372 protein-coding genes, 3 tRNA genes, 1 other RNA gene, 54 pseudogenes and 2 other annotated features (2 of these 432 only partly in view) are annotated in these 461373 nt (G+C 43.4%); of the genes and pseudogenes, 194 read left to right on the plus strand and 236 right to left on the minus strand.

All coding sequences use genetic code 11. The features are described from left to right. The 24 genes from ACOBWA_RS06855 to ACOBWA_RS06970 all read left to right on the plus strand — a co-directional run. On the plus strand, positions 1-455 hold the 3' portion of the coding sequence (locus ACOBWA_RS06855; protein ID WP_420230608.1) for a hypothetical protein. 100 nt of this gene lie to the left of the window's left edge; the window shows 455 of its 555 coding nt (coding positions 101-555); its start codon lies off the left edge, out of view; the stop codon is at positions 453-455. Positions 456-529: 74 nt separating this feature from the next. Beyond that, positions 530-1276, plus strand: a complete 747-nt coding sequence (locus ACOBWA_RS06860; RefSeq protein ID WP_420230609.1) for a glutathione S-transferase family protein — start codon at positions 530-532, stop codon at positions 1274-1276. Between the two features lie 540 nt (positions 1277-1816). Then, on the plus strand, positions 1817-2269 hold the full coding sequence (locus ACOBWA_RS06865) for a hypothetical protein (protein WP_420230610.1): 453 nt from the start codon (positions 1817-1819) through the stop codon (positions 2267-2269). Beyond that, positions 2242-2790: an OmpA family protein gene (locus ACOBWA_RS06870; protein WP_420230611.1), complete on the plus strand. Its 549-nt coding sequence runs from the start codon at positions 2242-2244 to the stop codon at positions 2788-2790. Before ACOBWA_RS06865 ends, ACOBWA_RS06870 begins: the two co-directional genes overlap by 28 nt. 128 nt (positions 2791-2918) lie before the next feature. Continuing rightward, a complete protein-coding gene (locus ACOBWA_RS06875) occupies positions 2919-5498 on the plus strand; it encodes a tandem-95 repeat protein (RefSeq protein ID WP_420230612.1) in 2580 nt (859 codons plus the stop codon). Beyond that, entirely contained in the window at positions 5441-5626 is a 186-nt protein-coding gene (locus tag ACOBWA_RS06880) for a hypothetical protein (RefSeq protein WP_420230613.1), read from the plus strand. The genes ACOBWA_RS06875 and ACOBWA_RS06880 overlap by 58 nt, the downstream gene beginning before the upstream one ends. Positions 5627-5742: 116 nt before the next feature. Beyond that, a complete protein-coding gene (locus ACOBWA_RS06885) occupies positions 5743-5943 on the plus strand; it encodes an Ig-like domain-containing protein (RefSeq protein WP_420230614.1) in 201 nt (66 codons plus the stop codon). Beyond that, a complete protein-coding gene (locus ACOBWA_RS06890; protein WP_420230615.1) occupies positions 5936-6346 on the plus strand; it encodes an Ig-like domain-containing protein in 411 nt (136 codons plus the stop codon). The genes ACOBWA_RS06885 and ACOBWA_RS06890 overlap by 8 nt, the downstream gene beginning before the upstream one ends. Continuing rightward, positions 6306-7721 carry a tandem-95 repeat protein gene (locus ACOBWA_RS06895; RefSeq protein WP_420230616.1) on the plus strand — a complete coding sequence of 472 codons (1416 nt, stop codon included), beginning with the start codon at positions 6306-6308 and terminating at the stop codon, positions 7719-7721. Before ACOBWA_RS06890 ends, ACOBWA_RS06895 begins: the two co-directional genes overlap by 41 nt. 133 nt (positions 7722-7854) lie before the next feature. Then, positions 7855-8208 carry a hypothetical protein gene (locus tag ACOBWA_RS06900; protein ID WP_420230617.1) on the plus strand — a complete coding sequence of 118 codons (354 nt, stop codon included), beginning with the start codon at positions 7855-7857 and terminating at the stop codon, positions 8206-8208. Next, positions 8151-9056, plus strand: a complete 906-nt coding sequence (locus tag ACOBWA_RS06905) for a tandem-95 repeat protein (protein ID WP_420230618.1) — start codon at positions 8151-8153, stop codon at positions 9054-9056. The genes ACOBWA_RS06900 and ACOBWA_RS06905 overlap by 58 nt, the downstream gene beginning before the upstream one ends. Next, the gene (locus ACOBWA_RS06910; RefSeq protein ID WP_420230619.1) at positions 9016-9495 is read left to right on the plus strand and encodes an Ig-like domain-containing protein; all 480 of its coding nucleotides are present in this window, start codon (positions 9016-9018) and stop codon (positions 9493-9495) included. Before ACOBWA_RS06905 ends, ACOBWA_RS06910 begins: the two co-directional genes overlap by 41 nt. Next, a complete protein-coding gene (locus ACOBWA_RS06915) occupies positions 9492-9866 on the plus strand; it encodes an Ig-like domain-containing protein (RefSeq protein ID WP_420230620.1) in 375 nt (124 codons plus the stop codon). Before ACOBWA_RS06910 ends, ACOBWA_RS06915 begins: the two co-directional genes overlap by 4 nt. A gap of 20 nt (positions 9867-9886) precedes the next feature. Continuing rightward, complete coding sequence (locus ACOBWA_RS06920) at positions 9887-11206, plus strand: tandem-95 repeat protein (protein ID WP_420230621.1); 1320 nt, start codon at positions 9887-9889, stop codon at positions 11204-11206. A gap of 34 nt (positions 11207-11240) precedes the next feature. Further along, positions 11241-14069, plus strand: a complete 2829-nt coding sequence (locus ACOBWA_RS06925) for a tandem-95 repeat protein (RefSeq protein ID WP_420230622.1) — start codon at positions 11241-11243, stop codon at positions 14067-14069. After that, positions 13993-16989 carry a tandem-95 repeat protein gene (locus ACOBWA_RS06930; protein ID WP_420230623.1) on the plus strand — a complete coding sequence of 999 codons (2997 nt, stop codon included), beginning with the start codon at positions 13993-13995 and terminating at the stop codon, positions 16987-16989. The genes ACOBWA_RS06925 and ACOBWA_RS06930 overlap by 77 nt, the downstream gene beginning before the upstream one ends. A 31-nt stretch (positions 16990-17020) precedes the next feature. Beyond that, positions 17021-17290, plus strand: a complete 270-nt coding sequence (locus ACOBWA_RS06935) for a VCBS domain-containing protein (protein ID WP_420230738.1) — start codon at positions 17021-17023, stop codon at positions 17288-17290. 8 nt (positions 17291-17298) lie between these two features. Beyond that, positions 17299-18804 carry an Ig-like domain-containing protein gene (locus ACOBWA_RS06940; protein WP_420230624.1) on the plus strand — a complete coding sequence of 502 codons (1506 nt, stop codon included), beginning with the start codon at positions 17299-17301 and terminating at the stop codon, positions 18802-18804. A gap of 55 nt (positions 18805-18859) precedes the next feature. After that, positions 18860-19195, plus strand: coding sequence for a hypothetical protein (locus ACOBWA_RS06945; protein ID WP_420230625.1), 336 nt, complete (start codon positions 18860-18862; stop codon positions 19193-19195). A 20-nt stretch (positions 19196-19215) separates the two neighbouring features. Beyond that, positions 19216-19791, plus strand: a complete 576-nt coding sequence (locus ACOBWA_RS06950; RefSeq protein ID WP_420230626.1) for a hypothetical protein — start codon at positions 19216-19218, stop codon at positions 19789-19791. Positions 19792-20403: 612 nt separating this feature from the next. Continuing rightward, on the plus strand, positions 20404-20790 hold the full coding sequence (locus tag ACOBWA_RS06955) for a hypothetical protein (protein ID WP_420230627.1): 387 nt from the start codon (positions 20404-20406) through the stop codon (positions 20788-20790). Then, positions 20738-23671 carry a hypothetical protein gene (locus ACOBWA_RS06960; RefSeq protein WP_420230628.1) on the plus strand — a complete coding sequence of 978 codons (2934 nt, stop codon included), beginning with the start codon at positions 20738-20740 and terminating at the stop codon, positions 23669-23671. The genes ACOBWA_RS06955 and ACOBWA_RS06960 overlap by 53 nt, the downstream gene beginning before the upstream one ends. Next, the gene (locus ACOBWA_RS06965) at positions 23643-26237 is read left to right on the plus strand and encodes a calcium-binding protein (protein ID WP_420230629.1); all 2595 of its coding nucleotides are present in this window, start codon (positions 23643-23645) and stop codon (positions 26235-26237) included. The genes ACOBWA_RS06960 and ACOBWA_RS06965 overlap by 29 nt, the downstream gene beginning before the upstream one ends. 369 nt (positions 26238-26606) lie before the next feature. Further along, on the plus strand, positions 26607-26864 hold the full coding sequence (locus ACOBWA_RS06970; RefSeq protein WP_420230630.1) for a hypothetical protein: 258 nt from the start codon (positions 26607-26609) through the stop codon (positions 26862-26864). Between the two features lie 242 nt (positions 26865-27106). Here ACOBWA_RS06970 and ACOBWA_RS06975 read toward each other — a convergent pair whose 3' ends face one another. After that, positions 27107-28012, minus strand: coding sequence for a LysR family transcriptional regulator (locus ACOBWA_RS06975; protein ID WP_420230631.1), 906 nt, complete (start codon positions 28010-28012; stop codon positions 27107-27109). A gap of 358 nt (positions 28013-28370) precedes the next feature. On the opposite strand from ACOBWA_RS06975, the gene ACOBWA_RS06980 reads away from it, so the two are divergent. From ACOBWA_RS06980 to ACOBWA_RS07000, 5 genes and pseudogenes are all read left to right on the plus strand, one after another. Next, positions 28371-29033 (plus strand): L-lactate permease, encoded by a 663-nt coding sequence (locus ACOBWA_RS06980; protein WP_420230632.1) that lies wholly within the window; start codon positions 28371-28373, stop codon positions 29031-29033. Continuing rightward, on the plus strand, positions 28981-29982 hold the full coding sequence (locus ACOBWA_RS06985) for an L-lactate permease (RefSeq protein ID WP_420230633.1): 1002 nt from the start codon (positions 28981-28983) through the stop codon (positions 29980-29982). Before ACOBWA_RS06980 ends, ACOBWA_RS06985 begins: the two co-directional genes overlap by 53 nt. After that, a complete protein-coding gene (locus tag ACOBWA_RS06990) occupies positions 29979-30245 on the plus strand; it encodes a hypothetical protein (protein ID WP_420230634.1) in 267 nt (88 codons plus the stop codon). Before ACOBWA_RS06985 ends, ACOBWA_RS06990 begins: the two co-directional genes overlap by 4 nt. After that, a pseudogene (gene dld / locus ACOBWA_RS06995) lies at positions 30167-31779 on the plus strand (D-lactate dehydrogenase). Before ACOBWA_RS06990 ends, dld (ACOBWA_RS06995) begins: the two are co-directional and overlap by 79 nt. A 297-nt stretch (positions 31780-32076) precedes the next feature. Next, positions 32077-33759, plus strand: a complete 1683-nt coding sequence (locus ACOBWA_RS07000; protein ID WP_160022925.1) for an NAD-dependent malic enzyme — start codon at positions 32077-32079, stop codon at positions 33757-33759. A gap of 304 nt (positions 33760-34063) precedes the next feature. On the opposite strand, the gene ACOBWA_RS07005 is transcribed toward ACOBWA_RS07000, so the two are convergent. From ACOBWA_RS07005 to ACOBWA_RS07015, 3 genes are all read right to left on the minus strand, one after another. Then, positions 34064-34139, minus strand: a tRNA-Arg gene (locus tag ACOBWA_RS07005). Positions 34140-34532: 393 nt separating this feature from the next. Then, a complete protein-coding gene (locus tag ACOBWA_RS07010; protein WP_420230635.1) occupies positions 34533-34901 on the minus strand; it encodes a hypothetical protein in 369 nt (122 codons plus the stop codon). A gap of 182 nt (positions 34902-35083) precedes the next feature. Continuing rightward, positions 35084-35611: a hypothetical protein gene (locus tag ACOBWA_RS07015; protein ID WP_420230636.1), complete on the minus strand. Its 528-nt coding sequence runs from the start codon at positions 35609-35611 to the stop codon at positions 35084-35086. 493 nt (positions 35612-36104) lie between these two features. Between ACOBWA_RS07015 and ACOBWA_RS07020 the strand changes: the two are divergent. From ACOBWA_RS07020 to recD, 3 genes and pseudogenes are all read left to right on the plus strand, one after another. After that, a pseudogene (locus ACOBWA_RS07020) lies at positions 36105-40587 on the plus strand (exodeoxyribonuclease V subunit gamma). Positions 40588-40663: 76 nt separating this feature from the next. After that, positions 40664-45200: pseudogene (locus tag ACOBWA_RS07025) on the plus strand (UvrD-helicase domain-containing protein). Positions 45201-45273: 73 nt separating this feature from the next. Next, entirely contained in the window at positions 45274-47484 is a 2211-nt protein-coding gene (gene recD, locus ACOBWA_RS07030) for an exodeoxyribonuclease V subunit alpha (protein ID WP_420230637.1), read from the plus strand. Between the two features lie 118 nt (positions 47485-47602). Here recD and ACOBWA_RS07035 read toward each other — a convergent pair whose 3' ends face one another. Both ACOBWA_RS07035 and ACOBWA_RS07040 read right to left on the minus strand, forming a co-directional pair. Continuing rightward, positions 47603-48166: a hypoxanthine-guanine phosphoribosyltransferase gene (locus ACOBWA_RS07035; RefSeq protein WP_057760160.1), complete on the minus strand. Its 564-nt coding sequence runs from the start codon at positions 48164-48166 to the stop codon at positions 47603-47605. Between the two features lie 102 nt (positions 48167-48268). After that, the gene (locus ACOBWA_RS07040; protein ID WP_420230638.1) at positions 48269-48937 is read right to left on the minus strand and encodes a hypothetical protein; all 669 of its coding nucleotides are present in this window, start codon (positions 48935-48937) and stop codon (positions 48269-48271) included. Positions 48938-49239: 302 nt separating this feature from the next. Between ACOBWA_RS07040 and ACOBWA_RS07045 the strand changes: the two genes are divergently transcribed. The 3 genes and pseudogenes from ACOBWA_RS07045 (at position 49240) to ACOBWA_RS07055 (ending at position 52435) form a co-directional block, all read left to right on the plus strand. Then, positions 49240-50922 carry a carbon starvation protein A gene (locus ACOBWA_RS07045; protein WP_420230639.1) on the plus strand — a complete coding sequence of 561 codons (1683 nt, stop codon included), beginning with the start codon at positions 49240-49242 and terminating at the stop codon, positions 50920-50922. A gap of 114 nt (positions 50923-51036) precedes the next feature. Then, positions 51037-51347, plus strand: a pseudogene (locus ACOBWA_RS07050) (cory-CC-star protein). Between the two features lie 72 nt (positions 51348-51419). Beyond that, positions 51420-52435, plus strand: a pseudogene (locus ACOBWA_RS07055) (ArsA family ATPase). Between the two features lie 25 nt (positions 52436-52460). On the opposite strand, the gene ACOBWA_RS07060 reads toward ACOBWA_RS07055, so the two are convergent. The 3 genes and pseudogenes from ACOBWA_RS07060 to ACOBWA_RS07070 all read right to left on the minus strand — a co-directional run bounded on the left by ACOBWA_RS07060 (position 52461) and on the right by ACOBWA_RS07070 (position 56938). Further along, the gene (locus ACOBWA_RS07060) at positions 52461-54122 is read right to left on the minus strand and encodes a DUF3482 domain-containing protein (RefSeq protein ID WP_420230640.1); all 1662 of its coding nucleotides are present in this window, start codon (positions 54120-54122) and stop codon (positions 52461-52463) included. Positions 54123-54373: 251 nt separating this feature from the next. Beyond that, positions 54374-55324, minus strand: a complete 951-nt coding sequence (locus ACOBWA_RS07065; protein ID WP_420230641.1) for a sterol desaturase family protein — start codon at positions 55322-55324, stop codon at positions 54374-54376. A 214-nt stretch (positions 55325-55538) separates the two neighbouring features. Then, positions 55539-56938, minus strand: a pseudogene (locus tag ACOBWA_RS07070) (DUF2868 domain-containing protein). A gap of 218 nt (positions 56939-57156) precedes the next feature. On the opposite strand from ACOBWA_RS07070, the gene ACOBWA_RS07075 reads away from it, so the two are divergent. Both ACOBWA_RS07075 and ACOBWA_RS07080 read left to right on the plus strand, forming a co-directional pair. Next, on the plus strand, positions 57157-57543 hold the full coding sequence (locus ACOBWA_RS07075) for an SDR family NAD(P)-dependent oxidoreductase (protein WP_420230642.1): 387 nt from the start codon (positions 57157-57159) through the stop codon (positions 57541-57543). Next, the gene (locus ACOBWA_RS07080; RefSeq protein WP_420230643.1) at positions 57516-57947 is read left to right on the plus strand and encodes a hypothetical protein; all 432 of its coding nucleotides are present in this window, start codon (positions 57516-57518) and stop codon (positions 57945-57947) included. The genes ACOBWA_RS07075 and ACOBWA_RS07080 overlap by 28 nt, the downstream gene beginning before the upstream one ends. Before the next feature lie 38 nt (positions 57948-57985). Here ACOBWA_RS07080 and ACOBWA_RS07085 read toward each other — a convergent pair whose 3' ends face one another. The 13 genes and pseudogenes from ACOBWA_RS07085 to ACOBWA_RS07145 form a co-directional block, all read right to left on the minus strand. Then, positions 57986-59050, minus strand: a complete 1065-nt coding sequence (locus tag ACOBWA_RS07085) for a bifunctional 2-methylcitrate dehydratase/aconitate hydratase (protein WP_420230644.1) — start codon at positions 59048-59050, stop codon at positions 57986-57988. A 2-nt stretch (positions 59051-59052) separates the two neighbouring features. Next, the gene (locus tag ACOBWA_RS07090) at positions 59053-59538 is read right to left on the minus strand and encodes an MmgE/PrpD family protein (RefSeq protein WP_420230645.1); all 486 of its coding nucleotides are present in this window, start codon (positions 59536-59538) and stop codon (positions 59053-59055) included. A gap of 143 nt (positions 59539-59681) precedes the next feature. Beyond that, positions 59682-60308 (minus strand): GNAT family N-acetyltransferase, encoded by a 627-nt coding sequence (locus ACOBWA_RS07095; RefSeq protein ID WP_420230646.1) that lies wholly within the window; start codon positions 60306-60308, stop codon positions 59682-59684. A 71-nt stretch (positions 60309-60379) separates the two neighbouring features. Next, positions 60380-62230, minus strand: a pseudogene (locus ACOBWA_RS07100) (ABC transporter ATP-binding protein). A 38-nt stretch (positions 62231-62268) separates the two neighbouring features. Next, positions 62269-63454: pseudogene (gene prpF / locus ACOBWA_RS07105) on the minus strand (2-methylaconitate cis-trans isomerase PrpF). A 146-nt stretch (positions 63455-63600) separates the two neighbouring features. Further along, positions 63601-63861, minus strand: coding sequence for a Txe/YoeB family addiction module toxin (locus tag ACOBWA_RS07110; RefSeq protein ID WP_037025847.1), 261 nt, complete (start codon positions 63859-63861; stop codon positions 63601-63603). 119 nt (positions 63862-63980) lie between these two features. Beyond that, positions 63981-64229 (minus strand): annotated as a pseudogene (locus tag ACOBWA_RS07115) (type II toxin-antitoxin system Phd/YefM family antitoxin); the annotation flags it as partial. A gap of 255 nt (positions 64230-64484) precedes the next feature. Beyond that, positions 64485-67118, minus strand: a complete 2634-nt coding sequence (acnD, locus tag ACOBWA_RS07120; protein ID WP_420230739.1) for a Fe/S-dependent 2-methylisocitrate dehydratase AcnD — start codon at positions 67116-67118, stop codon at positions 64485-64487. Positions 67119-67425: 307 nt separating this feature from the next. Then, complete coding sequence (prpC, locus tag ACOBWA_RS07125) at positions 67426-68553, minus strand: bifunctional 2-methylcitrate synthase/citrate synthase (protein WP_420230647.1); 1128 nt, start codon at positions 68551-68553, stop codon at positions 67426-67428. A 96-nt stretch (positions 68554-68649) separates the two neighbouring features. Next, positions 68650-69306, minus strand: a complete 657-nt coding sequence (locus ACOBWA_RS07130; protein ID WP_420230648.1) for a DUF2059 domain-containing protein — start codon at positions 69304-69306, stop codon at positions 68650-68652. Between the two features lie 93 nt (positions 69307-69399). Then, entirely contained in the window at positions 69400-70293 is an 894-nt protein-coding gene (prpB, locus tag ACOBWA_RS07135) for a methylisocitrate lyase (protein WP_114700000.1), read from the minus strand. A gap of 371 nt (positions 70294-70664) precedes the next feature. After that, entirely contained in the window at positions 70665-71951 is a 1287-nt protein-coding gene (locus ACOBWA_RS07140; RefSeq protein WP_420230649.1) for an NRAMP family divalent metal transporter, read from the minus strand. Positions 71952-72235: 284 nt separating this feature from the next. After that, positions 72236-73260: pseudogene (locus ACOBWA_RS07145) on the minus strand (LysR family transcriptional regulator). A gap of 220 nt (positions 73261-73480) precedes the next feature. Between ACOBWA_RS07145 and ACOBWA_RS07150 the strand changes: the two are divergent. Both ACOBWA_RS07150 and ACOBWA_RS07155 read left to right on the plus strand, forming a co-directional pair. Further along, positions 73481-74512: a hypothetical protein gene (locus ACOBWA_RS07150; RefSeq protein WP_420230650.1), complete on the plus strand. Its 1032-nt coding sequence runs from the start codon at positions 73481-73483 to the stop codon at positions 74510-74512. 162 nt (positions 74513-74674) lie between these two features. Next, positions 74675-75127, plus strand: a complete 453-nt coding sequence (locus tag ACOBWA_RS07155; RefSeq protein ID WP_201607114.1) for a hypothetical protein — start codon at positions 74675-74677, stop codon at positions 75125-75127. 153 nt (positions 75128-75280) lie between these two features. Here ACOBWA_RS07155 and ACOBWA_RS07160 read toward each other — a convergent pair whose 3' ends face one another. From ACOBWA_RS07160 to ACOBWA_RS07200, 9 genes and pseudogenes are all read right to left on the minus strand, one after another. After that, positions 75281-76447 carry a TauD/TfdA family dioxygenase gene (locus ACOBWA_RS07160; RefSeq protein ID WP_420230651.1) on the minus strand — a complete coding sequence of 389 codons (1167 nt, stop codon included), beginning with the start codon at positions 76445-76447 and terminating at the stop codon, positions 75281-75283. A gap of 255 nt (positions 76448-76702) precedes the next feature. After that, positions 76703-79482: pseudogene (gene ppc, locus ACOBWA_RS07165) on the minus strand (phosphoenolpyruvate carboxylase). Positions 79483-79642: 160 nt separating this feature from the next. Then, a pseudogene (locus ACOBWA_RS07170) lies at positions 79643-81099 on the minus strand (alanine/glycine:cation symporter family protein). 67 nt (positions 81100-81166) lie between these two features. After that, a pseudogene (locus ACOBWA_RS07175) lies at positions 81167-82251 on the minus strand (aldehyde dehydrogenase family protein). Next, positions 82212-82463 carry an aldehyde dehydrogenase family protein gene (locus ACOBWA_RS07180; RefSeq protein WP_420230652.1) on the minus strand — a complete coding sequence of 84 codons (252 nt, stop codon included), beginning with the start codon at positions 82461-82463 and terminating at the stop codon, positions 82212-82214. Before ACOBWA_RS07180 ends, ACOBWA_RS07175 begins: the two are co-directional and overlap by 40 nt. Before the next feature lie 216 nt (positions 82464-82679). Next, a complete protein-coding gene (locus tag ACOBWA_RS07185; protein WP_420230740.1) occupies positions 82680-83285 on the minus strand; it encodes a dihydrodipicolinate synthase family protein in 606 nt (201 codons plus the stop codon). Next, positions 83255-83377: a hypothetical protein gene (locus ACOBWA_RS07190; protein ID WP_420230653.1), complete on the minus strand. Its 123-nt coding sequence runs from the start codon at positions 83375-83377 to the stop codon at positions 83255-83257. The genes ACOBWA_RS07185 and ACOBWA_RS07190 overlap by 31 nt, the downstream gene beginning before the upstream one ends. A 100-nt stretch (positions 83378-83477) precedes the next feature. Then, entirely contained in the window at positions 83478-84740 is a 1263-nt protein-coding gene (locus ACOBWA_RS07195) for an NAD(P)/FAD-dependent oxidoreductase (protein WP_420230654.1), read from the minus strand. A gap of 69 nt (positions 84741-84809) precedes the next feature. After that, positions 84810-85799, minus strand: coding sequence for a proline racemase family protein (locus ACOBWA_RS07200; protein WP_420230655.1), 990 nt, complete (start codon positions 85797-85799; stop codon positions 84810-84812). A gap of 213 nt (positions 85800-86012) precedes the next feature. Here ACOBWA_RS07200 and ACOBWA_RS07205 point away from each other — a divergent pair, with 213 nt between their 5' ends. Together ACOBWA_RS07205 and ACOBWA_RS07210 are read left to right on the plus strand one after the other, a co-directional pair. Next, positions 86013-86432 carry a PAS domain-containing protein gene (locus ACOBWA_RS07205; RefSeq protein ID WP_420230656.1) on the plus strand — a complete coding sequence of 140 codons (420 nt, stop codon included), beginning with the start codon at positions 86013-86015 and terminating at the stop codon, positions 86430-86432. Continuing rightward, a complete protein-coding gene (locus tag ACOBWA_RS07210; protein WP_420230657.1) occupies positions 86396-86830 on the plus strand; it encodes a helix-turn-helix domain-containing protein in 435 nt (144 codons plus the stop codon). The genes ACOBWA_RS07205 and ACOBWA_RS07210 overlap by 37 nt, the downstream gene beginning before the upstream one ends. Positions 86831-86871: 41 nt before the next feature. Here the strand turns inward: ACOBWA_RS07210 and ACOBWA_RS07215 are convergent, their stop codons facing one another. After that, positions 86872-88137 carry a tyrosine-type recombinase/integrase gene (locus ACOBWA_RS07215; RefSeq protein WP_420230658.1) on the minus strand — a complete coding sequence of 422 codons (1266 nt, stop codon included), beginning with the start codon at positions 88135-88137 and terminating at the stop codon, positions 86872-86874. 1243 nt (positions 88138-89380) lie between these two features. Next, positions 89381-89872, minus strand: coding sequence for a hypothetical protein (locus ACOBWA_RS07220; protein ID WP_057760219.1), 492 nt, complete (start codon positions 89870-89872; stop codon positions 89381-89383). 201 nt (positions 89873-90073) lie between these two features. Between ACOBWA_RS07220 and ACOBWA_RS07225 the strand changes: the two genes are divergently transcribed. Then, positions 90074-90742, plus strand: coding sequence for a hypothetical protein (locus ACOBWA_RS07225; RefSeq protein WP_201547056.1), 669 nt, complete (start codon positions 90074-90076; stop codon positions 90740-90742). Positions 90743-90802: 60 nt separating this feature from the next. Here the strand turns inward: ACOBWA_RS07225 and ACOBWA_RS07230 are convergent, their stop codons facing one another. From ACOBWA_RS07230 to ACOBWA_RS07255, 6 genes and pseudogenes are all read right to left on the minus strand, one after another. Then, on the minus strand, positions 90803-91048 hold the full coding sequence (locus tag ACOBWA_RS07230) for a hypothetical protein (RefSeq protein WP_420230659.1): 246 nt from the start codon (positions 91046-91048) through the stop codon (positions 90803-90805). Between the two features lie 30 nt (positions 91049-91078). Continuing rightward, complete coding sequence (locus ACOBWA_RS07235) at positions 91079-91354, minus strand: hypothetical protein (RefSeq protein ID WP_420230660.1); 276 nt, start codon at positions 91352-91354, stop codon at positions 91079-91081. A 182-nt stretch (positions 91355-91536) separates the two neighbouring features. Then, a pseudogene (locus ACOBWA_RS07240) lies at positions 91537-91949 on the minus strand (zinc-dependent peptidase). Then, positions 91840-92280: a zinc-dependent peptidase gene (locus ACOBWA_RS07245; RefSeq protein WP_420230661.1), complete on the minus strand. Its 441-nt coding sequence runs from the start codon at positions 92278-92280 to the stop codon at positions 91840-91842. The pseudogene ACOBWA_RS07240 and the gene ACOBWA_RS07245 overlap by 110 nt, the downstream one beginning before the upstream one ends. A 174-nt stretch (positions 92281-92454) precedes the next feature. Next, positions 92455-94509 (minus strand): autotransporter domain-containing protein, encoded by a 2055-nt coding sequence (locus ACOBWA_RS07250; protein WP_420230662.1) that lies wholly within the window; start codon positions 94507-94509, stop codon positions 92455-92457. 221 nt (positions 94510-94730) lie between these two features. Next, entirely contained in the window at positions 94731-95321 is a 591-nt protein-coding gene (locus ACOBWA_RS07255) for a TetR/AcrR family transcriptional regulator (RefSeq protein WP_420230663.1), read from the minus strand. 118 nt (positions 95322-95439) lie between these two features. Here ACOBWA_RS07255 and ACOBWA_RS07260 point away from each other — a divergent pair, with 118 nt between their 5' ends. Together ACOBWA_RS07260 and ACOBWA_RS07265 are read left to right on the plus strand one after the other, a co-directional pair. Beyond that, on the plus strand, positions 95440-96906 hold the full coding sequence (locus ACOBWA_RS07260) for an NAD(P)-binding protein (protein ID WP_420230664.1): 1467 nt from the start codon (positions 95440-95442) through the stop codon (positions 96904-96906). Between the two features lie 56 nt (positions 96907-96962). Beyond that, complete coding sequence (locus ACOBWA_RS07265; protein ID WP_420230665.1) at positions 96963-98051, plus strand: DUF2855 family protein; 1089 nt, start codon at positions 96963-96965, stop codon at positions 98049-98051. Positions 98052-98210: 159 nt separating this feature from the next. Here ACOBWA_RS07265 and ACOBWA_RS07270 read toward each other — a convergent pair whose 3' ends face one another. Further along, complete coding sequence (locus ACOBWA_RS07270) at positions 98211-98849, minus strand: GDSL-type esterase/lipase family protein (protein WP_420230666.1); 639 nt, start codon at positions 98847-98849, stop codon at positions 98211-98213. 221 nt (positions 98850-99070) lie between these two features. Between ACOBWA_RS07270 and ACOBWA_RS07275 the strand changes: the two are divergent. From ACOBWA_RS07275 to ACOBWA_RS07340, 14 genes and pseudogenes are all read left to right on the plus strand, one after another. After that, positions 99071-100561 (plus strand): annotated as a pseudogene (locus ACOBWA_RS07275) (circularly permuted type 2 ATP-grasp protein); the annotation flags it as partial. An 866-nt stretch (positions 100562-101427) separates the two neighbouring features. Continuing rightward, positions 101428-102213, plus strand: coding sequence for a transglutaminase family protein (locus tag ACOBWA_RS07280; protein WP_420230667.1), 786 nt, complete (start codon positions 101428-101430; stop codon positions 102211-102213). Between the two features lie 40 nt (positions 102214-102253). After that, the gene (locus ACOBWA_RS07285; RefSeq protein ID WP_420230668.1) at positions 102254-102994 is read left to right on the plus strand and encodes a peptidase; all 741 of its coding nucleotides are present in this window, start codon (positions 102254-102256) and stop codon (positions 102992-102994) included. A 608-nt stretch (positions 102995-103602) separates the two neighbouring features. Continuing rightward, complete coding sequence (locus tag ACOBWA_RS07290; protein WP_420230669.1) at positions 103603-106995, plus strand: BRCT domain-containing protein; 3393 nt, start codon at positions 103603-103605, stop codon at positions 106993-106995. A 101-nt stretch (positions 106996-107096) separates the two neighbouring features. Then, positions 107097-108377 carry a WD40 repeat domain-containing protein gene (locus ACOBWA_RS07295; protein ID WP_420230670.1) on the plus strand — a complete coding sequence of 427 codons (1281 nt, stop codon included), beginning with the start codon at positions 107097-107099 and terminating at the stop codon, positions 108375-108377. Then, positions 108310-110100, plus strand: coding sequence for a HEAT repeat domain-containing protein (locus ACOBWA_RS07300; protein WP_420230671.1), 1791 nt, complete (start codon positions 108310-108312; stop codon positions 110098-110100). The genes ACOBWA_RS07295 and ACOBWA_RS07300 overlap by 68 nt, the downstream gene beginning before the upstream one ends. Then, positions 110084-112624 (plus strand): hypothetical protein, encoded by a 2541-nt coding sequence (locus ACOBWA_RS07305; RefSeq protein WP_420230672.1) that lies wholly within the window; start codon positions 110084-110086, stop codon positions 112622-112624. The genes ACOBWA_RS07300 and ACOBWA_RS07305 overlap by 17 nt, the downstream gene beginning before the upstream one ends. Positions 112625-112746: 122 nt before the next feature. Further along, entirely contained in the window at positions 112747-114849 is a 2103-nt protein-coding gene (locus ACOBWA_RS07310; RefSeq protein ID WP_420230673.1) for a HEAT repeat domain-containing protein, read from the plus strand. Further along, positions 114846-115586 (plus strand): hypothetical protein, encoded by a 741-nt coding sequence (locus ACOBWA_RS07315; RefSeq protein ID WP_420230674.1) that lies wholly within the window; start codon positions 114846-114848, stop codon positions 115584-115586. The genes ACOBWA_RS07310 and ACOBWA_RS07315 overlap by 4 nt, the downstream gene beginning before the upstream one ends. 65 nt (positions 115587-115651) lie before the next feature. Then, positions 115652-116437 carry a hypothetical protein gene (locus ACOBWA_RS07320; protein ID WP_420230675.1) on the plus strand — a complete coding sequence of 262 codons (786 nt, stop codon included), beginning with the start codon at positions 115652-115654 and terminating at the stop codon, positions 116435-116437. Further along, positions 116434-117096: a hypothetical protein gene (locus tag ACOBWA_RS07325; RefSeq protein ID WP_420230676.1), complete on the plus strand. Its 663-nt coding sequence runs from the start codon at positions 116434-116436 to the stop codon at positions 117094-117096. The genes ACOBWA_RS07320 and ACOBWA_RS07325 overlap by 4 nt, the downstream gene beginning before the upstream one ends. 3 nt (positions 117097-117099) lie before the next feature. Next, positions 117100-117447 carry a hypothetical protein gene (locus ACOBWA_RS07330; RefSeq protein ID WP_420230677.1) on the plus strand — a complete coding sequence of 116 codons (348 nt, stop codon included), beginning with the start codon at positions 117100-117102 and terminating at the stop codon, positions 117445-117447. Next, a complete protein-coding gene (locus ACOBWA_RS07335; RefSeq protein WP_420230678.1) occupies positions 117384-118373 on the plus strand; it encodes a reverse transcriptase family protein in 990 nt (329 codons plus the stop codon). The genes ACOBWA_RS07330 and ACOBWA_RS07335 overlap by 64 nt, the downstream gene beginning before the upstream one ends. 14 nt (positions 118374-118387) lie before the next feature. Beyond that, positions 118388-118519, plus strand: coding sequence for a hypothetical protein (locus ACOBWA_RS07340; RefSeq protein WP_420230679.1), 132 nt, complete (start codon positions 118388-118390; stop codon positions 118517-118519). Between the two features lie 108 nt (positions 118520-118627). On the opposite strand, the gene uvrA is transcribed toward ACOBWA_RS07340, so the two are convergent. From uvrA to yghU (ACOBWA_RS07370), 6 genes and pseudogenes are all read right to left on the minus strand, one after another. Further along, positions 118628-121195 (minus strand): excinuclease ABC subunit UvrA, encoded by a 2568-nt coding sequence (gene uvrA, locus ACOBWA_RS07345; protein ID WP_420230680.1) that lies wholly within the window; start codon positions 121193-121195, stop codon positions 118628-118630. Between the two features lie 237 nt (positions 121196-121432). Then, positions 121433-122613, minus strand: a pseudogene (locus ACOBWA_RS07350) (DUF819 domain-containing protein). A 340-nt stretch (positions 122614-122953) separates the two neighbouring features. Beyond that, positions 122954-124621, minus strand: coding sequence for a DEAD/DEAH box helicase (locus ACOBWA_RS07355; RefSeq protein WP_101205896.1), 1668 nt, complete (start codon positions 124619-124621; stop codon positions 122954-122956). Between the two features lie 603 nt (positions 124622-125224). Then, positions 125225-126307: a DUF1176 domain-containing protein gene (locus ACOBWA_RS07360; RefSeq protein WP_420230681.1), complete on the minus strand. Its 1083-nt coding sequence runs from the start codon at positions 126305-126307 to the stop codon at positions 125225-125227. Between the two features lie 17 nt (positions 126308-126324). Beyond that, positions 126325-126516, minus strand: coding sequence for a hypothetical protein (locus tag ACOBWA_RS07365; RefSeq protein ID WP_420230682.1), 192 nt, complete (start codon positions 126514-126516; stop codon positions 126325-126327). A gap of 264 nt (positions 126517-126780) precedes the next feature. Further along, on the minus strand, positions 126781-127602 hold the full coding sequence (yghU, locus tag ACOBWA_RS07370) for a glutathione-dependent disulfide-bond oxidoreductase (protein ID WP_101205897.1): 822 nt from the start codon (positions 127600-127602) through the stop codon (positions 126781-126783). A 342-nt stretch (positions 127603-127944) separates the two neighbouring features. Here yghU (ACOBWA_RS07370) and ACOBWA_RS07375 point away from each other — a divergent pair, with 342 nt between their 5' ends. Beyond that, a complete protein-coding gene (locus ACOBWA_RS07375) occupies positions 127945-129321 on the plus strand; it encodes a DHA2 family efflux MFS transporter permease subunit (RefSeq protein ID WP_420230683.1) in 1377 nt (458 codons plus the stop codon). A gap of 181 nt (positions 129322-129502) precedes the next feature. Here ACOBWA_RS07375 and bfr (ACOBWA_RS07380) read toward each other — a convergent pair whose 3' ends face one another. The 3 genes from bfr (ACOBWA_RS07380) to ACOBWA_RS07390 form a co-directional block, all read right to left on the minus strand. Beyond that, positions 129503-129982 carry a bacterioferritin gene (bfr, locus tag ACOBWA_RS07380; protein WP_179799167.1) on the minus strand — a complete coding sequence of 160 codons (480 nt, stop codon included), beginning with the start codon at positions 129980-129982 and terminating at the stop codon, positions 129503-129505. A gap of 68 nt (positions 129983-130050) precedes the next feature. After that, positions 130051-130539 carry a bacterioferritin gene (bfr, locus tag ACOBWA_RS07385; protein WP_057760257.1) on the minus strand — a complete coding sequence of 163 codons (489 nt, stop codon included), beginning with the start codon at positions 130537-130539 and terminating at the stop codon, positions 130051-130053. Positions 130540-130898: 359 nt separating this feature from the next. Further along, complete coding sequence (locus ACOBWA_RS07390) at positions 130899-131090, minus strand: (2Fe-2S)-binding protein (RefSeq protein WP_101205900.1); 192 nt, start codon at positions 131088-131090, stop codon at positions 130899-130901. A gap of 388 nt (positions 131091-131478) precedes the next feature. On the opposite strand from ACOBWA_RS07390, the gene ACOBWA_RS07395 reads away from it, so the two are divergent. Further along, a complete protein-coding gene (locus tag ACOBWA_RS07395) occupies positions 131479-131808 on the plus strand; it encodes an ArsR/SmtB family transcription factor (RefSeq protein WP_057760261.1) in 330 nt (109 codons plus the stop codon). 174 nt (positions 131809-131982) lie between these two features. Here ACOBWA_RS07395 and ACOBWA_RS07400 read toward each other — a convergent pair whose 3' ends face one another. The 5 genes and pseudogenes from ACOBWA_RS07400 to ACOBWA_RS07420 form a co-directional block, all read right to left on the minus strand. After that, the gene (locus ACOBWA_RS07400; protein ID WP_082624600.1) at positions 131983-132705 is read right to left on the minus strand and encodes a sulfate/molybdate ABC transporter ATP-binding protein; all 723 of its coding nucleotides are present in this window, start codon (positions 132703-132705) and stop codon (positions 131983-131985) included. Positions 132706-132801: 96 nt separating this feature from the next. Continuing rightward, entirely contained in the window at positions 132802-133752 is a 951-nt protein-coding gene (gene cysW / locus ACOBWA_RS07405) for a sulfate ABC transporter permease subunit CysW (protein ID WP_165598066.1), read from the minus strand. Between the two features lies 1 nt (position 133753). Then, positions 133754-134539, minus strand: a complete 786-nt coding sequence (gene cysT, locus ACOBWA_RS07410; RefSeq protein ID WP_370587799.1) for a sulfate ABC transporter permease subunit CysT — start codon at positions 134537-134539, stop codon at positions 133754-133756. 321 nt (positions 134540-134860) lie between these two features. Continuing rightward, complete coding sequence (locus ACOBWA_RS07415; RefSeq protein ID WP_397477486.1) at positions 134861-135952, minus strand: sulfate ABC transporter substrate-binding protein; 1092 nt, start codon at positions 135950-135952, stop codon at positions 134861-134863. 268 nt (positions 135953-136220) lie between these two features. Beyond that, a pseudogene (locus ACOBWA_RS07420) lies at positions 136221-137257 on the minus strand (sulfate ABC transporter substrate-binding protein). 449 nt (positions 137258-137706) lie between these two features. Between ACOBWA_RS07420 and ACOBWA_RS07425 the strand changes: the two are divergent. Further along, positions 137707-138222: a hypothetical protein gene (locus ACOBWA_RS07425; RefSeq protein ID WP_420230684.1), complete on the plus strand. Its 516-nt coding sequence runs from the start codon at positions 137707-137709 to the stop codon at positions 138220-138222. A 207-nt stretch (positions 138223-138429) separates the two neighbouring features. Here the strand turns inward: ACOBWA_RS07425 and sat are convergent, their stop codons facing one another. Further along, positions 138430-139698, minus strand: coding sequence for a sulfate adenylyltransferase (gene sat, locus ACOBWA_RS07430; protein ID WP_420230685.1), 1269 nt, complete (start codon positions 139696-139698; stop codon positions 138430-138432). A 343-nt stretch (positions 139699-140041) separates the two neighbouring features. On the opposite strand from sat, the gene ACOBWA_RS07435 reads away from it, so the two are divergent. The 6 genes and pseudogenes from ACOBWA_RS07435 (at position 140042) to ACOBWA_RS07460 (ending at position 150804) form a co-directional block, all read left to right on the plus strand. Beyond that, the gene (locus tag ACOBWA_RS07435; RefSeq protein WP_404693552.1) at positions 140042-141733 is read left to right on the plus strand and encodes a nitrite/sulfite reductase; all 1692 of its coding nucleotides are present in this window, start codon (positions 140042-140044) and stop codon (positions 141731-141733) included. Beyond that, a complete protein-coding gene (locus ACOBWA_RS07440; protein ID WP_420230686.1) occupies positions 141726-142346 on the plus strand; it encodes a DUF934 domain-containing protein in 621 nt (206 codons plus the stop codon). The genes ACOBWA_RS07435 and ACOBWA_RS07440 overlap by 8 nt, the downstream gene beginning before the upstream one ends. Before the next feature lie 84 nt (positions 142347-142430). After that, positions 142431-143068 (plus strand): annotated as a pseudogene (locus ACOBWA_RS07445) (phosphoadenosine phosphosulfate reductase family protein). Between the two features lie 387 nt (positions 143069-143455). After that, entirely contained in the window at positions 143456-145084 is a 1629-nt protein-coding gene (cysG, locus tag ACOBWA_RS07450) for a siroheme synthase CysG (RefSeq protein WP_420230687.1), read from the plus strand. Positions 145085-145281: 197 nt separating this feature from the next. Beyond that, a pseudogene (locus tag ACOBWA_RS07455) lies at positions 145282-146858 on the plus strand (exonuclease SbcCD subunit D C-terminal domain-containing protein). 74 nt (positions 146859-146932) lie between these two features. Then, positions 146933-150804 (plus strand): annotated as a pseudogene (locus tag ACOBWA_RS07460) (SbcC/MukB-like Walker B domain-containing protein). Between the two features lie 117 nt (positions 150805-150921). On the opposite strand, the gene ACOBWA_RS07465 reads toward ACOBWA_RS07460, so the two are convergent. Next, positions 150922-155769 (minus strand): NAD-glutamate dehydrogenase, encoded by a 4848-nt coding sequence (locus ACOBWA_RS07465; RefSeq protein WP_420228927.1) that lies wholly within the window; start codon positions 155767-155769, stop codon positions 150922-150924. A gap of 458 nt (positions 155770-156227) precedes the next feature. Between ACOBWA_RS07465 and purD the strand changes: the two are divergent. Together purD and ACOBWA_RS07475 are read left to right on the plus strand one after the other, a co-directional pair. Beyond that, positions 156228-157543, plus strand: a pseudogene (gene purD, locus ACOBWA_RS07470) (phosphoribosylamine--glycine ligase). Positions 157544-157993: 450 nt separating this feature from the next. Further along, a pseudogene (locus tag ACOBWA_RS07475) lies at positions 157994-159387 on the plus strand (ABC1 kinase family protein). Between the two features lie 136 nt (positions 159388-159523). Here ACOBWA_RS07475 and ACOBWA_RS07480 read toward each other — a convergent pair. Next, positions 159524-160197, minus strand: a pseudogene (locus tag ACOBWA_RS07480) (SAM-dependent methyltransferase). 189 nt (positions 160198-160386) lie between these two features. On the opposite strand from ACOBWA_RS07480, the gene ACOBWA_RS07485 reads away from it, so the two are divergent. Beyond that, positions 160387-160578 carry a DNA gyrase inhibitor YacG gene (locus ACOBWA_RS07485; RefSeq protein WP_057760289.1) on the plus strand — a complete coding sequence of 64 codons (192 nt, stop codon included), beginning with the start codon at positions 160387-160389 and terminating at the stop codon, positions 160576-160578. Positions 160579-160609: 31 nt separating this feature from the next. Further along, a pseudogene (locus ACOBWA_RS07490) lies at positions 160610-161799 on the plus strand (aspartate aminotransferase family protein). A gap of 106 nt (positions 161800-161905) precedes the next feature. Here the strand turns inward: ACOBWA_RS07490 and ACOBWA_RS07495 are convergent. The 7 genes and pseudogenes from ACOBWA_RS07495 to ACOBWA_RS07525 form a co-directional block, all read right to left on the minus strand. Further along, positions 161906-162804, minus strand: a pseudogene (locus tag ACOBWA_RS07495) (LysR family transcriptional regulator). A gap of 233 nt (positions 162805-163037) precedes the next feature. Then, on the minus strand, positions 163038-165053 hold the full coding sequence (gene dnaX / locus ACOBWA_RS07500) for a DNA polymerase III subunit gamma/tau (protein WP_420228928.1): 2016 nt from the start codon (positions 165051-165053) through the stop codon (positions 163038-163040). A 69-nt stretch (positions 165054-165122) separates the two neighbouring features. Beyond that, positions 165123-165608 (minus strand): hypothetical protein, encoded by a 486-nt coding sequence (locus ACOBWA_RS07505; RefSeq protein WP_420228929.1) that lies wholly within the window; start codon positions 165606-165608, stop codon positions 165123-165125. A 229-nt stretch (positions 165609-165837) separates the two neighbouring features. Further along, positions 165838-166383 (minus strand): hypothetical protein, encoded by a 546-nt coding sequence (locus tag ACOBWA_RS07510; RefSeq protein ID WP_420228930.1) that lies wholly within the window; start codon positions 166381-166383, stop codon positions 165838-165840. Between the two features lie 115 nt (positions 166384-166498). Beyond that, entirely contained in the window at positions 166499-168037 is a 1539-nt protein-coding gene (gene lysS / locus ACOBWA_RS07515) for a lysine--tRNA ligase (protein ID WP_201548258.1), read from the minus strand. A 129-nt stretch (positions 168038-168166) separates the two neighbouring features. Then, positions 168167-169258: a peptide chain release factor 1 gene (gene prfA / locus ACOBWA_RS07520; protein WP_057760300.1), complete on the minus strand. Its 1092-nt coding sequence runs from the start codon at positions 169256-169258 to the stop codon at positions 168167-168169. Between the two features lie 234 nt (positions 169259-169492). Then, positions 169493-170638: a beta-ketoacyl-ACP synthase III gene (locus tag ACOBWA_RS07525; protein ID WP_057760302.1), complete on the minus strand. Its 1146-nt coding sequence runs from the start codon at positions 170636-170638 to the stop codon at positions 169493-169495. A 296-nt stretch (positions 170639-170934) separates the two neighbouring features. Between ACOBWA_RS07525 and pnuC the strand changes: the two genes are divergently transcribed. The 4 genes and pseudogenes from pnuC to creD all read left to right on the plus strand — a co-directional run bounded on the left by pnuC (position 170935) and on the right by creD (position 174630). Next, positions 170935-171645 carry a nicotinamide riboside transporter PnuC gene (pnuC, locus tag ACOBWA_RS07530; RefSeq protein ID WP_420228931.1) on the plus strand — a complete coding sequence of 237 codons (711 nt, stop codon included), beginning with the start codon at positions 170935-170937 and terminating at the stop codon, positions 171643-171645. Continuing rightward, positions 171596-172204, plus strand: a complete 609-nt coding sequence (locus tag ACOBWA_RS07535) for an AAA family ATPase (protein WP_420228932.1) — start codon at positions 171596-171598, stop codon at positions 172202-172204. The genes pnuC and ACOBWA_RS07535 overlap by 50 nt, the downstream gene beginning before the upstream one ends. 95 nt (positions 172205-172299) lie before the next feature. After that, positions 172300-172824, plus strand: coding sequence for a TIGR00645 family protein (locus ACOBWA_RS07540; protein ID WP_102093027.1), 525 nt, complete (start codon positions 172300-172302; stop codon positions 172822-172824). Positions 172825-173065: 241 nt separating this feature from the next. Next, a pseudogene (gene creD / locus ACOBWA_RS07545) lies at positions 173066-174630 on the plus strand (cell envelope integrity protein CreD). Positions 174631-174786: 156 nt separating this feature from the next. Here creD and ACOBWA_RS07550 read toward each other — a convergent pair. Beyond that, positions 174787-175467: pseudogene (locus ACOBWA_RS07550) on the minus strand (DUF421 domain-containing protein). A 323-nt stretch (positions 175468-175790) separates the two neighbouring features. Between ACOBWA_RS07550 and ACOBWA_RS07555 the strand changes: the two are divergent. Together ACOBWA_RS07555 and ACOBWA_RS07560 are read left to right on the plus strand one after the other, a co-directional pair. Next, positions 175791-176174 (plus strand): hypothetical protein, encoded by a 384-nt coding sequence (locus ACOBWA_RS07555; RefSeq protein ID WP_420228933.1) that lies wholly within the window; start codon positions 175791-175793, stop codon positions 176172-176174. 14 nt (positions 176175-176188) lie between these two features. Further along, complete coding sequence (locus ACOBWA_RS07560; protein ID WP_420228934.1) at positions 176189-176707, plus strand: EamA family transporter; 519 nt, start codon at positions 176189-176191, stop codon at positions 176705-176707. Positions 176708-176878: 171 nt separating this feature from the next. On the opposite strand, the gene ACOBWA_RS07565 is transcribed toward ACOBWA_RS07560, so the two are convergent. Beyond that, on the minus strand, positions 176879-177292 hold the full coding sequence (locus tag ACOBWA_RS07565; RefSeq protein WP_160021698.1) for an organic hydroperoxide resistance protein: 414 nt from the start codon (positions 177290-177292) through the stop codon (positions 176879-176881). 166 nt (positions 177293-177458) lie between these two features. Between ACOBWA_RS07565 and ACOBWA_RS07570 the strand changes: the two genes are divergently transcribed. Continuing rightward, positions 177459-178310 carry an AraC family transcriptional regulator N-terminal domain-containing protein gene (locus ACOBWA_RS07570; protein ID WP_420228935.1) on the plus strand — a complete coding sequence of 284 codons (852 nt, stop codon included), beginning with the start codon at positions 177459-177461 and terminating at the stop codon, positions 178308-178310. A gap of 264 nt (positions 178311-178574) precedes the next feature. Next, entirely contained in the window at positions 178575-178904 is a 330-nt protein-coding gene (locus ACOBWA_RS07575; RefSeq protein WP_102091713.1) for a hypothetical protein, read from the plus strand. Positions 178905-179054: 150 nt separating this feature from the next. Here the strand turns inward: ACOBWA_RS07575 and ACOBWA_RS07580 are convergent, their stop codons facing one another. The 6 genes from ACOBWA_RS07580 to ACOBWA_RS07605 all read right to left on the minus strand — a co-directional run bounded on the left by ACOBWA_RS07580 (position 179055) and on the right by ACOBWA_RS07605 (position 188273). Continuing rightward, a complete protein-coding gene (locus tag ACOBWA_RS07580; protein ID WP_102093022.1) occupies positions 179055-179660 on the minus strand; it encodes a class I SAM-dependent methyltransferase in 606 nt (201 codons plus the stop codon). Positions 179661-179764: 104 nt separating this feature from the next. Next, on the minus strand, positions 179765-180436 hold the full coding sequence (locus ACOBWA_RS07585) for a hypothetical protein (RefSeq protein WP_420228936.1): 672 nt from the start codon (positions 180434-180436) through the stop codon (positions 179765-179767). A 160-nt stretch (positions 180437-180596) separates the two neighbouring features. Beyond that, on the minus strand, positions 180597-184829 hold the full coding sequence (gene hrpA / locus ACOBWA_RS07590; protein ID WP_420228937.1) for an ATP-dependent RNA helicase HrpA: 4233 nt from the start codon (positions 184827-184829) through the stop codon (positions 180597-180599). A 358-nt stretch (positions 184830-185187) separates the two neighbouring features. Beyond that, on the minus strand, positions 185188-185625 hold the full coding sequence (locus ACOBWA_RS07595; RefSeq protein ID WP_420228938.1) for a DUF1543 domain-containing protein: 438 nt from the start codon (positions 185623-185625) through the stop codon (positions 185188-185190). A gap of 69 nt (positions 185626-185694) precedes the next feature. Continuing rightward, positions 185695-186693, minus strand: coding sequence for an alpha/beta fold hydrolase (locus ACOBWA_RS07600; RefSeq protein ID WP_420228939.1), 999 nt, complete (start codon positions 186691-186693; stop codon positions 185695-185697). A gap of 155 nt (positions 186694-186848) precedes the next feature. Beyond that, positions 186849-188273 carry an SLC13 family permease gene (locus tag ACOBWA_RS07605; protein WP_420230741.1) on the minus strand — a complete coding sequence of 475 codons (1425 nt, stop codon included), beginning with the start codon at positions 188271-188273 and terminating at the stop codon, positions 186849-186851. 372 nt (positions 188274-188645) lie between these two features. Between ACOBWA_RS07605 and ACOBWA_RS07610 the strand changes: the two genes are divergently transcribed. Continuing rightward, entirely contained in the window at positions 188646-188807 is a 162-nt protein-coding gene (locus ACOBWA_RS07610) for a hypothetical protein (RefSeq protein ID WP_290176270.1), read from the plus strand. Between the two features lie 95 nt (positions 188808-188902). On the opposite strand, the gene ACOBWA_RS07615 is transcribed toward ACOBWA_RS07610, so the two are convergent. Both ACOBWA_RS07615 and ACOBWA_RS07620 read right to left on the minus strand, forming a co-directional pair. Then, positions 188903-189583 carry a YoaK family protein gene (locus tag ACOBWA_RS07615; protein WP_420228940.1) on the minus strand — a complete coding sequence of 227 codons (681 nt, stop codon included), beginning with the start codon at positions 189581-189583 and terminating at the stop codon, positions 188903-188905. Between the two features lie 134 nt (positions 189584-189717). Then, positions 189718-190527 (minus strand): enoyl-ACP reductase FabI, encoded by an 810-nt coding sequence (locus ACOBWA_RS07620; protein ID WP_420228941.1) that lies wholly within the window; start codon positions 190525-190527, stop codon positions 189718-189720. A 555-nt stretch (positions 190528-191082) separates the two neighbouring features. Between ACOBWA_RS07620 and folE the strand changes: the two genes are divergently transcribed. Further along, a complete protein-coding gene (gene folE / locus ACOBWA_RS07625; protein ID WP_420230742.1) occupies positions 191083-191664 on the plus strand; it encodes a GTP cyclohydrolase I FolE in 582 nt (193 codons plus the stop codon). Positions 191665-191761: 97 nt separating this feature from the next. Here the strand turns inward: folE and msrB are convergent, their stop codons facing one another. The 8 genes from msrB to ACOBWA_RS07665 form a co-directional block, all read right to left on the minus strand. Next, positions 191762-192976 carry a peptide-methionine (R)-S-oxide reductase MsrB gene (gene msrB / locus ACOBWA_RS07630; protein WP_420228942.1) on the minus strand — a complete coding sequence of 405 codons (1215 nt, stop codon included), beginning with the start codon at positions 192974-192976 and terminating at the stop codon, positions 191762-191764. Between the two features lie 282 nt (positions 192977-193258). Beyond that, positions 193259-193537, minus strand: a complete 279-nt coding sequence (locus ACOBWA_RS07635; protein ID WP_420228943.1) for a hypothetical protein — start codon at positions 193535-193537, stop codon at positions 193259-193261. After that, a complete protein-coding gene (locus tag ACOBWA_RS07640) occupies positions 193495-194562 on the minus strand; it encodes an iron-containing alcohol dehydrogenase (protein ID WP_420228944.1) in 1068 nt (355 codons plus the stop codon). The genes ACOBWA_RS07635 and ACOBWA_RS07640 overlap by 43 nt, the downstream gene beginning before the upstream one ends. 272 nt (positions 194563-194834) lie before the next feature. Beyond that, positions 194835-196514: an ABC transporter ATP-binding protein gene (locus ACOBWA_RS07645; RefSeq protein ID WP_420228945.1), complete on the minus strand. Its 1680-nt coding sequence runs from the start codon at positions 196512-196514 to the stop codon at positions 194835-194837. Between the two features lies 1 nt (position 196515). Further along, positions 196516-197565, minus strand: a complete 1050-nt coding sequence (locus ACOBWA_RS07650; RefSeq protein ID WP_379544982.1) for an ABC transporter permease — start codon at positions 197563-197565, stop codon at positions 196516-196518. Positions 197566-197627: 62 nt separating this feature from the next. Continuing rightward, positions 197628-198698: a microcin C ABC transporter permease YejB gene (gene yejB / locus ACOBWA_RS07655; RefSeq protein ID WP_420228946.1), complete on the minus strand. Its 1071-nt coding sequence runs from the start codon at positions 198696-198698 to the stop codon at positions 197628-197630. A gap of 103 nt (positions 198699-198801) precedes the next feature. Beyond that, positions 198802-199581, minus strand: coding sequence for a hydroxyacylglutathione hydrolase (gene gloB, locus ACOBWA_RS07660; RefSeq protein WP_057760343.1), 780 nt, complete (start codon positions 199579-199581; stop codon positions 198802-198804). A 324-nt stretch (positions 199582-199905) separates the two neighbouring features. After that, entirely contained in the window at positions 199906-201738 is a 1833-nt protein-coding gene (locus tag ACOBWA_RS07665; RefSeq protein ID WP_420230743.1) for an extracellular solute-binding protein, read from the minus strand. A 233-nt stretch (positions 201739-201971) separates the two neighbouring features. On the opposite strand from ACOBWA_RS07665, the gene tnpB reads away from it, so the two are divergent. After that, positions 201972-203126 carry an IS200/IS605 family element RNA-guided endonuclease TnpB gene (gene tnpB, locus ACOBWA_RS07670; protein ID WP_420228947.1) on the plus strand — a complete coding sequence of 385 codons (1155 nt, stop codon included), beginning with the start codon at positions 201972-201974 and terminating at the stop codon, positions 203124-203126. A gap of 252 nt (positions 203127-203378) precedes the next feature. Here tnpB and serC read toward each other — a convergent pair whose 3' ends face one another. From serC to ffs, 6 genes are all read right to left on the minus strand, one after another. Beyond that, positions 203379-204512, minus strand: a complete 1134-nt coding sequence (gene serC, locus ACOBWA_RS07675) for a 3-phosphoserine/phosphohydroxythreonine transaminase (RefSeq protein WP_420228948.1) — start codon at positions 204510-204512, stop codon at positions 203379-203381. A gap of 91 nt (positions 204513-204603) precedes the next feature. Beyond that, a complete protein-coding gene (locus ACOBWA_RS07680; protein WP_420228949.1) occupies positions 204604-205527 on the minus strand; it encodes a DNA polymerase III subunit psi in 924 nt (307 codons plus the stop codon). Positions 205528-205641: 114 nt separating this feature from the next. Then, positions 205642-207204, minus strand: a complete 1563-nt coding sequence (locus tag ACOBWA_RS07685; protein WP_420228950.1) for a hypothetical protein — start codon at positions 207202-207204, stop codon at positions 205642-205644. Positions 207205-207212: 8 nt separating this feature from the next. Continuing rightward, positions 207213-208595 carry a M48 family metalloprotease gene (locus ACOBWA_RS07690; protein ID WP_420228951.1) on the minus strand — a complete coding sequence of 461 codons (1383 nt, stop codon included), beginning with the start codon at positions 208593-208595 and terminating at the stop codon, positions 207213-207215. A gap of 13 nt (positions 208596-208608) precedes the next feature. After that, positions 208609-209205, minus strand: a complete 597-nt coding sequence (locus tag ACOBWA_RS07695; protein WP_371547158.1) for a LemA family protein — start codon at positions 209203-209205, stop codon at positions 208609-208611. A 267-nt stretch (positions 209206-209472) separates the two neighbouring features. Beyond that, positions 209473-209569, minus strand: an RNA gene (ffs, locus tag ACOBWA_RS07700) — signal recognition particle sRNA small type. Positions 209570-209877: 308 nt separating this feature from the next. On the opposite strand from ffs, the gene ACOBWA_RS07705 reads away from it, so the two are divergent. Continuing rightward, entirely contained in the window at positions 209878-210594 is a 717-nt protein-coding gene (locus ACOBWA_RS07705; RefSeq protein ID WP_102091728.1) for an SIMPL domain-containing protein, read from the plus strand. Between the two features lie 123 nt (positions 210595-210717). On the opposite strand, the gene ACOBWA_RS07710 is transcribed toward ACOBWA_RS07705, so the two are convergent. The 5 genes and pseudogenes from ACOBWA_RS07710 to ACOBWA_RS07730 all read right to left on the minus strand — a co-directional run bounded on the left by ACOBWA_RS07710 (position 210718) and on the right by ACOBWA_RS07730 (position 215653). Continuing rightward, entirely contained in the window at positions 210718-211461 is a 744-nt protein-coding gene (locus ACOBWA_RS07710; RefSeq protein ID WP_102093007.1) for a DUF4124 domain-containing protein, read from the minus strand. 201 nt (positions 211462-211662) lie between these two features. Continuing rightward, a complete protein-coding gene (gene glnA / locus ACOBWA_RS07715) occupies positions 211663-213072 on the minus strand; it encodes a type I glutamate--ammonia ligase (protein WP_057760355.1) in 1410 nt (469 codons plus the stop codon). 828 nt (positions 213073-213900) lie between these two features. Then, on the minus strand, positions 213901-214620 hold the full coding sequence (locus tag ACOBWA_RS07720; RefSeq protein ID WP_420228952.1) for an RNA-guided endonuclease TnpB family protein: 720 nt from the start codon (positions 214618-214620) through the stop codon (positions 213901-213903). Next, positions 214602-215054: a helix-turn-helix domain-containing protein gene (locus ACOBWA_RS07725; RefSeq protein WP_420228953.1), complete on the minus strand. Its 453-nt coding sequence runs from the start codon at positions 215052-215054 to the stop codon at positions 214602-214604. Before ACOBWA_RS07725 ends, ACOBWA_RS07720 begins: the two co-directional genes overlap by 19 nt. Beyond that, positions 215051-215653, minus strand: a pseudogene (locus ACOBWA_RS07730) (IS607 family transposase). Before ACOBWA_RS07730 ends, ACOBWA_RS07725 begins: the two are co-directional and overlap by 4 nt. A 255-nt stretch (positions 215654-215908) precedes the next feature. Between ACOBWA_RS07730 and ACOBWA_RS07735 the strand changes: the two are divergent. From ACOBWA_RS07735 to ACOBWA_RS07760, 6 genes are all read left to right on the plus strand, one after another. Beyond that, a complete protein-coding gene (locus tag ACOBWA_RS07735; protein ID WP_420228954.1) occupies positions 215909-216532 on the plus strand; it encodes an anthranilate synthase component II in 624 nt (207 codons plus the stop codon). 97 nt (positions 216533-216629) lie between these two features. Next, positions 216630-217751, plus strand: coding sequence for an anthranilate phosphoribosyltransferase (trpD, locus tag ACOBWA_RS07740; RefSeq protein ID WP_420228955.1), 1122 nt, complete (start codon positions 216630-216632; stop codon positions 217749-217751). Between the two features lie 169 nt (positions 217752-217920). Next, a complete protein-coding gene (gene trpC / locus ACOBWA_RS07745) occupies positions 217921-218796 on the plus strand; it encodes an indole-3-glycerol phosphate synthase TrpC (protein ID WP_420228956.1) in 876 nt (291 codons plus the stop codon). A gap of 107 nt (positions 218797-218903) precedes the next feature. Beyond that, complete coding sequence (locus ACOBWA_RS07750) at positions 218904-219635, plus strand: Smr/MutS family protein (protein ID WP_179798976.1); 732 nt, start codon at positions 218904-218906, stop codon at positions 219633-219635. 205 nt (positions 219636-219840) lie between these two features. Beyond that, a complete protein-coding gene (locus tag ACOBWA_RS07755; protein WP_420228957.1) occupies positions 219841-220152 on the plus strand; it encodes a hypothetical protein in 312 nt (103 codons plus the stop codon). Next, a complete protein-coding gene (locus ACOBWA_RS07760) occupies positions 220140-220472 on the plus strand; it encodes a DNA-3-methyladenine glycosylase family protein (protein WP_420228958.1) in 333 nt (110 codons plus the stop codon). The genes ACOBWA_RS07755 and ACOBWA_RS07760 overlap by 13 nt, the downstream gene beginning before the upstream one ends. Before the next feature lie 61 nt (positions 220473-220533). Here ACOBWA_RS07760 and ACOBWA_RS07765 read toward each other — a convergent pair whose 3' ends face one another. After that, entirely contained in the window at positions 220534-222441 is a 1908-nt protein-coding gene (locus tag ACOBWA_RS07765) for a mechanosensitive ion channel family protein (protein WP_420230744.1), read from the minus strand. A gap of 515 nt (positions 222442-222956) precedes the next feature. Between ACOBWA_RS07765 and ACOBWA_RS07770 the strand changes: the two genes are divergently transcribed. The 9 genes and pseudogenes from ACOBWA_RS07770 to ACOBWA_RS07810 all read left to right on the plus strand — a co-directional run bounded on the left by ACOBWA_RS07770 (position 222957) and on the right by ACOBWA_RS07810 (position 238434). After that, positions 222957-224876, plus strand: coding sequence for a TonB-dependent receptor plug domain-containing protein (locus ACOBWA_RS07770; protein ID WP_420228959.1), 1920 nt, complete (start codon positions 222957-222959; stop codon positions 224874-224876). A gap of 348 nt (positions 224877-225224) precedes the next feature. Beyond that, on the plus strand, positions 225225-226649 hold the full coding sequence (gene ahcY, locus ACOBWA_RS07775; RefSeq protein ID WP_101204984.1) for an adenosylhomocysteinase: 1425 nt from the start codon (positions 225225-225227) through the stop codon (positions 226647-226649). Between the two features lie 13 nt (positions 226650-226662). Then, complete coding sequence (gene metF, locus ACOBWA_RS07780) at positions 226663-227511, plus strand: methylenetetrahydrofolate reductase [NAD(P)H] (protein ID WP_420228960.1); 849 nt, start codon at positions 226663-226665, stop codon at positions 227509-227511. 359 nt (positions 227512-227870) lie between these two features. Next, positions 227871-228706 (plus strand): annotated as a pseudogene (locus ACOBWA_RS07785) (16S rRNA (uracil(1498)-N(3))-methyltransferase). Positions 228707-228924: 218 nt separating this feature from the next. Beyond that, a pseudogene (locus ACOBWA_RS07790) lies at positions 228925-230591 on the plus strand (putative bifunctional diguanylate cyclase/phosphodiesterase). Positions 230592-231273: 682 nt separating this feature from the next. Beyond that, a complete protein-coding gene (locus tag ACOBWA_RS07795; protein ID WP_420228961.1) occupies positions 231274-233067 on the plus strand; it encodes an acyl-CoA dehydrogenase C-terminal domain-containing protein in 1794 nt (597 codons plus the stop codon). A gap of 348 nt (positions 233068-233415) precedes the next feature. Further along, positions 233416-235201, plus strand: a pseudogene (locus ACOBWA_RS07800) (acyl-CoA dehydrogenase C-terminal domain-containing protein). A gap of 236 nt (positions 235202-235437) precedes the next feature. After that, a pseudogene (locus ACOBWA_RS07805) lies at positions 235438-237881 on the plus strand (site-specific recombinase). A gap of 193 nt (positions 237882-238074) precedes the next feature. Then, a complete protein-coding gene (locus tag ACOBWA_RS07810; RefSeq protein WP_102092992.1) occupies positions 238075-238434 on the plus strand; it encodes a hypothetical protein in 360 nt (119 codons plus the stop codon). A 622-nt stretch (positions 238435-239056) separates the two neighbouring features. On the opposite strand, the gene ACOBWA_RS07815 is transcribed toward ACOBWA_RS07810, so the two are convergent. The 3 genes and pseudogenes from ACOBWA_RS07815 to rsmA all read right to left on the minus strand — a co-directional run bounded on the left by ACOBWA_RS07815 (position 239057) and on the right by rsmA (position 241596). Further along, a complete protein-coding gene (locus ACOBWA_RS07815; RefSeq protein WP_420228962.1) occupies positions 239057-239584 on the minus strand; it encodes a hypothetical protein in 528 nt (175 codons plus the stop codon). A gap of 171 nt (positions 239585-239755) precedes the next feature. After that, positions 239756-240591, minus strand: a pseudogene (locus tag ACOBWA_RS07820) (symmetrical bis(5'-nucleosyl)-tetraphosphatase). A 141-nt stretch (positions 240592-240732) separates the two neighbouring features. Beyond that, the gene (rsmA, locus tag ACOBWA_RS07825) at positions 240733-241596 is read right to left on the minus strand and encodes a 16S rRNA (adenine(1518)-N(6)/adenine(1519)-N(6))-dimethyltransferase RsmA (RefSeq protein ID WP_420228963.1); all 864 of its coding nucleotides are present in this window, start codon (positions 241594-241596) and stop codon (positions 240733-240735) included. Positions 241597-242116: 520 nt separating this feature from the next. Between rsmA and ACOBWA_RS07830 the strand changes: the two genes are divergently transcribed. Further along, entirely contained in the window at positions 242117-242896 is a 780-nt protein-coding gene (locus tag ACOBWA_RS07830) for a transglutaminase-like domain-containing protein (protein ID WP_420228964.1), read from the plus strand. Between the two features lie 161 nt (positions 242897-243057). On the opposite strand, the pseudogene pdxA reads toward ACOBWA_RS07830, so the two are convergent. Further along, positions 243058-244100 (minus strand): annotated as a pseudogene (gene pdxA / locus ACOBWA_RS07835) (4-hydroxythreonine-4-phosphate dehydrogenase PdxA). Between the two features lie 352 nt (positions 244101-244452). Between pdxA and dnaB the strand changes: the two are divergent. The 3 genes from dnaB to argF all read left to right on the plus strand — a co-directional run bounded on the left by dnaB (position 244453) and on the right by argF (position 248281). Continuing rightward, complete coding sequence (dnaB, locus tag ACOBWA_RS07840; RefSeq protein ID WP_057760393.1) at positions 244453-245856, plus strand: replicative DNA helicase; 1404 nt, start codon at positions 244453-244455, stop codon at positions 245854-245856. A 178-nt stretch (positions 245857-246034) separates the two neighbouring features. Next, positions 246035-247141, plus strand: coding sequence for an alanine racemase (alr, locus tag ACOBWA_RS07845; RefSeq protein ID WP_420228965.1), 1107 nt, complete (start codon positions 246035-246037; stop codon positions 247139-247141). Positions 247142-247357: 216 nt separating this feature from the next. Then, positions 247358-248281, plus strand: a complete 924-nt coding sequence (gene argF, locus ACOBWA_RS07850; RefSeq protein WP_057760398.1) for an ornithine carbamoyltransferase — start codon at positions 247358-247360, stop codon at positions 248279-248281. Positions 248282-248418: 137 nt separating this feature from the next. On the opposite strand, the gene rpiA is transcribed toward argF, so the two are convergent. Further along, on the minus strand, positions 248419-249078 hold the full coding sequence (gene rpiA / locus ACOBWA_RS07855) for a ribose-5-phosphate isomerase RpiA (RefSeq protein ID WP_057760400.1): 660 nt from the start codon (positions 249076-249078) through the stop codon (positions 248419-248421). A gap of 305 nt (positions 249079-249383) precedes the next feature. Between rpiA and ilvA the strand changes: the two are divergent. The 9 genes and pseudogenes from ilvA (at position 249384) to ACOBWA_RS07900 (ending at position 256936) form a co-directional block, all read left to right on the plus strand. After that, a pseudogene (ilvA, locus tag ACOBWA_RS07860) lies at positions 249384-250936 on the plus strand (threonine ammonia-lyase, biosynthetic). A 102-nt stretch (positions 250937-251038) separates the two neighbouring features. Beyond that, entirely contained in the window at positions 251039-251428 is a 390-nt protein-coding gene (locus ACOBWA_RS07865) for an excalibur calcium-binding domain-containing protein (RefSeq protein ID WP_420228966.1), read from the plus strand. A 98-nt stretch (positions 251429-251526) separates the two neighbouring features. Then, complete coding sequence (locus tag ACOBWA_RS07870) at positions 251527-251946, plus strand: RNA-binding S4 domain-containing protein (protein WP_420228967.1); 420 nt, start codon at positions 251527-251529, stop codon at positions 251944-251946. A 73-nt stretch (positions 251947-252019) separates the two neighbouring features. Beyond that, a protein-coding gene (locus tag ACOBWA_RS07875; protein ID WP_420228968.1) for an IS1 family transposase occupies positions 252020-252720 on the plus strand; the annotation gives its coding sequence in 2 pieces (ribosomal slippage) (positions 252020-252083 and positions 252083-252720; 702 coding nt in all). A 242-nt stretch (positions 252721-252962) separates the two neighbouring features. Further along, positions 252963-253463, plus strand: coding sequence for a low molecular weight protein-tyrosine-phosphatase (locus ACOBWA_RS07880; RefSeq protein ID WP_102091789.1), 501 nt, complete (start codon positions 252963-252965; stop codon positions 253461-253463). Between the two features lie 315 nt (positions 253464-253778). Next, positions 253779-254818: pseudogene (gene murB / locus ACOBWA_RS07885) on the plus strand (UDP-N-acetylmuramate dehydrogenase). Positions 254819-254867: 49 nt separating this feature from the next. Further along, positions 254868-255596, plus strand: coding sequence for a YdcF family protein (locus ACOBWA_RS07890; protein ID WP_420228969.1), 729 nt, complete (start codon positions 254868-254870; stop codon positions 255594-255596). Between the two features lie 115 nt (positions 255597-255711). Further along, positions 255712-255972, plus strand: coding sequence for a cbb3-type cytochrome oxidase assembly protein CcoS (ccoS, locus tag ACOBWA_RS07895; protein ID WP_102091786.1), 261 nt, complete (start codon positions 255712-255714; stop codon positions 255970-255972). Between the two features lie 97 nt (positions 255973-256069). Beyond that, entirely contained in the window at positions 256070-256936 is an 867-nt protein-coding gene (locus ACOBWA_RS07900; protein WP_420228970.1) for a sulfite exporter TauE/SafE family protein, read from the plus strand. 106 nt (positions 256937-257042) lie between these two features. On the opposite strand, the gene ACOBWA_RS07905 is transcribed toward ACOBWA_RS07900, so the two are convergent. Both ACOBWA_RS07905 and ACOBWA_RS07910 read right to left on the minus strand, forming a co-directional pair. Further along, positions 257043-258197 carry a DEAD/DEAH box helicase gene (locus ACOBWA_RS07905; RefSeq protein ID WP_201567883.1) on the minus strand — a complete coding sequence of 385 codons (1155 nt, stop codon included), beginning with the start codon at positions 258195-258197 and terminating at the stop codon, positions 257043-257045. A gap of 289 nt (positions 258198-258486) precedes the next feature. Further along, on the minus strand, positions 258487-258702 hold the full coding sequence (locus ACOBWA_RS07910) for a cold-shock protein (RefSeq protein ID WP_057760416.1): 216 nt from the start codon (positions 258700-258702) through the stop codon (positions 258487-258489). A 445-nt stretch (positions 258703-259147) separates the two neighbouring features. On the opposite strand from ACOBWA_RS07910, the gene aroQ reads away from it, so the two are divergent. Both aroQ and ACOBWA_RS07920 read left to right on the plus strand, forming a co-directional pair. Next, a complete protein-coding gene (aroQ, locus tag ACOBWA_RS07915) occupies positions 259148-259684 on the plus strand; it encodes a type II 3-dehydroquinate dehydratase (protein WP_420228971.1) in 537 nt (178 codons plus the stop codon). Positions 259685-259806: 122 nt separating this feature from the next. Next, complete coding sequence (locus ACOBWA_RS07920) at positions 259807-261108, plus strand: ABC1 kinase family protein (RefSeq protein WP_420228972.1); 1302 nt, start codon at positions 259807-259809, stop codon at positions 261106-261108. Between the two features lie 41 nt (positions 261109-261149). Here ACOBWA_RS07920 and ACOBWA_RS07925 read toward each other — a convergent pair whose 3' ends face one another. Beyond that, a complete protein-coding gene (locus tag ACOBWA_RS07925; RefSeq protein WP_057760421.1) occupies positions 261150-261980 on the minus strand; it encodes an ion transporter in 831 nt (276 codons plus the stop codon). Between the two features lie 317 nt (positions 261981-262297). Here ACOBWA_RS07925 and ACOBWA_RS07930 point away from each other — a divergent pair, with 317 nt between their 5' ends. Further along, entirely contained in the window at positions 262298-263047 is a 750-nt protein-coding gene (locus ACOBWA_RS07930) for a YebC/PmpR family DNA-binding transcriptional regulator (RefSeq protein WP_420228973.1), read from the plus strand. A 73-nt stretch (positions 263048-263120) separates the two neighbouring features. Here the strand turns inward: ACOBWA_RS07930 and ACOBWA_RS07935 are convergent, their stop codons facing one another. Beyond that, positions 263121-263687, minus strand: a complete 567-nt coding sequence (locus tag ACOBWA_RS07935; RefSeq protein WP_420228974.1) for a methylated-DNA--[protein]-cysteine S-methyltransferase — start codon at positions 263685-263687, stop codon at positions 263121-263123. Positions 263688-263741: 54 nt separating this feature from the next. Next, positions 263742-264653: a signal recognition particle-docking protein FtsY gene (gene ftsY / locus ACOBWA_RS07940; RefSeq protein ID WP_227526712.1), complete on the minus strand. Its 912-nt coding sequence runs from the start codon at positions 264651-264653 to the stop codon at positions 263742-263744. A gap of 774 nt (positions 264654-265427) precedes the next feature. Between ftsY and ACOBWA_RS07945 the strand changes: the two genes are divergently transcribed. The 3 genes from ACOBWA_RS07945 to ACOBWA_RS07955 all read left to right on the plus strand — a co-directional run bounded on the left by ACOBWA_RS07945 (position 265428) and on the right by ACOBWA_RS07955 (position 268784). Further along, positions 265428-265577, plus strand: coding sequence for a hypothetical protein (locus tag ACOBWA_RS07945; RefSeq protein ID WP_165598598.1), 150 nt, complete (start codon positions 265428-265430; stop codon positions 265575-265577). Positions 265578-265642: 65 nt separating this feature from the next. Continuing rightward, a complete protein-coding gene (locus tag ACOBWA_RS07950; RefSeq protein WP_420228975.1) occupies positions 265643-267139 on the plus strand; it encodes a M16 family metallopeptidase in 1497 nt (498 codons plus the stop codon). Positions 267140-267206: 67 nt separating this feature from the next. After that, a complete protein-coding gene (locus ACOBWA_RS07955) occupies positions 267207-268784 on the plus strand; it encodes a M16 family metallopeptidase (RefSeq protein ID WP_420228976.1) in 1578 nt (525 codons plus the stop codon). A 148-nt stretch (positions 268785-268932) separates the two neighbouring features. Here ACOBWA_RS07955 and ACOBWA_RS07960 read toward each other — a convergent pair whose 3' ends face one another. Together ACOBWA_RS07960 and ACOBWA_RS07965 are read right to left on the minus strand one after the other, a co-directional pair. Then, positions 268933-269508, minus strand: coding sequence for a hypothetical protein (locus ACOBWA_RS07960; RefSeq protein ID WP_296206709.1), 576 nt, complete (start codon positions 269506-269508; stop codon positions 268933-268935). A 268-nt stretch (positions 269509-269776) separates the two neighbouring features. Beyond that, the gene (locus ACOBWA_RS07965; RefSeq protein ID WP_420228977.1) at positions 269777-270724 is read right to left on the minus strand and encodes a D-Ala-D-Ala carboxypeptidase family metallohydrolase; all 948 of its coding nucleotides are present in this window, start codon (positions 270722-270724) and stop codon (positions 269777-269779) included. A 284-nt stretch (positions 270725-271008) separates the two neighbouring features. Here ACOBWA_RS07965 and rodA point away from each other — a divergent pair, with 284 nt between their 5' ends. Then, positions 271009-272151, plus strand: a complete 1143-nt coding sequence (gene rodA / locus ACOBWA_RS07970; protein ID WP_057760433.1) for a rod shape-determining protein RodA — start codon at positions 271009-271011, stop codon at positions 272149-272151. A 1107-nt stretch (positions 272152-273258) separates the two neighbouring features. Continuing rightward, positions 273259-273600 (plus strand): annotated as a pseudogene (locus ACOBWA_RS07975) (septal ring lytic transglycosylase RlpA family protein); the annotation flags it as partial. 159 nt (positions 273601-273759) lie between these two features. Here ACOBWA_RS07975 and radA read toward each other — a convergent pair. From radA to ACOBWA_RS08030, 11 genes and pseudogenes are all read right to left on the minus strand, one after another. After that, complete coding sequence (gene radA / locus ACOBWA_RS07980) at positions 273760-275196, minus strand: DNA repair protein RadA (RefSeq protein ID WP_420228978.1); 1437 nt, start codon at positions 275194-275196, stop codon at positions 273760-273762. A 393-nt stretch (positions 275197-275589) separates the two neighbouring features. Continuing rightward, positions 275590-276299, minus strand: a pseudogene (gene lptB / locus ACOBWA_RS07985) (LPS export ABC transporter ATP-binding protein). Between the two features lie 143 nt (positions 276300-276442). Then, positions 276443-277000, minus strand: coding sequence for a lipopolysaccharide transport periplasmic protein LptA (gene lptA / locus ACOBWA_RS07990; RefSeq protein WP_420228979.1), 558 nt, complete (start codon positions 276998-277000; stop codon positions 276443-276445). A gap of 89 nt (positions 277001-277089) precedes the next feature. Then, a complete protein-coding gene (gene lptC / locus ACOBWA_RS07995; protein ID WP_420228980.1) occupies positions 277090-277620 on the minus strand; it encodes an LPS export ABC transporter periplasmic protein LptC in 531 nt (176 codons plus the stop codon). Between the two features lie 49 nt (positions 277621-277669). Continuing rightward, on the minus strand, positions 277670-278236 hold the full coding sequence (locus tag ACOBWA_RS08000) for a KdsC family phosphatase (RefSeq protein ID WP_102091770.1): 567 nt from the start codon (positions 278234-278236) through the stop codon (positions 277670-277672). Between the two features lie 77 nt (positions 278237-278313). Then, positions 278314-279305, minus strand: a pseudogene (locus ACOBWA_RS08005) (KpsF/GutQ family sugar-phosphate isomerase). 218 nt (positions 279306-279523) lie between these two features. Next, the gene (gene hfq, locus ACOBWA_RS08010; RefSeq protein ID WP_420228981.1) at positions 279524-280051 is read right to left on the minus strand and encodes an RNA chaperone Hfq; all 528 of its coding nucleotides are present in this window, start codon (positions 280049-280051) and stop codon (positions 279524-279526) included. A 327-nt stretch (positions 280052-280378) separates the two neighbouring features. Next, positions 280379-281544: pseudogene (gene miaA, locus ACOBWA_RS08015) on the minus strand (tRNA (adenosine(37)-N6)-dimethylallyltransferase MiaA). Between the two features lie 82 nt (positions 281545-281626). After that, the gene (mutL, locus tag ACOBWA_RS08020) at positions 281627-283423 is read right to left on the minus strand and encodes a DNA mismatch repair endonuclease MutL (protein WP_420228982.1); all 1797 of its coding nucleotides are present in this window, start codon (positions 283421-283423) and stop codon (positions 281627-281629) included. Positions 283424-283476: 53 nt separating this feature from the next. Then, positions 283477-284007 (minus strand): tRNA (adenosine(37)-N6)-threonylcarbamoyltransferase complex ATPase subunit type 1 TsaE, encoded by a 531-nt coding sequence (gene tsaE / locus ACOBWA_RS08025; protein WP_290176853.1) that lies wholly within the window; start codon positions 284005-284007, stop codon positions 283477-283479. Next, on the minus strand, positions 284007-284627 hold the full coding sequence (locus ACOBWA_RS08030) for a 6-pyruvoyl trahydropterin synthase family protein (RefSeq protein ID WP_102091507.1): 621 nt from the start codon (positions 284625-284627) through the stop codon (positions 284007-284009). Before ACOBWA_RS08030 ends, tsaE begins: the two co-directional genes overlap by 1 nt. Positions 284628-285019: 392 nt before the next feature. Between ACOBWA_RS08030 and ACOBWA_RS08035 the strand changes: the two genes are divergently transcribed. Next, on the plus strand, positions 285020-285142 hold the full coding sequence (locus tag ACOBWA_RS08035) for a hypothetical protein (RefSeq protein WP_021815223.1): 123 nt from the start codon (positions 285020-285022) through the stop codon (positions 285140-285142). A gap of 90 nt (positions 285143-285232) precedes the next feature. Here the strand turns inward: ACOBWA_RS08035 and ACOBWA_RS08040 are convergent, their stop codons facing one another. From ACOBWA_RS08040 to ACOBWA_RS08055, 4 genes and pseudogenes are all read right to left on the minus strand, one after another. Beyond that, positions 285233-285565, minus strand: coding sequence for a YnfA family protein (locus tag ACOBWA_RS08040; RefSeq protein WP_420228983.1), 333 nt, complete (start codon positions 285563-285565; stop codon positions 285233-285235). Positions 285566-285568: 3 nt separating this feature from the next. Further along, complete coding sequence (locus tag ACOBWA_RS08045) at positions 285569-286384, minus strand: PhzF family phenazine biosynthesis protein (protein ID WP_420228984.1); 816 nt, start codon at positions 286382-286384, stop codon at positions 285569-285571. Positions 286385-286625: 241 nt separating this feature from the next. Then, entirely contained in the window at positions 286626-287900 is a 1275-nt protein-coding gene (locus tag ACOBWA_RS08050) for a saccharopine dehydrogenase NADP-binding domain-containing protein (RefSeq protein WP_420228985.1), read from the minus strand. A 297-nt stretch (positions 287901-288197) separates the two neighbouring features. Continuing rightward, positions 288198-289438 (minus strand): annotated as a pseudogene (locus tag ACOBWA_RS08055) (carboxynorspermidine decarboxylase). 173 nt (positions 289439-289611) lie between these two features. Here ACOBWA_RS08055 and ACOBWA_RS08060 point away from each other — a divergent pair. Next, entirely contained in the window at positions 289612-290202 is a 591-nt protein-coding gene (locus ACOBWA_RS08060) for a DUF924 family protein (protein WP_420228986.1), read from the plus strand. Between the two features lie 134 nt (positions 290203-290336). Here the strand turns inward: ACOBWA_RS08060 and ACOBWA_RS08065 are convergent, their stop codons facing one another. From ACOBWA_RS08065 to lpxB, 5 genes are all read right to left on the minus strand, one after another. After that, positions 290337-291080 carry a hypothetical protein gene (locus ACOBWA_RS08065; RefSeq protein ID WP_420228987.1) on the minus strand — a complete coding sequence of 248 codons (744 nt, stop codon included), beginning with the start codon at positions 291078-291080 and terminating at the stop codon, positions 290337-290339. 14 nt (positions 291081-291094) lie between these two features. Then, the gene (locus tag ACOBWA_RS08070) at positions 291095-291577 is read right to left on the minus strand and encodes a hypothetical protein (protein ID WP_420228988.1); all 483 of its coding nucleotides are present in this window, start codon (positions 291575-291577) and stop codon (positions 291095-291097) included. A gap of 378 nt (positions 291578-291955) precedes the next feature. Continuing rightward, positions 291956-292468 (minus strand): ribonuclease HII, encoded by a 513-nt coding sequence (locus ACOBWA_RS08075; protein WP_420228989.1) that lies wholly within the window; start codon positions 292466-292468, stop codon positions 291956-291958. Continuing rightward, positions 292414-292833, minus strand: coding sequence for a hypothetical protein (locus ACOBWA_RS08080; RefSeq protein ID WP_420228990.1), 420 nt, complete (start codon positions 292831-292833; stop codon positions 292414-292416). Before ACOBWA_RS08080 ends, ACOBWA_RS08075 begins: the two co-directional genes overlap by 55 nt. Before the next feature lie 22 nt (positions 292834-292855). Then, complete coding sequence (gene lpxB, locus ACOBWA_RS08085) at positions 292856-294172, minus strand: lipid-A-disaccharide synthase (RefSeq protein ID WP_420228991.1); 1317 nt, start codon at positions 294170-294172, stop codon at positions 292856-292858. 429 nt (positions 294173-294601) lie between these two features. Between lpxB and ACOBWA_RS08090 the strand changes: the two genes are divergently transcribed. Continuing rightward, a complete protein-coding gene (locus tag ACOBWA_RS08090; RefSeq protein WP_057760477.1) occupies positions 294602-295684 on the plus strand; it encodes a 3-deoxy-7-phosphoheptulonate synthase in 1083 nt (360 codons plus the stop codon). A gap of 177 nt (positions 295685-295861) precedes the next feature. Here the strand turns inward: ACOBWA_RS08090 and pepN are convergent, their stop codons facing one another. Continuing rightward, positions 295862-298462, minus strand: a complete 2601-nt coding sequence (gene pepN, locus ACOBWA_RS08095; protein WP_420230745.1) for an aminopeptidase N — start codon at positions 298460-298462, stop codon at positions 295862-295864. Between the two features lie 434 nt (positions 298463-298896). Here pepN and ACOBWA_RS08100 point away from each other — a divergent pair, with 434 nt between their 5' ends. From ACOBWA_RS08100 to ACOBWA_RS08110, 3 genes are all read left to right on the plus strand, one after another. Then, positions 298897-299505 carry a DUF6231 family protein gene (locus ACOBWA_RS08100; RefSeq protein ID WP_420228992.1) on the plus strand — a complete coding sequence of 203 codons (609 nt, stop codon included), beginning with the start codon at positions 298897-298899 and terminating at the stop codon, positions 299503-299505. Positions 299506-299645: 140 nt separating this feature from the next. Beyond that, entirely contained in the window at positions 299646-300164 is a 519-nt protein-coding gene (gene pal, locus ACOBWA_RS08105) for a peptidoglycan-associated lipoprotein Pal (protein ID WP_261870698.1), read from the plus strand. A gap of 216 nt (positions 300165-300380) precedes the next feature. Further along, positions 300381-301196 (plus strand): 4'-phosphopantetheinyl transferase superfamily protein, encoded by an 816-nt coding sequence (locus tag ACOBWA_RS08110; protein WP_420228993.1) that lies wholly within the window; start codon positions 300381-300383, stop codon positions 301194-301196. 136 nt (positions 301197-301332) lie between these two features. Here ACOBWA_RS08110 and ACOBWA_RS08115 read toward each other — a convergent pair whose 3' ends face one another. Further along, positions 301333-302184, minus strand: a complete 852-nt coding sequence (locus ACOBWA_RS08115) for a hypothetical protein (protein WP_420228994.1) — start codon at positions 302182-302184, stop codon at positions 301333-301335. A 592-nt stretch (positions 302185-302776) separates the two neighbouring features. Between ACOBWA_RS08115 and ACOBWA_RS08120 the strand changes: the two genes are divergently transcribed. Then, positions 302777-303535: an IclR family transcriptional regulator gene (locus ACOBWA_RS08120; protein WP_102078462.1), complete on the plus strand. Its 759-nt coding sequence runs from the start codon at positions 302777-302779 to the stop codon at positions 303533-303535. 189 nt (positions 303536-303724) lie between these two features. On the opposite strand, the gene mmsB is transcribed toward ACOBWA_RS08120, so the two are convergent. The 9 genes and pseudogenes from mmsB to ACOBWA_RS08165 form a co-directional block, all read right to left on the minus strand. Next, the gene (mmsB, locus tag ACOBWA_RS08125; RefSeq protein WP_420228995.1) at positions 303725-304669 is read right to left on the minus strand and encodes a 3-hydroxyisobutyrate dehydrogenase; all 945 of its coding nucleotides are present in this window, start codon (positions 304667-304669) and stop codon (positions 303725-303727) included. 107 nt (positions 304670-304776) lie between these two features. After that, on the minus strand, positions 304777-306024 hold the full coding sequence (locus ACOBWA_RS08130; protein WP_420228996.1) for an enoyl-CoA hydratase/isomerase family protein: 1248 nt from the start codon (positions 306022-306024) through the stop codon (positions 304777-304779). A gap of 55 nt (positions 306025-306079) precedes the next feature. Then, positions 306080-306223: an enoyl-CoA hydratase-related protein gene (locus tag ACOBWA_RS08135; RefSeq protein WP_420230746.1), complete on the minus strand. Its 144-nt coding sequence runs from the start codon at positions 306221-306223 to the stop codon at positions 306080-306082. Further along, positions 306160-306861 (minus strand): enoyl-CoA hydratase, encoded by a 702-nt coding sequence (locus ACOBWA_RS08140; protein ID WP_420228997.1) that lies wholly within the window; start codon positions 306859-306861, stop codon positions 306160-306162. Before ACOBWA_RS08140 ends, ACOBWA_RS08135 begins: the two co-directional genes overlap by 64 nt. Positions 306862-306893: 32 nt before the next feature. After that, complete coding sequence (locus ACOBWA_RS08145; RefSeq protein WP_420228998.1) at positions 306894-308054, minus strand: acyl-CoA dehydrogenase family protein; 1161 nt, start codon at positions 308052-308054, stop codon at positions 306894-306896. Positions 308055-308273: 219 nt separating this feature from the next. Continuing rightward, positions 308274-309758: a CoA-acylating methylmalonate-semialdehyde dehydrogenase gene (locus tag ACOBWA_RS08150; protein ID WP_420228999.1), complete on the minus strand. Its 1485-nt coding sequence runs from the start codon at positions 309756-309758 to the stop codon at positions 308274-308276. A gap of 348 nt (positions 309759-310106) precedes the next feature. Beyond that, entirely contained in the window at positions 310107-312128 is a 2022-nt protein-coding gene (locus ACOBWA_RS08155; RefSeq protein ID WP_420229000.1) for a propionate--CoA ligase, read from the minus strand. 313 nt (positions 312129-312441) lie between these two features. Next, a complete protein-coding gene (locus ACOBWA_RS08160; protein ID WP_420229001.1) occupies positions 312442-314112 on the minus strand; it encodes a fatty acid--CoA ligase in 1671 nt (556 codons plus the stop codon). Positions 314113-314327: 215 nt separating this feature from the next. Then, positions 314328-315451: pseudogene (locus tag ACOBWA_RS08165) on the minus strand (MFS transporter). 602 nt (positions 315452-316053) lie between these two features. Here ACOBWA_RS08165 and ACOBWA_RS08170 point away from each other — a divergent pair. From ACOBWA_RS08170 to ACOBWA_RS08180, 3 genes are all read left to right on the plus strand, one after another. After that, positions 316054-316986: a dienelactone hydrolase family protein gene (locus ACOBWA_RS08170; RefSeq protein WP_420229002.1), complete on the plus strand. Its 933-nt coding sequence runs from the start codon at positions 316054-316056 to the stop codon at positions 316984-316986. 309 nt (positions 316987-317295) lie between these two features. Further along, positions 317296-318042 (plus strand): hypothetical protein, encoded by a 747-nt coding sequence (locus tag ACOBWA_RS08175; protein ID WP_420229003.1) that lies wholly within the window; start codon positions 317296-317298, stop codon positions 318040-318042. Positions 318043-318175: 133 nt separating this feature from the next. After that, complete coding sequence (locus tag ACOBWA_RS08180; RefSeq protein WP_420229004.1) at positions 318176-318922, plus strand: hypothetical protein; 747 nt, start codon at positions 318176-318178, stop codon at positions 318920-318922. A 125-nt stretch (positions 318923-319047) separates the two neighbouring features. Here ACOBWA_RS08180 and ACOBWA_RS08185 read toward each other — a convergent pair. From ACOBWA_RS08185 to ACOBWA_RS08200, 4 genes and pseudogenes are all read right to left on the minus strand, one after another. Beyond that, positions 319048-319562: pseudogene (locus ACOBWA_RS08185) on the minus strand (Rrf2 family transcriptional regulator). Between the two features lie 92 nt (positions 319563-319654). Then, positions 319655-320907 (minus strand): annotated as a pseudogene (locus ACOBWA_RS08190) (NnrS family protein). A gap of 204 nt (positions 320908-321111) precedes the next feature. Further along, complete coding sequence (locus ACOBWA_RS08195; RefSeq protein WP_404692883.1) at positions 321112-321549, minus strand: DUF3429 domain-containing protein; 438 nt, start codon at positions 321547-321549, stop codon at positions 321112-321114. 69 nt (positions 321550-321618) lie between these two features. Then, positions 321619-323013: a DASH family cryptochrome gene (locus ACOBWA_RS08200; RefSeq protein ID WP_420229005.1), complete on the minus strand. Its 1395-nt coding sequence runs from the start codon at positions 323011-323013 to the stop codon at positions 321619-321621. Positions 323014-323219: 206 nt separating this feature from the next. Here ACOBWA_RS08200 and ACOBWA_RS08205 point away from each other — a divergent pair, with 206 nt between their 5' ends. Beyond that, positions 323220-323468 carry a hypothetical protein gene (locus ACOBWA_RS08205; RefSeq protein ID WP_010201084.1) on the plus strand — a complete coding sequence of 83 codons (249 nt, stop codon included), beginning with the start codon at positions 323220-323222 and terminating at the stop codon, positions 323466-323468. 123 nt (positions 323469-323591) lie between these two features. On the opposite strand, the gene ACOBWA_RS08210 is transcribed toward ACOBWA_RS08205, so the two are convergent. After that, entirely contained in the window at positions 323592-325070 is a 1479-nt protein-coding gene (locus tag ACOBWA_RS08210) for an aldehyde dehydrogenase family protein (protein ID WP_420229006.1), read from the minus strand. 549 nt (positions 325071-325619) lie between these two features. On the opposite strand from ACOBWA_RS08210, the gene ACOBWA_RS08215 reads away from it, so the two are divergent. The 8 genes and pseudogenes from ACOBWA_RS08215 to ACOBWA_RS08250 all read left to right on the plus strand — a co-directional run bounded on the left by ACOBWA_RS08215 (position 325620) and on the right by ACOBWA_RS08250 (position 333919). After that, positions 325620-326096 carry a TetR/AcrR family transcriptional regulator gene (locus ACOBWA_RS08215; protein ID WP_420229007.1) on the plus strand — a complete coding sequence of 159 codons (477 nt, stop codon included), beginning with the start codon at positions 325620-325622 and terminating at the stop codon, positions 326094-326096. A 369-nt stretch (positions 326097-326465) separates the two neighbouring features. Then, a pseudogene (locus ACOBWA_RS08220) lies at positions 326466-327676 on the plus strand (iron-containing alcohol dehydrogenase). 167 nt (positions 327677-327843) lie between these two features. Then, positions 327844-328893 carry an NADP-dependent oxidoreductase gene (locus ACOBWA_RS08225; protein ID WP_420229008.1) on the plus strand — a complete coding sequence of 350 codons (1050 nt, stop codon included), beginning with the start codon at positions 327844-327846 and terminating at the stop codon, positions 328891-328893. Positions 328894-329132: 239 nt separating this feature from the next. Beyond that, the gene (locus tag ACOBWA_RS08230; protein WP_201607834.1) at positions 329133-329810 is read left to right on the plus strand and encodes a type 1 glutamine amidotransferase domain-containing protein; all 678 of its coding nucleotides are present in this window, start codon (positions 329133-329135) and stop codon (positions 329808-329810) included. Positions 329811-329840: 30 nt separating this feature from the next. Beyond that, positions 329841-330470, plus strand: coding sequence for a glutathione S-transferase family protein (locus tag ACOBWA_RS08235; protein WP_057760525.1), 630 nt, complete (start codon positions 329841-329843; stop codon positions 330468-330470). A 413-nt stretch (positions 330471-330883) separates the two neighbouring features. Then, complete coding sequence (locus tag ACOBWA_RS08240) at positions 330884-332572, plus strand: MFS transporter (RefSeq protein WP_420229009.1); 1689 nt, start codon at positions 330884-330886, stop codon at positions 332570-332572. An 85-nt stretch (positions 332573-332657) separates the two neighbouring features. Next, complete coding sequence (locus tag ACOBWA_RS08245) at positions 332658-332903, plus strand: hypothetical protein (RefSeq protein WP_420229010.1); 246 nt, start codon at positions 332658-332660, stop codon at positions 332901-332903. Continuing rightward, positions 332876-333919 carry an HlyD family secretion protein gene (locus ACOBWA_RS08250; RefSeq protein ID WP_420229011.1) on the plus strand — a complete coding sequence of 348 codons (1044 nt, stop codon included), beginning with the start codon at positions 332876-332878 and terminating at the stop codon, positions 333917-333919. The genes ACOBWA_RS08245 and ACOBWA_RS08250 overlap by 28 nt, the downstream gene beginning before the upstream one ends. A 141-nt stretch (positions 333920-334060) precedes the next feature. Here the strand turns inward: ACOBWA_RS08250 and pdxH are convergent, their stop codons facing one another. The 5 genes and pseudogenes from pdxH to cysS all read right to left on the minus strand — a co-directional run bounded on the left by pdxH (position 334061) and on the right by cysS (position 341730). Continuing rightward, on the minus strand, positions 334061-334732 hold the full coding sequence (gene pdxH / locus ACOBWA_RS08255) for a pyridoxamine 5'-phosphate oxidase (RefSeq protein WP_420230747.1): 672 nt from the start codon (positions 334730-334732) through the stop codon (positions 334061-334063). 71 nt (positions 334733-334803) lie between these two features. Next, positions 334804-336170: pseudogene (gene glmM / locus ACOBWA_RS08260) on the minus strand (phosphoglucosamine mutase). Positions 336171-336381: 211 nt separating this feature from the next. Further along, positions 336382-337854 (minus strand): IMP dehydrogenase, encoded by a 1473-nt coding sequence (gene guaB, locus ACOBWA_RS08265; RefSeq protein ID WP_057760534.1) that lies wholly within the window; start codon positions 337852-337854, stop codon positions 336382-336384. Positions 337855-338131: 277 nt separating this feature from the next. After that, the gene (locus ACOBWA_RS08270; RefSeq protein WP_420229012.1) at positions 338132-340093 is read right to left on the minus strand and encodes a mechanosensitive ion channel family protein; all 1962 of its coding nucleotides are present in this window, start codon (positions 340091-340093) and stop codon (positions 338132-338134) included. A 176-nt stretch (positions 340094-340269) separates the two neighbouring features. Then, entirely contained in the window at positions 340270-341730 is a 1461-nt protein-coding gene (gene cysS / locus ACOBWA_RS08275; protein WP_420230748.1) for a cysteine--tRNA ligase, read from the minus strand. A gap of 233 nt (positions 341731-341963) precedes the next feature. Here cysS and ACOBWA_RS08280 point away from each other — a divergent pair, with 233 nt between their 5' ends. After that, positions 341964-342560, plus strand: a complete 597-nt coding sequence (locus ACOBWA_RS08280) for a cob(I)yrinic acid a,c-diamide adenosyltransferase (protein ID WP_057760540.1) — start codon at positions 341964-341966, stop codon at positions 342558-342560. Positions 342561-342692: 132 nt separating this feature from the next. Here the strand turns inward: ACOBWA_RS08280 and ACOBWA_RS08285 are convergent, their stop codons facing one another. Continuing rightward, on the minus strand, positions 342693-343382 hold the full coding sequence (locus ACOBWA_RS08285; protein ID WP_420229013.1) for a hypothetical protein: 690 nt from the start codon (positions 343380-343382) through the stop codon (positions 342693-342695). Positions 343383-343503: 121 nt separating this feature from the next. After that, positions 343504-343629, minus strand: coding sequence for a hypothetical protein (locus ACOBWA_RS08290; RefSeq protein ID WP_420229014.1), 126 nt, complete (start codon positions 343627-343629; stop codon positions 343504-343506). A gap of 329 nt (positions 343630-343958) precedes the next feature. Here ACOBWA_RS08290 and ACOBWA_RS08295 point away from each other — a divergent pair, with 329 nt between their 5' ends. The 8 genes from ACOBWA_RS08295 to ACOBWA_RS08330 all read left to right on the plus strand — a co-directional run bounded on the left by ACOBWA_RS08295 (position 343959) and on the right by ACOBWA_RS08330 (position 353296). Continuing rightward, positions 343959-344687: a glycerophosphodiester phosphodiesterase gene (locus tag ACOBWA_RS08295; protein ID WP_420229015.1), complete on the plus strand. Its 729-nt coding sequence runs from the start codon at positions 343959-343961 to the stop codon at positions 344685-344687. Positions 344688-345155: 468 nt separating this feature from the next. Beyond that, entirely contained in the window at positions 345156-346334 is a 1179-nt protein-coding gene (locus tag ACOBWA_RS08300) for an acyl-CoA desaturase (protein ID WP_394123910.1), read from the plus strand. Between the two features lie 329 nt (positions 346335-346663). Then, a complete protein-coding gene (locus tag ACOBWA_RS08305) occupies positions 346664-348130 on the plus strand; it encodes a protein adenylyltransferase SelO (RefSeq protein WP_420229016.1) in 1467 nt (488 codons plus the stop codon). A 366-nt stretch (positions 348131-348496) separates the two neighbouring features. After that, positions 348497-350815 (plus strand): NADP-dependent malic enzyme, encoded by a 2319-nt coding sequence (locus tag ACOBWA_RS08310; protein ID WP_160021186.1) that lies wholly within the window; start codon positions 348497-348499, stop codon positions 350813-350815. A 278-nt stretch (positions 350816-351093) separates the two neighbouring features. After that, positions 351094-351591 (plus strand): hypothetical protein, encoded by a 498-nt coding sequence (locus tag ACOBWA_RS08315; RefSeq protein WP_420229017.1) that lies wholly within the window; start codon positions 351094-351096, stop codon positions 351589-351591. After that, entirely contained in the window at positions 351489-352274 is a 786-nt protein-coding gene (locus ACOBWA_RS08320; protein WP_420229018.1) for a hypothetical protein, read from the plus strand. Before ACOBWA_RS08315 ends, ACOBWA_RS08320 begins: the two co-directional genes overlap by 103 nt. A 37-nt stretch (positions 352275-352311) precedes the next feature. Next, positions 352312-353124: a pteridine reductase gene (locus ACOBWA_RS08325; RefSeq protein WP_420229019.1), complete on the plus strand. Its 813-nt coding sequence runs from the start codon at positions 352312-352314 to the stop codon at positions 353122-353124. Between the two features lie 95 nt (positions 353125-353219). Next, positions 353220-353296 (plus strand) — tRNA-Ile (locus tag ACOBWA_RS08330). 198 nt (positions 353297-353494) lie between these two features. Here the strand turns inward: ACOBWA_RS08330 and ACOBWA_RS08335 are convergent. From ACOBWA_RS08335 to ACOBWA_RS08505, 35 genes are all read right to left on the minus strand, one after another. After that, entirely contained in the window at positions 353495-354256 is a 762-nt protein-coding gene (locus tag ACOBWA_RS08335; protein ID WP_420229020.1) for an N-acetylmuramidase domain-containing protein, read from the minus strand. 1 nt (position 354257) lies between these two features. Then, a complete protein-coding gene (locus ACOBWA_RS08340; protein ID WP_420229021.1) occupies positions 354258-354452 on the minus strand; it encodes a hypothetical protein in 195 nt (64 codons plus the stop codon). 38 nt (positions 354453-354490) lie between these two features. Further along, positions 354491-354805 carry a hypothetical protein gene (locus tag ACOBWA_RS08345; RefSeq protein WP_372845374.1) on the minus strand — a complete coding sequence of 105 codons (315 nt, stop codon included), beginning with the start codon at positions 354803-354805 and terminating at the stop codon, positions 354491-354493. Between the two features lie 86 nt (positions 354806-354891). Then, positions 354892-355374, minus strand: coding sequence for a hypothetical protein (locus tag ACOBWA_RS08350; protein WP_420229022.1), 483 nt, complete (start codon positions 355372-355374; stop codon positions 354892-354894). A gap of 44 nt (positions 355375-355418) precedes the next feature. Further along, positions 355419-356504 carry a hypothetical protein gene (locus tag ACOBWA_RS08355; protein ID WP_420229023.1) on the minus strand — a complete coding sequence of 362 codons (1086 nt, stop codon included), beginning with the start codon at positions 356502-356504 and terminating at the stop codon, positions 355419-355421. After that, positions 356459-358900, minus strand: a complete 2442-nt coding sequence (locus ACOBWA_RS08360) for a tape measure protein (RefSeq protein WP_420229024.1) — start codon at positions 358898-358900, stop codon at positions 356459-356461. The genes ACOBWA_RS08355 and ACOBWA_RS08360 overlap by 46 nt, the downstream gene beginning before the upstream one ends. Before the next feature lie 96 nt (positions 358901-358996). Continuing rightward, a complete protein-coding gene (locus ACOBWA_RS08365) occupies positions 358997-359476 on the minus strand; it encodes a hypothetical protein (protein ID WP_420229025.1) in 480 nt (159 codons plus the stop codon). 187 nt (positions 359477-359663) lie between these two features. After that, positions 359664-359798, minus strand: a complete 135-nt coding sequence (locus tag ACOBWA_RS08370; RefSeq protein ID WP_420229026.1) for a hypothetical protein — start codon at positions 359796-359798, stop codon at positions 359664-359666. A gap of 2 nt (positions 359799-359800) precedes the next feature. Next, positions 359801-360232, minus strand: a complete 432-nt coding sequence (locus ACOBWA_RS08375; protein WP_420229027.1) for a hypothetical protein — start codon at positions 360230-360232, stop codon at positions 359801-359803. Between the two features lies 1 nt (position 360233). Next, on the minus strand, positions 360234-360467 hold the full coding sequence (locus ACOBWA_RS08380) for a hypothetical protein (protein WP_420229028.1): 234 nt from the start codon (positions 360465-360467) through the stop codon (positions 360234-360236). Beyond that, complete coding sequence (locus ACOBWA_RS08385) at positions 360467-362446, minus strand: hypothetical protein (RefSeq protein WP_420229029.1); 1980 nt, start codon at positions 362444-362446, stop codon at positions 360467-360469. The genes ACOBWA_RS08380 and ACOBWA_RS08385 overlap by 1 nt, the downstream gene beginning before the upstream one ends. Before the next feature lie 3 nt (positions 362447-362449). Next, positions 362450-363316: a LamG-like jellyroll fold domain-containing protein gene (locus ACOBWA_RS08390; protein WP_420229030.1), complete on the minus strand. Its 867-nt coding sequence runs from the start codon at positions 363314-363316 to the stop codon at positions 362450-362452. A 9-nt stretch (positions 363317-363325) separates the two neighbouring features. Continuing rightward, complete coding sequence (locus ACOBWA_RS08395) at positions 363326-363667, minus strand: hypothetical protein (protein ID WP_420229031.1); 342 nt, start codon at positions 363665-363667, stop codon at positions 363326-363328. Next, positions 363667-367287, minus strand: coding sequence for a hypothetical protein (locus tag ACOBWA_RS08400; protein ID WP_420229032.1), 3621 nt, complete (start codon positions 367285-367287; stop codon positions 363667-363669). Before ACOBWA_RS08400 ends, ACOBWA_RS08395 begins: the two co-directional genes overlap by 1 nt. 66 nt (positions 367288-367353) lie before the next feature. After that, the gene (locus ACOBWA_RS08405; RefSeq protein WP_420229033.1) at positions 367354-367785 is read right to left on the minus strand and encodes a hypothetical protein; all 432 of its coding nucleotides are present in this window, start codon (positions 367783-367785) and stop codon (positions 367354-367356) included. Then, positions 367775-368185 carry a hypothetical protein gene (locus ACOBWA_RS08410; RefSeq protein WP_420229034.1) on the minus strand — a complete coding sequence of 137 codons (411 nt, stop codon included), beginning with the start codon at positions 368183-368185 and terminating at the stop codon, positions 367775-367777. The genes ACOBWA_RS08405 and ACOBWA_RS08410 overlap by 11 nt, the downstream gene beginning before the upstream one ends. Positions 368186-368285: 100 nt before the next feature. Next, the gene (locus tag ACOBWA_RS08415; protein ID WP_420229035.1) at positions 368286-369041 is read right to left on the minus strand and encodes a hypothetical protein; all 756 of its coding nucleotides are present in this window, start codon (positions 369039-369041) and stop codon (positions 368286-368288) included. Positions 369042-369043: 2 nt separating this feature from the next. Further along, positions 369044-369295 carry a hypothetical protein gene (locus ACOBWA_RS08420; RefSeq protein WP_420229036.1) on the minus strand — a complete coding sequence of 84 codons (252 nt, stop codon included), beginning with the start codon at positions 369293-369295 and terminating at the stop codon, positions 369044-369046. A gap of 86 nt (positions 369296-369381) precedes the next feature. After that, positions 369382-369630: a hypothetical protein gene (locus ACOBWA_RS08425; RefSeq protein WP_420229037.1), complete on the minus strand. Its 249-nt coding sequence runs from the start codon at positions 369628-369630 to the stop codon at positions 369382-369384. Positions 369631-369741: 111 nt separating this feature from the next. Further along, positions 369742-370230, minus strand: a complete 489-nt coding sequence (locus ACOBWA_RS08430) for a hypothetical protein (RefSeq protein WP_420229038.1) — start codon at positions 370228-370230, stop codon at positions 369742-369744. Positions 370231-370256: 26 nt separating this feature from the next. After that, positions 370257-370481, minus strand: coding sequence for a hypothetical protein (locus tag ACOBWA_RS08435; RefSeq protein WP_420229039.1), 225 nt, complete (start codon positions 370479-370481; stop codon positions 370257-370259). Between the two features lie 17 nt (positions 370482-370498). Next, positions 370499-370921, minus strand: a complete 423-nt coding sequence (locus ACOBWA_RS08440; RefSeq protein ID WP_420229040.1) for a phage tail terminator protein — start codon at positions 370919-370921, stop codon at positions 370499-370501. A 58-nt stretch (positions 370922-370979) separates the two neighbouring features. Continuing rightward, positions 370980-371279 (minus strand): phage virion morphogenesis protein, encoded by a 300-nt coding sequence (locus ACOBWA_RS08445; RefSeq protein ID WP_420229041.1) that lies wholly within the window; start codon positions 371277-371279, stop codon positions 370980-370982. A gap of 82 nt (positions 371280-371361) precedes the next feature. Continuing rightward, positions 371362-371799, minus strand: a complete 438-nt coding sequence (locus ACOBWA_RS08450) for a phage protein Gp36 family protein (RefSeq protein ID WP_420229042.1) — start codon at positions 371797-371799, stop codon at positions 371362-371364. Between the two features lie 2 nt (positions 371800-371801). Beyond that, positions 371802-372083 (minus strand): hypothetical protein, encoded by a 282-nt coding sequence (locus ACOBWA_RS08455; RefSeq protein WP_420229043.1) that lies wholly within the window; start codon positions 372081-372083, stop codon positions 371802-371804. 54 nt (positions 372084-372137) lie between these two features. Further along, positions 372138-373232 carry a major capsid protein gene (locus ACOBWA_RS08460; protein WP_420229044.1) on the minus strand — a complete coding sequence of 365 codons (1095 nt, stop codon included), beginning with the start codon at positions 373230-373232 and terminating at the stop codon, positions 372138-372140. A 12-nt stretch (positions 373233-373244) separates the two neighbouring features. Continuing rightward, positions 373245-373625, minus strand: a complete 381-nt coding sequence (locus tag ACOBWA_RS08465; RefSeq protein WP_420229045.1) for a hypothetical protein — start codon at positions 373623-373625, stop codon at positions 373245-373247. Then, positions 373625-374008 (minus strand): hypothetical protein, encoded by a 384-nt coding sequence (locus ACOBWA_RS08470; RefSeq protein WP_420229046.1) that lies wholly within the window; start codon positions 374006-374008, stop codon positions 373625-373627. Before ACOBWA_RS08470 ends, ACOBWA_RS08465 begins: the two co-directional genes overlap by 1 nt. Next, entirely contained in the window at positions 373969-374829 is an 861-nt protein-coding gene (locus ACOBWA_RS08475; RefSeq protein ID WP_420229047.1) for a S49 family peptidase, read from the minus strand. The genes ACOBWA_RS08470 and ACOBWA_RS08475 overlap by 40 nt, the downstream gene beginning before the upstream one ends. 68 nt (positions 374830-374897) lie before the next feature. Continuing rightward, positions 374898-375152 (minus strand): hypothetical protein, encoded by a 255-nt coding sequence (locus tag ACOBWA_RS08480; protein ID WP_420229048.1) that lies wholly within the window; start codon positions 375150-375152, stop codon positions 374898-374900. 132 nt (positions 375153-375284) lie between these two features. Next, positions 375285-376082, minus strand: a complete 798-nt coding sequence (locus tag ACOBWA_RS08485; RefSeq protein ID WP_420229049.1) for a phage minor head protein — start codon at positions 376080-376082, stop codon at positions 375285-375287. Between the two features lie 3 nt (positions 376083-376085). Beyond that, a complete protein-coding gene (locus tag ACOBWA_RS08490) occupies positions 376086-377603 on the minus strand; it encodes a phage portal protein family protein (protein ID WP_420229050.1) in 1518 nt (505 codons plus the stop codon). After that, positions 377600-378871, minus strand: coding sequence for a PBSX family phage terminase large subunit (locus tag ACOBWA_RS08495; RefSeq protein ID WP_420229051.1), 1272 nt, complete (start codon positions 378869-378871; stop codon positions 377600-377602). Before ACOBWA_RS08495 ends, ACOBWA_RS08490 begins: the two co-directional genes overlap by 4 nt. Further along, the gene (locus ACOBWA_RS08500; protein WP_286741613.1) at positions 378852-379328 is read right to left on the minus strand and encodes a DUF2280 domain-containing protein; all 477 of its coding nucleotides are present in this window, start codon (positions 379326-379328) and stop codon (positions 378852-378854) included. The genes ACOBWA_RS08495 and ACOBWA_RS08500 overlap by 20 nt, the downstream gene beginning before the upstream one ends. A 32-nt stretch (positions 379329-379360) precedes the next feature. Then, positions 379361-379924, minus strand: a complete 564-nt coding sequence (locus tag ACOBWA_RS08505; RefSeq protein WP_420229052.1) for a putative metallopeptidase — start codon at positions 379922-379924, stop codon at positions 379361-379363. A gap of 86 nt (positions 379925-380010) precedes the next feature. Here ACOBWA_RS08505 and ACOBWA_RS08510 point away from each other — a divergent pair, with 86 nt between their 5' ends. Further along, positions 380011-380403, plus strand: coding sequence for a DUF6173 family protein (locus ACOBWA_RS08510; RefSeq protein WP_420229053.1), 393 nt, complete (start codon positions 380011-380013; stop codon positions 380401-380403). Positions 380404-381008: 605 nt separating this feature from the next. Here the strand turns inward: ACOBWA_RS08510 and ACOBWA_RS08515 are convergent. From ACOBWA_RS08515 to ACOBWA_RS08580, 14 genes are all read right to left on the minus strand, one after another. Continuing rightward, positions 381009-381203: a hypothetical protein gene (locus ACOBWA_RS08515; RefSeq protein WP_201570802.1), complete on the minus strand. Its 195-nt coding sequence runs from the start codon at positions 381201-381203 to the stop codon at positions 381009-381011. 79 nt (positions 381204-381282) lie between these two features. Beyond that, positions 381283-381858 (minus strand): hypothetical protein, encoded by a 576-nt coding sequence (locus tag ACOBWA_RS08520; protein WP_420229054.1) that lies wholly within the window; start codon positions 381856-381858, stop codon positions 381283-381285. Between the two features lie 142 nt (positions 381859-382000). Further along, on the minus strand, positions 382001-382162 hold the full coding sequence (locus tag ACOBWA_RS08525) for a hypothetical protein (protein WP_420229055.1): 162 nt from the start codon (positions 382160-382162) through the stop codon (positions 382001-382003). Between the two features lie 25 nt (positions 382163-382187). Beyond that, positions 382188-382532: a DUF1064 domain-containing protein gene (locus ACOBWA_RS08530; RefSeq protein WP_201570798.1), complete on the minus strand. Its 345-nt coding sequence runs from the start codon at positions 382530-382532 to the stop codon at positions 382188-382190. Next, positions 382532-382729 carry a hypothetical protein gene (locus ACOBWA_RS08535; RefSeq protein WP_420229056.1) on the minus strand — a complete coding sequence of 66 codons (198 nt, stop codon included), beginning with the start codon at positions 382727-382729 and terminating at the stop codon, positions 382532-382534. Before ACOBWA_RS08535 ends, ACOBWA_RS08530 begins: the two co-directional genes overlap by 1 nt. Further along, the gene (locus ACOBWA_RS08540; RefSeq protein WP_201570796.1) at positions 382726-382935 is read right to left on the minus strand and encodes a hypothetical protein; all 210 of its coding nucleotides are present in this window, start codon (positions 382933-382935) and stop codon (positions 382726-382728) included. Before ACOBWA_RS08540 ends, ACOBWA_RS08535 begins: the two co-directional genes overlap by 4 nt. Further along, complete coding sequence (locus tag ACOBWA_RS08545) at positions 382932-383780, minus strand: hypothetical protein (RefSeq protein ID WP_420229057.1); 849 nt, start codon at positions 383778-383780, stop codon at positions 382932-382934. The genes ACOBWA_RS08540 and ACOBWA_RS08545 overlap by 4 nt, the downstream gene beginning before the upstream one ends. After that, the gene (locus tag ACOBWA_RS08550; RefSeq protein ID WP_420229058.1) at positions 383780-383932 is read right to left on the minus strand and encodes a DUF1376 domain-containing protein; all 153 of its coding nucleotides are present in this window, start codon (positions 383930-383932) and stop codon (positions 383780-383782) included. The genes ACOBWA_RS08545 and ACOBWA_RS08550 overlap by 1 nt, the downstream gene beginning before the upstream one ends. After that, positions 383932-384696 (minus strand): phage antirepressor KilAC domain-containing protein, encoded by a 765-nt coding sequence (locus ACOBWA_RS08555; RefSeq protein ID WP_420229059.1) that lies wholly within the window; start codon positions 384694-384696, stop codon positions 383932-383934. The genes ACOBWA_RS08550 and ACOBWA_RS08555 overlap by 1 nt, the downstream gene beginning before the upstream one ends. Before the next feature lie 71 nt (positions 384697-384767). Further along, positions 384768-385646, minus strand: a complete 879-nt coding sequence (locus tag ACOBWA_RS08560; protein ID WP_420229060.1) for a hypothetical protein — start codon at positions 385644-385646, stop codon at positions 384768-384770. A 10-nt stretch (positions 385647-385656) separates the two neighbouring features. Next, the gene (locus ACOBWA_RS08565) at positions 385657-385863 is read right to left on the minus strand and encodes a hypothetical protein (RefSeq protein WP_420229061.1); all 207 of its coding nucleotides are present in this window, start codon (positions 385861-385863) and stop codon (positions 385657-385659) included. Continuing rightward, on the minus strand, positions 385853-385993 hold the full coding sequence (locus ACOBWA_RS08570) for a hypothetical protein (protein ID WP_420229062.1): 141 nt from the start codon (positions 385991-385993) through the stop codon (positions 385853-385855). The genes ACOBWA_RS08565 and ACOBWA_RS08570 overlap by 11 nt, the downstream gene beginning before the upstream one ends. A gap of 151 nt (positions 385994-386144) precedes the next feature. Next, on the minus strand, positions 386145-386609 hold the full coding sequence (locus tag ACOBWA_RS08575; protein ID WP_420229063.1) for a phage regulatory CII family protein: 465 nt from the start codon (positions 386607-386609) through the stop codon (positions 386145-386147). A gap of 70 nt (positions 386610-386679) precedes the next feature. Next, positions 386680-386865 (minus strand): Cro/CI family transcriptional regulator, encoded by a 186-nt coding sequence (locus tag ACOBWA_RS08580; protein WP_420229064.1) that lies wholly within the window; start codon positions 386863-386865, stop codon positions 386680-386682. Positions 386866-386971: 106 nt separating this feature from the next. On the opposite strand from ACOBWA_RS08580, the gene ACOBWA_RS08585 reads away from it, so the two are divergent. The 14 genes from ACOBWA_RS08585 (at position 386972) to ACOBWA_RS08650 (ending at position 394163) form a co-directional block, all read left to right on the plus strand. After that, positions 386972-387460, plus strand: a complete 489-nt coding sequence (locus ACOBWA_RS08585) for a helix-turn-helix domain-containing protein (RefSeq protein WP_420229065.1) — start codon at positions 386972-386974, stop codon at positions 387458-387460. 507 nt (positions 387461-387967) lie between these two features. Beyond that, positions 387968-388354 carry a hypothetical protein gene (locus tag ACOBWA_RS08590; RefSeq protein ID WP_420229066.1) on the plus strand — a complete coding sequence of 129 codons (387 nt, stop codon included), beginning with the start codon at positions 387968-387970 and terminating at the stop codon, positions 388352-388354. A gap of 1 nt (position 388355) precedes the next feature. Further along, positions 388356-388508 carry a hypothetical protein gene (locus ACOBWA_RS08595; RefSeq protein WP_286740050.1) on the plus strand — a complete coding sequence of 51 codons (153 nt, stop codon included), beginning with the start codon at positions 388356-388358 and terminating at the stop codon, positions 388506-388508. Between the two features lie 2 nt (positions 388509-388510). Further along, positions 388511-389524 (plus strand): YqaJ viral recombinase family protein, encoded by a 1014-nt coding sequence (locus tag ACOBWA_RS08600; RefSeq protein WP_420229067.1) that lies wholly within the window; start codon positions 388511-388513, stop codon positions 389522-389524. 85 nt (positions 389525-389609) lie between these two features. After that, complete coding sequence (locus ACOBWA_RS08605) at positions 389610-389864, plus strand: hypothetical protein (protein ID WP_420229068.1); 255 nt, start codon at positions 389610-389612, stop codon at positions 389862-389864. Positions 389865-389879: 15 nt separating this feature from the next. After that, the gene (locus ACOBWA_RS08610; protein WP_420229069.1) at positions 389880-390923 is read left to right on the plus strand and encodes a RecT family recombinase; all 1044 of its coding nucleotides are present in this window, start codon (positions 389880-389882) and stop codon (positions 390921-390923) included. 139 nt (positions 390924-391062) lie between these two features. Continuing rightward, positions 391063-391578 carry a hypothetical protein gene (locus ACOBWA_RS08615; RefSeq protein WP_420229070.1) on the plus strand — a complete coding sequence of 172 codons (516 nt, stop codon included), beginning with the start codon at positions 391063-391065 and terminating at the stop codon, positions 391576-391578. Between the two features lie 9 nt (positions 391579-391587). Continuing rightward, the gene (locus ACOBWA_RS08620) at positions 391588-391998 is read left to right on the plus strand and encodes a hypothetical protein (RefSeq protein ID WP_420229071.1); all 411 of its coding nucleotides are present in this window, start codon (positions 391588-391590) and stop codon (positions 391996-391998) included. Positions 391999-392007: 9 nt separating this feature from the next. Continuing rightward, positions 392008-392565: a hypothetical protein gene (locus ACOBWA_RS08625; protein WP_420229072.1), complete on the plus strand. Its 558-nt coding sequence runs from the start codon at positions 392008-392010 to the stop codon at positions 392563-392565. Further along, positions 392562-392729: a hypothetical protein gene (locus ACOBWA_RS08630; RefSeq protein WP_420229073.1), complete on the plus strand. Its 168-nt coding sequence runs from the start codon at positions 392562-392564 to the stop codon at positions 392727-392729. The genes ACOBWA_RS08625 and ACOBWA_RS08630 overlap by 4 nt, the downstream gene beginning before the upstream one ends. After that, on the plus strand, positions 392696-393127 hold the full coding sequence (locus ACOBWA_RS08635) for a hypothetical protein (RefSeq protein WP_420229074.1): 432 nt from the start codon (positions 392696-392698) through the stop codon (positions 393125-393127). The genes ACOBWA_RS08630 and ACOBWA_RS08635 overlap by 34 nt, the downstream gene beginning before the upstream one ends. Then, a complete protein-coding gene (locus tag ACOBWA_RS08640) occupies positions 393120-393626 on the plus strand; it encodes a DUF551 domain-containing protein (protein WP_420229075.1) in 507 nt (168 codons plus the stop codon). Before ACOBWA_RS08635 ends, ACOBWA_RS08640 begins: the two co-directional genes overlap by 8 nt. Continuing rightward, positions 393623-393877 carry a hypothetical protein gene (locus ACOBWA_RS08645; RefSeq protein ID WP_420229076.1) on the plus strand — a complete coding sequence of 85 codons (255 nt, stop codon included), beginning with the start codon at positions 393623-393625 and terminating at the stop codon, positions 393875-393877. The genes ACOBWA_RS08640 and ACOBWA_RS08645 overlap by 4 nt, the downstream gene beginning before the upstream one ends. Beyond that, on the plus strand, positions 393864-394163 hold the full coding sequence (locus ACOBWA_RS08650) for a hypothetical protein (protein WP_420229077.1): 300 nt from the start codon (positions 393864-393866) through the stop codon (positions 394161-394163). The genes ACOBWA_RS08645 and ACOBWA_RS08650 overlap by 14 nt, the downstream gene beginning before the upstream one ends. Here the strand turns inward: ACOBWA_RS08650 and ACOBWA_RS08655 are convergent. The 9 genes from ACOBWA_RS08655 to ACOBWA_RS08695 form a co-directional block, all read right to left on the minus strand. After that, a complete protein-coding gene (locus ACOBWA_RS08655) occupies positions 394160-395410 on the minus strand; it encodes a tyrosine-type recombinase/integrase (protein ID WP_420229078.1) in 1251 nt (416 codons plus the stop codon). The two genes, ACOBWA_RS08650 and ACOBWA_RS08655, sit on opposite strands and share 4 nt — an antisense overlap. Positions 395411-395814: 404 nt before the next feature. Then, positions 395815-397218, minus strand: coding sequence for a TonB-dependent receptor domain-containing protein (locus tag ACOBWA_RS08660; protein ID WP_420229079.1), 1404 nt, complete (start codon positions 397216-397218; stop codon positions 395815-395817). Beyond that, positions 397215-398210, minus strand: coding sequence for a TonB-dependent receptor plug domain-containing protein (locus ACOBWA_RS08665; RefSeq protein ID WP_420229080.1), 996 nt, complete (start codon positions 398208-398210; stop codon positions 397215-397217). The genes ACOBWA_RS08660 and ACOBWA_RS08665 overlap by 4 nt, the downstream gene beginning before the upstream one ends. Positions 398211-398418: 208 nt before the next feature. Next, positions 398419-398676, minus strand: a complete 258-nt coding sequence (locus ACOBWA_RS08670) for a hypothetical protein (RefSeq protein ID WP_420229081.1) — start codon at positions 398674-398676, stop codon at positions 398419-398421. 173 nt (positions 398677-398849) lie between these two features. Next, a complete protein-coding gene (locus tag ACOBWA_RS08675; protein ID WP_420229082.1) occupies positions 398850-399629 on the minus strand; it encodes an MFS transporter in 780 nt (259 codons plus the stop codon). Further along, the gene (locus ACOBWA_RS08680) at positions 399626-400348 is read right to left on the minus strand and encodes an MFS transporter (RefSeq protein WP_420229083.1); all 723 of its coding nucleotides are present in this window, start codon (positions 400346-400348) and stop codon (positions 399626-399628) included. Before ACOBWA_RS08680 ends, ACOBWA_RS08675 begins: the two co-directional genes overlap by 4 nt. A gap of 201 nt (positions 400349-400549) precedes the next feature. Beyond that, positions 400550-402733 (minus strand): Fe(3+)-hydroxamate ABC transporter permease FhuB, encoded by a 2184-nt coding sequence (gene fhuB, locus ACOBWA_RS08685; RefSeq protein ID WP_420229084.1) that lies wholly within the window; start codon positions 402731-402733, stop codon positions 400550-400552. After that, a complete protein-coding gene (locus ACOBWA_RS08690; protein ID WP_420229085.1) occupies positions 402730-403599 on the minus strand; it encodes an ABC transporter substrate-binding protein in 870 nt (289 codons plus the stop codon). The genes fhuB and ACOBWA_RS08690 overlap by 4 nt, the downstream gene beginning before the upstream one ends. 154 nt (positions 403600-403753) lie before the next feature. Further along, a complete protein-coding gene (locus ACOBWA_RS08695; protein ID WP_101205244.1) occupies positions 403754-404518 on the minus strand; it encodes an ABC transporter ATP-binding protein in 765 nt (254 codons plus the stop codon). 279 nt (positions 404519-404797) lie between these two features. On the opposite strand from ACOBWA_RS08695, the gene ACOBWA_RS08700 reads away from it, so the two are divergent. The 3 genes from ACOBWA_RS08700 to ACOBWA_RS08710 all read left to right on the plus strand — a co-directional run bounded on the left by ACOBWA_RS08700 (position 404798) and on the right by ACOBWA_RS08710 (position 407201). Then, the gene (locus tag ACOBWA_RS08700; protein ID WP_420229086.1) at positions 404798-405574 is read left to right on the plus strand and encodes a DUF2470 domain-containing protein; all 777 of its coding nucleotides are present in this window, start codon (positions 404798-404800) and stop codon (positions 405572-405574) included. After that, positions 405484-406005: an SIP domain-containing protein gene (locus tag ACOBWA_RS08705; protein ID WP_420229087.1), complete on the plus strand. Its 522-nt coding sequence runs from the start codon at positions 405484-405486 to the stop codon at positions 406003-406005. The genes ACOBWA_RS08700 and ACOBWA_RS08705 overlap by 91 nt, the downstream gene beginning before the upstream one ends. A 278-nt stretch (positions 406006-406283) precedes the next feature. Continuing rightward, on the plus strand, positions 406284-407201 hold the full coding sequence (locus ACOBWA_RS08710) for a haloalkane dehalogenase (RefSeq protein ID WP_420229088.1): 918 nt from the start codon (positions 406284-406286) through the stop codon (positions 407199-407201). A 184-nt stretch (positions 407202-407385) separates the two neighbouring features. Here ACOBWA_RS08710 and ACOBWA_RS08715 read toward each other — a convergent pair whose 3' ends face one another. After that, positions 407386-407970 (minus strand): TetR/AcrR family transcriptional regulator, encoded by a 585-nt coding sequence (locus ACOBWA_RS08715; RefSeq protein ID WP_238067986.1) that lies wholly within the window; start codon positions 407968-407970, stop codon positions 407386-407388. A gap of 122 nt (positions 407971-408092) precedes the next feature. Next, positions 408093-408773, minus strand: a complete 681-nt coding sequence (locus tag ACOBWA_RS08720; protein ID WP_057760571.1) for a glutathione S-transferase family protein — start codon at positions 408771-408773, stop codon at positions 408093-408095. 287 nt (positions 408774-409060) lie between these two features. On the opposite strand from ACOBWA_RS08720, the gene ACOBWA_RS08725 reads away from it, so the two are divergent. The 7 genes and pseudogenes from ACOBWA_RS08725 (at position 409061) to ACOBWA_RS08755 (ending at position 415285) form a co-directional block, all read left to right on the plus strand. Further along, positions 409061-409351 (plus strand): putative quinol monooxygenase, encoded by a 291-nt coding sequence (locus ACOBWA_RS08725; RefSeq protein WP_397477125.1) that lies wholly within the window; start codon positions 409061-409063, stop codon positions 409349-409351. 401 nt (positions 409352-409752) lie between these two features. Then, entirely contained in the window at positions 409753-410307 is a 555-nt protein-coding gene (locus ACOBWA_RS08730; protein ID WP_102078480.1) for a carboxymuconolactone decarboxylase family protein, read from the plus strand. Between the two features lie 110 nt (positions 410308-410417). Further along, positions 410418-411071 (plus strand): DsbA family oxidoreductase, encoded by a 654-nt coding sequence (locus tag ACOBWA_RS08735; RefSeq protein WP_420229089.1) that lies wholly within the window; start codon positions 410418-410420, stop codon positions 411069-411071. Positions 411072-411141: 70 nt separating this feature from the next. Continuing rightward, positions 411142-411996, plus strand: a pseudogene (yghU, locus tag ACOBWA_RS08740) (glutathione-dependent disulfide-bond oxidoreductase); the annotation flags it as partial. Between the two features lie 391 nt (positions 411997-412387). Beyond that, a complete protein-coding gene (locus ACOBWA_RS08745; protein WP_420229090.1) occupies positions 412388-412930 on the plus strand; it encodes a redoxin domain-containing protein in 543 nt (180 codons plus the stop codon). A gap of 541 nt (positions 412931-413471) precedes the next feature. Beyond that, positions 413472-414463: pseudogene (locus ACOBWA_RS08750) on the plus strand (acyltransferase). Between the two features lie 87 nt (positions 414464-414550). Next, positions 414551-415285 carry a hypothetical protein gene (locus ACOBWA_RS08755; RefSeq protein WP_420229091.1) on the plus strand — a complete coding sequence of 245 codons (735 nt, stop codon included), beginning with the start codon at positions 414551-414553 and terminating at the stop codon, positions 415283-415285. A gap of 117 nt (positions 415286-415402) precedes the next feature. On the opposite strand, the gene ACOBWA_RS08760 is transcribed toward ACOBWA_RS08755, so the two are convergent. The 6 genes and pseudogenes from ACOBWA_RS08760 to ACOBWA_RS08785 form a co-directional block, all read right to left on the minus strand. Further along, positions 415403-416572: an HlyD family efflux transporter periplasmic adaptor subunit gene (locus tag ACOBWA_RS08760; protein WP_201580478.1), complete on the minus strand. Its 1170-nt coding sequence runs from the start codon at positions 416570-416572 to the stop codon at positions 415403-415405. A 2-nt stretch (positions 416573-416574) separates the two neighbouring features. After that, complete coding sequence (locus tag ACOBWA_RS08765) at positions 416575-417000, minus strand: hypothetical protein (RefSeq protein ID WP_420229092.1); 426 nt, start codon at positions 416998-417000, stop codon at positions 416575-416577. Then, a pseudogene (locus tag ACOBWA_RS08770) lies at positions 417000-417368 on the minus strand (ATP-binding cassette domain-containing protein); the annotation flags it as partial. The gene ACOBWA_RS08765 and the pseudogene ACOBWA_RS08770, both read right to left, overlap by 1 nt. 294 nt (positions 417369-417662) lie before the next feature. Continuing rightward, positions 417663-418016, minus strand: a pseudogene (locus tag ACOBWA_RS08775) (type I secretion system permease/ATPase); the annotation flags it as partial. Positions 418017-418027: 11 nt separating this feature from the next. After that, positions 418028-418897 carry a hypothetical protein gene (locus ACOBWA_RS08780; RefSeq protein WP_420229093.1) on the minus strand — a complete coding sequence of 290 codons (870 nt, stop codon included), beginning with the start codon at positions 418895-418897 and terminating at the stop codon, positions 418028-418030. Positions 418898-419051: 154 nt separating this feature from the next. Then, entirely contained in the window at positions 419052-420509 is a 1458-nt protein-coding gene (locus ACOBWA_RS08785; protein WP_420229094.1) for a TolC family protein, read from the minus strand. Between the two features lie 420 nt (positions 420510-420929). Here ACOBWA_RS08785 and ACOBWA_RS08790 point away from each other — a divergent pair. Continuing rightward, a pseudogene (locus ACOBWA_RS08790) lies at positions 420930-421679 on the plus strand (IS5 family transposase). A gap of 68 nt (positions 421680-421747) precedes the next feature. Here the strand turns inward: ACOBWA_RS08790 and ACOBWA_RS08795 are convergent. Together ACOBWA_RS08795 and ACOBWA_RS08800 are read right to left on the minus strand one after the other, a co-directional pair. Further along, complete coding sequence (locus tag ACOBWA_RS08795; RefSeq protein WP_420229095.1) at positions 421748-422425, minus strand: cupin domain-containing protein; 678 nt, start codon at positions 422423-422425, stop codon at positions 421748-421750. A 92-nt stretch (positions 422426-422517) separates the two neighbouring features. After that, positions 422518-423381, minus strand: coding sequence for a universal stress protein (locus ACOBWA_RS08800; RefSeq protein WP_420229096.1), 864 nt, complete (start codon positions 423379-423381; stop codon positions 422518-422520). Between the two features lie 363 nt (positions 423382-423744). Between ACOBWA_RS08800 and ACOBWA_RS08805 the strand changes: the two are divergent. From ACOBWA_RS08805 to ACOBWA_RS08840, 8 genes and pseudogenes are all read left to right on the plus strand, one after another. Further along, positions 423745-424277, plus strand: a pseudogene (locus ACOBWA_RS08805) (DUF2058 domain-containing protein). A gap of 455 nt (positions 424278-424732) precedes the next feature. Next, on the plus strand, positions 424733-425137 hold the full coding sequence (locus tag ACOBWA_RS08810) for a hypothetical protein (RefSeq protein WP_102078490.1): 405 nt from the start codon (positions 424733-424735) through the stop codon (positions 425135-425137). 333 nt (positions 425138-425470) lie between these two features. Next, a complete protein-coding gene (locus ACOBWA_RS08815) occupies positions 425471-427519 on the plus strand; it encodes an FAD-dependent oxidoreductase (protein ID WP_420229097.1) in 2049 nt (682 codons plus the stop codon). Positions 427520-427712: 193 nt separating this feature from the next. Continuing rightward, positions 427713-428903: an ABC transporter substrate-binding protein gene (locus ACOBWA_RS08820; protein WP_420229098.1), complete on the plus strand. Its 1191-nt coding sequence runs from the start codon at positions 427713-427715 to the stop codon at positions 428901-428903. A gap of 103 nt (positions 428904-429006) precedes the next feature. Beyond that, positions 429007-429654, plus strand: coding sequence for a hypothetical protein (locus ACOBWA_RS08825; RefSeq protein WP_420229099.1), 648 nt, complete (start codon positions 429007-429009; stop codon positions 429652-429654). A 34-nt stretch (positions 429655-429688) separates the two neighbouring features. Further along, on the plus strand, positions 429689-430768 hold the full coding sequence (locus ACOBWA_RS08830; RefSeq protein ID WP_420229100.1) for an ABC transporter permease: 1080 nt from the start codon (positions 429689-429691) through the stop codon (positions 430766-430768). A gap of 108 nt (positions 430769-430876) precedes the next feature. Continuing rightward, positions 430877-431509: an ATP-binding cassette domain-containing protein gene (locus ACOBWA_RS08835; protein WP_420229101.1), complete on the plus strand. Its 633-nt coding sequence runs from the start codon at positions 430877-430879 to the stop codon at positions 431507-431509. Positions 431510-431589: 80 nt separating this feature from the next. Further along, positions 431590-432216 (plus strand): CDP-alcohol phosphatidyltransferase family protein, encoded by a 627-nt coding sequence (locus tag ACOBWA_RS08840; protein WP_420229102.1) that lies wholly within the window; start codon positions 431590-431592, stop codon positions 432214-432216. Between the two features lie 42 nt (positions 432217-432258). Here the strand turns inward: ACOBWA_RS08840 and ACOBWA_RS08845 are convergent, their stop codons facing one another. The 7 genes from ACOBWA_RS08845 to speB all read right to left on the minus strand — a co-directional run bounded on the left by ACOBWA_RS08845 (position 432259) and on the right by speB (position 440942). Then, positions 432259-432774, minus strand: a complete 516-nt coding sequence (locus ACOBWA_RS08845) for a TetR/AcrR family transcriptional regulator (RefSeq protein WP_420230749.1) — start codon at positions 432772-432774, stop codon at positions 432259-432261. 331 nt (positions 432775-433105) lie between these two features. Continuing rightward, positions 433106-434629, minus strand: coding sequence for an aldehyde dehydrogenase family protein (locus tag ACOBWA_RS08850; protein WP_420229103.1), 1524 nt, complete (start codon positions 434627-434629; stop codon positions 433106-433108). Positions 434630-434784: 155 nt separating this feature from the next. After that, positions 434785-436191, minus strand: a complete 1407-nt coding sequence (locus ACOBWA_RS08855) for a YjiH family protein (protein ID WP_420229104.1) — start codon at positions 436189-436191, stop codon at positions 434785-434787. Further along, positions 436172-436600: a hypothetical protein gene (locus ACOBWA_RS08860; RefSeq protein WP_420229105.1), complete on the minus strand. Its 429-nt coding sequence runs from the start codon at positions 436598-436600 to the stop codon at positions 436172-436174. Before ACOBWA_RS08860 ends, ACOBWA_RS08855 begins: the two co-directional genes overlap by 20 nt. Next, positions 436579-437997, minus strand: coding sequence for a D-lactate dehydrogenase (dld, locus tag ACOBWA_RS08865; protein ID WP_420229106.1), 1419 nt, complete (start codon positions 437995-437997; stop codon positions 436579-436581). The genes ACOBWA_RS08860 and dld (ACOBWA_RS08865) overlap by 22 nt, the downstream gene beginning before the upstream one ends. A gap of 105 nt (positions 437998-438102) precedes the next feature. Next, positions 438103-439824: a 5-guanidino-2-oxopentanoate decarboxylase gene (locus tag ACOBWA_RS08870; protein WP_420229107.1), complete on the minus strand. Its 1722-nt coding sequence runs from the start codon at positions 439822-439824 to the stop codon at positions 438103-438105. Between the two features lie 149 nt (positions 439825-439973). Continuing rightward, a complete protein-coding gene (gene speB / locus ACOBWA_RS08875) occupies positions 439974-440942 on the minus strand; it encodes an agmatinase (RefSeq protein WP_057760617.1) in 969 nt (322 codons plus the stop codon). Positions 440943-441155: 213 nt separating this feature from the next. Here speB and ACOBWA_RS08880 point away from each other — a divergent pair, with 213 nt between their 5' ends. Then, positions 441156-442058, plus strand: a complete 903-nt coding sequence (locus ACOBWA_RS08880) for a LysR family transcriptional regulator (RefSeq protein WP_227522927.1) — start codon at positions 441156-441158, stop codon at positions 442056-442058. 16 nt (positions 442059-442074) lie between these two features. Here the strand turns inward: ACOBWA_RS08880 and ACOBWA_RS08885 are convergent, their stop codons facing one another. The 4 genes from ACOBWA_RS08885 to ACOBWA_RS08900 all read right to left on the minus strand — a co-directional run bounded on the left by ACOBWA_RS08885 (position 442075) and on the right by ACOBWA_RS08900 (position 446337). After that, a complete protein-coding gene (locus tag ACOBWA_RS08885; RefSeq protein ID WP_420229108.1) occupies positions 442075-443865 on the minus strand; it encodes a potassium/proton antiporter in 1791 nt (596 codons plus the stop codon). Between the two features lie 278 nt (positions 443866-444143). Next, positions 444144-444479, minus strand: coding sequence for a GlpM family protein (locus ACOBWA_RS08890; protein WP_224737711.1), 336 nt, complete (start codon positions 444477-444479; stop codon positions 444144-444146). 188 nt (positions 444480-444667) lie between these two features. After that, positions 444668-445195: a thiamine pyrophosphate-dependent enzyme gene (locus ACOBWA_RS08895; protein WP_420230750.1), complete on the minus strand. Its 528-nt coding sequence runs from the start codon at positions 445193-445195 to the stop codon at positions 444668-444670. 14 nt (positions 445196-445209) lie between these two features. Continuing rightward, a complete protein-coding gene (locus tag ACOBWA_RS08900) occupies positions 445210-446337 on the minus strand; it encodes a thiamine pyrophosphate-binding protein (RefSeq protein WP_420229109.1) in 1128 nt (375 codons plus the stop codon). 259 nt (positions 446338-446596) lie between these two features. Here ACOBWA_RS08900 and ACOBWA_RS08905 point away from each other — a divergent pair. Continuing rightward, positions 446597-446671 (plus strand) — tRNA-Gly (locus tag ACOBWA_RS08905). Positions 446672-447145: 474 nt separating this feature from the next. On the opposite strand, the gene ACOBWA_RS08910 is transcribed toward ACOBWA_RS08905, so the two are convergent. After that, entirely contained in the window at positions 447146-447313 is a 168-nt protein-coding gene (locus ACOBWA_RS08910) for a helix-turn-helix domain-containing protein (RefSeq protein ID WP_240990752.1), read from the minus strand. Between the two features lie 188 nt (positions 447314-447501). Between ACOBWA_RS08910 and ACOBWA_RS08915 the strand changes: the two genes are divergently transcribed. The 4 genes and pseudogenes from ACOBWA_RS08915 to ACOBWA_RS08930 all read left to right on the plus strand — a co-directional run bounded on the left by ACOBWA_RS08915 (position 447502) and on the right by ACOBWA_RS08930 (position 449605). Next, positions 447502-447717: a hypothetical protein gene (locus ACOBWA_RS08915; protein ID WP_021815097.1), complete on the plus strand. Its 216-nt coding sequence runs from the start codon at positions 447502-447504 to the stop codon at positions 447715-447717. A gap of 26 nt (positions 447718-447743) precedes the next feature. Beyond that, positions 447744-448987: pseudogene (locus ACOBWA_RS08920) on the plus strand (Arm DNA-binding domain-containing protein). Further along, positions 448984-449277: a hypothetical protein gene (locus ACOBWA_RS08925; RefSeq protein WP_420229110.1), complete on the plus strand. Its 294-nt coding sequence runs from the start codon at positions 448984-448986 to the stop codon at positions 449275-449277. Before ACOBWA_RS08920 ends, ACOBWA_RS08925 begins: the two are co-directional and overlap by 4 nt. 10 nt (positions 449278-449287) lie before the next feature. Further along, a complete protein-coding gene (locus tag ACOBWA_RS08930) occupies positions 449288-449605 on the plus strand; it encodes a hypothetical protein (protein ID WP_420229111.1) in 318 nt (105 codons plus the stop codon). Between the two features lie 88 nt (positions 449606-449693). On the opposite strand, the gene ACOBWA_RS08935 is transcribed toward ACOBWA_RS08930, so the two are convergent. The 7 genes and pseudogenes from ACOBWA_RS08935 to ACOBWA_RS08965 all read right to left on the minus strand — a co-directional run. Then, the gene (locus ACOBWA_RS08935; protein ID WP_420229112.1) at positions 449694-450368 is read right to left on the minus strand and encodes a hypothetical protein; all 675 of its coding nucleotides are present in this window, start codon (positions 450366-450368) and stop codon (positions 449694-449696) included. A gap of 143 nt (positions 450369-450511) precedes the next feature. Continuing rightward, positions 450512-451120, minus strand: coding sequence for a hypothetical protein (locus ACOBWA_RS08940; protein WP_420229113.1), 609 nt, complete (start codon positions 451118-451120; stop codon positions 450512-450514). Between the two features lie 64 nt (positions 451121-451184). Then, a complete protein-coding gene (locus tag ACOBWA_RS08945; RefSeq protein ID WP_420229114.1) occupies positions 451185-451655 on the minus strand; it encodes a hypothetical protein in 471 nt (156 codons plus the stop codon). Positions 451656-451816: 161 nt separating this feature from the next. Next, positions 451817-452587 (minus strand): WG repeat-containing protein, encoded by a 771-nt coding sequence (locus tag ACOBWA_RS08950; RefSeq protein ID WP_420229115.1) that lies wholly within the window; start codon positions 452585-452587, stop codon positions 451817-451819. Positions 452588-453047: 460 nt separating this feature from the next. Then, the gene (locus ACOBWA_RS08955; RefSeq protein WP_420229116.1) at positions 453048-453569 is read right to left on the minus strand and encodes a hypothetical protein; all 522 of its coding nucleotides are present in this window, start codon (positions 453567-453569) and stop codon (positions 453048-453050) included. 174 nt (positions 453570-453743) lie between these two features. Beyond that, complete coding sequence (locus ACOBWA_RS08960; protein WP_420230751.1) at positions 453744-454658, minus strand: WG repeat-containing protein; 915 nt, start codon at positions 454656-454658, stop codon at positions 453744-453746. 488 nt (positions 454659-455146) lie between these two features. Next, positions 455147-455673: pseudogene (locus tag ACOBWA_RS08965) on the minus strand (IS3 family transposase); the annotation flags it as partial. Further along, positions 455282-455398: a sequence feature (AL1L pseudoknot), on the minus strand. (Overlaps the previous pseudogene by 117 nt.) A gap of 369 nt (positions 455674-456042) precedes the next feature. Here ACOBWA_RS08965 and ACOBWA_RS08970 point away from each other — a divergent pair. From ACOBWA_RS08970 to ACOBWA_RS09000, 7 genes are all read left to right on the plus strand, one after another. Then, positions 456043-457261, plus strand: a protein-coding gene (locus tag ACOBWA_RS08970; RefSeq protein ID WP_420229117.1) for an IS3 family transposase whose coding sequence is annotated in 2 segments (ribosomal slippage) — positions 456043-456323 and positions 456322-457261 — 1221 coding nt in all. Because the reading frame shifts where the segments join, the coding sequence is not laid out codon by codon here. Continuing rightward, positions 456318-456433 (plus strand) — a sequence feature (AL1L pseudoknot). (Overlaps the previous gene by 116 nt.) A 165-nt stretch (positions 457262-457426) precedes the next feature. Further along, a complete protein-coding gene (locus ACOBWA_RS08975) occupies positions 457427-458353 on the plus strand; it encodes a phospholipase D-like domain-containing protein (protein WP_420229118.1) in 927 nt (308 codons plus the stop codon). Between the two features lie 79 nt (positions 458354-458432). After that, a complete protein-coding gene (locus tag ACOBWA_RS08980; protein WP_420229119.1) occupies positions 458433-458882 on the plus strand; it encodes a hypothetical protein in 450 nt (149 codons plus the stop codon). Further along, the gene (locus ACOBWA_RS08985) at positions 458801-459208 is read left to right on the plus strand and encodes a hypothetical protein (RefSeq protein ID WP_420230795.1); all 408 of its coding nucleotides are present in this window, start codon (positions 458801-458803) and stop codon (positions 459206-459208) included. Before ACOBWA_RS08980 ends, ACOBWA_RS08985 begins: the two co-directional genes overlap by 82 nt. Positions 459209-459216: 8 nt before the next feature. After that, a complete protein-coding gene (locus ACOBWA_RS08990) occupies positions 459217-459612 on the plus strand; it encodes a DEAD/DEAH box helicase (protein ID WP_420230752.1) in 396 nt (131 codons plus the stop codon). Continuing rightward, the gene (locus tag ACOBWA_RS08995; RefSeq protein ID WP_420229120.1) at positions 459587-459796 is read left to right on the plus strand and encodes a hypothetical protein; all 210 of its coding nucleotides are present in this window, start codon (positions 459587-459589) and stop codon (positions 459794-459796) included. The genes ACOBWA_RS08990 and ACOBWA_RS08995 overlap by 26 nt, the downstream gene beginning before the upstream one ends. Before the next feature lie 13 nt (positions 459797-459809). Continuing rightward, a protein-coding gene (locus tag ACOBWA_RS09000; RefSeq protein ID WP_420229121.1) for a hypothetical protein crosses the window boundary here: on the plus strand, positions 459810-461373 show its 5' portion. 32 nt of this gene lie beyond the right edge of the window; only the first 1564 of its 1596 coding nucleotides appear in the window; the start codon lies at positions 459810-459812; its stop codon lies off the right edge, out of view.

Raw genomic sequence — 461373 nt, forward strand, 5'->3', positions numbered from 1 at the left:
ATAGTGGTCTCAATTGGGTGATAGGCCGCAATGGTATCTATATCGAGCCTGATGTGGATTATATCGATAGCTATAAGGCGCAGGGTGAGATTGCTAACTGTGCAGGTGAGGGCAAGTGTGGCTATACCGCTCATGAGGAATTGGCTGTCGCTTATAGCCAAATGCTAATTAACGCTCAGCACGATGCCAATACTTATAATTTAAATGGTGAACCTATTACCCAGCAGCAGCTCACTCAGTACTTGAATGACAGGTTTGGTACAACGCTTAGTTATCGCTATATGACCGTGGAGGCGTTCAAACAAGACCGTATTGATGAACTAGGCGAGTTTATCGGTACAGTGATCGCTGGTATTTACGAGCAAATAGCAATAGGTGCTATGCACAACCAAAGCGATTTTGCCAAGGTAGTGGGGCGCGAACATATGAGCTGGACTGAGTACTTTAACAATTAATAAGACTGCGCATACTCAAGCTAGATATTATTTGAACGCTCTTTGATGTAATGCAAAATGTAAGGAAGACTGCTATGCCTATGATTACGCCTACAAATAAATCCGTTACCAAATTCGAAGGTTTACATTTGTATCACGCGCCATTTTCCAACTGTGCCATGCGCGTAAGGATTGCATTAGCAGAGAAGCAGCTAGAGTGGACAAGCCATCTTATTGACCTATCTAAAGGTGAACAGCGTAGCAAAGAATATCTAGGAATCAACCCTAATGGTGTGGTACCAACCTTGGTAGATGAGGGTGTGGTTATTATTGATTCGACCGATATCATTGATTATTTAGACACCATCTATGAACCAAACTCGTTGCGTCCTGATACTGAAGCCGAAATGCAGGCCATGTATGATTGGATGCATATGGCAAAAGATAATCATCTGTCTATAAAAACTTATATGTATTATAAATTAAGTGCCACGGGTCTTAGCGAAGAAGAACTAATAGAATACCGAAAAAACCAAACTTACGACAAAGCACTGTTAGCGTTTCATGAGCATCGTAGCACACATGGTTTTAGTCAAGAGGATATTGATAAGGCAACCGCAGTTCTTGACGACTGTTTTGCAAAAATGGACGTACGTCTCAAAGATCATGATTGGCTAGTTGGCGACGCCTTTTCATTGGCGGATATTACTTGGATTCCGCAACTGGTTGTTTTAGGTAGAGTAGGCTATCCTTTTGCGCAGTATGCACATTTTGAGCGTTGGAAAAATGCAATTGTGGCACGCCCTAGTTTTAAACAAGCAGTGACTGATTGGCTGCAGTAAAAATGAGTGACGACAGCGGTAAGACTATAATAAAATGCAATTATGACAGTAAGATCTAATCTCAATAACATCGTCTAATAAAACTAAAATTCGTATACTTGCATAGATCTTACTTCTTTATAAAAGAGTATTTCAAACCAAAAAAACCACCCTAACTTGAATAGTGAGGGTGGTTTTTTATTTGTGCATCGATATAGATTTGTGAGGTCTGTATCGCTATAGAAGAGAAATGAATTATTTTCAAACAACCTGAAGCCGCAATAGTTAAAAGATGAGTGTGAGCTAAGGTATTAAAAAATAAACCATTAATTTTTGATTTCATCACAATTAGCTTAGTAAAACGTGATGAATGGTTGAAAACAGGTTATGAGCAGCTAACTAAGCTTTGTTAGTTTGCTATACTATAGAGAGTATAGAACTAAAGTTCTTTAATTACAGATTTATAAGAATAAATGGAATTAATAAGCTTTTGATTAACATGTGTTTTCGTTGCCAATAAAGTATCAACAACCAAATAATACAAGAAGTCAGGATAAAACTATGGATAAGTTATTTAATAAAAATATGATTGCTCTCATTTTGCCAATAGCTTTATTTGGCTTACCTTCTTGTACTGTGACTGGTGTTGATAATAGTGGTGACAGTCGCCGTATCGATGGTGTGATGTGGAACAAACAAGTAGACGCTAACATTGACAGTCTATTAGCAAAAAAAGCACCTACCGATCAAACGAGACTGGTATTTGTTAGAAGTAATGACAGTTACTCTGAGCAAACTAGTGCCAATATCGCTATAAACAATAGATTTCAGGTGAGCTTGCAACAAGGCAACTATACGGTAGTGAATTCTTGTATAGGTACTAATCAGCTAAGTGCTCATGCAACAGGATTTAAGAACAATGATTTACTTGCAAACAAAAAAGACTTTGAGCTTGCTGGTGGTCAGACTTACTTTTTTATGTCGATATGGCAGAAACAGGGCAAAGCAACCTGAAACAGGTTACTGCTGAAAGTGCTATGCAATTGCTAAAAAACAAACGTTATCAGTCTCATCAAATTAGCCGCGTAATTCCTAATTGTCCCACGCCTGTTGTACTCAAACCGCAAGCGATACCAATGGTAATTCCTGTCAATATCCCAGCGCCTGTCTTAGCAGAAAAAGTAACGATTGATCTTGAAGTATTATTTGAGACAGACAAAGCCATAGTGCGACAAGACTATTATTCAAAAATAGTTGAGTTAGCAGAGTTTTTGACTCAGTACCCCAATACGGTTGCCACCATTGAGGGACACACTGATAGTCGTGGTAGCGATGACTATAATCAGGACTTGTCACAGCGCCGAGTCAATGCAGTGCAAGAAGTATTGATTGAAAACTTTAATATTCCAGCAGAACGTGTAAATGCCATTGGTTATGGAGAACTGCAACCAAGAGCCAGTAACGATAGTGCCGAAGGTCGACAACTCAACCGCCGTGTCATAGCGATAGTTGAAGAACGCTTGACTACTAAGTAAGCCCTAAAAAATGAGTACTAGCTTAGATCTAAGCGGTTGTCGCTAGTGACTATTATGAATACATAAATCTCTTAAAAGAATTTTTTGATTTAGAAAAATAAAAGGTAAATCGACTATGAATACTATCGTTGTCAAAACCAATAATGCCACTCAAACTGTCAGCCAAGTACAAATCATCACCAAGGACGGAGTACCAACTGTTATTGCTGCTGGAGGGACAAGTGAACTATGAGTTTCACGATACTTCCATTGGTTATGCGCCTAATCATATTATTACTAAGCGTATTAAAAATGATTTACATGTGTCGTTTGAAAAAGAAGGACAAGAGAGCGACCTTATTATTGAAGGTTTTTATGATGATCCAGATAGTGCTTTAGTTGGTATTGCTGAAGATGGTGAGTACTACTACTACATACCAGATACAGGTGAGACGTATGACTACGTCACGCAATTAGAAGTGGGCGACGTTGAAGGGCAAGCTTTGGGTGGACAGGATTATATAGCCGCTGCTATTCCTTGGTGGATACCTGCTGCAGCTACATTAGGCCTAGCGGGTATAGCTGCGGCGTTAAGTGGAAGAGGGGATGACAATGTCATAGCACCTGTGAATGATGCCCCTGTGGCAACCGATGGCGCTATCAGCACCCCAGAAGGTACAGCTATCGCCGTACCGCTGATTGCCAGTGACATGGATGGCGTGGTTGAGAGCATCACCCTCACCACTTTGCCAGATGCTGTCCAAGGCGTCTTAAGTTATACCAATGCAGCAGGGGACAGTGTGCCTGTTGTTGCCGGCACTTCGCTGAGTGCTGCTGAAGCTGCCACCGTGCTCTTTACCCCAACTGAGAACTTCAATGGTGTGGTAGACGACATTGACTTCATCGCCACCGACAATGATGGCCTAGACTCAGCGCCTGCCACCGTGACATTAACCGTGACTGACGTGAATACCCCGCCAACGGTTGACGACCAAAGCCTGAGCACTGATGAAGACACGGCAGTGGCTGTGTCGCTAATAGGCGCTGACATCGATGGTACGGTTGTAAGTGTCACGGTACTGCAAGTGCCGCCTGCCAATCAAGGGGTACTGAGCTATACCCGTGCAGGTGGACAAGTGGTTGAGATTACCCCAAATACCACCCTAAGTGCAGCGGAAGCTGAGACGGTTACCTTTACCCCAGCACCTGACTTTAATGGTGCGGTTAGTGACATCCAATTCAGCACCACCGACGATGATGGTGCCATATCAGCGCCAGCCACCGTTGAGATTACAGTCAATGATGTGAATGATGCCCCTGTGGCAACCGATGGCGCTATCAGCACCCCAGAAGGTACAGCTATCGCCGTCCCGCTGATTGCCAGCGACATCGATGGCGTGGTGGCGAGTATCACCATCACTACCTTGCCAGACCCTGCTCAAGGCGTCCTAAGTTACACCAATGCGGCAGGGGACAGTGTGCCTGTCGTTGCCGGCACCCCGCTGAGTGCTGCTGAAGCGGCCACCGTCCTCTTTACCCCAACTGAGAATTTCAATGGTGCGGTAGAGGCCATTGACTTTATCGCCACAGACGATGATGGCCTAGACTCAGCGTCTGCCACCGTGACGGTCAACGTCACTGACGTGAATACCCCGCCAACGGCTGACGATCAAAGTCTGACGACCGATGAAGACACCGCGGTGTCTGTGCCGCTCATAGGCGCTGACATCGATGGCACGGTTGTGAGTGTCACCGTATTGCAAGTACCGCCTGCCAATCAAGGGGTACTGAGCTATACCCGTGCAGGTGGACAAGTGGTTGAGATTACCCCAAATACCACCCTAAGTGCAGCGGAAGCTGAGACGGTTACCTTTACCCCAGCACCTGACTTTAATGGTGCGGTTAGTGACATCCAATTCAGCACTACCGACGATGATGGCGCCATATCAGCGCCAGCCACCGTTGAGATTACAGTCAATGATGTGAATGATGCCCCTGTGGCAACCGATGGCGCTATCAGCACCGCAGAAGGTACAGCTATCGCCGTCCCGCTGATTGCCAGCGACATCGATGGCGTGGTGGCGAGTATCACCATCACTACCTTGCCAGACCCTGCTCAAGGCGTCCTAAGTTACACCAATGCGGCAGGGGACAGTGTGCCTGTCGTTGCCGGCACCCCGCTGAGTGCTGCTGAAGCGGCCACCGTCCTCTTTACCCCAACTGAGAATTTCAATGGTGCGGTAGAGGCCATTGACTTTATCGCCACAGACGATGATGGCCTAGACTCAGCGTCTGCCACCGTGACGGTCAACGTCACTGACGTGAATACCCCGCCAACGGCTGACGATCAAAGTCTGACGACCGATGAAGACACCGCGGTGTCTGTGCCGCTCATAGGCGCTGACATCGATGGCACGGTTGTGAGTGTCACCGTATTGCAAGTACCGCCTGCCAATCAAGGGGTACTGAGCTATGAAGATAATGGACAAACGGTTGAACTCACGCCAGGTACCGTATTAACCGCTGACCAAATCACCAGTGTTATGTTCACTCCTGCGCCGAACTTCAACGGACGAGTCAGCAACATCCAATTCAGCACCACCGACGATGATGGTGCCATATCAGCGCCAGCCACCGTTGAGATTACAGTCAATGATGTGAATGATGCCCTGTGGCAACCGATGGCGCTATCAGCACCCCAGAAGGTACAGCTATCGCCGTCCCGCTGATTGCCAGCGACATCGATGGCGTGGTGGCGAGTATCACCATCACTACCTTGCCAGACCCTGCTCAAGGCGTCCTAAGTTACACCAATGCGGCAGGGGACAGTGTGCCTGTCGTCGCGGGTACCCGCTGAGTGCTGCTGAAGCGGCCACCGTCCTCTTTACCCCAACTGAGAATTTCAATGGTGCGGTAGAGGCCATTGACTTTATCGCCACAGACGATGATGGCCTAGACTCAGCGTCTGCCACCGTGACGGTCAACGTCACTGACGTGAATACCCCGCCAACGGCTGACGATCAAAGTCTGACGACCGATGAAGACACCGCGGTGTCTGTGCCGCTCATAGGCGCTGACATCGATGGCACGGTTGTGAGTGTCACCGTATTGCAAGTACCGCCTGCCAATCAAGGGGGTACTGAGCTATACCCGTGCAGGTGGACAAGTGGTTGAGATTACCCCAAATACCACCCTAAGTGCAGCGGAAGCTGAGACGGTTACCTTTACCCCAGCACCTGACTTTAATGGTGCGGTTAGTGACATCCAATTCAGCACTACCGACGATGATGGCGCCATATCAGCGCCAGCCACCGTTGAGATTACAGTCAATGATGTGAATGATGCCCCTGTGGCAACCGATGGCGCTATCAGCACCGCAGAAGGTACAGCTATCGCCGTCCCGCTGATTGCCAGCGACATCGATGGCGTGGTGGCGAGTATCACCATCACTACCTTGCCAGACCCTGCTCAAGGCGTCCTAAGTTACACCAATGCGGCAGGGGACAGTGTGCCTGTCGTTGCCGGCACCCCGCTGAGTGCTGCTGAAGCGGCCACCGTCCCTCTTTACCCCAACTGAGAATTTCAATGGTGCGGTAGAGGCCATTGACTTTATCGCCACAGACGATGATGGCCTAGACTCAGCGTCTGCCACCGTGACGGTCAACGTCACTGACGTGAATACCCCGCCAACGGCTGACGATCAAAGTCTGACGACCGATGAAGACACCGCGGTGTCTGTGCCGCTCATAGGCGCTGACATCGATGGCACGGTTGTGAGTGTCACCGTATTGCAAGTACCGCCTGCCAATCAAGGGGTACTGAGCTATGAAGATAATGGACAAACGGTTGAACTCACGCCAGGTACCGTATTAACCGCTGACCAAATCACCAGTGTTATGTTCACTCCTGCGCCGAACTTCAACGGACGAGTCAGCAACATCCAATTCAGCACCACCGACGATGATGGTGCCATATCAGCGCCAGCCACCGTTGAGATTACAGTCAATGATGTGAATGATGCCCCTGTGGCAACCGATGGCGCTATCAGCACCCCAGAAGGTACAGCTATCGCCGTCCCGCTGATTGCCAGCGACATCGATGGCGTGGTGGCGAGTATCACCATCACTACCTTGCCAGACCCTGCTCAAGGCGTCCTAAGTTACACCAATGCGGCAGGGGACAGTGTGCCTGTCGTTGCCGGCACCCCGCTGAGTGCTGCTGAAGCGGCCACCGTCCTCTTTACCCCAACTGAGAATTTCAATGGTGCGGTAGAGGCCATTGACTTTATCGCCACAGACGATGATGGCCTAGACTCAGCGTCTGCCACCGTGACGGTCAACGTCACTGACGTGAATACCCCGCCAACGGCTGACGATCAAAGTCTGACGACCGATGAAGACACCGCGGTGTCTGTGCCGCTCATAGGCGCTGACATCGATGGCACGGTTGTGAGTGTCACCGTATTGCAAGTACCGCCTGCCAATCAAGGGGTACTGAGCTATACCCGTGCAGGTGGACAAGTGGTTGAGATTACCCCAAATACCACCCTAAGTGCAGCGGAAGCTGAGACGGTTACCTTTACCCCAGCACCTGACTTTAATGGTGCGGTTAGTGACATCCAATTCAGCACTACCGACGATGATGGCGCCATATCAGCGCCAGCCACCGTTGAGATTACAGTCAATGATGTGAATGATGCCCCTGTGGCAACCGATGGTGCTATCAGCACCGCAGAAGGTACAGCTATCGCCGTCCCGCTGATTGCCAGCGACATCGATGGCGTGGTGGCGAGTATCACCATCACTACCTTGCCAGACCCTGCTCAAGGCGTCCTAAGTTACACCAATGCGGCAGGGGACAGTGTGCCTGTCGTTGCCGGCACCCCGCTGAGTGCTGCTGAAGCGGCCACCGTGCGCTTTGCACCCCAACTGAGAATTTCAATGGTGCGGTAGAGGCCATTGACTTTATCGCCACAGACGATGATGGCCTAGACTCAGCGTCTGCCACCGTGACGGTCAACGTCACTGACGTGAACACCCGCCAACGGCTGACGATCAAAGTCTGACGACCGATGAAGACACCGCGGTGTCTGTGCCGCTCATAGGCGCTGACATCGATGGCACGGTTGTGAGTGTCACCGTATTGCAAGTACCGCCTGCCAATCAAGGGGTACTGAGCTATACCCGTGCAGGTGGACAAGTGGTTGAGATTACCCCAAATACCACCCTAAGTGCAGCGGAAGCTGAGACGGTTACCTTTACCCCAGCACCTGACTTTAATGGTGCGGTTAGTGACATCCAATTCAGCACCACCGACGATGATGGCGCCATATCAGCGCCAGCCACCGTTGAGATTACAGTCAATGATGTGAATGATGCCCTGTGGCAACCGATGGCGCTATCAGCACCGCAGAAGGTACAGCTATCGCCGTCCCGCTGATTGCCAGTGACATCGATGGCGTGGTGGCGAGTATCACCATCACTACCTTGCCAGACCCTGCTCAAGGCGTCCTAAGTTACACCAATGCGGCAGGGGACAGTGTGCCTGTCGTTGCCGGCACCCCGCTGAGTGCTGCTGAAGCGGCCACCGTCCTCTTTACCCCAACTGAGAATTTCAATGGTGCGGTAGAGGCCATTGACTTTATCGCCACAGACGATGATGGCCTAGACTCAGCGTCTGCCACCGTGACGGTCAACGTCACTGACGTGAATACCCCGCCAACGGCTGACGATCAAAGTCTGACGACCGATGAAGACACCGCGGTGTCTGTGCCGCTCATAGGCGCTGACATCGATGGCACGGTTGTGAGTGTCACCGTATTGCAAGTACCGCCTGCCAATCAAGGGGTACTGAGCTATACCCGTGCAGGTGGACAAGTGGTTGAGATTACCCCAAATACCACCCTAAGTGCAGCGGAAGCTGAGACGGTTACCTTTACCCCAGCACCTGACTTTAATGGTGCGGTTAGTGACATCCAATTCAGCACTACCGACGATGATGGCGCCATATCAGCGCCAGCCACCGTTGAGATTACAGTCAATGATGTGAATGATGCCCCTGTGGCAACCGATGGCGCTATCAGCACCGCAGAAGGTACAGCTATCGCCGTCCCGCTGATTGCCAGCGACATCGATGGCGTGGTGGCGAGTATCACCATCACTACCTTGCCAGACCCTGCTCAAGGCGTCCTAAGTTACACCAATGCGGCAGGGGACAGTGTGCCTGTCGTTGCCGGCACCCCGCTGAGTGCTGCTGGAAGCGGCCACCGTCCTCTTTACCCCAACTGAGAATTTCAATGGTGCGGTAGAGGCCATTGACTTTATCGCCACAGACGATGATGGCCTAGACTCAGCGTCTGCCACCGTGACGGTCAACGTCACTGACGTGAATACCCCGCCAACGGCTGACGATCAAAGTCTGACGACCGATGAAGACACCGCGGTGTCTGTGCCGCTCATAGGCGCTGACATCGATGGCACGGTTGTGAGTGTCACCGTATTGCAAGTACCGCCTGCCAATCAAGGGGTACTGAGCTATACCCGTGCAGGTGGACAAGTGGTTGAGATTACCCCAAATACCACCCTAAGTGCAGCGGAAGCTGAGACGGTTACCTTTACCCCAGCACCTGACTTTAATGGTGCGGTTAGTGACATCAATTCAGCACTACCGACGATGATGGCGCCATATCAGCGCCAGCCACCGTTGAGATTACAGTCAATGATGTGAATGATGCCCCTGTGGCAACCGATGGCGCTATCAGCACCGCAGAAGGTACAGCTATCGCCGTCCCGCTGATTGCCAGCGACATCGATGGCGTGGTGGCGAGTATCACCATCACTACCTTGCCAGACCCTGCTCAAGGCGTCCTAAGTTACACCAATGCGGCAGGGGACAGTGTGCCTGTCGTTGCCGGCACCCCGCTGAGTGCTGCTGAAGCGGCCACCGTCCTCTTTACCCCAACTGAGAATTTCAATGGTGCGGTAGAGGCCATTGACTTTATCGCCACAGACGATGATGGCCTAGACTCAGCGTCTGCCACCGTGACGGTCAACGTCACTGACGTGAATACCCGCCAACGGCTGACGATCAAAGTCTGACGACCGATGAAGACACCGCGGTGTCTGTGCCGCTCATAGGCGCTGACATCGATGGCACGGTTGTGAGTGTCACCGTATTGCAAGTACCGCCTGCCAATCAAGGGGTACTGAGCTATGAAGATAATGGACAAACGGTTGAACTCACGCCAGGTACCGTATTAACCGCTGACCAAATCACCAGTGTTATGTTCACTCCTGCGCCGAACTTCAACGGACGAGTCAGCAACATCCAATTCAGCACCACCGACGATGATGGTGCCATATCAGCGCCAGCCACCGTTGAGATTACAGTCAATGATGTGAATGATGCCCCTGTGGCAACCGATGGCGCTATCAGCACCCCAGAAGGTACAGCTATCGCCGTCCCGCTGATTGCCAGCGACATCGATGGCGTGGTGGCGAGTATCACCATCACTACCTTGCCAGACCCTGCTCAAGGCGTCCTAAGTTACACCAATGCGGCAGGGGACAGTGTGCCTGTCGTTGCCGGCACCCCGCTGAGTGCTGCTGAAGCGGCCACCGTCCTCTTTACCCCAACTGAGAATTTCAATGGTGCGGTAGAGGCCATTGACTTTATCGCCACAGACGATGATGGCCTAGACTCAGCGTCTGCCACCGTGACGGTCAACGTCACTGACGTGAATACCCCGCCAACGGCTGACGATCAAAGTCTGACGACCGATGAAGACACCGCGGTGTCTGTGCCGCTCATAGGCGCTGACATCGATGGCACGGTTGTGAGTGTCACCGTATTGCAAGTACCGCCCGCCAATCAAGGGGTACTGAGCTATACCCGTGCAGGTGGACAAGTGGTTGAGATTACCCCAAATACCACCCTAAGTGCAGCGGAAGCTGAGACGGTTACCTTTACCCCAGCACCTGACTTTAATGGTGCGGTTAGTGACATCAATTCCAGCACTACCGACGATGATGGCGCCATATCAGCGCCAGCCACCGTTGAGATTACAGTCAATGATGTGAATGATGCCCCTGTGGCAACCGATGGCGCTATCAGCACCGCAGAAGGTACAGCTATCGCCGTCCCGCTGATTGCCAGCGACATCGATGGCGTGGTGGCGAGTATCACCATCACTACCTTGCCAGACCCTGCTCAAGGCGTCCTAAGTTACACCAATGCGGCAGGGGACAGTGTGCCTGTCGTTGCCGGCACCCCGCTGAGTGCTGCTGAAGCGGCCACCGTCCTCTTTACCCCAACTGAGAATTTCAATGGTGCGGTAGAGGCCATTGACTTTATCGCCACAGACGATGATGGCCTAGACTCAGCGTCTGCCACCGTGACGGTCAACGTCACTGACGTGAATACCCCCGCCAACGGCTGACGATCAAAGTCTGACGACCGATGAAGACACCGCGGTGTCTGTGCCGCTCATAGGCGCTGACATCGATGGCACGGTTGTGAGTGTCACCGTATTGCAAGTACCGCCTGCCAATCAAGGGGTACTGAGCTATACCCGTGCAGGTGGACAAGTGGTTGAGATTACCCCAAATACCACCCTAAGTGCAGCGGAAGCTGAGACGGTTACCTTTACCCCAGCACCTGACTTTAATGGTGCGGTTAGTGACATCCAATTCAGCACTACCGACGATGATGGCGCCATATCAGCGCCAGCCACCGTTGAGATTACAGTCAATGATGTGAATGATGCCCCTGTGGCAACCGATGGCGCTATCAGCACCGCAGAAGGTACAGCTATCGCCGTCCCGCTGATTGCCAGCGACATCGATGGCGTGGTGGCGAGTATCACCATCACTACCTTGCCAGACCCTGCTCAAGGCGTCCTAAGTTACACCAATGCGGCAGGGGACAGTGTGCCTGTCGTTGCCGGCACCCCGCTGAGTGCTGCTGAAGCGGCCACCGTCCTCTTTACCCCAACTGAGAATTTCAATGGTGCGGTAGAGGCCATTGACTTTATCGCCACAGACGATGATGGCCTAGACTCAGCGTCTGCCACCGTGACGGTCAACGTCACTGACGTGAATACCCCGCCAACGGCTGACGATCAAAGTCTGACGACCGATGAAGACACCGCGGTGTCTGTGCCGCTCATAGGCGCTGACATCGATGGCACGGTTGTGAGTGTCACCGTATTGCAAGTACCGCCTGCCAATCAAGGGGTACTGAGCTATGAAGATAATGGACAAACGGTTGAACTCACGCCAGGTACCGTATTAACCGCTGACCAAATCACCAGTGTTATGTTCACTCCTGCGCCGAACTTCAACGGACGAGTCAGCAACATCCAATTCAGCACCACCGACGATGATGGCGCCATATCAGCGCCTGCCACCGTTGAGATTACAGTCAATGATGTGAATGATGCCCCTGTGGCAACCGATGGCGCTATCAGCACCGCAGAAGGTACAGCTATCGCCGTCCCGCTGATTGCCAGTGACATCGATGGCGTGGTGGCGAGTATCACCATCACTACCTTGCCAGATGCTGCCCAAGGCGTCCTAAGTTACACCAATGCGGCAGGGGACAGTGTGCCTGTCGTTGCCGGCACCCCGCTGAGTGCTGCTGAGGCGGCCACCGTCCTCTTTACCCCAACTGAGAATTTCAATGGTGCGGTAGAGGCCATTGACTTTATCGCCACAGACGATGATGGCCTAGACTCAGCGTCTGCCACCGTGACGGTCAACGTCACTGACGTGAATACCCCGCCAACGGCTGACGATCAAAGTCTGACGACCGATGAAGACACCGCGGTGTCTGTGCCGCTCATAGGCGCTGACATCGATGGCACGGTTGTGAGTGTCACCGTATTGCAAGTACCGCCTGCCAATCAAGGGGTACTGAGCTATACCCGTGCAGGTGGACAAGTGGTTGAGATTACCCCAAATACCACCCTAAGTGCAGCGGAAGCTGAGACGGTTACCTTTACCCCAGCACCTGACTTTAATGGTGCGGTTAGTGACATCCAATTCAGCACTACCGACGATGATGGCGCCATATCAGCGCCAGCCACCGTTGAGATTACAGTCAATGATGTGAATGATGCCCCTGTGGCAACCGATGGCGCTATCAGCACCGCAGAAGGTACAGCTATCGCCGTCCCGCTGATTGCCAGCGACATCGATGGCGTGGTGGCGAGTATCACCATCACTACCTTGCCAGACCCTGCTCAAGGCGTCCTAAGTTACACCAATGCGGCAGGGGACAGTGTGCCTGTCGTTGCCGGCACCCCGCTGAGTGCTGCTGAAGCGGCCACCGTCCTCTTTACCCCAACTGAGAATTTCAATGGTGCGGTAGAGGCCATTGACTTTATCGCCACAGACGATGATGGCCTAGACTCAGCGTCTGCCACCGTGACGGTCAACGTCACTGACGTGAATACCCCGCCAACGGCTGACGATCAAAGTCTGACGACCGATGAAGACACCGCGGTGTCTGTGCCGCTCATAGGCGCTGACATCGATGGCACGGTTGTGAGTGTCACCGTATTGCAAGTACCGCCTGCCAATCAAGGGGTACTGAGCTATGAAGATAATGGACAAACGGTTGAACTCACGCCAGGTACCGTATTAACCGCTGACCAAATCACCAGTGTTATGTTCACTCCTGCGCCGAACTTCAACGGACGAGTCAGCAACATCCAATTCAGCACCACCGACGATGATGGTGCCATATCAGCGCCAGCCACCGTTGAGATTACAGTCAATGATGTGAATGATGCCCCTGTGGCAACCGATGGCGCTATCAGCACCCCAGAAGGTACAGCTATCGCCGTCCCGCTGATTGCCAGCGACATCGATGGCGTGGTGGCGAGTATCACCATCACTACCTTGCCAGACCCTGCTCAAGGCGTCCTAAGTTACACCAATGCGGCAGGGGACAGTGTGCCTGTCGTTGCCGGCACCCCGCTGAGTGCTGCTGAAGCGGCCACCGTCCTCTTTACCCCAACTGAGAATTTCAATGGTGCGGTAGAGGCCATTGACTTTATCGCCACAGACGATGATGGCCTAGACTCAGCGTCTGCCACGGTGACGGTCAACGTCACTGACGTGAATACCCCGCCAACGGCTGACGATCAAAGTCTGACGACCGATGAAGACACCGCGGTGTCTGTGCCGCTCATAGGCGCTGACATCGATGGCACGGTTGTGAGTGTCACCGTATTGCAAGTACCGCCTGCCAATCAAGGGGGTACTGAGCTATACCCGTGCAGGTGGACAAGTGGTTGAGATTACCCCAAATACCACCCTAAGTGCAGCGGAAGCTGAGACGGTTACCTTTACCCCAGCACCTGACTTTAATGGTGCGGTTAGTGACATCCAATTCAGCACTACCGACGATGATGGCGCCATATCAGCGCCAGCCACCGTTGAGATTACAGTCAATGATGTGAATGATGCCCCTGTGGCAACCGATGGCGCTATCAGCACCGCAGAAGGTACAGCTATCGCCGTCCCGCTGATTGCCAGCGACATCGATGGCGTGGTGGCGAGTATCACCATCACTACCTTGCCAGACCCTGCTCAAGGCGTCCTAAGTTACACCAATGCGGCAGGGGACAGTGTGCCTGTCGTTGCCGGCACCCCGCTGAGTGCTGCTGAAGCGGCCACCGTCCTCTTTACCCCAACTGAGAATTTCAATGGTGCGGTAGAGGCCATTGACTTTATCGCCACAGACGATGATGGCCTAGACTCAGCGTCTGCCACCGTGACGGTCAACGTCACTGACGTGAATACCCCGCCAACGGCTGACGATCAAAGTCTGACGACCGATGAAGACACCGCGGTGTCTGTGCCGCTCATAGGCGCTGACATCGATGGCACGGTTGTGAGTGTCACCGTATTGCAAGTACCGCCTGCCAATCAAGGGGTACTGAGCTATGAAGATAATGGACAAACGGTTGAACTCACGCCAGGTACCGTATTAACCGCTGACCAAATCACCAGTGTTATGTTCACTCCTGCGCCGAACTTCAACGGACGAGTCAGCAACATCCAATTCAGCACCACCGACGATGATGGTGCCATATCAGCGCCAGCCACCGTTGAGATTACAGTCAATGATGTGAATGATGCCCCTGTGGCAACCGATGGCGCTATCAGCACCCCAGAAGGTACAGCTATCGCCGTCCCGCTGATTGCCAGCGACATCGATGGCGTGGTGGCGAGTATCACCATCACTACCTTGCCAGACCCTGCTCAAGGCGTCCTAAGTTACACCAATGCGGCAGGGGACAGTGTGCCTGTCGTTGCCGGCACCCCGCTGAGTGCTGCTGAAGCGGCCACCGTCCTCTTTACCCCAACTGAGAATTTCAATGGTGCGGTAGAGGCCATTGACTTTATCGCCACAGACGATGATGGCCTAGACTCAGCGTCTGCCACCGTGACGGTCAACGTCACTGACGTGAATACCCCGCCAACGGCTGACGATCAAAGTCTGACGACCGATGAAGACACCGCGGTGTCTGTGCCGCTCATAGGCGCTGACATCGATGGCACGGTTGTGAGTGTCACCGTATTGCAAGTACCGCCTGCCAATCAAGGGGTACTGAGCTATGAAGATAATGGACAAACGGTTGAACTCACGCCAGGTACCGTATTAACCGCTGACCAAATCACCAGTGTTATGTTCACTCCTGCGCCGAACTTCAACGGACGAGTCAGCAACATCCAATTCAGCACCACCGACGATGATGGCGCCATATCAGCGCCTGCCACCGTTGAGATTACAGTCAATGATGTGAATGATGCCCCTGTGGCAACCGATGGCGCTATCAGCACCGCAGAAGGTACAGCTATCGCCGTCCCGCTGATTGCCAGTGACATCGATGGCGTGGTGGCGAGTATCACCATCACTACCTTGCCAGATGCTGCCCAAGGCGTCCTAAGTTACACCAATGCGGCAGGGGACAGTGTGCCTGTCGTTGCCGGCACCCCGCTGAGTGCTGCTGAAGCGGCCACCGTGCGCTTTACCCCAACTGAGAATTTCAATGGTGCGGTAGAGGCCATTGACTTTATCGCCACAGACGATGATGGCCTAGACTCAGCGTCTGCCACCGTGACGGTCAACGTCACTGACGTGAATACCCCGCCAACGGCTGACGATCAAAGTCTGACGACCGATGAAGACACCGCGGTGTCTGTGCCGCTCATAGGCGCTGACATCGATGGCACGGTTGTGAGTGTCACCGTATTGCAAGTACCGCCTGCCAATCAAGGGGTACTGAGCTATACCCGTGCAGGTGGGCAAGTGGTTGAGCTTACCCCAAATACCACCCTAAGTGCAGCGGAAGCTGAGACGGTTACCTTTACCCCAGCACCTAATTTCAATGGTGCGGTTAGTGATATCCAATTCACCACTACCGACGATGATGGTGCCATATCAGCGCCTGCCACCGTTGAGATTACCGTAACTCCTGTTGTTGACATCACTTATGTTGTTATTAAGGGAGACGAAAATGTTATTGAAGGTGAAGAGGCTGAATACACAGTCAAGTTTTTAGATGAAAGCGGCAACCCTGTCATCGTCACCCAAGACACCAATGTCACCGTCACCTTTAACAATGGCAGTACCCAAGACGCCGACACCGACTATAACAACGCCCAAACCATCACGGTCACCATACCCGCGGGACAATCGAGCGCCGCGCTTGACGTTGATACCATCGATGACTATCTTGCCGATGATGGCGAAAACTACAGCCTCACCATCACCAGTGTTGGCGCCAACGAATTTGAAGCGGTTGACTTTAGTAACGAAACCACGAACACCGTCACCACCACCATCGACAGCAACAATGCAGGCGACAGCGCGAATGAAGGTGGACTTGATAGCAATGATATTGTGTATGTCAAACTAACCGGCGATGACAGCCAAATAGAAGCAGACGATGCTGTACTGACCCATACCTTATCGCTTGTGGATGCTGACGGTCAGCCTGTCGAATTACCTGTAGGTGGCAGTGTGGTGGTTAATTTATCTTATCTTAACGATGAGACCACTGCGGCTGATTTTGATGCGAGTAGCAAGCTGACTACGGTGACGTTTAATGCCAGCACTGGTAATCAAATCATTCTGACCAATACGGTATTAAATGATCAATTAAAAAGAAGGTGTCGAGAATTATCAGCTAGCAATAAGCTCTGTTGATGGTACCAATAGTGGCTTTGAGTCTGTCAAAATTGATACCGAAAACAGTGTCACAGGAGAGGTTGTCGATGACGTTGATCTCAAACCTGATGTCAATACCGTACAAGAAGATGGTGTTTTAACCGCAACTGGCAATGTACTAGCCAATGATGAAATCGGTACCGAAACATCCGTCAGTTTACAGAGTCAACCTAGCGATGCAAATGATTATGGTGCGCTGACGCTAAATAATGACGGCTCGTACACCTATGTTCTAAATAATGACAGTTCTACAGTACAAGCCCTTGCCAGAGGGAGGTAGTTGAACAATTGTTTACTTATAAGGTGGGAGAGGTTACTCAAACCCTAACCATCACTGTAACTGGTACCAACGATGCGCCAACATTGGATGTCTCTGGTAACAGTAGTGCCACTGTCAATTATGCAACGGCTTACCAAGAGGGCGGTGTTCCCGTTGCTATCAGTGATAGTAGCGCTATTGCCGACATTGATAATAACGATACGATTAGCAGTGCACTTATTGTATTAACCAACTCACAAACAGGCGATTTAATTGCCATTGATGATGGTGATCTACCAGCAGGTATTTCAGCTACCCTGTTAGGAAATAGCCGAATTGAGTTGAGTGGGAATGCAAGCTTAGCTGACTACCAGTCTGCTATTGATGCCATCACTTTTGGCAATACCTCTGCCACACCTAACGAAATAGACCGTATCATTGAAGTGACAGTCACTGATATAAATAATGCTAATAGTAATACAACGACGACGGTTATCAGTGTGGATGCGACGCCACAAGCAGTTGATGATATTGCTCAGGTTACTGAAGGCGGTAAAACCATATCGTCGAATACCACTTCTCTAAACTTATTAACCAACGATGATTTGGGTACGCCAAATACAACCATTACGTCATTCACATATTTAGATGAAAATGGCGATAGTCAAACAGTAACAATAGGCTCTGCAGTCGATACTCAATATGGTTCATTAACTATTAACGCAAATGGCACGTGGACATACACATCGGATGATACATCGGACAATATGGATGGCATTATCGATAGTATCTCTTATACGATTACAGACGCCGATGGTGATACCAGTACCGCTGATTTTAATATCACAGTGGATGACACGCAGCCCACGGCACTTATTCCTGAAGTTACGCTGAATGAAGATGATCTAACTGGCGGTACCGATACGGCGCCTGATGCGCTACGAACGACGCGTAACCTTGGTATCACTAAGGCTGCAGATGACATCAGCGATGTGGTATTCACTGGTGTTACCACAGCAGGGCTAGAGGCCTTAGCGCTTGAGTCCAATGGTGAGCCGTTGACTTACCAGGTGAGCAATGGCGGTCATACAGTGGTTGCTAGTAGTGCCACAGGTAATAGTGTGTTTACCATGACTTTGACCAGTCCCACGGATAGCACTGGAGATACGCAAGCATTTGTATTTGAGCTACAAGGTCAGCTAGACCATACCGATGGCTTTGATGAAATAACCTTGCCTATCAAATATGAACTTCAAGATACAGATAGCACTAGTGTGCAACAATTTAATGTCTTTATCAAAGATGATGATGTTGAGGCTAAAGATGATACACCTGTAAGTGTGGTGGAAGGCTCGTACATTGATGGTGATGATAGTACATTGCTTACGGGTAATGTGATTGATAACGATAAAGGTGCAGATGCGGATTTAAAAATCAATACCTTTACTTATTTAGATAAAGATGGAAATACGGTTGAAGATTCTACCGAGTTTGGGGTGAGTCTAGAAACGCCCAACAGGTACTCTAACGGTTAATGAAGATGGCAGTTGGACGTTTGCCGCTAATAAAGCGATTGATAATCGTAACCCTGTGCCTAACCTACAAGACGACGGCTCATTTAGTTACACACTAATCGACGCCGATGGTGACGTATCGAGCACTGCTAGGCAGCCTATAAGCGTGACAGACACAGCACCGGTTATCGAAAGCGATGAAAGCGTCATCTTAAAAGAAGACGAATTGTTCCCTAATTCTGGTACGGCTAGCACTTATGTGGTCAAAGTCGATTCCGCATTTACGGTCACTGGCAATGAGGATAATATCTCTGATATTTACTTTACCATGGGTGATGGCGATCCAATAAACGGCCGTTTCAGAGCAGTGGGCTACCGCTTTATTACCGCTATGCTGAGGTCGATGGCGTAATAGATTATAGTACCCTATATGTGTCGACTACCCAGCGCGGCGAACTGGTTGCGGATACCGTTGATAACCCTAATAACAATGTCATATTTAAAGTGGAAATCAATCCTGAGGGCTTGCCTTATACCAGTGCAGATGCCCTGACTTATACCGCCACCCTCTATGATACGATCAGGCACGACAATATCGATGCCGATAATGACGGTAGATTGGACAATATTATATTTGATCTCGATTACGCGGTTGTCGATGAAGATGGCTCGATAACTGAAGATCAATTCGATGTCGAAGTGGAAAATAGACTATTTAATAAAGATCTTGATTTCACTATCAATGAAGGGGATTTTGGGGACATCACTGGGGATGAAAACCTTGCCCCAAATGGTAAAGATGCCTTATTAATCAATGCTGCTGAAAATTTCGATGGCGGTGTGGTTACCATATTGAATTATGATTTATCGTCATCGAGAGTTTTGCAAAGTGGCGATTTGATTTATATTGATGTCAATGGTAATGCAAGTGATGCCAATGGTTTGTATACGGCTGAAAACCCAGCCGTCGTCGGTGAGTTTGAGAAATATTGGCAATGGACAAATTGAGTTTAATCCAGAAGAGAACTATTCTTCTATCGCGACGCCAAATAACCGATTAGATTTACCAAATATACCTAACAGTTATGAGCAGACTCCTAATGAGTTTAACGATTTTTATAGTGTGATGTTTAACATTCGTGTGCAAGACGGGGGCAAACTCTAACCAGTAGAATCAATATCGAAGTAGACCCTGTTGCTGATGCGCCTATTATCGTTATCGACGCGGCTGAAGTTGATATCGTTGATGGTGTTTATACAAACGATGTTAAAGAAGATTCATCGACTCAGCTTGGCTTTATAGCACCAATCATTGGTGATAATGGCGGTGAGGCCAGTACGGATTTAAGTATCTATGATGATCCAGTTTATGGTGATGATTATGTTAATGGCACTAAGAGCGAGAATGATGACAATACAAACGGTGGATCTGTTGATCGTAGCGAACGTTTTGGGGCGATTACATTAAGCGGATTTCCTGATGGTGCCCAGCTATATTATATTGATGGCAATGGTGTTCAGCAGATCATTATTGACCGAACAGGAGATGATGGTACGGTTACGATTAAACTCACCGATGGCACTCATATTGCCGATAGTGAGTTTACATATGATGTTAAAATGGACACTGCTGACTTTGAATCATTAGTCGTCTCTCCTTCAGTTCAAGATGCCACTAACTTTACAGTAACCATGAGTGTCACTGAGTATGAAGTTGATGAAAAGGGCATCCCTTATCCGCTAGAGCCTAATGACTCCAGTAGTGCTGATCCTGATGGTAGCTTGATAGGAGAAACCACATCAGTAGATATACTCATCAATGTGCAAGCGGTGACAGATGCATCGATTATTGATTTAGCAGAGCCTAATCCTAATAGGCCACTCCCGCCTGGTACTACTTCTATCACTCTATCAGACGACCCCAACAATGGCATTGATAAAAACGATACGATCAATGCGGTTATCGACGAAAGACAGCAGTCTAGATTTGCAGTCTATATTGAATGAAACATTTATAGATACCGATGGCTCAGAGGAGTATTGGTATTCTATTGAAGGGTTCGTTGATGCGCTAAATGGTCAGGTGGTGACGATCAATGGTAACAGCTATACCATAGCTGATGGCACAGTCACTCTTCCAAAAGCGCGAGTGACGGCTAGTGATTTGGACCCAAGCTTTACGTTTACGCCTCCGAAAGATTTTGCGGGTGTGATTAATGCAACACTTACGCTAAATACGCAAGACACCGATGCTGATTCTGTAGGTATCGACCCTGCCATTCAGACCGCCTCTGTGCAATTGAATATAACAGTCAATCCCATCATCGATGTGACAGCAGTGAATCCACAGGCGGGGGCTGAGGATACAGCGATTGCATTATTTACAACAAATGCTGTTGGCGATTCAGTCTTTATCATTACTGATCAAGATGGTAGTGAGACCTTGTCAATAGTGGGTATCTTGAAAGATCAAATTGATGATTTGATTACTGCAGGTGCCGAAATTTCTCTAAATGGTACGCCTATCACAACGGCAGATCTGACAGATGAAGAGCCTTATTACGGTTTTGATGTCACTGATTTGGATGGCTATACTATTACGCCGCCAGCGCATAGTAGTACTGATATCAGCTTAACCTATTTTGTAGAGACTACTGATGGTTCAGTCGATAGTGATAACCCTATTACTGAAAATGAAACCTTTGATGTCACTATTAAGGTCACTCCAGTGGCTGAGAGGGCTGATATCGATAGCGATGGTGACAATAGCAATGATGTCACTCTCAACCCAGACCATACCTATAGCGCACTAGTATTTGAAGACGGAGATGCAGACGGTATTAGCAGTACAGCCCCTGTTTGGTACGATCTATCGACTGATCCGAGTGATACCAACTTTGATTTACTTGATGGTTGGTCAAATGAAGATGATACCAACGACAACAACAACATTTATACCAAGTCAGAAGAGACCTTTGCCCGTCTGATCGTCCAGATTAGAGATGAGAACGGTGACTGGGTCAACGCTGCCGGGGCTCAATTCCGTTATGACAGTGCCGGTGAGACGCAGACTGTCACAGCAGGTAAAAATGGTGTAGACGTACCAGTGGCTGGGCTTAGCAGCTTGGCATTTATTCCGCCTAATAATTATTCAGGCGAACTACGTATTCAAGAGCAAGCGGTCACCATCGACTATGATGAAGATGATGATACCGCAACAGATAAAGTCGTATCTGGCGAGTCTTTTCTTTACCTAACTGTGACGCCTGTTGCTGATGATGTACTGCTTAGCGTGCAACCTGCTAAAGGAGAGGAAGATGCAGGTAGATCTAATGGCAATCCAACCGATGAAGACAGCTATACACCAGATGACACTATTGACAACCCTGAGGGAGGCATTGCGCTTAAGATAAAGGCACAGTCCAAAGATAAAGACGGTTCTGAAACCTTTAATGTCACTATTGATGCGATACCGGATGGTGCCTACCTTTATGTGTGGGATGCTGATAATGGCGCAAATGGTGGCTATGTCTTGATTGACCAAAACTATGGTGCAGTCAATGATGTTACCACAGTAGATAATGCTGATGATACATGGTCGGTCACGTTGACTGATTATCAAAGTGATAAAGTACCATCGTTTATACCGCCACTGAATAGTAATGATAACTATACGCTACAAGTCACTGGTGTATCAGTAGATGGCACGGACACCAGTGAGCCTAGTGCGTCATTGGCATTGCCTATCAAGATTGACACGATTGCGGATAAAATCCTCAATGACGAATTGAATAAAGCTACCTTTGATTATGGTGGGCAAACCTCTGATAACTACGCGGTTATCCTTGAAGAAAGCGCATTGGATGCCGCTAACAGTGAGATAGCCTTTAGGTCTATTTTTAAGACGCCAGAAGATATCCGATCTTACGATGATGATGGATCTGAAATCGTGACCTACGTCATTACTGGTCTCGATGACAGGTTTGCGATGCAGGGAGCAGATGTAACCTTTATCGGTGGTGAAGGCACTGCTAGGCAGTGGGTTGTGACTGATGAAGCGATTAATAATGGCGAGATAATACTCAAAACCGCAGACAACTTCGCAGGCGAGATTAACTTTAATATCAAAGGCGTCAGTACGGAGAAAACAGGAGGTAGTGAGGCAAGTCAAAACCTCCAGCCTGTGCAAATTTTTGTTAAGCCGGATGCGCTTGATAATGATGTGGTTAATCCTACTGCTGAGCAGAATGAAAACGATTCTGTCACGTTAGACTTTGAGCGCGCCTTTAGACGTACGGATAATCCAGATGATTGGACATCAGGCGTTGAAGAGCTAAAGAGTGTGGCTATTAGCGTCACTGACCTTGAGGCACTAGGCGTTCAGCTCACTGACGGTGTGGGTGTCAATAGCGTTGTTATCACCAGTGCTGACGCTGATTCTGAAGGGTTTTATACCATCAAGCGTGATTCAGAGGGTGCGTTTAACGCCAGTATCAAGGCTACTGCAGCTGAGCCTGCCAGTGCTGAACCTGATTTTGTCAATCATCAATCAGGCAATAATGTCTATCAATTTGGCATTAAATATACAGTGACCGATACCGTTAGAGCTATGAATAATGAGACGGCAGATATCGTCTATCAGACGACATCAACCCGTGAGACGGACTTCGTTGTAGATGTCCTTCCTACTACTGATCTGCCATCATTGGTCAATCTTGCTGAGATTAAGACTTCAGAGACTATTGATATCGATAACGCCGATGCGGCTGATGATGAGGTGATTAAAACGGTCACTCTCACCTCACCAGACCTAGATGGTTCAGAGGTGTTTACACGAGTGCAAGTAGACGGTGTGCCTGATGGTATTTTTGGTACAAGTGGATGCTAGTGGTGATGGCACCTTCGTTGATGCGGTCAAAGCAGGTGATACTTGGTATGTCGACTTTGCCGATGAAACCATAGATACTTCTATTACGGCGAGTGTGGACATCAAGTTCAGTGTAAAAGCAGGATATGACGTAGATAATGCAGATGGCTTGACTATCACCGTAACTGCCTATAACCAAGATGCACCTGACGTTGAGAAATCAGCTGACGCAACCTTTGAGTTGACGCTTGTTACGGGTACGGACGGTGGTGGAGAGGTGCCTCCTGAGTTGGTAGCCGATCTCATCGTGCAGCCGATAACTTTGACTGAGGATGGAGCCGGTCAATCTTTAGATAGCTTTATCACTGGCACACTTAATCAGGTGGCTTATGACAACCAAACGTCTGCACCGATATCATTCACCATTGCTAACTTGCCTGATGATGTGGTGTTACAAGCGTCTAACGGGGTCTCGTTATCCAAACAAGGCAATACATGGTTGATCAGTGGCAATGTAACCAGTGATAGTGATAGTGATAGTGATAGTGATATTGCTGATTTACTGTCTAATATTAGTATTGTTCCCACCAGTGATTACAGTACAAACAACCAAAGTGAGGCAGTTGCTTTAGATATCTCATTTACAGCGACTGACAGTAATGGTGACTCTGAGACTGTGACAGCAGACGATCCAGCGTTTCCAATAGGTGATCCAGACACTAATGACAGCACATTGATTGTGCTGCCCATTACCGATTACTTCGATTTCCATGAAAACGATCCTACAGCAGCACAGAATGACGATAATATCGTGATAGCAGAAGATGAGACTAGGACATTAACCTTAGATCTGACCAAAACTGCTGATGTAGGTAATGTCGAAATTATTGGTGGTAATGTCTATCTTCAGTTCGCTGACAATGCTTCCGTTAATGGTACGCTTGAGGACTCTAACGGCGTGCCTTTAGCTACAGTCTCTAATCCTGCAGGATTGCCTATAGGAGAGTATTTTGTGTTGCCAGTAGGCGCAAACAATCCTACGTCTGCTAACTTCAATTTCATTCCTGAACGGAACGAAGATGGCGCGACTGTGATTGAGGCGTATGTAGTGCATAAGGAAACGACAGATATCCCAGATCATGACACAACCACGCTAGTATCACGCAAAGACTTTGAAGTCACTGTGGAAAAAGGCGCAGATCCTTTGCTGTTCGTCGTCAATGAGGCCGCGTCAAACTTAACTGTAGATGAAGATCAGGGCGAGATCGGTGACACTACTGACGTCAATGTCGTTAGTATTGTGTATGACACCGTACAAACTGATGAAGATGAAGGTGATAACGATCAGCCTGCTTCCTTCATAATCAACAATATCAATGATGACTTTACCGTGTACTATGTCAATGATAGCCAAGATATTGTTATAGCCAATAAAACAGGGACAGGGTCGTGGAGCTTGCCAAGTACCGAGACAAATCCGACGCCCGAGATATTTATCCAAGCACCAGAGAATTATAGTGGTACGAGTAGCGCAGTTATTTCAGTATTAAGTACAGACGGCCTACAGGGTGACACCACGACCGTAGATCTAGTATTTAACCCAATAGCTGATGGTGTTGAGTTAACCCCGCAAAACTCAGCTGGCAAGGCCTATACATGGGTCGAGTTAAATACCAATGCTAAGATGGAAGACACCGATGGCAATGACACTGGTGAAGGAGGCAGTGAGACATTAACATTGACGATTACTCCTGAAGATGGCAAACCCTTCGACGAGTCCATGCTATTTAGGATTGGCGACACAGGAGAGGTCATCGGCTTACGTAATGCCGATAACGATGGCGATGAGGTATCTGTTGAATTTGTAGCGGGTAGCTATGTATTAAGTGGCGTGCCTAGCAGTAGTATTAACGATATACAGATTCTGTATCAATCGTATAACGGCACTATCACTTATACAGGCAAAACTGTCGAGACCTCAGACCCTGATCAAGTCTTCTCTAGCGAAGAGATCAAAACTGCGGATCTGAACCTGAGTGAGTCTGTCGCTATCGAAACAGGGGAGCAGAACGACACTATCACCACCACAAATAGTAGCACTACTGTAAACTCTGGTGCAGGCGATGATAGCATCACTGGCGGCGCTGGTGATGACTTCCTCGATGGCGGTACTGGTGTCAATACACTAATAGGCGGCGCTGGCAATGATACGCTAGTATTCTCTGCTATCAATGCCTTGATGGATGGTGGTGATGGTATTGATACTCTACTGATCAATGTGGATAATACCACTATCGACTTTGGTGACTTTGATAGTAGCGTGATTAATAACATGGAAATAATTGACATGACTGGGAATGGTGCGCAGTCATTGATTAATCTCAGTACTAGTGACGTCATCGCCATGACCGACAGCAATAATGAGCTATTTATTAACGGTGATAATGGTAATAATGGTGATGAGGTATCTTTGACCGCAGATTTTGTGGCGCAGCAAGTGTCTGATCAAGCAGACTACACTCAGTATCAAAGCACCATAGATCCAGCAGTTAACTTATATATCCATAATGACATCACCATACTATAAGTAGGTTAGTTGCTTTGCTATTCACTCGTAATACAACAAAAAGCCATAATTTATTATGGCTTTTTGTCGTTTAGTGACTGTAAGGCTTATAGGTTAACTAGTGCACCCTCAGTAATATTAATAACATCGCCTAGTAAAACTGAATTTCGTACACTTGTATAGGACTTACTCTCTTAAGAAAGTGTTAGCAGCTTGCAAAGGCGTCTGAGAGAAGAGTGTGCTTCTTTTAAAGCGTTGCCATTGGAAGTTCGAAAAAAGTTAGCTTATAAATACTTAATAGAGCAAAGGTTATCAGCTACAGATACGGCATTCTTACTGGGTTATCATTCTAATAGTCAGTTTTTTGGTGCTTTTAAGAGTTAGTTTGGGATGACGCCAAATAGTTCGGCAGATTATGGCCTACACTGGGAATTGCCTACCAACTGGCAACAAGCAGACTTTGATGACTCTAGTTGGCCGAATGCCACCACCTATAGTAACCAAACCATTGGGGTAGACAACAAATCAGCTTATACCAATTTCATAGATGTTTTTGATAATGAAAAAGCAGATGCTGAATTCATTTGGTCAACCAATGTCGTACTCGATAATGAAGTTATCGTACGCTATACAGTCAATGGATTATAGAATTTTATTTAGATTGGTCAGCCTTTATGAAAGCTACTCGGTAATAAAGTTTTAGCTATTAAACGCCTATGTTAATAACATTGTCTAGTAAAACTGAACTTTATGTCTGAGTACTTTATACTTGTAGCTAATAGTGATCAGACATTCTTTGCTCTGATTAAAGCGAAGTCGACATATATGATTATTATCGACAAACACTCTCATTCATCTTTGCTTATTCACATCAAAAATAAGCTTATTACTCAGCAGTAGTAAGCCTGTTTTTGATGTAATGATTCTCGCAGATGCGCTACAAGCAGTTTCAATTTTTGGTCCGGTTGCCGTGCTTTGGGGTAAACCGCATACATACCCATTTTCTTTCTTGTAAAGCGTTGCAAAATCTGGGTGAGCGTATTTTGCTGCATTTCTTCATAAACAAGTGCTTGTGGTAAAAAGGCGATACCTAGGTCGCTGAGCGTCGCTTGTTTAATCGCATTAAGATGATTGCTATGAAACCGACCCTGTACAGGAAGCAATTGCTCTGTACTATCTATATATAGCGGCCATATACCATTTGCCGTATGATCAAACTTATAGACCAAACACTCATGACTCCGTAATTGTTCAGGGGTTTGAGGTGTACCGTGTCGCTCTAAATAGTCTGGTGTTGCACATATGACCCACTGGCTATCTATAAGGCGTCTTGCAATGAGTGATGAGTCTTCAAGCTCTGCTGTCCTTATCGCCAGATCAAACCCTTCTTCTATCAAATCAACCAATCGATTGGTAATCTGTAAATCTACTGATATTTCTGGGTGTTGTTTACAGAATTCGGCAATGGATTCGCTCAATATTAGATTCGCAGAGACCGCTGGCATGGTTATACGTATGTTGCCTTTCATGTCCTCACCATAGCCTGTTACGGCATTTTCAGCTTCCTGAAAGGCAAATTTAGCGATTTTAGCTTTGTTATAAAGTGTCCTTCCTGCATCGGTTAAGCTTAACTTTCTGGTTGTCCTATACAGTAGCTGTGCATTTAAGCTCTCTTCTAATCTTACAATACGTTTGCTTACCACTGAATTCGTTAATGACAGCTTTTCAGCGACCCGAGAAAATGACCCTTCATCAACCACTTGGACGAATAAAACCATATCGTCAGCTTTGCCCATACTTGTTCCCCAATTGGTGTAATACGTTTTGGATTATAGCAAAAAAGAAAATAACATTATCCTTTGATGCAATATATCAATGTATCGACAAGGCGTAGAATATTTTAGGGAATTTTGAGCATTTGTTTATTTAACCATTCTATTAATCATGTCACTGACAGAGATTGTCTTCGGCTTCGTCTGACCGACAGCGTGAAGTTATAAAAACAAATGCTTAAATGAAGTGGTTCAAGGAAAGATTACACGATAAAAAAAGGATTATGATGTTGAATCAAACAATATATGGACTGTTGGCATTACTGCCAATCGTTCTCTGTGGTATTTTTTGATAGGCTTGCAATGGTCAGCCAAAAGAACCATGCCAATCGTTCTGGCGGTTACTGCCGCGCTTGCCCTCTTTGTATGGGATATGACGCTTAATCGCGTGTCTTCATCTATTATTCAGGGAATGGTCATTACCGTCTCAGTATTGTGGATCGTATTTGGTGCTATTTTTTTATTGAATACGTTAAAGCATACGGGTGCCATTGCCGTTATCCGTGCTGGGTTTACCAATGTATCGCCAGATAGGCGGGTGCAAGCCATTATTATTGCTTGGTGCTTTGGCTGCTTTCTTGAGGGAGCGGCTGGCTTTGGTACAGCGGCCGCTATTGCCGCGCCTTTACTCGTCGCGATAGGATTTCCAGCGCTAGGTGCCGTGTTAATGGGAATGATGATACAAAGTACGCCTGTATCGTTTGGGGCAGTCGGTACGCCTATCGTTATTGGAGTAAACAAGGGATTAGATACAGTAGCCATTAGCACCCAATTGGCACAACAAGGACTAGAGTGGGGCGATTTTTTACAACTGATTACCAGCCAAGTAGCCGTTATGCATGGTGTCATTGGTACATTTATGCCACTTTTTATGGTGATGATGCTCACGCGCTTTTTGGTAAAAATAAAAGCTGGAGAGAAGGCTTCGCTATTTGGCCATTTGCTATTTTTGCGGGTTTGGCATTTACAGTCCCTTATACCCTAACAGGTATTTTTTAGGGCCAGAGTTTCCATCATTGGTCGGCGGTTTGGTCAGTATCACTATCGTTGTTAATGCGGCAAAACGTGGATTTTTAGTACCAAAAACCACATGGGATTTTGAACCGAAAAAAAGCTGGCCAAGTGAATGGCTTGGTAAGCTAATAGTTAGCAAAGAAGACATCACTCCTGCGTTGAGTGATAAAAAGATGTCCACGGTCATAGCGTGGTTTCCTTATCTATTAGTTGCCCTTTTATTGGTGTGTTCTAGAGTATTAACAGGCTTTCAGTCTTTGCTGAACAGCGCGACAGTAGACCTAACCTCGATTTTAAGTGAGGCAGATATCAGTGCCAGCTTTAGTCCTTTATACTTACCAGGCGGCTTGTTATTAATTAGCGCCTTGGTTGCTGCCGCTTTTCAAACGAACAAACCTGCCAGTGCACTAAACAATGCCTTTAAAGAATCAGGCAAAACTGTACTAGGGGCCGGATTTGTCCTTATTTTCACGATTCCAATGGTTAGGATTTTTATTAATTCAGGCGTAAACTTATCAGATGTGGCGAGTATGCCTGTCGCCAGTGCAGAGTTGTTTGCGGGTACTTTTGGCAGTGTTTTCCCCTTAATTAGTGCAACCATTGGTGCGTTAGGTGCCTTTATCGCGGGCTCCAATACCGTATCCAACATGATGTTCAGTCAATTCCAATATGAAGCCGCCATGAGCTTACATATTTCACCTTCTCTAATCATCGCGGCTCAAGCCGTTGGTGCGGCTGCTGGTAATATGATTGCAGTACATAATGTGGTGGCTGCATCAGCAACGGTGGGCCTACTCGGTATGGAGGGCGCCACACTTAGGCGTACTATTTTACCTACCATCTATTATGTGTTGTTCTGCGGGATTATCGTCATGGCTGCCATTTACCTCTTTGGTTTTCAAGGGCCTTTAGCATCATGAGTGACACACAATCACTAAATAAAGAGCGTCATATGCCGTCATTAAATAGAGCTTCACCAAACCTTTTCTCATCAAATATAGCGCATCAAGACACACTCCGTCCTGAGCAAGTGTTAGATAAGCTAACCCATTTACTGGGAGCCAGCAATGTACAGGCCGATCCAGAAAAAACGAACACTATAGAATGGGGTGGCGTTCTGGCGGCGGAGCTGCATTGGCCGTTTTGTTTCCGCAAACACTGCTCGAGATTTGGCGTAGCTTAGAGATATGTGTGGCAGGCGACTGCATTATTATCATGCAAGCAGCAAAAACAGGGCTGACGGAAGGCTCAACCCCGAGCGGTAATGACTACGATAGACCAGTGGTTGTGATTAACACCCTTGCAATGAATCAGTTGTATTTGGTGAATGATAACGAGCAAGTGATTAGCTTACCTGGCGCCACGTTGCATCAGTTGCAAAGTCAGCTTAAAGCCGTAAATAGAGCACCTCACTCGGTCATCGGTTCATCGACGTTAGGTGCGTCAATTATTGGCGGTGTCTCTAATAATTCAGGTGGGGCACTGGTGAAAAGAGGTCCTGCTTATACCGAGCTGGCATTGTTTGCCCAAATAGACAAGCACGGTCAGCTAGTGCTGGTTAATCACCTAGATGTAGAGTTAGGCGACACTCCAGAAGAAATACTCACTAATCTGCAAACAGGTAATTTTGATAAAAGAGCATTACCTGATACTGGTAAGATGGCATCTGATAAAGAATATATCGCCAGAGTAAAAGATGTTGATGCAAGTACGCCAAGTCGTTTTAATGCGGATAAGCGAAGACTGTATGAAGCCAGTGGCTGCGCTGGTAAACTTGCCGTGTTTGCAGTGCGTCTTGATACCTATCCAACGGCTGCAAAAGAGAAAACATTTTATATAGGCACCAACAGTGTGAGTGAGCTTGCACAGCTCAGAAGACAAATATTATCAAGCTTCGATAATATCCCTGAAGTGGGTGAGTACATGCATCGTGATATATTTGATGTATCTGCTAAATACGGAAAAGACACGTTCCTGAGTATTAAGCATCTCGGTACCAATGCCTTACCTAGATTGTTTTCTATCAAAGGCGCTATGGACGCAAAATTCCATAAATGGTCATGGATGCCAAAGCATTTCACTGACAAAGTCATGCAGTTCATCGCCAATATATTTCCAAAGCATTTACCGAAACGAATGCTAGAGTATCGCGACCAATATGAGCATCATCTCATCTTAAAAATGAGTGATGACGGCATAGCAGAAGCACAGGATTTTCTGAAGGTGTTTTTCGACGCTTCAAATACGGGTAACTATTTTGAATGTAGTCAAGAAGAATCAGAAAGCGCCTTTTTACATCGCTTTGCCGCTGCAGGTGCCGCACTAAGGTATGAAGTCATACATGAAAAAGACGTCGGCGATATATTGGCATTGGATATTGCTATACCACGTAACGAATTAGAATGGCTCGAAACGCTACCTAAAGACATTGAACAGCATTTGGAAAAGAAACTCTATTACGGGCACTTCTTTTGTTATGTATTTCATCAGGATTATATTTTGAAGAAGGGCAGCGATGCACACCTTGTCAAAAAAGGATGTTAGAGCTGTTGAGCGCACGCGGAGCCAAATATCCCGCTGAGCACAATGTAGGTCATCTGTACGAAGCGGAACCTGATTTGCAGAACTTTTATAAAAGTCTAGACCCAACCAATACCTTTAATCCGGGTATTGGTAAAATGTTGAAAACCAAACGCAATTGCTCGTGTTGTTTATAACTGAACTTTAAAACTGGTATTAGGCTGATTATTTATCAGTAGCTAAGTAGCTAAATAGTTCAGTGTTTGTCTATTATAAATTGTTCAATACACCCTCAGAAGCACTGCCGATTGGTAGTGCTTTTTTATTATTTCTCGGTAAATGTATCAGCAGCCTCGAGTTCAGAAGTACATTTATTCAAAATGATTTTGTTATCTATTGTTAAATACCAGTCGATGCTATGTATAATGCAGCACTAGCATAGCTTTCACTCAGTATGGCTTTCACTCATATGCCTTTAATAAGAAGATTACATTATGTCAAACAAGCGTCCTTTATATATTCCTGTTGCTGGACCCGCTCTTTTAGAGACACCTTTATTGAATAAAGGTAGTGCTTTTTCATCAGAAGAACGTAGTAGCTTTAATTTAACGGGGCTATTACCTCATAATATTGAAACGATTGAGGAGCAATCATTACGTGCTTATCATCAACTAAGCTCATTCACTGATGCGATGGATAAGCATATTTACTTGCGTAACATCCAAGATACCAATGAAACCTTATTTCATCATTTAATTGAGCAGCATATCGAAGAAGTCATGCCGCTCATTTATACCCCAACCGTTGGTCAGGCGTGTGAAAAATTCTCGCAAATCTATCGTCGTAAACGTGGTTTGTTTATCTCATATCCTGAGCGTCACAAAATCGACGATATGCTACAAAATGCCACCAAACAAAATGTCAAAGTGATCGTTGTTACTGACGGTGAACGTATCTTGGGTCTAGGAGATCAGGGTATTGGCGGTATGGGCATTCCAATCGGTAAGTTGTCTTTATATACGGCTTGTGGTGGTATTAGCCCAGCTTATTGTCTACCTATCTTGCTTGATGTCGGCACCAATAACCAACAGCTGCTTGACGATCCTATGTATATGGGCTGGAGAAATCCGCGCATCTCTGGCGATGAATATAATGAATTTGTGGACTTATTTATTCAAGCCGTTAAGCGTCGTTGGCCAGAGGTATTATTGCAATTTGAAGATTTTGCTCAGGAAAACGCGACCCCGTTATTGAATAAATATCGTGATCAGTTATGCTGCTTTAATGATGATATTCAAGGGACTGCTGCGGTATCGGTTGGTACTCTGATTGCAGCGTGTCTAAATAAAGGTCAAAAACTTAGCCAACAGAATATCGCATTTTTAGGCGCAGGATCTGCAGGTTGCGGTATTGCTGAGCATATTATTCGCCAAATGCAGCGTGAAGGATTGACTGAAGAGCAAGCTCGTAGTCAAGTGTTCATGGTTGACCGTTATGGCCTGCTAACAGATGGCATGACAGAACTGCAAAAATTCCAAGAACCGTTAGTACAAAAAGAATCAGCTATTGCAAGCTGGGACAAAAGTAAGAAACTCGGCTTAGCGCAAGTGGTTAAACAAGCAAAAATTACCGTATTATTTGGTGTTAGCGGACAAAAAGGTCTGTTCACCCAAGAAGTGATCGAATCGCTATGTGCTAATACTGAGCACCCAATTGTACTACCGCTTTCAAACCCAACGTCTCGCGTGGAAGCAACGCCGCAAGAAGTGACTAATTGGAGTAAAGGCAAGGCAATTATCGCAACGGGTAGTCCTTTTCCTCATACCACTTATAACGGTCAGTCGTTTGAGGTTTCTCAGTGTAATAACAGCTATATTTTCCCTGGCATTGGTCTAGGTGTTTTAGCAGCACGTGCGACAGGTATCAGCGATAATATGCTAACGGCAGCAAGCCAAGCCCTTGCAGATATATCCATGGAATACGAAAAAGCACCTGGTGCCATCTTACCGCCGATCAAAGTTATCAGAGAGATCAGTGAAAAAATAGCGTATGCAGTGGCATTACAAGCAGCTCAAGATAAGCTAGCACTACCTATCACATCGGAGAATTTACAACGCCGATTAAAAGCGAACTTTTGGTTACCTGAATATCGTAACTATCGCCGTACTTCTTTCTAGGTTAGATAGTTAGCTATTATCAATATTGCAAACACCATAAAAAACCACCTTAACTTGAACAGTTAGGGTGATTTTTTTATCTATGTAGTGATATAAAACTATAGGGTCTGTATGGTCGCTTGTTTTGGTGGTGAGTTAGTCAACGCCTTGATAATTTCAGATATTTTAAAGTTATTCTAAGAAGTGTTAGTCGATACCTTTATCATTAAGGTATGGAAGGTTAGGGTGTATTATAGACACGCAATAAAAAACCCTTGCAGCGTATGGCTTACAAGGGTTTAATCGGTACTACTCATATCTTAACTGGTGCGCCCACCAAGACTCGAACTCGGATCGATCGCTTAGGAGGCAACTGCTCTATCCTGTTGAGCTATAGGCGCATTATGGAGTGACATTGTAGAAAAAAGCAGTCATAAAAGCAATCAACAAAAGACAAATAGAGACAATTTATCTTTACTCACCATTGCTAAGCGCGTCAGTGACATCTACAGCATGATCACCTGATGCATTTTTTGCCTGTGAGGTTGGTTTAAATAAGTCATTTACACTGTTCTTATAACCACTAATGTTCTCATAATCATATTTTTTTAGTATATCTTGACCTGTGCTCGATAGTAAAAAATTACGGAAGTTAATAGCAGTTGTATCGTCTGTCAGGATGACACCTTCAAGCGCCTGTTCATCTTTTAGCGCATAGTTAAAGGGGTTTAGAGTGTGTATCTTTTTATCTTTATCATGCGTACTATTATCACTATTTTTATCAGATGCATTACTTATATCACTGGCCTCAGTACTTTTTGTCTTTGATCATTTCTATCTTGTGCCTGTTGTAACTCTGACTGTAGGAGCGATACCCGTTCTGTGGATAGGCTATCGTCATTGGTAATAATCATATCTGTATCAAAGACAAAGTCAGAGAGTTTGTCTTTGGTAGAACCACTACTTGGTACTGTAAGAAGGTCGTTAGAGAAGACATAGCTCGCTAACACTTGTACGTGCGGATAACGAGATTCAAAGCTCACAATGATATCGTCCAAAGGTATCTGTAACTTTTCCTCTGCTCGAATGTATAAAACACTGTCAGCAATCTCTCTTGATTCATCCCCTTTCGTAATAGGGTCTGCTTCACTTTCACTTGCCATGATTGGCAATGGGTCTGTGTTTTTTGATTACTGGTCCACAACCAAATGAAGACCGCGATAAAGATTGTGAGCAGTAGCAAGATTAGCCCAGCCAGCAGTAGTTTGTAGTCTTTCATATATTACTGCTCTTTTATTATTAGTTGATTCATAGCAACGTTTATATACAGGGTGGTATCTAGTTTTCAAAGCTTTTGTTCTAGTACTTCATCGGTTAATTCAGCCAACATGTCTGCAAAGATATCCGTGTCTGCAGAAGGGGTAGATACTTGTTCTTCATTAACCTCACCACTTTCATCAGTATGGCCATTGGTTTGGCAATCTGTTAGAGGATCAGATTGGTCGTTTAATACCTTGGCAGCAGGTGTAGTAGTTTGATGCGCTGCTAACGGCGATTCACCGGTTAATAGTCTGTCTTTTAACCATCTAAACCCATGTGCCTCCCACCATGCTTCAAAACGTGGCAACGTGCTACTACGTACCGCTACAGGTAGATCTAGCGTTCTCAATTTCTGCGCAAGGATAGGGTCGCTGATAGCTTGATGGATACTCAAATAAAGTGAGCTACTATCATCGGTATAGGGTCGTCTGTTTTTCCATGATCTCTCATCGATTTTCATACGTGGCAGTTGCCACAACTCACCGCGATAATACACGACGTATACGCGTTGTTTTGGATGGACAAAAATAGCATCAATGGGACGCAATGGCATAATATTAAGTAATCCCGTCAATAGAAAGTGTTATTTAGATACAGGTTGTAAAGGCCAATTTAAAAACCGCAATGAGATTATTTCATTGTAAATATGAATGATAGTATAAAACGACACTAAATGTCGCAAGCTTATTATAATATCGGCATTTACACTAGTAAACGATAACCATCAATGGCACACTGATAGCAAATTTGGCAAGTCAACGTTATCAATGGATATGTAGAATTTGCTACTATGATTGTTTTTGTTTCTGGCCCTCATGCTAGCAGAAATGCATCATAGTAACGACCATCAAACATGGATTGATGAGTATCGATTTTTGTTTTGTCTAGACGTTTTATGGCGTTTTTGACATTGGATACAGACATCTCATCTTATCTTTATTATGCGTAGTACTATTATCACTATTTTTATCAGCTGCATCATTTATAAGTGAAGCCTTTTTTATTAATCCTAATATCTAACCCTTATTTCAATCAGATTATTGTCTATGTTCACTATTATTCAGTCGCACCGTACCGAAAACCTCGTTGATCAATTGCTTGTACAGTACCAGTCCAAGGATCAGCCTGTTTTTGAACCCTTCATTGTCATTGTACCGTCAATGGTATTGGGTGATTGGTTGGATAAAACTATTGCTAGCCGTGCTGGTATTAGTACCTTGGTGCGTACTAAATTTTGGGGCCAGTATCAATGGACGCTGATGCAAGATGTATTGACCCGCCATAATGCATACTTACTGGCGCAAAACCCTGAAGCGACAACTCTAAACGTGCCGGAAGTGGCGGTGTTGTCACCGACAGTAATGCAGTGGCGATTGTTTGGGTATTTGACTTATTATCAAGAGACAATCGTTGCAGATGAAAAGCATCCAGTTCATCCGTTGCTAGCGTCTTTGATTGATGACCCACAGGCAATTGCTCAACAAGACAGCTTACAACAGGATAAGGCGCAACAAGATGCCCGTATTTGGCAGCTGGCAAGCGATTTGGCTAGGTGTTTAATCGCTATTTGACTCATCGTGAGGATTGGTTGGCATTATGGTCGCAAAATAAGCTGTTGAACGTAAGTGAGTTGATAGCAGATAAAGACGCCTTATCCCTGCGCTTTGATAAGTATGCGCGCGGCACGCCTGAGTGGTTGGTCGACCATTATGTAGAGTTAGAAATCGCCCAACGATTCTTGTGGTCGCATTTGTTTGCTGATGTTCATCTACACCGTGTGGCACTGGAGCGTGCGTTCTGGTCAGCCTTAAAAATAACAAGGCGAATGAGCGTGACCAGTTACCCAAAGTATTGCGTATATTTACCATCCAGCAACTGCCACAGACCGAGCTCGACTTTCTACAGCGCTTGTCGCAATACATGAATATCACGCTATTGCATTACAATCCATCAAAGCTGTTTTGGGCGGATATCGTCGATAAATCATGGTTACAGCGTCAGCAGATTATCAATCCTGAAAGCGTGTTTTTGCGTGATTACGGTCACAGTTTGTTGTCACGTCTGGGCAAGCAATCGCGCGATGCTTTTGCCATGCTTGCCAACTTGTCGGGTAATGAGCAGTACGACGATGCACTGGTTGAATGGCAAGATAATTTCGACGATACACTGAGCATTGGTTCTAATCATGAGGTTGCTGCTGAGCATATTGATGATGTTCGTGCTCAGAATAGTCCAAGTTTGTTAAAGCGTTTGCAAAATGATGTGTTGATGCTTGATGAGCAATCGACCCAGCAAGCAACGGCTGCTACAGTCTCACAAGCAGTAAGCAAGCAAATAGAGTCAAGCTTTGATGGAGATAAGCCAGCAACGGCTTGGTATGAAGATGAAGCGTTAGAGAATAAGCGTTTTGAGAAAGACCGTTTTTGGGCAATCTCTTCCCAAGATAATAGCCTAAGCATTCATTCGTGTCATAGTTTGCAGCGTCAGCTTGAAGTGCTGCGTATTATGATTGGTCGTTGGCTAAATGAACCTATCAAACTTGGTGAAAAGAAACGCCATATCTCCGACATCGTTGTGCTGCTACCCGATGTTGAACGTCATCATGCACTGATTGGTTCTATTTTCGTCAATGGTAAAGGTCAAGACGGTTTGACTTTGCCTGCTAAAGTGACTGGTGTTGTTGATGCCGATATTCGCCAGTTATGGGAAGCCATTATCGGTTTTTACAAACTATTGGGTAGTCATAGCGCTCGTTTTGAAGCAGCTGAAGTCTTAGACTGGCTCATGTTACCGCCTTTATTTGAAAGCTTTGGACTGACTCATGAGCAAATGAGCCGTGGCTGTGATTTATTGGTAGAGGCGGGCTTTATTCGCGGTTTTGACGAGCTGCATCTTAAACAAACGTTGGACAGTAATGATTACGACTATCGCTTTAGCTTTGCACAGGCATTAGACAGATTGACCTTAGGTCTGGTCATGCCAGAGGCTGAGTTGAGCGACTGCTTATATGATCTAAATGATGATGAATGGCCAAGTACAGCTTTACCAGAAATGACCTTGCCATTGCCACAAGTGAGCCTAAATGATGCGCTGATCGTTGAAGCACTTTGTCGTATTTACACGGGCTTGGTTGCACGACGTGATGACCATACACAAAAAATGAAAGCGGAAGATTGGCTCGATCAGATTGAGACACAAGTTATCCATCGCTACTTTGGTGATGTAGACCAAACGCGTACCATGCGCGCCATCTACAACGCGATGAATGGCTTTAAATCAAGTCTGCGAGCCAATCGTCACTATAGGCAGTACGCTAGTGGTGATGTCGACAACAGAGAAGTGGAGCAGAGGCTGGCAGGTGTGGAGCAATTGCCGCTCAAGCTGAGCTTTATGCTAGACAGTATCGAAAACGAGCTTGAAAGTCAGCAGGTCAGTGCGGAGCCGACGGGGGTGATTACCTTTGGTCGATTCGGTGCACTCAGAAACGTGCCGTTTGAGCTGGTGGTTATGCTCAATATGGATCTCTCTGAGTTTCCTGGGCGTGACCGTGATAACCGCTATGATTTGATGAAAGCGACCAATGCACGCCGCGGTGACAGAGTTAGTGAAGATGATGACAACGGGGCATTTTTAGATGCGCTACTGTGCGCGCGCAGTGCATGTTGGATGTTCTACAACGGCCAAAGCTTGACGGACACCCATGAGCATTTGCCAGCCAACCCAGTGAGTGAGCTATTGCAATTCCTACAAGGCGAGGTGCAATGGCAGGTGAACTCGCTTGAGACATTACCTGAGAATATTGATCCCACCACGGAAAGCCTTAAGCGTTACTTACCTAAATTGATTAAGCAGTGGCTAGTGACTGAGCATCCTGCACTGCCTTTTCATGAGAGTCTGTTTGAGACAGAAATCGAAGGCATTGATGTTTCTGAGCAAGCGTCTCCTGATATTGATGACAATGCTAATGCCAACGTTAATAGCAATGTTCAGGATACCAGCCATGTCGATATGATTGACGAGCTGGATACTTTATTAAATACAGCCATGCGCAAAACCAAGCTAGCTCAGAAAAAACAGTTTCCGCCTGCGCCGCTTTGGCAAGCGGTGTTTGATACATTGAAAGGGCGAGTATCTAGTGAGCCTATGCAACTGGTCGGCTTACCTACAAAAGTACAGTATGAGTCAATCGCTCAGGTGTTGGGTCAAGGCTTAGGCCAGCTAGGGCAAGTAGACAATCAAACCTTGTCTGCATTGGTTGAACTGTTGGCGCTAGATACGGTTGTCGATACTAGCAATGGCAATGGCAATAACATGACAGAGGTGCTATCTGATAGCATATTTAACATCGGAGAGATAGATATTGAAGGGGCATTGGCTTACCAAGTGCGTCATCCTGCCAAAGCATTCTTACGGTCTCAAAAGGTGCATGTGGTACAAGGTGAAGAAGCATTGTCGCAACAAGAGCCCTTATTTTTAGACAGTTTAACTACCTATCAAATCAAAGATCATTTGATTAAACAATTTGTTACTGATGAGACTAAGAAGAGTGATAGTGATGCAGCGGCTGAAACCACCACTCCAATTCTGATGTATCAAAAAATTATGCCCGCAGGTGTTGCTCGCCAAACCACGCTACCCAATCAACAAAAGAAGCTACAACAGCAATGCTTGGAATTCAAAGAGCAGTTAATGGCTAATGGCTTTGACGAAAGCAGTATTCTCAACAAGAGTACGGCAGATATCAGCAGTGTATTACAGCTACTGACCCCAACCGCCGAACATCCTGTTCAGATAGAGCTAAAAAATATACTGAATAACACTGATAATGATTCAAAAGACCAGACAGATATAGAGGGTATAGAGACACTGCTTAAGCTGTTGCCAAAAATCATTAAGATCAAAGGTTCAGTACCAATATTAGCACCTATATCAGTTATTCAGGCAGGCGTGCCCTATGCTCAGCAATCACCCAAGCAGTGGTTAAATATATTACCCAATTCTGCCAGTCCTAGGCATTTACTCAAGTTTTGGTTGTCACATTTATATTGGCAAGTGGCTAGACGTACCACTGCCGAGCAAGTAGCATTAAATGATGGCGTAAGTATTTGGCGTTTTAATAAGCCTAGCTCACAAGTCAAAAAGTATGACAAAGTGATCGCATTTAAATTAAGCCCGATCGTGTATGAAGATGCAGTCATTGAGCTGATAAAATGGGCTGTTTTTGGCAAATTAACGGGTCAAGTGCCCATTACGTTATTACCAGAATATGCACTTAACTACCTTGATAAATATCTAACCGCTGAGGAAGGTGACGGTAATAGCTACTGGCCAAAACGGGCCGACTTCTCAGACTGGTTAAGACCTAACTACAACTCAGACACGGTATACGATACTTGCTCGCAGCATGCTATTTGGCAGTACGTACTACGAGACCAAGATGCATTCAAAGCGCTATCGGCAGCGTTGACTACATTAGCCCAACCATTATACGCGCCGATGTTTAATGCGTTAACTAACTTAGATAGTTAGCCAGTTATTTAGAACAGCCTCTAATTAGTTTTTGCTATTTTGTTTTGATAAATAATAATTAAAAGTATGCGCCCATATGACAGACCTTAGCGATCCAACCAGTACCATTGACTTGTCTACACAACCGAATTTATTTGATGAATATTCAGATGAACTGACTTTATCTGCTGTGCCTGAGCGTAAAAATGATGTCATACCGGCAGTTGAGGTTGATCTAACGGGTAAACACCTGATTGAAGCCTCAGCGGGCACGGGCAAAACTTGGACGTTGACCGGTATCGTGCTGCGCCTACTGATCGAAGCGCGACGTGCACCAGAGCAAATCATTGCCACGACTTTTACACGAGCCGCCGCTGCTGAAATGCGTCAACGTATTCATGATCGTTTGGTAGATTTTTATCAATTATTACAATGGGTTAATAGCCTAAGTGCTGATACTGGCAATAAAGAGAGTCTCTATCCCAACATGTTGCAAGTCATGCCTGAGGGTAATAAAGACGCACAAGCAGGCAGTAATTCAGACGTAGACGCAAACGTTGAGACAGATATTGACGATTTAAATCAAGACCTTGCTGCTGATAAGCAAGCGGCGGCAGAGAAACGTAAACAAGCAAAAAAGACCGCGAAGATTGGTTGGTTAATCAGGCCAAATATGTGCGCTTAGATAGCATCATGCAAGATCCTATTAACTTGCATCTCGTCGGCTATTTGCTAGATCACGTGTACAGTTACCCCATGGCGGAAGCTATTAGGCGTACGGCACTGGTACTAACCACATTGGATAAGCTGTTTGTAGGCACGCTCGATAGCTTGGCGCAAAAATGGCTGACGGAGTACAGTAGCGAAACTGGTCACCAGCAGGGTATGGGGATTATTGAAGACAGCAGTATTGAACAGGTGACTGACAGTATTATTCATGATGAGCTGCGTCAGTTTCAGAGCCGCTTATACTATGAGCAGCCTAAACTTTACGCGCTGATGGATCAGCAGGGTAAGCTGACTGCAGTTGGCGATCATAAGAAATATGTGACTCGCTCGCTTAATTTTATCTCTGCGCCGATTGATGAGATAAGGATTGAGAAAGGCTTTGACTTTGATGCATACGAAAAACTAATTAATGAGTTTTCTCAGTTAGATTTAGTAGATATCCAGCCTTATTTAAATCCTGATTATAGAAAGTCTCAAGGATTCCGTGGTGGTTCCAATTTAACCAAACAGTTTGATGCCATTATCGAGGTGCATCAAAAGATATCGCAGTATCAGCTGACATTTAATAGCTATTTAAATGAAAGCGAGAATAAGATTCTGACATCATTGCAGGATTCTAGATATCCCGATGAAGATGGCAAAATTAAGAACTTTAATAAGAATAAAGAAAAAGAGCATCAGACACTTTTTGAGTTAGAGACCATTAGTAAGTTAATGGCGATCTTAGACATGCTTGATAGTTTAAATCAGCATATTTTGTTGGTATTAGCCAATCTTAACCGTCATATTGTGCTGGCTGTGCGTAATAGACTGCCAGTTATTTTAGAAGAGCGCGGCGAGACGACCTTTAGTTTGCAGATGGTACGCTTAAACCAAGCATTAACTGGTCGTCAAGGAGATAAGCTGGCGCGTTATATTCGTCATCACTATCCTGTGGCGCTGATTGACGAGTCGCAAGATATCAATGGCGAGCAAGCCATTATGATTGAAAGCATTTACTTGCCAAAGAATAAGCGTAAACAGTCGGACAATGACAAGCAGTCAACCACTAAAAAAGCCAATCATGAGTTTCTGCTATTGGTTGGCGATCCCAAACAGGCTATTTATGGGTTTCGTGGTGGCGATGTGGCCAACTATAATTATATGAAAGCCCAGTTTGACAAGAGTACGCTTTGGACACTTGATATCAATCGCCGTTCTAATGCGGGTGTGATTAACGCATTGAACTGCTGGTTTGGTATGGCTGATGCCACAACTGCTGAGAATAAGCTGTCGCAGCTAGGTACTGGCATTCATTACCAACATATCAAAGCGGCAAAACCGGAATATGAGCTGTCTTGGTTTAATGCGTTAGATAGGCTGGATGATGTGCTAGTGACAGAAGTGCTTTCTGCTCAGCCAGTGAGCCTATTGCACCTGCCTTATGACAAGGACAAAGAATTTGATTATGATGAGCATGAAATAACAGCTCGCCATATAGCCACTTTGCTCAGTAGTGGTCAGACGCTAAAAGGTAAGCCGATACAGCCCAGTGATATTGGGGTGCTGGCACGTGCCAAAAAAGATCTGAAAAGGGTCGAAGACGAGCTGGTAAAACTGAATGTGCCGACTTTGACCACCAGTGACGTCAGCATCTTTGAGACTATTATGGCAGAAGATGTGGCAGCATTGCTGAGTGCCATGCTATACCCGTATCGTCATGACATGATTAATCGGGTATTGACCAGTCATCTATATGGACTGAGTATCAAAAACATCAAAGCCATGATGACGGATCATGAGTCAGGCATTACCGAAGGTAGCAGTGCACCAAGCGCCCATTCAAATAAGTCTAATTCGAAAGACTTCTCAGCGAATGAAGCTACTGATATTAAAAAAGCTATCAAGACTTTATTACTTATCTAAAAGAAGGGGCACAGCGTTGGCAGCACTTTGGCATCTTATCAGCGCTACATTATTTATTAGATAAAAGTCCTGTGCAGCCGCAAGGCGTTTGGCAGGCCCTAGCTGCTCATCCAGAAGGTGACCGTCATATCATGGACTTGCGTCATGTAATGGACATCTTGGCGCAGTATGGCTTAGGAATGGGTGAGTATGAGTTGTTGGCGTGGTTCAGACAGCAGATAGATACAGCACCCAACAGTGATTGGGCTAAGCAATATCCGCTACCGACAGAGTCTGGCGTGCAACTGATGACCATTCATAAGTCAAAAGGGCTTGAGTTCCCTATTGTCTATGTATTGGGAATGGGTGACGCCAGTAGGAAGTCTGGGAATAAAGAAGACTATGGGCTATATCTATATAATGCGCAACAAGCGCCTTCAGCGCTAGTGCGGCAGTCGATAGAAGTACAGCAGTCGACAGATAATCAATTAACGGGTAATCAGCGCCGCTTCTCACCATTGCAAAGCTCTGCCACAGTTGAGGATTACTACACCGATATCGAAACACAGGAAGGTTTTGATGAGATAAGACGGCTTGGTTATGTGGCATTTACTCGAGCCAGTGAGCAGCTTTATGTGGTGCTGCGAGATCCGAGTAACAAGACAGGATTTGAGCTAAAGCCAGTGTTTTATTGGTTTGAATCGCCAGAAGCAAAGTTTGAGCTACCAGATAGACTCAAAGGCATTGTAGGCATGCTCAGAGGTCATAAAGTTAATGAGTTTTATGACAATAATTACGCAAACAACAATGCTAACTCAGCAGGCGTAAATGACAGTGCTCAGCTAGCCGCAACCAAACCAAGTGCTCATAAGCCTACAACAGAGGCTATTGAGTACGCGCCATTTTCTGAGGTGATGAAAACCAATTATTTTTATGGTTGGGCTAAGACTAGCTTTACCGCCTTAGCGCGTCAGCTAGATGAATCTACACAAGCAATGGCGATAGTGGATGAGCGTATTGATGATGCGATAGACATTGATATGACGGAGTCTTCAGTTTCAGACCTCTCTTTACTTAATAACGGTGAGTCTCTCGAACAAGACGGTGAACTAAGCCTCAAGGTAGAAGATGATATCCGCTTTACCTTTGTAAAAGGTGCCAATGCCGGTACGTTTTTGCATGAGATATTTGAACAAATAGATTTCACTAATAAAGCCCAGTGGCCTCAGGTTATTGATAGAGCGATTAGTAGCTATCAGTTGCCGCTGATATATAGCAGTGCGGAACAGCAGAGCCGCAGATCACAAGGCAAGAAACAAAGAAATAGTGATGGGTTTGATCTTGAGTCAATAGATACAACGAAGCATGAGGCATTAGTTAATTGGATTGAAGAAGTGCTGCATGCGCCACTATTGGCCTCCAATCAACCCTTGATTGCTCTTGATAAAGGTAAGCGATTTGCCGAGTTAGAGTTCAATATGGGGTTGTCAGAGAATTTTAAAGCACAGGATATTAGTAAGCTTTTTCAACGGTATTTACCTGACGAGGCAGATAAACACGTTACTCTAGTGCCACAAAATAAAGCACATCTGTATCGTTATCTGCGTGGTGAGATTGACTTGGTGTATGAGCATGCTGGCAAGTATTATGTGGTCGATTATAAGAGTAACTTTCTAGGAAATAGCCTAAGTGACTACAATGAAGATACCCTCAAGAAAGCAATGTCTAAAGCAGGGTACTGGCTACAAGCAGCAATCTATCAAGTAGCATTACATCGATTTCTTGCCATGAGAATCAGTGATTATACGGGTAACGAAGATAAGTACTTAGGCGCTGTAGAGTACGTGTTTTTACGCGGTGTGTATGATCCGAATGCTAAAATCGCTGACACTACCTCTCAAGATAATAATAAACATAGCAGTAACAACTTAGAGAATTATGGCTGCTATGGATTGGTCACTTGGGATATACCCATTGCTTTTATTAAAGGTTTAGACGCATTATTTGGTCTGCCTAATTAATAAACCTGCTATGACAATTAAATAGTCAAAAATTGTTATAGCAGTTAATCGGATTAAAAGAGATAAATATACGATGAGTAATAATAACAACAAGAGCAAGTCAGCCATTAGCTTACAAGAGAGCTGGGCCAGTAATCTCAGTGATTATATTTTGCTGCGCCGTCAGCAAACACATGTAGCGTATGACGCAACAGATGCAAATACCAATGATGAAAACGGAAGAATCGGTAAGTCAAAAGATAGCGATTTATTTACGGCTCTATTTGTTATTTTAGCGGCTCATTTGGAAGAAGGGCATACTGTATTGACCATTAATGCAGCCGATCATGAAGCTCCCATGCAAGGTCAGATTAATGGGGAAGTGGTCACGTTATATACATGGCAGCAGCAGTTATTACAGATACTGGCAACACCAATTTTTGCGCTGATTGATACTCAGATAAAAACGCAAATAGACACGCAATCAAACGATGATACTACAACGGAGACATCGCTATTTGTATTACTAGATACTTTGTTTGGTCAGCGAGATTACCTGTGGGCGCAGCTAGCACTGAGTAATCATGAAAAAGAGACGTTGATCAAACGTTTTAATGCGATAACTACGTTATATCATCGCTTGAAAAATAGCGACTTAAATACTTTCGTTCATTCAATCCATGAGCATGCTTTATTTGCTAACGTTGAGGCAAATACTAATTATAACAACTATCAAAATAGCCTAAGCAAAAATAATCAACCGATTATTTACAACATAGCTAAAAGTGCACAAACTCGAAGTTCGAAAATCACATTTTGGTTACACCGTGCTTGGCAAGCAGAGTTTAATTTAGCAAAAAATATCAACAATATCTTAAATCAGCAAGTAAGTCCTTTACAGATAGCAATACCTGAAAACCTTCATGAGCACCAAGTGAAGGCAATCAATGTCGCTAATAATAATGCGTTTAGTATTATTACTGGTGGCCCAGGGACAGGTAAAACCTACACTGTGGCTCAATTAGTTATCGCGTTACAACAGGCGACAGAGAGTAGGGGAGATGAGTCTGAACATATTAGGTTTAGCACAGACAGTGCTAGTCTAGCATTAGCAGCGCCGACGGGTAAGGCTGCCCAGCGTATGCAAGAGTCTCTACAGACGGCTTTAGATGACGCAAATGTAGAGTTGCAGTTGCAAGAGGCAAAAACCATCCATCGTCTACTAGGTATCGGTCGAACGGGTAGACCGCGCTACGATTCCAACAACCCACTCGGTGAAGATATTATCATTGTTGATGAGGCATCTATGCTCGGAGTTGAGTTAGCCAATTATCTTGTGAGCGCTGTAAAGCCAGGTGCTAGGCTGATATTATTAGGCGATGCTAATCAGTTAGCAGCAGTCGATGCAGGAGCAGTATTGGCTGATCTATGCCGTATTCCACTATTGCAACCTATTCACGCAGAACTAACCGAGAGCCGCAGATTTAGCGCCGAGTCAGGTATCGGTAAACTGGCCACTCAAATTAATAAAGCAGAGACAAGTCTTCAAGCTATTTGGCAATTATTAAGGCAAGACGCTGCTTTGAGTTTTCAATATGTTAATACGTTACAAGCAGAGTCCATATCAAATAATGAGATGAAAAATAGCCTAAGCAAAGAAAAAATTATTTCAAGAATATCCGATAATTACCAGTTATACGTAAATAAAGTTAAAAGTTTGCTAAGGAATCCAATAGAAAAATCCGTGCCAGAATCAGTTAAAAATACTACCTCTTCGTTAATGGAGGTATTTAATCAATTTAGAATCCTCACTGCTGGCCATAATGGTGAGTGGGGCGACCACTATATCAATAACTATCTTACTCAATGGCATCTCGCTGAGCTAAAGTTACCATTGGGTCAAAACACGTGGTTCCATGGACGTCCTGTTATGGTGCTACAAAATAACTATGAGCTTGGATTATTTAATGGGGATATTGGTTTCTGCTTACAAACATCAGATGAAAGGAGCCAATTAGAGGTATTCTTTGAAAATAAGACACAAGGGATAGCTGTTAATTTGCTAAATGAAGAGGTGATAGCCACGGCATATGCAATGACTATTCATAAGTCACAAGGATCCGAATTTGATCATGTTGCTATTACTTTCGATAACAGCCATGCAAGATTGCTGAGCAAAGAGCTTATCTATACGGCAGTGACTCGTGCTAAGAAGCAGGTAACGATATATAGTACCAAACACGCTTTAGAAAAAGCGGTTCAAACACCAACTGAACGCCATACTGGTTTGGCATTACAGTTTTAACGATTCATTCAAGTTGTTGTCGGCGCAATAAGTCAGCGCAATAAGTCAGCGCAATAAAAAAGCATCCAATTTGGATGCTTTTTTAGGATTTAACTATTTTAATCAATTAAGTTTAGAATTAAACTTTGTCTTCTTTGATTGCATAGATACCTGGCAGGTGACGCAAGTAACCATGGAAATCCATACCACAACCGTAAACATAACGATCTGCAACATCAATACCCACAAAATCTACGTCAAAATCTGCAACTTTGCGATCATGTTGCTTGTTAAGCAAGACACAAGACTCAAGTGATAGAGGCTTTTCTTTGCTTAATTCTTCAACAACTGCTTTTAGGGTAATACCTTCGTCAAAGATGTCGTCGATTAACAATACGTGCTCACCTTCGATACTAACATCAGGCTTGAATTTCCAATCAAGCTCATTAGTACCTTCGTTATCACGATAACGGGTCGCATGAATATAGTGCATGCGATGGTAGAACGTAAGATGAGTCAGTAGTTGACCAGCTGGAATCAATCCGCCGTTCATCACGACCATAACAATTGGGTTTAGACCAGCATAATGTAGATTGAGCTGAGCGGCCAAACGCTCATAAGCAGCAGCTACTTCGATACTGCTAATAAGGCACTCTGAGTTGCGTAAGGTTTTTTCAATTTCTTGGTTACTGATTTGGGTCATCGGGTGCGCCTTTGGTAAAAAGTGCCGCTTATTTTAGCAAATTTTAGTGAATTTGCCCAACGTCATATGACTTTTGGGACAAAATTAATCCAACTTTTAGGGTTATTCTGGCTTTTCTATAATAAATGGACGGTAATAATTGGCCAATCTATTCAATGAGTCATTTGGTAGGTCAGGTAATAGCTTATTAAGTGCCATACTCATGCCTTTATCAATTGCCGATTTGGCAACTGGAACTGACTTACGTTTGATCATGCCTAGCTTTAATGTCTCGGCATAACGACTGATAAAATGGGTCAATGTTTCTTCGTTCATGGTTTCGAGTGCTGTTTTAAATTTGGCTCTATCTACCTGTTCAGGCGTGATAGCAGCAAACCCTTCAGTGATGGTATTGGCATCTTTTTCTGACAGTTTAAAGCCAACACGTTTAATGCCTTCATTATCAATAAAGGTTGCATGATCTCTTAGAAAATGAAAACTTGGTAATACGTCTTTGTTGTTTTCTTTACCCAATAAGATATTCAGCAAAGTATCTGTCGCGCGTTCAATCGTTCCAACAATTTTACGCATAGAAGCTTGGCGCTCAGGGTTAGGAATAATATCTACCAAACCAACCAATAAATTATCAGTAAGATCACGCGCTGTCTGATGCGTAAGAGCATCGCGATAAGGGTAGTACTCTACATTCTCATTTGAAGCAACGACTTGTTCGGCCTCACTGATTAAAGCTTTTAGTTTATCTGAGGGTACGAATCCAAAATAATGTGCCATTGCACTTCCTTTATTTGTTGTTTTTTATGTCTTACTTGCGTTACATTGATCACCAAATCGGTTATTATTTAAACAAAGTTTTAGTCTCAGGCTCATCACACCAAATGCTGATTAGTGACATGCCCTAGTTATAAGATAAATGACTTTGTTGATTGGTAATAATTTTGCAAATTGCTAGAATTTACCTAAACGATAGATGAGCTGAGTCACTCATCGCACACTAATTTAGCATATTTTTCATATTTTAATTCAAAAAGCTTGAACTTATAAGGCTATTGACTACTTGTCTAGGGAGAGATGAGATGAATAGTGCTATCGTACTACTATTCGCCGTTGCCGCTATGCTCTGCGGCTACGTGTTTTATTCAAAATTTATCGCCACCAAAATTTTAGCATTGGACAACAGCCGTCCTACACCCGCACATACGATGAAAGATGGGATCGATTATGTTCCTACTAATAAGTATGTATTGTGGGGGCATCACTTCACGTCAGTGGCAGGGGCTGCACCAATTATCGGTCCTGCCATTGCAGTTATTTGGGGCTGGGTGCCTGCCATTATTTGGGTAGTGGTAGGTACTATCTTTATGGCTGGCGTACATGATATGTCTGCTATTTGGGCAAGTATGCGTAATAGAGGTCAGTCGATTGGCTCTATTGCTGGTACTGTTATGGGCACACGTGTCCGCAGCTTGATGATGGTTGTCATTTTCTTATTACTACTGATGGTCAATGCTGTATTTGGCGTAGCTATTGCCAATATGATGATCAAGACGCCATCTGCGGTATTGCCAGTTTGGGGTGCCTTAGTGGTTGCCTTTATCATCGGGCAGTGTATCTATCGCTACAATATGAATTTGGTCTGGGTGTCCATTATCGGGGTAACAGCCTTGTACGGGCTTATTTATCTTGGCCCTATGTTCCCGATTGTGTTACCTGAAACCATCATGGGTTTGCCTGATAACGCAGTATGGATCTTGATCTTGTTCGCCTATGCGGCGATTGCGTCGTTGTTGCCTGTATGGATGCTACTTCAACCTCGTGATTATATTAATGGCTTACAGTTATTTGTCGGTTTGATTCTACTGTATGCTGCTATTTTTATTGGCACGCCTAATATTGTTGCGCCAGCGGTTAACACTGCGTTACCAGCTGATACACCGTCACTGCTGCCATTGTTGTTTGTGACAATTGCTTGTGGTGCCATATCAGGTTTCCATGGTTTAGTCGCCACAGGGACTACTTCTAAGCAGATTGATAAAGAAGAAGACGTTCGTTTCGTTGGTTACTTCGGTGCATTGGGTGAGGGTATGCTAGCACTTGGGGCAATCCTTGCAGCAACCGCAGGTTTTGCGACTCTTGGTGATTGGCAAGCGGTCTATCAAAAATTTGGTGATGGCTCTATCGGTGCGTTCATCGATGGCGGTGCGACCATATTGAATGCCGGCGTTGGCATCGACATGGTGCTATCACAGACGATGCTTACGGTAATGGCTGCATTGTTTGCTGGTACGACGATGGATACTGGCGTACGTTTACAGCGTTACATCTTCCAAGAATTTGGTGAATTTTATAATTTACCCGTATTGAATAAGAGTGTCGTTGCAACGTTACTTGCTGTCGGAAGCTGTTTGTTATTAGCGTTCGGTGCTGGTGGTATCGATGGCGCGGGCGGTATGATCATTTGGCCGCTATTTGGTACAACCAACCAGTTAATGGCCGCCTTAACCTTGATGATCGTTACCATTATCTTGTTACGTAAGGGTAAGCCAGTTTGGTACACCTTGGCACCATTGTCGTTCTTGTTGGTTATGACTGTCTTTGCACTATTGATTCAGCTCAAAACCTTCTTTACTGATGGTAATTGGCTACTTATTATTATGGATATAATTATCTTAATCGCGACCATTTTGGTGACGTTTGAGAGTTTGTCTGTACTACGTAAAGAGTGGTCACTACATAAAGGCAAAAACGGTGAGGTTTAAACGTTAAACCATATTGATTGTCTGTTTAATAAAAACGCTAGCAGCAACTGCTGGCGTTTTTTGTATCATATAGGCATGATAGATCATAAGAATTAAGTAAAATACGAGTACATTATGGAAAATAAAAACACATCAAATAATATAGAAAATGTTCAACAATTAGAGGACACTCAACCATGGTGGCAACGGTTTAAGAGTGGATTAAATGAGTTTTATCATGCGCCTTATCGTCAGACAATGGCACGCGCGGCACGTGATGAAGAAGATTTTTTATGTTGCTCATGTTTGCTGAGAGCTTGGGGATTGATAATCCCGCCAGCTTTTATACATTAGAATTGCAACCATTATTTTTAGAAAACTTTCATGAATGGCATACACGTATGGGAATGGATAGATGTCCATTTGACCATGTTGGTTGCTGCTAACAGTAGTGGGTTGACTATATAAACAGTAGCCAAGCATTTATTAGATAATGAGACAAAATACGAGATAACGATATGGCATTACACCCTTTACATGGATTGGTAGAGCAGTTAAAGACACAACCTATTATATTTATCGGCGGCAAAGGTGGTGTAGGGAAGACCACCACGGCAGCAGCTCTAGCCAGCTACTATGCAAGCCAGCAGCAAAAACCTTAATTGTCTCAACCGATCCAGCGCATAGTTTGGGTGATGTATTGAATGTACGACTCAATAATGAGAAAACGGTGATATCACCTTATCTAGATGCGATTGAGTTAAATCCTGACGTGATTGTCGATGAACATTTTACTCAAGTCGAACGTACGATTAAAGCTTATGCCAACCCAGATATGATGCCCAAAATTCGTGAGCATCTGCGATTATCTAAATCAGCACCTGGTGCCCAAGAAGCCGCGATGCTTGAGTCTATGTGCCATCACTTAGTCGAAGCGGCAGATGCTGGGTATGAACACATCATCTTTGATACTGCACCGACAGGTCATACTTTGCGATTGTTGGTGTTACCAGAAATGATGGGCGCGTGGACGGATGGGCTGCTTGCACAGCAACGACGACAGGCCAAACTACGTTCGGTGGCGACGCATTTGGACAATCACAATCAGAAACAGAGCACGCAAAAGAACGACGTGGCCAATCCATTTGCAGCAAAAAAATCAGATCGCTGGGAGCAAGCTGTCTCAGTATTAGAAAAGCGCAAGCAATTGTTCCGCCAAGCAGGGTTGCTATTACATGACCGTACACAAACAGCGATTGTGTTGGTGATGACCGCTGACGTCTTACCATTGGCTGAGACCAAGCGCGCTATCGAGCAATTAGAAGATAGTAAGCTCATGCCAGCAGCAATCGTCATCAATCAGCTGATATCAACTGCGCAGTCGGATGAGTTTTGGCGACGCCGCGCTGAGCGTCAGCAGCATCTACTGCAGGATATCGAACAAAGCTTTACCAAGTACCCGCTGTATCCGATTTACCTGCAACAGACGGATGTACGTGGTACTGATGCATTGAGTGCGTTGTTAAGTGTATAAAGTGCATAGATAGTTCGCTGGTAATTTATGACTCACGCTTATACGACTGTAGTTTACCTGACAGCGACCATGCCATGTCTGTGCGTAGTAACTGAGCTTGTTCGGACTTGCCGCTGCTAAGCGACGACCATTGTGGTTTACCACGCGCTTTTTTGAGCTCACTTGGTAATTTATGAGTTGGCCATACAGTAATTGGATTATTGTCTTCATCTTCATGGTTAATGTCGTTAGTTAGCGACGTTCCAAGACTGCTGTTTTCGCCTTTATATAATAACTGAGTGGCATCTGTAGCAGCATGACCACGATGGCGTAATGCAGTAAGTAAGTCTAATGCTCGCGTTGCTAATAGCGTCAACGTAGCAGGATCGATATATAAGCGTTTTACCCCAGTAATCCTATCGGCAATACTACTGGTATTCGATAGCAACCCGCCTGCGATCCCACCTATTGCGGCACCCAATCCAAGGGTCGTACCTAGGGCTGCTGCATCGATACCTAATCCTAGAAGCGCACCAGCTGCTGCACCAGAAGTGGTACGAATACCGTAGCTCTTGAGAAGTTCAGGGTCGAAAGGATCTTGTTGATAGGCTTGTAGTTCAAGCGGTGTTGCTGCGACCGCGTTGTCATAAAACTTATATAGGTTCAGGAGATTATGCTGCATCGCACGCTCACTTTGTCTAACGGCTTCTTGCATTTGCTGTAACACAGGCAGTGGGTCGTCATCTTCATTGATCTCGCGCACAAAGGCAGCAACATTCAATAAAAAATCAGCGATGATGATATTGGCCTCATCATACAGCTGAGCCCAGTCTTCCGTTCGACGTTGCATCAGCTGCTCAAGCATCTCAGAGTGGGTGAGCATGGTGGCTAGGTTTTTCCATAGGCGCATCTCATCTTCAAACTCAAACGCGACCGAATCAAAACGCGTTGAAATATGCAGATTGCGTCTTGCCAGCATCGTTTGCCAGTCGTCGATATTAGCATTCTGGCTGTCTGTAAAATTAAAAACAGGCATGACGGGGATAGCAGCCCAAGACAAAATCGATAGCTCGTCTTTATATTTACCCAATACAGGCTCACGAGCATCTACCACGTAAATGGCCATATCACTTGTCAGCAGCTGACGAATTACTTTGGCTTCTTGACTATAATCATAGGGCAAGTCATAGCTGTCTGAACCTTGAGCGACATCCGCCGCCAAAAACTGTTGCAGACGTTCAATACCATCACGGCGACTGGCAGTGTTGTCCTCTAGCCAGTCCATAAGCCCTGAAGCATCTTCCAGACCAGGCGTATCGTATAGTGCTACCAGCACCTCACCAGTTCGACTGTCTGTCAGCTGTGCTTGCTCAACGTGACGCGTGGTCGCAGCTTCGTTTTTGACTTCACCAAAATATACGTCTCGCAATAACGTGCGCAGTATAGAGGTTTTACCCGTATTGGTATGACCAACAACGGCCAATTTGAGCGGTTCACCACTGGCGATGGTTTTCTTTGTTACCCTTGACACTGGTGCTGTCGTTGCTGATGCTTCGGTTGATACAGGTTGATTATCCTGAGTAGCTATTGACTGAGCTACTGTAGATTTTGAGGTGTTGTCTGAAGGAGTGCTTGAGACATCAGGGGTTGGCTCATAAGCCTTGTCTGCAAAGAGACCTGCATGATTATTTTTATTGTCATTATTCATAGTAAAGTCTTATATTTATTGATGGCAAAAACACATAGTAGCCATTTATTGTAAAACAAATCTGACTGGGTATCGGTTCATAAATCGTAGTCCACGCATTTATAATCATGCTCTAGTCGGTTCAATATACTTTGAATACAAGGAAGACGAGTGAAAGCACTACAAATAGTATGCTAAGCGAGACTGATACCGTATCCAAAGTATAGAGAATTGACTATATTAGACAGCACTTGGTGGACGCAGCAGTACCTTTAGCTTTTTCTTAAACCCTTTAGCACGAAAAAGCGCTGCCACATACGGTAAAAGACGCCAAATATCAGGCTAATGATATTATCGTGGCTGGCTTCACCAACGGCACCGTATTTAACTGGATTACTGACCGTATCTTCTTCTACATAAGTGCCAAACCAGCGATCAAAAATAATGAGAACGCCGCCATAATTTTGATCAATGTATTCGTTATTGGTGCCATGGTGAGCACGGTGATTAGATGGAGTGTCAAAGACATACTCCACCCATTTGGGGAATTTTCCCACGGTTTCGGTATGGATAAAGAATTGATAAATCAAATCCAACCCATAAAAGAAAAATACCCAGACAGGATGTACGCCTAACATCATCAGCGGGACAAAGAATAGCCACCATCCCGTCACTGAGTACAGCAGGCTTTGACGCATGGCGGTGGACAGATTCATATGGTCATCTGAATGGTGCACGACATGCGCTGACCAAAACCAATTCATACGGTGTGACGCACGATGGAACCAGTAGTAGCTAAATTCAACCGCGACGAATATAGGAATGGCGGTGAGCCATGTCACCTCAATAGTAAATAAGCGATATTGATATAACCATAAGCAGATAGGTATGACGATAAGCGCTTGGACAATCAATTCAAACCCTAAATAAGAGCCGCCCAAGCTAAAATTGGTCATCGCACGGCGCCAACTAAAGCTTCTACTATTGCCACGCTTGGACTGATAGAACCATTCTGCCAAAAATAACAAGAAAAATGGACCACCAGCCAGCGGTAGCAGCCACTCTTGCCAATACGCAGGCAAAATGCTCGCTAGCATTGGCTGCCACGCCTCTGGCGCAGCTGTTAAGATACTTTGGTTTAATGCCTCTCGGTAACCATCCAATAGTTGACCATATTGACCTAGGGTCATAAGGGGGCTGTTTAAAGAGTTATCTGCTGCCATCTTGGGCTCCTAGCCACTATAAAACATCCTTGTCGTCTTGATATGACGTCACAGCTATCAAAATATATCTTAACAACTGTTATATCAATAAGTCTTTAAGCCTGTCTGAGGTTATAGATCTATAATATTTATTTATTGTATATCGTGCGAGTCATAATGATAAGTTCATATATGAAAAATAGATTGCAAGTAATAGATTAAAAATTAGAATGTATTAAGCATCTATATCAACCAAGCCAATTTTTCGTGCAGAGAGCGCTGTTTGCCATTGCTGATAGCGAACTGCTTGTTTGTCTAATGGCTCATCATCGGTACGTGCATCAGTCAAGCTAGCCGCAGAGTTGGTATCGCTAAGCAGCTGTACAATAAGCCCATCTTTGGCGTGAGTAGCGATTTGATCGATTTTTCGTAGCGTACCGCGGTCGGGCAGTGCGTTGCTATGAATGCCAAGTAAGACCTGTACAGGATGCGCATCTAAATAGTTTTTAAGCCGTGCCATATCATCACGGTCATCAACGATGCCAAAATCCTCAACTTCGCTTGATTGTTCAAAACCATGGTTGCTGCCATCAAGCCCTGACTGCCACCATTCGTCCTGATTTGCAGGGTATTCAAGCAGCGCAACTAACTTTTTGCCCATACTGACCGTCGCTTTTGGGGCGATAGGGGCTAGCGCTTCTATAAAGTCATCAGCATCTACCACGTGCCGCTGCCAAAAGTTTAGGATTTTTTGATAATACGGCTGTTTGATATCCAAACGCATTTTTTGCGGCGGAACATCAATGCACAGAACGCCCATGCTATCGCTCGCGGTACAATACCGTACATCAGCAAGCTACCGACCAGTAATCCTGCCCATTGCCTTGCAACAGACAGTGGCATGGCTTCAGTGACAAGCCTGCTCTGTGCGATTGCCGTACTGTCTGGCACACCAAATCCTACCATACTCGGTAGCCAGCCTAATACCTGAGTCAGGCTCACAAGCGCCTGATCAGAGAGTAAGGTTGACTCCCAGCTAAAGCTATACTGACGTACAACCAGCAAAAATATAATCGCAAGCAGCATACCGGTCAATGTCGCGAGCCACAACTGATGACTAAACCGCCCCAAATACCAGCGCATACCGCTGTGCTGCAACTGCCGCTCATACAGATCGACAGCCGCCTTGGTCACATCGTCCTTACCGCGTATGAGATAACTTGGACTGACAAAGCTCGCAAACCAACTGGGCGATTGTTGATCTCGATTGATGAGTGTCATGGCAAGCCAGCCACCAAGCATAATGGTATGAAAACCAAGTAGACAGACCAACACATAAAAGAAGTTCACAACATTAGACTGCAATAGCGTGAACAGTCCCAAAAATCCCGAGATACACCACACCACGCTCATAACAATCATGATGCCCTTTATACGACCATCAATCTTGCCTAGAACACGCGCAAGCGCCCCGTTGCTATCTATACGTGATGCACGTCGATGCAGCTTTTGGATAGGCGTGCCATCCTCGCCCTGTAGTTTTTCCGTGATTAATAACGGGTCAGTGGCAAAAACGTGCTGATCGGTCTCTAAAGCACGTACCAGCTCGGTCAGTTGATCTTGGGGTGATAGCATAATGCGATAATATCCGTATGAAAGCGTCAATATAATAAATAGCAATCCGAAAACAGGCGTTCTAATCGTTATAGATTATTGTAGCGTATATAGAATGAGGATGACTTGTATTATTTTTATCATAGTAAACGCTTATAAAGTCAGCCAAAATGAATAAATGAAACCCAATCGTGTCAAAAAACGTATAAAAGAGACATATCAAAAAAGGAAGGTGCCATATGAATAACGAAATGAATAATAAAACCTATCTTATCATCGGTGGAACAGGCGGCATTGGTCAAGCCATGGTACAGCAGCTAATACAAAAAACGACTGCTAATCAAACGGACAGTCAGTCTAATCAAAGCCATCGCACACAAGTATTTGCTACTTATCATCGAAATAAGCCGAATATTGAAGCAGAAAACCTACATTGGCTGCCAATGAATGTCAGTGATGAGGATAGTATTAAAAAAGCTGCCGATACCATCAAACAGACAGTCGGTCATGTGGATTGGGTGATCAACTGTGTGGGGTTATTGCATACAGGGACCGCACAGCCAGAAAAGGCCTTGCGACAGATGGAAACAGAGTTCTTTTGCAAAATATGCAAATCAATGCGCTAGCCAGTTTGCTGATAGCCAAACACATCAAACCGTTGCTCGCCAAGGCTAATCGCAGCGCCAATCATCCTGCTATTTTTGCGACCATATCAGCCCGTGTTGGCAGTATTACTGACAATCAGCTTGGCGGTTGGTATAGCTATAGAATGAGTAAGGCGGCGCTTAATATGGGCATGAAAAATCTAAGTATCGAATGGGGTAGGTCACTAAAAGACGTCTGCGTGGTTGTCATGCAACCAGGCACTGTTGACACCCAACTCTCCGCACCGTTCCAAGGCAATGTCGCTGAAGGACATCTGTTCTCACCAGCGTATAGCGCGGAGTGCTTATTGGAAGTGCTCTCAGGTATGACTGCTACCCAGTCAGGCAGTTTTGTCGATTGGGCTGGAGAGTCAATACCTTGGTAGCCGTTAAACTGACGCTAGCGTACTAGTAAGCCATCAATCTAATACGCTTCAAACAGTGACATAAACTCATTCACAGGCGTCTGCTCCAGTTTTTCTTGATCGTCGCACAACTCAATGATCTGCTGACAGCGACTTTCAATAAAGCGAGTGGCCAGACTGGCGCGGAATTTAGCTTCCAGCACAGGGATGCCCTCAGCGCGGCGGCGTTTATGGCCAATAGGATACTCTACAGCCACTTTTTCTGTACTGCTGCCATCGTTAAAAAATACTTGAATGGCGTTGGCAATAGAACGCTTACTTGGGTCATGATAATCTTTTGAATACTGCGCGTTTTCTTCTACAAACATCTTGCTGCGTAGCTCATCGATTGACAAATGCTGTTCGTGATAGTCATCCTCGTAGTTCTCTGCCATTAGATCGCCTGTCAACAACGGTACAGCCACCATATACTGCAAGCAATGATCTCGATCGGCTGGATTGGCAAGCGCGCCTTCTTTTGAGATGATGCGAATCGCTGAGTCATGGGTGGTCAGGACGATTTTTTCGATATCGTCAATTCTGTCTTCGATGTGTGGGTGCAAAATAACTGCCGCTTCACAAGCAGTTTGCGCATGAAACTCAGCCGGAAAGCTTATTTTAAATAAGATATTTTCCATCACATAACTACCAAAATCTCGCTGGAATTTAAAGCGACGATCGTCTTCAGGCTTTGTGGCTAGATCCTTATTGGTATGGCTAAATAGCACATCATAGAATCCCCACTGCGGTGCAGTTAATGCGCCAGGGATACCCATTTCACCACGCGCCGTTATATCTACCAGACGTACCGCACGACTGGTCGCATCGCCTGCTGCCCATGATTTTCGGCTACCAGCATTGGGTGCATGCCGATAGGTGCGCAGTGCCTGACCATCGACGATGGCTTGTGAAATCGCTGCCATGATGCGCTCACGGGACAGCTGATAAAGTTTGGCAACGACGGCTGTTGATGCCAACTTGACCAAGAACACATGATCGAGCCCCACACGATTGAATGAGTTTTCTAGTGCCAGTACACCTTGAATCTCATGCGCCATGATCATGGCTTCAAGCACGGCTCTCATGGTTAATGGTGCTTGTCCTTGGCTGATATTTTTTGACTAATATAGTCGGCAACCGCTAAGATACCACCCAGGTTATCAGAAGGATGGCCCCATTCGGCAGCAAGCCATGTATCGTTATAGTCAAGCCAGCGCACCATACAGCCAATATCAAAAGCGGCTTTGATGGGGTCTAGCCTATAGGATGTGCCAGGGACGCGAGCGCCATGCGGCGTTATTTGATCGGGACAATCAGGCCCCAAGTGCTTGGTACACTCAGGGAAGCGCAGCGCCAATAGACCACAGCCAAGCGTGTCCATTAGACAGTGGCGCGCGGTATTCCATGCATCAGTAGGGTTTAGGGATTGCTCGTCTATTGAATAATTAAGAACGTAATCGGCGATTTTTTGAATTTCATCGTCATATTCTGGACGAACGTTGCTCTCTACAGTTGCATCGTTAATATTTGAATTGGCTGTATTTGAATCGTTATCTAAGTGATTATTTGACATGGTTGGTTCCTCATCCTGAGTGTGCTACTTCCTTGACTGATTATCTCAGCCATCGTTTTAAAGGAGTCATCATTTAAAAGTAGCATACTCAATATGGAACAACCAATTTGAATTATGTTAAGAATTAAGACCTTACAAGCTGTCTAAATCATTAAATATAGCAAGCCTAGAATAAACATTGCTGCCAAGATAAAGAGTAGAGAGCTTAAAACTTTGTTTGTGGTTGACGCAGTATCCGTGCTCTCTTTTTTGATTTTGTTTTTCTTAGCAACGTATAGCACCATCTTCACATGTTCGATATTGTCCTCGAGATAATGTTCTCCTTCAGGTACAAAACCCAAAGACTCATAAAAGCTAAGTAAGTAAGCCTGTGCAGAGATAATAATCGGTCGCTTCTTACCATAGTTTTTTCGGCAGTGTGCAATGGCCTGAGTCATCATCTGCCGTGCTAGGCCATCACCTCTGTGCTCTGACAATACCAGCACTCTACCGATGGCAGGCATAGTAGTATGGTTGGTTTTAATCGTAGGGTCAGCAACCGATAGATTGGATTTCAGCTTATTAAACTCAGGTGGAATGATACGACAATAGCCAACCAATGCTGCATTTTGATGAGCGATTAGGTGCAAGCAATCAAAATCCACTTCATCCATATCTTGATAGGCACAGTTTTGTTCGACGACAAACACTTGCGAGCGTGCCTTTAAAATATGATAAAGATCAACTGAGGTCAGCTCGTCAAAGGTTTTTAAAGAGAATTCACAAGTCATAGTGGGCTAGCTTCTGGCAATAGGCAGTAAAAGATTGGCATTATAACGATTTAGGCAAGCATTAACCATTCCTAACCGTTTAGGGTCTGGCTGATTTTGTCTAAGTTTAGGCTATCAGACATGGCGCTAAAGATTTCAAAATATTTGCCGCGCTGGGCATAAAGTGCCTCGTGCGTACCTGTCTCGACGACTTCGCCGTTTTCTATCACCACGAGATCATCCGCATCAATGATTTGGGCAATATTGTGCGAAACCATAATGACGGTACGGTCTTTTTGATCAGATCTAGGCTCTTTTTGACCTGCTGACTGGCGATAGCGTCTAGACTGGCGGTTGGCTCGTCCAAAAATACAATGGGCGGGTCTTTTAAAAACATCCTTGCCAATGCAATACGCTGCTGCTGACCGCCTGATAAGGATTTGGCGGTACTCTCGTAGCCATCTGGTAGAGACATGACTTGCTCGTGGATAGAGGCTTTTTTGCAGCCACGATGATGTCATCTTCGCTAGCATTCATATCGCCATAGCGGATGTTTTCACTAATCGTACCCGAAAAAATATGATTACTCTGTAGGACTAGGCCGATGCGCTGACGCAACTCATGGGTATCACAGTCAGCCAAATCATGCCCATCTAGGCAAATCGTGCCAGCGTCTGGGGCATAGAACTTGACCAATAGATTGATAATCGTGCTCTTTCCTGCGCCAGAAAGGCCAACCAACGCAGTGATACGATTAGGCTTGATAGTAAAGCTGACGTTTTTTAGCGCTTGTGTGCCATTCGGGTAGGTAAAATCAACGTTTTTAAGCTCGATATGGCCCTTTAGGTTTTCGCTACTGATGCCATCGATGTTTTCGACTTGTTTATCGTCTTCTAAAATATCGAAAAAACCTTCGGCATAGGTCAATGCATTATTTATCTGGTCGTAGATGCGGTGCAACTGACGGATAGGGGCGGCGACGTTTTGAAACAGCATGACATGAAACAAAATCATGCCAATGGTCATCTCACCTTGTAGCACAAAATAAGCGGTGAGAAGGATGATAACCACCACCCCAATCTGCTCGATAAAGGTTTTGATGGCATCATAAATAAAGCCAATACTACGAATGCGCAGTTGATTGTCGGTCATTTCCTTTTGAATGGCTAAGTGCTTCTCAGCCTCGATGGACTCACGGACAAAGGATTTCACCACGCTGATTGAATTAATCAAAGAGATCACCAAACCGCTTTTGGCTTCTCGAAACCCGCGCATCTGCCGACGAAAACCTTGCAGACGGCGTGCTTGCTTTTGACTGATAAAAAAGTAAATGGGTATGATAATAAGACCGACCAAGCCTATCCAAAAATTGGTCGAAAACATGATAATAAGTGCCACGATCGCATTGGCAAACAGCGGTAGCATATCGATAAAAAAGTTTTGCACTAAACTGGTTAAGCTGCTGACGCCATAATCGATACGGGTTTGCAACTTGCCACTGTCGTTTTCGCTACTGGTATAAAATGCCATCCGATAGGTCAAGATGCGCTCAATGATTTTTTGCGATAAATCACGTGATAGATTGATACGAATCTTTTCGCCGAAGAAGCGTTGCCCAAACGAGATAAATATCGACAGGATCTCTTTGGTCAGGAGGACAGCGCTAATAATCCCTAGCATTCGCAGACCTGCCTGCCATGGCTCGGTAAGCGTGGCAATTTCGGTCAACGTATCAACGGTATAACGCAGCACAAACGCATTAACCTGAGCGGTAAAGGAGCCTAGGGCGGTCAGCACTAAGGTGGCAATGATAAGTACGCGGTAAGGTTTAGCAAATACCGCCAGTTTTTTTAGAATATCCCACAGCAGCGCCCGCCGTTCTTTTTCTCGACGGGAGCTTTCTTGTCTAATTGCACACGGCGGGGTTGGGAAGATGTTGGCATAAAACTCTATCGCAAATTAAAATACGCCATGACTACGCTTAAAACGCATCCGCTGGCACAAAAACTTCACCTACCATGATACGCCTTGCTGAGCGGCTCATCGACACTTTTTGGCTTGCCAGCGCCCATCGACCAGTTCAGTTTTTCCACCGACGAGCAATGTACCTGATGGATGGCCAAAACGTACTTCATCGAACTTCTGACCACCAGCGGCCTCATTTACTAAGGTTCCTTGTGTGGTTGCTGCGGCGGCAATAGCGACTGCTGCTGTACCCATCATAGCGTGATGCAATTGCCCCATACTCATAGCACGTACCACTAAGTCAATCTCACCTGCATCGACCGACTTACCACTAGAGGCCGTATAGCTCTGTGCTGCACCTACCCAAGCGACTTTAGGAATGTGTTGGCTGGTCTGTGCTTCAGAAACGTCTTTAAATAATCCCATCGCCACACCGCCTGTGGCACGGATTTTCTCAAGTTTGGCAAGTAGCTCACCATCGCTATTGATGTCGCCTTGTAATTCAGTACCCGTAAAGCCTAAATCTTCTGCTTTCATAAAGATGGTTGGGATACCAGCGCTAATGAAGGTCGCTTTGACGCTGTCGGTATTTAAACCGCAGCCAGAAACATTGAAGTCATCGACCAAGTTACCAGTAGGGAACATGTCACTAGTGGCATCTACAGGGTCGATAAACTCAATTTTGACTTCAGCCGCTGGGAAGGTTACACCGTCTAATTCAAAATCGCCCGTCTCTTGAACCTGTACTTTGTCATCTGCGTCTTTATAGACTGGAACATGCGCAATAATCGTTTTACCGATATTTTCTTGCCAAATGCGTACTTCACAAATACCGCTATCTGCATTGTCATCGATGCTGTTAGCAATCTTGTCGGCATCGACCAAACCCATATTAATGGCACAGGCACCAACGGCTGCGGTTAAGTTACCACAGTTACCCGCCCAGTCAATCATTGGCTTGGCAATATTAACTTGTCCGAATAGATAATTCACATCGTGATCTGAGCTAGAAGAGGCCGATAAAATAACCGTTTTTGACGTGCTAGAGCTACCATTGCCCAAACCATCAATCTGCTTGCCGTAAGGATCTGGGCTGCCGATGACACGTAATAGGAAGTTATCACGTGATTCGCCAGCGACTTGGCAGCGCTCAGGTAAATCAGATAATTTAAAAAAGTGCCTTTTGAAGTACCACCGCGCATATAGGTAGCAGGAACGGATAGTTGCGGGGCGAAAGAGGCTTTTGATTGAGTATTGGTTTGAGCCACTGTATTAAGTCCTTTTTATATTGTTATAAGATTGGGTGCGGTGTCATTAGCAAGTAAGTATGAACGACTAAGAGCGCTCGTTAATAATGATAGCGACAAGAGATAATCGTCAGATAGTTATCATCGACGGCATATACCAACCGATTGGCGTCATCGATGCGTCTTGACCAAAATCCAGATAGATTTTCTTTTAGGGGTTCAGGTTTGCCAATGCCTTCAAACGGATTACGCTTACATTCGGTGATGAGTTTGTTAATACGTTTGAGTGTTTTTTTGTCTTGCGTTTGCCAGTATAGGTAGTCTTTCCACGCAGCATCTGTCCATGCTAGTTGTTCACTAATTGTTAGACCCTTTTCCTTTGGATGGATTACAGTCTTTGAGTTCAAGCACTTTCAATATCGCTATACGTATGCTCATTATTATCGCTGCTACCATCACCTTTATCACTATCTTCTACCGTATCTATTAGCTCACGCGTAACAGTCTTGCCAGCTTTATATTGAGCAATAGAGTCCGCTAAGTGCGCCGCATTGGCAGGAGATTTTAATAGATAAACGGTTTCCATCAGACTATTGTAATAATCAAGCGACATCACAACGGCATCATCAGCATCACGGCGGGTTACGATAGTGGCGTTGGCATCATCGTTTACCGTATCTAGGACGGACTTTAGGTGCTTTCTGGCTTCTGAAAAACTAACGACTCTCATGGCTTACTCCTTTCATGACATTTTGCATAACTTGTACAATATATCGTACATATTACGCTATTGGTGAAGCAAACTCAATATTTAGCTATTTTTCAATATTAAGATATAAGTAAGAAGGCTCAGTGTGTAGCTTGCAAACCATGTTTTGAACCAAGCTTTAACATTAGCAAATAAAAGCCGATGTCATATAAAGTTATACAACATCGGCGACTTTTATACTTTACTGCTTATCACGCTGAAACCTACAGGATAGCCTTAGACGATATCAAGCGTACCTTCGATAAACTCTTTAGCAAAGCGTTGTAGCATACCGCCAGCATTGTACATTTTCACTTCATCAGCTGTATCTAAGCGGCAGATAATAGGCGTCTCAGCGGTACTACCATCGGCACGATGAATCACTAGAGTCATCAACCCGCCAGCAGAGACTTCACCTGTGACATCAAATGTTTCCGTACCATCGATATTTAGCGTATGGCGAGTCGTACCTTCCTCGAACTGTAAAGGTAGCGCGCCCATGCCAACTAAGTTTTGACGATGAATACGCTCAAAGTCCTCAGCGACGACGGCTTCTACGCCAGCGAGACGGACACCTTTGGCAGCCCAATCACGGCTTGAGCCTTGACCATAGCCATCACCTGCGATGATGATAAGTGGCTGCTCACGGTTCATGTAGGTCTCAATCGCTTCCCACATGCGCATGACTTGACCTTCTGGCTCGACGCGCGCCAGTGATCCTTGGACAACTTCGCCATCTTCATCGCGTACCATTTCGTTCAATAGCTTAGGGTTGGCAAAGGTGGCACGTTGCGCGGTTAAATGGTCGCCGCGATGGGTTGCGTATGAGTTATAGTCCTCAGCAGGCAAGCCCATAGTATCGAGATACTCGCCAGCTGCTGATGAGCCAAGAATAGCATTTGAAGGTGACATATGATCGGTTGTGATGTTATCACCAAGGACTGCAAGCGGGCGTAGGCCTGTCAGTTTATTTTTCTTGGCCATTTTGCCTTCCCAATACGGCGGACGGCGGATATAAGTGGTCATTTCACGCCAGTCATATAATGGGCTTAGTGCCTTACCTGTGTCTTTTTTGGCTTCATCAAACATTGGGATATATACGGCATTGAATTGCTCAGGCTTAACAGCAGCAGCAACAATTGCATCCACTTCTTCATCATCAAACCAGATGTCTTTTAGATAGACGTCATTGCCGTCTTGGTCTTTACCCAATGAGTCTTTTTCGATATCAAAGCGGATGTTACCAGCGATGGCATAAGCAATAACCAGTGGCGGCGATGCCAAAAATGCCTGCTTGGCGTATGGGTGGATACGACCATCAAAGTTACGGTTACCAGACAGCACAGCCGTGGTAAATAAATCATTGTCGATAATTTCTTTTTCGATATCAGGGTCTAGCGCACCGCTCATACCGTTACACGTGGTACAGGCAAAGCCGACTACATCAAAGCCAATCTCTTGCAATTCTGGCATCAGCCCTGCTTCTTCTAGATACATTTTAACGGTCTTTGAGCCTGGTGCTAATGATGACTTCACCCAAGGTTTACGTAATAAGCCTTTGGCATTGGCGTTACGAGCGACAAGACCTGCTGCCACCATGTTGCGTGGGTTTGAAGTATTGGTACAGCTGGTAATAGCAGCGATAATCACCGCGCCATCTGGCATCAGGCCATCTTTTGGTTCAGGCAGTTTTTCGTCAGCGCCATGAGCGATACCTTTGGCAACCAAGTCGGTAGTCGATACACGGGCATGGGGACGCGACGGGCCTGCCATATTACGTACGACTGATGACAAATCAAACTCAAGGACGCGTGCGTATTCGGCTTTTTCCATGCCGTCAGCCCATAGACCCGTTTGCTTGGCGTATTGCTCAACCAGTTTAATCTGTTCCTCAGAGCGCCCCGTCAGACGTAGATAGTCAGTCGTTTGCTCATCGATATAGAACATCGCGGCAGTGGCACCATATTCAGGCGTCATGTTGGAGATAGAAGCGCGGTCACCGACACTTAGCTGGCGTGCACCGTCACCAAAGAATTCGATATAGGTAGAGACCACACCTGCGTCGCGTAAGAACTCAGTCATTGCCAGTACAAGATCCGTACCAGTGATGCCTTTTTGCAATTTTCCCGTTAATTTGACACCCACATAATCAGGCAGGCGCATATAGGATGGGTTACCTAGCATGACGCTTTCAGCTTCTAGACCGCCAACCCCGATTGAAATCACACCTAGTGCATCGACCATCGGCGTGTGGCTATCAGTACCAACCAATGTATCGGCAAAAGCAACTTCTTCACCCGCTTTATTGTGCACGACCTGTACGACAGGTGACATTTTCTCTAGGTTAATCTGATGCATGATGCCGTTACCAGGCGGTACGACGTTTACATTGTCAAAAGCATACTGGCACCAGTTGATAAAGTGAAAACGGTCATCGTTACGGCGTTCTTCAATCGCGCGGTTTTTCTCAAACGCATCGTCTTCAAAGCCTGCGTGCTCAACGGCCAATGAATGGTCAACAATAAGCTGGGTTGGCACGATAGGGTTTACCTTGGACGGATCACCGCCTTGCTCAGCGATAGCATCACGCAAGCCTGCCAAATCAACAAAGGCCGTCTGACCCAAGATATCATGACAAACGACGCGGGCAGGGTACCAAGGAAAATCTAGATCTTGCTTGCCTTCAATATGCTGCTTTAGCGCATCGGTTAACTCTTCTGGTGGGCAACGGCGTACTAGGTTTTCACACAATACTTTTGAGCAAAATGGTAGCTTGTCATACGCGCCAGCTTCGATGCTCTCGACGGCCTCACGGGTGTCAAAATAATACAAATCAGTACCGGGAAGTGGCTTCTTGAATTGTTCGTTCATTGGTTGTACTAGGGCGTTGTCCATAAGTCACCTTTGGCTGTTGGCTAATTATAATAAGTAGTTAAGCGTGGATATTAGGTAAAAATTCATTCCTTTAGCAAAATCATCGTTCGTTATCATAGGCTTTGCTAAAGAAGCGATATTGAAAATTAAAAGGATATGGTCTATAAAAAAGATAGCGCATGACGATTAAACCTGAAAAACTCATAGCAAGGCTCAATCATCATACCTGTATCAGCTAGCACTGCCGCTAGCTGATAAGATTATTTAACACAAATCATCTTAATAATTGCTAAATAACAGCCGTTTAACGAGCACTCATATCTGGTACTGGGCGCAGATCTTCACCTGTATATTCTGCACTTGGACGAATGATACGGTTATTGGCACGTTGCTCAAACACGTGAGCTGCCCAACCAGTCAGACGTGAGCAGACAAAGATAGGTGTGAATAGCTTGGTTGGAATACCCATAAAGTGATAAGCAGATGCATGGAAGAAATCAGCATTACAGAACAACTTCTTCTCACGCCACATGACTTCTTCACAGCGTACTGATACTGGGTACAACACTTCGTCACCAACGTCCGCAGCTAGCTTCTCAGCCCAACCTTTAATCACCACGTTACGCGGATCTGACTCGCTATAGATCGCATGACCAAAGCCCATGATTTTGTCTTTACGAGCTAACATACCCATCATCTCTTCTTCAGCCTCATCAGGTGAGCTAAAGCCTTCAATCATATCCATCGCCGCTTCATTCGCTCCACCATGCAATGGACCGCGTAGTGAACCGATGGCACCAGTGATACAAGAATGGATATCAGACAAGGTAGATGCACACACACGAGCAGTAAAGGTCGACGCGTTAAACTCATGCTCTGCATAAAGGATCAGCGAGACGTTCATCACTTTTTCGTGTAGCTCGTTTGGTTTTTCGCCTTTGAGCAAATGCAAGAAATGACCGCCAATAGTGGCATCATCTGTATCGGTCTCGATACGTACATTATCATGGGTAAAGCGATACCAATAGTTGATAATCGATGGGAAGGCCGCTAGCATACGGTCAGTTTGATCGTTTTGCTGAGCAAAATCAGTTTCGGTCTCAAGGTTACCGAGCATAGAGCAGCCAGTACGTAGCACATCCATTGGATGCGCATCGCTTGGGATACGTTCAAGCACGTCTTTTAATGCTTGTGGTAGGCCGCGTAAGCTTTTGAGCTTAGCTTGATAAGCATCAAGCTCGCTTTGAGTAGGCAAGTTGCCGTATAGCAGCAAATACGCTACTTCTTCAAAAATACACTTATCTGCCAGTTCTGATACATCATAACCGCGATAGGTCAGACCAGAGCCTGATTTGCCAACGGTAGATAGAGAGGTTTTACCAGCGACTTGTCCACGTAGACCTGCGCCTGAAAGTTCTTTCTGTGCTGCCATGTTTACATTCCTTTTGTTGGTAGCTTTTTTGAGTGAAAACGGTGTTTCTGATAATAAATTTATCAGTTAATGACTGACTGTAGCGCCAGTCTAGCGTTACGCAGGCTGTTCAGGCTGTGGACCGTCTAAATCGACGTTACAACGCTCAAATTCAGCTTCAATAGGGCCATTTAAGACATCCATTGCGCTGCCTTCGCCTTCTGCATTGTTGATTTTCATATATTTGGCACCCAGTGGTGACTCCATAAATGTCTGAATCTCAGTCATTTCTTCTGGGGTAGGGTCAGCCATCGGCGTTGCTACTTCTTCGCCATTCATGACGCGTAGTTGCTCATTGCCAAAAGCAAGCAGTTTTTTCCCTACATCCGACGTATAAAAATCATCTAGCTCTTTTAACTCTGCATCGGTAAACTGACTCTTATAAAAACGATCGACTTCGGCTTTACCCAAGTCTTTGTCGCGTGACTCAAGGCAGCTGACTTGCTCTTCACTGAGCGCACCGCTATTGATGATTGGTGCAAACAATAGGCTGTTGACGGTATCTAATGTAATCGTCGTCATGATCAAATCGTTTTGAGCATCAGTCTCTGAAGGTGTAGCTTCGCTTTCACTAACAACAGTTTCGCTAGTATCACTGGCAGTATCGTCAACGGTTTCTGGTGTTTTATCACAGCCCGTCATGAATAACAGCGCTGCAAGCGTGCTACTAAGTAGTGAGGATTTAACAACCGTATGAGCAGTAAAAAATGGCATAAATAACCTAAAGGTAAATAAAGACGGGTTTTGAAACAATAAAGTCCACAGAGATGGTTTATCGTTTCGGCGTTGCTAATTGGCAATTATTAACTACTTATTATCAGCAAATAGCTTGTCTAGCGTCTGCTCAAACTCATGATAGTTCAAGAAATCATAGAGCTCCATGCGAGTCTGCATGGTATCGACGACTTTGTCTTGTGTACCATCATCTAATAAATGCTGATAAACATTCAATGCCGCTTTGTTCATAGCGCGGAAAGCGGATAGTGGATATAGCACCATCTCGACACCCACACTATACAACTGATCAGTGGTATATAGATCTGTCTGACCAAACTCTGTCATGTTTGCTAGTACTGGAATATCGAGTACATCAGTGAACTTACGATACATCTCGATATCGGTCAGCGCTTCTGCAAAGATCATATCTGCGCCCGCTTCTTGAAATGCGACGGCACGTTCAACAGCAGCGTCCAAACCTTCTACTGATAGGGCATCTGTACGAGCCATCACTACAAAGTCAGGGTCAGTCTTTGCGTCCAACGCCGCTTTTAGACGATCAACCATCTCTGAGATACTAACGATTTCTTTATTAGGGCGATGACCACAACGTTTTTGTGCCACTTGGTCTTCGATATGTACCGCCGCGACGCCTGCTTTTTCCATCTTTCTGATGGTCTGGGCGATGTTAAACGCGCCACCAAAGCCAGTATCGATATCAACCAATAGCGGTGTGTCAACGGCATCGGTGATACGGCGAGCATCTTCTAGTACGTTATCAAGGCTGGTCATACCGAGATCAGGTAAACCAAATGAGGCATTGGCCACGCCAGCACCAGAGAGGTACAACGCTTGGTGACCAACTTGGGTCGCCATCATCGCTGTATAGGCATTGATAGCGCCTGCAATCTGTAATGGTTGGTTGTTATCATTTTTTTGAGTGAGGGCACTGCGAAAGCGCGCGCCTGCTGAAGATGAAGTCATGTGACTGTCCTTACATGGAGGGAAAATATTCTAATTGTTGTAGTTGATTATACTCAATTATTCATGCCTGAAAAGTTTGGGTTCTTGATTGGTATTTAATTTAAATAATAATTGAATGTATTATTTTTAATAGTATTCATGATTCAAATAGCATTATGCATTTGTTGGTAATTTCTTATGATAAGTATTCATATTGCTTAAAATCACAGCTTTTAGAATCTTCTATTTTTTACATTTAGTTACAATTACTAAAGCTGCCTTGCTTTATTGATATAGTTACACCCATTAAAAAGCCCCAACAGCTAGGCTATTAGGGCTTATGTTTCGCTTAAATAAGATTGCTAAGTGCTGAGTTTTAAATAGGCAAAAGCTTAAGAAAATAGACCTGCAAGATTGGCCAAGAACAATAACGCGAAGCCTGCTAAGAATATCAAGCCCGCGATAGACAGAGCATTCATACCTGCTGACAGTTTCTTATGCTTTTTAACCAATGAGTAGTTTAACCAACCAAAAATTGGCGCAGAGACGAACGCCGATATCATGGCAAACTTAAGCATAGCGCCTAGTTGTCCTGTGAAGAAAGTGATAATCACTAGACCACCACCGATAGCATAGGTCGTCCAAAAAGCGATTTGCTTTTTATTGATTTCGCTTTCACCTTTTAGCAGGCGCCAGCATTCAGCATTAGCGCGTCCATAGCCATCAGCACAGGTGATGGTCGTGCCGAACATACACATAAAGGCGACGAAAGCGACCAGCAGCCTCGACCATTCACCAATGGTTGCGGTATACATATTGATTAACTGATTGATATAAGCCCCGCCGACCAACTCAATCTCTTGTCCTGATCCGTACTGGACAAACACACCTAACGATAAGAAGAACAACGCCAATATCGCTGAAACTGCATAGCCAACATTAAAATCTAACAAGCCTTGGCTATGCGTGGTGTGATCTGCTTTGACTTTGGCAGAGGTCCACATAGAGGTAATCGCTGCAAACTCTAGCGGTGCTGGCATCCAGCCCATGAGTGCTACGATGAAGCCCAACGTGGCTAAATTCCAAGGAGAGGCCGCCACAAAATCTACTGCCATAACGGTTGGCTTGCCAGCAGCAATGATAACTGCAGCAACAGTAGCCGTGGTAAGCGCAATCATAATCCACTTAGTCACACCATCGAGCAACTTATAATGCCCTGCAATCAAAAAGAACCAAGAGACCGCGACGATAATGAGAGATAACGCCATTGTCGACAGACCAAGTGAGGCTGGCAACATAAAGCCCAAAATTACGGCCGCAATAAGTGAGACCGCACCCGTACTAATAACCGCTGACAAGATAGAAAGAATAAAATATACCCAAAGGTATACCTTTGAGCGTTTGGCATAGCCTGCAATCAAACTCTCGCCAGTATCGTAGACGTAGTCAGTTGCAAAGCGAAAAAACGGATACTTAAACACGTTGGCCAATACAATCATAATGGCCAGTTGCCAGCCATAGATAGCACCGGCCTGTGTTGACGAAATCAAATGCGAACCACCAATGGCAGCAGTTGCCATCAAAATGCCTGGGCCAAAGATGCGCCAGCTAAAGCCCTCTTGTTGCGAGGCAACGCTATCGTCAGGGGCGCTTGGGTTGTTGAGTTGTTGTGTGGACATGAATACCTCGAAATGGTTAAAACAGCAAATTATCACTTACCTGTGTCAGCTTGCCAATGATCATGAAAGAACGTCCTATAAATCGTCTAAATATAAAACGATTTACATCGTATCGACTTTATCACACCAACACTGTCTAGGAGAATGATTATTCTAGTTATTATTACTATTTGTTTGCATTGCTATTCTTGTTAGTTAGCATACTTATAAAATAATATCAATATTTAAAATGAATTATTTTTGGCGGTTCTTTATAACACAATATTCATCGGATATCTGCCCATTTAGGCCTGTGACACAAAATTTTGCTGCCGATAAGTAATGCCGCGCTGTTCGTAGACGTGATAAATGGCTGTGAGCAAGTCAGGTATTTTTGGGTGTACAAAGTCTTTGAGGGTGTGTAAATAAATAGGGAGGTGACATTTTCATGAACCAAACGTTGGTAGCTGATCTGTTCTGTACGTACGGTTTGCAAGCTGGCAGGCACTAATGTAATGCCTTCGCCTGCTGCAACCAGCCCCAATGCGACCTGCAAATCGCTGACTGTCGTGGTCATAAAAGGCGAGATACCATACTGAGCAAAAAGATGTAGTAAAGGCTCAGTGATAGGCTCGCTAGATGCTGCTTCGTGAGTAGCAGCACGGTTGACTCTACTTGTAGACAGCTTGTCGTTTGCTTGGGTAGCTGTTTCTATCGTCACCGTGGACGATACTGGCAAATGTGTTTGATGGTATAAAATTAAGCGATTGTTCGCTAGGTCTATCAAGCGCTGCTTACGTACATTGGCGAGCGGGTGTGATTTTGGTAATGCCACCACGTAGCGTTCATGACGTAGCAGAATCTGCTGAATCCATGGATCTTGGTGTGCAAATCGGCCAAAACCAACATCAATCTCACCAGACTTGAGGGCATCCATTTGTTGATATGAGCTGATGTCTTTTAAATTAACGTCGATATCAGGGCTGAACTGTTTAAGCGTGGCAATGATTTCAGGCAACAGGCCATATAGCACTGAGGGCACAAAACCTATATTTAAAACGCTGCTGGGTGCTGATAGACGCTGAGTCATACTAGTCACCGTATCAATCTCGGTCAGTATGGTGCTTATTTTATCGTAGAAAAAACTGCCCGCTTCAGTCAGATGTAGTGGCCTGTGGTAGCGATCAATAAGCACCACGCCCATGTCAGTCTCTAGCTGTTTTAGCAAGCGACTCAGGGTCGGCTGTGACAGTCCTGTCTTGGTGGCGGCAGCGCTAAAGCTGCACAAATCTGCAACCGCGATAAATGCATTGAGCTGTTTTAAATCCATACTATTGAGCCTGTCATAGTCTATGTTATCTCTACATAGAACAGTTCTTAAGGTTGATTTATCATATTATTTAGAATGGTTCTTATCAATATTAGTGCTATCCCATAAATTGTGCTTGAAGATAATAGGTCGAGCAACTATATTGTTGGCTAATAACACTGTTACACTATAGTAAGAAAATTCATTCTAGCAATCATTTAACACCAGTAGAAAAACTGGTTTGGTATTATTCTATGAGCGACGAAAAAAAGACGCTGGCACCGATTTTGATGAAAAATTGGCTAGAATTATTGACCAAAAATCGCGTAAGCGTAATAATAATGACATCTACGAACGCTTTATCAATCGAGTCCATGGTTCTGAAGAGAACGATCAGGCTGAGTTTGAAACACTAGAAAGTGCAAAGAACCTTGCCGCTTTCGAACCCTTGAGCACAGAAGAGTTGCAACTGTTTGAAGATCAAAGCAGTGAGCAAGAGTTATTGCTAGAAACAGAAAATACTACAGCAGCAAACACTACCTCTGAAGCTTCAGATACAAATGTAGTATTTGAAAATATATCTGAAAATAATGTGCTGAATATTGCTAACGATAGCGACAGCATTAGTATCGATGTCAATGATGTCAGTTCAGATACAGAAGCCTCAGAGTATATAGATCGCAACAATATAGATAGTAGCAATCAAACAGAGTCATCCTCTACGATTGACTATAGTGAATCTAACATAAATGAGATATCGGATGATGATTCTTTAAACATCCCTTTAAACATTGAGGATATGCCTGAATCAGTTATCGAAGAGCCAGTCATAGACAATAAAGTGGTCAAAATCAAGAAACCTCTCATGATGGCTATGGCGATTGGTTTAATCGTATTGGCTGCTATTGCATTAATGCTTGTATTTTCAGGAGTCTTATCTACTTCTGCGGTTGATAGTATAGACAACAGCACTGATGGTAATGTAGAGATAGACAGTACACCAGCTGTTAGTGCTGATCCAGTACTGTCTACTGACAGTCAAACAACTACGGATGGCGTTGACCCTGTAAGTACGCAACCAGCCACTACTCAGCAAGATACTTTGGACAACAATAGACAGGACCTGCCAGCTGTTAGTGAATCAGTGTCAACTTCTGAAGCTCCTACATCAGAGAATGATGCCGCAGTTATAGCTACTGAAGAAGCTGCCATAACTTATGAAGATTTTAGACAAGAGTCGCAGACTACCTTGTACCGCGAAACCAATGATTAAATGGTTTACGTTTTATACCATTTCAGACAGTTAGATAACCGTCTATCAATTTATTCGAGGCGTTCGTACTAGAAATTGTTGCAACACAATATAAAATTCGTATCATTATGTAAAAGGCATGGTTCTGTGCCATTGATGATATGAATTATATGGTACGTAACTATGAACGACTCAGAAAACGTGAATAATGATATCGAGCCAAAAAGCATCAGACCCCGTAGTCTTGTTCTTGCTATTATCAGTGTCATCTGTATTGTTCTAATATCTGCCTTCTATATGTCTAACCGTATCTCTTCCACGCTATCTCAAGCGTCGACGACTAATAACGGTTTAACAGTCAGCAATATTACTAAAGAAGCTAATGCTAATCAGACTGTACAACAGCATTCGAATAGCCAAAATCAACCTAGCAGACCTATAGTTATTGACGGTCATGAAGATGACACCGCCATTAGCTATCATGACTTCAAGCAAGAAGCGCAAAATGTGCTGTTTCGTGAGGAAGAAAAGATCATACAAGCTAAGTACAGTACACATGGTCTTACGCCTGCTGTCAGCGCTGCAGATTTTAAGATAGAAGCACATAAAACCTTATATCGTGAATCCAGTTATTAGAGCTGCTATTAGCGCTATAAAATTATATTAACAGCTATAAATCAGTAAGTGACTAACATTAAGCCCCATTACTCTTCTCTCATGTTTAGAGAAGAGTAATGGGGCTTTTTTGTGGGCTTAATGCTCCATGCTTTAGCTAGCTTGCAGATCATTTTAAGCCAGCTGCTTTTTGATGGTTCGTAAACGGCTTTTAAATTCTGAGCGGTCAACATAACAGCCTTTGAGACGACGCTCACCGATATTTTCATCAAATGCGTTACGCCCATGCAGGACTCGGCGGTTATCAAAAACCACCATTTGACCCGCTGCTAATTTTAATTCAATTTTATAGCGACTGTCTTTTAATCGGGCCATCAGCTCTCGATAAGCAAGGTAGTAGTCGTACATAACGTCACTTGGCAAATCAAAAACATCTGCAAGATGCGCGTTGTATTTAATTTCGATAATATTGCCAAAGTTGTCTAGATTGATGACGGGGTGGTGCTCACGGATATCATGGGCAGTATCATGAAAACGAAAGGGGATGGCATATTCGGCAAGCAAGCGAAAATACTCAGGCTGCTCTTCTCTTAACCCTTCTAACACCTTTAATCCGTCTACGAAAGTAGATTCGCCGCCTATGCTTTCATTACTCAAAAAATGCAAAAATTGATAGCCTGGAGGCAGTTCCTGATTTGGCAAGTCGGTATGCAAAGGTAATGAGAGCGAGGTATAAGCCAAATTAATCGGCGACTTCTCTGATATGACATCAAAGGTCATGCCAAAATTAGTCTGCCGTAAATAATCAACTCGCATGGCGGTCTGTACACTAGCGTCAGAGTCATCTGGCATATTATTAATAATGGTAAGCCCATATTTATCCAGCGCACTCATCCACTCATATAAAGCGCTGTCACTGGTCATGATACTCTGTTGGTCATACATGGGGATATGGTCAATAAACGTGCCATCCCAGCTTTCATAAGGACTGCTATGGTCCTTGGCCAATGCACTAGAATACCCAAACTCACGTAACCAGCTTTGTTCAAAGTGGCTGATATGCGCTTGTTCTGACCATTCAATCGTCAGCGTTGTCTCATCAAAAGAGACAGAGAGTGGATGGATATCTTTTGAGACACTCAGCAAATCAAAGCTGCGCTCGCCAGTGTGCGGATGAAAAGCCGATGGGCAGTTATCACGCAGCCAGATATAGTGATACGTACTGTCGATACCATCATTCCAGCGTATTTGAATGGCGTGATCAATGAGCGCAACGGATTCTATTTGAAAGTCATTTGCTACGGCGATGTCTAGAGATGGTGTTGCTTGAGGCGTTTCCATTGGAGCAGACCCTACATATACATGAAGTAAAAATATATTTTACGGTATCTTGTTAGAATCGGTTATTCAAACACTGAATTACGAATCACCTAATGGGCAATATCAATCAACGCAGTACTAAATTGTGATTTGGATTTAGTGTGCTATTTTTTAAGGGTTTTGAATAATATTAAGGCTTCGCGAACGAAGCCCTAATATTTGGATAATTGGTATAAATTTTTTGTTTATTCGAAAGCTACTTATCGAAAAGCTACCCTAACCAGTATTACGTAACCCTGCAGCTAGCGCATTGATACTACGGATTAATGGATCTTCTACATTAAGGTCGCCATGTGCCGAATCGTTCAGGGTGTCCTGTTGTCTGGCACGCTTTAACAGCTCAATCTGGATATAGTTAATAGGATCTAGATAAGCGTCTCGCCATTGCAGGGATGAAGCAAGGTTTTGCTGATTGGATAATAAAGAATCTTGCTCAAGCAGAGAGTTTAAGCCTGAATTGGTCAGCATATATTCATCCGTGACAGCTGTCATGATTTTTTCGCGTAACGGCTTATCATCACACAGTTGGCTATAAGCCTCAGCGATATTCATATTGGCTTTGGTAAAGGCCATCTCGATATTACTGATAAATACGCTAAAGAAAGGCCAATGCTGATTCATCTCTTTCATCAATGCTTCGTCTTTTTTGACGCTATCTAGCGCACTACCGACGCCATACCAAGCAGGTAAGGTAAAGCGTGCGAGTGACCAGCCAAATACCCAAGGAATCGCTCGTAAGGTGGTCTTACTTGGCAGGCCTTTTTACGATGAGCAGGACGTGAGCCAATGTTTAACAGAGATATTTCTTGTACTGGGGTGACCTCGGAGTAGAATTTATAAAACCCTTCGGTATGATCGGTCAGCTCGCGATAGCGCTGCTCTCCAGCATCTGCTAAGCGTGCAAACAGCGCTTCATACTCTGGCAACTCAGTCGGTTGTACCACAAACCTTGTCGAGCAGGCTTTGAGTGTACCCGTGATCGCCATGGTCAGCTCAAACACGGCAGTATCTGTATTGGCATACTTGGCATAGAGCACTTCGCCTTGCTCAGTTACCTTAATCTGCCCATGCAGCGTGCCTGCTGGCTGTGCCGCAATGGCTTTGTGCGTTGATCCACCACCACGGCTTACCGAGCCGCCACGACCATGGAATAAACGTGTTTTTATACCATATTGTTCAGCAATGTTATTAATGGTTTGCTGTGCACTATAAAGCTGCCATGCAGAGGTGATAATACCGCCGTCTTTTGATGAGTCTGAATAACCTAGCATAATCTCTTGCGTGTTATCCGTGTTCCGTAGCAGTCCACGATATAGTGGATTATCTAACACGGCAGGCAAGATTTTATCGATATTTTTGAGATCTTCGATGGTTTCGAACAACGGCGCAACTGGCAAATCAGCAGACAATTGACCTTCGTCATCAATTCTGCATAAGCCTGCAAACCGCATGAGCAGCAATACTTCTAGTAGCTGGCTAGCATTATTGGTCATCGAGATAACATAGCTACCAAAAGTAGCCTGTCCCACCAATTTGCGTAGAGTAGCGACCGAATTCATCAGTGATAATTGTTCACGCGTTTTGTCTGTCAGGTTGTCAGTATAGATAAGCGGCGTGCCTGGTTTTTCTAGCAAGCGCGTCAACCACTCTTGACGTTCGGTTTCGCTTAGCGTCTGATAATCAGGCAGGTTGGAGGCACTAGCAAAGATATCTGCAATCACTTCGCCATGGTATGACGACTCTTGACGAATATCGAGCGCTGCCAAATGAAAGCCGCAAGTTTTGACCAAACGAATCACATCTAGTAGTAATCCTTCTGCGTGTGCCGTATCGTGTGTATTGACACTTTGACGGATAATGCGCAGGTCTTCTAGTAATTCTTCTGGATTGGCATAGGCATCTTTTTCAGCTTCGATATCCGTGCCTTTGCTTTGGATACGGCGATTGGTGGCTTTAACTTTATTCAGAATGATAGAGAGCAGGCGACGATATGGCTCATTGCCATAGTCATCGAGGTTATAGTCAAACACACGCTGATCGAGCTCATCATAACTTTTGACTTTGGCATAGACGTCAGATGAAACGGTGACAATGGTGTCGCTATGAATAAGCTGTCGGCGCAGTTTTTTGATCAATACTTGGTAGTGACGCAGCACGGTATCAGCATGCATCAACACGGCACGCTCTGTGGTTTCAAAAGTCACAAAAGGATTGCCATCTCTATCACCACCAATCCATGAGCCAAAGCTCATAAATGCAGGCAGTGGATAGTCTGTGAGCTCTGGATAGATATCGACAATGGCTTTTTTGATATTACGATACACTTTAGGAATGGCATTGAACAAACTGGCATTAAAGTAATGCAAGCCATTGTTAATCTCATCATATACCAATGGCTTACGAGTGCGCACTTCATCGGAAGACCATAGTAGATCAATCGTTTGCGCCGTTTGCTCTTTGGCTTGCTCGTAGGCGAAGCTGTTTTCAGACACATTGTTTAGGGCGTCGCTATGCGTGAATAGACTTTGTAAGATATTCATCGTGGTACGGCGACGCGCTTCGGTAGGATGCGCCGTAAATACAGGTGTAAACTTCAGCTGATCAATTAGCTCTTGCATTTGAGCAGGCTCGATATTGCGTTCACGACACTCAAGTAAGGTACGGCGAAATGACCCTTCCCAGCTTTGCTCAGATTGTATACGCAGCTCATGACGCTGCTCACGCAAGTAATTCTCTTCACTTAGATTGGCTAGGAAAAAATAGATAGAAAAGCCGCGTATGACGTTTTTTAAGGTTTGATTATCCAAAGAAGCAATAAAATCGATAAGCTGCTGTTTATGTGCCTCATTCGGCTCACGACGCTGTTGAATAAAGCCTTTGCGCAGCGTCTCAATCGTCTCTAGCGTCTGCTCACCAGATTGGCGAGAAATAGCATCACCTAATAATGAACCCAACAAGCTGGTGCGTTTACGTAGTACGTTGTTATCTAGTGTCATCTTCAACCTTCCTATCAAATGAGTGGATACAATACTATGGTTATCTTATACGTAATATCCTTATGGTTTTTTGCAATTTAACATAAATAGGTGAGGCCTGCTTGATGTTGATAGCAACTTTTTTACTAGTAGATACTGGCAGACCTCTAATGCACTATTATTAGAGCGATTTTTTGTGACCATGCTCATTGCTATATTCTATCCAAAAGTCCGCATTATCCACTCCAGCCTTTCTAGGGTCAAAGACAGGGTTTATACCTAATTTCATCTGCTCGTCGTAGTCTTTTAGAACTTTTAGAGCAACTTTACTTAGCAGTAAAATGGCAATGAAATTCAGGTAGCACATACTGCCAAACCCTATGTCACCTAACGCCCACATCATACCGATTGACTGAACACTACCAGTGAAACAAACGATTAAAAATACCAGTTTGAGTACATGCTTGAGAATGGGGTAGCGCAGTTTATTGTCCAAATAGACCAACGTAGTTTCGGCGATATAGTAATAAGCAACCAAGCAGGTGAAGGCGAATAAAAAGATAGCAATCGCAACAAAGCCACTTCCATACTGGTTAAAGACAGTAGAGACAGCCGCTTGGGTAAATGCCGTACCAGCTTCAACACCAGGCATATTATCAACTAGGGTTACACCTTCAGGGGTCACCACGTTATACATGCCAGTTGATAGGATCATTAGCGCTGTTGCAGTACAGACAAGCACCGTATCGATGTAGATAGAGAAGCTTTGCACTAAGCCTTGTTTAGCAGGATGTGATACTTCGGCTGCCGCTGAGCTAAAGGTCGCCTCGCCAGCACCCGCAACGTTTGAGAAAACAGCACGGCGTACGCCCCAAGAGATTGCGGTCCCAACCATACCACCAAACACTGCATCCATACCAAAAGCGCTCTTAAAGATAAGTGCAAACATTGCAGGAATATTTTGAGCGTTAAATGCCAATACAATCACCATCATAAGGATATAACCGATTGCCATGACAGGTACGACTTTTCCTGCAAAATTAGCAATACGCTTTACACCGCCAAATATAATGATACCTAAGAGTACGACTAGGATAATCCCTGTTACAACAGGCGGAATATTAAATGCTGTATTAAAAGAGTCCGCAATGGTATTGGCCTGAACACCAGGCACTAACACGCCGTAAGATAGACAGGTCACGATAGCGACGATGATAGCAAAAGGTTTTAGCTTCAATCCTCTTTCAATATAGAACGGGAGCCGCCACGATATTGATCACCGACCTTATGTTTGTATACCTGCGCTAAGGTAGACTCAATAAAAGCGCTAGCACCACCTAACACACCCATGACAATCATCCAAAATACTGCCCCAGGGCCACCTGCTGCAATGGCTGTTGCAACCCCAGCAATATTACCCACACCAATACGTCCTGATAGCGCCATACAGAAAGCTTGGAAGGAGCTAATCCCAGCTGATGAGCTTTGTTTGTCGAACAACAGCCTAATCATTTCTTTGAAATAACGGATTTGTACGGCACGAGTCATAATTGTAAAATATATGCCGACGCCTAACGCAAGATAGACTAGGGCGTCACTCCAAATATACCCGACGATAGTATTGATGATATTTTCCATAACTTTACTTCCTTGTAATGTTTTTGGTTATGCTGACTTGGGCGTAGATAGCGGACAATGTCAGTTTTTAGTTCACCAACCAGATAGTTTTGGTTTGGGTATACTGGGACAATGCCTCTAAGCCATTGTCACGACCGCCGAAGCCAGATTGTTTATAACCACCAAAAGGTGTCGTAATATCGCCCTCAGAAAAACCATTAATCGAGACGGTACCAGCTTTAATAGCGGATGCCACGCGGAATGCGCGATGGATATTTTGTGTATAAAAGGAAGCGGCAAGCCCATAATTACTCTGATTGGCGAGCTGAATAGCTTCTTCTTCGGTTTCAAAACTTGTGACAGCTAAAAGTGGACCAAAAACTTCTTCTTTAAACAGCGTCATATCCGGGCTGACATTATCAAAGATGGTAGGCTCGATATACCAGCCACTACCGAGTTCATCGTGGATACGTCCACCTGCGATCAAACGAGCACCCTCCGTTTTTGCAGTATTGAGATGTGATATTACTTTCTCAAAATGCGCTTTTTCGATCATTGGGCCAATAGCGACCTCGGGATCGTAAGGATGACCCACCTTCCAAGACTGAAGACCTTTTTTAATAGCGTTAACAAGGCTTCTTTTTGGCTAGAGTGGACAAGTAGACGTGAACCACAGCTACAGTTTTCGCTCATATTCCAAAAAGCAGCGGATAAAATATGCTCGATGGTTTGTTCGTTGATAATGGCATCTGCAAAGACGATTTGAGGGCTTTTGCCACCACACTCTAAGACGACTTCCTTAAGGTTGCTTTGTGCAGAGTACTGTAGAAACAGTCGACCGACTTCGGTTGATCCTGTAAAAGAAACCATATCAACATCCATATGCTGACCGAGTGCCGCACCTACTTCTTCACCAAGCCCACAGACTAACTGCAACGCCGCTTTTGGCACGCCAGCCTCGTACGCCAATTGTGTTAATCGATATGCTGAGAGCGAGGTTAATTCAGCAGGTTTAACAATGACTGAGTTGCCAGTTATTAATGCGGGTGCAACTTTCCATGCATACATTTGTGCTGGAAAGTTCCATGGTAGTACTGCACCCACTACACCGATAGGCTCTTGTACCACAAGGCCTAGCGCATCAGCTCCAGTAGGAGCAACCTTCGTCGCCACTCACCCTGTTCAAAAGCGTCTCGGGCTGCCGCGACCGCCGTATTAACATCTTGCTGACTCCCATTAGCAATACTACCTATGCAGGTATTATCAATAGGGCTGTAGTTAGGGAGTGTTGTCTCGGATACTGGTGCTGTGGTATCTATTAAATGGCCTGCCCAAAGCTGTTGGTTGCTGGCGAGTTCGAAGACTTGTGCTGTGGTCATACTCATTAGATTGTCCTTTTCTATGCAATGGTAGGAACGATAAGAATGGTTCGATGTATCAAGACAGAAGTGCTAAAAATGACTGAGTCTCTTCTTTTGACATATCAGTCAAAGGTAGTCGTACTGACCCAACATTAATGCTCCCGTTAATGCAGCCTGCTTTGGCCTTTTGGTTATAGTTTCCAGACTCCATAGAGTGGATAGCAGGATACATGGCTGTCATTAGTTCTTTAGCACGGTTCCAATCGCCTTTTTTGTGGCTTCAAACAATGCAACTTGTTCTGCTGGAAATACGTTAGCCGCACCAGCGATCCAGCTCTTAGCACCCCAAAAGAAGAAATCTACTGGTTGGTCATCACAACCACAAACCACTTCAAAGTTTTCAAAATCAGCCTGTAGCATACGTAATGCATGGCTAAAATCGCCGCTGCTTTCTTTGACACCTACAATATTGGGATGTTTGGATAAATGCGCGACGGTTTCAAATTCAATGCTCACACCGACGCGTGCTGGAAAATTGTACATAATGATAGGTAGGTCAGTGGCATCAGCGACGGTTTCAAAATGCGCAATAATACCGTCTTGGTCTGGTAGGCTATACGGATTGGCTGATAACATTAAGCCGTCGTAGCCCAGATTTTTGGCTTGATGAGCAAGTTCGATAGAATGATTGGTCGATAAACTGTTGATACCTGCAATCAGAGTGACTTTGCCTTTGGCAGCATCAGCGATAGTGGTCAAAACCAGTTCGCGCTCTGCAGGCGAGAACGTGTAGTATTCACCCGTTGTACCGCAAGCTACGATTCCGGTAACGCCTTTTCTACGAATACATTGACCAGTTCGGTTAACTTTTGAGTGTCGATATTTTCATTAACATCGAAAGGAGTAACGATAGGGACTAAAACGCCATGAATGTTCATATAAATATCCTTATTTGGAAGTAAAAGCCGTTAGTAAGCCATGAGCTATTAGCGACGTTGTTGGTTCTATGAGTTGTCATAGAGATAAAATGTTCGATTATTATTTAAAAGATTTACGTTTGAAGCGGTTTAGACGATAGGCAGTAGGATCTACCATGGCAGTATCGCCAAAATACAAAGCCGCGATCATCTGTGCGCTTACCACAGCTTGGGTCAGACCTAGATGCTGATGACCAAAGTTTAAAAAGACTGAGTTATGTCTATCTATGATGGGTAGCGAGTCTGCTGTAGAAGGTCTAAACCCCATCCATTGCGTATTGCTGTCACTATCTAGTGGGGTGTTTAGCATTGCTTGAGCTTGTTTCAACAGCATATTCGCACGGTTCATATTTGCCGGCGCCTCAAGTCCTGCATACTCAACAGTACCAGCCAAGCGCAGCCCTTTTTCCATTGGTGTCATAATAAAGCGGCGATCCATGCTAGAAATAGGGATGTTGAAACGCTGACTTTCGTTAGGAAGCATCAGGTGATAGCCTCGCTCTGTATCCATTGGTACTGAGACGCCTGTTAGCTGTTTGGCTAAGGCTTTGGAATGAGCTCCTGCGGCGAGCATAACTTTGCTGGCATGAAGCTGCTTTTGTGTCGTCGTCAAACGAATACCATCAGTTATTACTTCCGCGCTCAGAACACGGCAATTCTCATAAATTTGACCACCAAGCGATCTAAAAATAGTACTTAATTTATGGGTAATGGCTTCTATATTGGTGATATGACCTGTCTCTGGAAAAAACAAAGCACCCAGTTGATTGTCTTTTAACGCAGGCTCAAGAGCTGTCAATGCTGACTGTGAGAGTAGGCTGTTAGAGACACCTAAACTATTTAAGCGTTGGCCGTGTTCAGTCAGCATTTTTAGACTGTTAGGTGTCTCTGCGGTTAAAACAGATCCTTGTATTTGTACCCAAGAATGTAACTGCCACTCTTTGGCAAAATCTTGCCAAGCTTGAAGGCTCTGCGCATTTAGTGCCAAAAGCGCTTGGTGACTGCGTGCAAATGGTTCGGTACGCATATTAAGTAATAACTTGAATGCCCATGGTGCTAAGCGTGGAAGGTAGCGCCAATCTATACGCAGAGGCCCTTCAGGGTTGAGTAGCATGGCAGGAACATGTCGTAAGATACTGGCATCAGCGATAGGGAAAACCTGTTCAGTGGCAATGTGACCTGCGTTGCCATAAGTTGCACCGCGAGCAATTTTATCGGCTTCCAAAATTGCAACTTTTACCCCACGAGACTGTAGGGTAATCGCAGCACATAGTCCGATAATGCCACCACCAATGATATGTATATCAAACACTTGTGTGTCCATGAGAGTCTCGCTTTTCTGAGCTTGCTGAGCAGTGATTGGTTACTTCCTAGAAGCCATACAAACTGGTATTTATAAAGAAATACCCCATTTGAACGGATCGCTGTCTTGAACGATGAGAGAGGTCTCTGCACATACGTAGGCGTACCCTCGGATCGTGGGAATAATAGTACTGATAGGGTGGTTATGAAGAGAGCTATGATGACTAAGTACATCAATAGGCTGATAGCTGGCACTAAAGACACTGCCAATGATGCTTTGCTGATACCAAGTCTCACCAGGTGCGAGTACATTGTCTGCGGCTAAGCAAGCCAATTTGGCACTGGTTCCAGTACCACAAGGAGATCGATCGTAGGCAGATCCAGGGCATAATACGAAGTTTTTGCTGTTAGTGCCGGCGAGATCGCTCTTGCCAAACAGTTCTATATGATCAATTTCGCCATTGTCAGCACCCGTGATTCCAGACTTATGAAGAGCTTTTTTGATCTGTATGCTAAATTGAGTAAGCGCCTCAACATTATTGGCTTCAATAGCTTGCTTATGATCGTTGACTAAGAAAAACCAATTACCACCCCAAGCGATATCTCCATAGATAGGACCGATATTGGGTACTTGAACTTCTACTTGTTTTTGGTAGCGATAAGAGGGGACATTTTGGACGCTACAACTACCATCATCATGCAAGGTTGCTTTAACTAGGCCTACGCTTGTTTCTAGATAGTGATCACCAGCGGTTATCTTTTGTTGATAAGCTAGAGATGTAATAACGCCGATAGTGCCATGGCCACACATACCTAAATAGCCATGATTATTAAAGAAGACCACGCCAGCCGTGGCACGAGGATCAGAAGGCGGGCACAAAATCGCTCCGACAAGCACATCATTACCACGAGGTTCTAGGATAATACTTTGACGTAAATGATCGAAATTCTGTTTGAAGTCTTGAAGTTTTTCTTGAATAGATTGCCCACTAAGCTCAGGAAATCCTGCATACACCATACGAGTAGGTTCACCGCCAGTATGCGAATCAATAATCTTAAGAGTGAAAAGCGTATCAAACATGACTGCCTACCTGATTCATCCGTGAGTTAATATACTGTTAGCGTTATTCATAAATGAACAAGGCGTAAATATAGAATGACGTTTTTCAGAAAAGCAGTCTTGATGTTTTTATATGAATAAATGCGCATTTCTGCACAGGCTATAAAGATATTTAGGAGTATAAATATTGTGTAGCACCCTAAAATACCTGAAAAGCTCAACGACAAGCTTGAGATGCTATATGAGAATATACCGATGCGGCCGTTAGTATTAGAAACACCTACAAAACAACTGTCAAAGCACCTACAGACTTATCAACCAGCCAATTTTGATGAGTTTGTTGGCAATATATCGTTATTGATGCCTCTGTTTGATACTATGAAAAATGTGGTGTTTTTTGTTAAAGATGACCAAGCATGCTATCGATTAGTCAGTAAAACGCTCATTAGACGTAGCGGGCTTAAAAACAAAAAAGCACTAATAGGACTGACTACAGAGCAAGTATTTTTGAAATCTCAAGGGAAGGATTATCTTAATCAGGACTTGAGAGTATTGAGGAAAGGTAGGGAAATTGTTGATAAACTAGAACTTCATAGCTATGCATCAGGACAGCTGGGATGGTGTATCACGCAAAAATCCCCGTCTATGATGTAGAAAATCATATTGTAGCAATGGTAGGTATATCAGTAGATATTGATGAAGATAACGAGCGGATATTACGTAAGCACGCTCGGTTGGCAAGTGTAGATCAATACGTACGAGACAATCTTGATCAAAAAATTAATATTGGTCAATTGGCGAAATTGGCAAATCTTAGTCAATCGCAATTGGAGCGTACCTTCAAAGCAGTACTGAATATGTCACCCATTCAGTTTGTACAAAAAATGCGCTTAGAGCATGCCATTCGACTATTAGCGAATCATAAGCTAACAGTAACTCAGGTCTCTTTAAACTGTGGATACGGTGATCATAGTGCCTTTAGTCGACAGTTTAAGCAGTTTACTGGCATGTCTCCTGTGAACTTCCGTAAAATACATTTCAAAGAACCATAAATAAAAGCAAAAAATATGGTTTTTGACTCTAAAATAACTCTCTAACGACTCCGAAGATTATCTATATAATCTGCCCAATCTTGCATCATCTGTACCCTAGTATCGATTTCATCGAGTCTGTTGTAAGCCCCGCCATGTGTGTCTTTTATCCTGTGACCTAGCTGTAATTCTGTGACGATATCTGAATAGCGTAGCTCAGGCTGTTCCATGAGCAAAGTTTTAGCGGATGCTCGAAATCCATGCGCACACTGCACATCTTTGTATCCAAGCCGATGGAATATCTGTACCAACGTCGCTTTACTAATATAAGCATTGCTTGAACCGCGCATCGACGCAAATACATGTTCCTTATGCCCAGTAATTGATTGGATGTTTCGTAATCGCGAAATTACTTGCGTGGCTAAGGGAACAACTAAGTGCGAGACCATATCGTCACGACCTTCGCCCTTAGTCGGGGAGAATGCCCATGTATTAGTATCCCAATCGATGTCATCCCAACGCATCGAGCGCAGATCGATACTACGTACAAACACATAAGGTAATAAGTTCATTGCCTCTAATGTAATCTTACTTGCACCTTTAAAAGTGGACATATCCTTTAGAAGCGTCGCAAATTGATCTGGTTTGGTGATGGCTGGCAAGTGATTACCTGAGTTAGCAGGTGCAAGCTCACCACGGGTATCAATTGCCACATTTCTATCGCACAACCCTCGAGCAACAGCGAATGAAAACACTTTTTCAGTATACAGACGAGTGCTTGCACCAACGAAAGTTGCTTGGTTTTCATTGTTTTGGATAGACTCACACACACTCAGTATCATCTCACTGGTGATATCGTCCATTCTTAAATCACCAATTTCTTGGCACATATATCCTAAACATAAATCCCAAAATTTGAGGGTTGACTCACTGTATGACGGTTTTTTAGATTTACTTTGATTGCGACCTGCTGTTTTGTGTTCTCGCCATGCTTGAGCAATCTCAGAAAATGGTGCGTTTTTTAGGTGAGTATATTTATTGGTTTGCTCTTTTTGCTGAATGGCTTTGGGGTCAGAGCCTTTTGCGACCATATCAAGAATGGTGTCTGCTTTATACTTAACCTCATGCAGACTGACATCCTCAATCTTACCCAACATCATCCTAGGGCGTTTGCCCTCGATATGCGGATGGGAATAACGTAAGTAGTATTCCTTTTTGCCATTTGGATAAATACGCAGACTTAGGCCAGCCACACCTGAGACGCTGACAGAATAATCTTTGTCTCGGCATTCGAGCTTATTGATATCGTTTGCAGTGTCGATAGCCATAATGTATATCCGTCATATGATAATTAAGGTTGATGATAGGTTTATGATTGATGACTTATAAAAAGTCTCTTCTGTAGAAAAATATAGAAGTATTGGACACTATCATGGACACTGGTATTCGTTAGTGTTGTTAGTAAAGCCTTTTAGATAATAGTTTTTAAGACGTAATTATCCCCAAGGTTCACTTGGGGATAATTGTATTATAGTAGAGAAAGAAGGAGTAAGCTATTTTTTTGTTGATATATATGGCGTTTGAAGGAATAAACTTCACATAGACTAAAAGTAAGAGTGCTGTTTGCTATTGGCAATAGAGTCCTTCGAAATATTTGCACGAAAAACCGTGCTCTTGTACTCGCACAGAATAGCTTAATCAGGGTGATAGTGCTGTTCTGTGCAAATTTGGAAGGTATCAAACCAATGCTTTAGATTAAGATATTTCAGTAAGAACGAGAGATGTTAGAAAATACCAATGAATGTCTCACTAATCAGGAAGGCTCTTTTGGTGACTCTAAATGAAAACGTATTACATCGTAGTTAGCTATGATAATAGCAGCTATAAGGTGTATATAGACTTAGACTTACTAAGATGCCAAGTAGGAGCATTATCAGAGCTTATGTACGTTCTTATCAATGATATAGAGTAATAGGCATCCAGAAGGGTTATTGCTTTTACTTTGAGCTGATTGTTACTTGGTGGCGAATACTTCTGTACCTAACGTAGTTCAAGCACATTCGCATTAATGAGGAAATCGGCTAAGCTACCAACAATCGATTGATGAGTAATTTGGTTATTAGATGATGATTAGGAATGACAGGTTATTCAGAGGGATTATTGTGCCGTATGAAGGTAGTAAACTTAGCAATGATGAATAGAACAAGTTTATCAAACAGGTTAACTAGCGACATAGTTTAATACGTTAAGTTCGATTACAAATACAATAGGATCAGTAATAGCTCTGTACATTGACTCCTTAAGACAGCTTAGCTAGTAACTGTATTAGTGTTGATGAAGATGATTTTATGAATAGGCAGTACGTATGAGAATTAATCGATCATCAACCAATCTTGATAAAGATTTATCATATAATCATAACTCCATGAACTTATTGTACGGTAGCCTTAGTTTAACATAATATACATTATGCGAAAACAAACCAATGGTTTTAGCAGTTAGGCGAAAAACTATTTATACCATGTCATTCTTGTGCCTTAGATCGGATTTAATATTAGTTATAGACTTTTACTAACGACAAGTTTCAAGTAAATGCTGGCGCAACGTTTTGCCATCCCGATCTAAAACCACATCTGCAACTTGGCAATTTTTATCATTGTCATCACATGACAACTCATAATAAATATCGCTACCTTGCGCCAAGCTAACCTGAACCAATCCTTGATCAGTTATTGAAAACTTTTTGTCTTGCGTATAGTCAGGATCTTGCGAGTTCCAAAGTACATCGTAATCTATATTGCAGGACGTCTGAGTTTTATCAAAATATTCTTGCTCAAGTTGCATGGCTGCTTGCAAATCAGCATCGGCGTATTGCTGCAGCACCGTAGGATTACTCATACCTTGGTCATCAATATCTTGTTGGTACATTTTCGTGATAGTCGCAATCTTTATATCAGCCATGGCATTTTGCTTCTGATCTACTTTTGATACATCGGCTATGGCGTTACCGACAGTCATCAGTCCTATGGTCAATAGTAATGTCAGCGATTTATATGTTGGCATCTTATTCTCAGCGAGCTTCTGTCCTATAAGTGTTACGACTATTACATCATACCTATATTCGGACTCTGCTGTATTATCGTATCATTCAGGTTTACTTACCAAAATATCTATTACATAGCGCTTTTGTGGTATTTTTTACTGGTTCCCATGACAATTTATAGTGATGTTTCTTTCGCTAATAACTGTGCTAAGGATGATTTTATGATGACATTACCTGCTTTTTTTAAGGAAAAATCTGCGACATTAGCCTCTAGCAGCCTTCTGTTATTTACGCTAGCTGCGACGGGTTGTCAGTCTGCTTCTGAGTCCAGTGAAGCCATTGTATCTCAGCCAACCAGTAGTTCATCAACACCTATTAATACTGATATCAGTCAGCAAACCCTTAGACAGCAAGCGTTACGTATACAGCGCGCACTGGCCAATAAGGACTTTTCTAGAATCACTAATGACATCCATCCAACACGTGGCGTTCGTTTTTCGATGTACGCTTATGTACGGCCTGAGTCAGATAAAGTCTTTAGCCGCGGGCAATTTGCACAGTATTTACAGCAGTCTAACATCCAATTTATTTGGGGCGAAAAAGACGGTACTGGCGACCTATTGGTAACACCGTTGCCTGCTTATCTGGATACTTGGGTGGATGGCAAAAAGTTTAATAACGCTAGTATCAATGTCAATGAATTCAAAAATAATGGCAATTCTATCAATAACTTAAAAGAAATATACCAAGCGTCAGATGTTGTAGAGTTTTATTATGAAGGCACAGATGAGTATGATGGCATGGACTGGCGGGTACTACGCTTGGTATTTGATGAGTATCAAGGCAAGCGATATCTAGTGGCTATCATTAATGACCAATGGACGGTTTAAGGCGTAGAGAAACGATTGATTGATAACTTTTATAAGACTTGTTTAAATTGGCAGCCTACTCTATTTGCTTATAAATGCTATATGTATTCGAGAATATATATAGCAGCTTGTACTACATGGTCTTTGGTATAGTTTTTGATGACAAGCTTTGTCAGTTCTAAGCTCGGGACTTTGTGCGGTTTTTTTGATTAATTTTAGCGCTTGTTGTAGCTTGCTTGAGTTTTTATAGAAGCGCTGTTGATTGAGCGTATAGCCTTGTACTAAGTATTCACGTAGTCGCTGCGTTGCCCAACGCCTAAATTGCACGCTTTGAGGAGATTTGATTCGTTAGCCTACTTATATAACCACATCTAAGTCATAAAAAATCACCGGACGGTTTGAATTTGCAATATGCATTTTTTGTATATTGCTTTTTTCAGCGATTTCTTCATCTTTTATGGCATTGGCGATATGACGAGAAATTACTGATTGATCACGACCAAATAGCTCGGTCATTTGTGCTTGTGACAACCAGACCGTCTCTTGCTCAAAACGTACATCTACTTGCGCCTCTCCATCAGCACTTTCATAGATCTCTACTTTTGCTATGTCGTCATTTGTCGCGTTAATCATCTCAGCTTCCTAGTTTTAATATATGCGCTTACGCTACCTTTAAGATGGTCTACTATTACAATTCCTATGAATCTTATTCATATAGTCGATTCAATTTAAAAGTAATACAAGGCAACCGAGTGTAGACGTATCTTAAATATTTCAAGCGAGGTTAACGCTGTCATACTTTTATAATGGAATGACTATAGCGGCGTTTGACGAAAGAACTTGACCATGATGTCATAAATATCCGGATAAGCATCAACTAGCTTTTGTGGGGTCTCAAAAAACACTTCACTGAGGACGGCAAAAATTCTGCAGGATTGGTTGCGCCATAACGATCAAGCCCTGACTTGCGATGTGTTTGAAAATCTTCAAAATCGCGGCTCATAATCTGTGTCCAGTTTGCAGGATCCATATCAGGTTGCATCGGTGGAAAACCATTGGCGCGACCGTTCATCATATCGAGCTTATGTACAAACTCATGAATAACAACATTATGACCATCACGTTCGCCTGAGTGCTTCGGCATCTTTCCATGAAAGAATAACAGGCCCTCGCAGCCATGCTTCTCCGCTACGGTGCTGAGTGCCTTCGTGAACGATACCAAACTCATCTACCGTGGTGCTGTCACTCTTGTACGAGCCAGGATAGATAATAATCGATGACCAGCCAGCATACCAATCGAGACTTAGGTTTAATATTGGCAGACAAGCTTGCAAGGCAATAGATTGTTTGACTACATCGGTAATCTCAAACCCTTGCGCACCTGTGATGGACTTATCAGCCAAAAATAACGTTGCTAGCTCAAATAAATGTGTCATCTCGTCAATACTTAATCTATCGAGTATCACAATACGCTCAGCCGCCTTAATCCAGTCAGCCTGAGTAAATTCGCTGTTTTCTAATATACGCTGCTCACGCCAATCCTTTATGATGCCAAACATACACGTTACCTCTACCCCTTTAATATTTCGAACACGTTGGTATTACTGCATCTAAGTATTGTAGCGGTAATCAGTAATACGCATTTATAATTAATATATTGACATGCATAAGCAAAAAACGCTGCTCATAAATGAATTATTGAGCAGCGCAGACTTACATCCTCACATTAATATTTAAAATTGATATTGCAAACCCATCTGTACCGAGCTGTCTTTATCATCACGTGCAAAGGTGGTATCGCCATTTAGATACGCGTAGACATTGTTATGAACCTTGTTGCTAACACTCAGCTCAAAACGTCCATAGTCGTCGTCTTTATATGCTTGCGTGATGCTAACCTCTCTTGTTTGACCATCAGCTAAAGACGTTGTCGATAAACTATCTATTGAACCATCCTCGATCACATGCACATAAGCGATTTTGCCTTGAAGCTTGGCAGGCGTGCCCATCAAATCAAAACCATACTGCAACTGATAACCAAGCTCTGAATCCCATGCTTCGCTAGAGGTGCTATTAACCTTTAACGCAGTGCGAGAGTTTGCATTGCCGCTAGTATAGCCATCTATATCTGTATCACTGTAATTCAGACCCAAAAATACACCATGCGCGACGTTTTTCTTGATAATAAAATTATAGCCAAGCTCATTGTATGCGCTAAACACATCGGCATCAGAACTACCGCGTTCGCTATTGTTGATAATGTTGATGCCGTTATTGCCATCCAGTTTTACAGTTCTATTAACGTCCAAGTCATGTTTAGATAAACTCATAGATGTGGTGTTCCACCAAGCCGTGTCTTTACCGCCCAATAAAGAGTAGGCTTGAATACCATAGCTTGTATCTTTTTTAATACCGTTTTCTACGCTTTTATTGTTTTGATTGGCAGCTTGTACACCTGCGCCAACACGCCAGCTCGGCTGTACCATATATTCGCCATATAGACCAATATTGGCGCGAATGCCTTCTTGTGCGTCCTCAGTATCCACGTAGCTTTGGGAGCCATCTACCCAAACCTGAGTACGCGACTCGGTATCAAAAGGCTGCGCATCATCGAGAGTATGTAATGCTAAAGCATTGGCGCGCTCAAGCACCGCTGAGTGCGAGTCAGTAGCATTGTCCTGCAAAGCTAAGCCCATCGTATTTTGAAGATTGAGCGCACTTTTGGTTGATACTATGATATCAGCATTGGTTTGCTCCACAATCAATTTGCTGATGATACGAGAGTAGTCGCGCATTCTTTGCGCTATGCGCTCTTCACCAAAGGCCGCATTAAGTACTTCCTCATTGTCTAATGCAGGGTTATGCCACGTATAGCCACCTGGAATATCTGGGTTTTCAGTTTGTGTGTAACCATCATAATCAGGCCCAAGGCCCCAGTTAGTAGCCTCAAACCCTACGACCTGCATGACACTATCAAAAGACTCCTGATCGCTACAGCAGCCAACGCCATAAGGCTCGTATGGCTCTGTCTCACCTGGTGCAATAATGGCTGGATTGACTTCTAGTGTAATACCAAGCTCTTTTGCAATACGCAGTGCGTTTTCACGCAAGCTTACATTGGCTGTTACTTCATTGCCATCATTATCATAAGCGTTTCGCCCTGCATTGGCATACATTTTATCGCCTGTAATCAGACTGTCTAGGTTAATCATACCCAACGCTGTTGATTTTTCTGCGTCCGTGAGCTGATCAACAAACGCCTTTGAACCATTGAGACCGCCCTCCTCTGCACCAAATGCCACAAACTGAATATCGTGCTCTGTCTCAATGCCAGTCAGGTTTTTTGTTAACTCAGTTAAGACGCCAGACCCAGAAGCGTTGTCATCCAATGCTTCTAGGTTTTCGTAGTTTGGATAGGCGACGGCAGAATCATAATGTGCGCCAACAAACAACGTCCTGTTAGTATCAGCACTGCCTTTTTGGGTCACGACAACGTTATTACTCGTTAACGTTTGACCTCTGAATAAACCACGAGGCGCTACGAAATCAAAAGTTTGACGATTGACTTGGTTGTTACTGCCATCGATGGTCATACGCTGCTGCATATAATCAGCAGCTTGGACTTCTTTATCTGAACCTGTATAACGACCAGCATAGTCACGGGCAAGCGTCAGCGCGGTTTCTGTCCCATAATCACCATACTTGGCCTCTGCAAATACTTGCGAGCCTGTAAGCAGTGTCAGCGCCGCAACCACTGAAATCTTAAGCGGTGATAAGTTAGTATCCAAACTGCTTCTCCTTGGTTAAAGAACGGTAATCAACAGTGAAAAATAACCTAAAATAATGCAGTTTACAAGATAAAAGACATATGTTTGCTTATTTGATTTTTAAGTAAAGCGATGGATTATTTAAACGCTATGTACATGTTTATAATCAATACTTACAAATCGCTGTTCGATATTCATTGTCACCTTCATACTGCTGATTTACCGAGTTGTTCGGGAAGGCTTTATTGATGCTTAGCTTTGGTTAGGTCAATGGCATCCAACTGTACTCCAACCACACGAAGTGCCATCGTCTTCCAGTCTAGCTCCGGTTCATCGGCGAACACCACATGGTGACTAATACTCACATACCCATGAACGATCGCCCATATATCCAAAGCAATTTGGCGGCGCTCTGTCATGCTCGAGCTATCTGTCAGATAAGAGCCTGCCACCCGTACCAATTTTGCAAAAGCGCTGTCTCTAGCAGCCGTCGCTTCCTCTGAAGGCTGGTACCCTGCATCGGACTCTCCAAAGATCAGGCGGTAATGCGCCTCATGCTGCTCGCCGACATTGAGGTAGCCAGTACAGGCCTCTAGCACTTGCTCTTTACTGGCCCTGCCCTCATCAGGAATCACGTCCATGGCCTCACGCACCAGATTGAACCCTTCGATGTATAGCGCGTCTAGTATACCTTGCTTGCCTTGAAAGTGACTGTATATACCAATCGTCGATAGCCCTGCTCGCTTGGATATGGCACGCACGCTCAAGGCCGCACCGCCCCCTTCTAAGAAAAGCTCAGATGCAGCATTTAGTATTTTGGTTCTAGCGTCCATTTAGCTCTCACTATGTCTTGACAATTATAACAGTGTTATTCTAGTATATAACACTGTTATACACAAACAATTATGAATTGATTGTGTTGATAGAAACTCAACTTAGAGTAAGGACGCTATGAGTATTCAACAGCTAGAAACGGATTATCTGATCATTGGTAGTGGCGCGGTAGGCATGGCTTTTGCCGATGTGCTGCTCACAGAAACAGATGCTAATATTATTATCGTTGATAAACATCATAAGCCAGGTGGTCATTGGAACGATGCCTATTCGTTTGTCACACTGCATCAGCCATCGTCTTTTTATGGAGTCAGCTCGCGCGAGCTGTGTGGCGGCACGATTGATAGTATGGGCTTAAATAAGGGCTTGGCTGAGCTGGCGTCAGGCGCAGAAATTATGGCGTACTTCGATAAAGTCATGAAACACACGTTTTTACCAAGTGGCCGCGTGAAGTATTTCCCGATGTGTGAGTACAAAGGCGACGGCAAGTTTTCATCATTACTGTCTGATACCAGCTATGAGGTTAAGGTTAATAAGAAAATCATTGATGGTACTTATTTTAAAACCTCAGTACCAGCAACCCATACCCCAAACTTTGAGATTGCTGAAGGTGTTAAGTTTGGCCCATTAAATGATTTGCCGAGTTTAACCAAACCCCGTGATGGTTACGTGATTATCGGTGGCGGAAAAACGGGTATAGATGCGGTTTTATGGCTACTAGAGAATCAAATTGACCCAGACAATATCACGTGGATTATGCCAAGAGATGCTTGGCTGATCGATCGTAAAAACACCCAACCCTCTCGTGATTTTTTCACCCATACTATTGGAGCACAGGCTACTCAAGCAGAAGCGATTGCTGAGGCTAAAAACATCGAAGACCTTTTTGACCGTTTAGAAAAAGGTGGCGTATTAATGCGTATTGATCCAAATGTACGCCCGCAAATGTTCCATGGCGCTACCATTAGTAGCGACGAGCTTAAGCAGTTACGTAGGGTTAAAAACATTGTGCGCAAAGGGCGCGTGACCCGCTTAGATACTGACAAAATTTATTTTGGTGAGGACAGCATTTCTACCACTCCCAACACCATGCATATCGACTGCTCTGCTCGCGCCGTACCAGTCACCGAGACCTATACTGTGTTTCAGAGTAATAAAGTCATCGTACAAAACATGCGCACTTATCAGCCTGTGTTTAGTGCGGCATTTATCGCTCATATTGAAGCCACTTATGATGATGAAGCCATCAAAAACGACCTATGCCGCGTGGTGCCACTGCCCAATCATGATACGGACTGGTTGATTGGCGTGGTGGCTCAAATGCAAAACCAAATGCGTTGGTCAAAAGAGCCTGAATTACGTCAGTGGTTGGTCAATAATCGATTAGACGGCTTTACCAAAATGGTGCAAGCGGTTGACGAAAGCACACCTGAGCAACTGGCTATATTGATGCGTTTAAAAGCTGCCGCCCCGAAAGCTGCCGCCAACATGCCAAAACTCATGGGAGAAGTAATGCAAATCGATGCCGCTCGGCGAGCCAAGGTATCACAACCATCAGATGCGATCAGTGCAGCGCCCGCCTAACACTCACTGACTCAATATAAATAAACCTAAAAACATCGTGAATCAAGGACACAGACATGCAAGAGTTTCAGACCAATAAAGCCGACCTCACCAAAGCCCGTCTACAAGACACCCCAGTCTCTACCCTGAGCGATGGCGAAGTACGAGTCAAGGTTGATCGTTTTGCTTTTACCGCAAACAATATCACCTATGCTGTGATGGGAGACCAATTACGCTATTGGCAGTTTTTCCCGCCAAATGGTGACGAGCCTGAGAAATGGGGTATTATTCCAGTATGGGGATTTGGCGATGTGATCGAATCAAATAGTGATGCACTACCTGTTGGTGAGCGGCTATTTGGTTACTTTCCGCCCGCCAATGAATTAATCATAGCACCCAAGCGAGTCACCCAAACCAGCTTGCTAGATGGCAGTGCCCATCGTGCCGAGTTACCACCCGGTTATAACCTATACCAGCGCGTCAATCATGAACGAGGCTATGACCGCGCCCATGACGATCAGCGCATGCTGTTGTTTGTCTTGCACCTTACCTCATTCTGCTTACATGACTTATTGAAGAGTAATGACTGGTTTGGTGCAGAGCAAGTAGTGATTATCAGTGCCTCTAGTAAGACCAGTACAGGTTTGGCATATGGCTTAGTAAATGATAAAGATGCGCCTCACGTTATCGGTCTCACCTCAAACCGTCATATAGATTTCGTTAACTCAATTGATGCTTATGACAGTGTGCTTAGCTATGACACCCTTGAGCAGATTGATGCCACTAAGCCTACGGTCATTGTGGATATGTCAGCCAATACCGACGTGCTCAGCCGTCTACATAGACACTTAGGCGATAACATGCGCTACACCAGCAATGTCGGTCTTACGCACTGGGACGAACCACGTCATACCGAAGGTATCATTCAAGAACGTAGCCAGCAGTTTTTTGCGCCCAGTCATGTACAGCAACGTATGAAAGAATGGGGCCCTGAAGAGTTCAATAAACGCTCTATGCGTTACATCATGAATAGCACCGCAAAAACTAGTGCGTGGTTAAAGATTCAGGAGCTTGATGGAGTTAAGGGTTTACTGGAGGTTTATAAAGATATCTGCGAAGGTAAAATAGCTGCTGATGAAGGTTTGGTAGTAGTCATGGGTGATTAGAATGGCTAGGCTATAAAAGCCTGGCTATAGAAATTGTTTATTCGTCATTAATAAAAAAGCAGAGCGCCTATTGACTGGGCACTCTGCTTTTTCCGTATTGTATTCTAGATGCCAAACGCATACGCCCTACTGACCGTTTTCGAGGTTAATATTCGCGGTTTAATGTACCCAACCTTCCTCTTTTAAATAACCATGCAACCCTTCAGCGAACTGTCTGTAGCCTGCCGCATTGGCATGAATTTTATCAGATTTCAATGCATCATCTGACAGTACAGTGGACCAGCCATCAGAATACAGAGGTATGCCTTCAGTTTCCGCAATATCTTCATACAGTAGATTATCACTTACCTTTCCAAACAAAGCACTAGTACTGAAATACGGCTCAGCGATTAGGACAACATCAATATTGTTGGATTGCAAAGTGTCTATAGTCGCGATGATATTAGCCCGCGTCGTATCAGGCGAAATGCGCTGCAATACATCATTACCACCCACACCCAGTAAGACCAAATCAGGTTTTTGCTCAGTAATCTCATTCACGCGAGTAAGCACATCTGCAGAAGTGTCACCATTGACGCCTGCATTAACGACGTTCCATTTGCTTAGCTCTGCTAGCACCGTAGGATACGCTGTTTTAGGGTTTGCGCCGTAACCATAGGTTAATGAGTCGCCAAGTGCGACCACTGTGCTACCAGCAGGCAAGATATCTTGTTGTGGTTCGCTACCACAGCCAGTCACACTGATAGTCGCTGACAACCCTATACCTGCCAGCATTAAGAACCTACCACGTAGCTTCATGTCTTCTCTCCTACTGTTTCTATTGAGTTAAACTTATTGGAATTAGGTTCAAGTTTTTAAAAATCTATTATTTAACTCTTGTTGTATATTGCTCAGTAACCGTTGTATAGTTCATACAGGAGATAGACTACCTGCTGGGCGCAGTACAAGTGCTACTCTACTTAGCATAGACAGTGTATTCATCATAAAGTATAACTTTACCAAGGATACGTGAGGTACTTATGAATAAAAAATCATCTCAATCCCAGAGTCAATCACAAAATAAGTCAGCAGACAGTAACTCAACAGACACTCCCCCATCACGCGCACCAAGTTTTGATGAACTCCAAACAGGTAAAGGTCAGTATCGCCCAGTGGCACAAGCTGTTGGCCATTGGCTTGATAACATCAACATGGATGCCCTCAATTACCTAAACGAACAAGCAGAAAATATCTTTTATCGTAAAGGGGTCACCTTTACCGTCTATAGCGATGCCAAAAACATCGAGCGTATGATTCCGTTTGATATCATTCCACGCATTATTGCAGCGAGCGAATGGAAACAAATAGAAGCAGGCTGTAAACAGCGTATCACCGCTCTCAATGCATTCTTACATGATATTTACCATGACCAAGCCATCATGAAGGCAGATATTGTCCCTGCCAGCTACGTCTATGCCAGTGGCTGCTATGAGCCATGGATGATGGGCATTGAGCTCGACAAACCTATTTATTCTCATATCAGCGGTATCGATTTAATTCGAGACGAAACAGGTAAGTTTTGTGTGTTAGAGGATAACTTGCGTACCCCATCAGGCGTCTCATATATGCTTGAGAGTCGCAATATATCAGAAACGCTCTTGGCTGATATATTTACTGAAACGCCTATTATGGGCATCAGTGATTATCCCAATCGTCTCAAAGCCTGTCTTGCCAGCTCAACATCCAAATATGATCCACAAGTCGTCATTTTAACTCCAGGTCGTTTTAACAGTGCCTATTATGAGCATGCCTTCTTAGCGCATGAGATGAATGTGCCACTCGTCCATGGTTATGATTTGGTCGTTGAGGACAGCAAAGTCTATATGCAAGGCATTCGCGGTAAGGTACAAGTAGATGTAATCTACCGCCGCATTGATGATCCCTATATTGATCCGTTAGCCTTTAAATCTGACTCCATATTGGGTGTATCAGGGCTAATGAGTGCTTATCGTGCTGGTAACGTAGTGATTGTTAACGCCCCAGGTACGGGCGTGGCCGATGATAAGAGTTTATATCCTTTTGTACCGGATATGATTAAATTCTATTTAAATGAAGAGCCTATCCTACCTAATATTGAGACATACCAGTGCCGTAAGCCCGACGATCTCAAATATGTGCTTGATAATCTGGACAAGCTGGTGGTAAAAGAAACGCAAGGCTCAGGCGGCTACGGGATGCTTATTGGTCCGACATCAACCAAAAAAGAGATCGAAGAATATCGCGTACGTCTGCTTGAAAATCCAGCCGGCTTTATTGCTCAGCCAACCATCTCACTATCTACCAACCCTACTGCGGTGAGCGACGGTATCGCGCCGCGTCATATTGACTTGCGTCCCTTTATTCTCAGTCATGGTGATGGCACGGTAGATATCGTACCCGGTGGTCTGACACGAGTGGCCATGGTTGAAGGCTCGTTGGTCGTCAATTCATCCCAAGGCGGCGGTATCAAAGACACTTGGATTATTGATGACAGTGATTTAGACAGTCAGCAAGCCGACAAGTGCGCGCCTTTATCATCAGTAGGGGTCAATTCTGCAGGCAACGCTTCAGGGCATGCGAACTACTATAATCGCGTCCAGCCCTTAGAAACAGGCTACGAGAGTTTAGACGATGCACCCATGATACTGCTACTCTCTACCGCCAGTCATTTAATATGGCTAGGTCGATATAGTGAGCGCCTGTATTACTACGACGATGTTATGAAACAGCTCATCAAAGGCGATCTTAAAAAATCACAGATCAAACATTTAATCAGCCACTTAGGGTTTGCCGCTGATGGTGAGACGTCGCTTACCACCATGAAAGCGCAAATGATGTCTGATTTGGAACAAAATATCATACCCAATATCGTGCAATCGATTGAGGACAATGTCCAAGAGGCCAAAGGTGTCATTGGTAAAGATACCGCTGAGCTGTATAACCTAATCAAGCGGTTATCGAGTGCTGGCACGTATCGAGCGGCGACCTTGCAGCTACATGCGTGTAACGCTGCGATGAAACAAGAAAATCCGACAGTGACGTGTTTTTGGCAATTGGGGCGTCACTTTGAGCAGCTTGAGCGTGCCGTCTTGTTGGGAGAGGATTCAACAGAGATCAGTTTTGAATTCAGACACTGGATTAATGAATTGCCGGAAAATACGCGCTGGCGTGAACTTATCCGCTTGACCAATCAGATGATCAGGTCAAAGAAATTTAGTGATTTTGCGCTGATTAGCAAAGAGTTCAATCTCATATTGCGTCAAGGTGTATAGAAGGTGTCTAGCCAAAAACCAATAGCAATGGCTCATGAGACATATGGAATAAACAGAAAATAGAAAGATGCTATAAGGAAAATGCCATGAAACTTCAAATCAGTCACCAAACCAACTATTATTACGATGAGCTGGCGCAGCGCAGTGTACAGTATATACGCATGACACCCATGCAAATGCCGCACCAAACCATTCATAAATGGGATGTCATGCTCCCTAAAGTGGCGACCAACCAAAAGGACGGCTTTGGTAATGCATGGCTCACGCTCAGTCGTAACGAGGCACATAACAACTTACAAATGCAGGCGTCGGGTATTGTTGAGATCAACACCGAAACCGAACGACTAGAGGATATGGATCATGTCCCCTACCTATTATTTACCGTACAAACCCCGTTGACCAAATGCTCACCAGAGATGCGAGAATTTGCAGCGCCATATCTAAAAACGCCCACTCATGACAGCCTAAAGGCAATGGCGAATGCCCTGATCATGAAAATGCCTTTTGTTAAAGATGTCACGCATGTGGGCACGACCGCTGCTGAGGCTTTTGCGACAAGTGCAGGTGTGTGCCAAGACCATACGCATGTATTTTTAAGTATCTTGCGCGATCAACAGATTCCAGCGCGTTATGTGTCCGGTTATTTGTATGATGATACCGAAAATCACATGGCCAGTCACGCATGGGCTGAGGTTTGGCTGGATGGTTACTGGTATACTTTTGATATCTCAAATCAAGCATTTACCCCAAACTCACATGTGTATGTGGCGATTGGGCGAGATTATCTAGACACAGCACCTGTTCGCGGCGTGCGTATGGGTGGCGGTTACGAAAATCTTTACAGTTTGGTATTAGTCAAAAAGCTATCATAGCGTTTGCTATTTTTTACTACTTTTTCATCAAGGGTATCTTATGACCTATTGTGCTGCCATTCGTCTAAAAGACGGTATGGTCTTTGCCAGTGACACGCGCACCAATGCCGGTGTCGACCACATATCGACATTTAGAAAGTTGTATCAATATGGCGTTGAGGGCGAGCGCTTTATGGTGCTACAGACAGCGGGTAGCTTAGCGACGTCGCAAGCCGTATTCAACAAACTACAAAACGACATTGACCAGCGTGCTGAGAGCAACCTCAATACGGTAGCGACGTTGTTTGATGCAGCGCAAATGGTTGGCGAATGTATGCGTGATATTATGAATCATGCAAAAGCAGTCGCTAATTCTAGTCGTGATGGTGCCTTTACCAGCTCGTTTATGCTTGGCGGTCAAATCAAAGGACAGCCACCTGAGCTATACCTGATTTATCCTGAAGGCAATTGCATCAAAGCCACAGAAGATACGCCCTTTTTTCAATTAGGTGAAAGCAAATATGGCAAACCTATTTTGGATCGTTCTGTCAGCTATAACACGGATGTAAGACACGCAGCCCGCGCATTAATGCTATCATTTGATTCCACGATTCACTCAAATCTATCAGTCGGTATGCCGATAGATTTTGTACTTTATGACAATGACAGCCTAGCTCTGCCCAATGGCCGACGTATTGATGAGCGTGATGAGTACTTTAATACGATTCGTCATCAGTGGTCAGATGCGTTACGTCGGACTTTGGTTGAATTGCCTAAATGTCCTGATGGTTATTGGGGATAAATAGTTCCGTATAAAATCATATTTTCTGCACTAAAAAGCCTTTTGTGATAGACAAAGGGCTTTTTTATTGTCAACTAATAATCAGGCAATAAAAAACCGGAATAGCGCTGAATAAACAGCCCTAATCCGGTTTTGCTTTAACGACCTTGAATGTCATCATAGCGATGTCACACTCAATTGTTGTGTAATCTACCTCATGACCTGGTACATGGAAGACTCACTGGACTGCACCTAGATAACGGCCCTAGTGCATTAGCTCAATCACGATTGCGTGATTGCGCCAGCGAGCTAATGACACTAGGGCCGTTATCTAGGTATTAGCAGGACTGAAACAGTCTTCCTTGGGTAAAATGTAATGGCTTGACTCGTGGACGACGCAACGTCGCCCCTCACCGTAAACGGTGAAACGCTAAATCTCACAACTCGTTAAGTTTGCCTCATAATAGTTGTTATTGTCAATATATAATTGCAAATAAAATCATGCGCGACGCTATATGTCGCAGTCCATATATTTCCTTACAAAAGTCCTTGATATTTTCTGTGAAACGCGCTTTTATAATGCTACAAAATTACGCGCACCGACAAAATAAAAATTAAGGCAAATTGCTATGAGTCTGTCCTTCGCACAAATTCAGCAAGCTTGGCAAGCCCAAGATCCTAGCTTGGTTGATAAGTTATGTTTATTAGCAACACAAGTTGATGATATTCCTGAGTCGCCCATCCCTGAGCATGAGCTTACTTTTGATCGGTTTTTAGATAAGATATTTAGTCATCAATTTCGGGAGCAACATCCCGAAGTACAATTTGCAGAGCGCGTGGCAATGATTGCCAAATTGGAAGCAGACGAAGGCGTTTACCCTCTCCCAGATCGCTACAAAATCCACATAATACTGACCGCACTGTGGGAAGATGGCAGCGCGTATTCTAGAACTATTTTAAAACAAGCCATTACGGCCTTGCCAATCAGCTATGGTGTGTGGAAGGGTTTAAAGCGTATTTATAAGCAAGCTGAATTTTCTCAAGATTATGAGGTTTTTGGACAAATAGCTGCCAAGATTGATTTGCAGCGTTTTAATCAAACCGCCAACTCTGCGGTCAGCCTAGCTACAAAAACCTATATGAGCCTTAGAGCATGGCGTTATTTGCGTCAACTGGGACAGCAAATGCCAATTGGCTATATTGATGCTGCCGTCTCTGTACTCGCCAGCTATGACGCAGCCATGACGGCAGGCAGCCTTGAACAAACAAACAGCTGGGTACTCAATCATATCTGCTTCCATAACAGCCTTGATTATGGCGTCAATCGATTTAGCAGCCGCTCACCTCGCAAGCTTTTTGATGCTAAAGGTCGCGCGTTCTCTGAGGCGTGGCAACGAGACCCAGAACCACTTATCCAGCTATTGGCTATCGCCAAAAACGAGGCTATCAGACAGTTCGCAACCGATAGCCTAAAACACGACTTTAAGACCCAATTACGTGATGTGAGTGGTGAGACGCTACAATATTTATCTGCCGGACAAGCGCACAGCAAAGCGCGTGATGAGATGATAGTTTGGCTATTGGAAAACTCACCGCATTTTGAAAAGTCTAAATTTCAAACATTGGGCTTGCGTCAAGTGGTACTGCAGCTACTCCATTCACACTATCCTGCCGCCTATCAATATGCGATTGGCTATGCCAAAAGCTACGCTCAAGACTTATCGCTCACTGAACTGATGCTACTGGCAATGTCAGATTATGAGCCTGTTAGAGCATTTGCTATCAACAATATCTTAAGTCGTGATCCTGTTGCTTATATCGGTGTCAACGGTTGGGGTCAGCTATTGGACACAGAGCATCACTATCAAACCGCGAGCAAACAACTTAGCAAACACTTTACAAGGCGCGATTTGACCCCTGAGTGGTTTTTTGAACGACTGACTAGCGGTAGAACACACAGCGTAAAGTTTGCGATAAAAAAACTGCCTGAGCTTTATAGTGCCAAAGAGCTAGGGACTGAATACTTTATTAGCGTTGCCCAGCAGCTAGATATACCAGAAGTACACGACTTCTCTGCTAATAACGACAGCGACTGTATGGAGTTTGCGTTGGACCAGCTCAGACGTTTGGATTTGAGCCAAGTAGATGCTGCCGTATGGCAAATACTGCTATTACATCCACTATCGCAAGCGACTATTACCGATTGGTTTGATGAAGATGTACTGTCAGCCGCGACGCTTGATATGAGCTATTGGCATGCGCTTGCCTATGAGCGTGATTGGCAAGTGAGTGAATATATTGAACGATTAAAATCTGCTGATACTTCTATTAAAAACTGGCAAAAGCACTTAGCTTTTGATGAGTACTTAGCAGAAAACGTGAGAGATTGGCTGTCTGATGTGCGTCGGTTTGCGCCGATAGATTTAGGTTTCGACTGGCTTATGAACCTTGCGCATAGCGAACAAGCACTCTATCGTGAATTTGCGATTGAACGCATTAACAAAGGGTTCTTGCCTGCCGACTTTATCGCATATCTCGACAGCAATGAAGGCGACTCTACTGATAACGCTTCCAGTAATAGCACTGACAATAAAGACTCAAATAGCGATGCTGCTACTGAAGTAGATTTAACCGGCCAGCGCTATTTATTCACAGGCAAGATGCAAAGCATGACTCGTGGCGAGGCCGAAAAAGTTGTGAAAGCGGCTAATGGTGCTATTAGCAGCGCCGTCAACGGCAAGTTAGATTACTTGGTCATCGGTGATGATGGTTCACCATTATATGGCAATGGCCGTAAAGGTAGCAAGCAAGTTAAGGCCGAAAGCTTAATCGCCGATGGTGCGCCGCTAAAGATTATCTCCGAAACCGCATTTTTGCAGATGTTAAGTGGTCAATCGAGAGAGGTGTCTGAAGACGATACTTTTGCAGGTGCCAATGCACTGTGGCATATGGCAACAGATGACGCCACTGCACCCATCAGTGAGCTTGCGATCAGCTACCTTAGTCATCATCATGAACAGATCTGTATGGCACTGACAGACAGACCTGTCGATCCTGATGCGATTGTTCCTTCTTCGTTTTTTGATGCGGAGCGTGTCATTCCTTTGTTGCAACACCGTAACAGCCAGCTGCGAGCATTTGGCTTATTACTGAGTGAGTATGAGATGGCGACATGGCAACCGACGCCAGCCCTATGGCTGATGATGGCAGAATCTCCCTATACTGAGGTCACGCAACTGCTAAAGCGTGCGCTATTGCATAAGCCATCCGTTGCCAATCGACATTATCACGTTCAGTCAGCACAATTGAATGCTGGCATGTTGAATGCGTTGATTGAAAGCAAAGCGCGAGTCGCTCGCCAAATCGGTATCACCTTACTGCAGCGTCATGCCAATTTCCAAGATGTGCAGTCTTTATATCGATTAACCCAAAGCACAGACCGAGAAGTACGTTATGCCGCCGTGACCATGCTATGGAAACACTATAAGGCGCGTCACGTATCCCCAAACTGGCAACCAACCAGCACCGATAAAGATGTTGTCAAAAATACAGACAGCAGTAATCAACCAGTCATAACAGAGCAGTCAGATAGACGTTTGGCAAGCTTGCCTGCAGAAATCGATCAGCTACTAATGCTGCTACGCCGTGGTCTTTTTGAGCTACCACCTGGCCGTCTAGGCGGTTCGCAAGAGCCGGCTGCTAGTGACAGCAGTAAGCATAAACAACAACGCTACTCAGATAAAAGATCAGCATCATCACAGTCATATGAGGCAACTGAGTCAGATAGCAATATCACGCTAAAACCCATATCTGCGAGTCGTGCCAAATTGGCTTTGATTGAGACTTTTCGTGATGTGGCATTGGCTGACAGCACCTTTGCAGCGCTCATTATGCCAACACTATTCACCTTTACGCACTCGGCAGGCAAGATGGAGCGTCATGCGTGTTTGGTTGCCGTCACGCGGCTATTGCATCGCTATCCTGAGCTATCTAAAAATCTGCAGCCAGTGGCATCGGCTTAACGGCTTTGGCAAACAGATATAGATAAATAGCTACTAGCAAGCTTTTATATTCAAAAAAAGATACTCAAAAAATATGACGTCACCTCAACTGAGATAACACCATGAAAACAATAACACTCCCCTATTGGGGTCAAATTATGGGCTTAGTCAGTAAGGCCAACAGTACCCAAGCGGCAACTCAAAAGACAACCAAGCAAGATGGGCGCAGTCTTTTTATTACTCGCCAGCAGCAAGCATCTGCTACGGTCTTATACGTCCTTGATCAACAAGGTGAACAATTTAGCTTATCGACAACTGCGCTGCCTTGTGCGATGCAAGCCATCACCAAAATAGATGACAGCACTATTATTATGATTGGTGATGATGGTCATCTTTATCAAACGGATTGGCAAGCCAAGAAAGTTAAGAAGACCAGTGCCAAATCCTTGCTCGATGCACCTAAAAATAACAACAATGCTATAGGCCATGCTGTAGCAATGGCACCACTACAATATGCGTTGGCTATTCTATACCCAAAACATATCGTAGTATGGCCTTATCAGGAAAGCCAAGCCAGCAGTACTGTCATCATTGAACCTTATTCGTCTTCTATAGCAGTATCAAGTAAGGAGCCTGCATTAACCGCGCTAACAACGTCAAGTGATGGCTCGTGGCTCGTGGTGGCAGATAAAGCAGGAGATGTTAGTAGCTATCAATGGGCATCAGATGGTGCTCAGCTTAATCTAAGTAGCCGCAAACAGCTCCATCAAGGTAAAGTGAACGCGCTTTGTTTTGAGCCGGTCGGTCAATACTTCTTCTCAGCAGGTGCAGATAAGTGCTTGTACCGTACTCATGTCCAAGGCGACCTGCACCCTATTGATAGAGCCAAGTCTAGCCAACACAGTGAAATGATCACGGCGCTTTGTGTCTCAGACACACGGTTATTTACCGCAGCAGATGACAAGAGTGTTAAATCGTGGGCATTTGATAAAGGTCAACCAAACAGCTGTAAAGAGGATCTAACCAAGGCTCGACAGATCGTCTTATCTTCTTACGCTGAGCAACCAATGCTCATCGTAGTCAGTGCCGATCAGAGCCTACGTTTCATACCTATTGACCATACTAGAAGTTCGTCACAGAGTAGCACCTCACAAAATAGTACGGCACAAAACAGTAAGCTGCTGCCAGTTACTTATATCATCAAAGACGGCTATCAGAAAATCGGCCAGTTACTGACAGATACCTCAAACAATAACAATGTGTCGTTTAAAGAAGGCCTAGCGCTGCTACAGGCGCAAGCAGATAACCAAACGTTAGAGCTGGTTAAAAAATTACTTGCTGATAGCGACACACTCACGGCCAACCAAGCATTGCAATTCGGTACAGTGGATTGCTACTACTAATCTTGATAAAACTGCCCAGGTTTTAGAGCAGCAACTAAGCTCGGCGCACAGTGCAAAAGTACGTCTTGCTGCTTTTCATGCCTTGGCCGACCGCGCAAGTACGGCGAAGCGCCCGCTGCATTATCTAGAAGAAGCCTTTAAAAACCGTTACTACGAAGAAGTGGTGGCTTCTGCGTTACAAGGTTACCTAAAGGTCGCGATGAAGGATGCCACGAGCAAGCGCCGCATCTTACCTATTTTAAGAGAGGCGTTGTCACACAGTTTTGCGAATATTCGTAAGCAAGCATTGGCCTCACTTGAGACACTGTTGCCAGAGCACAGTCCTCAAGCAGATTTGATGGCATTAGACTGCAATCAATCAGACATTGTCCAATCAGGACTGATTCGTCTGTATCAGCGCGGCATGCTAAATCACCTTGAAGTCTCACGTCAATTGATGCTGCTACAGAATCATCGTAATACGGAGATTAGGCAAACGGCGTTTTACGTCTCATTGCTGTCTCAGCCTAAGTTGGTAGAGGCGTTGAAACAGCAAGGTGACACGCAAACATTGCGTACCCTATCTGATTTTGATGACTTTCGCTTACTGCGTGGCACGCTACTAGATAGTGCTAGCAGTACAGCGGCGAATAATAAGGTTAAACAATCCGATGAGGCGATCCGTTTAACCTTATCCACGCAAGATTTTATCTCTCAAGCAGATAATACCCAAACATCTAAGTCTAAAAATAAGGCTAAAACGGCCAAATCCAAAAAGCCTGCTACTGAATCCATAAATCTAAGCAATGACACGTTAGAGCCCTTATTACAAAGCTTAAGCAATAGTCACGAAGATATCAGTTTCCGAGCGGCTTATGCGCTGGCTTGCCTACAAGACAAACGTGCGTTTGGTACTCTGATTAGTCTGATGAGCCATGAAGACAGTGCCATCATCCGTGCTGGTGTCGCCACCGCGCTTGGTCATTTAAATATAGAAGACGCCAAAGCAGTCCTATCGACATTACTAGACGATAAAGACGCTGGCGTGCGACAAGTGGCTATGCAAGCCTATGGCAAATTGGCAGACAATGCATTGTCTTGGGCAGCGACGGGTTTTGCTTCTAAACATCAAGACATTCACGAGCAGTCTTTAGCGCTGTTTTTAAAGCATGTTGCACCAGATAGCTCAAATAGTGGTGATAATAGCAGTGATAAAAGCGCTCAGATGTCGTCAGAGATGACAGACATATTGCTACAGGCATTGAATAATCCTTTTACCAGCATTCGGTTAGAAGTGGTTAAAGTTCTATTAAACCGCCAATTTAAGCAGTCATCTGACACTATTTCTAAAAACGTTTCTGACAGCGCCATCGTTGACATCATTGAGCTATTGCAGCAGAGCCTCTTTGAAGATGTGCATCAAGTGGCGATAGAAGAATGGCAACGACTGTTGCTAGCGATGAATTCGAAGCATAAAACAAATAAAATTGAAGAAACGAATCACCAAAAGACTAATCAAGCTGTCTTAACCTTGTTTTTTGCAGATACGTTTGCCGCTATTCGCAAACAAGCCTTTGACATCGCACTCAAACAAAGCAAGCATTTAGGGTTTGCTGACGTAATGTTAAACGCACTTGCCAGCCCTTATGCGGATACCAAGCAACTGGCCCTTACGACAGTGCAAGCCAAAGCCAATACGACTCAGCTGACACAACTGATGCCAGCTCGTGGCTATGTTCGCTGATGACAGTCTTGAGCTGCGTAAACAAGCTTTGACGGTCGCTCTGGCGCTGACAGACTTACAGCCTACTATTTTAGCGGATCGCAGTAGCCTAGATGATAGTAGCGCCGATGATCAACCGAATCATCACGAAGCATTGATTACCGCAGCCCTCAACAGCCCTTATCCTGATATTCAGCTAACAGTCGCTCAACTACTTGCCAGCCAATCACGCTTATACACTGACAAAGAACAGGCACAGCGAAGTGATGAACAAGCGTATCAAGTCTTTAAACACTACTTAGAGTTGCCTATGCCCTCTCAAGGCAAGAAAAATGACAGCTATACTCAGTGGCACAATCATGTAAGCCAAGCACTGTCTGGCTTGTCTAAACTGGCATACCCATCAAAGCATGATGCGCTAGGTTGGTATGCTAAATATCTACACCACCCTGATGCTGATTTTAAACCTCTTGCACCAAAACTCACGCAAATAGTTTCTTTTGAAGATATTGATCTACTGGTGAAATGGCAAAAAGATGAGCGCGCCATTATCAGTCAATCAGCCAGTTTGTGTTTGGCTATTTTGGGTGACGCTCGCGGGCAGTATTTCCTTACTCATGACATAAGAAACGAAACAGACAATCTAAGTACGCTTGTTGCACCGATGACGCCTACGCATTGGCTTCAAGCGCAGCACGGTTTAGGTATTACACATGCACGGCAATTACAGCCTTTGTTTGAGTCAGAGTCCTATGCAGTGGCAGCCAGACTGTTATTGATATTTAATGACTTACAGAATGGCTTGCAAGGTGGCTGGCAAGCTCCTGAAACGAACGTTACCAGCACTGGTCGACCTAACCGACTGATAGAAGCCCTAAGCTTTGCAGATAATGACACGGCAGTAGTCTACGCCAACATACTCGCTCGTTACCCAAATGACGTACAACACACTAATAATCAGCAAGCACTATCGTCAACGTGGCAGTACCTAAGTGATTACTTGTCACGTCAATTAGGCGGTATTTTATCCGCTCACTCTGACGTCATCACGATGATGATGGATGCTATACCAAACACGGCAGATAAAGGTGGTGTTAAAGGACAATCGCATAATACGGCCTCTATCCGAGCAAGTATTCTAACGACGGTAAGTACCGAAAACTTACAACAGCTCGCCAACCTCAGTCGACATCAGCAGCCATTGGTACGCGCGCAAACCATTAGGGTCATTTGTAACTTATCTGAATTACTCGCCCATGACTACTATGACGATGAGGACGATGTTTTTGAGACATTACAAAAATGGCAACGCAGTTTGCAGGCATTGTTAAGTGCTCACCCCGCTACAGCCGCTATTAATATGGCAGGCAATGCGCAAACAGTAGATAGCTCTCCTACTGATAAACAAGACAGTTCTGAGGTGCATTATCCATACCAGTCTCTTGCCTTTGGCGCTTGGATTGGCGTCATACGCGCAGGCGATGATTATTATGCTAATAGCAGCACCACAGACCAAGCCATTCGAGGGCTAATGTGGCTTGCTACTCAATCATCGCAGCTTAACACCAATAACAACACTAATAACAATGAGGACTGGCGAGACAGTACCAGTCGTGTGTTGTTGCCACTACTGAACCACAGTAGTTTTGACACTCGCGAGCTGGCTTGGACATACTTGTATAAGCTGGACATGCCTGCCAAAAAGCTGGCTGACTATGCCATGAGCACGCCCTACCGTGACATGGTAAAACGCGGCTTGGATCTATTGCTAGATACCGTAAATAACAATGCCGTACAGCAGCAAAGCAAACCATCGGATACAGTGACTGTCATCAGTAGCGCTGATCAACAACTCATTGATTTGTTAAAAACCAATAATCACACCTTAGCAGAAGAGACCTATCAGCTGCTAAAAGGCCGACTAGGCCATCTGCCAGCCAGCTTGCTTGGGCTACAGACTTATTGTCAGTCGTTACTGCCTCAGATCGTTACTGAGTGGAAACAAGTCATCGTCACGCCTTTTGCAAACAGTCAGTCGCCGTCAGTGCAGCGTCAAGACAAACTGACGTTTTTGCTGCAGGCTGTGAAGGGTGATGATTGGAATGCAAAATATCAAGCACTGAGTCAACTGGTCGAGTTTCATGACGTACTCTTTGCGGACAGCACGCTATTTGATAGTTTATTTGATTTTGCTGAAGACGCTCAGGCCAGTAATGAGAGTTACCGTAGCTGGAACTTGCTTATCGATGCACTCACATCGTACCAGTTCATACATAAGAATGTTTTAGATGGTAGCTTTGAAAGTGGTTTAGAGAGCAGTTTTGATATTGCAACTGCTGAACAGGTTGCCAATGAAGCGCACTTACGATTATTAGCCTTACTTGATGATCCACATATCAACAAACCCAAACAAGTTATCTACTCAGATATCGCTGATCTACGTAACACGCATCTGGCTGCGCCATTACTACAGCGTTTAGAGAATCTGTTTGACCACACGCCGCAAAAAATAAAGAAGAGCGTAAATATTTATTTGATACCTTAGTAAAAATCAGTGGTTACGATCAAAACATCGATGACTACCTAGATGAGCGTGAAGACACGCGCTGGTTACAACGTCAGCACCCTAGAGACTCGCAAGTCTTATTGTCACTGTTTACTACGCTTATGAGTCATAGTGATTATGCGCATGCCGCACAGCTATTGCCGTCACTTGCATGGGTGCAATCGGATGACAGTGATTTACCCTCGCGCATTGATAGTGCTTTGGCGTTAGCCTACGAGCAGATGCCAGCTAATCATACCTTTAAATTGGTCGAGGCACTGGCATATCGTGCCAAAAGACGACACGGCAGCATTGCCCCATTACAAAATGCCCTGCGTAATAAAGACGCCGATGTACAATTTGCCGCGGCTGAAGGACTCGCTAAATGCGGTCATGCTGATGGGGTCAATATCTTGATGGCCACGATCGATTATAACCCTGATGTCGAGTTCCGCAGCTGCAGTGTGTTGGCCATTGGCGAGCTACTAGGCAGCAGTGACCATCAAAACCAAAATCAAAATGCTGACTCGCCTAATGCTAGCTCACCTGCGGACAATGCCGATAAAAACTTACAGGTTCATACCTTGTACAAAGCCTATGATAAGTTAATCAAACTGGCCGAAAACGACGAGCATTACCTGCAAGACGTGGCCAGTGAAGCCTTAGGTCGCCTTGCACAAGGTGGTGACTTTGAGCATAGTCCGCATATTTTTGAGCTATTAAAATCGCACTTGTCAGACCCCGCAGTCCATTTCACCAATCCCGCCATTGTCCATTGGTTAAATGGACTGCGCTGGCTCAACACAACGCCTGCTTGGGAACAAATACGCCACTATATACGCATTCATCTTGATAAAGCCATATTTTTCCGTCCACAAAGGCATGCGGTATGGCTACTGCAGATGAATGATAGCGATGCCAATAAAGCATTAATTTTAGATATTTTAAAAATGAGCAACCTAGATCGTGCTGTGCTCATGGTGGCTTATACTGCGGCACAGAAAACCTGGGGCAGTCTCGCGTCGCAGATTTATCCTTATGATTGGGCAGCAATCCAAAGCCATAATACTGACTTTATAGAAGAGACGGAGCATTTGAGTCTAAAGCGTATCATTGATAATAGCAGCATCGATGAGCTGGCAGCATTTATCACCCAGCATGGCGCGCACTTGCCAGCTGACGCCTTGACGGCACTGCAAAATGCCATTCTGGCCAAGCAAGACATGCCAACATCGCAGCTTACCGCGTTGATTACCAGTAGTAACACACTGACACAGCATATTGGACTGTGCTATCTGACTCAGTATCCATCCAGCTATCTAGACAAAGAAATGGTTGCGACATTGCAGCAGCGTTTTGACACTGCAAGCGAGCAATGGCACACGCTTATCGACACCATCAACCGCAGTCCAACGACCATCAATAATAGTCAATGGATTGATATGGTTGAGCAAGTGGGTAGCACCATCAAACAGCTGGTTTGGCTAATCATGCGTCATGTGTCCATTACCACTGCCAAAGGTGCTGTCGATAAAGCGGCTACTAAGCAGATCGTGGCAATGCTTAGTTGGCTCAATGATGCTCGTCAACCATTGACCATCACCTCCATTCCACTGCTCTCTACGACCATCAGTGATTGGTGGCAGCAAGCGCTGTTGGCACTACTGGCTAGACCTGTCGCTGACGATAAAGTGCTATCAAGTATCTTGCCAACGTTGAACGTTGTCTCGACAGCAACTCAATCGCAGCTCACTTACGACAACCAAGCCTTGCTAGGAACTGTGATTGCTCGTATTGAACAAAGCGGTACATCTACCCAAAAATCCATAATAACTGTAGTCAGAAATGCGCTGAAAAACAATGCGCTAAAACATACGGGCTCGTCTACCGAGATACCAATCAATCAGCAGCTACTACAGTGGATCAAAGCAAAAGACGCTGACGCACTTTATCATTGTGCAAATAATGACAACATGGAGATGACAGTTCGCATCCGTGCCATCGAAGCGCTTGGACAGCTACATGATCCAAATATTGAACAGTGGCTGACGACGCTCATGGCACATGAAAACTCAGACATTCAGAAGCTTGCTTATAAAGTACTACGCCGCTGGCAGCGTGCCATGATACGAGCACAGCGAAAACGTCCGTCGTCATCCATCGCAGCACAAAGTAGTCAGGACAGCAGTCAAAAAAGCAATCAGGGTGAAGGAGATAGTCAATGACTATAGATAATCAATTAGACCAAGCATTAGAAACAGAATCAGAAGTAGTGGCAAACACTGATGGCCTGATGATGCAGTTGGACTACGCCGCCCCTAGCCAGATTAGTCAAGTTAACGAATCGTCAGATTCATTGTCGGAGGCGCAAACAAGCGAACACACTCAGCATGTGGCACTATTTGCTCAGCTGAATCGATCGGAGGTTAACTTCCACGGTAAGGTCAAGTCTCCCCTTGTTTTTCGTGACAGTTTACTAGCGCTGTTTGATGTGGTCAGTAGTGACTACCGTTATGTGCCAAAAGACCGCTCAGCGTACACGGTATTTATGCAGATGCGCCGTGCCAGCAGCAATAAAAACCTGTTTACTGCGCAGCGTGATTACTTCACATGGCTGTTCGATAATGACCCACTCGCCTTTTGTATTTTGGACCCAATTATTCAGGTGCACGAGCAAGGTGTTAGCTTTGAGGTATTTAGCCGTGATGAAGGCTGCTATGCTCAATTGACATTGACCAATGAGATTTTTAATCAAAGTACCAAACCCACCCTTGGCACAACAAGCATTGATTATAGTGCGGCTTTATTTAACGGTATTGAGAAAATTCGCGATCATCAACAAACAATGTTAGACATTGGTCATGAAGCGGTCGGTTTACAGTTGCTCGAAGCCAAACCAGAGACAGCTGAAGCAGATACTGATAGTACAGTAACCACGCCCACCGTAAAAAACAGATCATAGAAAAGCGTATCAATGTTCCCAAAAGCTGGGTCAGAGCACTGCTACAAGTACAGTCTGCAGGTCAATTGCCACAAGACACCATCCATCTTGATCCAATCGCACTGTATAACGTGCTATTTGAGCTGCGTATGCATGCTGATATCAAAGGCAAACGCCGAGGATTGCTGATTGAGCTTAGACCCCAGCAGCTGCCGGTGATTATATTGGAACCTTTTGACATCACTGTCACTAGCCAAGTTAGCCAACAGCAAAAGCCCTATCAAGGTCAACAAGCAAAGCTGATTCGCTTATGGGGTCGCCGTCGTCTCAGCCTATTAAAACGTCTGTTGCCGCATACTGATAGCGTTTCGGTATCGCTACTGGGTCAAGGCATGCCAAGCTATTGGACACTAAAAGGCAAAGGTTTTCACTTCACCTTTGCTATGACAGGCTTTAGCCAAGCCAATTGGTCACAGTCATTAAACTTTGACTTGTTACTGCCAAAGCGCCCATTACACAATACATTAGCTGCTAGTGAAAACTTGTCAGACAATGGTAAAGCAACTTTAAATGACAGCAATAATGATAGTAACGATGAGCATAATAGCTTGTCCGTATCGATTAAAACCCTGGAAAATACCCCTAGTACGCTAGAAGACTTGGTAAAGTCGCTATCAGCAGATGCTTCATTAACGTCTGTGCCTGTTTCTCACTCACAAGTACAGCAGTGGTTACTGTCAGGTACTCAGCAAGGCTTGATTCGCTATGAGATGGCGACGCAGCTGTATCACTACAGACCTTTGAGCCAAGTGCCGCTTGATATGGCACAGTTCGCTTATCACAACGAAGCAGAAAAGCAGGCTTTGATTTGATTGGCCGTACAGATGCTGTGCAGAAATTCACAGTTGAGACTGTCGCTGTCAAAGGTATTACTATTCGTGCAGATATTCATGTCGAAGAAGACAGACGTACTTATCACAGCCAGCTGCAATTAGGCGATGAAGGGCTAGTTACCAAGGCGGAATGTAGCTGTCCGCAGTACTTGCAACATCGTCTCACTCATGGCGTGTGCGCGCATCTTATTGCGCTACGACTTAGATATAATCAATACGACCCAAACAATACGGGCAATGATAATTGGCATGACACTCGTGTCTTGAGTAAACGCGTACCGAGTAAGCGCTTTAATCAGCCTAAGAATAAAAAAGAAAGCGTACAAGTAGCAGCCCATAGCTCGTTGATGACATTACCTTCTGCACCGACGCTTGATTTAACGGCCTTAGCCCAACCAGCTGCTCAGATACACGCGACTACAAGCGATAAGACACAAGCGTTAACCGCACAAGAGACCGCTATTGCGTATGTTTACATCACCATTGCCCATAAGAAGATTACCATTGAACAAACAATAGGTGACAAGGATACGCGCCAGCAGCTGGTGTTCAATCAGCCTGCCCAAGCCAAAGCCGCATTTTTACAACATATTGCCAGATTTGAAGCCAAAGGCTTTATCGAAAACCAAGGGATGTAATGTATGACCACACACACAGCCAACAATAACGATTACATCAGCCCTGATCCAGCACCCACTCCTTTTGAGCGTCAGTGGCAGCAACTATGGCAAGATATTGAGCTGGCAGGCGGACGTTACCAATATGTTCAGCAGCAGCTGGTCAGTCAAGGCTTTATGGTCGAGCGTCAACCTGTCGATAACATGAGCCCAAAAGAACGGGATCGCTATAAAAAAGCCTTAAAAAAGGAAGCAGCTGAAGAAAAAGTCTCAAAAAAGCTGCTTGGCAAGCATACAAAGCGCATCACATGGTTTACCTTGGTCGTCATGTATATTGGACGGACGATACCAGTATCGATAAGTGGGACGTAAAAGACGCGGCCAATCGGCTGATTGAAAACAAGTTGCCACTGTTAAATAAACACAATGAACTCGCAGAGGCTGTGAACCTTACTATCCCGCAATTAAAAGGACTGTGCTATCAAAGAGAAGTCGCTACCAATCTGTCTTATTCGCATTTTACGATTGCCAAACGCAATGGTACAGCGCGTCAAATATGGTCACCGATACCGCGTTTGAAGTTTGTGCAGCGCTGGATTTTGCACAATATTTTAAATAACCTAACGACGCATGGTGCCGCCCATGGATTTGTACGCGGTAAGTCTATCGTGACCAACGCCGCAGTACATAGCAACAGCGAATTGCTTATTAAGCTGGATGTTAAAGATTTCTTTCCTAGCGTGAACTGGCGCCGTGTCAAAGGTGTATTCCGTCATGCCGGCTATCCAGAGCAAATTGCTACCCTATTGGCACTGCTGTGTACCGAATCACCCCGACAAGTGGTGCAGCAAGATGGCGTCACCTATTATGTCGCATTGGGTGATAGAGCCTTGCCACAAGGCGCTCCTACCAGTCCAGCATTAACGAACATCGTCTGCTTAAATTTAGATCGTCGCTTGACGGGTCTAGCAGAAGAGTTGGGGCTGCGTTATAGCCGTTACGCCGATGATTTAACCTTTAGTGTGCCCGCTATTGAGGAGGTTAAATCCAAACCAAAGGCTAAAATTAGCACCACAAAAAAACAAGCCGATACGCAGCACAATAAATTAATTGGTCAATTGCTCGGCTCAGTCCATAAGATATTACGCGAAGAAGGGTTTGCGTTGAATAATGATAAAACGCGCGTGATTCGTAAAGGCAATCAGCAACAAGTGACAGGCATGGTGGTCAATGGACAAGGCGTACCTAGGGTATCTCGTCAAATCAAAAAATATTGCGAGCGGCCGTTCACAACCTAGAGAAAGGCAGACAATTGCGCGCGGATGAGACTTTAAATACGCTATCAGGATATGCCGCTTGGATAGCTTCGGCAGAGCCTGATCTGGGACATAACTATCTGACTAGAATCGAGCGTTTGCAAGTACAGCAAGAGACACCTGCATAGATATTTCTTTATAGTTATAAAAAATGAGTATTAGAAAATCCCATTTCTAATACTCATTTAAGTGAAGCATATCAGTACAGAGCTATTTTACCCAAAACGTTATTTTCATCACACCAGCAAGAACGGTGCAGTACCGCTGTCCTTTGATTGAGCAACGTCATATGGCGTACCTTGAGCGACAATCACGCCGCCCGCGTCCCCTGCTCCTGGCCCAATATCAATAATCCAATCGCTGTTGCTAGCCACTTGCATATCATGCTCAACCATAATGACAGTATTGCCCGCATCGACGAGACCATTTAACTGCGTCATGAGCATCGACACATCAGCAGGATGTAAACCTGTGGTTGGCTCATCCAATATGTATAGGGTGTCGCCTCGCTGTGTGCGTTGCAGCTCAGTGGCAAGTTTAATCCGTTGCGCTTCTCCGCCTGATAACTCGGTGGCAGGCTGACCTAAACGTAAGTAGCCAAGCCCAACTTGCAGCAACGCATCTAATGCACGCAAAATAGGCGCTTCATCAACAAAAAATTCATGAGCTGCTTCCACTGTTAAGTTCAATACTTCGGCGATGTTTTTGTCTCGATAAGTGATTGCCAGCGTTTCCTCGTCATAGCGTTGCCCATGACATACTTGACAAGGCGCATAGACGCTTGGTAGAAACAACAGCTCAACACTGACAAAACCTAAACCTTCGCAATTTGGGCAACGACCTTTGGTCGTATTAAATGAGAACCTGCCAGCATCATAGCCATGAGATTTTGCTTGCTTAGTGGCTGCAAACAGTTTGCGCACATCGTCAAACAGACCCGTATAGGTTGCCAAGTTAGAGCGCGGTGTACGTCCAATTGCTTTTTGATTAATATTAATGAGACGTCGGACATGCTCCATGCCAGCGACGATTTCACCGCCAGTTACTGACTCAAGCTCCTGCTCAAGTAAGTCCGCTTCACCGACAGGCGCTTCTGTAACTGTCTTCTGCCCCAACGCTTCATTGATAAGCTCTACCAATGCTTGGCTGACGAGACTTGATTTGCCTGAGCCTGAGACCCCTGTAACGCTGGTCATGACCCCAAGCGGAAACTCAACGTCTAATCCTGTGATATTGTTTCGCTCGATGTTAGCAAGCTTAAGCCACTCTGTCGGCTGCCTCGTGCTAGATTTTGACTTCGCGTTAGACGTAGTATTGGCAAAGAGATATTGACCAGTATGCGACTGTTCAACCTCACGAAGACCATCTACAGGACCACTATAGACAATCTCGCCACCATGCGTGCCTGCCTTTGGCCCGACATCGACTATCCAATCAGCATGTCTAATGACACTAACGTCATGCTCAACAACAAACACTGAATTCCCAGCTGCGATTAGCTCATCCAATGCCCCTAGCAATGCTTGAGTATCAGCAGGATGTAGACCAGCCGATGGCTCATCAAGGACATAGACTACGCCAAACAACTGCGAGCGAATTTGAGTGGCCAAACGTAATCGTTGTAGTTCACCAGGAGAGAGTGTCGGTGTGGTACGCTCAAGTGAGAGATAGCCTAACCCTAACCTTGTTAGCGCTTCAACACGAGAGAGAATATCACTGGCGATACGCTGGGCAACGATGGCTTTCTCGTGGTTTGGCATGTCATCAGTTACCTTAGTCCGCGCTGTTTTTTCCAGTTTTTCCGCCATTTCAGTCAGTGTTAGCTGTGATAGCTCTCCGATATCGAGTCCTGCAAACTTAACCGATAGCGATTCTTTCTTTAGTTTCTTGCCATGACATTCAGGGCACTCAGATATCTGCATAAACTGCGAGACGCGTTTTTTGGTACGCGGGCTCTGAGTGGTAGCAAAAGAGTGCAAAATGAAGTTTTTGGCACTGGTAAAAGTACCCATATAGTTTGGCTTTTCGCCCTTCTCAATCGCATCGCGTGTTTGTTCGATGTTGTATTCAGGATAGACAGGTACCGTCGGTGTATCATCTGTAAACAAAATCCAATCACGTGTTTTTTTCGGCAGTGTGTGCCATGGTTTATCGATATCATAGCCTAATGTGGTCAATATACGACTGAGGTTTTGTCCTTGCCACGCTGGTGGCCAAGCTGCAATCGCCCGCTCACGGATGGTCTTGGTATTGTCTGGCACCAACAGCTTTTCAGTGACTTCAAAGACACGGCCGATACCTGAGCAAGTCGGACAAGCGCCATCTGGGGTGTTGGGAGAGAATGCATCAGCGTATAGAATCTCTTGATCTGCGGGATACTCTCCTGCTCGTGAGTACAGCATACGCAGGCCATTGGATATCGTCGTAACGCTACCCACAGACGAGCGCACTGAAGGCGTACCCCGCTTCTGCTGTAAAGCGACTGCTGGTGGTAACCCTTCTATAGAATCAACGTCTGGCTCATCGACCTGATCAATGAGTCGTCTGGCATAAGGCGATACAGAATCAAGATAACGGCGTTGTGACTCGGCAAATAGTGTACCGAATGCTAATGACGACTTGCCTGAGCCTGAGATACCAGTAAAGACCACCAAGGCATTACGAGGTAAGTCAACATCAACGTTCTTCAAATTGTGTACGCGCGCACCTCTGACCTGAATATTATCTTGGTCAGGGTTATAAAGGGTATTTCTCACTGTGCTTGTTTTACTTGTTTTTTCTTCTAATTTTTCTGAATTTGCCATAGCGTTATTGTTCCTATCGAATCGTTGTTTATTCCTAACGTGCTTAGTTTTCTTTACTTGATTAGTTGTCTTTATTTAATTAGCAGAAAGGTTAACACGTACTCATGTGTGGCCATGGCTAGGCTTACATATCAATAGCATAGATAGACAAAACGATAACTCAAGTCACCCAATCATTAATAATAAAAAACCCGCATCAAGGCGGGTTTTGTTTAGCAAGAACTGAAAATTTAGACATTAAGACACAACCAAGCGCATCAATTGGGTGCTGATATAACCACCAAATGTCCCTACTGCGTAACCTAAAATACCCAAGAACACGCCAACAGGCGCTAGCGATGGATGAAAAGCTGTGGCGACAATCGGTGCAGAAGAAGCACCGCCCGTATTGGCATTAGAGCCAACTGCCAAAAGAAGAACGGTGCTCGAATGATTCTAGCAACGGCAAATATGATAACGACATGGATGCTCATCCATAGTAAACCGATAAGCAATAGTCGCCACTGTGAGACGATTCCAGCCAGATTGATTTGCATACCAATAGCAGCAATCAATATAAAGATAAATACGGTGCCGATTTTTGATGCACCCACATGGTCAAGCCGACGAATCTTAGTAAATGAAAAGATGACGCCTATTAAAGTGATAATTACCACCATCCAAAAGAACGAGCTGGCAAAGCTATACTGAACGGCCCAACTATAAGGGGCAAAGAAATCTGCAATCTGGCCACCGACAAAGTGCGCCACTCCGACCATGGCAAAGCATAAACCAAACATCACCATCAAATCATTAATGGTTGCTGGGCGGGCATGATCACGCTCATAGCTTTCAACTGCTTTGACTACTTTATCAATGCTACTGGTATCCGCGCGTAAAAAACGGTCTATCTTGTCGCTATGTTTCGCCATTAATAAAATAGCCAGCAGCCACAATGAGGCATTGGTGGTATCGACCAAAATCATCATACCAAACAAATCATCACTGACCCCAAACAGCTCTTTCATCGCTGCTTGGTTGGCCGCGCCGCCTATCCAACTACCTGCTACAGCAGAAAACCCACGCCATAAAGTATCATCGGTAAACATCGCAGGCGATATCCACTTAGCGACTCCCAAACTGATCGGGCCACTGATGACGATAGCAATACTGGCAGCAAAAAACATCGCGATTGCTTTCCAGCCTAAGCCCAGTATTTTAGGCACATCCATGGACAAGGTCATCAACAGCAAACTTGCTGGCAGTAAGTAAGTGGCAGTAAAACCATAAATCTGCGAACCAATACCATCGGCAAACACGCCTAAGCTATTTAGAGTAGCTGGTATAAAGCAGCAAAGCACAATACCAGGCAATATGGCATAAAATCGACGCCAAAATTTACCCGGTAAGCCTTGGGTATAAAAAACCAGACCAATAATGGCCATGATGATGCCAAAGGCTAATGGCAAATTATCAATTGCTAAGTTTGAGGTGGCAGGCATCAAGGCGCTCCAAGAGTTACAACGGGCAAAAGTAAATCAGTATAGACAAGGCAAAAAACTCCTGCAAGCAGCCATCGACTATTAGCTAGGATTTGCCGAGTAGTATTTGACGGAATAAATAGCAAGGTAACGGTTAGGCAAGTAAGGGCATAAAGTAATCATGGCGCAATATAAAACAGGTAAACACAAAAAAGCCAGATAACAAGTATCTGGCTTTTTCAATGCTATCTTTAGACGATTAATGAATCAATGATTTTAATCGTCAAATATAGCTGTATTACGAGTTGTTACCACGGTTGCCGCCGTTTGGACGACCTTGGCCACGGCTGTCAGAACGACCAGCTGGACGACCTTGGCTGCCGCTTGGACGACCGCGACCAGTTGCAGCACGCTCACCACGTGGAACGCCATTGCTATCACCGCGGCTTGGGCCACCAGTGCGCTTGCCTTGATACGGCTTGCCACCTGAACGCTCATTTGGTTTGCCTGACGTGTCACGTGGCTTACCTTGATAACCGCTGTCATTGCTAGCGCGTTGACCAGTGTTGCTATCGCTTGAACGACCACGACCTTGACCACCACCGCTAGATTTACCAGCATAGCCACCGCCTGAACGACCACGGCCTTGACCGCCACCGCCGTTAGAACGACCACGGCCACGGCCACGACCATTACCTTTGTTTTCGCTAGGTACGTAAGTTTTCTTAGGCTCCATACCTTCGATAACACATACTTCCATTTTGCGATCTAAATAACGGTTGATAGCGTTAAGCTGTGGACGATCATCCATGCTACATAGGCTGATAGCAACACCAGTACGACCAGCACGACCACAACGACCGATACGATGGACGTAATCTTCAGTCTGACGCGGCAAGTCATAGTTGATAACGTGCGAGATAGCTGGGATATCTAGACCACGAGCAGCAACGTCAGTCGCTACTAGGATTTTTACTTTACCATTACGCAAGTCTTGAACGATACGGTTACGCTTGCTCTGTGGCAAGTCACCATGTAGGAAGCTTGCTTTATGGCCTGCTTCTTGTAACTGTTTAGCCAGTTTTTCAGTGCTACGTTTGGTAGCAGCAAAGATAATGATTTGTTCCATATCTTGTTGGCAAACGATTTTGTCAAGTAAACGGTTTTTGTGATCAAAATCATCACAGTAGTACACTTTTTCTTCGATGTGTGCAGATTCTACTTTGATTGATACGCGCTCAGGGTTCTTAGTGAAACTGGCAGCGATTTTACCTACTGGGCCATCCCAAGTTGCTGAACACATGATCGTTTGACGATCGATTGGCGCTGCACGAAGGATGTCACTGATGTCATCAGCAAAACCCATGTCTAGCATACGGTCAGCTTCGTCAAGTACCAATACTTCTAGGTTTGACAAATCAACGCGACCTGCATTGATATGGTCAAGTAGACGACCAGGAGTTGCAACGATTACTTGAACGCCCTTTTTCAAAGCAGTGATCTGACCGTTGTATGGTGCGCCGCCAACTAGTGGTACACAAAATAGACCGCGCATATCTTTAGAATAAGTGCGAACGCTGTCATGTACTTGCTGAGCAAGTTCACGCGTTGGCGTTAGGATAAGTGCTTTGGTTAGTTTGTCAAAGCTAGTCGCACGGCTCAAACGGTCAAGTACAGGGATAACGAAAGCCGCTGTTTTACCACTACCCGTTTGCGCTGACAATAAAAGGTCACGACCGGCTAGAGCAAAAGGAATGGCTTGTTCTTGAATAGGGGTTGGATTGGTATAGCCACTGCGATCAAGGGCAGTAAGAATTGGCTTAGCAATGCCAAGATCAGTAAAAGTGATTTTGTTTTCTTCAGTGGCGTCAGTAGCAGCCGCTTGAGTATTGTTATCAGTATTTGGAGTGTCAGTGCTTTCGATGATGCCGTTTTCAGCGGCGATTGCAGATAAGATGTCAGTCATAAGAATCCTTGGTAAGTATAAGTTGCTGTAAATTCAGCAAACTTGATGCATACCACTGATAACCGTTCACCACGCTGCTCTTATTAGCATTACCGAGCAATATAAAATTGTCGATAATTAGAAACCAAGCCAATAGAGCTTAGCGTCTTTATAATAAATGCGTTCGTGCTGTCTGACGTATTTTGGTGGTAGTGCCGAGTGTCTTATCCTTGCTTGATATACGCTCATTATCAATGCTTTGTCCAAAGCAGATAAAGGCAAACAGCAACCAATCTAGACCCTAGTTATAGGCCAGTAGATAAGATATGAGTCAAAAATAACTGATATTTTTAAAGGTTATTTAAGTACACAAAATCATCGGCAACAATTACTTATGGTCATCCTAGACCCAAAATCGCAGGCGATGTTATCAATCTCATAATTCACGAAAGCCTAAGCTAACGTGGCGACGCAGTATAGCACAATAAAAAATATATGTACCTATTTCTTCAATTACTGAGTAAATAAGCACTAACAGTGTTGATAATAAACAAGTTTAGTTGTTTTATTTAATAACTACAGCAGAATTGAATAACTAAAGCAAATGAGCTACTCACTATTTATCTATCGTACTACTTTGACTTCTGTTACATAAGTAGGTAGCTGCCATGCCCCGCCCGCCTCGATTAAGCGGCAAAGTCCAGTGGTGCTTTCATGGCTTTTTTCAAATGCACGGCCCGTCCATAGCCAATCGGTTTTGCTCATGCAATCACCGATGCCGCGACCTTTTTGTACAGAGGTAAGCTTGCCTTTATCGTAGCCAGTAGCATTGGTCGTAACCAACGTTGGCTTATAAGGTTTACTATCATTGAGCACCCAAACCCCTGCTCCAGCGTTATAAGCGCCTGTCCAGCACTCATGCTGTGCCAACAGCTGAGAGCCATTTAGACGACTGATACGCCAAGGTGATTTGTCTGAAAGATTGGGACAAACGCTGTCTGCATCTTTCATTGTGCCTTTTACCAACGCTGCCAACTGAGAGGACCTCATTACAAACTTTTTGTCATTACCATCGTCCGCTTTGGCGCTTGGAACGATGAACTGCAGTACTGGCGCGGCTTTGGGAGGTAATATACCGCCACTAGATTTAGCAGCATCGTCATTTTTGATAAAAGCACTGGATGTACCAACGCGACCTTGGAACTCATCGGCTTTTAGCATAGCAGCACTGGCACCTTTGTCAGAGAGCTGCCAACGTGAATTGCGCAAGGCCAACGTAATCTTACTAGATTTGGTCAACGCCTCTAACAATGCAGTTACCTGCGCTTGAGTAAGCTCAGCGTTACCTGCAGCGGCTGAATATGGCTTCGTCTCACCATAATCCTTGTCATTAATAAACAACGAGATGCGATGACGATTACCGAGCTGCATTAGGGCTTTAGACGAGCTGTCCTTTGCCCCGCCAAGCTTTACTTTACCATCCACGCCAGCATTCGCACCTGCGCGGCGTACGAGCAATATAGAAACCGGGAACTCGCTGTTATTCTCTGCTTGATACCCTGCCAGCCGGCATGTACGCGTATTATCACAAGCGACTTGCCAGTCTTGACTGGTAAACTCAGTCGATGTACTGGCCATACTGGTGGTACTAAATAAAGCTGTGCTAAGCGCTGCAAGTACAGGCAGTAATATTTTATTTTTTATCATATAGGTGGGTTGTTCTTTTATTTTTTAGGTATGTTTTCTGAGTAATACTCTACAATGATGTTTTTGGGATTTTTATTAGACTGGGCACTGTTTTTATAGCTATTGTCATCATACTTATTATCGTCATAGATAATGCCTGACCTACTAACACCAGTTAAATCAGCGCCTCTTGATAGCGACATATCGTTTATATAATTATTGTCTTTCATAATCATCACCTTTCAGTAGAAGAAGTATAAACACCTGTCTATTGTAATGGTGCCCGGCTATCTTAACGCACTAGTGTTTCTATCTGTTGTACTAATGTATCATTGTGTAAAGACAAAAGAAAGACCTAGCATACATTATATTCATTTTTATGAATATAAGTAAAAAGGCTGATAAGCTATTTGCTTATCAGCCTTGCTGCTGTGTTTAAGGTTTATTTATGCTTAAAATGTACTGTTAGATCTAAACTGTATTGAGTACTTAGTTTAGTCGATTGGTTTTAGCTCTAGCGCTACTGCACGTTTAACCGCAGGACGTTCAGCGATTTTCTTAGCCCAACGCTGCAAGTGTTTATAGTCTTCTACTTGTAAAAATTCTGCCGCGTCATAGAGCTTACCTAGTGCCAACTGACCATACCAAGACCAGACAATCATATCCGCAATGTTGTAATCAGATTCATCATTGCCGCACAGGTACTCATGATCTTTCAGATGCGTATCTAATACATCGAGCTGGCGCTTGGTTTCCATCGTATAGCGGTTGATTGGATACTCTAGAGGTTCAGGCGCATATGCATAAAAGTGCCCAAAGCCGCCACCTAAGAAAGGCGCGCTACCCATTTGCCACATAATCCAAGACAGACAATCTGCTCGCGCTTTACCAGTAGCCAGTGGCAGGAACTTATCAAACTTTTCTGCTAGATACATTAAGATTGCGCCCGACTCAAACAGTGCTATCGGCTCGCCTGCTGTATCAGTAGAATGATCGACCAAAGCTGGAATCTTTGAATTAGGGTTTATCTCTACGAACCCTGAGCCAAACTGCTCACCTTTAGAAATATCGATTTTGTAGGCATCATATGCTGCCCCATCAATACCAAGCTCTGCCAGCTCTTCTAATAGTATGTTTACCTTGACACCATTTGGTGTATTTAACGAGTACAGCTGTAACGGAGCATCACCAACGGGCAGCTCTTTATCATAGCGAGCTCCAGACGTTGGACTATTAATACTAGCAAACTTACCGCCGTTGTCTTTATCTTGCGTCCAAACTTTTGGTGGTACGTATTTATTATTATCTTGACTCATAATTTATCCTCGGTTTGTATTTATGACTGCCGCGAAGGTTTACTATAACGAGAACTCATAACGATATTAAAGTCCTCTCTTGTAATCAATGTTGTGTTTCTACTGCTAAAATAAAGAGAGATACGCTATTAGCACTGAGCAATTTCTTTGTCATATTTCGCCTCTTTAGCTGTCTGTTAGCTACCTTTCGCATCGTTGCTCTTATATAAGTTATCTTATATCAGTTACTTTGAGTCACTTTTATTATAAGCCAGGCTTTCTTATACTACTCAGCTTGCATAGTGATCTGCTCGCAAATCCGCTATTTTCTTATTCCATAACGAGACGTTCAATGGGACTCACATGGTAACGCTCACCCCGACTCAAGATAAATATCTGCCTTACGTACTAGCGGTAGCGCTATTTATGCAAATTTTAGACGCTACTATTTTGAACACCTCGTTGCCACAAATGGCGCAAGCACTGGGTGAGTCACCACTAAAAATGCAGTGGGCAGTCATCAGCTATGCATTGACCCTAGCGATTTTTATCCCTATCAGTGGTTTTTTAGCGGATAAATATGGCACACGCCGCGTATTTTTATCCGCGATCATCATTTTTTGTGTTGGCTCATTACTGTGCGCGGCGTCGCAAACGTTAGATTTTTTGGTTGCCTCACGTGTGGTACAGGGTATCGGCGGGGCCATGATGACGCCTGTCGCTCGTTTGATATTGGTTAAGTCTTATCCGCGCAATAAACTGCTCACTGTGATGAATTTCGCTGTGATACCTGCATTGGTTGCACCATTAGTCGGTCCAGTATTGGGTGGCTATATCGTGCAATATGCCAGCTGGCATTGGATATTTTTGATCAATATACCGATGGGTGTGGCAGGTTTTATTATGGGCAAAAAACTGGTTCCAGCGCTATTTGAAGATACCAAGCGTCTTGATTGGACAGGGTTTGTATTGTTTGCTGCCGCTGCTTGCGGGTTCACACTGGCTGTCGAGTTTGGTTCACAGATAGGTCGCGGGGTTTATGGGTTGTTGCTTGGGTTGGCCGCAAGTCTATTGATCGGCGCGTATGTCTGGCATGCCAAACGGCGAACAGCTCCCCTGTTTCCACTCAGCTTGTTTGATATTCGCACCTTTCGAATCGGTATTACAGGCAACTTGTTTACGCGGCTTGGTATCAGTGCCGTGCCCTTTTTGCTGCCCTTATTACTACAAGTGGTGTTTGAGTACTCACCTTCGCAGGCAGGTTGGCTACTTGCCCCGATTGCGGTTGGTGCTATAGGTATTAAACCTTGGGTTAGCAAGATTATTCAGCGGTTTAGCTATCGTAAGGTGCTGGTCTACAATACCTTGTTTATGGGTTCGCTTATCATTGTGCTAGCGCAGTTTAATGATGCCTCGCAGTGGCTATGGTTTATACCCATCCTGACCATCATGGGTGCCTGTAACTCCATGCAGTTCAGTGCGATGAATACGATTACTATTGGCGATTTACAGGGCACACAGACTAGTAGCGGTAATAGCTTAATGGCGGTCAATCAGCAGTTGGCGATTAGCTTTGGTATTGCGTTCGGTGCTGCTGTGTTGAATCTATTACGTGAGCGTCTACAGATGGATACGTTAGTAGCGTTCCAAACCACTTATTGGATATTGGGCATTTTGACCATTCTCTCGGGGCTGTATTTTTTACGTCTAAAACCTGAGGATGGCCGCGGTTTATACTAGGGTGTGTCTTCAATCGAGATAAGCTTTCTATTGAGTGAGATTTTACGTACGGCAAGTCTCTATTCTATATAACCGAAACGTTAAAAATAGCTTATCTATAGACAGAAAAAGCCAGTATGCGATTGGATTATCAATCTCATACTGGCTTTTTTATTATGACTTACATTAATAGCAAATACTATTATGCGTCATCATCACTCATTTGCGATTGGATGTAGCGTTCTACACCAATACTCTTGATTAAGTCCTGCTGCGTCTCTAACCAGTCTTCATACTCTTCATTGCCATCTTTTAGCGTGACTAATAGCTGGCGAGAGACATAGTCAGACTTTGTCTCACATAAGGTGACAGCATCAGTAATAATATCGAACTTTTGTCTCTCAAGGCGTAGGTTGCACTCAATGATTTCTGGTACATCTTCGCCAACCAATACTTTGCCCAGTTCTTGCAAGTTTGGCAAACCGCCTAGCAATAAAATACGAGCGATTAGGTCGTCTGACCATTTCATCTCAGCAATAGATTGCTTATATAATGAGTCATTAAGCGCTTCTAGCCCCCAATGACGTGCAATACGTGCATGCAAAAAATACTGGTTGATGGCAATCAATGACTGCCCAAGTACTTTGTTTAACGCGCGAATAACTTCTTTATCCCCTGTCATTATCTTTCTCCCTTAATCTCTATTATTTATGCTAAATACTGTGAATGCTATTCATACGTAGGATGATATCAGACAATATTAGGAGTGACTTCAGCCATTTGGCTTTGTAGGTAATTCGGTAGACCAATCATGTCGATGAGACGGAGCTGCTGCTCAAGCCAATGCGCATGGTCTTCTTCGGTGTCTTTCAATTGCTCGACCAACATCTCACGCGTGACATAGTCATGCTCTGCTTCGCAAAGTGCGATGCCTTCTTTTAGATGCTTTTGTACTTGGTACTCTAAATCTAGGTCAAACTGCAACATCTCAGGGACAGTCGCACCAATATGGATAGCGTCGACCGACATCTTTGGCGTGCCACTCAACATCAAGATACGGCGAATGATATTCTGTGCGTGTAGCGTTTCGTCTTCCATTTCATGATGGATACGATCGTACAACTTGCCATAGTGCCACTCAGCGTACATCTCTGAATGAATAAAATATTGGTCACGAGCGGCAAGCTCACCACCTAGTAAGAAATTCAAATAATCAATGACTTTCTGGCTACCTATCATAACGCGTACTCCCCTATTTATTTTTACCGATCACCATACATCCACAATTTATCATATAAGGATAGCATAATTGGCAAACTGATCAGTAAAATCAAAATCAATAAAATGGCTTCTAATCTTAGGTAAATATAGTAGCATACAGGCGCAGTATAGGGTGTAACGTTATGAACTAAGAATAAGATGCTAATCGAGAATCATAATTAGCTACAACTAGTATTGATATGTGTTATGTAACATGTTGGCGTTTGAGTGAGATTATATGGACGCTTGCACCCGACCCTTTAGGTATAATAAAGTTAGATGCAGAATATTGAATATATTTTATCGTATTATATTATAAGTTATATAATTGATAATATTTAAACAGCGTATGCTAGATTGTCGAGTTTTGCATGGTGTTCGTCTAGGTAGTCATTGACCATCGGCTCACAACAGCCACAGCACGTTGCTACATCGAGCGTATCTTTTAGACCATCGAGCGTATCAACACCTGCAGCAATAGCTGCTTTGATTTGCTTTTCTTTTACGTTGTTGCAGATACATACGTACATGGATTGGCTCCTCGGGATACCACTATTCGATAATGACAGCATACGACACTTATATAAAAACCTTTGTGATAAGTGTCATTGATAAACGGATAATTTACTGTTTTTTAGCAATGAAAACTTAGTCGTTGAAATCACGTTTATCGCTTGCAGTATAATAACGATAATTATTATCATTTTCAATCACATTCGATATATTTATTTTTCGAGACAGTATCCTTATATTACAGGCAGTTCATTTATGTAAGTGGATATAAGTGTGCGTGTAACCGAATATTGTCAAAGGTAGTGAATTGACGATGAACTGTAAATTTGATTATTTTTTAATCGATTTTGTAGATAACTGCTGTTATATTGAACCCCTATTAACGAAGCCCATTGGAATTCACCTATGTCTGATAATAATTTTACGATACGACCTATCGATTTATTCAAAGTCCTATCTGATCCGACACGTCTAAAAATATTTCAAATTCTTTTTAAAAAAGAAGCACGTTGCGTGGGTGATTTGGTAGATATGCTTGACCAGCCACAACCAACGATATCACGCCACCTAAACCATTTGAAAAAACTGGGTATTTTGAGCTGTGTACGTGATGGTACTTGGATGTGGTATGAGGTCGCTGATGATTTACCAGATTGGTGTCAAGATATCTTAGACATCACCTACGAGCAAATCACTCCTAGAGGAACTAGTAGAGATGTATCGGATCTTGCTTAGATACTATTGTCCGCTTGGATTTTTGGCTCATTGACTGCGCTTTGTAAAAAGCATTTGAGCCAATAGATCCGCAGCAATGCGCAGACCAAAAAGACCTACTCTCGTAGGTCTTTTTTGGCTTAAATGTTGATAATAATGTTGATGATTTGACTTAAATTGCGCTAGATCAAATGCTTATACAAGATCTAAGAAATCGCTGATAAAGGCGTTGGCTGGCTGGTGTATCAGCTCCTCTGACGTGCCTACCTGCTCTACTCGGCCTTGATTCATCACGACGATCTCATCTGATACCGCACGTGCTTCTTCTTGATCATGCGTTACCATGATACTGGTGATACCAAGCTCGTGATGGATGTTTTTTAGCCATGTGCGCAGCTCTTTACGGACTTTGGCATCTAGTGCACCAAACGGCTCATCTAGCAGCAGTAGCTTCGGTTTAACAGCAAGTGCACGTGCTAGCGCAATGCGTTGGCGCTGACCACCTGATAGCTGATGTGGATAAGCATTGGCAACTTGTGGTAGCTGTACGAGGTCTAAGAGCTCTGCCACACGCTTATTGATATCAGCTTTGCTCGGGCGTTCGTTTTTTGGCAACAAGGTCAATCCAAAGGCCACATTGTCCGCGATGTTCTTATGGCGAAACAGCGCATAATGCTGAAACATAAAGCCAATATGGCGCTTTTGGACTGGGGTATTGGTCACATCCAGCTCATCAAACAATACCTGTCCTGAGTCAGCATATTCCAGACCCGCGATAATACGTAGCAAAGTGGTCTTACCGCAGCCTGACGGGCCTAGTAACGTCGTCAGTTTGCCAGTCGGCACCGTGATATTGATATTGTCTAAAGCGGTAAAATTGCCGAATTTTTTATTAACGTTGCGAATCTCAATGCTCATAATCGTATCTCTTATTATATCTTTTGTCGTATCGTGGCAAGTAGCTGAGTAGCGACTGCATCCGTAGTATTAACATCATTTATCAGATAATGGCAGTTATACCTTACCAGTACTGTCCGCACTCGTCGATTCAGTGACGGCAGTGGCGTTAGCACTCACTGGCAGTTCAGGTGCACTGGCGAGCCGCTCAGACTTGGCAAATTTACGCTCTTGTATCTTGGTCATGACTTGCTGAATCAGTAGCGTCACCAAGGCCAATGCAGCCAATATGCTCGATAAGGCAAACGCAGCGGTAAAGTTATAATCGTTATAGGCAATCTCAACCAATAGCGGCATGGTGTTGGTCTCGCCGCGAATGTGACCAGATACCACGCTGACCGCACCAAACTCACCCATCGCACGGGCATTGGTCAGAATCAAACCGTATAGCAGCGCCCATTTTATATTAGGCAATGTCACATGCCAAAATGTTTGCCAGCCAGTCGCACCTAAGGTTAACGCTGCTTGCTCTTCAGAGTCGCCTTGAGTCTGCATCAATGGAATCAGCTCACGCGCAACAAAAGGAAAGGTCACAAACAACGTTGCCAAAATGATACCAGGCACCGCATAGATCACTTGGAAACCCATGCTCTCAAGCCAGCCGCCGATAGTAGAGTTCAGTCCAAACAGCAGCACAAACATCAAACCTGCAACCACTGGCGATACCGAAAATGGCAAATCAAGCAAAGTGGTGACCAGCTGCTTACCTTTAAACTGATAACGCGTGACAAGCCATGCAATCGCAATGCCCATTACCATATTAATTGGTAAGACAATTCCTGCCGTGATGAGCGTTAGCTTGATGGCTTGTAAAGCTTCAGGATCGACCAGCGAGGCGATATATAACTGCCAACCATTTTTAAAGGCTTCGTAAAACACAGCTAGTAATGGAATGACCAACATGACAATCATGAATAGCACAGCAATGGCAATAAAGGTACGGCGTATCCATGGCGTATCTTTGGTCGCAGCATTGCTTTGGTAGTCATAGCTATTAGATATTTGCATATTAGCGAGCTCCTACACGGCGCGACAGTTTCCACTGCATGATATTAATGGTCAATAAGATGACAAATGATATGAGTAGCATAAATAATGCCACCGCAGAAGCACCTTGAATATCAAACTGCTCAAGTTTACTAATAATGATAAGCGGCAAAATTTCAGACTGCATCGGAATATTACCCGCGATAAAGATAACCGATCCATACTCGCCAGTGGCACGAGCAAACATCATACCTGCACCCATCAGCAAGGCTGGCAATAACTCTGGCAAAATTACTTTACGAAAAGTCGTCAAACGATTAGCGCCCAATACCGCCGCAGCTTCTTCAAACTCAACAGATAGCTCAGCGAGTACGGGCTGTACCGCGCGGACAATAAAGGGGAAGCTCACCACAACCAGTGCTAGCCAAATACCTATTGGCGTAAAGGCAACCTGAATATCGAACTTGGCAAACCATTGACCAATCAAACCATTAGGTGCATATAAAGTGGCAAGCGAGATACCTGTAACAGCGGTTGGTAGTGCAAACGGCAGATCGACTAAGGCATTAATCAGTGACTTGCCCCAAAACTCATAGCGGACAAGCACCCATGCCACCAACGTACCAAATACCATATTGGTCAACATCGCCAAAAACGACATCCATAAGCTCAGCTTGATAGCGGCAGTAACTTGTGGCTGGGTAATGGTTTCCCAAAAGCCAGTCCAACCCATCTGCGTCGTGGTATAGGCCATCATGGCAAACGGTAGTACCACCAATAACGACAGGCTAAAGACAGTAATACCCATGCTCAGACCGAACCCGGGTAGCACATTGCGCTGACGCAAACGGGTCAGCCAACCTTTTTATTGCCGGGCTTACTGGCAGAAGAAGATGTTGCACTCATAGTGATGTCCTATTGCCTAACTGATGGTACTTAGCGAGGGTGCTCACTGTAAGACCATTATTACCATTGTTATCAAAATTATTATTGGTCGGCTTATGATATAAAGGACATAGTGCGTACGACCATGTCCTTTATGGGGTGCTTCATGACTGACTGTACGATTAACTGAGCTAATCCGTTTCAGTGTTTAGCGCAGTAGCTAATCTAAGTACTTAGCTCGCGATTACTGAGGCGCGTTAATTGCCAATTGGTCAAATACACCGCCATCACTGAAGTAAGTGCTCATGATCTCATCCCAAGTACCAAAGGCATCATTCGGGCGGAAAGTCTCAACAGGCGGTAATTTGTCACCGTTTTTATCAAGCACGCTCTTAACGCTAGGACGTAGATATAGATCAGCGGCTAGTTGCTGAGCCGGCTCACTCCATAAGTAATCAAGATACGCTTTGGCAGCATCTGTAGTGCCTTTTTTGTCTGTTACCGTCTTCACAACTGCCACAGGGCTTTCTGACTTAATCGAGTATTTTGGATAAACGATGTCTACTTGACCAGCACCAAAATCAGTCGCTGCAAGGTTGGCTTCATTTTCAAACGTGACCAATACATCACCGATACCGCGCTGTACGAAAGTTGTCGTTGCTGCACGTCCGCCGTTTTCATAGACTTTGACATTTTTTAGCATGTCTTTGACGTAGCCTTTAGCTTTCGTTTCATCTTTATTAAAAGCATGTAGACCATAACCGTATGCACCTAAGAACGCATAACGACCGTTACCTGTGACCTTTGGATTGGCCATGACAATCTCAACACCATCTTTGGTTAAGTCTTCCCAGTCTTTGATGTTTTTTGGATTGTCTTTACGCACCAAGAATACAATCGTACTGGTAAAAGGAACCGCGTTGTCTGGGAATTTGCTTTCCCAATCTGACTCAACCAAGCCTTTCTTCTCAAGCAGCTCAATATCAGACCCTTGGTTCATGGTGGCAACATCCGCTTGCAGACCATTGGCCACAGACAATGCTTGCTTACTTGAGCCGCCATGTGACTGTTTGATTAGGATATTGCTGTCTGGGTTCTCAGCTTTGTAATGCTCGACAAACAACGGGTTGTAATCTTTATAGAAATCACGTGCCACATCGTATGAGACATTAAGTAGCTCGATATTTTGCCCTTCTGTCGTCGCTGAACCATCAGCTGCGGCCTCAGTAGTCTCACTGTTGCTACAGCCAGCTAGACCAAGGGTCAAAGCAACGCCAGCAATACTCAAGGCACTAAGAGTTTTACTTTTCTGTTGATAACGAGCTACGTCTGTCATAAATACCTCAAAGATGTCTGTTGTGTAATGCAAGTATGCTAACAGCGCCATCTTATTATGTTTAATGATGAATATGCGTATGTTATTGCCAAAAGGGAATAACCAGTAAACAAAGCTAGACATATCAATAAGTTGTTAAAAGAATCTATATGTATAACCGACTGTTTGTTTATTGATGGTTTTAATACTGGCATGCGCCCTATCTATCTTGTCCACGTTTCATTGAAAGCAGCTAAGATAGATAGTTCTATAAATCAAAAATCAATGGCTACTTCGTGGTTGCCAGCTGATCAAAACGGCCACCATCTACAAAGAAAGCATCCATAATCTCTGCCCATGAGCCAAACACAGTCACAGGTTCAAACGTTTCAATATCAGGCAAAATATCTTTGTGAGCAGCTAGGATTTGCTCATCACTTGGACGCATATACATTTTTGCCATGAGCTCTTGGGCAGGCTTATCCCATAAGCCTTTCAAATAAGTACTAGCCGCTTCCGTCTTACCAGACTTTTCAGTCACTGCCGTTACGACCGCTACTGGGTTGGCAATCGTAATCGAATAGCTCGGATATACGATATCAACGTTACCCTTTGCAAATTGCTGTGCAGTCAAATGTGCTTCGTTTTCGGTCGTGATCAGCACATCACCTAGGCCACGCTGAGTAAAGCTGGTCGTCGCAGCGCGCGCGCCATTGTCATAAGTGACCACATTTGCCAGCAGCTTTTTGATAAAGTCATTGGTTTTTACAGGATTTTCATTACTGCTTTCTTTGAATTGGTGCAAGCCATAACCATAGGCGCCTAAGAAGGCATAACGCGCCGTGCCACTGGTTTTCGGGTTCGGGATGACTACATCTATATCATTACGGGCCAAATCTGACCAGTCTTTGATATTTTTGGATTACCAGCGCGAACCAGTAATACCATGGTGCTGGTGTACGGCACGGCATTATTTGGTAGTGCTTGCTGCCAGTCAGCAGCGACTAAGCCTTTTTCCACCAACAGATTCATATCGCTCTCTTGGTTAAAGGTCACCACATCCGCTTGCAAACCATTAGCGACAGAGAGTGCCTGCTTACTAGAGCCGCCATGTGACTGATTAATATTTACTTTGCTATTTGGGTGTGTCTTCTGATAGTCGGTACTGAATAAGGTGTTGTAGTCTTTATAAAAGTCGCGAGACACATCATAGGAAACGTTGAGTAGATTGACATCTTGCGTCTCGCCACTGGCATTATTTGGCGCGTCATCTTGCGTCGCTTCTGTTGGACTGCAGCCTGTTATTATCATCGCTGCTGCGAGCATGCCACTGGTGGCAAGTACACGTGCTTTTACAGGCTTATTATTAGTTGATTGAATGCTAGCAATGCTGATTTGTTGAAATTTTTTTGCATGATGCTCTCGATAAAAGTATTAGAAGCGTTTTGTCAAAATCTTGACCATCATCACAGGGCCTACAATCTTTTGAGTTCGGTTGTCGGGATGATGCAAGCTATGCTAGCAGCATAAATAGCAAACGCTTAGTGACGAATTAGCTTATAGACTAGTGAAGTTGGCATAAGTGATAGGAGCAATCGTTTTGCATCGTTAAGAATAAAATGGGTTGAGTAGTTGCTGACAGGTTTATTAAGTAGACTATGATTTGGGTAGGCTGTACCATTATTTTTACGTCATAAAGTTTGCTGTATCAATGATACTTTCATTATTACGATACTATGCAAACCTTACCCTCCTACTTGACCAAAGGCCCTTATATGAATACTTCATACCATCAATTTCGTTCTATTGTAGGGCTGATAATGATGACCTCTACCCTAGCTGCTTTAACAGGCTTTAATAGCATGTCGCCTACTTCGAATAGCGCTAACCACAGCACGGTTAAATCAGTTGCCAGTACAACATCTGCTTTGTCAGCTATTGAAAGTAATGATTTTGGTGATAATGTCTCAGCAGACAAATTTTCAAGAGATAAAGTTTCAACAAACAAGGTTTCAGCGGATTACGCTACTGCCGACTACGACAAACGAGCACAAGGCTATGATTGGGTTGGCGTGATGGTACGAGCAGAGAGTGATCGACAGATTGACATTAAAATTCGCTCACGCATCGATATTAAAAAACCTACTTGTCACTTCGATGGTAAGGCAACACTCATGGGGCAAGATACCGCTCACGGTACGATTTTTCAGGCAAAGGTAAATGACAGTACTGCTTTTTTCAATTTAAAGATGATAAGCTCATCATCGACAGCACAGATAAATATGCACTGAACTATTTTTGCTCAGGTGGTGGCTCGCTTGCTGGAGAATATAAAAAGCTGGCAGTAGGTTTGGAGATTTAATAGGCATCGCTAGCATGTGTTAGGACGTGTTTTTCATGTCAAAAGTAGTGATAAAAACAAAAAGGTGCCAGACCATAAGTCTGACACCTTTTTTACGACTGGCTTAGTACAAGTTATTTATACTGATGATCTGTCCTTATACTGCAGATGCACCCATTAATTTAACTTCAGCACGCTCTTCTTTTGCGATGCCGGCATAGTAGTCACGCAAAATCTGTAGTACTTCTGGACGGCTAAAGTTATCTGGTACCTCTTCGTCCTCTGATAGTGCTTTACGCAGCTTAGTACCTGACACTTTAACGTGCTCAGAGGCGTCATGCGGGCAAGTCTTATCAGAGGCCATCGCATTACAAGCGTTACACCAGAACGTCCAGCCAATTTTGAGCGGCTGAGTGATAAGGTCATCTTTACCAACGTGCTCAAAAATCGTTTGCGCATCAAACGCACCGTAGTAATCTCCGACACCCGCATGGTCACGACCAACAATCAGATGGCTACAGCCATAGTTTTGACGGAATAGCGCATGTAGTAGCGCCTCACGTGGGCCAGCATAGCGCATATCTAACGGATAACCTGCTTGGATAACGGTATCTTGTCTAAAGTAGTTATCGATCAAGGTCTTGATGGCTTCTTGACGAACTTCTGCAGGGATGTCGCCAGGTTTCAATGCGCCTAATAATGAATGAATCAACACACCATCACAGATCTCAATCGCAATCTTAGCCAGATACTCATGTGAACGGTGCATTGGATTACGCGTTTGGAATGCAGCCACTGTTTTCCAGCCTTTAGCATCCAAGATTGCGCGCGTTTCTGCTGGCGTTTTGTAGATTTCTGGATATAACGTTGGGAACTCACCTTCGCTAAGCACTTCAACACTACCGGCAATATTGACGGCTTCTTGGTTCAATACTTGCTGTACGCCTGGGTGCTCTGAATCCGTGGTCGTAAATACTTGCTGGCACTCGTGCTCTTTATCGATGGTATAGGTTTCTTCTACCGTCAAGATACCCATGACTTCACCATCTTGAGCGACCAATGCTACTTTGTCACCTTGGCTCAAATTATCCGCAGTCTCTTTTGGCGCAGACAAAGTGATAGGAATTGGCCAAAACAAGCCAGCGTTTTCACCGCTTTGCAGACGCATGTTGTCTACCACGCCCTGCCAGTCCGCTTGATTCATAAAACCATTTAACGGAGTGAAACCGCCGATACCGAACATGATTAAATCACCGCGCTCACGTGAGCTTAAAGTGATGGTCGGTAATGTGCTGGCAAGCTCTAATGCTTGATCGCGTGCTGCACCGTTTAATAATAGTGGCTTAAGCTCTGCACTACCGTGTGGAGGCACCAGCTTTGATTTGAATTGGGATTGGGTTTGGGTTTGGCTTTGAGTTTGAGACATATAGTTATTAAAACCTCTTATAAAAAGAATGGTTGGAAGAGATAAGCAAAAATGCAAAAGCAATTAAATGTACAAAACTGAGAAGAAAGCCGTCGCTAGATAATAAATAGCGTACTAACGATTGGGCATTAAATTTGATACGCATAGGCTACCTAACTTTCGTTATGAAAATTTATGCTGTGTTTGGATATGGATATGTCTGAAAGGAATTTATGTTTCTGGGTACAAGCTTATATGATGTATAGCTGAATTATTTACATTGCGAACGGCAATAAAACCTATTACACACGCAAATCATTTTCGTCGCTGATTTTAAGATTAAAAACAAAACTGAGATTACGTCATGTATCAATATAATTACGCTGACCAGACTTTGGTAGAGGAACGAGTTGCCCAATTTCGCGACCAAACCGAGCGGTTTTTGGCAGGTGAGCTGCCAGAAGAGCAGTTTTTGCCATTGCGGTTGCAAAACGGCCTGTACATCCAGCGTTATGCGCCGATGTTGCGTATCGCCATTCCTTACGGATTGCTTGCCAGCTACCAGTTGCGCAAATTGGCCGAGATTACTCGCAAGTATGATAAAGGCTATGGTCACTTCACGACGCGTACCAATATCCAGCTGAACTGGCCAAAGCTAGAAGATGTGCCAGATATTTTGGCTGAATTAGCCTCAGTACAGATGCATGCCATTCAAACCTCAGGCAACTGTATTCGTAATACCACTACCGATCCATATGCTGGTATCCATAAAGAAGAAATCGCTGACCCACGTCCTTATTGTGAAATTATTCGTCAGTGGTCAACCTTCCACCCTGAGTTTGCTTTTTTGCCACGTAAATTTAAGATTGCTGTGATCGGCACCAATGATGACCGTGCAGCAACCCAAGTACATGATGTCGGTCTACACGTAAAGACCAATGATGAAGGTGAGATCGGTTTTGAAGTACTGGTTGGTGGCGGTCTTGGACGTATTCCTGTCCTCGGTAAAGTTATCAATAAATTCTTGCCGCGTCAGCATCTGCTTAGTTATTTAGACGCCATCTTGCGTGTCTATAACTTGCACGGTCGCCGTGACAAAGGCAGCAAATACAGATCACGTATCAAAATTTTGGTCGAAAGCATGGGCGGTCCAGCGTTTGCTAAATTGGTCAATGCTGAGTGGGAAGCTCATACCAAAGATGGTCCACTTACTTTGACTGATGAGAACTTTGCAACGGCAACTGGTTTCTTTAGTGAGCCTGACTATGCATCATTCGACGCACTACAAGTACAGTCTGAGCTACAACAGCAACTAAACGCTGATAAAGACTTTGCCAATTGGTACAACCAAAACACCGTTGCGCATAAAGTAGCTGGCTATCGTGCCGTGGTTATTTCTCTTAAGGCAGGCTTGGTCGATGGTAAATATGTGCCATCTGGTGATGTTAGTGAATCACAAATGGATGCGCTGGCTGACCTTTCTGACAAATACAGCTTTGGTGAGTTACGGGGTACTTATCAGCAGAATCTAGTATTCGCTGATGTGGAGACCAATAAGCTTTATGAGTTATGGCAGCAACTATCAGAATTGCATTTAGCGCGCGCAAACATCAATACCCTAACGGATATGATTGTCTGCCCAGGTTGGGATTACTGCTCGCTTGCCAATGCGACCACCCACAACATCGCTGAACAAATCGAAAAACAGTTCGATGACTTAGACTATCTATATGACTTGGGTGAGATTCGCCTAAACATGTCTGGCTGTATCAATGCTTGTGCACACCATCATACAGGCGATATTGGTATCTTGGGTGTCGATAAAAAAGGCGAACATTGGTATCAAATTAGTCTTGGCGGTAACTCTAGCGACGATGCCAAACTTGGCAAAATCTTAGGAAAATCTGTGCCTGCTCTTGAGGTTGCCAACACTATACAGCAGATCGTTGATGTCTATGTGGACTTACGTGCCAGCACTGATAATGATGTAGAAAGCTTTGGGCAATTGGTTGAGCGCGTTGGTATTGATCCATTTAAGGAGAAGGTCTATGGCTAATCACCATATTTTGGACAGTCATGGCGTCGATATTGGCAGTCAAGATACATGGCATGTACTTACTACTGATGCACTGCCAGAGAGCATTGTATCGACCAACATTACGTTGCTTGAGCTACTACAAAAACAAGAAAAACCTGACGTGATCGTGCCACTCGTTGATCTATTAGATACGACAGGCGCACAGGCTGGTGGTCTGATTAAAGAAGTTTATGAGCTGATCGTACAGCACAGTAGCCGACTTGGATTATGGGTTACTGCCGATACTGACGCTGATGCATTAGAGGGACTTAGTGAGTTCTTATCAACGCACGCATTGATCGTTATTGACGTGCCTAAGTTCGCTGATGGCCGTCACTTTAGCTTTGCACGTACGCTGCGCCAAATCGGTTACACAGGCGAGATTCGAGTGGCTGGCGCGTTTGGCCGCGATCAAATTGCTTATATGCTACGTGTAGGCGTTGATAGCTTTGTATTGAGCGAGCATGACCTAGAAGCCGATGCTAAGTTTGGCATTGAGCAAGCCTTTACTGCCCTTGCCAGTAGCTATGATGGCCGAAGTACTTCAGATTTACCGATGTTTGCACAATCGTCAGAGACTTCAGTCGCATAGCTGTCGCACTGACTATTAATTTTATAGTAATACCCAATATTTTTAATCAACCCTTTTATATTAACAACAATTAAGGAACGTATTATGAGCCAATTACACCCAAACCTAGACCTTGACCAAGCCAACCAAGACCTGCAAGGTAAGTCACCTGAGCAAATCGTTGAGTGGGCACTGACTCAAGCAAAAACCCAATCATCACGACCAACTTCCGTCCGTATGAATCAGCGATTTTGCATTTGGTTGCCAAACAGCGTCCTGATATCACTGTATTGTGGGTAGACTCAGGTTACAACACTGATGCTACTTATCAGTTTGCCAACAAGCTTATCCATGACTTGAACCTAAACGTTGTTACTTATATTCCTAAGCAAACGGCTGCACACCGTGACGCGACGATGAATGGTATCCCAGGTATCGATAACCCACAGCATGACGAGTTCACTGAGCAAGTTAAACTTGAGCCATTCCGCCGTGCATTAGATGAGCTAAAGCCAGATGTGTGGTTCAATGCTATTCGTAAAGACCAAACTGAGTTCCGCCAAGGTCTTGATGTACTTAGCTTATCAAAAGACGGCGTGCTAAAAGTAGCGCCATTGTTTGAAAAAACAGATGCTGATTTAGACGTATATCTAGAAGAGCATAACTTACCAAACGAGCATGACTACTTTGATCCAACTAAGGTAGAAGAAAGCCGTGAGTGTGGCTTGCATACTCAGCTATAGTAAGGCGCTGACTGTAGCGATTGTTTATTGAACAATGGCTATAGCTATATGAATAAAAAATCCCGCTTGGCTCTTATAGAGTCGTTACGCGGGATTTTTTTGTGCTGTTCTATCTATAGTCAAAAAATCTAAAATGGGTACAAGGCAGTCGACTGCAGATTGTACAAATAGCACCTCTAGGGAGAGTAACGCGGTAGCCTTTTATTAATTCTCTGACTATATATCGAAAACTTACCGCTATTCCTATTACTAGCTAAAATATGAATTAATATCTCAAAAACGAATATGTTAATGCCAATTCACTAGGTGAGAGTGTGCTTGTGATACCTCATAATGGCGGCATTCCTTATACCTTTTATAATAAACAATTAAATATATGGTGACATTATGAACACCTTCCCGCTATTTTTTAAATTAGAAGACCGTAAAGTGCTCATCGTGGGCGGCGGCGAAGTGGCACTGCGTAAAGCGGATTTACTCAGCCGTGCAGGTGCCTGTATCACTATACTTGCACCTGATATCAGCCATGAGCTACAAGCTTTGCTCACTGACAGCAAACATGAATTTATCTATGAGAATTATAATAAAACCTATATGTCAGGCGCACGGGTAATCATTGCCGCGACTGACGATGAGACGCTGAATCACCAAATTCATGCAGATGCGACTGAGCTAAACATTCCAGTCAATGTGGTCGATACGCCGCATTTATGTGACTTTATCTTTCCAGCCATTATCGATCGCAATCCTATCGTGATTGGTATCTCATCAAATGGTAAAGCGCCTGTGCTGGCACGTCTATTACGGGCACGCCTTGAGACGTTAATTCCGCAAGGCTATGGAAAATTAGCCAAGCTGGCAGGTGAATTCCGCAGTGAGGTAAAAGCCAAGATACCGACGCTTACTGGTCGTCGTCAGTTTTGGGAGCGAGCATTTGAAGGTCAGGTTAGTCAGCTCATGTTTGCAGGTAATGAAACTGAAGCGACTGCACAACTGCAAGCTGATTTAGATAGCACTGCCGCTGCTATTCATGATGAAACTCACTCTGATACCCCAGTAAATACAACGCCTACGCTATCAGATGATTCAGATAACAAAGCACCTCCTGTCGGTGAAGTCTATATCGTTGGTGCAGGCCCGGGTGATCCAGAGCTGTTGACCTTTAAAGCCTTGCGTCTAATGCAACAAGCAGATGTGGTGTTTTATGATGCTTTAGTCTCACCGCAAGTTTTAGACTTATGCCGCCGTGACGCTGATAAAGTATTTGTCGGTAAAAAACGCAGCAATCATACAGTTGCGCAATTAGGTATCAATGAGCTACTTGTCAATCATGCCAAACAAGGTCGCCGTGTGGTGCGTTTAAAAGGTGGTGATCCGTTTATCTTTGGACGTGGCGGCGAAGAGATCGAAAGCCTGCGGGCACAGAATGTGCCATATCAAGTCGTTCCAGGTATCACCGCTGCCAATGCCGCTGCTAGCTATGCAGGCATTCCTTTAACTCATCGTGATCATTCACAGTCAGTGCGTTTTGTGACGGGATTTTTGAAAGCTGGTGCACCCAACAGTAACTTTGAAAGCTTCTTAAATACTGATGAGACAGTCGTGTTTTATATGGGTCTGCACTCGCTGGCACGTTTGACTGAAGGCTTGGTTGATGCTGGGCGCAGTAGTGAGACGCCGATTGCTATCGTCTCTAATGCGAGTATGCCCAATCAGCAAGTATTGACCGGTACGCTTGCAACGATTGTTGCCAAGCAAGAGCAAGCACAATTGCCAACGCCTGCCCTCCTCATTATGGGTGACGTGGTCAGCTTACATCATGATTTGGCTTGGTATAATTTGCAAAATCAGCAGCACAGTCAAAACAGCGATGATATAGCTAAAAATTGGTTGCGTGAAGGATCAAGAGGTGAAGCAGTAAAACAACCAATAGACCAACAAGCTCATGCCCTATCGATGGTCGCCAATCTTGCGACGCAGCAAGGAGATGGTCTGGAGCAATTGATTGTTGACTAGCGCTTACTGCTAACCTGCAAAACGATGAGTCTTAAACAAAAAGAAAACCCTACCAGTATATTATTGATAGGGTTTTCTTTTTGCAACAGCGCAAAATGCAACGATTCTTGCTAGAATGAAGACTTTCTACTGCTCACACTTATAGTCTACTTATGCCCATACCTGATGCTAGCTTGCCTTCTTCTTTAACCACGCAAATGAAACCTTTGACCATACTGCATACCTCAGACTGGCACTTGGGGCGACGTCTGTATGGACGTCTTCGTTACGAAGAGTTTGAATCATTCCTGCATTGGCTACAAGACACCATCAGCGCGCAAAAAGTAGACATACTAATTGTTGCGGGTGATATCTTCGACACCATGACCCCAAGCAATAAAGCCCAAGCGTTGTATTATGAGTTTTTGGGTAAGGTCTCACGCTCCTACTGTCAGCATGTGATTATTGTCGCTGGCAATCATGACTCACCAACTTTTTTGGACGCGCCAAGCAATGTGCTTAAATTTTTGAACGTACATGTGATTGGTACTGCTTGTGATGACTTGGACGACGAAGTATTGGTCTTGGGTGATGACGACAACAACCCTCATTGTATTATTGCTGCTGTACCCTATTTGCGCGATCGGGATGTGCGTAGTAGCAGCGCTGGCGAGTCTGCGGATAGCAAAGACGCCAATGTTATCACTGGTATTTGCGAGCATTATGACAATGTTGCAGACATTGCGAAGGCTAAGCAAGCCGACTTAATCAAAACGCATCAGCGATATATTCCTATCGTCGCCACAGGACATCTATTCGCGTCTGGTGGCAAAACAACCGAGGATGATGGTGTACGCGAGCTCTATGTCGGCTCACTAGGTAAAATATCTGCCGATATGTTCAATGATGGCTTTGATTATGTCGCACTTGGACATTTGCACGTGCCGCAGCGCGTTGGCGGTCGTGAGAGTATTCGCTACTCAGGCTCACCCATCGCGATGGGTTTTGGAGAGGCCAAACAACAAAAGCAGATATTACTGGTACAGTTTGGTGCCGCAGAACATTTCAATAACAAAATCTCAGAGCTAAACGTTGCACCTAATAGTATTACTCCTCATGCTATCGATACAGCTGCTGACATTGAAGTCGCCCAAGTGAAAAAATCAGTAGATAAATTAGCAGAAAAAACCGCTGAAAAAGTGGCGACTCAGGAACTGCCTTTCATGGACGACTTGTTCGGCTTTGATGAGCCATTAGAAGATGAGGAAGTTAAAAAATCCACTGTCATAGAAAATACTCCTATTCAGCCTGAGCAATATAAAAGCATTCGAGAAACTTCTACTGACGCCGTGACTAGCAATAAAATACTGCATCGCGATGATGCTAATCAGATGCAAGTAGTGTCCCTACCCATCCCAAAGTTCCAACAATTGGCGCAAATATCTGGTGACCTAACCACGATTGAACAAACCATTAGAGCGCTTACGCAATCTGACTCTATTTGGCTGGAGGTTGTCTATACAGGTGACGAAATCGTCAGTGATTTGCGTGAGCAAGTGCAAGCAATGGTAGAAGGGTTGCCATGTGAAGTGCTTAAGATAAAAACACTCGTACTTATAACAAAGTGCTTAATCAACAGCAGACCTCAGAGAACTTGCAGGACTTAAATGAGATGGAAGTGTTTGAGCGCTGCTTGACGATAAATGATGTGGCTGATTCTCAAAAAGACTCATTGCGCGATGCCTATGGTCAGATACTTTATAACTTACGTCATGAAGACAAACAGGCAGAATAATAAAAGCGAAATATCATGACCACACTTCCTAAATTTTTCTCAGTTGCGGCTATTACTAATATTAAGACTTATCCATGCGCCTAATCGAACTCAGACTAAAAACCTCAACTCCCTAAAAGGTGAATGGCATATTGATTTTGCTGATACTGCCTTTACCAATGAAGGTATCTTTGCTATTACAGGGCAAACAGGTGCTGGCAAGACCACCATATTGGATGCTATTTGCTTAGCGCTATATGGTGAGACGCCAAGGATTAATAGTATCAGTAAGAGCAGCAATGAGGTGATGACGCGGCAGACGGCAGAGTGTTTCGCTGAAGTAGTGATTGATTTGAATGGTGAGCAGTATCGCTGCCGCTGGGGACAGCGCCGTGCTTACAATAAAGCGGATGGCAATCTGCAAGATGCGACTCATGAAATTGCTAAGCTAAACGTCAATGATTCGTCAAAAGAGGATGAGCTGTTAGAGAGCACCTTAAAGCATACCAAAAATAAGATCATTGAACTGACTCGGATGGATTTTCAGCAGTTCACTCGCTCTATATTGCTGGCTCAGGGCAGTTTTTCAGCATTTCTAAAGGCAAAGGCTGATGAACGTGCTGATATTTTAGAAAAAATTACGGGCACTGATATTTACGCAACTATCTCCACACAGGTTCATGATAAAAAACGTACCGAAGAGGAAATTCTCAGCAAACTGCAATACGGTTTAAACGGTTTGATGCTTTTAGATACCGATGAAGAAAATCAGTTAAAAGCTGACTTGCAGTCATATCAAAGTGCCCAAAGTGAACAGCAACAGACCATTCAAGATTTGGCCGAAAAGATAAAGTGGCTAGATAGCGTCACAGAGTCAAAAGAAAAACTGAATACTTATCAAAATGATCTAGCGCAGGCTCAGCAGGCTCAGCAAGACTTTATCCCTAATGCCAAACGCTTAACCGCTGCTAATAAAGCACTAGAAATTGATAGTCAGTTCAGCCAACTTGTCCATAGTCGCGATAACCTAAAACGCTTGCAAGAAGAACAGCAGCAGATCAGTAGCATCTTACCACAAAAACAAAATGATTTAGAACAAGCAACCACACATCTAGAGACAGCGAAAACTCATACACAAGCTACTCACGAAGCTTTGCAAACGGCTCTACCCAATATTGCGCAGGCGCGTAAACTCGATGTGGAGATTACGCAGAACACGCATATCTTAAAAGATATTGAGCAAAGACAGCAAACTCTAACGGGCAGCACTCAACATCTAAATAAAGAGATAGACAACCATAAACAACAGGCTGCACAAAATAAAACCCAGCTCGCAAGTGTCGAAAGCTATCTTAATGACGCCCATGAATTAAGCAATATTGATAGTGACATAGCGAATTTCAAAAGTCATTGCGGCCGACTAAAAGTAGTATTGCAAGAGAATACCGCCCTATCAGATGATAAAACAAGCCAGCAGCAGCAGATCCACCAGTATCGCGCCAATCTTGACGGCTTAAATCAACAGAAAAAGACAAAAGACACCACCATATTGTCTATACAGGATAAATTGGCCGCTTTACAACAAGAGCAAGCAGCATTAACCCAAGTGCAGTCATTGGCTGATATGCGAGATGAGCAAGAGCAGATTGATGATATCAACCGTCAACTTGACCAAGTGAGCGTTAAGACAAAACAGCTTGATGAGCTTAGTGTACAAGTAGAGAAAATAGTTGCTACCTTGCCAGTAATGAGTAACGACCTCAAGAAGCTGGCAGGCTTAATCGCTGATAATGAATCAGCGCTCGGCGCTGCCAAAGAAAAGCGTCAAGACAAACAAACCCAGCTGCATTTACTACAAAAAGTCGCTAAATTAGAAGACTATATCGCTGACCTAAAAGATGGTCATCCCTGCCCACTTTGTGGGTCGCTAGAGCATCCTTATAGTGCAGACCACCCACATTTAATACAAGAAACGGAAGCAGATCAAACTCAGCAACAGATAACAGATCTGGATACGACTATATCCAATTTAGAAGATACTTTATCTAAACATCGTATTACTCAGGCAACTGTACGACAGCAGTTTGCGCAGCAGGAAGAGCAACAAGGCTTGCTAAATCACCAAATACAAAAATTGAAGATAGATATCGACCAGCTGGTCAGTTTATTAATCAATAAAGGTTATTCTCAAGTTATTGCTGAAACATTAAAACTGCTGGCGCATATAGATACGCATATAGATACACTATCGTTATTAGACAGTAGCAAAATCGAGCTAGGTAAGCGTAAAGAATCTCTTAAAAATACGTTAACTCAATATGAAACGCTTAGCGAGTCGCTCTCTACGATGCGTAACGACATCGAAGCGTTAGACAAGGAGCAGCGTGAGCTAACCAGCACTATTAACGAGATTGAGAGCAATAGTGAAAAAATAGCATGGGCTATAGAAAACTTAGACAAAAAATATCTTGATAATTTTTCTGAATTGACCGTGCTCAAAACCGATATATTAGCCCTGTTAAATAAATATTCCGCTGACAAGAATCAGTCAGGCACAAAAACGGCGATACGTTTTTCACTGCAATCATTACAACCGCTGATAACCAGCATTGAAAATCAAACCGTACTAAGCAATGTGGACGCTCAGGCGCAAATCAATACTCTGCGCCAATGTCACAGTTCCCTTTAGAAATCAAGAAACAGTTCAATGACTATAGAGAGGATCAACAAACCCTAAAGACATCACTCGGTCGACTAGAAACACAAATTGAGACCAAGCAGTCTCAACTCGATAAAGAAGAAAATGAGCTTGTTAAACTAGTTCAACTCGCGGCTGAAAAATCGGATACGCTTACGCAATTAAAAACAAACAGAGATGACGTCTTAGCTGATAAAGATCCTGAAGCAGAAGAAAAGCGTTTGCGTGAGGCGTTAGAACAGTCTCAAATTGAGCAAACCTCTGCCCAAAGACAGCTAGACAATGCTGAACACATACTTAGTCAATTGCTTGATAAGCAGCATCAGGTGACTGAGCAAGTGACCATAGTACAGGGAACACTCAATACTCAAGAGGATAGCTTTAAGTTAATACTTGCTACTTCTGATTTCGCTGATGAAATAGATTTTACTAACTCGCGCCTGCCAATTAGTGAACGCAACACACTTAGACAGCAACAACAGCATATCGATTATGTACTAAAGCAAGCGCAGTCTTTATTGGAAGACACCCAAAAGACACTTGAAGCTAAGCAGGCTAATCCGCTAACAGTAGATGATAGAGAAATGCTTGCCCAACAGCACTCACAAGCCCAAGATGAGTTTAACAAACGAATTGAGTCAATCGGTGCCATCAGTCAGCGACTAAAAGACAATGAAGACAAAAAAATACCCAACAGGCGCAAATTGATGCCATCACTGCCCAAAAGGACAAATTGCAAGTTTGGCAACAATTGCATAAATTGATTGGCTCATCTGATGGCAAAAAATTCCGTACTTTTGCTCAAGGGCTAACCTTTGATCTCATGGTCACTCACGCCAATACGCAGCTGCAAAAATGAGCGATCGCTATTTGCTGGCTCGTGATGATAATAGCCCACTTGAGCTAAATGTGATTGATAACTATCAAGGTGGTGAAATTCGCAGCACTAAAAACCTTTCAGGCGGCGAAGGTTTTATTATTAGCCTAGCATTAGCGTTAGGGCTATCACAGATGGCCAGTCAAAACATACGTGTGGACTCGCTATTTTTGGATGAAGGGTTTGGTACATTGGATGAGGAATCTTTAGACATTGCGCTGGATACGCTGACTAATTTGCAGCAAGAAGGCAAGTTAATCGGGGTAATCTCCCATGTGCAGGCATTAAAAGATCGTATCTTAACCCAAATCAAAGTCGAAAAGCTGTCAGGTGGATTTAGCCGAATCAGTGGTCAAGGGTGTCATAAAGTCGTCAGTGAAAAAGCCTCATAAGTCAATCACTTTACTACTTAATACTTTCAATTAAACCATTTCGTTTAGACAACAAAAAACCACCGAACATTAAGAACGGTGGTTTTTTGTGAGACAGTTTGGGTTAATATTACTTCATTACTTAGTAACTAAACCACTAAGCTCACTCATCAATACTGACAACGTTGAAAGACCGATTTGACCTTCTTCATCGTTGCTATGCAGCTCATCTAACTTACTCATTTCTGTGGTGACTGCTGCAAGCTGATCGACGTGTCTTGCTCTCCATTCACTAAAGGCTTGCTTAGCATCTGGTTTTGAGAGTACCGCATCCATCAATAGGCGCAAGCTGCGTGATAGCTCGTTCACTAACGCATGGCGTGCACGGCGATCCCAGTAGTCTTGCTGTGGTAAATTGGCAATATTGTCCATCATCCAATCTAATTGCAACACTTGATAGGCTTCAAAGTACAGGGTTGCAATTTCATCAACAGGACGCTCATATTGCTCGGCCAGCAATGCAGCATCAAGCGCATCGACATGGTACGGTAGCATCGCAAACAACGTAGCATCGTTATCAGACAGCTCTTTTTGCATCAAGCGTTTGGTGTCTTCTTGCAGATACTGTGCAAATTGCTGCTCGATAAAACCACTTGGCTTAGTCAATTTTTCAACGCTTTCACTGAAGCGGCTAATCATATCAGCGACTTGCAGATTTTGACCGAAGGCATTGATAAACCAGACCACACCGCGCTCAAGTGAATCACGTAGACGTAGCTCAAGGTTCAGCAGTAACGTCGCTTCAACTTGATTGTCTAGTGCTTCCAGTGCTTTCCAAGCGCGCGATACGTTGAATACATCACGGCTAATCGCATAACCACGTACGATAGTGGCTAGTGATTGATCGGTTTCCTCAAAGAGACGGAATAGCGCTTCGATACCTAAGCGGTTGACCACACTGTTGGTCAAGTAAGTACTGATAATCTCGCGATGCAAACGGTGCTCAGTCATCTCGTCAAAGAAGCGTGACGCAAGCTCATCTGGGAAGTACTTACGTAGCTCATTGATAAAGTACGGATCATCTGGTAAATCAGATAGTAGTAGATTGTCATAAACCCACATCTTGCCATAAGCCAAGACCACTGCTAGCTCAGGATTGGTCAGACCAGTATCCGCTTTTTGACGCTTTGCAATCTCTTCATCTGATGGTAGATACTCAATCGCACGATCCAGACGCCCTTCACTCTCTAGCATCTGAATAAAGCGCTGATGATCGCTCAGATTGGCTGCTGCACGGATATGGCTCAGCTCAATCGCTTGTGGTTGCAAGTAGTTTTGACGCAGTACCAATTCTGCTACGGTCTCAGTCATACTCTCAAGCAGCTCATTACGTTGCTTCAGTGTCATATCACCTTGCTCGACCACTTTGCCAAGTAAGATTTTGATATTGACTTCATGATCCGAGCAGTTAACACCGCCTGAGTTATCGATTGCATCTGTATAGATTCGTCCGCCCTTTTGAGCGTACTCGATACGACCTTGCTGAGTTAGACCTAAGTTACCACCTTCACCAACCACGGCTGCACGTAGCTCATTACCATCGATACGCAGCGAATCATTCGCACGGTCGCCCACGTCAGCATGCGTTTCGTTTGCACTTTTGACATAAGTACCGATACCACCATTCCAGATAAGATCGACAGGTGCACGTAGTAACGCACTGATCAAATCATTTGGTGCAAGGCTGTCTTCACTGATATCGAAGAGCGACTTCATCTCAGGGCTGATAGCGATGGTTTTGTCTTGGCGCGAGAAGATACCACCACCCTGACTAATTAATGATGCTTCATAATCTGCCCATGATGAGCGTGGTAATTCAAACAAGCGTGCGCGCTCAGCGTATGAGGCGGCCGTATCTGGATTAGGATCAATAAAGATATGCAAATGGTTAAAGGCAGCAACGAGCTTAGTATGCGTTGATAGCAGCATACCATTACCGAAAACATCCCCACTCATGTCACCAATACCGACAACGGTGAAGTCATCACGATTTTGGATGTCCATACCGCGCATACGGAAGTGACGTTTGACCGACTCCCAACCACCACGCGCTGTGATACCCATTGCTTTATGGTCATACCCGACTGAGCCACCTGAGGCAAAGGCATCATCCAGCCAGAAGTTGTACTCTGCTGCTAGCGCGTTGGCAATATCAGAGAAAGTAGCTGTACCTTTGTCTGCTGCGACAACCAAGTACGGGTCGTCTTCATCATGACGTACCGTGTTGGCTGGCGGGACGATGTTACCATCTACAATATTGTCTGTGACATCAAGCATACCGCGTAAGAATGTCTGATAACAAGCGATACCTTCTGCTTGGAATGCCTCACGACCATCAGCCATGCTCTTGGTTTTGACAATAAAGCCGCCTTTAGAACCTACAGGGACGATTACTGCGTTTTTGACCATCTGTGCTTTGACAAGGCCAAGCACTTCAGTACGGAAATCTTCCATACGATCGGACCAGCGCAGACCACCACGAGCGACTTTGCCGCCACGTAAATGTACAGCTTCGACGCGTGGTGAATACACAAATATCTCAAACATTGGCTTTGGTTTAGGCAAGTTTGGAATGTCTGCTGCCAAGAACTTAAATGACAGACGATCTTTGCGTTGACCATCACTATCGACTTGATAGAAGTTGGTACGTACCATTGCATTGATCAAATCTAAGTACCAGCGCAGGATACGATCTTCGTCTAGACTATCTACATCTGCTAACGCAGCGGTGATTTGCTCTTGGATAGTAGAAGCCTTTTCTTGACGTTCTTCTTCGCTATACTTAGGATTCATACGTGCGTCAAACAAACTACCTAATGCGACACTGATATCGCTGTTTTTAACCACAGTTTGCTGAATATAAGCACTCGAGAATGGCGCACGTGCTTGCAGCATGTAGCGAGACAATGCACGCAATACGACGACATCATAAGTATCGAGCTTAGTTGTTAGTACCAATTCATTAAATGAATCGCTTTCAACGCGACCTGCCCAGATTTGTTTGAGGCTGTCTTCGAACTGACCACGCACTACTTGCATATTGACTGTATCGACATGCTCTAGGGTCAACTCATACTCTTGCATCCAGATAGGCTGCTCTGGCAAGTCAAACTCATAAGTTTGTGCTGAGATAACTGACACACCAAAGTTTTCAAGTATTGGTAGCACTTTTGATAAGATAACCGGCTGCTCGCGACCGTATAGTTTTAGGTGGAGCTGGTTACGTGCATCGCCTGTCGACTGGTATAAGTGCCAAAGCATCGGCTGCTCTGCGGTCAGTCCTGCCAGACGCTTCGTGTCTTCGACTGCGGTACGAGCATCAAAACGCTCTTGGTAGGCAGCAGGAATATAGTTTAAGAAGCGACGATTTAAAGCATTGGCTTGTTGTTCGCCCACATTGTCGAGTAGCATTTTTTGATAATTATCATCCCATGATTGCATGAGTGCTGATAATTTGGCTTCAAGTGTGGCGATATTGACGTCATTTACTTGACCAGGCACGGTACGTACGTGGACGTGCACACGAGCATGCGCAGATTCATTAAATTCAGTGGTAAACCCTGAAGACATACCGTTATAAGCGTCTTTTAGGACGTTTTGGACTTTAATGCGTAGCTCGGTGTTGAACTTATCACGTGGGATATAGACCAAGCACGAGACAAAACGCTGATAATGGTCGATACGGCTAAATAGACGTAAGCTCTTCTTGTCTTGTAGTTGAGTAATGCCCGAAACAATTGGGTATAGCTCTTCGACGCTGGCTTGGAACAAATCATCACGCGGTAAGGTATTGATCACATGCATCATCTTGTGATGAGCATGACCGTCACGTGGCAAGTCTGCCATCGCCATAATTTTATTGGCTTTTTCGCGCAATAGCGGTATTTGCTGTACAGTCAGCTGATAGGCTTGTGACGTAAGCAAACCGATAAAGCGGTATTCACCAATTAGGTTGCCGTTATCATCGAACTTATGAATGCCCAAAAAGTCCATATATACTGAGCGATGGATCGGTGATACACGGCTTGATTTAGACAGCATTAACACGCGCGGCTCAGTCAACAATTGCTTTAAGCCTCTAGGCAATTGGCTAAAGCTTTCAGATAGCTTGTCTTTTTCAGAACCACGTAATAGACCAAGACCACTGTTACCAATCGCAAATAAATCCAAATCGGTCGGCTCAGAAGTCACTTCGATAGACTGACCACCTTCCAAGCGGTATTCACGATATCCTAAGAATATGAAGTGATCGTCTAAGATCCAATCTAAAAATGCTTGGATTTCTTGTTGTGAGTAGAATACTTCCGGTAGCGGCTTAGTCGAAAGCTCCGTTTTGATGTCATTCAACTGCGCACGCATCTGTTTCCAGTCGCCAACGACCGTATCAAGCGTGTCAATTTTTGACATCAGCATCTGTTGAAGTGCTTCCAAGTCTTCGTTGTCTTGGTAAGCAATTTCACAATGAATCAATGACATATGCGAAGTGGCACTTTCATGTGCGCCTTCGATATGGGTAATATCACCATTGTCATCACGCTCAACACTGATAATGATATTGTAAGTGCGATGAACATCGATACCTTCAGCTTCTAGGCTCATCAAAATCGTATCAACTAAGAACGGTCTATCATAAGCTGCGATTTGAATGACAGTGTGCGAGCTGTGAAAGTGCTGCTCTTCTGCTGCTGGGTTTAGTACTGTCAGCTGCGGCTTGCTACCGTCGTAAGCTTTGAGTAGTGTAAAGTGATGTAGCGCCATGCCCGCCAAGTCAGCATTACTAATCGCCTCTGCAGTTTCTTGATGCAGCGGCTGATAATAGCTATGAATAAAATGATCAAATAGTGATTTGTCTTTTTGTACATAACTGGTAGCAATATCGCTTATCTGGCTAATGCGCTCTTTTGCGATACTGAGGGAGTTTGGCATTTCCTGCGTCCTTTTTTTATAGATTTGGTTTAACATTTATTTATTTAAGTTTATCGACTTAGATTGACTACTGTTACTGCATATTCATCATTGGTGCAACGGTGCAGTATTTCCACTCACGCGATTTATTTTATTTTTATAACAGTTAGAAACTTTCTCCTTTTTTGCTCTTATTTTTTATTAATATGTAGCCATCAGAATTTAATACTACCAATATAGTGAAGTGTAACGCACATAAGGCGCGAGCTAAAGTGTACAACATCATTTCATGAATCAGCGATGTGTCGATAACCTTTACTAATGAGACAATGCATTTTTAGACATCGATATGGATGATTCGGTGCTGGCAGGCGGATACTCATGGTAATTGAAGGCGTTTTTTTGTTAGAATATGCCAACATATTTAAGAGCGTACGACTCGCTCACTATTAACTTTAATGCTAAGGGCAAAAGGTATGATGAATATTTTGGTGGTTGGCTCAGGTGGTCGCGAACACGCATTGGCATGGCAATGTGCAAAAGATGACAATGTAAAAATGTCTACATCGCTCCTGGCAATGCCGGCACCGCCCTTGAGCCTAAATGCCAAAACGTTACGCTAGAGTCTACCGACGCTGACGCAGGCGAGCATAGTGCTGTTATCGCCTTTTGTCAAAATAATGATATCGACATGGTAATTGTTGGTCCAGAAGCGCCTTTGGTTACAGGTATTGCTGATGCTTGTCGTGATGCAGGTATCAAAGTATGGGGCCCAACAGCATACTGTGCACAGTTAGAAGGCTCAAAAACTTTTGCTAAAGAGTTCATGGAGCAAAACAATATCCCAACCGCTGCTTATCAAGGTTTTACCGACGCAGTCGCTGCAAAAGCCTACGTCGATGAGCAAGGCGCGCCTATCGTTATCAAAGCAGATGGTCTTGCGGCAGGTAAAGGCGTGATCGTTGCTGAAACGATCGAACAAGCACATGAAGCTATTGACGATATGTTAGCGGATAATAAGTTTGGTGATGCTGGCAGCCGCGTGGTTATCGAGCAATTTTTACAGGGTGAAGAAGCCAGCTTTATCTGTATGATTGATGGTGACAATATCCTACCAATGGCAACCAGCCAAGATCACAAACGTGCTTTTGAAGGTGATACTGGTCCAAACACTGGCGGTATGGGTGCCTACTCCCCTGCTCCAGTTGTTACGAGCGATGTTCATAACAAGGTCATGCAGCAAGTGATTCAACCAGTAGTCGATGCAATGAAAAACGCAGGCCATCCTTATACTGGATTCTTATACGCTGGTCTTATGATTGATAAAGCAGGCGACCCGTATGTCATCGAGTTCAATTGCCGCTTTGGTGATCCAGAAACGCAGCCTATCTTAATGCGTTTGCAGTCATCAATGGTCGATTTGGTCGCACAAGGTTTGGCAGGTCAATTACCTAGTGAAGCCAAATGGGATGCGCGCCCTGCTCTAGGTATCGTTGTCGCATCAAAAGGCTACCCTGAAACTTCATCTAAAGGTGATGTGATTGCTGGCTTGCCAGAACTAGATCCTAACAACGACGAAGCTGTTAAAGTTTTCCATGCTGGTACGGCACTTTCTAACGATAATGATAAAGAAGTCGTCACAAACGGCGGGCGCGTCTTATGTGTGACTGCGCTAGCAGATAGTATTTCTGATGCTCAGCGAGCTGCATTAGCAGTTACCGCTGCTATTAGCTTCGATGGTGCGCAGTATCGCCGTGATATTGGTCATCATGCCATCACTCGCGAAAATGCTTAGCAGCTAAGGCATCCCAAGAGACATATTGAGTAACGTCTTGGGCAGTGTGTTTTAGATAGTGCGAAGGTTTCGCTCAATATGTTTGATTAATAGTATTTCTATATTTTATAGCTCTACATCATTATTTGACCTAGCATCATGCTAGGTCTTATTTTTAGTATCTTTTTGATACTGACCTATTGGCTATAAATAGATTTCACTAAATTTTAATAACCAGTGAACTTGCTAAAAAATGCTAACTATTTATCAATCATACTCAAACTAGTAAGCACCTATTTATCAATAGTTACCACTAGATATTAGCTTACAAAGTAACTATCAATGGCCAGCTCAGGCTCATAAAACCAATGCGCTTTATATGATACAATTTTGTACCTGTGCATCACGTCTCCCTTGTATTGTAAGTTTCGAACCCGCAAATCAATACCAATTGGATGAATGATTATACTTATGGCAAATGATACGTCTAAACCTTTTAGCAACAAGCAGTCAATCGATAGCCTAAAAACCTCAGGGTTTGATCGTCGTATGTCGATTGCAAAAACTTCTTTGAATATTGGTCGTCGTTGGGCGGGTAATAGCGTGTCTGGTATGTTTTTAAATAAAGAAGCACGTACTGCACGTAATCAAGCGTTTATGGAAACTCAGGCAAATTATCTGGCATCAGAGTTAGGTAAATTGAAAGGTTCAGTCGTCAAGATTGGCCAAATGCTAGCGATTTATGGTGAGCATATACTGCCGCCAGAGATCACGCGCGCTTTGCAAACCCTTAATGATGATACGGCGACATTGACTTGGCCGACGATTGAGCAAACATTACGCCAGTTACTAGGCAACAAACTAAACGAGCTAGACATTGATCCTGTCCCCATCGGAACCGCTTCTCTTGCTCAAGTTCATCGTGCGACCGTACTCGCCACTGGCGAACAAGTTGTGTTAAAAATTCAGTATCCGGGTGTGGCAGACGCTATCAACTCTGATCTTGCCTTGTTCAAAAGATTGTTAAAAGTAAGTAATATAGTCCCCCAAACTCGCGCACTCGATGCTTGGTTTGAGGAAATACGTGACCTACTCCATCATGAAGTCGATTATGAAGCGGAAGCGGCTACGACAGAACGTTTTTACGAGCGTTTAATTGATGATCCGCGCTATATCGTGCCTAAGATTAATCGTACTTATTCTAAAAAACGCCTGCTATGTATGTCATACGAGCCAGGTATCACTGTGGTCTCGGAAGCATTACAATTATTACCTCATGAACGCCGAAATGCCATTGGTCAAGCGGCCATAGAAATCATGATGCAAGAGATTTTTGTATGGGGTGAGATGCAGACAGACCCTAATTTTGGTAATTATTTAGTGCGTGTGAGCGAAAACGAAGAAGATATCGATAGATTGGTTTTGCTAGATTTTGGAGCGATTCGTCAGTTTGATGGTAACTTGTTAACGATTGCTCGTGGTCTACTACGCGCGGGATATCGCCATGATCAGCAAGCAATGAGCATTGCTATGAAAGGATATGACTTTTTCGATAGCATGAGCAATAAAGTACGTTCAGATATTGCCTCGTTATTTTTACTTGCTACCGAGCCTTTTAGTGACCCTGAGAAAAACGCTAATATCCCTAGTGAATGTTTGGATGAGCAGAATCGCTATATTTGGGCCAACAGTAAATTACATTCACGCCTATCCACTACGGCCACACGTGCAATGCAGTCCTTTGAATTTAACTTACCACCAAAAGAATTTATGTTTATTAGCCGCAAGTTTATCGGTGCATATACTTTTTGACTGTTTTAGATGCGCATACCAACTCTAACAGTCTTGTAAAACCTTATTTATAAACCGTGCAAACTTTGAGCCGTCCTTTAGTGACGGCTTTTCATCTTTTTGATTTTAACTGCTTAGGCTATTTTATGTCTAATACTACCACCTTTATTGTAAGGCACTGACATAAGCTTTGCATTTTTACTTAGGCTATTATTTTTCGCTTATAGCACTTACCTGCCAATCGTCAAATCTTGTTTTATACCATTTCGGCTTACGAATACTTAGCTCCCAACACACTTCTTGTCGTGCAAGATATTTCACTTCGAAATGAGTGCGCTGACTAGTCGCTGGTACTCGAGAACGTGTTGATGGCAGACACCATACTTTGGTTGCTTGGTGTTCTGCATTGTCCATATAGGATTCGATATTAGTGACTAATATCACTTCTCCGCCCACCTGCAAGCGTGATAATAAAAACTCAAAAAAGGCATATTCAGCCATTGCTGATTTGGATTGTGCTGTTCAGGATTGGGATAAAGAATAAATATTTTAGCCAAACTATTTGGTTTAATAGCATGCACTGTCCATGCAATCGCATCCGCATGAATCGCGTCTAGGTTTGATAGATTTTGTAGAGTAGCTAATTTTGAGAATGCTTCAAATTTATTACGCGTGCGTTCAATGGCTATCAGATGCTTATCAGGATTTTGTGCGGCAAAGCTAAGTGCATGCTTACCCTTCCCTGCCCCAATCTCTAGCATCAACGGTTTTTCATCTTTATTGTCATTAATGATATTTGGAATAATAAAGTCACGCGGTGCTGACAGTTTTTGTGGTTGAAAGGCACGCTCTTGCTGATGCGTGAGATCAATATTGTCGGTCATCTACTATCCTTAAAGCATTTGTCTTTTGTCATTATTCGGCCCCATGCTATTATATAGTCAATCCAATTGAATAGTAATACAGCGATAGCGAGTACGCCTCGTTTCGTCGTAATTTAAATGACGGATGCGTTTTATACTTGTGCCATATGCAACCAATACTAATAACATTTAGGACATTGCTCTTTTCTTATGACTGACTCTACTGCAAATACGCCTCCAAAGACCTACCCTTGTCCACGTTGCGGCACCCAGACGGCCTGGCAAGACAATAAATATAAGCCGTTTTGTAGCAGTCGCTGCAAGCTGATCGACTTAGGTGCTTGGGCAAACGAAGATTACACCTTACCTGCAGAAACCACGCCTTTTTCTGACGAGCTATAACCCACACTTTTACTCAATTATTATACCAAGGATGTTTTACATGTCTGCTACTTACCTGATGCCCACTTATAATCGTCAACCAATCAGCTTTACACGCGGTGCAGGCAGTTGGCTCTATACCAAAGATGACAGGCCTTACTTAGATGCCTTAACTGGTATTGCGGTATGCGGCTTAGGACACTGTCATCCACAAGTCACTGATGCGATTCAGCAGCAAGCAGGTGCGTTAATCCATACGAGCAACTTGTTTGGCATTGATTGGCAAGAGCGTGCTGGAGAGATACTATGTACCGCCGCCCAAATGGACAGTGTGTTTTTGCCAATAGCGGTGCTGAAGCCAATGAAGCTGCATTAAAGTTGGCACGTTTATACGCGTACAAACAAGGTTTTAAACGTCCAAAAGTTATCGTGATGGAGCAATCGTTCCATGGTCGTACTTTATTATCTTTGTCAGCTACTGCAAATCCAAAAGCACGCGAAGGATTTTATACACTAGATGAAGACTTTATTCGTGTGCCATTTGGCGATATCGCTGCCGTTAAACAAGCTGCTCTAGAACATGATGATATCTGCGCTATCTTTGTAGAGCCGATCCAAGGCGAAGGCGGCCTGAATACTGCAGCCAATGGCTTCACTTATCTTGAAGAGCTACAAGCAGAATGTGACGCTCATAACTGGCTATTTATGCTAGATGAAGTGCAAACAGGTAATGGCCGTACGGGTAAATATTTTGCTTATCAACACAGCAACGCTCGCCCTGATGTGTTGACGACAGCCAAAGGTCTAGGTAATGGTTTCCCAGTCGGTGCGTGCATGGTACGTGGCCGTGCTAATGGTCTGTTTGGTGCTGGTAGCCACGGCTCTACTTATGGTGGCACACCATTGGCCAGCCGCGTGGTACATAGCGTGTATGACGTATTAGCAAATAGTAATATTATGGAAAATGCAGTGACTGAGGGTTTATTCATCAGAGAAAGTATCGTTGATACATTTGGCCAATATGGCGTTAGCAGTCGCGGTGCAGGTATGATGATTGGTATCGCGCTACCTGAAGACATGGATTGTAGCCAACTGGTAGATCGTGCCCGTGATGAGCAAAAGCTGATCATCAATGTGACGGGTGGTCATGTGGTACGTTTGCTGCCACCACTTAACATGAGCCGTGATGAAAGCACACAAGTAGCTGAACGTTTAATCAATCTGTTAAAACCATCATTTTAAAGCATGCTTCAACGTTAATAACAGACAATAAAAAAGCCTATAGATAATTCATTATCTATAGGCTTTTTGCTAACTAAAAACGTTTCGTGCGTAGTGAGAACAACACTTAATTTGCATGGAAGTACTTTTTCAATACCTCTAGGCAACGAGTAATTTTAGCTGGCTGTTGGTCGCGATTTAAAGTGACCGCATATAGCACAAAGCTTGGTAATTGATAGCCAGTCAACACTTCTACCAGCTCACCGCTCTCAAGCTCTTTCTTGACGTCCATTTCTAACATTCTAACCAACCCGTGACCTTCTTTAGCCAACGTCGTTGCCATAAACACGTTATTGGTATAGATACGTGAGTTCATTTTGACACGCGTTTTTTGCCAGTTTCAGTCTGAATCATATCAATCTGATTGGCATCTTTCATGATTTCAATACAGATTAATTGATGCTCAGCCAAATCTTTAGGCGTATTTAGCTTACTGTGCTGACGTAGATACTGAGGTGAAGCAACCAACAGTTGGCGCACATCAGTTAATGGATGGCTACTCAGACTAGAATCATTAATCGATGGACTCATGCGAATGGCAATATCAATACGCTCGTCAATCATATCAATATAATGGTTGTCAGCTAGATAGGTGACACTTAGATCATCATGTGCCGCCATCCAAGTAGAGAGTGCTGGCAGTATGTGATTAACACCAAGCTCAGGCGTGGTCGATACACGCAAGCTACCTGCTAGCTCATCACGCAATTGATTAACTTTAATACGCCCTTGCTCCGCTGCACTGACGACATCCTTTGCCGCTTCGTAAAAGCTCTCACCAGCTTCTGTTAAGCTTAGCTTACGAGTTGAGCGATGTAGCAATACCACGCCAAGCTCGTTCTCTAACGAACGAATTTGCTGACTGACTGCACTGGTTGTAATACCTAGCTCACGTGCAGAGCCACTAAAAGAGCCATGTCCGACCACACTGGCGAACACAGCCATACCGCGTAAATTATCCAACATATTCTCACCTAAACGTCATTTCAGTTTTTAATATAACTTAACCATTATAACGACTTTGCATTCATCTTATCGTTATCAAATGGTTCTCTCTTGTTTGATAAATATATTTTGACCCGTAATAAAAACAAAAATATCAAGGTGATATATTGCTATCACCTTGATATTTAATATAAAACTACGTTCAATATATAAATATACTTTTAGATACTTTGAGCAAACACTGCTCTAAAATCTCAATATAGCTGTACTTTACCCATTTTCCCCTCACCGCGTTCAGTTAAATACTGCATTACTGGTGTTTTTAGTAATTTCGTTTCAGCAACGGTTTTCGCTTGCTCTAAACGTTTTTTCTGTCGGCGCTCTGGGGTTTTATCTTCGGTCCGCATGATACTACTATCAATTTTCAAGTCAATGTCAGCTTGCGTAAATTGCTGTTGTAGCTTAGCTGCTAATTGCTGAAAAGTGACCTGCAAGTGCTTACTATCAACACTGGTCAAAAATGTGGCTTTACCATTGCATTGTCCAGTCATTGTACCTTGTCGTGCTAGTGCTAGCTCATCTTGTGCCAATACCTCGCTTTCACGAGCAGTTTGCAGCCAGTAGTCCCACTTTTCTGGGTTCCACTCACCTGTCAGTTCTTGAGGTGGACAACGTAGCAATGTGCGTGGATCTTCATCAGAATGTGCTGTTAACTGAGAATCATTTGCGCCAGGCTCAACAACTGGTTCAGGCTCAACAACTGGTTCAGGCTCAACAACTGGTTCAGGCTCAACAACTGGTTCAGGCTCAACAACTGGTTCAGGCTCAACAACTGGTTCAGGCTCAACAACTGGTTCAGGCTCAACAACTGGTTCAGGCTCAACAACTGGTTCAGGCTCAACAACTGGTTCAGGCTCAACAACTGGCTCAGGCTCAACAACTGGCTCAGGCATAGCACTAGCCACTGACTGTGCTAAATTGTCATTATAATCAATACCGCTTTGTAGCTCAGTGTGACTTGAAGTCTGATAATCAACACTATAAAGCTCTGGCGACGGTGCTGAGGCTTCATGTGCAGCAGCATCTGGGGCTGATGCCGAAGATACTGGTTCTATAGCTGGTACTTTGGTAGCAGACCCATCACTATAATAAGTATTGCTCAAGACTTCATCGACTGGCAACGGACGAAACGCCAGTAATCGCAAGATGCACATCTCAAGCGCTTGCATCGGCGTACTTGCAAGCTTAACGCCTTCACGGGCTTGCACAACGATCTCGTAATACAGTTGCAAGACATCAGGGCTGATATGCTGAGCTAGCGTATAAATGTCTTTTGCTTGCGCCTCATTGACATTAAGAGCAACCTCAGGCAACAGCTGAGTCAATGCCAACTGATGTAACAGCTCAGCGAGCCCATCAAACATACTAGTCGCATCGACCATTTGCGCGCGCATTTGCTCAATATGAGCAGCAACCGCAGACTTATCATGATTATAGATATCTGTGATTAGACGCACTAAGTCAGCAGCATCAATAAGACCAAGCATTGCATTAACAGTCGCATCATCCAGTGCGCCTTGACCAAAAGCAATGGCTTGATCGGTCAATGATAGAGCATCACGCACAGAACCTTTGGCTGCACTTGCCAACTGCCAAATCGCTGGCTGAGTATAGCCTACCTGCTCTTTGGTCAAGATATTTGCCAAGTGCTCGCTAAGTAACGTTTGAGGTAATGGGCGCAGAACGAACTGCAAGCAGCGCGAAATAATCGTAATCGGTAACTTTTGTGGATCAGTCGTCGCTAATAAAAACTTCACATGCTCAGGTGGCTCTTCTAGTGTTTTAAGTAACGCGTTAAAGCTGTGCGTCGACAGCATATGTACTTCATCAATCAGATAGACCTTGTAACGCCCTTGGCTTGGTGCATAAGGCACATTGTCTAACAGCTCACGCGTATCTTCGACCTTGGTACGCGAAGCGGCATCAATCTCAATAAGATCAATGAAACGCCCTTGATCAATAGCAACGCAGTTATCGCATACGCCGCAAGGAGTGCTGGTAATACCTGTATCACAGTTCAAGCATTTAGATAAAATACGCGCAATCGTTGTCTTACCCACACCGCGCGTACCTGTAAACAGATAGGCATGATGCAAACGATTGTAATCAATCGCATTAATCAGCGCTTGAGACACATGCGTCTGCCCAATCAACTCGTGAAAGTTTTTTGGTCGGTATTTGCGAGCTAAAACTTGATATTGCTGCGTCATAATAAATGCCAATGTAAATAATACAAATATAAAGGGAGCGTCAAACTAATGAATCATACTATGTTTTGGTTATAACTGAGCTTGAAGTTGTGCCAGTCGCTCGTATAAGCGTTGAGTGCTTTCATCAATCAATGAGCCTGATTGATGAAAAATATCTAGATAAACCTCAGTGTTTACACTGTCTTCGCATGGCCTAAACTCTACGCCCAGTAAAAACAAATCGTCCATTACTGGCTCTTGTAATTGGACATTAATATCTGACAATAAATCTTTATAAGAAAGCCTAACATTTTCTGCGCTCAGCGAACTGCTATCGTCTTGCGCATAAAACACTATAAGATAGTGGCGTCCAAATACATGATAAGAATGCTCATGGCGGACATAACCATTCCAGCGCGAGTCTTGATCCATGGTTATGTAAGCTAAGATTTTTTCTACTAGACACGTATAGGTATACATTGACTCATCTACCAAAATATCAACCTGCTCATTTGGTAAAGGTCTACCCGCTTCATAATAACGCTCAAGAACACTGTTAAACAGCTTGAACCACATCCGAGTATTTTTTGCATCTCAGCCATTAAGGCATCGGCATACACAGTCTGATTCGGCTCTACTGCTTTAAGTAAGCGTAATTCAACTTGCTCAATTAACTCGTTATCGATTAGCTGCTCTTGCACCCTAATCGCTCTTTGGTGAAAGTCAGGTGATTGTAGAAACTGTTTAAGCAATGTCGATTCGTTTTGAAATGATGCAAAGCTAGATAGTTGACGACGATGAAAATCTAAAAAGTTGTCAAATCACTTGGCGTCACCAATTGATTGAGGATATCAACGAAGTTTTGATGACTAAAGACTTGTAAGATACTTTGCTCATCATCTAAGTCTAAAACACAGTCTTCTGCAAAAAACCGACTGCCATATTCGTAGCCAACTGCATAAGATGAATGGCCCGATTGATCGTCTTGATGATTGATAGACAATGATGTTAAACCGATAAAGTAAACCGCTTTAGCAGTTATCACGGCACTTCTATCTACAATTAGGCTGTCGTTTTTTTGATAAATCTGAGCGTGGCGTTTGATAAGTTGGTTAACAACTTCTTTTCTCCACTCACGAACTTTAGCATTATCCACTTCTTGTCTATTCGCTTGCATCACAACCGTATTGACGAGCAAATAAATAGTAGCGCCGGAAAACTCAAAAACAAAATCATAACCCTGAAAATGATCAGAGTCAGTGATTTTGTCATCAGGCAACTCATACAATGATAAAAAACATTGCTGAATCATTTTTTGCCATGGCGCATATGATGCTTGCTGAATATCCATAATACCTCTATAAACGATATTTCACAAAAAAGCTTATACCCATTCTGTGAAAATGAGCAAAAGCTTTTTATGCTGAGTTAAGTATCAGTTTGGATTTACAGCAAGCAAATTCACCTTAGCTGTCTTGTTTGCGGCGCATATGCGGGAACAAGATCACATCACGGATACTAGCAGAGTCGGTAAATAGCATTACTAGACGATCGATACCAATACCTTCACCAGCTGTCGGTGGCAAACCATAAGACAATGCTTCGATATACTCTTCATCAAAATGCATAGCTTCATCATCGCCAGCGTCTTTTTCAGCAACCTGACCACGGAAACGCTCAGCTTGGTCTGCAGGGTCATTAAGCTCACTAAAACCATTCGCTAATTCACGACCACCAACGAACAGCTCAAAGCGATCGGTAATCTCAGGATTGTCATCTCTACGGCGCGCTAGTGGTGAAGTCTCAGCTGGGTACTCGGTAATGAACGTTGGCTGACGTAATTGATGCTCAGCCGTTTCTTCAAAGATAATTGTCTGTAGTTTACCCACACCAAACACATCTTTGACTTGCTGCTTAAGTGTCGTAGATGCATATTCTGCTAGGTATTCACGATCATTGATGCGCGCCATGTCAAAGTTTTCAGCATATTTTGCAATCGCATCAGACATTGATAGACGAGCAAATGGTGCTTTTAGGCTAATGGCTTCTTCTTGATAAGTCAGCTCCGTTGTGCCCAACACATCTATTGCTAACTGATTAAACAGACGCTCAGTCAAATCCATTAAGTCATGATAATCAGCGTAGGCTTGATAGAACTCAATCATGGTGAATTCAGGGTTATGACGGGTTGAAACGCCTTCGTTACGGAAACTACGGTTAATCTCAAATACGCGCTCAAACCCACCAACGACCAGACGCTTAAGATAAAGCTCAGGCGCGATACGTAAATATAAAGGCATGTCTAATGCATTATGATGTGTCTCAAACGGACGAGCTACTGCGCCGCCTGGTATCGGATGCATCATTGGCGTTTCAACTTCCATAAAACGCTCATTAAGCATAAATTGACGAATACCACTAACGATCTGACTACGAACCATAAAGGTATTGCGAGTCGTCTCATTGGTCATCAAATCAAGATGACGATTGCGATAGCGCGCTTCGACATCAGCCAAGCCATGGAACTTGTTTGGCATTGGACGTAGTGATTTGGTCAATAGCGTAATTTCTTCAATATGCACATATAAATCGCCTTTACCTGAGCGACCGATATAGCCTGATACACCAACGATGTCACCCAAATCTAATGATTTAATGCTCGCACGCGTCTCCTCATCAAGCTCTTTACGTGCTACATATAGCTGAATACGGCCTGTCATATCTTGGATCACAATGAACGAACCACGGTTGAGCATGACTCGACCTGCCACGTTTACTTGTGTTTTTTCACCATTCGCTGCTTTTTCTTCAATTTCCTGCTTTGAGACACCATCAAAAGCCGTCTGTAAGTCTTGCGCATAATCAGTGCGTTTGAACGTATTAGGATACGGCTGTTTACCTGAAGCACTGATATCGTCTAGCTTGGCTTGCAGTTGTGCGATTAGCTCGTTAGCATCTTCTACGACTGGGGTTTGATCTTGGTTCTGATTATTGTGCTTTGACATAACACTCTCAATATTTTTAGGTAATTAAATGGATAAACGAAAAAGAAAAATTAAATCAATACTTATTATTATAAGAACAGACATGGTGATAAGAACGATAAAACTGTTAGTACTTTTAAATACTAACTACTAGTCATTGCCACCGATACTGGCCATCAAATCGGCCTGATGCTCACGCAACAATGCATCAAGAATCTCATCCAAGTCGCCTTCCATAATAGAATCAAGCTTGTATAAGGTAAGGTTGATACGGTGATCGGTCATACGGCCTTGTGGAAAATTATAGGTACGGATACGCTCTGAGCGATCGCCACTACCGACCAAGTCACGACGTATAGAGTCCGCCACATCGACCTGTGCTTGCACTTTGGCTTGCTGGATTTTAGAGACCAGCATTTTCATAGCATGCGCACGGTTTTTGTGCTGGCTACGCTCTTGCTGACACTCTACCACGGTACCCGTTGGAATATGTGTCAAACGTACGGCAGAGTCAGTCGTGTTCACGTGCTGACCACCAGCGCCACTTGAGCGGAAAGTATCCATTTTGATATCAGCAGGATTGATATCAACGGTATCATCAATCTCAACTTCTGGCATGACCGCAACCGTACAAGCTGACGTGTGAACACGACCTTGGCTCTCGGTTTCAGGGACACGCTGTACACGGTGAGCGCCTGATTCAAACTTTAAGCGACCATATACACTGTTGCCAGATACGCGAGTGATGATTTCTTTATAACCGCCATGCTCACCTTCATTTGCAGAGAGCACTTCTAGTGTCCAGCCCTGGCTCTGCGCGTACTTTTGGTACATACGGAACAAGTCACCAGAGAAAATCGCTGCTTCATCGCCGCCTGTCCCTGCACGAATCTCCAAAAACGCTGGTACTTTATCATTAGGATCTTTTGGTAGCATCATCAGATTAAGCGCTTCTTCCATCTCTACGATGGTATCACGCGCACTCTCAATCTCATCGATCATCATCTCTTTCATGTCAGGATCTGTTGCATCGGCTAGCATCGCTTCTGCATCAGCCTGATCCGTTTCTGCACCCACGTAGTTTTGCCACAGCGTCGTGATCTCCATCAAGTCGCTGTGCTCAACAGACAATTCACGGAACTTGTTATTATCACTGATGACACTAGGATCTGATAATAAAGCGGTGACCTCTTCATAACGGTCTACCATCTGGTCTAAACGCAGGCGTAAGGATTCTTTCATAAAAGGACTTTTAATTGGATAAGAGGAATAAGCCCGTGATTATAGCAAATTTTTTGGGGTAAATTAAAACCTCTAATCATTCTTGTTGATATTGTCGGTAATCTCGATGTTATCTTCTCAAAGATCTCTGTTTATATTTAGATGTCACGACTTAATTTCAATAGCAAAAACGACAGACAAAAAAATAGCTAAGAAGACTCTTAGCTATTTTTATCAAGACAATTAGTTAAAGCATTAGACCTTGCGAACTAGCACCGAACCAATAGAGTAACCTGCACCAAATGAGCAGATAACGCCCAGATCACCTGATACCAAATCGTCTTTGTGGCGATGGAATACAATCATAGGACTCGCTGAGCTAGTATTGGCAAATTCAGCAATAACACTCGGTGCAATCGACTTATCAGCATCTTTACCAACCACGGTACGCAGAATCAAATCCAACATATTGGCATTGGCTTGATGCAACCACATCATCTTAACATCAGATGTTGGGATGTCGTTTTCTTGCAAGTGCTCAGTGATAATCTCTGAAACTTTTGGACAGACTTCACGGAATACTTTACGACCATTTTGCAAAAACAGCTTATCAGTAACCGGTGCTTTGATATCTGGATACATTTCAGTCTGCGCCGCTAGATACTCTGAGCGATCCATAAAGCCATATTCGTTTTTGATGTTGGTCGAAAACTGAGTAAATAGCTTAGAGTTTAGAATCTCATAACCTTTTGGCGTATCTAATTCTTCAACGATAGAAGCAGTCGCTACGTCACCGAAGATAAAGTGGCTGTCACGGTTACGCCAGTTTAGATGCGCTGAGGTAATCTCGACATTGACCACAGCAATACGTTTGGCCAAACCAGAGATGATAGAACCATGTGCTTGTGATAGACCAAAAGTCGCCGCACTACACGCAACGTTCATATCATAAGCAAAGCCGCCAATCATACCAATTTCGTTTTGGATTTCGATAGCAACCGCAGGATAAGTACGCTGAAAATTTGAGCAAGCAAGGATAATACCGTCTAAGTCATTGGCCTCAAGTCCAGCATCAGCCAAAGCGTCTCTAAGTGCTGCTGCACCCATTTCGGCCATTACTGACAACTCTTCGCCCAAGTTACGGTAAGGGATAACTGGCGCCATGATTTCAGTATTTAAGATACCTTCTTTTTCCATCACATAACGTGATTTGATACCAGATACTTTTTCGATGAAGGCAGCTGAAGAAGGCTCAAGTGCCGTCACTGTCTCTGCAGCTATCTCTTCAGCATGTTCGGTATTATAGTTTTCAACATACTGGTTAAATGACTCAACTAGCTCTTCGTTACTAATGCTGTAAGGTGGGATATAAAGACCAGTGCCTGTGATACAAGTCGTCATGATAAGCTTCCTTGTCTACTACTGTGGTGCTTGGAATAAGCATAAAAGTGGAAAAATAATAGCCATTCAAATTCAGTGAATAACTGTAAACTTAAAATCAGTGTGTTTATTATGCCTGAATATTATAATTTTTCTAATACTTTGTTACAAATAATCTGTTTCTTGCCATAAATTAGCAAAGACTGCCGTCCTTTTTCGATAGCTACGTTATAATTAGCATCATTTTATTCTGTACGACTCATCGAACTATCTTAATTATTCAGAATATTGATACACGCTCATACTTAGGAATGCTAATGGCAGAACTTCTCAACTGGTTATTTGGTCAATACGCTGACTACTCTACGATATTCATCATTCTTGAACTGATTGCCGTTGTCTTCGGCGTAGCAAGTGTCTTACTTGCCAGCAAAACCAATATTTTAGTCTTCCCTATCGGTCTGGTCAGCACTGCTATATTTGTGTACCTACTGTGGAAGTGGCAACTGTTTGGCGATATGTTCATCAATGCTTACTATACCGTGATGAGCTTGTATGGCTGGATTAACTGGTCAAAGAACAAGAAAAACCAGTCTGTTGAGCATAAGCAAGCAGACGCTAATAATGTCTGTATTGAGCATCTGCATGCAGGTGACATCCCTATACTCTCTGCTTTGGCAGCAGGAACAGTAGCTTTTGTAGGATTGGTTTATTATTTCCGTCCAGTGATTAATAATGGCTTTAGTTTCGATGGTGCGGTACTTGGAATCCATCTATTTACTTGGGTCGATTATACTGACATGCTCACTACGGCTTTGTTTTTGATGGCAATGTGGCTCATGGCACGGCGCAAGATTGAGCATTGGATACTCTGGATCATCGCTGATGCGATATCGGTACCGCTATACTTTTATAAAGGTTTTACTTTTACCGCGCTACAATATGTAGTCTTCACTCTTATTGCAATCTGGGCATACTATGAATGGCAACGACGCTACCGCGTACAACCTCGAGCAGCATACGCCTAAATCTGTCATCAAAGTCGCGGTCTTAGGAGCAGAAAGTACGGGTAAAACGACCTTATGTCGTGATTTAGCCGCGCATTTTGATAGTCCTTGGGTGTCAGAATACATGCGCACCTACTTACAGGCAAAATGGGACGACGAGCAGCTGACTTGTACGTGGGAAGATCTACTACCTATCGCACAGGGGCAGATTACACTAGAGAATACCTTAGCCAAACAGGTCGCTCAGTCGTCTAATGCCAGTCATTATTTGTTTTGCGATACCAGTTTGTTTGAGCTGATGGTTTATTCTTATTGGTATTATGGCGACTGCCCTACGGCCCTTGAGCAAGGAGCATTGGCGCATCACTATGATTTAATATTATTGACTGATGTTGATACGCCTTGGGTGGCTGATGACCTGCGAGACAGTCCGCACCAACGCGATGAGATAAGCGACTATTTCGCCAGTCAATTAAGCAAGCATCAAAAACCATTTCAACGCATTAGTGGCGATAGAAAAGCGCGCGTTCAGCAAGTAGTAGCGCAGCTCGCTAATATAGATAATATATCGCCTGACTAAAGCTAAATAGCTATACCCAAAAACTTATTTATATTTGTGTTTTTAAGACTTTCTTGTCTTTAACACTTTTTGTATTTGAAACCTAAGAGATACCCATGCTAAAGAAGTTTGAGCTTTACTTAGAAAAAACCATATTTAATAGCCGCTGGATATTGGCACCTTTTTATCTAGGGTTGGTGTTAGGCATTATTTTATTATTTATTAAGTTTGTCCAAAAACTATGGCACATGTTCGCTGACATTCTGACGGCCTCTGAAGCCAGTGTGATTGTAGATATATTGGTATTGGTTGATATCTCTCTAGTTGCCAGTTTATTGCTTATCATTATATTCAGTGGCTATGAAATTTTTGTCTCAAAAATCGATACTGGCACTCATGATGATCGTCCTAGCTGGATGGGCAAAGTGGACTTTTCTGGTCTAAAGCTCAAAGTCATCGGAGCAATCGTCGCTATCTCAGCGATTGATCTGCTAAAGTCCTTTATGGATATATCTAGCGGAATGAGTGAACTTGATGCTGACAAACTCATGTGGAAGGTTATTATTCATATGACCTTTGTATTGTCTGGCTTGTTATTCGCTATCATGGATAAAGTGGTTGGCGATACGAAAAAGCATTAAAAATATTAATAATCGAAAAATAATTATCCGAAAATATCAACTTTTACCCTTTCACAGTTATTCCATATTTCCTGCACATCTTCTCGTTATGCCCTCTCTATGATGTCTTTTAAAGCCACAGTCTGCTATCTCGGCAGCTGTGGATTCAAGACACTTAGGAGGCGACCACATGCAAAAAACATTATTGACTAAGTTATCCATTATTATAGGACTGTGTATCGTTTTTTCGATTGGTCTCACTATGATTAGCGACATCATATACGAGAGGCAATACTACGCAGAGTCAGTGATAAAAGAAATCACCGAGCAGCATGTCAATCCACAAGAAGTCATCAACCCATTTATAGCTATTCCCACGACAGTCACACCGGCATGTCAGTCAGATGCATTTGATACGCCAAATATCAAGAGTAAATGTGAACCGTCATACTCGAAGATTGAGACGATTTTTGCTTCTCAAACGCAGGCAACACAGAACCTAAAAGTAAACACAGATACTTATAAACGCGGTATTTATAGTGCTACTAGCTATGATGGTCAACTTACATTCAATCAGAGTTATAGGTTTGCTGAGACTTTAGAAAATTTAGATCAGGTTAGCACTACAATTGACGATGATGCAGATTCAGTCGGTATATCTCCTAATACAGACAAAACACAGCTAGCCAAAACCATTACCCACTGGAACAAGGCAAAATTGATCATTCCTGTGTCTGATTTGCGCGGTGTCGCTACCTTGCCTACTGTCACAATCAATCAAAAATCAATTGCAGCAAACTATCCGCAGATACCAATGATAGAGAACTTAACCTATGTCGAAGTAGATATTCCTAAAGACGTATTGGAGCAATTAAAAAATCCTACTAGCCAGCAGAATAAAGATAGCTTGGCTACCACAGGCTCAATAGATACAGATCTAAATAAATCAGAGGTGAGTAGCCAATTATCCAGCCCTAAAGACAATCAAGCGCTCAATATTGTGATCGACTTACCATTAGCTGGCATTAGTAATTTAACGACTGTCCCAACTGGGCAGAACTTTACTCTGTCTATGCACAGTGACTGGCAGACACCAAACTTCATTGGTAAAGCATTACCAAATACTAAGAGCATCACCGCTAAAGGATTTGATGCCAGTTGGCAAAATCAGTATCTAACCGTCGCCAACAATCAATACCTCTCTCAATGTCTCAGCGCACCTAACCAGCAATGTACAATCATAAGTGAATCAACGTTCAATATCGATAGTCATTCGTACAATCCTGATTCGTTTAAGGCATCAAGAGGTCTGACGGCAGACAGTGCGACAGTAGCCGGCAGCAATCAAAGTGTTCTGCTGAACAGCTTTGGGGTTAGTTTTGCAAGCCCTAACGATGTCTATCTACAAACTGAACGAGCCATGAAGTACGCTTTGCTATTAATGTTGGTATCGTTTGGTACTTTCTTTTATTTGAAGTGCTCAAATCAAGTCGTATCCACCCTATTCAGTATCTGCTCGTCGGCTGCGCACTATTTGTCTTTTATGTCTTATTACTGCCGCTTGCAGAACAAATCGCATTTTGGCAAGCCTATATGGTAGCGGCCAGTGCTTGTGTTGGGCTTATTGGCTGGTATAGCTACTATGTATTTGGCAGTTTCAAACGGGCAGTAATCTTTACCACGACGCTTGCTGGGCTATACGCTGCGTTTTTCGGTATTTTAAGTACAGAAGATCTCAATCTATTATTAGGTGCGATATTCTGCTTTGTGATACTTGCCTGCGTGATGGTGATGACTCGCAAACTTGACTGGTATAAAGTTACCTAAATAAGGTCACGTAAATTACGCAGGCCACTTAACCCATATTATTTATGAAACCAGTCAGACAAACTGTCAGTAAATGAAAGGTTTTTATCTGATAATTTGAAAAAAAACTTGGCTGCCTTAGCTTATCAACTGAGCTAAGGCAGCCAAGTAGTAATATTATTTGACGATATGATTGTTTAACGCTTTAGCCCAATTATTGCAATTATCCTCGCAGCGCGGGCAACAATGATTAGGGTCAGAGATTTCATCGACGTAACCGCAATACATACAAGCATAGTAAACCCCTGCTTCTACTTGCTCGACCGGTCGATATTGCTTGGGGAAAAGCGGCATACCGTAATCTGTTTTTTCAGAGGTGTGCAATAAGATACTAAAATTGCCATCAGCTTCGAGCAAACCGACACGAACTTGTCCTAAATGCTCAACCCCTGTTGGCGCATTTCAGCAAAAACTCATCATGTGACATTTCCCCTGTTTAATCTTATCAAGCACCAACATGCCATCTTCTACAATATACATTGAGCGCCCCTCTAGCAGGTCCTCAAAAGGCTGGAACTTCATCATCGCCCAAGTACAGAGCCTATAAAGTGAAATGACCGTACCCATGATTAATACCGCTTGGATAATGGGCAGGTCTTCGGTGAACATAGGGTCACCTGCAATAGAGCCCAATGATAAAATAATGGTTAGCTCGAAAATAGAGAGCTGACGGACGCCGCGCTTACCAGTGAATCGCAAAAATGTGATAATTAATACAAACATTACAGTGACACGTATTAAAATTTCTACGGCAAACAACCAAGTTGTGTCATAAATAAAAATACTTGCCCAATTCATACTATCTTTTCCTATTTATTTATCTGATTTATTGTGTTTAATGAATGTTGTTCTAATAGTTCATTTGATGCGACGCACATCATCCCTATTTTTAGACCTTATCGTCAATATAACTATCGTTATTCTGATTTAAAAGAGACTTTTTGCCATAAGTACGACAAAATATCCTGTCCTGTGAGACAGCTATAGATTAGATTGATAATTTATCAATCTATTATCTTTGCTAAGAAATAAGCGTTCGTTATAACAGCGTATCTCAAGACCTAAAATTAAAATCCTATGCTTGCCTGTTTTGTGCCATTTATTCATTGTAGGAATTACTTTTGAAAGCCACTATTTATACTATTATTGCGTTAATCGCCTTTGCCGCAAACTCTCTGTTTTGCCGAATGGCATTGGCGGAAGGCTATATCGATGCTTGGAGCTTTACCATCATTAGGCTAGTCAGTGCGACGGCTTGTCTAGGCATTATCATGGCTATACATGCTTACAGACTGCAACGCCAAACGTCCAATCATGACGAACCTACTGTTCACGCTATATTGAACGATAAAGGCAGTTGGTTGAGTAGTCTCAGCTTGGTGATTTACGCACTATGCTTTTCAATTGCGTATGTAGAGCTCGATACTGGCACTGGGGCATTGATTTTGTTTTCAGCGGTTCAGCTGACGATGATTGGCTGGGGTATCTATAAAAAGAGCAATTAAGCGCGCTACAATGGTTGGCGTTTGTCGTTGCAGTAGCAGGATTTGTATATTTGATGTTGCCATCGGCTGCCATACCGTCACCATTGGCGGCAGCGCTAATGGCTATGAGCGGCATAGCTTGGGGAGTATATAGTATACGCGGCAAATCATGTATCTCGCCGCTGCGAGCGACAGGGTTTAACTTTGTGCGTAGTTTAGTCGCTGTGCCTATACTATTACTGGTATGTATGACGTATTTAGACGATATGGGCTTAAAGAATATCAATTTACAAAGTATTACGACTGAAGGGGTACTACTCGCCTGTGCATCAGGAGCAATCGCCTCAGGGTTAGGCTATAGTATCTGGTATACAGCGATGCCATTATTGAAAAACACACAAGCCGCTATCGTTCAGCTATGTGTCCCTGTGATTGCTGCGTTGCTAGGTGTGATATTTTTATCTGAACAGCTGACTATGCCATTTATAGTTGCAAGCACAGTCATCTTGGGCGCGGTCTTGGTGTTCACCTTAAATAAAAAAGTACCGGTATAAAATAATGCTATTAATAACCTATCATCAGCTAAGTTGCTCAGAAAAGGTTCCAGCTAATTACGTTACTGGACAACATAAAACGCCCCGACTCTTATAAATCGGGGCGTTTTTGTATTCGAGTTATTATTTTAATATTGCTAGTCTATGGTCACTAGTCTTTAAACAACAGTCTTAAACGACGGTAACTTCTAGACGAGTATCGACATTGCCGCGAGTAGCATTAGAATATGGGCAAACCTGATGCGTGGCTTCGATCAACTGCTGCGCCTGCGCTTCATCAATACCTGATACTTCTACAGACAACTCTATCTCTAAGTTGTAGCTACCGTCAGCTTTCATACCGATACCCACTTGCGCAGAAGTTTTTGAAGCGGTAACAGGCAATTTCATGTGCTGTGCAGTCATGCTCAAAGCGCTATCAAAACAAGCCGCGTAACCCATGGCAAAAAGCTGTTCTGGATTCACGCCTTCTTTGTCTTGCTCTTGAAAAGACACCAAGTCAAATCCTAACGAACCATCGTCTAATCCAGTATGGCCAGAACGTCCACCAGTAGCGGTTGCGCGCGTTTTATAAAATATTTTCATGAGTAATTATTCCTTGTTTCATATTATTAGAGGTCGTACTTACGCTGTTGCGATGAGATTATTATAGAATCATCTACACTGATACGTTAGAACAAACCTCTATAACTCTTGCCTAATCCTACAAATCTTTATACTATCAGGCAATTATATAAAATAAGCACTCGTAATGAATCAAACGACTATTGACCAACTTTTAGCAGTACTACCTAGAAATAAAACCATCGAGTCCGCTGTTTCAGGCTTGTTCTTTTACTGCGCGGATAAACCAAGCAAAGCCGTAAGCTATATTCAAGAGCCAAGTATTTGTATTGTACTGCAAGGTGAACGAGAGATTTACTTGGGTACTGACTGTCAAAGGTTTGACAATAGTAACTTGATGTTCTGTCCAGTTAATATACCGCTAAGTATGCATATCAAACACGCTTCGATAAAGAACCCTGTCATTGTTTTATCAATGAAATTAGATTTAGCTATGATTAGAGATGTATTAGCGCAGATACCGACCACACACCCAATGGCAGGCAGCCATTTAGGGATAAAGTGGCACCTAGATGACACCATAATGGATGCGTTTGAGCGATTGATACGCTTGCTTGATTATCCAAACGATATTGATTTTCTGTCTTCTTTAATTCAACAAGAAATATACTATCGCCTACTCTTGGCTGAGCAAGGCAACAAACTTAAGCAATTGGTAGTTAGCGGTAGCCATACACACCGCATTGCCCAAGCGACTGACTGGATAAAGGCACATCTAGATGAACCTATTATGGTTGAGAGCTTAGCTAGTAGATGCGGCATGAGTGTTTCAGGGTTTCATCAGCATTTTAAAGAAATAACCCAGCTGAGCCCGCTACAGTATCAAAAAAGCTTACGCTTAATGGAGGCCAGACGCTTAATTAAGATGCATGGATCGCAAATATCACAAATAGCGATGCAAGTAGGCTACGAAAGTCCTAGTCAATTTAGCCGAGAATATAAGCGGTTTTTTGGTCTGAGCCCGAGTAATGAGTTGTAGTTATAACCTTATCGTTTAATAGAATGAATAATTTTGCTTAGGCTATTTTCTACTATACCTATGAAACTCTTCCCCAAAAAACATCATTTTTAAATTGAATGATTCATGGAGTATTTTAAATAAATAGAAAAAATTGGTTGACTCGACTATATATTCGTATTATAACATATTGTATATATTTAAAATAATGAATGTATAGGAGCAGCTTTACTCTGCGCAAGATCGATGTAAAGCGATCAATAGAAAGCTTAGGGAGAAGATAACATGATTCGTTTAAGCTACACTCTCAAATGCTGGGCACTTGGCATCACGTTTTTTACAGTGTTCTACTTTATGGTAGTGATGAGTGACCCTGGCTTTAGTAAGTACATTTATATGTTAGCTTTTAGCACCTTGCTATTCCCTATTGCTAAGCGTGCAGTCGATGTCATGACCGATTTTTTCGCACCAGATATTGAATTGTTCAATGGATTGCTACCATCACTTTTAATCAATATTGTGATTTGGATGCTTACTCCATTTATCGTCGCATTAACCGTGATTGCCTATGTACTTTATAGCATGGGTGTACTGACAGAAAAGATTAGCCATTAAATACCAATCATTAAATACTAGACAGTAGATACCAGTCGCTAACTATCAAACATTAAGCCTTAATAGCTCATAGAGAAGATAGTTTGCAAACTATCTTTTCTAACTATGTATATAGCGACTAAAACGACTAATAGATTTAACTTACAACGTTTAATTACTGGCTTTTTTGCCAACAAACTGTACTACAGCGCTAAGCCCTTGATGCCGCTTTCCTTCTGATACCATACGCAACTTCTCTACACCAATCACTTCGTTCAGCCCTACAAGCTCATTTTGAAAGTTCTGTAAAGCGCCAAAACGCTCCCTTTGACTGGTTGGTGGTCCACCGACTGCCTCTGTTTCAAGCTGTCGTTCTGTATAAGCTTCGACGATAAATACGCCATCTGGCTTGAGAGCGGTGCCAACTTGTGCATGTACATATTGACGTACCGTTTTAGGTACATGTGCCCAGATAGAAACTATAGCGTCCCATTTATCCTGACCAAAGTTGTAATCTGCTAAATCAGCTACTTGCGTAGTGATAGCTACCCCTCTATCTTTTGCCAACTTGTTCGCTTTGTTTAACCCTACTTCGGACATATCCATCGCAGTTACAGTGAAGCCTTGCTCAGCTAAAAATACTGCATTCCTACCCTCGCCCTCTGCTAGACAAAGTACGTGTCCACCTACAGGTATCTGCTCAAATGTCTCTCTCAAAAAATCATTAGGTTCGGTGCCAAATGCGAACTCTGTGCCGCTATAGCGTTCATCCCACATTTTAATCGTCCTTTTATATTTTATTTAGATGCTAATTACCATAGTAGCATTATTGAAAATTATCCAAAGAGATATTACTTATCGATGCACCTTACTTAACTTACCTAGTCACTTTCGTTCTCAAGATTATTATTGAAAATTTGATTTTGTTTCTTGATAAAATCTTGAGCCATTGTTATTTTTCGATTGTTATTTAACGAACCAAAGCCTGAGTATAGAAGAACTATAGAAGCAAATAAGGCTGGCAACCCCACAAGTAAAAAATAAGGATGACTAATCTTAAAATCATCAATTTCCTGAGTATTTAGATAAGCTAATATTAAAAAAGCTGTACCGCCTAATATGTACATATAGGACATCGACCTAGTATAGCCATTTAGTTTTTCGGAATATTTATTTAGAACAAATCCACCTTTCTCTTTATCAAAATCGATATAAAACATGATGTCACGTATTTCTTCGTAGCTAATCTCTCCTTCTGATAAAATATGTAACTCTATTAACTTCTCTCTTTCTAACTGACTCATCCCTAACCCAGTTAATTTCTGAAAGTAATTATGCTGAAGTAACATTTTGAAAGAGGTTTTAGTACGCTCATTTATATGTTCACTTTCCAATGCTTTCTCTAAAGGTTCTATTTTTCCATACTTTAAGCGGTCAATAGCATCCAAAATATGTGGAAATTTAGTTACTCCAATATAGACAAGCACAATCATCAATAATATCAAAGTAATTGAAGCATCAAACTTTTCATCAATAAAGCTGATATATTCCATTTATTTTTATGCTCCAAAAGATATTTACATGTAACACTATTAATAAATTAAGATTTCTAGATCAGTTAGAGACGATTAAGGGAAGCAAATTTAAACTTGCTTATAGTTTTAAAGTGGTAATAGTGCTTACTCCACGTACCACGCAAAACTAAAACTTAGCCTAACTCACCTTATCCCACATCTTACTTAGACGCTTGGGCGATACTGCCATACGTGTTTTCATAGGCTGGGCAAACAATTGAATACGGTACTCTTCCACCATCCAGCGATACTCACTGATGGCTTCTTTATCCGCACGTCCTGCTAGCCGCTCCATATGCAAATCAAGCGCGTATACACCATCAAGGTCGGCGTCGAGGTTGTGCTCCAAACGCTCTAGCCGAATCTGTAACGCTTCAAGATAGCGTGGGTACTGTTGCCAGTGGCTATAATCCATCCGATAGACAAAATCAGCCAAATGTAAGTCTTCTAGTTGATCTTCGATATCATCGATAGACTCACCAAATATCTCGCGATCTAGCATCAGTAACCCTTGGCGAATACGCTGCCAACGAGTGTAGACATTCTTAAGCGTTTTGATAACGCTTTGACCAGTTAATAAGAAGTTATTCACCACCACTTCAAGAGTTTGGGCATACTCTTCAGAGGTAAACGGTAGCTCCTCGCTCAATCCAACTGCGATGTCATCGGCGCTTTCTGGTAAATTTTCAGAGTGATCAAATAAGACATAGTGCTCTTCGAGAGCCGCGTCTAACGCAGCATCTATAACGATCGTTTTGAGTTTATCCATGTCGCCAAGTGGCGCAAATGCCAGTTTAAATATGCTATCGATTTGGCTCGTTAGCTGCTTTTTCTTTGCACCAAGTTTGCCTTTGATTAAAGTCAGCACCCCGATGCGATGTGCTTGAAGTGCTGCATTGACATCAGTATATTGATGAATCGATACCGCTTCTCCCGCTTCATCAGCGACGAGTGCCGCAAACTGTTTCATCACCACACCTGCACTATGATGGTTTTTGCTAAAAGCAAAATGCTCAGGGAACTCAGTATGCACGCCTTGCTGCTCATTTACCGCTTGACTGGTTTCAGATGCATGACGAATCTGTAGGGTTTGTAGATCACGGCCTTTTTCGATGATACGGTTTTTCTCATCGACCACGCAGATTTGTGGCTGCAAATAACGATCAATCGTAGATGGATTGAAGTTCTCTGGCGTCACCGACATAATACCGCGACGATGCAACGCCTGACACAGCTGCTTCAGTAATCCTTGCCCACCCTTTGGCTGCAATTCATCAAACAAACTGTCTGCAGTATTGGGTATCGGTACGATTTGGCGACGTATCTCTTTTGGTAGCGACTTGAGCAGCTGCAATACCAATTCATAGCGCCAACCAGGCACGCCCCACAGTAGCTCAATCGCATCGAGCTGCGGTAATGCGGCAAGCGGCACACGTATGGTCACACCATCATCATCGCTGGCGGGATCAAAAATATAACGCAGCGGCAACTTTAGATCGCCCAGCTTCCACACTTCTGGAAAGTCCCCTGTGGTCGGCGCCTGGCTATTAAGTACATCTTTATCAGTGAAGAATAGATGCTTGGCATCATGCTTTTCGACTTCTGCACGCCAATCCTCAAACGCTTTACGACTGGCAACGTGCTCAGGAATTTTCTTATCATAGAACTGATAGAGCGTTTCTTCATCCACCAACAAATCACGGCGACGCAGCTTGTCTTCGATGCGCTCAACGTGAGCAATCTTGTCCATGTTATGTTGCAAGAATGGTGCATTGCGACCAAAATTGCCTGTCACCAAGCCATCACGGATAAATATCTCTCGTGACTCGACCAGATTAACTTGCTCATAGTTAGTCAGCTGCTTACTAATAATAATCAGTCCAAACAGACTAATCTGAGCGTAAGCTTTAACTCGTCCTGTTTTCTTGGACCAGTGTGGCTCAAAGTAATGATATTTCAGCAAATCACCTGCCGCTGAAATAATCCATTCTGGTTCGATTTTGGCAACAGTACGCATAAAGACTTGTGAAGTCTCCACCATTTCAAACGCCATCACCCAAGGTGGTATTTGTTTAAACACCGTACTGGCTGGGAATATCTTGGCCTTTTGCTGACGCGCCGCCAAATACTCACCGCGGCTTTCGGTCTTGTGCGCGATGATAGATAATAAACCCGTCAATAACGCTCTATGCAGATTGGCATATTTAACCGCTTTTAACTCTTCGTCTTCGATCGCAGTCGGATCATTGACAGCCACATTTTTATCAGAAGCTTTTGATTCATTAACATCAGTTAATTTCAGCTCAGTGACCATCTGTACCAACTGACGATGCGTCTGATGCCATTCACGTACACGCGGGAAGCTTAAATAGTTCTTCTTAGTAAACTGCTTACGCTGATTGCCAGACAGTTTATTACCGTCTTCATCTTTTTCAAATAGCGCCTTCCATAGACTCAAATAAAACAAAAAGTCAGAGTCGTCTTGACGGAAGACCGCATGCTTTTGATCCGCTTGCGTGCGTTTATTGGCAGGACGCTCGCGTGGATCCTGTACAGCAAGCGCTGCCACAACGATCAGCATTTCGCGAATACAATCAAAATCAGAACCAGCCACCAGCATACGTGCTAGCCTTGGATCGATTGGCATACGTGCCATTTTCTGACCAGTTGCTGTCAAACGCAGATGATCAAGCCCTTTCTTAGCTTTTGGTTTATTGGTTTTGTCCTGAGCAGCGATGTCTTTCTTAGAGGTAATAGCGCCCAATTCATCTAGCAATTTATGACCATCAGTAACCAATCGGCTATCAGGCGGCTCAATGAATTCAAAGTCATCTACACTACCTAGACGTAGGTTGGCCATTTGTAGGATTACTGACGCTAAATTAGTACGTAAAATTTCAGGCTCAGTAAACTCAGGGCGACCACTAAAATCTTCTTCACTATAAAGACGAATACAAACACCTGGAGCAACACGGCCACAGCGACCTTTACGCTGATTAGCCGCTGCTTGGGAAATTGCTTCAATCGGTAAACGCTGTACGCGCGAGCGATACGAGTAACGCGAAATCCGCGCAAAACCCAAGTCAATCACATAGCGGATACCTGGTACGGTCAATGCAGTCTCAGCAACGTTGGTCGCGATAACAATACGGCGACCTCGACCCGATGGTTGAAAGATACGCTGCTGCTCTTCGTAAGTCTGCCGTGCAAATAGTGGCAGTACTTCGGTATGGCGCGGACCATGACGCTCAAGCACCTCTTGCGTTTCGCGAATCTCCGCTTCAGTCGCAGCAAATATCAAAATATCAGCTTGATCGGCGTGGCCTTTGCTCTGCGCATCGCTAAAGCACTCTTCGACAGCGGCAACCACAGCACGCGGCAGGTTCTCTTCAAAATCATCGTAGCTGTCATCCTCTGAGCTGTTTACTGGCTCATCTGTCAACGGACGATAACGGACTTCTACTGGAAAGCTACGCCCTTCTACATTAAAAATAGGTGCAGGAACTTGCCGTTTTAGCTTGTTATCATAATGGCTGAAATACTCACTAAAGCGCTTGGTATCAAGGGTCGCCGAGGTAATAATGACTTTTAAATCTGGGCGCTTGGGCAGCATCTTTTTGAGATAACCCATAATAAAATCGATGTTCAAACTACGCTCATGCGCCTCATCGATAATAATCGTATCGTACTTACTCAAGAACCGATCATGACCCAACTCAGCGAGCAGAATACCATCGGTCATGAGCTTTACAACAGATTGCGCTGTCCCTTGCTCATTGAAGCGAATCTTAAAACTGACAGTATTACCTAATGGCTCACCCAGCTCTTCTGCGATACGGTTTGCCACACTACGAGCAGCCAATCGTCTCGGCTGTGTATGCCCTATCTGCCCTGTGATACCACGCCCTGCCAGCATCGCAAGCTTAGGCAGCTGCGTCGTTTTACCAGAACCCGTCTCACCAGCGACAATAATGACTTGATTATCGATAATCGCTTGTACTAAGTCTTCTGCGCGCTGGCTAACAGGCAGATCTAAATTTAGCTTGGTAGGTAAATCACTTGGAATACTATCGATACGTGCTTGCACGGCTTGTTGAGAACGTGTCTTTATTTTCTCGTACTGAGCACGTTTTTTGGCGAGTACATCATCTGAATTGTTCTTTTGCTCAAAACCATTATTAGATTTTTTATTTTTAGATACAGCAGCACGCGCCAGCTCTCTTTCAAGACGGCTTAAGTAATAGCTGTCTTTGGCAAGAACTGGTGAATCTGCCAGTGGTACTGCTGGCTTCTTAGTATCTTGAGTTTCATTTACAATAGATGTATTTGAATCGCTGTTTTCAGGAATATTGGTCTTAGAAGTATTGGGCATATTTGCTTAGGCTATTTATTATGTAGAAGTGGTTAGATTATGGGGGTAATTGGGGTATGATTCAAGTTAGTCCAGTCCTGATTACTCTTGTATCAATAATGCTGAAACTATCACACATTACAGAACGTATCCGAACTTAAGCTATCCATTAAGTTCATTTAATCAGGCGTGTATTGGGTTAATTTTATAAAATTTAGATAAACCTATTATAGCGCTAATTTCTCTAAATTCTTGATGCTTAGATAGCCAACATATTCTTTGTCTTCGCAAGCATTCAGCTCATCTATATCACTGATAGGCTCAATCGAAAGTCGAACATTTGAGATAAGATCATTTACGTTATATATGTCATCTATATCTACTGCAAGCTTATCATCAATATGAGAAGCTGCATTAAAAGGTGACGTTTCATTTTTAAAAGTAAACTGCTTATAAAAATCACTTTTTTTGCTTGTTTGATCGCGTCAGCTTGGTTAGGTGCAACGATGAGTAGCTTATAATGGAATTCTTCAAAACTGTCCTGCTGATAGCCACCTAGATTGATAAAGAATAACTTTAAGTCAGCAGCAGCCTTTAACTGCTCACTTGATTCAATTAACTTGATGGTATAACTACCCACTTTAGTAATTGCTCGATATGAATCAATATGCCATTTATTTTTTACTTCAGGCCAATGCTCATTGATATCTGCTATCAAGTCACTCACCTGAGGGGCCACACCAAAGAAAATATCGTGTTGCTCAATCAGACGACCTTTAGGACGACCTCCAAGCTGAACCATATATAGTGTTAGCATAAAACATTACCTTCTACATGTCTCTAGTGACAACGACTGTTAATTCACTAAAGCGTTTAAAATATTCATTCAATTACTCGTTGGCTTATCCGCCAAAAACTGCTTTACAACGTCAACGGTTGCTAACGGATCTTCTTCGTGCGGTACATGACCTAAATTATCAAATATCTTAAGCTGACTATTACGTATATCTCTATGAAATAACGCGGCGTTTTCTACAGGAATAAGATCATCTTTTGCACCCCATAAGATCAAAGTCGGTATGTCGAGCTGCTTTATCTGCGCTTGGTCACTGTCATCATCAGTCTCATGTAGGCGACGACTCAAAGCCTGCCGATTACCTTGGCGCAAGGTCAATTCATAGTATCTGTTAATCAATTTCTCGTCGACTTTACTGTCATCGGCATACACGCTTAAAACGCTTTTCTCAACAACACTTCTAGGTAGGATACGATTTAAAATTGGTGACATCATTGGATATTTAGCAAGTTTAAAACCAATAGGGACATGTTTTGGCGTTGCTGGATAACCAACTGAGTCTACCAATATCAATCGACTGACACGCTTAGGATACAAAGCTGCAGTACGCCACGCTACCTTGCCTCCCAATGAATTCCCGGCTAGCGTGACACGGTCCAGCTTCAAATGATTGAGCACCTGAATGACAAACGCCGCATAATTTTCGCTGCTGTATCGCGTGCTCTCATTCACATAAGGACCGGTCAAACCAAACCCTGGCAAATCCATACTCACGACACAGTATTGCTCAGACAGCGCCTTGGTCCAGCCCTCCCATGTATGCAAACTCGCCGATGTGCCATGCAATAAAACGATTGTTTCAGGTTGATCTTTTTCAGCTGTATTGCCACGATTTACATGACAATTAGCTGACTGCGATACATGCGCTTGCATACCTTGTATGTTTATAAATTCGCTGTTGGGTAGTTGCCATTTTTTTAGCTCAGCGATGGTACGATCAGGCGCCCAGTATTTTGCTATAAATACCATTATCACAGCAATTGCGCCTAGCACTATGAGAATAATTGCTTTTAATAAATACTGTGTCATGTGATCAAATCCATTCAATAAGATGACGTTAATAATAAACATTCTATACCGTTATCTCGTATGATAAGCCATAAAAAACCCGACGTTTAAGAATCACTTAAACATCGGGGTTTTTAGCATTTGTACATATGACTGTGTCTACATGAGCTATTTAACTACAATAAGAAAAAGTATGCCCAACACCCAATGATGATAGTAGAGATAATATTAAGGATGACACCTGTACGTATCATCTCTGTTTGCTTGATCAAACCTGTACCAAACACAATAGCATTCGGCGGCGTGGCAACTGGTAGCATAAAGGCACAAGACGCACCGATACCAATAATAAGTACTAAGACCTCACTCGGTATACCTATATGCTCGGCAATTGCCACAAACACAGGTACTAAGAGCGCGGCTGAAGCCGTATTTGATGCAAACTCTGTTAAGAAAATAATAAAGGCTGAGATTGCAAGCATCACCACCAATAGTGGTGCTGTTTGTAAGCCATTAGCAACCGTCTCGCCTAACACTAATGACGCACCTGATACTTTTAAGATATTTGATAGCGCAATACCGCCACCAAATAACATGAGCACGCCCCAATCCGTGTTGTCTGATACCTGTTTCCAAGAAACTAGACCCAAGCTCACGACCGCCACTGCTGCAAGCAACGCGACAACGGCATCTGTATCTTCGATACCAACTGCAGCCCCAATTTGTTTAGACAACATCCAGCTAGCTGCCGTGACAATGAAAACAGTAATTGTTAATAGGCGGGTTTTGGTCCAAGGAATGATTTCATCTTGCTCTAGCTGCATAGTACGGTTTAGGTTCGGCTTTAGATACAAATACATCGCACCCAACAGTACTGGTAATAGTATCAGCATCATTGGGATACCAAACTTCATCCAATCAACAAATGCGATATCCAATGCTTTTGCAGCAATGGCATTTGGTGGCGAGCCGACAATCGTGCCCAAACCACCCAAACTTGCTGAATAAGCAATACCAAGCAGTACAAACACAAAAGTACCGCGATCTTCTTTACTATCAACTTGCGTTAAAATACCGAGTGCCAATGGGAGCATCATTGCCGTTGTCGCTGTATTCGATATCCACATGGACAAGAATGCAGTCACACCAAATATCAAAAATACTGCTGTACTGAGCTTACCACCCGACAACGATAGAATTTTTAACGCGATTTTTCTATCGAGCTTTTGTACATGTAACGCGGCAGCCAAGGCAAAACCACCAAAGAAGAGATAAATAATGGGGCTGGCAAAGCTCTGCAGACCGACTTCAGCATTAAAATCAGGAATGCCAACCAAAGTACCAACTACAACCACTAAAATCGCAGTGATAGTGACGTGTATCGCCTCAGTGAGCCATAGCACGCCAATAAAGAATAACAACGCTAACCCTTTATTTGCACTAACTTCAAATGGTAATACGCTATAAATAATAAAGCTAATGATTGCCGCGATGGCGACCACGATCAACCCTTTTCCCGTTCCCTTTGGGAATGTATCTGTAAATAAATATTCATTGCCATCATTAGGAAGATGGCTATCCAGTTTTTCTCTGACATAAATTATCCTTATTGCCTCCAGAGGGAATATGACGTCAAAAATTATTGCAATACACAATTATTGTATGACATCATTATATTCATATAGCGAATATTACGCGGGAAAATATCATATCAGAATAATTTATATATGAATACAATCTGATTAATTTTGTTTCTTTAGCTCATCTGTTTGATTTGTTAATAGCGGTTACCCTTCGACTAATTTTATTTTTAGACAATGGCTCTCTCACTGCTTTTCATGCAGACCCTGATTTATAAAAATTACATAAAGCCTCTAAACATTTATCATTTAGGGCTATACAAGCAAAAATTGATACCACATAATCAGAAGGTTGAATAGAAAATTATCAATAAAAACAAAAGGAATAACTTTATGACAGACGCAAATAAAATTGATGCAACCACCAAAATGGCACCAAAAGACATTAATCAAGATGGGTTGGCCGAAAAAGATCAACAGCGTACTGACGACTCTGTATTAGATATGATGCAAGGTATGCATGAACATGAAGATCATGAAGAAGATAGAAAATAAATCTCATGAACAATGACATTTATCTTCATTTTTAAGTAGATTATGTTTATCTAGTACAAACAAAAAAGATAGGCGTTTATCACTATGATAAGCGCCTATCTTTTTGGTTCTCTCACCTCTGGCAAATGATCTGAGACATAGTTGTACACAAATGCTGCTGTCGACACAATGGCGATGGGAACAAACAAAGCATCATAGCTGACTTTTGCAAACAAGAAAGCGCCTACTGCACTACCACCGCAAAAGCAATACCAGATAATGGCTTGGAACCCTAAGGTTGGCTTACTGATAGAACGACCAGCAAGCCAATTACCAATTGCCGCCCCCATGTCTGATGTTAGCCCTGTCAAGTGAGTGGTACGAATGACCGCCCCACTATAAGTTGCGACCATCGCATTTTGCAGTCCACATGCCATTGCTGCTGCTAATTGCCCCAAGTAATCATGCTGCTGATATAACCAATAACTCACCAACAGTAGTGCTGCTTCTAAATATAGCGCTCGCCCATAACGACGGCCGAGTTTCAATGATGTCTGTCCAATGACAAAGCCGCTTAGTATAGCCCCTGCCAAAAAGGACAGCAACAAAGTACCAATATATAAAATACTACGCGCGTCTGAATGAGCGATAGCCGCTGCAAACAAGCTTACATTGCCCGTTACGTGCGACACTGATAAATTGGCAAACCCCATTAACGCCGTCGTATTCACGCAACCAGCACTAAATGCCAATACTGCCCCGCCCCATAGTATCCACTTTGGTAACTTGGTTATCATATCCCTCGTCCAAAGGCACGTAGCTAAAAAGGCGCATTGCTAAAAAAGCACGTAGCCAAAAAGACTCATAGTATAAATAGAAAAGACAGCCAATTGGCTGTCTTTTCTATTATCAAACGAATCATCTATAACAATTACTGTGCTGGTTCATCAAGCACCATCAACTGCTCGCTGATAGCTACTGTATTAAATCCTGCATCAACGAACATAATCTCACCTGTGATACCAGATGCCCACGGCGACAATAAGAATAATGCAGCGTTACCTACTTCTGTCTGTGTGATATTGCGTTGTAATGGCGCAATTTTTTCGCTGATATCGAGCATTTTACGGAAAGATTTGATACCACTAGCCGCTAGCGTGCGGATAGGACCTGCAGATATCGCATTAACACGGATACCTTCACCGCCCATAGACGTTGCTAAATAACGAACGCTGGCTTCTAAACTGGCTTTTGCCATACCCATGACATTATAGTTTGGCAATACTGAAATGCTACCTTCGTAGGTCAATGTCAACATAGAACCATGGCGCATCGCCAGTAACTCACGAGCCGCTTTAGCCAATGCAACGAAGCTATAGCTAGAGATATCATGCGCGATGTGGCTGCCTTCACGAGTCGTGGCATTGACAAAATCGCCATCCAACTGATCCATCGGTGCAAATCCAATGGCATGTACCACACCATCAATACCGTCACCCCAGTGAGCAGTCACTTGCTCAAAGCACGCAGCAATTGACTCATCAGAAGCTACGTCACACTCTAGAACCAAATCTGCTTCAAATTTTTCAGCGGCCATATCGACGCGTTTTTTGATTTTGTCATTCGGGTAAGTCAAAATTAGTGAAGCCCCTTCGCGGTGCAGCGCTTCTGCGATAGCCCAAGCGATAGAGAGTTTACTTGCGATGCCAGTTACGACAAATCGTTGTCCTTGCAGTAGCATAAGATTTCCTTTTGAATCAATCGAGATGATTTAGAATAAGAATTTATTTAGAGTAATTAGAAGATTGAGACTACTAAATAGTACAAATGAAAAGATGAGTTATTATACACGAATTAATTTAAGTAAACAGTCGTAAACTGTATTTGGTGCTTGTTATTGGATTGACTGATACAAACAACTAATAACGTCAAAATGACTAATAGCAGTTTATCACCTGAAGTAGTATCGACAGTGAGAGTTTTTCGTGAGTTATTAGATTGCATTTTAGCATCAACGCTTCACGATAAAATACTCAGACTATAGTAGTTTGCTTATTTTATGAAAAAACCGCACTTCGAATATTAACACTATAACCGTTCAGACTGAGTACCAAGCACCCCTTTATTGATTAAAGACTCAACTGCTAGCCACAGCAGTATGAAGTTCAGCAGATTTCGAGTATAATCACAGCCCTTCCCAGCTTGCACAATTTTTATAAGAATCCTCACATGATAGGATTCAACGTTAAGCTACACCCACATTTTGGATGGCTGCCAAACTTATGAGTAACACCCCATCATAACCCCAGATTATAAAGAAAGTACCGAATCTTATCGCCAACTGATTACTTCAACTGGCGAAGACTTAGATCGTCCGGGTTTGCTAGATACGCCTGTACGTGCTGCAAAGGCCTTTGCCCATCTGACCCAAGGCTATCATCAAAGTATAGATGAAGTGGTCAATGATGCTGTGTTTCCATCAGCCAATCGCGAGCTGGTACTGGTACAGAACATTGAGTTTTATTCACTGTGTGAGCATCATATGCTACCGTTCCATGGTGTCGCTCATATCGGCTACTTACCTGACGGTCAAGTACTGGGACTGTCAAAATTTGCCCGTATCGTCGATATGTTTGCCCGTCGTTTGCAAATACAAGAAAACCTAAGTGAGCAGATTGCGCAGACTATCATGGATGTTACTGGCTGCCGCGGCGTAGCAGTCGTTATGGATGCATCGCACATGTGTATGATGATGCGCGGTGTTAGCAAACAGCATTCAACCACGCGTAGCACCGCTATGCTTGGCGAATATCAACACAACAATCAAGCACGTAATGAATTTTTGGGTGCTGTACCTAAGCGTCAACCAGCGTTTTAAATTGCTGTTAGTTGCTTAGGCTTTTGTGAATAACAACCAAACAAAAAGGACGCATCATATGCGTCCTTTTTATTTGGTTGAGTGATAGGAAATAGTACTAACCAACTGGTTTTACATCATCTACCCAATTGCCATAACCTTCAGCTTCCATCTGCGCCAGTGGAATAAAGCGGAGCGCTGCTGAATTCATGCAATAGCGCTTGCCAGTCGGTGCTGGACCGTCATCAAACACATGGCCCACGTGTGAGTCCGCGTAACGGCTACGAATTTCAGTACGGGTTCCAAATATTCCTCGATCTGGCTTTTCAACCACCAAGCTCGTATCCAATGGGCGAGTAAAGCTCGGCCAGCCCGTACCAGACTTATATTTATCACGCGAAGAATACAGTGGCTCACCAGATACGACGTCTACATACAATCCAGGCTCTTTGTTATCCCAGTACTCATTATCAAAGGCACGCTCAGTACCTTCTTTTTGTGTGACTTTGTACTGAATATCACCAAGGGACTTCTTTAGCGCATCTTGTGAAGGTTTTACGAATGTCTCTGGGTTAAAACCTTTGCTTACTTTGCTATCTGATGTGTTATTTGACGTCACTTGCTGTGTGCTATCTGCTTCGGGCGTAAACTTACTAAAATCAAGCTCATAGTTTTTACCATAGACACTCTCGATAAATTGATAGCGACCAGAATTAAAGGTATAAGCTTTATAGCGTATCGGGTTCTTTTTATAATAATCCTGATGATACTCTTCAGCAGGATAAAAAGTGCTAGCAGGAACAATCTCAATCACTACCGGTTTGTCATAAACACCAGAGGCTTGCAGTGATTGCTTAGCCGCTTCTGCGATTTGCTTTTCTTGCGCATTGTTATAGAAAATTGCTGGACGGTACTGTGTGCCGCGATCAACATACTGCCCTTTATCATCAGTAGGATCAGCGATTCTCCATAGCGCCTGTACTATGCCATTGTAAGTAATCTTCTTAGGATCATAATACACCTGCGCCGCTTCTGTATGCCCAGTACCACCTGCCGACACCTGCTTGTAGGTTGGGTTTTCAGCGGTGCCACCCGTATAACCAGACACGACTTCTACCACGCCAGGGATTTTTTCATAACCTGCTTCAACGCACCAAAAACACCCACCCGCTACCGTGGCTACTGCTAATCCTGGTGTGGTCGGTGCATATGGGTTAGCGGCAGTTGTGTTCTTTACAGTAGAGCTGTTTTCAGTTGATGCGCAGCCTGCGTAAATCGTACTACTCGCTATGATAACTAACCCTATGATTTTAGATGGTAATATGCGATTCATAAAAATCTCCTAAGCGTAATATCCTTTAAACATCCTAACGCTTTTGTGTCACTGAAACATTCCTATACTGTTATATATTTACAGTTTATTAAGATAATTTTTAGCAACTGAGTGTAATCACAAGATAAATTAAACGATTATTTGATAATGATTATATATTTTAGTATGAGTTAACTATAGGAATAAGACGAAAGCTTTGTTATCTCAATGCATTAAAAAAGCCCATTCTCAAAAAAGTAATGGGCTTTTATTTATCGTAAGGTTATCAATGTAAGCATAGGATTATGAAGATTTTTGGCTACCTTTATCAGCACGTTCATCACTAGCCTGCTTAATCTTCGTTAGAATTTCTTTGATCTCAGATGCTGATAGATAGGTGGGCACGGCATAGGTGTCACTGACTTCTTTTGCCGCTGCCTTTGCAATATCATCAAAGTCGCTAGTTTGCATACTATTGACAGTCGGATCGATGTTTAGATCTGCAATCAAGTTTCTAACTTGCGTGATAAGGTGATCTGCTATCTCACTATCGCCATTAGCTGCTTGACCATCCTGTACCATACCGGTTCTTTTCGCCAATGCAGCCAGTCTTTTTTGCTCGCTTTGCGATTGACGTCGAGCACATAAGGCAACACGATGGCATTAGCACGGCCATGCGGAATACTATAGTAAGCGCCTAACTGATGCGCAATAGCATGCACATAACCCAGACCTGCTTTGTTAAAGGCAATCCCGCCATAATGAGCGGCGATACCCATCTCTTCTCTTGCTTTTAAATTGCCACCGTCTTTATAAGCTAGTGGTAGGTAATGCATAACAGATTTTACGGCAGAGGCTGCATAATAATCTGTCTCTACGCTAGCATTGGCACTCATCCATGCTTCTAAGGCATGGGTCAATACATCAATGCCAGTATCTGCTGTTATATGGGCTGGCATGCCTTTCATAATAACTGGGTCAATCGCAGCGGCTAGTGGTACCATTCTTGGGTCGATAGACAATGCTTTTTGATGCGTTTTGTCATCAGACACTACTGCACCAAGTGTCGCTTCTGAACCCGTGCCAGCTGTCGTTGGTACGCAGTATAGCGGCGTTGCAGGCTTTCTTGCTTTAAGAATACCGATTAGCTGCTTTGGCTTGCACTTATTGCCTTGAGACATGGCTATCATTTTGGCCGCATCGATCACTGAGCCGCCACCAATAGCTATGATAGAGTCACAATTGGCTTCTATAGACTGACGGAGCCCTTCTTCAACTACTTTAAAAGTAGGATCTGGCGTAATGCCATCATAGATGTGATAACTGATATTTTTCGCATCTAGATAATCGGTAACTTTTGCAGGTATGCCCAGTTTGTTGAGCACCGTATCCGTGACGATAAACACATTGGTATTGCCTTCATTGATAAGCATATCGCATAGCTCATCACAGGCAGTCTCACCGACAAAGAGCATAGGTCTTCTGATAGGTATCACATAAGACACTGCTTTTAACACCTTGGCCCGAGTTTTAGCGACAACCAAATAACCAGCATGCTGCAAGCTGTTGTTCTTTACCAATTTAGTAATACTATTTTGTGTTTTCATGGGCACAAAAATCCTTTTAATGATGGTTTTAACTGCAATAAAGACCGTTTTGGGCAGCCAGTTAAATATTACTAATTTACGAGCGCCAGAATGTATAAAGATACGCATCACAGCATTATAAAATGGGCAGCTCTCTAAAATTATTGTACCACTGCTCTTTTCAATATGTCGCTATTATTATGAACTGCAATGTGTCAATTTTATACCAAGCCGCTTATTTTAGTCGCTTAATTTGATTGATCAATCTAAGTGGCTACAGTAAGTCGTTTAAACTAGTCAGTAATTGCCTTTAACAGTTGCTGAGTATAAATATGTTGTGGGTGATTAAAGAGATCTTCGGTACGTCCAGACTCTACGCAAGTGCCTTGTTTTAATACCATGATATGCTGACACAGTGCACGTACTACCTTGAGATCATGACTGATAAAGACATAGCTGACTTGCAGTCTTTCTTGGATTTCACGTAATAAACTAACTACTGTGACCTGTGTGGTACTATCGAGCGCAGAAGTAGGCTCATCCAATATAAGTAGACTGGGTTTCATAATAAGTGCGCGCGCCAGTGCCACGCGTTGACGCTGACCACCTGACAGCTCATGCGGATAACGCTGCGCAAATGCTAAAGGCAAATGTACCGTAGCAAGACTATCTAGCACCGCTTGCTGACGGGCGACTTTATCCACGCCTTGTACTAACAATCCTTCTTCCACGATTTGCATGACCGTCATACGCGGATTAATACTGGCAAATGGATCTTGAAATACCATCTGTATCTGCGAGCGGAATTTACGCAGCGCTTTTTTGGACAATCCTGAGATATCTTGATCATTGACCACTATCTGCCCATTCACACGTGCTTGGTTGCTCAGTAGTTGACTAAGCGCCAGTGCAATGGTGGTTTTACCAGAGCCAGATTCTCCAACGATACCCAATGCCTGACCTTTTTGCAGTGTCATATCGACACCTTTGACCGCATCGAACCAGCGCTTGGTACCTCCAAGCAGACCTTTTTCAATTGGGAATTGTACATTAAGACGCTTCACTTCTAGTACGCTTGATTGTTTATCTGCGTTATCGTCTTCTATGATTAATGCTTGCCCAAAGTCTTGCTTGATAAGTGTGCGAGTATAATCGGCCTTAGGCTGATCAAATACCGAAGATGTTTTACCCTGTTCAATCGTTTGACCTTGGCGCATAACGATGACCTTATCACTATAGCGCCTGACCAGATTGAGATCATGACTGATTAGTATCATCGCCATATTGTGCTTACGTTTGAGATCATCTAGTAGCACCAAAATCTCATGCTGCAAGGTAACATCGAGCGCAGTCGTTGGCTCATCAGTAATTAAAATATCAGGCTGCTGAGCCAATGCCATGGCAATCATCACTCGCTGACGCTGACCACCTGATAGCTCATGTGGGTAACGGTTCAACTTGTCAGCAGGATCTGTAATATTGACATCATTTAGCAAAGCAATGCTGGTGTCTCGCCATTGCTTTTTAGGTATTCCGCTTAGACGCAACGATTCAGCAATTTGTTTGGCGACCGTATGTAACGGATTTAATGCGGTCATTGGCTCTTGAAACACCATACCGATACGCTGTCCACGAATAGCACGTAATGCGGCATTACGCGCCTTATCATTCGCTATGGGCAAGGTCGACATGCCTGTTGTACTTGCCAGCTGCACCTCACCAGTAACGGTGAGGCTGTCTGGTAACAAACCTAATAGCGCAAGACTGGCAATTGATTTACCAGACCCCGACTCACCAACGATGGCCAGAGTTCGCCCTTGTCGTAGCTCATAAGACAGCGCATCGACCAATTGGACGCCTGTAGTCGTCGTGATAGTGAGCTTATCTACGGTTAGCATAAGTTTATCTTGTGCACTATTAGGGCTTTGACTTGGTGCGCTGTTTTGCTTGGTGGCGATAATATTTTCAGTCATGTTAAGAACGCCTCGGATCAAACGCATCACGCAGCGCTTCGCCAACGAAGATAAGCAATGACAAAATAAAGGTCAAACTAAAGAAGCCTGACAAAGCAAGCCAAGGTGCATCGAGGTTATTTTTACCTTGTACCATTAGCTCGCCAAGAGACGGCGAGCCAGGCGGCAATCCATATCCCAAGAAATCCAGCGCGGTTAAGGCGATAATATTGGCCGTTAAAATAAATGGCAACTGCGACAAGCTAGAAGCTAATGCATTGGGTAAGATATGTCTGAGCATGATTTGGCTGTCCGAAACGCCTAAATTGCGTGCAGCTCGTACATAGTCAAAGTTGCGGGCTCGCAAAAACTCTGCCCGTACCAAACCAACCAGACCCATCCAGCCGAACAACAGCATCATGGCGAACAGCATAATAATACTAGGACTAAACAGACTGACCAAAATAATAATCATAAATAGCTGAGGCATACCGCCCCATACTTCCATAAATCGCTGCCCTGCCAGATCTACCCAGCCACCATAATAACCTTGTACCGCACCGACGATAATTCCAATCAGTGCGCCTGCAAGCGTCAAGGCCAAACCAAACAGTAACGACACTCGCATCCCATAGAGTATTCGTGCCAGCACATCACGCCCCATATCATCAGTACCAAGCCAGTTCTGGGCATTGGGCGCTGCTGGATAAGGCAGACCAAGCTCGACATTCGGTGTCTGGTCGGCAAACGGAATAAGCGGCATTAGATAAAACCCTTGCTCATCAATCAGCGACTGCACTGCAGGGTCTTTATAATTGGTTTCAGTCTCAAACACACCGCCAAACGTCGTTTCAGGATAGGCCTTTAATACCGGAAAGTAATAATCGCCTTGATACTGCACTAATAATGGTTTGTCATTGGCAATGACATTAGCCGCCATGCAGATGACAAATATCACTGCGAAAACAAACAGCGATATCACCCCAAGTCTATTTTGGCGAAAGCGATTTAAACGTGCTTGCCAGATAGGGTTTAAGCGTTGCTTTTTTGTGGTAGATAGCTGCTCAGGCATTGGCGCTTTACCTGGTTCGCTATTAATAGTACTGCTCTGTGATGAAGGTTGATTATTTGACATTAACGCCCCTCAAAATCAATACGAGGATCGATTAAGTGATAGCTCAAATCACTGATTAATTGCAGTAGCAGCCCCACTAAGGTAAAGATAAATAGCGTGCCAAATATCACTGGATAATCGCGTTGTTGAATGGCTTCAAACCCTAACAAGCCCAAGCCATCTAGTTTAAATATAATCTCAATCAAAAAATTACCCGCGAAGAAGATACCAACAATAGCGGCTGGAATACCGGCAATGATAATCAACATTGCATTGCGAAACACATGTCCGTATAGCACTTGACGCTCACCTAAGCCTTTAGCACGAGCAGTGAGTACATACTGCTTGCCCAGCTCCTCTAAAAAGCTGAATTTGGTCAGATAGGTCAAACCTGCAAAACCGCCTACAGTACTTGCCAGCAGCGGTAACGCCAAATGCCAAAAATAATCTTTTACTTTACCAAGCGCGCTTAGCTGATCAAAATTTTCGGACGTCAGTCCCTGTAATGGAAAGATATTCCAATAGCTGCCACCTGCAAAGAAAACCAGTAAAATCACTGCGAAGACAAACACAGGTATTGCATGTCCGATCGCTAGCAGCATAGCAGTGGCTTTATCAATGCCTGAGCCATGATGCATCGCTTTATAGACGCCTAGCGGAATAGCGATCATATAGATGAGCAACGTACTCCACAGCCCAAGCGATATCGAGACTGGCAGCTTCTCTATGATAAGATCGGTCACCGACTGCCCTTTAAAAAACGACTCACCAAAATCTAGCTGAGCGTAGTTCTTTAGCATGAGCCAAAATCGCTCTGGAGCGGATTTGTCAAAGCCATATTGAGCATTGATCGCAGCGACCATCTCCTCAGAGAGACCACGCGTGCCTTGATAAGTACTGTCGTTGCCACCTGCACTGCCCGCACCAATATTACCGCCAAGCGCATTATCTTTTGCGCCCTGCTCAATAAGTGCCAGCTGCTGCTCAACAGGCCCGCCCGGTGCCGCCTGTATGATCACAAAATTGGCAAGCAATATCAAAAATAGTGTCGGCAATATCAGTAGTAGTCTTTTTAAGATATAACGACCCATAATGGCGACTTCCTAAATAAAGAGAGATAGCAATGACGTTCAGCAGCGAATTGTGGTGTATTAAATAGGTGCTTAAAAGCAAACTATTTGTTAAAAACTTACTTTAAAAGTTGTTTTTCAGCTCACGTAACGCTGCAAATACCGTTAACGACTTCTCATCATCGATAGGCATTTTGGATTTAACTCCTGCGATTACACTCGGCTCTTGTGTACGTAAAAACACATTTACCGTGCGCTCATGCTCTAGTGTCACTGGTAGCGTTGCCATGCCTTGTTCAGTTTGTACCTCTGCTCGTGCTAAGGCTTGCTGCATCGATTCATTGTCAGGTTCAATAGATAGACCAAAACGTAGGTTACTGGCCGTATATTCATGCGCCGGATACAGTAGCGCCTCATGAGGCAAGCCGTTCAAACGCTTAAAGCTCTCATGCAGTTGCTCAATCGTACCAGTAAACACACGTCCACAACCTGCACTAAACAACGTATCACCGCAGAAACAATGCTTTTGCCCATCGATATCCAAAATATAGGCCATATGGCTAGCGGTATGCCCTGATACATCCCAGACTTGCGCAGAGCAGCCCCATGCGCTCACCGTGCTACCGTCTTTGATAGTTTGATCTTCATCGACGCCATGCTCACTATGCGCAACCAGATGAGTCATCGGATACGATTCCTGCAACTCTGCGACGCCGCCGATATGATCATGATGATGGTGAGTCGTCCAAATCGATGTTAGTTCGAGCTCATGCGTCTCTAGATAATCAATGACCGGCTGGGCTTGACCTGGATCAATGACAATCGCCTGCTTATTATTTTCATTAATCAATGTCCAGATATAGTTATCGCTAAATGCTTTGATTGGGTGAATACGAATACTCATATTAAATCCTTACCGGTAGTTATTTTTGTTACGTGTTATTTTGAGTTATCTAGGGCGTGTTCTCAATTCAATCAAGTGTCCTCTAAATGGGCTAAAAACAGCTAAATTTTGCCAAACATCGTCAAATAGCTGGTCAATATCTCGATATTATCTGCACTATTTTCCTCGTTTGACGGCAATTTATCTCATTTTTATCACCATTTTTAAAATGAGGACACGCCCTAATCTAACTGTTATTTGATAGCAGCCGCATATATTTGACAAAAACAGCATATATGCTCAGCTGTCCGTTGTTATCGGGTCAAACTTTATAATAAAAACTGTTTATTGTTTTAAATATTTATTGATACGCCCTTCTGCCTCTTTATCCACCCACCAGTAATCGATACCAACAGCATTGGTCGGTAGTTTTTCAGTATGGCGATACTGATCCCAATAGGCGACATTGGTGCCAGATTTGCCGTATAGCGGTACGACATAATGCCCTGCGCGTAACAACCGATCTAGCACCTGCGTATACAGTACGATCTCGTCACGATTTTTAGCATTACCAAGGGCAGCAACGACTTGATCGACGGCTGCATTCTTGATACCAGCACTGTTATGATTACCCGGCTCGTCAGCAGCAGCGCTACCCCAAAATGCCGCTTGCTCAGCACCAGGAGATAGACTTTGAGCAAACACGTCCACGACCATATCATAATCAAAACGGCGCATACGCTCATAATATTGCGGCCCATCGACTTGGCGCAATGTTGCATCAAATCCCAAGCGTTTTAGATTGCGAATATAAGGCAACAATACACGGCCCATGGTCTCGCCTGTCATCAAAATCTCAATCTGAGCAAGCGACCCATCAGGTTGATATAGTTTCATATCCTCATAATAAAACCCAACCTCTAATAGAAGCTTACGCGCTTCTAATAACCCTTGACGATTAAAGCCGTTCCCATCACTGGTGGGTAGCTGCCATTCTGCTAATGTTGCTTTACGCTGAATCGGTTCGAGCTCAGACAATAACGGTGTCAATACCTGCATCTCTGCATCAGATGGCGTACCCTTTGCTGCAAGCTCTGAGCCATGGAAGAAGCTCTGCAAACGCTCGTACTGCCCATGAAATAGGGTTTTATTCATCCATTCAAAATCATAAGCAGCTGTCAGTGCTTGGCGAACTTTGATATCTTGAAAGATTGGGCGACGCAAATTCATCACCAATGCCTGCATCGGTACTGGATTTTGGCTGGTTATCGTCTCTTTTTGGATAAGCCCTGCTTTGACTGCAGGGAAATTATACCCAGTTACCCAGTTAGATGCTTTATTTTCGGGGCGAAAACGGTATTGACCGGATTTAAAACCTTCAAAGGCAATCTCATCACTTTGATAATAAACAAACTTGATCATATCAAAATTGTAGCGGCCACGATTGACCATCAAATCACGCCCCCAATAATTGGGATCACGTATATAACTTACCGAACGCCCTGCATCAACTCGCCCCAATTTATAAGGACCACTACCCATCAATGGTGACAGACTGATTTTCTCAAAATCGGTATCAATAGAAGATTTGGCAAATATAGGAAACTGCCCAACAGTCAGTAAAATCTCTTTGTTGTCAGCAGAGGCAAAGACAAACTTTACTTGTTGATCATTAATGATTTGAATGTCTTTGATATCACTTAGATAACTGCGAATATACATGGGGCCTTTGTTCAATATCGCCTCAAAAGTCGCTTTTACATCGCGACTGGTCACACCCGACCCATCCCAAAAACGAGCATTAGGGTCGAGATGATAGATAATCCAGCTTGTATCACCGGGATCATATGTCACTTTACTTGCCAGCTGTGGATACATGGTAAATGCTTCATTTAATGAACCAGTCATCAAAGTATCATACAGATAGTCTGTGCCAATCATCGCCACACCCGTGGTCATCCATTTATTGGCGCTATTAAACGTACCGCGAGCATCTAGAGAAAGCGTACCTCCTGATGGCGCTTTTGGATTGGCATAAGGTAAGTAAGGTGCATCGATGTACTCAGTAGGACTATTGTGACCAAGCGCGGTCGTCGTGATAGGTGCAGCGATACTGCTCGGTATCCAACTGACGGTGATGGTTAGCAATACAGCTTTTAACAGGGCGTTTTTTATTATCATGACGTTATAATAAACCTCTATGCTAACCAATATAAATATCAAAACGTAAAGCCTGACAGCAAAACAGCGTTATAGCAAAATTTTATCATAACAAACTTAGGTTTTTTAACACTTCAGCGCAGAAGCTCCCTACTTCTAAAGTAGTGGGATGAATGCATTGTTGGTAGTAACTATTTCTACATGTGGTATTATTAATAATAAATATAGCACGAAATATAAGCACCGTCTGTATGCCCACTCAAATTCTAAACGCCCATAAAGTTAGGATATATCCTAATGCCGATCAGCAAGTATTCTTTGCTAAATCATTCGGTTGTACGCGCTTTATTTGGAATAAAATGCTTGGTGATAAGATTGATCATTACAAAGCTACTAAAACCACCCTAAACAACACCCCAGCTCAGTACAAAAAAGAGTTTGAATGGCTCAAAGAAGTGGATAGCTTGGCATTGGCTAACGTACAGCAACAGCTAAGAGCTGCCTATAGCAAGTTTTTCAAACAAGGCTCAGGTTTTCCTAAATTCAAGAAAAAAGGCATTAAAGACAGCTACACCACCAACAATCAAAAGGGAACGGTAGCCGTCACAAAAAACACCGTTAAACTGCCTAAAATAGGCCACATCAACGCCAAATTCCCCAGTAAAATAAACGGCTTAATAAAAAGTGCCACCATAAGCAAAACCCCATCAGACAAGTATTACGTCAGCCTATTGGTTGAAACGGTCGTTGAGCCACTACCAAAGACTCACTCTAATATCGGCATTGATTTAGGACTGACCCACTTCATCGTCTTATCAAATGGATGCAGAGTTGCCAATCCTAAGTTTCTGGCAAAGTTGCAAGATAAACTGGCGCGAGAACAAAAGATTTTAGCCAAACGTAGAGCTGTGGCCAAAGCGGATCAACGTAAACTATCAGAGAGCGGTAACTACCAAAAGCAAAAACTTAAAGTTGCTAAAGTCTACGAGAAAATAACCAATAGCCGCAAAGACTTTCTACATAAGCTCTCATTCAATATCATCAAAAACCACGATGTTATTGCTATTGAGGATTTGAATGTAAAGGGTATTGTTAAGAACAGGAAACTTGCCAAAGCCATATCGGACAGCGCTTGGTCGGTCTTTACCACCATGCTGGCATATAAAGCGGAATGGTACGGTAAAACGCTTGTTAAAATAGACCGGTGGTATCCATCCTCTAAAACGTGCTCAGGATGCAGTCACTTGCTAACGAAAGCTGAATTACCGCTGTCGTTAAGATCTTGGAATTGTCCAAGTTGCCTGCAAGAAAATGACCGAGACCTCAACGCCAGTATTAACATCTTAAATCAAGGATTGCTACTGGCTAAACACTCAAAAACTGTCGGTGCGACAGGGTTAGCTTAGTCAATTCGCTTAACCGCTGATACAGAATATCGTGTCAAGTATGAGCGTTACCTAAGAAACCCCTACCTATAAGGTAGTGGGTAGTTCATCCTAATGGTTTGCCGTGTTACGCGGCATCCATCAGTACGACATCATTGATATTAGATATAATGGCGGCAGATATTAAACGCTTCTTCCTAAAACTGCGCATCGACAAATACACTCATAAAAAAGACGCAACTTGTAAAAGCAGCGTCTTTTATTTTAAAGCTATTATGACTTATGCATGCTTTTTTCGAACGCAATCATAAAGTCAACCAGCTGCTGTACCCACTCAATTGGTACGGCATTGTAGATGCTGGCTCGCATACCGCCTACGTCACGATGACCTTTTAGATTTAACAAGCCAGCTTTTTCTGACTCTTCTAAGAATACTTTATCAAGGCTGCTGTCTGCTAAAGTAAATGGCACGTTCATGATAGAACGATACTTAGAATCTACTGGATTATTATAAAAACTGCTGTCATCGATTGTCTTATAAAGTAAGTCAGCTTTTTGCTGATTGATTTTACCGATAGCAGCTACACCTCCCTGCTCTTCCAACCAATCAAACACCAGCCCTGCTAAGTACCAAGAATACGTCGCTGGCGTGTTAGACATAGACTCTTTGTCAGCTTGATGCTCATAGTTCAACAGCATAGGACACCATTCACTTGCTTGCCCCATCAAATCGTCACGGATAATGACAATGACTAGACCTGCAGGACCGATGTTTTTCTGGGCGCCCGCGTAGATCATGCCAAATTTAGACACATCTATCGGCTGCGACAAGATACAAGATGACATATCAGCAATGATTGGCGCATCTACTTGTGGCGGCTCAAATATCTGTAGGCCATGAATTGTTTCATTAGCACAGTAATGAAAATAAGCGGCGTCTTCACTGATATTCCAATCACTTTGCGCTGGTACGTCAGTAAAGTTATTCTCTTTGCCAGTTGCGACTAAGTTAATTTCGCCCAGACCCAACGCTTCATAGCGCTTGGCTTCTTTGATCGCTTTACTTGACCATGTGCCTGTCGTCAAATAGTCACCGCGTCCACCATTTAACAGGTTCAATGGAATCGCAGAAAACTGTAAGCTAGCGCCACCTTGCAAAAACAGCACTTTATAATTATCTGGTATTTCCATAAGCGTGCGTAGCTTAGCTTCCGCTTTGTCAGTAATGGCTATATACTCTTTACTACGATGGCTGACTTCCATGACCGACAGGCCGCGACCTTGCCAATCAAGCAGTTCGCTCTGCGCGCGTTCTAATACGGCTGTTGGCATGGTAGCAGGTCCAGCACAAAAATTTGGCAGGCGATGCGGTGTAGCAGTTGCTGTAGACGTTGGGGTTGTAGGCATAATCACAGTCCTAGGTATGATGAAATAAAAGGATGTTTTTATTTCAGTTTGTTGATAAAGGCATTGGTATCGATGTTAGTTTTCATACAACTCAATGAGATATCTGCTCCCACAGCTGACGTTTAGCATCACTGTCTGCGAGCATTTCTTCTAATTTCGGCACAGTGGTCAGATTGGGATGTTGGAGGCCGTTAGGCAGCGCTGTCAGTGCAGCAACTTGTATCTCTTCACTCCGGCCAATTCGAAAGATATATCCTGCAAGACTGGCATTGGCAAGCTCAGCAGTATCCATACCGTCGCAAATCGGGAATGATGTTGTCTCGCAAGTGATTGATAGCGCTTGGGTGATGTTTTGCCATAGTTTTTGACTGTCACTATTTAGCGCTTTGATATCAACCAATATCACCCAGTCACCATAGCGGCCACCTTGCAGGTCAAATGGTGCTACTTTTTTTAAGCTATCATCATTTATGCTGTCATCACTAGCACTCTGTGGAAAACTACTTTGCGGAAAATTACTCTGCGCAGATTGAGGTTGCTCAATAGGTGCATTCGTAGAGGTTACAGCAGTTTGGTTCGATGCAGTACTTGGGATGTCATGATAGTTAGACCCAGCACTTGAACTAACAGTACCTGAACTGACCGTAGTTGAATCAACGGAATCAAAACTATAAGTAACAGGGCTTTGCTCGCTAGCCGTCCGTTCATTGGTAGCTTGCAAATCAGGATCATACTCATCGGTAACATAGCCGTTAGCATTGTAATTATTGATATCATAACCATCAGTCGGTTGATCAACTGTGTCTACAATTCTAGCGCTCACTACTTCGTTGTTGTTAGACTCAATATCAGTGGAAACAATATTTGACTGCTCAACCGAAGCTGTCGCAATGTCAGCCATATTGATGGTTTCTGATTCAGGCTGCACCCACTGATTGATACCCATCATCGCTAGAATTTGGCGTTGCTGCACACGGCGCTGTAATAAAGTTAGCGGGTCTTGGGTATCACTCATTCGACTCTACTATCCTACTCATTTTGTTTATATCATTTATAGATGTTTTTATGGTTTTGGCAGATCTCACTGAGCATGCATCACACTATTAATCAAATACTAGATACATACCCATCAAAACAGCTGTCGAATACCGAGCCAACGCTCTGATATTGCCAACAAACAATCGTATTCATCTTGGCTGATTATCGTATCGTGTAACATCACCGTATGCAACGTACTTAGCCATTGGCGATACTCATTATGAGTAGGCTGGCTCATTTCACTTTCATTATAATCTATTTGACTACCATCCTGTTGCTTCTCTCGATAATTATCAGCATTCGGATCACCTACCAAGCGCTTGATAAAGTGATTGGCAGAGACAGGAACCGCAGAAATAATCGCCAATAACTGAATGCTATTCAAGTGCTGTGCGGTCAATAATAGCCACTGTAAATTAACATCGCTTACTGTCATAAGATCAATATCAATCAAGCGCGCATGCCGTCTCAAATCTACAATATAATGCGCCACACTGTCAGTACCCTCACTCAATAGCGATTGGTCATGCAGTGAGATCATCTGGCCTTTGGCATCTTTTGATAGTCGATAAGCCAATAAGACAACAACTGATACTTCTGATTTACTAAGTCCTGTAAACGCCTGACTTGAAGGATCTAGTTGCGCCCTTACGTCTTCCATACCAGTCTTTAGTATTTGCGGCCATAGAGACTGCGCGTCTGTATCTTGTAAAACTTTAGACAATATCGGTAGTAACTGCTGCAAATGTAGCGCTTGCCATAATGATGATATTGGCGATTTTTGATGTGCTAAAGCTAACGGGTTATTCAGAGTAATCGCAACCGCATGAGCGTTATCACTAGCTATATTTTTATCTGACGAATCATAAGCTAAGCTTTTGGTTAAGTCAGATGTCAGCTGTTGGTTAAACAGCTCAAATATGCCCTGCTGATAACGCAACAACATCGTACGGCATTTCTCTTGTTTTTTATAGTACTGATGACTGTCGTGACTATGATCGTTTTTACTTTTGAGCTTTAGATCTTCAATACATAGTTCAGATAAATTCTTTTGATGCAATTGGTTTAAGGCGAGCTCAATCAAAGCGCTGTCTAAACGTCTGTCCAAACTGGCTACTACTGTCATCAGCTTAGTATCTATTCTATGCGGTAATATTTGCTCATGGGAAGTCGAGTCAGTCGCAACAGAGAAGCCATCATTCCAAATATCATTCAAACTATAAGTGGCAGTCGTTGATAATGATTGATGCTGATGACAAAGCAAGACAGCTTCGACTAATGCTAGCGCACCTAAAGGATGATGACTATGGTTGAGTATGTACTGAGGTAGTGATACCTTTTTAATATCATTAAACCCAATTAATGTGTTTTCTGGTAGGTCAGCGTCAGGTTTGGACTGCCACGGTTTTAATAGCTGATGAACGCCAACGTCTTCGGCCTGTACTTGAAGCCGCCCATCGACCACCACATCAGCTTCTACGGCAAACTCTAAACCGTCATCAATCTCTAATTCGCCATTATCTTTATTACGACTTTCGCTTATAGATTCAGCAAGAACTTTTGCGTCACTTATCTGTTTATTGTCTCTTATATTAATCGTTGCAGCTGTTTGAGTCTCAAATACTGACGAATGCTGCACGTTTCTTTCTGGCAAATATTCACTTAGGCTATTTTCTTTTGTTGCCCCCAATCACCTAAGCGTCGTTGCCTATATATTTCTTTGACCTTTTGCTGATTTATTCGCTTTTCTTTGGCAACTTGTACCGCAAACTCATGATAAGCATCCGCATTAATAGCGCTCATACGCTCAGTCAAGCTTGGATGTGTGGCAAACCATGACACATCACCCAAGTCTGCCCCACTACTAGCAAAGAAAAAATGACTGAGTCCATTGATATCGGCGATGCCAGACAAACGCGAGCCGAGCGAGTCTTGATGAATAGCTTTTAAGGTTTCGATAATCGCAGGCATACGTGTTAACTGAACGCTGGTGGCATCAGCAAGTAGCTCGCGCTCACGATTAAAACTGTGCTTAATCAACTGCGCGCTTGCCATACTAGAGAAGCTCAAACCATGCAGTAGCAATGTCCAGACACTACGCGGGGCTTGATGATCTATTATAGGCGGCGTTTGCACCCATTTAGACTGACGCTTGGCTGAGGACTGCTGTTGTTGTGATTGCTGCTGCCAGTAAGCGACCCATTCACTATGCGTGGTGAAATTAGCGGTTTGCGCTTCTGTATTGCGTGCAAGCGTATCAACCTGTCTCTGTGATAGAAACTTTTGGGAAATACTATCGCTATCAAAATAACGGTAATTAGATATTGGGTCACTCCAGTCGTATAGTATCTGCAAGCCTGCCAATACCACCATCAGCTGTAAATTGAACGTAGCATCACCGTGCAATATATGACCATATTCATGACCAATGAGTCCGTATAGCGCCTCATCAGACAGTTTATCTAACGCACCTTGAGTAACGACGAGTACCATATCTGAGCTATGGCGACCAGCGACGAAACCGTTGATACCCTGCTCGTCAGGTAGCACGTACAAAATAGGGGTTTGCAAACCTGCCGCAATGGCCAGTTGTTGAGCGATTTCATAGTAGCGACGATAAACGGGCGGAAAATCGCGCTCGTCACGTACTGCTATATGACGTGAACTATAGCGAACCTTTTCTTCAGCTTCGTGTTGATGAGCGACTCCTTGACTGTGCTCCCATGCTTCTTGGCTGTTATCAATGAATAGCCTAACCGCCCCTACTCGCTGAGCAATAGCGCGGCCACCTGCTCGCAGGCGTCGATACTCTAAAAAACTACCACCAACGAAACTGCCTAACGTCAAGACAATGACCAGAACCAATACCCAGTAGTATATACCGCCTGTAAATACTGTCAGCAGTATAGACATGACAGCCAGTCCCACTGCCATATGAGCAAGTACAATCAGGAAAAACAGTCCATAAAGTAATAGACTGCGCCGCGTACGTATCCGCTGTTCACCAAAAAAATCCATCAGATTAGGCTGCCTAGAGTTCGCCAAAATTGTCTAAACCTTAGCCCATATTGACAATCGGTGCCTGAGCAATCGCTTCTCTGTCTTCGAATACCAACTGACTGAGTGGACGAAAGCCAAACGTCGTACTAACGAGGTTATTAGGAAAGACTTCGCGATCATTATTATAAAACATTACGCTGTCATTATAATGCTGACGGGCAAATCCGATGCGATTTTCCGTATTGGTTAGTTCGTCCATGAGTTCCTTGATCATACTATCGGCTTTGAGCTCTGGGTAGGCTTCGACGACAGCGGAAAATTGACTCAACGCTTTGGACAGCATACCTTCTGCTTTTGCAAACAGTGCCATATGCTCTAGCGAGTCTGGCTGATGCTTATTAGAGTCTTGTAGATCTTGAGCATGATTACGCGCGCTAATGACGCGAGTGAGTGTTTCTTCTTCATGACTCAAATAACGCTTGGCAGTTTCGACCAAGTTTGGAATCAGATCATGACGACGCTTTAGTTGCACATCTATTTGAGCAAAGCCGTTCTTTGCTTGGTTACGTGCGCGTACCAATCTATTAAAAATAGATACCCCAAACACAACTACCAACACCAAAAATGCAATGAATAGCCAAACAAACATCTTCATAATCAAACTCCAAGGTGTCTAGAATGTTAATAAAAAGTTAATACATTGTATTTTAACTCATATTAATCAATAAAACCTTAGAACTAGATCGGAACTATAAAGGAAATCGAACAGGAAATTAAATTGAAAACTACATAAGCAATTAGCTAACCATCAGACAAAAATTTGACCCAAAAAAAGCCCTTTACAATGAAGGGCTTAATACATTACAAATATGTCTTTGATACTTTATAAATATAATTATCAAATTTTAGGCAAAAAAAGCGACTCCATCAGCACATCCTCGGCACACACTATAACTATTACCGTTGCTACCTTCCGGTCCTGGCGGGATTCATAGAACAATGTTGCGAGGCTACCAATGGAGCCACCAGTCGCAAATTATACAAGAAATTTTTAATTTTACAACCCCTATCTTAAAACTGTTTGCTTTAGGCCCTAAATAGCACTGTCATTTAGTTCATTAGCTCAGGTCCGCAATGTATGAGCACAAATTATATCAGTAACTTAGGTCACAAAATTCTCACAGCAACTTATATGAATTTTGCTATTTTAGTGAATGAAGTTGCACCCATGTCGATTTCTAGAGAACAATAGGGACAACTTTTCATGTATGAATGAGCGTTGATAATTGTCATTTATATATTATTAGAATCAACTTAGGAGATAATAATGAAAAATACTTTATTGAATAAAGCAGCACTAGCTTCTGGTACGGTTTGTCTCATGACAGCGATGATGGGTAGCGCCCATGCAGAGCCAACAGGCTATGATCAACTGACATTTCAGACAGAAATAAAAGAAGAGATTCAGAACGATGAAGTACGAGCCAGCTTGTACAAGAAAGCACAAGCAACTGACTCTAAGACTTTAGCTACAATGCTTAACACCTCAATCAACAATGCCATGAAAATTGCCAAGCGCTACCCTAGCGTGACCGTGAGCACAGGGCAACAGCGCACCTATCCACGCTATGACAAAAACGATAAAATCATCGGCTGGACAGGTCAAGCAAACATAGATTTAAAAAGTACAGACTTTTCAGCGACTAGCCAACTAATTGCTGACTTACAAGAAACCTTAGTGATGGACAATCTTAATTTTGGCGTATCAGATACCAAAAAAGATGCGCTAGAACAAAAATTAATGACCGAAGCTTCTCGCGCTTTTCAGCAGCAAGCTAAGAGCCTTACCCGCGCTTGGGATGCTCGTGGCTACCGCGTCGTCAATGTTAACCTAAACACAGGTAGCAACTATCCACGTCCAATGTATAGCGCTATGAGCATGAAATCAGGAATGGCAGACGAGTCAGTACCAAGCCAAAGCTTTGAGTCTGGTAATAGCACTATTTCTGTGACTGCTAACGGTACCATCGAGTTAACTAAATAAGACAGCTTATAGTTAAAATAAAATAAGTGATTTACATTAAAAAAGGCAAGCATCGTTAACGGTGCTTGCCTTTTTATTTTTCTAGCGATATCTATCCATTATATTCAATCATTATTGAGACCATTATTGTGACTGAGCAACTTCCTGTTGACGCAGCTTTAACATCAATTTTTGATACCAAGCTAGCTTTTGATAAGCCAATAGCTGCGCTGCCTTTCTTTTGTTGTCTTGCAATGTGGTTGTATTTTGAATCACATATACAGTACGTGTGATTTGCTCAAGTGTTTGGCCATTTTCGCTTTGTATAACAGCCTTGATTGTATGAGCACCTGGCAAAACATCAACAGTAGCAATAGATGCACTTAAACCTTGTGCAACCTCTTTATCATCAAAATAAATACGGGCGCTATCACCTGCCTGTAACGCAGGCTTAATCTGCACATTGACATCGATATTCTGTACTGGACGACGATAGGCTCTCTCTTCGCTAGGTTCAGTAATTACTAACTGATAGTTTACTGGCGTGGTAACCTTAGTATTTATCGCAGGCGACTCAGTAGCAGTCACTGTCTGCGACGCATTTGATGATTGGCGACTTGTACTAGAATTGGTTGTCGTATTCAGACTAGTTGACCTGCTCGTCTCATCACCTGTCGTAATAGCCATTTGACTGACTTGTTTGCCAGCTTGCTGCTCATAATCCTGTGGACGGTCGGTAAAGGTGACTTGACCGGTTTGCTCATCGACCACTTTATAAATAGGTGCAGCATTCGTGAGAGATGTACAAAGACTAGCGAGAGCAACCGTAGTCCATAGCGCAACTCTAATCTTACCCTTCAAGAAACTCGGTTTTGCTAATAAAGTCATAATCCATCAACCTAAATAGTGTCTACTATTAATATAATTTTATAAAACTATTATGCGTGAGTTTTGACATGAAATCAGCAGCAATTTCAAAGAAAATTCAGCAATTGGACTGATGTACTTTGTTGATACCCATAAAAAAACCAGCTAAGAATAACTTAGCTGGTTTTGTGACTCAAAATAAATGAGTGTTTTAGCGACTAATTAGCAGCTATAGTACATGTCAAATTCGACAGGGTGTACAGTTACGTTCAGACGTTGTACTTCTTCTTCTTTCAAAGCGATAAACGCTTCTAGCATGTCTTCAGTGAATACATCGCCTTTTAATAAGAAGTCATGATCGTCACGCAGTGCTTGTAGTGCAACGTCTAAGCTCTCTGCAACCGTTGGGATTTGTGCTTCTTCTTCTGGTGGCAAGTCATACAAGTTTTTGTCAGCAGCTTCGCCTGGATGCATTTTGTTTTGGATACCGTCAAGGCCAGCCATCAATAGTGCAGCAAACGCTAGGTATGGGTTAGCCGTTGGATCAGGGAAACGTGCTTCTACACGTACCGCTTTCGGGCTGCTTACATGTGGAATACGGATAGATGCTGAACGGTTAGATGCTGAATAAGCAAGTTTGATAGGCGCTTCGTAATGTGGTACTAGACGCTTATAGCTGTTCGTTGATGGGTTAGTAATCGCATTCAACGCACGAGCATGCTTGATAATACCGCCAATGAAGTACAATGCTGTTTCAGACAGACCAGCATACTCATCACCAGAGAATGTATTTACGCCGTCTTTTGAGATTGACATATGTACGTGCATACCTGAACCGTTATCACCAACGATTGGCTTAGGCATAAAGGTCGCTGTTTTACCAAACTGATGCGCAACGTTATGAACAACATATTTCAATTGCTGAACTTCATCCGCTTTACGTACCATCGTGTTGAATGCAACACCGATCTCAGACTGGCAAGACGCTACTTCATGGTGATGAACTTCAACTGAACCTTCACCAACAATCTCTTCAATGCGTTCACACATAACAGCACGCATATCATGTGAGCTATCGATTGGTGGTACTGGGAAATAACCGCCTTTCACACGTGGGCGATGCGCCATGTTGCCCCACTCGTAAGTCTCGTTAGTCGACCATGCTGCTTCTTCAGCCGTGATTTTATGACTAACGCCAGACATATCGACTGACCATTTAACATCGTCAAATACAAAGAACTCAGGCTCAGGACCAAAGTAAGCAGTATCACCGATACCAGTAGACTTTAAATACTCTTCAGCGCGGCGTGCGATAGAGCGTGGGTCACGGTCATAACCTTGTAGCGTTGATGGCTCGATGATATCGCAAGTCACTACCACAGTCACCGCGTCAAAGAACGGGTCAACAAAAGCAGTTTCTGGATCAGGACGCAAGATCATATCTGACGCTTCGATACCTTTCCAACCAGCGATTGATGAGCCATCAAACATTTTGCCATCTTCCATAACATCTTCATCAACGGTATGCGCTGGAAAGCTGATGTGCTGCTCTTTGCCGCGTGTATCAGTAAAGCGAAAATCAACCCATTTAGCATTAGAGGATTGGATAAGATCTAATAGTTTATTCGACATGAATAGTCTCCGTTGTGTTGATCACGTAATTGCGATTTAAAATTATTAATATGATGTTCTTGTCCAAGAATGTCAGATGTGCTCTCAATACTAAAACAGCGCATTCGATATTATGCTTATTATCAGCACTATTTTGCGTATTAGTCAAGATGCTCATCTAAAGCGTTTACTTAATCAGACCAATATTTGTGCACATGGTCTAACATACGCCAATTCAATCCTAACGACATTCTAGCAATATACAACTCATAATGCTGAACTCTTCGGGCTCTTGTTAATAATTATTTTTAGACCAATTTCTTGGCTTTAAAAATAATCATAACAGCAATAATGCAAAGGCTATGCCAATGTATTGACACTCTGATAACAGATATAGTTATAGATAGATTTAATTATCAATATTTACAGTGATTTATACGATTAATATCGTTATATATTCATTAATTCCCATCAAATTAATTTTTAGAATAGCACTTAATTAGAGCACCAGTTGAGAACCAAAGGCACTTAATTGGTGCAAATACAAATATATTTATTATTGAAATGCTATTTTATAGTGCAATGTTAATAGCTGAATTTATAACATTGTCTCTGACTACATTATTTTATGCGTCAAAAAAATAATAAAAAATATGTTTTTACTTGGTGCTTACTTAGATAGCCTATACCGTTCCAAAAATCTTACTCAAACTTAGTCGATATTAACTAGGTTTGACGTTTTCTTTCTGCTTAATTGTCATGCGCTACCTCTCGTTTGAGATTTAGACTGACCACGACTCCACAGACTTTTTTAATTGGCGATGGAACTCACCGTCCAATAAACAGGGGTTATGTAGCTGTTAAAATAACGGTCGCATTATTTAAAATATTGATGCTGGCGTTGAGGTCACGGTCATGAGAAACCTGACAGTTAGGGCACAACCACTCACGCATTTTCAATGTTAGCTCATCTTTACTAAGGATATGATTGCAGTTTGAGCAAGTTTTTGAGCTTGGGTAAAAACGCCCAACCGATTTCACAACCTTGCCTTGTTCGTTGGCTTTGTAGATAAGCTGACGCTTAAATTCGAAGAAACCCAAATCACTGATTGCTCTTGATAATCGCCTGTTCTTAACCATACCTTTAACGTTCAAATCCTCAATCGCAATCACATCGAACGTTTTAACCAAATCAGAGGTTATTTTGTGCAAAGAGTCCTGCCTGATACATCTGATTTTATAGTGCAAACGAGAGAGCTTGGTTTTCGCTTTTTCTCTGTTTTTACTGCCTTTTTTAGTGCGACTGAGCGCTTTATTTAGCGTTCTTAGTTTTTTGAGGTTTGTCTTGAGCGGTTTTGGTGCTTTAATTTTGGTGCCGTCCGATAAAACTAACAAGTCGGTAATGCCAAGGTCGATACCAACGCTTTTACCTGTCTTTTTAGTAGGAAGTACAGCTTTTTGTATTTCAACAGCCACACTAACAAACCACTTACCACCACGTTTAGAAATGGTGGCTGACATGATCTTGCCTTCAAATCGCAAAGCTTCTTTTAAGCGAACCCAGCCCAAGTTTGGGATACGAATGGATTTACCTTTGATGGCAAATTGGTCGTTGGATAAACTAAATCTGTCGTCACGACCTTTTTACGAGCGGTTGGATATTTCGCTAAGCCTTTAAAGAAGTTGTTATAAGCATCACCCAATTGCATGATTGCCGCTTGCGGAGCACATTTGGTGACCTCCAGCATATAGGGAAACAATTCACGCTTAATGGCGTTCAATTCGCGCCTGAGCTTCGCTTGTGAGGGTTTGTTTAGCTTTTTGGTATCAATCTCAACGCCTGCGACCAAACACGCATCACGGTACGCCTTGTCAAGCGCATACTGCCGTTGCCACTCATGCAAAGCCCAGTTGTAGGCTTTTCTCGCCACGCCACAAGCACGAGCCAGATGATTTGCCTGTACGTTGTTTGGTTTGAGTTCGATTGAGTGACCACGGATCATAATGCTTTTTTAACCGCCTCTATTAACTGTTGGTTTTTCTTGCTGCGAGAGCCGTAGAGTCTTGCTGAAAATACGGTGATAATCTCCAATACATCTTGTGCTAATTCTTGCTCAAAACTAAGCTCCTCACCCTCATTGATTATTACCACTTCAACGTCACGAGCCTCACACAACATAAAGACCAATTCAGCACCAAATCGCAAAAGCCTGTCTTTATGAGTGATCACCAGCCGTTCAACTTTATTATCCAGTATGTCGTCAAGCAGGTTTTTTAAGCCTTTCTTTTTATAATTCATTCCACTACCAAGATCGGTAATCGTCTCAAAAGTCCAGCCTTGCTTGGCGCAATAAAGTTCCAAAACTTGAGATTAGCGAAGTAAGTCGTCTTTTTGATCACGACTCGATACACGAGCATAAGCAATGGTTTTTCTGTCTAATTTAGGTGGTGTATTCAAAGAATGTGGTCTGATTTCACTTAAATCATATCGCCTATGCCCGTTTTCGGTTCGCTTGGCGACTAACGTACCATCCTCATCCCAACGTCTTAATGTGGATTGAGCAACCCCGAAATGTTTGGCAGCCTCCCCAATACTAACCAGCTTTCCCCTGAGCTTATCTCTATCTTATAATAGAATCTGTATATTATAGGTATAAATGTTTATAACTAGCTATATTGTAGGTAACTGTTCATAACCCTACATTTGATAGAAAACAAAATAGTGGTAAGATAACCGCGCGCAATAACCTCCTCTGTTATAGTCAGAGCTGCTTGTGTTCGGCAATCAAGTGACTCGATAACAGTGAGAACCAATTTCATGTTAAAAATATAATAAAACTGATAAGTTGAAGCCTTAATGATTTTGATGATCGATAATTACGATAGCTTTACGTACAATATCGTACAGTACTTCGGTGAGCTAAAGCAGGACATCACTGTCTGGCGTAATGATCAGGTCAGCATTGAGCAGATTAAAACCCTTGCACCTGATGTGATTGTGATTGGCCCAGGTCCGTGCGATCCTGACCGTGCAGGTATTTCGCTGCAAGCCATTGAGACATTTAAAGGAATTATTCCTATACTGGGTATTTGCTTGGGTCATCAAGCTATCGGTCAAGCCTTTGGCGGTCAAGTGGTCAAAGCTGGCGAAGTCATGCATGGCCGCTTATCAGCTATCTATCACAACGAGCAAGGTGTGTTTGCTGGCTTGCCTAACCCGTCACAGGTTACGCGCTATCATTCACTCGTCATTGATAAGACAAGCTTGCCAGACTGCCTTGAACTCACCGCATGGACACAGAATGCTGATGGTAGTATTGAGGAAATCATGGGTATTCGCCATAAGGAGCTGGCTGTAGAAGGCGTCCAGTTCCATCCTGAGTCGATATTGAGCGAAGCAGGTTATCAATTGCTCAATAACTTTTTACAGACTCATGGCTTGGCTACTCTGACATCCGATGAGCTACCGCAAGTTGGCTAGATTTGACTAAAATCACGTCGGTAAAAATACCGCTTTCATAAGCCTATGCCACATTTCACACAGATTCATATAAAAAATAATACTAAGTGAGACCATAATGAGTACGACAAAAATAGAAGAAACGCATACGCCAGAGAGTATTGCAGAATTGTCTGACGAGCAAACACATCAATTGCTAACCACAGCTTTGGCTAGAATATTTCAACACATCGATTTAACCTTTGATGAGATGTATCAAGTGATGCTGATTATCATGCAAGGTAGATGTAGCGACGCTATGATGGGCGCTATCTTGACGGGACTACGTATGAAGGGCGAATCCATTGACGAGATTACTGCTTCAGCCAGCGCCATGCGTGCACTAGCCGCCAATATTGAACCAAAGAACTGTGATTACTTGGTAGATATCGTTGGTACTGGCGGTGATGGTGCTAATCTGTTCAATGTCTCGACTGCATCGGCATTGGTTGTTGCGGCAGCTGGTGCACAAGTTGCTAAGCACGGCAATCGCGGCGTCTCAACCAAATCTGGTAGCTCAGACTTACTTGAGCAAGCAGGTATCAGTCTTGCGCTCACGCCAGAGCAGGCGAAAGACTGTATCGAAAACCAAGGTATCGGGTTTTTATTTGCACCCAATCATCACAGCGCCATGCGTTATGCCAACCCTGTACGCCGTGAATTAAAAGCACGTACCATCTTTAATATTTTGGGCCCATTGACCAACCCTGCTGGCACGCCAAACTTAGTCATCGGTGTATTTACCGCGCAGTTATGTGAGCCGATTGCTAAGGTGATGAAAAACTTAGGCGCACGTCATGTCATGGTAGTAGGCGCAAAAGATGGTCTTGATGAAATCAGTCTTGCGACTTCGACCACAGTCGCTGAGCTAAAAGATGGCGAGATATCAGTCTATGATATGATGCCAGAAGATGCGGGTATCGAGTCCCAAACTCTTATTGGCCTCGATGTCGACTCTCCAGCACAAAGCCTTGAGTTGATTCGTGCTGCGCTATCTGGAGCCGACACTCATGACCGTGCCGTACTTAAAGCACGTGACATGATTGCGCTAAATGCAGGTGCCGCGATATACACTGCAGGACTTGCCAGCAACTACCCTAACGGTGTTAGCCGAGCACAAAAAATAATTCAAAATGGCGATGCCTTACTCAAACTTGAGTCTTTAGCCAACTATACCCAACAGCTAGTCGCTCAAGGTTAATCTATACGCATTTATATACTGTCTATAGTCAAAGAAATTTAAAAAGGATAACAGGCAGCCGACCGCAGATTGTCAAGTCGTATATCTAAGAAGGGCAACGCCGTAGCCATTTAGTAGTTATTAATAGTTCTCTGACTGTATTTACATTTAACGATATTCGGATACCAGTATGACCACAACCCATTCAGACATACCGTCAGTGCTACAGCGCATTGTCGCCACCAAAGTAGAAGAAGTAAAAGCCGCTCGCGAAGCATTGTCTTTAGAGGACTTGAAAGCACAGGTCGCAGCTGATGATAAACCGCGCCGAGGTTTTGCCGCGGCATTACGTGCTGCTGGCACTAAAGAAAATGGTATCGGTATCATTGCTGAGATTAAAAAAGCCTCACCGTCTAAAGGCATTATCAATCATAACTTTACCCCTGCTCTATTTGCGCAGCAGTATGAGCAAGCGGGCGCTAGTTGTCTGTCTGTATTGACCGATCGTGATTACTTTCAGGGCGATGACATCTATCTTGTTCAGGCGGCTAATACCTCAAGCTTACCGATATTACGTAAAGACTTTATGATTGATGTCTATCAAATCTATCAATCTTACCTAATGGGCGCTGACTGCATCCTACTCATTATGGCTTGCCTAGATGATGCCCAAGTACGAGAGCTACATGCGCTCAGTATTGAGCTTGGTATGGACGTATTGATAGAAGTGCATACCAAATCTGAGCTTGAGCGTGCGCTACAGTTGCCACGTTCAGTACACAATATCTACGGTATCAATAACCGTGATTTAAATACCTTCGATGTTGACCTGCAAACCACGCTTGATCTTAAGAATATTTTAAACGACGCACTCGCTGCTGATGCTAATAGCGCTGAACAAAAACCACTTATCGTAACCGAGAGTGGTATTCATAGCAGTGATGATATTCGTTTGATGTTAAGTCATGATATTCAGCACTTTCTAATCGGTGAACAATTTATGAAAACCGACCATCCAGGGCAAGCGTTACAATCCTTACTTGCGGGCGTCGCAGCAGACGGGTAAAGTAACTCAATAATTTATGCTTAAATATATACTAATAGCTTGAACAATATGTGCGCTATAGACATAGTTCAATCAACCATTCATCAATCAACGATACGTTAACTTTTATGTCAAACTCTCTGTTTTCAAAAGAAATGCAAGACCAGCTCAAAGAACTCAAAGGCCAGCTGAGCAAAGGCCGTGATACCAATTCACCTGAAGGTGAGAATCAAAAGCCAACTGAACCGGTGTCGCTACCGACTCAAAAACAAGTAAAAAAGACGGTTAAGCAGCTAGATAGTGAACATATCGATGACGATAAAGTTCTATTTATGCAAGCCATGCACGGTGTCAATCAGTTAGAAGACAAAAATGTCCGCTCACCTGCCAGCGCAACTAAAGCAGGTAAGCCTGATGCAGCGACACTATCAAAACGTGCGGCGGCTCAAGGTAGTGAAGCCAGTGATTTAGGCGCAGGCTTGTCAGATATGCAAGCACTACTGAACCCTGTTGCTGCTGAAGCTTATTTGTCTTATAAGCAGCCTACACTGCAAAATAAAATCTTTGATCAGCTCAAAAAAGGCAAGCTGCGTTGGTATGATGCGGTAGATATCCATGGCTGTACAATAGAAGAAGCTCGCGAAGCGATGACTCAACTATTGAGCCAAGCCAAGCAGAAAAACGAAACCATGGTAAAAATCGTCCATGGTAAAGGTAGCGAAGCGATTCTAAAAACTTGTATCAATGGCTGGTTACGTCAATTGCCAGAAGTATTAGCTTTTTGCTCTGCGCCACCAAAAGATGGTGGTAACGGTGCGGTACTAGTACTACTTAAAAAACCTAAAGCAGATGGCGAATAGGTCTATTGTTAGTGATACGGTACTATATAAAAAGGACTGCTTATTTGCAGTCCTTTTTATCAATCATCCATGGTTTAGACGTAGACTATAACGATGTTTCCTTTAATGAATACTCTCTTTCATGTACATTCCATTTAATGTTAGCTTCTCACCTTTTATTAATATATAGACTTGAGCACCTTCTAATTAGCAAAGCGAAATCACTATGAATATACAGACTATTGAAAACATTAACGAACTAGAACAGCAGATTGCTGCGCTGATTGCCATTGAACCAAGGTTTGCTCCTGTCCATAAGCAGGTAGGCACCCCTAACCTTAGGCATAATGCAGGTGGGTTTGAGCAGTTGATGAGAGCGATGGTCGGTCAGCAGTTATCAGTTGCCGCCGCTGCCAGCATTTGGAAACGGTTGGTTGATGCAGAATTAATCACTCCGCAAGCTATACGCGAGGCGACAGATGATACTTTGAAGACACAAGGATTGTCTAAGCAAAAACTCGTTATGTGCGTTCATTAGTAGATCATGATATAGACTTTGCAGCCTTAGAAACTTTGCCAAATGAAGAGGTCATAACAACCTTGACAGCTGTGACAGGGATTGGACGTTGGACAGCTGAGATGTATTTACTATTTTCGCTAAAACGTACAGACATACTCGCTGTCGATGATTTGGCCATTAAAGTTGCAGCCATGGAGTTGTTAGGCTTAGCAGAGCGCCCAACACCCAAGCAGCTTAAAGATCTAACTCAGCACTGGTCACCTCATCGCAGTGCTGCCAGCCTATTGCTTTGGTCGTACTACGGCTCATTACGTGATAAAACCGCAGTACCTTTATAACTAATAGAGCAAAAAACATAGCTAGTGTTATTCACTACCATTCGTGAGCAAAAAGTCTCTTTTAAGGCTGGTTCCATATAGAAAAGCCAGATTTGTTTTTAGTGTGCTTAAACTTACTTTTTCTTAGCATATGACTTTTATGCTTTAGTGCCTTAAGCGCACCACTTCTGCTGACGGTCGCCATAGAGAATTTGTGGTGACTTGCAACATCATTTTTAGCCTTGTCACTATCTTTACGAATATCAACGCCATCGTCGTTGTAATCTTTCCTGTATACGCTTGTGTTTACTTCCTTGTTATCAGACACTTCATTATTAGCAGAGTTACTACTGTTGTCTGATTCATCTCCTTCTGCTGATTCATCAGTGCTACTTCCCACATGATGTTCAAGCTCCGTTTGATTAACAATCAACTGCTGAGTTGGTAATGCATGTTCAACCTTATATTTTGCCACTTGGGTTAATATATCGACAAATAAAACATTCTGTTTGTCATAAAATTCAATAATATCAACGGCATTGATATAGGCCTGCAACTGAATAACATAGCAATCTTGGCGCAGCTCCAAAATATTGACCTGATTCCACTCCTGATTGGTCAAATCATGCTCTTTTATAAATTCATCTAAGTCATTGACCATTTTAAAGATTACATCAAGATCAGCAGTACGTTTTAGATATAGCTGATGGAAAAAACGAAACATATCGCGAGAGGTAAAGTTTTCGATCTGCATCGATGAAAAATCACCGTTTGGTACCGTAACAATCGTCCGCGACAAGGTCCGTACGCGCGATGAGCGAATACCAATATCAATAACTGTGCCTTCATAAGTACCGAATTTACAGTAGTCACCGATACGCACAGGTGAATCGGCGACGACGACGACACTACCCACTAAGTTTTCAATCGTCTTTTGCGCACCTAGTGCTAACGCCAAACCACCCACACCCAGTGCGGCAATACCAGTGGTCAAATCAAAACCCAAATTGCCAAAAATGACAATCACTGCAAATATCAGTAATAGCGCTTTGACAACCTTGCGCAGCAGTCCCAAAATTGAGACACGCTCAGTATAGTTTTTCTTGTAGCTTAGATTTACCGCTCGAGTAAATATCGCATCGATCACTCGTAATAGTAGCCAAGTCAGCGCCAACCAAGAAGCAATATCCGTAAAGCGATTGACTGGCTCACGCAGGGTCACCGAAACCCCTGCATAAACCATAACCTCGGATAGTATCAATGCCATAATGACCACAGAAAGTGGCAATATTACCTTATTAGGTAACGGCAATGGCGTACCACGCAAGTACGGATAGACAATCCTCAATAAATGGTACAGTAACCATACCGCGATATAAGTGAGTACAAAGCTAGTCACAATCATGGTGAGCGCGGCGACCAAATCAGCTAGTTGATAGCCGAAAAGCTTTTTACCATCTAAAGAATCAACCGTATAGCGAGAGACCAAGGTCGGCTCAGTATTTTCTATTACTTCTGGTACTGAGGTCAGTGTATCGCTAGAGAATTGCCAATATTGCTCATTCTGTTTTGAGACCACCCTTTCTAGCAATAGCGGAACACTTCGCTCCCCGATATTAATCACACCGACGTTTTCTTGGCTAGGTGGCAGTTGGTCAGTTAGATTACCCTCGGGTGAGTTACTAATCTGTAGATCCGGCTGGAAACGCCCTCCTGCATCTAGTGCTTGTTTGAACTGTCGCACAACGGTCGTTGGGTTATCAGACTTAGATAAGTTGAGATAATTACTTGCCAGCAGATAATCATTTTCACCCAGCGCACTGATAAACCCTTGTACCGTATGACGCGGTGTATCTCGGCCAAACGAATCAGGCAATGGCGTACTTACTGTCTCTCCACTACTGTCATTACCCACTCCAAGCGCACCAGCCTCCACAGCATAAGCATTATTTGGCAAGGTAATACTCAACAGCATAGTCAGTAATAGCATCGCGACTATAAATGGTATTTTAGTAGTAGCAGAGAATAAATTAGGCGAAGGACTGGGAGTCAGATTATGCTTGATAGACAAAACAAACCTCTTAGTTTAAAAATGGCATGATAAGTGACAGGTGACGTCCATACTATAGTAACAATTATTTATAACAGCAGTGCTTTTGATTACGCAATTTTGTAGCTAACTGTATTGGTATTTGATTTTTTACTCTATGTGCATTTCTAATAATAAGTATTTATTAAGACAGCTTTCTCTTATAAAACTAAGAAGATGCTCATAAAATATTTAGGTAAATTAATTTTTAATAGACTATTTAGCAAGCTAACCTGAATAACATTCAGCCTACCCTGAATAAAAATTAGGTTAAAGTAGTTTATAAAGCAAGTTAATTTGTAGATAATGAGCACAGTTTTGCTTATATACTGTTTTTTGTAACTTTTGACCCCTTTTACGTCATAATAGTTACCTCTCATTTCTGCATTTTTAACTTGATTACTTTGGAATCGACTATGTCTGTATCACGTGCATCTTCACGTACCTATCTTTGTTTAAGTATTTTGAGCGCGCTTGGCTTACTTGCAGTAAATACTGCAATGGCAGCCATTTCTGAAAACGCTTCCATCAACGATAGTAACCTACCACAAGTTGAGCTTGATGAAATTGTCGTGACAGCCACTCGCACACCTACTAAGACAAGTAATGTAATTGCGCAAACACGAGTAATCGATAAAGAAGAGTTACAACGTTATCAAGGTCAAACCGTTTTGGACGTACTCAAACGTCAGCCAGGCATTGCTTTTAAACAAAACGGTGGTCTTGGCGCTTCTTCAAACTTTTATATGCGCGGCTACGATAGCAAACAAGTCCTCGTATTGATTGACGGTATACGTTATAGCTCAGTCAGCGCTGGAGGCGCCGCGTTAAACTTGCTACCTGCTGATCAAATTGATCGAATTGAAGTTCTCTATGGAGCATCAGGTTCTAGCATCTACGGTGCGGATGCGATGGGCGGTGTCATTCAAGTATTCACTAAAGGCGGCAATATAGATCGAAGCAGTATGTCAGTTACCGCAGGTATCGGCTCAAACGATCATTATGTATACGGTGCAAGCGCACAACTTGCCAATACTAATGGTACTACATTAAGCCTTTCAGCCAGTCACAACGAAACAGATGGTATCAATGCGACCCGTCCAGATCCCAGTAATCAAAATGACCCTTATAATAAAGACGATGATGGTTTTGAGAGCGACAGTGTAAGCTTAGCAGTCAATCAGCGTTTTGGCGATACGTTACTGACAGGTGCTAGTATCTTGTATAGTAAATCCACTACTGAATATGACGATGGTACTTTTGAAGACGCTCATGCTGATCAAGAAAACGGCGCAGCACAAGCTTATGTCGACTGGCAATATATGCCTGATGCCTCTGTTAAGCTCCAGTATGGTCACTCTATTGATAAAAGCGAGTCTTATGCTAAGTATCCAAATGTATTCGATGGTACTCAAGACCAGATTAGCTTAGTTGGTAAAAACAAGCTGCTAGCTGGTGAAGGTGTTTATGGTCTCGAATACCTCACTCAAGACTTAGACAGCACGGCTTACAGTATTGATGACCGTAATGTCAAAAGTGCCTTTGCTGGCTATGTCATCGCCAATGACCGCTTTGATGCACAAGCCAACCTACGCTACGATGATGACTCACGCTATGGTGATGAAACCACCTATAATTTGGGCGGTGCAATGCATCTTAGTCCTGATTTCCGCGTTGGTGCGAGCTATGCTAAAGGCTTCCGCGCACCTGTTTTTAATGATTTAAGCCCTGTATATAGTGGTAACCCCGATCTAAAGCCTGAAACTAGCGACAACTACGAAGCTTTTGCTGAATACAACACTCTGCTACAGTCTACACGTCTCACTGGCTATTATAATGATGTTGAAAATTTAATCAGTTACGTCGCAAGCCCTACGCCTAGCAATCCTTATGCAGGAGCTAGTCAAAATATCAATGAAGCTAAAATCAAAGGTATCTCATTAACTTCTGACTGGGAAATGAACGACTATCTGTTTGGCGGCAGCTATGATTACCAGAAGGCAGAAGACAGTAGTGGCGGAAGTGATGATGGCAACTCTCTTCCCTACCGTCCTGAACACAAGGGCTTGGTATATGTCGGATACCGTCTGCCAAGTTTAGATATACGCGCTGAATATCAGTATGTAGGGGACTATTACAGCAGAATTACCAATACTGACTCTCAATTTGTAGACAACTATGGATTGCTGAACATCAGTGGTAACTACAAACTTACTGATAATTTATCTATGACTGCACGTCTAAATAACATCACTAACGAAGAGTATATAACAGATATTGGCTATAATACTGACGGTATTAACTACTTTACCTCTCTAACCTACAACTGGTACTAATTTTGGCTGAGTAGTATCAAAAAACATTAAAACAAAAAAGGTCATCAGTCGATGGCCTTTTTTATGGCTATAGATTCCTGTTTGAGGTTTTGTTTGTCTAAGGCGTCAGCTATTTATCTCAGTCAATAGGTGACAATTAACCACTCATCTATTACAATAACGACCTCCGAGAGGTGTTGCGCCATAACAGTGATTTACTGCATTAACATTCTATAGTTATGCAATCACAGGTTATGTTAGGCTCGGTTAACTGTTGAGTATCCATCGTTTTGGTCGCTCACAGCGCAAACAACGGCACCTGCGTTTTTATTCTTTTTATCATTCGTTAACCACTGATAGGAGCATATTATGGACGCAGTGTCTACTACACCATCTGCCCATACGATCGATCCCTCTTTTACTGACTATAAAGTTGCTGACATCAGCCTTGCTGATTACGGCCGCCGTGAAATCACCCTTGCTGAAGCCGAAATGCCTGCCCTAATGGGTTTGCGTCGTCGCTACGAAGCAGACCAGCCGCTTAAAGGCGCGAAAATCGCTGGCTGTATCCACATGACCATTCAGACAGCCGTACTTATCGAGACACTAGTCGCGCTAGGTGCTGAAGTACGCTGGACCTCATGTAACATCTTCTCAACTCAAGACCATGCTGCTGCGGCTATCGCTGCTGCTGGTATCTCTGTTTATGCTTGGAAAGGCGAAACAGAAGAAGAGTATGAATGGTGCCTACGTCAGCAAGTACATGTTGGCGGCGAAGCGTCAGGCCAACTTTGGGATGCTAACTTAATCTTGGATGACGGCGGTGACTTAACTGCTTTAATTCACAACGATTATGCAGAGCTGCTTGATAACATCCATGGTATCTCAGAAGAGACCACCACTGGCGTTCATCGCTTGGTTGAGATGCTTGGTAAAGGTACACTTAAAGTACCAGCCATCAATGTCAACGATGCAGTTACCAAGTCTAAAAATGATAATAAATACGGCTGCCGTCATAGCTTAAACGATGCTATTAAACGCGCTACCGATATGTTTCTTGCTGGTCGCCGCGCTTTAGTTATCGGTTATGGCGATGTAGGTAAAGGCTCTACACAAAGCTTACGCCAAGAAGGCATGATCGTACGGGTCTCAGAAGTTGACCCTATCTGTGCTATGCAGGCATGTATGGACGGTTTTGAAGTCTTATCACCATACATCGATGGTGACAACACTGGCGGCGCAGCCAGCATCAACAAGCGCTTGCTTGAAGACACTGATATGATCGTCACGACTACTGGTAACTACCATGTTTGTGATAGACATATGCTAGCAGCCCTTAAGCCTGGTGCTGTGGTATGTAACATCGGTCACTTTGACACCGAAATCGACACACAATTCATGCGTGACAACTGGCGCTGGGTTGAAATCAAGCCACAAGTACATCAAATCTTCCGCTCAGACGATGAGAACGATTATCTAATCTTGCTTGCTGAAGGTCGCCTAGTAAACCTAGGTAACGCCACTGGTCACCCATCACGCGTGATGGACGGCTCATTTGCCAACCAAGTATTGGCTCAAATGTATCTGTTCGAAGAAAAATTCGCTGACTTGCCAGCTGACCAACGTACTGACAACCTATACGTAAAAGTATTGCCTAAGAAGTTAGACGAAGAAGTGGCCGCTGCGATGGTTGCAGGCTTTAACGGTACGCTAACCAAGCTGACCCAAAAGCAAGCTGAGTATTTAGGTGTGCCAGTTGAAGGTCCATTCAAGCCTGACGCTTATAAATACTAAAAGGAGCCTGACTGTGAGTAAGCCTGCTTTCTCCTTTGAGTTCTTTCCTGCAAAGACCGAGCAAGGTCACGAAAAGCTTCTCAGCACTTATGATGAGCTTAATAAGTTATCACCAGCTTATTTCTCGGTAACTTATGGTGCGGGCGGTTCAACCCGTAGCCGCACCTTAGATATCGTACAGGCACTAAGTACGCGTGGTACCACTGAAATCGCACCGCATATGTCTTGTATTGGTGATGACAAAGCTGAAATCGCTGAATTGCTCGAGTATTATAAGACTTTAGGTATTAGACGCTTAGTAGCGCTACGCGGCGACTTGCCATCAGGTCAGGTGGGCATGGGTGAACTACCATTTGCGGTAGATTTGGTAAAATACATTCGTGAGCATTCAGGTGATCACTTCCATATCGAAGTGGCCTCCTACCCTGAAATGCACCCACAAGCGCGTAGCTTTGAGTTTGACATTGATAACTTGGTAAATAAATACCAAGCTGGTGCCAATGCGTCGATTACCCAGTTTTTCTACAACGCTGACAGCTATCTGTACTTGCGTGATAAGTTAGAGAAACGCGGTATTGATACAGTAGCTCAGCCTTTGGTCGCTGGTATCATGCCAATTACCAATTCAAGCAATCTCTTGCGTTTTGCTGATAGCTGTGGCGCCGATATTCCGCGCTATGTACGTAAGCAGTTGATGGATTTTGGCGATGATAGTAAGGCTATTCGTGAGTTTGGCTTTGATGTGGTTTATCGCTTGTGTGAACGCTTGATTGCCGAGGGCGTACCTGCCATGCATTTTTATAGCATGAACAAAGTTGAGCCAAACAAACGCTTGGTAGAAGCATTGGGATTGACTGCTTAAACTTGTAAGCATTCTAAAATATCCCTCGATCATTCCTGAAGACATTATTAATGACTGGCGCTTTTAGGAGCGCCAGTTTTTTATTGTCAAAATTTTGACCAATCACCTTTTACAGTTTTATTCATACACTTTATCTTATTTGATTTTTAAAAATTTCTTCACTGTGTAATAATGCTGCTCTAAAAATAATTACCTTTATTAAGAAAAATTCTCATAAAACAAATGTCATTAATTGTCTCAAGTGATATTCTATAGATCTAATAATAACTATACTCAATCAAATAATAGGAATAAGACCACGTGCGACGTTTTTTTATGCCGTTAACAACGACAATGCTGATGCCTCATCACTACCTAAATTGGGTGAGTTGCCGCTAGGTAGCAATGTCGAATTACCAGATAGTATTGTCCATCACTGGTGCCGTGTACTACGAGCCAATATTGGTGATCAAGGGATTTTGTTCGATGGATTTGGCGGCGAATATACAGTAGAGCTACAGGCAATCAGTAAAAAAATGCCACTGCTACTTTGCTTACACATATAGACGACGATCGTACGGCATCTACTATCACTCAGATTGGTTTGGTAATGAGCCGCGGTGAGCGTATGGATTATGCTATCCAAAAAGCAACTGAGCTTGGAGTGACTGCCGTTCAGTTACTCAGCAGCCACCATGGCGAAGTCACATTGAAACCTGCTCAAGTTGAAAAGAAACTGGCGCACTGGCAACAAGTAGCGATCGCCGCTTGTGAACAATGCGGTCTTAATCGTCCACCTCTTATTCTTGCGCCACAATCTATCAATGAATGGCTAAGCAATACCAATTCTGATGCTAAGACTACTGAGGCTATGGCTACTGGCGTTACGAAGGCGCAAATGGCCGTCAGTTCTATCGTTTCTGTGCTTAGTCATGATTCTTACTATCAAGTATTAGCAAACGCTGCAGATCTATGTATGCAAATGAGTGTACCAGCAGCAGGACAACCTGCCATGCCTGACGCTCTATCTGATATTCTTAAACAACAGACCCCTTATATCAAACTGTTGATCGGGCCTGAAGGTGGTTTGAGTCACGATGAATGTCAGCAAGCGGAGAGTGTTGGATTTGAGCGTTGGCAAATCGGCACAAGAGTCTTGCGTACCGAAACTGCACCAGTAGTAGCATTAGCTACTTTACATGCTTTAAGCACCTAGTAAAAACTGATAAGTACTAGTAAGACTATCGTAGTTTTCATCTTTTATGCTTATAGTCAAAAATAACGTCTGTTCTTCATCGTACATGGTAAAACGCGATGTCAACTCAATGTAAATAAATTGATAATGCAGTTCTTATTTTTATAAGCCTTTATCTTTTGTGAGCCACTATTATGAGTAATTTTGACACTCTTCCAGTATCAATCAAGCAGCAGTTGATGAGTACGCTATGTGAACAACTTGAAGACGCCATATTTGTACTAGATAATAATTTACGTTATTTAGCGGTTAATGCCAGTTATGAGCTTATAATTGGCTACAAAGAAGAGTTCTTGGTTGGTCGGCCCCTTGGTATTTATGCTGCTGAGTTTCTATCAGAAGCAGAGCAGCTGATCTTAAAAGACATTAGTAAAAATCTAGACAGTCATGGATTTTACGAACTTGATTTTTCGATGATTAATCGTTATGGCGAACCTATTGATTGTCATGTCACTTATCGCAAGATTTATGTCGAACAGACGGCTTACCATGTCGGTATGCTGCGTGACATGTCATCCGTTATCAAAGACCAAAAACAAGTCGCGCATTTACTCAACTATGATCAGCTTACAGGCCTCCCTAACCGCAAGGTCTTTTTGAGTCAGACAAGTGATATGCTATTGGATAGTTATCAAGAGATTGTCCTTGTACGCTTAAATATTGACCGTTATCGCAATCTTGCCAGCCTACTAGGGCCTGATGGTGCTAATGACTTAATAAAAAACTTTGTAGAAGAAGTTGAAAAGCTCAAACTGCATAATTTACGCTCCTTTTCCCACTTTGGTGGTGATGATTTTGCGCTACTGTTTGAGGTTAAAGATGCCAATATGGTACGTCATCAATTAGATACACTTATGCAAATGTGTGAACGCCCCTTCTCTACTGATAAGAGCCATGCGACAGATGCAAATATCTATTACCATATTTCTGTGGGTGTGAGCTGTTTTCCAAAAGACGATAACGAAGTAACCGGTTTATTGACCAAAGCAGAAAAGGCATTGGACTATGTCAAGCAGCACGGTGGTGATGATATCCGTTGGTATGATGAGGCTATTGAAAGCGCCACCGCTGGTAGCTTAGAGTTAGAGTCTGAGCTTAGGACTGCTACCCTTGAAGGTCAATTCGTTCCTTATTATCAGCCAAAGTTCTCATTAGAGACTGGGGCTATCACAGGTTTTGAAGCATTGGTACGTTGGCAACATCCTACTCGCGGATTACTCAAACCCGTTCATTTTATCAATGCCATTATTGCGCACAAGCTCTCCTTTGATTTGTTTTCGCAACTGGCTATTAAAATCGTCAAACAACTAGCCGCTTGGCAACAGCAAGGGTTTCATCAACACGTCTGTATCAACGCTGATGCCGCGGAATTTAGCCACCCTGACTTCTTTGATATGGTAAGCACACTACTGACAGAGAATGGCGTTGCTGCCCATCAATTGCATATCGAAGTGACCGAGTCGTCTTTGATTCAGCGTCATGATAATGTAAAAAACAGCTTAACTCGCTTAGAGAGCTTGGCGTGCGGCTAGCGCTCGATGATTTCGGTACTGGTTACGCATCATTGAGCTACTTGCAAGAATACCCATTTGATTTTATCAAGATCGATAAGAGCTTTATCTCCAATATTGAAACCGATCGTACCCAACATGCGATTGTAAAAGCCATTTTAGACTTAGCAGTCGCTTTAGACATGCAAGTCGTTGCTGAAGGTATCGAGACTGAGCAGCAGCGTGATGTATTGTTAGATATGGGTTGCAAAAATGGGCAGGGCTATTGGTTTAGCAAACCCGTGGCTGCTGATGTCGCTACTGCGATGTTGATTCAGCAAAACGCTGCTGAGTAAACGCTAAATTATTCGTTATAAGTTATTAATCATAAACTACTATAGTCATCCACTATAAAAGTATTACAGTTCCATCTGCACTCGGTTGCCTTGTACTACTTCTAAATTGGATCGACTATATGTTCAGATTCCTAGCATACGATCATGTTTAATGTTTATTACGGTTTATCGCGTACATATCTGTGAAATAACTTACATGCTCGGTTATACCAAATAATGTTGTAATTTATACTAATGCTTTTGTCTTTCTGGCAAACGCTATTTTTTTGGCCGTCGTTTTTTCACGTTAATACTGGTCATATAGAGGACTACCTATCTTAGTAACATTAAAGTTTTCATATGCTTAATGCTGCTGTTTCCTAGCGCCTAACGTCGATTGCATAACCGATGCAAGATAGGTTCATGACTTATCAGTCCTATCACCAAACTTGTATAATCACCTATGAAAGCCTATCTTTTATAGTGAATTTGTTAGAGCACATTTAATCTCTCATTGACTCTGACAATCACCACTCTTTTTAACACTATTTTATGTAATCGATAGCATGGTTAACCTGCTTTACTGTTTATCCTTTATTTAGATTTTCAGATTGGCTAGGTAAGAATAACGCACTAGAGGATAGTGCGACCATATGCTCATTATTAGCTATGATCGGTTACATTCCAAAAAGGACAGGAAGTTATGCAATACAAAGCGCCCTTACGTGATATCCAATTCGTTATGCATGAACTACTCGATAGTGAAAGCCACTACAAAACTTTGCCTGCGTTCCAAGAAGCTGACCGCGAGCTAATGGACAGCCTATTTGAAATGGCTGCAAGCTTTGCTGAAAACGAACTGTCACCATTGAATCAAAGCGGTGATGCTGAAGGCTGTAAGTTTGACAATGGTAAGGTCACCACGCCAAAAGGCTTCAAAGAAGCTTATGATGCGTATTGTGAGCTTGGCTTCCCTGCTTTATCAGCTGAAGAAGATTTTGGCGGTCAAAACATGCCGTTCTCATTGTCTACTGTCATCAATGAAATGGTTGGTACGGCTAACTGGTCATTCTCTATGTACCCTGGCCTCTCACATGGTGCCATCCAAACCATCGAGCATCATGGTACTGACGAGCAAAAACAAACTTATTTAGAAAAAATGGTTACTGGCGAATGGTCAGGCACCATGTGTCTTACTGAAGCGCATGCGGGTTCTGACTTGGGTATTATCCGTACCAAAGCTGAGCCTAAAGAAGATGGTAGCTATAGCATCACTGGTCAAAAGATTTTCATCTCTGCCGGTGAGCATGATCTAACTAGCAACATCATCCACATTGTATTGGCTCGTCTACCAGGCGCGCCTGCTGGTACCAAAGGTATCTCATTGTTTATCGTCCCGAAAATGACGGTCAACGCAGATGGCAGCATTGGCGAAAGCAACAATGTCGTTTGTGGCTCTATCGAACACAAAATGGGTATCAAAGCCTCTGCAACTTGTGTCATGAACTTCGATGGCGCAACGGGTTATTTGATTGGACCTGAAAACCGCGGCCTACAGTGTATGTTCACCTTTATGAACGTGGCACGTATCGGTACTGCTGTACAAGGTTTGACTGCAGCAGAGTATGCATTCCAAGGTTCATTGACTTATGCAAAAGACCGCTTAGCGATGCGCTCTTTATCAGGTACGAAAGCACCAGAGAAAGCCGCTGATCCTATTATCGTACATCCAGCGGTTCGTAACATGCTATTGACTGAAAAAGCCTTTGCTGAAGGTGGTCGTGCGCTGGTTTATTATCTCTCACACTTTGCGGATACCGTCGCAAAAGGCGAAGGCGAAGCGTTGAAGTTTGCTGACCAAATGTTGTCACTACTGACACCAATTGCTAAAGCGTTCTTGACTGAAACAGGTCTAGAAGCCGCTAACCATGGTATTCAGGTTTATGGTGGTCATGGTTTCGTTAGCGAATGGGGTATGGAGCAGAACGTACGTGATACGCGCATTTCTTGCTTATACGAAGGTACCACAGAGATTCAAGCACTTGACTTGTTAGGCCGTAAAGTCCTAGGTTCACAAGGTAAGCTACTTGCGAACTTTGTAAACGTTATCCAAGAATTCTGTGAAGAAAACAAAGAAAATGACGAGATGGGTCAGTTCATTCGCCCACTTGCCAAGCATCTTAAAGAATGGGGCGATTTAACTGCACGCATCGGCATGCAAGCAACTGAAACGCCAGACGCTGTCGGCGGCGCTGCAGTAGACTATATGTATTTCAGTGGTTATGTCACCCTAGCCTACTTATGGGCACGTATGGCACTGGTTGCTCAGACTGCTATCGCAAACGGTACTGGCGAAAAAGCATTCTATGACGCTAAAGTTAAAACGGCTCAGTTCTACTTTGCTAAGCTATTGCCACGTACGACTACGCACGTACAGCGTATCAGCACTGGTGTAGAGCCATACATGAGCATGGACGTTGATCAGTTTGCCTTTTAATTAAAGCGCTAAACTTCGCTATCGTATAATCTTGAGCGGCAACATACTTCGGTGTGTTGCCGCTTTGTTTTGCAGATACTTATGACAACTATCAACATAGTTTTGACTATAGCAACTGTCTATAAGTACCGACCCGCCTACCTTCTCACATTATAGTTATCAGCGAGGTGTCTATAAGCACTTCAATAGCCGCTGCTAACTTTTGGTGTACGCACAATTCACGAAGAAATACACTCGCTCACAAGCTTATTTGTTAAACTTTGATTATTAATCGCTAAGGTTATACCAAGAAAACAGTTGATAATCTTAACAACTTCAATTTTAATTATTTGAACCAAAGGAATGTTTATGGCTGTTTATAATGCCCCTCTTAATGACATGCGCTTTATCTTAAATGACGTATTCAAAGCGCCAGAGTTTTGGCAAAACAACGAAAACTTGGCTCATGTTGACATGGAAACTGTCGATATGATTTTAGAAGAAATGGGAAAACTGTCAAAAAACATTCTACTTCCTATTAACCGTAGCGGTGATGAAGAAGGCGCAACTTTTGAAGGTGATGGCGTCGTCACGACTCCGACAGGATTCAAAGAAGCCTATAAGCAATATGCTGAGTCAGGCTGGGTTGGTTTAAGCGGTAATGCTGAATACGGCGGTCAAGGCTTCCCTAAAATGGTTACCATGCTTACTGAAGAGATGGTTTTCACTGCCAACCAATCATTTGCCCTATATCCAAACCTAACAGTTGGTGCGACGCTTTGTTTAAATGCGGCTGGCTCTGAAGAGCAAAAGCAAACTTATCTAGAAAAAATGTACAACGGCGAATGGGCGGGCACTATGTGCTTGACAGAGCCGCATGCTGGTACTGATTTGGGTATTATCAAAACCAAAGCCGTGCCTAATGATGATGGTAGCTATGATATCTCTGGTACCAAAATCTTTATCACTGGTGGTGAGCATGACCTTACTGACAACATCATTCATTTGGTATTGGCAAAAACACCTAATGCACCAGAAGGCTCAAAAGGCATTTCACTATTTGTCGTACCAAAATTCTTGGTCAATGCAGATGGTAGTTTAGGCGAGCGCAATACGTTAGCGGTAGGCTCTATCGAACACAAAATGGGTATCAAAGCTTCTGCGACTTGTGTCATGAACTTTGATAATGCCAAAGGCTGGATGGTTGGCGCGGAAAACACTGGTCTATCATCTATGTTCATCATGATGAACTATGAGCTGTGTCACTATGGGCTTGCAAGGCCTTGGTGGGTCTGAGCTTGCCTATCAAAATGCAGCGCTATATGCCAATGACCGTGGTCAAGGCCGTAGCGATACCCAGCTACAAAGCCCAGAAAAACCTGCTGATGCTATTATCCATCATGCTGACGTCCGTCGTATGCTATTGAACGCCAAAGTAAACACTGAAGCATCGCGCTGTTTTGCGATGTACGTTGCCAAAAACCTTGATGAAGAGAAGTTTAGTACCGATCCTGAGTCAGCCAAAGCAGCTGCGGCTCGTGTTGCCCTACTGACACCAGTTGCTAAAGCGTTCTTGACTGATAAAGCATTAGAAGCCACTGTTGATTGTCAGCAAGTCTTTGGTGGTCATGGCTATATCCGTGAATGGGGTATGGAGCAGATCGTTCGTGATACACGTATTGCGCAGATTTATGAAGGTACCAATGGTATTCAAGCGCTTGACTTGTTAGGTCGTAAAGTTGCTCGTAACAACGGTAAGTACGTCACTCATTTCTTGGGTGAGATTCGTGACTTTGTTAACAACATGCAAGCAGATCATGCTATCAAACAAGCTACGTTAGATGCAGCAGATACCATCGAAGAGCTAACCACAACTGTGCTTAACAACATTGGCGAACGCAAAAACGAAATCAATGGCTGTGCGGTTGACTACATGCATGCGTTTGGCTACCTTGCTTACTCATACATGTTTGCGTTGATGGTAGAAGCTGCTAATGGCAAAGAAGGTGAGTTTTATACCAATAAAGCCAAGCTTGCTGATTACTTCGTCGGTCGTGTCTTACCGCGTATCGATGCTCATGCACAAATGGTCAAAGCTGGTAGTGACCCAATGATGAACTTCGATCTTGCTTATTTCGACGTTCCTGCAAGCTAAGCTAGCTTTAAAACTCACCTAAAATACCTTGATTAAAAGGACAGTCGTGTTACTGTCCTTTTTTTGTCAAAATAACTGCTAACAAAATAATTCAATATCAATAGGCAGTTCCGATTAAAATAACGCAAGACAAGATGTCGCTCGACTACAATTGAACGATTGGTAAACATTACTCAACCACTTATACCGACTTAAATAATAAAAACGATTGAAACAACCATGATAAAGGGTGCGACGTGTCAGAATTAAAACGCATTTTACAACAGATTACCGCCTTGAGCGACGTGCCAGACCCTGCGGTACTCAAACGCTTGATTGATGAGCTACGAGTCAGTGATAAAGAACCTGCATTGGCCAATGAGAAAATTCAATCCCTTATTGATATCATACATCAGCATCCAGAATATGGAGATGGGCTGTCTAGTTTTGTGCTAAAACTGATTATCCAATATCGACAAATTGCGCTGTATACCGACACTGGTATCATGTCCGATCAAGGGTTTTTTAACAGTTTACGCCGGTTGATTGGCCATCGGTTTTTACCATTACTACCACAAGATGACTCTGTCGTTGAACTGGTGGGCTATCTGTTTAACAAGCGCTCTGATGAACGCTGGCTTGCCAATATTGAAAAGGAAAAATGGGACAAACTGGTTGAGCTGGTGCGCGTAGAAGAGAAACACTTAAACCTAGTCGCTACTGCAAAAAACAGTATTCTAAACGCCATTATCATTTTGTCTTATCGCATCAGCGGTATCGGCTTGCATCCTGATTTGATGGAGTCGTATCCACAGATACTGAATTATTCCGCATCTTTTGTTGCACAAAATCAAGAAGCCGTACTCTTCGTCAATCAATATCGTCAAGCACATGAGCTTGATACCTTGACAGATATCACGCCTGAGCAAGCAGTCGATCCTGCACCTCTATTGGTTATGCTTGAACAGTGCGAAGATATCGTTGCTACCGTACGCAAGCGGATTTATAAGACCGGTATTTCTATTCGTTTGACTAATATGATGCTGCGTCTAGATCAAAGCTTGCAGCGTATGCGGATTTTGACTGAGTTAGTCACAGACGATAATCAAAAGCGAGATCGTGCTGTTATCGAACTGATACAGGCGCTCATCACTACAGCCAACCAGCGCTATAGTATTGGTTATTTGATTGATAACAATACCAAACTACTCTCTCGTAAAGTCACAGAAAATGCCAGCCGCGTCGGTGAGCATTATATTAGTACCGACAAAGCTGGCTATCAAAAGATGCTCAAAAAAGCCTCTATTGGTGGTTTTGTCATTGCATTTATGGCAACCATAAAAATACTGGCGTATCACTTAGCGCTCGCACCCATGGGTCGCGCGTTCATCAACAGTATGATTTATGGTTTGGGCTTCGTATTTATTCATGTTATTCGCGGCACAGTCGCGACTAAGCAGCCAGCCATGACCGCGGCTGCAATCGCTTCTACCATATCTGAAGGCTCTGGTAAAAAATCACATCAGTTAACTAAGCTATCAGAATTGGTCGTCGATATCTTGCGCACCCAGTTTATTGCTATCATGGGTAACGTCATGTTAGCCGTACCCGTCGCCTTGATTATCTCTTTTGCTTGGCTGCAATATACTGGCGCGCCAATGATTGATACCGAAAAAGCAGGACACTTGCTACATGATCTCGACCCGTTCCACTCACTAGCACTACCCCATGCTGCTATTGCGGGGTTTACCTGTTCTTATCTGGTTTGATTGCCGGCTACTACGACAACTTGGCAGTTTACAACAACGTAGGCGCGCGTATACAACGTCACAGATTTTTGAAATATATACTGCCTAGCTCATGGCTTCAGCGTTTAGGCGGCTTTATAGAAGCCAACTTGGGCGCTATCATGGGTAACTTCTTATTCGGGGTGTTCTTAGGTAGTACTGCGACTATCGGCTATATCTTCGGCTTACCAATTGATATTCGTCACATTGCCTTTGCTTCAGCGAACTTGGCACACGGACTATTCAATATATCTGCTGATGACATCAGCTGGAGCCTCATCCTAATTTCTATACTTGGTGTGGCCCTTATTGGTTTGGTCAACTTAATTGTTAGCTTTTCACTGGCACTGTTTGTCGCCCTACGTTCTAAAGAAGTTCGCTTTTTTGAATGGAGTCGCCTCACAAAACTGGTGTTTGGCCATATTATTAGCCATCCGTCTGACTTTTTCTGGCCACGTGATAAGCCAATGAAATATGCGCGTATCGACAGTCAGGGTCACATGATATTTGATGATACCTCCGCACAAAAAAATGGCAAATCCATACCGAGTAATTATGTGGTAAGGCGTTTGTCTGATGTCAGAATCCTGCCTGAATCTAAACATGCTGATGCTCAACATTCCCAGACAAACACCGACATCAACTATGAAAAGCAGCCAACAGATGAGCATACGCAGCCGTATAGCTCTCCTGAAAAGGTAATGGATTTGGACGATGGTTTAGTCGATGACGAGCTAAACAGCGTTCCTTATACCGATGACATCCAATACGATAAGGTCACCAAAACGATAAGTGCGGTTGATAGCGACGTTGTTAGTGATGATCCACACCATACTGACTCTGATGACAAGCAGACTGGTGACGCAAAAACACCTTTACCAAAACCTAAAAAACCACCAAAGCTACCTAGTTAAATAGGTAGTTGCGGTGGGTTTTTGCTCGATCGACTGTTGTTACTAAAATTATTTGTCATAACGTCTGTTATCAGAGTATGTTCGATGCGCTATAAAGGTAGCGAAGCATTGGCTATATAATTAGCATTCTTTTGTCTATCATCCTAAATTGTACTAAATTAATTGACCACAGACTTTGATCATAGGAAAGAAAATGTCGTTCTTTTATCCTAAAGATGTAGATTTTATGGAGATGTTTGGATGCGAGAGTCATATAGATAATGATGGTTTGCTAGAATCCACATTCATTGATACACAAAATAAAAAAATGGTTTTTTCTATCAGTGATATTCAGAACTCAATATCTGCTTATATATATCAAGATGAAGCATTAATATTTAAGATATATGAAGAAGGAGCGATGAGGGTCATGATATATGAAAATCAGATCATTATAGAATATCTGAATTATCAGGATTTATACGCTAAAAGACTTACTATTATTGATGTGTATCCAATATTTAAAATTGACCACTCTACTCTGATAGACAAGGATATGAACCAGCTAAACTAAATACTTTAAAGGTATTATCATATTAAGATGTACCTACAGCGAACCAATCAGGTGCTTTCACTGGTTCGGTACCCTAGTGAGGACTTGAACGCTAAGCTGTGGGCGAATGGTATCAACGCTTTAACTCGCTGAAATAGCCACAGTGTACTTCATGGTGTACTTACCATACATATTCTATTCGTGATCGGTGCGCTATACAGGCATCGAACTATCGGCTGTATGCCTATTTTTTTGCTATGCTTGCTGACTGGTAATGCTAATAATCTACAACACAGTTAACAACATCCGGCAGTCGTTATTAGATCAAATATTGTGATTGCTTTTAAAATAAATACTCTAATATAAAAGAGTTACGAAAATTACTATTGAATATCCCAAACAGAAATACAAAGGTTGAGAATAACCACATCATTGAAAAGTAGAGTTTGTTTTGATCTGGAGTCCAGCCCCAAGAGCCAAGTCTCTCTGCCATACTAGAATTAGAGAATATAAGCCACCTAAAGAACAAACAAAGAAGAATATAAAGCGTAATCCATATCAGCATTCTATCTACCTAGTTTTTTGTGTGAACTTTACATACGAAAGGAACCGAGCTGACAGACGTAACCATTGCCACGTAATGCTATTGGTCTTCAAGATATGCTCGCTCGAAGCTACGATTTTTCAAAAGAAGGTTGCCATAAACCCCCTTACAATCATGGGACATATTATTGATTTTAGTAGGGTTTGAAAATATAATCTTATTATTTTCTCCAAACGTATTGGCGAACACCTTTATAGCGTCATGAACTTCTTTATTACAGCTTCCATCATTAGTAATATATGTAATATTGTTAGAGTTAGGTATTTTGTAAGCTACATAAAAATAACCCTGTGGATCTATCACAATCGCTGACGCTGAATTTAATTTGTCTCTTCTAGCTTCATAGAATTTTGAACCATTTTTAAGCGTGTAAGGTGCGCTAAAGTCTTCTAAATTAGAGTAGAAATTATTATAATCAATACGTTTTAACTGTGTCTGAAGTTGTGATTGTAAACTTCTATCTAAAACAGTAATGCGTGCTGAGGCAATAGTATCCGTCGCATTGGCGCAAATCGTAGTCAAGCCCACTGTAGATAATAACAAAATGGGATAAATGATATTTTTCATATTAGACCTCAATATATCTGAATCAGTTAGCTTTCAATCTATACCCCAACGAAACCAGTTATTTCACCCTTTAAGTCTATTAACAGACTACTTAAAACAGACTGGTATAATGGAACTACTTATAACAGACTGTTTATTTAGCCTTATATATTAAGACGCTTATAACCCTCTTTATGGACTCGGGCACTGTGCGCTTGAAGTAAAAACCTTGCCGTCACCCAATCGATAAGCCAATAGATAATTACCCCACACGCAGCCCCCGTCAAGTGCGCGCGCATGTGGCAAATCAATTTCGCCTTTTAGCGCAGCCCAATGTCCAAATAGTATCTTACGAGTGCGCGGTACTTGCCACTCAAACCAAGGCAAAAATCGGTTGGCATAGCCTCATCTAAACCTGCTGAAAAGCTAAACTCAAGTGACCCGTCCTGCTTACACAAGCGCATACGCGTAAAGTAATTAGCAATTGCACGCATCTTGGTAAATCCTTCGATACCTGCATGCCATTCATCCGCTTCTTTGCTGTATAGATTCGGCAGCAATTGATCGAGCTGATTCAAATTACTTTGCAGCTGAGCTTCTAATTGCTGTGCGTATCCTGCAGCGGCTTCAATACTCCAATGCGGTGGAATCCCTGCATGTACTAGCACCGTGTGCTCATCAGGATAGGCTAATATCGGCTGCCTACGTAACCATTCGAGCAACTCATCACAGTCATCCGCAGCAAAGATAGGTGCCGTTTTGTCTTTATTTTTAAGCTTGGCGGCCCCGCACCAGACTGCTATCAAATTAAGATCATGATTGCCCAATACCGTTGCCGCAGCGCCTTGCTCACACAACACTTTGACATGACGCAGCGTGTTCAATGAGTCCTCGCCGCGTGCTACCAGATCACCAGCAAACCATAATTTGTCTTGGGCAGGATCAAAATCCAGTGTTTTTAGCAATTGCAGATATGCAGCATAGCAACCCTGCAAGTCACCGATAACATACTGATGGCGAAAGCTCATAACACCTCAACGATTTAAACACGATAGTTAAAGACAGCTCGATAAGAAATAAATACCTAAGCGCTAATCACAAAAATAAAGCATAAAAAACCGCCATTATAATTGACGGTTAGTAGCATGCTTTTATTTATTCAAAATACACTATACGTCTAGCTGTTGTGAATGATTGCTCAGGCTCACAAAGTCTGTGACGCTTAATGTCTCAGGTCGTGCTTGCGGATCGATACCACAAGCCGCAAAATCGTCTTCGCTCAATGTAGGCAGCAACGTTGATTTTTTGAAGATAGCACGTAGTGTCTTACGACGATGGTTAAAAGTCTCACGCACGACAATAGCAAAGTGCTCTTCATCATTTGCGACTACTGGTTTGTTGATATGCGGCGTCAGGCGGAACACAGCACTGGTCACCTTTGGTGGTGGATTAAACGCACCGCGAGGAACGGTCAGCAAATAATCTGTATCACAGTGGTATTGCATAATGACCGATAAGCGGCCATAAGTCTTGCTACCCACATCAGCCGTGATACGCTCGACCACTTCTTTTTGCAACATAAAATGCATGTCTTGAATCACATCGGCATAGCTAAGCAGATGAAATAAGATAGGCGTTGAAATATTGTACGGCAGGTTACCCACCACGCGCAGCTTACCGCGCTCTTCACTATATAGCTCACGGTAATCCACATGCATCGCGTTGTCTTTGATAATCTCAAAGTTTGGATGGCTATTGGCACCGATACGAATACGCAAGCTATCTGCCAAATCACGATCTAGCTCCACCACTGTCATCGCATCTACTTCTGCCAATAACGGCTCGGTCAATGCGCCCATACCAGGCCCAATCTCGATCAAATTGTCATCGCGCTCTAGACGAATACTTTCGACGATTTCGCGAATGACGCTGGTATCATGCAAAAAGTTTTGGCCAAAGCGCTTACGCGGCTGATGTTTGGCAGCACGTAAGCTGTTAGAAATAGTTTGAGCATCAAATGAAGTTTTGGACATAAAAGAGTCTTAATGTATAAAAGATAAATGGGCGATGATAATGTAATGGCAGCGATATACTGACTTTATAATGGTGAATTATACCACAGCTCATAATTAGGCTGTGTTTTTGAATAATTATTATCGATAGACGAGCCATGCTTTCGAGTAACCGGCCCGGTAACTTTTTACCTCTACATTCATATAATATAAACTCTGACTATGCTAAATAGTAGCGTCAAATCAAGTGCTAGCAGACAGAAACAGGTCCAAAGATGGCGACATCATAACGATTGCGGCGTACAACCAAATCGATAAATAATTGAATTTTAAAGACTTTTGTGTTTAATAAAGCCCGACTGCATAACGCGATTGGTTATGTTTCACCTTTTGAGTTTGAAAAGCGCTATTATGATAATTTAACCCTGTCAGGCATTGCTGTCTGACTCCAGTAAAGTAAGCCAGTCTCTGATATAGTCGAGGCGGTTCAGCCCTACGCGATCGTCAGCCCGCCAGATAAATACCCTTAGGGAATTCACATATGATCCTGAAACTTAACGTCACCCTCCATTATCGACTCTCAGAGCCAATGGATCTTTTGCTTCAGATCGAAGCCGCCGATCTTGCGGATCAGCGGGTGCGTTCGACCGAGATTTGGACATCAGACGTTGCGCATTTTTCACGGGTCGCCGCCGATGATGGTATAGGAGAACGGATTTGGATTCACGCTGAAGGGGATTTTAGCTGCACTTATCTCGCAGAAATCGCCGTTGACCGTCCTGCCTTAGACATATCGGCACTGTCCCAAACGCCCCTGCATCTTTTGCCCGGAGAGACAATCAGGCATTTGATGCCGTCTCACTATTGCCCGTCAGAACAGTTCCATGCCTTCGTGGACGCCGAGTTTGGCAATCTCGCTGGCGGCGCACGGATTGCCGCGATGCGTGACTGGATCGAGTCGGCATTTAGCTACGTACCCGGATCAAGCCATGCACAAACCACCGCGCTTGACAGCTTTGCTCAACGTCAGGGCGTATGCCGCGACTTTGCGCATGTTCTCGTAACACTAGCGCGCGCGTCGTCGATACCAGCTAGGTTTGTGAGCGTTTATGCGCCCGATGTGACACCACAAGACTTTCATGCCGTGGCCGAGGTCTACCTTGAAGGAAGCTGGCATCTCATTGATCCAACGGGTATGGCAGGTGCCGACACAATGGCCCGCATCGGTGTTGGGTCCGATGCGTCAAACGTCGCGTTCTTAACCTCGTTCGGATCCATGGAGCTGGTCAATCAATCGGTATCCGTCACTAGACAAACTTAGGGTCCTGACCCTGGGATTGTGGGCCTGCGCTTAAGACAGATGCTGTTCCTCATGCACGATATAAACTTTACTAAATCGTCTTAGGCGGCTGCCTTTTTAGATAGGCATTACTGATAATAAAATTATTAAGTACTACGTGAAAAATATCTATAAGCACTGACTTATACAGCAGGTACATCGATAAGTGATTTATCAGCCATCTCATTAGCCATATTTAGTGCTTGATATAAACTGGTCGCACTCGCACCGCCGCTTCCTGCCAAGTCTAACGCCGTACCATGATCGACGGAGGTGCGGATATAAGGTAACCCTAAGGTTAGATTGACCGTGTCACCAAAACCGTGCGATTTTAATACTGGCAATCCTTGGTCGTGATACATGGCAATGACCGCATCACAGTTTGTTAAATGTCTGGTAGTAAATAACGTATCCGCTGGCATCGCCTCTGATATATTGACGCCTGCATGGATGAATTCTTGCAACACGGGATTGATAATCTCAATCTCCTCACTTCCCAAGTGCCCGCCCTCGCCTGCATGTGGATTGAGGCCGCAAACCAAGATACGAGGCTGCATGAGACCAAACTTCTCTCTCATATCATCGATGACAATTTGTACCGTTTGGCGTACATTATCGGCAGTAATCGCAGCAGGGATGTCCTTTAATGGTAAATGCGTAGTGACAAGCGCTACTTTCATCGCTTGATTGGCCAGCATCATGACGACCTTCTCACAACCACTTTGCTGCATAAAAAACTCAGTATGACCACTAAACATGGTGCCATCTAATAGCTTGATACCAGCATCTATCAACGCTGATTTTTGCAATGGCCCAGTGACGATGGCAGCGACTGTATTATTTATTGCCAGTTTATGAGCAATATCTAACTGCTGAGCCACCATTGCTGAGTTAGCGATATTGATTTGCCCGCAGACCACGGGTGCGGCACAAGGAATATCCAGTAGGATAAAAGCACTATCAGCGTCTATATCTTGCTGTGATATCTGCTCTACCAAATTAACATCGAAATTATCGGTATTTATATCTGTATTGATAGTATGCCAACTAGGTGTACTTTTGAGCACGCCAGCTGCAATCAATTCCTCCGCGCGAGTTTGCATGGCTTTAGCATCAGCAGTCACCCAAATAGACCGAGCAAAGTCTTGCAACTTCCCTCTGCTGCTAGTCCTAGTACTACGTCCATGCCAATACCTGCAGGCTCACCTGTAGTGATTAATAGTGGGCGTTTTTTTCTGTCATAACAATAGCCTTACGTTATTCAAATTATTGATTTTATTATATTTATAATTAATACTTTAAGTTTTTACACTTAGATACCTTATGATATTTCTTACTTCATGAAAAACAATCACTTTAGATTTAGTTCTTTATCAAGTCTAAAAACCACATTATGTGTTAAACTTTCGCATCTGATTGTAGCATTTACAGACAAACCTGAGACCGCGTTTTGGTACTTCTATCGTAGAGGCGCGCTATGTTTGTATTGCCCTATCATCGACATCTTTTTCATACCCATTTTAACTCATTAGGCACTCATGGCAGAAAACGACAAAACCGACGACTTACTCAATCAGACACCGCCGCACAATATTGATATTGAAAAGGCATTGCTCGCGTCTTTGATGAGTATCGAAGAGGCGTACGACAAGATTGCCGATATTGTCACCAAAGATGACTTTTATGCTGGGCGACATCAATACATTTTTGATGCCATTGCTCATTTGGCGGCAGTGAATGAGCCTTATGATACGGTCATGGTACACGATTGGTTAGAAGCGCAAAAGCTACTAAAAGGCGCAGGTGGTGACAGTTATTTGGCCGATATTTTGAGCCAAAGTCCTGCGACCTTATTTAACCTGACTGCCTACGCCCAGCGTGTGCGTGAGCTCTCAACGCTGCGTCAACTGATTACCACTGGTAATGACATGCTGACGCTTGCCTATAATCCAAAAGACCAAAGCGTTAGCGACATTCTAGACAATGTCGAAGGCAAGATATTTAGTATCAATGAGCAGCATAACAAACGTGCGGAACAGCGCGGACCTGTTGGTATCACTTCTGTCTTGACCAATGTTATCGATAAGATTCAAGAGCTAAAATCTAATCCTGACGGCATGATTGGTTTGCAGACACCATTTGCTGAATTGAATAACAAAACCCAAGGCCTACAAGCGGGTGACTTGATTATTGTCGCTGCGCGTCCTTCGATGGGTAAAACCACTTTTGCGATGAACTTGGCAGAAGGGATTTTGTTTAATGAAGATTTGCCCGTCGTGGTGTTTTCGATGGAGATGCCCGCTGAATCAATCGTCATGCGTTTGCTGTCCTCATGGGGCGCGATTAACCAGACGCACCTGCGTTCTGGGCAAATGAATGAAGATGAATGGGCAAAGATGATGAACGCCATTCAACATTTGCAATCAAAGCATTTATATATTGATGATAGTACTGCCCTACCGCCGTCTGAGATGCGTTCTCGCTGCCGCCGTATCGCCAAAAATCATGACGGTCGCTTGGGTGCTATCGTAGTCGATTATCTTCAGCTGATGAAAGTGCCAAGTCTAGATGGTAACCGTGTTGGCGAGATTTCCGAGATTTCTCGTAGTCTAAAGGCGCTCGCACGTGAGCTTGAATGTCCAGTGATTGCGTTATCACAGCTTAACCGTAGTCTAGAAAACCGTCCAAATAAACGCCCTATCATGTCGGATCTACGTGAGTCTGGTGCGATTGAGCAGGATGCCGATTTGATTATGTTCATCTATCGTGATGAGGTTTATAATGAAAACTCAGACCACAAAGGCGTGGCGGAAATCATTATTGGTAAACAGCGTAACGGCCCTATCGGTACTATTCGTTTAGGCTTTGAAGGTCAATTTACCCGCTTTATTAATCTAACGCCAGAGTACTATCAAGGCGTGAGTTTTGAGAATGATGAGTAATTAACCTTATAAAACTTAACCCTAACAAAGACTGAGCCTTATATAAACTCAGTTTCAATTATAGGTTAATGAATAATTTTACATAACCAGTTTTAATACAATAGCCAGTACCGCATCAACTCAATCGATGCAGTACTGGCTTTATAACTTCATAATTCTACTCATACAGAAGGCGATTATGCGCACTATCACCATAAAACCAAAAGCCCTTACCCATAACCTAAATCAAGTAAAAAAGCGTGCACCCCAGTCTAAGGTATTGGCTATGGTCAAATCCAATGCTTACGGGCATGGCGTGGCGGCAGTCTTGCCAGCCCTGCAGCAAGCAGATGGTATCGGTGTCGCTACTTTGACTGAAGCGCTAGAAGCCAGACAGCTAGGTTGGGAGAAAACCATCGGTCTAGTAGAAGGTGCCTTTACTACTAATGAGTGGCAACAAGCGATTGATCATGAGATTAGCTGCGTGATTCACCACGGACCACAGCTAGAGTGGGCACTACAAAATGTCCCGCCAGCTGGCAGTGCAACTAGAATGGCTTGGCTCAAATACAATACGGGTATGAACCGTTTGGGTTTCAATGCTGAGGGTGTGCTATCAGCAGCAAAACGCCTACATGAAGCGGGTTATCAGCTGATTCTAGCCACGCATTTCGCCAATGCTGATGACCACGATCACCCATTAAATGCGATGCAGATTGAGCGCTTCTCAAGCGTACTAGCGACTTTGAAAGAAACCATTAGCCCAGATATCCAAGGCTCATTATGCAACTCTGCTGGTATCGTCAACTTCCCAGAACATCATTATGATTGGGTACGTCCAGGTATTATTTTATACGGTAGCTCGCCTGTGGTTGATAAAAGCGCACAAGAACTAAACTTGCAGCCCGCGATGGAATTTAGTGCTCAAATCATTGCTCTACAAACCGTTAGCGCAAATGATGCGATCGGCTATGGTAGCCGCTGGCGTGCGCAGCAAGATACCAGAACGGCGTTGGTCAGCGTTGGATATGGAGATGGCTATCCACGTGTGGTTACTGATAATGCGTATGTCACTGTCATCGATGCTAACGACAGCCAAAGCTACCGCTGCCCAGTAATTGGGCGCGTGGCTATGGATATGATTGTCATTGATATCAGTAGCGCACCTGAGAGTCTTGCTATAGATAGCAAAGTCATGCTCTGGGGCGATGCGCCGCGTGTCGATGAAGTCGCAGGTCATGCTGGGACGATTAGCTATGAGCTATTATGTCGCCTTAGCATACGTCCAAACCGTACACAGGCATAATCATTAGCGGCACAGTCATTAGCATATAAGATATTGTGGCTTGCTAATGTGATTTCGGTCTATTTGGCAAGCCATTTGATCTTGATAAAAATGAACGTTTACATTGAAAGTAAATACGCTATACTAAAAGTTTGTTGTCAACCCAGTAACGCACTGACGCGATGCTATTGAAGACTGATGACGTTTCACTGACTGCGATCGACTGCTAGGATTACTATGAGTTTGCGCCATTTTTTAACCTTATCTGATTTAACCAAACAAGAACTAGAAAACTTAATCAAACGCGCAAGCGAACTGCGTAAGATGCAACATGCAGGCGAGATATATCAGCCTTTTGTTGGTCGTACGCTTGGCATGATATTTGAAAAATCTTCAACGCGTACCCGTATCTCATTTGAGACGGGCATGGGTCAATTTGGTGGTAACGCTATATTTTTATCACCCAACGATACGCAGCTCGGTCGCGGCGAGCCACTAGAAGATTCAGCACGCGTGATTTCCAGCATGGTAGATATCATTATGATTCGTACCTTTGGTCATGAAAAAGTTGAAACCTTTGCTGAATATTCCAGTGTACCGATTATCAATGCGTTGACCGATGACTATCATCCATGCCAATTGCTCGCTGATATGCAAACCTATTACGAGCATCGCGGTAGTATCGAAAATAAGATCGTCACGTGGGTCGGTGATGGCAACAATATGTGCTCCTCATTTATGCAAGCTGCAAATCAGTTTGGTTTTGAATTACGCGTGGCAGCGCCTTATGGGTTCGAGCCTGATCCTAAACTTATGGAACGCTTCTCACACTGCGTAAGTCTGGTAGAAAACGTACAAGATGCGGCAAAAGATTCTAATCTAATTGTCACTGATGTGTGGGCAAGTATGGGTCAAGAATCCGAGCAAAACACGCGTGCACGTCGCTTTGCGCCTTATCAAGTGACGCCGTCTCTATTAGACAAGGCTGATCCTGAAGTGGTGTTTATGCATTGCTTGCCAGCCCATCGCGGCGAAGAAATCTCCCATGATATGCTAAATGATCCGCGCTCTGTTGTGTGGGATGAAGCTGAAAACCGTTTACATGCACAAAAAGCATTGATGGAATTTTTACTTAAAGACAAAATCAAGTTGCCTGCATAACTTAGGCTATTCTATAAAAAGACCGTGGGATCAATAGTACAATAACTTGCTAACAAACTCCTAAATAAGTTTCTAAATAAAAAAGCCGTCCAGATCTGGGCGGCTTTTTTTATTTATACAAATAATTTAGAGATAGATTAACGTGTGAGCGTTGTCACGCCATTAGCACCTGCTTTTAGCAAAACGTCTGCTTGGTTTGCTGCAAAGATACCATTACAGACCACACCTACGATATTATTTAGCTCTTTTTCAAGCGCGATTGGATTACTCACATCCAAGTCATAGGTGTCTAGAATAACATTACCATAATCAGTGACAAAGTCTTCACGATATACTGGCTCACCGCCCAATTTGGCCAATTGGCGAGCCACATACGAGCGTGCTTGTGGTAATACTTCAATCGGTACTGGAAACGCGCGACCTAATATATCAACGCTTTTGCTATCATCGACCATACAGACGAACTTGTTTGAAGCTGCTGCCACAATCTTTTCGCGAGTCAATGCACCGCCGCCGCCCTTGATAAGTTGCAAGTGCTCGTTAACTTCATCCGCACCATCGATATAAACATCCAATGTACCAGCAAAGTTTAAATCGACTATTTCGATACCAAGTGCACGAAGTTTGTCTTCTGTCACCTGTGAGCTAGCGACAGCGCCAGCAAGCTTCAATTGTGGCAACAACTCAATCAAACAGTTGACCGTACTACCTGTCCCTACCCCAAGTATCATATCGTCTTCGATATAGCTTAGAGCAGCTTTGGCCGCGGCTTGCTTTTGTGCTTGCTGATCACTCATCATAAATCCTTGGAAAATAAACGTATGGTCTTAAAAAAGTAAAAGGCTAAAACAGATAAAATGCGCGGCTATTATAACTGATGATATTAATGGATGTTAGCGCATCATGACGCTAATTTGTGAGTCCTATCGTGCTTAGCTAAGACTTAACTTCGACAAATACCTGCACTTCATGTAAATTCAAGCACAAAATCCCAAGAAAACTGCAATTGAGTCTTGCAAGATACTAAAAATCGGCATAGGCTAATCTATTTCGCTTTTATATTCATTTACACTTTTTATATTCACTCTGTTTAGGGATTACTATGCTGTCACACTGGGTACGAGCCATCTTACAAGCCACCGTCTATGACGTTGCTATTCAAACACCACTTGAAACGGCGCCCAAGCTGACCCAACGTTTTGCCAATGACATTAGATTTAAGCGTGAAGACTTACAACCGGTCAAATCATTTAAATTGCGCGGTGCCTATAACCGTATCAGTCAATTGAGCGATGAGCAAAAAGCGCGTGGCGTCATTTGCGCTTCAGCAGGTAATCATGCACAAGGCGTGGCGTACTCTGCACGCAAATTATCATTAAACAACATCATCGTCATGCCAACCACGACTCCTGATATCAAAGTGGATGCGGTAAGAGCACTTGGTGGCAATGTAGATCTACACGGTGATAGCTTCGATCAAGCGAACCGCTATGCGATCGATCGTGCTGAACGCGAAGGACTGACCTTTATTCCGCCTTATGACGATGAACTGGTCATCGCAGGACAAGGCACCATCGGTCTTGAGCTGACCCAGCAGTGGCGCAACATGGACTATGTGTTTGTTGCCGTTGGTGGTGGCGGCCTAATCTCTGGTGTGGCCGCATTCTTAGGCGAAGTGGCACCACATGTCAAAGTGATTGCTGTAGAAGCTGAGCAGTCAGCTTGTCTAAAAGCCGCGCTTGAAACAGGTGAGCGCGTCAAGCTTGAGCAAGTAGGATTGTTCGTTGATGGGGTGGCAGTCGCGCAGATTGGCGAATTGCCTTTTGACGTCGTCCGTACACAAAAAGCGATAACTCAGGTCCTATCGTTGAGCCTGAAGTGATCACTTGTACCAATGATGAGGTGTGTGCAGCCGTTAAAGATATCTTTGAAGAAAACCGTAGCATTGTTGAGCCTGCTGGCGCACTGTCAGTCGCTGGTATGAAAAAGTATATCGAAGCCAATAATATTCAAGACAAAAACTGCGTCGGCATCATTTGCGGTGCCAATATGAATTTTGACCGCCTACGTTATATCGCTGAGCGTACTGAAATTGGTGAGAAAAAAGAAGCCATTTTTGGGGTTACTATCCCTGAACAAACGGGCGCTTTCTTAAATTTCTGTCGCAGTCTACACGGTCGTAATATCACAGAGTTTAACTACCGCGCTGACAGCAAAAAGTCACCAGACTCAATGGAGCCTGCCTCAATCTTTGTCGGTATCGCTTTAAAAGAAGGCGAAAAAGAGCGTCAAACCATTAGTAACCAATTGTCAGACGATGGCTATACTGCTCACGACCTGACTGATGATGATATCGCCAAATCACATATCCGTCATTTGATTGGTGGTCATGCTCATGTCGAAAACGAGCAGTTGCTACAAGTGGTATTCCCAGAACGTCCAGGCGCATTACTAACGTTCTTAGAGAAATTGGGGGATGACTTCAATATTACCTTATTCCATTACCGCAACCATGGGGCTGCTGAAGGTCGTGTACTGGTTGGCCTGCAAGCCTCCGAAGGCAACTCTCGTCAGTTACAAGACGCACTTTTAGATATTGGTTATGACTGTGCCACGGTCAATGACAATATTGGCTATCAGTTGTTTTTGAGATAGTAAAAATAGATATCATATTTCTTACCTAATGGCAGTTTTTAAGTCGATTAAAAACTGCCATTTTCATATTAATAGTAATTATGAGCTGGCAGGTATGGCACAGTGATAAACAAAGTATTAGTGATATTGACCTGTCTGATTTTCGTGCTTATAGGTTATAAATTCCTTCAACCTAAGAACACGGTACACCAACCTGCAACCAATGCAGCAGCAGATATCGTAACGCAACCTACTCTTACCTCTAATGACGTTGATAATATTGATGACATACCGCCAACATACGTTGATTTGGGTACCACTTCAACATCAGCGCCAACTGCAACTCCAGTCTTATCGACACAACCGACCTCAAACTTTTCATATGACGGCAGAACACATTGCTCACAAATAACATCCTGTGCAGAAGCGACCTATTTTACAAACTACTGTCCTAATACTAAAATGGATGGTAACCACGATGGTGTACCTTGTGAACAACAATGGTGCACCTAACCCACAGTCATCAAATTTATTTGCAAATGTTAAAGTTGCCCTAATATTGTCTATATAAAACTATGATTTAATATATAAATTAATGCAGAGTGACTCTTATGAAGAAAAGTGCTGATGATAACCAAGGTTTGGTGAAAATCCGTCTCGATAAATGGCTATGGGCAGCTAGGTTTTATCGTACACGCACCCTAGCCAAACAAGCGATTGAAAGTGGACGCGTACACTATGCCGGTAGCCGGGTAAAAACCAGTAAAGAGATTTCAGTCGGAGATGAGCTAACCATTCGCCAAGGCTCAGCGACCGCTATGACCGAAAAGACGGTCGTTGTTGAGGCGCTATCTGCCCAGCGTGGCAATGCGACTGCCGCTGAGGTACTATATTCAGAGACCAAAGAGAGCGAGACGCGCCGTGCGTACTATGCCGAACAGCACAAACTGGCCAATCTTGCTCGTCCTGACAACAAGCCCAATAAAAAAGAACGCCGCGATCTACAACGTTTTAAAAGTAATCAAGATTAGGTGGTGTGTCAGAAAGTATGCTGAAGAAATAAAGGAAGGGTGACAGCCGAAGCAAGATGATATATTTGAGGTTATGAAGACACAAATACAGATCATATGCCCCGACTGTCACAGTCCCAGTTTTTCGATCAACGGCAAAAAAGCTATGGTAAGCAAAACTACCAGTGTAAGGACTGCAAACGACAATTTATTGGTGATCATGCTTTAACCTACCAAGGTTGTCACTCTCAAATAGAAGATAAAATACGGCTAATGACGGTTCATGGTTGCGGCGTTAGAGACATAGCGGTTATAGCCTCAGTCAGTATTGGTAAAGTATTGAGCACCATAGGCTCATCTGTTTATAAGATCGCGCCTAAGAAGCGCTACTATGAACGCTTAGAGGTTGATGAGTTCTGGACTTACGTGTATCGCAAGAAGCGTAAAGTCTGGCTCATCTACGCTTATGACCGTGCAACTAATGAGATTGTCGCTTATGTCTGGGGCAAACGTGACCTAAAAACGGCTAAGAAATTAAGAGCACGTTTAAAGCAGCTTACAGTCAGCTATGGCTCTATCAGTATGGACAACTGGGACAGTTTTATAACCGCCTTTAAAAGTGATAACAAACGAATTGGCAAACAACATACGGTAGGCATTGAAGGTAATAACTGCCGTCTTAGACACCGGTTAAGACGAGCGGTTAGAAAGACTTGTTGCTTCTCAAAAAAGCTTGATAATCACTTTAAAGTATTCGATCTGGTGTTCTTTTATGTCAATTATGGCTACGTCTGATGCCAGCATACTTTTTAGAACACCACCCAAGATTAAAACCGTTTCACTATCTCACCTTTTGGCCATGCATCATATGGCCAAACTTTCATTGTTAAATGACGCTATTGTTTAGTCTCTATCCTTGCCATTCCAAGCATTAAGCGTTACGCTAGCAGCTGATTCAATCGATTGCATGCTAATAAAAGCCGCATTAACAATGCTGGTCTCTTATAGCATGTTTTTTTGTTATAGAAGGTCATATTATGCTGATGAAAGCCTGTACTCCCTCGTCTGTATTATTGGTATGTTTAGGAAATATCTGCCGCTCCCCTACTGCTGAAGAAGTTTTTCGTCAGCAAGCAGCGATTGCTGGACTATCTATAAAAGTAGACTCAGCAGGCACCAGTGATTGGCACGTTGGTAGTGCGCCTGATGCTCGCTCACAACGTCATGCTAAGTCACACGGCTACAAAATTAATAAGCTGGTCGCTCGTCAAGTCAGTGCCAATGACTTTCGTGATTTTGATTTAATCTTAGCCATGGATTCACAGAATCTAGCTGATCTACAAGCTATTAAAGACAGCATTACAGCAAAGTCAGAGGATAATTTGGCAACACTAGCACTGTTCAGTGAAGAAGACCCTACCTATTGCGGCAGTGATGTGCCAGATCCCTATAAGGGCGATAACGATGATTTTGAAGAAGTGATCGAGCGTATCGAATCAAGCGCCCAAGCTTGGATAGAAAGCTGGAAAGCCTGCTAGCCATACTGTCTATATTTCTGCTACTCTTGCATCCGGTATCCTCTATAATATGGTTAATCCTCTATAAAAGAGCTACAGCGTTAACCTCGCTTGAAGTATCACAGTTACGTCTGCACTCAGTTGCCTTGTATCTCTTTTAAATTGAATCAACTATAGCTACCTTATCATTTATTATCCTTTTGCCACATAGGCTATGTTATGACCCAAGCTTCACGCCTTGACCACAGTACTCAGTCTACCATCAGCTCTGATGTTTCGAATGTTTCAGCGACTGCCGTAGTCAATGATTCAATCGACTTGTCACACGACAATACTATGGCATTGGCCTGTGTTGCTGATTCTGTCGTGACATTGGAGAATGAAGCGCAGCTTGATGACTTTATGGCAGCTTATATAGAGGATACAGCAGACAAGCTACCACTGTTTGTACTGTCTGGCGGTAGTAATGTTTTATTGCCTGCCGATTTGAAAGCCATAGTACTGCAGCCAAAGATGCGTGGTATTCATCTGACCAATCAAACCGACGATTATGTTGATATCGAAGTAATGGCTGGCGAGAACTGGCATGATTTGGTCGTACATACGGTCAGTCAAGGTTGGTATGGGTTGGAAAACCTTGCACTAATACCGGGCCTGACGGGCGCAGCACCCATACAAAATATCGGTGCATACGGCGTACAATTAGAAGACCGCTTACAGTATGTACGCGCCTATCATTTGCCGACACAAACTTGGCACCATTTGTCAGCTGCTGATTGCCAATTTGGCTATCGTGACAGTATTTTTAAGCGTACACCAAACACTTGGCTTATTAGCCGTGTAGGTTTCAGATTACATACTGATCCTGCCAATATTTTAGCCAGTTATGGTGATGTACAGACTGTGGCGCAGCGCTATGCAGAGCAACAAGGGCGCGAGCAAGCAATGCCTGCTGAGGTTATGCAAGCCATTATAGATATTAGACAACAAAAGCTGCCAGATCCAAAACAGCTACCTAATTGTGGCAGTTTTTTCAAAACCCTATTATCGCTCAGGAGCAGTTCACAGCGCTGCAAGCAATTTATCCAGCTATCGTTGGTTATGCGATGCCTGATGCAATGGTAAAGGTGGCTGCAGGGTGGCTCATTGAACAAGCAGGGTTAAAAGGCGGCGGCATTGCACCTATTTTTACGCATAAACAGCAAGCACTCGTACTGACCAACCATACACCTCAGCAAGCCACACAAGAGGATGTAGCCATAGCGCAGAAATATATCGCTGCTACTGTCTATGAAAAATTTGCCATTCAATTGTCACGTGAGCCAGTCTGGGTAAATGCTGATGGCTCAATTGGATATGCTGAGCATGTGGCCTAAAAAATCATGGTCTAAGCGGCTATTATCTAAGCGATTATGGCGATATTACTTGCGGTTTTCTGAACGCATGGTGACGCTATTCCGCATTATCAATGTTACTTTTGTACTAGGCTCTACGTCTGTCATTTTAGTGATTATCAGCCTATTTACCCCGCTGTTTTCGCAAGCAATCGTTTATATCTTTTCTCTACTGCCGCTACCTGATATGCCTTCTGCTGCCATGAGCTCACCGCCTACCGCATATGTAGTCCTAGGCGGCGGTCTGACCAATGACCACAACAATCAAATCATCCTCAATCGCTATAGTCTTAATCGCGCTCGTACCGCTGCAGGCGCTTACCATGACTTACCCTTACCGATCGTACTGAGTGGTGCTGAAGCTCCATGGCTCGGTCAATGGTTGATGGAACACGGTATCGATGGACTGATAAGTGAAAATGCCAGCATGAATACATGTGAAAACGCCCGTTTTACGGCTAAACGTATTCCGTTACGTCATGTATATCTGATTACTGATAGCTATCATATGGCGCGTGCACGCAGACAGTTTGCCTTAAATGGTATCAATAGCACACCACTTCCTGCGCCATTACCAGTGAGGCGCGACTGGATGAAGCCTGCCCACAATTTAAGTCACTCACGGCGCGCTGTCTATGAGGTCGCAGCCTACCTGCGCGATGTGATACGACCCCAGATGGACTGTCGCCATGCCAATGATGTGACTTCGCAGCAGCTATTGACCCCAAGAGGCAATGCCGCAAAAAACTCTGACGAATAAACGTCAAAGATGTATACGATACCATTGAGAGACTCATTCTAAATGCTACCGATCATCCACTACATTTGTGATGGGTGTATAATAATAAGAGACACTGCTATTTAAGAGATTTGCCATGCTCAGTATATTTTTATTAATACCATTAAGTCTTATGCTGTTTGTGGTTGCTATTTGGGCAGTGCGTTATGCGGTCAAGTCAAATCAATTCGAAGATCTGGACAATGCATCACAGCGTATTATATTGGATGACCGTCAAGAACGCCGCCAAACCATGCAGGCTCATGAACGCTCAGCACCTACTCAGCAACAAGATGAAACAGCGGCAACTGTTGGAAATAACAAACATTCTGAGATAGATAAAGATTCAAACATCTAATTTATCTACCTTATAAATGCGTAATTTATTGGTGCCGTTTTATTAAATAATTCAGCACTAGCAAGTTCGCCCTTTACCATTCTTAGGAGACGCGTTCATGACCATCGCTTTACTTGTGGCGGCATTACTAATGGGATTCTTTGGTTCACCGCATTGCTTAGGCATGTGTGGCGGTCTTGTGACCGCGTTTGGTCTGTCTATGAAGGATGTTAGCCCTGCTAAACGCCGTGCTTTGGTGGCTACTTACCATCTTGGGCGTTTAACGAGTTACGCATTATTGGGTTTAATCGCAGGGCTTATCGGTATTACTATATTAAAGCCATTGATGATGGGTAATAGTACACCGCGTATTTTATTAGGATTGGTACTGGTATTCGTCGGTGTGACGATGCTTGGTGCACCGTTTTTGACTAAGCTCGAACGTTTTGGTATGCGCTTTTGGCAGTATCTTAGCCCATTGCGCCAAAAGGTATTTCCACTCAATACTTTTCCGCGCGCACTGACAGCAGGTTTACTTTGGGGCTTTTTGCCTTGTGGTTTGGTATATGGCGCTCTACTAATTGCAGTCGTTGCTCATAATCCATTAAGCGGTGCTGCGTTGATGTTTGTCTTTGGTCTAGGGACCATACCGATGTTGGTTGCGACGCATGAGACGGTCGGTTGGCTACGTGATAAGATCGGACGTTTTCGCTTAAGACAGCTAAACGGTGCAGTTATGGTCATATCAGGTTTTGCAGTAGCGGTCGTGCCGATGGTCATGGCAAATATGCATGGCAGTCATGGTGAGATGAATCATAGTAGCCACGCTGCTATGATGTCTGATATGGACTCTCATGATATGAGCCAAATGAATCACGATATGGATATGGCAGAAGACATGGATCATAGTATGCATGACATGAGTGATGAATCAATGGACATGAATCACCATGAGCATACTGAGATGATGGAACACGCTCAATAAATTTATCGGTACAGATACTATTAACACTTCGCATATAAAAAAGCCCTCAATACCATTTGCGATATTGAGGGCTTTTGCTTGTTAAGTAGTGCTCAGTTTATAGCAATTATTCCTGCCACTGCTCAAGCGTAAACTTGGTTTCCAAGTGCTTCTCTAATGCCGGTATATTGAAGGCATCATCTTCACTCACAAAGCTGATACTAATACCTGTCTGTCCCGCACGGCCCGTACGACCAATGCGATGTACATAATCATCTGGCTGATCAGGCAAAGTAAAATTAACCACATGGCTGATATCATCGACATGGATACCACGCCCTGCTACATCTGTCGCCACCAAGATAGACGCGTGACCATCTTTAAAGCGCTGTAAGTATTTCTCACGTTTTTGCTGAATGACATCGCCCGAGAGCATCACAATATTATGCGCTTGACGCAGTTTGTGATACAGACGCTTTACTTGGTCTTTACGATTGGCAAAGACGATGACCTTCTCTACTGCTTCATCACTGATAATACGCTGCAAGGCGTCTAGCTTTTGATCTTCTGTCAGCAAATAAAAATGCTGATCTACTAACTCGCTGGTCTTGTGTTCAGGCTCAATTTCAACAAACTGAGGCTCATGTAACCAGCGGTAAGCTAAATTCATAACATCTTGGTTAAAGGTTGCAGAAAACAACAAGCTTTGGCGATCGGTATTGGCAGGCATTCGACCAACTAGGCGCTTGATATCAGGAATGAATCCCATATCTAACATACGATCGGCTTCATCGAGTACCAGTACCTCTACTCTATCTAGATACACCATACCTTTATTAGCAAGATCAATTAAACGGCCTGGCGTCGCTACCAAGATATCAACGTATTGACGTTCAAGCTCGTGTTGCTGAGTTTCATAGTTAGTACCGCCCATAATACAGACGCTATGTAGCGAGGTATATTTGGTTAATGCAATGCAGTCATCAAATATTTGCTGAGCCAGTTCGCGAGTTGGCGCCATGACCACAGCGCGCGGCTCACCAAGATAGCGCTCTTCGTCATTGGCAAATGGACGCTTAAGCAAGGCTTCCATAATAGTCAGTAGAAAAGTCGCTGTTTTCCCTGTGCCTGTTTGTGCTTGTCCGATAGCATCTTGATGTGCCAATGTATGCGGTAGTATCTTTGCTTGAATGGGTGTCAATTCAGTAAAGCCTAGATCACTTACTGCACGCAAGGTCGCTGTTGAAAGTGGCAAATCAGTAAACGTTGTAAAATTGCTCAAAAAAGTATCCTTTTAAATGAATTGCTTGTATTTTATTAATTATAAATAGGCTCACAATGAACCTTTATAGTGTCAAATGGAGCATTTAAACCGTAATCAGTAAGAGTAGCCTTATCGAGTCTGCCAACTACCATCAGACATATAGGCATAAAAAAGCCAAGCCCGAATCCAATCCTACCAAATATGCTGCGGTTCACTCAACATAGGTAAGATAAGATGGGCTTGACTCAGTAGTATATCAGTAGTTTGTACAGACATTATAACTAAACCGCTTTAATGTCTGAGTAAATTACTCTTCTATCTTTCTGACTTCTTCAGCTTGCAGACCTTTGTCACCTTCCACTACGCTGAACTCAACTTTTTCGCCATCCTTTAGAGAACGATAGCCATCACCCTGAATCGCGCGGAAATGGACAAAAATATCTTCTCCGCTGTCACGTTGAATGAAACCAAAGCCTTTTGAGTCATTAAACCACTTAACGATACCTTGCTCACGAGCTGACATAATATTACTTCCTAAAAAGTCCGCTTAGCCCTAGCTTCCTTTGCGACATTGCATATAAACAGGGTCTAAGATTATGAAATCAAAAATTAAGAGTATTACTACTCTACTTACCATCATCTATGTAATGCTTTAATTACCTACATAGTGCTTCCATAACGAATTCGCCAAACGCACTTATCGTCATGAAATTTGATGATAGCAACAAACTTGCAATATTTATTGCATAAAAAATATCATAGCACGGGTTTTTAGCAACATAAAGACTTTTAATATGCTTTTTGATATCTAGATAATTTTTTTAGACAAATTTTTATAACCTAGCTGGCAAGCTGTTATGATAAAGAGCAAAATGCGTTGAAGCCAATTTAGCTTGGCAGCTCGCGCCTTAAATTATTCATATATTATTATAAATTATTAACATCGCTCAATAGTTACCGAGACCATTATGACCTCCTCTACCCCATCAAAAACAGCCGAACAATCGACTAACGAAAATTCAAATCAAATACTGACTCATAAATTACTACTGGTAAACGGCGTAAATCTGAATTTACTAGGTAAACGGGAACCGCATATTTATGGTCATACGACACTTGCTGATATAGAAAAGCAACTAGTTGAGCGCGCCGCACGCCACGGTGTAGAGTTAATATGCATACAGTCCAACCATGAAGGTAAGCTAGTAGACGACATTCAGCATCATGGATTATTGGCGGACAAATCTGCCCAAGTCGATGCTATCATTATCAACCCGGCTGCATTTACGCATACTTCAGTGGCTCTACGCGACGCGCTATTGGCCACCCAAAAACCATTTATAGAAGTGCATTTATCCAATGTTCATGCCCGTGAGCCTTTCCGTCATCATTCATATCTAAGTGATGTTGCGGTCGGAGTCATTTGCGGCTTGGGACAATTGGGCTATCAAATGGCACTTGATTACTGGTTAAGCAATATGTATGCAGTTGACACAAACAAATGATATGACTGTGCTTACTTTTTATAAATGATTACTCGCGTCTTCACACATTAGTCAAACAGTAATTTTGCAATTAAAATAATAGAATTACGACTGAGCAAACAACCCATTATACGGTGACATGAATGGCAAAATCGTCCGGAAAACGCTTTATGAAACTCGCTGGCATGACAGCGAGTATTGCTGGCAAAGCCGCCAAAAACTCATTTAAGCATCTCTCAAGTGACGAAGAAAAACGTCTGCAAGCTCGCTCAGATCTGATGCAAGACGTGGGCGTTCAAATTGCCGAAACGTTGGGTGAGATGAAAGGCGCAGTGATGAAGGTCGGACAGATTGCTTCACAATATAAAGATGTGTTCCCGCCTGAGGTTGCGTCAGCGCTCGAAAAACTACAGAAAGATGCGCCGCCAATGCCATATGCGCAGATAAGAGCCCAAGTTGAACGTGAGTTGAAAGCGCCAATCTTAGAATTGTTTAGCGCGTTTGAAGAGACACCTTTTGCCGCAGCATCCATTGGACAGGTACACAAAGCAACGTTGCCATCGGGTCAAAAAGTGGTGGTCAAAGTCCAGTATCCTGATGTCGATGAAAACTGCGATAGCGATCTCAAACAAGTACGTATGGCATTGAAAATCGCTGGCGTGCTCAATATGAGTAAGCACCTACAAGAGCAGCTTTTTAATGAGATTCGCCAGAGCTTGCATGATGAATTGGACTATGTCAAAGAGGCTCATAACTTACGCGTGTTTGGTGCTTTTCATGCAGAAGATGAAGGCCTTATTATTCCCAAAGTGATTAGTAGCCACTCTTCTAGACGGATTTTAACGCTGACCGAAGAGATGGGAGAGACATTAACTGTCGCCGCGACGTGGGACAATGATGTCAAACAAAAAATAGCTGAGCGTCTGTTTCACTTTACTGCAGGTCAGCTATTTGGCTTATACCGTATGCACTGCGATCCTCATCCAGGTAATTTTGCATTCCGTTATGATGGCAGTGTCGTGGCTTATGACTTTGGCGGTATCCGCAGCTATAGTGATAGCGAAGTGCAGCTATTTAAACGCTTTGTCAAACATGCATTAAAAGGTGACGTCACTGCACTTGAGCAAGATTTGATTGCGCTAGATATTCGCCGCGAAGATGACAAGAACATCCCTGGTGAATTTTATGAAAAGTGGCTATCGATTGGGCTTAAACCTTTATCCATTAGCCCCTATCAAGAAGGCGAATTTGATTTTGGTAGCAGCCAAGTACATCACGAGGCCATTGCCCAGATGCGTACGTCTTTAAAGTACTTTGGTCAGTTTCAACCCTCAGCTACCACTATGATGCTAGACCGTACTGTATCAGGACAATACTGGAATCTGGTCAATCTAGGCGTCGAGATCGACCTGTCACCACTGGTTGATGAATACATCGATGCGTAGATTCGTAGTAGGTATGTTGACTACCACGATTAAATCTATTTTTAGATATGTAGCGCGTGTCCACAACGATCGCAAAAGTCTGCCCCTACTGCATGGCCGAATTTACCACAGTTTGGACAAGTCACCGGGTTGAGCTGCGGACGCATGTTACGTGCTAGCTCTGATGTGAAAATACCTGTTGGTACCGCAATAATCGAGTAACCTGTGATCATGACCATGGTTGCAATTGCTTGCCCAAGCGGTGTCTTGGGTGACATATCACCGTAGCCAACCGTAGTCATCGTGACAACTGCCCAGTAGATAGACAGTGGAATACTGGTAAATCCATTCTCCGGCCCTTCTACCACATAAATAATCGAACCAAAGATGGTTACCAACAATACAAGCGATAGGAAGAAAACCGTAATTTTCTGCTGACTGGTTTTTAATGCAGACGCCAAGAACCCAGCCTGTTGCATATAGGCCTTGAGCTTAAGAACGCGGAACACACGTAAAATACGTAATACCCGTATCACGAGTAGATACTGTACACCCACAAACATTAGGCTCAAATAACTTGGCAATACAGACAGTAAGTCTACTATTCCAAAGAAACTAAAAGCATAGCGTAAGCGGTTGGGTGCTGAAAACAGCCTTAACGCATACTCAATAGTAAACAAAATAGTAAAAAACCACTCTGCATAAAAGAACAACGTGCCATACTGCAAACGCATATATAGCACACTATCAAGCATGACGACCGCCACACTGGCTAAAATTGCAATCAGCAATACAATATCAAAGAGCTTGCCCAGACGAGTATCTGTGCCTTCAATAATGATATGCGTACGGTTACGCAAGTGTGTAAGAGCTTCGGCGGTTGGTTGCTTCATAGAATCAGTACTTTATAAAATCAATGGCTTGATAGCACGCAATGACTTAAAATGTGATGGATAAGGGCAAGTTGGTCAAAATAGCTAAAACTGGTTTATAATATCGCTCACCTATCACAGTGAATACAATCTATAAGTTGCCACAGTGTAGCAAAAAAGCACTCTCAACAACATACAAATCGTTAACGTGCTAGTAGCGCTACTACCTCAAATAGACAAAGTAATGATAGTATAAAATCAGGCAATCAGATATCGAAGGTTGTTGTTGATCACTCTTTTTACCCATAAAAATAGTATGTAGAACTTAAGGATGTTATATGGCAGGCCATTCAAAATGGGCAAATATTAAACACCGCAAAGCCCGTCAGGATGCAGTAAGAGGTAAGATATTTACCAAGATTATTCGTGAAATCGTTTCAGCTGCCAAACAAGGCGATCCCGATCCTGACAAAAACCCACGCTTACGTGCCGTTATCGAAAAAGCCCTATCCGTCAATATGACGCGCGACACGATTAATCGTGCTGTCGATCGTGGTACAGGTGGCGGCGATAATGAGAATATGGAAGAAGTCAGTTACGAGGGTTATGGTGTTGGTGGTGTGGCTGTATTGGTCGAAACCATGACTGATAACCTTAACCGTACGGTCAGCGAAGTACGTCATGCTTTTACCAAGAATGATGGTAATCTTGGCACATCAGGCTCAGTTGCGTATTTATTCACTAAACGTGGCGAAATTACTTTTAACGATGTTAGTTTAGAAGATGAGGTCATGCTCGTTGCACTAGATGCGGGCGCCGTTGATATCGAAAACGATGGTGAAAGCTTGCTCGTTATTACTGAATGGGAAAGTTTTGGTCAAGTCCAAGATGCCCTTAATGCGGCTGGTCTTATTTCTGACAACGCCGAGGTCACTATGTCACCATCTACCACGGCTGAGATCGACAATGTCGATGATGCTGAAAAGATCTTGAAGATGATTGATATGCTAGAAGATGCTGATGATGTGCAAGAGGTTTATACTAACGTGAACTTCTCTGCTGACGTCATGGCTCAGCTTGAAGCATAAACTTATTAATTGTTCAGTAAAAGGGCCAGATACTAAAAGTATTTGGCCCTTTTTTATTAAGTTAGATTTAGTTTTACGTCCAACTTCCTTCTAATGATAGTAAATACTCTTTTTTATCTAGCCCGCCTGTATAGCCACCGAGCTTACCGTCACTTGCAATCACTCGATGACAAGGCACGATAATGCTAAAAGGATTTTTGCCATTGGCCTGCGCAACCGCACGGAATCCCTTTGGACTGTTGACACGCTGCGCGAGCGTGGCATAGCTGATGGTTTCGCCATACTCGATACCTTGTAGTGCCTGCCATACTCTTTGCTGAAACTCAGTACCCATAGAGAAGTCTAAAGGCAAATCCAACGTCTTACGTTTAGCATCAGCATAGTCTTTGAGTTGGAAAATCGTTTCTATTAATAATGCTTGAGCAGGTTCATTCATGCTTAGGCTATTTTTATCTATAAAGGTAAAGTCTTCGTCTGTCAGGCCATAGTACTTTTTAAGTTTGGGTACAGATTTTGAGCTATGCCATGAGTTACCTGCCAGCAGCCAGTTGGCTTCAACGAGCATAGGCTGACCATGCCCATTGACACGAGCAATCAGTGTTAATCGATGTGACCCAAAGGCTGCTGTGGTAACTATCATAGCGTCTACTTCCAAATTATCTCAAAAATGATTTACCAATTAAAACTGGCTCTCTTATTCTTTATCGTCGGTCTCGAACAAAGCGGCGACAAATTGTTTCGGACTAAAAGAACGCAAGTCATCAATCGACTCACCCACACCGATATAGCGGATAGGCACATCTGTCGTTTCGGCAATATTAAATACCACACCACCTTTAGCAGTACCGTCTAGCTTAGTAATAGTAATACCTGTCAGTGGCACAACTTTATTAAACAGTTCGACTTGGTTGATAGCATTTTGACCCGTGCCAGCATCCAGCACAATCATACCTTCATGCGGAGCACTTGGATCCGCCTTACGCATGACACGTACGACCTTCTCTAACTCTGCCATCAAATGCGTTTTGTTTTGCAGACGTCCCGCAGTATCGGCAATGAGCACATCGATATTTTTTGCTTTGGCTGACTGCATCGCATCAAAAATGACAGAAGCGCTGTCAGAACCATGACCTTGCGCTACCACTGGAATATGATTACGCTCGCCCCAAATCTGTAGCTGCTCAGTAGCTGCCGCACGGAACGTATCACCCGCTGCCAGCATAACTGATTTACCTTCACCCTGTAGACGCTTGGCAAGCTTACCAATCGTTGTGGTTTTCCCTACGCCATTGACACCTACTACCAATATAACAAACGGCTTTTTGCTAGTATCAATCACCAATGGCTCAACTTTTGGTGTGAGGATATCAACCAACTCACTTTGCAATGCTTTATATAGAGAGTGTGCATAAATCAAGTCACCACGATCTGTCTGCTCGGTAAGGCTCTTGATGATACGGTTCGTCGCGTTGACGCCGATATCGGCTACCAATAGCTGATCTTCGACTTCTTCTAAGAGCTCGTCATCAATCTCTTTGCCACCGATTAAGATACTGACCATGCCTTCGGCTAAGTTTTTGCGTGACTTACTGAGGCCCGTTTTCATACGGTTAAACCAGCTGCCCTTTTTCTTATTTTCTTTAGTCTCTTGTGACTCTTGTAACTCTGTAGCAGGCTCTTTGGTAGTAGCTGCCTGTACATTACTGTCAGCCACTGGGTTTACGCTTGGTGTATCACCCAATTGCTCTTGCAATGGCATAGCAGGAATGGTTGACGCAGTATTAGTTTGACTTGTAGCAGCGGCTGTCTCTTTAGCGCTCGAAAAGCTTTCAGAATTACCTTTAGGGACATTATGCTCTTCTGTCATAACAATTGGCGTCGCTAAAGCAATATTGTCCGCAGCATCATTACTAGAGACGTCTTGGTTTACCATACTGTCCTTTTGCGGAGCAATATTTTCTGTTTCATCAATAATGGGCACAGATTGCACCGGTAGACTGGGTAAGGTAATATCATCGTCATCTAAGTCGTCAAGACCAGCATCAAGGTTAATGACTACGCGGTTGCTATTGTTTGGGTTGTTCATAAATTTGCCCTAAAAGTTATCACGATCAATTATTTGTTTATTGTTAATGGATTCATAGGTTGTCATCTGGCTACGAGCGACATGACATCTAATTTTGACCTATTTTAGCATAATTCAAGTCATGCTCAGCCCTTACCCTATTAGACTATCGTCAAAATTTATCTGTTTAAAAAATCACTCGATGATTTGAGAAAGTTTTGCTTAAGGTTTAGACACAAAATTCTGACCTGTTACTTGTCAGACTTCGCCTACTCTACCAAGACTTATTCGATAAAAACTTATTAGGAATCCGTTATGTCATTACTCTCTAAGCACTATAAGAAAATCAGCAGCATCAGTGTGGCTGTTTTATTAACGACGACTATATTGGTGACCGGTTGCACCACGACGCAAGAGTTCAGACCAACTGCTAGTGTTATGGTTGGTGCCCAGACCTCTTTATAATGTTTTCTATCGCTATGATTAGTATCTAATTCTTCTATTATTATTTTATATAAGTAGACCATACCATGCCATTGTCTTTACCTCTAGCAGCTGCGCCATTACGCATTGCTTGTGCCTTAGCAGTAGCAGCGTCACTTGCTGCGTGTCAAACCAATACGATGCCTACTAATTCTGCAACTGCGACAAGCTCAATTGCAACAAATAGCTTGGCTCAAAATATGTCAGATGAAAATAAAATGAGCAAAGACACACAGCCGTCTGAGTTGACAATGGACATGTCAGGTCGACATGAATATCAGTTAGAAAATGGTCTAAAAGTCGTTATAAAAGAAGACCACCGTGCCCCAGTCGCTATGACACAAATCTGGTACCGAGTGGGCTCGGCAGATGAGCCTCTTGATAAAGGTGGTATCTCTCACTTACTCGAGCATATGATGTTCAAAGGCACGACCAACGTTTCTAGTGATGATTATGAGCGGCTAATTGCTAAGTTTGGCGGCGTCAACAATGCCTTTACCAGCTATGACTATACCGGATACTACGAGCTGTTCCCTGCCAATCGTATGCCGTTAGCGCTAGAGCTTGAAGCAGATCGCATGAAAAACCTTATATTTGATGACAAAGAATTTGCCAAAGAGCATCAAGTGGTCATGGAAGAGCGCCGCCAACGTACTGATGACAATCCACTTGCCAAAGCGTATGAGTCATTTCGTCTGCTGGCCTTACCTGACAGCCCAAAGGGTGAGTCTGTCATTGGACCTATGAACGAGCTAGAATCGATTAAACTTTCAGATCTAAAAGATTGGTATAAGACGTGGTATGCACCAAATAATGCAACGTTAGTCATCGTCGGCGACGTGCAACCACAGGAAGTACTTACTCAAGTCAAACGTTACTTCGGTGATTTAGAAAAAAGCAACCTACCCAAACGTACCTCTGTAACTCAAAAAGGCTTCCGTGGTTATCAAAAGGTAAACTCTGAGCAAGCCGTTCAAGTGCCCGTTCTACTGATGGGTTACAACGTGCCAAGCCTTGCCACGGCAGGCTCAAACAATGAAAAACAAGCTTATGCCCTGTCACTTGCGCAAGATGTGCTCGATGGCGGCTTATCTGCACGCTTAGAGAGTCGACTGATACGTGAGCAAGGTCTGCTTACCACGGTTGGTACTTCTTACGACTTGTTAGATCGCGGTGATGGGCTGTTTTTGATTCAAGCAACACCGCGTGAAGGCGTCAGCTTAGAGCAAGCACAACAAGCCATAACCTCAGAAATAGAAAAGTTAAAAACCGATCCTATTGCCGATGATGAGATCAGTCGAGCCAAGACCAATACAGTTACTGGTTTGATTTATGCGCAAGACAGCATGGAAGGACAAGCACGTATGATAGGCTCGTTACAATCTATCGGTCTAGATGACAGGCTACTTGCTAAGTTACCAACTAAGCTCGATGGTATCAGTGTGGCTGACATTCAGGCTGCTAGTAAAAAATATTTGGTCAAGGACAACTTAACGGTGATGCATGTCGTGCCACCTAAAGACAATAAAATCTCAGCTAAATAGTCGCTGCCTATTATCAAACGTCTCATAAAAATGACCATAAAACCGTATTCTTAATAAGAAGAAAATCATGATTCAGAATAAATATGACTCTAAAGCAAAACAAGAATCTTTTAAGACTGCTTCATCCTCTATAAGAAGCACTATCGCACCTAAAAAGCGTTCCCACCTCAGTGTTAGCGTAATTTTTGCTTTTAGCATCTTGGCTACTACTGCTCAGGCTGATACAACAGCGGCTGAAGATTACCGCGCACCTGCTGCAGTCGATGCAAGTGCGCCAATTGCTGCCTTATCTAAACTGACCAGCTTAGACGATGACAAACCTTTAAAAGTCACCGTACCGACCATTCAACAGTTTAAGACCAAGTCTGGCGTATCTGTTATGTTTGTACAAACGACCACCTTGCCAATCGTAGATGTGGATTTGCGTTTTAATGGTGGTAGCGCGCGTGATGGTAGTATCAAAAAGGATGGTTTTGGTATTGCGAATATGACAGCGACGATGCTCGAACAGGGCTCCAAAAGTCTAGATGAAAACGCATTTACACGTGCAGTGGAAACGTTGGGCATCAATCTAAGCAGTAGCGCCTATAAGGATATGTTTATTGTTTCACTGCGTAGCCTATCTGATGATAAGCATCTCCTGCCAGCCATTGACTTAATGACACAGATGGTGAGTGAACCTACCTTTGACGAGCAAGTTCTAGCTCGCAATAAAGCAAGACTGTTGGTAGGCCTGCAGCAACAAAAACAAGATCCTAATAGCTTAGCAAGTATCGCTTTCAACGAGGCTCTATATGGTACTCACCCTTACGCGCATCCATCAGTCGGCACGCTAGAAAGCGTTCCTACGATTGAGAAGCAACAACTGATAGACTTTAAAAATAAATATCTAGTTGCAGCAAACGCGTCTGTTGCTATGACCGGCAACCTGACATTAAAACAAGCCAAAAAACTGGCAGAAGACATCACTGCTAAATTGCCTACCGGCCAAGCTGCCACTGATTTACCTGAGCCGAAACCGCTTACTAAAGCGCAGCACGTTCATATTCCATTCCCAAGCACTCAAACCACTGTACTCATGGGACAGCTGGGTAGTAAACGGGCAACTGACCCAATAGCACAGCAGCAGCAGACCAACTTTGCTGTTGGAAACGAAGTCATGGCAGGCAGTGACTTTAATGCGCGACTAATGACGGAGGTAAGACAGAACCTCGGCTATACTTATGGAATCTCGGGATCGATGAATCCGATGCTCTCTCGAGGTCCCTACCAGATTGGTTTTTCAACACGTAATGACAAGGCGCGTGCGGCTATTGATGCAAGCTTAGCGGTTATCAATGAGACGCTAGACAAGGGTATCACCAATGAGGAGATGCGCTTAACTACAGATAATCTGAAAAATAGCTTCCCGATGGGATTTGCGAGCAATGTAGGTATCAATAGCTTACTTGGAATGATGAATTTTTACCAATTACCGAATAATTACTTAGCTGACTATACCAATCGCATTGATCAAGTCACACTTTCAGAGGTCAATCAAACCATGCGAGATACGCTAAAGCCTGATAACTTTTTAATAGTTACGGTTGGGCAAGAAGATCCTTGGAAAGAAAAGAAAGTGGTAGAAAAAACCAGTAAGAAATAAATCGCTAGGAAGCAATATTAGAAATAAGCGTTATCAATCCAATGGACGTATTATAAATGGTAAAAAATACTACTCATAATATGTCCATTTAAATATTTGAACGGCTATAATCTTTAAATAAGAAGCAGAACATTCTTAATGCTTGGCATTAGGAATACTTGGCGTCAGAAATTTTTAGCGCAACATCATAGACAAAATGCTCAGGCTTATGGGTAGCCCCGTTATAGCTCAAACGGATAACATGCTTATCATAAGACGTCACTTTATAATTACCATTGGCAAAGTTATGTAGCGTCGGCACAATTAATAGCGCTTCTATTTGACGGTTATCTACTTTAACATTGAGGCGCTGACCCTCTCGCGGATATAAGAAATAATCACAGTAGTCATTTACCATGACCTCTGATATACGTTCGATAACCTGATTACCTGTTTCTTCTTGAATTAATTTTGGACAGACATCAGAGCGCTTAGAGGCTAAACGAGCGTAAGAGTTCTTGATACTATCTTCTATCTCTTTAGAGCTTTGTATATGTCTATCAGCTTTATCCGTCACTATCATATTGTTTTCAGAGGACATCTCTGTACTACACGCATTAATCAATAATACCGACATAAGTGCAGAAGTAAACAAAGCGCCATACTTATAGTTCGAGTGCAAAAAACTTTGCTTCTCGTTATTTAATTTATGATAGTTTTTCATTGTCGAGCGCTGATTTTTCATAGTTTTCGCTTAAAGTAAATTTGGTGGTTTTCTTTATAAGCCATGAAAATATAAAGGCGATTGATAACAGATATTATTAAAGCATAGTTTTTAAAGACCAAACAAATTTTTAATTAACTCATGCGTCTATCCTACGAATCCTACCAAATAATTACAAAATTATTATTTTTAGTAAATACCGGAATAGTATATATAAAAATGAATATATATCTAGCGTTATCTCGGCTAACTTTATAATTATTTGAATTTTCGATTCTTGGCAGGTCAACTAATAACGGCAAGAAGAAGAACTACTAGCGTGATTGAACCCCCACTTACGATAACCATCAGTATCTAAATGAATAGCCCCTGTCGCATATAATCCTAAGCCAAAGTTATAAGGCTGTCCTTGATACTGCCAAAACTGGCATAAGCCATCATGCATGGTACTCAAGCGCCATAAATTGTCTTCGTACTCAGGTACCCAGATATCCATAGCACTTGCATTCATATGCTTACTACCGTCTGCCCCGCCTGCACAATCATTCAAACCTGGGTTACGATATACCGAACGTATCTCACTACTAAGTGGTAAAATACCTTGGTTTTTCAACTCACTATAAAGGCGTAATGTTGGTACAATGTTAGACCATAGTTCTTGAGGTGGCAGTTGATAAGGCTCATATCCGCATTTACTCCAACTACGGGCAGTCGTCAGCAGTTGCGACAGTGGCGGTACATTCTGCGACCCGACTCGTGCGCTGAGATAGCGTTCATACTCTGCTACTTGTCTGGCACGATAGCTATTGCTATTTAACCATGCGTTAAAGTCCATACTCATAGAATCGTTATAAGCACCATTATAGGTGTTGTTTGCTGTACTATAAGTAGTACCACGTCTCACTACATTCACACGTTTGTTTTCTTCAATGGACAACCTAGCATCAATCTCGAAATCACGCTGCTTTTGCACAATCAAGTTTTGCATACTGTCGCCATTTGATGCACTCGCACCACTCAACATGGTGACACCAGGACGCTGATTTGAGCTGTTGGTAGAAGGTGTTATATACGCATTAATATTATCACTTGTACCACTACTTTGACGTATTTGAATACGGCGTTCACTATCATCACTGATAATAACGGCATGAGCACTGACACTGCCAGCACATAGGATAAGGGTGATAATAGGTTGGCAAATTTGCCTATACGCATGGATTTTTGATTTTATCATTGCAAGAAACTACCGCTAAAAACGTTTTATCGATACTATCAAATTTTCAACAAGCAGGCTAAACTATCGCTTCTAATTTGAAGTCCAATATTGATAATTAACACTTATCCTTACAATTTTTATAATTTAGTGACTTTATTATTATTTGTGAATGATATAGCCATTGCTTGCTCGCATATTTTTATTAAAGTCGGTACTTTTAAGTACGCTTCTCATCATTATTTATAATGAGCTAATTTAGTTAGTACTTCCCTCCTACACCAATTGTTAGCCAAATTCTGCCTATGTCTTCTAACCCGCAATATCGTTTTTCACGTCAAAGCCATCATTTGGGTCAAGGTCACGCACCGACACTATGGCAACGTATTCATATCGACCCATGGTTAACTTTACTGTTATTGACGGTTTGTTGCATTGGTCTGACGATTCTATACAGCGCCGCAAGCCAAGATATTGGTATGGTCATTCGCCAAATGGTCAGTTACGGTGTGGCATTCGCTGTGATGTTTACCATGGCGCAGATACCGCCCAGTCTCTATCGTACTTTTACGCCCATATTTTATGTCTTAGGACTTATATTATTGGTATTGGTAGATATTATCGGTGAAGTACGTATGGGTGCTCAGCGCTGGATCAATTTGCCTGGGTTCGGTAGTGTGCAGCCTTCAGAGTTCATGAAGCTTGGTATGCCAATGATGTGTGCTTGGTTTTTGTCTAAGCGTGATTTGCCACCGTCAGCGTCTAGCATTGCTATTACCTTGGCACTAATCATTGTACCGGTGCTATTAATTGCCAAAGAGCCCGATCTTGGTACGTCACTACTGGTCGCTGCTAGCGGTATATTTGTGCTTTTCTTAGCAGGTCTTTCATGGCGTCTAATTTCTGCTGCTGTAATTTTAGCTGTACCGTTTATTGCTTTTGCTTGGAACTTCTTACTCCACGACTATCAGCGTACGCGGGTATTAACACTCCTTAATCCTGAAGCAGATGTGCAAGGCGCTGGGTGGAACATCATTCAATCAAAGACAGCCATTGGTTCTGGAGGTCTCACTGGAAAAGGCTATCTAGAAGGCACACAATCACACTTACATTTCCTACCAGAAGGCCATACTGACTTTATTATTGCTGCCTTCTCCGAGGAGTTTGGTTTACTCGGTGTGATGCTACTGATGTTCATTTATTTCTGCCTTTTATCACGCGCCTTATATATCGCTTTCACTCATCCTGATGTTTACAGCAGATTGTTGGCTGGTGCTATCGCCATGTCTTTCTTTGTTTATATATTCGTCAATGTCGGCATGGTTGGCGGCATTTTGCCTGTCGTAGGTGTTCCACTACCATTCATTAGTTATGGTGGTACGGCTATCGTGACTCTGATGGCAGGATTTGGCTTACTCATGTCTATCCATACACATAAATCTGGCTAACTGGAATAAGATACTTTCTGTATAATTCGTCTTTCGAGTAAGTCGTTCTGATGATTATGGTAGTATCATTAAAATAAATTGTTTTGTACTACTAATGATTTGATAAAAGACAATGATCCATAGCGCAAAGAAAAGTTTTATTCTGAGTGCTATGGCTTTTTTATTTTAATGGTTTTCATATAATGTATGTTCGTATCAACTACTATAATAGTTACAAATCTGAAATAATTGTTCGTTTTAGCGCCTCCTATTTTTACTAAAAAATAGACACAATTTCCGATATCAGTTAATTGCCTATGAGTCTAGAAAGATTTTATTCCTTGTTTTTTACAAAAAATTGCGTTAACCTCGTTTTACTGTACTCTGATACATAACCCGTACATAGCTACTAATAAACTTTGCATTTAAATATATTTAGGTTGTAGCGTAGCCGTATAGTTAGCATCTTGTAGATTCCAGACTTTCAAATACACTACTTAATTAACGGTTTGATAACAAAGCGATACGCGATGTCCTCTGAACCTTTTATTAATGTAGCATTCTAATGAAGTTTGTATATCGCACATCATGTAAATACGACATATAGTGACATTGTCATTCAGTCCTGATTTTGGACTTTATATTCAATGCTTATCGCTAACTATCATTTAAGCGTATCGTCAGTCACTCTATCTACTAGATGTACTGAATACTGATGATAATGAAATGAAAAATTACCATATATTAATATCTATAAGAGCCGCTCATTAATCAATATGAAAACCACAGATTAGTGCCATGCTCAATCTAAAATATTTAGAATTAGGTTTTGATGTATAAGTTATAGAGGTATTTATGAACAAGCGTTTATCTGGTTTACTTACAATGTCAGCAATGTTATTTGCTGGCTCTGCAGTCGGTACCAATGCAAATGCTGTAGAAGCAAAGACCACACTTGCTATGATTTCGCAAGATAACGCCTCCCACATTGACCGTGTACTTGGTGAGTTAAGCCGTCAGCATGATGGCGCATCAAGTTTGGTAAAGTCAGCTCGTCAGCCGACTTCATTGGCACTTAGCAGCTCATTATTAGCCAATGATACGACACAAGTTACCAATGATGAAGATGTATTAGAGCGCCTAACAGCTGTTGCCTCTAACTCTGTCAGCAAATTTAAGCAGACTGGTCTTGCGTCTTGGTATGGTCGTAAGTTTCATGGTCGCAAGACTGCCAGTGGCGAAACTTTTGACATGAACGGTTTAACTGCAGCGCATCGCTCATTACCATTAAACTGCTATGTCAAAGTCACTAACAAGACCAATGGCAAAAGTGTCGTGGTAAAAGTGAACGATCGCGGCCCATTCCATGGTAACCGTGTATTAGACCTATCTTATGGTGCTGCCAAAAAACTCGGTATTACGAGCAAAGGTGTGGGTAACGTTGCTATTGAGCGCGTTGCAGGACCTTAATTTTAGGTATCAGTTTTAAAGACCAATAATATTACTAGCCCATATAGCAAAAAGCCTAACTAATAATTAGTTAGGCTTTTTTATGGTTCATATTTATCGCTCTAGGCTCATAGTAGCGACTGAACTACTCAAAACAAAGTGCTATTAGTCCTATGTACTTTATAACTCAAAGGCGCTTTCGATAGCATCATCGAGTCGCTCAACAGCAATCACATTGATACCTTTAAACTGAGGCGCATCTTTAGCAGGCGCATTGGCCTTTGGAATGATGGCATGCTTAAACCCATGTTTCATCGCTTCCTTCAGGCGCTCTTGTCCATTAGGTACTGGGCGGATTTCACCAGATAGACCGACTTCGCCGAATACTGCTAATGAAGATGGTAACGCTCTCTCTTTAATACTTGAAGCACAAGCCAACAGTACGGCCAAATCAGATCCTGTCTCTATGACTTTGACGCCACCAACGACGTTGACATAGACATCTTGTCCACTGGTATGTATTCCGCCGTGACGATGCATCACTGCTAGCAACATGGATAAACGTTGGAAGTCTAAACCTAGCGCCATTCTTCTAGGCGAACCTTGTGAATCATCGACCAAGGCCTGCACTTCTACTAGTAACGGCCTTGTACCTTCACGGCTGACCATGACAACTGACCCAGCAACAGGTTTATCGTAACGACTTAAAAATATCGCTGATGGATTGGCGACTTCTTTGAGCCCCATATCAGTCATACCAAAGATACCCAATTCATTAACCGCACCAAAGCGATTTTTGACCGCACGGATCATACGAAAACGTGAGTCAGACTGGCCTTCAAAATAAAGTACGGTATCAACCATATGCTCCAATACTCGCGGACCCGCTAGCGTACCTTCTTTGGTTACATGTCCTACTAAAAATAGTGCCGTTCCCGTTTGCTTAGCATAGCGGGTCAAAATTGCAGCAGACTCTCTAATCTGACTGACACCACCTGGTGCAGAGTTGATAGCGTCCGTATAAATTGTCTGAATAGAATCAATAATAGCAATGGCGGGCTGCTCTTGCGTTAATGCAGCGCAGATAGTTTCTACGTTAGTTTCGGCCAGTACACGCAGTCTATCAGCAGGCAAGTCTAAACGTTTGGCTCGCATGGCTACCTGCGCAAGTGATTCTTCACCCGTCACATATAGTGCACTACCTGCTAGTGAATCCGCCCGTGCCATATTGGTCGCCGTTTGCAGCAAGATCGTTGATTTACCAATACCTGGATCACCGCCGATTAACACTACGGAACCCGCCACTAACCCACCACCCAGTACGCGATCGAACTCACTGATACCAGTTGGTAGGCGTGTGTCGAGCGTCACACTTACTGCATTAAGCGGCATGACAGCACTGTTAGTACCAGAGTAGTTACCAGCTGGCGCACTGGCACCACGAGTAGCAGCTCGTGCGTTATTGGGCTTCGCGGTGCTCTTATTATGATGGGGCATGCTGACATTTGGGGCTTCGACTAAACTGTTCCATTCCCCGCAATCCGTACACTGCCCAGCCCATTTACCAAAATGCGCACCGCAATGCTGACAGACATAGCTGCTTTTATTTTTTGCCATAGCCTATAAGCCTTATTCAGAGGATCAATCGAGAATAATGAAGAAAGTATTGTCACGCTTTATAAGCGCTGATTCAAAAATATTTGTTATGATAAGTCAGCTATTAGTTTTGCAAGCTGTACTTGAAAGAGGATGGTGTTAATTGTAGAGATATGAATTATAGATATAAGTAGTAACTGGCTTATAAGCTCTATATAAAATAGTTTTAGCCAGCTCTAGTAGTTAATTATAAAATACAAAATTGTTGGTATGAATTTTACGCAGCGTTTGGAAAGCAAAATGCAGAGGAAGTAAGGAAAACCTATATCAGCATAACTCTACTTTAACGGCACTTTTTTATTTTGAGCGCACTATATAAAATAGAGTATGAGATAAAAAATTTAACGCTCTCAATTATACTTGAAAGTCTTTACCTAGATAAACAGATTTTACTAAATCATTTTCCAACACTTCAGCCGAAGTGCCTTCTGCAATGATAGCCCCTTCTGATACGATATAAGCTTTTTCACAAATAGCCAGCGTATCTCGAACATTGTGATCGGTGATTAAAACGCCAATGCCGCGATTCTTTAACGTTAAAATAACGTCTTTGATATCGCCGACAGAGATAGGATCTACCCCTGCAAAGGTTCATCCAATAATATAAACTTAGGATCAGCGGCCAATGCTCTCGCAATCTCACAGCGTCTACGCTCACCGCCTGACACGCTCATACCCTGAGACTTGCGCACATGTTCTAAATGGAACTCGCCAATCAACTTTTCAAGTTCTTGCTGCTGTTCAGCTTTACTTAGTTCTGTGCGAGTCTGTAGGATAGCTAAGATATTGTCTTCAATAGACAATTTACGAAAGATTGATGCCTCTTGTGGTAAATAACCAATACCTGCACGCGCTCTCTCGTGCATTGCATATTTAGATAAATCCATTTTACCTAGCGTAACGCGGCCCTTATCCATATTGACCAGTCCCACCACCATATAGAAGCTAGTCGTTTTACCAGCACCGTTAGGCCCCAACAGTCCGACGACTTGACCCTGTTCGACAGAAAATGAAACGTCTTTGACTACCCAACGCTTTCCATAGCGCTTGCCTAAATTTTGCATAGTCAATCGAGCGACAGGCGCCGTATTGGTATTTGATGCCGATAGGTCTAGATTTTTATCATCGCTCATAACTTACTCTTACTTTCACAAAATTTAAGCATTGCTAAAGGCAGACTTATTTACTCATAGCCTGTTTATTTGGATTAACGTACGCCACTCTGATTTGTACCATTGTTAGGCGGGAATACCAGTTCAACGCGCTGATTGCCGCCAGCGGTTGCTTCAACATCACCTGCTTTTAGGCTATAACGAATGACGTTACCAGCAAAGCTTGCGCCATTCTGAACCAGCTTTGCATTGCCAGTTAGCGTAATAATCCCAGACACTGCGTTGTAGTCAATTTTATTAGCCTGCCCTTTTGCCAAGCCTTTTTCTTGCGTGACTACTTGCTGCATAGTCGCTGGACGGCCAGTTGCTACCGCTGAGTTAATGCTGCGCTGCTGAGAAAGATTGACCGTGATGTTGTCAGCCGTCATCTTAAACGTACCTTGAGTAATAATGACATTACCTGCATAACTGGTCACGCCTGTACGCTCACTATAAGTGGCTTTATCCGCTAGCAATTTGATCTGCTGATTAGAATCTGATGGCAATGCGTGACTATATAGCGGTAGCGCCAATAATATCACCATTGGCAGTGCGCGCAATTTGTGCAAGCAGAGTGATGATGCGCGTAAAGTAGGCAAAAATTTAAGTTTCATATAAATAACTCATTTCATAATAGGTGGTAGGATTTGCAAACTTTATGCTAGCTGCTATTTTTTGACACAGTAAATAAGAAAGACTTTGATTAAAATAATGCTTTATCTTGGCGTTCAGATGGAGAAAAGGCAACAGCCACTTGGCCAAATTCATACTCACCCGTCTCAAGATTGGCAGTCATACTAGAGGCTTCAAATCGATTCATGCCTTGTTCGATTTTCACAGGCGCGTCACTGTATACTTTGCCTGATTTCGTATTACCTTTTAGCGTACTACCAGTTACTTTTATTGGTTCGATATCAGGGGTACTCTTATTGCCTTCGCTCACCAGTGTAAATCCACCTGATAAACTAAGCTCCCCTGTCTGTTGACTGATGGCTGCACTGCCCGCTTGAATACGATAGCGTTGCTCTGCAGATGGTTCCCAATTCATAGTAATGCCTGACATTTCATCCTGATTGGTCTCAGGATTATGCGTCAAAGACTCAGCGGTAAGCTCGTATTCGGTTTCACCTTGTTCATTGGTCTGTACAGCTTTGATATCAGTGGCTTCATAATCGACATCTGTCGTTTCAATATTGACTGGCGGCGTTACGTCGCCTTGCTGCTGAAAAACCAACCCGCGATACCGGCAATAATTAAGGCTAATACAATTAAGACACGTGTATTCACGACTGGTTATCCTGAGTTTGTGCCTCATCAAGCGTGTAATGCGCGATAAAGTCTTGATAATGTCCATGACCTTTTAAAATAAGGTCACATATCTCGCGCACTGCACCAGTACCGCCAGCACGAGTCGTTACCATGTCACTGCGCTTGATAACTTCAGCATGCGCGTTAGGTACGGTTGCCGCGAATCCTACTGTTTGCATTGCTTTGATATCCGGTAAATCATCGCCCATATAGGCACAGTCGGCAGCAGTGATATTCAGGGCAGGATCTAAAGACGATAGCAGCTCGTTTAATGCGATTAATTTATCATCACGGCCTTGAACCACATGGTTGACGCCCATTTCTGCTGCGCGCTTATTCACCATTGCACTACTACGACCGGTAATAATGGCTGTCAAAATACCGTAACGGGCTAAAGACTTAACACCCACACCATCATGTACTGAGAACGCTTTGGTCTCAACACCATTGGCATCATAGATGATTTGACCATTGGATAAAATACCATCGACATCCATGACCAATAGTTTTACTTGTCCGGCTTTCTGTATCAAGTCCTGCATTATTTGTCTCTTTTTAATATTTATTTTCGAAGCGTTATTCTATATAGCTTAACTATTTCAACAGCAACTCACAAACCTTATTTGACCCCAGCTTGCAGCAAATCATGCACGGTAATAATAGCTTCTAGACGATCTTCATCATCAATAATCAATAACTGGCTAATACCACTCTCATTCATAACACTAAGCGCATCTGACGCACGCATCGTTTTACTGATATGGCGTGGATTACTGACCATTACTTCATGCATTGGTGTTTGTAGATCGATGCCTTTCTCTAACCCTCGGCGCAAGTCACCATCTGTGAACACACCGACGACCTTATTGTTATCATCAGTCACTACGGTCATACCCAAGCGACCAGCAGACATGGTAAATAAAGCTTGTTGCAATGGGGCTTGCTGATGAATCAAAGGCAAGTCTTCTGATTTAGTATGCATCAAATCTTCGACACGCGTTAATAGCTGACGACCCAAGGCACCAGCAGGATGCGATAATGCAAAATCTTCAGAAGTAAAATTACGTGCATGTACTAAAGCAACCGCTAACGCATCTCCGAGCGCTAAAGTAGCTGTCGTACTGGAGGTAGGCGCTAGATTAAGCGGACAAGCCTCTTGCGACTGACCAAGTGTTAATACAATGTCAGCTGCTCGCGGTAGCATACCGCGCTTATCACGACTGATACTAATGAGAGGAATATTTAGATGCTTAACAACTGGCAGTAGCATCTTGATTTCATCTGACTCACCTGAGTTTGAAATAGCAAGCAGCACATCGCCTTTCACAAGCATTCCCAAGTCGCCATGCCCTGCTTCACCAGGATGCATAAAAAAGCAGGCGTACCAGTTGAGGCAAAGGTCGCTGCAATCTTGCGTCCAATTAGCCCTGACTTACCCATGCCCGTAACCACCACTCGACCCTTACAAGTCAGAATGATGTCACATGCTTGTGCAAATCTGTCGTCAATCTGCTCTGTTAGCAATGCTAACGCAGATATTTCGGTATTAATGGCCTCGATAGCAGTGGTAATAAATTGCTCATGGGTTAAGTTGTTTTTGGTATCACTCATGAATCCGCTCTATTTTTATAATGAATCAATACGCTATTTTACTACACTATGTTTCATATTAGTAATGGTCTACAAAATCTACACTAATATAGTGCTGCATACGGAATAAAAGAGCTTGCTGCTATCTATACAAAAAAACCCACTATATCAGCAGGTTTTAAACGAATAAATCATGTCTTAATGTTTTTTCAGACAACGCGCTCGATTAATGCGATAAGTTAGCTATTGTTATCATTAGAACCATCGTTTGGCTTATCTTCAAAGCCTGTGTTATCTGCCGTGGCATCAAACCCACGATCTTGACCAAAACCACCACGCTCAAACCCGCGCTCTTGACCCTGACCGAAGCTACCGCGTTCAAAACCACGATCTTGGCCTTGGCTAAAACCACCACGATTGAATCCACTACGACTCGATGCAAATCCGCGCTCTTCAAAGCCACCAGCAGCAGGATTACTACCACGTTCAAAGCCACCGCCTTGATATCCAGTCGGTGCTGCGCTTTGAGGCTGAGCACTTGTACCTGTCGTCATACTACTACGCGGGTTACGTGCTGGCACGACTGTTGAAATGGCATGCTTATATACCATTTGGCTCACTGTGTTTTTCAGGAGAACAACATATTGATCAAATGATTCAATTTGGCCTTGTAATTTAATACCATTTACCAAAAAAATAGAGACAGGAATGCGGTCTTTGCGCAGCGAGTTCAAGAACGGATCTTGTAAAGTTTGTCCTTTTGACATGAAATCTCTCCTAAATATTATATAGTTATGTTTTGAGTGCCAATTATTTTAAGTGTTAATTTAATTATAATGGCTAAAAGGTAGATACAATAAGGTGTTTTCTTTATAAAACGTATCTAAATAAATATTCGTTGCTCTTAAGTGATTCCACTTTATCGCGAATACGTTATTATTGTAAATAATTAAGTAACTAGTTGTTTCGTTAATACTTTCTGTCTACAAAAGTCTATAAACCAGACATCATAACAAGGCTCAACGCACTGAGCCAAATTATAACAGCTATCTATGTCAATTTTTGAAACTAATTGTGTTAGCTATCATTGCACCTTAAGACAAGTACTCTCGTGCTTCGGCCATGGTTTCAAACGTTTGTAATATCATACGACTGCTAGCATCAGCCCCGCTCTCAAACTCTACTGTCCCATTCGATGATGCGCTAGGCAATTGCATTACCTTTCTTAGCCATGTGTACTGACGTTTTGCTAGCTGTCTTGTAGCATATAATGCCTTATTTTGCATTTCCTGACAAGCAAGCGCCTCGGTCTCTTGGTTAGCCATATTTGGTTGAGTAGCTGACTGAGCAACATTATCTGAGATTTCTTTTTCTCCGTTGACAGCTGTATGCTTTCCAAAAGCTTCATAAAATTGAGCTTTATCTAGATGAGTCTCATCAAATATCGGATGCTCAATATGCACCAAGTATTCTAGTACTTGCCTGTAACCCACACAGCGCATCGAAGGCATATTAGGCGTGAGCGGATACTTTTTAGTAAGTCTATGACTTCAGTCACCAGCCCTTCATTCCACATGATATCTAGGCGTTGTTCGATACGATCATGTAGCCATAGACGATCTGGCATTACCGATAGCGCGTGCCACTGCTGCTCTGGATTATGTGCCAATGCTTGCTTTGGCTTGCGCTGCCAGTCACTTATTGGAATATGTGTTTGTAGATAGACCTCAACTGCTCGCGTGATACGTTGAGTATCAGTAGCATTCAAACGCTCATGACTTATAGGGTCTATACTCCCCAGATAATCATATAGAGCGCTAATACCTTCCTCTTGACGCCACTGCTCTACCCGAGCCCGTACGCTGTCATCGCTATCAGGCACAGGAGACAATCCATCGAGTAGCGCCATGTAATACATCATGGTGCCACCTACTAATAATGGTATCTTGCCATGTCTGTGACACTCGTCAATAATACGAGCAACGTCACTGACAAACTCCGCCACACTATAGCTTTGCATAGGATCAATGATATCGACCAAATGATGTGGATAACGCGCCAGCTCAGCAGCTGTTGGTTTGGCTGTGCCAATATTCATATCACGATATATCAGTGCTGAGTCCACAGAAATTAATTCAAAACGACCTGTATCGTATAGCTCGTACGCCAGTGACGTCTTGCCGCTAGCAGTTGGTGCCATAAGACAAACCACGCTATTATCCGCCAGCTTGTGAGAGATGCTATCAGACGAATGTTGCATAAAGTGGCCTTTCATAATATATGGATAACTCGGATATCGATTGGTTTAATTGCTTTAAGATATTGTAATTATTTTCAGATATTTAGGATAGCATTAGCTTTACTAAGCGATGGCTATCTATCGTCTTGATAGCATTGTTCATGATTATTTCAGTAAGATCATTCGCAAAAACCATTGAATCTTGCGCAGACATTTGCGTATTGACCGTCATAAGTTGCTGATTAACCTCAGTAGCACTGCTTAGCAACCTATCTTTTTTGAATACTTGCTGACTAGAGGTAAGTGATTCAAATAACTGGCTTACTTTAAGCTGCCAGTCTTTAGCACTTATCAATACACACTGCCCTTGGTGATAAAATAACAGCCAAGGTAGCTTTTTATCATTTGTGCTTGGGTCAATACCAATAGTCTCTACGTTTTCAATAATATTTAAGCAAATTGGTAAAAATGCAGAGGTAGCTGCTCCATCAGAATAATATGAAGTGCTGTTGTTACTGTTGTTATTTTGGTCTGATTGCTCATTAATATGAGGTTGTACTGATTCTTGCCATGAAGAATTATTTGAAGATAATGGGTTTGCAGTAGTCTGATAAGACTGCTTATTAGACTCTACTTTATTATGTCGCTTTGGGTTGTTGGTAGGCTGACTACTTGAGATGGGCATTTTAGACGAACGACCTTCAGAAGCATTGTTATTTACCCGTTCCGTAGATTTGTATTGACTGTCAGTTTCGGTCGTCGCTACGGACGCAGATGCAGAATCAATTCCAAGCCCAAACTTAGCTACATCGATCGTTTTCAACTGCGTACGAATTGTATGGCCTAAGTGCGCCATAATATTATTCAATGGACTGATTTTGATACGTTGTTTAGATGGATGCACATTGATATTTAACCATTGAGTTGGTAAATCAAAATACAGTGCATACCCCATACCTGCTAGCTGCGCACCTTGTGCCATTTGACGCATTTGATTGCTAATCAACGCTTCTTTTACTAGTCTGCCATTTACATAAATCAGCTTTGGTAAATCAGTTTTTTCATGATGCAATGGCCATAACCAGCCACTAATCGCTGCTTGAGTAACATTGCTATTGTCGTACTCTACAGACGACTGTAGCAGACTCGACAAATCTATCGATATTGCTAATGCATTATCTGTCAATGCCATACCAGTCGCTTGTTCCAACCGCGGCAGTGGCAAGCGACTGTCGTCGTTGTTGTCATTATTGCCACTAATACCCGTAGTACTTGCAGATAATGATAGCCGCTGTTTGTTGTCATGAAAAAGTGTCAAAGCAACATCAGCACGTGCCAGTGCGACTTCTCGGACAATGGTTTCGATATGACCGAATTCAGTAGCAATAGATTTCAGGTTGCCACGGCGGGCAGGCACATTGAAATACAAATCTTTTACGACGATCGTGGTACCGCGATTATGGACAACTGGTAAGAGTTTCGGTGTGTCATCTAATACGCCAGCGACCTGTAATTGACGACCGATACCGCTCTCATCATGACTACTGGTTAAAGTCAAACGAGAAACAGCAGCCATCGCCGCTAACGCTTCACCGCGAAAACCCAACGTCGTAATACCGTGCAAGTTAGCAACATCGGCAACCTTACTGGTCGCATGACGAGTGATGGCCATAACCATGTCGTCAGGATGGATACCCAGCCCATTATCGACCACTTCAATCAAACCCATACCGCCTTGAGTGATACGAACCTCAATATTAGTCGCGCCTGCATCGATGGCATTTTCCAGCAGCTCTTTGACCACTGCTGCAGGACGTGTCACCACCTCACCTGCTGCTAATTGATTGATCAGCAACGGCGATAGTTTTTTAATGCGGGTATTAGAATGATTATCTGGCATTGATAGATGTCATATTTTTGGAAAGTAGCGATTGGTATAATTTAGATATTCGTTTAGATGTCAAGTTGCGATAGATCCAAGCCCTGCGCTTGGCCTGCCTTTGACAGTCTCAACTGCACTTGGCGAGCTTCAGTGCCGTTATCATCGCTTACACTTTGAGTCATATCGATAAATAACGTGGGCGGCGGAAGATAGCTATCAGCACGGCTAGCCCATTCGATGATGACTAATGCTTCAGGCTCATCCAGATACTCGTCAAATCCAATAAAAGACAGTTCTTCTGGATCTTGGAGACGATATAAATCTGCATGATAAACTGGCTTGATCGAACCATCTTTTCGCTGAATACTATAAGGCTCAACCAAGGTATAGGTTGGACTTTTTACCGCACCTGTATGACCAAGCGCTTGTAACCAGTAACGCGTCAGTGTCGTTTTACCTGCGCCCAAGTCCCCTGCCAGCCACACGCTACCTGTCAGTGGTAATGTCGCTAATTGCTCAGCCAATGATTGAGTATCTTGCTCAGAGTTTAATATCAGAGTCTTTAAGTATTTGCTATTTTCTATAGATTGACCATCACACATCAGACTGAACCTGCTTGTACTTGCTCTGTCTGTACCTGCATGGTCACCGTTGGATTGGTAAAGCTTTCACCACGAATCAGCTTGGCATATAGCTCAGAGTCAGTCCACTCAGCACGAACCTGCTCACTAAATTCAAAGTCTTCTAAGACTAATTTACCCATTTGATCGTTTGCAACATCATCGGCAAAGCACTGCGCATACCCTGTCGCCGTCTCATGGGCAATCACTGAGTACACGCTGACATCTGCTTCACCGTTTTGCATTTGTGTCTGACGCAGTATTTCTTGCGCCCAAAAGAATATCACTCGTGAAAACTGCTCTGCTGATGGTGAAACTGGTAGGCTGATCCAACGTGCGCTAAATTTCTTACATGCTGCGACATACTCAGGATCATCTTTGTTCCAAAAACAAATGGCATGATCAAAGCTATCAATAATGTCTTTGATTGAAGATTTTAGCAGACCAAAGTCATAAACCATTTGCCCATGGTCTAAACGAGTGGCCTCAAGGATCAGCTCAATTTGATAGCTGTGGCCATGAATCGAGTGCTTACAGCGCTCAGAACTACAGTTACGAACGATGTGAGCATTTTCAAATTTGAATAGTTTACGAATACGCATAATAATTTGACCAAAACAGTAAGCACTATGGTGCTAAATGTTAATAAATAAGAGTTTGCCGCGTTTATGAATCGGTTTATGACTCATTATAGCAAATCGCCATCTATCCGTAAGTAAGCACTTATTAATACAATGATTGATTGAACGAATCAATTGATAGACTAGGACTAACCTTATTGGAGTTGCTCGTCATTCTGCATAAAGAACACTTAGCGAAAACAATAGAGGATTTGAATGATAATTGAATCGTAGACGAATTGTGCGAGCGCTATCTATTACTAAAGCTTAAGCCTATACTCTATTCAGTAAGCAGCTATGTTAGCTGTATTCACCCTGTCTTGAATGCGCTTAACTTGGCGTCAAGAGTAGTGTGCTGTAAAAAGGAAACGATTATGAGCAAAGGTCAAGATAGTAAGAAGAACGTTAAGAAAAAGCCCCTTTTGACTGCTAAAGAAAAGAAAGCTGCCAAACAAGCCAAGAAAGACGATAATGGTAGTATTTTAGGCAAACATTAATAATAAATACATCAATATGCCAATCTGACCTAACCGTTTGATTGGTATTTTTTGATTCGTCATTGGCTTTTAGCTAAGTACTGCTTTTGCTTAAACTCCGCGCGGTGCAAACATAATAATCGCCATTCCTAATAGTGCAACTACTGAACCCACTATGTCCCACATAGTTGGCCGTATACCATTGACCGTCCACAACCACAAAATCGCCATACATATATAAACACCACCATATGCAGCATAGACCCTGCCCGCCGCAGTCGGATGTAATGACAGCAGCCAAACAAACGCGACCAAACTCAGCGCACCAGGTAACAGCAGCCAGATTGACTTGCCTTCTCGCAGCCATAAATAAGGCAGATAACATCCTACAATCTCAGCCAATGCAGTAAGCGCAAATAACCCAACCGTCTTTAGTTCTGTCAAAAATCACCACTCCTCGACCGTAATAAACCCAGTCAGATATGGTACAGCATTGCCAGAAATAAGCACTCTATCTCCTGTCACAATACAGTCAAGTACGCCGCCTCGACTAGATGCCTGATAAGCAACCAATTCATTTTTAGCTAAATGCTCCGCCCATAAAGGTGCAAGTCCAGTATGAATCGATCCCGTTACTGGATCTTCATCACCACCATTTGCTGGCCAAAAGTATCTAGAGACAAAGTCATAATTATGATATTTTTCTGAGTTTGCCTCACAAGTTACAACCACATCATAAGGCGCTAGCTGCTTCAACTTCTCATTATCACGCACAACATTCAATACATCAGATTCAGAGTCATAGATGACAAAATACGCTTGAGCATTACGGTAAACTTTAGCAGGAGCAATAGATAAACCAGATAGTAAACTATCAGGAATGTCATCAACTTTTTCAGGCTTTCTATTAGGGAAATCCATTTGTATCTTGCCTGATTCTGTTTGGACAATGGTCATTGTGCCAACAGCTTTGGCTAAAAATCTAATCGACTGTATGTTTGAGTTTTTATTAAACAGTACAAAGGCAGCAGCTAAGGTCGCATGACCACAGAAGTCAATTTCAGTCAATGGTGAAAACCAGCGAATATGATAGACACCTTTATCATCAGCAACGATAAAAGCCGTTTCAGACAAGTTGTTTTCAGACGCAATAGACTGCATCAAATTATCATCTAACCATTCATCTGTAACGATGACAGCAGCAGAATTACCTTTGAATACAGTATCAGTAAAAGCGTCAATGACGTTTATCTCTAGTTGCATGTCATGTTCTCATTCTTAGTTATATTTGTTGTACTTTTATCGTTGTTGTCGGGCAAAAGCAGCTGGCCTAATGTCTATAAAAAGTAGTATAGTAGCTTTTTTAGCAACCGTAATTTAGATGACGACCTATAGTAATAAAAACCGATAGTAGCAAGAACATAATGTCACCGCTAGCTCTCATTACCTAGACATAAAAAAGCCTATCTATATAAGACAGGCTTTTCTAAATACAATTTGCTATTTAAATATCAAACTCAAGTGCTCTATCGCCTTCGCTATCTTTGATACGCGTTGGTAGGCCAATCTTGTTGAGCAGATTAATAAATGGCTTAGCATCTAGCTCTTCGACGTTGACCATTTTGCCTGCATCCCATTCGCCAGTTGCAACTAGCATCGCAGCAGCAACGGGTGGCACGCCTGCGGTATACGAGATACCTTGGCTACCAACTTCATTGTAAGCATCTTTATGATCTGAGACGTTATAGATAAACACTTCAGTCTCAACACCATTGATCTTGCCTTTGACTTTGTCACCGATACAGGTCTTGCCTGTATATTCTGGCGCAAGCGAGCTTGGATCTGGTAGTACCGCTTTAACGACTTTTAGTGGCACCACTTCTTGACCTTCAGCAGTCATCACTGGCTGCTCAGACAACAATCCTAAGCTCTGTAGGACAGTGAAGACGTTGATATAGTGCTCACCAAAACCCATCCAAAAGCGAATATTTGGTACATCTAGATTGGCTGACAATGAATGTACTTCATCATGACCACTCAGATAGCTGTTTTGCACACCCACAACTGGCAAGTCGTCAGTACGTTTGACTTCAAACATTTTGTTAGACTGCCACTTGCTGTCTTGCCACGAGTAAACCGTACCGGTGAACTCACGGAAGTTGATCTCTGGGTCAAAGTTGGTCGCAAAGTATTTACCATGGCTACCCGCATTGATATCAATAATATCGATATCCGTCACAGATCCTGCATCCATCATGTCATAGCCAAGACGCGCGTAGGCGTTGACCATACCAGGATCAAACCCTGCACCTAAAATGGCAGTGACATTGTTGTCTGCACAGCGCTCTTTACGTTGCCACTCATAGTTATTGTACCACGGCGGTGTCTCACAAATCTTGCGCGGGTCTTCATGAATAGCCGTATCTATGTAGGCAGTACCTGTCTCAATGCAGGCTTCTAGTACGGTCATATTGATAAATGCCGAACCAACATTGATGACTATTTGTATTCCAGTGTCTTGTATCAGCTGCACGAGTGCTTGGCTGTCCATCGCATCGACTTGATGCGTATGCAAGACCGCAGCCTGCTTAAAGCTGTCTTTTTCTTTTACACTTTGGGCGATGGCATCACATTTGTCTTTGGTACGTGAGGCGATATGAATCTCGCCAAGTACATCATTGTGCATCGCACATTTATGCGCGACCACTTGAGCGACACCGCCTGCTCCGATGATCAGTACGTCTTTTTTGTTGGGCTTAGCTTGTTGGTTTGTGTTCAATGAACAATCCTCCTTTGTGTCCCTGTCGATACCATTGATAGCGGCTATGCAAAACAGAAACGAGTGAATGATATGCGTGAATTAAAAAGGAAGACCGAGGAAAACCCACGCACCCGTCGGGCAAATAATACTCCATTATTTGCCCGACGCGATTATAACAATTTTTATTCCCTTATCGGTAAAAAATATGTATAAAAAGTAGAGATATTAAGATGTCTACTAATACAGGTTAAGTCTTTGTTTTTCAATAATTAAAATACAAAAACTCGACAATAGCATAGTCTTAAAAGCTAAGGCTTAAGACAAGCTGGCTTTATAATCTTGATAATCAAACTCACGCTGGATATCGATACTGCCATCCAATCGGTGGATGACTATCGCTGGCATGTTGACACCATTGAACCAGTTTTTCTTAACCATCGTATAACCAGCAGCATTACCAAAGGCAATCTGATCGCCTATCTGAAGATTACTCGGTAATGCATACTCGCCGAAGATATCACCTGCCAAACAAGAACGACCATAAATAATGGTATGGTCTGCCGATTCAGCATTCGCTTCAGACGGTGCAGCTTCTGCAGGATTGCCAATAGGTGCAATATTGATAGCAGTATTATTGATCGCAGCAATCGGTGCTGACTCACGATAAATCAATAAATCAAGCATATGCGCTTCAATAGAAGCATCGACGACTGCTAGGTTTTTTCATTATGCATGGTATCTAGCACGGTGGTCACCAATGTACCTGCGCCATGAATACTTGCCTCACCTGGCTCAAGATACACTTGCACGCCATAGGTTTCGCTAAACGCTTTCAAACGTGCAGCTAGCTTCTCTAATGGATAATCAGGCGCGATAAAGTGGATACCACCGCCCAAGCTCACCCATTCAAGCTGCGCTAAGACATCACCAAATCTAGCTTCGATATCCGCCAAGCTTTCACTAAAGGCTTCAAAACTGTCATTCTCGCAATTGTTATGAATCATGACGCCAGTAATATCGCCAAGTACCGCTGCGATTTTATCTTTATCATGCTCACCAAGACGGCTAAATGGGCGTGCAGGATCAGCAATCAAAAACGATGAGTTGCTGGTTTTTGGATTGAGTCGTAGACCTACAGGTATATTTTGCGCGGCGGCTTGCACTTTAAAAGCGTTGAGCTGTGAGATTGAGTTAAAAATGATTTTATCCGCATAGTTCAGCACTTCAGGGATTTCATCTGAACTATAGGCGACGCTATAAGCATGCGTTTCTTTTTTATCTTGGCTATTGGCATCATCGTTATTGCCAAAGGTCTCATAGCCCAATCTCACTTCATTAAGTGAAGACGAAGTCGTGCCATGCAGATAAGGCTGCATCACATCAAAAACGCCCCATGTGGCGAAGCATTTTAGTGCTAATAATGCCTTTGCACCAGACAGCTCACACAGCCTAGCGATGATTTTCATATTGGCGACGATGGCCGCTTCATCAAGCACGTAGTAAGGCGTTGGTGGCAATGTCGCGTTGATAGAATTCTCTAGATTTTTTGCATTCATAATAGATTACCTAATAGACACTCTGCTGTTGGTATCTTGACAGACAGATATAAATATTTGCGCTATAGTAGACTAAATTCATCATAATTAGAATATCTTATGGCACTCTCAACCGATTATTCCACTTCAGCCAGTCGATCCCATTCATCACAATTGGATCCAAAAACATAGATTTGACTTATCTAGATCCTGATGCGCGTGCCGTGTTGAATTTTTGGTTTGATAAAAACAATGAAGCTTACTGGTTTGAACAAAACGATCGTTTTGATAAGCAGATACAAGATAAGTTTGGCGGCATTTGGGAAGCAGCGAAACAAGGTGAATGTGTCACTTGGCGTATCGCAGAGTCTTCATTGGATGGTAATAGCTCGATAACGGCGTTGGCAGGACGCTTAGCAGAAATTATTGTGCTGGATCAGTTTTCACGCAATTTATGTCGCGGACAAGCAAGTGCATTTGCGCAAGATGGTATGGCATTAGCACTCGCTCAAGAAGCCATTCAACAGCCTTATTTTGATACTCTACCGATGCAATGGCGTAGATTTATTATCATACCGTTTATGCACTCTGAGTCGGCCATGATTCATAAGCGTTATCTACCGCTATTTGAACAACTAGATGATGCAAACACATTGGACTTTGAACATCGTCACAAACAAATCATCGATCAATTCGGGCGATATCCACATCGCAACGAGGTACTAAATCGCGACTCAACCGAAGATGAAAAGAACTTTTTAAAACAGCCTAATTCATCGTTTTAGGCGAGATTCCTAGTACTGCTTAAAGATACTCAAAGTTATTACACAGAAAATTATCACATAAGAAGAAGGTCTGAATCATATCACTGGTTCAGACCTTCTTTTATAATAGTGAGTTGAAACGTATCAGATATTTATTAGTAATTTACCTTACCAGTAGTAAATGTAAATGACTGCTGCTCTAATACTTTATCGTCAACCAAAATATCAAAGCTGACCTTATATTTGCTATTGCCATAAAGTCCACAATTACCGCCTTTATTACTACCTGATTCACAGCTTTTCAGCGCATCAGTTAATGGCAAAATAAATGCTTCATTCGTTGGTAGCGCATAATTCGTACCTTTGTACGGATCATTGTCAGAATCAAGTAATTGAATAGGCACATCTATATTGCGCTGCACATCTCGGAATTTAACGTTACTCACTTTAACTTTATCAGCGGATGGCATGTTGATATAAACTGGCTGTCCGATAGGATCAGTACGCAAATTGCGCCCAGAGCCTCTGACTGGATTTGGGGTTTCGTTATAAAGTGCAGTAACTGTCCCGCTCACATCTTGACATGGGTACGTAAAAACACCTTCCAATGTTTTATTTGCCGTGGTTTTTGTCCCTGCAGCATTGCTTACCAAAACATAGCCTTTGTTGTTAGCAGCATTTTTACTACTAGGCGTATAGGTAACCACTCCTGTTCCTACTACGCCTGAGGTTGGCAACATTAAAGAGCGTAGATGATAGGGCGCTGACAACAAAGACTTTGCCATAGAGCTTGCCACGGCTTCTGTACTCAAAAAATTGCCTGCCGAACTGTAATATACAGACTGGGCAATTTTTTCAGTGACACCATATTGAGAGTTGCCATAGTCCGCATTGATCAATCGATCTGCCAGATCTAATCCACTGAAAAAGGATTGTTAGAACCTGTCACACTAGCAATATCGCTGATTTCATTTTCGAAATGCGCGTTAAAGCTGGTTGGTGAGCTATTAGCAAATACATGTTTAATGTAATTTGCGTGCTGAATAGCAATATCATCTAGTTCTGTATCAACAGATAGACCATTTAGACCACAGCTGGTTCTTGCTAGACTGAACTGATTATTTGCACTTAGTGCTGCTTGTACATTATTATCAGCTGATCCATTGCCATCAACGTTAGGAGTATCACCATTTTGTTCAGTTGGTGTCGCTATAATCGGAGCGGAAATAATAGGTTCCGACGTTGTTGGCTGGGCTGTTTCATCATTTTGTGAACTGTCTGGTGTATTAGCAGATGTAGAACTGCTATCAGAATCACCACCTCCGCCGCACGCGCTGAGAAATATCGTTAAAAATAGCACTGCCGCAAGATTTTTCTGAGAAGTATAAGAAGTCATCGCTCATCCTATAAAATAATAACCTGTTTGTGAAAAGCAATGAGAATCAAAATCAGTTACAGGGTGGTTAGTAATTGATTTAACAGTGTTTTATTTTAGTATCATATCTATTGTAATACAAATTATGAACTTTTGATCATTATTTTGTAAAAAAACCTGCTACTCGCTGATTGCAAGTAACAGGTTTCTTTTCAGGTCTATAGATTAACACTAAGCTTAGGCTATTTTTAAGGCAAAGATATCATCTATAAAGTACGATTCTTTTATATCCGCTATACAGTCACTTTTTTATGATCACGTTTCTATAGTCACTTTCCTATAGTCACTTGTTTATAGTCACTTGTTTATAGTCACTTGTTTATAGCCACTTTTTTATAGCTACTGTATTTCTAGCGCTTTTCTTACTGGTGCAAAACTACGTCTATGCATTGGCAAGATACCATGTTTTTCGATTGCTGCCATGTGCGCGCGCGTCGGATAGCCTTTGTGTTTGGCAATACCGTATTCCGGATATTTAGCATCCAGTGTATACATCGATTCATCACGACTTACTTTTGCCAATATACTGGCCGCTGCAATACTAGTATGACGCGCATCGCCTTTTACCCATGCTTGACAATCAATTGCAAATGGCGCTACCTCTAACTTTTTAAAGCTATCATAATTCAAGTCAGGACAACGATTTCCATCAAATAGTACTTCGACTTTAAGTTGATTGAGCGACGTACTTTTAGCATTTTCCGCGGTCGAAAAGCTTTTAAAAATCACTTCTAGCAACGATTCGGTACATAAGCGCATACCAAGCATTGTTGCCTGCAAGATATTCACTTGATCGATTACTGCTGCTGGTATATCAGCGATGATATAACCGATAGCATGCTGCTGAACCAATGGATAAAGGATATCGCGCTTTTTTCACTCAGTTGTTTGGAATCTGTCAGTATCGATAACGGCGTGTCTTTGAGCGGTTGTTCCTCAATCAATCCTGACCAGGTCGCAGGTAATATTGCCGCCGCCACATTGACGCTACCTAGTAACGGCCCACGTCCTGCTTCATCAACGCCGATTTGCAGTATTGACTGCTCTGTCTCTTGGTTATCATTAGACAGATATTGAGTAAGCAACTCAGCGTTATTCATTTGCCCATATAAACGTATGGGCGCTGCTAACTGAATATATTGTCCTTTAACATCAATGTGCTCAATATTTATGTCAATTATTTGAACTGAGCTTTCTGTATGTTGGTTGATATGCATAATATTAGGAGGTCTTTCTCGTTTAATTAGGATTGACGGTATCGGTATTTTGGATAAACCACTGTTCAATCACGCTGTTTGCAGGCTCATGGTTACTTTGCTGTTGTAGTGACTGCTTTGTCACTAGTAAGTCGTGTAATTGCTCGGCATAAGCGCGTGGTTGCAGCAATCGCATCACGGTGCGGCAGATATTGTCACCGCTCGCCTGCTCTTGAATGAGCTCAGGTACGATTGGCGCATTAGCCAATATATTAGGCAATGCCACATATGGCACTTTTACCAGACGCTTGGCTATTTGGTAAGTCAGCTGATTTAATTGGTATACCACTACCATCGGCCGTTCAAGCAGCATTGCCTCTAGCGTTGCTGTACCAGATGCTAGCATCACGATATCTGATGCCGCCATGGCATGTTGGCTAAACTCTGGCTGGGTATCATCATAGACCACCACAATTGCCTCACGTAGCTGCTCTGAGCGTTGGTCGATTACCTCTTGCACGATATATTGATGGTTTTGATCGACTGTTGGAATGATGAAGCACAGCTTAGGATCTAACAGGATTAACTTTTGGATACCATCAAGCATCAATGGCAGAATAGCTGTAATTTCACCGCGCCTAGAGCCTGGCATCACACAAATAAGCTGACTCACATCATCGAAGCGTTCAATAAAGAACTGCTGCAACCCATCATTGTCCCAAACGAGCTCACTGCGACGTTGATTGATTGGTATATCGATTAGGTTCTGATCAATGGTTCGTAATAATGGATGACCCACACAGATCGCTGGATGATTATGTCGCTCATAAACTGGCAGCTCAAACGGGAAAAGACATAGCACCAAATTGGTCGCCGCTTTAATATTATGGATACGCGACTCGCGCCACGCCCAGATAGAAGGACTGACGTACTGCACACAGAATACGCCTTGGGGCTTTAGCTTTTTGGACACTCGCAAATTAAAGTCAGGCGCATCAATACCGACGAACCAATCAATATTGGCGGCTTTAAATGCGCTCAGTAGCTCACGGCGCGCTTTAAGCAAATCAGGTAGCTGCGACATGACTTCAACCAGACCCATCACTGCCAAGCGCTCTAACGGGAAAATACTCTGTAGCCCTTGCGCTTGCATTTTCGTACCGCCTACGCCTACCCAGACAATATCATCACGTAGATTATTCATTTGCCGCATAAAATCTGCGCCTAAGCTGTCACCAGATACCTCACCTGCGACGATGCCTATCACTAGCGGCATAGCATTTATATTTGCTACTTGAGAATCCGTCTCGGCTTGATGAATGAGGTCAGTATGGTGATGAGACGTAGCAGAATCTGTCATGACAAGCTCTCGATATTAGAAATACACAAAATAAAATAAACCGTTATTATAAAATATAACGTAATAAATCAGCGATATGCCCTTATGAATAATATGCGCACTCATCCGTACTGTTCTAGTGCTACAGTTTGGGCCACCCATCGCTAATGTTGCTATCATACTTGACGATGATACAAATAGCGAAATTCACACATAAAATCTGAGCGTTATGCACCAAAAACTCAACCAACTCTTATTAATAGATAGAAAAACCAAATGCTAAACGTGCATTTAGAACGTCAAATATAGTGCTAAGTCTCTATAAGTATAACTAAGTTTTAGTTTTCTCATTCCAGTTATCAGTCAATTAACTGCTCGACTACCCTTGTCAACCAACACTTTTGTCCGCATAATGAATGTTCCTATAAATCAGCTAGACGATATATAACCATGACAACATCAGTTACCCATAATGCAGATATTGACGACGTGAATATTGAAAAATTTATTCCTTTGATTACTCCCGCCGAGCTAAAAGCCGAGCTGCCTCTGTCAGACGACGCGTATAACACCGTACTAAAAGGTCGTAATACTATTCAAGATATCTTGGATGGTAAAGACAAGCGTTTGTTTGTGGTCATTGGCCCTTGCTCTATTCACGATATCAAAGCCGCTCACGAATATGCCGATCGTTTAGCCGTATTGGCAAAAGAAATCGAAGACAGTGTATTTGTGGTCATGCGTGTTTATTTTGAAAAACCTCGTACGACGGTTGGCTGGAAAGGCATGATCAACGACCCTGACATGAATGACAGCTTTGATATAGAAAAAGGCTTACGCACGGCTCGTAAATTGCTACTTGATCTGAATGAAAAAGGTCTACCTTGCGCGACTGAAGCACTTGATCCAAATACACCGCAGTACATCCAGGATCTAATCAGCTGGTCAGCCATTGGTGCACGTACCACTGAGAGCCAAACGCATCGCGAAATGAGCTCTGGCTTATCATGTCCAGTTGGCTTCAAAAATGGTACTGATGGTGGTATGACGGTTGCTGTCAATGCCATGCAAGCGGTTAAAGAAGGTCATAGCTTCTTAGGTCTGTCGTCAGACGGTAAAGTCTCTATCATCAAATCTAAGGGTAATCCTTACGCGCATGTAGTACTTCGCGGTGGTAACGGTAAACCTAACTATGATGAAACTGCGGTAGCCCAAGTTGAAAACGAGCTAGCAAAAGGCAAGACCAATAGCAAGATTATGATTGACTCTAGCCACGCCAACTCAGGTAAAGACCCTTACCTACAACCGATGGTTATCAAAAACGTTGCTGAACAAATTCAAAATGGCAATAAATCAATTATCGGTATGATGATTGAGAGTCACTTAAAAGGCGGCAATCAAAAACTGACTGCTGATTTGAGCCAGCTTGAGTACGGCAAATCAATCACCGATGGTTGCCTAGATTGGGATAGCACCGTCACAGCATTACGCGAATTACGTGATATGGTAAAAGATGTGCTTCCAAATCGCTAATAGCTATCCGCGATAAATTATCGTCGAGCAAACAATAAAAAGCCCCTTTCGCACTGATGTGAAAGGGGCTTTTATTTCTGAACGTTTTATAAGAAATACTGTATTCTAAAACTTGATTAGCAATGACCATCAACGATACGTGTTTCATTAATTGGTCAGAGCTAACCCTGCTCTCAATTAACTATTTGCAGCATCTAGCACGCTCTCTAAGCTTTCGAGCACATGCTTAGATGAGACATTCTTTTGTAAATCTACCAGCTGCTCGTGCGCCATTTGACGGCGCGGCTCAGCCAACGTATTCCAGCGGGCTAGTACTTGCATTAAGCGTGAGGCTAATACAGGATTGGCATCATCTAATTTTTGAATCACGCCTGTATACATCTCTAGACCTTCTGCCGTCCAGAGTACCGTCGGTTGTGAGCTAAAAGCGCTGATGACTGAACGGACACGGTTAGGGGTATTCCAATCAAAGTCCGTATGCGTCAGTAGCGACTTAACCATATCAGGCGTCACATCATCAGCCGCAGCTTGTACACTGAACCACAAATCGATAACCAGATCGTTTGATTGGAAACGCTCATAGAAGTCAGCCAAGTACTTATCTGCATCTACCAATTGGTGATTGACCATGGCCTTCAATGCACCAAAGCGCTCAGTCATACAGCTTGCATTGTCATACTGCTGCTGTGCCCAGTCTGCTGCATCGTCTACATTAGCAGTCAACGCCATATCAAGCACGACATTACGCAACGCACGAATGCCGCGAGCTTCAGCGCTATCCTCATAAGACTGCATTGGCAGGTTATTGTACAGCTCAGCCCATTGGCCTTTTAACTTACCAGCTACTTGCTTGTATAGCCCATCGCGCTGTTCTTTAACCAGCGCTGGATCGTAGTCTTTAGAAATAGCAGAAGCCAACTCTTGCGCTGATGGAATATCAAGCAATCGTGCCGCTAGCATCGCATCGTCAGCCGCTAAGACAGGCAGCGTCTGCGCCAATGCTTCTAGGTATACATCAGGGCTGCTCTTCGTACCTTGTCCTTGCAGCAAAATACGATTTACCAGCATTTGAGTTACTTGCCAGCGGTTAAACCCATTAGTTTCATGCTTAAGCAAAAATGCTAAGTCTGCATCTTGGTAGTCATAGTTCAGCTGTACTGGCGCACTAAAGTCACGTAGTAATGACACGACAGGCTCACTTGCGACATTCTCAAAGACAAACGTTTGCGTCGCCTCATCAACCAATAACATACGCTCAGCAACGATAGCGCCTGAGTCTTTGTCAAACAATGCCGTTGCTACAGGTATCGGCAATGGTTTTGGTGCATCGAAACCTTTGACATGGCGTGTTTGCTGATTCAAAGTGATGGTCAGCGTCTGTGCTGCGCTATCATAGGTTTGAGAACCCGATACCACTGGCGTACCAGGCTGACGATACCAATCAATAAAATTCTCGATTTTGTCATCAGTGATACTCAGCGCTGATAAAAAGTCCTCAACCGTTACCGCTTGTCCATCATAGCGACGGAAATACTCATCTGTTCCTTTGCGGAAGTCATCTGGCCCTAACGTATTGGCAATCATACGCACAATTTCAGCGCCTTTCTCATAGACAGTCGTCGTATAAAAATTATTAATCTCAACAAAACTTTCTGGACGTACTGGATGCGCTAATGGACCTGCATCTTCGCTGAATTGATGGGCACGCAGGGTCGCCACGTCATCAATACGCTGCACTGCACTTGACTGTTGGTCTGCTGAGAATGACTGATCACGGTAAACGGTAAAACCTTCTTTCAAGCACAGCTGAAACCAGTCACGGCAAGTAATACGGTTACCTGTCCAGTTATGAAAATACTCATGAGCAATAATGGCTTTTACGCTAAAACTGCGCGCATCGGTGGTCGTCTCAGGGCTAGATAACACGCAAGCAGTGTTAAAAATATTCAAGCCCTTATTTTCCATCGCCCCCATATTGAATTGGCTGACCGCCACAATCATGTAGCGATCTAGATCGTAGGCTCGACCATAATTGACCTCATCCCACTTCATGGCATCCTTTAAGGCTTGCATACCGACATCGCATTTATCGATATCAGTAGACTTGGCATACAACTCAAGCAATACTTCTCGACCTTCGCTAGTCGTATAAGAATCTGTCAATACATCTAAATCGGCAACCACACAGGCAAATAGATAGCTTGGCTTATTGGTTGGATCGTGCCAGATGGCATAATGACGGTCTGGCGCATCGGCCACTTCACCTGCTTCGACTAAGTTACCATTAGCCAATAACGTCGGATAACGCTTATCTGCTTCGAGTCGCGTGGTAAATATCGCCAACACATCAGGGCGATCAGGATAGAAAGTAATCTTACGGAAACCCTCTGGCTCGCACTGAGTCACAAACATCGTGTCGTCACCACTACCAGCCATGTATAAGCCTTCAAGCGCCGTATTAGTCTGGGGGCATATACGCACTTGAATATCTAAAGTAGCTCGCTCAGGGGCATTATAAATCGTTAGCCTGCCTGCTTCCTGCTGATAATCCTCAGTACTCAGCGCCTTACCGTTCATCGTAATCGTTAGCAACTCTAACGACTCACCAAATAAGACAATATCCCCTACCGTTTGGCGTACCATCTCAAGCTTACTGTCTACCTGTGCGTAGTCTTCAAACAGCTTAATATCTAAATGTACTGTCTCGACATCAAAACTTGGTTTGGTATAGTCTTTTAAGTTAATCTTGCTTGGCGCATGGGGCGGCACATCTGGCATTTCAGGATTGATGATTTGTGCATCAGTTTCAGCAGTAGACATATGGTGTCCTATTATTATCGTTGATTTGGTTATAAGTTATTTTTACTAGGAATGAGCAATATAATAATGAGTAATATCATTTCGCTATTTGCAGAAGGCTTTAGTGCAAATAAAGACTTAGTCTCTAGGCTAACTAATCAGCTAAGCGCATAGTAAGCTAAGCACATAGACAAAGCTTCGCAGTGATTAAGCTAACTTTTATTACTAAATTGATTTTCTCATCAAGCTTATAGCTAGATTGACCTAAATCGCCAAATTTCAAGTATGTAAAGTAAGATATCGTCGGTTCAAGATGATTTAAATATGAAACATACGTTATCAATTGGATAATGTCGTTGAAAATGATTTAATAGTCGTACTGATGACCAATCATTTAACTAACGGCTTATTATATGACAAAAAATACGGTGAAACGCGCAGACATTACCCTACCTTTGCTTATAGAGTATGTTGACGCGCTACTACCCTCATTGACGACTCAGACAGAACAGTCATCTGATCATAATAAAGATAATAGTGAAGCATTATGGGTAACACATAACCATGCCAACTTATTAGCACTACAAGCCCAACTTGACGATACTACATCTACTAACGAGAACACTGAAGCAAGGCTGAATGCACGACACTTATCAACGTTATCAGATCTTGCTAAACAGCATGTACCTGATCGTTATGAGCTTGCTTGCTTTTGGCTACCCACCTTGTCAGAAGAGCTGACTCAACACTATGTGCCGCTACTCATGCGCTACCGTGACCTGTATGCCGCGCACTTGCTTATTGCATTGGACAGCTCGATAGACCTAAAATCTTACGGCTTTACGCCATTTGATATATTGAATGAGCCATCTCTAAATATTGATGACATTCAATCTATTACCTCATCAACCGTTACTGCAACGCTTTGGCAATTTAACCTATATGATTACAAACAACTGCCGAATTGGCTCAATGCTGACTACTGGGCCAACCCTGAAAACTGGGGCAAGCACCGCTGGTAATACGCTCGATTTTATCTATCGTAATTTACAGTAAAAATACTTACATAAATTAACATTTAGTATATTATAGATAGAGATTGCCTAAGTTTTATCGGAAGCAGTTTAAAAAACAAATTTAATTAAAATTTTAGGAGCTCGTCATGTCAATCAGTTTTTCTAAGATCGCTGTTCTTGCTGTACTATCAAGCGCTGTTGCACTGACCACTGGTTGTGCTACCAAGCGCACTACTTCAGAAGTTGTGGTTGCCCCGCTAGGTATCCCAGGTGGACAAGTTGGCTACAATGGTGCGGTTATCGTTGATAACTCAAACGCTGTCATCACGGGCGCTGAGAATATTCAAGCAGTGGTCTACTTTGCCTTTGATAGCAGCGAAATTACTGCTCAATCAGCGAGCGTCCTTAACCAACACGTAAGCCTGCTAAATTCAAACCCAGCAGCGACTGTCGTTATCGCAGGTCACACTGATGAGCGCGGTAGCCGTGAATACAACATGGCACTAGGTGAGCGACGCGCACAAGCTGCACGTAACTACCTAGCTGCTCAAGGTGTCACTGCAAACAACATCCGTGTGATTAGCTATGGTGAAGAGCGCCCTGCAGCAGCTGGTAACACTGAAGACGCGTATGCACAAAACCGTCGTGCTGAGCTGTCTTACTAAATTGTGATTTAGCGTTATTTATAGCGTTCGATAGTTTAATGAAAGCCCAGCAAGAGTATATTGCTGGGCTTTTTGGATTTTTAGTAGGTTAATTAGATATAAACTATTTAAATATAGCTATTGTATGACTATCTATGTATCAAATACATAGCGTTCATAATTACACATTCTTATATATTCAATTCTACAATAATCGTTTTTGATGACTATTAATATATGCCGACTTCCAACCTTACCCAGATACAGTACACTCAACTCGACATCACGACATGGTGTGTGACTGCCCAAGTGAGCGAGTCAATCAGTCATTCAGTCACTGGAAGCTTGTGCAATACATCCTCATGGTTGTCATCATGTAATACGTCGTATGAAGACATCATCAAGTTTAATAGCCTAAATTGGAACTATCAGGTGGCGACAACAGTACCTAAACACTCAGTACCTGCTCTAGCACGTAAACAGCGTCAGCAGCAGCGACAAGGCGTCAGGCAACTATTGCAAGAGCTGCTTAAAAAATTAGAAATAGATGACACCTTGGATGAGTCAAGCTTTCCCTATCGGCTCGTTAATAGTCAGCATTACGTATGCTTTAGTCATACAGGATCTGGTAGCTCAAAGCAAACTACAGAATCGAATCAGACAAATTTTACGCGTTTACATAGCAAAATAGCGGTTGTTATCAGTCGTCAGCGTCCTGCTGGTATCGATATAGAGACCAATAATATTGCATGGCATGTAGTCAAGCGTTTCTATTCAGAGAGCGAGTTGACCATTTTACAAGAGCTATCTACAGATCAGCGTGAACGCACTGCCAAACTATTGTGGCAAATAAAAGAAAGCTTTATCAAAGTCAACCAATATACATTAGCTCAAGGCTTAAGTATGGATTACTCTCACCTTATTCCTAGCTTGATTGAAAGTAATAGAGAGATTAACTCTGCATCTGTACTCAATGATAGTGAAGATACGGATTACCAATCTGCTTATCGCATTGCCACGTTACAATCGCAGCAGACTGTCATCGTTTTTTGAGCAGAGTTTTCTCAGTAAAGTTCAAACCTGATTTTTAGCATATCTTTTAATACTTTATTTTAAGCATAAAAAAACGACCCTAAAAAGGATCGTTTTTTTATTTTCTACTAATGACAGTCTTTAAACCGTGATTAGATTAGAAACGGTAAGTTGCACCAAGTTTAACAATTGGGAACCACTCTAACCAATCTTTATCTTCTAAATCTTTCTCAGCTTGGTCAGCTACAAGTTCTGCAGCTGGATTAGTATTACCAGCTACGCGATTAATTGTTGCAGTGGTTTTACCCATATATGCTGCGCCAACTTCACCAAACAAACCAAAATTGTTAGTAATATTAGGACGGAAACCAACTGTTAGGTAAGGTGCTAACTTGTTACGATGTTCAATAGTCCCTTCTAAAGCACCTACGTCACTTAATAGATACTTTTCACCATTAACACTGTAATACGCGTCGTCACCACTACCCTCAGGATTTGCACGCACATCAATATCGTTGTCAGGAACGATGATACCAGCACCCATCGTGAACCAGTTACCAGTAGGACGCAATTGCACACCTAAGTAAGGATTGCTAAAATCACTATCAACATCATAATTGATGTCATTTGCGTCAAAATCACCGCCGAAAAGGTCAGCTACATCGCCACCTGCCCAACCAGCTTGCAATTCAGTTTTTTCGTTAAGTGACCAACCGATGTTAGCACCATAACCTAAAGTACCAACTTCAGCACTAACAGATGCTGGGTTGATAGCTGTTTGAAACAAAGTTTTAGTGCTACCAAGTACCGCACCAGTAGTGTTGCGTACTACACCAGCGTCAGCATTGTATGCATAAGCAGCAGGTTCTGCTTCATAAGCTACAGCGACTGGCTCAGCTTCATATGCAACTGCAGCGTTATTATCAACAACGATAACTGGCTCAGCAGCTAATGCAGCAGTTGATGCTAGAACAGCAGCAGAGATTGCCGTCAATTTAATCAATTTCATAATTATTCTCCTAAAGTGTGAAATAAACCCGCCCATAAAAAACGATGATTGTGCTTTTTTAAACCATCATTTTGTTGAGGTGATTAAAACAATTCTGACTTGAAAAGTCACCCCTACTGATGCTGTTTTTATTTGCTATTATGTAAAGATTGCATAGGTACTGTAATAATTGCTACACCAATCTGCAAAAATTCGCCTTTATGTTACATAACGTCCTTAAAGTAACCAAACAGCGTAAACATGAGACTTAACTTGCTTAATGTTTATGTAAGGGTATTGCAAAACATGTCCACATCGTTATCTAAAATATCGTCCAACTCAATGACAGTTATATGGCTTAACCTTACAGAATAGTGTGCCTTGTGAGTTGACGTATCTATTGTTACTTATATAAGAGAATTTACGACAACAAATAAAACGATATAAATGATCTCATATAACGCGACTAACGCTTGCCTCAAGCGAATATTATGCTAAATTAGTTGTTATAATAGATTTGTTATAGAACGTCATTAATGTCACCATTTGTCTTAGTTATGAAAACCTTGTGATGCTGTCTGCTCTATTTCTTTACTCCTAACGAGTCATATATATGCCTAAAGTATCTTCGATTACCCGTGTCCTAGAAATCATCGAAGCAGTGTCCTATGCTTCAAAACCGCTTTCTCCACTCGAGCTTTCACAAGAGCTAGATATCCCTAAACCGACCATTCATAGATTGATTCAAAATTTGGTTGATGATGGTTTTTTGACTGTTGATATTGGTGGCGGTATTATCCCTGGTAAGCGCGTACGCAATTTGAGCGTTGAGCTCTGGCAGCAACGGTTATTTTTTAACGAACGGCAGATGATTTTGCAAAAGCTGGTTGACGAGCTAAAAGAAACTTGCGGCATTGGTATTCCTTATCATATGAATATGATCTATACCAACCGTGCTCAAACGACCTTACCACTACAGATTTATCTTCCTGTCGGAGCAAAATCACCCATGTGGTGTACAGCGACTGGCAAGCTCTATCTAAGCCAACTATCTACAACTAGCCGTATGAAAATACTACAAGGGTTACCATTAGATAAGTTCACTAAGAATACGATTACTGATATCGATGCATTAAATGCCGAGCTTGATCGTATCGCTGATACTGGTATCGGCATCGATAATGAGGAGTTTATCTCTGAGATGGTGGCAGTGGCTGTACCTATACTCGACAAAAAGTCACGCTATCTGGCTTCTCTCTATTTGCATGCACCAACTATACGAGTATCACTCGACGATCTGCTGACTCATGTACCACGCCTACAGAAAGCTGCGCAAGACGTTCAGACGCTCGTCTACGATCTGCAAAGCTAACACAGTCTATTAGCCATAAAAAAGGTCTACGCTATGATTTTAGCGTAGACCTTTTTTCTTTTAGCAAATGCATTCTCTTAATTAATGCTACCTACTAGTGATACGAAAAATTCGTAATACTGGTATGTTTAAGAATCGATATGTCTAAGAAGGTTACATCCAAAAGAGACAAAGTTAAGAGAGTCATACTTAGGACAATAATGAGACATCATGACGTCCGATAATACTAGAAAAGTCTTTATCACCATTCTCTACAGTATGTGAGGCATATAACTCTGTTGCTTTAGCACCCATTGGTGTTTCCACCTCAGTGTCTTGAGCTGTCTGCATCGCAAGGTTTAGATCTTTTTGCATCAATTTGCTCATAAATCCGCCTTGGTAGCCATTGCTAGAGGGCACATTTTCCATGACTTTTGGATAAGGATTATACACTTCTAATGTCCAGTTACGCCCTGAGCTCTGTAGCATAATATCTGATAGCACTTTGGGATCTAGACCGTTCTTGACGCCTAGATTAATCGCTTCTGCCGTGCCTGCCATTAGAATACCTAGCAGCATGTTGTTGCAAATTTTTGCCACTTGTCCTGCGCCATGCTCGCCTGCATGAAAGATATTTTTTCCCATCACGGCAAGTATTGGCTCAGCCTTAGCAAAAGCAGCAACATCGCCGCCAACGATAAAGGTCAAACTACCAGCAATTGCCCCACCTGTACCACCAGAGACTGGTGCATCCAAAAAGTCGATGCCAAGCTTACTTGCCGCCTCTGCTACTGTCCTTGCATCAGCCGCCGCAATCGTACTACTGTCAATCACAAGTGTGCCTTTTGGCAACTCTGCTAGCAGACCATCAGAACTACTATCACCTAAATATACAGAGTGTACATGCTCACCGGCAGGCAACATACTAATCACAACTTGAGCATTACTTGCAGCATCTTTAGGACTTTTTGCGACACTAGCCCCTGCTTGCTTCAAGCGCTTAGTAGCAGCCTCAGACAAATCAAAAACAGAAAGCGCATAACCTGCCTTTAATAAGTTCTCTGCCATTGGTGCACCCATATTACCAAGCCCAATAAAGGCGATATTTGGTTTAGAGTTATTATTATCCATCGTACTTATATCCTTTGTACCCATCTCATCACTCCTTGATGATTTATGTTGTAGCTATTGCTACATACTATTTAACAGTATTTATTAGTAAATTTTGCTTATGTCCTACGTTGTAAATATCTTTTAGGCAGTTAGCGGACACTTTGACTAGCTAGTGCGTTATCACCCAGCCAATCGCTCAAAGGATGCTCACCTTTTGGATAAGGATTAACAAAATGCTGATCGATATGCGCCTGTCCTTCTACACTGAGACAGTCTGCTAATGAACGCGACCATTTAGGATTTCTATCTTTATCAATTAATAATGCCCGCACGCCTTCTTTAAAATCAGGATTGGCCGCGCAATGTACTGCGACATTGGTCTCTAAATACAGTACTTGTTCGATCGATAAGTCAGCGACTTTGTGATACAGCGCATAGGTTAATGCAGCCGTTACCGGGCAGCCATGGCGATAGGTTGCGACTGCTCGCTGTGTCCAGCTGTCTGCTGCAAAGTCTTGGTTTAACTGTGCGAGCGCAGTATCGCTTTGTAGCAGTGCATTGATATCATCCAGACCGCCACTATTCATCAGTTGCTGAATAGGCTGCCAATATGTTGCAAGCTTACTATCAGGCAGTTCGGCTACTGGCAGCTCAGCAAGCGCACGGCTAACAATACTATGAGCACTATTGTCATGGCACTTATCTGCACCGCTCGTGTTATCGACTACCTGCCAGTTGCTCTGTTTGAGGCGCTGTATGACGGCACCATAATCATGACTGGCAACGGCATACTCTGCTAAATTAGCTAATAGCGCATCGTTGCCATTGCACATCGCGCCAGTTAGACCTAAAAACAAACCCGTCTTAGCAGGCATACGCTGCAAAAACCAACTGCCAGATGCATCAGGGAACAGTCCAATTGTGACTTCAGGCATGGCAAAACGCGTACGCTCAGTGACCAGACGATGACTACATCCTGCCATCAGTCCCATACCGCCGCCCATGATGATACCGTCACCCCAAAGTATCAGTGGTTTCGGATAAAAGTGCATTTGACGATAGAGACGATACTCGTGACTGAAAAACTCAGTGGCATACGGGTTTGGCATTGGTGCACTGGTAGACATGCTGTCATAGAGCTTACGAATATCTCCGCCCGCACAGAACGCTTTGTCGCCTGCACCTTTTAACACAAGCGCTACCACTTGCTCGTCCGCTTGCCATTGCTCTAACTGCGCTGAGAGCAATTGACACATATCAACGCTGAGTGCATTAAGTGATTTTGGGGTGTTAAGTGTCATGACTCCAATCAAGTGCCCGCAATCTGTCGGCTCAGTATTGAATAACACAGGTGCTTCTTGTTTAGTATCGTTCGTCGCTGTCATAGCTGCTGTCATAAAAGTGACCTACAAAATTAAATAATAGAAATGGCTCAAGCGTTTTGACCGCTGTTTATTTGTTTTGCCAATTGGGTTTACGCTTTTCTAAAAAGGCCTGCACCCCTTCGCGCTGATCTTTGGTATCAAACAACTTCACGAACGCTTCACGCTCATGGATGAGGTTTTGCGCAGGTGGAGTGTCTCTAGCCGCTTGAATAAGTTTCTTGGAATAACTGACAGCAACGGGTGATTGCTTTGCGACTTTTTTGCTAAGTCTTGAGCGATTTGCAAACCATCACCTTTGACCGCGACCTCTTCAACCAAACCGATACGCAATGCCGTATCTGCATCGACCCGCTCACCACACAGTATCATACGTTTGGCCCAACCTTCCCCTACTAACATAGGTAGATTTTGCGTGCCGCCAGCACATGGCAATAATCCTACGCCTGTCTCTGGTAATGCCATCTGGGCGTGCGCTTCTGCAATACGGATATCACATGCGAGCGCACACTCTAATCCGCCGCCCATCGCATAACCATTGATAACTGCAATACTGACACCGCGGTAGGCAGATAGCGCTTCGAATGCCTCACCAAATGCAATTGCCATGCTTATTGCTCGGCCTTTATCACCATCTGAGAAATTGTTTAAATCTGCACCCGCTGAAAAGAACTTTTCGCCATCTCCATGCACGATTAACGCATAGATATCGTCATTGGCATTGAGATCTGTGATGAGCTGCTTAAGTGCATGTAGACTGTCCATCGTCCACGTATGTGCAGGTGGGTTATTCAACGTCAATGTTGCGGTATGACCATCAATAGATAGCTGTAGATTGGTATAATCTGTCATAAAACATCCTTGTTTTAGTAAAGCGAGATAAATTAGCGTAGCTGGCTTAACCCTTCATCTTGCAAGACTTGACGTGAAATAATCACGCGCATGATCTCATTGGTGCCTTCTAGAATTTGATGCACACGCAAATCGCGTACGTGGCGCTCAAGTGGATATTCGTTTAAATACCCATAGCCGCCGTGCAATTGCAGAGCTTCATTGGCAACATCAAAACAAAGATCGGTGGAGAGACGCTTTGCCATTGCGCAGTAGGTAGACGCTTGCCCATCATTGTTATCGACTTTACTCGCCGCAAGATAGAGCATCTGGCGCGCTGCGATGGTCTGAGTCAACATATCAGCAAGTTTAAATTGGACAGACTGCAAGCTAGCAATTGGACTGCCAAATTGGCTACGCTCTTGGACATAACTGGTTGCGGTTTCTAATGCAGATTGTGCCGTTCCTACCGCGCAAATACCAATATTGATACGACCACCGTCTAGACCTTTCATCGCGATACGAAAGCCTTGACCTTCCTCACCTATCAAGTTCTCTACTGAAACTTTGACGTCTTTAAAGCTAATTGTGCGTGTTGGCTGTGCTTTCCAGCCCATTTTATGCTCGTTTTTGCCATATTCGATACCAGCACTATTGGCGTCTACAACGAACGCTGACACGCCTTTGGGCCCAGCGCCACCAGTACGTGCCATTACTACCAATACATCAGTTGAGCCTGCGCCAGAAATAAAGGTTTTTTCACCATTCAGTACATAATGCTCGCCTTGCTTCTCCGCTTTGGTACGTAATGAAGCTGCATCAGACCCTGCATTTGGTTCTGTTAGGCAATAGCTACCAAGCCACTCACCGCTGACCATGTTAGGTAGATATTTTTTGCATAGCGTATCGCTGCCATATTCACCAATCATCCATGCGGCCATGTTATGAATACTCATATAGGCGGCCACAGCCGTATCGCCCCATGCAAGCTCTTCGAATACCATCGCTGAGTCCAGTCTTGGTAAGCCCAAGCCGTCATATTCTGGATTGGTGTACAGTCCCAAAAAGCCAAGCTCACCAGATTTTTTAATAACATCTATTGGGAAGTGCGAGTTGCGATCCCATTCGGCAGCGTTTGGCTTTAGCTCTTTTTGTGCAAACTGACGGGCCGTTTGGCGAAAGGCGACTTGGTCATCGGTCAATGAAAAATCCATAGGGTCATCCTTGTTCTTATAGATCAAATAGAGGGCTTAAATCTCAGATAAACGTTAATAAAAGCGCTAGTAAAAATATTGGTCAGAGATTTTATAAGACATTAGCGCGACATAATAGCGGCATAACGATAATAAAATTGCGTTTAATAGTACCGCAAGTCGCATTATCGTCATACCGAAAACACAAAATGTCATAATGAAACAACAATGAGTTGACGATTAAATTGAAATCGTCGTATTGACACCGCGGCTCGCTTCATCATCAAACCAACGCGCCGTCACTGTCTTTGTCTGAGTATAGAACTGGACGGCTTGCTTGCCATAAGGCCCTAGGTCACCAAGCTTGCTGCCACGTGAACCTGAGAATGAGAACATAGGTAGTGGCACAGGGATTGGCAAGTTAATACCGATTTGACCAACTTGAATGTCTTGCTGGAATTTATGTGCAGCTGCCCCTGACTGAGTAAATATCGCTGTGCCATTGCCATGTGGGTTGGCATTCAGTAGTTCAATCGCTTCATCTAAGCTGGCAGCACGCATAATACACAGTACAGGACCAAAGATTTCTTCTTTATAAATTTGCATATCACTTGTGACATTATCAAAGATCGTCGGGCCTACAAAGTTACCTTTCTCGAACCCTTCAACGGTAATGCCACGACCATCTAAAATCAAGCTCGCGCCTTCTTCCACCCCAGTTCCAATCAAATGCTCGACACGGGCTTTTGCAGCAGGAGAAATCAGTGGTCCCAAATCCTTGTCATTTTTGCCAGCTGAGACGACTAAGCTTTCTGCTTTTGCTTTAATCTCATCAATCCACTCACCAGCTGCGCCTACTAGTACGACGACCGATAGCGCCATACAGCGTTGACCAGCTGCACCAAATGCTGCGCCTGCTAACTGATTGAGCGTTTGTTCTTTGTTAGCATCAGGCAGGATAACGCCATGGTTTTTTGCGCCCATCATGCACTGTGCACGCTTGCCTGATTGGCTGGCACGCTCATAGACATGTTTGCCTACATGAGTAGAACCGACGAAAGAAACCGCTTTGATATCTGGATGGTCGCAGATAGCATCGACGGTTGCTTTGCCACCATGTACCACGTTTAGAACGCCTTCTGGTACGCCAGCTTCAATCGCTAGCTCTACCAAACGCATAGTCACCATTGGATCTTGTTCAGAAGGTTTTAGGATGAATGTGTTGCCTGTAGCAATCGCCATTGGGAACATCCATAGCGGAATCATCGCTGGAAAGTTAAATGGCGTAATACCAGCACAAACACCGAGTGGTTGCCAAATACTATAAGTATCAACGCCTGATGCGACGTTTTCTACAAAGTCGCCGATTTGCAAATTGGCGATACCAGCGGCATGCTCTACCACTTCTAAACCGCGGAACACATCACCGCGTGCATCAGCAATCGTCTTTCCTTGCTCTGCGGTCAAGATTTCTGCCAACTCATCCATATGATCACGAATCAGAGACTGATACTTTAAAAAGATACGCGCACGCGTGGTGATTGGCGTTTTGCGCCATGTCTCAAACGCAGTCTGTGCGGCTGCGACAGCTTGGTTAATCTCATCATTAGTAGTTTGTGGCACTTTGGCAATGACTTCTTGCGTCGCAGGATCAGTGATATCAATCCATTCGTCGGTGTTTGATTGTACGAACTGACCATTGATGAGCTGTTGAACGTGGTGCATAAGATATCCTTATCTTTTTTGCGAGACTACCGTGTGACGGCACCTAGATATTTATTAGAAAAATAAAAGCGATGAGTATCTGACTATAAAATATTATTAAAAACTAAATTTTAAAATGATTTATTTTGTATCGTTATTGACTATAACAATAAATCATTTTTACGGTCAAGCGCTTTATCAAACTTTTATATAAACGTATTTTTATAGACCCTATTTTGGTTGACTCATAAAATCAAAAAAGCCCATGATTGCTCATGAGCTTTTAGAAAATAAATCTATTTGCTATGTGAAATAACGATCATTGCTGACTTATAGATGATTGGCTTATAGATCGATACATTGGACCAATCAATAGTCCTTCATTGCTTGCTTGATCGCATCGATGGCTGAGGGGTTGTCAAGTGTTGACATATCTCCTGTTGGCTGGTCTTCCGCTAGCGCACGAATTGAGCGACGTAGGATTTTACCCGAGCGTGTCTTTGGCAATGCCTGCGGGAAATAAATAGCAGCGGGTCGAGCAATACCGCCCAAAGATTTGACAACAGCACCTATGACTTGTTGCTCGATACGAAAACGGTTTTCAGTGGTTTCAATTTGCGTTTGATCTTTTAGGACGCAGAACGCAATAGGCAACTCGCCTTTTAGCTCGTCTTGAATCCCTACCACAGCACACTCTGCCATCTCTGGATGCATACTGATGGCCTCTTCAATCTCTTGCGTGCCTATTCGATGACCTGCGACGTTTATCACGTCATCAGTACGACCTAAGATGTAGAAATACCCTTCTTCATCTGTCACTGCATAGTCCGAAGTTGAGTACTGCTGACCATCAAACAGACCAAAATAGCTGCTAATAAAGCGCTCGTCGTTACGCCATACCGTGGTGAGACAACCAGGCGGTAGTGGTGCTTTAATTGCAAGCAATCCTTTTTCGCCAGCCTGACAAGGATCGCCCGTTTCCTCGTTGATGACATGCGCTTCATAGCCATACATCGGGTAACCAGGTGACCCCTGCTTGTGCGGCTTATGATTGAACTTTGGCGTATGGCTGAGGATTGGCCACCCAGACTCTGTTTGCCAATAGTGATCTAAAATTGGTACGCCTAGATGCTGAGTCAACCAACTAGCCGTTGATTCATCAAGTGGCTCACCTGCCAAAAAGAACGACTTCACACTGGAGACATCGTAACGCGTCATCCAGCTTTCGTCTTGTTTTTTGAGCATGCGCACGCCTGTGGGCGCGGTGAATAAAATATTAACTTTGTTGGCTTCAACGATACGCCACCAAATACCAGGGTTTGGCATATGCGGCAAGCCCTCATACATAATACTGGTCATACCCGCCAGTAACGGCGCATAGATCGTATAAGAGTGCCCGACAGCCCAACCAATATCAGATATCGCCCAGAACGTCTCGCCAGCCTTACCATCATAGACATAATCTATCGACGTCGTCAGCGCGACGGCATGACCACCTGTATCGCGCTGCACCCCTTTAGGTGTGCCAGTAGTACCAGAAGTATAAAGTAGATAGGACGGGGTATTTGACTCAAGCCAAACCGGCTCTACGACTGCATTGGCCTCGCAGCTATGACGACGCTCGGTCGCATAATCAACATCGATCGCTTTGGTTTCAAATGGCAATATACCGCGATTGACCACCAGCACATGCTCTGGCTTGATAGTCGCTTGCTCGACGCCTTGATTGACTAGGTTTTTATAATTGACGACCTTACCACCGCGTAGCCCTGCATCTACCGTAATGACCATTTTTGCCTCGGCATCGTCCATACGGATAGCCAAGTTATGGGCAGCAAACCCACCAAATACGACTGAATGGACGGCACCAATACGAGCACAAGCCAGCATAGCGTAAGCCGCTTCTAATATCATCGGCATATAGATAATGACACGGTCACCCTCGCCAATACCGTGACGCTGTAGCACATCGGCAAAATAATTAACTTCTTTATACAAGTCATTATAAGTCAGGCGGCGCTTGGTATAGTCTGTATAAAACTCGACGTTGTTACCCAAATCTTTAAACGAATCAACGACCGCTGGAAAGGTTTCTATCAATTCTTGATTAATCTCTGATGACACCCACACAAAAGCATCTTGCTCTGCCCGGTCTGCCAGATGACGATCGACGCAGTTATAACAAAGATTGGTCTCACCACCGACAAACCATTTGGCAAAAGGCAGATTGCTGTCATCTAGAATTTGCTCAGGCTCTTTATGCCAATAGATACGCTTCGCCTGCTCAGCCCAAAACTGCTCTCGATCCGTAATAGACTCATGATAAATATCAGCGAAGTTTGGCGTGTCTGTCATTTGGGTAGAAACTGGGGATTGGGAATGGTCGCTCATAGTAGCTGTCCTTAGCATAAACGAGAAATGAGGCAATAGTACTTTATAGTTAAGGCACTCAATAAGTTGTAACGGTACTCACCTCGCACGGCGCACTGTCTGCGTACAACTGGCTGATACCAACTCTAAAATGCTTCAACTATAAAAAACCATGTCTTAGTAAATACTGGTCATCCTTGCCAGAATTAAATAACCGATACGATATGTATCGGTTTAAAATGTAGCAGAGCCTATCGGAAAGGTCAACTATTAAGCGTGTAATACGCACTACATTTTGACGAATACAAATACTTGAAAATCTAACTAATACTAATTAAATCTCAGTTTGATTGGCATACATTTCACGCATGACTTTTTTGTCATGTTTACCAACGGAAGTTTTGGGTAGCTCATCAACGAATTTAAACTGGCTTGGCACGCCATACTTAGGAATGATACCGCGCTCTACCGCTTTTTCTGCAATCGCTTTGATATCATCAGCACTGGTATCCTTAGCATCAGGCTTTAGCACCACCAAAGCCAACGGACGCTCGCCCCATTGCTTATCACGCACCCCAATCACTGACACATCGGCTACTGACGGATGTAGTGATAAAATAGTCTCAATCTCTAGTGATGAAATCCACTCACCACCTGATTTTATTACGTCTTTTAAGCGATCGGTGATTTTGATATAACCATCAGGACGTATGTAAGCGATATCTTGGGTATGCATATAGCCATTTTCCCACAGCTCTTTGCCAGCGTCGTCATTTTTAAGATAGCTTTGGGTCAACCAAGGCGCGCGTAGTACCAGTTCGCCTGTATTTTCTGGTCCTGTACCTACGGATTTGTTGCCCTCGCCCCATACCTGAGCATCGACCATAAGTACGGGTTTACCTGTCATACAACGACGGGCAATGTCTTCTTCTTCAGTCATTTCAGGCTCATCGAGACTAAAACCCGTTAAGCTAATAAGCGGGGCGGTCTCTGACATCCCGTAGCCTGTGTAAACTTCAATGCCTTGTGCCATCGCCGTTTTGGCTAGACCTTCTGTCAATCGTGAGCCACCAATAATCATTTTTAGACCATTAAAGCTAGCGGCGCGATCTTGCGCTTCTTTGAGTACCATTTGTAAAATTGTTGGTACACAATGGGTGATACTGACCTCTTCATTGACGATCAAATCCATCAACGTATCAGGCGCATAGCGACCTGGATAGACTTGCTTTAGACCTACCATCGTTGCTGTAAATGGAAAACCCCATGCATGCACATGGAACATTGGCGTCATAGGCATATAAACATCACCATAGCTCACGCCTTGCTTATCAGGCAGCATACCCAAGGTTGCCGCTTCTGCTAGTGTATGTAGAACTAGCTGACGATGGCTAAAGAAAACCCCTTTTGGATCACCTGTCGTGCCTGACGTATAAAAAGTCGTCGCAACGGTGTTTTCATCAAAATCCGGGAAATCAAAGTTGCTATTAGCAGCTTCTAATAGCGCTTCATACTCGCCAGTGACACGGCTTTGATTACTGCCAAAGATACCTTCAGCAGTGACACCGTTGTCATCAAGCCAGATAATATGTTCAATACTTGAGTTCTCGAACTGATAGTCTTTCACCAATGGCGCAAACTCAGAGTTGAGCATGAGCACTTTAGGCTTGGCATGGTTGATGGTATAAAGGATTTTCTCAGGCGATAAACGAATATTGACGGTTTGCAAAACGTACTCTGACATTGGCACGGCAAAATAAGACTCAAGATAGCGATGACTGTCCCAATCCATCACGGCAACCACATCACCTGCATCGAGCTTTAGGTCTGCCAATACATTGGCCAGGCGATTGATACGCTCAAACAACTCTTTATAAGTCAGGCGCTTTTTGTCCGCATACACAATCTCTTGATCTTGCGATACCGTTTTTGCACGGCTTAATAGTTGCTTGACCAGTAATGGATAATCGTAGGCAGATGGTGCACTGTGGTAAATGTTTGACATAGATTTGACTTCCTTGTTTGTCGTACTTATAAGGGGTAAATAACAATAATAATAACAATCAAGTTAATAGCAGCATAAAATCTACTGCGCTAACCATTTTAATTTTTATAATAACATCGTTATTGATAGTAAGAAAAAAGCGACGCTGTGTAAAGCGGTCTTACATTAAGTATCATAAGATAGCTAACTGAACATATGCTACATAAGACAGCCAATCACTTTGCCCGTACTGTGGTTTTAATCATGCCAAAACTGGCTATCAATAACGCCAATATCTGCACAAACAATAACAACCATACGGTAAGAGACCACTGCCCTCGCGCATAAGCTATGCCACCCAGCCATGCCCCTAGCGTACCGCCTGTATAGTAGCCCATATAATATAGACCCGATGCTAATGAGCGACCCTTTTTCACATTGACAGCGATATAGCTGATGGTCGCTGACTGTGTGATAAATACACCAGACGACATAATAGCCAGTCCTATAATCACCCCCATAATGGCGTGACCAGAGTCAATAACAATCCAACCATAGACACGACGATAGCCACCCGTACGGTACGCGCCGACCCAAATCGGCGTAGCAATGTCGTAGATAATGGCGTGATAATAACACCAAGCAAATATACCGCAAAAATATTGGCGAGCGCACCAGTACCAAGCTCATAAGGCTTATCTGCCAAATGTAAATTGATAAAAGTGAAGCAGCCTACAAGGGAGAACAACACGCAAGCGCCAAGCAGACATGCTGTTACCACATAGCGATTGGTGACATGCTCACCCAGCGTCTGTATCGCTGAGCGAAAATTAGGATTAGCAACAAAATGACGAGACGATGGTAGCATCTTGCCAACCCATATTGCCCCCAATAGCGTCATCGCCGTCATCACATAGTAGCCATGACGCCAGCCAATCAGCTCATGTAAATGCCCTAACAAGAACCGACCCATAAAGCCGCCAAGCACGCATCCTGACACATAAAAGGACATCAGCTCAGTCATCGCCCGTCCCTCAAACTCCTCACCGATATAGGCAATTGTCACCACTGTAATACCCGGTACGGACAATCCTTGCATGAAGCGCCAAATGCCGACCCATTCAATGCTCGAGCTCTGGGCAATGAGCGCTGTTGGTATTGCCAAAAACAATAAAGCACCAACGATAAACGACTTGCGCCCGACTGCATCTGAGAGCATACCCAAAAATGGTGACATAATCGCAATAGCCAATACAGTGGCACCAACGATCATGCCAGCCTGTACTTCGGTCGCAGCAAAGTCCACCATCATGACCGGTAGTACTGCCTGAATAGAATACACTTGCAAAAAAGCAAACATACCTATTAGACCAATTGTGAGCTTCAATATCCACGACGTTGAATGATTGGAGGTGACTGGTGGCACAGCTGTTATATCTTGGATCTGATCTTTAGAATTATTCACAGGGGATCTGACTATATTGGTTATACCATGACTGTAAATAATAACCGTCACTGGCGTGGATGGTAGAGAGGAATAACGGTGATTGATGCTAAATGTATAAGCAAAAGCACCATTATTAAACGATAAATGTTCATCATAATGACAAGCCAATTATGGTAGCACATTCACTAATATACTCAGGTTTAAAAGTGTTATTAACACTTGATAGATTCTTTATTTGGGCTAGAGATTATCGTAGAAAAATTTGACTAGGATCCGTACTTCAATTTGAAATCCTGAAGGCAGCTTTTGACTCATAAGGTCAAGATCAACGTTACGTTTAGCGCATATACAGGGTAGTATGGTCAGATGCTATTGACTCACTTGCTACGCATTTAACTTCTTTAATGATTGATAACAATGACAGTTAACAATCACTACCTGTGTCTATTTTTGCTAACCTAGAGACGTGCACGACCACACAACCTTTTAAAACACAATTTACTATGATGAAAAATATGGTGCTTTCACAACTTATTATCGCGATGAGTACATTGGTTTTCTCTACGATGGCTGTAGCAGAAATAACTGTGTCCGAGACTAGCATTAAAGGTCTCAACCCAGTTGGAGCATCACTCGACGCTACAAATTCACTAGCGGCAGTAGACTGTATAAAGGATAACGCTATCACTGCTACTGATCTTACAAAAACACGCGATAATGGTCCGTTTTCTGTCAGTACCAAGCAAGTGAGTCGCCAATCAGCCAATGGCTTCGGTGGCGGTACCATACATTATCCAACGGATGCTGGTAGCTGTGGTCTGCTAGGTGGTATCGCGGTAGTGCCAGGTTACGTGTCTTATGAGTCTTCTATCAAATGGTGGGGACCGCGTTTGGCCTCTTGGGGTTTTGTCGTTATCACTATTAATACTAGCTCCATTTATGATAATCCGGATAGCCGTGCTGAACAATTGAGCGCGGCTCTCGATCATCTCATCGCTGATGAAACAGTGGGTCATATGATAGATCAAAATCGTTTGGGCGCGATTGGCTGGTCAATGGGCGGCGGCGGTGCGCTACGACTGGCAACTGAGCGCAGTACGGTGCAAGCCATCATTGCACAAACGCCCTATCACGATACGAGCTATGGCGCGATGGATACGCCTGCTCTATTCATCGCTTGTGAAAATGACCGTATCGCCCCGAATAAAAAATATACCAATACTTTTTATCAAAAAGCTGACGGTCCAAAAATGAAGGTCGAGATTAACAACGGCAGTCATTTCTGTGCCAGCCATCGTTTTAACGAGAAACTATTAAGTAAGCCTGCTATCGCATGGATGCAACGTTATATTAATGGTGATACCCGTTTCGATAAATTCTTATGTGGCAATGAAAGCTACAAAAATGATCCTCGTATCTCAGCCTATGATTACGAAGACTGTTTATAAGCTATTTTCAATCTACTTACGAAAGGGAGAACAGCTTTCACTGTTAATCATGACATTTGAATAACAACTCTTTTTTATTTTTACACATTTACATTGCTTCTATCTTTTTTAGTACAGACATTACAGCCATAAAAATCAATAATTATATAGTCAATCCTCTATAAATTGGATACGGTGTCAGGCTCGCTTAGTCTACAACTTGTAATACTTTCACTAGCCTTCCTTGTATCCAAATTATATTGAACCGACTATAGGCTGCTACAAACAAGTAAAACGATTGAATAAATGAACGATTAAGGAGCAATGTTGATGACTGATGAGATGTATGATTTAGGTGCAGGATTTTGGAGTATTCGAGGCTCATTTATCAAAAATGGTATCCTTGATATTGGGGTTCAATGTGCACTCATAAGACTATCATCAGAGCGGTTTATCTTTTTAGATAGCTATACATTAACTGGCGATGTGCGTCAGCAAGTCATGGCATTGACCAATGACGGTCAAAATGTCGAAGCTGTCCTCAATGTTCATCCGTTTCATACAGTACACTGTGCTCAAATGGCCAAAGACTTTCCACAAGCAATATTCTATGGGAGTAGCCGACATCCAAAGCAAGTACCTGAAGTTAATTGGGCAGATGATTTGGTCGAAAACGATGCCGTTGCTGCGCGTTACCCTGAACTCCAATTCTCTATACCTCAAGGCATTCATTACATCTCACCTGACGAGACGGTTCATGCCAGCTCCTTATTGGTCTATCATCCTGCTAGCCAGAGCATTTATGTCGATGATACCTTTGAGATACCCCCTTCCAAGTTAATAAATGCCGTGCAGCCTAACCTAGGCTTACACCCTACTACCAAAAAGGCGCTCAAAGATGAGCCAGATGCAGCTAAGCACTATTGTGACTGGGCAGTAGAGCTAGCACACGAGTGGCGTGATGTTCGTCATTTTTGCGGCGCACATTCAGGCTTAGTGGTATTTGAAGATAGTCAGTTTAAGACAGCACTTATCTCAGCGATTGATTTGGCTCGCCCTGAGCTTGAGAAGGCATAAAAAACAAACATAAAGGCGTAAAGAGTTAGAACACATACCATTAAAACAGCTCGAAAAACAAAGTTTACAGTGAAAAAGTAGCTTTGTTTTATTCACATATTTTATTTAATTAACTAGACGAGGAAAATTATAAATGACTGATCACATTCATGATTTAGGCGCAGGATTTTGGAACATACGCGGAACATTCCGTCTCGGTGGCGTGCTAAATATCGGCACTCAATGCTCGCTAGTCAAGCTATCATCAGGAAAATTTATCTTTTTGGACAGTTACGCCCTCACGGATGATGTTCGAGACGAGGTTATGGCACTCACTAACAATGGTCAAGATGTCGAAGCGGTGCTGAATGTACATCCTTTTCATACAGTCAGCTGTGCTCAAATGGCCAAAGACTTCCCGCAAGCCACGTTTTATGGCAGTAGCCGTCATCATAAAAAAGTACCAGAAATCAATTGGGCAGATGATTTGGTAGAAAGTGACGCAGTCGCTGCACGCTATCCTGAGCTTGAGTTTTCAATGTCAGAGGGCATTTATTATATCTCGCCCAATGAGATGATCCATGCAGGTTCTTTATTGGCTTATCATCCTGCCAGTCAAAGCTTACACGTAGATGATACTTTTATGAGTCCACCAACGAAGCTATTAGAAGCTGTATTGCCTGAACTAATATTGCACCCTACGACCAAAAAAGCACTGAAAAACGAGCCAAACGCTGGTGCGCAATACTGCAACTGGGCGACTAAGTTGGCTCATGAATGGCGTGACGTTCGCAATTTCTGTGCTGCGCATTCTTATCTTGTTCAGTTCAAAGAAGGTGGGTTTGAGAAAGCACTGGTGAAAGCTATCAAGAAAGCACGTCCAAAACTAGAAAACGCCTAATTTCTCACACCTTAGACATATATTTTTTATAGATATAGAAACGGGTCGCTATTACTGTATTTACTAATGTAGCGACCCATTTTTTGAGCCAATAACTTTATAAAATATACGATTATTGAAACTTATTATCGAAATAGCAAAGTAGCCAGCTCATCTTCATTGTTCAGAATATCTGCCAGTGTATAACGCTTAAGCACATTAACAAATGCGGTGAGCGCTTCAAAAAACACGCTTTTTAGCTGACAGGCTGGACTAATCACGCAGCCTAGTGATTTATTCTTTTTTCCTCAATAAATGTCACTGGCAAATCCGCCTGATGAGCGCCCTGCTCACTATCATTATGAGACGCTGGTACGGCAAAGCACTCTACCAGATTAAAATCAGGCTCTATCTGTTTGATCAATACGCCCAAATTAATATCTTTAGGCGAACGTGCTAATCGTATGCCACCATTTTTGCCACGCACACTCTCTATATAACCAAGCTGACCTAGCTGATGAATAATCTTGGTCAAATGACTTTTGGAAATACCATAACTATCAGCAATATCGCTAATATTAGCTAGTAGCGACGGATCTGGTCTCACAGCTAAATAAATCAATGAGCGTAGCGCGTAGTCACTATAATTGGTCAGTCGCATGTACTTGCGTTCCTCTTTCTTCGTATAATTTTTTAAGTAGATTAATTTGGTCAAAGTAATCCATATTTTAGCAATGGCATCATTAGATCGCTCTACCCAAATAAGCCATCGGGTCTGGGGCGTGCCAGCATCGGTAAATAACTGATGCAAAATAGCACAAAACAAGCAATCCAAGTGCCTTGAGCAATCATAATCCATATTAGGTAATGACTCATATCTACTAGCGGTAGTAGTACGCGGCTGATAAATACCAATACCATCAAACCGTACATAACGCTTACCGTTTTTGGCGGTTGATAAATACTGCGACCTGTATGTCCCAGAGATACTCTAGTCATCATTGCTAACGTCATCATACCAACACCAGCAATCGACAGGCCATGCATAGCGATGCTATGCGGATAACCGAGCCAAGGTTGTAGTGAATACAATAAAAAACTCAAACACATGCCTGAAAATGCAATGTACAACGACCAAAGTAATGGCTTTTGCCAAATACCTTGATGATACCATCCTATCAGACGTACGATATTAATCACTGCTACGCCAAGTGCAGTAATCGTTAAAAAATACTTATTTGGATAAAATACATCACTAATAAAAAGGCGAAGAAAAACACTAAGCTTGCGATATCTTGTGTCTTACTATTATGTAGTTTAATGGGCTCTGACGTTCCCATATCTATACTGAGACCACGTTCGATAAAAAATGGTACTACGCGGCGGCCAATCGTCAGCACCAGCCCGATAATCAAGTAGAACCCAAAATAAATGCCTATCTTAGTTGTGTTCATATCAGCATTGATAATGCCCCAATAGCAAAGTCCGTTGCCAAAGATCAGCAGTGCCAGTTTTGCTAATATACCCATTTGCTTATATTGCTTAACTTGCCATACTGCTCGACATATCACATATGCCATCGAGGCGACAAATACCATATCAAAAATGGCTGCTATATATAACCACGATATACTATCACCTATGAACGTTATGCCAAGCCCAAAACCTAACCAGCTCAGACGTGCCAGCAACCAACAGACAAAGATACCTAGCAACTTATAGCCATGCGGCATCATCACCCCTGTCCATGTTTTGACTGCGGTTAGCAAAAACCCGGCTATCACTGCCATGGCATAACCATACACCATTTCATGGCCATGCCAGTATAACGGGTTCAAAACTTGTGCATCGATATCCGTGTAACCAGTGAACACAAACGCCCATAGCAGCATCGTTGCCACAGCAAATAGCGCAGCAGCACTAAAAAATATGCGAAAGCTCAAATTAAGGATAGAATGCGGAGAGCTTGGTGGTTTGCTAGGTAACTTGATAGATTGCATAGTCATCTTCTTAGAGGGATATAGATGGCTCTAATTATAACATTCATTTTAAATGAACTTTATAAATCTTTAGTCTAACTATAAAATACTTTACTCACCGAAGTGCGGCGCCTACGGTAGTCTCTCAAAGCGACGTCCCAAGTATAAAAATAGAGAAACCAGGCTGGCTGTTCTTTAGCTGTTATTTGGCCATGACTTAGTTAATATCACTTACAACTGTAATGCCGCGATGACTAACGATATGACCACTATCGCCGTGACATACTGCCTAACTTTAAAATATGTGTGATTGATAATCTGCGCTCGATGAAGGCTATAATCAATAATCAACAGACTTATAAAACCAATCACTAATAGCCAAATAAAACTACTGGCTGACAAGATTAAAAACCCAAGCCAAAGGCCAAGCGCAATGACATTACTATACAGTGGAAGTCTAATAGCCCACTTATTGTCGTCAGCTAAATCTAAATGATTACCCCAATGCGCGCCTGCCATAAATGATGCAATCACTAGCCCATAAGCACTTAATATATCGACTACTGAACCAAGTACAGGCACGGTAACAACGTCTATCATCAGCAAAAATGCACAGGCAACAAACGGAATAGCACCTGCAAAAGTGAGATAAGGACTGGGCTTTTTCATTGTTTAAACCTATCTTATAATTAATCTAATAATAGTTGTCACTTGTTGAGTGGGAGTTTTCAACATACATTAGTCACTCTTTTGAGTGTTACCTTGCCACTGACGAATAAAATCACCGTTTGGATCGTATTGCTGGGTTTGCTTGTCGAGATTAAACTGTCTGCATCCTCTTGGGTCAGCGCCCACGCCTGCCAGATATTGCCAATTGCCCCAATTGCTGCCGACATCATAATCAACAAGATGTTGCTCAAAGTAAGCTGCACCATACCGCCAATCAAGGCCTAGCTCATGGATAAAGCAGCTGGCAACCAGTTGTCGTCCGCGATTCGACATATAACCTGTCGTGCGCAATTGGTTCATGCATGCGTTGACGATAGGATATTGTGTTGTACCACTCTTCCATTGCGCTAACAGATTTTCGTCCAATTGAGTTGAAGGCGCGTGCTGAGCGATGCCTTTAAACCAAAATAGCTTTTGCCGATGGGTAACAGCATACCAGTAGAAATACTCACGCCACAGCAGCTCAAACCATATCCAGTAGGTAGAGTCATTTGCGATAATATCGCGCTCATAGCGACGCAGACGATTCAATACTGTGTTTACAGACAGCGAGCCGTTTGCCAGCCAAGCGGAAAGCTTCGTAGAATGTGTCCAGTCATCAAGCGCGTTTCGGGTTGTTTTATAAGTGCTCGGCGCATCGGAATCAAAATAGCTATCTAAGTGCTTGAGGCCATTTAACTCACCACCTGTAAAACTGGATAGCTGCTGTGATGGCTTATCAAGCCCTGCATGATCAGACAACTGCGATTCAAAAAAGTACTCGTCCCTACTCTGCACACTTTCAGGCAATGGAGCAAGTGATTCTGGCGTTGGAGAAATGGCTATATCTTTTTCTGCATGCAGCAAATCATAATCAGTTTCTATTTGTTTACGAAATTGCGTAAAGCTTTTGGGTAAGCTCTCTAGCGGTAACTCGTCAAACAAAGTCGCTGTTGTTTGAATGTGCCACTGTATCTCTGGATATTTCGCCTGTAGAAGCTCATATACTTTGTTTTGATTATAATCTGCCGTCTGGCTGACGCAGATATCTGTCACTTGTTGCTGCGCTATTAGATCACTCAACTGAGTAAAGACGTCCAATGCTTCATCGTCTTTCTGTAAATACAGCAACCTATTACCACGCTGCATCAATGACGCATTTAAATCAGCTAGGCTATCATGCAAAAACTGCTGGCGGGCTTGACCCATAGCCTCATAACGATAGGCATCGTAATGGTCTTTATCATCTAATATATCTGTCAACGATGACGCATAAACCAATAGCAGCTTTCCATTAGTGGAGATTTCAGATGCTTTTAATAGAGTGGCATTGTCCGCTACCCGCAAGTCATTATGGAATAGCACCAATGTGACATTTCTGTTCACTAAGTTGTTTGCTAAGTTGTTCGCTGCTTGATTTGACATACCCTATCCTTCTGGCTGTTTAGCGCTTATTTATTACTTTTAAACTTTAACCTTGAAATATCATATACGGTATAACACATACTTAGCATTCAACTATGATGCGAGCCTAACACTTGTAAGGCAATGCGCTCAGCCCCAGAAACCATTTATAAGCATTGACTCTCATGTATCTGACTGCTTAAATGGCTTACCTCTAGGAGAACACCATGACTCAAAATAATACTACGACTGAAGAAAATAAATCAGATGAAAAGCGTAAACTTATCAATCGATTTTTGATGAGACTGACAAAAGAGCAGCCTCAAATGTATTACGCGACCACCTCTGAGATATCGCGGAGTATTCATACGATGATAAAAGAACACACAAATCGCCTGTCAGTAGAAGAACAAGCCTTGGTAAGACGGATGACGATTGAAGAGATTGAAGGATTACTGGGCTTTCATGCGAGATAAGAGATTGACTAACTCTCAGATATACCGCTTTCCATAAACTTCCTGATGTCACACAAAAAAGACCGCTATCAAAGCGGTCTTTTTATTAGCTATCAGCTAGATTTAATAGTTAATTTAAGACAATTAGAATGGATATTCACGTGGTTCATTTTGCATTGAGATCCAATGTGTTCTAGTGAACTCTTCTAGCACCCATTCGCCGTTGAAGCGACCAATACCTGAGTTTTTCTCACCACCAAACGGCGTGTTGCTTTCATCATTGACTGAGATATCATTGATGTGGGTCATGCCAGCTCTGATACCGCGAGCGAAGCGCAGACCTTTTTGCATATCAGCAGTGAACACGGCACTAGACAGACCATACATAGAGTCATTGGCGATCGATAGTGCATCGTCTTCGTCTTTGGCACGGATGATACCTACCAGTGGTCCAAACACTTCATTACGTGATAGATCCATTTCGCGAGTCACTTCAGTAAAGATATGCGGTGGTACGACTTGGCCTTCAATCTCGCCACTTAATATCATTTTTGCGCCTTCTTCCTGCGCTTTAGCGATTTTTTCTTTAAGCGATTTGACTTGTTTTTCGTTGATGATTGGACCAATAGCGGTGTCTTGCTTATTAGGGTCCCCAACGTTCAATGTTTTGACATGCGCCAAGAAACGCTCTACAAAATCATCATATATCTCGTCTTCCACAATCACTCTGTTAATCGCGATACAGATTTGACCTTGATGTAAGAACTTACCAAAGGCAGCAGCTTTTACCGCTTGCTCAATATCAGCATCTTTTAATACAACAAATGGACTATTACCACCCAGCTCGAGTGCTACTTGCTTGATGTACTCACCGCCATTGGCAAGCTCACCAATGTGCTTACCGACTGAGGTTGAGCCTGTGAATGACACCAAACTTGGCGCTTTATGTTCGACGATTGCATCACCTATCTCACTACCTGAGCCGACCACGACGTTTAATAGACCTTTTGGTAGACCTGCTTCTTCAAACACTTTAGCCAATAGCAAACCACCTGTTACTGGTGTATCGCTAGCAGGCTTGAGTACCACTGCATTACCAAGTGCTAAGGCAGGCGCGATAGAGCGCTGCGTTAAATGTAGTGGGAAGTTCCATGGGCTAATAACAGCTACCACACCGATTGGCTCACGATAAATGAAGTTTTCTTTACCAGGAGTATTCGATGGGCGAATCTCACCATGGACACGATTAGGGAATGTCGCTGCTTCAAGGGTAATCGCGCGCGTCGCACCGAACTCGACCATGGCTTTGATACGTGTGCTGCCCGACTCTTTGATTAGCCAATCAACGATTTCTTCTTGGCGTTGATCGAGTATGTTTACGACTTTATATAACACTGCGGCACGCGCTGCTGGTGTCTGCTTGGCCCACGCTTCTTGAGCTTGGGTCGCCGCATCATAGGCTTCGTTCAACTGATCTTTGGTCGCTTGCTGAATCTCTACAAGCGTATCACCGTTATATGGGTTGGTATTGGTGTTGGTGCTATCATCTTTACCAGTTTGCCATTCACCAGCGATGAACTGCAAATGGAAGTCACTGTATGCACTCGTAGTATTGGTTGGCATAATCATCCTTATTTTTAATTTGTTATGTTAAGTATTGGTTTTCGATTATTAAAATAAAATTGTTAAGTCGGCGATATCTTAATGAGAAAATATCTGGCAGGTAGTAAGTCTGAAATCGTTACCAAGCTATCAATCAATAGTCATCAATTAAAAAAGCTCTAATGAAAAATGATCTTTAGCAATAAATACTAACGGTAACGGATAACAACAAAACCTACCTTGCTAGACGACTGGTCTAATGCTACCATAACTACTAATAAAACAAGACTATTTTGTCAGTGAATATTGTTGATAAAACGTAACACATATAACTATATCCTATTACAATACGCCATCAACGTGACGTTCAAATGAACGCTAACTGTTTTAACTGACTATCTAATGCATACGCTAATACAAGCAACTACTAAGGGAGATAATCCTGTTTATGTCTAATACAGACGCAACGACACCAGATACTAAAGCTCATTTACTTGCCACTGGCTACCAATTAATCGCCAAAAAGGTTTTACCGCTGTTGGTCTAAAGCAAATTTTAGATACAGCAGGTGTGCCAAAGGGTTCTTTTTACCATTATTTCGCTTCTAAAGAAGCCTTTGGTGAAGCCATTATTAATCATTACTTTAGCTTATATAAGACTCGGTTGGATGTCATCGATGCACAAGATGTCAGTGCACAGCAAAAGCTATATGATTATTTTCAAAACTGGTATGACACCCAGCAGAATGGCTGTGACCATGAGAAATGCTTGGTAGTGAAGCTCAGCGCAGAGGTAGCCGATATGTCAGAAACCATGCGTAAGGCACTCGATACTGGCTATCAGCAGACGACCATGTGGCTCGCTAAGCAGATCAAAGCTGGCTGGCTCGATGAGTCCGTCCCTCGTCACGATAACATCTCGGCTGAGAGTATGGCCAAGCGTTGGTATTTTGCATGGCTTGGCGCAAGCTTGATTGCAAAGATTAGCCAAACCAATACCCCTTTAGCAGAAATTTGGCAGATGACCACGACCCAAATGGGACGCTAATCGTCAACTGTTCGGATTTCTAGCGACTGCACTTCTAACGTAACCATTAAGGCACATTGAATATTCATAACGCTCATAGATAGTAGCTGTCAGTACTATGCTTGATTATTCAGTGTGCTTCATTGCCTTCTCTTTTTTAAACGAATTTCTTAAAGACATTTGAATACGGCTTAGACAGTTATACGAGAGTTTTGTAAATATAACTAGACGACTGGTCTAATTGGTGTACAATGCGCATAAATATTAAGAATGAATGTCTATACGAGCATTGCTTATCATTCATTGATTGATATCAGACAATATCCCATGTCAAAACCATTTAATTGAACCGTTTTTATTAAAAACTTTTTATTACTAATTAGGAATCTTATGAATAACTTCCAATACTACAACCCAGTCCGTATCGTTTTTGGTGAAGGTCAAATCGAGCAATTATCAGATCTAGTCCCTACTGATGCGCGTGTACTCATTACTTATGGTGGTGGTTCAGCACAGCGTACTGGTACTTTAGACGAAGTGAAAACAGCATTAGCGGCAAGCGGTAACCGTACTGTATTTGAATTTGGTGGCATCGAAGCCAACCCAGAATTCACTACGTTATTAAAAGCCGCTGATATGGTTAATGAGCACAACATCGACTTCTTATTAGCAGTTGGCGGTGGTTCTGTGATTGACGGCAGTAAATTTGTGGCACTAGTATCTTCATTGACTGAAGAAGACGGCACTGTCTCACGTGACCAAGCTTGGGATGCCTTAACTGGTTATTGCAAAAACATTGATTCTGCTGTCGACTTGGGTGCTGTATTGACCATCCCAGCCACAGGTTCTGAGATGAACTCAGGCGGCGTCATTAACTATAGCGAACGTCAAGCAAAACTACCGTTTGGTAACCCATTGGCCTTCCCTAAATTCTCAATTCTAGATCCAATCAAAACACTTACCCTGCCTGAGCGTCAGGTTATGAATGGTGTGGCTGATGCATTTGTTCATGTAGTGGAACAATATCTGACTTACCCAGTAAACGCTAAAGTACAAGATGCCTTTGCTGAAAGCTTGCTTAAAATCCTTATCGATGAAGGTCTAGTTGTTAAGCAAGATCCAGAAAACCTAGAAACACGTAAAAACATTATGTGGACAGCGACCATGGCATTGAACGGTCTGATCGGTACTGGTGTACCACAAGACTGGACAACTCACATGGTTGGTCATGAGCTGACGTCACTACACGCTATCGATCATGCACGTACGCTAACCATCGTATTACCATCAGTCATGCGTGAGCTCAAAGAAAGCAAAAAGAAAAACTACTTCAGTATGCGCGTAACGTATGGAACATTACCGATACTGACCTAGATGACGATGCCATCATCGAAACGGCTATTGTCTACACTGAAAACTTCTTCCGCGAGCTTGGCTTGCCAGTTAGCCTAGAAGACGTTGACTTGACGGAATCAGCGATTGATCCAATCATCAAGCAGCTTGAAGTGCATAACATGGTTAAGCTTGGTGAACATGGTACTAACGACTTAGAAGTATCACGTCGTATTCTGCAGCGCGCTGTAACTAGCAAAGCGTCTTAATAAGCGCTATAGCAAAAACTGTCAGAACAATTATAAGAAAAATCGCGACAGTAATAATAAGTACATATCGTTATGCTATTTATAGTAGTAGCTATTCCATGCTGAGTAGCTGCTACACTTAACACCACTATAATAATGACAATTAATAAATATAAAGGAGTCCTACAATGAGCTTCGACAAACAACAGAATCAACAAACAAACCGTCAAATCAAATTGGCTAGCCGTCCTAATGGCGAGCCAACTGCTGACAACTTTGACATGGCGACTAGCGACATTCCTACGCCAAAAGATAACGAGATGCTACTACGCACGGTATATCTGTCACTAGATCCATATATGCGTGGACGTATGAGCGATGCAAAAAGCTATGCAGACCCATTAGAAGTCGGTGACGTCATCATGGGTGGTACCGTAGCGCAAGTGGTCGAGTCAAATATTGACAACTTCTCGGTAGGCGACTTAGTCGTATCAAACTCAGGCTGGCAAGACTACAGTGTCAGTGATGGCGAAGGCGTCCTGAAACTGGACAAAAACATGTCAAACCCTTCTTATGGTTTAGGCGTGTTAGGTATGCCAGGGTTCACCGGTTACATGGGTCTGACTGATATCGGTAAACCACAGAAAGGCGAGACTTTAGTTGTGGCAGCAGCAACTGGACCGGTCGGTGCCACTGTCGGTCAAGTGGGTAATCAATATGGTCTGCGCACTGTCGGTGTGGCAGGCGGTAAAGAGAAATGCGACTTTGCGGTCAATGAGCTTGGCTTTGACGTCTGTATCGACCACAAAGCCGACGACTTCGCTGAGCAATTAAAAGCAGCATGTCCAGATGGTATCGACATTTACTATGAAAACGTTGGCGGTAAAGTATTTGATGCAGTGATGCCATTACTTAACGACCACGCACGTATTCCAGTATGTGGTCTGGTATCACAGTACAACGCAACTGATTTACCGGATGGCAAAGATCGCCTAGGTATGTTAATGGGTCTTATCTTAAGCCAACGCCTAACTGTCAGAGGTTTCATTATCTTTGAAGAGTACGGCGACCACTTCCCAGAGTTCTTAGAAACCATGAACAAATGGGTAGAGTCAGGCGAAGTGAAAACCAAAGAGCACATTACTGACGGTCTAGACAATGCCCCAGATGCATTTGTCAGTATGTTAAACGGTGATAACTTTGGTAAAACCGTAATCAAAGTATCTGACGTTAAATAATTATTGGTTAAGCATTGACTAGTTAAGCAGCTACTGACAGTTAGCAATCGTTGTGAATAACTACTTAACAACATAAATTGTTAATATCACTACTGAAAGTTGCTTACAAAGCAGGAATAATGCTAACAGTCATTATTTGCATCTAGGCTAATTAAGTAAAAACAGCTAATAATGCAACGGAAAACTTATGACTGTTGGCTACATAGTTACTAACACATAAATAATAAACAAGGATAATTATGAACATTTTAATGGTACTAACGTCTCATGACCGTTTAGGCGATACTGGCAAGAAAACTGGTTTTTGGCTAGAAGAATTTGCTGCTCCTTACTACGCATTTCTTGACGCTGGCGTAAATGTAACCCTAGCCTCTCCAGCTGGTGGTCAACCACCACTAGATCCTAGTAGTGACACAGAAGACACGCAAACCAAAGACACCACTCGTTTTAAAGACGACAAAGACGCTCAAGAGCATCTGGCTAACACCAAAAAACTTGCTGACATGAACGCTGAAGACTTCGATTCAGTATTCTATCCTGGTGGTCATGGCCCATTGTGGGATTTGGCAGTAGATAAAAATTCTATCAATCTGATTGAGACTTTTGTTAAGCAAGACAAGCCTGTTGCTTTTGTTTGTCATTCTCCTGCAGCACTTAAAAACGTTAAAGTCGATGGCGAGTACTTAGTAAAAGGCAAAACAGTGACTGGTTTTACTAACTCTGAAGAAGATGCAGTTGGCCTAACAGACGTAGTACCGTTCTTAGTAGAAGACGCATTGAAAGCCAATGGCGGTAACTACGAAAAAGCGGCTGATTGGGAATCATTTGTCGTTGAAGATGGTTTACTAGTCACAGGTCAAAACCCTGCATCATCAGAAGAAGCTGCTAAGCGTCTAATGACGAAGCTGAAAGGTTAGTCAAATCCACTACGCAATAAGGTCGATACTATGATTCGCTTACATCATCTCAATCAATCACGTTCATTACGTACGCTATGGCTTTTAGAAGAGCTAGGCGTTCCTTATGAAGTAGTCAGTCATCAGCGCGATGCCAAAACTCATTTAGCACCAGATTCTCTAAAAGCTGTACATCCACTCGGTAAGTCTCCGGTTATCGAAATGGATGGACAAATTTATGCTGAGTCAGGTGCTATCACTGAGCTGTTGATTGAACGGTTTGCGCCAGAGCGTCTGCGCCCTGCTACAGGAAGCTCAGACTATGGCTACTATCTACAGTGGATTGATTTTGCAGAAAGCTCGCTCATGTTGCCATTAATGCTTGAGTTATTTACTAACAAAGCAGGCATCAACGACAATGAGTTTTTAAACGGCTATATCGAGACAGAAAAAACCAGATTGTTTAAGTATCTGGATACCTCGGTTGAAGGTAAGTCATTTATTGTAGGTGATAAGCTAAGCGGTGCCGACTTTATGCTGTCATTTGATTTGATTATTCTTGCGAAGCGTCAGAAACTTGACGCCTATCCGCATATCAAACAGTATGCTGAAAAGCTAGCCAGTCTTGATAGCTATCAGCGTGCGATGCAGCTAGAAGCGAAATACGATGAATCGATTTAGTACTTAGTATTATTAGTACCTAGTATTAATTGATACCTCGGCATTAGCCAAAATACTATGTATTGACTGACCAATTTTTCGATACACAAAAACAGCTCTGTATAGAGCTGTTTTTTATGCGTATAGCATTTTTTGCTTGTTGCATCGTTTGTTTTAATGTTCCTCACATTGCATGAAATACCGCTATATCTTTATTCAATAGCGCCAATGAGTTACGCGCTAATGACAAAAGCGCTATAAAGATTATGATAAAATATGCCCTGCATCTCTTAGGTTATCTTTCCAGTTTGACCAGCATTTATATCAGTAACTCCGCTGTTTTTAAGCTATGAACATTCATCGTACTGACCTGATTTTGCGTCTGGAATCTGTTCTATGCCATTCTATTTCCTTATACAGATTATGGTACGTCCATGAGTAACGAATATCAGTTTAAGCCCCACGAACAACCTATAATGGTAGGCTCTCCTGCCAACCCTGATCATCCTGCACGCCGTAAATTATTTTACTTACTGATTGGAATTTTCGTTGGTCTCACTGCTAGCTTCCAAAACGGTCTACTCGTCGCAAATCTTACTCAAATTCAGGGTCAACTGGGCTTAACGCCAGCTGAAGGTGGCTGGATATCTGTTAGCTATAATATGACTAATGCCTGTATCACCGTTCTGCTGTACAAAATTCGCCAACAATTTGGTATGTCACTGTTTAGTAAAATCACTCTGTTCTTTTTGTTGGCTGCCACGAGTTTACAGTGGCTAATCAGTAGTCATCTACTAGATACGCCTAATATTGGAATTGAGCCTTATTATCTAGAGATTGTCGCAAGGGGACTTAGCGGTATGGTCGCAAGTGGCATGACCATCTTAGGGTTATTCTATTGTCTGCAAGGTATGCCAACCGTTAAGCGTACCAGTGGCTTAATACTGGGTTTTGGCTTGATACAGTTTGGTATTCCATTATCACGAATCATCTCGCCCTATCTCGCCATCGACGGTCAGCTTGAGAATTTATTTTTATTTCAATTTGGTTTGGCACTGATTTGTTTTGGACTGATTAATATATTAGAGCTACCACCAGGCAATACGGAAAAAGTATTTGAGAAACTCGACTTTTTAAGCTTTGCCTTTTTTGCGAGCGGTTTGGCGGCATTGGCTGTAATTTTGGTGCAAGGTAGGATTTTATGGTGGACGACGCCTTGGCTCGTCTATCCACTGATGATTGCCATTGTTGGGATTGGCGTCGCTCTATGGATTGAAACACATCGAAAAAACCCGATGCTACAAGTCCGCTGGATGCGTAGTCGCAATATTATTGCCTTTATGATTACTGGCGCAGTCATGCGAATTTTGCTGTCTGAGCAAAATGTCGGTGCTGCAGGCCTACTTGCTAATTTGGGTTATGGTAACGATCAGTTAGTTACTTTTTATGCTGTCATAATGGCTGCCAGTGTGTTGGCTTTGGTGATTAGTATTTTTAGTACCAATCCAATGGACTTGCGCCGTCCTGTTATTTTTGCAGTGGCATTGATTGCTTTGGGTTCTTGGATGGACGTTGGGGTCTCTATCAACTCTGCACCTTATATGTTTTATATTAGCCAGTTTTTGATTGCATTTGCCGCAGTATACTTCATGGGACCTTTGGTTTTCGAAGGATTTCTGCGTGCTATTGCCAGTGGGCCTGCTTATATCATTAGTTTTTCGGTTATCTTTGGTATTTCCCAAACGGTTGGTGGATTGGCAGGTGCAGCGGCTATTCAGGCATTTACGACCATTCGTACACAGGCCCATTATGCAGATATGGTCAGCTCACTGAACTTGGGTGATCCTACGTTCAGCGCTCAAATTGCCGGTACTCGTAGTGTATTGTCAAACCAAACGACGGACACAGCGCAAGCGAATGTGGCTGCAATGAGTCAAGTGTTGCAAGGGATTCAGCGCCAAGCAACTGTCTCCGCTTATAGCGATCTGTTCTTTTTGATGGCCAGTTTTGCTACTTTCGTTACAGCTATTTTATTGATCAATTATTTTTATAACCGTTACCACAAACGCAATCCCCTTGCTAAAGAGCTTGCCGTTATTGCAAAAATGCGTGAGTCAAAATAACTCAGCTTATTATATTAATCATGTTTCACCTCATTCATTTATAGCCAGTCTATTTTAATATTTATTGAAAATTTAGGAGCACGTCATGAGCCAAGAAAAACCAAATGAGCTTAATCAAACACCTCAGACGTCCACTGGCGCTCCAACAACAGACACACCTATAGCGTCCGATATAAGCAAAGAAGAGCCTGCTACAACCTCTTCGCCATCAGTAACTGAGACAGCAGAAGGTGATGTAGAAAACAGTTCAGATAGCAATGAAACACCAATGCCGCCAAAAGAGCCGATACCCGATACTACTGGTTGGTCGCCCAAGAAAAATCCTATCTAAACTTAGGCTTATTAATTTTATTGATTGTCATTGGCGTGGCATTGATTTTGTATGCATGGAAGCTTCCACCGTTCACCCCAACGGTACAGCAAACCAATAATGCTTTTGTCAAAGGTCAGACGACTATTATTAGCCCGCAAGTTTCTGGCTATGTGACCAAGGTAGCAGTGCAAGACTTCGCCAACGTAAAAGCTGGCGACTTACTCATAAAAATAGATGATCGAACCTTTCAGCAGCAGCTCGAACAAGCACAAGCAAATACCGAAGTAGCCCTTACTAACCGCTCTACCAATGACCAAGATACGCAAACTAGCCAAGCGCAAATCGAAGCACGTAGGGCTGATTTGTATAGTGCCAAAATCAATGTAGAAAGCGCGCGTGAAGATGTCAACCGTTATCAAGGTTTAGATGCTATTGGTGCGGTATCAAAAGCAGAAGTTGCTCACATCAAAGCGCAATTGGCTCAAGCACAAGCAGGTGTACAGCAGGCAGAAGCTAATTTGCAAGCCGCTCAAGAAAACCGTGAAAAGACTAGCGGCAGTCGCTCATCGCTAGATGCAAATATCAAAAATGCTGAGGCAGGCGTCAAGCAAGCACAAATCAATCTAGACAATACTATCATCACTGCGCCTGAATCTGGCCAGCTAAGCCAAGTCAGTGTCAAAGAAGGCCAATACGTCAGCGCTGGTACGCAGCTCATGTATATCGTACCAAAAGGTATTTGGATTATTGCAAATTTTAAGGAAACTCAAATAGCCAATATGGCAATCGGTGAACCTGCGACCATTCATGTCGATGCACTTGGTGGCGCTAAATTTACGGGGCACGTGAGTAATATCTCGCCAGCCACTGGTAGCGAGTTTAGTGCTGCTGCAGCCAACCCTGCGACAGGCAACTACATAAAAATCGCTCAACGTATTCCTGTACGCATCGACCTAGACCAAAACCAGCCTGAACTGGCACGCTTACGCCCTGGCATGTCAGTTTCAGTGGATGTCGATACCAATATTAAATGAAAGGTTGAATAAAAAGATAAATAAAAAATAATACCAAATAAGGTAAATAGCTAACGTAAAAAAGCCACTCTAGACACCAAAGAAATTGGATTTAGAGTGGCTTTTTAGTTTTCTATAATCTATAGCTTGAGGCTACAACAACTATGGTAATAAACGCTTGATTGTCCAGCTTGTATTGCCTTCACTGACTTCACTGTTGTCGCCACTACTCTGCGTATACACAATTCGGTCATGCATCCGATTGGCGCGACCTTGCCAAAATTCAATACTTTCAACCGTAATTTCATACCCACCCCAAAACTCTGGCGTTGGTACGGTAGTATTGTCAGGGTGCGCTGCTTGAAGCTGTTCAAACGTTTGCTCCATGACTTCACGATTGGCCACTTCACCACTTTGCGGTTGACTGACCCAAGCGCCTACTTGACTATCATGGGGACGCTTTTGGAAGTAAGCAGCCGATTTATCAGCAGCGATTTTAGCAATACTACCGCTGATACGGACTTGGCGCTCCAGCTCATGCCAGAAGAATAACGTTTCGGCATTAGGGTTCTCTTCAATATCCTGCCCCTTTGCGCTTTCATAATTGGTATAAAAGACAATACCTGTCTCAGTAATTTCGCGTAGTAACACAATACGGACGCTAGGCTTATTGTCTGCGCCACATGTTGCCAAACTCATTGCATAAGGCTCTTGCACCTTTTGCGCTAATGCTTCATTCATCCAAGCTTTAAAGAGCTCGAATGGTGACGTTGGTACTGACTGTTGGTCAAGCTCACCTTTCTCGTATGAGAGGCGTTGGTCGGTAAAGTCCATGCTCATGGCAACTCCTTGTTTGAAAACTATAATGTTGTTGTCTTGAATACCAGTCATTGCCTTAAATACTATTAACCTAGTACTGATTTTATAAGATCAGCTAAGTCATTAGCCATTACATCACACTCTATTTCATCATCTGACTCTACCATCACGCGAATCATAGGCTCTGTACCTGATTGACGTATCAACAGACGACCACGACCCTCCAGCGTTGCCTGTGCTTTATCAAAAGCAGCAACCAACTCTTCATGTTTGAATGGGTCTTGCATTTGAGACAAACGTACATTGACTAGCTTTTGCGGTAACACTTCAAAACCTTCAACAAGCTCACTTAGCGCACGCTCTCTGGCTTGCATCACTGCCAATACTTGCAAACCAGCAATGATAGCGTCTCCTGTGCGACTTTTGTCTAAGCAGAGAATATGACCAGATGGCTCACCGCCCAATATCCAGCCATTAGCTTCTAAATCCTGCATCACGTAACGGTCACCCACCTTTGCGCGAGTAAATTGAATATCAGCATCTTTTAGCGCCAGCTCTAAACCCATGTTACTCATGAGCGTGCCGACAACACCTTCAGCTTTGGTTTTACCTTGGGTAGCAAGCACATATAAGATACCATCACCATCGATCAGCTTGCCAGTCTCATCAACCATTACGATACGGTCACCATCACCATCTAGTGCAATACCGACATCTGCTTCATGCTCAAGCACAGCCTTTTGTAAGCTTTCAGGATGGGTGGAACCACATTCAGCATTGATATTGATACCGTCTGGCGTATTATTGATGGCAATCACGTTGGCACCCAACTCGCGCATGACTCTAGGTGCTACGCTATAGCCTGCGCCATTGGCACAATCCACTACTACCGTCAGATGACTAAGGTCGTACTGATAAGGGAAGCTGCCTTTGCAAAATTCAATATAGCGACCTTTTGCATCGTTAATACGATTGTTCTTACCTAAATTTGCAGGATCAAGAATAGGCATTATGGCAACATCACTACTAACGTCGTTCATAATTGCCGTCAATTTATCATTAATTGCAGTTTGCATCTCATCAGTAAGTTTTTTGCCGTCACCTGAGAAAAACTTAATGCCATTATCATAATAAGGGTTGTGCGAGGCTGAAATAACTACACCAGCATCTGCATTAAAGCTACGGGTCAAATGCGCAATCGCTGGAGTTGGCAATGGGCCAAGCATATAGACATCAACACCGGCCGCATTAAAACCTGCTTGTAACGCTCCCTCAATCACATAGCCTGACAGACGCGTATCTTTACCAATCACCACACTTGGCTTACGCGTAGGATTTTCATTTTTTCTATGAGAACAAGCCCAGTGACATAGCCTAGTTTTAAGATAAAGTCCGGTGTAATTGGTAATTCACCAAATTTTCCACGAATTCCATCAGTGCCAAAATAGCTCATTATGTGTTCCTCAAGTCAAAAAAATAAAAGGCCAAACGTATACGCAGGCAATGCTATTGTTGTAATAATCTGTTTCTGTATTTTACAAAAAAACAGCCAACAATAACAGAGCATTGTTGGCTGTTTGTATCCTAAGCTCGCTGCAGCCTTACGTCTCAGCTAACATTAATACGATTTAAATCTATAAAAGGGAAGCATTTTATGGAACGACCTAGTTTACTCGATAGTTCGGTGCTTCTTTAGTGATTTGCACATCATGCACATGCGACTCTTTCATACCCGCTGAGGTTACTTTGATAAACTGCGGATTGGTGCGCATATCTTCGATAGTGGCAGAACCAGTATAACCCATTGATGAACGTAAGCCACCAACCAACTGATTAACGATACCCGCAACTGGTCCTTTATAAGGAACACGGCCTTCGATACCTTCTGGTACTAGCTTCTCTACGCCATCTTTTGCATCTTGGAAGTAGCGATCTGAAGAACCATTTGATCCTGACATCGCACCCAAACTACCCATACCGCGATACGCTTTATAGTAGCGACCTTGGAACAGCTCAACTTCACCTGGCGCTTCTTCGGTACCAGCCATGAGTGAACCAACCATGATGCATGATGCACCTGCAGCGATTGCTTTTGCCATGTCACCTGAGTAGCGGATACCACCGTCAGCAATCAATGGAATGCTGTCTTTTAGGGCGCTAGCAACATTATCAATCGCTGAGATTTGTGGTACACCGATACCTGCGATAATACGCGTAGTACAGATAGAACCAGGACCGATACCTACTTTTACTGCATCAGCACCTGCGTCACGTAAAGCGATTGCAGCTTCACCTGTTGCGATATTGCCACCGATTACTTGTACATGCGGGTAGTTTTTCTTGATCCAAGATACTTTATCGATCACGCCTTTTGAGTGACCGTGTGCAGTATCAACGACGATAACGTCAACGTCAGCGGCGATTAATGCTTCAACGCGTGCTTGCGTGTCGGCACCAGTACCAACAGCCGCGCCAACACGTAGGCGACCTTGTTCGTCTTTACATGCATTTGGATTGTTTTCAGCTTTGGCAAAGTCATTAACAGTAATCAAACCACGCAGACGGAAGTTATCGTCAATAACGATGACTTTTTCGATGCGGTGCTCATGCAACAATCTTTTGATATTCTCGTTGCTTTCACCTTCATGTACAGTTACTAGCTGCTCTTTAGGTGTCATGATCTGGCTAACTGGCAACGATAAATTGGTCTCAAAACGCCAATCTCTATGGGTAACAATACCCACAACGTTATCTGTGCCTTTTTCGACCACAGGCACACCTGAGATATTGTTATCTTGCGTCAAACGTAGCAATTCACCAATCGTCATCTCTGGATGCACAGTGATAGGATCAACGACGGTACCCGCTTCAAATTTTTTGACACGGCGTACTTGGGTGGCCTGCTTTTCGATGTCCATGCTCTTGTGCAAAATACCCATGCCACCAAGTTGTGCCATAGTGATAGCCATTTCAGACTCAGTCACCGTATCCATCGCCGCAGAGATTAACGGAAGATTAAGTGTGATGTTTTTGGTCAAACGAGTAGACAGATCAGCAGTTTTTGGCAGAACTTCAGAATAGGCTGGTAATAATAAAACGTCATCAAAGGTTAAGGCTTCATCGACAATTCGCAACATACAGACCCCTAGTGGTGGTTATTTTGATGGGTAGGAGCTCAGGGTCAAGCGTATCAATCATTGCAGCTGCAAGCACAGTGCCGACTCATCGCTAACCACTCAGTTATCCTATAAAAATAACGCCACATTATAACAAATAAGCGCCTCGCTGACACACTATATTTGTCAGATTATTTTACACAAGTGCGTCTTTATCGATGACAATTATGCTTCAAACCATTAATAACTCGCTTTTAAAGCTAATCAGGCTCGCAAAGCTCATCGCTATACCCAATCTCTAGTCGCCTTTTGTTAACGTAAAGCGCTCTGTAGGTAGATACTTGTTCTGCTGTGCGTGCAAATAACCAAGCATTTGCTCCCGTATCTCACAAGCCAGCGTCCATGCCTCTATAGGCCCTACCGATGAAACAGCGCCGCGCAGTTGAATGGTATTTTCGGTCACATCAACCACATACATTTCGGGTTCCGTTTTATTATCCCAAAGCTTATTGTCTTTGACCATCGATATAAATGCCTCTCGGATAGCGTCGATATCTGCGCCATAATCGATATACAAAAACACAGGACAGGTCTGATGAACTTCTGTATGCGACCAGTTTTCTACCCGTTCAGTGATTAGCTCACGCATCGGCACGATCAATCGTCGCTCATCCCATGTTTTTAGCACGGCATACGTGTAACGCAGGTCTTCAACCGTACTAAAATTACCATCCATTATCACACTATCGCCAATCCGTACTGGCTGCGTCACTGCTACCTGCACACCAGCGATGATATTCCCTAATATTGGCTGTGCTGCAATACCGATAACCACACCTGCAATACCCGCTGAAGTCAGTAACGTCTTGCCAAGGCCTTCCATATTGGCAAATTCACTAAGACCTATCCAGAAACTTCCCAAAATCATCGCGAAAATAAACACACGACGGAATATCGATACATAGGTACGGCGACGACGTTCTTTATCAAAATGCTCTGCAGCCAAATTTTCAATCTGCATATCTTGATAACGATTGGCAAAAAAGTTAATGATACGAATACCCAACCACATGGTACTAAATACCAGTCCAATCCAAATGAGTGGACGCGTAGATGAGGCGACTGCATCCAAATAAGGAAAACCACCAGAAACCAAGGTAAAAACCAGTGAAAAACTGATGGTAAAGGTTAATGGTACTGTTAGCTTGCTAACCAAATCTGCGACGCCGTTGGTACTGCCAACATACATGCTGTATTTTTCTTCATCGATATAATGATTGATGATTTTTGCAGTACCTTTACTCAGTAGCCAACCCATACCCATGGTTAATAAAAAGAACAATATCAGCGCTGAGAATTCCCATAGCGCAATCCCAAAAAACTTTAGCTTTAACCAAGTGGGTAAATAACGCTCAAACTCGGCTGGATGATACTGCTCATAGAGATTATCAATATTGCCTACTGTCTGCGCCGAAAACACCCAGACAGGTGCTTCATCCCCTACCCGCACTCGCTGCAAATAGATAGGAACGCGGCGCTCGCGATAATCAATATAGCCAAGCTGGATAGAGCGTCTAGCAATACCCATGACACTGCTATTATTACCAAGCGGTGGTTCAATTAAGCCATCGGGGCGATCTGGCATATCGTCGAATACATATAGCTCTTTTTCGGACAATAAGAAATCTAGTCGCTTTGTGAGATCAAGCGCACGGCTACGTTGGCTTTTCTCATCAATCAAATTCATGTTTAGCGCGTAAGCGGCCAAATCATACTGCTGTTTCATTAACGCTGATTGAAAAAACTCTAAAGCTGCAAGCGGTGTTTCTAAATTAGGTGGCTCAGATAATGGCGGCAACCCAGCATTTAGCTTATCGAGTATATAGTAACTCTCACTATATTCTCCGGTCAGTGCCGTATCCCCTTGTAGCCTGCCTGCCTGCTCCACTGCGTTACGCTCAGTAGGATCGAATATCTCTTCAGTAATACCAGAAATACTGACACTCTCATCTTTAAGCGCATTGACTTGCTGAGCGGCATATTCAGTAAAACTATCAGGCTTACTAGGCGTTTGCTTTTCTGACTCGCTCGTACTCTGTCCATTTTCATTATTTGCTGCGTAAACAGGTGTATAGATCACACTTATAGCGACAATCAAAAAGCCCAACAATACTTGCAGCACATGGCTTTTAAAACGACTTTTCTCTACATCTACTTGATGATTATCATCTGAGCGCAAAACGGCACAATAATGGTTCATAAGATTGTCTTTAAGTGTATTCATGTTTTCAAAGCCATCAGTCTACAAAAGGAAAGTATAAAAAATATATCGGCGCTGCTTTAACCTAATTCAGTAAGCAAAAAAAGCCAGCCTAAAGCTGACTTAATTTATTACAAGATTTGTAGCTATTTACCATATAAACGGCAAGAGTTGTTTTAAGCGCGGCGCCATGTCGTGCCAGCACGGCTATCTTCGAGCTCAATACCCGCCTCTTTTAGTTGCTCACGTATCTCATCAGCACGGGCAAAGTTTTTGTTGGCTTTAGACTCTGCACGTTCGATAATTAAATTATCAATAACGGCATCCGTTAGACCATCTTCTGCCTGATCACCAGTCACTGCTTGCAAAAACTGCTGCACTGGCTGCTGTAAAATATTTAATACTTGAGCCAATGCTTTTAGTTGCTGGGCTAATTGCCATGCGGTATCGACGTCTTCTGCTTTAATGGCTTTGTTGATATCACGTGCCAATCCGAATAAGACGCTAATGGCCGTCGAGCTATTAAGGTCGTCATTCATCGCCTTGATGAAGTCTTGACCAACCGCGCTATTATAAGCCTCAGCCACTAAGTCTTCATTGATTACGATTGACTGTCCTTTTTGCTGCTCAGCCAATTTTAGTGCATTATATAGTCTGCTTAGGCTATTATGTGCTTCATCCAATGCGCTATCAGAGAAGTTAACTTGGCTGCGATAATGGCTTGATAATAAGAAAAAACGTACCGTTTCAGGTAGGTATTTTGCCATGACATCGCGAATGGTAAAAAAGTTGCCCAGTGATTTAGACATTTTTTCGCCATCGACATTGATAAAACCAACATGCATCCAGTTGCGTGCATACTCACAACCAGTTGCTGCCTCAGACTGCGCGATTTCGTTTTCGTGATGCGGGAACTGTAAGTCATGACCACCGCCATGAATATCAAAGGTACTACCTAAGCACTTAGTCGACATCGCTGAACATTCGATATGCCAGCCTGGACGTCCTTGACCCCATGGCGATGCCCACTGCGGCTCGTCAGGTTTTGCCGCTTTCCATAGTACAAAGTCAAATGGACTACGTTTATCATTCTCAACTTCGACTCGCGAACCTGCCTGCATATCGTCTAGATTACGCTTAGATAATTTGCCATAACCGTCAAAGCTATCAACAGCATAGTAGACATCACCGTTGTCGCCTGCATACGCATAGTTGCCAGTGACCAATGTCTCAATCATATCCTGCATATCATCGATATGATCGGTCGCACGTGGCTCAGCATTTGGCATCTCGCAACCAAGCGCCGTCGCGTCTTCATGCATCGCTTCAATAAAGCGCTGCGTCAATGTACCAATCTCTTCACCGTTTTCAGCAGCACGGGCAATGATTTTATCATCGATATCAGTGATATTACGTACGTAATTCACGTCGTAACCCAAACGTGCCAACCAACGAACGGCCATATCAAAACCGACCATCACTCGCGCATGACCAATATGACAATAGTCATAAACAGTCATGCCGCACACATACATACCAACCTGCCCTGCTTTGAGTGGTACAAACTGACGCTTGCTGCCAGTCAATGAATCGTAAATGGCAAGTTGGGACATCGCATCTGCAAGTGGTGTGGTCATAGTAAAACAGCCTTGTAACGTAAATAAAATAGAGAAATGTGAAATCTCAGCCGCCGTGTATGAATAAGCCATACCAACAACTGTGACTATAAATTAAGCAAATAAAAAAATTCAGACCAAAAAACGTCATGATATAAAACGTAACCCATTATCTTAGCGAAAACAGGCGTAAAATACTACAATGAGCGTGCAACTAACGCTATTCAATCATAAAAACCGTTAAGGATGTAAAGATGGGCAATCGCTTAAGCAAAATATACACACGTACTGGAGATGATGGCAGCACTGGTATGGCTGATGGCAGCCGCCTTAGTAAAGCGGACGATCTATTTAGCGTCATGGGTGACATCGACGAGCTCAACTCACATATCGGCTTGGTACGTGCGCAACTAAAGCACAATAAAGGGCAGTCTATAGAGAAAGAGTTCTCTGAAGCCTTGGTCATCATTCAGCACTTGTTATTCAATATAGGCGGCGAGCTTGCTATGCCAGAGTATGAAGGGGTTAATGCCACTCATATTGAATGGTTAGAGCAGCAAATAGATATGATGAATGCCACATTGCCACCGCTAAAAGACTTTATTTTGCCAACAGGTTCTATATTGGTCAGTCAATTACACGTGGCGCGTAGTGTATGTCGCCGTGCTGAACGTCAAGCTGTAATATTGCAACAGCAGCGTCCACAAGCGATTCGCAGTACTGCCGTCAGCTTTATCAACCGCTTATCCGATTGGCTGTTTGTTGCTGCACGCTTTTGTACAGACCCAGAAAAAGTCTCTGAAGTATTGTGGGACAGTCAAGCATTGAAAACGTTCACTGACAGTCAATAATACAAACTAAGGATTTAACAATAAATAGCTTAAACACAAAAAACCCCGCGACATGATTGTTACGGGGTTTTTATTATTCAGCAATAGCAATTCGGTTTACTAGAAATCACTATCTCTTATTACAATGACAAATTAATAAGTCGCGCTGTTGTCTTCAATGATGACCATATCAATGGTTTCATCTTTAGGTACGGCTTTTGGTGTGGCTGGCTTGCTAGGCTCGACAACAGCTGCTTGGGTGTTTGCAGTTGAACTGTTCTGACTTTCAGCAGGTTTATTGATGGTTGGCGGAGGCGTAGGTTCAGTTGGACGAATTGGCTCAACTGGCGTTACGGTTCTTGGCTGACGGATTGGCGCTGTTTGAGTCGTATCATTGTTCTGCGTTGCACGGCGCTCAGCAGCACGTTGGGCGCGTTGCTCATCCATTGCAGTTTTAAATACAGAACCTGCCATCACATCTGCAACGACAGTAATCAAAGCAGGCTGACCTGCAATACGTGTACGCACTTGACCGCCTTGAGTACCGACGATGTAAGTGAACGCGTCATCAACGAGCATATTGTTATTGATGCGGATATTGTCTTGCGCTAAACGCGATTGTAGACTTGGCTGATTATTGGCCGCTTGTACCTGACTGGCTTGATACAAGTCTTCACTTGGTAGCGTCATGCTGACACTTGCTTGACAAGTGGTCATACCGTTCTCATTGGCTTGTTGCAAGATGGCAGCGTTTTGGACGTCAATGACAACGCCATTGGTTTTTTCGCTAACCACGCCGTTTGCTAAACTGATTTCGGCATCATTTGCATAATTGGCAGCCAATGACTGTGCTTGTTGATTGAGCGTATTTTTAGAGCTGACTTAAGGCGATCTTGCACCATAGGATCATCACAACTGATCGCAGGTGCAACGCTGTTTTCAGCATCGACCGTCTCTTGCTCTGTTAGCTCTGCCTGCTCAGTAGTGTCTTTTTATCTGAGCGATCACAGCCTGCAAGCGCCAAACCACATACCAATCCAATCCCAGCAACTTTATGCCACTTGCTCAAACTTATATTTGCTACGCTCATACTAACTCTACTCCCAATTTACAGGTTCGTACCGCCACTGACTGACAGTGTTCAACATTCAAATGCAACGCTAGCTGCTACAGATATGAAAACCACATCATTATACGGTGTTTAAATCAAATGGTCATTAGTGTAGCCCATGGATATACAAATAGTGCCCCTCATTGTGGAAAAACCTTCGTTTGGTTGCAAAAACATAACAAACATTCGCAGATTTAGTCCCTAAAAATTCATATTTAAGAAAGTACGGATTACATTGCAGTTTTTGTTAGACGTCATTGATATGACGCTATATGATTGGGCATAAAAACCATCGATAATTGGTGCATATGATAAATTTTAGAGATACGTTGTTGTTAGGTCATCGAGGCGCACGCGGTGAGGCGTTAGAAAATACCTTTTCAGGCTTTCAATACTCTCAGAATCTCAAGTCAAGAGGCTTAGCAGGCGTAGAATTTGATATACAACTAAACGCTGATGGTCATTTAATTGTATTCCACGATGACGATTTAGAGCGTATGTGCGGTCGACAATCACGTATTGATCAGTTAAAGCTCACAGAGATTCAATGCCAATTGCAGTTTGGCCAACCTATTATGACATTGGCAAGCATGGCACCTGCACTTAACGGATTTAACGTTATTGAGCTTGAAATTAAGACGCACAGCCGTACCAACTATGCAGTATTGATTGCAGCGCTTCAGCAGGCATTTATTAATACACCTCTTGCCAGCTTACCAGTTGTGTTGACGAGCTTCGATGTTGAGTTACATAACCGTTTGCAATGTCACAAACTATTATCTCATATACCTCGCGGCTTGCTTATTCGTACGCCAGAAGCATTGGCAAGCGCGACCAATACCGCATTGCAACTCGGCTGTATTCAACTAGGCATTCATCATCCGCTTTTGACCCAAGCTGTCATCAAGCATAGCCACCGTTATGGATTGCCAGTAAGTGCTTGGACGGTTAATGACATTCCCACCATTGAGAAACTCATAAAATGGCAGACCGATGTCATCATTACGGATTTTCCAAGTCATTTGCTGTTGCCTTAACTGACTTAACCATACTTTTTGATATTTAATCAGTTTTTCGTTAAACGCATTCTTTCCTACATATCTACCCTCCTTGTTACACTTCTCCTTCATGTCTGATAAGTCACTCATATTTTTGACCAATACATTCTATAATCCATACAAGTTATTGTTATTTAGCAATATTTTTATAGTGTATAAGTGTTCACTTTACACGCTTTTTAAGGTACTATGGTGGCTTAAATTAATACCGTTAGGGATATTATATGATTGCAAAAAAGCACTTGGCTTACCGCTTAAAGGCTTACGTTTCGCTATCAAATCTGGTGACACGCTTGTAAAGACCGCCAGCACTCAATTAACGCGTTTTAAGACTCGTTTTGATGAGAAAAAGCGCAAATGGCGCTTGATGAGCAGCCTGTTGCCAAACGCAATTATGCTAAAGCTTCTGAGCAAGCGGATCTTTCTGCGCAAGAGCAAAGCATTGATATGCGCGAGTTTGAATTTACCAAAGCACCGATCAATTGGATTCCGGCGACTATTTTGGTAGCGACGCCGATTGCTGCTGCTATCATTACGCCATGGTACTTGTTCACTCATCAAGTGAGCGCACCTGTTTGGGGTGTATTTGGTGCCTTTATGGTATGGACTGGTATCAGTATTACGGCAGGTTACCATCGTCTAATGGCGCATCGTGCTTATAAAGCGCATCCAATTGTCAGAAACTTTTTATTGCTTGGTTCTACCTTAGCGGTACAGGGTTCTGCGTTTGATTGGGTTTCTGGTCACCGTACTCACCATCGTCATGTAGATGATCGTTTGGATGATCCGTATTCAGCACAGCGTGGATTCTGGTTCAGTCATATTGGCTGGATGCTACGTAACTACCCTAGCGGCAAGTTCGACTACAAAAACATTCCTGATTTGACTAAAGATAGAGTTTTACAGATTCAGCATAAATACTACGGTCTATGGGTAGTTGCCATGAACGTTGGTATGGTTGCCGCTATCGGCTGGTTGCTTGGTGATGTTTGGGGTACATTGGTTATCGCAGGCCTACTACGCTTGGTATTGACGCATCACTTTACGTTCTTTATTAACTCGTTCTGCCATATGTTTGGTACACGTCCTTATACAGATACCAATAGTGCTCGTGATAACTTCTTCTTGGCTATCTTTACGTGGGGTGAGGGTTACCATAACTACCATCACTTCTTCCAATACGACTATCGTAATGGCGTGAAATGGTGGCAATATGACCCAACCAAATGGTTAATCGCGGGTTTATCAAAGCTTGGTTTAACTTCTGAGCTGCGTACTGTTGATGATACGACTATCAAACATGCAGAAGTGCAAATGCAGTTTAAGAAAGCTCAGCAGCAAATCGATACAGCAGCAGTAAGTGGCCTTGACCTTCCTCATGCGATGAAGAGCTTCCAAGACCGTATTAAGTTTGAATATGATGCCTTTACGCAGACTGTTGAAGAATGGCAAGCGCTAAAAGCAAAAACTATCGAGCTTAAAAAGACAGAGTTTGCTGATCGTTTGCATGAAGTTGATGATAAGTTGAAGCATGATTATGCCAAAATTGAACAGAAAATCCTTGAGCATAACAGCAATCTAAAAACCGCCTTCCGCTCTATTGGCGCGAACGAAAAAGCGGCTTAATTAACCTCTGATTTGTTTTGTAATTTTGAAGCTTCTCCATCCCCCTATCCGTCCTAGATAGGGGGATTTTTTTGCTTATAATTTATCGCTTATGTCATTTTAGCTGCTTCCAATGACCTTATTATCATAACAAATGGTCAAATACCTTGGCTGAACCATTGCTTTCTCTAATCCAAAAACAATAACCATCCATCATATTCAGTTAATTAAAGAACGAAACTTTATTTTTTGGTTAGATATTACAAGAGACGGACAGAGTGCAACGATGCCATATGAGAGCTATGCTATAGTGACATTCTCACTTTTATATTTTAATGGAAACGGCCTGTATGCGTTATCAAAACACTTACGTCAATCTAGACACGCGCCTTTATCATGAGCAGCCACCGACGCCACTAGACAATCCTCGTGCTGGTCACTTCAATACTCAAGTTGCACAGCAGTTAGGTTGGGCAAACGATGAAGACCTGATGACCAATTGGGTTGAGATATTGGGTGGTCAATACGTGCCAGCTGATTTTAAACCACTATCGATGGCATATGCTGGTCACCAGTTTGGACAATGGGCTGGGCAATTGGGCGACGGACGCGGTTTGCTAATGGCGCAGGTACTCGATAATGATGGACAGCCACAAGACTTGCATCTTAAAGGTGCTGGCTTGACGCCCTATTCACGCATGGGTGATGGGCGCGCAGTCTTACGTAGTACCATTCGCGAATACCTGTGCGGTCATGCATTGACCCAACTTGGCATCCCCTCGTCTAACGCTCTGGGGTTTGTGGTATCTGATACGAGAGTCCGCCGTGAGCGTATCGAAGCAGGTGCAGCACTAATGCGTGTGGCAGACAGTCATATTCGTCTCGGTCATGTCGAATGGATTGCCAGCTTTGCCCCTGATGTACTGGGTGAGTTCACTAACTATATGATTGACACTTATTATCCAGAGTGCCGCGATAGCGAAACGCCTGTCTTAGCTTTCTTGACCGCAGTGGTTGAGCGTACGGCCCGTATGATTGCTGATTGGCAATTGATTGGCTTTGCTCATGGTGTCATGAATACAGATAACTTATCTATAACAGGCAGTACTTTGGACTTCGGGCCGTTTGGCTTTATGGAGCGCTTCAATCCTGCATGGATTAATAATCACTCAGACCATACGGGTCGCTACGCTTATCAGAATCAGCCTGCTATAGGGCATTGGAATCTAAACGTTTGGCTGCCACACTTTATGCGCCTAGAAGGCGTCACTCGTGAGACGCTCGCTGATTGCTTAGCACCTTACGAAGCAACCTTTATGCAGCACTATCAGCAAGGTCTGTGCCGCAAGCTTGGCCTACCGCATCAAAGAGAGAGTCTCAGCTTAGCCTTTGAATGGTTGACACTATTAGAAGACAACTTGCTTGACTACACCAATAGTTTCCGCGCCCTACTCGGTTTGGTCGCACCAGCAGATCATCCTTATGAGCAAAAGCTGTTGGCTACTATGACCACTGAATTAAGTAGCGATGCGCAACAAGTATGGCAAGACTGGTCAGCACGTTATTTGGCACAGATTGAGCAGCTGCCACTTGAGCAGGCAGTTAACGACATGCAGACAAATAATCCTGTCTATGTCCTTCGTAATAGCATGGCGCAGCGTGCAATTACTGCCGCAGAGCAAGGCCAGTTTGAAGAAGTTGATCGGGTATTCCGTTTACTAGCCAATCCTTATAGTGTGCAAGATATCGCTAATGATTTAGATAGCAGTGCGCCTGCGCCTGATACACCGCAAATGCCCATTAGCTGCTCATCTTAGTAGTTGCCCGCTTTAACACTTTTCAATTCTGTAATATTTTGAAACATTATGAAATTAAGGTTGATATCTAACCGCATTTTTTGGCATTATCAACGAGATAAATAACGAATATCATTTTATTGTATTATTCGCACAATTCACTGTTGTTGACTAGGCAGTGAATTGGCAATAATGCTAGAATGAATATTTTAGCTAGTTTGCTTTTTTGACCTGATCTTTGATCGTCGACCATGATTCTGATGGTCGTGAGTCGTTTAACGTTTTTAACTCTTTCAGTTATTATCATTCAATGATTTTTGGAGGGTTAGACGTTGTTTTTTATCACCATTTAATTTATTCCAATTTATTCCAACCATGGCAATTATTATGAATGACGATACCACTTCGAATACGGATAACCTCAGTACAGAAAAAGAGCAGTTTGAACAAGCTGCCTTACATTACCATGAGTTTCCACGCCCAGGTAAAATTTCGGTAACCCCTACTAAGCAGCTAGCCAACCAACGTGATTTAGCACTCGCCTACTCTCCAGGCGTTGCTGTACCTTGTCTTGAGATCCAAAGAGATCCAAAACTTGCGTCTAAATACACGGCACGTAACAACCTAGTTGGTGTTATCACTAACGGTACTGCTGTATTGGGTCTGGGTAATATCGGTCCATTGGCATCAAAACCAGTTATGGAAGGTAAAGGCGTTCTATTTAAGAAGTTCGCAGGTATCGACGTTTTTGATATTGAAATTGCTCAAAATGATCCAGATAAGTTCATCGAAGCGGTTGCCTCGCTTGAGCCTACCTTTGGTGGTATCAACCTAGAAGACATCAAAGCACCAGAATGTTTCAAAATCGAGCGCGTACTACGTGAGCGCATGAACATTCCTGTGTTCCATGATGACCAACATGGTACGTCAATCATCGTTGCCGCAGCCATGCTAAATGCTTTGTTGATTACTGGCAAAAAAATCGAAGAGATTAAAATTGTTTGTTCAGGTGCAGGCGCAGCAGCCATTTCTTGCCTAGATATTATTTGCGCGCTTGGCGTGAATAAGAACAATATCATTGTTTCAGACTCACGCGGTATCATCAGTACTAGCCGTGAAAACCTTGATGAAACCAAACAGCGTTATGCTCGTGATATCACGGCTACTTCTATCGAAGAAGTCATGGACGATGTCGATATGTTCCTAGGCCTATCAATGCCAGGTACACTATCAGAAGATATGGTTCGCCGTATGGCAAAAGATCCTATCGTCTTTGCACTTGCCAACCCAACACCTGAAATCATGCCAGAATTGGCACATGCGGTACGTCCAGACGTCATCATGGCAACTGGTCGCTCTGACTATCCAAACCAAGTAAACAACGCGCTATGCTTCCCGTATATCTTCCGCGGTGCATTGGATGTTGGTGCGACCACTGTTAACGAAGAGATGAAAGTTGCTTGTGTAAAAGCAATCGCTGCGATGGCACACGTTGAAGCTACTCCAACTACTAGCGCTAGAAACATCGAAAAGATGCAGAGCTTTGGTCGTGACTACTTAATCCCAGGCCCTCTAGAGCCAAATCTAATCATTGAAATCGCATCAGCTGTGGCCAAAGCAGCGATGGATTCAGGCGTTGCCACGCTACCTATCGATGACATGCAAGCCTATCGTCAGCGTCTGTCTGAGTTTGTTTATAACTCTGCGTTTGTGATGAAGCCAATCTTTGCTCGTGCTAAAGCCGATCCAAAACGTATTGTGTACTGTGAAGGTGAAGACAACAACATCTTGCTTGCTGTGCAAGTCGTCGTTGATGAGAAGCTAGCACAACCTATCTTGGTTGGTCGCCCTTCAGTTATCGAAGCCAATATCAAAAAGCTAGGCCTACGTCTAAAAGCTGGTGAGAATATTACCATCGTCAACGTTGATGACGATCCTCGCTACAAAGACTACTGGCAGGGCTACTACGAGAAAAATAAACGCCGCGGTGTAAGCATTGAGCTTGCGCGTCGTGATGTTCGCCGTAAGACGACTTTGATTGGTTCTTTGCTGGTCGAAAACGGTGCAGCAGATGGCATGGTATGTGGTACCTTTGGCCATTACCAATTGCATCTAAAATACGTTGAAAGCGTCATTGGCAAAAAACAAGGTATGAACGACTTCTATGCAATGAATGCGGTACTCATGCAAGATCGTAATATCTTTATCGCCGATACCTATGTCCATGAAGACCCAACGGCTGAACAATTGGCTGAAATGACTGTCTTGGCAACGGATCAGTTACGTCGCTTTGGTATCACGCCACGCGTCGCGCTAGTGTCTCATTCTAATTTTGGTGCTTCAGATCGTGCCAGCGCTGTCAAAATGCGTAAGGTTCATGAGCTATTGACCAATATGAACGTCGACTTTGAGTTTGAAGGCGAAATGCAAGGTGATGCCGCGCTTAACGAAAATATTCGTCTAAACGATATGCCATCAAGCCCATTGAAAGGTGCAGCGAACCTGCTTATCTTGCCAACCCTTGATGCCTCAAACATCGCTTTCAACCTGCTTAAAACAGCGACTGGCAGTGCTTCTATTGGCCCTATCCTATTAGGTACTAATAAGCCGGTACACATTTTGACGCCATCAGCGACAGCACGTGGTATCGTCAATATGACTGCATTGACCGTCACTGAAGCGCAAGACCTAGAAAACGAAAAATAGTCATATATCATACCCAGTATGAATGCACTGTAGTCGGTTCAAGTTAATTTGGATGCAAGGAAGCCGAGTGAAAGTACTACAAATAGTAGACTGAGCGAGGCTGACACCCTACCCAATTTATAGAGGATTGACCATATCAAGAAGGGCTCTGTCATCCATTGACAGAGCCCTTCTGCTATACTAAAACCAGTCAATGCAACTTATAAAGCATTGGCTGTTTTTTTGATTTATAAAAATTGAGCTAGCGATATAAAACTCAATAATAATAAGAGGCTTCTATGCAAATTTACCTTGTGGGCGGCGCTGTACGCGATCGACTGCTTAAGCGTCCTATCAAGGACAAGGACTTTGTCGTCGTTGGCGCTACTGTTACAGAGATGATTGATGCTGGGTTTCAACAAGTGGGCGCTGACTTTCCTGTGTTTTTGCATCCGACCAGTCATGAAGAGTATGCGTTGGCACGTACAGAGCGCAAGCAAGGCTCAGGCTACAAAGGTTTTAGCGTACATGCCAGCCCTGATATTAGTCTAGAGGATGATTTGCGCCGTCGTGATTTAACCATCAACGCGATGGCAATCGAAGTTACCAGCTTAACCGATGATACCCCGATTAATGGACAAGTCATCGACTACTATGGCGGACTGCAAGACTTAAAAGTAAGACATTGCGTCATGTGTCCAGTGCTTTTAGTGAAGACCCATTACGTGTGCTTCGAACGGTGCGCTTCTATAGCCGTTACTACGATTTGGGATTTGCCATCGCGGATGACACTTTAACGCTGATGCGTCAATTGGTTGATACAGGAGAGCTGGCTCACTTGAGCGCCGAACGTATTTGGCAAGAATCGAGCCGTGCGACTATGCAGCTATCACCGCAAGTCTATTGGCAAAAACTGTTTGAAATTGGTGCACTCACAGAGTATTTCGCGCCTTTGCATCATGCTTGGGATAATGTCCAAATAAGGGAAACAGCGCAGACAGCATTATATTTTGCAGGACAGATGCAGTTGAATTTATCGCAGCGCTGGGCGCTACTAATGACTAGCCTGTCTTCATCATTATTTAATAGCGAAAACTCTGAGTCTCCGTCTAACGTATCAACCGCTATAAAAAATATTAACGCTATCGGTAATAAAGCCAAAGTCCCAAAAGCACATACTCAGTTCGCAACTTTATTCACTCAGCAAGCTGAAAAACTAAGCACAATAAACAGTCTAAATGCGTCTGAAAAAATCGATTTAATCCAAGCCTGCGGTGCACATAAAGAGCCTGACAAGCTCTCTCAACTGCTAGTGTGCAGTCATGTGTTACAGCTAGCAACACAGCATCGCCAAATGATGTTAGCACTAAACAGCTTTCACGCCATCGGCATGACTGACATTGCGCCAGACCTTAAAGGCCCCGCTATAGGTGCAACCTTACGCCAAAGCAGGATTGAACACTTGCAAGCGCAACAATGATATAGATAAGCGCACTAGAGAAAAAAGTAGTATTGCTATGGACCAAGAACTTAATGCCTACCAAGCAGAAAATATGAATAACCAAGCGCCAGTGATGCTTGTCACAGGTAGTGCTAGGCGCATTGGGGCGGCTATTGTTAAAGCGGCTCATAGGCAAGGTTACCGCGTCATCATTCATTGTCACCGTAGTGAACAAGACGCTAATGACTTGGCTGACCATCTGAACGACATCCGTGCTAATAGTGCAAAAGTTATCGTTGCTGACTTGACAATAGTTAATGATGGGATGGCTTTAGACAGCTTCGTTAAAAATATCGTAGAGGCGTTTGGACAGCTTGATGTACTGGTGCATAATGCCTCACGGTTTTATCCTAGCCCACTCGGTAGTATCAATCATGCACAATGGGATGAGTTGCTTTTGACCAACGCGAAAGCCCCTTTATTACTGAGCCAAGCCCTATTACCTTATCTAAAGCAACAACAAGGCTGCATTATCAGTTTATTGGACATACACGCGCATGATAGACCGTTTAACAACTATACTGTTTATAATATGGCAAAGGCTGCGCATCGAATGATGGTACAGTCGCTAGCGTTAGAGATGGCGCCAGACATACGCGTCAATGGTGTCGCTCCTGGTGTCAATATCTTGCCTGACCCTACTAGCGACCAAGCTATTGATAACGAGCAGCAACAAAGTATTATCAATGCTATCCCCATGCGGCGCATAGGCCAACCTGATGAGATTGCTCATAGCGTACTATATCTTGTTCAGGCAAATTATGTCACAGGAGAGATCATCACCGTGGATGGAGGTCGTAGTCTAACCATAGCTGGTGGTCACCTGTAATACAAAAATATGGCTCAATAAAAAATATCTTGATTACTGCCTATCTTTTACTTGAAAAATTAGAAAAATCAGGTATCATTGTGCGTCTAACGTTAGGGCCCATAGCTCAGTTGGTTAGAGCAGAGGACTCATAATCCTTTGGTCGTAGGTTCAAGTCCTACTGGGCCCACCATATTCAAACCCTTACAGTCATTGACTTGTAAGGGTTTTTTATTGTCTGCTGTTTTTATTCTATTTTCCATCAGTACGAAAAAAGTAATCAAATAGTAATCGTTGTTGAGATATCTAAGGTAGGTCAAACTAAATCGCAGACACAAAAAAATAGCCCTGCCAAATTAATGACAGGGCACAGGGTAAACCTATTCAAATGCTACCAACCTTCTTTTTTAGCCTTGGCGTAAGCGGCTGCTAGTTTGGTGTCATACTTATTGATGTAGTAATTGCTGCCATTATAGCCTTTTGCGAACCCTGCCCAATCATGACGCTGTAATTCATCGACTAGATAGTTGACTTTGATGTATCGGCACATAGCATCAAGCTGTTTTGCCTCGCTCTCATACATGGCATCAACAAACGCTTTTAGTGATGGATAGCCTAGACTTTCAGCATTGAACCCCATTATCTGTCCTAAGCCCCACGATGCCGATAAATGAGCCACCTCCCAATGCAATGATTCGGCAATGGCTAGTTTCTCGTACTGTGGTCTAGCATTATAATCACCTGGTGATGAACTGCAAACATCAGGGAATAGTGCGTTAAGCTGGTCGCGCTTGGTAAAGTAATTAGCCTCGCCTAGATACTTCCACATTTTGTGACGTTCAAACAAAATGGTTGGTCTGCCTTGGTCGTCAAATCCACTAGAACGCGCCTCAATATCAATAACCGCTTTTAGCGTTGCAGGTTCTACACCTAGACCTTTTGCTGCAACGATAATGTCAGCACGTCCTAATTTTGGCTTATTTTTTGTGCAAGCATCAGGCTTGGTTAATACATCAACAGCCTTGCCTGTATTCGCTATTAGCTTATTGACTGCATCTAACGAGCCTTGCCCAAAGTCACCATCAATCTTACCTGCGTAAAAACCATTACTCGCTAACGCTGTCTGCGCCTTAATTACATGACCGTAAGCCATTCTACTCTCCTAGTTTGGTTTGCTCGATTAGACGGCCAACAACTGCACCAGCTAACGCTAAAATAGCCACGGTCTCAGCCATACCTAAATCAAGTAATGGCTCGTAACCACTATCTAAAAATAAGAATACGACCAGTGCTGGAACCCAAACGCCGTACAACCGTAACATCATCACCAACTTGTTTAAATAATCCATTTTTACCCCCAAAAAAACCACTCAAAAGAGCGGATAAGTTATTTCGGCAACCATTTTTTAATCCTGCGCTTAACACCATCAAAGAACATCGTAATAGCTTCAACGATATTGTCTATGAGTGTTGACGTTAAGATATTGAGCAGTGATTTAAAGAATTTTGGTGCGCTTTGTTTGATTTCCTCAATCAAAAACTGACCTGTTAGACCGATGCCGCCACCAATGGCAGCATGGACTGTTACAAATTCCATTTCTTTAGTTACAGCTAGATATTCAGATAGCGCACTAGCGATGAGCATTGACAGCATTGTGAACAAGATTGCTATTCTAATACCGTAGCGCTCGACTGGATTCATAGCCAGCGATCCGATTAGGCAGCCGCATATAGCCGCCAATATTTGAAGTAAAGGCGACTGTAAAGCTAGGTTTACAATTTCCACCTTTACCCCTCATTGGCTAATTCGTCTGCTATGACTCGTACTGTTTTCATTCTCTTAACTGATGCTAGTAAGCACATAACGCCATGTAAGAAGTAGATAGGCACTGCTGTTGACATTGGCGGGTAATCGCTAGCAAATAGCCCCGATAGCGATATAAACAGCACTCCTGACAATGCTAAACCTATTGCTGACCGCCTATCTGAGCGTAACGATTTCTTAACGAGTGCAAGCCAACAGCAAGAACCAAGAATAAACATTGCCACCCATACCCATACTGACGACACGTAAGAAAATCCGCGATATGGGTACTGCAAAATAATGTCAGCAGCGCCAATAATGAAGATTATTGAAAATGACCAAAGCATACCGACATTTGCAATTTCAACAGGCCTTACACTGTCTGCTGTTGGAAAAACCCAGTCTATCAACTCGTTAAACTTACCAAAACAGCGACTTATCAAGCCGCATTTGTCGTGTGACGGCATAAAGCCCCCTAATTTTAGATAATAAAAAACCACTCAGTGAGTGGCTAGTAACCTGCGATTGCTTTGCTATCTTGTAGTTGTTGCAGTAGAGCATTAAGCGATGCTTCTTGGCTCTCCGGCATACTCATCGATGCCGTTGCACCGCCAAGTTGAAAATTAACATTAATTGTTTTGCTTGAGCTTGGCTGACTGTCAAAACGATTGTACTCTTGTGTTGTAATTTGAGCCGTCGCTGTCCTTGCCACTTCGTAGTTGTCACGCTGTCGATCATTTTGACGCGCTTTCTCTGCAATTTCAGCTAAGTACATAGACGCTGTTTTAAACTTCGATAAATCGCTATTGGTGAGCACCTGACCATCTTGATATCCTTGCAACTCACCAAAGTTTAAAGCACCGCTTGATGTGCCCTGCTTGGCATACAGCTTACGCGCTTCCTCGATAGCGGATTCTTCAGATAGTCCTTGCGACTTCAAGAAGTTCTCAACACCAAGTCTAGTGCCAAACTGGTTGCCCAATACTGGCGCTTCCTCAGTGCCGTATTGCCGCAAGTTCCTAAGTGTCTCGTCAGCGTTCTTAAGCTCCTGAGCCTCTTTGACTGACTTAATTTTCTGCTGCAACTTATCGTAAGCTGATGACGCCTCATTTGCAGCGCGTACCATGGCATTACCTGCACCACCTGCACTGCTAGATATGCCGTCATAGGCTGTGCGGATATTATGGATTGAGCGAGTGACACGAGTATTAGCCGTTTCAGTATCAGCCATACTTTTAAATGTCACACGACCTGTTTCATCAACTGCTACTGTCAATCCGCGCTGAGCTGCTTCAGCTTTTAGCTGCGAGCTGACTACATCGCCGTTGGCCGCAATTGCAGCTTTAGCATATTTCTGAAAACCGTCTATCAATTGTCCTGCTGTGGCTTCACCGTCTTTGACGATAATGCCGTAAGCTTGCGTGTACGCTTCAGCCTGTTTCGCTGCTTCAGCGCGCGTGGTTAGACCTAAAACCTTGTAAGCCTCATTGACTGAATTTACGCCATCGGTCAGCGCATCTAATCGCTCATTAGCTAAGTCAAGGCCTGCTGCTAGATCTTCACCTGTGAGCCTGCCCTGCTCCCCAGCTCTTCCCACATCAAGATAATATCTTGCAGCTCGGTAGTATTTTTAGCCTTATTGGTCATGTCATTCAAGGCAGCAAATAGCACCTCGCCTGTTTGATAACCTGCATCGGTCAGAACATCAAAGCTTTCTGACAGCTCTAGCACCGATGCTTTTGCATCTGCATAACCTTGCGTAATACCGACACTTAGCGAATCAGCAAGCTCACGATAGGTTTTATCTAAAGCCTTTGCCGCACCTTGCGCTGATGCTGACGCTGCTTGCTCATCAGTCATTTTTTCAACAATAGCCTTACCTGTCTCACTGATAGCAACTGTTAGATTGCGTTCTGCTGCTTCTGCTTGTAATGCTCCCAATGCTGACTCACCGTAAGCTGCTATCTGAGCATTAGCCATTTTGGTAAAAGCACCTTCAACCGCTTCCGCTGCAACAGTGCCGTCTATCTTCATTTTATCGTAAGTATCTGTTGCTGCTTGAGCTGCCTCACCTAGCCTTTCAGTTGACGACTTGGCAGCATCTTCCATCGCTGCTGCAAATGATGAACTAAAATCTTGCGCTGCTTGATCAGCTTTTTCCATTGCACCAACAGCATGTTCATCTAAGCTATTAGCAAGGTCAAGCAATGCGGCCTTTGTTTCACCAAAGGTCAAGTATGCGGTAAATCTTGCTGCTACCGCCGCCCAAGTTGATAACACACTTTCAACCACACGAGCTGCTATCTCTATGCCTTTAATACCATCGTTAATAGCGCCAATGAATATACTCACGCCACTTAGTGAAGCAGTTATTAATCCTACTTGCTCATTGGCATCGGTTGCACCGCCAGCTATTGCATTAATCAGGTTGTTAATATCTTTGTAAGTATCAACAATTCGACGCCAGAACAAACTGACTGTCTCTATCAACTGATTGAATGTTTGATTGATTGCTGCAACCGTTGCAGGATCAAGATTGTCTAAGCTATCGCCAATCGCACTAATTGCATTTGCAAGTATTGACGACTGATTAACCGTCTTGTCCATTTCACCAATGAATACAAACAGCTTGTTTTTAGCCTCTGTTAAAGCATTACCGACCGTCGTTGGTAGTGTTCCAAACTCACTAGCAATCGCATCACCTTGTGACTGCACCGCGTTAATGACAACCTCTGATGTTAGCTTGCCATCTTGTGCCAATGCTCGTAATTCGCCACGAGTCACCCCTAAGCCATCAGCCATAGCCTGAGCCAAACGTGGGGCTTGTTCCATGATGCTGTTAAATTCTTCACCACGAACCACGCCTGACTGCAAGCCTTGTATTAGCTGAGTGATTGCAGCATCAGCACTAGCAGCACTACCGCCTGATAGCTGTATAGCCTCATTAATAGTACGAGTGACAGACAATACTTGCGCTTGCGCCAACCCTAGATCTGTACCTGCTTGTGATATTCGAGCAAACAATTCACCTGTGCTTTCAATGCTACTAAATGTCTCGTTAGCAATCTGTTTAACACCTTCAAAGCCTGTGACAAACGCAGCGCCTTCGCCAGTGGCTAATTTTACCCGAGCCTCTAGCGTTTTAAATGCGTCAGACACTTCGATAATCTCAGCAATGCCGATACCAAGACCAGCAGCTGCCAACATACCTTGCAAACTACCAACAGCGTTGCGAACACCGTTGATACCACCAGTAAAACGCTGCGAGCCTTGATTGACTCTATCTTGCGTATCATCTAGTCCGTTTAGCTCAGCTCTAAGCCGTGCAATTTGCGCCTCAGCCTCACGAGTAACACGGTCAATCTCAGCAGCAGGACGACCGCTATTGTTCTGAAAGTCAACCAATGATCGGCTGATTTGGTCAATCTCACCTCGTATGGTTTCAGGTACTCGAACATTGGTAATGCGGTAAATAGCATTACGAGCACCATCAGCGGTGCTTGCTGCTCTATTCATTGCACCTGCTAGTTCATTCGCTAAGCTGACGCTAGCACTATTAGCCTGGTTTAGTTCTTGCTCCAGTCGATTGACGTTAGCTGCTGCTTGTTCAATATCTTCAGGACTTGCACTTGTCTGGCTTAGTCTTAATGCTTCAGACCTTGCTACCTCCAGCTGTCTACCAAGTCTTGTAACTTGCAGTGCTGATGCTTCCATAGCCTGTTCAATTTGGTCACCTGATATATTGGCACCTGCGCCCATTTGCCTTAACTGATCAGCTGTGGCGCTTATCTCACTTGTTAAACGACTGGCATCAACATTAGCAAGCCCTGCTAGCATTGTAGATGCTCGCTCAGTGTCAGTATTCATTTGCTGTACGTTGCGTTGTACTGACTGCGCGTACTGCGTAAACTTGTCACGAGCATTATCAATGCCGCTATTAAACTGCTCGTTGAGCACACGCAACTGCACGTTAAAATCTAAATCACCTGCCATATGGCGCACCTCAAATTTTAGGCATTAAAAAAGCCCACTAATTAAAGTGAGCTATATCTAGTCTTGGGTTTTTAGCGATGTTCTCGCTTACACGTTTTAGCCTGTGCACTTTTTAATAATCTCAAAATACTTAGCGTGCGCCTCGTACTTTTCAATTATGTCTTTTGTAATATCTGATTTTGCGTTATTCATGAATTTAATATAACCCAGTATTTCTGCGTCCATGCCTACTAGCATGTTAGCCTGTGCTCTAGTTAGACAAGGCGTTACCGTCAGCTTTTCAGCCTCACGTCTTATCGATTGCAAGTCTTTTACAGCAGAAGATAGTGCAATTCTAGCGGTGCTGCCAGCCACAACACTAGCATCACTCCATCGGCCCATTATTTCATCAAGCTTGGCTCTATCTTCTTTTTCTAAATCAATATTTGTATATTGAGTATCTGGCTGAAGCTCAGCTTCTTTATCAGCTATTATTTTCTGAGCTTTCTCTGGCATTGCTTCTAGCTCGATACGACTTTGCTCAGCCTTTGCTTTATTCGCCTGCTCAATTTCTGCCTGAGCAATGCTAGCACGCATAGATTCGGTTTCAGCTTGGCGTGCTGCTATGCTATCTCTAGTTTGGGCGCTACTGTAGTAATTGAATCCAACGATGGCCAGTAAAGCTATAGCTGCAATAATGAGTATTTTTTAATGTCCATCAATGGGTGTCCGATATAAGTTAGTTAATAACTAACTCTAACCGATTGTTTACTTTTGAGCAATATTAGCTTTTCATAAACTCTTTCCAGTCTTTCGTATCCGCTTGTGATGCTCGCATAGCTGATGCCATATCCTTAATGCTTTGCTGCTTGTCTTTAGCTAATGCTTTGGATAACTCCCACCATTCGCCAAACGCCATATCTAAGACATCGTGCTCTCTGAGTCCGATTTTGTAGAATGGTAGTAAGCTGTCGAACCAAGTAACGCTAACTGTGCCCCCAGACTTTTTAGGGGCATGAAAATCTGACGCATAAAAAAATCGCCACTATGGGCGACGACCTCCTGCATCACTGTGAGCATTTCAAGCGGCTCAAGCTCTCGGTAAAAGGTAGGCGTTTGGTCTGTCAGTACCGATGCCAGTATGACCGTCTCGTCTGTATAGCTACCAATGAGTGCTAATAGCTCACTCTCAGGTAGTCCCTTATTTGCTTTTACAATACGCTCAAACTCAGCGACAAATGGCGTAAATGCTCGTGTCACTTCGTTTAGATTTTTAACTTTGACACGCTTGATCGCAATCTCTTGCCCTGCTACTTTAATAGTTTTAACACTATCGTCTTTTTTATCGGTCATCTTAAACCTCAATCTCTGTATAAGTTAAATTAGGCGCTTGCGCTACAATCTGACCGTCTCTGATAAATACTTTTGATTGCAGCTCGTAAGCTGCGCTTGATTGCACAATCGTGTTGCCTCCGCCCTGCATCGTTACCGTATAGTTTGAGCCTGTACGGTCAATGACGGTCGCTAATTGCTTAGCGCCCTGCTCAGTGACGTTTTTGAATAGTTGCCATAAATTACCGCTAGCCATCAGACAACCTCCTTATCAAAATGCCTTTCAACATCAATAGACTGGTCAATCTCTAATGCTCGATTGCTCGATAGGCGACCGGTGATAGTCGTGCCTCTGACCATACCAACCCATTGCTCACCATCATTGACACCAATCAATGTAGATGGTTTTAACACGCCAATATCAGCAATCAACGGCATCGAGATACCAATGTTGCCGATATCACCAGTGTCGCTCAATATCATCTTGCCGCGACTAATAGCGGCGTCTTGGTCGGTCATTAAGTCACTCGTGACCATTGGCGGCTGATAGCCTCCGCTTGTGCCTGTGCGCTTGATTAGAGCACCGATACCACCGTCATTCTCACCGTATATCGTTACCCCATTGTATGCAGGCTTATTAACACGGCCCCGACTGCGGCTAGTGATTAATGATTGCGTCAAGTTAATACTAGGTGTCTGCGCTGCCCATTCCCATGATGGGATAGGATAGCGTGCGAGTACGTGCAATACATCAGCGCTCATATCCGCATTGATAAAACCGCCTGCTGCCTCGGCGATCCACTGTAAGCTATTGATAGGCGTCTTGTTTGAGTAACTGTAAGTATTGGCCGGTACATTCCAGCCATTAACCCCTGCTAATTGCCAATCAAGCGTAAAGCCTGACGGCACACCGTTGCGATTAAGCTCTGCCTCTGCTATCTGACGCGCTGACATAGCCGTGTCAAACTTAAAGCCACGCTGTGATGAGTACGGACTTGCTAAAAGCATGGCGCGGGACTTGCCTTTGATCGTTAAGCTACTCTCGCCAAACTGGATTGAGTCCTCGCAACTATCTAAAATAAATCGCCATAGATTGCCGTTACACGTAAAGTCCACACCTATCTGCTGCTCTCGTGCCGTATCGACTTTGGATAGCTCAGATAGCGGCACAGTGGCGCTAAACGTCCAGCAATAGCTGTTGCTATCAATACCGACGCTAAAGCCCAAGAGCTTAATCTCACGCCCATCATCTGAGCGTGTTAATGACACACTGTTTGTCACAAATATAACTCCTTTTGAGGGTGTAGGCTCAGTGCCGTCACTCTCTTTAGCGGTTAATACTAGATAGCCGTAAACATCAATATCACTTTGAGCAATTGACAGTTTAGATCGCGGTGACTGACTTTTAGGCACACATAAGGTAACATCAAGCGGTAGCGTAGGCGCTGCTAGTTGCTGTCTTAGTATGACTGTCTGCCACAGCGGAGGTGCGATATAACTTGTAAACCAAGATGGCAGCTTTGCCGTCTCGATTAGGTTACGATAGCGATACCCTGCGAGCTTGCCGTAATCACTAGACGTATGACGCATGATTGCATCAAGATAGCTGTACTCGCCTTGCACTTTGCGCTGTGTTTGACGCGCAAGCATAGCCTCATAGCTGTACCAGTTGCTATGACTGACGCGCTTTGCCGTCTCGTTTTTGAGCTGTGATTTAGTATCGACAAAATTTTGAGACTCATATAACTGCTCGCTATCCGTGCCGACTAGCTTTGACTGCTCAGTTAATGCTTGCTCGCCCGTAGTCAACTTGATGTTAGCCTCAAACCTCGCCTGACTGTCAACACTAAGTAGTTTTGCAGAATCTATTAGCTCGGCGGATTTAATGCTAGCTAACTGGCCGCCCTCAAAGCTGCCCGACTTATCAATACCTTGTAATTTTGAATATTGCAAGTCGCTAGATACACCAAGTTTTGCTCCCCTAAAGACATTGACGTCATAAGTTGCAACAATCTCAGCTTGAGGATTAATTGGCAATACCGCATCAATGCCAACACCGACCACAAACTCAGTTATTGATAGCTCGGCTGATGCGCTAACACCAACGATTACATCAATAGTTAAACTTACGCTATTATCAACAGGCTGACATAACACCACATCGAGTATTGGCGGAGCAGATACCTGCTGATTGAGTACAACATCGACCGTTAGCGGGGGCGTAATATAAGTCATAATCTACTCATTAAATAAGGCTAAACGTTCCTCGGCGCTCAAGGTGCGATTATAAATACGCAAGTCTTGAATTAAGCCCTTGAAAGGTAGCGAGCTTGCTTCACGCTGTCCGATATACAGTACATGAGAAGCAAAAAGCCCAGTGACATTACTGGGCAACTGGTTATCTCTGATGGCTAAATATTCATTATTTATGTATATCTCAATCTCTGAGTTTAGTGGCTTAGATTTATCTGCTTGCAATACAATATGCTGCCAAACTAAACTTTTATTTATAGCAGCGTAAGAGCCGCTGACTGTACTGGGATTATCCACAAGTACAAAAGTTAATGGTGCAAAGCTGCGGTTGTTCATAAAGGCCGCAAACCTATTGTTACCGGTAGCCTGCCCCATCTCAAAAAGAACCCCTAAGTCATTTTGATTTGTTGCCATATAAAAACTAATAGCTACCTTATCGCTATTGATAACTAGCGGTTGCGGAGTTCTGATACAACCATTTATAAACTCTAGGCACTGAGTCCCTGCTTTACGACCCGCAATAAAATTCGCAACACCAGTCTTAACGCCATTTAAAGCGCTAGCCGATTGATCTAAGGCGTCGCCATTAAAGCTATAATGCAGAATAGTGTCGGTCGGTATCGCTGACACATAATCAAACTGATAAGCGCCGTGAGTGATAGGCTCGCAACCATTTGCCACATAAGTTAATCCTACATTCAGCCCTGTGGAGTATTGATACTCCCACTCTCCTGCCGCATTAGGTAAAACCTGAGCAATACATTTTCCGTCAGTCCAATTGAATATAGAAACGTAATCAATGGGCGTACCATCGTACTTTTTAGCGCGACCTGTTATTTTATTATCAGCCATAATCTACCCTTATATGCTAAATCTAATTGACGTAACGCCCACATAACCACCTTGATAAACCTTTTCTTTATCTAGGGTTATTAGTGAAGCAGGTAGTGTGACCATAAGAGCGCCTGACGCATCTAATATACGAGCCTCTGTCGGTATGCCAGATGCAATCGCTAGAGCCTGTGGCGGTACGTTAAACCTCAACATACCGCCTGTTATACTTAGCTCAACGGGATTAGTAAGCGTAATCTCAACCGCTAAAGTCGCACCAATATAAACGGACAATAAAGAGTTAGTACCTGCGTTTAATTTATTCGCCAAGCCTTGCAGCATAGCGTTTTTTGCAACGTCAGTTAATACCATTACGCACCTCGTTCACGGTCAATGTTGGCATGATAGCCAATAGTAAAATCATAGTTATCTTTGCTTGAACCCTGATGCTGCTGAATAGCATTACCAATCCAAATCGGATATTTAGCAGCAGCCATATTAAATCTCACTACGTTATTAGCCGACCAACCTGTGCCCCAAGCCGCTTGTAGTATCGTAAAATACGGATAGCCAGTCATGGGGTTGATTGGCGCTGTCACGACCGAAGTTTCTCCTACGCCAATCTCACCAACTGTTTCTCCGATAATTCTAAAATCCGTATTACTGGTAAAGACTAACACCCAACGTTCCTCAATTGAGTCACGATTAGTCACAACAATAGGGTTGTTAGTTACTTGCAACTGCGATGTTGCCTTATCACCAATCAATACATCGCTAAACACACTGCCCCATGACTTTTGACTAAACACGTTATACGCGCGCGCTTGCATATCACCTGCGAGTAGCATTGAGCTAAACACTGCTGCCGTGCTGTAGTCATGAGTAATAACTGTTGATAGCGTCACACGACCTGATATGTCCGCATCAATAACTAATGCAATATCCATGATCCGATATTTGGCAGTCAATGGCGCTGTGTAGAATGACATATCAAACATACCGTTGAGCTGTAAAGTACCAGCATCTAAATCCACATCAAGATAATCAAGATCAACCTTTAAGCCGTTGGCATCAACCACATTTACATCACTCAATCGCTCAAAACCTAAATCAAACGTATCGTTTGGCTCGTTCGTTAGTAGCTCCAATGTTTTAAGCTCAGTAATAGCGATACTGTCGCCCTTGCGAACAAATGGCACACGACCATCAGTTGGCAAGCGCACTGGATCAAGTCCGATAAGCTCTTTATCAAGTGGCAGGTAACTGTAGGCAATCGCGTTATAGCGAATTGAGTCGGGCTTAACGTAAACGGGTCTATTGATATAGTTCGTGCCACCAACATCATAGATATTGTTTGCGTCATACCAAGGCTCATTAACCACGCTAGGATTAGCTGTCACACCTAGTTGCTCATAGAAGTATAAGGCAACTACCCCAGCTTTAAAGTCAACCGTACCATGTGCAAAGTTATGTCCAGTGATATTACCTTGCTCGTCAGTTGATAGCGATATAGGTGTACCATCTGCAAGCTCGGCGCTGATTTGCAAAGACGCTTCTTTTAGTGGTGCCACTGGCGTTCTAAAAATCAAATTAGCAAGTGGTACTGGGTTGTTTTCACGTAGCATTGACTTGAGATTAACCGTGTTTGCTTGTCCTGCTTGCCATGCTGTTAATGACACTGCGCCAGAATTGTAGTCAATCACGCCAACTTGAGTGCTGCCTGAATACATTTTTCCGCTGACATCTCTTAAACTAACTCCGATTGCATCAACAAATACAGAACCATTGACAATAGGCGCTAAGGCATCTTGCGGTAGTGCTAGGTTAAGATTGCTTGCTTGCCCTGTAGTGGTAGCCGCTTCAACGGTAGGTGCAGTTGTAGATTTGGCTAAAAAATCAACATTGCCGATTTTAAATGGCATTGTTTTCTGAGTGATATTAAATACTGGAGAGACACCTGGTCTTGCCAATACATCGACACCGCTAACTTGTTTTGATACTTTAACTTTAAAGCTGGCTGTACCTGCTGATTTATTAAGCGTGCTGCTCAATAGCTCCACATCCCACTTTTGCGCGACTGGGCCATTAAACGGCTGCCAAACAAAGTCACTACTGCGAGTCACCGTATTTCCTGAATAGAACATCTTGTCAGAATAAGCAGGATATAGAACATTATCTATTTTTAACGACGTGCCATTGTCACTTAGTATGATGTTAATATGGCCTGCATAACCTAGATCATCCCTGCCCATCACTAAGCTAAATTCAACACCAGTAACCGATTGGTCAAAAGTAATAGTTTTTTCATAAATGCCATCGCTAATATTAGGCGACTCTGTGTATTTTGTGGTTACAACATTGGCTGCCAAAATACGCTGATAGGACAGATTGAATACTGTATCTTTTACCACTGTCAAATTTGGCGCAAGGCTTAAACGCTCATCGATAAAAGTCCCTGTTGCATCACCTGTGACAACGCCATTTGCAACTGTCGCTGTCTTGTCGGTTGCCCATGTAACAGTAATTGGGCCACTTACTTTATCTGCCACATTTATAACGTGATAAGCAGCAGGCAACACTTGTGCGCCATACTTAACCGTATCTAAATCAACACCAAACGAGTAAATAATATAACTGGCAGCATCAGGAATAGCGGCAGTTGTAAGCAATACTGTCTTGCCTTGTACCGTGCCACGTCCATTACCATCATCATCGACTAAGTTACCGCGCCCATCGTCATGCACGAGATAATTACTACCTTGTACCGTATAAGTAATTTTAAGACTGTTTGGTACTGGCTCTGCGCCAAGCTCACGCACATAGTTATAGCCTGCGTTATCATCAACAACCTGATAATCATTTTGCGCTACACGAGTAAATTCACTGGCAGGTTTGTAGCTACCTGTAATAGTTGTTTGGCCAAGACTGAGTATGCTATACCAAGTAATTTGACCAACGCCGTACTTAATAGATGCGTATGCTACATTGCTGCTATCTACCAACTGCCCATCTCTATCGGTTAACGAGCGACCACCGACCGTTATGCTCAACGTACCGACAGCGATACCGCTTGGTAAACTAAAAGCAGTATTGGCTGTCACGTTGACTGACTGGCTGATATTAATCACACCATCGCCACGCGCTTGAGTAGCAACTTGGTTGGCTGGATCGCGCTGCAAAATAGGTGTCTCAACTTGCGTGCTTGGCACAACTTGCGTGTAAATAGAGTTAAGACGTACTTGGCGTGATTGCATGGCTACTACTGGCTCGGCCAAGCGTGATGCACTGTAATACTTAGCAGCATCAGCAATACGAGCCTCACGCAAGATAGCACGTCTAGTAGTTGATGCGTTTAAATAAAACTCCTGTACTGTTAAGCCGTTAAATGACTTATTCAGCGTGTCGCCAAACTCAATCGTGGCAACTGTGCGTGTTACTGTTTCACTTGCTGACTTTTGAAAGCGACGTTCTACCGTTTCAACTTTAAGCGGTCTGAGATACTGATAATACTCATCAGATTGCCCTTCGTTTTGCACGAGTACAAGCGGCTGACCGACTGCTGGCACTGGGTCGCCTTTATCTAGCGAGATTTGGATCACGCGCTGACCTGCAAGCTGTGTCTCCAATACATGACCTGACCACTTAGTTCCAAAAGCAAGGTATGACTCAATCTTGTTTTGAGCGTCTGAGCGTCTATCGGCAAAGCTGTTCGCTTTAAACGCAAATACGCTGATATTAGGATTATCGGGCAACTCAGTAAACAGCATGCGTGTCGCTTGCAATAGTTCAGCATTAGCCGTTTTAACTGCTAGCGATACTTTACGCAGACGCACACGACCGATAAGGCGGTCAATATCCGACACATCAGGAAATAAGTTATTTGATACTCCATCAATGACGGCAATACCTGTAGGCAATCCGCCGCCGTCTGGCGTGTCTGCCATAATCTCGGACTTTAATATCTCTAAATCGTTTTGAGTAATCGTTCCCATTGGTGTCATCCGTCAAATTTTAGGCATTAAAAAGCCCTAAATAAAGGGCTAAATATGTAATAAGATTTACACGCTCGGTATCTCTAAGAATTTAAGCGTCACATTGTAATAATCGCTCAGCTCTGGGCTTGTACTGCCTTTTACGGGCGTTGCATTAATCGCCTCGGCTGTCGTATCGAACATGACTTTGACGCGCTTTACTGCCCCATCCGCTAAGTAATCCAGCCAAAAGGTAGCACCTAACTTGTCCCGCTCAGCTTTGAGGGCATTAACCGTTGACCGTGATAGCACTCCATGCCCAGCGGGTGCTTGCATCACATATGGTCGCCCCGCTTGCCTGACCGACTGCTCGACAATCATCGTACCATCTAGTGCGTACTTAGTGCTTGATACAATAGCAGACCAATCATGCTCAGCATCGGGATATAAGCTATCAGATAAGATAATAACGTTACCCGTGACGATATTTGTCAGTTTGGTTTGTGAGTTAGTACGCATTAATAACCTCGCCATCTCGCACAATCGTCAATCCCATATCACTAAACACTTGCAATGGCTCAAAGTCAATCGCACACATAATACTTGTGGTACTTGCCTTATCGCCTTGCTTATACATTATCACCATGTCAAGCGCACGCTGAGCAGCTTGTATGTCTGCATTTTGAGCGTGTAGGGGCAACGTAATGTCACTAAGGTTTATACCAAACATGCCAAGCACAACAGGCTTTATAACTGTGCTACAGACAGCGTAGAGATTGCCGTTAGCATCTTGCCACGTACTATCTACAAAAGTATTAATATCAGCAGCAAACTGACCTACGATTAGAGCAAGGTGGTTTGCGTCCTCTATATGTGCTTGCGGTACAGCAAGCGTCATTCTGTGCTTGAACTCACTCATAAAACAACCCCCGACTTAGCCGCCAAATAAGCGTTAATCATTTGCTCTTCGTATGCTGTGGTAATCTTTGATACGCATATAACACCAAATATCTTTCCAGTCATATGTAGTACGTTAGTGGCCGCAGAAAGTAAAACAACACCCCCATTGGAGTAGCACCAGTATTATCAACTCCTGCCAACACCTCCTTACTTCCCCCATTAAGGGATATGGTTAGTGGGTTTCCTGAAACACCAATGTTTGATATAGCAGTCACAGGGCTTCCTAGTGTATGGTTGTTTGATGAATAAAGAGTATTGCCAGCAGCAAGCCTTACTGAACTAGGTCTAGCTGGGTCTATGTAGAGTGAGCCAGTCGTAACAGTCAAGCCGTCCATTATAAAACCGCCAGCTTTATCTGCTGTAAATCCTGCTGCAATAGTGGTTGGTCGAGCTAGCCCGAAATTGGGCGAAAGAATACGGTCATCTACACCATCGCCTTTAAGCCAGCGTAAAACTCCATCAGTCTTATACGTTGGTCTAGCCGAACTTGTTAGCTGCCTACAATGATTGCCTTTTAACTCTCTCATAGATAAATTGTCAATCGTTGCTTTCTCGCCGCTAACGCCAGCTGTGGTTGCATTAATTCCTGCTCTAATTTGCACCGACGTACTGGTCGCTGTAAATATTATAGAAGCGCGCCCTGCGCTATTTGTTATAGGTTTTGATGAGAATGCACCATCAAAACAATAAAGACCTGCGCTAAAGTCAGCGCGTCCAGTATGGCTTATATCAGCTGTCAGTATGTAAGTCTTACCGACCTCTACAGGCTGGTTTATTCGTATTCCAATAGCAAGCCCTACAATAGATGAGTGCATATTTATAACACACACCCCTCTAATACGGAGGCGGTTGCAGAGGTGCTAGCAACTAGCGCCCAGTCCGTTAAGCCGTTACTAAAATCTCCGTTACCAAAAAGCTCAGTACCGAGCTTTAATCCCTTTGACTTATCAAGCATCAACCCTACTGGGTCACCATCTTTTGTGACGGGCGTTGTTCCAGCCGCATCTTGAAAAAGCGTTGTTAAGTCTGACGGGTCATACCAAACACCTTGCTTGTCACCCGCGAACAAATCTAAAGGGTCAAAGCTGTCGCCAAAGCCTAATGTCTTAAAAAAAATGACGGTCTATCAAAGCCGAAATACTGCATGATAGCTCCTTACTTGATGACGTTGATAGGTGCGCTCGTCCGCTTGCTATTGCTTGCCAATTTGCAATAAACGGCTGTTTTATAAGCAAAAGTAGCGGGTTCGTTGAGTTTTAACTTTATGCTAGCATCGCTAGTTGGTTCAGTCTCACTGATAGCAATGTGATAAAAGTCATCGATATAAGCGGCTTGCACAGTGCAATCACCGTCTGATAATTTAGTCCACGCTTTTGTTACTGTTACTTGTGTAGTAGCTGCCATGATCACGCCTCTTCATTTGGTTGATAAGTATTTCATTTGAGTAAGCCATCGACGCGCAATGACTTAATTAAATAAAAATGGGTCTATGAAATTTCACATAGACCCATCAAGCTACAGGTTCACAACCTGATAAGTTGCACCTGCATCTTCATCAAACAAACACTCACCTTCAATGCTCATCTCTGCAAAGTTCTCATTAATGAGGTCGTAAGTGTCGGCTGGATCAAGTTTGACGCGATAAGCGGTCGTAATCTGACGACCTTGTTGACCAACGGTGTTAATACCATCAAGACGGACTTCATAGTAATCAACATCATCAGTCATTGGCTTGGTTACTTTAGACTCACCGTAACCGTAGTCGATTGCCAATGGCGCGGTATGTCCACCTGTAAGCAGCTCAACACGGCCATAATCAGCATCGACTGTGTAATCAGTACCTTGCACTAATGGGCCTGCATCTGCATCAGTGATAGCTACATCTGACACGTTGCCATGTTTCAAAAAGGCCATATCGCCAATTTCGCCACCAATGTTATGACTTTCACCTGTTACGGTAGCGGCTGCCACAGTTTCGACTGTTGCTTGCAGTGCTGCACGCATTGCATCGTCACGACGCTCTTGAATGGTTAATGAGATAGAGGTTTTTTCTTACCCTCGCTCACGTCCCAAAGCTGCGAGTTGCCTGAATGATGCTCAAACAGCTCTTGCTTGTCTTCGACTGAGTGACTAAACGCAAGTGCTGAAGCTACGCCCACCCAAAACGCTGACTGCTTAACACCACCTTTGACTGGTGTCATATAGATTTTACCCTTACCAATAAAGGCGTGGGACTGGTTTAAATTATCTGCCATGAGTTAATTCCCCTCAATTAAGGCTTGAATTGTGTACTAAAAGTGAAAGGGTAAAGCGCAAACGTGCTGAAATAGTCCGGTCTGCCTGATGTGCTAGTACGCTGCAAAGCGCCGTGCCAGTCATCTAACTGATAACCCTGCACATGGTTAATCACTTTGCCGATAAGCTCTCCTGCATCACGCATAAGAGCCGCTGTGTCTGTCTGTGACGCTTGGTTGCTGACTACGATAACAACCGTCCACTGCTGCACGTCCACACTGTCTAGTGAACCAACAGCGTTTGGATTATTGCTTGTATTGACGACATAGAGTGCAGGTGTGATCTGCTTATTAATCTTGCTGATATCTGCAACCGTGCCGATGTGCTTAACACCCCACTCGTCAGCCTTAGCCTCTAAGTGCTCGATTAGGCCAAGACCTACTGCAAAATAATTACTCATAAGTCCACGTCCATAATTCGATTGATAATGTTCAGCACTGATGCGCGGTCGTTCTCATTCATGCCCAAAAACGGTCTAGCAGGTATATCGCCCCACAAGTGAGGGAATAGCGCCTTTTACCGCCATAGTGCATCATGCGTGCGTACACTACGTTTGTGCCCCACTTCACGCCATCAGGTAGCGCTACCCAAGTTAATGAAGCCATTAAGCGCCCAGTATCACGTAAGGTTTCGCCACGCTCTCTGATTGCACGTTGAGATGGCAGCCACGGTTGACGCTGTAAATCATGCTGACCAGCAAAACGCTCCTCAGTCTGATAAACCATTTCAGCGCCAGCCATACGGCTAAACTTCTGCATTTTTTACTGTCAAAATACAAATCGCCCAGCCGTCTGATTATCTCGTCACCGCCTGATAGCTCTGCATCAAACATGACTCACCTCACTTAATGCCTGGCATCTTTGCAAACACGTCATCGCCGAATATTTGACCAGGGTAACTACTGCCAATTGGTACAGCAGGCTTGACGTAAGTGCTTTGCTGCTCAGTGGCGCTCAATGGCTCAGCAAAAGTGACGTTGGCGCGACCAGCACTAACATCCTTTAGCCAAGCAATCTCTTCTTTGTAGCGGTCTTCTGGTTCCCCTGTTGCGTCGTTCTTATACAATAAGTATCTTGCGATATTGCAGCAAACTAGCTCCAAGTTATCCGTTTTGGCGATGGGCGTGTTATATCGAGTAGACAAGAAACTGTCCATCTTGCCGCTTGCGCTTTTTAATGCTTTAGCGGTTGCAGCCAAAGGGTCCTCATGCAACGACTCAAGCTGACCAATTTCTAACTCACTAAAGTGACTAATCAAATCATCACGAGTCGCGTACATAATCAGTCCTTTGGAAAGCGTGCGATTAGCTCAGCTTTGGTATCTGAGTCGTTGTAGTCGATTTCTTCTTCATCAAGTAAGGCTTTTAGCTCTTTATTGGTGAGTGTATCGAGCTCGACCACTTCACCACCTTCGCCAGTATCAACATCTTCGCCTTCAACGGCTTCAGCTTCTACGATGGCGCCTTGTTCAAGTAAGAATTTGGCACGCTTTTCGGTCAAGCCTTCAACCACTTCACCAGTCTTAGAACGGCCTACCGATTGTTTTGCAATATACTTAGACATAATTTGCTCCAAAAAAACCCTGCGATTAGACAGGGTTATTAAAGTTAGTTGGTATTAAAGAGTGATAAAACCAGTACCGCCACACGCACCATTTTTATTGATTGGTACAGGCAATGGGCTAGAATCAGCGATGAATTTATCAACTGACGGATCATCACTAAATACATGGTACGGCATCAATTCCATTGCTAATTTAGCAGGGTTCTTACGATGCTTAATCATGCAGAAGTACAGTTTGTTAGCACGCTCAGAGATTAACCAAAAACCATCTTCTGGAATCATTAGCTCGCTTGTGCCATCTGCTTTTTCAAACTCAACGTCATACGTCCAAAACTCAATACCATCTAAAGTACCGCGTAAGGTCGCTTCAGTTTCACCGCCAAAGGCACCATCAAACACACGAGTAGCTGTACTGTCTTTTGATGCTGTGAACTTGTCGTTGAATTCTTCGTTGTCAGCCATCGCATCGAAAACACGGCTGGACATCAATGCATCAACTGGGCGACGCTTACCGTGCTTAACCAGGTCTTTAACCATGCCGCGAATATCTTCATACGGTGTAGCACCTGTTTGGTCCCATGCAATAAGCGGACTAAACGTCAAATCACTATGACGCTCATAATCAACCGTCACACCTGCATTGTCATCACCTTCTACAACAACCTTGCCATACAGCAAAGCATCACGACACATAATAGCGATACGAGCTGCTAGAGATTGACGAATAGCCCAGTAAGATGTTGCTGCTGCCATTTCCCACTCATCTTGCATGGTAGGTGCTACACCAATGCCATTGGTTGCAATTACCTTCATAGATTGCAATAGCTTTTTCATCTTAGCGTCAACCTTGCTTGACGGCTCAACCACTACAGACGGTTTGAAGTAAGGCGCTGGAATATGCTTAACATTCAGCTCAACCTTCTCTTCAATAACTCGGCCTTGTGCTGTAGGTAGTACAGCAGGTGCTAGTGGGATGTAAGACTTAATTTCGCCTACAGGTACTTTGTCTTCGTTGTTCAAGTACGTTTCATCGCTAAAGTAGCGGTCACGTAAAAAAGTATCGACCGGCTTGCTTAAATCATAAACCGCGGCAAGTTCTTCAAAAGATGCTGTTTCAATTTCAGCGCCTTCAATATTAAAAGTAGCCATAAATATTTATCCTTATTTAACTACGCTAAGCGTGATTTTAGTTGAGCGATTAGCGTATGCACGCGCCGCTAGTTTCTGAGTCGCATCGAGTGCTGTGCCGTTCAGCTTGACCTGATCCACATCAAACTTACCCGCAACATATACAGGCATTTCAATACCTGCAGCTGCTTTAGCTGTTGCCTGCTCAGCAGTTACGTCAGCAAGACAGATAACATGCCAATCAGCTTGTGCACCTGACTCGGCATTGCTGTGAGTCGCTACGTTGGTACCAGCAGCAATTACTAGCAAGTCGCCACGTTTGTACGCTGTAGCAGTGGTAGGCACTACGCTATCAGTGATAGGTGCGACATCGACCGTTAACGGCTGCTCAGTTGTATAGTTGAAATCAACCATTATTTAGCTCCTTGTGCTTTAGCTGCTTCAACAGCTGCTAGAATTTTACTTTCGCCACCTTCACGGCCATTGGTTGCTTGCGCTTTATCCAAACCATCTGGTAGCTCAGGCGCTTTTGCTTCAACAGGTTTAGCCATAAACTCAGCTACAGCAAACTGTGCGTCGTCCATTGCTTTAAATGCAGTTACTTGCTCGTCTGTAAACTCACGACCAGTGTCAGCGGCTAGCTTATCGATAGCGGCTTGGCGTGTTGATGCTTGCGACTCCGCTAATTTATTTTGCGCTACAAGTGCAGCAGCTTTTGCGTCAGCAGCTTCTTGTACAGCTTTGGCCTCGGATGCCTCTAGCTCTTTAATTTTGGCTTGCGCCTCTTGTAAATCCATTGATTCCCCTCGGTTTTTGGATTTGTATTGCTCTGATTGGTGCCGCTTGACACTGCTACGCTATCGGCAATTGCATCAATTAGACCTAATTCTTTGGCTTTAACGGCGGTGAACACATCACCTTCCCAGCCTTTGACTGTTTTAGCATCAACATTACGCTGTGCTGCTACATGATTAAAAAAGACACTGGCTGATTCATCGACGCCTTCTTGTAGGCGCTGCTTTTCATCGTCTGTCAGTGGCATGAATGAGTTGAACGCTGCCTTCCACTTGCCTGATCGGAACAATGAAACCTTTTCGCCATAGCGCTCAAGCCATCCACTCTCTTCGGTGTGGACCACATAAACACCGATACTGCCAATGCCCGATTGCTTAGACGCTGTAATCTTGCTTGTGCTAGCACCTAACCAGTAAGCGGCTGAATACATATCACCGCTAACAAACGTTTCAATTGGCTTTGCAGACTGGTAGATAGTCTCAGTGATACCGTCAAGCCCGGCAACATAACCGCCGCCACTATCGATATCCAAGACAATGCTAGTCACTGTGTAATCATCATTGGCTTGCTGGATGTAATCCGCTAAATTTGCATAACCTGTCACGCCCCATGAGCGATAGTCGCTAGACGTTTCAGGCACTAACAATCCGCGCACATCAATAGTCGCTACGCCGTTTTCGACTGTGTAAGCCGCTTCACTGTCATCGTCGCTATATCGCGCTAAAGACTTAAAATCTATGGCTGCCATTTGACGATCTAAGTTTTCACAACTCATGAGCGCATGACTGTCAATATCGCGCTTAATCTTTGCTTGTAAGTTCATATTTCACCCATTAAAAAGCCCTTACATTTCTGTAAAGGCTTGGTGTAATTCGTTTGTTTTCTATTGAGCTACTTAATATTAAAGCCTTGCTTAAGCGCTATGACTTGTTGCGTTAATATGTCGTTTTGTTTGATTAACTCCGAACGCTTAAGTCTTTCGACTTGCTCAAACTCTTTAACCATAGCTCTAGCGAATAGGTAGACGTAAGGGTTTAAATCCATCGTACCATCAGGTTGCTCTTTTAATTTAAATCCGTAGTCTAAGGCAATCGTCTTAATATCTCTGTCCGATATGTCATTATCGGTAGGCACTTTACGCGACATAGCTAAATCCTTGTTTCGATAGAGTTATCATACCCTATGACTAATCTGTATTGTCTTTTTTACGTCTCTTTGTGTAGATAGTCAATGCTATATCAGCTATCAATAAAACAGCTCTGAGTATTCGTGATTTATTCATGCGCTCTCTTCCTCAATCAGTTTTTTGGCTTCATCAATCATCAAAGCAAGCTCCGGCACTGGTTGCGCCAACATCACTGTAATAGCCGCCTCAATACGCTGTCTTGCTGCCAGTATCGCATCTGACTGCTTGTAGTACGTGATAGCAAGTTCAGCTATCTTGTCGTTGACTAGCTTGTTCATGCGGTCAGTATATTGCGCTGGTGTACCGCCGCTGAAACCATCTTGCGGCTGAATATCGGGCAGGTCATCAGCAATCGTCACGCCTTTAGCTTGAGCCTGCTCTTTGGTTAATGAGCGCATAATGCAGCGACAACGAAAAGCGTCTGGAGCTGTGTGCGTCTGCCAAAACGGGTCATCAATCGGTCTGATGATACCGTCAAGTATCTTATGGGCAGGTCGTTGTCTGCTGTCATTGATACCGTCGCGCATCAAATACGGGCGTTCATCTTTGTTCTGCTGCTGTTGATACCACCGACCACGACCGTAAGCGCCTTGTATATTGGTTCTAAAGATATTATCTAGCCGATGCTTTGGCAGATTAATATCAATGTCACCGTCTTTGACCGCCTTTTGAAAGTCTGCAAACGTACCGCCACTATCGAGTTGATCATTGACCAGACCCATCACATGCTTAATCTGCTCAGTCTGCCCCAATCCTGCGATAGATACCGCTTGCTGACGCTGAATAGGCGTCATGCGGTCATAGTATTCATCAGGTAAGACCACGTTACGGTTTAAAGCGTAAGCAATGGCTTCGATGAACTTTACGTCAAATGCTGCTGTTACTGTCATGGTTTAAACCTCACTCGATTCATCAGCAAAACCATGTAAATCAGCGACCGCTAAAGCTGTATTAACTAACTGAGTAAACTCGCTGTCTGCTAACCCTTCACCGCATAGGTTAAATAGCGACTCACGTAAGCTGTCAGCGTCTGTAGCGTTACTTATAGCCGATAGCACTGCATTAGTTTCAAACGGCTGTATGCTCAATTCAAGCGCGTCATCTGCGACTTGTTCAAGCTCTTGCTGTTCATCAGTAAATTCACTGTCACCGTCAGCGGCTTTAAATGGCAGCCATGTTTTGCTAGCCATTGATGCATAACGATTTGCTTGTGTTGACGTTGGCAACTTGACAGCGCCATCACCATAATCCATGTGAGCAATATGCTGCTCGTTGTACCCATGCTCATCAACAAAATAAGACTTGGTAAAACGAACACCCATATCATGTGCTTTCTTGTCAGCATCTAACTGGTCTTGGTTAATGAACTTCTTAGCCACCCATTTAAACTCTGGCGTGATGAAGCCATTAGCCGTACAGATTACATCAATGAATCTTTGAACGGCTTTAAGCGCATGCTTACGGTCGCTACTAAAGATAATCTCTTGCTGCTCTTGGTGTACTACACCTTGACCGTAGGTACCGCCTTTATCCGTACCACTTGTAAGCGTCTGACCTAGCAAGTAAGTAGTGATGCTTTGTTTAACCACTGAATCATAGCTAACAAACGCTTCACCGTTACTGCCACCAGTTACCGCCGTCACGTCCTCATCAACGCCGATAGTGACGACACCTGAGTTGTGTGCAGCAAGCACCGCATCTGCAAATTTCTGCGCATCTTCCTCACTGGTTGCATCAGTCTTACCAATAAGCAAGGGTGAACCGAAACGCTCCAAGAACTTAGACCAAAAACGCCAGCCATTGGTTTTGAAGTAATGCAACCAGTAGACACGGCTTAGTATAGACTTGCCTTTGGGGTTTAGATAGGTTGGTTTATGCTGCTGGTATAGATAGCGATAGTAAAAGTCAGCCTGATCACTAATCATGATCGGCTGACTACCATCGTTCGGGAACCATTGTAGTGCGCCACCTGATAACGGCTCAAACCATTGAATAGGTTTTGACATCATCGAGGTGACCGCATTACGCCCATTACTATCTTTACCCCATAGCATTTCAATCACATCATAGCCGTACCACTTACTAAGCGATGAGCCTTGTAATATCGTCTCAAGATGCAGGTCTAACTGCTCATATACAAAATCAGAAACAGCGCCCTCACTTGGCGTAATCGTGTACTCAGCACTGCCTAACTCTTCTTCACGTCTATCAATCGCTTGGTCAATGTCTGGGTCAGTGAGTAATGTCTTTAGCGCATGACGACTGATACCGGCCTTTTTAAGTATTTCGTCAGTGTCAGTACGAATCAGGTAGCGGTAAAAGGTCTTACCTCGTAGGTCAGTTGCTTGCTCTTGGCTTAGCGCCTTACCTGCTGTGACACGGTAACGCGGCTTTTCAGTTATATCATTCATCTATACGTCCGTTTGCCGGCAGTGGCTCTATGTCGTTTAGTATTAGCACCACGCTTCATAGTGCGCTCATGTGCATATCTTAGTGAGTCAATCAAATGGTTATGCTTATCGATAATTTCAGGCAATATCTCACCGCTTAATCGGTCCGTCTTGTAGCTGTACAATCTGAACTCTTTGGCGGTTGCTGTGCACCTTGGGTGAATGACAATCTGCTTATAGCCTTTTAGATGAGCAATACCATCCTCAACACTACCCTTACCTTTAACGCACGCTTTTATTTTCGGTATGCCGTTACGCTTCAGGTAGCTGATTGATTCAGGTCGAGCGTTATCTGCTATCAACTCGTAGTTTTCAATACCTGGTATATTGTCTTTCAAATAATCCGGCGTGTCGTCAATCTCAAGACCGACTTTGCATGCTTCATATTCAATATAGAGCGTGCCATCATGCTCCCATGAGTTTGTCGCGCCCGTTGGGTCGGTAGCAAAACCAAAGTCCAAGCCGTTATATGGCCCATTCCATGTTGGGTGTTTTTCAAACTCTTTAACGACAAATTTGCCATTAAATATCTGAGCATCTGAAGCCTCATGATAAGCACCTTCCCAAATCCAGCAGTAAGTTGCATCATCCAGGTTTTCTTGATCATTAAGTCGTTCTTGCTCAAGCACATCCGGAAAGAACGGGTTATCGTTGTAATTCATCTCAACAATAAATTCGTTATGCTTCTGCCGGAATCGTTTGTCTGTTGCACTACCTTTGTGCTCAGGGTTCCAAGTTATCCAAACCTCAGAATCATCTTCACGTACAGTTGGTAGCAACTTGCGCCATGCAGCTTCACTGACGTTCTCAGCTTCATCTACCCAAGCGAGTAGTATGCGTGACTTACCTTTGATGCTGTCTAGGTTATGACGCAGGCCAGTAAAGGCGTAAGAAACACGTTTATTCTTAGTTCGAACGTATTTCTCACCAATCTCATAGTAATCATTGAGCCAACCAACTGAGCGTATCGCCTGTTTGATTTCCTCTAGCGACGACTCTTCTAGTGAGTTCATATACTCACGGCCGCATAGGATTATGCCGCTAGCGCCTGCTTCAGCTAGTCGATAACCCTCTACGGCTGTCATCAATGCGAATGTACGTGTCTTAGCACTACCACGGCCACCGTAAGCGCCTTTGTAGCGAGACTTAGTGCTGAATACTGGTATAAGCTTATCTGGTATGACTACATCGGCATAAACTTCATCATCTTCACTTAATAGCTCGTCCATTTTCATCTACCTTTGGAGCCACTAAGCGAATGACTGTTGGTTTGGTCGCCATTGAGCCGTCGCTAGACGTGTTATCAACTTTCTGCTTGTTAGTAAACACCTCGCCCACGTCCTTAGCTGCTTGCTCGAGTAAGCTTGCCGCCAATGGTCTATTCTTTGACTTCTCAGCATCACGCGCCATACGGTCCAGCATATTCAATCGATACGCTTTATTAGCAATCGGTATTGCTTGGATGTCGTTATTAAAGTCATCGCGGAATTGCTTAAATAGGTCCTTCCATTTCTGAGACAAATTAACTGCAGCTGCTTTGCCAGGGTCGTAGTTCGATACCTGCTGTCTTGTAACTTTCAGCCCGTCAAATTCTTGATTGACAGCTTCCACTACTTCGGATGGGGTCATATAGGTAGCAAGCCCTTGTACAATAAAGGCCTTAACCTTATTGTTAAGGGTCGCCATAAATGCTCTCTCGTATCGCTAAGTAAAGGTAATTAGTATTTTATTTGCGGCTCACAATCTTGCAGTTTAGCCATGCGTATAACTGCTTCATCACCGCCATATCGTCTGACAACTCCAAAGAATTCCTCAACGTCATGAGCTATCAATTCGAGCTGTGGCCTACCGTCTGCTTTGAATGATGGGTCACCAAACATATCTGGTTTATGTCTCATGTGATAAATCTCATGCTCAACCAGTGCGGCAAACTCAGCATCTGTACAGTCACGGCAATAATTGGCATCAAGCGTTACCAGATACTCAGGCACATCACCCAACGTGTCTTCAAACCACATTTCCTGACGTGTCTTTTTCCAACCACCAGCCATCATCATCACTTTCTCGCACTGACCTAATATCTGCTTACCCGCTTTGATGTATTCGCCTTGGGCCCACATAAACGCTATTTCGGTTACTGAGTATTCCATTAGATGTCTGTGGTCTTCGTTAAACCACTCATGATCAGGATTAAGTATCGTATTGTGTAGCCATTCATATATTTCAGGGGCTGCCATTAATGGCCGTAAATCACTGGTTGGTGGCATTGGTCTTGTCGACATTTTCATCTCGCAACTATTAAACCCGTTATAGTAGATAGAATTGTTATAAGATACGGTTTCAACTTATAGCTAATAAGAGAGACAAAATGTCTAGTTATTCCTTCTCATCAGGCTTTGATCATCATAAACAGATGATGGAACGTATACATGAACAAAACCAAGTAGCTGAACGCGATAGAAATCCCGTAATTCAGATTGAAGACTCTATTATTCGCCATGTAAAAGATTTTGAATCTAACCTTAAAGATGGGCAAGAGGTTATGATTCTAGCGGCATCATTTGGCAGCTCAGTAACTTTCTATGTCAGCGCTATTGAGTTCAACAGACCAAACCTAATCATCTTTCATGGAACAACGGAAACTGGTGGTTCAACACGTCTAATTCAGCACTGCAACCAACTAAACTTTTTATTACAGGCAGTGCCAAAGCATGACCCAGATGAAGCGCGTACTCCTATTGGGTTCACACATGACCGATAGACCTACTATGAGCTCTGGTCGAGCGTGATAAATGTGCTTAGCACTTTTGCGATTAGCGTGCATAAAATTCAAAAGTAAACCCGCCATCTAGACGGGTTTATATAAGCTTGGGACGGGAATAAGCCGCTCCATATTTCCAAGCTTGAGTTAACGTGGTTGCTTGAATTTAGGCGCATGTCAAAGCCTGTGCTTCACTACATACAAACCTCTGCAATTGGCGACAGTGTGTCTCACTGACAGTCATAATTAATCTGCCCGCTCTGGCTTGGGTGCTTGCTTCCTCGTTAAAGGCTCACCGCAGATGTAAAAAATGCCTCGTCCAATCAGGGAGGCAAAAGGGTTAATTACAAAACTCAATCTTATCTACAAAACCTTGGGCGCCTTCTACGCCTCTATTAGCTCGGTCCTTCAGGAACTGCAGCCAATAATCCTTGGCGCACGACTCGGTTACCTCATGATAATAATCATAAGCCTGTTGGTTAGTTAGATCACACATGGTTAGCATCCCTGCTAAATCGTAGACGTAAAAAAGCCCGATATCGGTATTCCGGCATCGGGCAAATCATGGGCACAAAAAAGCCTTATCAGTTAGATAAGGCCTATTGCTACAACTCTATTTCTATTTTCTTAAACTCTGAATCTTTCAAGAATAAATCGATAGCTGTATTATATTTTGTCGCTGCTATTACCAGTGAGCGTTTTTGCTTGTGGTAACCGTAGCTTTCGACATAGGTAGGATCTGCGGACATCTTCTCGTTGCTTTCTTCTTGCAATCGAGTGATTAATCCAAGTTGTTTCAAACAATATCGCTCAACTATACGCTTTATCATCGAAACACCCTAAATTTGGTTGGCATTCGCCATACTACGAAATATAGCATCAACTGTTAGCAAGGGTCAAGTTATGCCGATAATTATCTACGTCTTGATTAATAAACCCTATCAGGTAATCAAGATCATGCAGCATCTTCTCTTGATACTTGGACCATATCTGACTGTATGAGCTCGCCGACATATTGATACCACTAAAGAGTAAGCGGCCCTCGACTGAATACAGTGGCCACAGGTTGTATAGTTCAAAGTGCAACGTCATACGAGCCATCTTGTACGCCAGCTCATTAAGCGTGTATTTAGACTTAGGTGCGCCTCTATCGTCCTCTAAGCAGTATTTAATCATGTTAGCTGCTAAGTGGTTAACCACGTCATCAAACGACTCTGACCAGTCATACAGCTCGTTGTCACCCCATACTAAGAGAGAAGCTAGGGCTTTGCCTGTTTTGCTCTTGATCAAACCAATAGCGGCCGCCTTATCCTCCCAATTCACCTCAGGCGGTAAACCACCCTGACCAATATCAAATTTAACTGTCTTAGCACCCATGCCCTGTTTTAACCAATCGCCATGCTGCAATTCTAAGCGTGGACTGGTGGCAAATCGTTGACTCAATATTTTATTCATTGGTTTGCCTCACTTTCAACTTTTTTAATCTCTAAAATTCTGTAGCAGTTTTCGCAAAAAGTTTCCCTAAGTCCGTGTCTGTGGTATATGTGCCCGCAGTGTATGCACTCAAATCTATCCAAGTCTGTCTCATGCTTATCACTCATAACCCTTGCTCCAATGTAAACTGTTCTAAAAACTCGTATTTGAATAACGGCTTGATAAAACCATCTTGCTGGTAATGCACGTAGTGATCATCAACTCGTAGCACTAAGACGCGCTGCCCTGTCTCATTGTTGATATAGATTTGGTCTTTGCTAATCATGGCTGCACCTATAATTTTCTATACGTTAGAAATCTCGAATATCCCAACCACCGCCGTTCCTTTTGGTCTGCTTCATGATTGCAATGAACTTGAACGGGAACTTGTCAGCAGCGACTTTGATTTTCACTAAAGCGTCATCAGTCCACTGCCCTTTCACTTCGTGTATTTCCAATTGGCCATCTGAGCGCATGACCAAGAAGTCTGGCTTATAAAACGTGTTGTCTGCTAGCCGTAGGTTGATGTTGTCAAAAGAGTAATAAGCGATCTCACCTGCTCGTTTTAGCAGCTCCAAATGCTGTGCGTAGGCCTTCTCAGTACCATTCATTTGTCCTGACTTCATTCGCCCTAATGCTTGTATGCTTTTTCTCATCACTTACCATCCTCTAGATTAATATCACCATATTCATGTTTAAACGCCGAACCATCGCTATTCCATTTCAAATATTCGTCGTGGTACGGATCCCCATCAACCACTCTTAACCTTCCTGACCAACCTCGAAACACATTCTCTTTGGGGTGATAGGCAGTTTGCAGACCTGCGACGCTGTACCCTTCTGTGGTTTTCATAGCCACTCGCCAATGAGATAAACTAAGATTAGAAATACCGGTAACGCCAAAACATAGGTGCTTGCTGCCTTGTGATACCACTTGATTTTGAATCCGTAACTTACGTTCTCAGCCACACAGACCAGTCTCGTAAATTTATAAGCGACGAAGTAAGCGCAAAGGAAGTAGGTAACCATCAGCACTATGACTAGATTATTGATGCTCATACCGCCTCCTGCATTTGATTTAACAACCTGTCGTAAGTTTCATCTTGCATTTCGCCTGGCATATGCTGCTGGCTGATATGATCGTATGTCTGCTGCACACTCATACCGGGCAATGGCTCTTTCCAAAGACCATTCACTACGACCGACACTTTGGCATCACGTTTGGCTTGAGTTGCTGGTTTGCTGTGACTAGGGTGGTAAACGGCTGGCAGATCACTGTCATGGCCTTCTGATTTGCTAGCAGTCGTACCGCTCCAATCTTCATTGTCGATGTTGAATCTAGCTGGCTGTGACTGAGATTTGATTTTCTGCTGACGGATGTAATCACGTTTGATCCATTCTGTGAGCATGTCTTTGCGTCTGCCTTCGGTTCTGATGTACGAGCCTTCAATCTCTTTCTCAGCGTAGTAGTTTTTGAATTTAACCAACTGGTGATCGTAGTCTGCTTGACTGATGGCTGGTACTGGTGGAGCTCCTAGCATGAGCATTGCATTAATTTCAGTAAGCTCTGGATGAATCCAATCTGCAATCGAATCAATCACCGAAAAATCACTCGCGCTATTATTATTACTATTCTTTGGTTCTTGGTTTATGGTTAATGGTTTATGGTTAGGGTTATTTTGGCTTTCATTTGGCAACCCATCAGAAACCGACTGGGTTTTTTCTGGGTTATTCTTGCGAGGTCTGCCCCCTTTTTTACCGTTTTCACGGTTTTTCTGAGCATTGCCATGGTATTTAGTGATCTCACAATCTATGCGTTTATGCCTAAAACCGTCATCACACTCATAAAAGAAGTCATCTAAGACGTTTTTAAGCATGATTTCGTATTCGGGGTTATCCAACATTAAGCGACGCATAACCCATTGGGTTTTTTCGGTATTGGTTTTTCATCCATGTAATAGAGGTCTATTAGCATGCGGTAGATGTAATGCTCCATCGGTTTTAAGTGTTGAGTGTCTTTACGATAGTCTTTGATGTTAAAGCTGTAGTAGTGCATTACACTGCCTCCAAAACTCTTAAATGATTAACCGGCTTGTTTTGCATTAATTTTGCGATATGGGCCACACCAGCTGCGGTAAACTTGACTTGGATAGTCGCAACGTCATAACCATCCTTACCTTCATAACTGGCCACCTTCTGAGTCATAAAACCTTGCTTGATACGGTGGGCGTGTGCGTTTAGCCTACCCTTGTCGTCTCGGTACAAGAATCGTGATGATAAAGGCTTGCTTTTATCCAGACAGCGCCTTACAAATTCGCGCTCAGGTATGCCAACAGCTTTTGCTGTCTCACGTACACCAAGCGAACCTTTAGCATGGCTGAGTGTGTCTAATGCCGCTGCTTTTGGTGCTGCAATCGCTAACTGCTCTTGCGCTATCTGTTTTTCTTGGTATTCATCCGCCCACGCTCTAGCAGCTATCGCTGGATTAGTAAAATCAGGCAGTGCTACGACTGGCTGACTAGCTTTGCGCTCACAGTCTAAAAAGTAGTTTCTGATCCGTTCGCCCATTTCGGTACGCACTTGCATGGCTAGTTTTTTGGCAAACTCGATTGACAGTAGATAGTTTCGGGTTTCATTACCCCTCACCCATTGGGTGAACGTCTGATAATCAAGGCCTCTCGTTGCAAATGGATTTTCATCTATGTTTCTAGCGTGCCATTTAGCCCAGTGAGCGGTATTAAGACCTAAAGATTGATAAAGCTCTTTAGCATCGACCGCTTGCTGCAAATCGTTGTTTTCTTGAATAGTTGGTAATTGCATGGTATTCTCCAGTTCTAAGTTAGTGTTTTAAGTAAGTAAGCGCCCATTCAGTTGCATCTGAAGGGCGTTTTTTATTGCGCGGTCATTTCTGCACGCTTTTCTGCTTCAGTCAGTGCTACTTCGACGTCACCTAGTGTTATCCAGCCAATCAAGTCACGACCTTTGACCACAGCGTAAACATCCATACCGTGACGACGTACTAATTGAGCGACACTTGCTGATCCTGCTTTTTTGCCTTTACTCACGTTTGATGCTTCAAAAAGCTTGCCGCTACTTAGCGCATTGATTAATGGTTCACGGTCTGGCCCAATCAAGTTACCTGTTACCTCAACTTTTTTATGACGCTTAAAACTGTCTAGCGTGAAGTAGGATTCACCTGTGCTGATGTGGTTTAAGCGGACGATATTCATGCCAGGCATCTTTTTGATGATCGATAAATCGTTATGCTGTGACTGGTAATCTTTGTACTCGTTATTTTCTCTACACTGCGGAATCATTTTTACTAGCTTGCCATTAGACAAATCGGCAGCTAATGCCTCACGACGATATTTGGCTGCTTGGTAGATTTTAGATAAGGCTGAATTCTTAGCGGTGCCTATCTTTGCAACTCTGGTCGACTTAACCGTCTTTGCGACTTTCTTTTGTTTCTTAGGTTTTTTTGCCAGTGTGGTGCGGTCCTTCTTCTGACGTAGTACAGCAGTCCCTTCCTCTAGTCTGACCAATGCTGCTTGGTGCTCAATTCTTGCCTTGTTGCGAGCTTTAGCGCGTTCGAAACCGTCAAGCTCTCGTAACTGAGCATCAGTACGAGGCGTTTTGCGTCTAGGCGCATTTGGGTCATCAAGATCGGTGGCACCCACTTCTTCTAGGTACTTAGCAACGGTTGCTGCCCACTCAGGATCAATAGGTTTTTGGCGGCGACTAATATTTGAAAAATTTTGTTCAGCTAACATGACTTATTCCTTATGCGAAATGAATTAATGTGTAGATGACCAGTGCTGCACATGAGATAACAAACACAAGGCTTCTAATGCTTTTCCAAAAGCGCATATTGTTTTCATGTCTGCGCTGTATTGCTGCTCTATTGGCTGCTGCTACTTCATGCTGTGGCACATGGTTTTTCTCTGTGTCATGTACTAGCGATAAGTGCGCTGTGCGATCATTTCTCACTTGCTAACTCCTTCTTAATTTTTCGGTCGTTTCCATCCCAACCATCGCGCTGCGTTTGCATCATATTGGCGTGGCGGTCTGCTTCGTCATTGGCGGCTTCATCAAACAAGATTGCGTTGTTCAAGCACATGCCATACTCCTAACTGTTGATAATGTTTGTTCCAATTCGCCTTGAGTGTTGAGATTGTTGCATCGGTAAATATCAAAGCTGGAATCGGTCTAATTGATTGGTGGCAGCATTTGCCATTAAGGGCGTTTGGGCAGTCGTCGCAGGTCATGATTTACTTTCCTTGTAAATGTGGATTATCTTTCGCGTGTTTGCGCTTAACATGATTATTAAGAGACTGCAGTGCTGACATAGCGGTCTGTATCTTGTTCGATAGCACGTCTAACTCGCTGCAGCTTATGCGACCATCTTCTAACGCCTTGTGCATTTCAGCCATAACGTCACCCTGACAGGCTGATGCTGACAACGCGGTCATGATCAGCTCATCTTTTGTCGCTTCACCATTCACTTCACAAAACACGCCACCAAGACGATGAGCCATAGCTTGGATGATGCTGTGGTCATTAGTAAATTCCATGATCGTTAATGCTTCATCAATACGTAAGTGATGAGTATTGCAATTAGGGTTTACTTTGCTGTTTAGCACAGTGCTAGACATACCCATACGTGCCGCGATAGCGACTGAACCGCCATGCTTTTCGTTATGTACTGTCTTGTGTGCTGCGTCTATTACTTGCATTTGCGTGTCCTATCTATCTATAAAAACGTTTTGTGTAAGCCTTTCTTTCTGTAAAGTTAATTACAAGGTGTTAGGCTGGTTCGGCTTCTTGTCCCTGAGCATTGATCTCATCGATAAGGTCTTTGATTTGATATTTACGCAGCTCTGGGATTTTCTTATCGTCCCATTGAGATACAGCGTTGTGAGTAATACCAAGCATTCGAGCTAGCTCATTGACTGAGCCACCTGCTACTTTTAGTGCCTCTTTCTTAGTCATGGCAGTTACCTTTTTTGTTTATAAAGTAAGTTAAGTTACCTATTAAAGCACAGAAAACTTACCTTATCAAGTGGTAAGATAAGTTACCTATGTAAAAGGAGTGATTATGAATACTTTGGGTCAGAGATTACTTGGCTTGCGAAAGAATAAGAAGCTTTCTCGTGAGGCGCTGGGCGCAAAAATAGGTGTGTCAAAAACATCTGTGAAAAACTGGGAAGATGATGAAAACGCACCTAAGTTGGAGTATTTACAGTCGATATCTGACTATTTTAACTGCAGTGTTGAATATTTAACTGATGGCATCAACAGTGACGGTGATAACTTTGAAGCCATGCCTAAGAAAACTGTGCGATACGTACCGCTATTAAACTACGTACAAGCAGGTGAGTTTTGCGAGTATCATGACGACGCGATAGCTGATGAGTTTTTGCCTATATACGGCGATGGTTACGGTGACAATGTTTATTGGATAAGGCTGCAAGGCAATAGCATGGAGCCTGATTTTTATTCAGGTGAATTGGTTTTGATTGACTCTGACTTACAACCCAATCCTGCTGATTATGTGATCGCTCTCAAAAAGGGTGAAAAAAGGTAACTTTTAAGAAGTGGCGACCTCGTGGGTTTGATGAAGATACAGGTAAAGAGTACTCGCAGTTAATACCTTCAAATAAGGATTACCCTGTAATAGATAGTCGTTTTACTCCATTTACTATTTGCGGTGTAGCTATAGAGCGCAATCAAGTGTTGAGGCAATCATGAAGCCTTATGAGTATTATTATATATGCCACTTCATTAAGCACGCCAAGCTTGTAGATACTCTACCGCTTGGTTGGTGCGTCTATCGTGAACCAATAGAAATATACGATTAGTTAAAAATAAATTAGCTCTACAAGCCCCGTCTTTGATGGGGTTTTTTATTGCCTTTCAAAAATTAGGTAAGAAAACTTACTTTCTTTGTTGACTGAAAAGGTAAGTTAAGTTACTATTACACACATCGCAACGAAAAACGTAGACGATGCAGCAGTATCAAATCCTAGGCATAAAAAAGCCCCTTCTCGACTGAACATCAAAAGGGGCTTACTCAACAAGGAGTGAAAATATTATGGCAGATATTGATGGTAAAAAGCAATATTTCGATTTAGGTAGAAAAAACGGTTATCTGATTGTGGAGCTAGACGGCAATCAGGTTCACTTTGAAGTCAAAGCCACCCTATCGGAAAAACTGCGAGACGCACTACCAGTTTTGGCATTGGACGACGCTGGCAACCAATTTAAGTATCAACACGCGCCACATCACAATGATTTGATTATGAGCGCCTTTATTGAGCTAGTTAACGAATCTTACTGGCAACGCACACAAAGTCAGCCAGTGCAAGAACGCAACCCCTGCCTTGATGGAATTATTGACAAAGCAAGGCATCAAGCATGGCTTAGCAACGACTGGGCAAGCGACATGCGAAACGAAGCTGCAATGTGGGGAGGTGTTTGATATGAAATGGACCTTATTCACGGCACTTTGGTTCGCATGGGGTGCGTTGGTCGCATCTTATGCAATCGCTGACGATAGCTACGAGCAGTCAGAACAAGCGCAAGTGGCAAAACACGCCAACGAATTTATCGCAAAAGCATACGGGAGAGAATAACCATGGGAACCGCAATCAAATTTGAACAGCAAGATCAAAACGCTATCAAGACCAGCAACCTAAGTCGTCAAGATTGGCTCGCACTACGTCAGTCTGGCATCGGTGGTAGTGACATAGCAGCAATCATCGGTGTGTCGCCCTACGCTACTGCTTACGATATTTACCAGTCTAAGACGCAGCCTTTATCTGACGAAGATATGAACGAGTTTGCGTATTGGGGCACTGTGCTTGAAGACACGGTAGCGCGTGAATTTAGCAAACGCAGTGGCCTGAAGATTCAGAACGTTAACTTCTTAATGCGTCACCCGGAACATCGTTGGGCCATCGCTAACATTGATCGCGCTGTAGTTAACAATCACGTCAAAGGCTGGGGCAATGTCCGTTTTAAAGACGGTAGGCTTACCACCAATGAGATTGTCGAAATTAAGACTGCATCTGAGTACGTTGGTAAAAACTGGGGCAATGAGGATAGCGATGAAGTGCCTGACCAGTATCAGTGCCAAGCTCAGTGGTATATGGGCGTGACTGGTGTTGAGGTCTGTCATATGGCTGTGCTAATCGGTGGTAACAAGTATCGACAGTACAAGATTGAACGTCATCAAGAGTTCATCGACTACTTGTTTGAAGCAGCTGATAGCTTCTGGAATGACAACGTTTTAGCGGGTGTTGAGCCTGATGCTACTACGCTGCAGAACGCGAAGGATAAGTACCCACGGCACAATCCTGATACGACACTTGATGTCGCATTGGATAGCGAAGCTGCCAAAGTGTTTGAGCATTACGAATCACTGAAGGCGCAAGAAAAAGAGGTCAAAGCGGCGCTTGAGCTCGCCCAGACTGACCTGATTTGTCAGATCCAAGACAATGAGACGTTGGCAATCGATGGTGAAGTGGTCGCTACTTATAAGACGCAAGTTAGCAACCGCTTTAACAGTAGTCAATTTAAAAAGGACATGCCAGAGCTTGCTGAGCAGTACATCAAGCAAAGCGAAAGCCGCGTGATGAGGGTTAAGTGATGAGTATAAACATAGGACAGGTTAATGATCCTGATGTAATCAAACTGGCTGGGCTAATGCAGCAAAAGAAATACTGATCAGAGATATGCGGAATGTGGTTAAGCGACTTGATGGCACCGAGCACAAAGCAATGCTTGATATACAGTTTGTCCACGATAGACGTATAACTGCACTAAGGAGCAACGAGCGCCTAAAAGATGCTATTGACTCACAATCTGAATGGATCATCGACCGCATTTACGACACCGCTATTCAGAACATCGAAAAAGAAATCGCACCATTGGCAGATAAGGTGATGCAAAACCTAATTGAAGCCAATAGCCGAACCATTAAATTTTAAACAAGGAATACCCTCATGGAACATCAAGAAATCGCAGTAATGGAAGATCAGCAGTACTCACCACAGCAAATCACGCTTGATGACGCTCTGTTTAATAAATGTCATCGCTTAGCGCAAATGATGGCTAGCGGTGCTTGCACTGTACCAAAGCACCTACAAGGCAATACAGGCGACTGCTTTGCTATCGTTGGCCAGTCATTACGTTGGGGTATGGACCCATATGCAGTAGCTCAAAAGACGCACTTAGTTAATGGCACATTGGGTTACGAGGCGCAGCTTGTCATCGCTGTAATCAATAACCGAGCTCCTATCATTGACCGCATCAAGTTTGAATACTTTGGTGATTGGTCAAAGGTTAAGGCTAAAGATGACAAGTCAACTGACGTGGGTGTTATTTGCCGAGCCACATTTAAAGGCGATGACCACCCTACTGAATTGTCATTATCTATGGCGCAAGTTGGTACTGTCCGAAACTCACCGCTATGGGCTGCCGACCCGCGCCAACAGCTTGCTTACTTAGCAGCCAAGCGTTTTAGCCGCCTACATTGCCCTGATGTGATATTAGGTGTTTATACACCTGATGAACTGGCTGACCGAAACAATGAAGTACCTCGCAATGTCACGCCAAGCGTTAAAAATGCTGGTGCCTCTGCCCTGCTAAATCGCGTTAAACCAAAGCAAGCAACTGCTGAAGCACCAGTGATTGAGTATTACGACACAAGCGAATTGCTAGGCACGATTGAGCAAATCACCGATGTAAAACAAATCGGACCTATTGGTAAAGAAATTAAAACCATGGTCGAGAATGAAGCTATCAATATTAAAGATGAAGACGTTGATGCCTTACGCCAGGCACTTGCTGATCAGAAGCAATCAATCATCTTGGCTGATGAATACGACAACATCATGAAGCATGTGAAAGCCTGCAAGTCATCAGATGATATTGAGCGTATGCGCGGCTTGATTGCTGACAAAAAGCAAGATTTCGATGAAGGTGACATCAAGATGCTAAACGACACATTAGACGTTGTTGCTGAAGATATTACTGCTAAAGGTTAAAGGTAAATAACGTCAATTGTTTAGGTCGGTAGGTATTAGCTAGTTGGTGAGGTGACGGCTCAAAAAGGGCATGTCTGAGTTCAGGTGCTCCAAGGCGACGATGCTTACTAACCTAAACCCCTATTCTAAGGATTAACTCATGTTAAGACTAAATAACAGCTTGGTAGCACGAGAGTCAGTAAATGGTGTTGATGCAGTCCGTATGTATGCTGTATTCGATGATGTGACCAAGTCAGGTGGTGTTAAGCGTAAGCACGCACAGCGCTTTGCTATCAAAGACAGCCTGCTAACTCTTAATGGCGTAAAGCATTGCCTATCTGAACCAATCGACTTAAACGCTGATCCTGAAGACTTGATTCAATACTTTGATGCGCGGTTTGGCAGTGTTCAGCCAGATATGTTTGTAGAGCCTCCAAAGTCAAGAGGTGGCGCCCAAGTACCAAAATCTATCAAAGAAGTGCGCTGGGAATATTTAGACATGGCGTGGCGGGCAATCGATAAGAGTGGTGCGGTTGCATACTTCGAACGTAGACCAGTGTTAGACAAAGCAGGTTATTGGGTATCAGCAATTGATGGTGTCATCGCTAGATACGGCAAATCACTATGTATCGCTGATAACTACCAATGTAGTGCTCAAAATATTAATGATCATTAAGGACCCACCATGCCAAAACCTAAAAACCGCGATAAGCGCAAGAAGCTAGCACAGCGTAAGCGCAACCAAGCCGTCCAGCAGAAGCGTGATGATGGCGAGTTCGTCAAGTCGTTCACTGGCTACATGCAGCTCACATTTAAGCGTGAGACAGATGACGAAACGATACGCAAAAACGTGATCCGCGGTGATGACTGGCTAAAGAACAGCTATCAGATTTTCAAGAACCCTCGCCGCTACTTGGTAGGCGTCAAGCTCTTTAAATTTGATAAAAGCATTAAACCTGCTGAATTGGAATGGGCCACAGAAACTGAAATAGCAAAAGAAAACATCGTTGACCTAGCTGCAGAAATGGCTGATGAAATGGCAAATGGCCACGACGATGTTGATTTTGATAACTCTTACATACGCATTTATGCGTGAGGAATGGATATGAAAATAAGCAAAAAAAGACTGGCCAATAAAGTTAGAAAGCTAGAAGTTCAAAACTACGATATGCGTCAGAAAATCAAAAAAATGGATAAAGCACTAACCTGTCTTGATGAGCTGACCACTGAGCTAAATCATGCGCTACCTGACCCCGAGTATGATGCCAAGTGTGAGCAGAATGCGGTAGCTGTGGAAGAGTCACTAGCGAGACACGCTGTACGTCTTGGGCTAGTTAAGCCAAAACTAAAGCAGCTCGACCAGTCAGTGTTTGACCATAAGTATGTGACAAGTCATTTTCATTACGCAGCAATCAATGCTAATGGCCGGTCTATATTTTTTAGCGACAAGCCTAAATACAATTTAGAGCTGGGGATTTGGTACTCAACTGCTGGCTCAACAATGCCAATGCTTAAAGGCTACGACACAACCAACTGGCAAAACTCGCTAATCGAGCGCGAGAACATAGCAGATGAGCTGCTAGAAATTGATTTGGGATTACCAACCGTGTGTGAAACGTGCGGTAGCACTATACAAAATTTGCATAAAGGAGAATGGTCGTGAGTACAACTGAAATATACGGCTTCAAAGCCGACGGTAATGCTGAATTTATTGGCGAAACACAAAATGCTTTTAGAGGTGCTTTCGTGGTTTGGGAGCATTTTGAAAAAAACACCTTGAGCCATTACAGCCAATGGCTAATGGCAAAAGTTACTCAAGAACTGTAACTGGCGAGGGCTTAGATGATTTATGGGCGCTTCCTTACACTGACGAAATAACAAGAGCAGAAAAAATAGTGCTTTTGTCCACTTTTGATAAAAATGTTGTTCGTAATAGTGAGCTTGCCGAGCTGATAGATGCGTACCGCGCATTTGACAAAAATTTTGAATTTGAAACTTACTGTAGCTTACCTGAGCAAGCAGAAATTCTTGAGAAGCATAAAGACAAATACGTTGCTTTTGGCTTCAACCAAACATCGGTTAACTCGGCATTTTGGACTGAAGATAGAAGCACTTGCGAATGTGAATATTGCGTAACATGCCAAGAGGACTGCTACAACCTCAACACGGAGTCAGAGCACTTCTACGTCTTTGATGAGTTGGATAAGGAGAGCGATTGTGAGTAATTTACCGTTAAAGCCGTTGGTTTGGACTGAGATAAGCGAAAAAGTAAGAAACGACCCATCTATATGTGAACTTGATAAAGGTGCGTTATGGATAGCGGGTGACAACCTTATTTTCAGATACAACATTAAAGACAACCCTAATTCAAAAGAATTGCCTTTCATTGTTAATTATGGTGGTCGTCAACCTAAAGAGGTTGACAGCATCGAGTATGGCAAACATTGGGCTGAGCATACGCATTATGCTAGCAAGATGCAGCCGTATGTTAAGCCCTCGCCCACTTGGATTGATGTTGATGATAGATTGCCCGAAATGCACAAAAGGGTGCTTATTAAGGCTGATTGCTACCTTGTTGCAGCTAGGGCGCCAAGCACTGAGCACAATAAAGACTGGGGAATTACTGGCGATTGGATGTGGTCGATTGTTAATGATAGTTGGTGTGACGCTCACATGGTCACACATTGGATGCCAATCCCTGAATTTAGCGAGGTGACGAGGTGAGCAAACTTTACCCGGCGCAGTTTAAAGAGATAACTAGCAAGGTAAGCGGTACTCGATATAGAGTATTTTTGCGAGATATGCCTGAGATTAGCGGCGGTCAAAACAAATTGTTTGTTGATGCTGTGCAGTCAGCAATAGATGCGCTAGATAAGTATGTAAGCGGTCAAAAACTACCTGAGCCAAGCAAGCCAAAGCATGGTGATATTATGATTGCTATCAATAAAGAGGTGACTACCAATGGCAACGATTGAAACTGATATTGACCTTGAAGCGCTAAAGAATTCTGGTAAACGTGGACGTGAGCTCGTTAACTTTGCATTTAAAGAGCTGCAGTATGACGGTGAAAAGCTGCTTCACACCGCCATCTACGCAGGTGCACCACATGTGAATCATATCTATGCTGCTAGTATGCTTGGTTATAGCGCAGCCACATTGCGTAACTGGTCCAGTCAAAGCAATGGGCCTATACAACCAAAGCGCATCAATGGCACACCTTACTGGCGTATGCGTGACATACGAAACTTGTTAGACCTTTAATCATAAAGATGGTCGGTATTTATACCGGCCTCTTTTAGTATGAATTGCTCAATCCTACCATGCCACATTCTCAATAAATCAATCGGGCGGTCAACATAGTGCTTTTCATCGATAGCACTTGGACGATGACCCATAACCTGATTGACAATCCCACGCGGTACATCTACCCACTCAGACAACGTTCTGAATGACTTACGCATAGCTTTAGGCGGCAAGTTCGGCAAGCCACTCTCTACAAGCAACGTGCGATACTTCTTAGTAACTTCAATATACCCTTCCTGCCTTACCTTACTCCCAAACACAAAATCATTCACGCGCGGCAAAGCTTGGATAGTTTGCTTGGTATAAGGCGTCAGTGGAATGATACGCTCCCACTGATCAACCTTATCGACAATCTTAATCGTATTCCATTCAAAATCTATATCAGACCATTTAAGCTGCAGCATCTCCCCTGGTCGAGATCCGTTCATTAGCATGCAGATTAAAGCAGCTCGTTGAACGCTACCAATCTGGTCAACTACACTAAACCAAGTTTCTAACTGTTGTTTCTGCAGAGAACCTTTATGAGCACGCACACTTTGTACTGACTTATTGACCTTGCGGCTATTGTAAGTCTTATTGGGTATTAGTTCAGCGTACTTGTCCGTGTCCTCTGCCCAATTAGCACAAGCTTTGAACATGCGAAAGTTTTTGGCCATGGTAGTAGCACGTGTCTCATTCTCTTTACGAATCCAAGACTCTACAAAATCAGGCGTAAGATCAGCAAGTGACACTTCCCATATATTACCAATTGGCTGAGCCATATAAGGCTTGTCTGTCAAATATGGACGTGCTGCTTGATAGTGATCATTGAGATAAGTCTTTGACCATTCTGATTTATGAGTATTAATGTAGTGCGTAAACAGGTCACCAAACGTCAGCTGTTTGCGTACTTGGTCACGAGCAAAAGCCTTATTCTTGGCTAGATTGTCAGCCTTGGTGCGACTTGGATCAATACCAGATGCCAACTGCTTGCTAACTTCAGATGCTTTATCGATTGCGTCTTGCAAACTCATGACTGGGAATTTACCCAAAGTGATACGCTTAGGCGTGCCGGTACCGCCAACCCTACCCTGATAGATAAATGCTTTACTGCCACCAGGCGAAATACGTAAGCCCAGACCTGTGAACCTCACATCCCAAACGAAGTATTGTTTGTCCTGCGGTTCTAGTTTCTCAATTTTTGCAGTAGTTAACTTGGCTTCCATGTGATTACTAATCTATTTTATAAAAAGTAATCACATAGTAATCACATATAAAGTAAATTGCCATAAACTGAGTGATACTATTTTGAGGTGATGCACTCTAAGTTACTGATATTGTTTACATAACTATATTGTAAATGATATTGCGGTAAACTGAGTGATACGTTTAGACACGGACTCATAATCCTTTGGTCGTAGGTTCAAGTCCTACTGGGCCCACCAAATATTGAATCAGGCTTGTTCGCAGCGATGCGGCAAGCCTTTTTTATGCAAGTTTAGAAATATTATAAACAGTGCAGCGAATAATAACTGGTATTTAACCGAAAGCAATTATCTAAAATAAAGACATAAAAAACCCTTCACGCTAAATTTACATAGCCTGAAGGGTTTTTTATGCGTGGAACTTTCTAGTAATCGACGGTATAGCTTAGGCCATAAGTCGTGCCTGATGCAGGTAAACGGTTCAGATCGCCATACGTAGTTTGATGATAGACCGTTAGATAGTCTTTATTAAGCAAATTATAAACGCCATAATCTACTCGGCCAACTGGCATTTTTACTTGACCTAATACATCAAGGGTCATATAACCCGTAACTGGCAATGCACTAGAATCAGGGTCTTTTTGTTGATCTTTAGAGGCTCTGTCATCACCGCCAACAGCCAATGCTTGTAGACGTATGTTGCTGCCTTCATCAAAGTTATACTGAGCAAATGCGGTGCCTTTTAGTGGTGTTAGGCGTACAGCATCCAGCTCCAGCCAATCGCCATTATAATCATATTGACCACGGGTATATGCCACACTACCACCTACTTGCCACTGATCGCTAAGGTCATGAGTAAGTGAACCTTCTACGCCATAAACTCGCTCGTCAGTATCCACAACCTCGACAGTATAGCTGTCTGTAAAGCGTACTACTTTATCTGATTCGTTATAAAAACCGCTCAAGCGTGCCGCTGTATCACCATGTTTTCCCTGCCAACCAAACTCGTAGTTATTGGTTGCAATCGGTTGAACATTGTCTGAGTTAACCACGAAACCTGCACGCACATCACGCAGTGCTCGCTGTATATCTGCAGTATCAAGACCTTGTGAAAAATTGGCAAACAATTGATCTTTCGATGTTATCTGATAGCTGGTACCAAGATTGAAAAGTACTTTGTCATGGTCGGTGTTGCCTTTTTCTACGTCGCCTGCTTGATAGTCAATGCCATAAGCTGCACTTGTCCCGCTAATAGCAGAACTATTAAAATACTCTTCAAGCAGCTGCTCATAGATGGGCGTAAAGGTATCAGTCTCAGATTTTAGCTTTTGATAACGCACGCCAGCACTGGTATGCCACTTGTCGGTCAAGTCAATATCTGCATTGACAAAAGCACCCAATTTATCGATGGTGGTATCTGGCCCACCATTGTAAGTAAGCCCATTGGTTTGGGCGGTCAAGCCATTACTTGCAAGAAATATATTTAAGTCTTGACCATAATAGGTCTGCTCACTGTTTTCGCGTTCGACATCCACACCATAACTAAATAGTGTGTTTTTGCCTGCGATTTCGGTTTCAGTTTGCATGGCTGCACGTAGACCCATCACTTCGATATCAGCTTCTGACTGAGTCACAAATACTGCGGCACTGGTAAGCTTGTTCACTGTGTTTTCGTTAGTCAAACCATTGGCCTGCCATACTTCAGCTGCTTGGGTTGCTGCACTCTTGGCAGAAGGATAAAAACGGCCTTTTTCATCTCTATAGTAGCCCGTTAAACTTAAGCTAGAACCTGAACCCGCAAAATCATCATCACTATAATTTAAATTCACGGAGCTTTTTCGGTATAAGGCTGGTTTTCTACGTTGGCACCATCGATGGCTTTTAAAGAAGGTGGTGCATCCTCAGGTTTTAACAAGACCTGTAAATTATCACCATAATCTGGGCCATAGTCAGTATCTTGCTTATCTTTATAGTAAGTCGCTGCGAGATCAAGACGTTGGGTATCCGTTAGCTCTACACCTAAGCTACCATTCACACTTAGTGACTCGGTATCTTGTTGATCCGTTTGATTGACATCAGGACTAACTCGGTCGCCTTTGCTATCGAACTTACCACCTTTGGTCTCATAATCAACATCTAAGCGTCCATAAGCCCGCTCGCCGCCATACCCTAAGGTTTGCCCTACATTATAGCCAAATGAATCTGAGTCAAAGTCACGGCTACTACTAACGCCCACTCTGGTTTGTCTAATAGGGCCATAACCCACCAGAGATTTAGTCACAAGGTTAATTAGACCACCTGACGCGCCAGCACCATAGATACTAGTGGCACCCGAAAGCACCTCTACCCGCTCAAGCTGTGACGTATCAATACTGTTAAGCTCACGTGAAAGACTGCGTGAACCGCTTAATGGCACACCATTTAGCAAAAACTGTACTGGACGGCCATGCATGGTAGTGCCGTAGTTACTGGTCGAACCACTACTGGTACCCAAGCTCGGAATCAGCTGTGCCAAGATGTCACCAGTGGTACGGTTGCCCGTCGCCTGCATCTGAATATCGCTTTCAGTAATTACTTGCGTGACGGCTGGCATCTCACTAATCTTCTGAGCCAGCGCCGTACCCGTTCTGGCTTTAGCCGTGACATTGATAGTGTCTAAAGTCACATTAGGCGTCTCATCAGACACAGTACTTGAAGCCAGTTCCGCTGAGGTCTGCGCATCTAATACGGCATCCGCTTCATTGACATTGGTTTGTGCATATAACTGCTGGCTGATACAAAGGGTGAGAACAGATAGAGCAACTTGATGATGGCTTTTCATAATTTTTTCACTTAGGTTATTTCACTTAGTTGGATAAATAAACAGTGATATGAGTAATATTTAGCTAATAATACTGTGTGTACTAACTTTGTGAATCGTATTGTAAATGATAATCGTTTTTATTTCTATGTCTATTTACACCTTGTTAGTAAACGCTTATTTGTACTGTTTTCAGATATGGTTGACTATTTGAACTCTGATAATTTCATTAATCACTGAATAGTTTATTTAGCTCGTTGTTACGATAAGCCTCAAAAAACATCTGAAACTTTACCTCATCCTCTTTATGCTTTTTTTGACAATCTGATAATAGTTGCTGTGCTACATCGACAGATAATATAAATACACCGTCACTATCCATAATGGCAATGTCGCCTGAACGAATAGTCGTTGTCTGCTCATCAAAGCGATAGGCAATATCGGACGCCAGCGTGCCTTGTACTTGGTTACTCTTGAACGTGGTCACAGCACTGATACCCTGCGCAAATACAGGAAAGCCTAACTTACTTTTAGCCAGTGGGTGAAAAGGACAATTGATTAATGATGCCCACTGTTCTGCGGCGATTAATGCCTAGTGCCAAAAATCAGTGATATTTCAGTCTTGATAAGTTAAAGAAAACCCCGATACGGGGTGTTTGTCTATGGGGATCGTGGCAATTTGCACGCTGAAGGAATCGTGAATAATAAAATCACCGCGATTACTACCAGTACTTCTTGGATCGCGCTTGCCATGCCGTCACTACTACCTGCTGCTAATAACTGCGCACTTCGACTGCCTATATAAAGGGTGGACAGCGTGATAAATATGGTAGAGATGATACGGCGACTGATGTTATTAAGGGCGGCTCCCTCAGTGACCGCGTCTTTGTGTAAGCTGCTAAAACCAACGGTAGTGGTCGGCAGATACGCCAAACCTACCCCAATACCTCGCACACTCATAATTAGCATTAATAGCCAAAGCGTAGGCTGATACAAGCACCATGCCAGCATCAAAGTAGACAGCGCACTAATCGCAATTCCTACGATGCCAATCCCTCTGGCACCTTGCTTATCTACCATCTTGCCAGCGTAATGCGTGATGATACTGGCCACGAGCGTCGCGACCATTAGGACAACACCTGTCCATAAAGCACTCTCGCCCATCACGTCTTGTATCAGCACGGGTAATAGCAAGAGACACAACATCAAACCGACTGTTTGAGTAATGCTAATGATATTACTGTGCAAATAGGTTTTATTGTTAAACAAGCGCACGTTTAATAATGGATGTTTCTGCCGCCGCTCATAGGCCCACCAAACCATTGCGGACAGTAAAAATCCGACAGACAATAAACCCAATGTGGCTATCTTTAATAAGCCATCACTGCTGAGTAGCCCGCCAGTGAAGTCTATTTTCAGCGTGCTCAGCCAAACCATCATCGCAAGCAGCCAAGTGAGTAAGCTGATAAACCCGATCGTATCGAAAGGGCTCTTTTTTCATATGAGCGCATGTCAGGTATTAACCACCACACCATCGCCATGACCGCCATACTAAGTGGTAACGTAATGGCAAACAGTGTCCACCACGCAAACTGCTCAACCAAGTAAGCACCGACCAAAGGGCCAAACGCTAATGACATCATAATAACAATGCCCCATAGCGCCATTACTCTGCCATGCTGCTGCTGCGGATAAATCTGATATAGCATGCCAATAGATAGTGGAATAATCAGACCGCCACTCAGCCCTTGTATGGCTCTAGCAATGATAACAAAGCTCATACTATAGGCTAGCATGCCAATGACTAAGCCTAGCATAAACCCAAAAATTGCCGCTAAATAAATATATCTAAAAGGAAATTTTTTGTTTAGGTAGCCGCTGAGCATCAGCCCCACACTCATGGCCAATACATAAGCATTTAGCACCCAGCCGCCCATCACAATATCGACATCAAACACCGACATAAAGACAGGAATCGCTGGATTAAGTGCACTATTACTAAAGCTGACGACCGTACCGCCGAGTAATAGTGTCAGTAATACCTGCTGTACTTGTTTGTTGCTCAAGCCATCACTACTACTCTGAGAGGCTTCGTTTATAGGCGACTCATTTGTAGATGTCTTATTTATAAGTACTTTATTTATAGGAGCGTTACTCATTAAGCAGTGGCACCATAAAATTGGGTGACGGTCGGCATGACTTGCTCCTAGTTATTATTTTGTTAGCCTGCCGCGCGCGTCATCCAATTTCGCTGAAACTTAGCATCGTTATTCTTATCAAACTGCTGATCAAATAAGGTTCGATAGACCTCTGCTAAATAAAGTCAAAATTGTCGGCTATTCAATGCTTGCAGACATGAGCTATCTATTTGCTGAGGCTGGCACCTTACGAATGAGCCATAAGAAGTAGCCACCACCAATAATGGCAGCAATCGTACCAGCAGGCAGTTCATAAGGGAAAATAACATAACGGCCAATCCAATCCGCTATCACCATTACCCCTGCCCCTAAAAGTGCAGCTAGTGGCAATTGCCGTTCAAGCTTTACAGCGCCCAGTGAAGTAGCCAAATGTGGCACCATCAAACCAATAAAGCTCAATGGACCAACGGCAAGCGTACTGGCAGTACTAAGCGCTGCCACCAATACCAACAACGACAAAGTCACTGGCGTAACCGCCACACCTAGATTACGCGCCACACCTGTACCTAGTCCAAGAACGCGCAAAGGCTTAATCAGCAATAGACTGAGCACAAATAAGATAGCAGCGATGCCAATGAGATACCATACTGTACTGGGCTGCGCGCTATAAGTTGTCCCTGACAGCCAGCTGAGCATCGCTTCTAGACGCGGGTCTCCTGAGAGCTTGACCATATGCATCACCCCATCCATCATGGCGGCAATGCCTATACCTACTAACAATAAATAACCTGAGCTGACTCTACGTGCCAGCCAAATAATCAATAGCAACACGGCCATCGCCCCTGACAGTCCTGAAACCAGCAACGTCCCTGCTCCCGCAGATAGCCCTAAACTTGGTAATAATAAAAACCCCAAAATAACCCCAAGTGCCGCGCCTGAACTGACACCCAATACCTCAGGACTAGCCATAGGATTACGCGTCAAAGTTTGCAGTAGCACACCGGCGACTGCCAACATCAAGCCTGTGGCTGCAGCGCTCAAACTGCGAGGTAAGCGGTACTGCTGCGTGAGCGCCCAGTCCGTACTGAGCCCCCAACCATTGATATCTTGTACAAATAAACAAGCCAGCACAATGATAGCGAGCACACCAACGCCCCATCGCCAAAATGCAATAGATGTATGCTTACCTGTAAGCATAGGCGTCACTGTTTCTATCCGCGCGCGGCGCTGACGCAAAATCAGCCAAATAATTAACGGTGCACCCAAGATACCTGTCATGGCACCAGCTGGAATCTGCATATCAAGTATTGGCTCAAGCAATAACGCGACATTGCTAGTCAATAATAACAGCAGTGCTCCTAAACCAAAGGCAATGGCTAAACGCTTACCAATAGCGGAAATACCCAGCGCATTGACCAAACTTGCCGCACCAAGACCAATAAAACCAATTAAGCCAACCTCACTAATCACTAAAGCGGTCACAACGGCTACCACCAATACAACAAGTGCGCGAATCCCATTAATAGGTACACCCAAACGTTTTGCCTGCGTGTCATCTAGACTCATCAGCGTTAATGGTTTTAGTAATGGTAGACATACGACCGCCATCAAAATAGCAGTGATAACTAACGCGATACTGGTATGCCAGCTGTTTTGTGCCAAAAACCCAGCCGCCCATGACAGCATGCCATTACTACGCTCAGCAAAAAACAACACCAGTACATTGGCTACTGCGGCCAGCAAAATATTGACCACCAAACCGGCCAATATTAAAATCAATGGATTAAATCGACTGGGTGATGATAAGGCAAATACCAGACCCATACTAATGATAGCTCCTACAAAGGCTACATAAAGTCCGCCATAAATAGCTAAGCTTGGCAAAAACAACGTGACAATGAGCATGGCCAACTGTGCACCCACGCCCACCCCTAGCGTCGTATCTGATGCTAAGGGGTTTTTTACCAATTGCTGTAGTAAAATACTGACCACGCCTAATAGCCCGCCAGCCAACAACGCCACCACGCTGGTCGCCACTAGATGCAGCTGTATCGCCATACTGGCAATATCCAATTGCGAGCTTGGTATAAGCAAGTCACTGACTGGGCGCGTCCACTGTTGATCTAACAGCGCCCAACTACTCCATAACGACAAAGCCGCTAGTCCGATGAGCATGGTCCATAGTCGCCAAGACAAATTGGCAAACAAGGAAGTTTGAGAATTGGGTTGATTCGGTGGCTGATTCAGTGGTGATGATGACTGTTTCGATGACGTTGATGAGGGTGACGATAGCGATGAATCTGAAACCGTTGCTGCTTGAGAAGCTAATGTCATCGTATGAGCACTGTCGGTATGATTATTGATATTATTGTTTTGGTTGTTGTTAGTATCTGCATTGGCGCTCATAGTACTTCCCCGCCTTTTAATGAAACTTCTGACAAGTTATTTGCTAGGCTAACCAATGATGACATCCCACCATAAATCCATACTGGTGGTAGCTCGCCCACACAGCGGGTATTGCCATAACCCAGGCGCTGCCAAATCAAGCTGTCATCAATTTCAGCTCTAGTAATTGGGCTTAGTGGATCGATAATTAATAGACAAGTCTCATCATCTAGTTGCGCCAAATCTCCCATTCGTATTGGCACAAACCCCCACTGATTGCCCTTGCCCAATACCACAAGCTCTCTGTCCATCTGCTCTAACGCAGGCTGAAATAAGCTGTTTGCCACATACATACGCATGTTATTAGCATCCGCAAACTGTACCACTGCGAATTTCTTGGCTTTTGGATAACGCTCCTTGAATTGCTGACTGGCGAGCTGTATGTCTTTCTGACTTTGTACAATATAGTCTTCAGCCATCTTCGGGTTATCGATCAGCATGCCAAGCTCCCGCGTCGGTTCGGTATAGTCAGCCCACGTTGCTGTCTCTCCTTTTGCCGCAGACATTACAGATTCTGCAGGCACATCACTGTATAAATTACGCGCATGCTCATAAAAGTAATTGTCTATAACCATATCAACAGGCAGTTGGGCGATTAGCTCAGCATTGGGCTGATAGCGGATGCCCAAATCTACGGTTGATGATGGCAATTTAGGGCTTCCAACCCACCTATCCCAAACCCTTATATCACCTGTCGCAATTGGTGCATGCCCCATCGCCGTCAAAGTCGCTGCATTACCCCAGTCAGGAGAAACGATATTCATTCTATCGCTGTGACTGTTTTCTGCTTCTGAGGTAGTGGATGTTTGACTATTACAGGCGGTCAATACCAAGCACCATGCGAGGGCGAACCACTTCAGTGTTGTTATTACTGATACTGAAGTAACTAGAGGAAATTTCGATAATTTATCTGTATAAAGAACAGGAGGCATAGAAGCGTATCTTTGTAGGCGAATTAAAAGAAAGAGCAGAAATCAGATGTTAAGCAACTGCGACAGGCTGCCCAGTAATAGGATGACTGAGCAACTGCATATCGACATTAAAGATATCGTGTAGCACGGTAGGTTGCATGGTACTGGCGATATCGCCGTTGTGACATATTTGGCCATTTTTCAGTGCGATGACTCGATCGGCATATTGCGCTGCCAAATTAATATCATGGATAATAATTACCACGCTTAAGCCTTGCTCATCCACCAAACGACGAATGAGCTGAATGACCTCGATTTGATAATGCATATCAAGCGCAGCAAGTGGTTCATCGAGTAATAAGTAACGGGTATCCTGTGCCAAACACATCGCGAGCCACGCACGAGCGCGCTCACCACCAGATAGCGTGGCAGTAATTCGATCAGCAAACGCTTCGGTTTGAGTCACTTTTAATGCTTGCGCGACTTTGTCTTTATCTATTTGAGTTGGCTTTTGCAGCCATTTTTGATGGGGATATCGCCCTAGCATGACCAGCTCACGCACCGTGAATCCAGCAGCTTCTGGCAATTGCTGCGGCAGATATGCCATTTGCCGCGCCAACTCCTTACTGCCGTAGTCATTGATACTGTGCTCATCTAAAGTGACATTGCCGCTACTACTTGCCATCTCACCCGCTAGCGCTTTGATCAAGGTCGACTTGCCAGACCCATTATGCCCAACCAAAGCCACCAGTTGATTGGTATCAATCTCACAAGTCACATTGTCTAATAGAGTATTTCCTTGACGGCTGATAGTCAGCTGGTTTGCACGTAGCATATAAGCACTCATTGTTGATAAAAATAATATGTCATAAAAATTAGGGTTTATCGGCCATCGGTTGTAGACCAATTTTTGACGATCAAACCACAATAAAAATTGATTTTACTCGTAAATGATAACAAAAACAATTATCATTAACTATAAACTCATTCACTTTAATTTCAACGCTCTGTTGATTGCGAGTATTTATATGACCAACCTTCTTTTAGCTACTACAGAAAACACTGATAACCCAAACAGCCAATACACTCCCTAAACGATCCTGAAATAACGAGTGTGGTCGCTCATATTAATGAAGAGCACCTCGACGAACTGCTTGGATTTTTGAGTGCATTTACCTCATTATCTACCGCCGAATCGGATCTGGTCGATGCCCAAATAACTGATATTTATGCTGAAGGTATTGCTATACAGACTTTTCTAAAAAGCTCAGAGATTCAACCAGCTGGCGCTCACAACACCTCGCTTGATGACCAGACTTTCTTTATCGCTTTTGCCGCACCTATCTCCCAGCTTGATGACTTGCAAGCCCAATATATCTTGCTAAAACAAAGAGCAGATAAAAAGCTAGGCAAAAAAACAATCAAACTGACCAAGCAAGTATTTGATGTACAAAACAGTTATAGAGTCAGCAAAAATATGCTGCGCCTTGAATTGAGCATGCCGTCATTAAATAGTGATACGCCATTAATTAATACCGCTCAGTTAAGTAATGCTAAGGGCGCAACAAGCTCGATGTCAGTACCTACCAACGAAGCGGGTTACGCGTACTTGTTTGATTTAGAACACAATGCAATGACCGATGCATTGATGACTGACAGCACTGATGGCAATAAAGCTAGTGACTATAAAACTAATGATAGCGAAAAGGAAAACGTACGCCCTGCTCGTCCTCACTGCTATTACACTTTGAGAAAAGCATGGCAAGCTGATAATGGAATACGAGCTTGGGTCGATGTTTTTTGCATGGGAATACACCGGGCGGCAACTGGGCAGCAGCACTACAAGCAGGCGAGACCGTCGTTACAAAACGAGAGTTTCCAGAAAAGGTAGAGCACTTACGAGACGGTCAAGCGGTACTGATTGTCGATGAGACATCAATGCCAACGGCAGCACGATTGCTGGAGCTATGGAACAATCCTACGCCACCATTGGTCATTTGTGTGACGCAAGATGCAGACGATCAAAGTTATTTTGATACGGTAAAAATGCGCAGTTGCCTCAATTGCGATACTGAAAACAGTAGTAATAACTACTTTACCGTATTGCCTATAGTAACCAATCAACCAAACTCAGGAGCAGAGTTAGCCACGCTAATCGACAGAGAGTTAGGCGACTATTTGACTAATAACCCTCTAAAGATTGATAAAGTCTGGGGAGCACTAGAAGCGAATACTGCCAAAGCATTGCGCCCGTTGCTGAAAGACCGACTCGATCTTAGTCGTACCGATGTCGTGGTAAAGGTCTACTGGCGTCACGATTAGTTTAGCCTTATAAAATGAAACTCAAAATCTACCCTTATCAAAACTTATCCTATATATAGTGGATGCTACTGGCGCATCCACTATTAATGTTTGCAGCAACGAATGCATGTAGGGTATAGTTTTCATTTTGAACGTTTAATCAACATAGTATATCGGCAGATAGTTTTATCGCTAGGATTACCAGTGATAGTCGAGTAGCACTTAGAGAGTCATTTTTAATAGACTGTCTAACACCTGTGCCAGAATGCACTGTTATTTTTCTAACCCAAGGATGATGTATGAAAAAACTTAGGACACCTGACTCGTGTTTTGCTAACTTGCAAGATTACGATTTTGAACCGAACTATTTGATGGTCGATGATACAGAAAGTGGCGAGCTGCGCGTACACTACCTTGATGAAGGTCCAAGCGACGCCGACCCTATCTTGCTATTACACGGTGAGCCTTCTTGGTCTTATCTGTACCGTAAAGTCATTCCAATACTGACAGCAGCAGGACATCGCGTTATTGCGCCAGACCTTCCTGGGTTTGGACGTTCAGACAAACCTGCATCGCGTACTGACTACACTTATCAGCGCCATGTCGATTGGATGCAATCGGTACTTGATCAATTAGATTTAAAAAATATCACACTGTTTTGTCAAGATTGGGGCGGCTTAATCGGCCTACGTTTAGTAGCAGCGCAACCTGATAAATTCGATCGCGTCGCAGCAGGTAATACAATGCTACCGACTGGGGATCATGATCCTGGCGAAGGGTTTCGCAAGTGGCAGAAGTTCTCTCAGGAAACGCCGCAATTTAATGTAGCAGGCACCATCAAAAGCGGTACCACAACGACATTGTCTCAAGCCGTACTGGATGCTTACGATACACCCTTCCCTGATGAGTCCTATAAAGAAGGCGCCAGACAGTTTCCTATCCTAGTGCCCACGACACCAGATGATCCTGCTTCAGAAAACAACCGAGCAGCTTGGGTCGTGCTAAGCAAATGGAGCAAGCCATTTATTACACTGTTTAGTGATTCCGACCCCGTAACTGGTGGCGGCGATCGCATCATGCAAAAGCTGATTCCGGGTACCAAAGGCCAAAATCATACGACTATCACTAATGGCGGTCATTTCCTGCAAGAAGACCAAGGCGAAACATTGGCTGAGCTTCTACTAAAGTTCATCAATGACAATCCAAAAGCACAGTAATAGATAACAAAAACCCTGATTGCTAATGTACTAGCCATCAGGGTTTTTAGTAATACTATAATGATTGGTCAATGATAAAGTGCGCGAGCTGTTAAAACCAAATCATTGGTATTTAATCAAGTAGCATCTTATAAAAAGCAACAGCGTGATCGACACTAAAAAATCTGGTTTTTATCCAGCCCTGCTATACGATATTTTTAAAAATATCATCGATATATTTCTCTACTGCATCATTGTCGTTAGTGACCTGCGCATAAGTCCTCAGACCTATGATCTGAATCTGAAGATAGCGTGCCAGTTCAGTCGCGTCTTTTTGTGCACTGATTTCACCGCTCTCAATAGCTTGCTCAAACCAAGTAGCAAATGAAGCCTCTATCCCTTCTAAAATTCCTGTCGCGTGTGCCAGTAGCTCTGGACTATCGTTTTGAGTAAGCTCAGCGACTGTCTTGACGATCATGCACATACCACTAGGCGCAGTAGCACTATTACAGACAATCACCGTATGGATAAAATGTTTTAAGCCATCTAACACTGTGTCTTTTTGCTCAATACAGTCGGCCAATCTCTTGGCACCATCTGCGGCATAGCGATTCAGTGACTCTGTAAATAGCTTATCTTTACTACCAAAAGCTGCATAAATACTACCTGGGTGCATATTCACCACATCTTGCAAATTGCGCATTGATGTCGCGTGATAGCCTTTCTCCCAATAGAGATTTTTTGCTTTTTCGATCACATCCTCACGATTGAACTTTATCGGAGCACTCATAATTTTCACCTTAATAACTTTGCCTTAAAATCTATTTTAAGGCAAAGTTTGTAGAATCAACCTTAGTTACTGGTTTTAATCACTTTTTATATTATAAAACTTATTAAGTCTCTTTGCTTCGATTAACTGTTTTTATCAAAGTTTTGCGGATAAAGCGCGCGTGCAGCAACGTCATCAAACTCAGTTTTGAAATCAATACCTTTAGGAATGTCACGGGCTTTTTGTACCGCTGGACGAGCATTAATGCTATCAAACCAGCGCTTTAGATTCGGATAATTATCCAAGCCGCCTTCGCCTAGCACAACTGTCGCCTTATCAATCCAGCCCCAAGTAGAAATATCAGCGATTGAGTAGCTATCACCAACCATATATTCACGGCCTTCTAGATGTGTATCTAGCACTTCATAATGACGCTCGGCCTCACGAAGGTAGCGATTAATTGCATATGGGATTTTTTCTGGCGCTTTATGTCTAAAGTGAACAGATTGACCAGAAAAAGGGCCCAATCCAGATGCTACAAACATTAGCCACGATAGCATCTCGCTACGATCTTCTGGCTGTCCTGCCAGCTTGCCTGTTTTTTCAGAAAGATACATCAAGATAGCCGTAGAATCAAACACGCGTTTGCCATCATCTTCTAGCGCAGGCGTTTTGCCGTTTGGGTTAATAGCGCGGTACTCAGGTGTATGCTGCTCACCTTTTAACGTATCTACTGCCACAAGTTCATAAGGCAGCCCAGTTTCTTCAAGAAACAATGCTACTTTCATTGGGTTTGGCGTTTGATGAAAATAAAATTTAAGCATAACTTTATCCTATTATATGAAGACAGTCGTCTGATGACTATCAAATCTAGTGACTATATTAATGGCTATGAAAGCTGTAATGAGATAACAAAAATAGACGTCGAAATTTGAAGCACATTTTTATTGTCTGATATACACTATAACCACAAATGAACGGTCGTTCAAGTTATGTTATATATTGATATAATAAACACAGTGTCGATATAACTCTGTTCGCATATAGACTCTTTTACCAACAGTCATCCTCACAACTTGTCTAACCATCACACCAATTTAAAGGATTAGAAATGACTACATTAACCGTCATCGCCCATATAACAGCGAAAGATGATAGCATCGCTCTCGTAAAAGCTGAACTCGAAAAACTCATACCAGCTACCCGCAGCGAAGAAGGCTGTATTCGTTATGATTTGTTCCAAGATAATGAAAAACCCACTCACTTTATGTTTCATGAAAGCTGGGCCACGCGCGAGCTATGGCAGATCCATATGGAAAACCAACATCTAAAAGACTTCTCTGCCGCAACAGAAGGCGCGGTTGAATCATTCGTTTTACATGAGATGACAGAAGTTAATTAATCTCGATTCACTCAATTATTTCAATTATTTCAATAAGCTTTGTCCGTAATACTAGAGAAAATAATGTTATTAACGCTAACAATCGCTTTTTTATCATTATTTTTTCTTACTACTTACACAGTGTTACCTTATTAAGGTACTGATATTAATAGAATAATATGAATAACGCAGAGGAATGTAATTGAGTCATTACAATTTACTTGAACGATTACTCAAATAATTATTGAGCGATTGCTCAATATCATTTATAGTAGTCTCTATTGACTCGCTTACTAAGCAAAGTTGCTAATTTTGAGTAACTACTCAAGCTAATAATTAAATGTAAATCAGTGACTACTTTGAAGCGAGCCTGAAAACTCTAAAACACACTAAATCTCAAACCTATTATTAGGAATTATGTTATGACCGAATTTACTCTACACGACAAAGACACAGCCCCAGCAGAAAGCAAAGACTTACTTGATTCTTCAATCAAAGCATTTGGCATGGTACCTAACCTACACGCCGTGATGGCTGAAGCGCCTGGCTTGCTAGAAGGCTACCAAAAGCTACATCAACTGTTTTTAGACAGCAGCTTTGATGACGAAGAAACCACTGTTGTATGGCAAACTATCAACGTTGAGCATGCTTGCCATTACTGTGTGCCTGCACATACTGGTATTGCTAAGAGCATGAAAGTAGATGACGCTATCACGGATGCATTACGTGATGAAACGCCACTACCAACTGCACGTCTAGAAGCATTGCGTACCTTCACACTATCTGTAGTCCGTAATCGTGGTAACGTTGATGACAGCGCGGTTCAAGCATTTTTAGATGCTGGCTACACTAAACGTCAGATTCTTGAAGTTATTCTTGGTGCTGCTCAAAAAGTCATGAGCAACTACACGAACCACCTAGCTAACACACCAGTCGACAAGCCATTCCAGAAATTTGAATGGCATAAAGCTGACTAATACGTTTTTCGGCTAACGCTGACACAGTCCATTTGATGTTTTCATACTGTTGTTCGAAACATCTTCGGGCAGCAGTTTTTCATTTTAATTTATTGCTAATGAGAGATCCTATGGAACAGGCAAAAAAACCCTTACGAATAGGCATCGTGTCAGACGTTGTATGCCCTTGGTGCGCTATCGGCTATAGTCAACTGGCCGAGGCACTAAAACAAACCAACACGCCTCACGAGATTCATTGGCACCCATTTGAGTTAAATCCTAATACGCCGCACGAAGGACGAAACTATCGTGAGCATATTATGGAAAAGTACGGTACGACTGCTGAGGACGTTAAAGAGAACCGAGCTAGAATGACAGCAGCAGGTGCAGAAGCTGGATTTAACTTTCAGTTTACCGATGAGTTTCGTACCTACAATACTTTTAATGCGCATCAATTGCTGCATTGGGCTGATCAGCAAGGACGTATGCACGACCTAAAACAAGCATTGTTCGTTGCGCATTTCGTTGATAATAAAAACGTGGCTGATAGTACCGTACTGGCAGACGTCGCAGCAGATATTGGGCTTGATCGTACCGAAGCACTCGCCGTTATCGCAGATCAACGCTTTGCCAATGTGATACGTGAAGCCGTACAGCATTCAAAGCAGCAAGGTGTTCAAAGCGTACCATCGGTTATCTTTAATGGTCGTCATCTGGTGAGCGGCGCACAAGGTGTAGAAAACTACAAAAACATCTTAAAGCAACTAGCAGACATGCCAGAATAAAAACAATAAACTGGATCTGATTTACCAATTACACCCTACTGAGCACAGTATATAAAAAGGTATCATCATTATGTCAAACACTAATCATTACGAGCCACCTAGCGTCTGGACATGGGATGCAGAAAGCGGCGGTAAGTGGGCAAGCGTCAACCGCCCTATCGCTGGCCCAACGCATGAAGCAGATCTACCTCGCGGCAAACATCCGTTGCAAATCTACTCAATGGGCACCCCTAACGGCCAAAAAGTCACCATTATGGTCGAAGAATTATTGGCATTAGGTGTGACAGAAGCTGAGTACGACGCGCACCTGATTCAAATTGGTGAAGGCGGACAATTCTCATCAGGTTTCGTTGAGCTAAATCCAAACTCAAAAATTCCTGTGCTTTTGGATACCGAGACTGGTAGCCGTGTGTTTGAGAGTGGCGCTATTTTGTTTTATCTAGCCGAAAAATTCGGAAAACTACTGCCTAAAGATGCAGCAGCACGTACTGAAGTCATGAATTGGCTCTTCTGGTTACAAGGTTCTGCTCCTTACTTGGGTGGCGGTTTTGGACATTTTTACTTTTATGCGCCAGAAAAATTTGAGTACCCTATCAATCGATTTACGATGGAAGTAAAACGCCAATTAGATGTACTAGAACGTGAGCTTGCAGAAAATCGCTATCTAGGTGGCAATGAGTATACTATTGCAGATATCGCCACTTGGCCTTGGTATGGCAATCTAATACTAGGTGAAGCATACAATGCAGGAGAATTCCTACAAGTTGAGAGCTATCCAAATGTACGTCGCTGGGCAACTGAGATTTTAGAGCGTCCTGCTGTGCAACGTGGTCGCAAGGTAAACCGCACTTGGGGTGAACCTGCTGAGCAATTACACGAGCGTCATGATGCCTCAGATTTTGAGCTAAAAACTCAAGATAAATTAGACGCTCGAACAACTGAAGAAGCAAAAAATAGATGCTTTGTCTATGACTTACTAGGGCGTGTCCTCAATTCAATCGATAGTCATCTAAATGGGTTAAAAATGGCTAAATCTTGCCAAACGGCGTCAAATAGCTGACTAATATCTCGATATTATCTGCGCTATTTTTCTTGTTTGACTGCAATTTATCTCATTTTTATCACCATTTTTAAAATGAGGACATGCCCTAGCTTACTTAAGTGGTCTTATTAATCGATTTCAAAGGTAATGTTAACTTTTCCTATTACTACTTGGGACTACTGTAAACATCCAATACTTTTGCACTTAAGACTGCTACTGTAAGGCTGTTAAATACCAACCAACCATAAAAATACTATTAAAAAGGATAAGAACTATGTCAACAGATTATGCTCAAAAAATTCAAGCCGGTACTACGTTTCCTGAAATGGAAGTACAGGTATTAAACAGTGAAATGACTTCACTAGGCAAACCTGAAAACGGTCATGACTGGAAACTGGTCGTTGTATACCGTGGTAAGCATTGCCCAATTTGCACAAAGTATCTAAATACCTTAGAGAGAGTAAAACAGTCTTTCTATGACGTCGGTGTCGATATCATCGCAGTATCTGCAGACAGCAAAGAGCAGTTAGAAGGTCATCTCGATCAAATAGATGTCAGTTTCCCTATGGCTTATGGTCTGACTATCGAGCAGATGAACACGCTAGGTTTATACATCTCTGACCCGCGTTCAGAAAAAGAAACTGATCATCCTTTCGCTGAACCTGCTGTATTCGTTATCAATGCTGAAGGAAAAGTACATATCGTTGATATCTCGAACGCACCGTTCTCTAGACCAGATCTTGAAGCCTTGGCAAATGGTTTGGCTTTTGTTAGAAATCCAGAAAACAACTACCCTATCCGTGGTATGCACGGCTAATTGATATAGTAAATATAAAGTGTTGATTCACTCGATTATTTAGCTGCTCAATATCTAACCAGCATCTAACCAGTTAAATTGCAAAGGGCGTATTGAGATAATTCTTGATACGCCCTTTTTTATTTATTGATAACCTATCTGCTATCAAACGTAGTCGCTTCATATCTAACTTCCTTAGTATTTGCTCAGTACTAATGTGCGAGTAGCACTGTGAATCTATAAAAAGAGGTTCTGTACAAAATTCATAGACTAGCCAGCATATAAGGGCTATATTTGAACTCAAAATATCATCTACAAACATTTTACCTTTGAGCAAGCTATATTTCTTTTTTCATCGGTTAGTTTTTATAAATAAAACAGACTGTGTTTATGGTCTGGTTCGTATTTCGCTTTGGCAAAATCTTGATATAATTGTACGTTCTAATTCACCAATGCTGTTTATTATTTGTTGTTGACACTCGTACACTGAGATTAATTTCTGCTAAAATCATGCAGCAACATTATCAATATCTCATCATAGGTATGAGTAAAAGGATTCGATATGCGATTGAAATCAATCGTTCAAAAATTACATGAACGCGCTCCAAAATTGGGCAAAGCTGCCTCACTGACGACAGCAACCAGCGTTATCACTTTTAATAGTATGTTAGCTGGTTTACCTGTCTGGGTAATGGGTGCTACCAAGGCTATCACCGGTGCTGCCATCGCTGACAAAGCCGTTATCGACGTGACGAACTATTGGATCAATAGCAATAACGCATTGATCGACAACGTATTACCACGCAAAGATTGGCGCATTAACTTACCTGATGATGTGCATACCAACGGTAAGTATCTACTGGTTAGCAATCATCAGTCTTGGGTTGATACCAGTATCGTGCAATATATCAGCGAAAAACGCTTGCCATTGACGCGCTTTTTTACCAAATTTGAGCTCATATATATTCCTGTCATTGGTCAAGCTTTCTACTTTCTCGACTTTCCTATGATGCGTCGACACTCTAAAGAAGCCATCGCCAAAAACCCTGCTCTAAAGGGTAAGGATATCGAAGAAGCGAAACGAGCATGTGCATTGCTCAAGGACAAGCCTTTTACACTATTGAACTATCTAGAAGGGACTCGCTTCACTCCTAGCAAACATGATAAACAAAAATCCCCATATACGCATTTACTTAAGCCACGCGCTGGCGGGTTATCACTGGCTATGAGTGCATTAGGGAAGAGATCGATGGGATTTTGGACATGACGATCGTCTACCCTGACGGTGTACCCACTTATAGTGATCTATGGAAAGGTAATATCAAGCGTTTAGGCGTAGATGTGCGACATATTGAGATACCCAAAGACCTGTTTACTGCTATCAAGAACGGCGGTTATGAAACAGATGAAGCGATAAAAGCGCAGATGTTTGATTGGGTAGAGCAAATATGGCATCAAAAGGATCAACTTATCACAGAGATGCTAGCTGATTTTGAGAACAGTGACTTTAAGAGCAATGACTCTGAAACTAAAGATAGTACTGAACAGGCTTAGCCTATTCTATCTACCAATAATCTTTATTATTTGATAACCTCAAGGTGTGTCGCACGTGTACTAATATGATAAAGGTAAAGCCATATAATGATGAAGTTCCGCGAAAAATGGTTTCGGGCGTTGTGCCTTGCAATATTAGTACATGTTGGGGTTTTCTTTATTTTCTATCTCAACACTCATCAGACGGATTCGGTAGAAGTAGCTGAGAGTCAAACGAACTCGACTGAACCTATTGCTATCAACAATGTAGATCTACCTGAAAAGGTCTATACCACTACTGTCACCAACACTAAGACATCTAATGACACTAACAACAATGTAGAAGACACGGTCAATAAAAAATCTGAGATTGGTAATGAGCTTGAAGCATCTCAGCTAACAAGTAGTGATGAGCAAACAGCCAACGTGGAAAGCAGAAAAGCACCCTCTTCTCCAGCGACCAACAACGTCGATAATAAACCTAAAAAACCAGCTTCTACATCGATAGAATCAGTACAAGCAAACAAAAATCCTCCGCAAAAGGAAAAGGCGCTAGATGCCCAAACTGATAGCACTACCCAGTCTATAGTTGCAAACACTGATGATAAATTAGAAGAGATTAAGAACAATGCAAGCTTGCTAGATATAGACGTCCCTGCTCAAAAAAGTAACGTCAAAATAGATAAAGACTATCTTTCAGCAAAATCTGAAGTGGAAGCGATAAACGATCAATTGAGTGCCGCTATCAACGAAGTCAAAAAGCGTAATCAGCAGAAAATTGATGAGCAACAACAGTTAAGAAATGAGGCGAATAGCCAAAGGCGTCCTGAAAATTCTAATTGATATTAGAAGCCTTATGGTTGGTGATCCAATTAGACTAAATACCTTTATACATAAAAAAACCCCAGCAATTAACTGGGGTTTTTATTATCTTATCAATAAACATCCAATATTAAACTATTAGCGCTCACCCAAACCTTCTGATAAGGTTTTGGTAATTGGCTTAGTTAAATAAGACAATACCGTACGTTCCATCGCTTTAATATCCACAGAAGCTGTCATACCAGGTTTAATGACAATCTCATCACCGCGCCCCTTAAACTCAGCACCATTAATCACAATTAATACACGGTAGTAAGGCTCTTCGCCTTTAGGTGTTTGCTCCATTAGCGTGTCTGGACTGATATAGTTAACTGTACCTTTCATGGCTCCAAAGATAGAGTAATCATAAGCATCGAGCTTAACCGTCGCTTCTTGACCTTCTTTGACATAAGCAATATCAGCAGGACTGACCTTGGCATCTATAACCAAGTCACTACTAGTCGGTAAAATCTGCATAATAACTTCGCCGGGTTTGACGACACCGCCAATAGTGGTCACGTTGATATTTTTAATTTTACCTTCTGTGGGCGCCATCAAGCGCTTCTCTTCAAGTACTTGTGCCCGATCTCGCAATTGCTCAAGCTCGGTATCTAGCTCTTCTTGAGCCTTGGTCATTTCAGCCTGTGCTTCTTCGAAGTACTTATTACGCTTGTTATTAATCTGCGCTTCGATATCAGCAACTTGACGACTGAGTTTAATGACATCGGCTTGACTGACATCGCCATACTTTAATAAAGGCTCATTCATGCGTAATTCTTGACGTGCCAACACTAGCATTTTCTCAAGAGAAGAGACTTCCTCGTTGATAGCTTGACGACGTCTGTTGTATAGCGCCCTTTGGTTTTGCACGTACTCAGGATAGTCCTGTACCCCTTTAGGAAATACCAACGGTTTTTCAAAAATCTCAGCATTTAGTCTTGCTAATTTAGCAGTTAGCGCAGCTGTCTTAGAAGCAGAGTTATCAACAGCTGCTTTTGCACGCTCTTCCTCCAACACTACCAATAATTGACCTGCCTTAACCTCTTCACCTTCTGTGACAGCCAACTGAGTCAATACGCCGCCTTCTGATGCTTGGATTTCTTGCGTTCGAGCACTGGCGATTACCGTTGCTTGCGCACGGGTCACTTGGTCAATCTTGGCAAATGATGCCCAAATAATTAAAGTGACGATCCCGATTAATGCTATCCAAATACTCAACCTTGAACGATTAACTTGGGGTTTAGTGGGTGTGTACTTATACTCTGACATGCCTACTTCCCTTGATCGTCTGTTGAATGTTTAGCACTGATGGGTTTTACGCTGATGTTTCTAACTCTAGAGGTAGCAGGCTTATTTTCGTCGGCACCTTCTTTTGACGGTTGGTTGGCTTTGTTAACGATTTTACCTTTTTGCTGCATGGTGGTTTTATTTTTTGCTTGATCGTTTTTTCTGAGCTCATCAAGTACAGCTTGTTTTGGACCGTCGATAATAATACGCTGGTTATCCATAATGATCAGACGATCTACCAAGTCTAGCAATGCTGTCTTGTGGGTCGACACAATAAACGTTTGCCCTTTCGTCAACTCCTGACGTAGCACTTGTAGACAGCGCTGCTCTTGTCGGTTATCCATAGAAGCTGTCGGCTCATCCAGCAAAAACACATCAGGTTTGGTCAATAATAAACGGGTAAATGCCACTAGTTGCTTTTGTCCCCCGATAGGCCTTTACCGCCTTCACTGATCGGTAGGTCAAGACCACTTGAATGACTGGATACTAAGTTGATTAGCCCTGTCCTATTTAAAGTCTCTTGAAGGACATCATCATTGGGCGCTGCCATACCGATTAATAAGTTCTCACGCAGGGTTCCTTGAAACAGTCGATGGTCTTGCTGCAGATAACCCAAGCGCTCACTAAGTGTCTCACGACTGATCTGATGTATATCAAGTCCATCTAACAACACGCGTCCTTCCGTTGGTGCATACAGTCCTGCCAGCACCTTAAGCAAGGTAGATTTACCTGAACCAATAGGCCCAAGTATCGCTATACGCTCTCCTGGTTTAATCGACAGTTGCGGAACTGTAATGGCTGGTCGATCGTTGCCTTGGTAATTGAACGTCAATCCATCGCACTGATATGCGCCTTTTATATGCGTAGGCGATAATGGATACGCAACGCCTTGGTTGTCTTGCTCCAGTGCAAACAGACTCTCAATATTCATTTTGGCGGCTTTGGCATGAGCGTACTGTACTAGCAGGTTGGGTATCGCCATAACAGGCGCTAACACTCTACCACCAAGTATCGAGCAGGCAATCAGTCCGCCCATTGTCATGTCACCTTGCATGACGACAAACGACCCGACTATTACGATACCAACGTAGCTTACTTGCTGTAGCATCTGCGTAAAATACGTTAAGTTATCATTGGCATGCTTCATATCCAAATCGTTTTTGATGGTGACATCCATCACATCTAGCCAACGCGAGAGAAACTTCCAACTGCCTGCTCCTGCTTTTATTGTCTCGACGCCTTCCACAGCTTCTACCAACAGACCCGTCTTATAATAAGAGGCAGTCGCGCCCTCTGATGCGATGGCATCGATGCGTTTGCGTGCAATCAGTCCCATCGTAATTGCGATGACCGCCGCTATCACTGGTACAACAGCGACTAATGGCGAGCCAATAAAAGCTATTAAGCTGATAAAAATAATGGTCATGGGCAAATCGACTAAGCCAAAAAGCGTGCTCGCCGTAAAAAGCTACGTACTTGCTCATAACCACGTAGCTGTGCTGCCATAGAGCCAACTGACCCCGGCATTTGGTCGATACGTACTTTGAGTAGACGTTGGAACACTTCTCGAGATAGGTACTGGTCTAGACCGACGACGACCTTATCCATGATTTTTGAGCGAGAAAACTTCATAAACGCTTCAAACATGATGACTAAGAAGACGCCACTGGCTAAAATGATCAGCGTGTATTCGCTACGAGTCGGTATGACCCGGTCATACACCTGCATCGAAAATAAAGAAACGGCTAGTGCCAACATATTAATCAAAAAGGTTGCAATAACGGCTTCAGCTAAAATACCTTTATAATTACCCAAATCAGACTTTAATAGATCAGAAAATGTGGCCTTTCGCTGCTTAATATGATCTTCTTTTAGACGAATACGCATGACCAAAGTCAATTCTTCGGCACGCGTATGTACCTGCTGGTTCGCTTGTCTAAAGTTCCAACTTTTTTGCGGCGTTTGGCTATCAATCACGCCCCAACCTAAATCCGTTCGATACGCTAGTAAGGGCAAAAAAGCGGCATCAGGCTGCTCTAATATTTCTGGTGTATCTGTTATACCAATGCCTTGTAATACTGCAATGACACCGCCTAACTCATGAATGCTTTGACCTTGCCTGTCCGATTGCTCACTATGACGTTTGACAATATCATGGAGCCGTATGTTATCTACTGGATAGCCTTGCTGTCCGAGTAAATGCTTAATCGCATCAGTCAACGTTTCGGTCAGATCGACCTGCTCTGAGTGTTGCAGCTCATGGTGATCAACAGACTGAGACGGTGTCTTTTGTAATTGTGCACTCATATTAATCGCTTATTTAGTATTTTAGATGGTTGCATATGTAGGATAGGTTACGCCTGGTTGAATGACTTTACGATTTAATTATTTGTCATATCGTCTTGTTCATTTATCGGCGTAATACTGTAATCATCATTTAACATGAGATGTTCACCATTGTTCAAACTTTGTTCTGTTGTGACAGGTAGATTGACATTGACATATTCATCTGTAATGTTACCTCCATAACCAAACTCGCTACCGGCTCTGTTCTTATCTTGTTTGTTGAGCCATTTTTTACAGACCCTATTGGGCTAAATAAACTCACTGGCTCACGATTACGAGAAAACTGTTGCCATTGCATAACGCCAAAATCTACTTGTAACTTATAAAATGACCCCAGCATCTCTGCGCGAGTTTGTACCAACTGGACTTGGTAATCATTATGCTCACGCACAGCATTGAGCACTTCTAACCATGATTTACGTCCTGCAATAAATTGGCGACGATAAGAGCTGACCACAATCTGGGCACCTGCTACAGCAGCAATCAATGATGTCTCTCGATCTTTAGCACTAATAAACTGTTGATACTGTACTTGAATATTTTCGATGACATTACGGCGTGCAGCTTCTTGGTTTTGTACTAGGCTGTTGACCTCTGCCTGTGAGGCTCGTGCTAGCGCAAAATTGGAAAAGCCAGCACCTGGTGCATAGCTTAATCCTACTGAGAACTTACCATCGTTTTCGTTATCCTCATGATAGTAAGCATGCTCATATTGGGCATAAATGGTTGGATAACGAGCCGCCTGTTGTGATTCGACACCTTGCTTAGCGGATTCAATCTGGAAGTGTTCTTTAACAACGGTAGGATTGTAAAAGCCAGCTCTATCAAATGCCATTCTTTCAAAGTCAACGGATTGCTGCTTGGCTTGATTTACCAATACCTTAAGGTTCGGTATGCTCGTGACACTCATCTGAGACAGTGGTTGACCAATGATTTGTTCTAACCTAGCAGCGGCAATACGTTGCTGCTCAACTGCCGCTTGATAAGATGTTTGCTCTTGCAATATACGGTTAGTCACCAGGTCAAGCTCAATACGAGCTGATACACCTTGACCAACGCGTCGCTGCATCATGGCTTCAAAATCATTAAGCTCTTTTAAATTCTCCACATGGACACTTTGCGTAGCGACGGCTTGGATATAGCTTTGCCAAGCATCAATCGTTGTTTTGGCCACTAGGTTTTGCTGCTCGTAGATATACTCTACCGCAGCCTTGTCATCGAATATGGCTTGATTCACATCTGCTGTGAGCTTACCCCCTGTCCATAAGGGCTGGCGAATTGTCACCTCTGAGACAAAATCATTGTCTCTATCGTAACCTGAGCTTACGCTTGGTGTTGGTAAAAGGTTTAATTTGGCCGCATTAATTCCTTCGGTAGTTGCTTGTTGACTCGCTCGAGCCGACCCTACTAAAGGATGCGTTTGAATTGCCTGCGCCACTAGGCTATTGATTTGGAAATCTGCTACTACTGCGTGTGAAGTCACGGTAAAACATATACCAGTCGCCAAAGCGGTCATAAAATGGCGCACTGAAATACTACGAAGTGACTGCTTACGATTTGACGAATTTTTCATATTATTTTAGTAATCGTCCTTGTTGATGCGCTCTTAAATGTGTATTCAACACTTCTGTGTTAAACCTTACTAGACCTAAGTTAGTAAGGCAACAACTCATATACTATATAAGCATGAATTAGAGCTCACTACTGTTCTATATACAAAAGTTAAAGCATTCTATTTAATTACTTAGGCTAACTTTATAGAAGAAGCTACTTGGAAGGTTGTTATTTTTTGAAGGTAGATGAAAAAGATGATGCTTGGTACCTTTTACTTAATATATTTCATGCAAAAAAAGCAATGGTCCTAATATATTGAACTTACTAAGGTATAATTTGGTACGTCATAATTGGGAATTAGGGCATGTCTTCAATTGGATAAGCGATAAATAATAGTTACAATACCGCATCTATTGAGACGATGCGAGAAATACAAGTTATGGCAAGAACAGCACTAACAGATACGCTTTGGGATCAATTGCAATCAACGATGACACAGCATGGCTGCTATCACACTCAAAACAGTCGAGAGGTCATGGAAGCCATACTGTGGAAACTACGCACAGGTGCGCCTTGGCGTGACATACCTGAAGAATTGTGTTCGTGGAAAACAGCTTATAGTCGTTTCAACCGCTGGTCGAAAACTGGCTTATGGGAGAATTTTTTTAGCCTTTGAGCAGAAGTTGATACGGAATGGGTATTCACAGACGGAAGCTATGTTCGCTGTCATCAGCATGCAAGTGGAGCTCGGCTTGGTGAAGAACGAGCAATTGGACAAAGCCGTGGCGGAGCAACTACAAAGATACACCTATCCTGTGATGCCGATGGATATCCGCTCCATTTTAAAATCACTGGGGGTGACGTCCACGACAGTCAAGTTGCAGGTGAATTGATTGAAATGATTGGGCAAGCTGATTACTTTATCGCTGATAAAGGCTATGACTCAGAGTCTATCAGAGACAAAGCTCGAAGCCATAATATGATACCTGTCGTTCCTAAAAGGAAAAATGCCAAACAGCCTAATCCAGAGTTTGATAGCTATTTGTACAAACTGCGTCATCTTGTTGAAAATATGTTTGCAAGGCTTAAGCATTTTCGTAGTATCGCTACTCGCTATGAGAAGTTAGCTCGTAATTTTAAGTCAATGCTTTATCTGGCATGTACTATCGTTCATTGTAAGATGAATTGAAGACACGCTCTAGAAGCACCAAATTATTTTTATATTTTGTCTATACAATTAATAAGTGCTATTTAGGTTTATTTAACCTTTAAACCAACGATATGGTTAAGATGGCCAGTTTTTAGGTATATCGTCGCGCCCTCTACCCCTGCTTTTATTTGTACATTTATATCTATCGGCAGGCGTATCCAACTATCCTGCTGATATAACTGTCCACCCTCTATTAGCTCGCCTGCTACAACTAATATTTCTGCACCGCCATGAACTGTCTCAGTGAATAGCAACTCGCCTGCATCGATACGCTGTAGACTAACGTGCTCTACCCCATCGGAAAAAAGCGGGCAGATAGTACGGTTGCCTTGTTGCTGCCAATTAGCATCTTTATAAGTGTCGATAGCCACGTGCTGCGTTTCGTCAGACGACATTTGCCGTAACTTGACGAAAATAACAGCACCTTCGTCACTATAAGGCCGATGACCTGAAGACGGTGGGTTACGTAGATACCAACCTGCTGGATAATGAGTGTCATCTACAGAAAAAGTGCCTGATAATACTAAAATCTCTTCGCCGCCTGGATGCAGATGGTGCGGAAAGTAAGAGTTTGGCGCATAACGCACAAGACTGGTAGCACGAGCCTTCTCCGCGCCCACACGATCAAGCATGACACGCTCCACACCATTTTGTGGTGACTTAATCCATTGATGTGCTTCGGGGGCCAGTGAAGCACGTTGTGAAAAATCTGCATTAATTAGCATAAAATATTGCAAAAGTATTAAATGATTAGGGCGTACCCACAATATAAAACTGAGGACACGCCCTAGACGATAAACATAAATATATGACGTTATTACCGCACTAGAATGACCGGCGATAACGTGCTAGCGATAATTTCTGTCGTTGTACTTCCGAGAAACAATTGCTGCCATTTCGAGTGTCCGTACGCACCCACCACCATAATGTCGACATTGTTCTCTACCTGAAACTTTAACAATCCGTCCACCGCATCAGAAGCAGATAAATGATGTGCTTCAACGACAAATCCAGCATCTTCTAACTGTGCGGCGGCGGCGCTCATACTTTGCTTGGCGGCGTCGTTATGATTGCCCACCATCACGATATGGCCTTTTAGACCTTTTAATAGTGGACTTTTTGACACCATTCGTGCCGCTTTAATAGAGGTCTTACTACCATCAAAGGCAATCATATAGGAGCTTGGCTCTTCAAATTTCTCTGAGCAAATCAATATGGGAATATCTGACCCACGAGCGACCGTCTCAATCTGACTACCAATATTGATCCGACTGTTCTTATGATCTTCTCCGCGTCGTCCCATTACAATCGCACGATTTTCTTCTTTAAAATGCTCAATACTAGGAAGCAGTTTGCCGTGGCGTTGATAAACGCGAACATTGACATCAGCGAAACTGCTTTGAATATGACTTTTGGCATCTTGTACCAACGCATTGCTATAGCTGTTGACGACTTTTGCTCTTTGCTCATCCAATTGGGACAACTCTTCTAATAAAAACTGACGACTATTGATGCCTATCGCGCCTGACAAGTCACGCCTAACTGAAGCAGGCACGTCACTGACATGTAATAACCCAACAGGTACGTTTAATTTACTGGCATACCATGCTGCATAGTCACAAACCGATTCAGTCACTGCCGAGCCGTCAATACAGGCTAAAATGTGCTGTGATATTGTCATAATCTGTCCTTAAATTTAATTATTTAATCCTATACAGCTTGTTAGTCCTGACCAAGCTATGCTCTCTGGGTAGGGTATATTTTACTTACTTCACAACAGTTACCTTGCAGAAATCCTCTTATAAAGCAAATTTGCCCCTTCATTTGATAATAACCAATTTACACGGCTTCATCCAGCGATGTGTGCGACCCTTTTGCAATAATTGCAATTTGTTACCGACAGCATTGTGCATGGCTCACCGCAGGCTGATACCTAGCTATATATAAAGTCTTATCATCGTCTGACCACATGCGCTAGCAAAGTTTGCTACAATGTATTTTTTAGCATTTATGATTTCGGTAACGTTATTTAGGTGATTGGATTATGGCAAAAAACGCCCTACAGGCTCAATTATTAAAGGCTGGCTTGGTTGATAGCAAAAAGGCCAAAAAATCAGCAAGCAAACGCAACATGCCAAGCGTACTGGTGACTCAGAAAGCGTCGAAGCAAAGAAAGCGCTGGCAGAGGCGCAAGCCCAAAAGCTGGAAAAAGATCAAAAGCTTAATCAAGAAAAACAGCGCGTATTGGAAGAGAAAGCATTAAAGGCCAATATCGTCCAAATGATTAAGCAGCATCAAATTACTGAGACAGAAGGTGAGATCAGCTATCAGTTTGTCGATGAGTCCAAGGTAAAGAAAATTGCTATCACTCAGAAACTGTACGATCAAATCGTGGCCGGTCACGTAGTCATTGCACGTTTGGAAGAGAGCTACGCACTACTACCTCGCCCATTAGCCGATCGTATTGATTCAAAAATGGAAGGTTTTATGGTTGTGTCAAACGACACTGCTGAAGAAGCACTGGCAGAAGACGATCCGTATGCTGCTTATGTGATTCCAGATGATTTGATGTGGTAGAGAGTTGTTTTACTGCTGTTAGCTTTACTATAGTGTTATAAGCCTTCAATCAAGAGCCCTTTATAGAATTTGCGTTCTATAAAGGGCTTTTTGCATCTATACAGATTAGACAAATCCTTACAGCATGGGATAAGCTTTAAATGTGTCGATAGGCTCAATCAAACGTACATAAATCAGGCTTCTTTAACCTAACATTGCTGGTTTAGTTAAAGAAAGTAACCTATCGCTATAATTGCCAGAATATGGATATAATCAACTTGAACAGTTATTCAATAACTACTACAATGCGTTTTTAGTACATTTTGTGGCAATACTTTGTTTATTTTTGAGTGATCACTCAATATTGTTCATATTTTACCTATGTTTGTTACTTGATAGTTCGGTGCCATCGTGCCCGTTTTATTTGCTTAATTTGTTCCAATTCACTTTTACTTTTTCTCAAAAAGAGATAATCCATGCCAAAACATTTACCACTCTCACTATTGTTTCTTCGCCTTGGTGTTTTCATCGTGTTCTTCTTTTGGACACTCGATAAATTCGTAAATCCTGAGCATGCCGCCAATGTATTTGCTAAATTCTACGCTTTAGAAAACTTGGGCATCACTATTGTTTATCTGATTGGTAGCTTACAAATTATTCTTATCTTCTCGTTCGTCATGGGTTTATTCAAAAAATGGACATACGGCATTATCTTATTACTACACGCCGCTTCTACTTTTGCCTCCTTTGGTCTTTACCTAACGCCTTTTGATAACTTATTGTTCTTTGCTGCATGGCCAATGCTGGCAGCCTGTTTGGCGCTATTCTTAATGAGAGACTATGACACCCTAACATTGGGTAAAAATACGTCTCCAGTATAAATGTCGGTGGCAGTGCTTATTGCTTAAGTAGTATAAATGTCAGACAGCAAGACATAATTTATATACTATTAAGACTGCCGACTTAAACTTTTTATCGTGGTTAGGCGATTCAGACGATTCGATTTGATCGCCACGTTACTTAAGTTTAGTTATTCAGATGATGAGTATTCTACAGTTTGAGTAATAACTACGATTTTAGCCTTCGCTCCCTTATTTGGCCGGACTTTTCATGATTAAAAGAATATTTTTAATACTATTAATATTGATATTAGCGGCAAGCTTTTTTATTTTGACCTAAATCAATTATTGACGCTTGATGGCTTAAAAGGGTCGATGGCGCAATTTAATGAATACAAAGCGCAGTCACCGCTATTGATTATCGGTGGGTTTTTCTTACTATATGTCGTCGTCACTGCCCTCTCCTTACCAGGCGCTGCGATTTTGACGCTAGCTGCTGGTGCACTATTTGGTTTGGTTCAGGGCTTACTCGTTGCCTCATTTGCATCGAGTATTGGTGCTACCATTGCCTTCTTGGCATCGCGATATTTACTGCGTGACACCATCAAACAGCGCTTTCCTGAGCGGTTGGCAGCTATTGATGCAGGCGTTGAAAAAGAAGGTGGATTTTATTTATTTACCTTACGTCTGGTACCCATATTTCCATTCTTTTTGATTAACCTATTGATGGGTGTGACGTCTATTAAAACATGGACTTACTACTGGGTTAGTCAAATCGGTATGCTGGCGGGGACGTTTGTCTTTGTCAATGCAGGGACACAGCTGGCACAGATAGACAGCTTATCGGGTATTTTATCTTTCAACTTAATTGTCTCATTTGCATTATTAGGTTTCTTCCCATTAATAGCAAAAGGAGTGTTGAACATGTTTAAAAAACGCCGTGTTTATAAAAACCACACCAAACCTAAAAAGTTCGATCGCAATATGATTGTGATTGGCGCTGGCGCTGGTGGATTGGTCACAAGCTACATTGCCGCAGCAGTAAAGGCAAAAGTCACATTGATTGAAGCAGGTGAGATGGGCGGTGATTGTCTAAATTATGGCTGTGTACCTAGTAAGGCCATCATTAAGAGCGCAAAAATTGCTGATCAAATTCGTCATGGGGAGAACTACGGGTTAGAGAATACCGTACCACAGTTTTCGTTCAAAAAAGTGATGGCACGCGTACAGCAAGTAGTGGCCGATATCGCGCCACACGACAGTGTTGAGCGCTATACCAATCTGGGTGTCGATGTGGTCAAAGGTTATGCCAAATTGGTCGACCCATGGACAGTAGAAATCAAACTGAACGACGGCGGCATGCAAACCTTAACAGCGCGTACCATTGTCATTGCCACTGGCGCTCGCCCATTTGTACCGCCTCTACCAGGTATAGAAGAAACAGGCTACGTGACCAGTGACACGCTATGGACGAAATTTTCCGAGCTAGAAGAAGCCCCGAAAAAGCTAGTAGTACTAGGCGGTGGTCCAATCGGTAGCGAGCTTGCGCAAAGCTTTGCTCGACTGGGTTCTAATGTGACGCAAATTGAAATGAGCGATCGCATTATGGGTAAAGAAGACCTTGAAGTGTCTACCTTTGCTCATCAGTCGCTCACTGATAGCGGTGTTAATATTTTGACCTCACATCAAGCAATGCGCTGCGAGATACGTGATGGCAAAAAATACATTATCGTCAAACACAATGAAACAGAAATCGATATCGAGTATGATGAGCTACTTTGTGCCGTTGGTCGTAGCGCACGCCTTGAAGGTTATGGTTTAGAGGCGCTAGGTATCGAAACCAATCGTACTATCGTGACCAACGAATACTTAGAGACGTTATATCCCAATATTTTTGCTGCAGGCGATATCGTTGGCCCATACCAGTTTACTCATGTCGCAGCTCATCAAGGCTGGTATGCCGCAGTGAATGGTTTATTTGGCAATCTGAAAAAGTTTAAAGTAGATTATCGCGTGATTCCGTGGGTTACGTTTATCGACCCAGAAGTCGCTCGCGTCGGTATTAACGAGCAAGAAGCCATTGATAAAGGCATCGATTACGAGATTACTCGTTTTGAGTTTGAAGAGCTGGATCGCGCCATTACGGATAGCGCGGCTAAAGGCTTTATCAAAGTCATCACGCCAAAAGGTAAAGATAAAATACTTGGCGTTACGGTGGTGTCTGAACATGCAGGCGACCTAATCGCAGAGTTTGTACTGGCCATGAAACACGGTCTAGGTCTCAACAAAATATTGGGCACCATTCATAGCTACCCTACTTGGGCAGAAGGTAACAAATACGCCGCTGGTGAGTGGAAACGTGCTCATGCGCCTGAGACCGTATTAAGTTGGTTGGAAAAATACCATACTTGGCGTCGCGATTAGTTAATGACGGTTAGTTAATAGCAGTTAATTAATGGCAGTTTGCTGATCAACGTCATTAAATGACGCAAGCAGCAAAGTGTTAAAAGACTCCAATAAAGCTGGTTTAGATTTTGTGATATCTGTTTGGTTTGACATGGCAGACTATGAAATCTTTACCAGCTTTACTAACATTTAAATCATAACGGAAACTTGAATGCGCGTTATTACCACTTTACCAATGCTCAAACGTCTTACGCGATATAGCACCTACGCTATGGTGATGAGCATTTGTATTGGTATATCAGCAAGCACAGCATCGCCAACTACTGCCAATATTAACCAAGACTTATCACCTTGGCAGCAGATAGAAGCCCAAGGCAGCAATCAAGACGTTTATTTCTATGCATGGGGCGGTGATCCACAGATTAACGCTTATCTACAATGGGTCGCCGATCAAGTCGATGACAAATATAATATCAACTTAGTCCATGTCAAATTGAGCGACACCAGCGAAGCAGTCAGTCGGGTACTCGCAGAAAAATCCGCTCATAACGACAACCAAGGCAGTGTTGATTTGGTCTGGATTAATGGTGCTAACTTTGCCACCATGAGTGAAAACTCATTGCTACTTAAGCAATGGGCGAACAAGCTGCCCAATTTTGCGTTGACTGACCCGGACAATAATCCAACCGTAAATTTCGACTTTGGTGTGCCGACCAACGGCATGGAAGCACCATGGGGACAAGCCTCTCTGACGTTTTATTACGACAGCCTGTCGACCAGTAAACCGCCAACAACGCTAACTGAACTGACTACTTGGACAGCACAAAACCCTGGCCGTTTTAGCTACCCAAAGCCGCCTGATTTTTTGGGTATGAGTTTCTTAAAATACGTTTTAGTCATGCTGCATGAACAACAAAACGCTCAAACGGTTGAAAACATTAGCGCGCAGCTCAACTTGCCTGCCACTGAAGAAAACACCGCGCTCGTATTAGATCCGCTATGGGCATTTTTAAATGACTTTCATCCAACCTTATGGCGTAATGGTGAGCAGTTCGTGCAGACAGGTGCGCAGATGCGGCGCTTGGTCGATGATACAGAGCTGAGTCTTGCCTTTACTTTTTCAGCACCAGAAGTTCCTGCGGCCGTGCAGCGCTATGACTTACCTCAGAGCATTCGCAGCTATGCCATGAGTGACGGCAGCTTAAGCAATACTCATTTTGTCGCCATTCCTTATAATGCTAGCCATCCTCAGGCGGCACAATTAGTAGCCAACTTCTTAATGAGTCCAGAAGCCCAAGCAAAAAACAAACCCCCTCGGTATGGGGTGACAAAAGCGTACTGGTTCAATCTACACTTAGCCCTGCACAACAAGCATTATTCAAAACCAAGCAGCCCCATCTAAGCGCCCTGCCCTTTGATAGTGTCAAACGCACGGTAAGCGAGCCGCATCCAAGCTGGGTAGAAGCCATCCAGCAAGGCTGGCAAGCACGTTATGGGGTAAGTCCATGAGCCAAGGTTTTGATAAAATAACGAAAAAAGGTGATAGCCCTAGACCTATTACGCTTGAGAAAAAAGACCTGTTTACGCGTATCGTGTCTTTTAGTCCCAAACTCTTAATTCTCATACTAATACTACCGGTACTCTGTGGCCTCATCTGTGTACTGTTGCCCGCCCTGAGCTGGCTTCCTGCCCTTGAAAAAACAACCTTGAATCTACAAGGGTTTATAGACCTATGGCAAACGCCTGGCATCACGCAAATGGCTGCATTAAGTCTCGCTACAGGACTTATCAGCACCCTGCTTGCTTTTGTTATTGCCCTGATGATATTAGCCGCATTCTTTAACAGTGTTTGGTTGCAGCGTATTGAGCATTTATTAAGTCCCATCTTAGTCATTCCTCATGCAGCCGCAGCCATTGCCGTTGGGTTTTTGATTGCGCCATCAGGCATGTTTGCACGGCTCATCTCCCCGTGGCTAACTGGTTGGGAGATGGCACCCGATGGTATGTTTCCGCATGATCCATACGGTATCAGTATCATCTTGGGTTTAACCTTAAAGGAGCTGCCGTTTTTATTATTAATGGCACTGGGCGCGCTTGCTCAGCCTGAGCTTGGCAAAAACTGCGCCAACAATATACCGTTGCGCTCAATTTAGGTTATTACCCAATTACTGCTTTTTTAAGACGGTCTTGCCTCTGTTATATCCTTTTCTACGTTTACCAATTTTAGCAGTGCTTGCCTATGCCAGTGCGAGCGTCGAGATGCCATTGATCTTAGGTCCTAACACACCGCCAACGCTTGCCGTCTCTATCATACAATGGTTTAACGATGTTGACCTGACATTGCGTATCAAAGCATCAGCAGGGGCATTATTACAACTTGTACTGACAGCAGGGTTAGTCGCTTTTTGGCTGGGCGGCGAAAAAGCTATCAAAGCCATATTTAGTGTTTCGTCAGTCAATGGCAAACGTCATTATGCAGATACTATCTGGCAAAAAGTCACCGCTATACTTACCGTAGGTGTGATTGGCTTTATGCTCATGTCACTCGCTGGGCTCGTACTATGGGCATTTGCAGGATTTTGGCGGTTTCCGGCGATGCTACCAGAGCAGTTCGTGCTATTACATTTTCAAAGTGCCTTTACCCAAATGAGCACACCGTTGGTCAATACGCTTAGCATTGGTGCCGTTAGTACTGCCTTTGCTGTTTTTCTGACGTTGCTATGCTTGGAAGCTGAGCAACTGAGTGCTAAGCCATTGTCACACTTCACCAGTTTTATTATTTACTTACCGCTCTTGGTGCCAAGTATTGCTTTCTTGTTTGGCTTGGTATGGTTACAGCAGTTGGCCAATCATCAATCAGAATTTTTTAATGTGGCATTTGCCCATCTTTTATTCGTGCTACCGTACGTGTTTTTATCATTGGCCAGTAGCTATCGGCGCTTAGATCCTCGTTTCGCTCATGTGGCCGCCAGCCTTGGCGCTGCTCCTATCAAAGTATTTTTTCAGATAAAACTGCCGCAGTTATTTGCCCCTATTTTAATTGCCATTGCGCTCGGTCTAGCGATCAGCTTTGGTCAGTATTTGCCAACTCTATTGGCGGGTGGCGGACGTATTGCCACTATCACGACTGAAGCGGTGACACTGGCGAATGGTGCCAGTAGGCGTACCAGTGCTGTCTATGCCATCATGCAAATGGCGCTACCGCTCATCGGTTTTATAGTGGCTTGGATGCTACCCAAATACTTCTTTAGAAGTGGCGCGCGGTAGCAAGTTGACCACGAATAAGAAAAGTAGTGAAAGTAGCCGTTATGCAAAAACTAGCCACTAAAAATACTAAAATAATCAGTCGTGAAAAACGCAAATAAAGGGTTTCTGATGCCATCATCTCTACAGATAAAAGACTTACAGCTGTTTCGTCAAAACGAGCAGTTATTGAGTATCAATGAGCACATCGCTGGTGGCGACATCCTAACCGTGATGGGCCCTTCTGGTAGTGGCAAGTCCAGCTTACTAAACTGGCTAACAGGCACTTTGGCGAGCGATTTTTCCGCGACGGGTACTGTCTGGTTGAACGATGAAAACATGACTCACCTGCCAGCGCATTTGCGCCGGATTGGTGTGCTGTACCAAGATGCACTGCTGTTTTCGCACCTATCAGTCGCGGGTAACATTGCTTTTGCTATGCCAAAAGGAAACAAAAAACAGCGAGTTGAAAAAATAGCGCAGTCTTTAGCGCAAGTGGGCTTAGAAGGGATGGGAGATCGTCATCCTGACAACTTGTCAGGTGGTCAACAAGCACGTGTTGCCCTACTACGCACGCTACTGAGTGAGCCCAAAGCGATACTACTTGATGAGCCGTTTAGCAAACTTGATACACAATTGAGGATGGATACGCGGCAATTGGTATTCGATCAGATTCGTACTCATAAGTTGCCTGCTATTATGGTCACGCACGACCAAAGCGATGCCAAAGCAGCCAACGGTAAAGTTATTTATGTAGGACGATAATTTTAGATATCAGAGTCAAATATCAACGCTAAATACCCAAACAAAGTATCAAAACAAGCAAAATATAAAAGGCAGCTCGCATGTTAGACAAGTTTATTACGCCCGTGATCAAGCCACTGCTAACTCCAATAGTAGCGACATTGCATAAGCTCGGTATTACGGCTGATCAGCTTACGGTAGCTGGGTTTTTGATTGGTATGTTGGCATTACCACTACTCGCGTTTGAGCTATGGTATGGCGCACTGGCAGCGATAATATTGAATCGTATCTTTGATGGGCTGGATGGCGCAATGGCACGCTATGCACAGCAAAGCTCAAGCGCTGGCGGCTACTTAGATATCACGCTTGATTTTTTGTTTTATGCCGCTGTGCCACTTGGGTTCATTTTGGCCAACCCTGCACAAAATGCTATTGCAGGTGCGTTGTTATTATCGGCATTTATTGGGACAGGTTCGAGCTTTTTAGCTTTTGCGATTTCTGCAGAAAAGTTTCAATTAGACAAGCCGCAGTTTAAATATAAGAGCTTTTATTATCTTAATGGTCTTACTGAAGGCACCGAAACTATCGCTCTTTTTATTGCTCTTTGCATTTGGCCGCAGCATTTTGTGCTACTTGCTGGTATCTTTGCTACTGCTTGCGCTGTTACTATTTTCACTCGTATACATGGTGGGTATCATACCCTCAAGCAGCTCGAATCTACCAAGTAAGCGCCTGAGATATACGTCATATTGAAACCTAGCAATGAACCTCTAAGCATTTACTGAATCATCTAGTCGCAGTGCTTCTATAGATAAGGCCATATCTTCAGCAAGGGCGTGTACCGTCGAGCTCTCTATGTCACGCTGGGCAAAGGCACGTAGCCCCATGACTTCTGCCTGTAGACGGCGTCCAAGCCTAACCGGATCGAGCTCACTATCCATCTCACCGACACTCTGCGCTCCTCTAAAGCATTCTATAAATCGCGTCTCCATACCTGCCAGCAGCATCTCTACCTTGGTTAACGCTGTCTGCTCACGCGCACCCAGCTCTAGTAGGCTTTTGACCAGCATACAGGCTCGACTCGGCAACGCCTTATCACGAATCCCGCCAAGCTGACGTATATAAGCGGCAAGGCCTAATAAAGGCGTTTCATGATGGCTCAACACTCGCTCAAGCTCAGTCAATCCTAGACGCGCATAGTATTCTAGCGCTTCTTGAAACAGGCCCTCTTTATTACCGAAAGCGGCATAGATACTACCTGGGCGCATATCGAGTGCTTGCTCGATATCTTTTAGAGAAGTAGCATGAAAACCCTTTTGCCAAAAAGCTGTAGCGCACGCTCCAAGGCGTCATGACGGTTGTAAAGTGCGGTGCGTGACATAATATGCCCCATTTAAAAAGCCGTGACCTCATATAAAAATGGGCACGGCTATAAAACTTGAATGATTGCTCAATTTTATCCTGAATGGGTGCGACAGTAAAGTTAATATAAGAAACGGTCTGGTAAACAAACGTAATGCTAGGGCGCGACTTAGCTATCAGCAATCACTCTACAATAATTCAACAGTCATGCTGATAGCTAGTAAATGGTCTCTACAGTGGCTAGTGATAATCTAGTTAAAAATCCAATTGATCGGTCAGTAATACGTGTTTGCTCTTCTGATAAGCGGACAAACCATCACCGCCCAACTCACGGCCGATACCGCTTTGCTTAAATCCGCCCCATCCTGCTTCTGGCAGTACGATTTGTTGCTCGTTAATCCAAATATGCCCGGCTTTGATTTGTAGCGCCATCTTAAGCGCAGCAGTCTCATCAGCGCTCACGATGGTTGCTGCTAAAGCATATTTGCTATCATTTGCTAAGCGGATAGCCTCTGCTTCGTCAGTAAAGGTTGTACAGACTAATACAGGCCCAAACACCTCCTCCATCCATAATTGGCTGGTCGTTGGCACATTCGCATAGACAGTTGGCTTTACAAAATAGCCAGATGCTTCTAATAGCTCACCGCCAGTTAAGCAGTCCAGATTTTCAGCTGTCGCAATATCAAAGAATTTCTTAACTTGATTCAGCTGCTGCTCGCTCACCAATGGACCCATTTGCGTATCTGTCGCGAAACCATCACCTATTTGCAAACTTTCCGTTTTTACTTTTAACGTCTCAAAAAGCTGTTCAGCGATGTCTTGATGGACAACCAATCGCGACGTGGCCGAGCATATCTGACCAGTATTGGTAAATATACCGCCAATAATTAAATCACAAGCGTAGTCAATATCAGCATCTGCACAGACCACAATAGCAGACTTGCCACCCAGCTCTAGGCTAATGTCTTTGATGCCTTTTGCTGCTTGGATCATGACCTTTTCGCCGACTACATTACTACCAGTAAAAGACACTTTGTCAATCAGCGGATGACTGGTCATAGCAGTGCCCACTTCAGCAGCACCCGGTAAAATATTAACCACCCCTTTTGGCAAGCCAATCTCAGATAAGATATTACCTAGCATAAGCTCTGGTAGTAGTGTCACCTCAGACGGTTTCAATAGCACGGTACAACCTGCCGCTAGCGCAGGTGCCAGCTTCCAAGAAGTCGTCACCATTGGGAAGTTCCAAGGGGTAATCAGCGCACAAATACCCACTGGCGAGTATGTCTTTAACAAACGAATACCCGATTCAAACGTTGATACCTTAGACCATGTTGCCTGCTCTGTGATGAGATTGGCATAGTAGCGATAGCAGGCAATGGCGTCCCCTACGTCTATCTTCGCCTCTTCAATTGGTTTGCCGTTGTTTAATACAGACAGTCCAACCAACTTATCGAATTGCTGCTCCATAGACTCTGCAATCGCATTTAGATAGCGGGCACGCTCACTTACACTAGTCTGTGACCAGCTAGCAAAGGCTTCATCAGCCGCTTCGACTGCCTGCTCTACATGGGCACTGGTGCATAAGCGCGTCGTTGCAATCACCTCGCCTGAATTTGGATCATACAATGCATGGTCATTTGAATGATTAGAATCGGTCGCGAGCGCTGCAATCGTAACCCATTCACCATTGATATAAGCGGCATTTAATACAACTTTGTTTTGAGCCGTTTGTATGGCAGTTTCTCTGGTTAATTCTGTAGAGTTCAGCATTTCCATAATGGTCAATCGCCTTATATGTTTGATCAAATTGTCTTTATGTGCGTAACGTCCGTAATGTGATTGGCTAAACGGTCGGTTTAACTGACTACAGAAAAACCGACCATTTGCATATTATCGTCAGGCTAGATGCCTTATGAATACTAGACACGCTACTAATACAGTAGATGCGCCACAGACGTAATTACTACCAAGCTGATAAGCGTACGAAGGATAAAGATTAAAAATAGCTCTAATACATTTAGCTTAATATTTGATTTCAAAATCAGCGCACCCACTTCAGACATATAGATAATCTGAGTAATTGAGGCAGCACCAACGATGAAACGTGTCATCTCACTTTCAATGCTTTTGCCGACCAATGCTGGCAGATACATATCTGCAAAGCCCATAATCATGGCAGGAGCTGCTTTTGCCGCCTCTGGAATCTGTAACCACTCAAGTAGTGGTACAAGTGGTGTCGCAAGCCAATTAAAGACTGGCGTGTATTCTGCTAGGCCAAGACCGATGGTACCAATCGCAAAGATAACAGGAATCAGTCCAAAATAGATATCAAACAGATTTTGTACGCTGCGTTTGAACACTTTACCTAAGCTTGGCATAGAATGCGCGCGAGTCACCGCACGATTGACTGCCCACTTATACGCTGTATATTCAGCAGGGATGCCTTCATCTAGCATGCTTTTGCCAGAATGATAAGTATCAGGCTTAAGTGATAATGGTGGTATACGCGGCATAATAATCGCAGCAATAAAACCGGTTAGCGCAATGGTCAGATAAAAGAAGACGAAGTTATTGTCTACGCCGATGGTTTTGGCAACTACATAGGTAAAGGCAATAGAAGTGACTGAAAATGTGGTCGCAATAATGGCGGCTTCACGCTGACTGTAAAAGCTTTTATCATACTCTTGCATAGTGACTAGCAAACCGATAGACGCGGCACCAAACCAAGAAGACATTGCATCGACAGCAGAACGACCAGGTAGTTTGAAAAGCTTGATAAATACTTTACTGGCTAAAGTGCCCAAAAATTCCATCAAGCCAAAATCAGTCAAAAATGGCAGCGATAAAATGGCGAAGAAAAACAACGGAATCAGAATAGGAATCAAATCTTCGAAGATGACGCCGCCCGTATTACGATTGATAATAAACTCGGGGCCGACTTGCAGGAAAATCATCCAAACAAACAACATACCTAAAAAACGCGTGGACAGCCAAAACCAATCAACATCAAAAAGCTTTTTTACCAGTGAATCTTTATGCAAATTAGGCTTTAACGCTTTGACTGCCAGTGCACCAAGAGCGGAGATAGTCACTATCGCCATAGCAATATAGGTCACCAAACCACCTAACACGGACTGTAGCGTATCGGTCAATACACCCAATAAAATTGTAACTTTCCCATCCCACTCAAACGGTATGATAAAAAGTGCAATACCCAGTGCTGAAAACAATAAAAACTTCCACATTGCTGCACGCCACTGTCCTGCTTTTGGCGTTTCTGGATCGACCGTATTATTCCCTAAAATCGGCTGCTGCGACTTATCCATATAACTCGTCATTTAACTTCTCCTTGATGGGCGATGATTGCCAGTTTTTCCATTTCTCTGTCTGACCAATACCTGGGTTAAGCGAATTGGTTGGATCCAGTTTTTTATAAAAATAATGTAGTTCGGTTTTAGCAGGATACACATGCCCCACATTGTGCTCCGCTGGATACTCAATATGACGCTTATCATAAAATGCCAGCAACTCATCCTTGAATTGCTTGGCGTTGATATTAGGTTTCAATAAATAGTCTTGGTGCATGACATGACAGAAAAAATGCCCCAAATAAAAAGTGTTGCTGACTTGTTTTTGTAAGGAGTCAGGTAGAGTCTCGTCCCAATCTACAGCATTTCTAGGTAAGGCAATGTCGGTCGATAACAGCTCGCCAAATTTGTCTTGATTTAAATTGTGATAGCGAAACATAGCAGCGGTCGCGGCACTGCGAAATACCAATAATGATTGCGACTCAAGCTCTGTGCATACATGCAACGCCCCTTGATACTGCTGCAGATGATTTTGCAAAAATCCTGCGCAGCAGCGATATTGTTGCCATCGTTTTTATTAGAATCTTTATTAATGCCATTATCAAAGTCGTTACCAAAACCATCTGCGACTTTTATAATCAAATGGTATTTATATGAGAGCGCCTGCGTAGTCAAAGTGGCTGGTAATGACGGCGGCATAAACCTAGATGTTAGTTGCAGTATCCAATCTGGCAGCGTATTTGGGAGATGCCACTTATCCAGATAGTAGCCAATCTTTGCTTGCAGTCGATACAGCGACCCTATCTTGCTAGCAGGGAGCTTACGCATACTCAGACAAGTGTCTCGGCCATAATGTATCGTGATGTCGTTATAATCTTTGTGCATATACTCAGCCAACACGGGCAGGTTCAACTCGCTTTTTAACCATTGTTGCCTGAGTGTGGTGAAGGTATCAGCGTCGTTGGTCGAGATATAAAATGTTTGCTCGTGTTTAGGCTTGGCAAAGGTCGCTACCCTCACCGCAAATACAATGACCTTGCCAGCTGAGCCAGACGCTTCATACAGGCCGTTAGGATCATTGTTAAATCTAGCAGGTGTCTCTGCCTCACAATCACGGACTTTGTGTTGATAATGATGGTTGGTACAGACTTTACCATCGCTTGCACTATCTGACGCTTCGCTAAACGTGCCAGCTTGCAGGTTCTCTAGCATTTCCTCTGGATGCGACCCCAAATCCAGTCCCAGATGATTGATTAACTCAAACGCTCCTGAGGTATTGCGTCTGGCAAATAACGCCATCTCAGTATAACCAGGTCCACGCTGCACTAGCATCCCGCCTGAGCTATTGCAGATTCCGCCTATTACCGATGCGCCAACACAACTAGAGCCCAATACTGAATGTGGCTCACGCCCTAATGGCGCAAGGGTAGACTCTAATTGCTGCAAAGTAGCGGCTGGCAAAGCAACCAGTTCTGCTGCATCATTAAGTAAATGCACACCGCCCAATAACTGCATAGAGATTACGACTAGTGGTCGATCATACTCTCCATTCGGAGTTGAGCCACCTGTTAGGCCTGTATTGGCCGCTTGAGCAATGATAATCACATCAAAAGTGGCACAGATATTAATGACGCGCCATAGTGCCACAAGAGAGTGCGGTATCACAACTGCGACGGTAGCGTCTGTGATAGCCTCAATTGCACCTTGCACATAAGACTGCTGTTGGCTAGGTTTTGTCAATACATTGGTTGTACCAACGACAGCAGCAAGCGCCGTCAACAAACGCAGTATTTGCTCATGTCTACTTTCTGACATTTCTCTAGCATTGGGCGTCATGAACGTGCTTCCTTGCGTCACCAGCGTTTGTCATTTTTTTGTCGTTTTTTAGAACTGTGACTATCAGTCTCGTGATTATCCGTGGCATTAGCGCCAGTATTACTATTAACTAAAATACGTCACTGTCTTGGCCATTTCTTTTAGAAAGTCGTCCGCTTCATCAATCTCATAAATGATTGGTTGTTTACCCTTCGTGTCTACCTTTAATGCGTCTAGCAATTGCTGCTTATCGGTGATTCTGCGATAGCCAGCGCCAAACCCTGCTGCTAATGGCTCAAAGTTTGGCGTTTTGATGTTGACGCCAATTAGTGGTAAACCGCCCTCTTCCATGTAACGACGAATCTCACCGTAGCCTTGGTTGTTCCATAGCAAAACAATCAATGGTAGCTCAAGCTCGGCTGCGCAGATAAGCTCAGCAATCGTAAATTGAATACCACCATCACCCATTAGACTGACAACAGGCAAGTTTGAACCAACCATGGCCCCGATAGCGGCAGGCAAACCATAGCCTAACGTGCCAAAACCCGTCGATGAGTTAAACCATTTACGCGTCGCTAAGGCTTCAAGACCAAGGTTGCCACTGTAGACAGGCTGCGTTGAATCACCAACGAAAATGACGTCTTCTACTTCATCTCTAATCAGCTTTAGTAATGCATTTTGACCCGCAAAATCTGTCGTTACATCCTTTAAGATGGCCTGCTTTGCCTCATTGACACGTGACAGTGCTTGATGATCGAATGTCTGATTTTCTAGGCGGCTACATAGACCACTAATCGCCATCTGCGCATCGGACAGTACCGCGATATCTGCTCTAAATGGACGCTGCAATTGCTGAGCATCACAGTCGATACGTACCAGCGTGCCATTTATCTTAAACTCACCATTAAAGAACACATCATAGTCAGTCTCACCAAGCTCAGTCCCAATCGCTAATACCCAATCCGCCTCGGTAATCACGGCGCGGCCTGCGTCTAATGACTGGTTACTACCTAGACTTAACGGATGACCAGGTGGTAGTAGACCTTTGGCATTAATTGTCAAAAACGTTGGTGCATCTATCAGCTCTGCCAATCGCTGTGCATCTTGATCGACATCGACACAGCCGCCCCCATAAAGTATTACAGGGTTTTTCGCGGTTTTTAATGACTGTACGATCAGGTCTAATTGCGTAGGATTCGGTAGTGGTCTAGTAATTTGTGGTAGGCTCAAACTATTTGTATCGGCTTGGCGAGTTGCGGCAGCATTTAAAGTAGGTGGCTTAGCGACATGACTGGCATCAGCGGTGATGACATCGATAGGCAACTGAATATGGACTGGTCCCGGACGTGCACCATTAAATAAAGCAAAGGCTTCGGCAATCACTGTCGGTAGCGATTCAGGTTGCCAAATGGTTTTGCTGGTCAGGGCTACTTTACTGACCATACCCTGCTGATCATGCAACTCATGTAGATGCCCTTCACCGCTACCCGTGTCTTTGACTTTGTTAACACTAGAGATGACCAACATCGGTATCGAATCAGCCAGCGCTTGTGCCATCGCTGTCATGATATTGGTCATGCCGGGTCCTGTGATAATAAAACACACGCCAATCTTGCCAGAGGCACGATAATAGCCGTCTGCCATAAACCCAGCGCCTTGTTCATGACGCGGTGTCACATGACGGATATTGGTATTTGGCAGACCGCGATACAGCTCTACCGTGTGCACACCAGGGATACCAAAAACGGTCTCTACACCATAATACTCTAGCCACTGCACTAATAGCTCACCGCAGGTCAGTGATGATGTGTCAGACAAAGAAGAAGGCGTTTGCGTCAATTGGGTCATGGGTCAGTCATCCTAAAAAATTTCGCTGAATATTCAGATAATTATCAATACCTCAAAATAACCTTTGTATTTTTTCTTTCATACCGATTATTAGTCACTAATTACTGGCTGCAAAGGTTGCTCATTATAGAGGTAATCATTGATGGTGATTAGTAAACCGCCTTAACCTTGTCGTCATAGCGTACGCCTGGCAGGATACATAGCATCTCAAACAATAAATTCGCCGCCAATACCGAGGTATTACCGAATGGATCGTACGGTGGTGATACTTCAACCAAATCACCGCCTACCACGTCTAGGCCACGCATACCGCGAATGATTTCGATACCTTGAGTAGAGGTCAGACCACCGATTTCAGCAGTGCCCGTACCTGGGGCAAATGCAGGATCAATACCGTCGATATCGAAGCTCAAGTAGACAGGACCATCACCTAGCTTTTCACGTACTTCAGCCATAAGCGGTGTTAGCGATTTGTACCAGCACTCCTCAGCAGGTACCACGCGGAATCCCTGTTCAGTTGACCAGTCAAACTCTTCTGCGCTATAGCCTGTACCACGTAGACCAATCTGCACCACACGATTACCATCGATAAGGTTTTCTTCAACAGCGCGGCGGAACGGCGTACCATGAGCGATTTTTTCGCCAAACATATCATCATTGATATCAGCATGAGCATCGATATGTACCATGCCGACAGGACCATGTTTTTTGGCAAGTGCACGTAGGATAGGTAACGCGATAGTATGATCGCCACCTAGTGTTAGAGGAATCGCGCCGTGTTTGACGATTTTATCGGTATAGAATTTTTCGATGATATCAACGCTTTTTAGCAGGTTGAATGTATTGATAGGCACATCGCCGATGTCAGCGACTTGTAATGACTCAAAGGGCGCAGCGCGAGTGGCCACATTGTAGGGACGAATCATTCTTGACTCATCACGAATCTGCCTAGGACCCAATCTTGCACCGCTACGGTTGGATGCACCAATATCTAAAGGTACGCCAACGAACGCCACATCTAACCCTTCAGCATCGGCTTGAGTTGGCAGACGCATCATAGAAGCGAAACCGCCAAATCTTGGCATATCGTTGCCGCTTAATGGTTGATTGAATGTCATAAGTTACTTCCTTGTTCTATTTGGTTTAAGTACACAATTTGCTACATGCCATTGACAATACATAAATATAAGAGAAGGAACCATGGTAAAATTTAGAAGTAAACTTCTATTTTTTCGTACTAAAGTGCGCTTATAGGTCACTATCAGAAGTTTATGAGAGGCAGTATTGATTGAAAGAAAGGTGATATTGATTTAATAAATAAGGAGCCGCTTTTGATATTGGATGAACTGATAAAGATAGACATCAAAACACTACGCAGCTTTATGGCTATCGTAGAATGCCAAGGCGTGACGGCCGCGCAGTCGCGTTTGAATGTCACTACTTCTGTGATCAGTGGGCATTTGACGCATTTAGAAGACCGCTTAGGCATGACGCTATGTCATCGTGGTCGAGCAGGATTCAAACTCACGGAGGACGGTGCGGCGGTGTATGAGGCATGTTTGGGCTTTACCGAATCAGTCGCCAGCTTTCAACATCAGCTGCATTATATTAAACAATTAGACTCAGTTCACGGCGGGCACATCAGGCTTTGCTTGATTGATCAGATGCCCAAGTTTTTTTATGATGCACTTAGACAACGTCTAGCCAACAGCTACCGTAATAACCCGTTAATACACTTTTCTATCGACGTACAAAGTCCTGAGAGCATGTTAGAAAAGCTCTTAAGTAACGAGAGTGACATTGGCGTGGGTTATTTTGGCAGCTTTCCACCTTTACTGACCTTTAAGCCAGCATTTGTTGAAAAACAAGTGGTCTGCTGTGGACGCGAACATAGATTATTTTACAACTCAGACGGATTAACTTTTGATGATTTAGAACAGAACTATCCGTGGATAAAAAGAGGCTATGTGGTAGAGCATCATATCAATCATATTCGCCCCAAGACATTAAGCGCGACTACTTATCATATGGAGGCGACAGCCCAGCTTATCCTTGCAGGTCACCATGTTGGCTACTTGCCGCGTGATTTAGCGAAGCGTTATGAGGGTATGGGCCTGATGAAAATACTACTGCCTGATGAGGCAAGCTATGATGTCGAGCACCATTGGGCATATCGAGAAAATCAGCCTAAACAAGCGGCTGACTTTTTGAATAAAATGATGAACTTATTATAAGATACCACTAGGTTTATTACACTATTGCAGACGGTTGTTGGTACTTTAGACCAATGGTTCTTAGCTTCCCTTTGTCATCGACTTCCTTGATGACCAATGACCACTCGTCACTCACCACAACGGTATCGCCCGACACTGGCGCGGTACCTAAATGTGATTTTACGTACTCGGCCACCGTCTGCTCCCACATGTTTTTTGCGCTGTCTTCATCGGACGTTTTCAGTGTTTTTACCAATGCCTCAGATGCCATGATTCCTGTAAAAAACGGCAAATTACCAAGCTTAACACTCGGTGATAGCAACCAATCGCCATAGAAATCATCGATAGCTTTGCGATCTAGTGTCGTGTCATTGAAAATCTTGGCGATTTTGCTCGCGTGATTACCTCTCATCGCATACCAGACACTGTCGCCGAATTTTAGCTTTGTATTGTCATCGACTACTACGATTTGCTGATTACGGACTAGCGCAAAGACACTGATTTCATCTGGATTGATACCTTTGGAGATACCCATAGGATGACGCCCAATGGCAAATGCGCCCGACTTTGCCTCAAACTCATACAGCGTGATACTGGCCTTATCCGACACCCAGACCTCATGCTCTTCTTTGGGGTCTTTATTGGTTGGAATACGTACCTTAAACAGATTGGCCATCGTCGGGATGGTTGTGCCTTGCAAAATCAACGACAGAACCACGACGCCAAAGGCAATATCAAACAGCATAAAGGCATTATCTATACCAGCCATGACTGGTAAAATCGCCAAAGTAATAGGCACTGCACCGCGCAACCCGACCCAAGAGATAAACCCAATCTCTCTGTCTTTAAATTTGAAAGGTTTGACACTGGTATAGACGGCAATAGGACGCGCGACAAAGATCATAAAGAGCGCGATTGCAACCGAATAATGCCAGACATTGAGGACGTTTGACGGAGTGACCAATAGTCCCAATACTACGAAAAGCACCGCCTGCGACAGCCAAGCAAAGCTGTCCATCACTCGCATGACATGCTCTGTTGAACGTACCTTATGATTACCGATTAGCACACCAGTGAGGTATACCGCCAAAAATCCACTGCCGCCAATAAGATTGGTCGCGGCGAACACAGCCAAGCCAGCGGAGAGAATTAAAATGGCGTACATACCTTCTGCCAAATGTACCTTGGGCAATAATCGGGATAAGAAATAACCGAATAACAAGCCCATCCCTAGCCCAAAGCTCAGCTGCTGTAGCAATAAAACTAAAAAGCCGAATACTGTCTGACCAGCAGGATCAACATTTAGCGCAATCAAACCAGTGACTAATAAAATAGCCAAGGGATCGTTGGCACCAGACTCAAGTTCAAGCGTGGCTTGTACACGGTCGTTAAGCTTGACACCGCCATTACGTAATAGAGAAAATACGGCAGCGGCATCGGTAGAGCCGACAATCGCAGCCATCAGCAAACCAAATCGCCAATCGACCTCGAGCAGCCAAGTGACAAATACCCCTAGCACCAAAACCGTGACCAGTACGCCCCAAGTAGCCAAGGTAATCGCAGGTTTTAAACCGACCCGAAACGATTTAAAGGACGTACGTAAACCACCATCTAGCAAGATACAAGCTAAGGCTGCCTGCCCAACAAAATTGGCTAGCGCATATTGAGAGAACTCAATACCCAAGATACCCTGCTCGCCTGCCAACATACCCACTATCAAAAACAGCAACAACAATGGTACGCCTAAGCGCGCTGATAATGTACTCGCCATGATACTGGCGAAAATTAATAATGCGCCTACGAGATACAGGATATTTAAGGTATCCATTGTTTTTGAGCCCTATTTTTTATTATTAAGAATAGTAATTGATTGCGATGGGTTTTTCGTTATCTTGCTGTTAGTAGATATTACACCAGTGAGCCTATCATAAGCGGCCGTTATTCAAAATATGAATGACAATTACTTATGATGATATTAGCATCACCATCAGAACTAGCAGCCAATACTAAATCAATAAAAACACCTCAAGAGAAAACACTCAAATATTAAAGTGAAGCACACAAAATGCCATTGCTAGGCTAAAAGAGTTTACGCCTTAATACTACTTAACCCTGAATGTATTGCCATGTCAGTACCAGAATCGCAGCCGCAACCGTCCAAGCGACCACACCTAATAGCAATGCTTTATATAAACTCATATAACTGATGCTAAAGAACACCACAAAGGTATAAATCAAATGCGGTATGACACCAAGCATACTGAATATCAACGCGACCTTTAAATCAGCAGGACTGCGCTCAGTACCAACGATAAAGTGACTGATTAACGTAAAGGTGGGGAATAGTGGCGCAAGAGCCGCCAAATAGAAAAATCGGGTTTGGGCGAACATTTGAATCGCCAGTACCATCAATGCGCCGATAAGCATTTTTAACCAAATCACGACGGGTCTATCTCCTGTTGACTATAAAGGCTGAACGTAGCCTAATCCGCCATGATACTAAAGTCTGTAAACTGATATAAGAGCAATCACTGATTAATTGATCCGTATGATAAAAATGCAAAAAACCCCATCTAGCTACTTTGCTAAATGGGGTTGTCACTTCTATTCAGTAAGCTTTTACGAATTGCTTAATCCTTTTTTGGCTTTAGTGCCGCGCTGATGTCTGCTAGCAATGGTGGGATGTCATGCTTGTCTGCAATCACCTCAATCATTATAAGCTTATCGGTAGTCGCAGCAGCTTTGTCGAAAGCAGATTTTAGCTCGCCTGCTGTCTCTGCTTTGAGTAATACGCTATTTTCTTCTGTCGCGCCAAACGCTCGCGGCATGATTTGCCAATCGCATTTAGGAATATCATTATAGTATTGGTTTTCGCCATGAATCGCGCGCTCTACCGTATAGCCGTCATTGTTAATTAAGACGATCACAGGATTGATGCGCTCTTGAATCATGACCGCCAACTCTTGGACAGTTAGCAATGCTGAACCATCACCAATCAATAACACACTGCGCTTATCTGGCGATGCGATTGCCGCGCCCAAGCTGGCAGGTAACGTGTAGCCAATTGATCCCCACATCGGCTGCCCATATGACGTCACCCCTTCTGGCAGGCGCACATCACTGATACCAAAATAGGCAGTCCCTTGTTCAGAAAACACCAAGTTATTGTGATCTAAACGGTCAGCAATAATATGCCATAGGTCATCTTGGCGGATAGCCTCACTGTCTTTACCTTTTGTTCGTGCGGCTTAACTTCTTCACAGAAAGGCTTTGGCACGATGTTAATGCCAGAGGTCATCACTTCATGTAGGGCTTGTAACGCATCTTTTAGCGCAATCGGTGCAAAGTTCCTACCACTGATAGAAGCACGCTCATAATGCAAGTCTACGACTACATCTTCATTGATATCTTGACTAAACCCTGCGGTAGTAGTGTCAGTATATTGCACCCCTACTTTGATAAGGCATTCGCAGTTTTCTACCGCATCTTTGACAATTGGACGTGAGGCAACACCCGCATAAGTGCCTGCCCAACGATCGCTATTCTCATCAAGCAGCGTCTTACCCCAAGATAGCGTGGTATAAGGAATATCCGTATCAGCGATCAACGCTTTGAGCTGTGATTGTAACCCCAAACGATGCACCATCAAATCTGCCATTAGCGTCGTGGTCTTGTTTGGCAAAAACTCGGTTAAGGCTTGCTTGAAATCCGACAATGCGGCTTGGCTAGTAATGTTTTCTTGGCTATCGATCAGCTTGGTCGTCGGTGGATAGATAGGCTGACGCGCGACGTCTGGTGATAATAGTAAGTAACCTGGACGATGCTTTTTGAGAATTAAGCGAATTACTCTATCAATTTCTGAGGCAGCATTTTCAGGAGTAAGCTGCGCTCGTGCTACCGTCACTGGCTCGACCATCTTAATAAAATGGTTGAATACACCATCACCAAGCGAATGATGAATACGGCGCTTTGAGTCTTGTAGCGCTGTGCTTGGTGCACCTACGATATGCAATACCGGCGCATACTCAGCAAAAGAACCTGCGGTCGCGTTGATCGCTGACAGCTCGCCTACGCCAAAGGTTGTCACCATGGCGGCAAACCCACGCTCACGTGCGTATCCATCCGCAGCATAGCCAGCATTTAGCTCATTTGTGTTGCCTACCCAGCGCAGCTTTTCAGAGGCGAGAACGTTATCCAAAAAAGTTAAGTTAAAATCACCAGGTACGCCAAATATCTCAGATGCGCCCGCTTCTGCGACACGATCAAACAAATAATCAGCGATGGTATATTGTTGACTCATTTTTTATCCTTATGACTTATCTTTGTAAGTATTGATAATTGTGAATGTAATTATGATTAAATTATAAAGTGCGTCCCAGCTTATTTATGTACTACAAAGCTTTTGGAATACATATTATAATAAACCGTTATAACATATATCCATGACCAGAAGACATGCCTATTTTAATAACTTTAATTTTTTTCGTCATAGGTGTTGACACCTAAAAAAACTGCGTATAATACGCCTTCATCAACTGACGATAGTTAATTGATAATTAGCGGGAATAGCTCAGTGGTAGAGCATAACCTTGCCAAGGTTGGGGTCGAGAGTTCGAATCTCTTTTCCCGCTCCAAATAGCTTAAAAGCCTCACTTAACAGTGAGGCTTTTTTTGTCTAATTTTCGGGGCTTATAGAGAAATTCTCGAAATATCTTTTCTAATTCAGTTAAGTCTAGCTACTCAATCAAAAAGCCCATTTTCGGTGCGGTGCCCATTTGGTGCCCAAACCGTGCCCTGCCCTAAAACTGCGTATGCGTATCTGACCACAACCTAGCTATTTTTGGTTCAAAAATCATCATGATACCTAACCTAGTAAATTTGCCACTATGCTGACTTTTGAACCCAACCTCAATTCAGGAAAAAACGTGTTTCTCAGATGCCTAGTTTTTGGAAATACGTTTCAAATTTATAGTATTTACTATTGGTCTTCACTTAAAAAGCCATGACTACAACCTAACAATAAAAAATTTATTAAGCTTCGTAAGTATTTTTTGGCTCTAAGTAGACCTTTAGCTAGAAATTTCCTATCAACTATAGCGATAGTTAATTTACTCTTCTAAAGAGTCGTCCTCACCAAGTTCATCTGGAACGTATTTCAAAATATCCCCTGGCGTTACTTCTAATACATTACATAGCTTGCTCAAAGTATCGAACTCAATTCTAGTCGTATCATCGTTATAGATCCTATGCAGCGTCGATTTACTGATATCTGTCATTCTCACTAAATCTGCCACACGCAACCTTCTTTCTGCCAAAAGAACAGGTAAGTTACATGAAATCACAATAAATTCCTTATTGGTAAGTAAAAAGTACTTGCCAATGACTACTTTTCTGATAATATAGTACTCGTTGGCAACAACAAAGTGTTTATTAAAAACTATTTAATACTGACTGGAGAACTATTATGTCACAGACTTATCTCACTACTCAAGAATTAGCCGATCGTATCAAATACGATGCACGTACTATCCGTAACCAACTTAAGGACACTGTTTTGATTGAAAATATCCATTACATTCGTCCTTTTGGCGGTCGCAAGATTTTGTACGTTTGGGAGCGTATTGAAGAGGATATGTGCAAGCCGGTTATGAGTGCCATCAACGGTATGGCTTTACAGTAAATTTTATTTAAACAAGGAGTCAAATAATGGCGTCAATAAGATCGAGACGTGGCAAGCTATTCGTAGATTTTCGATATATGAATATGCGTTGCCGTGAGACGACTAATCTCACAGACACTCCAGCTAATCGAAAGAAGCTGGCTAAAATTATCGAAAAAATGGAAGCTGAAATCACCCTAGGTATCTTTGACTACGCTACTTACTTCCCAAAGAGTGAACGAGCACAAGAAATGAATGCACTGGCTGATAGAGCGGAAGCTTGTATCAGTCGCAACCCTACCTTTAGGCAGTTTTCAGAGATTTGGTATGAGGAGAAGAAGATTGAATGGCGGCCAAGCTATCGGCAAAAAATAAAGATTATTCTTGATAAGTACTTGTTGCCTGAGTTTGGTGGTAAAGCAGTACATACCATAAAAAACCAGACTTGCTGACCTTCCGTAGCTCTCTCGCCAAAGTTCGTTACGGTAAAGATGGTCAGTCAAGTCTGTCAGTAGCACGAATCAATCAGATCATGATACTTCTTCGTATGATACTAGAAGAAGCGTCAGATCGCCATGAGTTTGAGATGCCTTATAAAAATATTAAGAATCTCAAGCAAGCTCGTCCGGATGTAAACCCGTTTACATTGAGTGAGGTATGGCTGATTTTAAAGCATGTGCGCGCGGACTATAAGCCCTACTACACCATTCGCTTCTTCACCGGGATGCGTACCAGTGAGATCGATGGGCTTAAGTGGGACTGCGTTAACTTCGATCGGCGTGAAATCAGTATCCGTGGTGCGTTAGTAAACGGTGAGATGGGTCCGACAAAGACATTAGGCTCACAACGTGATATTGCGATGTCGCAGTTGGTCTATGACGCCCTACTAGAGCAGAAGGCACGTACCTTTGGTAAGTCAGAGTTTGTATTTTGCAATTCACAAGGCAATCCGATGGAGTACCGTAATGTGAACAGGCGGGTATGGAAGCCTACGCTTGCCCTACTCGGTCTGAAACATAGGCGTGCTTATCAGACTCGGCATACCGCAGCGACGCTTTGGCTCGCTGCTGGTGAGAACCCTGAGTGGATAGCTCGGCAGATGGGTCACAGTAGTACGGAGATGCTGTTTCGGGTGTATAGCCGCTATGTGCCTGATATCACCCGACAGGATGGCTCAGCAATGGATAACTTGCTATTAGCGAGCAAAGAGAAGCTGACCAGTGCATCAAATAGCTTTGAAACTGAAGAAACAGCTACGAGTGCACAAACAGACAAGGAGACGTCACAATGACAATTATCAATTATGAAGAGCTGTTTGCTAAGTTTAAACCTGATGGCGCAATCAGTGCAGATGCGAATGAGATTGCTAATGTACTGATGCGTGAGTTATATGTTTCATCGGGTCATAACCTCGCACGCTTCTTAGGAGTAAAGCGCTGCTTTACTAACGATATGGCGATGCGTGTGTGGGTACAGAAGCGCTTAGATGCCAATCTTGACTATGTGATTGAGGATATGCGTTGTCAGCTTCAGAGCGAGCTTTACGAGCTATTACCGCAGTCTGGCTATGGCGGCTACTAAGGAGAATGTGATGAGTGTAAAGCTTCAGCCGAATATGACGCAAAATGCGCGAGATATAAGAATCTGTGAGGATTACTGGGCATATGATAACGAAAGTGATTATATCGCACATGTAGAAACCACCTGTGAGAAGTATGAGATTAGCGTACAAGTACTATTCGAGACAATCGGTGAGTGTTTTGCTTATTTAGACGATGTACTTTGTGAGTACTGTGGTTATTTGTGTCCTTTACAGATACCAGCGGACATTCCATATATGCGGGCAAAAGATAATTGGTGCTGTGAGGTATGTGAGCATGCTTTGTGGCGGGAAAATTATCATAGATAAGTTGTTATAGATATCAAAGCCAGGCAGCTTAGGTTGCCTGGCTTTTTCACCTTGATAAATACAAGATTTCGACATTTATTGGGATTAATTAACTTACATTACAAGTTATCTTTTTGCCTTTGCTATTGGTGTCCCAGCCATATTTATTAATAAACTGACCCAATTTATTTTTTTCAGGAGTGACTATAGACATAGTGTAAACTTGGGTTTGAAATGTGCTTGTTACCACATAGCTCTCAATCTGTGAGCTAGCTAAATATAAGTCGTTTTTAGCAGGAGAAAGCGAGGCGATATTTTTTGGCATCATATAAGCTTGTTGAAAGTCTACTGATGCTCCTGTTTCAACGTCATCATCTCTGTCGCTAGTAGAGACATCTTTAAAATTACAGTTATTTTTTAATGGCATATTACCTTTTAGTTTATCCAGTCTAACGAATTTTGAGCTCTGGGTATTGCCCGCCCCCCATGTACGAGATTCTATTACGGCAACTTCTGGACGCTCTTTACTACCGTAAAAAGTAATCGTGGTCTGAGGGTTATCTTCACGAATAGTTTGCGTCATTGTATAACGATTTTTATTCTCGCTATCCCGTTCTAATTTTCCCATATTTGGCAAATTAGCAAAGTTTTTCCACGTCCAAGTATTGTTACGCATTTTTTCGACGGTTGGTATCACTGGGCGTGTATCAAAAACTTCAGAAAAATTACTTGCAAAGCTTAACGTCGGTACCAAAAATAGTGATGCCAATAGGTATTTATTCATAATTATTTCTCAATTAGTATTGACCAGAGTCTTACTATAAATCATCATTCAAATAATATTCTTTATTTGAACGTCCCAGACTCTCTCATTTAAAACAGCTCTCTCAAAGACATTAAGAAAAGCTCGTTTGGCGAACACTTTACCTAATAAGCGCAGGTTATGCTGCGATTTTGCATATCAAACGTCATTACTACTGCACCCATTTCACTCCCAAATTGATAGCCACTAGCATCGCTTCTCTCGAGCTTATCGTAACTGCCATTTTGTGGCGGTTTAAACTGTGAGCGTAACGCGGTGAAGCTACTATCTTTAAAGTAGAGACGAACATGCCCCCACTCATAGCCTTGCAGTTGCTCAATCTTTTGTAATGAATAACCAAAAGCAGTGGCATTCACTAAATTATAAGTCATGGTCACATCTTCACCTTCACGATTTGGATCACCTTGTCTCTGTATAGATCCAATTGACGATCGATACTGACTTGGTATCTGCTCTAAATCAGGTATCTTACATCCAGCTTGCATTGAACGCAGATAGGGTGTCCAATCCGCCCTATTATTGGCTGATTGACCGGTAGAGCCTTTAGTAGTGTTAGTAGTACTGCTTGTGCCCATCAGAGCCGTTTGAATATCTTGTACCGTACTATTGAGCACGGTGTTTACCCCTTGGCCAAAGGTCTGGCTTTCAGCGCAGCCTGACAATAATGTCACAGCACTGACAGTAGCGATAGCTAGTTTAAGATTAAGAGTCATTTTTCAATCCTTTGGTTTATTAATTATACTTTTAGAAGTTAGAGTACCGCTCATTTATGAGATATCATTGCTTAAAGGTACAAATAACTTCGTCATAGTTACTATCCATACTTTGTAACCCTAAGTACGAACCTTCATATTCAGGCTTAAAAAATTCCTCTAAATTTTTCGCAATACCAAACTCCGTCTCACTCCCAGAGTTCCCAGGCATTGTTACGTCATACATATATAAAGGTTGAAATCCTTTCTTTTGCCATTTATAAAACTTTTGGACAAAGCGTGAATCAACATCGCAGTTAGAAGGAATACGGGTCAGGTCTTGTTGATTAAAAAAATCACTAAGCTCATAAACTCCTTCAAGAGAACTGTCTTCTATGACGCCCTGACCTGAGCCAAGTACAACCATATTTGGCTGAGCTTTGGTGCCATAAGCATTCATCCAACTGGTATCACTTAAACCTGCATTAATAGAATAGATCGAACTTTCAGAACTACCTTCCTCTTTAATCGGGCTTTTTACTCGCCACTCTTGCACATTAGGTAGTGCCGCTAATTTATCCCATGTCCAATTTTCATTAGGTTTTAAAGCCAGATAATCGGTTATTGTGATAAATTGCGGTGCATCAGAACTCTTCGCTTCTAAAGCTTCCTCATCTAAGTTATCACCCTCATCATCGAGTTGATTATCAGTACCGCCTATACCATCTGGGCATTGAGTCTCCTTACCCTTTTATCAATGCAGAAGGTACGGCCTTCTTTATCGTTAACGACAGCAATACCGTTATTAAAATCTATTAGGCCTTCAGTATCATCCCAATAAGCCTTGGTAAACTGCATGGGGATTACAATCTTACCTGTCTTATCGATATAGCCGTATTCAAGATTGTCACTGTTCTCTTCATAACTAAAGACAGCAGCCAACCCATCTGAGAAATCATTGACCATTTCATATGCTAAATTTATTGTAATAATCGATTTGTTAGTGGTATCAACGTAACCCCATTTACCGTCTTTCTTCACGGCGATAAGCGACTCACTTAAGTTGCCCATACTTTCATACATAAAGGGTATGACCACCTCATTCTGTTTATTAATCAGTCCATATTTACTTTCATAATCTTCCGGGTCCTTAGCTGGACGAGCTGCTGTGGCGAATCCATCATGGAAATCAGCTAAAGCTTGGTATTCAAATGGGATAACGGTTTTACCCTGTTTATCAATAGCACCATATAGACCTTCAGCACTCACAACGGCAAGTCCGTTAGAGAAACTGCTTGCCCAGTCGTACTTTGGTTCTATAAGAACTTTTCCCTTTGTATCAATAAAACCATATTTATCGTTTTTACTTATGGCAGCTAACCCTTCTGAAAAGTCATTGAAATCTAACGACTCTCCACCCTCTCCTGCTACTATCGCATCAAACTGAAATGGAATAATCAATTGTCCGTCTTTATCGATATAACCCACTCTATTAGCTTTATCATATTGATCGTCGCTCTGCTTAATTACCCCTGCAAGTCCGTCTCTTAAGCAACCGACTTTGTCATAAACTTCTACGTCAGGTACAACGCATTTTTCTTCTTTTTTATCATTCTCGACTTCAGCACTATCGACTGCTTTTTTTCACTTACTAACGATGGCGTCACTTCAGCATTATTTTTGTCACTGCATCCTGATATGGCGAGAAGGCTAAAAACTAAGGGTAGATAGATACGTTTCAATGCAACAGTCCTTTAGGTAGGGATACTTAGAAATTTGGGGTTAATATAAATATTTGATAATAATTTCTGATATTGTGATTAATAGTCTTTCTAGGTGTAAAAGTTATAAACTCCTGAAGTCATATAACTACCATCTTTAGATTCAGCAGTATGCAAAGGCTGAATTGAAGTACAGCCTTTGATCTGGATGATGTATATAAAAAAACCTAATACTCTCTCACCAAGTCTTGCTCAGTCTTATCATATTTAAAACAAAAAGGCCCGTCTTGATAGCCGTAGGAATTTCTGTAAGCATCGATATTGCCAGAGAAACAAAAACGGTTGGATTTAAGATTAAAATCGTAATGTATAGTATCGCCTTTATTGTTAACGACTACCGCCTTTCCTTCATCGTCAGCTGCAGCTGATAATGAATAACGAAAAGGCACTACTGTCTTCTTAGCAGGGTCAATCACAACCAAACGATAAGGTTTTTTGTTGACGTACCCTGTGACATTGGTCTCAAAGATATAGATAATCTGATTACCATTGAAGTTAGGCTTGCGCTCTTTCATAACGGTTGCATAGCTTTTCAAACGACTGTCTGTGCAAAATTTCTCGTCCTCATAATCAAAATCACATTCAACCACTGTGACACCATATTTTGTTTTAGGTGCTGCATTACCCGTAGAGGATAGACCTAAGATAATCATCGATGCTGCTAGTAGCAGGCTTGTCCTTTTAAACATGAAATTTTTCCTATAAATTTAAATAAATTGAGTACTTTTTACGCGGCTCACTTTCAGATGTCAGTAAGTATGCATTTTTAAGAATAGATGTGAGAAATTACTGATCGTTTTGCGGATAGCGCTCTTGGTCTATCTCATTCCAGTCCATGTAGGTTTTTTAGAAAGCACTTTCCCTTAGCGGTCTAATGTATAGCGCGTGATACTGTCATAGCCGTTATCATAAGCATTAACGCTTTTAGTATTTAGGTTATAGACATCGAGCTTCCCATTTTCATAGCGACCACCATCGACATCTACGGCATCCCCCATTAGCTCCATATAAGCCATATCATATTTTGGTGAGACAATGACCTTGCCTGTTTTATCGATGACGCCCCACTTACCACTTCTATAGTCTCCAATCTTGACAGCAGACAGTCCTTCTGAGAACTCCATTGCCTCATCCCATTTGGCTGCTATCACTGTTTTGCCAGAGGTGTCTACAAAACCTGTTTTGCTATCTTCATCACCCAATGTAGATGTGTTATATCTGGCCAATCCTTCTGAATAGTCATCTAGCCAGTTAAATTTAAACGGTACGACTGTTTTACCTGTTTTATCAATTGCTCCAAATTTATCATTTTTACTCACCACTGCTAGCCCATCATTAAAATCACCGGCACTCTGATATAAGTAAGGTACGGTCATTTTCCCTACCTTATTCATATAGCCATATTTACCGTCTTTGTATGCGGCTACCATCCCTTCTTGGAAATCTCGGAAATCAATGTAATAGCCACCAGTCATCGGTGCTTGATGCTCAACAGGTATGACTAATTTACCCGCTTCGTTAATATAGCCTTGCCAGTACAGATAGTCTTCGTAGTCCTCACCGCCGTCATAGCCTTTGACCATTCCCATTTTCATGATCGCGACACGAGCCATACCTTCAGAGAAACCACCACAGCTGTAATATTTTGCAGGTACGATGACTTTTCCTCTGTCATCTTTGTAGCCACACTGAGGTTGCTCCGTATTCTCTGATTCAAAAGCTTGTAAGCCAGCGGTTGCACTACCTGTGCCAAACACTGTACATAGACCCAATATCATTGCCACTTTTCTATTGTTTTTTTCATTTAAATCTCATTTATAAGGTATACACGCTCTCTGTAATCCACAAATATATCTATGAAATACAGCCTATAGATATCACTATATTTAATAAACAATAGTAGTCAACTTTATTTCAATAATCAATATATATGTTATGAGATATAGTAATTTTAAATAATCTTGGAGAATCTAAAGGCACAAAAAGGACACAACTTAATCGCTGTGTCCTTTTTTATGCTTTGTAAGGATTTACTATGGCTTCACTACGAATTAAGAGAAAACTTTATTTAGATGACTGTTATTCACGAAGCTAAAATCACAGTATAACTTTTGATGCTTCTCACTATTAGTAGATATCAAATGGGTATTTAGACTGTAGAATTATTCGTAGCTTTATCACTAAAATCATTATTAGCATTTGGCTTAATATAACGCGGCATTTTTTGTCCAGTTTCTTTAGCAACAGTATGTAGCATCTGTTCAATCCAACCGACATTAGCGCAGGCGAATACATCAATGATAAAAGTAGCATAGACCCAGCCGCCAGTCGTTTTGATATAAGTAAAATCTGCAACTCACAGCTGATTAGGACGATGGGCTTTAACATGATAGTACGTTGACGGTGCAATCGGTAGTCTTCGGCAGATAAGCTCGATCCCATAACTACATCTATAGTCATCAATAAACTGAACCATTATCTGGGTAGGCGGTCGAGCTCCGCTTGGGCAAAAAAAGCGGTAGCCTTACGTATAATTTTGTTAGCTTACTTAAGCTCTTTATTTTTGCATTAAAGCTTTTTGATGCGCTCTTTGTCACTTTGAGCCTGCACTGAGGCGGGAATGGTTTGATCAATGTATTTTTTATGCCATGATCGAAGGGGCTCAGGCGTACAGCCAATCTTTGATGCTATGGCTTAAATAGCTAACCATGTGGAGGGTTAGTCGCCTGCCGCTTCTATCAGCATACGAACGGCGCGCTCTCCAATCTCAGGAGTGTAAGTTTGTCTCTTCATTGTCATATTCTCTCAAAATGTTGAATATTCGACAACCCCGGGGCGGTTTAGTTTAATTACTATCGTTAAACTAGATAATTAAAAGCTTTCAAGTTTAGGTCTACGGGATGTACGGCAGGGGGCATTTTTGTGGTTGACACTGTTTACACACTACTAATGAGCGAAATATCATAGTTTATGAGCTGATTAATTCAACTTATGACGACAATTATCTTGATAAACACTGCATTTTAGAGTATAAACTTTTGATTGCTTATAAAATATAAAACTAATTGTTGTTAGAGCGTGTATCTGCTTGCATATCAATTATTGCAAGCTCTGAACCGCCCCGGGATTGTCGGAGACTCAACATTCTGAGAGAATACGACAATGAAAAAACAAACCTACACTCCTGAGATTAAAGAACGCGCCGTTCGTATGCTGATTGAAGCGTCGGGCGACTATCCCTCCACCTGGTCAGCGATTCAAGCCATTGCCCCTAAGATTGGCTGTACGCCTGAAACCCTGCGGTCGTGGCATAAAAAGCACATCGATCAAACTATTCCTGCATCGGTGCAAGCGCAAAGTGATAAAGAGCGCATCAAGGAGCTTGAACGCGAATGCAGAGAGCTCAAGCAAGCCAATGAGATCATACGTAAGGCTGCCGCTTTTTCGCCCAGGCGGAGCTCGACCGCTGACTAAAATCATGATTCAATTCATCGACGATCATAAGAATAATTATGGGGTCGAGCTGATCTGTAGAGTATTACCGATTGCCCCATCAACCTATCACCGTGCTAAAGACTTGGAGAGCTACCCTGAAAAACGCTCACTGCGCAGTCAACATGACGACTTTTACATCAGCGAGATTAAACGTATCTGGCAGGACAGCAAATGCCGTTACGGTGCGCGTAAAGTATGGCAGCAGATGAAAGCTGACGGGTTAAAGGTTGCTCGTTGTACCATAGAGCGTTTAATGAGACAGCATGGCTTACAAGGTGTCTGGCGCGGTAAGGGTAAAATAACAACTCACAGCCGTGATGATCAAAAGCGTGCTGATGACCTAGTTAATCGTAACTTTAGCGCTCATCGCCCTAACCAGCTTTGGGTGGCAGACTTTACTTATATCAAGACGATAAGCGGCTGGGTGTATACCGCTTTTATTATTGATGTGTTTGCTCGCGCTATTGTGGGCTGGAAAGTATCTAATCGTATGAACACAGATATGGTGATGGCGGCGTTAAATCAAGCAATAGCAGATAGAAACTATCCCAAAGATGTGATTCATCACAGTGATCGAGGGGTTCAGTATTTATCCATTCGCTATACTGATAAAATGGCTGACTGCGGTGTGATTGCCTCTGTTGGCACTACAGGTGATTCATACGACAATGCACTGGCTGAGACGGTCAACGGGCTTTATAAGTCTGAGGTCATTCATTATTTGAAAGAGAGCTGGTCTGGTGTGAACGATGTTGAACTAGCAACCCTTGAATGGGTCGATTGGTTTAACAAAACACGACTGCATAGCACGATTGGTTATGTGTCACCTTTTGAATTTGAAAAGCGGTATTATGATAATTTAACCCTGTCAGGCATCGCTGCCTGACTCAAGTAAATCACTCTCCGATAAAGTCGGGGCGGTTCACTCAAATGTTGCTGAAAAATTAAGTGCTAGTGTTATAGTAACTGGGTAACTTTTGATATAAATATAAAACAATAGATTATTTTTGACGAAACATCTAGTCAGTATATAGTTTATGGAATAGCTTCTATGATATCGCTAAAAACAGCTATTTTTAATCCATTTGAGCATAATTTGGACAGAGAATTATTTTTACCTGTTATAAAAAATGCAGTCGGTTATGATTGTATGATAGGTTATTTTAATAGCTCTTCCTTTCGAGCCATAGCCCGGTCACTTCTTTACTACTTGCAGTCAGATGTTAATCATCAGATGCGCTTAATTGTCAGTCCGAATTTATCGAAAGAAGATATTAATACCCTTATCAATTTGTATGAAGGTAATGTATATCACGAGGATATAACTGAATTTATTTTGAATCAAGATAACTTAAGCCAATCGACCTTTCATGCTCTGGCTTATCTTATTAAGCTAGATAAAATTCAGCTTAAAATTGCCCTACCAGAATCAGGACTGTTTCATGTTAAGTGCTGGTTAATTCCTCAAAGTGATGGTAGTGAAATAATAGTTCAAGGATCAAGTAATCATACTGAAAGTGGCCTAGTCAGAAACTTTGAATATTTAAGCGTTGATTCTACGTTGAAGAGTAAGCAGTCATTGCATATCTGTCAAAAATTGCGCCAAGACTTTGATCTATTGTGGGAGAATAATTATCCCAACATTACTTGTGGCAACTTAAGCTTAGATGTATTGCGAGCTTTATTGCTCCAATTTTCATCTATCCAAGTCTCCGCCAAATATACTATACAACATTTGACAAATGCGTTACGCCAAGCCCTTAAGCAGCAACAGGAATCCGAATATATGCAAACTGAGGATTATACCTCAAACCTCAAGAGCCTTTTATCAGACTATAGGCCTGATACACTGTCTACTCCTGCTTGGCTAGACTATCGTACAGGTGATTATGCTCATCAAGGAGAAGCAATAGACGCTTGGTTTGCGAATGACAATAAGGGCATACTGTCTATAGCAACGGGCGGGGCAAAACACTGACCTCATTAACTACCGCCACCCTACTAAGTAAATCCTTAAAAATCTATTAGTCGTTATTGCTGTTCCTACAAAAGCCTTAATGGCTCAATGGGAAAGTGAAGTGGCATTATTTGGCTCAAAAGCTGTGAACCTTAATAACATTAACGGCTCTAAAAATAAGTTAAGCACAATTGATCGGACTTGCAAGAATCTCAAATTCAACTCCTCTCATGTTGAAGTTTTGATTATCAGCCATAATGCTCTTAAATCCGAATTAATGTCTAAAATTGAGAAGTACTCGAGTTCGTTTAGTACATTACTAATTGCAGACGAGGTTCATAACCTTGGTAGTACTGGTTTTATAGAAAATCCGCCAGATTTTTTGATTTTAAGATCGGTCTTTCAGCAACACCGATACGCCAATATGATGATGAAGGTTCTGAATTTTTATTACAGTACTTTGGTGATGTGGTTTATGATTTTCCACTTGATAAAGCGATTGGTAAATGCCTTGTTCCATTTGATTATTATGCTCATATTATTAACCTAACGGCAGAAGAAGAAGATAATTTTTACGAGTTAACCCAGAAAATAAGACGGCTGTCTTTTGCAGTCAATGCTAGTAAAGATAGTATCGAATTTCAAAATTGGTCAAGGCTTTGTATCAAACGACGTAAAATTATTGAAACTGCAGAAAACAAGATATTCAGCTTTGAGCGATGTCTTCCCTCTAAAGGCTCTAATATTACAAATACTTTAGTCTTTTGTAGTGATAAACAACCAGAGCAACTTGAACTTATAAACGATATTCTAAATAAAAACATGTTAATTTTCATCAGATTACCAGTCATGAAACCGCTAATAACACTACTTTAAAGCAAATTATTGATGAATATAATCAAGGTAGAATACAAGTATTAACTTCTAAGCGGGTATTAGATGAGGGATTTAACGTACCGCAAACGCAGACTGCCTACATTCTTGCTAGCAACACTACTAAAAAACAGTGGACACAACGACTTGGGCGAGTATTAAGAAAAGACAAGGGTAAAAACGAGGCTAGTATTCATGATTTTATTGTCATGCCCTCTATGTCTAATGCTGTTATGGATGATGATTTTAAAAACCTATTAAAATCTGAAGCCACACGTATACAGTTTTTCTTCAATTTTCAAAAAATGGCACAGAACAAAACGGTGCGGTCGAACTTCTTGGTAAGATTGGAGATTTATTACAAGGAAAAAGGAGATAACTATGTCTATTTCATCACGAAAAATTAATACTATGATAGAGGATGAGTTTTTAGCTAAATACTATGGGGCTGAAAATAGCAAATTACTTATTAATCTTTCAAAAACTATTTATGCTATGGAAGCAAGTATTACAGGTCAAAGCAACCAGAAAAAAATTGAAGAAATTCGAGCTAAAATTGATGCAAAATCAGATGACTTTATTGTTAAGTGAGTAAGAGATAGCCATGAAACTGATAAGAGCCGATATTAAAAATTTTCGTTTGTTGAAGGATCTGCAGTTAGACTTTTCAACACAAGCAGACAAGCCATTAACTATCATTCGTGCCGCTAATGAGTCAGGCAAAACAACGTGTCAGTACGCCCTTATGTGGGGTATTTGGGGTGAAGAAGGATTGCCCGATAGGTATCAGAACTTCAATATTATTTCCTTTAGCGAACTTGATACGAATCAAGCAGTACCTGAAGTTACCATAGAGTTTGAAACGGAGGCTAAAGAAGATCAGCCCCACAAACGCTATCGTTTAATCAGAAAATATATCCTTGCATCAAACCCTCCTATTGATGACCTCACCATTTTTGAAATAAAAGCCACTGGCGCTGTACCGCTATACGATGCTGAGAAAACACAACTTATTCAAAACATTTTACCTGAATCTCTAAAGGATGTTTATTTCACTGACGGGGACAGAGCATTATCATTTATTGAAGCGAGTTCTAGTCCAGGAGTAAAGAAAAGACGTGTCGAGAATGCGATTAAATCATTACTATCGTTAGACATCTTAACTGACACTATTCGCCATATAAATACAGTTTCCACTAAATTTGAGTCGGAAGTAGATAATCGCGATTATGCTCAAGAGTTTGAATTAATTAATAATCATATTATTTCGTACAATGAAGATATTGCAGAGCAAACTGAACGTTTACAAGGTTTAGAATCAAAGAAAACCAACTTAGAACAAGGCAAGAAAACAGTCAATGCAAAAATAGAAGAAATTATTAGACAAGGTGATAAAAACAAGCTTATTGGAGAAAGAAAAAGGATACAAAGAGAGATTGAAAGTCTGATTAGAACAGAAGCTGAATCATTAAAGGCAATGCGAAATAATGTTCAAAATGAAAATGTTTCGCTTGGCCTATTAAAAGATGATTTTAATAAAGCTAAATCCTATTTAGCAGATTTAAAAGATAAAAAACAATTACCTAAAGCTAATGTACCTATCTTAGAAGAGCTACTAGATAAACCGAAATGCTTTTGCGGCTCTAGTCTTGATGAGCTTACAGATGAAGGTAGAACACACCGTCATCATATCCAAGTTGCTATTGTAGACAGTGAAGAAGCTGATAGGAAAACTGAACTAGCAACAAGCTTGCACTTTGCTATCTACCGTAGTGATACTGATAAAGCAATTGAACAGTGGAAAAATAAATATAACTCTTCTTCACAGCAATATTATAATCTAAGTAAGCTTATCAATGACAAACAGTTCGAGCTTGATAAGAAAGAAGAAGAGATTGCTCAGGTTCAAGACGATGGATTAGATATCTTTCGCACTCAACTGCGTGAATATGAGAATAAGTTGATGGAAACTGTCTCTGATATCAGTGAGGCCAATACAATCATAAATACAAATCAAGAAAGGCTAGAAAGTAGTGAGCGAGAAAAGCAAAAAATTCAGAAAAAACTAAACAAAAATGATAAGTCGACTAATAAAATTGAATTGTCTAAAACTTTGAAACGCGGCTTTGATAATATTCTAAATAAACTAAAAGGACAAGAGGTTGAAA

Source organism: Psychrobacter sp. ER1 (genome assembly GCF_048631835.1).
Taxonomy (GTDB): domain Bacteria; phylum Pseudomonadota; class Gammaproteobacteria; order Pseudomonadales; family Moraxellaceae; genus Psychrobacter.

Excerpts from the sequence above, each read along its gene's own strand:
- ACOBWA_RS06860 (WP_420230609.1), top strand. The coding sequence starts at position 530 with ATGCCTATGATTACGCCTACAAATAAATCCGTTACCAAATTCGAAGGT.
- ACOBWA_RS06865 (WP_420230610.1), top strand. The coding sequence starts at position 1,817 with ATGGATAAGTTATTTAATAAAAATATGATTGCTCTCATTTTGCCAATA.
- ACOBWA_RS06870 (WP_420230611.1), top strand. The coding sequence starts at position 2,242 with ATGGCAGAAACAGGGCAAAGCAACCTGAAACAGGTTACTGCTGAAAGT.
- ACOBWA_RS06955 (WP_420230627.1), top strand. The coding sequence starts at position 20,404 with ATGGACACTGCTGACTTTGAATCATTAGTCGTCTCTCCTTCAGTTCAA.
- ACOBWA_RS06960 (WP_420230628.1), top strand. The coding sequence starts at position 20,738 with ATGCGGTTATCGACGAAAGACAGCAGTCTAGATTTGCAGTCTATATTG.
- ACOBWA_RS06965 (WP_420230629.1), top strand. The coding sequence starts at position 23,643 with ATGGTATTTTTGGTACAAGTGGATGCTAGTGGTGATGGCACCTTCGTT.
- ACOBWA_RS06970 (WP_420230630.1), top strand. The coding sequence starts at position 26,607 with ATGACGCCAAATAGTTCGGCAGATTATGGCCTACACTGGGAATTGCCT.
- ACOBWA_RS06975 (WP_420230631.1), bottom strand. The coding sequence starts at position 28,012 with ATGGGCAAAGCTGACGATATGGTTTTATTCGTCCAAGTGGTTGATGAA.
- ACOBWA_RS06980 (WP_420230632.1), top strand. The coding sequence starts at position 28,371 with ATGCCAATCGTTCTGGCGGTTACTGCCGCGCTTGCCCTCTTTGTATGG.
- ACOBWA_RS06990 (WP_420230634.1), top strand. The coding sequence starts at position 29,979 with ATGAGTGACACACAATCACTAAATAAAGAGCGTCATATGCCGTCATTA.
- ACOBWA_RS07000 (WP_160022925.1), top strand. The coding sequence starts at position 32,077 with ATGTCAAACAAGCGTCCTTTATATATTCCTGTTGCTGGACCCGCTCTT.
- ACOBWA_RS07010 (WP_420230635.1), bottom strand. The coding sequence starts at position 34,901 with ATGGCAAGTGAAAGTGAAGCAGACCCTATTACGAAAGGGGATGAATCA.
- ACOBWA_RS07015 (WP_420230636.1), bottom strand. The coding sequence starts at position 35,611 with ATGCCATTGCGTCCCATTGATGCTATTTTTGTCCATCCAAAACAACGC.
- recD (WP_420230637.1), top strand. The coding sequence starts at position 45,274 with ATGAGTAATAATAACAACAAGAGCAAGTCAGCCATTAGCTTACAAGAG.
- ACOBWA_RS07035 (WP_057760160.1), bottom strand. The coding sequence starts at position 48,166 with ATGACCCAAATCAGTAACCAAGAAATTGAAAAAACCTTACGCAACTCA.
- ACOBWA_RS07040 (WP_420230638.1), bottom strand. The coding sequence starts at position 48,937 with ATGGCACATTATTTTGGATTCGTACCCTCAGATAAACTAAAAGCTTTA.
- ACOBWA_RS07045 (WP_420230639.1), top strand. The coding sequence starts at position 49,240 with ATGAATAGTGCTATCGTACTACTATTCGCCGTTGCCGCTATGCTCTGC.
- ACOBWA_RS07060 (WP_420230640.1), bottom strand. The coding sequence starts at position 54,122 with ATGAATAATGACAATAAAAATAATCATGCAGGTCTCTTTGCAGACAAG.
- ACOBWA_RS07065 (WP_420230641.1), bottom strand. The coding sequence starts at position 55,324 with ATGGCAGCAGATAACTCTTTAAACAGCCCCCTTATGACCCTAGGTCAA.
- ACOBWA_RS07075 (WP_420230642.1), top strand. The coding sequence starts at position 57,157 with ATGAATAACGAAATGAATAATAAAACCTATCTTATCATCGGTGGAACA.
- ACOBWA_RS07085 (WP_420230644.1), bottom strand. The coding sequence starts at position 59,050 with ATGAGAGCCGTGCTTGAAGCCATGATCATGGCGCATGAGATTCAAGGT.
- ACOBWA_RS07090 (WP_420230645.1), bottom strand. The coding sequence starts at position 59,538 with ATGTCAAATAATCACTTAGATAACGATTCAAATACAGCCAATTCAAAT.
- ACOBWA_RS07095 (WP_420230646.1), bottom strand. The coding sequence starts at position 60,308 with ATGACTTGTGAATTCTCTTTAAAAACCTTTGACGAGCTGACCTCAGTT.
- acnD (WP_420230739.1), bottom strand. The coding sequence starts at position 67,118 with ATGAACGAACAATTCAAGAAGCCACTTCCCGGTACTGATTTGTATTAT.
- prpC (WP_420230647.1), bottom strand. The coding sequence starts at position 68,553 with ATGGCAGCACAGAAAGAACTTTCAGGCGCAGGTCTACGTGGACAAGTC.
- ACOBWA_RS07130 (WP_420230648.1), bottom strand. The coding sequence starts at position 69,306 with ATGCCATTTTTTACTGCTCATACGGTTGTTAAATCCTCACTACTTAGT.
- prpB (WP_114700000.1), bottom strand. The coding sequence starts at position 70,293 with ATGACTTCATCTTCAGCAGGCGCGCGCTTTCGCAGTGCCCTCACTCAA.
- ACOBWA_RS07140 (WP_420230649.1), bottom strand. The coding sequence starts at position 71,951 with ATGTCCACACAACAACTCAACAACCCAAGCGCCCCTGACGATAGCGTT.
- ACOBWA_RS07155 (WP_201607114.1), top strand. The coding sequence starts at position 74,675 with ATGAACGACTCAGAAAACGTGAATAATGATATCGAGCCAAAAAGCATC.
- ACOBWA_RS07160 (WP_420230651.1), bottom strand. The coding sequence starts at position 76,447 with ATGGAAACGCCTCAAGCAACACCATCTCTAGACATCGCCGTAGCAAAT.
- ACOBWA_RS07180 (WP_420230652.1), bottom strand. The coding sequence starts at position 82,463 with ATGAGTATGACCACAGCACAAGTCTTCGAACTCGCCAGCAACCAACAG.
- ACOBWA_RS07190 (WP_420230653.1), bottom strand. The coding sequence starts at position 83,377 with ATGAACATTCATGGCGTTTTAGTCCCTATCGTTACTCCTTTCGATGTT.
- ACOBWA_RS07195 (WP_420230654.1), bottom strand. The coding sequence starts at position 84,740 with ATGGACACACAAGTGTTTGATATACATATCATTGGTGGTGGCATTATC.
- ACOBWA_RS07200 (WP_420230655.1), bottom strand. The coding sequence starts at position 85,799 with ATGTTTGATACGCTTTTCACTCTTAAGATTATTGATTCGCATACTGGC.
- ACOBWA_RS07205 (WP_420230656.1), top strand. The coding sequence starts at position 86,013 with ATGCTATATGAGAATATACCGATGCGGCCGTTAGTATTAGAAACACCT.
- ACOBWA_RS07210 (WP_420230657.1), top strand. The coding sequence starts at position 86,396 with ATGGTGTATCACGCAAAAATCCCCGTCTATGATGTAGAAAATCATATT.
- ACOBWA_RS07215 (WP_420230658.1), bottom strand. The coding sequence starts at position 88,137 with ATGGCTATCGACACTGCAAACGATATCAATAAGCTCGAATGCCGAGAC.
- ACOBWA_RS07220 (WP_057760219.1), bottom strand. The coding sequence starts at position 89,872 with ATGCCAACATATAAATCGCTGACATTACTATTGACCATAGGACTGATG.
- ACOBWA_RS07225 (WP_201547056.1), top strand. The coding sequence starts at position 90,074 with ATGATGACATTACCTGCTTTTTTTAAGGAAAAATCTGCGACATTAGCC.
- ACOBWA_RS07235 (WP_420230660.1), bottom strand. The coding sequence starts at position 91,354 with ATGATTAACGCGACAAATGACGACATAGCAAAAGTAGAGATCTATGAA.
- ACOBWA_RS07245 (WP_420230661.1), bottom strand. The coding sequence starts at position 92,280 with ATGTTTGGCATCATAAAGGATTGGCGTGAGCAGCGTATATTAGAAAAC.
- ACOBWA_RS07255 (WP_420230663.1), bottom strand. The coding sequence starts at position 95,321 with ATGGACGCTAGAACCAAAATACTAAATGCTGCATCTGAGCTTTTCTTA.
- ACOBWA_RS07260 (WP_420230664.1), top strand. The coding sequence starts at position 95,440 with ATGAGTATTCAACAGCTAGAAACGGATTATCTGATCATTGGTAGTGGC.
- ACOBWA_RS07265 (WP_420230665.1), top strand. The coding sequence starts at position 96,963 with ATGCAAGAGTTTCAGACCAATAAAGCCGACCTCACCAAAGCCCGTCTA.
- ACOBWA_RS07270 (WP_420230666.1), bottom strand. The coding sequence starts at position 98,849 with ATGAAGCTACGTGGTAGGTTCTTAATGCTGGCAGGTATAGGGTTGTCA.
- ACOBWA_RS07280 (WP_420230667.1), top strand. The coding sequence starts at position 101,428 with ATGAAACTTCAAATCAGTCACCAAACCAACTATTATTACGATGAGCTG.
- ACOBWA_RS07285 (WP_420230668.1), top strand. The coding sequence starts at position 102,254 with ATGACCTATTGTGCTGCCATTCGTCTAAAAGACGGTATGGTCTTTGCC.
- ACOBWA_RS07290 (WP_420230669.1), top strand. The coding sequence starts at position 103,603 with ATGAGTCTGTCCTTCGCACAAATTCAGCAAGCTTGGCAAGCCCAAGAT.
- ACOBWA_RS07295 (WP_420230670.1), top strand. The coding sequence starts at position 107,097 with ATGAAAACAATAACACTCCCCTATTGGGGTCAAATTATGGGCTTAGTC.
- ACOBWA_RS07310 (WP_420230673.1), top strand. The coding sequence starts at position 112,747 with ATGAGTCATAGTGATTATGCGCATGCCGCACAGCTATTGCCGTCACTT.
- ACOBWA_RS07315 (WP_420230674.1), top strand. The coding sequence starts at position 114,846 with ATGACTATAGATAATCAATTAGACCAAGCATTAGAAACAGAATCAGAA.
- ACOBWA_RS07330 (WP_420230677.1), top strand. The coding sequence starts at position 117,100 with ATGACCACACACACAGCCAACAATAACGATTACATCAGCCCTGATCCA.
- ACOBWA_RS07335 (WP_420230678.1), top strand. The coding sequence starts at position 117,384 with ATGGTTTACCTTGGTCGTCATGTATATTGGACGGACGATACCAGTATC.
- uvrA (WP_420230680.1), bottom strand. The coding sequence starts at position 121,195 with ATGGCAAATTCAGAAAAATTAGAAGAAAAAACAAGTAAAACAAGCACA.
- ACOBWA_RS07355 (WP_101205896.1), bottom strand. The coding sequence starts at position 124,621 with ATGACTGACATCTTATCTGCAATCGCCGCTGAAAACGGCATCATCGAA.
- ACOBWA_RS07360 (WP_420230681.1), bottom strand. The coding sequence starts at position 126,307 with ATGATAAAAAATAAAATATTACTGCCTGTACTTGCAGCGCTTAGCACA.
- ACOBWA_RS07365 (WP_420230682.1), bottom strand. The coding sequence starts at position 126,516 with ATGAAAGACAATAATTATATAAACGATATGTCGCTATCAAGAGGCGCT.
- yghU (WP_101205897.1), bottom strand. The coding sequence starts at position 127,602 with ATGAGTCAAGATAATAATAAATACGTACCACCAAAAGTTTGGACGCAA.
- ACOBWA_RS07375 (WP_420230683.1), top strand. The coding sequence starts at position 127,945 with ATGGTAACGCTCACCCCGACTCAAGATAAATATCTGCCTTACGTACTA.
- bfr (WP_179799167.1), bottom strand. The coding sequence starts at position 129,982 with ATGACAGGGGATAAAGAAGTTATTCGCGCGTTAAACAAAGTACTTGGG.
- bfr (WP_057760257.1), bottom strand. The coding sequence starts at position 130,539 with ATGATAGGTAGCCAGAAAGTCATTGATTATTTGAATTTCTTACTAGGT.
- ACOBWA_RS07390 (WP_101205900.1), bottom strand. The coding sequence starts at position 131,090 with ATGTACGTATGTATCTGCAACAACGTAAAAGAAAAGCAAATCAAAGCA.
- ACOBWA_RS07395 (WP_057760261.1), top strand. The coding sequence starts at position 131,479 with ATGTCTGATAATAATTTTACGATACGACCTATCGATTTATTCAAAGTC.
- ACOBWA_RS07400 (WP_082624600.1), bottom strand. The coding sequence starts at position 132,705 with ATGAGCATTGAGATTCGCAACGTTAATAAAAAATTCGGCAATTTTACC.
- cysW (WP_165598066.1), bottom strand. The coding sequence starts at position 133,752 with ATGCAAATATCTAATAGCTATGACTACCAAAGCAATGCTGCGACCAAA.
- cysT (WP_370587799.1), bottom strand. The coding sequence starts at position 134,539 with ATGGGTATTACTGTCTTTAGCCTGTCGTTATTGGTGGTACTACCGTTT.
- ACOBWA_RS07415 (WP_397477486.1), bottom strand. The coding sequence starts at position 135,952 with ATGACAGACGTAGCTCGTTATCAACAGAAAAGTAAAACTCTTAGTGCC.
- ACOBWA_RS07425 (WP_420230684.1), top strand. The coding sequence starts at position 137,707 with ATGAATACTTCATACCATCAATTTCGTTCTATTGTAGGGCTGATAATG.
- sat (WP_420230685.1), bottom strand. The coding sequence starts at position 139,698 with ATGTCTCAAACTCAAAGCCAAACCCAAACCCAATCCCAATTCAAATCA.
- ACOBWA_RS07435 (WP_404693552.1), top strand. The coding sequence starts at position 140,042 with ATGTATCAATATAATTACGCTGACCAGACTTTGGTAGAGGAACGAGTT.
- ACOBWA_RS07440 (WP_420230686.1), top strand. The coding sequence starts at position 141,726 with ATGGCTAATCACCATATTTTGGACAGTCATGGCGTCGATATTGGCAGT.
- cysG (WP_420230687.1), top strand. The coding sequence starts at position 143,456 with ATGAACACCTTCCCGCTATTTTTTAAATTAGAAGACCGTAAAGTGCTC.
- ACOBWA_RS07465 (WP_420228927.1), bottom strand. The coding sequence starts at position 155,769 with ATGCCAAACTCCCTCAGTATCGCAAAAGAGCGCATTAGCCAGATAAGC.
- ACOBWA_RS07485 (WP_057760289.1), top strand. The coding sequence starts at position 160,387 with ATGACTGACTCTACTGCAAATACGCCTCCAAAGACCTACCCTTGTCCA.
- dnaX (WP_420228928.1), bottom strand. The coding sequence starts at position 165,053 with ATGACGCAGCAATATCAAGTTTTAGCTCGCAAATACCGACCAAAAAAC.
- ACOBWA_RS07505 (WP_420228929.1), bottom strand. The coding sequence starts at position 165,608 with ATGTGGTTCAAGCTGTTTAACAGTGTTCTTGAGCGTTATTATGAAGCG.
- ACOBWA_RS07510 (WP_420228930.1), bottom strand. The coding sequence starts at position 166,383 with ATGGATATTCAGCAAGCATCATATGCGCCATGGCAAAAAATGATTCAG.
- lysS (WP_201548258.1), bottom strand. The coding sequence starts at position 168,037 with ATGTCAAAGCACAATAATCAGAACCAAGATCAAACCCCAGTCGTAGAA.
- prfA (WP_057760300.1), bottom strand. The coding sequence starts at position 169,258 with ATGAAAGAATCCTTACGCCTGCGTTTAGACCAGATGGTAGACCGTTAT.
- ACOBWA_RS07525 (WP_057760302.1), bottom strand. The coding sequence starts at position 170,638 with ATGACGACTTGTATCACAGGCACTGGTCTTTATATCCCACCTTACAGC.
- pnuC (WP_420228931.1), top strand. The coding sequence starts at position 170,935 with ATGGCAGAACTTCTCAACTGGTTATTTGGTCAATACGCTGACTACTCT.
- ACOBWA_RS07535 (WP_420228932.1), top strand. The coding sequence starts at position 171,596 with ATGAATGGCAACGACGCTACCGCGTACAACCTCGAGCAGCATACGCCT.
- ACOBWA_RS07540 (WP_102093027.1), top strand. The coding sequence starts at position 172,300 with ATGCTAAAGAAGTTTGAGCTTTACTTAGAAAAAACCATATTTAATAGC.
- ACOBWA_RS07565 (WP_160021698.1), bottom strand. The coding sequence starts at position 177,292 with ATGAAAATATTTTATAAAACGCGCGCAACCGCTACTGGTGGACGTTCT.
- ACOBWA_RS07570 (WP_420228935.1), top strand. The coding sequence starts at position 177,459 with ATGAATCAAACGACTATTGACCAACTTTTAGCAGTACTACCTAGAAAT.
- ACOBWA_RS07575 (WP_102091713.1), top strand. The coding sequence starts at position 178,575 with ATGATTCGTTTAAGCTACACTCTCAAATGCTGGGCACTTGGCATCACG.
- ACOBWA_RS07580 (WP_102093022.1), bottom strand. The coding sequence starts at position 179,660 with ATGTGGGATGAACGCTATAGCGGCACAGAGTTCGCATTTGGCACCGAA.
- ACOBWA_RS07585 (WP_420228936.1), bottom strand. The coding sequence starts at position 180,436 with ATGGAATATATCAGCTTTATTGATGAAAAGTTTGATGCTTCAATTACT.
- hrpA (WP_420228937.1), bottom strand. The coding sequence starts at position 184,829 with ATGCCCAATACTTCTAAGACCAATATTCCTGAAAACAGCGATTCAAAT.
- ACOBWA_RS07595 (WP_420228938.1), bottom strand. The coding sequence starts at position 185,625 with ATGCTAACACTATATATGGTTCAGCTTGGAGGTCGTCCTAAAGGTCGT.
- ACOBWA_RS07600 (WP_420228939.1), bottom strand. The coding sequence starts at position 186,693 with ATGACACAGTATTTATTAAAAGCAATTATTCTCATAGTGCTAGGCGCA.
- ACOBWA_RS07610 (WP_290176270.1), top strand. The coding sequence starts at position 188,646 with ATGACAGACGCAAATAAAATTGATGCAACCACCAAAATGGCACCAAAA.
- ACOBWA_RS07615 (WP_420228940.1), bottom strand. The coding sequence starts at position 189,583 with ATGATAACCAAGTTACCAAAGTGGATACTATGGGGCGGGGCAGTATTG.
- ACOBWA_RS07620 (WP_420228941.1), bottom strand. The coding sequence starts at position 190,527 with ATGCTACTGCAAGGACAACGATTTGTCGTAACTGGCATCGCAAGTAAA.
- msrB (WP_420228942.1), bottom strand. The coding sequence starts at position 192,976 with ATGAATCGCATATTACCATCTAAAATCATAGGGTTAGTTATCATAGCG.
- ACOBWA_RS07635 (WP_420228943.1), bottom strand. The coding sequence starts at position 193,537 with ATGGTACAGGATGGTCAAGCAGCTAATGGCGATAGTGAGATAGCAGAT.
- ACOBWA_RS07640 (WP_420228944.1), bottom strand. The coding sequence starts at position 194,562 with ATGAAAACACAAAATAGTATTACTAAATTGGTAAAGAACAACAGCTTG.
- ACOBWA_RS07645 (WP_420228945.1), bottom strand. The coding sequence starts at position 196,514 with ATGACTGAAAATATTATCGCCACCAAGCAAAACAGCGCACCAAGTCAA.
- ACOBWA_RS07650 (WP_379544982.1), bottom strand. The coding sequence starts at position 197,565 with ATGCCTGAGCAGCTATCTACCACAAAAAAGCAACGCTTAAACCCTATC.
- yejB (WP_420228946.1), bottom strand. The coding sequence starts at position 198,698 with ATGGGTCGTTATATCTTAAAAAGACTACTACTGATATTGCCGACACTA.
- gloB (WP_057760343.1), bottom strand. The coding sequence starts at position 199,581 with ATGAGTATTCGTATTCACCCAATCAAAGCATTTAGCGATAACTATATC.
- tnpB (WP_420228947.1), top strand. The coding sequence starts at position 201,972 with ATGCCCACTCAAATTCTAAACGCCCATAAAGTTAGGATATATCCTAAT.
- serC (WP_420228948.1), bottom strand. The coding sequence starts at position 204,512 with ATGCCTACAACCCCAACGTCTACAGCAACTGCTACACCGCATCGCCTG.
- ACOBWA_RS07680 (WP_420228949.1), bottom strand. The coding sequence starts at position 205,527 with ATGAGTGATACCCAAGACCCGCTAACTTTATTACAGCGCCGTGTGCAG.
- ACOBWA_RS07695 (WP_371547158.1), bottom strand. The coding sequence starts at position 209,205 with ATGAAGATGTTTGTTTGGCTATTCATTGCATTTTTGGTGTTGGTAGTT.
- ACOBWA_RS07705 (WP_102091728.1), top strand. The coding sequence starts at position 209,878 with ATGAAAAATACTTTATTGAATAAAGCAGCACTAGCTTCTGGTACGGTT.
- ACOBWA_RS07710 (WP_102093007.1), bottom strand. The coding sequence starts at position 211,461 with ATGACTTTATTAGCAAAACCGAGTTTCTTGAAGGGTAAGATTAGAGTT.
- glnA (WP_057760355.1), bottom strand. The coding sequence starts at position 213,072 with ATGTCGAATAAACTATTAGATCTTATCCAATCCTCTAATGCTAAATGG.
- ACOBWA_RS07725 (WP_420228953.1), bottom strand. The coding sequence starts at position 215,054 with ATGATCCGTGGTCACTCAATCGAACTCAAACCAAACAACGTACAGGCA.
- ACOBWA_RS07735 (WP_420228954.1), top strand. The coding sequence starts at position 215,909 with ATGATTTTGATGATCGATAATTACGATAGCTTTACGTACAATATCGTA.
- trpD (WP_420228955.1), top strand. The coding sequence starts at position 216,630 with ATGAGTACGACAAAAATAGAAGAAACGCATACGCCAGAGAGTATTGCA.
- trpC (WP_420228956.1), top strand. The coding sequence starts at position 217,921 with ATGACCACAACCCATTCAGACATACCGTCAGTGCTACAGCGCATTGTC.
- ACOBWA_RS07750 (WP_179798976.1), top strand. The coding sequence starts at position 218,904 with ATGTCAAACTCTCTGTTTTCAAAAGAAATGCAAGACCAGCTCAAAGAA.
- ACOBWA_RS07755 (WP_420228957.1), top strand. The coding sequence starts at position 219,841 with ATGAATATACAGACTATTGAAAACATTAACGAACTAGAACAGCAGATT.
- ACOBWA_RS07765 (WP_420230744.1), bottom strand. The coding sequence starts at position 222,441 with ATGCTATTACTGACTATGCTGTTGAGTATTACCTTGCCAAATAATGCT.
- ACOBWA_RS07770 (WP_420228959.1), top strand. The coding sequence starts at position 222,957 with ATGTCTGTATCACGTGCATCTTCACGTACCTATCTTTGTTTAAGTATT.
- ahcY (WP_101204984.1), top strand. The coding sequence starts at position 225,225 with ATGGACGCAGTGTCTACTACACCATCTGCCCATACGATCGATCCCTCT.
- ACOBWA_RS07795 (WP_420228961.1), top strand. The coding sequence starts at position 231,274 with ATGCAATACAAAGCGCCCTTACGTGATATCCAATTCGTTATGCATGAA.
- ACOBWA_RS07810 (WP_102092992.1), top strand. The coding sequence starts at position 238,075 with ATGTCGTTCTTTTATCCTAAAGATGTAGATTTTATGGAGATGTTTGGA.
- ACOBWA_RS07815 (WP_420228962.1), bottom strand. The coding sequence starts at position 239,584 with ATGAAAAATATCATTTATCCCATTTTGTTATTATCTACAGTGGGCTTG.
- rsmA (WP_420228963.1), bottom strand. The coding sequence starts at position 241,596 with ATGTCCAAAACTTCATTTGATGCTCAAACTATTTCTAACAGCTTACGT.
- ACOBWA_RS07830 (WP_420228964.1), top strand. The coding sequence starts at position 242,117 with ATGATCCTGAAACTTAACGTCACCCTCCATTATCGACTCTCAGAGCCA.
- dnaB (WP_057760393.1), top strand. The coding sequence starts at position 244,453 with ATGGCAGAAAACGACAAAACCGACGACTTACTCAATCAGACACCGCCG.
- alr (WP_420228965.1), top strand. The coding sequence starts at position 246,035 with ATGCGCACTATCACCATAAAACCAAAAGCCCTTACCCATAACCTAAAT.
- argF (WP_057760398.1), top strand. The coding sequence starts at position 247,358 with ATGAGTTTGCGCCATTTTTTAACCTTATCTGATTTAACCAAACAAGAA.
- rpiA (WP_057760400.1), bottom strand. The coding sequence starts at position 249,078 with ATGAGTGATCAGCAAGCACAAAAGCAAGCCGCGGCCAAAGCTGCTCTA.
- ACOBWA_RS07870 (WP_420228967.1), top strand. The coding sequence starts at position 251,527 with ATGAAGAAAAGTGCTGATGATAACCAAGGTTTGGTGAAAATCCGTCTC.
- ACOBWA_RS07880 (WP_102091789.1), top strand. The coding sequence starts at position 252,963 with ATGCTGATGAAAGCCTGTACTCCCTCGTCTGTATTATTGGTATGTTTA.
- ccoS (WP_102091786.1), top strand. The coding sequence starts at position 255,712 with ATGCTCAGTATATTTTTATTAATACCATTAAGTCTTATGCTGTTTGTG.
- ACOBWA_RS07900 (WP_420228970.1), top strand. The coding sequence starts at position 256,070 with ATGACCATCGCTTTACTTGTGGCGGCATTACTAATGGGATTCTTTGGT.
- ACOBWA_RS07910 (WP_057760416.1), bottom strand. The coding sequence starts at position 258,702 with ATGTCAGCTCGTGAGCAAGGTATCGTTAAGTGGTTTAATGACTCAAAA.
- aroQ (WP_420228971.1), top strand. The coding sequence starts at position 259,148 with ATGACCTCCTCTACCCCATCAAAAACAGCCGAACAATCGACTAACGAA.
- ACOBWA_RS07920 (WP_420228972.1), top strand. The coding sequence starts at position 259,807 with ATGGCAAAATCGTCCGGAAAACGCTTTATGAAACTCGCTGGCATGACA.
- ACOBWA_RS07925 (WP_057760421.1), bottom strand. The coding sequence starts at position 261,980 with ATGAAGCAACCAACCGCCGAAGCTCTTACACACTTGCGTAACCGTACG.
- ACOBWA_RS07930 (WP_420228973.1), top strand. The coding sequence starts at position 262,298 with ATGGCAGGCCATTCAAAATGGGCAAATATTAAACACCGCAAAGCCCGT.
- ACOBWA_RS07935 (WP_420228974.1), bottom strand. The coding sequence starts at position 263,687 with ATGATAGTTACCACAGCAGCCTTTGGGTCACATCGATTAACACTGATT.
- ftsY (WP_227526712.1), bottom strand. The coding sequence starts at position 264,653 with ATGAAAACGGGCCTCAGTAAGTCACGCAAAAACTTAGCCGAAGGCATG.
- ACOBWA_RS07945 (WP_165598598.1), top strand. The coding sequence starts at position 265,428 with ATGTCATTACTCTCTAAGCACTATAAGAAAATCAGCAGCATCAGTGTG.
- ACOBWA_RS07950 (WP_420228975.1), top strand. The coding sequence starts at position 265,643 with ATGCCATTGTCTTTACCTCTAGCAGCTGCGCCATTACGCATTGCTTGT.
- ACOBWA_RS07955 (WP_420228976.1), top strand. The coding sequence starts at position 267,207 with ATGATTCAGAATAAATATGACTCTAAAGCAAAACAAGAATCTTTTAAG.
- ACOBWA_RS07960 (WP_296206709.1), bottom strand. The coding sequence starts at position 269,508 with ATGAAAAATCAGCGCTCGACAATGAAAAACTATCATAAATTAAATAAC.
- ACOBWA_RS07965 (WP_420228977.1), bottom strand. The coding sequence starts at position 270,724 with ATGATAAAATCAAAAATCCATGCGTATAGGCAAATTTGCCAACCTATT.
- rodA (WP_057760433.1), top strand. The coding sequence starts at position 271,009 with ATGTCTTCTAACCCGCAATATCGTTTTTCACGTCAAAGCCATCATTTG.
- radA (WP_420228978.1), bottom strand. The coding sequence starts at position 275,196 with ATGGCAAAAAATAAAAGCAGCTATGTCTGTCAGCATTGCGGTGCGCAT.
- lptA (WP_420228979.1), bottom strand. The coding sequence starts at position 277,000 with ATGAAACTTAAATTTTTGCCTACTTTACGCGCATCATCACTCTGCTTG.
- ACOBWA_RS08000 (WP_102091770.1), bottom strand. The coding sequence starts at position 278,236 with ATGCAGGACTTGATACAGAAAGCCGGACAAGTAAAACTATTGGTCATG.
- hfq (WP_420228981.1), bottom strand. The coding sequence starts at position 280,051 with ATGTCAAAAGGACAAACTTTACAAGATCCGTTCTTGAACTCGCTGCGC.
- mutL (WP_420228982.1), bottom strand. The coding sequence starts at position 283,423 with ATGCCAGATAATCATTCTAATACCCGCATTAAAAAACTATCGCCGTTG.
- tsaE (WP_290176853.1), bottom strand. The coding sequence starts at position 284,007 with ATGTGTGATGGTCAATCTATAGAAAATAGCAAATACTTAAAGACTCTG.
- ACOBWA_RS08030 (WP_102091507.1), bottom strand. The coding sequence starts at position 284,627 with ATGCGTATTCGTAAACTATTCAAATTTGAAAATGCTCACATCGTTCGT.
- ACOBWA_RS08035 (WP_021815223.1), top strand. The coding sequence starts at position 285,020 with ATGAGCAAAGGTCAAGATAGTAAGAAGAACGTTAAGAAAAAGCCCCTT.
- ACOBWA_RS08045 (WP_420228984.1), bottom strand. The coding sequence starts at position 286,384 with ATGCAACTAGAGATAAACGTCATTGACGCTTTTACTGATACTGTATTC.
- ACOBWA_RS08070 (WP_420228988.1), bottom strand. The coding sequence starts at position 291,577 with ATGACTTCTTATACTTCTCAGAAAAATCTTGCGGCAGTGCTATTTTTA.
- ACOBWA_RS08080 (WP_420228990.1), bottom strand. The coding sequence starts at position 292,833 with ATGCATATCAACCAACATACAGAAAGCTCAGTTCAAATAATTGACATA.
- lpxB (WP_420228991.1), bottom strand. The coding sequence starts at position 294,172 with ATGACAGATTCTGCTACGTCTCATCACCATACTGACCTCATTCATCAA.
- ACOBWA_RS08090 (WP_057760477.1), top strand. The coding sequence starts at position 294,602 with ATGACAACATCAGTTACCCATAATGCAGATATTGACGACGTGAATATT.
- pepN (WP_420230745.1), bottom strand. The coding sequence starts at position 298,462 with ATGCCAGATGTGCCGCCCCATGCGCCAAGCAAGATTAACTTAAAAGAC.
- ACOBWA_RS08100 (WP_420228992.1), top strand. The coding sequence starts at position 298,897 with ATGACAAAAAATACGGTGAAACGCGCAGACATTACCCTACCTTTGCTT.
- pal (WP_261870698.1), top strand. The coding sequence starts at position 299,646 with ATGTCAATCAGTTTTTCTAAGATCGCTGTTCTTGCTGTACTATCAAGC.
- ACOBWA_RS08110 (WP_420228993.1), top strand. The coding sequence starts at position 300,381 with ATGCCGACTTCCAACCTTACCCAGATACAGTACACTCAACTCGACATC.
- ACOBWA_RS08115 (WP_420228994.1), bottom strand. The coding sequence starts at position 302,184 with ATGAAATTGATTAAATTGACGGCAATCTCTGCTGCTGTTCTAGCATCA.
- ACOBWA_RS08120 (WP_102078462.1), top strand. The coding sequence starts at position 302,777 with ATGCCTAAAGTATCTTCGATTACCCGTGTCCTAGAAATCATCGAAGCA.
- mmsB (WP_420228995.1), bottom strand. The coding sequence starts at position 304,669 with ATGGGTACAAAGGATATAAGTACGATGGATAATAATAACTCTAAACCA.
- ACOBWA_RS08130 (WP_420228996.1), bottom strand. The coding sequence starts at position 306,024 with ATGACAGCAGCTATGACAGCGACGAACGATACTAAACAAGAAGCACCT.
- ACOBWA_RS08140 (WP_420228997.1), bottom strand. The coding sequence starts at position 306,861 with ATGACAGATTATACCAATCTACAGCTATCTATTGATGGTCATACCGCA.
- ACOBWA_RS08145 (WP_420228998.1), bottom strand. The coding sequence starts at position 308,054 with ATGGATTTTTCATTGACCGATGACCAAGTCGCCTTTCGCCAAACGGCC.
- ACOBWA_RS08150 (WP_420228999.1), bottom strand. The coding sequence starts at position 309,758 with ATGCACCACGTTCAACAGCTCATCAATGGTCAGTTCGTACAATCAAAC.
- ACOBWA_RS08155 (WP_420229000.1), bottom strand. The coding sequence starts at position 312,128 with ATGAGCGACCATTCCCAATCCCCAGTTTCTACCCAAATGACAGACACG.
- ACOBWA_RS08160 (WP_420229001.1), bottom strand. The coding sequence starts at position 314,112 with ATGTCAAACATTTACCACAGTGCACCATCTGCCTACGATTATCCATTA.
- ACOBWA_RS08170 (WP_420229002.1), top strand. The coding sequence starts at position 316,054 with ATGGTGCTTTCACAACTTATTATCGCGATGAGTACATTGGTTTTCTCT.
- ACOBWA_RS08175 (WP_420229003.1), top strand. The coding sequence starts at position 317,296 with ATGACTGATGAGATGTATGATTTAGGTGCAGGATTTTGGAGTATTCGA.
- ACOBWA_RS08180 (WP_420229004.1), top strand. The coding sequence starts at position 318,176 with ATGACTGATCACATTCATGATTTAGGCGCAGGATTTTGGAACATACGC.
- ACOBWA_RS08195 (WP_404692883.1), bottom strand. The coding sequence starts at position 321,549 with ATGAAAAAGCCCAGTCCTTATCTCACTTTTGCAGGTGCTATTCCGTTT.
- ACOBWA_RS08200 (WP_420229005.1), bottom strand. The coding sequence starts at position 323,013 with ATGTCAAATCAAGCAGCGAACAACTTAGCAAACAACTTAGTGAACAGA.
- ACOBWA_RS08205 (WP_010201084.1), top strand. The coding sequence starts at position 323,220 with ATGACTCAAAATAATACTACGACTGAAGAAAATAAATCAGATGAAAAG.
- ACOBWA_RS08210 (WP_420229006.1), bottom strand. The coding sequence starts at position 325,070 with ATGCCAACCAATACTACGAGTGCATACAGTGACTTCCATTTGCAGTTC.
- ACOBWA_RS08225 (WP_420229008.1), top strand. The coding sequence starts at position 327,844 with ATGAGCTTCGACAAACAACAGAATCAACAAACAAACCGTCAAATCAAA.
- ACOBWA_RS08230 (WP_201607834.1), top strand. The coding sequence starts at position 329,133 with ATGAACATTTTAATGGTACTAACGTCTCATGACCGTTTAGGCGATACT.
- ACOBWA_RS08235 (WP_057760525.1), top strand. The coding sequence starts at position 329,841 with ATGATTCGCTTACATCATCTCAATCAATCACGTTCATTACGTACGCTA.
- ACOBWA_RS08240 (WP_420229009.1), top strand. The coding sequence starts at position 330,884 with ATGAGTAACGAATATCAGTTTAAGCCCCACGAACAACCTATAATGGTA.
- ACOBWA_RS08245 (WP_420229010.1), top strand. The coding sequence starts at position 332,658 with ATGAGCCAAGAAAAACCAAATGAGCTTAATCAAACACCTCAGACGTCC.
- pdxH (WP_420230747.1), bottom strand. The coding sequence starts at position 334,732 with ATGGACTTTACCGACCAACGCCTCTCATACGAGAAAGGTGAGCTTGAC.
- guaB (WP_057760534.1), bottom strand. The coding sequence starts at position 337,854 with ATGTTGCGAATTGTCGATGAAGCCTTAACCTTTGATGACGTTTTATTA.
- ACOBWA_RS08270 (WP_420229012.1), bottom strand. The coding sequence starts at position 340,093 with ATGAACCATTATTGTGCCGTTTTGCGCTCAGATGATAATCATCAAGTA.
- cysS (WP_420230748.1), bottom strand. The coding sequence starts at position 341,730 with ATGACCACACCACTTGCAGATGCGATGTCCCAACTTGCCATTTACGAT.
- ACOBWA_RS08280 (WP_057760540.1), top strand. The coding sequence starts at position 341,964 with ATGGGCAATCGCTTAAGCAAAATATACACACGTACTGGAGATGATGGC.
- ACOBWA_RS08290 (WP_420229014.1), bottom strand. The coding sequence starts at position 343,629 with ATGAGCGTAGCAAATATAAGTTTGAGCAAGTGGCATAAAGTTGCTGGG.
- ACOBWA_RS08295 (WP_420229015.1), top strand. The coding sequence starts at position 343,959 with ATGATAAATTTTAGAGATACGTTGTTGTTAGGTCATCGAGGCGCACGC.
- ACOBWA_RS08300 (WP_394123910.1), top strand. The coding sequence starts at position 345,156 with ATGCGCGAGTTTGAATTTACCAAAGCACCGATCAATTGGATTCCGGCG.
- ACOBWA_RS08305 (WP_420229016.1), top strand. The coding sequence starts at position 346,664 with ATGCGTTATCAAAACACTTACGTCAATCTAGACACGCGCCTTTATCAT.
- ACOBWA_RS08310 (WP_160021186.1), top strand. The coding sequence starts at position 348,497 with ATGAATGACGATACCACTTCGAATACGGATAACCTCAGTACAGAAAAA.
- ACOBWA_RS08315 (WP_420229017.1), top strand. The coding sequence starts at position 351,094 with ATGCAAATTTACCTTGTGGGCGGCGCTGTACGCGATCGACTGCTTAAG.
- ACOBWA_RS08325 (WP_420229019.1), top strand. The coding sequence starts at position 352,312 with ATGGACCAAGAACTTAATGCCTACCAAGCAGAAAATATGAATAACCAA.
- ACOBWA_RS08335 (WP_420229020.1), bottom strand. The coding sequence starts at position 354,256 with ATGGCTTACGGTCATGTAATTAAGGCGCAGACAGCGTTAGCGAGTAAT.
- ACOBWA_RS08340 (WP_420229021.1), bottom strand. The coding sequence starts at position 354,452 with ATGGATTATTTAAACAAGTTGGTGATGATGTTACGGTTGTACGGCGTT.
- ACOBWA_RS08345 (WP_372845374.1), bottom strand. The coding sequence starts at position 354,805 with ATGAATCCAGTCGAGCGCTACGGTATTAGAATAGCAATCTTGTTCACA.
- ACOBWA_RS08350 (WP_420229022.1), bottom strand. The coding sequence starts at position 355,374 with ATGCCGTCACACGACAAATGCGGCTTGATAAGTCGCTGTTTTGGTAAG.
- ACOBWA_RS08360 (WP_420229024.1), bottom strand. The coding sequence starts at position 358,900 with ATGGCAGGTGATTTAGATTTTAACGTGCAGTTGCGTGTGCTCAACGAG.
- ACOBWA_RS08365 (WP_420229025.1), bottom strand. The coding sequence starts at position 359,476 with ATGCGTGCTAGCATTGCTCAGGCAGAAATTGAGCAGGCGAATAAAGCA.
- ACOBWA_RS08370 (WP_420229026.1), bottom strand. The coding sequence starts at position 359,798 with ATGGCGTTTGGCGAATGGTGGGAGTTATCCAAAGCATTAGCTAAAGAC.
- ACOBWA_RS08375 (WP_420229027.1), bottom strand. The coding sequence starts at position 360,232 with ATGACCGATAAAAAAGACGATAGTGTTAAAACTATTAAAGTAGCAGGG.
- ACOBWA_RS08380 (WP_420229028.1), bottom strand. The coding sequence starts at position 360,467 with ATGGCTAGCGGTAATTTATGGCAACTATTCAAAAACGTCACTGAGCAG.
- ACOBWA_RS08385 (WP_420229029.1), bottom strand. The coding sequence starts at position 362,446 with ATGACTTATATTACGCCCCCGCTAACGGTCGATGTTGTACTCAATCAG.
- ACOBWA_RS08390 (WP_420229030.1), bottom strand. The coding sequence starts at position 363,316 with ATGGCTGATAATAAAATAACAGGTCGCGCTAAAAAGTACGATGGTACG.
- ACOBWA_RS08395 (WP_420229031.1), bottom strand. The coding sequence starts at position 363,667 with ATGGTATTAACTGACGTTGCAAAAAACGCTATGCTGCAAGGCTTGGCG.
- ACOBWA_RS08400 (WP_420229032.1), bottom strand. The coding sequence starts at position 367,287 with ATGGGAACGATTACTCAAAACGATTTAGAGATATTAAAGTCCGAGATT.
- ACOBWA_RS08405 (WP_420229033.1), bottom strand. The coding sequence starts at position 367,785 with ATGCGTACTAACTCACAAACCAAACTGACAAATATCGTCACGGGTAAC.
- ACOBWA_RS08410 (WP_420229034.1), bottom strand. The coding sequence starts at position 368,185 with ATGAGTGAGTTCAAGCACAGAATGACGCTTGCTGTACCGCAAGCACAT.
- ACOBWA_RS08415 (WP_420229035.1), bottom strand. The coding sequence starts at position 369,041 with ATGCACTCATCTATTGTAGGGCTTGCTATTGGAATACGAATAAACCAG.
- ACOBWA_RS08425 (WP_420229037.1), bottom strand. The coding sequence starts at position 369,630 with ATGGCAGCTACTACACAAGTAACAGTAACAAAAGCGTGGACTAAATTA.
- ACOBWA_RS08430 (WP_420229038.1), bottom strand. The coding sequence starts at position 370,230 with ATGCGTGCAGCACTGCAAGCAACAGTCGAAACTGTGGCAGCCGCTACC.
- ACOBWA_RS08435 (WP_420229039.1), bottom strand. The coding sequence starts at position 370,481 with ATGGCAGATAATTTAAACCAGTCCCACGCCTTTATTGGTAAGGGTAAA.
- ACOBWA_RS08440 (WP_420229040.1), bottom strand. The coding sequence starts at position 370,921 with ATGAGTAATTATTTTGCAGTAGGTCTTGGCCTAATCGAGCACTTAGAG.
- ACOBWA_RS08445 (WP_420229041.1), bottom strand. The coding sequence starts at position 371,279 with ATGCAGAAGTTTAGCCGTATGGCTGGCGCTGAAATGGTTTATCAGACT.
- ACOBWA_RS08450 (WP_420229042.1), bottom strand. The coding sequence starts at position 371,799 with ATGTACGCGACTCGTGATGATTTGATTAGTCACTTTAGTGAGTTAGAA.
- ACOBWA_RS08455 (WP_420229043.1), bottom strand. The coding sequence starts at position 372,083 with ATGTCTAAGTATATTGCAAAACAATCGGTAGGCCGTTCTAAGACTGGT.
- ACOBWA_RS08460 (WP_420229044.1), bottom strand. The coding sequence starts at position 373,232 with ATGGCTACTTTTAATATTGAAGGCGCTGAAATTGAAACAGCATCTTTT.
- ACOBWA_RS08465 (WP_420229045.1), bottom strand. The coding sequence starts at position 373,625 with ATGGTTGATTTCAACTATACAACTGAGCAGCCGTTAACGGTCGATGTC.
- ACOBWA_RS08470 (WP_420229046.1), bottom strand. The coding sequence starts at position 374,008 with ATGGATTTACAAGAGGCGCAAGCCAAAATTAAAGAGCTAGAGGCATCC.
- ACOBWA_RS08475 (WP_420229047.1), bottom strand. The coding sequence starts at position 374,829 with ATGAACTTACAAGCAAAGATTAAGCGCGATATTGACAGTCATGCGCTC.
- ACOBWA_RS08480 (WP_420229048.1), bottom strand. The coding sequence starts at position 375,152 with ATGTCGCGTAAAGTGCCTACCGATAATGACATATCGGACAGAGATATT.
- ACOBWA_RS08485 (WP_420229049.1), bottom strand. The coding sequence starts at position 376,082 with ATGACAGTAACAGCAGCATTTGACGTAAAGTTCATCGAAGCCATTGCT.
- ACOBWA_RS08490 (WP_420229050.1), bottom strand. The coding sequence starts at position 377,603 with ATGAATGATATAACTGAAAAGCCGCGTTACCGTGTCACAGCAGGTAAG.
- ACOBWA_RS08495 (WP_420229051.1), bottom strand. The coding sequence starts at position 378,871 with ATGGACGAGCTATTAAGTGAAGATGATGAAGTTTATGCCGATGTAGTC.
- ACOBWA_RS08500 (WP_286741613.1), bottom strand. The coding sequence starts at position 379,328 with ATGGCGACCCTTAACAATAAGGTTAAGGCCTTTATTGTACAAGGGCTT.
- ACOBWA_RS08505 (WP_420229052.1), bottom strand. The coding sequence starts at position 379,924 with ATGTCGACAAGACCAATGCCACCAACCAGTGATTTACGGCCATTAATG.
- ACOBWA_RS08510 (WP_420229053.1), top strand. The coding sequence starts at position 380,011 with ATGTCTAGTTATTCCTTCTCATCAGGCTTTGATCATCATAAACAGATG.
- ACOBWA_RS08520 (WP_420229054.1), bottom strand. The coding sequence starts at position 381,858 with ATGAATAAAATATTGAGTCAACGATTTGCCACCAGTCCACGCTTAGAA.
- ACOBWA_RS08525 (WP_420229055.1), bottom strand. The coding sequence starts at position 382,162 with ATGATTAGCAAAGACCAAATCTATATCAACAATGAGACAGGGCAGCGC.
- ACOBWA_RS08530 (WP_201570798.1), bottom strand. The coding sequence starts at position 382,532 with ATGAGAAAAAGCATACAAGCATTAGGGCGAATGAAGTCAGGACAAATG.
- ACOBWA_RS08535 (WP_420229056.1), bottom strand. The coding sequence starts at position 382,729 with ATGAAAACCACAGAAGGGTACAGCGTCGCAGGTCTGCAAACTGCCTAT.
- ACOBWA_RS08540 (WP_201570796.1), bottom strand. The coding sequence starts at position 382,935 with ATGAGCATCAATAATCTAGTCATAGTGCTGATGGTTACCTACTTCCTT.
- ACOBWA_RS08545 (WP_420229057.1), bottom strand. The coding sequence starts at position 383,780 with ATGTTGGATAACCCCGAATACGAAATCATGCTTAAAAACGTCTTAGAT.
- ACOBWA_RS08550 (WP_420229058.1), bottom strand. The coding sequence starts at position 383,932 with ATGCACTACTACAGCTTTAACATCAAAGACTATCGTAAAGACACTCAA.
- ACOBWA_RS08555 (WP_420229059.1), bottom strand. The coding sequence starts at position 384,696 with ATGCAATTACCAACTATTCAAGAAAACAACGATTTGCAGCAAGCGGTC.
- ACOBWA_RS08560 (WP_420229060.1), bottom strand. The coding sequence starts at position 385,646 with ATGTTAGCTGAACAAAATTTTTCAAATATTAGTCGCCGCCAAAAACCT.
- ACOBWA_RS08570 (WP_420229062.1), bottom strand. The coding sequence starts at position 385,993 with ATGTGCTTGAACAACGCAATCTTGTTTGATGAAGCCGCCAATGACGAA.
- ACOBWA_RS08575 (WP_420229063.1), bottom strand. The coding sequence starts at position 386,609 with ATGCAAGTAATAGACGCAGCACACAAGACAGTACATAACGAAAAGCAT.
- ACOBWA_RS08580 (WP_420229064.1), bottom strand. The coding sequence starts at position 386,865 with ATGACTAAGAAAGAGGCACTAAAAGTAGCAGGTGGCTCAGTCAATGAG.
- ACOBWA_RS08585 (WP_420229065.1), top strand. The coding sequence starts at position 386,972 with ATGAATACTTTGGGTCAGAGATTACTTGGCTTGCGAAAGAATAAGAAG.
- ACOBWA_RS08590 (WP_420229066.1), top strand. The coding sequence starts at position 387,968 with ATGGCAGATATTGATGGTAAAAAGCAATATTTCGATTTAGGTAGAAAA.
- ACOBWA_RS08595 (WP_286740050.1), top strand. The coding sequence starts at position 388,356 with ATGAAATGGACCTTATTCACGGCACTTTGGTTCGCATGGGGTGCGTTG.
- ACOBWA_RS08600 (WP_420229067.1), top strand. The coding sequence starts at position 388,511 with ATGGGAACCGCAATCAAATTTGAACAGCAAGATCAAAACGCTATCAAG.
- ACOBWA_RS08605 (WP_420229068.1), top strand. The coding sequence starts at position 389,610 with ATGCGGAATGTGGTTAAGCGACTTGATGGCACCGAGCACAAAGCAATG.
- ACOBWA_RS08610 (WP_420229069.1), top strand. The coding sequence starts at position 389,880 with ATGGAACATCAAGAAATCGCAGTAATGGAAGATCAGCAGTACTCACCA.
- ACOBWA_RS08615 (WP_420229070.1), top strand. The coding sequence starts at position 391,063 with ATGTTAAGACTAAATAACAGCTTGGTAGCACGAGAGTCAGTAAATGGT.
- ACOBWA_RS08620 (WP_420229071.1), top strand. The coding sequence starts at position 391,588 with ATGCCAAAACCTAAAAACCGCGATAAGCGCAAGAAGCTAGCACAGCGT.
- ACOBWA_RS08625 (WP_420229072.1), top strand. The coding sequence starts at position 392,008 with ATGAAAATAAGCAAAAAAAGACTGGCCAATAAAGTTAGAAAGCTAGAA.
- ACOBWA_RS08635 (WP_420229074.1), top strand. The coding sequence starts at position 392,696 with ATGGCTAATGGCAAAAGTTACTCAAGAACTGTAACTGGCGAGGGCTTA.
- ACOBWA_RS08650 (WP_420229077.1), top strand. The coding sequence starts at position 393,864 with ATGGCAACGATTGAAACTGATATTGACCTTGAAGCGCTAAAGAATTCT.
- ACOBWA_RS08655 (WP_420229078.1), bottom strand. The coding sequence starts at position 395,410 with ATGGAAGCCAAGTTAACTACTGCAAAAATTGAGAAACTAGAACCGCAG.
- ACOBWA_RS08665 (WP_420229080.1), bottom strand. The coding sequence starts at position 398,210 with ATGAAAAGCCATCATCAAGTTGCTCTATCTGTTCTCACCCTTTGTATC.
- ACOBWA_RS08675 (WP_420229082.1), bottom strand. The coding sequence starts at position 399,629 with ATGATGGTTTGGCTGAGCACGCTGAAAATAGACTTCACTGGCGGGCTA.
- ACOBWA_RS08680 (WP_420229083.1), bottom strand. The coding sequence starts at position 400,348 with ATGAGTAACGCTCCTATAAATAAAGTACTTATAAATAAGACATCTACA.
- fhuB (WP_420229084.1), bottom strand. The coding sequence starts at position 402,733 with ATGAGCGCCAATGCAGATACTAACAACAACCAAAACAATAATATCAAT.
- ACOBWA_RS08695 (WP_101205244.1), bottom strand. The coding sequence starts at position 404,518 with ATGCTACGTGCAAACCAGCTGACTATCAGCCGTCAAGGAAATACTCTA.
- ACOBWA_RS08710 (WP_420229088.1), top strand. The coding sequence starts at position 406,284 with ATGAAAAAACTTAGGACACCTGACTCGTGTTTTGCTAACTTGCAAGAT.
- ACOBWA_RS08715 (WP_238067986.1), bottom strand. The coding sequence starts at position 407,970 with ATGAGTGCTCCGATAAAGTTCAATCGTGAGGATGTGATCGAAAAAGCA.
- ACOBWA_RS08720 (WP_057760571.1), bottom strand. The coding sequence starts at position 408,773 with ATGCTTAAATTTTATTTTCATCAAACGCCAAACCCAATGAAAGTAGCA.
- ACOBWA_RS08725 (WP_397477125.1), top strand. The coding sequence starts at position 409,061 with ATGACTACATTAACCGTCATCGCCCATATAACAGCGAAAGATGATAGC.
- ACOBWA_RS08730 (WP_102078480.1), top strand. The coding sequence starts at position 409,753 with ATGACCGAATTTACTCTACACGACAAAGACACAGCCCCAGCAGAAAGC.
- ACOBWA_RS08735 (WP_420229089.1), top strand. The coding sequence starts at position 410,418 with ATGGAACAGGCAAAAAAACCCTTACGAATAGGCATCGTGTCAGACGTT.
- ACOBWA_RS08745 (WP_420229090.1), top strand. The coding sequence starts at position 412,388 with ATGTCAACAGATTATGCTCAAAAAATTCAAGCCGGTACTACGTTTCCT.
- ACOBWA_RS08755 (WP_420229091.1), top strand. The coding sequence starts at position 414,551 with ATGATGAAGTTCCGCGAAAAATGGTTTCGGGCGTTGTGCCTTGCAATA.
- ACOBWA_RS08760 (WP_201580478.1), bottom strand. The coding sequence starts at position 416,572 with ATGTCAGAGTATAAGTACACACCCACTAAACCCCAAGTTAATCGTTCA.
- ACOBWA_RS08780 (WP_420229093.1), bottom strand. The coding sequence starts at position 418,897 with ATGAGTGCACAATTACAAAAGACACCGTCTCAGTCTGTTGATCACCAT.
- ACOBWA_RS08785 (WP_420229094.1), bottom strand. The coding sequence starts at position 420,509 with ATGAAAAATTCGTCAAATCGTAAGCAGTCACTTCGTAGTATTTCAGTG.
- ACOBWA_RS08795 (WP_420229095.1), bottom strand. The coding sequence starts at position 422,425 with ATGCTAATTAATGCAGATTTTTCACAACGTGCTTCACTGGCCCCCGAA.
- ACOBWA_RS08800 (WP_420229096.1), bottom strand. The coding sequence starts at position 423,381 with ATGACAATATCACAGCACATTTTAGCCTGTATTGACGGCTCGGCAGTG.
- ACOBWA_RS08810 (WP_102078490.1), top strand. The coding sequence starts at position 424,733 with ATGCCAAAACATTTACCACTCTCACTATTGTTTCTTCGCCTTGGTGTT.
- ACOBWA_RS08815 (WP_420229097.1), top strand. The coding sequence starts at position 425,471 with ATGGCGCAATTTAATGAATACAAAGCGCAGTCACCGCTATTGATTATC.
- ACOBWA_RS08820 (WP_420229098.1), top strand. The coding sequence starts at position 427,713 with ATGCGCGTTATTACCACTTTACCAATGCTCAAACGTCTTACGCGATAT.
- ACOBWA_RS08825 (WP_420229099.1), top strand. The coding sequence starts at position 429,007 with ATGAGCCAAGGTTTTGATAAAATAACGAAAAAAGGTGATAGCCCTAGA.
- ACOBWA_RS08835 (WP_420229101.1), top strand. The coding sequence starts at position 430,877 with ATGCCATCATCTCTACAGATAAAAGACTTACAGCTGTTTCGTCAAAAC.
- ACOBWA_RS08840 (WP_420229102.1), top strand. The coding sequence starts at position 431,590 with ATGTTAGACAAGTTTATTACGCCCGTGATCAAGCCACTGCTAACTCCA.
- ACOBWA_RS08850 (WP_420229103.1), bottom strand. The coding sequence starts at position 434,629 with ATGGAAATGCTGAACTCTACAGAATTAACCAGAGAAACTGCCATACAA.
- ACOBWA_RS08855 (WP_420229104.1), bottom strand. The coding sequence starts at position 436,191 with ATGACGAGTTATATGGATAAGTCGCAGCAGCCGATTTTAGGGAATAAT.
- ACOBWA_RS08860 (WP_420229105.1), bottom strand. The coding sequence starts at position 436,600 with ATGTTTCGCTATCACAATTTAAATCAAGACAAATTTGGCGAGCTGTTA.
- dld (WP_420229106.1), bottom strand. The coding sequence starts at position 437,997 with ATGACGCCCAATGCTAGAGAAATGTCAGAAAGTAGACATGAGCAAATA.
- ACOBWA_RS08870 (WP_420229107.1), bottom strand. The coding sequence starts at position 439,824 with ATGACCCAATTGACGCAAACGCCTTCTTCTTTGTCTGACACATCATCA.
- speB (WP_057760617.1), bottom strand. The coding sequence starts at position 440,942 with ATGACATTCAATCAACCATTAAGCGGCAACGATATGCCAAGATTTGGC.
- ACOBWA_RS08885 (WP_420229108.1), bottom strand. The coding sequence starts at position 443,865 with ATGGATACCTTAAATATCCTGTATCTCGTAGGCGCATTATTAATTTTC.
- ACOBWA_RS08900 (WP_420229109.1), bottom strand. The coding sequence starts at position 446,337 with ATGAGTCAACAATATACCATCGCTGATTATTTGTTTGATCGTGTCGCA.
- ACOBWA_RS08910 (WP_240990752.1), bottom strand. The coding sequence starts at position 447,313 with ATGACAGATATCAGTAAATCGACGCTGCATAGGATCTATAACGATGAT.
- ACOBWA_RS08915 (WP_021815097.1), top strand. The coding sequence starts at position 447,502 with ATGTCACAGACTTATCTCACTACTCAAGAATTAGCCGATCGTATCAAA.
- ACOBWA_RS08925 (WP_420229110.1), top strand. The coding sequence starts at position 448,984 with ATGACAATTATCAATTATGAAGAGCTGTTTGCTAAGTTTAAACCTGAT.
- ACOBWA_RS08930 (WP_420229111.1), top strand. The coding sequence starts at position 449,288 with ATGAGTGTAAAGCTTCAGCCGAATATGACGCAAAATGCGCGAGATATA.
- ACOBWA_RS08935 (WP_420229112.1), bottom strand. The coding sequence starts at position 450,368 with ATGAATAAATACCTATTGGCATCACTATTTTTGGTACCGACGTTAAGC.
- ACOBWA_RS08940 (WP_420229113.1), bottom strand. The coding sequence starts at position 451,120 with ATGACTCTTAATCTTAAACTAGCTATCGCTACTGTCAGTGCTGTGACA.
- ACOBWA_RS08955 (WP_420229116.1), bottom strand. The coding sequence starts at position 453,569 with ATGTTTAAAAGGACAAGCCTGCTACTAGCAGCATCGATGATTATCTTA.
- ACOBWA_RS08960 (WP_420230751.1), bottom strand. The coding sequence starts at position 454,658 with ATGATATTGGGTCTATGTACAGTGTTTGGCACAGGTAGTGCAACCGCT.
- ACOBWA_RS08975 (WP_420229118.1), top strand. The coding sequence starts at position 457,427 with ATGATATCGCTAAAAACAGCTATTTTTAATCCATTTGAGCATAATTTG.
- ACOBWA_RS08980 (WP_420229119.1), top strand. The coding sequence starts at position 458,433 with ATGGCTCAATGGGAAAGTGAAGTGGCATTATTTGGCTCAAAAGCTGTG.
- ACOBWA_RS08995 (WP_420229120.1), top strand. The coding sequence starts at position 459,587 with ATGTCTATTTCATCACGAAAAATTAATACTATGATAGAGGATGAGTTT.